At 33.7% G+C, this 461,373-nt stretch carries 391 protein-coding genes, 1 tRNA gene, 1 other RNA gene and 1 riboswitch (2 of these 394 running past the window's edge); of the genes, 229 read left to right on the top strand and 164 right to left on the bottom strand.

Annotated features, from left to right (window positions below; all coding sequences use genetic code 11):
• The 3 genes in view from GQR94_RS20210 to GQR94_RS20200 are tightly spaced (each overlapping or abutting the next) and all read left to right on the top strand, a layout consistent with a single transcriptional unit that may run on beyond the window.
• Positions 1-1,695, top strand: the 3' portion of a protein-coding gene (locus tag GQR94_RS20210; RefSeq protein WP_158978647.1) for a DUF2126 domain-containing protein. It extends 1,662 nt beyond the left edge of the window; only the last 1,695 of its 3,357 coding nucleotides appear in the window; the start codon falls outside the window, past its left edge; the stop codon is at positions 1,693-1,695.
• A complete protein-coding gene (locus GQR94_RS20205; RefSeq protein ID WP_158978645.1) occupies positions 1,695-4,253 on the top strand; it encodes a circularly permuted type 2 ATP-grasp protein in 2,559 nt (852 codons plus the stop codon). Before GQR94_RS20210 ends, GQR94_RS20205 begins: the two co-directional genes overlap by 1 nt.
• A complete protein-coding gene (locus GQR94_RS20200) occupies positions 4,250-5,125 on the top strand; it encodes a transglutaminase family protein (RefSeq protein ID WP_158978644.1) in 876 nt (291 codons plus the stop codon). Before GQR94_RS20205 ends, GQR94_RS20200 begins: the two co-directional genes overlap by 4 nt.
• A gap of 109 nt (positions 5,126-5,234) precedes the next feature.
• Here the strand turns inward: GQR94_RS20200 and GQR94_RS20195 are convergent, their stop codons facing one another.
• Both GQR94_RS20195 and GQR94_RS20190 read right to left on the bottom strand, forming a co-directional pair.
• Positions 5,235-5,978, bottom strand: a complete 744-nt coding sequence (locus GQR94_RS20195; protein ID WP_158978642.1) for an acyl-CoA desaturase — start codon at positions 5,976-5,978, stop codon at positions 5,235-5,237.
• 67 nt (positions 5,979-6,045) lie between these two features.
• On the bottom strand, positions 6,046-6,615 hold the full coding sequence (locus GQR94_RS20190; protein WP_158978640.1) for a Crp/Fnr family transcriptional regulator: 570 nt from the start codon (positions 6,613-6,615) through the stop codon (positions 6,046-6,048).
• Positions 6,616-6,820: 205 nt separating this feature from the next.
• Here GQR94_RS20190 and GQR94_RS22520 point away from each other — a divergent pair, with 205 nt between their 5' ends.
• The 5 genes from GQR94_RS22520 to GQR94_RS20165 all read left to right on the top strand — a co-directional run bounded on the left by GQR94_RS22520 (position 6,821) and on the right by GQR94_RS20165 (position 12,580).
• Positions 6,821-7,609: a hypothetical protein gene (locus GQR94_RS22520; RefSeq protein ID WP_199271497.1), complete on the top strand. Its 789-nt coding sequence runs from the start codon at positions 6,821-6,823 to the stop codon at positions 7,607-7,609.
• Between the two features lie 514 nt (positions 7,610-8,123).
• On the top strand, positions 8,124-9,563 hold the full coding sequence (locus GQR94_RS20180; protein ID WP_158978638.1) for a circularly permuted type 2 ATP-grasp protein: 1,440 nt from the start codon (positions 8,124-8,126) through the stop codon (positions 9,561-9,563).
• An 11-nt stretch (positions 9,564-9,574) separates the two neighbouring features.
• Positions 9,575-10,534: an alpha-E domain-containing protein gene (locus GQR94_RS20175; protein WP_158978635.1), complete on the top strand. Its 960-nt coding sequence runs from the start codon at positions 9,575-9,577 to the stop codon at positions 10,532-10,534.
• A 57-nt stretch (positions 10,535-10,591) separates the two neighbouring features.
• On the top strand, positions 10,592-11,434 hold the full coding sequence (locus tag GQR94_RS20170; RefSeq protein WP_158978633.1) for a transglutaminase family protein: 843 nt from the start codon (positions 10,592-10,594) through the stop codon (positions 11,432-11,434).
• Positions 11,435-11,536: 102 nt separating this feature from the next.
• Positions 11,537-12,580, top strand: coding sequence for a putative zinc-binding metallopeptidase (locus tag GQR94_RS20165; protein WP_158978631.1), 1,044 nt, complete (start codon positions 11,537-11,539; stop codon positions 12,578-12,580).
• A gap of 133 nt (positions 12,581-12,713) precedes the next feature.
• Here the strand turns inward: GQR94_RS20165 and GQR94_RS20160 are convergent, their stop codons facing one another.
• The 4 genes from GQR94_RS20160 to GQR94_RS20145 all read right to left on the bottom strand — a co-directional run bounded on the left by GQR94_RS20160 (position 12,714) and on the right by GQR94_RS20145 (position 17,116).
• Positions 12,714-13,358: a response regulator transcription factor gene (locus GQR94_RS20160; protein WP_158978629.1), complete on the bottom strand. Its 645-nt coding sequence runs from the start codon at positions 13,356-13,358 to the stop codon at positions 12,714-12,716.
• On the bottom strand, positions 13,359-15,380 hold the full coding sequence (locus GQR94_RS20155; RefSeq protein WP_158978627.1) for a sensor histidine kinase: 2,022 nt from the start codon (positions 15,378-15,380) through the stop codon (positions 13,359-13,361).
• A 528-nt stretch (positions 15,381-15,908) separates the two neighbouring features.
• Entirely contained in the window at positions 15,909-16,805 is an 897-nt protein-coding gene (locus GQR94_RS20150) for an IS3 family transposase (RefSeq protein WP_233268281.1), read from the bottom strand.
• A complete protein-coding gene (locus GQR94_RS20145) occupies positions 16,805-17,116 on the bottom strand; it encodes a transposase (protein WP_158973676.1) in 312 nt (103 codons plus the stop codon). The genes GQR94_RS20150 and GQR94_RS20145 overlap by 1 nt, the downstream gene beginning before the upstream one ends.
• Before the next feature lie 205 nt (positions 17,117-17,321).
• Between GQR94_RS20145 and GQR94_RS20140 the strand changes: the two genes are divergently transcribed.
• The 3 genes from GQR94_RS20140 (at position 17,322) to GQR94_RS20130 (ending at position 19,366) form a co-directional block, all read left to right on the top strand.
• Positions 17,322-17,891 carry an outer membrane beta-barrel protein gene (locus tag GQR94_RS20140; RefSeq protein ID WP_158978625.1) on the top strand — a complete coding sequence of 190 codons (570 nt, stop codon included), beginning with the start codon at positions 17,322-17,324 and terminating at the stop codon, positions 17,889-17,891.
• Between the two features lie 62 nt (positions 17,892-17,953).
• A complete protein-coding gene (locus GQR94_RS20135) occupies positions 17,954-18,742 on the top strand; it encodes a hypothetical protein (RefSeq protein ID WP_158978623.1) in 789 nt (262 codons plus the stop codon).
• Positions 18,743-18,943: 201 nt separating this feature from the next.
• A complete protein-coding gene (locus GQR94_RS20130) occupies positions 18,944-19,366 on the top strand; it encodes a hypothetical protein (RefSeq protein WP_158978621.1) in 423 nt (140 codons plus the stop codon).
• Between the two features lie 73 nt (positions 19,367-19,439).
• On the opposite strand, the gene GQR94_RS20125 is transcribed toward GQR94_RS20130, so the two are convergent.
• Complete coding sequence (locus GQR94_RS20125; protein WP_158978619.1) at positions 19,440-20,687, bottom strand: mechanosensitive ion channel family protein; 1,248 nt, start codon at positions 20,685-20,687, stop codon at positions 19,440-19,442.
• A 265-nt stretch (positions 20,688-20,952) separates the two neighbouring features.
• On the opposite strand from GQR94_RS20125, the gene GQR94_RS20120 reads away from it, so the two are divergent.
• Entirely contained in the window at positions 20,953-21,144 is a 192-nt protein-coding gene (locus GQR94_RS20120) for a cold-shock protein (protein WP_013552606.1), read from the top strand.
• Between the two features lie 216 nt (positions 21,145-21,360).
• Positions 21,361-23,127 carry a cellulase family glycosylhydrolase gene (locus GQR94_RS20115; RefSeq protein WP_158978617.1) on the top strand — a complete coding sequence of 589 codons (1,767 nt, stop codon included), beginning with the start codon at positions 21,361-21,363 and terminating at the stop codon, positions 23,125-23,127.
• Positions 23,128-23,184: 57 nt separating this feature from the next.
• Here GQR94_RS20115 and GQR94_RS20110 read toward each other — a convergent pair whose 3' ends face one another.
• The 5 genes from GQR94_RS20110 to GQR94_RS20090 form a co-directional block, all read right to left on the bottom strand.
• Positions 23,185-24,456: an efflux RND transporter periplasmic adaptor subunit gene (locus GQR94_RS20110; protein WP_158978615.1), complete on the bottom strand. Its 1,272-nt coding sequence runs from the start codon at positions 24,454-24,456 to the stop codon at positions 23,185-23,187.
• A gap of 3 nt (positions 24,457-24,459) precedes the next feature.
• Positions 24,460-25,707: a TolC family protein gene (locus GQR94_RS20105; RefSeq protein ID WP_158978613.1), complete on the bottom strand. Its 1,248-nt coding sequence runs from the start codon at positions 25,705-25,707 to the stop codon at positions 24,460-24,462.
• 1 nt (position 25,708) lies between these two features.
• On the bottom strand, positions 25,709-26,062 hold the full coding sequence (locus GQR94_RS20100) for a four helix bundle protein (protein ID WP_158978611.1): 354 nt from the start codon (positions 26,060-26,062) through the stop codon (positions 25,709-25,711).
• A gap of 19 nt (positions 26,063-26,081) precedes the next feature.
• Positions 26,082-29,834 (bottom strand): efflux RND transporter permease subunit, encoded by a 3,753-nt coding sequence (locus GQR94_RS20095; protein WP_158978609.1) that lies wholly within the window; start codon positions 29,832-29,834, stop codon positions 26,082-26,084.
• A gap of 108 nt (positions 29,835-29,942) precedes the next feature.
• Positions 29,943-30,356 carry a hypothetical protein gene (locus tag GQR94_RS20090; RefSeq protein ID WP_233268506.1) on the bottom strand — a complete coding sequence of 138 codons (414 nt, stop codon included), beginning with the start codon at positions 30,354-30,356 and terminating at the stop codon, positions 29,943-29,945.
• A gap of 183 nt (positions 30,357-30,539) precedes the next feature.
• Between GQR94_RS20090 and GQR94_RS20085 the strand changes: the two genes are divergently transcribed.
• The 5 genes from GQR94_RS20085 to GQR94_RS20065 all read left to right on the top strand — a co-directional run bounded on the left by GQR94_RS20085 (position 30,540) and on the right by GQR94_RS20065 (position 34,981).
• Positions 30,540-31,214: an NUDIX domain-containing protein gene (locus GQR94_RS20085; RefSeq protein ID WP_158978607.1), complete on the top strand. Its 675-nt coding sequence runs from the start codon at positions 30,540-30,542 to the stop codon at positions 31,212-31,214.
• A 98-nt stretch (positions 31,215-31,312) separates the two neighbouring features.
• On the top strand, positions 31,313-31,744 hold the full coding sequence (locus tag GQR94_RS20080; protein ID WP_158978605.1) for a nucleoside 2-deoxyribosyltransferase domain-containing protein: 432 nt from the start codon (positions 31,313-31,315) through the stop codon (positions 31,742-31,744).
• 11 nt (positions 31,745-31,755) lie between these two features.
• A complete protein-coding gene (locus tag GQR94_RS20075) occupies positions 31,756-33,210 on the top strand; it encodes a nicotinate phosphoribosyltransferase (protein ID WP_158978603.1) in 1,455 nt (484 codons plus the stop codon).
• A 9-nt stretch (positions 33,211-33,219) separates the two neighbouring features.
• On the top strand, positions 33,220-34,248 hold the full coding sequence (locus GQR94_RS20070) for an ADP-ribosylglycohydrolase family protein (RefSeq protein WP_158978601.1): 1,029 nt from the start codon (positions 33,220-33,222) through the stop codon (positions 34,246-34,248).
• A complete protein-coding gene (locus GQR94_RS20065; protein WP_158978598.1) occupies positions 34,223-34,981 on the top strand; it encodes a phosphoribosyltransferase family protein in 759 nt (252 codons plus the stop codon). The genes GQR94_RS20070 and GQR94_RS20065 overlap by 26 nt, the downstream gene beginning before the upstream one ends.
• A 107-nt stretch (positions 34,982-35,088) precedes the next feature.
• Here the strand turns inward: GQR94_RS20065 and GQR94_RS20060 are convergent, their stop codons facing one another.
• The 3 genes from GQR94_RS20060 to GQR94_RS20050 all read right to left on the bottom strand — a co-directional run bounded on the left by GQR94_RS20060 (position 35,089) and on the right by GQR94_RS20050 (position 37,685).
• Positions 35,089-36,063 (bottom strand): alpha/beta fold hydrolase, encoded by a 975-nt coding sequence (locus tag GQR94_RS20060; RefSeq protein ID WP_158978596.1) that lies wholly within the window; start codon positions 36,061-36,063, stop codon positions 35,089-35,091.
• Entirely contained in the window at positions 36,063-37,049 is a 987-nt protein-coding gene (locus GQR94_RS20055; RefSeq protein ID WP_158978594.1) for an alpha/beta fold hydrolase, read from the bottom strand. The genes GQR94_RS20060 and GQR94_RS20055 overlap by 1 nt, the downstream gene beginning before the upstream one ends.
• 72 nt (positions 37,050-37,121) lie before the next feature.
• Positions 37,122-37,685 carry a TetR/AcrR family transcriptional regulator gene (locus tag GQR94_RS20050; RefSeq protein ID WP_158978592.1) on the bottom strand — a complete coding sequence of 188 codons (564 nt, stop codon included), beginning with the start codon at positions 37,683-37,685 and terminating at the stop codon, positions 37,122-37,124.
• 220 nt (positions 37,686-37,905) lie between these two features.
• On the opposite strand from GQR94_RS20050, the gene GQR94_RS20045 reads away from it, so the two are divergent.
• Positions 37,906-38,655 (top strand): SDR family oxidoreductase, encoded by a 750-nt coding sequence (locus tag GQR94_RS20045; protein WP_158978590.1) that lies wholly within the window; start codon positions 37,906-37,908, stop codon positions 38,653-38,655.
• 59 nt (positions 38,656-38,714) lie between these two features.
• Positions 38,715-39,587: an RNA polymerase sigma factor gene (locus GQR94_RS20040; protein ID WP_158978589.1), complete on the top strand. Its 873-nt coding sequence runs from the start codon at positions 38,715-38,717 to the stop codon at positions 39,585-39,587.
• A 33-nt stretch (positions 39,588-39,620) separates the two neighbouring features.
• Here GQR94_RS20040 and GQR94_RS20035 read toward each other — a convergent pair whose 3' ends face one another.
• Together GQR94_RS20035 and GQR94_RS20030 are read right to left on the bottom strand one after the other, a co-directional pair.
• Positions 39,621-40,628, bottom strand: coding sequence for a type II toxin-antitoxin system antitoxin SocA domain-containing protein (locus GQR94_RS20035; RefSeq protein WP_158978587.1), 1,008 nt, complete (start codon positions 40,626-40,628; stop codon positions 39,621-39,623).
• A 13-nt stretch (positions 40,629-40,641) separates the two neighbouring features.
• Positions 40,642-40,998, bottom strand: coding sequence for a type II toxin-antitoxin system MqsR family toxin (locus GQR94_RS20030; protein ID WP_158978585.1), 357 nt, complete (start codon positions 40,996-40,998; stop codon positions 40,642-40,644).
• Between the two features lie 519 nt (positions 40,999-41,517).
• On the opposite strand from GQR94_RS20030, the gene GQR94_RS20025 reads away from it, so the two are divergent.
• From GQR94_RS20025 to GQR94_RS20005, 5 genes are all read left to right on the top strand, one after another.
• Positions 41,518-41,817, top strand: coding sequence for a hypothetical protein (locus GQR94_RS20025; RefSeq protein WP_158978584.1), 300 nt, complete (start codon positions 41,518-41,520; stop codon positions 41,815-41,817).
• Between the two features lie 156 nt (positions 41,818-41,973).
• Positions 41,974-42,567, top strand: a complete 594-nt coding sequence (locus GQR94_RS20020) for a Crp/Fnr family transcriptional regulator (RefSeq protein ID WP_233268504.1) — start codon at positions 41,974-41,976, stop codon at positions 42,565-42,567.
• 83 nt (positions 42,568-42,650) lie between these two features.
• The gene (locus tag GQR94_RS20015; RefSeq protein WP_158978582.1) at positions 42,651-43,745 is read left to right on the top strand and encodes an alkene reductase; all 1,095 of its coding nucleotides are present in this window, start codon (positions 42,651-42,653) and stop codon (positions 43,743-43,745) included.
• Positions 43,746-43,770: 25 nt separating this feature from the next.
• Positions 43,771-44,196 (top strand): OsmC family protein, encoded by a 426-nt coding sequence (locus tag GQR94_RS20010; RefSeq protein ID WP_158978580.1) that lies wholly within the window; start codon positions 43,771-43,773, stop codon positions 44,194-44,196.
• A 2-nt stretch (positions 44,197-44,198) separates the two neighbouring features.
• Positions 44,199-45,254 carry an NAD(P)-dependent alcohol dehydrogenase gene (locus GQR94_RS20005; protein ID WP_158978578.1) on the top strand — a complete coding sequence of 352 codons (1,056 nt, stop codon included), beginning with the start codon at positions 44,199-44,201 and terminating at the stop codon, positions 45,252-45,254.
• 184 nt (positions 45,255-45,438) lie between these two features.
• Here the strand turns inward: GQR94_RS20005 and GQR94_RS20000 are convergent, their stop codons facing one another.
• Positions 45,439-46,185 (bottom strand): arylesterase, encoded by a 747-nt coding sequence (locus GQR94_RS20000; RefSeq protein WP_158978576.1) that lies wholly within the window; start codon positions 46,183-46,185, stop codon positions 45,439-45,441.
• A gap of 26 nt (positions 46,186-46,211) precedes the next feature.
• Here GQR94_RS20000 and GQR94_RS19995 point away from each other — a divergent pair, with 26 nt between their 5' ends.
• The 3 genes from GQR94_RS19995 to GQR94_RS19985 all read left to right on the top strand — a co-directional run bounded on the left by GQR94_RS19995 (position 46,212) and on the right by GQR94_RS19985 (position 49,723).
• Positions 46,212-46,901: an ABC transporter ATP-binding protein gene (locus GQR94_RS19995; protein WP_158978574.1), complete on the top strand. Its 690-nt coding sequence runs from the start codon at positions 46,212-46,214 to the stop codon at positions 46,899-46,901.
• A 47-nt stretch (positions 46,902-46,948) separates the two neighbouring features.
• Positions 46,949-49,444: an ABC transporter permease gene (locus tag GQR94_RS19990; RefSeq protein ID WP_158979719.1), complete on the top strand. Its 2,496-nt coding sequence runs from the start codon at positions 46,949-46,951 to the stop codon at positions 49,442-49,444.
• A gap of 114 nt (positions 49,445-49,558) precedes the next feature.
• Positions 49,559-49,723: an adenylosuccinate synthetase gene (locus GQR94_RS19985; RefSeq protein ID WP_233268502.1), complete on the top strand. Its 165-nt coding sequence runs from the start codon at positions 49,559-49,561 to the stop codon at positions 49,721-49,723.
• Positions 49,724-50,018: 295 nt separating this feature from the next.
• Here the strand turns inward: GQR94_RS19985 and GQR94_RS19980 are convergent, their stop codons facing one another.
• Together GQR94_RS19980 and GQR94_RS19975 are read right to left on the bottom strand one after the other, a co-directional pair.
• Complete coding sequence (locus tag GQR94_RS19980; protein WP_158978570.1) at positions 50,019-50,879, bottom strand: outer membrane protein; 861 nt, start codon at positions 50,877-50,879, stop codon at positions 50,019-50,021.
• Positions 50,880-51,443: 564 nt separating this feature from the next.
• Positions 51,444-53,504 (bottom strand): tetratricopeptide repeat protein, encoded by a 2,061-nt coding sequence (locus GQR94_RS19975; RefSeq protein WP_158978568.1) that lies wholly within the window; start codon positions 53,502-53,504, stop codon positions 51,444-51,446.
• Positions 53,505-53,878: 374 nt separating this feature from the next.
• Between GQR94_RS19975 and GQR94_RS19970 the strand changes: the two genes are divergently transcribed.
• Positions 53,879-55,222, top strand: coding sequence for an ATP-binding protein (locus tag GQR94_RS19970; RefSeq protein ID WP_158978566.1), 1,344 nt, complete (start codon positions 53,879-53,881; stop codon positions 55,220-55,222).
• Between the two features lie 331 nt (positions 55,223-55,553).
• Here GQR94_RS19970 and GQR94_RS19965 read toward each other — a convergent pair whose 3' ends face one another.
• Together GQR94_RS19965 and GQR94_RS19960 are read right to left on the bottom strand one after the other, a co-directional pair.
• Entirely contained in the window at positions 55,554-57,581 is a 2,028-nt protein-coding gene (locus tag GQR94_RS19965) for an NADPH-dependent 2,4-dienoyl-CoA reductase (RefSeq protein WP_158978565.1), read from the bottom strand.
• Positions 57,582-57,692: 111 nt separating this feature from the next.
• Positions 57,693-58,994 carry a Na+/H+ antiporter NhaC family protein gene (locus GQR94_RS19960; protein WP_158978564.1) on the bottom strand — a complete coding sequence of 434 codons (1,302 nt, stop codon included), beginning with the start codon at positions 58,992-58,994 and terminating at the stop codon, positions 57,693-57,695.
• 48 nt (positions 58,995-59,042) lie between these two features.
• Positions 59,043-59,140: riboswitch (SAM-I-IV-variant riboswitch) on the bottom strand.
• Between the two features lie 380 nt (positions 59,141-59,520).
• Here GQR94_RS19960 and GQR94_RS19955 point away from each other — a divergent pair.
• The 4 genes from GQR94_RS19955 to GQR94_RS19940 all read left to right on the top strand — a co-directional run bounded on the left by GQR94_RS19955 (position 59,521) and on the right by GQR94_RS19940 (position 63,031).
• Positions 59,521-60,423, top strand: a complete 903-nt coding sequence (locus tag GQR94_RS19955) for a hypothetical protein (protein ID WP_158978562.1) — start codon at positions 59,521-59,523, stop codon at positions 60,421-60,423.
• A 105-nt stretch (positions 60,424-60,528) separates the two neighbouring features.
• Positions 60,529-61,308, top strand: coding sequence for a hypothetical protein (locus tag GQR94_RS19950; RefSeq protein WP_158978560.1), 780 nt, complete (start codon positions 60,529-60,531; stop codon positions 61,306-61,308).
• Positions 61,309-61,423: 115 nt separating this feature from the next.
• The gene (locus tag GQR94_RS19945; protein WP_158978558.1) at positions 61,424-62,755 is read left to right on the top strand and encodes a leucine-rich repeat domain-containing protein; all 1,332 of its coding nucleotides are present in this window, start codon (positions 61,424-61,426) and stop codon (positions 62,753-62,755) included.
• 72 nt (positions 62,756-62,827) lie between these two features.
• A complete protein-coding gene (locus GQR94_RS19940; protein ID WP_158978556.1) occupies positions 62,828-63,031 on the top strand; it encodes a hypothetical protein in 204 nt (67 codons plus the stop codon).
• 53 nt (positions 63,032-63,084) lie between these two features.
• On the opposite strand, the gene GQR94_RS19935 is transcribed toward GQR94_RS19940, so the two are convergent.
• From GQR94_RS19935 to GQR94_RS19915, 5 genes are all read right to left on the bottom strand, one after another.
• On the bottom strand, positions 63,085-64,293 hold the full coding sequence (locus GQR94_RS19935; RefSeq protein WP_233268500.1) for a cytochrome-c peroxidase: 1,209 nt from the start codon (positions 64,291-64,293) through the stop codon (positions 63,085-63,087).
• A gap of 143 nt (positions 64,294-64,436) precedes the next feature.
• Positions 64,437-65,891 (bottom strand): vanadium-dependent haloperoxidase, encoded by a 1,455-nt coding sequence (locus tag GQR94_RS19930; RefSeq protein ID WP_158978554.1) that lies wholly within the window; start codon positions 65,889-65,891, stop codon positions 64,437-64,439.
• A 167-nt stretch (positions 65,892-66,058) separates the two neighbouring features.
• On the bottom strand, positions 66,059-68,554 hold the full coding sequence (locus tag GQR94_RS19925; RefSeq protein ID WP_158978552.1) for a TonB-dependent siderophore receptor: 2,496 nt from the start codon (positions 68,552-68,554) through the stop codon (positions 66,059-66,061).
• A gap of 31 nt (positions 68,555-68,585) precedes the next feature.
• The gene (locus GQR94_RS19920) at positions 68,586-69,494 is read right to left on the bottom strand and encodes a FecR family protein (RefSeq protein WP_158978550.1); all 909 of its coding nucleotides are present in this window, start codon (positions 69,492-69,494) and stop codon (positions 68,586-68,588) included.
• 37 nt (positions 69,495-69,531) lie between these two features.
• Positions 69,532-70,053: an RNA polymerase sigma factor gene (locus GQR94_RS19915; RefSeq protein ID WP_158978548.1), complete on the bottom strand. Its 522-nt coding sequence runs from the start codon at positions 70,051-70,053 to the stop codon at positions 69,532-69,534.
• Between the two features lie 298 nt (positions 70,054-70,351).
• On the opposite strand from GQR94_RS19915, the gene GQR94_RS19910 reads away from it, so the two are divergent.
• Genes GQR94_RS19910 through GQR94_RS19895 form a run of 5 tightly spaced genes read left to right on the top strand, consistent with a single transcriptional unit; the run spans position 70,352 to position 72,946 of the window.
• Positions 70,352-70,663 carry a transposase gene (locus GQR94_RS19910; protein ID WP_158978546.1) on the top strand — a complete coding sequence of 104 codons (312 nt, stop codon included), beginning with the start codon at positions 70,352-70,354 and terminating at the stop codon, positions 70,661-70,663.
• The gene (locus GQR94_RS19905; RefSeq protein ID WP_233268499.1) at positions 70,663-71,202 is read left to right on the top strand and encodes an IS3 family transposase; all 540 of its coding nucleotides are present in this window, start codon (positions 70,663-70,665) and stop codon (positions 71,200-71,202) included. The genes GQR94_RS19910 and GQR94_RS19905 overlap by 1 nt, the downstream gene beginning before the upstream one ends.
• Positions 71,203-71,205: 3 nt before the next feature.
• Entirely contained in the window at positions 71,206-71,463 is a 258-nt protein-coding gene (locus tag GQR94_RS22745) for a hypothetical protein (RefSeq protein WP_233268497.1), read from the top strand.
• Between the two features lie 39 nt (positions 71,464-71,502).
• Positions 71,503-71,706 carry a hypothetical protein gene (locus GQR94_RS19900; protein WP_158978543.1) on the top strand — a complete coding sequence of 68 codons (204 nt, stop codon included), beginning with the start codon at positions 71,503-71,505 and terminating at the stop codon, positions 71,704-71,706.
• Between the two features lies 1 nt (position 71,707).
• The gene (locus GQR94_RS19895) at positions 71,708-72,946 is read left to right on the top strand and encodes a leucine-rich repeat domain-containing protein (protein WP_158978541.1); all 1,239 of its coding nucleotides are present in this window, start codon (positions 71,708-71,710) and stop codon (positions 72,944-72,946) included.
• A 16-nt stretch (positions 72,947-72,962) separates the two neighbouring features.
• Here the strand turns inward: GQR94_RS19895 and GQR94_RS19890 are convergent, their stop codons facing one another.
• Entirely contained in the window at positions 72,963-74,075 is a 1,113-nt protein-coding gene (locus tag GQR94_RS19890) for an acyltransferase (RefSeq protein WP_158978539.1), read from the bottom strand.
• A 104-nt stretch (positions 74,076-74,179) separates the two neighbouring features.
• On the bottom strand, positions 74,180-75,058 hold the full coding sequence (locus GQR94_RS19885; RefSeq protein WP_158978537.1) for a LytTR family DNA-binding domain-containing protein: 879 nt from the start codon (positions 75,056-75,058) through the stop codon (positions 74,180-74,182).
• A 456-nt stretch (positions 75,059-75,514) separates the two neighbouring features.
• On the opposite strand from GQR94_RS19885, the gene GQR94_RS19880 reads away from it, so the two are divergent.
• A complete protein-coding gene (locus GQR94_RS19880; RefSeq protein ID WP_158978535.1) occupies positions 75,515-77,095 on the top strand; it encodes an aryl-sulfate sulfotransferase in 1,581 nt (526 codons plus the stop codon).
• Positions 77,096-77,337: 242 nt separating this feature from the next.
• Here GQR94_RS19880 and GQR94_RS19875 read toward each other — a convergent pair whose 3' ends face one another.
• Positions 77,338-77,718 carry a Fur family transcriptional regulator gene (locus GQR94_RS19875; RefSeq protein ID WP_074538563.1) on the bottom strand — a complete coding sequence of 127 codons (381 nt, stop codon included), beginning with the start codon at positions 77,716-77,718 and terminating at the stop codon, positions 77,338-77,340.
• An 82-nt stretch (positions 77,719-77,800) separates the two neighbouring features.
• Here GQR94_RS19875 and GQR94_RS19870 point away from each other — a divergent pair, with 82 nt between their 5' ends.
• The 20 genes from GQR94_RS19870 (at position 77,801) to GQR94_RS19775 (ending at position 99,610) form a co-directional block, all read left to right on the top strand.
• A complete protein-coding gene (locus GQR94_RS19870; RefSeq protein ID WP_074538562.1) occupies positions 77,801-78,205 on the top strand; it encodes a MerC domain-containing protein in 405 nt (134 codons plus the stop codon).
• Complete coding sequence (gene folE / locus GQR94_RS19865) at positions 78,198-78,863, top strand: GTP cyclohydrolase I FolE (RefSeq protein ID WP_199271496.1); 666 nt, start codon at positions 78,198-78,200, stop codon at positions 78,861-78,863. Before GQR94_RS19870 ends, folE begins: the two co-directional genes overlap by 8 nt.
• Before the next feature lie 32 nt (positions 78,864-78,895).
• On the top strand, positions 78,896-80,575 hold the full coding sequence (locus tag GQR94_RS19860) for a PhoX family phosphatase (protein ID WP_158978533.1): 1,680 nt from the start codon (positions 78,896-78,898) through the stop codon (positions 80,573-80,575).
• 20 nt (positions 80,576-80,595) lie between these two features.
• Complete coding sequence (locus GQR94_RS19855; RefSeq protein WP_158978531.1) at positions 80,596-81,531, top strand: GTP-binding protein; 936 nt, start codon at positions 80,596-80,598, stop codon at positions 81,529-81,531.
• A 33-nt stretch (positions 81,532-81,564) separates the two neighbouring features.
• The gene (locus GQR94_RS19850; RefSeq protein WP_158978529.1) at positions 81,565-82,761 is read left to right on the top strand and encodes a GTP-binding protein; all 1,197 of its coding nucleotides are present in this window, start codon (positions 81,565-81,567) and stop codon (positions 82,759-82,761) included.
• Positions 82,762-82,794: 33 nt separating this feature from the next.
• On the top strand, positions 82,795-83,424 hold the full coding sequence (locus tag GQR94_RS19845) for an ABC transporter ATP-binding protein (RefSeq protein ID WP_158978527.1): 630 nt from the start codon (positions 82,795-82,797) through the stop codon (positions 83,422-83,424).
• Positions 83,421-84,650 carry an FtsX-like permease family protein gene (locus GQR94_RS19840; protein ID WP_158978525.1) on the top strand — a complete coding sequence of 410 codons (1,230 nt, stop codon included), beginning with the start codon at positions 83,421-83,423 and terminating at the stop codon, positions 84,648-84,650. The genes GQR94_RS19845 and GQR94_RS19840 overlap by 4 nt, the downstream gene beginning before the upstream one ends.
• Entirely contained in the window at positions 84,640-85,077 is a 438-nt protein-coding gene (locus GQR94_RS19835) for a hypothetical protein (protein WP_158978523.1), read from the top strand. The genes GQR94_RS19840 and GQR94_RS19835 overlap by 11 nt, the downstream gene beginning before the upstream one ends.
• Positions 85,078-85,178: 101 nt before the next feature.
• Positions 85,179-85,487: a hypothetical protein gene (locus GQR94_RS19830; RefSeq protein ID WP_074538554.1), complete on the top strand. Its 309-nt coding sequence runs from the start codon at positions 85,179-85,181 to the stop codon at positions 85,485-85,487.
• 168 nt (positions 85,488-85,655) lie between these two features.
• The gene (locus GQR94_RS19825) at positions 85,656-86,675 is read left to right on the top strand and encodes a TonB-dependent receptor plug domain-containing protein (RefSeq protein WP_158978521.1); all 1,020 of its coding nucleotides are present in this window, start codon (positions 85,656-85,658) and stop codon (positions 86,673-86,675) included.
• Positions 86,647-86,769: a DUF4625 domain-containing protein gene (locus GQR94_RS22990; RefSeq protein WP_370458263.1), complete on the top strand. Its 123-nt coding sequence runs from the start codon at positions 86,647-86,649 to the stop codon at positions 86,767-86,769. The genes GQR94_RS19825 and GQR94_RS22990 overlap by 29 nt, the downstream gene beginning before the upstream one ends.
• A gap of 223 nt (positions 86,770-86,992) precedes the next feature.
• Entirely contained in the window at positions 86,993-88,297 is a 1,305-nt protein-coding gene (locus GQR94_RS19815; RefSeq protein ID WP_158978519.1) for an IPT/TIG domain-containing protein, read from the top strand.
• A 218-nt stretch (positions 88,298-88,515) separates the two neighbouring features.
• Entirely contained in the window at positions 88,516-89,310 is a 795-nt protein-coding gene (locus tag GQR94_RS19810; RefSeq protein WP_158978517.1) for a hypothetical protein, read from the top strand.
• Positions 89,311-89,352: 42 nt separating this feature from the next.
• Positions 89,353-89,682, top strand: a complete 330-nt coding sequence (locus GQR94_RS19805; RefSeq protein WP_158978515.1) for a phosphotyrosine protein phosphatase — start codon at positions 89,353-89,355, stop codon at positions 89,680-89,682.
• 367 nt (positions 89,683-90,049) lie between these two features.
• Positions 90,050-90,547, top strand: coding sequence for a DinB family protein (locus GQR94_RS19800; RefSeq protein ID WP_158978513.1), 498 nt, complete (start codon positions 90,050-90,052; stop codon positions 90,545-90,547).
• A 512-nt stretch (positions 90,548-91,059) separates the two neighbouring features.
• Positions 91,060-93,786 (top strand): tyrosinase family protein, encoded by a 2,727-nt coding sequence (locus GQR94_RS19795; RefSeq protein ID WP_158978511.1) that lies wholly within the window; start codon positions 91,060-91,062, stop codon positions 93,784-93,786.
• Positions 93,787-94,128: 342 nt separating this feature from the next.
• Entirely contained in the window at positions 94,129-94,635 is a 507-nt protein-coding gene (locus GQR94_RS19790) for a peroxiredoxin-like family protein (RefSeq protein WP_158978509.1), read from the top strand.
• Positions 94,636-95,000: 365 nt separating this feature from the next.
• Positions 95,001-95,618, top strand: coding sequence for a hypothetical protein (locus tag GQR94_RS19785; protein WP_158978507.1), 618 nt, complete (start codon positions 95,001-95,003; stop codon positions 95,616-95,618).
• Between the two features lie 826 nt (positions 95,619-96,444).
• On the top strand, positions 96,445-98,772 hold the full coding sequence (locus GQR94_RS19780) for a TonB-dependent receptor (protein WP_158978505.1): 2,328 nt from the start codon (positions 96,445-96,447) through the stop codon (positions 98,770-98,772).
• Between the two features lies 1 nt (position 98,773).
• Complete coding sequence (locus tag GQR94_RS19775) at positions 98,774-99,610, top strand: DUF4249 domain-containing protein (protein WP_158978503.1); 837 nt, start codon at positions 98,774-98,776, stop codon at positions 99,608-99,610.
• 1,397 nt (positions 99,611-101,007) lie between these two features.
• Here GQR94_RS19775 and GQR94_RS19770 read toward each other — a convergent pair.
• Positions 101,008-102,696 carry a right-handed parallel beta-helix repeat-containing protein gene (locus GQR94_RS19770; protein WP_158978501.1) on the bottom strand — a complete coding sequence of 563 codons (1,689 nt, stop codon included), beginning with the start codon at positions 102,694-102,696 and terminating at the stop codon, positions 101,008-101,010.
• A 299-nt stretch (positions 102,697-102,995) separates the two neighbouring features.
• Entirely contained in the window at positions 102,996-104,117 is a 1,122-nt protein-coding gene (locus tag GQR94_RS19765) for a mechanosensitive ion channel family protein (protein ID WP_158978499.1), read from the bottom strand.
• Between the two features lie 297 nt (positions 104,118-104,414).
• Between GQR94_RS19765 and GQR94_RS19760 the strand changes: the two genes are divergently transcribed.
• The gene (locus tag GQR94_RS19760; protein ID WP_158978497.1) at positions 104,415-104,891 is read left to right on the top strand and encodes a hypothetical protein; all 477 of its coding nucleotides are present in this window, start codon (positions 104,415-104,417) and stop codon (positions 104,889-104,891) included.
• Positions 104,892-104,973: 82 nt separating this feature from the next.
• Here GQR94_RS19760 and GQR94_RS19755 read toward each other — a convergent pair whose 3' ends face one another.
• The 5 genes from GQR94_RS19755 to GQR94_RS19735 form a co-directional block, all read right to left on the bottom strand.
• Entirely contained in the window at positions 104,974-105,450 is a 477-nt protein-coding gene (locus GQR94_RS19755) for a nucleoside deaminase (RefSeq protein ID WP_158978495.1), read from the bottom strand.
• 91 nt (positions 105,451-105,541) lie between these two features.
• The gene (locus GQR94_RS19750) at positions 105,542-106,666 is read right to left on the bottom strand and encodes a glycerate kinase (RefSeq protein WP_158978493.1); all 1,125 of its coding nucleotides are present in this window, start codon (positions 106,664-106,666) and stop codon (positions 105,542-105,544) included.
• 10 nt (positions 106,667-106,676) lie between these two features.
• Positions 106,677-108,281 carry a sodium:solute symporter gene (locus GQR94_RS19745; protein ID WP_158978491.1) on the bottom strand — a complete coding sequence of 535 codons (1,605 nt, stop codon included), beginning with the start codon at positions 108,279-108,281 and terminating at the stop codon, positions 106,677-106,679.
• A gap of 18 nt (positions 108,282-108,299) precedes the next feature.
• Positions 108,300-109,604, bottom strand: a complete 1,305-nt coding sequence (locus tag GQR94_RS19740; protein WP_158978489.1) for a trehalase family glycosidase — start codon at positions 109,602-109,604, stop codon at positions 108,300-108,302.
• Between the two features lie 71 nt (positions 109,605-109,675).
• Complete coding sequence (locus tag GQR94_RS19735; RefSeq protein WP_158978487.1) at positions 109,676-112,270, bottom strand: TonB-dependent receptor domain-containing protein; 2,595 nt, start codon at positions 112,268-112,270, stop codon at positions 109,676-109,678.
• A gap of 188 nt (positions 112,271-112,458) precedes the next feature.
• On the opposite strand from GQR94_RS19735, the gene GQR94_RS19730 reads away from it, so the two are divergent.
• Positions 112,459-113,487 carry a LacI family DNA-binding transcriptional regulator gene (locus GQR94_RS19730; RefSeq protein ID WP_158978485.1) on the top strand — a complete coding sequence of 343 codons (1,029 nt, stop codon included), beginning with the start codon at positions 112,459-112,461 and terminating at the stop codon, positions 113,485-113,487.
• Here GQR94_RS19730 and GQR94_RS19725 read toward each other — a convergent pair.
• The gene (locus tag GQR94_RS19725; RefSeq protein WP_233268495.1) at positions 113,484-114,047 is read right to left on the bottom strand and encodes a DUF4251 domain-containing protein; all 564 of its coding nucleotides are present in this window, start codon (positions 114,045-114,047) and stop codon (positions 113,484-113,486) included. The genes GQR94_RS19730 and GQR94_RS19725 overlap by 4 nt on opposite strands.
• Positions 114,048-114,065: 18 nt before the next feature.
• Entirely contained in the window at positions 114,066-114,407 is a 342-nt protein-coding gene (locus GQR94_RS19720; RefSeq protein ID WP_158978482.1) for a hypothetical protein, read from the bottom strand.
• A 165-nt stretch (positions 114,408-114,572) separates the two neighbouring features.
• On the opposite strand from GQR94_RS19720, the gene hpf reads away from it, so the two are divergent.
• Positions 114,573-114,878 (top strand): ribosome hibernation-promoting factor, HPF/YfiA family, encoded by a 306-nt coding sequence (gene hpf / locus GQR94_RS19715; RefSeq protein WP_158978480.1) that lies wholly within the window; start codon positions 114,573-114,575, stop codon positions 114,876-114,878.
• A 118-nt stretch (positions 114,879-114,996) separates the two neighbouring features.
• Here hpf and GQR94_RS19710 read toward each other — a convergent pair whose 3' ends face one another.
• Complete coding sequence (locus tag GQR94_RS19710; protein ID WP_158978478.1) at positions 114,997-116,880, bottom strand: CocE/NonD family hydrolase; 1,884 nt, start codon at positions 116,878-116,880, stop codon at positions 114,997-114,999.
• Positions 116,881-117,085: 205 nt separating this feature from the next.
• Here GQR94_RS19710 and GQR94_RS19705 point away from each other — a divergent pair, with 205 nt between their 5' ends.
• Positions 117,086-118,033 (top strand): TerC family protein, encoded by a 948-nt coding sequence (locus GQR94_RS19705; protein ID WP_158978476.1) that lies wholly within the window; start codon positions 117,086-117,088, stop codon positions 118,031-118,033.
• Position 118,034: 1 nt separating this feature from the next.
• On the opposite strand, the gene GQR94_RS19700 is transcribed toward GQR94_RS19705, so the two are convergent.
• The 10 genes from GQR94_RS19700 to GQR94_RS19655 form a co-directional block, all read right to left on the bottom strand.
• On the bottom strand, positions 118,035-118,289 hold the full coding sequence (locus tag GQR94_RS19700; RefSeq protein ID WP_158978474.1) for an acyl carrier protein: 255 nt from the start codon (positions 118,287-118,289) through the stop codon (positions 118,035-118,037).
• A gap of 26 nt (positions 118,290-118,315) precedes the next feature.
• Positions 118,316-119,590, bottom strand: a complete 1,275-nt coding sequence (locus tag GQR94_RS19695; protein WP_158978472.1) for a beta-ketoacyl synthase — start codon at positions 119,588-119,590, stop codon at positions 118,316-118,318.
• The gene (locus GQR94_RS19690; RefSeq protein ID WP_158978470.1) at positions 119,583-120,035 is read right to left on the bottom strand and encodes a 3-hydroxyacyl-ACP dehydratase FabZ family protein; all 453 of its coding nucleotides are present in this window, start codon (positions 120,033-120,035) and stop codon (positions 119,583-119,585) included. Before GQR94_RS19690 ends, GQR94_RS19695 begins: the two co-directional genes overlap by 8 nt.
• A gap of 2 nt (positions 120,036-120,037) precedes the next feature.
• Positions 120,038-120,826, bottom strand: a complete 789-nt coding sequence (locus GQR94_RS19685; protein ID WP_158978468.1) for an SDR family oxidoreductase — start codon at positions 120,824-120,826, stop codon at positions 120,038-120,040.
• Position 120,827: 1 nt separating this feature from the next.
• On the bottom strand, positions 120,828-121,883 hold the full coding sequence (locus GQR94_RS19680; protein ID WP_158978466.1) for a type III polyketide synthase: 1,056 nt from the start codon (positions 121,881-121,883) through the stop codon (positions 120,828-120,830).
• A gap of 31 nt (positions 121,884-121,914) precedes the next feature.
• A complete protein-coding gene (locus tag GQR94_RS19675; RefSeq protein WP_158978464.1) occupies positions 121,915-122,640 on the bottom strand; it encodes a methyltransferase domain-containing protein in 726 nt (241 codons plus the stop codon).
• Positions 122,634-123,755 carry an NAD(P)/FAD-dependent oxidoreductase gene (locus GQR94_RS19670; protein ID WP_158978462.1) on the bottom strand — a complete coding sequence of 374 codons (1,122 nt, stop codon included), beginning with the start codon at positions 123,753-123,755 and terminating at the stop codon, positions 122,634-122,636. The genes GQR94_RS19675 and GQR94_RS19670 overlap by 7 nt, the downstream gene beginning before the upstream one ends.
• Positions 123,756-123,840: 85 nt before the next feature.
• Complete coding sequence (locus GQR94_RS19665) at positions 123,841-124,533, bottom strand: OmpA family protein (protein WP_158979713.1); 693 nt, start codon at positions 124,531-124,533, stop codon at positions 123,841-123,843.
• A gap of 4 nt (positions 124,534-124,537) precedes the next feature.
• Positions 124,538-125,017 (bottom strand): lipocalin family protein, encoded by a 480-nt coding sequence (locus tag GQR94_RS19660; protein WP_158978460.1) that lies wholly within the window; start codon positions 125,015-125,017, stop codon positions 124,538-124,540.
• Between the two features lie 150 nt (positions 125,018-125,167).
• Positions 125,168-127,144 carry a thiamine pyrophosphate-dependent enzyme gene (locus GQR94_RS19655; protein ID WP_158978458.1) on the bottom strand — a complete coding sequence of 659 codons (1,977 nt, stop codon included), beginning with the start codon at positions 127,142-127,144 and terminating at the stop codon, positions 125,168-125,170.
• 121 nt (positions 127,145-127,265) lie between these two features.
• Here GQR94_RS19655 and GQR94_RS19650 point away from each other — a divergent pair, with 121 nt between their 5' ends.
• The 6 genes from GQR94_RS19650 (at position 127,266) to GQR94_RS19625 (ending at position 131,747) form a co-directional block, all read left to right on the top strand.
• Positions 127,266-128,216: an isopenicillin N synthase family oxygenase gene (locus GQR94_RS19650; protein WP_158978456.1), complete on the top strand. Its 951-nt coding sequence runs from the start codon at positions 127,266-127,268 to the stop codon at positions 128,214-128,216.
• A gap of 4 nt (positions 128,217-128,220) precedes the next feature.
• Positions 128,221-128,667 (top strand): DUF1572 family protein, encoded by a 447-nt coding sequence (locus tag GQR94_RS19645; RefSeq protein ID WP_158978454.1) that lies wholly within the window; start codon positions 128,221-128,223, stop codon positions 128,665-128,667.
• Between the two features lie 20 nt (positions 128,668-128,687).
• Positions 128,688-129,017, top strand: a complete 330-nt coding sequence (locus GQR94_RS19640) for a translation initiation factor (RefSeq protein ID WP_158978452.1) — start codon at positions 128,688-128,690, stop codon at positions 129,015-129,017.
• A gap of 74 nt (positions 129,018-129,091) precedes the next feature.
• Positions 129,092-130,024, top strand: a complete 933-nt coding sequence (locus GQR94_RS19635) for a DUF1835 domain-containing protein (protein WP_158978450.1) — start codon at positions 129,092-129,094, stop codon at positions 130,022-130,024.
• Position 130,025: 1 nt separating this feature from the next.
• Positions 130,026-130,895 carry a nucleoside phosphorylase gene (locus GQR94_RS19630; protein WP_158978448.1) on the top strand — a complete coding sequence of 290 codons (870 nt, stop codon included), beginning with the start codon at positions 130,026-130,028 and terminating at the stop codon, positions 130,893-130,895.
• Entirely contained in the window at positions 130,896-131,747 is an 852-nt protein-coding gene (locus GQR94_RS19625; protein WP_158978446.1) for a substrate-binding domain-containing protein, read from the top strand.
• A gap of 8 nt (positions 131,748-131,755) precedes the next feature.
• Here GQR94_RS19625 and GQR94_RS19620 read toward each other — a convergent pair whose 3' ends face one another.
• The 3 genes from GQR94_RS19620 to GQR94_RS19610 all read right to left on the bottom strand — a co-directional run bounded on the left by GQR94_RS19620 (position 131,756) and on the right by GQR94_RS19610 (position 134,159).
• Entirely contained in the window at positions 131,756-132,160 is a 405-nt protein-coding gene (locus tag GQR94_RS19620) for a response regulator (protein ID WP_158978444.1), read from the bottom strand.
• A 235-nt stretch (positions 132,161-132,395) separates the two neighbouring features.
• Positions 132,396-133,061 carry a uracil-DNA glycosylase gene (locus GQR94_RS19615; protein WP_158978442.1) on the bottom strand — a complete coding sequence of 222 codons (666 nt, stop codon included), beginning with the start codon at positions 133,059-133,061 and terminating at the stop codon, positions 132,396-132,398.
• A gap of 48 nt (positions 133,062-133,109) precedes the next feature.
• Positions 133,110-134,159: a DUF6340 family protein gene (locus GQR94_RS19610; protein ID WP_158978440.1), complete on the bottom strand. Its 1,050-nt coding sequence runs from the start codon at positions 134,157-134,159 to the stop codon at positions 133,110-133,112.
• Positions 134,160-134,340: 181 nt separating this feature from the next.
• Here GQR94_RS19610 and GQR94_RS19605 point away from each other — a divergent pair, with 181 nt between their 5' ends.
• Positions 134,341-136,518, top strand: coding sequence for a DNA mismatch repair protein MutS (locus GQR94_RS19605; RefSeq protein ID WP_158978438.1), 2,178 nt, complete (start codon positions 134,341-134,343; stop codon positions 136,516-136,518).
• Positions 136,519-136,826: 308 nt separating this feature from the next.
• On the opposite strand, the gene GQR94_RS19600 is transcribed toward GQR94_RS19605, so the two are convergent.
• Together GQR94_RS19600 and GQR94_RS19595 are read right to left on the bottom strand one after the other, a co-directional pair.
• Complete coding sequence (locus GQR94_RS19600; RefSeq protein WP_158978436.1) at positions 136,827-137,675, bottom strand: universal stress protein; 849 nt, start codon at positions 137,673-137,675, stop codon at positions 136,827-136,829.
• A gap of 463 nt (positions 137,676-138,138) precedes the next feature.
• On the bottom strand, positions 138,139-138,540 hold the full coding sequence (locus tag GQR94_RS19595) for a DUF4890 domain-containing protein (RefSeq protein WP_158978434.1): 402 nt from the start codon (positions 138,538-138,540) through the stop codon (positions 138,139-138,141).
• A gap of 648 nt (positions 138,541-139,188) precedes the next feature.
• Here GQR94_RS19595 and GQR94_RS19590 point away from each other — a divergent pair.
• The 4 genes from GQR94_RS19590 (at position 139,189) to GQR94_RS19575 (ending at position 146,519) form a co-directional block, all read left to right on the top strand.
• Positions 139,189-141,336, top strand: coding sequence for a cation:proton antiporter (locus tag GQR94_RS19590; RefSeq protein ID WP_158978432.1), 2,148 nt, complete (start codon positions 139,189-139,191; stop codon positions 141,334-141,336).
• 585 nt (positions 141,337-141,921) lie between these two features.
• The gene (locus tag GQR94_RS19585) at positions 141,922-143,796 is read left to right on the top strand and encodes a tetratricopeptide repeat protein (RefSeq protein ID WP_158978430.1); all 1,875 of its coding nucleotides are present in this window, start codon (positions 141,922-141,924) and stop codon (positions 143,794-143,796) included.
• A gap of 156 nt (positions 143,797-143,952) precedes the next feature.
• On the top strand, positions 143,953-144,366 hold the full coding sequence (locus tag GQR94_RS19580; protein WP_158978428.1) for a thiol-disulfide oxidoreductase DCC family protein: 414 nt from the start codon (positions 143,953-143,955) through the stop codon (positions 144,364-144,366).
• 116 nt (positions 144,367-144,482) lie between these two features.
• On the top strand, positions 144,483-146,519 hold the full coding sequence (locus GQR94_RS19575; RefSeq protein ID WP_158978426.1) for a DUF4139 domain-containing protein: 2,037 nt from the start codon (positions 144,483-144,485) through the stop codon (positions 146,517-146,519).
• A gap of 11 nt (positions 146,520-146,530) precedes the next feature.
• Here GQR94_RS19575 and GQR94_RS19570 read toward each other — a convergent pair whose 3' ends face one another.
• Positions 146,531-147,700 (bottom strand): flavohemoglobin expression-modulating QEGLA motif protein, encoded by a 1,170-nt coding sequence (locus GQR94_RS19570; RefSeq protein WP_158978424.1) that lies wholly within the window; start codon positions 147,698-147,700, stop codon positions 146,531-146,533.
• Between the two features lie 227 nt (positions 147,701-147,927).
• Between GQR94_RS19570 and GQR94_RS19565 the strand changes: the two genes are divergently transcribed.
• Genes GQR94_RS19565 through GQR94_RS19540 form a run of 6 tightly spaced genes read left to right on the top strand, consistent with a single transcriptional unit; the run spans position 147,928 to position 154,180 of the window.
• Entirely contained in the window at positions 147,928-148,530 is a 603-nt protein-coding gene (locus GQR94_RS19565) for a CDP-alcohol phosphatidyltransferase family protein (protein WP_158978422.1), read from the top strand.
• The gene (locus tag GQR94_RS19560; RefSeq protein WP_158978420.1) at positions 148,520-149,335 is read left to right on the top strand and encodes a phosphatidate cytidylyltransferase; all 816 of its coding nucleotides are present in this window, start codon (positions 148,520-148,522) and stop codon (positions 149,333-149,335) included. Before GQR94_RS19565 ends, GQR94_RS19560 begins: the two co-directional genes overlap by 11 nt.
• Before the next feature lie 3 nt (positions 149,336-149,338).
• The gene (locus GQR94_RS19555) at positions 149,339-150,382 is read left to right on the top strand and encodes a patatin-like phospholipase family protein (protein ID WP_158978418.1); all 1,044 of its coding nucleotides are present in this window, start codon (positions 149,339-149,341) and stop codon (positions 150,380-150,382) included.
• Positions 150,383-150,441: 59 nt separating this feature from the next.
• Complete coding sequence (locus GQR94_RS19550) at positions 150,442-151,197, top strand: SDR family oxidoreductase (RefSeq protein ID WP_158978416.1); 756 nt, start codon at positions 150,442-150,444, stop codon at positions 151,195-151,197.
• Entirely contained in the window at positions 151,179-152,489 is a 1,311-nt protein-coding gene (locus GQR94_RS19545; RefSeq protein ID WP_158978414.1) for a phosphatase PAP2 family protein, read from the top strand. The genes GQR94_RS19550 and GQR94_RS19545 overlap by 19 nt, the downstream gene beginning before the upstream one ends.
• Complete coding sequence (locus tag GQR94_RS19540) at positions 152,486-154,180, top strand: bifunctional alpha/beta hydrolase/class I SAM-dependent methyltransferase (protein ID WP_158978412.1); 1,695 nt, start codon at positions 152,486-152,488, stop codon at positions 154,178-154,180. Before GQR94_RS19545 ends, GQR94_RS19540 begins: the two co-directional genes overlap by 4 nt.
• 160 nt (positions 154,181-154,340) lie before the next feature.
• On the opposite strand, the gene GQR94_RS19535 is transcribed toward GQR94_RS19540, so the two are convergent.
• Both GQR94_RS19535 and aroC read right to left on the bottom strand, forming a co-directional pair.
• Positions 154,341-155,642, bottom strand: a complete 1,302-nt coding sequence (locus tag GQR94_RS19535) for a dicarboxylate/amino acid:cation symporter (RefSeq protein WP_158978410.1) — start codon at positions 155,640-155,642, stop codon at positions 154,341-154,343.
• A 60-nt stretch (positions 155,643-155,702) separates the two neighbouring features.
• The gene (gene aroC / locus GQR94_RS19530; RefSeq protein WP_158978408.1) at positions 155,703-156,767 is read right to left on the bottom strand and encodes a chorismate synthase; all 1,065 of its coding nucleotides are present in this window, start codon (positions 156,765-156,767) and stop codon (positions 155,703-155,705) included.
• Between the two features lie 192 nt (positions 156,768-156,959).
• On the opposite strand from aroC, the gene GQR94_RS19525 reads away from it, so the two are divergent.
• Positions 156,960-157,829, top strand: coding sequence for a UDP-2,3-diacylglucosamine diphosphatase (locus GQR94_RS19525; RefSeq protein ID WP_158978406.1), 870 nt, complete (start codon positions 156,960-156,962; stop codon positions 157,827-157,829).
• Here GQR94_RS19525 and GQR94_RS19520 read toward each other — a convergent pair.
• Positions 157,821-160,730: an FAD-binding and (Fe-S)-binding domain-containing protein gene (locus tag GQR94_RS19520; protein WP_158979711.1), complete on the bottom strand. Its 2,910-nt coding sequence runs from the start codon at positions 160,728-160,730 to the stop codon at positions 157,821-157,823. The genes GQR94_RS19525 and GQR94_RS19520 overlap by 9 nt on opposite strands.
• A gap of 92 nt (positions 160,731-160,822) precedes the next feature.
• Between GQR94_RS19520 and GQR94_RS19515 the strand changes: the two genes are divergently transcribed.
• Entirely contained in the window at positions 160,823-161,335 is a 513-nt protein-coding gene (locus GQR94_RS19515; RefSeq protein ID WP_158978404.1) for a hypothetical protein, read from the top strand.
• Between the two features lie 101 nt (positions 161,336-161,436).
• On the top strand, positions 161,437-162,549 hold the full coding sequence (locus tag GQR94_RS19510; RefSeq protein ID WP_158978402.1) for a TlpA disulfide reductase family protein: 1,113 nt from the start codon (positions 161,437-161,439) through the stop codon (positions 162,547-162,549).
• A 79-nt stretch (positions 162,550-162,628) separates the two neighbouring features.
• Here the strand turns inward: GQR94_RS19510 and GQR94_RS19505 are convergent, their stop codons facing one another.
• Positions 162,629-164,266 (bottom strand): hypothetical protein, encoded by a 1,638-nt coding sequence (locus GQR94_RS19505; RefSeq protein ID WP_158978400.1) that lies wholly within the window; start codon positions 164,264-164,266, stop codon positions 162,629-162,631.
• Positions 164,267-164,397: 131 nt separating this feature from the next.
• Positions 164,398-165,048, bottom strand: coding sequence for a rhomboid family intramembrane serine protease (locus tag GQR94_RS19500; RefSeq protein WP_158979709.1), 651 nt, complete (start codon positions 165,046-165,048; stop codon positions 164,398-164,400).
• Between the two features lie 58 nt (positions 165,049-165,106).
• Between GQR94_RS19500 and GQR94_RS19495 the strand changes: the two genes are divergently transcribed.
• Positions 165,107-165,988, top strand: coding sequence for a lysophospholipid acyltransferase family protein (locus tag GQR94_RS19495; protein WP_158978398.1), 882 nt, complete (start codon positions 165,107-165,109; stop codon positions 165,986-165,988).
• A 60-nt stretch (positions 165,989-166,048) separates the two neighbouring features.
• On the opposite strand, the gene glmM is transcribed toward GQR94_RS19495, so the two are convergent.
• Positions 166,049-167,437, bottom strand: coding sequence for a phosphoglucosamine mutase (gene glmM, locus GQR94_RS19490; protein ID WP_158978396.1), 1,389 nt, complete (start codon positions 167,435-167,437; stop codon positions 166,049-166,051).
• Between the two features lie 94 nt (positions 167,438-167,531).
• Here glmM and GQR94_RS19485 point away from each other — a divergent pair, with 94 nt between their 5' ends.
• From GQR94_RS19485 to GQR94_RS19470, 5 genes are all read left to right on the top strand, one after another.
• On the top strand, positions 167,532-168,116 hold the full coding sequence (locus GQR94_RS19485) for an ACP phosphodiesterase (protein ID WP_158978394.1): 585 nt from the start codon (positions 167,532-167,534) through the stop codon (positions 168,114-168,116).
• Positions 168,117-168,171: 55 nt separating this feature from the next.
• On the top strand, positions 168,172-169,860 hold the full coding sequence (ggt, locus tag GQR94_RS19480) for a gamma-glutamyltransferase (protein WP_158978392.1): 1,689 nt from the start codon (positions 168,172-168,174) through the stop codon (positions 169,858-169,860).
• Positions 169,861-169,872: 12 nt separating this feature from the next.
• Entirely contained in the window at positions 169,873-170,583 is a 711-nt protein-coding gene (locus tag GQR94_RS19475; protein ID WP_370458262.1) for a hypothetical protein, read from the top strand.
• Positions 170,584-170,589: 6 nt separating this feature from the next.
• Complete coding sequence (locus tag GQR94_RS22515; protein WP_013552495.1) at positions 170,590-170,742, top strand: hypothetical protein; 153 nt, start codon at positions 170,590-170,592, stop codon at positions 170,740-170,742.
• 91 nt (positions 170,743-170,833) lie between these two features.
• Positions 170,834-171,115 carry a pyrimidine/purine nucleoside phosphorylase gene (locus GQR94_RS19470; protein WP_158978390.1) on the top strand — a complete coding sequence of 94 codons (282 nt, stop codon included), beginning with the start codon at positions 170,834-170,836 and terminating at the stop codon, positions 171,113-171,115.
• Positions 171,116-171,121: 6 nt separating this feature from the next.
• Here GQR94_RS19470 and GQR94_RS19465 read toward each other — a convergent pair whose 3' ends face one another.
• Positions 171,122-171,880, bottom strand: coding sequence for a LexA family transcriptional regulator (locus tag GQR94_RS19465; protein WP_158978388.1), 759 nt, complete (start codon positions 171,878-171,880; stop codon positions 171,122-171,124).
• Positions 171,881-171,993: 113 nt separating this feature from the next.
• Here GQR94_RS19465 and GQR94_RS19460 point away from each other — a divergent pair, with 113 nt between their 5' ends.
• Positions 171,994-173,256, top strand: coding sequence for a putative DNA modification/repair radical SAM protein (locus GQR94_RS19460; RefSeq protein ID WP_158978386.1), 1,263 nt, complete (start codon positions 171,994-171,996; stop codon positions 173,254-173,256).
• 279 nt (positions 173,257-173,535) lie between these two features.
• Positions 173,536-174,309: a TIGR03915 family putative DNA repair protein gene (locus GQR94_RS19455; protein WP_158978384.1), complete on the top strand. Its 774-nt coding sequence runs from the start codon at positions 173,536-173,538 to the stop codon at positions 174,307-174,309.
• 189 nt (positions 174,310-174,498) lie between these two features.
• Here the strand turns inward: GQR94_RS19455 and GQR94_RS19450 are convergent, their stop codons facing one another.
• A complete protein-coding gene (locus GQR94_RS19450; RefSeq protein WP_158978382.1) occupies positions 174,499-175,026 on the bottom strand; it encodes a hypothetical protein in 528 nt (175 codons plus the stop codon).
• 126 nt (positions 175,027-175,152) lie between these two features.
• On the opposite strand from GQR94_RS19450, the gene uvrA reads away from it, so the two are divergent.
• From uvrA to GQR94_RS19425, 5 genes are all read left to right on the top strand, one after another.
• A complete protein-coding gene (gene uvrA, locus GQR94_RS19445; protein ID WP_158978380.1) occupies positions 175,153-177,987 on the top strand; it encodes an excinuclease ABC subunit UvrA in 2,835 nt (944 codons plus the stop codon).
• A 63-nt stretch (positions 177,988-178,050) separates the two neighbouring features.
• Positions 178,051-178,737 (top strand): TIGR00730 family Rossman fold protein, encoded by a 687-nt coding sequence (locus GQR94_RS19440; RefSeq protein ID WP_158978378.1) that lies wholly within the window; start codon positions 178,051-178,053, stop codon positions 178,735-178,737.
• Between the two features lie 8 nt (positions 178,738-178,745).
• Entirely contained in the window at positions 178,746-181,586 is a 2,841-nt protein-coding gene (locus tag GQR94_RS19435; protein WP_158978375.1) for a metalloprotease, read from the top strand.
• Between the two features lie 160 nt (positions 181,587-181,746).
• Positions 181,747-184,158: a thiamine pyrophosphate-dependent enzyme gene (locus GQR94_RS19430; protein ID WP_158978373.1), complete on the top strand. Its 2,412-nt coding sequence runs from the start codon at positions 181,747-181,749 to the stop codon at positions 184,156-184,158.
• Positions 184,159-184,322: 164 nt separating this feature from the next.
• Positions 184,323-184,700 carry a DoxX family protein gene (locus GQR94_RS19425; RefSeq protein WP_158978371.1) on the top strand — a complete coding sequence of 126 codons (378 nt, stop codon included), beginning with the start codon at positions 184,323-184,325 and terminating at the stop codon, positions 184,698-184,700.
• On the opposite strand, the gene holA is transcribed toward GQR94_RS19425, so the two are convergent.
• Positions 184,701-185,699 carry a DNA polymerase III subunit delta gene (holA, locus tag GQR94_RS19420; protein WP_158978369.1) on the bottom strand — a complete coding sequence of 333 codons (999 nt, stop codon included), beginning with the start codon at positions 185,697-185,699 and terminating at the stop codon, positions 184,701-184,703.
• A 26-nt stretch (positions 185,700-185,725) separates the two neighbouring features.
• Here holA and GQR94_RS19415 point away from each other — a divergent pair, with 26 nt between their 5' ends.
• The 3 genes from GQR94_RS19415 (at position 185,726) to GQR94_RS19405 (ending at position 188,192) form a co-directional block, all read left to right on the top strand.
• Positions 185,726-186,172 (top strand): type I restriction enzyme HsdR N-terminal domain-containing protein, encoded by a 447-nt coding sequence (locus tag GQR94_RS19415; protein ID WP_158978367.1) that lies wholly within the window; start codon positions 185,726-185,728, stop codon positions 186,170-186,172.
• 86 nt (positions 186,173-186,258) lie between these two features.
• Entirely contained in the window at positions 186,259-187,263 is a 1,005-nt protein-coding gene (locus GQR94_RS19410) for a glycosyltransferase family 2 protein (protein WP_158978364.1), read from the top strand.
• Between the two features lie 77 nt (positions 187,264-187,340).
• The gene (locus tag GQR94_RS19405; protein ID WP_158978362.1) at positions 187,341-188,192 is read left to right on the top strand and encodes an OmpA family protein; all 852 of its coding nucleotides are present in this window, start codon (positions 187,341-187,343) and stop codon (positions 188,190-188,192) included.
• 72 nt (positions 188,193-188,264) lie between these two features.
• Here GQR94_RS19405 and GQR94_RS19400 read toward each other — a convergent pair whose 3' ends face one another.
• From GQR94_RS19400 to GQR94_RS19380, 5 genes are all read right to left on the bottom strand, one after another.
• Positions 188,265-188,885, bottom strand: coding sequence for an L-threonylcarbamoyladenylate synthase (locus GQR94_RS19400; RefSeq protein ID WP_158978361.1), 621 nt, complete (start codon positions 188,883-188,885; stop codon positions 188,265-188,267).
• A 144-nt stretch (positions 188,886-189,029) separates the two neighbouring features.
• Entirely contained in the window at positions 189,030-190,727 is a 1,698-nt protein-coding gene (locus GQR94_RS19395; protein ID WP_158978359.1) for an alkaline phosphatase, read from the bottom strand.
• A 117-nt stretch (positions 190,728-190,844) separates the two neighbouring features.
• On the bottom strand, positions 190,845-191,228 hold the full coding sequence (locus GQR94_RS19390) for a VOC family protein (protein ID WP_158978357.1): 384 nt from the start codon (positions 191,226-191,228) through the stop codon (positions 190,845-190,847).
• A 5-nt stretch (positions 191,229-191,233) separates the two neighbouring features.
• Entirely contained in the window at positions 191,234-191,521 is a 288-nt protein-coding gene (locus GQR94_RS19385; RefSeq protein WP_158978355.1) for a putative quinol monooxygenase, read from the bottom strand.
• Between the two features lie 20 nt (positions 191,522-191,541).
• A complete protein-coding gene (locus GQR94_RS19380; RefSeq protein ID WP_370458301.1) occupies positions 191,542-193,914 on the bottom strand; it encodes an ATP-dependent helicase in 2,373 nt (790 codons plus the stop codon).
• Between the two features lie 131 nt (positions 193,915-194,045).
• On the opposite strand from GQR94_RS19380, the gene GQR94_RS19375 reads away from it, so the two are divergent.
• The 7 genes from GQR94_RS19375 to GQR94_RS19345 all read left to right on the top strand — a co-directional run bounded on the left by GQR94_RS19375 (position 194,046) and on the right by GQR94_RS19345 (position 201,071).
• Complete coding sequence (locus GQR94_RS19375) at positions 194,046-194,585, top strand: DsrE family protein (protein ID WP_158978351.1); 540 nt, start codon at positions 194,046-194,048, stop codon at positions 194,583-194,585.
• A 3-nt stretch (positions 194,586-194,588) separates the two neighbouring features.
• Entirely contained in the window at positions 194,589-195,863 is a 1,275-nt protein-coding gene (locus GQR94_RS19370) for an amidohydrolase (protein ID WP_158978349.1), read from the top strand.
• 113 nt (positions 195,864-195,976) lie between these two features.
• Positions 195,977-197,530 (top strand): FMN-binding glutamate synthase family protein, encoded by a 1,554-nt coding sequence (locus GQR94_RS19365; protein WP_158978347.1) that lies wholly within the window; start codon positions 195,977-195,979, stop codon positions 197,528-197,530.
• A 10-nt stretch (positions 197,531-197,540) separates the two neighbouring features.
• Positions 197,541-199,259 (top strand): hypothetical protein, encoded by a 1,719-nt coding sequence (locus GQR94_RS19360; RefSeq protein ID WP_158978345.1) that lies wholly within the window; start codon positions 197,541-197,543, stop codon positions 199,257-199,259.
• Between the two features lie 31 nt (positions 199,260-199,290).
• On the top strand, positions 199,291-200,058 hold the full coding sequence (locus tag GQR94_RS19355; RefSeq protein ID WP_158978343.1) for a hypothetical protein: 768 nt from the start codon (positions 199,291-199,293) through the stop codon (positions 200,056-200,058).
• A 100-nt stretch (positions 200,059-200,158) separates the two neighbouring features.
• Positions 200,159-200,485, top strand: a complete 327-nt coding sequence (locus GQR94_RS19350) for a hypothetical protein (protein WP_158978341.1) — start codon at positions 200,159-200,161, stop codon at positions 200,483-200,485.
• Between the two features lie 70 nt (positions 200,486-200,555).
• Entirely contained in the window at positions 200,556-201,071 is a 516-nt protein-coding gene (locus GQR94_RS19345; protein ID WP_158978339.1) for a hypothetical protein, read from the top strand.
• 13 nt (positions 201,072-201,084) lie between these two features.
• Here the strand turns inward: GQR94_RS19345 and GQR94_RS19340 are convergent, their stop codons facing one another.
• Genes GQR94_RS19340 through GQR94_RS19330 form a run of 3 tightly spaced genes read right to left on the bottom strand, consistent with a single transcriptional unit; the run spans position 201,085 to position 204,994 of the window.
• A complete protein-coding gene (locus GQR94_RS19340) occupies positions 201,085-201,972 on the bottom strand; it encodes a patatin family protein (RefSeq protein WP_158978337.1) in 888 nt (295 codons plus the stop codon).
• Positions 201,973-201,984: 12 nt separating this feature from the next.
• Positions 201,985-202,902: a patatin family protein gene (locus GQR94_RS19335; RefSeq protein WP_158978335.1), complete on the bottom strand. Its 918-nt coding sequence runs from the start codon at positions 202,900-202,902 to the stop codon at positions 201,985-201,987.
• Position 202,903: 1 nt separating this feature from the next.
• Complete coding sequence (locus GQR94_RS19330) at positions 202,904-204,994, bottom strand: M1 family metallopeptidase (protein ID WP_158978333.1); 2,091 nt, start codon at positions 204,992-204,994, stop codon at positions 202,904-202,906.
• Positions 204,995-205,074: 80 nt separating this feature from the next.
• On the opposite strand from GQR94_RS19330, the gene recG reads away from it, so the two are divergent.
• The gene (gene recG, locus GQR94_RS19325) at positions 205,075-207,180 is read left to right on the top strand and encodes an ATP-dependent DNA helicase RecG (RefSeq protein ID WP_158978331.1); all 2,106 of its coding nucleotides are present in this window, start codon (positions 205,075-205,077) and stop codon (positions 207,178-207,180) included.
• A gap of 582 nt (positions 207,181-207,762) precedes the next feature.
• Here recG and GQR94_RS19320 read toward each other — a convergent pair.
• From GQR94_RS19320 to GQR94_RS19250, 15 genes are all read right to left on the bottom strand, one after another.
• Positions 207,763-210,171, bottom strand: a complete 2,409-nt coding sequence (locus GQR94_RS19320) for a DUF5018 domain-containing protein (RefSeq protein ID WP_233268493.1) — start codon at positions 210,169-210,171, stop codon at positions 207,763-207,765.
• Between the two features lie 57 nt (positions 210,172-210,228).
• Positions 210,229-214,332, bottom strand: a complete 4,104-nt coding sequence (locus GQR94_RS22510; protein ID WP_199271495.1) for a DUF5018 domain-containing protein — start codon at positions 214,330-214,332, stop codon at positions 210,229-210,231.
• Between the two features lie 17 nt (positions 214,333-214,349).
• Entirely contained in the window at positions 214,350-217,280 is a 2,931-nt protein-coding gene (locus GQR94_RS19310; protein ID WP_233268491.1) for a PKD domain-containing protein, read from the bottom strand.
• Between the two features lie 16 nt (positions 217,281-217,296).
• Positions 217,297-219,939 carry an Ig-like domain-containing protein gene (locus tag GQR94_RS19305; RefSeq protein ID WP_158978329.1) on the bottom strand — a complete coding sequence of 881 codons (2,643 nt, stop codon included), beginning with the start codon at positions 219,937-219,939 and terminating at the stop codon, positions 217,297-217,299.
• A 33-nt stretch (positions 219,940-219,972) separates the two neighbouring features.
• Complete coding sequence (locus tag GQR94_RS19300; RefSeq protein ID WP_233268490.1) at positions 219,973-222,615, bottom strand: DUF5018 domain-containing protein; 2,643 nt, start codon at positions 222,613-222,615, stop codon at positions 219,973-219,975.
• Between the two features lie 14 nt (positions 222,616-222,629).
• The gene (locus GQR94_RS19295; RefSeq protein WP_199271494.1) at positions 222,630-225,491 is read right to left on the bottom strand and encodes a hypothetical protein; all 2,862 of its coding nucleotides are present in this window, start codon (positions 225,489-225,491) and stop codon (positions 222,630-222,632) included.
• A gap of 13 nt (positions 225,492-225,504) precedes the next feature.
• On the bottom strand, positions 225,505-226,038 hold the full coding sequence (locus tag GQR94_RS19290; RefSeq protein ID WP_158978327.1) for a conjugal transfer protein TraO: 534 nt from the start codon (positions 226,036-226,038) through the stop codon (positions 225,505-225,507).
• Entirely contained in the window at positions 226,035-227,045 is a 1,011-nt protein-coding gene (locus tag GQR94_RS19285) for a DUF4138 domain-containing protein (protein ID WP_158978326.1), read from the bottom strand. Before GQR94_RS19285 ends, GQR94_RS19290 begins: the two co-directional genes overlap by 4 nt.
• A 551-nt stretch (positions 227,046-227,596) precedes the next feature.
• Positions 227,597-228,424, bottom strand: a complete 828-nt coding sequence (locus GQR94_RS19280; RefSeq protein WP_158978324.1) for a hypothetical protein — start codon at positions 228,422-228,424, stop codon at positions 227,597-227,599.
• On the bottom strand, positions 228,390-229,253 hold the full coding sequence (locus GQR94_RS19275) for a hypothetical protein (RefSeq protein ID WP_158978322.1): 864 nt from the start codon (positions 229,251-229,253) through the stop codon (positions 228,390-228,392). The genes GQR94_RS19280 and GQR94_RS19275 overlap by 35 nt, the downstream gene beginning before the upstream one ends.
• Before the next feature lie 51 nt (positions 229,254-229,304).
• Positions 229,305-229,694, bottom strand: a complete 390-nt coding sequence (gene tssD / locus GQR94_RS19270) for a type VI secretion system tube protein TssD (protein WP_158978320.1) — start codon at positions 229,692-229,694, stop codon at positions 229,305-229,307.
• 158 nt (positions 229,695-229,852) lie between these two features.
• Positions 229,853-231,211: a DUF5458 family protein gene (locus GQR94_RS19265; RefSeq protein ID WP_158978318.1), complete on the bottom strand. Its 1,359-nt coding sequence runs from the start codon at positions 231,209-231,211 to the stop codon at positions 229,853-229,855.
• Between the two features lie 14 nt (positions 231,212-231,225).
• Positions 231,226-231,675, bottom strand: a complete 450-nt coding sequence (locus GQR94_RS19260) for a hypothetical protein (protein ID WP_158978316.1) — start codon at positions 231,673-231,675, stop codon at positions 231,226-231,228.
• 128 nt (positions 231,676-231,803) lie between these two features.
• The gene (tssD, locus tag GQR94_RS19255) at positions 231,804-232,190 is read right to left on the bottom strand and encodes a type VI secretion system tube protein TssD (RefSeq protein WP_013552448.1); all 387 of its coding nucleotides are present in this window, start codon (positions 232,188-232,190) and stop codon (positions 231,804-231,806) included.
• A 154-nt stretch (positions 232,191-232,344) separates the two neighbouring features.
• Complete coding sequence (locus GQR94_RS19250) at positions 232,345-233,367, bottom strand: PKD domain-containing protein (protein ID WP_158978314.1); 1,023 nt, start codon at positions 233,365-233,367, stop codon at positions 232,345-232,347.
• Between the two features lie 65 nt (positions 233,368-233,432).
• Here GQR94_RS19250 and GQR94_RS19245 point away from each other — a divergent pair, with 65 nt between their 5' ends.
• The 26 genes from GQR94_RS19245 (at position 233,433) to GQR94_RS19125 (ending at position 262,899) form a co-directional block, all read left to right on the top strand.
• Entirely contained in the window at positions 233,433-234,056 is a 624-nt protein-coding gene (locus GQR94_RS19245; RefSeq protein WP_158978312.1) for a C40 family peptidase, read from the top strand.
• A gap of 4 nt (positions 234,057-234,060) precedes the next feature.
• Positions 234,061-234,969 (top strand): hypothetical protein, encoded by a 909-nt coding sequence (locus GQR94_RS19240; RefSeq protein WP_158978310.1) that lies wholly within the window; start codon positions 234,061-234,063, stop codon positions 234,967-234,969.
• A 5-nt stretch (positions 234,970-234,974) separates the two neighbouring features.
• A complete protein-coding gene (locus GQR94_RS19235; RefSeq protein WP_158978308.1) occupies positions 234,975-235,841 on the top strand; it encodes a TssN family type VI secretion system protein in 867 nt (288 codons plus the stop codon).
• Between the two features lie 8 nt (positions 235,842-235,849).
• Positions 235,850-236,992, top strand: coding sequence for a hypothetical protein (locus GQR94_RS19230; protein ID WP_158978306.1), 1,143 nt, complete (start codon positions 235,850-235,852; stop codon positions 236,990-236,992).
• A gap of 14 nt (positions 236,993-237,006) precedes the next feature.
• Positions 237,007-237,519, top strand: coding sequence for a type VI secretion system TssO (tssO, locus tag GQR94_RS19225; protein WP_158978304.1), 513 nt, complete (start codon positions 237,007-237,009; stop codon positions 237,517-237,519).
• 2 nt (positions 237,520-237,521) lie between these two features.
• On the top strand, positions 237,522-239,984 hold the full coding sequence (locus GQR94_RS19220; protein ID WP_158978302.1) for an AAA family ATPase: 2,463 nt from the start codon (positions 237,522-237,524) through the stop codon (positions 239,982-239,984).
• Between the two features lie 11 nt (positions 239,985-239,995).
• Entirely contained in the window at positions 239,996-240,427 is a 432-nt protein-coding gene (locus GQR94_RS19215) for a GPW/gp25 family protein (protein ID WP_158978300.1), read from the top strand.
• A gap of 14 nt (positions 240,428-240,441) precedes the next feature.
• Entirely contained in the window at positions 240,442-242,304 is a 1,863-nt protein-coding gene (locus GQR94_RS19210; protein WP_158978298.1) for a type VI secretion system baseplate subunit TssF, read from the top strand.
• Between the two features lie 97 nt (positions 242,305-242,401).
• A complete protein-coding gene (locus GQR94_RS22740; protein ID WP_233268488.1) occupies positions 242,402-242,926 on the top strand; it encodes a phage late control D family protein in 525 nt (174 codons plus the stop codon).
• Positions 242,895-244,217 (top strand): phage baseplate assembly protein V, encoded by a 1,323-nt coding sequence (locus tag GQR94_RS22735; protein ID WP_233268485.1) that lies wholly within the window; start codon positions 242,895-242,897, stop codon positions 244,215-244,217. Before GQR94_RS22740 ends, GQR94_RS22735 begins: the two co-directional genes overlap by 32 nt.
• 2 nt (positions 244,218-244,219) lie before the next feature.
• The gene (locus GQR94_RS19200; protein WP_158978296.1) at positions 244,220-244,369 is read left to right on the top strand and encodes a hypothetical protein; all 150 of its coding nucleotides are present in this window, start codon (positions 244,220-244,222) and stop codon (positions 244,367-244,369) included.
• 14 nt (positions 244,370-244,383) lie between these two features.
• Positions 244,384-245,211, top strand: a complete 828-nt coding sequence (locus tag GQR94_RS19195; RefSeq protein WP_158978294.1) for a hypothetical protein — start codon at positions 244,384-244,386, stop codon at positions 245,209-245,211.
• 3 nt (positions 245,212-245,214) lie between these two features.
• On the top strand, positions 245,215-245,682 hold the full coding sequence (locus GQR94_RS19190; protein ID WP_158978292.1) for a DUF4280 domain-containing protein: 468 nt from the start codon (positions 245,215-245,217) through the stop codon (positions 245,680-245,682).
• Between the two features lie 6 nt (positions 245,683-245,688).
• Complete coding sequence (locus GQR94_RS19185; protein WP_158978290.1) at positions 245,689-248,760, top strand: hypothetical protein; 3,072 nt, start codon at positions 245,689-245,691, stop codon at positions 248,758-248,760.
• A 16-nt stretch (positions 248,761-248,776) separates the two neighbouring features.
• Complete coding sequence (locus GQR94_RS19180) at positions 248,777-249,826, top strand: hypothetical protein (RefSeq protein WP_158978288.1); 1,050 nt, start codon at positions 248,777-248,779, stop codon at positions 249,824-249,826.
• Between the two features lie 434 nt (positions 249,827-250,260).
• Positions 250,261-251,313, top strand: coding sequence for a hypothetical protein (locus GQR94_RS19175; protein WP_158978286.1), 1,053 nt, complete (start codon positions 250,261-250,263; stop codon positions 251,311-251,313).
• Between the two features lie 140 nt (positions 251,314-251,453).
• On the top strand, positions 251,454-252,419 hold the full coding sequence (locus GQR94_RS19170; protein WP_158978284.1) for a hypothetical protein: 966 nt from the start codon (positions 251,454-251,456) through the stop codon (positions 252,417-252,419).
• 310 nt (positions 252,420-252,729) lie between these two features.
• Complete coding sequence (locus GQR94_RS19165) at positions 252,730-253,446, top strand: hypothetical protein (RefSeq protein ID WP_158978282.1); 717 nt, start codon at positions 252,730-252,732, stop codon at positions 253,444-253,446.
• 452 nt (positions 253,447-253,898) lie between these two features.
• Complete coding sequence (locus tag GQR94_RS19160; protein ID WP_158978280.1) at positions 253,899-254,951, top strand: hypothetical protein; 1,053 nt, start codon at positions 253,899-253,901, stop codon at positions 254,949-254,951.
• 71 nt (positions 254,952-255,022) lie between these two features.
• Positions 255,023-256,057: a hypothetical protein gene (locus GQR94_RS19155; protein WP_158978278.1), complete on the top strand. Its 1,035-nt coding sequence runs from the start codon at positions 255,023-255,025 to the stop codon at positions 256,055-256,057.
• Positions 256,058-256,402: 345 nt separating this feature from the next.
• Positions 256,403-257,317 (top strand): hypothetical protein, encoded by a 915-nt coding sequence (locus GQR94_RS19150; protein WP_158978276.1) that lies wholly within the window; start codon positions 256,403-256,405, stop codon positions 257,315-257,317.
• Positions 257,318-257,721: 404 nt separating this feature from the next.
• On the top strand, positions 257,722-258,774 hold the full coding sequence (locus GQR94_RS19145; protein ID WP_158978274.1) for a hypothetical protein: 1,053 nt from the start codon (positions 257,722-257,724) through the stop codon (positions 258,772-258,774).
• Positions 258,775-258,914: 140 nt separating this feature from the next.
• Positions 258,915-259,880, top strand: a complete 966-nt coding sequence (locus tag GQR94_RS19140) for a hypothetical protein (protein ID WP_158978272.1) — start codon at positions 258,915-258,917, stop codon at positions 259,878-259,880.
• A 742-nt stretch (positions 259,881-260,622) separates the two neighbouring features.
• Entirely contained in the window at positions 260,623-261,318 is a 696-nt protein-coding gene (locus GQR94_RS19135; RefSeq protein ID WP_158978270.1) for a hypothetical protein, read from the top strand.
• A gap of 8 nt (positions 261,319-261,326) precedes the next feature.
• Positions 261,327-261,851 carry a hypothetical protein gene (locus GQR94_RS19130; RefSeq protein ID WP_158978268.1) on the top strand — a complete coding sequence of 175 codons (525 nt, stop codon included), beginning with the start codon at positions 261,327-261,329 and terminating at the stop codon, positions 261,849-261,851.
• Between the two features lie 79 nt (positions 261,852-261,930).
• Positions 261,931-262,899 (top strand): hypothetical protein, encoded by a 969-nt coding sequence (locus GQR94_RS19125; RefSeq protein WP_158978266.1) that lies wholly within the window; start codon positions 261,931-261,933, stop codon positions 262,897-262,899.
• Between the two features lie 337 nt (positions 262,900-263,236).
• Here GQR94_RS19125 and GQR94_RS19120 read toward each other — a convergent pair whose 3' ends face one another.
• The 8 genes from GQR94_RS19120 to GQR94_RS19085 all read right to left on the bottom strand — a co-directional run bounded on the left by GQR94_RS19120 (position 263,237) and on the right by GQR94_RS19085 (position 271,621).
• Complete coding sequence (locus GQR94_RS19120) at positions 263,237-263,506, bottom strand: hypothetical protein (protein WP_158978264.1); 270 nt, start codon at positions 263,504-263,506, stop codon at positions 263,237-263,239.
• 116 nt (positions 263,507-263,622) lie between these two features.
• Positions 263,623-264,345, bottom strand: coding sequence for a hypothetical protein (locus GQR94_RS19115; RefSeq protein ID WP_158978262.1), 723 nt, complete (start codon positions 264,343-264,345; stop codon positions 263,623-263,625).
• Positions 264,346-264,969: 624 nt separating this feature from the next.
• A complete protein-coding gene (locus GQR94_RS19110; protein WP_158978261.1) occupies positions 264,970-265,959 on the bottom strand; it encodes a hypothetical protein in 990 nt (329 codons plus the stop codon).
• A 3-nt stretch (positions 265,960-265,962) separates the two neighbouring features.
• Positions 265,963-267,954 (bottom strand): hypothetical protein, encoded by a 1,992-nt coding sequence (locus GQR94_RS22730; protein ID WP_233268472.1) that lies wholly within the window; start codon positions 267,952-267,954, stop codon positions 265,963-265,965.
• 59 nt (positions 267,955-268,013) lie between these two features.
• Positions 268,014-268,844, bottom strand: coding sequence for a hypothetical protein (locus GQR94_RS19100; RefSeq protein WP_158978259.1), 831 nt, complete (start codon positions 268,842-268,844; stop codon positions 268,014-268,016).
• A gap of 20 nt (positions 268,845-268,864) precedes the next feature.
• Positions 268,865-269,275, bottom strand: coding sequence for a carboxypeptidase-like regulatory domain-containing protein (locus tag GQR94_RS19095; RefSeq protein WP_158978257.1), 411 nt, complete (start codon positions 269,273-269,275; stop codon positions 268,865-268,867).
• A 5-nt stretch (positions 269,276-269,280) separates the two neighbouring features.
• Entirely contained in the window at positions 269,281-270,927 is a 1,647-nt protein-coding gene (locus GQR94_RS22985; protein WP_158978255.1) for a DUF4280 domain-containing protein, read from the bottom strand.
• Between the two features lie 94 nt (positions 270,928-271,021).
• Entirely contained in the window at positions 271,022-271,621 is a 600-nt protein-coding gene (locus GQR94_RS19085) for a hypothetical protein (protein WP_158978253.1), read from the bottom strand.
• Positions 271,622-272,236: 615 nt separating this feature from the next.
• Between GQR94_RS19085 and GQR94_RS19080 the strand changes: the two genes are divergently transcribed.
• The 27 genes from GQR94_RS19080 to GQR94_RS18950 all read left to right on the top strand — a co-directional run bounded on the left by GQR94_RS19080 (position 272,237) and on the right by GQR94_RS18950 (position 301,040).
• Positions 272,237-272,638, top strand: coding sequence for a LemA family protein (locus tag GQR94_RS19080; protein WP_158978251.1), 402 nt, complete (start codon positions 272,237-272,239; stop codon positions 272,636-272,638).
• 6 nt (positions 272,639-272,644) lie between these two features.
• Positions 272,645-273,751 (top strand): DUF3137 domain-containing protein, encoded by a 1,107-nt coding sequence (locus GQR94_RS19075; protein ID WP_158978249.1) that lies wholly within the window; start codon positions 272,645-272,647, stop codon positions 273,749-273,751.
• Between the two features lie 4 nt (positions 273,752-273,755).
• Entirely contained in the window at positions 273,756-276,197 is a 2,442-nt protein-coding gene (locus tag GQR94_RS19070; protein WP_158978247.1) for a M48 family metalloprotease, read from the top strand.
• A gap of 347 nt (positions 276,198-276,544) precedes the next feature.
• Positions 276,545-277,450: a hypothetical protein gene (locus tag GQR94_RS19065; RefSeq protein ID WP_158978245.1), complete on the top strand. Its 906-nt coding sequence runs from the start codon at positions 276,545-276,547 to the stop codon at positions 277,448-277,450.
• A 349-nt stretch (positions 277,451-277,799) separates the two neighbouring features.
• Positions 277,800-278,708: a hypothetical protein gene (locus tag GQR94_RS19060; RefSeq protein ID WP_158978243.1), complete on the top strand. Its 909-nt coding sequence runs from the start codon at positions 277,800-277,802 to the stop codon at positions 278,706-278,708.
• A 406-nt stretch (positions 278,709-279,114) separates the two neighbouring features.
• Entirely contained in the window at positions 279,115-280,032 is a 918-nt protein-coding gene (locus GQR94_RS19055; RefSeq protein ID WP_233268470.1) for a hypothetical protein, read from the top strand.
• A 405-nt stretch (positions 280,033-280,437) separates the two neighbouring features.
• Positions 280,438-281,355: a hypothetical protein gene (locus tag GQR94_RS19050; RefSeq protein ID WP_199271493.1), complete on the top strand. Its 918-nt coding sequence runs from the start codon at positions 280,438-280,440 to the stop codon at positions 281,353-281,355.
• Between the two features lie 404 nt (positions 281,356-281,759).
• The gene (locus GQR94_RS19045) at positions 281,760-282,674 is read left to right on the top strand and encodes a hypothetical protein (protein WP_199271492.1); all 915 of its coding nucleotides are present in this window, start codon (positions 281,760-281,762) and stop codon (positions 282,672-282,674) included.
• A 402-nt stretch (positions 282,675-283,076) separates the two neighbouring features.
• Positions 283,077-284,123, top strand: a complete 1,047-nt coding sequence (locus GQR94_RS19040) for a hypothetical protein (protein WP_158978241.1) — start codon at positions 283,077-283,079, stop codon at positions 284,121-284,123.
• Between the two features lie 120 nt (positions 284,124-284,243).
• Positions 284,244-285,044 (top strand): hypothetical protein, encoded by an 801-nt coding sequence (locus GQR94_RS19035; protein ID WP_158978239.1) that lies wholly within the window; start codon positions 284,244-284,246, stop codon positions 285,042-285,044.
• Between the two features lie 238 nt (positions 285,045-285,282).
• Complete coding sequence (locus GQR94_RS19030) at positions 285,283-285,984, top strand: hypothetical protein (protein WP_158978237.1); 702 nt, start codon at positions 285,283-285,285, stop codon at positions 285,982-285,984.
• An 8-nt stretch (positions 285,985-285,992) separates the two neighbouring features.
• Positions 285,993-286,517: a hypothetical protein gene (locus GQR94_RS19025; RefSeq protein WP_158978235.1), complete on the top strand. Its 525-nt coding sequence runs from the start codon at positions 285,993-285,995 to the stop codon at positions 286,515-286,517.
• A gap of 270 nt (positions 286,518-286,787) precedes the next feature.
• Positions 286,788-287,726 (top strand): hypothetical protein, encoded by a 939-nt coding sequence (locus GQR94_RS19020; protein ID WP_158978233.1) that lies wholly within the window; start codon positions 286,788-286,790, stop codon positions 287,724-287,726.
• A 166-nt stretch (positions 287,727-287,892) separates the two neighbouring features.
• Complete coding sequence (locus GQR94_RS19015) at positions 287,893-288,900, top strand: YgcG family protein (RefSeq protein ID WP_158978231.1); 1,008 nt, start codon at positions 287,893-287,895, stop codon at positions 288,898-288,900.
• Positions 288,901-289,043: 143 nt separating this feature from the next.
• Positions 289,044-290,096, top strand: a complete 1,053-nt coding sequence (locus GQR94_RS19010; RefSeq protein ID WP_158978229.1) for a hypothetical protein — start codon at positions 289,044-289,046, stop codon at positions 290,094-290,096.
• Between the two features lie 67 nt (positions 290,097-290,163).
• Positions 290,164-291,186 (top strand): hypothetical protein, encoded by a 1,023-nt coding sequence (locus tag GQR94_RS19005; protein WP_158978227.1) that lies wholly within the window; start codon positions 290,164-290,166, stop codon positions 291,184-291,186.
• A gap of 11 nt (positions 291,187-291,197) precedes the next feature.
• The gene (locus GQR94_RS19000; protein ID WP_158978225.1) at positions 291,198-291,758 is read left to right on the top strand and encodes a LemA family protein; all 561 of its coding nucleotides are present in this window, start codon (positions 291,198-291,200) and stop codon (positions 291,756-291,758) included.
• Positions 291,739-292,104 carry a hypothetical protein gene (locus GQR94_RS18995; protein ID WP_158978223.1) on the top strand — a complete coding sequence of 122 codons (366 nt, stop codon included), beginning with the start codon at positions 291,739-291,741 and terminating at the stop codon, positions 292,102-292,104. Before GQR94_RS19000 ends, GQR94_RS18995 begins: the two co-directional genes overlap by 20 nt.
• A gap of 59 nt (positions 292,105-292,163) precedes the next feature.
• Positions 292,164-293,081, top strand: a complete 918-nt coding sequence (locus GQR94_RS18990) for a hypothetical protein (protein WP_233268468.1) — start codon at positions 292,164-292,166, stop codon at positions 293,079-293,081.
• Positions 293,082-293,142: 61 nt separating this feature from the next.
• Positions 293,143-294,084 carry a hypothetical protein gene (locus tag GQR94_RS18985; RefSeq protein WP_158978220.1) on the top strand — a complete coding sequence of 314 codons (942 nt, stop codon included), beginning with the start codon at positions 293,143-293,145 and terminating at the stop codon, positions 294,082-294,084.
• A gap of 3 nt (positions 294,085-294,087) precedes the next feature.
• A complete protein-coding gene (locus GQR94_RS18980; RefSeq protein WP_158978218.1) occupies positions 294,088-295,023 on the top strand; it encodes a hypothetical protein in 936 nt (311 codons plus the stop codon).
• 61 nt (positions 295,024-295,084) lie between these two features.
• Positions 295,085-296,026, top strand: coding sequence for a hypothetical protein (locus GQR94_RS18975; RefSeq protein WP_158978216.1), 942 nt, complete (start codon positions 295,085-295,087; stop codon positions 296,024-296,026).
• Positions 296,027-296,029: 3 nt separating this feature from the next.
• Entirely contained in the window at positions 296,030-296,965 is a 936-nt protein-coding gene (locus GQR94_RS18970) for a hypothetical protein (protein WP_158978214.1), read from the top strand.
• 128 nt (positions 296,966-297,093) lie between these two features.
• Positions 297,094-298,227, top strand: coding sequence for a YgcG family protein (locus GQR94_RS18965; RefSeq protein ID WP_158978212.1), 1,134 nt, complete (start codon positions 297,094-297,096; stop codon positions 298,225-298,227).
• Positions 298,228-298,294: 67 nt separating this feature from the next.
• Positions 298,295-299,224 carry a hypothetical protein gene (locus GQR94_RS18960; protein WP_158978211.1) on the top strand — a complete coding sequence of 310 codons (930 nt, stop codon included), beginning with the start codon at positions 298,295-298,297 and terminating at the stop codon, positions 299,222-299,224.
• 159 nt (positions 299,225-299,383) lie between these two features.
• Complete coding sequence (locus tag GQR94_RS18955; protein WP_158978209.1) at positions 299,384-300,277, top strand: hypothetical protein; 894 nt, start codon at positions 299,384-299,386, stop codon at positions 300,275-300,277.
• A 37-nt stretch (positions 300,278-300,314) separates the two neighbouring features.
• Positions 300,315-301,040 (top strand): hypothetical protein, encoded by a 726-nt coding sequence (locus GQR94_RS18950; protein WP_158978207.1) that lies wholly within the window; start codon positions 300,315-300,317, stop codon positions 301,038-301,040.
• A 687-nt stretch (positions 301,041-301,727) separates the two neighbouring features.
• Here the strand turns inward: GQR94_RS18950 and GQR94_RS18945 are convergent.
• The 12 genes from GQR94_RS18945 to GQR94_RS18890 form a co-directional block, all read right to left on the bottom strand.
• Entirely contained in the window at positions 301,728-302,303 is a 576-nt protein-coding gene (locus GQR94_RS18945) for a hypothetical protein (protein WP_158978205.1), read from the bottom strand.
• Between the two features lie 426 nt (positions 302,304-302,729).
• Positions 302,730-303,413, bottom strand: coding sequence for a hypothetical protein (locus GQR94_RS18940; RefSeq protein ID WP_158978203.1), 684 nt, complete (start codon positions 303,411-303,413; stop codon positions 302,730-302,732).
• A gap of 9 nt (positions 303,414-303,422) precedes the next feature.
• Positions 303,423-304,424 carry a hypothetical protein gene (locus GQR94_RS18935; RefSeq protein ID WP_158978201.1) on the bottom strand — a complete coding sequence of 334 codons (1,002 nt, stop codon included), beginning with the start codon at positions 304,422-304,424 and terminating at the stop codon, positions 303,423-303,425.
• Positions 304,425-304,481: 57 nt separating this feature from the next.
• Positions 304,482-305,483, bottom strand: coding sequence for a hypothetical protein (locus GQR94_RS18930; RefSeq protein ID WP_158978199.1), 1,002 nt, complete (start codon positions 305,481-305,483; stop codon positions 304,482-304,484).
• A gap of 56 nt (positions 305,484-305,539) precedes the next feature.
• The gene (locus tag GQR94_RS18925; RefSeq protein WP_158978197.1) at positions 305,540-306,541 is read right to left on the bottom strand and encodes a hypothetical protein; all 1,002 of its coding nucleotides are present in this window, start codon (positions 306,539-306,541) and stop codon (positions 305,540-305,542) included.
• A 56-nt stretch (positions 306,542-306,597) separates the two neighbouring features.
• On the bottom strand, positions 306,598-307,596 hold the full coding sequence (locus GQR94_RS18920) for a hypothetical protein (RefSeq protein ID WP_158978195.1): 999 nt from the start codon (positions 307,594-307,596) through the stop codon (positions 306,598-306,600).
• A 57-nt stretch (positions 307,597-307,653) separates the two neighbouring features.
• Positions 307,654-308,652: a hypothetical protein gene (locus GQR94_RS18915; RefSeq protein ID WP_158978193.1), complete on the bottom strand. Its 999-nt coding sequence runs from the start codon at positions 308,650-308,652 to the stop codon at positions 307,654-307,656.
• A 57-nt stretch (positions 308,653-308,709) separates the two neighbouring features.
• Positions 308,710-309,708: a hypothetical protein gene (locus GQR94_RS18910; RefSeq protein WP_158978191.1), complete on the bottom strand. Its 999-nt coding sequence runs from the start codon at positions 309,706-309,708 to the stop codon at positions 308,710-308,712.
• Between the two features lie 207 nt (positions 309,709-309,915).
• A complete protein-coding gene (locus tag GQR94_RS18905) occupies positions 309,916-310,902 on the bottom strand; it encodes a hypothetical protein (protein WP_158978189.1) in 987 nt (328 codons plus the stop codon).
• 71 nt (positions 310,903-310,973) lie between these two features.
• Entirely contained in the window at positions 310,974-311,378 is a 405-nt protein-coding gene (locus GQR94_RS18900; RefSeq protein ID WP_158978187.1) for a hypothetical protein, read from the bottom strand.
• A 32-nt stretch (positions 311,379-311,410) separates the two neighbouring features.
• Positions 311,411-311,821 carry a carboxypeptidase-like regulatory domain-containing protein gene (locus tag GQR94_RS18895; protein ID WP_158978185.1) on the bottom strand — a complete coding sequence of 137 codons (411 nt, stop codon included), beginning with the start codon at positions 311,819-311,821 and terminating at the stop codon, positions 311,411-311,413.
• A gap of 268 nt (positions 311,822-312,089) precedes the next feature.
• Positions 312,090-313,130, bottom strand: coding sequence for a DUF4138 domain-containing protein (locus tag GQR94_RS18890; RefSeq protein WP_158978183.1), 1,041 nt, complete (start codon positions 313,128-313,130; stop codon positions 312,090-312,092).
• A 390-nt stretch (positions 313,131-313,520) separates the two neighbouring features.
• On the opposite strand from GQR94_RS18890, the gene leuC reads away from it, so the two are divergent.
• From leuC to leuB, 4 genes are all read left to right on the top strand, one after another.
• Positions 313,521-314,936 (top strand): 3-isopropylmalate dehydratase large subunit, encoded by a 1,416-nt coding sequence (gene leuC, locus GQR94_RS18885; RefSeq protein ID WP_158978181.1) that lies wholly within the window; start codon positions 313,521-313,523, stop codon positions 314,934-314,936.
• Positions 314,937-315,017: 81 nt separating this feature from the next.
• Positions 315,018-315,614, top strand: coding sequence for a 3-isopropylmalate dehydratase small subunit (leuD, locus tag GQR94_RS18880; protein WP_158978179.1), 597 nt, complete (start codon positions 315,018-315,020; stop codon positions 315,612-315,614).
• 54 nt (positions 315,615-315,668) lie between these two features.
• A complete protein-coding gene (locus GQR94_RS18875) occupies positions 315,669-317,186 on the top strand; it encodes an alpha-isopropylmalate synthase regulatory domain-containing protein (protein ID WP_158978177.1) in 1,518 nt (505 codons plus the stop codon).
• A gap of 129 nt (positions 317,187-317,315) precedes the next feature.
• Complete coding sequence (leuB, locus tag GQR94_RS18870; protein ID WP_158978175.1) at positions 317,316-318,371, top strand: 3-isopropylmalate dehydrogenase; 1,056 nt, start codon at positions 317,316-317,318, stop codon at positions 318,369-318,371.
• Positions 318,372-318,446: 75 nt separating this feature from the next.
• On the opposite strand, the gene GQR94_RS18865 is transcribed toward leuB, so the two are convergent.
• On the bottom strand, positions 318,447-320,075 hold the full coding sequence (locus GQR94_RS18865; protein WP_158978173.1) for an ABC-F family ATP-binding cassette domain-containing protein: 1,629 nt from the start codon (positions 320,073-320,075) through the stop codon (positions 318,447-318,449).
• A gap of 170 nt (positions 320,076-320,245) precedes the next feature.
• On the opposite strand from GQR94_RS18865, the gene GQR94_RS18860 reads away from it, so the two are divergent.
• Positions 320,246-321,625, top strand: coding sequence for a transaldolase (locus GQR94_RS18860; protein ID WP_158978171.1), 1,380 nt, complete (start codon positions 320,246-320,248; stop codon positions 321,623-321,625).
• Positions 321,626-321,887: 262 nt separating this feature from the next.
• Here GQR94_RS18860 and fsa read toward each other — a convergent pair whose 3' ends face one another.
• The 3 genes from fsa to ffs form a co-directional block, all read right to left on the bottom strand.
• Entirely contained in the window at positions 321,888-322,541 is a 654-nt protein-coding gene (gene fsa, locus GQR94_RS18855) for a fructose-6-phosphate aldolase (RefSeq protein ID WP_158978169.1), read from the bottom strand.
• Between the two features lie 46 nt (positions 322,542-322,587).
• Positions 322,588-323,397: an SDR family oxidoreductase gene (locus tag GQR94_RS18850; protein ID WP_158978167.1), complete on the bottom strand. Its 810-nt coding sequence runs from the start codon at positions 323,395-323,397 to the stop codon at positions 322,588-322,590.
• Positions 323,398-323,473: 76 nt separating this feature from the next.
• An RNA gene (gene ffs / locus GQR94_RS18845) (signal recognition particle sRNA small type) lies at positions 323,474-323,572 on the bottom strand.
• A 161-nt stretch (positions 323,573-323,733) separates the two neighbouring features.
• On the opposite strand from ffs, the gene GQR94_RS18840 reads away from it, so the two are divergent.
• The 8 genes from GQR94_RS18840 to GQR94_RS18805 all read left to right on the top strand — a co-directional run bounded on the left by GQR94_RS18840 (position 323,734) and on the right by GQR94_RS18805 (position 331,525).
• On the top strand, positions 323,734-324,777 hold the full coding sequence (locus GQR94_RS18840; RefSeq protein WP_158978165.1) for a glutaminyl-peptide cyclotransferase: 1,044 nt from the start codon (positions 323,734-323,736) through the stop codon (positions 324,775-324,777).
• Entirely contained in the window at positions 324,777-325,169 is a 393-nt protein-coding gene (locus GQR94_RS18835) for a thioesterase family protein (RefSeq protein WP_158978163.1), read from the top strand. Before GQR94_RS18840 ends, GQR94_RS18835 begins: the two co-directional genes overlap by 1 nt.
• Positions 325,170-325,179: 10 nt before the next feature.
• Positions 325,180-326,694, top strand: coding sequence for a hypothetical protein (locus tag GQR94_RS18830; protein WP_158978161.1), 1,515 nt, complete (start codon positions 325,180-325,182; stop codon positions 326,692-326,694).
• A gap of 125 nt (positions 326,695-326,819) precedes the next feature.
• A complete protein-coding gene (locus tag GQR94_RS18825) occupies positions 326,820-327,554 on the top strand; it encodes a LytTR family DNA-binding domain-containing protein (RefSeq protein WP_158978158.1) in 735 nt (244 codons plus the stop codon).
• Positions 327,555-327,691: 137 nt separating this feature from the next.
• Positions 327,692-327,844 carry a hypothetical protein gene (locus GQR94_RS18820; RefSeq protein WP_158978156.1) on the top strand — a complete coding sequence of 51 codons (153 nt, stop codon included), beginning with the start codon at positions 327,692-327,694 and terminating at the stop codon, positions 327,842-327,844.
• An 82-nt stretch (positions 327,845-327,926) separates the two neighbouring features.
• Positions 327,927-330,020: a tetratricopeptide repeat protein gene (locus GQR94_RS18815; protein WP_158978154.1), complete on the top strand. Its 2,094-nt coding sequence runs from the start codon at positions 327,927-327,929 to the stop codon at positions 330,018-330,020.
• A gap of 17 nt (positions 330,021-330,037) precedes the next feature.
• Entirely contained in the window at positions 330,038-330,709 is a 672-nt protein-coding gene (locus GQR94_RS18810; protein WP_158978152.1) for a response regulator, read from the top strand.
• Positions 330,710-330,859: 150 nt separating this feature from the next.
• Positions 330,860-331,525, top strand: coding sequence for a hypothetical protein (locus GQR94_RS18805; RefSeq protein WP_158978149.1), 666 nt, complete (start codon positions 330,860-330,862; stop codon positions 331,523-331,525).
• 152 nt (positions 331,526-331,677) lie between these two features.
• Here the strand turns inward: GQR94_RS18805 and glyA are convergent, their stop codons facing one another.
• Positions 331,678-332,955 carry a serine hydroxymethyltransferase gene (glyA, locus tag GQR94_RS18800; RefSeq protein WP_158978147.1) on the bottom strand — a complete coding sequence of 426 codons (1,278 nt, stop codon included), beginning with the start codon at positions 332,953-332,955 and terminating at the stop codon, positions 331,678-331,680.
• Positions 332,956-333,068: 113 nt separating this feature from the next.
• Here glyA and fahA point away from each other — a divergent pair, with 113 nt between their 5' ends.
• Together fahA and GQR94_RS18790 are read left to right on the top strand one after the other, a co-directional pair.
• A complete protein-coding gene (gene fahA / locus GQR94_RS18795) occupies positions 333,069-334,364 on the top strand; it encodes a fumarylacetoacetase (RefSeq protein WP_158978145.1) in 1,296 nt (431 codons plus the stop codon).
• Between the two features lie 113 nt (positions 334,365-334,477).
• A complete protein-coding gene (locus tag GQR94_RS18790; RefSeq protein WP_158978143.1) occupies positions 334,478-335,662 on the top strand; it encodes a hypothetical protein in 1,185 nt (394 codons plus the stop codon).
• A 75-nt stretch (positions 335,663-335,737) separates the two neighbouring features.
• Here the strand turns inward: GQR94_RS18790 and ytxJ are convergent, their stop codons facing one another.
• Entirely contained in the window at positions 335,738-336,136 is a 399-nt protein-coding gene (gene ytxJ / locus GQR94_RS18785; protein WP_158978141.1) for a bacillithiol system redox-active protein YtxJ, read from the bottom strand.
• 168 nt (positions 336,137-336,304) lie between these two features.
• On the opposite strand from ytxJ, the gene clpB reads away from it, so the two are divergent.
• Together clpB and GQR94_RS18775 are read left to right on the top strand one after the other, a co-directional pair.
• Positions 336,305-338,902, top strand: a complete 2,598-nt coding sequence (gene clpB / locus GQR94_RS18780; RefSeq protein WP_158978139.1) for an ATP-dependent chaperone ClpB — start codon at positions 336,305-336,307, stop codon at positions 338,900-338,902.
• Between the two features lie 122 nt (positions 338,903-339,024).
• The gene (locus GQR94_RS18775) at positions 339,025-339,621 is read left to right on the top strand and encodes a TetR/AcrR family transcriptional regulator (RefSeq protein WP_158978137.1); all 597 of its coding nucleotides are present in this window, start codon (positions 339,025-339,027) and stop codon (positions 339,619-339,621) included.
• A 1-nt stretch (position 339,622) separates the two neighbouring features.
• On the opposite strand, the gene GQR94_RS18770 is transcribed toward GQR94_RS18775, so the two are convergent.
• Positions 339,623-340,825: an MFS transporter gene (locus GQR94_RS18770; protein ID WP_158978135.1), complete on the bottom strand. Its 1,203-nt coding sequence runs from the start codon at positions 340,823-340,825 to the stop codon at positions 339,623-339,625.
• Between the two features lie 257 nt (positions 340,826-341,082).
• On the opposite strand from GQR94_RS18770, the gene GQR94_RS18765 reads away from it, so the two are divergent.
• On the top strand, positions 341,083-343,239 hold the full coding sequence (locus GQR94_RS18765; protein ID WP_158978133.1) for a TonB-dependent receptor: 2,157 nt from the start codon (positions 341,083-341,085) through the stop codon (positions 343,237-343,239).
• Between the two features lie 108 nt (positions 343,240-343,347).
• On the top strand, positions 343,348-343,986 hold the full coding sequence (locus tag GQR94_RS18760) for a M48 family metallopeptidase (RefSeq protein ID WP_158978131.1): 639 nt from the start codon (positions 343,348-343,350) through the stop codon (positions 343,984-343,986).
• Positions 343,987-344,022: 36 nt separating this feature from the next.
• Here the strand turns inward: GQR94_RS18760 and GQR94_RS18755 are convergent, their stop codons facing one another.
• The 7 genes from GQR94_RS18755 to ilvD all read right to left on the bottom strand — a co-directional run bounded on the left by GQR94_RS18755 (position 344,023) and on the right by ilvD (position 353,246).
• Entirely contained in the window at positions 344,023-345,606 is a 1,584-nt protein-coding gene (locus GQR94_RS18755; protein ID WP_158978129.1) for an NADP-dependent glyceraldehyde-3-phosphate dehydrogenase, read from the bottom strand.
• Between the two features lie 188 nt (positions 345,607-345,794).
• The gene (gene ilvA / locus GQR94_RS18750) at positions 345,795-347,048 is read right to left on the bottom strand and encodes a threonine ammonia-lyase IlvA (RefSeq protein WP_158978127.1); all 1,254 of its coding nucleotides are present in this window, start codon (positions 347,046-347,048) and stop codon (positions 345,795-345,797) included.
• Between the two features lie 67 nt (positions 347,049-347,115).
• Positions 347,116-348,591, bottom strand: a complete 1,476-nt coding sequence (ilvC, locus tag GQR94_RS18745) for a ketol-acid reductoisomerase (RefSeq protein ID WP_158978125.1) — start codon at positions 348,589-348,591, stop codon at positions 347,116-347,118.
• A gap of 28 nt (positions 348,592-348,619) precedes the next feature.
• Positions 348,620-349,150 (bottom strand): acetolactate synthase small subunit, encoded by a 531-nt coding sequence (gene ilvN, locus GQR94_RS18740; RefSeq protein ID WP_158978123.1) that lies wholly within the window; start codon positions 349,148-349,150, stop codon positions 348,620-348,622.
• A 47-nt stretch (positions 349,151-349,197) separates the two neighbouring features.
• Entirely contained in the window at positions 349,198-349,779 is a 582-nt protein-coding gene (locus GQR94_RS18735; protein ID WP_158978121.1) for an O-methyltransferase, read from the bottom strand.
• A gap of 1 nt (position 349,780) precedes the next feature.
• Positions 349,781-351,520, bottom strand: coding sequence for a biosynthetic-type acetolactate synthase large subunit (gene ilvB, locus GQR94_RS18730; protein ID WP_158978119.1), 1,740 nt, complete (start codon positions 351,518-351,520; stop codon positions 349,781-349,783).
• A 49-nt stretch (positions 351,521-351,569) separates the two neighbouring features.
• Positions 351,570-353,246 carry a dihydroxy-acid dehydratase gene (gene ilvD / locus GQR94_RS18725; protein WP_158978117.1) on the bottom strand — a complete coding sequence of 559 codons (1,677 nt, stop codon included), beginning with the start codon at positions 353,244-353,246 and terminating at the stop codon, positions 351,570-351,572.
• Between the two features lie 394 nt (positions 353,247-353,640).
• Between ilvD and GQR94_RS18720 the strand changes: the two genes are divergently transcribed.
• On the top strand, positions 353,641-355,008 hold the full coding sequence (locus GQR94_RS18720) for an aldehyde dehydrogenase (RefSeq protein WP_158978115.1): 1,368 nt from the start codon (positions 353,641-353,643) through the stop codon (positions 355,006-355,008).
• Here GQR94_RS18720 and GQR94_RS18715 read toward each other — a convergent pair whose 3' ends face one another.
• From GQR94_RS18715 to GQR94_RS18695, 5 genes are read right to left on the bottom strand one after another with little or no spacing between them, the layout of a single operon-like run.
• Positions 355,009-355,848, bottom strand: a complete 840-nt coding sequence (locus tag GQR94_RS18715) for a biotin-dependent carboxyltransferase family protein (RefSeq protein WP_158978113.1) — start codon at positions 355,846-355,848, stop codon at positions 355,009-355,011. It lies immediately after the preceding gene.
• On the bottom strand, positions 355,841-356,578 hold the full coding sequence (gene pxpB, locus GQR94_RS18710; RefSeq protein WP_158978111.1) for a 5-oxoprolinase subunit PxpB: 738 nt from the start codon (positions 356,576-356,578) through the stop codon (positions 355,841-355,843). The genes GQR94_RS18715 and pxpB overlap by 8 nt, the downstream gene beginning before the upstream one ends.
• Positions 356,575-357,309 carry a 5-oxoprolinase subunit PxpA gene (gene pxpA, locus GQR94_RS18705; RefSeq protein ID WP_158978109.1) on the bottom strand — a complete coding sequence of 245 codons (735 nt, stop codon included), beginning with the start codon at positions 357,307-357,309 and terminating at the stop codon, positions 356,575-356,577. The genes pxpB and pxpA overlap by 4 nt, the downstream gene beginning before the upstream one ends.
• Before the next feature lie 10 nt (positions 357,310-357,319).
• Positions 357,320-358,510 carry an Nramp family divalent metal transporter gene (locus GQR94_RS18700; protein WP_158978107.1) on the bottom strand — a complete coding sequence of 397 codons (1,191 nt, stop codon included), beginning with the start codon at positions 358,508-358,510 and terminating at the stop codon, positions 357,320-357,322.
• Positions 358,511-358,512: 2 nt separating this feature from the next.
• Positions 358,513-359,616 carry a DUF2891 domain-containing protein gene (locus GQR94_RS18695; protein WP_158978105.1) on the bottom strand — a complete coding sequence of 368 codons (1,104 nt, stop codon included), beginning with the start codon at positions 359,614-359,616 and terminating at the stop codon, positions 358,513-358,515.
• Positions 359,617-359,836: 220 nt separating this feature from the next.
• Here GQR94_RS18695 and GQR94_RS18690 point away from each other — a divergent pair, with 220 nt between their 5' ends.
• Entirely contained in the window at positions 359,837-360,280 is a 444-nt protein-coding gene (locus tag GQR94_RS18690) for a hypothetical protein (protein WP_158978103.1), read from the top strand.
• 275 nt (positions 360,281-360,555) lie between these two features.
• Positions 360,556-360,963, top strand: a complete 408-nt coding sequence (locus GQR94_RS18685; RefSeq protein WP_158978101.1) for a hypothetical protein — start codon at positions 360,556-360,558, stop codon at positions 360,961-360,963.
• Between the two features lie 670 nt (positions 360,964-361,633).
• Here GQR94_RS18685 and GQR94_RS18680 read toward each other — a convergent pair.
• From GQR94_RS18680 to GQR94_RS18670, 3 genes are all read right to left on the bottom strand, one after another.
• Positions 361,634-362,356: a DUF6503 family protein gene (locus tag GQR94_RS18680; protein ID WP_158978099.1), complete on the bottom strand. Its 723-nt coding sequence runs from the start codon at positions 362,354-362,356 to the stop codon at positions 361,634-361,636.
• Positions 362,357-362,621: 265 nt separating this feature from the next.
• Complete coding sequence (locus tag GQR94_RS18675; RefSeq protein WP_158978097.1) at positions 362,622-364,157, bottom strand: YifB family Mg chelatase-like AAA ATPase; 1,536 nt, start codon at positions 364,155-364,157, stop codon at positions 362,622-362,624.
• Between the two features lie 57 nt (positions 364,158-364,214).
• Entirely contained in the window at positions 364,215-366,608 is a 2,394-nt protein-coding gene (locus tag GQR94_RS18670; RefSeq protein ID WP_158978095.1) for a penicillin acylase family protein, read from the bottom strand.
• 402 nt (positions 366,609-367,010) lie between these two features.
• Between GQR94_RS18670 and GQR94_RS18665 the strand changes: the two genes are divergently transcribed.
• Positions 367,011-368,093, top strand: a complete 1,083-nt coding sequence (locus GQR94_RS18665) for a hypothetical protein (protein WP_158978093.1) — start codon at positions 367,011-367,013, stop codon at positions 368,091-368,093.
• A 69-nt stretch (positions 368,094-368,162) separates the two neighbouring features.
• On the opposite strand, the gene GQR94_RS18660 is transcribed toward GQR94_RS18665, so the two are convergent.
• From GQR94_RS18660 to GQR94_RS18640, 5 genes are read right to left on the bottom strand one after another with little or no spacing between them, the layout of a single operon-like run.
• Positions 368,163-368,591, bottom strand: a complete 429-nt coding sequence (locus GQR94_RS18660) for a DUF1801 domain-containing protein (protein WP_158978091.1) — start codon at positions 368,589-368,591, stop codon at positions 368,163-368,165.
• 17 nt (positions 368,592-368,608) lie between these two features.
• The gene (locus GQR94_RS18655; RefSeq protein WP_158978089.1) at positions 368,609-370,573 is read right to left on the bottom strand and encodes a thioredoxin family protein; all 1,965 of its coding nucleotides are present in this window, start codon (positions 370,571-370,573) and stop codon (positions 368,609-368,611) included.
• The gene (tilS, locus tag GQR94_RS18650) at positions 370,573-371,877 is read right to left on the bottom strand and encodes a tRNA lysidine(34) synthetase TilS (protein ID WP_158978087.1); all 1,305 of its coding nucleotides are present in this window, start codon (positions 371,875-371,877) and stop codon (positions 370,573-370,575) included. The genes GQR94_RS18655 and tilS overlap by 1 nt, the downstream gene beginning before the upstream one ends.
• Before the next feature lie 46 nt (positions 371,878-371,923).
• Entirely contained in the window at positions 371,924-373,228 is a 1,305-nt protein-coding gene (locus GQR94_RS18645) for an anthranilate synthase component I family protein (protein ID WP_158978086.1), read from the bottom strand.
• 3 nt (positions 373,229-373,231) lie between these two features.
• Positions 373,232-373,768, bottom strand: coding sequence for an NADPH-dependent FMN reductase (locus tag GQR94_RS18640; RefSeq protein ID WP_158978084.1), 537 nt, complete (start codon positions 373,766-373,768; stop codon positions 373,232-373,234).
• Positions 373,769-373,901: 133 nt separating this feature from the next.
• Between GQR94_RS18640 and GQR94_RS18635 the strand changes: the two genes are divergently transcribed.
• On the top strand, positions 373,902-375,095 hold the full coding sequence (locus tag GQR94_RS18635; protein WP_158978082.1) for a heparan-alpha-glucosaminide N-acetyltransferase domain-containing protein: 1,194 nt from the start codon (positions 373,902-373,904) through the stop codon (positions 375,093-375,095).
• A gap of 61 nt (positions 375,096-375,156) precedes the next feature.
• A complete protein-coding gene (locus GQR94_RS18630) occupies positions 375,157-375,390 on the top strand; it encodes a CDGSH iron-sulfur domain-containing protein (RefSeq protein WP_158978080.1) in 234 nt (77 codons plus the stop codon).
• Between the two features lie 71 nt (positions 375,391-375,461).
• Here GQR94_RS18630 and mgrA read toward each other — a convergent pair whose 3' ends face one another.
• The 3 genes from mgrA to GQR94_RS18615 all read right to left on the bottom strand — a co-directional run bounded on the left by mgrA (position 375,462) and on the right by GQR94_RS18615 (position 378,597).
• Positions 375,462-376,472 carry an L-glyceraldehyde 3-phosphate reductase gene (gene mgrA, locus GQR94_RS18625; protein WP_158978077.1) on the bottom strand — a complete coding sequence of 337 codons (1,011 nt, stop codon included), beginning with the start codon at positions 376,470-376,472 and terminating at the stop codon, positions 375,462-375,464.
• 165 nt (positions 376,473-376,637) lie between these two features.
• Positions 376,638-378,044 carry a dihydrolipoyl dehydrogenase gene (gene lpdA, locus GQR94_RS18620; protein WP_158978075.1) on the bottom strand — a complete coding sequence of 469 codons (1,407 nt, stop codon included), beginning with the start codon at positions 378,042-378,044 and terminating at the stop codon, positions 376,638-376,640.
• 94 nt (positions 378,045-378,138) lie between these two features.
• The gene (locus GQR94_RS18615; protein ID WP_158978073.1) at positions 378,139-378,597 is read right to left on the bottom strand and encodes an Lrp/AsnC family transcriptional regulator; all 459 of its coding nucleotides are present in this window, start codon (positions 378,595-378,597) and stop codon (positions 378,139-378,141) included.
• A 237-nt stretch (positions 378,598-378,834) separates the two neighbouring features.
• On the opposite strand from GQR94_RS18615, the gene GQR94_RS18610 reads away from it, so the two are divergent.
• The 11 genes from GQR94_RS18610 (at position 378,835) to ribB (ending at position 389,846) form a co-directional block, all read left to right on the top strand.
• Entirely contained in the window at positions 378,835-380,055 is a 1,221-nt protein-coding gene (locus GQR94_RS18610) for an aminotransferase class I/II-fold pyridoxal phosphate-dependent enzyme (RefSeq protein WP_158978071.1), read from the top strand.
• Positions 380,056-380,126: 71 nt separating this feature from the next.
• Positions 380,127-381,632 carry a Na+/H+ antiporter NhaC gene (gene nhaC, locus GQR94_RS18605; RefSeq protein ID WP_158978049.1) on the top strand — a complete coding sequence of 502 codons (1,506 nt, stop codon included), beginning with the start codon at positions 380,127-380,129 and terminating at the stop codon, positions 381,630-381,632.
• A gap of 239 nt (positions 381,633-381,871) precedes the next feature.
• On the top strand, positions 381,872-382,516 hold the full coding sequence (locus GQR94_RS18600) for a peroxiredoxin (protein WP_158978047.1): 645 nt from the start codon (positions 381,872-381,874) through the stop codon (positions 382,514-382,516).
• 54 nt (positions 382,517-382,570) lie between these two features.
• Positions 382,571-382,885, top strand: coding sequence for a co-chaperone YbbN (locus tag GQR94_RS18595; RefSeq protein WP_158978045.1), 315 nt, complete (start codon positions 382,571-382,573; stop codon positions 382,883-382,885).
• Positions 382,866-383,123 (top strand): hypothetical protein, encoded by a 258-nt coding sequence (locus GQR94_RS18590; RefSeq protein ID WP_158978043.1) that lies wholly within the window; start codon positions 382,866-382,868, stop codon positions 383,121-383,123. The genes GQR94_RS18595 and GQR94_RS18590 overlap by 20 nt, the downstream gene beginning before the upstream one ends.
• Before the next feature lie 134 nt (positions 383,124-383,257).
• Complete coding sequence (gene tpx, locus GQR94_RS18585) at positions 383,258-383,764, top strand: thiol peroxidase (protein ID WP_158978041.1); 507 nt, start codon at positions 383,258-383,260, stop codon at positions 383,762-383,764.
• On the top strand, positions 383,757-384,125 hold the full coding sequence (locus GQR94_RS18580; protein WP_158978039.1) for a diacylglycerol kinase: 369 nt from the start codon (positions 383,757-383,759) through the stop codon (positions 384,123-384,125). The genes tpx and GQR94_RS18580 overlap by 8 nt, the downstream gene beginning before the upstream one ends.
• A gap of 63 nt (positions 384,126-384,188) precedes the next feature.
• Positions 384,189-386,573: a DNA translocase FtsK gene (locus tag GQR94_RS18575; protein ID WP_158978037.1), complete on the top strand. Its 2,385-nt coding sequence runs from the start codon at positions 384,189-384,191 to the stop codon at positions 386,571-386,573.
• Positions 386,574-386,582: 9 nt separating this feature from the next.
• On the top strand, positions 386,583-387,224 hold the full coding sequence (locus GQR94_RS18570) for an outer membrane lipoprotein carrier protein LolA (protein WP_158978035.1): 642 nt from the start codon (positions 386,583-386,585) through the stop codon (positions 387,222-387,224).
• A gap of 3 nt (positions 387,225-387,227) precedes the next feature.
• Positions 387,228-388,709, top strand: coding sequence for an LptF/LptG family permease (locus tag GQR94_RS18565; RefSeq protein WP_158978033.1), 1,482 nt, complete (start codon positions 387,228-387,230; stop codon positions 388,707-388,709).
• A gap of 6 nt (positions 388,710-388,715) precedes the next feature.
• Positions 388,716-389,846, top strand: coding sequence for a 3,4-dihydroxy-2-butanone-4-phosphate synthase (gene ribB, locus GQR94_RS18560; RefSeq protein WP_158978031.1), 1,131 nt, complete (start codon positions 388,716-388,718; stop codon positions 389,844-389,846).
• Here ribB and GQR94_RS18555 read toward each other — a convergent pair.
• Together GQR94_RS18555 and GQR94_RS18550 are read right to left on the bottom strand one after the other, a co-directional pair.
• On the bottom strand, positions 389,843-391,036 hold the full coding sequence (locus tag GQR94_RS18555) for a DegT/DnrJ/EryC1/StrS aminotransferase family protein (RefSeq protein WP_158978029.1): 1,194 nt from the start codon (positions 391,034-391,036) through the stop codon (positions 389,843-389,845). The genes ribB and GQR94_RS18555 overlap by 4 nt on opposite strands.
• A gap of 80 nt (positions 391,037-391,116) precedes the next feature.
• On the bottom strand, positions 391,117-391,752 hold the full coding sequence (locus GQR94_RS18550; protein WP_158978027.1) for an NAD(P)H-dependent oxidoreductase: 636 nt from the start codon (positions 391,750-391,752) through the stop codon (positions 391,117-391,119).
• Positions 391,753-391,975: 223 nt separating this feature from the next.
• Here GQR94_RS18550 and GQR94_RS18545 point away from each other — a divergent pair.
• Positions 391,976-392,060, top strand: a tRNA-Ser gene (locus GQR94_RS18545).
• A gap of 546 nt (positions 392,061-392,606) precedes the next feature.
• On the opposite strand, the gene GQR94_RS18540 is transcribed toward GQR94_RS18545, so the two are convergent.
• The 12 genes from GQR94_RS18540 to GQR94_RS18485 all read right to left on the bottom strand — a co-directional run bounded on the left by GQR94_RS18540 (position 392,607) and on the right by GQR94_RS18485 (position 407,996).
• Positions 392,607-393,407, bottom strand: coding sequence for a hypothetical protein (locus GQR94_RS18540; protein WP_158978025.1), 801 nt, complete (start codon positions 393,405-393,407; stop codon positions 392,607-392,609).
• Between the two features lie 35 nt (positions 393,408-393,442).
• Positions 393,443-394,264: a hypothetical protein gene (locus tag GQR94_RS18535; protein ID WP_158978023.1), complete on the bottom strand. Its 822-nt coding sequence runs from the start codon at positions 394,262-394,264 to the stop codon at positions 393,443-393,445.
• Positions 394,261-395,865: an AAA family ATPase gene (locus GQR94_RS18530; protein ID WP_158978021.1), complete on the bottom strand. Its 1,605-nt coding sequence runs from the start codon at positions 395,863-395,865 to the stop codon at positions 394,261-394,263. The genes GQR94_RS18535 and GQR94_RS18530 overlap by 4 nt, the downstream gene beginning before the upstream one ends.
• Positions 395,862-397,535 (bottom strand): restriction endonuclease subunit S, encoded by a 1,674-nt coding sequence (locus GQR94_RS18525; protein WP_158978019.1) that lies wholly within the window; start codon positions 397,533-397,535, stop codon positions 395,862-395,864. Before GQR94_RS18525 ends, GQR94_RS18530 begins: the two co-directional genes overlap by 4 nt.
• A complete protein-coding gene (locus tag GQR94_RS18520) occupies positions 397,536-398,939 on the bottom strand; it encodes an N-6 DNA methylase (RefSeq protein WP_158978017.1) in 1,404 nt (467 codons plus the stop codon).
• The gene (locus GQR94_RS18515) at positions 398,940-400,874 is read right to left on the bottom strand and encodes a DUF262 domain-containing protein (RefSeq protein ID WP_158978015.1); all 1,935 of its coding nucleotides are present in this window, start codon (positions 400,872-400,874) and stop codon (positions 398,940-398,942) included.
• The gene (locus GQR94_RS18510) at positions 400,864-402,327 is read right to left on the bottom strand and encodes a DUF262 domain-containing protein (protein ID WP_158978013.1); all 1,464 of its coding nucleotides are present in this window, start codon (positions 402,325-402,327) and stop codon (positions 400,864-400,866) included. Before GQR94_RS18510 ends, GQR94_RS18515 begins: the two co-directional genes overlap by 11 nt.
• A 24-nt stretch (positions 402,328-402,351) precedes the next feature.
• The gene (gene hsdR, locus GQR94_RS18505) at positions 402,352-405,603 is read right to left on the bottom strand and encodes a type I restriction-modification system endonuclease (protein WP_158978011.1); all 3,252 of its coding nucleotides are present in this window, start codon (positions 405,601-405,603) and stop codon (positions 402,352-402,354) included.
• A 381-nt stretch (positions 405,604-405,984) separates the two neighbouring features.
• Positions 405,985-406,218, bottom strand: a complete 234-nt coding sequence (locus tag GQR94_RS18500) for a hypothetical protein (protein ID WP_158978009.1) — start codon at positions 406,216-406,218, stop codon at positions 405,985-405,987.
• 61 nt (positions 406,219-406,279) lie between these two features.
• Positions 406,280-407,251, bottom strand: a complete 972-nt coding sequence (gene rhuM / locus GQR94_RS18495) for a virulence protein RhuM/Fic/DOC family protein (RefSeq protein WP_233268466.1) — start codon at positions 407,249-407,251, stop codon at positions 406,280-406,282.
• A 144-nt stretch (positions 407,252-407,395) separates the two neighbouring features.
• Positions 407,396-407,671: a hypothetical protein gene (locus tag GQR94_RS18490; protein WP_233268449.1), complete on the bottom strand. Its 276-nt coding sequence runs from the start codon at positions 407,669-407,671 to the stop codon at positions 407,396-407,398.
• Positions 407,672-407,798: 127 nt separating this feature from the next.
• Positions 407,799-407,996, bottom strand: a complete 198-nt coding sequence (locus GQR94_RS18485; protein ID WP_024480765.1) for a hypothetical protein — start codon at positions 407,994-407,996, stop codon at positions 407,799-407,801.
• Positions 407,997-409,440: 1,444 nt separating this feature from the next.
• Here GQR94_RS18485 and GQR94_RS18480 point away from each other — a divergent pair.
• The 5 genes from GQR94_RS18480 (at position 409,441) to GQR94_RS18460 (ending at position 415,972) form a co-directional block, all read left to right on the top strand.
• Positions 409,441-410,253 carry a hypothetical protein gene (locus tag GQR94_RS18480; protein ID WP_158978007.1) on the top strand — a complete coding sequence of 271 codons (813 nt, stop codon included), beginning with the start codon at positions 409,441-409,443 and terminating at the stop codon, positions 410,251-410,253.
• A complete protein-coding gene (locus GQR94_RS18475) occupies positions 410,250-411,158 on the top strand; it encodes a hypothetical protein (protein ID WP_158978005.1) in 909 nt (302 codons plus the stop codon). The genes GQR94_RS18480 and GQR94_RS18475 overlap by 4 nt, the downstream gene beginning before the upstream one ends.
• 487 nt (positions 411,159-411,645) lie before the next feature.
• Positions 411,646-413,706: an ATP-dependent helicase gene (locus GQR94_RS18470; RefSeq protein ID WP_158978003.1), complete on the top strand. Its 2,061-nt coding sequence runs from the start codon at positions 411,646-411,648 to the stop codon at positions 413,704-413,706.
• Positions 413,707-413,717: 11 nt separating this feature from the next.
• A complete protein-coding gene (locus tag GQR94_RS18465; RefSeq protein WP_158978001.1) occupies positions 413,718-415,118 on the top strand; it encodes an exonuclease domain-containing protein in 1,401 nt (466 codons plus the stop codon).
• A gap of 116 nt (positions 415,119-415,234) precedes the next feature.
• Positions 415,235-415,972 carry a DUF3891 family protein gene (locus tag GQR94_RS18460; protein ID WP_158977999.1) on the top strand — a complete coding sequence of 246 codons (738 nt, stop codon included), beginning with the start codon at positions 415,235-415,237 and terminating at the stop codon, positions 415,970-415,972.
• A gap of 108 nt (positions 415,973-416,080) precedes the next feature.
• Here the strand turns inward: GQR94_RS18460 and GQR94_RS18455 are convergent, their stop codons facing one another.
• The 3 genes from GQR94_RS18455 to dinB all read right to left on the bottom strand — a co-directional run bounded on the left by GQR94_RS18455 (position 416,081) and on the right by dinB (position 420,942).
• Positions 416,081-416,530 (bottom strand): PA2169 family four-helix-bundle protein, encoded by a 450-nt coding sequence (locus tag GQR94_RS18455; protein ID WP_024480755.1) that lies wholly within the window; start codon positions 416,528-416,530, stop codon positions 416,081-416,083.
• Between the two features lie 205 nt (positions 416,531-416,735).
• Positions 416,736-419,723, bottom strand: a complete 2,988-nt coding sequence (locus GQR94_RS18450; protein ID WP_158977997.1) for a DNA polymerase III subunit alpha — start codon at positions 419,721-419,723, stop codon at positions 416,736-416,738.
• 1 nt (position 419,724) lies between these two features.
• Positions 419,725-420,942 (bottom strand): DNA polymerase IV, encoded by a 1,218-nt coding sequence (gene dinB / locus GQR94_RS18445; protein ID WP_158977995.1) that lies wholly within the window; start codon positions 420,940-420,942, stop codon positions 419,725-419,727.
• A gap of 595 nt (positions 420,943-421,537) precedes the next feature.
• Here dinB and GQR94_RS18440 point away from each other — a divergent pair.
• From GQR94_RS18440 to GQR94_RS18400, 9 genes are all read left to right on the top strand, one after another.
• Positions 421,538-422,842 carry an ADP-ribosylglycohydrolase family protein gene (locus GQR94_RS18440; RefSeq protein ID WP_233268447.1) on the top strand — a complete coding sequence of 435 codons (1,305 nt, stop codon included), beginning with the start codon at positions 421,538-421,540 and terminating at the stop codon, positions 422,840-422,842.
• 367 nt (positions 422,843-423,209) lie between these two features.
• Positions 423,210-423,740 carry a hypothetical protein gene (locus GQR94_RS18435; RefSeq protein WP_158977993.1) on the top strand — a complete coding sequence of 177 codons (531 nt, stop codon included), beginning with the start codon at positions 423,210-423,212 and terminating at the stop codon, positions 423,738-423,740.
• Positions 423,741-424,039: 299 nt separating this feature from the next.
• On the top strand, positions 424,040-424,981 hold the full coding sequence (locus GQR94_RS18430) for an alpha/beta hydrolase (RefSeq protein WP_233268434.1): 942 nt from the start codon (positions 424,040-424,042) through the stop codon (positions 424,979-424,981).
• Positions 424,982-425,431: 450 nt separating this feature from the next.
• Positions 425,432-426,373, top strand: a complete 942-nt coding sequence (locus GQR94_RS18425) for a tetratricopeptide repeat protein (RefSeq protein WP_158977991.1) — start codon at positions 425,432-425,434, stop codon at positions 426,371-426,373.
• 391 nt (positions 426,374-426,764) lie between these two features.
• Positions 426,765-429,104 (top strand): T9SS type A sorting domain-containing protein, encoded by a 2,340-nt coding sequence (locus GQR94_RS18420; RefSeq protein WP_158977989.1) that lies wholly within the window; start codon positions 426,765-426,767, stop codon positions 429,102-429,104.
• Between the two features lie 86 nt (positions 429,105-429,190).
• Complete coding sequence (locus GQR94_RS18415; protein WP_158977987.1) at positions 429,191-429,922, top strand: hypothetical protein; 732 nt, start codon at positions 429,191-429,193, stop codon at positions 429,920-429,922.
• Between the two features lie 165 nt (positions 429,923-430,087).
• A complete protein-coding gene (locus GQR94_RS18410) occupies positions 430,088-430,708 on the top strand; it encodes a DapH/DapD/GlmU-related protein (protein ID WP_158977985.1) in 621 nt (206 codons plus the stop codon).
• A 119-nt stretch (positions 430,709-430,827) separates the two neighbouring features.
• The gene (locus GQR94_RS18405) at positions 430,828-431,592 is read left to right on the top strand and encodes a hypothetical protein (protein ID WP_158977984.1); all 765 of its coding nucleotides are present in this window, start codon (positions 430,828-430,830) and stop codon (positions 431,590-431,592) included.
• Positions 431,593-431,852: 260 nt separating this feature from the next.
• On the top strand, positions 431,853-432,917 hold the full coding sequence (locus tag GQR94_RS18400) for an ankyrin repeat domain-containing protein (RefSeq protein WP_158977982.1): 1,065 nt from the start codon (positions 431,853-431,855) through the stop codon (positions 432,915-432,917).
• A 324-nt stretch (positions 432,918-433,241) separates the two neighbouring features.
• Here the strand turns inward: GQR94_RS18400 and GQR94_RS18395 are convergent, their stop codons facing one another.
• Positions 433,242-434,024 (bottom strand): hypothetical protein, encoded by a 783-nt coding sequence (locus tag GQR94_RS18395; protein ID WP_158977979.1) that lies wholly within the window; start codon positions 434,022-434,024, stop codon positions 433,242-433,244.
• Between the two features lie 133 nt (positions 434,025-434,157).
• The gene (locus GQR94_RS18390) at positions 434,158-434,364 is read right to left on the bottom strand and encodes a hypothetical protein (RefSeq protein WP_158977977.1); all 207 of its coding nucleotides are present in this window, start codon (positions 434,362-434,364) and stop codon (positions 434,158-434,160) included.
• A 161-nt stretch (positions 434,365-434,525) separates the two neighbouring features.
• Between GQR94_RS18390 and GQR94_RS18385 the strand changes: the two genes are divergently transcribed.
• The 11 genes from GQR94_RS18385 to GQR94_RS18335 all read left to right on the top strand — a co-directional run bounded on the left by GQR94_RS18385 (position 434,526) and on the right by GQR94_RS18335 (position 444,516).
• The gene (locus tag GQR94_RS18385) at positions 434,526-434,819 is read left to right on the top strand and encodes a hypothetical protein (protein ID WP_233268431.1); all 294 of its coding nucleotides are present in this window, start codon (positions 434,526-434,528) and stop codon (positions 434,817-434,819) included.
• A 146-nt stretch (positions 434,820-434,965) separates the two neighbouring features.
• Positions 434,966-436,789 (top strand): glycoside hydrolase family 2 protein, encoded by a 1,824-nt coding sequence (locus GQR94_RS18380; protein ID WP_370458261.1) that lies wholly within the window; start codon positions 434,966-434,968, stop codon positions 436,787-436,789.
• A gap of 385 nt (positions 436,790-437,174) precedes the next feature.
• Positions 437,175-437,345: a hypothetical protein gene (locus GQR94_RS18375; RefSeq protein WP_158977975.1), complete on the top strand. Its 171-nt coding sequence runs from the start codon at positions 437,175-437,177 to the stop codon at positions 437,343-437,345.
• Positions 437,346-437,753: 408 nt separating this feature from the next.
• Entirely contained in the window at positions 437,754-438,482 is a 729-nt protein-coding gene (gene speB, locus GQR94_RS18370) for an agmatinase (protein ID WP_233268429.1), read from the top strand.
• A gap of 72 nt (positions 438,483-438,554) precedes the next feature.
• Positions 438,555-438,920 carry a hypothetical protein gene (locus tag GQR94_RS18365; protein WP_158977973.1) on the top strand — a complete coding sequence of 122 codons (366 nt, stop codon included), beginning with the start codon at positions 438,555-438,557 and terminating at the stop codon, positions 438,918-438,920.
• A gap of 168 nt (positions 438,921-439,088) precedes the next feature.
• Positions 439,089-439,808 carry a 3-ketoacyl-ACP reductase gene (locus GQR94_RS18360; RefSeq protein ID WP_158977971.1) on the top strand — a complete coding sequence of 240 codons (720 nt, stop codon included), beginning with the start codon at positions 439,089-439,091 and terminating at the stop codon, positions 439,806-439,808.
• A 467-nt stretch (positions 439,809-440,275) separates the two neighbouring features.
• Positions 440,276-440,605: a hypothetical protein gene (locus GQR94_RS18355; RefSeq protein ID WP_158977970.1), complete on the top strand. Its 330-nt coding sequence runs from the start codon at positions 440,276-440,278 to the stop codon at positions 440,603-440,605.
• 409 nt (positions 440,606-441,014) lie between these two features.
• Positions 441,015-441,785, top strand: coding sequence for an SDR family NAD(P)-dependent oxidoreductase (locus tag GQR94_RS18350; protein ID WP_158977968.1), 771 nt, complete (start codon positions 441,015-441,017; stop codon positions 441,783-441,785).
• A 125-nt stretch (positions 441,786-441,910) separates the two neighbouring features.
• Positions 441,911-442,345 (top strand): RbsD/FucU domain-containing protein, encoded by a 435-nt coding sequence (locus GQR94_RS18345; protein WP_158977966.1) that lies wholly within the window; start codon positions 441,911-441,913, stop codon positions 442,343-442,345.
• A 512-nt stretch (positions 442,346-442,857) separates the two neighbouring features.
• On the top strand, positions 442,858-443,616 hold the full coding sequence (locus GQR94_RS18340; RefSeq protein WP_158977964.1) for an alpha/beta hydrolase: 759 nt from the start codon (positions 442,858-442,860) through the stop codon (positions 443,614-443,616).
• Positions 443,617-443,772: 156 nt separating this feature from the next.
• Positions 443,773-444,516, top strand: coding sequence for a lipocalin family protein (locus GQR94_RS18335; RefSeq protein WP_158977962.1), 744 nt, complete (start codon positions 443,773-443,775; stop codon positions 444,514-444,516).
• A 218-nt stretch (positions 444,517-444,734) separates the two neighbouring features.
• Here GQR94_RS18335 and GQR94_RS18330 read toward each other — a convergent pair whose 3' ends face one another.
• Positions 444,735-445,058, bottom strand: coding sequence for a hypothetical protein (locus GQR94_RS18330; RefSeq protein WP_158977960.1), 324 nt, complete (start codon positions 445,056-445,058; stop codon positions 444,735-444,737).
• Positions 445,059-445,641: 583 nt separating this feature from the next.
• On the opposite strand from GQR94_RS18330, the gene katG reads away from it, so the two are divergent.
• Positions 445,642-447,918, top strand: a complete 2,277-nt coding sequence (gene katG / locus GQR94_RS18325; RefSeq protein ID WP_199271491.1) for a catalase/peroxidase HPI — start codon at positions 445,642-445,644, stop codon at positions 447,916-447,918.
• 444 nt (positions 447,919-448,362) lie between these two features.
• The gene (locus GQR94_RS18320) at positions 448,363-449,631 is read left to right on the top strand and encodes a chloride channel protein (RefSeq protein WP_158977958.1); all 1,269 of its coding nucleotides are present in this window, start codon (positions 448,363-448,365) and stop codon (positions 449,629-449,631) included.
• A gap of 152 nt (positions 449,632-449,783) precedes the next feature.
• On the opposite strand, the gene GQR94_RS18315 is transcribed toward GQR94_RS18320, so the two are convergent.
• Positions 449,784-451,913 (bottom strand): catalase, encoded by a 2,130-nt coding sequence (locus GQR94_RS18315; RefSeq protein ID WP_158977956.1) that lies wholly within the window; start codon positions 451,911-451,913, stop codon positions 449,784-449,786.
• A gap of 182 nt (positions 451,914-452,095) precedes the next feature.
• Positions 452,096-452,248: a YqaE/Pmp3 family membrane protein gene (locus GQR94_RS18310; protein WP_158977954.1), complete on the bottom strand. Its 153-nt coding sequence runs from the start codon at positions 452,246-452,248 to the stop codon at positions 452,096-452,098.
• A gap of 264 nt (positions 452,249-452,512) precedes the next feature.
• On the opposite strand from GQR94_RS18310, the gene GQR94_RS18305 reads away from it, so the two are divergent.
• Together GQR94_RS18305 and GQR94_RS18300 are read left to right on the top strand one after the other, a co-directional pair.
• Positions 452,513-452,959: a response regulator gene (locus GQR94_RS18305; RefSeq protein WP_158977952.1), complete on the top strand. Its 447-nt coding sequence runs from the start codon at positions 452,513-452,515 to the stop codon at positions 452,957-452,959.
• A gap of 194 nt (positions 452,960-453,153) precedes the next feature.
• On the top strand, positions 453,154-454,005 hold the full coding sequence (locus GQR94_RS18300; protein WP_158977950.1) for an SDR family oxidoreductase: 852 nt from the start codon (positions 453,154-453,156) through the stop codon (positions 454,003-454,005).
• Between the two features lie 82 nt (positions 454,006-454,087).
• Here the strand turns inward: GQR94_RS18300 and GQR94_RS18295 are convergent, their stop codons facing one another.
• On the bottom strand, positions 454,088-454,627 hold the full coding sequence (locus tag GQR94_RS18295; protein WP_158979685.1) for a hypothetical protein: 540 nt from the start codon (positions 454,625-454,627) through the stop codon (positions 454,088-454,090).
• A 256-nt stretch (positions 454,628-454,883) separates the two neighbouring features.
• Between GQR94_RS18295 and GQR94_RS18290 the strand changes: the two genes are divergently transcribed.
• Both GQR94_RS18290 and GQR94_RS18285 read left to right on the top strand, forming a co-directional pair.
• Entirely contained in the window at positions 454,884-456,698 is a 1,815-nt protein-coding gene (locus GQR94_RS18290) for an alpha-amylase family glycosyl hydrolase (protein WP_158977948.1), read from the top strand.
• 138 nt (positions 456,699-456,836) lie between these two features.
• Entirely contained in the window at positions 456,837-458,594 is a 1,758-nt protein-coding gene (locus GQR94_RS18285) for an FAD/NAD(P)-binding protein (protein WP_158977946.1), read from the top strand.
• Positions 458,595-458,666: 72 nt separating this feature from the next.
• On the opposite strand, the gene GQR94_RS18280 is transcribed toward GQR94_RS18285, so the two are convergent.
• Complete coding sequence (locus GQR94_RS18280; protein ID WP_158977944.1) at positions 458,667-458,933, bottom strand: SemiSWEET family sugar transporter; 267 nt, start codon at positions 458,931-458,933, stop codon at positions 458,667-458,669.
• 20 nt (positions 458,934-458,953) lie between these two features.
• The gene (locus tag GQR94_RS18275; protein WP_158977942.1) at positions 458,954-459,352 is read right to left on the bottom strand and encodes a hypothetical protein; all 399 of its coding nucleotides are present in this window, start codon (positions 459,350-459,352) and stop codon (positions 458,954-458,956) included.
• Positions 459,353-459,748: 396 nt separating this feature from the next.
• Between GQR94_RS18275 and GQR94_RS18270 the strand changes: the two genes are divergently transcribed.
• On the top strand, positions 459,749-460,243 hold the full coding sequence (locus GQR94_RS18270) for a DUF421 domain-containing protein (RefSeq protein WP_233268427.1): 495 nt from the start codon (positions 459,749-459,751) through the stop codon (positions 460,241-460,243).
• 131 nt (positions 460,244-460,374) lie between these two features.
• On the opposite strand, the gene GQR94_RS18265 is transcribed toward GQR94_RS18270, so the two are convergent.
• On the bottom strand, positions 460,375-461,373 hold the 3' end of the coding sequence (locus GQR94_RS18265) for an ATP-binding protein (protein WP_158977938.1). It continues 1,497 nt past the right edge of the window; 999 of the gene's 2,496 nt are visible here — the last part of the coding sequence; its start codon lies off the right edge, out of view; the stop codon is at positions 460,375-460,377.

Genomic DNA, 461,373 nt, shown 5'->3' with positions numbered 1-461,373 from the left:
CCTAGTTTATTTGAAGCAGCAGAGGCATTACCCAGCATAAAAGAAAATACAGCAAAGAGCGAAGGGCGTCAGCAAATAGCAGATAGTGAGTCCATTTTTATTACCAGTTTATCAGTAGAAATAAGAGCAGGAAAACTCTTTATATTTTTACCACCGCTGACACATTTTGAACATTACCTTCAATTGGTAAATCATATTGAGGTAGTAGCTGAGAAGTTACAAATGCCTATTCTTATTGAAGGGTATGATCCTCCTTCAGATAATCGCATCCAGAAATTTCAAATCACACCCGATCCAGGCGTTATTGAAGTAAATATTCACCCCGCAAGTAGTTGGAAAGAAATTCTGAATAATTATGATATTCTTTATAAAAAAGCTGCGGAAACTCAATTAACTACAGAAAAGTTTAATCTAGACGGGAAACATACCGGAACCGGTGGTGGGAACCATGTAACGCTAGGAGGAGTAACCCCAGCAGACAGTCCGTTACTTCGCAGACCAGATGTATTGCGTAGTTTTATTACCTATTGGCAACATCATCCTTCATTATCGTATTTGTTTTCTACACAGTTTATTGGTCCTACAAGTCAGGCACCACGAGTAGATGAAGGGCGTGATGAAATGTTATACGAGCTAGAATTGGCCTTTCAGCAAATACCAGAAGACCTAAAAGAAAACGAAGTACCATTTTGGTTGGTAGATCGCATCTTCAGAAATTTATTGGTAGATATTACGGGGAATACCCATAGAGCAGAATTTTGTATTGATAAATTGTATTCTCCAGATTCTTCAACAGGACGCTTGGGAATTTTAGAATTTAGAGGATTTGATATGCCACCACATTATCAAATGTGTATGGTACAATTTTTATTGATACGCTCCTTAATGGCTTGGTTTTGGGAAAAACCTTATGAACATAAATTAGTACGTTGGGGAACAGCACTCCATGACCGGTTTTTATTGCCCCATTATTGTTCTAATGATTTAGGCGATGTGATGAAAGACTTACAAAATGCAGGATATAAAATGAATTTGGATTGGTTTGATCCATTTTTTGCCTTCCGTTTTCCATTTTTAGGAGAATTACAAGTAGATAATATCCATATAGAATTAACCATGGCGATTGAACCTTGGCATGTACTAGGAGAAGAAATGTCTAGCACAGGAACAGCACGTTTTGTAGATTCTTCATTAGAAAGAATTCAGGTAAAAGTAAGCGGATTGACAGATTCTCGTTACATACTCATTTGTAATGGATGCCGTATTCCACTAAAGAACACAGGAGTTCAGGGCGAATATGTGGCAGGAATACGCTACCGTGCATGGCAGCCGCCTTCTGCATTACATCCAACGCTAGGGGCGGATACTCCTTTAGTAATTGATTTGTATGATACCTGGTCTAAAAAATCTGTGGCGGCTTGCAAATACCATGTGGCACATCCAGGAGGGCGCAATTATGAAACCTTTCCTGTGAATAGTTATGAGGCAGAATCGCGACGTATTTCTAGATTTTTTGATTTTGGACATACCGTTAATTTGGTAGAACCTACCGTAGCAACACAACAGTCTGCAGGACGCTATATTACACCAATACAAATTACAACGCAGTATGATATTAGTGGCGAAGTAGTAAATCCTGATTATCCATATACTATGGATTTGAGACAATATAAAGCGAAAAAGAAAATTCAATAATGGACAACCAGCTTTATAAAGAAGATATGATTTCTTCTTTATTACAAAAAAAAGTCGAAAGTAATTCTCCCTATTTTGACGAAATAACATCGCCTGACGGTTCAGTGCATCCACATTGGGAAAAGATATTGGATACCTTTAATACGCTTGGGAAAGAGGAGATGGATGAGCGCCAGCTTCAACTAAAGCGGCAATTGAAAGAAAATGGGGTTACCTATAATATTTATGGTGATCCGGATGGGATGAACAGGCCTTGGATGCTTGATTCTGTGCCCATGATTTTTGGAGAGCAAGATTGGAACGTTATAGAATCAGGGCTGAAACAGCGTACTGTTTTATTAAATCATATTTTAAAAGATATCTATGGCAAACGTACACTTATTCGCTCTGGCCATATCCCTTTTGAACTGATCTATAATCACAAAGGATTTTTACGGCAGGTTGATAAATTAAAAATTCCGGGAGAGCAACAATTGATACAGTATTCTGCCGATTTAGCACGTGGGCCGAATGGTAAAATGTGGGTTTTACATGACCGTACAGATGCGCCTTCGGGAGCAGGATATACCTTTGAAAATAGGGTCGCCATGACCCGAGTTTTTCCTGAAATGATTCGAGAAAATCAGATTAGAAAAATCAATACGTACTACGAAACTTTAAAGAGAACCATAACAAATCTCGCATGGCAAAATAAGGAAGAGCCAAGAGTAGTTTTTCTTTCGCCAGGTTCAGAAAACGAGGCTTATTTTGAGCATGCTTACCTTTCTTCATTGATGGGTTTTACCTTGGTAAGTGGTGCAGATCTTACAGTAAGTGATGGGTATGTTTGGCTAAAAACAATAAAAGGACTTAAAAAAGTAGATGTTATCGTACGTCGAGTTGATGATGTTTTCTGCGATCCTTTAGAGTTTAAAATGAACTCGCAATTAGGGGTTGTAGGCCTTATGGAGGCAGTACGGCAGCAAAAGGTAATGCTTATAAATCCTTTAGGCAGTAGGATTCTTGAAAATCCAGGCTTAATGGCGTTTTTACCTAAGCTATGTAGACATATTTTAGGGGAAGAACTTATTCTACCTTCTGTCGCTACATGGTGGTGCGGACAAGCAGCTGCAAAACAATATGTATTTGATAATTTAGAAAAATTAATTATCAGAAAAATATATAGTGATGATACAAGTAGTGCTATGTACGGCTCATCATTAGATGAGGAACAGATAGCAACCCTGAAGAATGAAATTAATATGAGGCCTTATTTGTATGTAGGTCAAGAAAGGGTAAATTTTTCTACAACGCCATCATACATAGACGGTAAGTTAGCCTCTAGAAATGCGGTATTTAGAAGTTATGTAGTAGCAGATACTACAGACCATTCGTACCAAGTGATGCCGGGTGGATTAACCCGAAGTTCTGCAGATGAAGGAACGTTTATAGTTTCCAATCAAGCGGGAGGGATCAGTAAAGATACTTGGGTGCTTGGTAGTGATAAACATACTAAATCAGAAAGTGTACCAAATAAAATTCCGCAAACAGAAAATGTATTGCCGAGCAGTACCGCAGAAAAATTATTCTGGTTGGGCAGGTATGTAGAACGTTCTATTTTTCTAGTGCGTCTGGCACGCGTTATTATAAAGAAGTATTATGAAACTGAGGATAACTTAAATGTTGAAAAAGATGTGGTACTCTGCTCTTTATTAAAATCATTTTCTAATATCACCTTGTTATTGCCAGGTTTCGAAGATAAAGAAACATTAGTGAATCCTGAAAAAGAACTCATTTCTGTAATCACTGATGTAACAAAGGCAGGTTCCTTGAATCACTCCCTACAAGCATTTTTACGTAACGCCTATGCGGTACGTGACCGTTTAGGTCTTGATAGTTGGCGCATATTAGATCATATTTCAGAAGAAAGTAACAAGCTTAAAGAGAGCACTAGAATCAATGATATTAGTTATATTTTAGATGGTTTAATTATACGGCTTATGGCGTATCATGGCTTACGGGTAGATACGATGACAAGAGATGTTTCTTGGAATTTACAGTGCATAGGAAGTGATCTGGAATCTTCTTATATGACCTGTACTTTTCTAAAAAATATCCTATCTAAGGAACTGGACAGCGAAACAGAAAAATCGCTCTTAGAGTGCGTGTTAATTAATAACGAGAGTTTAATTACGTATCGTTATATGTATAGATCTACTATTGAATTCACCAATACATTAACATTGTTGTTGCTAAATGAATTGAATCCACGATCTGTAGTATACCAAATTACACAACTTGAAAAACGTGTAAATCGCATGCCAAAAACGTCTGAAGTACAGCTACAGCTTAGTTTAATACAGAAAAAACTTTTAGAGGCAACGACCTTGGTTCGTTTAAGCGAACCTAACCTATTAAAAAAAGGAAAGAAAAAATCAGGTTCTAGAAAAGACTTAATCCTTTTAATGGAAAAATTAGAACAGTTGCTTGGAGATGCTTCGAGTTTATTTATAAGTCAATATTTTAACCATACGGAAACTACATTTGGTTTTGTAAGCACTAAAATTCCAGAAATATGATTTACGAAGTGAAACACAAAACAGTATACGAATATCAATCTATGGTTTCGTTATGCCATAATATCGTATTTCAGGTTAGTGGTAATAATACTTTACAGGAAATCAATTCCTCTAAATGTACTATTGATCCTGAGCCAAATTTTATAATGGAACGAGAAGATTTTTTTGAAAATAAATACTTCTATTTTTCACTGCAAAAAGCCCACAAAAAGCTTGTTGTTGAAAGTACCAATGAAATTACAGTGCATCCACCAACGTGGTTGGCTATAAATCCTGCCGAAACACCTGCTTGGGAATCGGTAGTTAAATTGCTGCAGTCTATAGATACCTCTAATGATATCCGGCAATTTTATTTAGAATCGCCTCATGTTACCTTCTTATCAGCTATACGTGCGTATGCTTTAATGTCTTTTACTCCAAACAGACCAATAATGGAAGCGATGCATGAATTAAATACGCGTATTTATACCGACTTTACATTTACGCCCGGCTTCACGGAAATAAGTACTCCTCTAGAAGAAGTGTTTAAACATAAAAAAGGAGTATGTCAAGATTATGCACATTTTGGTTTGGCCTGTGTGCGTTCTATCGGCTTGTCTGCTAGGTATATAAGTGGGTATATTGAAACCATTCCTCCACCAGGAAAACCCAAGTTAGCAGGAGCAGATGCTTCTCATGCTTGGATGTCTTTATATATACCTGACATAGGTTGGGTAGAGTTTGATGCTACAAATAATCTTTTAGTATCAGACCAGCATATACGCGTGGCTAAAGGACGTGATTTTTCAGATGTTGTTCCCTTAAAAGGAATCGTGTATTCTGGAGGAGGTCAGCATATGGAGGTTACCGTAGATGTTACCCGCAAAAGTTAGCAATTAGATATAATGCAAAAACCCATAAAATAGAAGTACAGCATTGCTGCGCTTTTATTTTATGGATTTTTTTTATCAAAAATGTCCTTTAGCTAAGAACTATTTTTAGTTATTTATCTTGTACAGGAATGGGTTTTAATTGAATAAAACCAAAAGCGTCTAATAATTTAATGATAACATAGGTAACATCTATCTCGTACCATTTTACACCAAAATTAGCTCTACTAGCATGCTTATGGTGATTGTTGTGATAACCTTCGCCCATCATTAAAAAATCAAATCGGAATAAATTTTTACTCGTATTTTTCATTTTAAAATTCACATAGCCATAAATATGACCAAACCAGTTGATAATTACCCCATGAATAGGAGCCATTAAAAAGGTGATAGGCAACAAAGCCCATTGCCATGTTGCGGTGGTGAAAAATGCGAAAAATAAAATATACATTGAAATCCACAGGATTCTAGAAATACGAGAACTCGCAAATTTATCAAATGCTTTCCATTGTGGTACGTTTTTCGTAAAACGCTGATCAATAGCAATCCGTTCTTTATTGATATCTTGATAGATAGTTTTTGTCCGCCACATCATCGCAAATAAATTTGCATCGTGAGAAGGGGAATGCGGATCTTTATCCGTATCCGTATATGCGTGGTGCATGCGATGCATAACGCCATATCCATAAGCACTTAAGTAACTAGACCCTTGAAAAATCCAAGTTAGAATAAATGTAATACGCTCCATGGTTTTAGACATGGTAAATACTTGGTGTGCTGCATACCGGTGTAAAAAGAATGATTGAAAAAACAACCCTCCATACCAAAGCACTAAAACAAAAATGATTACTGCCATAACTTTTTTTACAAAGATACTGTGTTGTTTGTCGGAAAACAATGAACCTAAATCAATAAAACACGTACTATAGACGCTTTCTAATTCGGCTTAAAGCCTGTGCGGTAACACCAATATAGGAGCTAATGTATTTTAAAGGAATTACTTTTATGAGTTCTGGCCGTTCTTTAAATAACTTTAGGTAGCGTTCTTCTGCGGTGAGATTTAGTAAGTTTTGTTCGCGCTTAGATTTTAATAGAAAAAGGCGTTCTGCGGTTAGTCTGCCAATAAGGTTTCCTATTTGGGTATTTTTATAAACGGCTTGTAAATCACTATAGGTAATGCTCAAAAGCGTAGTTTCTGTTAGCGTTTCCAGTTGATAGGCAGAAGGTTGTTGGGTTAAAAAAGAATCATAGGCACTGATAAATTGGTTTTCAAAACTAAAGCCAAAAGTAATTTCTTTTTCAGGGTCCTCTTTGGGAATAAACAAGCGTACTACACCAGATTCAATAAAAGAAATATGGTTTTCGATCTCATTAATTTTTAAAAAAATAGTTTTCTTCGGAATGACACGGCCTTGTAATTTAGACGTAAAATATTCCCAATCTTTAGTAGAGATGGTCGCTATTTGATCTAAGTAAGCTTTTATCTGTTGCAAAATTGTATAATCATCAGTATTGAGTCTGTAAAGATAAGGATTCCTGTTAGGATTATAGGGTGATGACTAGGGAGCATTAATTTAAATGGAAAGGAAGTTATCCTGTATTCACTAAGAACTATAGGCTATTCACTGAAAGTATGGTATTTGCCTTTTGTTATTTGATAGCTTTAGGGTAAATCATACCTAATTTAAGTAGAAAAAAATGAAGTTTATTTTCAATAAAATTAAATGGTCGCTTTGCATTCTAGGGCTGTTTGGGGTGTTAAAAAGTCAGGCTCAAGTATCACTTGAAAATAGTGAGGGCACTATAAACTATAGCAGTACTATGGATGCTAAAAATGTTTATGTGCAATTAAGCACAACAGATGAGGCAACAATGCTTTCTATGTTGCATCGTGGTTTTTCTGTTTATTTTGATGTAAAAGGAAAACGAAAAAAGAACGTCGCTGTTCAATACCCTTCTGAAGTAGCCCTACCACAAGGGAAACCCAATAGCAATGAAAGCCCTCGTGGAACTAGTGGAGAACGAGAAGAAAAAGATGACGAAAGAGGTCCAGCTATTTTAGCCGTATTGGTAGACATGTCAAAAATGGCACGCTATAGTACTCCTGATTTAGCGCAAGAATTTCATTTAGATCTAAATAATCTAGCAATCAGTATTGCTTATGACTATGATAAAGATGCTGGCTTTTTGCATTATGAGCTCATAATGCCTAAAAATAATATAAGTTCACATCCTGTAGATGGATCAAAAATGACGATAGGAGTGGTAACTACAAAAATAGAGAGAGAAGAGGATAGCTCATCAAACATTAGTTTTGGTGGCGGTGGCCAAGGTGGGCGCGGTGGCCAAAGCGGCGGACCTGGAGGTAGTGGCGGAGGCCCAGGTGGTCGTCAAGGCGGATCTCAAGGCGGAGATCGCCCAGATCAAGATCAAAGACCAGAAGAAGTAGCTATAGATTTTTGGTTCAAGGCAGATTCAAAGGGATAAAATATAAATTAAATGTGATTGAAAAAAGCTCCCAATTTGGGAGCTTTTTTTATGGAATGATTGTCCATATGGTAGAAAGAGTTGTTGAATTTCAAAAGAATTATAGCTATTTATAAATGGGGTTTAAACCGTTCATCCGGCTTTAGCTTCATCACTTTATTTTAGTAAACAAATTGAAAAACACTTTTTAAATTTACATCAAGCATTTTATACTATATTGCTTTTATTGAACTCGCAATAATGCATAGGACCAACGTATTTTGGTGTAAAACTATAATTCATCTAATTATTGATTTATAGCACTTTATGCTTAAATAGTGTAAAAAATCATGGTTTATGTCATAAAAGTTTAGGATATTCCTTTGTTTTTTGTATATTGAGAGAATATACTACAATGGGTAGTATGTCACATTTTTAATCACTCCTTTTTTAATTTACAAATAATCTTTTTTTGCGCTGATTTTTCAGCAACAAAAAAGACGCATTAAATCTGGAATAAATTCACACTTTTTTCATGCCAAAATTAGATTTCTCAGCTTACGAAACCAAAGGGTTTTATGATGAAATGTTTGATGAAAATAAAAACGTTAGGCCAAATTACAAATTGTTTTTAGAGCGACTTCAAAAAATGAGTCCTAAAAAACTAAGCACATTACAGCATGCTACAGATAGAGCACAACTATCTTTAGGGATGACTTTTAATGTGTATAGTGACAATCAGGGCGTAGAACGTATTCTTCATTTAGACATTATTCCAAGAATTATCGATAATAAAGAATGGACACATTTAGAAAGAGGCTTACAGCAACGTATTAAAGCCCTTAACTTATTCATTCAAGATATTTATAACGATCAAAAGGTTTTAAAAGATAAAATTATTCCTAAAGAGATGATTTTTTCAAGTATTTCGTATTTGAAAGAATTAGAAGGTTTTAAGCCCCCAAGAGATATTTGGTGTCACATCACAGGATCTGATCTAATTAAGGGCGGAGACGGGCAATATTATGTACTTGAAGATAATTTACGCTGTCCTTCTGGGGTATCCTATATGCTAGAAAACAGAGAAATTTTGAAGCGTACTTTTCCTGAGTTATTTGAAAAATTAGGGGTAAAGCCCGTTTATGACTATACGCATATTTTAAGAGATACCTTAGAATCACTTACCGATGTAGAAAACCCAACGGTAGTTGTTTTAACGCCTGGAATATTTAATTCTGCTTATTTTGAACATTCCTACCTGGCACAGCAAATGGGTGCAGAGTTGGTAGAAGGTAAAGATTTAATAGTGAAAAATGAAATCGTTTATACCATTACAACCAATGGTTTAAAACGTGTGGATGTTATTTACCGTCGTGTAGATGATGAGTTTATTGATCCTTTAGCGTTCAACAAAAATTCAGTTTTAGGAACCCCCGGATTATTTAATGCCTATTTAAAAGGCAATGTGGTTTTAGTTAATGCGCCAGGAACAGGAGTAGTAGATGATAAAGCTGTTTATGCTTATATTCCAAGAATTATAAAGTATTATTTAGGAGAAGATATGATTTTGCCAAATGTAAAAACATATATCTGTGATGAAGAACAAGACCGTAAATATGTTCTTGAAAATATACACAATTTAGTAGTTAAACAAACAGATGCTTCTGGTGGGTATGGAATGCTTGTAGGTCCAAAATCTACAAAAAAAGAACAGCAAGAATTCATTGCGAAAATTAAGCATAATCCTAGAAATTATATAGCGCAACCTATGATTAATTTGTCTAGAGTACCTACGATTACTGATGAAAATACCATAGAAGGAAGACATGTTGATTTAAGACCATACGCACTTTATGGTGATGATATTAACATTATCCCTGGAGCATTAACACGGGTCGCACTAAAAAAGGGATCAATCGTAGTTAATTCTTCACAAGGTGGCGGAAGTAAAGATACATGGGTATTAAATCATTAAATTAAAAAATTATGCTTGGTAGAGTAGCGAACACAATATATTGGATGAATAGATATCTAGAACGTGCAGAAAATTATGCACGATTTATGGATGTAAATTATAACTTATCACTAGAAATGCCGCCAGATGAAGAGCAGCAATGGAAACCTATTGTAGTAATTACTGGAGATTGGGAATTGTATAAATCATTAAACACGAAAGTGTCTAAATCTAAAGTGATTTATTTTTTAGCTTTTGATAAGAAAAACCCAAACTCCATTTACAATTGTATTTTAAATGCAAGGGAAAATGCACGTGCCATACGCCCTGAAATAACGAAAGAATTTTGGGAGCAAATTAACGCATTAAACTACCTAGTGAAGGCAGGTTTAGAAAACAAGTGTCATAAAGAAAACAATTTACGAGAATTTTTTACCAATGTTAAAAATGGGTGTCAACTACTTTATGGTATGTATGATGCTACTATTTCAAGAAATGAAGGATGGCATTTTGGTAAGTTAGGGCAAGCAATAGAACGTGCAGATAAAACATCTCGAGTCTTAGACACTAAATATCATCTTTTATTAGATTCTCCTAATGAGGTAGGTTCTTCCTTAGACTTAATTCAGTGGGCATCACTTTTAAAGTCGGTCAGTGCTTATGATATGTATAGAAAAAAATACGGAAAACTCACCTCGTCAAGTATAGCAGAATTTTTGATTTTAGACACAGAATTTCCTAGATCAATACTGGCATGCTTGATTAGTGCAGAGAAATCTCTTATTACGTTATCGGGGAGTTCTTTTGGATTCAGTAATAGTGCTCAAAAACAATTAGGAGCTCTAAAATCACAACTAGAATATACAGCGATAAATGAGATTATTTCTGGAGGTATGCATGAATATCTTGACGATATTCAGCAAAAACTAAATGGAGTGTCTACAGCAGTTTATGCATCGTTTTTTTCCATTGAAAATCAAATAACTAGCTAAACGGAAATCCTTTTTACTTCATCACCTTTATTAAATCAGCACTAAAATAGGTACTCCATGAAATTTAAAATCACCCATATTACAACGTATCTATTTGATTCAGAAGTTTTTTTAGAACCTCATTATTTAAGATTTCGTCCAAGCCAAACATCTTATGTTGATGTTTCTGAGTTTGCCATAACAATTCAGCCACAACCAGCAGGGCATAAATTAGTACAAGATGAAGATAATAATGTTGTAGATTTTTGCTGGTTTGAAGGCATGACATCTCAACTAAGCATTAAAGCAGAAAGTGTTCTAGAAACGAAACCATACAATCCTTTTAATTTTTTAATATACCCTCAAAGTTTTAATACACTACCTTTTCAATATAATGTCTTGCAGAAAAAATTACTTTTTTCTGCATTAGAAGTAGTGCCTATTTCAAAAGTGTTGATTGATTATGCTTTATCCATTTTAAAGCAGTCAAATTTTAATACCATTCCTTATCTCACCAATCTTACTAAACAATTGCATGATGATTTTAGTGTTGAATATAGAGCAGATGGAGCGCCATTCATGCCAGATGAAACTTTTCAACTAAAGAGAGGTTCATGTAGAGACTTATCTTGGATGCTGATTAACGTATTGAGGCAACAAGGTCTTGCGGCACGTTTTGTAAGTGGTTATTATTATTTTGATATGATAAACCCTGCTTATGAGCTCCACGCTTGGGTAGATGTGTATTTGCCAGGTATTGGTTGGTTTGGTGTAGACCCTAGTCATGGTCTTTTGACGGGCAACACTCATTTTCCCATTGCATCAAGTGCACATTATGATCATACAATGCCTGTTTCCGGAGGTATCAGAGGAAGTGCTAGTTCTAAATTAAATACAGAATTAATCATTAAAAAATTATAATTTAGTAATAATATTCTGCTTATTTTTGCCGCCATTTTGTATTTATAAAATGTCAATGGTAGGATTCCTTCTGACATTAAAAAATAATACAATCTAATTAAGATGAAAATATTTCAATGTGGTCACTGCAATCACTCTGTTTTTTTTGAAAATTATTCTTGTGAAAATTGTGGGCATTTAACTGGTTTTAGAGACCTAGATCGTAAAATGTTAACTTTTAAGCCAGACGAGGTCGCGCTGTTTTCAGATCGTGAAAATATTGAATATAAGTATTGCAAAAATAAAGAGTATGAGGTCTGTAATTGGATACTTGAAAAAAACAGCCCAGAAGTATATTGCAATGCTTGCCAGCTAAACCGTACCATTCCGAACCTTTCCGATTCTGAAAATTTTGAGAAGTGGCAACACCTAGAAATCGCTAAGCATCGATTAGTTTATCAACTTCAAAAAATTGGATTGCCTTTACATAGTAAAATGGAGGATGAAAATGGCTTGTGTTTTGATTTTGTAGTGCAGCAAGATGATCCTAATCTAATGACAGGTCATGCTAATGGTGTAGTTACTATTTTATTGAAAGAAGCAGATTCTGTGCAGAGAGAACAAATGCGAAAACATTTTTCTGAACCTTACCGTACTTTGGTAGGGCATCTTAGGCATGAAGTTGGTCATTATTTCTGGGATAGATTAGTGTATACCAATCAAAATACATTAACAGAATTTAGAACTATTTTTGGAGATGAGCAACGCAATTATGGAGATGCTCTGACAGCATATTATGAGAATGGTGCCCCTAAGGATTGGCAAAAGTCATATATTAGTAAGTATGCTACCGCACACCCATGGGAAGATTGGGCCGAAACTTGGGCACATTACCTCCATATTATGGATATGGTGGAAACGGCGTATTTTTTTGGCGTGAATGTAAAACCAATTACAAAGCTTAGGGAAATGAAGGCTAAAGTTACTTTTGATCCCTATACCAAAGAAGATTTTGATATTATTGTACGAACCTGTGTACCGTTATCTTTTGCTGTGAATAGCATTAATAGGGCCATGGGGGTACCAGATGTGTATCCTTTTGTAATTACACCTCCAGTAGTAGAAAAACTAAAATTCATTCACAAATTACTATTGCCTAAACGTTAATTAGGGCCGTAAAAGATATGCAACAGAATATACTAGATACGTAGTTTCAGACCCATGTAAATAGCATAGTTTTTAGAGCATAATTATAAACGCTCAAAAGCAAATAATTATTGGTTTATTGCAGATAGATTGATTAAATAGTTACTAGGAATTCCTTATATTCTTTGGTCCATAAGAGCAGGGCGTCCATTACCGGAGCAAGTTCTAGCTTGGCGATAATATTTGCACGATGTTTCTCTACTGTTCTATTAGAAACACTTAAGAGTGCTCCAATTTCTTTGGAAGATTTTCCTTGTGCAACTAGGCGTAGAATGGTACGTTCGGAAGGAGATAGTAACTTTATTTTTTTCAATTGTGGTACTACTTCATTCTCAAATACATCACTAAAAAGCGTACTAAAATAAGGCACACCTTTACGCACACTTTGGATGCATTTGTGCAACTCTTGAAAGGGTTCATCTTTAATGATATAGCCAGAGATATCTAGGTTTTTTGCCTTATATACAAAGGCCTTTTCTTTATGAGAAGTCAGGATGATAAATTTGGTTGCTATATTATTTTCACTGCATTTTTTTATAACTTCAAAACCCGTAAGCATTGGCATTTCTTCATCCAAAATGGCTATGTTGGGCTGAAGTTGCATTATTTTGTCTAGCGCTTGAGCCCCGTTTACTGCTGTTGCCAAGATGTTATAATTATACGTTTTTAGTTCATCTACTAAACCTTTTAATAATAAAGGGTGGTCATCTGCTACAATCACTGTAATGGCGTTTGTCATTTATTTAATAGGTATTTGTACCGTAATTGTTGTGCCTTCTGTTTTTTTACTTTTAATCATAAAACTTCCTTTAAGCATGCTGATGCGTTCTGCCATAGTTTTTAGGCCTAAACTACTTTGTTTTATACGTTTACTCACTTCAAATCCTTGGCCGTTATCTTTAATGAATACATTAATAACATGGTTTTGTTTTAAAATGGTAACAATGAATGTTTTCGCTTCCGCATGTTTTAGAACATTGTGAACCGATTCTTGTATAAATCTATAAAAATTAAGCGATTCTGTAGTATTGAAATAAGAATCTATAGGGTCAATCTCAACAGAAACAAACAAATCTGTTTCTTCATCTAAGGTTAAAAGTAATTGTTCTATACTCTCTGTAAGTCCTAGTTTTGCTAGTATCACAGGGTATAAGCCTCGAGAAATATTTCGCACTTCTTCCAAAGCATTATGTGCCAAGTGTACAAACTCTATTTGGTCTGATTTTTGGGCTTTCATTTTAAGTAGGGTAATTTGTTGGCCTACACCATCATGCAAATCTTTTGCAATCCGTGTGCGTTCTTGCTCTTGGGTTTTTATAAGTTTTTGGGAAAACACTTTTTGTGCAATTCCTCTTTTTTTGGCATGAATAAAAGAGCGGTAGAAGTTGAGTCCCCCAAAAAGTAGGAGCAATGCTAGAGCGCTAAAAAGAAATATTTGGGTTTTGTTCTTATTTTCAAGATGTAATATATCGATGTTTGAGTTTTGAGTTTCAATTTTAAGATCTCTTTTTTCTGTTTCGTAGAGTGTTTGGTAATAGGCCAAAGATTTTATGTTTTGGACATTAGCAATAGAATCTTTTATGGCGTAGTAATGAACCAGATGTTCATTACTGGCAGCATTATCTTCTAAAGCGTTATAGACTTTAGCTAAAAATTTTTCTGCTAACATGATGTCTTCTGTTTTTTTTCGTTCTTTTTGAAACTTTAAAAACGTTTTTCCATAGGCTAAAGCTTCTTGATATGCTTTTTGTTCAAAAGACAGTGTCTTTTTAACATCGATATAATGCCGCGTATTCTCTTCCGATTTATCTTTCTCATAAATCGCTTCTAGAGCCTTAAAATTCTTAATAGCAAGTGGCAAACTATCACTCTCAGCATATGCATTTGCAATGGCAGCGAGTAGGGGAGCTTTCAGGTAATTCATTTTGGGATCTCTAAGATTTGCAGCTAACGATGCTTTTAAATAAGCTATTTGTTTTACCCTGTCGCCTGTGCGCTTGTAATCTTCTGCCGCATTGGCGTATAGCGGAATGAGCATGTTGTAATTTTTACTTACTTGAGCTATGGTAATGGCTTCTGCACGCTCTTGTTGTGCTTCTTTATAAAAAGCATTTTTACTGTAGAGAATAGACAATCCGTTTTTTGCGGCTAGTAAGTTGGTGGTATCTTTTAGTTTTGTATAAATTTGAGAAGCACCTTTAAAACTTAAGGAGGCTTCTGCGAATTTTCCAGTATCGGTTAATACAAACCCCATATATAGTCTTGCTAGCGCTACAATGTGTTCTTTCTTTGATGCAATACCAAATTGGATGGCTTTTTTATAAAAAGTAATGGCTTTGTCTAAGTTATGAGAAAAGGTATACCCATCTCCGGTATACAGATATAATTCTGCCCAAGTATAATCGTTTTTTAATTTTTTTAATTTGGGAGTATAAAAATGAAACAATGAAATAGCTTCTTTAGGAGACCCTCCAATATAAACATGGTAATAAATTAAATCAGTTAAGTTTTTTGAGGCGAGCGGTAAGGAATCTAATTCAATTGCAAAAGCAATAGTTTGTCTCGCTATCGTATCATAATTAAATGCTGGTTTTTCAAAAACGATACGATTAAGGCTATCCATCCATTGAAGACGTTCGCCTTTTTCGGTATGTTCAATCTTCGTATTAAATTGTGCGATTTTCTCTTCTATGCTTGTTTTTTGAGCAAATACATTTGCTGTTAATAGGATAAATGTAATGTGAAGGAAAGCTTTATTCATAGGTTTTTATACTTCTATTTAATAGTGGTACTGCCAAAGTTTTCTGGATACGTTTAACCTAAATTCTTAAAGACAAATAACGCAAAATTTAAGGACAATCAAGTTTTTTGTTTTTGGAGTACTCTAAAAAAAATGCAAGCAATGACTTGTATTTGAGTAGATTACTGAATAAGAAATGTCGTTTTTTGATTCCGAATTGCCTATGGTCATTGGTGTAGGGGATATTGCCCATTCCTAAAACTCCTATTCCTTTTGTAGGATTAAAAGTTAGTACCCCTACGTAATAATAGACACATCCACTTATTTTATGAAAGAAGTACATTGAATAGCTTGCGCCTATATTGATGATACTCCGAATAAAAAAAATGATTTTTTTTTGACTTAAAAAATAAGGAGTTGAATTCTAGTAATTAACAGAATATGAAAATATAAGTGCATAAAAGTAGTGTGGTACTCAGTGGTTTTTAATTAGCCTATGTGTTTTGACCCCTATAAAACAAGAGTAATCTTTTAAATTTCGATTATAGCTTAAGCTGTTATTTTTTTCATTAGAATTAGGTGTTTATCAGCGTTCCATTTTTCCATTGGTGTAATACGCCCTAAGAGCCCATGTAACCTAGTATTGTTGTAAAAAGTCACATACCTTTTTAAGATTTGTTCAATTTGCCCAAAACATGTGTAATCCACTCTTTTAAAAATTTCTTTTTTTAGTATTCCATGATAGGCTTCTATATGCGCATTTTCTTCTGGTGTGGCTATATGTGTAAATTCTTGCTGAACCCCAATTAGTCCAAGGTATTCACGTACATTATTTGCAATAAACTGACTACCGTTGTCACTTCTAATAACAACGTTATCAGGGTATTGGTATTCTGCAAACAACTCTGATAAAAACGCTATCACCTTATCCTGTTTAATAGAAAAAGAAAAATAGTCTTTTAATATTCTACGAGTATGTACGTCTATGATGGATAATAAATAAGCGTTTTTACCCACATTAGGAATCCATACCATCTTTATATCCATCTCTAAACATTCCATTGGTCTTGAGGTATTTACTTTTCTGAATTTTACAAATTTACGCCCAGAACCACTCCTGTTTATCCGATTCTCTAGTTTTAGCATTCCCTGTTCTTTCATAATTCTGTAGAGCTTTTTATGATTAATCAGGTATGCTTCTTTTTTTAAGTAAGAAGTCATTAATCGGTAACCACAATCTATAAATTCATGACTTAAAATCTCTTTTATAGAAGCAATAAGAGCGTCTTGATTAACCCAACCTCTAGATTTATGATAGGTGAGTTTACTAGGAGTATTACCCTTTTTACCAAAACTGGGAGTACGGTAATAGCTACTATGAACCATCCCTACCATATTAATTATGTTGGTTTTACTAATTTTATGCTTGCTATAAACAGCATTCACTAAATCTTTCTTGGATCGGACGTTCCAAACTTTTTTTTTAAAAGTTCTCGTTGTACTTCTAATTCAATTTCCTTATTGCTTAGAAGCTTACGTAGTATTCGGTTTTCTTCTTCTGCCTGCTTGTGTTCTTTACTTTTAGTATCATAGATGACTTTTAAGCCTGCTTCTCCTTGACTCTCATGTTTCTTCTTCCAACTATAAAAAGTACCTGTACTAACTCCGTATTTACGACAGGCTTCTATGATGCCGATCTCTTCTGAACTAGAGAGAATTTCTAACTTCTGATCTAAGGTCCATTTCTTGTATTTCATATCTCAAATATATTAAGTTTGAAATTTAAAAGATCACTCCGAACTTATTAGGGGCTAAACTACCTATGCTACTAAAAAATTGTGTAAATCTTCGGGGGAACGATTTTCATAGTGTTTGCGAAAAAGGGTCCTAGCTAAATCGTTAGGGCTCTTTTTTTAACCTGTTCAAGTCTAAATATTTTACTAATTATAAATAATCATTCTTATGAAATCATTACAAATTATTTTTACCACAGTACTATTCAATATTGTTTGTATTACGGGCGTTCAAGCACAATTACAAGGAACAAGTGAATTGAGCTTAGGGTACGGATCTAATAGTATTTACAAAATTTCCAAATTTTACGACATTTCAGTTTCTTCAGATTTTTCATCCCTATTGTATTCTGAAATTAAGAGTAGTGGGGTGGCTAGTTTGAGTTATAAATATGCCATAAATAATCGGTTTATGATTGGAGGGTCTGTAAATTATGAAAATCTAAAAATCAATAAAATAGAATATGTTGGGTTCTTAGATTTTCAACAAATTCCGGAACAAAATTATTCAAATTTTAGCATCGCCTTAGAAACAGACTATAGGTATATCTCCAACCCTAAATTTCAAATGTATTCGGGATTAGGTATCGCCTACTTCTCAAGTGAAGCGTTTGAATCAAATACATCTTTTCAAATAAATGCATTAGGATTTCGAGTAGGAAAAAAACTAGCTGCATTTGCAGAACTGGGCTTTGGATATAAAGGGTTTTTAGCGCTTGGTGCTTCACTTCAGTTTTAAATGTAAGCTATTTAAGAAGCGGCGACTAATCCCGTTCATAAATAACTTATATGTCTTTAACTATGAAATTACAATTTAAAAATACCTTTGCAAGTGCAATCGTAGCATTCGTCTTTACGCTTTCTATTTCGGCACAAAATACAGATACAAAATCAGCAGAACTGTTAGATGCACTAGAAGCTGTAAATGGGGGTTACAAAAAATTATCGACTAAAAAAGATGTAGAGTTTACCTATGTCTATGATAACTTTGAGAAAGGAAAGGATGTTTCTTTAGAGCGTCATATCTTTAATGGAGAACAGTCATGGGCTTCTTACTCGCAACATGATCTTAATGTACTTCCTGGAAAAAAAGGAACAGCGGTACAATCTTTAGTAGATGGGAAACCAGCTTTATCTTTAGACGGCAAAGCAATAACAGATCCTAAAGCTATTGGTGGAACAGAATTTTTACGTAAAGTAAATTTCTATTGGTTTGCTATGATGTATAAACTTAAAAATGATGGAGCTAATTACAAGTATTTAGGCACGGAAAAAGTGGGCGACATTACTTATGATAAAGTAAGCTTAACCTATAGTGCTGATGTTACTAAAAAAGAGCAAAACGATGAATACATCTTGTTTTTTAATCCTGAAACTCATTTAGTAGATCAATTTTTCTTCTCTTTACCAGCATGGGGAGTGAATACTGCTGTATTGAAAATGACTTTAGCTTACGAAAAGATTGATGGTATTTTAGTGTCTACAGTACGTAAAGGATTTGGTCCTGATGGTTCTCCAATGGGAGTTTTTACATTCAGTAATGTGAAGTTTAACAACGGTTTCAAAAAAGAATCTTTCTTATTAAAATAAGATTTTATAACAAACACTAGTTTTAAAGTCCACCTTTTATGGTGGACTTTTTTTGTGCTATTACAATGGAATTTACTATTAAGTATTTGATTTTATGCGTTTTATACATTATTTACTGCCATTTATAAAATACTAACATGTTCTTTTTTAGATTATATGAACCTTTAATACAAATTAATAATAACCTTATAATAGAGAACTATGGTATTAATTGAATTTGATGCTGGGGCGTTTCCCAGAACATTAACGGCAAGGTCTAAAGCTAACATTAGGGATTTTATACAAGGCCAAGAATTAGCAAAATTTTTAAAAAGGAGCGATTTAGTAGGTTATACCCCAAACCCGTTGGGGCCAGATGATAATCCACGCCCATGGCCTTTCCCTTGGCCAGGTCCACCATGGTGGAATTTTAAAGATCCAGATCCACAACCTAATATTTCTAACCTTATCCAAGGAGAACTATTTTTAGAAGCTCTCATTAAATCTAATGGCGCAAAGGACAGCTTATCTGTAATTGATACAATTAAGAGAGAAGGTATTGCTTCAGAAGCATTAAAAGAGCTATCTGTTACGCTATCAAACTTACAGAAGTCTGTAGAACAACAGATAAAATTATTAGGGTAAGTAACACTTTGAATAGTCCATCATTTTCATGATGGACTATTTTTACGTAAACATTTAAGTCTTGCAAAAAAGTTTATTTTGAATCTCTAAAACTTGAATTGCTAGGTAATTCAAAAATTTCCAAATTGAAATAAGGTACTGCCGCAATGATATGATCAAAGATATCTGCCATAATATATTCGTAATTCTTCCATCGTTTATCACTGCTAAAAGCATAAATTTCTATTGGGATTCCCTGTGTTCCTGGTGCCAATTGACGTACCATGATCATCATCTCTTTATTGATGCCAGAATGATTTTCAATATAGGTTTCTACATACTTTCTAAAGACGCCAATATTGGTAAGATTTCTGCCGTTTAAAAGCAGCTCTTTATCAATATTATTATTGGTATTATAAGCATCAATATCTGCTTGGCGCGTTTCTAAATATGCTGCAATAGCATTTATCTTTTTTAGTTTATCTACTTCATTTTTAGATAAATAGCTAACGCTATCTAATTTAATATTTAAGGCTCTTTTTATACGCCTTCCTTCTGAGATTTCCATTCCCCTCCAGTTCTTAAATGAATCAGAGATTAACGCGTAAGTGGGGATTGTAGTTATGGTCTTATCAAAATTTTGAACTTTCACTGTAGATAGATTAATCTCACTAACATCACCATCTGCACCATATTTCTCAAAGGTTATCCAGTCACCAATACGTACCATATCATTTATAGAGACTTGAATACTGGCAACGAAACCTAGAATGGTATCTTTAAAAACAAGAATAATTACAGCTGAGGCAGCACCAATAGTCGTAATGAATTTAATAAATTCTATCCCTGTAATAATAGCAAAAGCAGACATAATCCCAAGCATCCAAGCAAAAATCATAAATACTTGTATGTAACTGTCTATGGGTTTATCTCTTAAACTTGGTAAGGTTTTAAAGTAATCTTTAAGCGTGTTTAAGAAGCTACGAACGATCCACAGCGTTAAGATAATAGCAAATACTTGTAATCCCTTTTCAACGATATTTTCAAAATAAGGGAAGTCAACAAACACATGCGGAATAAGTTCTAAAGCAACAATCAAAGGAATGATATGTGCAATACTACGTGGTGCTTTATTCTTTACCAGTAAATTATCGAAATTGGTTTTAGATTTTAAGGTGAACTGTGTAAATAGTTTTACGATGATCTTTCGTATTAGAAAATCAACCAAAATTGCGATTACTAAAAGTATGCCTAATAAAGCAATCATATTTAGATACTTAGAAGACATAGGAGACATTCCTATTGATACTAAATAATCGTATAAAAGGTGTTCAAAATTCATAGTGTTGTAATTTTCAAAAAAGGGTACGCCCTTTTAAAATGTAGCGGTTTAATCGGTTGCAAAAATAAGTATCCCTAAAGGCAATTCCTTATACTTTAAGATGTTTTATTTCTAGGGCTATTTAGGAGTAGTTAATGGCGCTGAAAGCTATACTATAGTGGCTTTTAAATAAAAAATGATTAAAATATCAGCTAATATGTTGTTTATTAAGAAAATGGCACGACCTTTGTAATTCGATAAGTATTATAAATTTAATTAAATTACCATGAGTAAAGGAACAGTAAAATTTTTCAATGACGCTAAAGGATTTGGATTTATCACTGAAGAAGGAGTTGAAAAAGATCACTTTGTGCACATTTCAGGATTAATTGACGAAGTACGCGAAGGCGACGTTGTTGAGTTTGATCTTCAAGAAGGAAACAAAGGCTTAAACGCAGTAAACGTAAAAGTTATCTAATATATACTTCAAGTTTTACAAAAGCCCATCTAATTTTAGATGGGCTTTTTTTGTGGGGTTATTTTTCCTGTATTCAAAAATAAATTTTTTTTATGTTCCCTTTAAGATACTATGGTTTACAGGATATAATATCAATTTATGGAGGTTTTAGTAGCTATTTTTTTTGATGGAGAGAAAATATCAATTAGCTTCGTATCTAATTAAAACCCCAATATCATGAAAAAAAGTAACTTTAAACAAAGGATGAACGCCTGTTTATTCTTCACAAGTCTGCTGTTTAGTTCCGTAGTCTTACAAGCCCAAAATTACTGTTCCTCTACGCCTGTAGCGGTTCACGGTAGTTTAAGTGTAAGCGGAAATAAGATCGTAGATAAAAACAACAACCCTGTAAGTTTTGCCGGAAATAGTTTTTTCTGGTCCAATACTGGATGGGGAGCAGAGAAGTATTACAACGCAGACGTTGTAAATTGGCTAGCGTCTGATTGGAATACCACTATCGTGCGAGCAGCAATGGGAGTAGAAGATTCTGGTGGGTATTTAAGTAATCCTACTGAGAATAAAAACAGAGTAAAAGCGGTAGTAGATGCTGCTATTGCAAAAGGTATTTATGTCATCATAGATTGGCATTCTCATCATGCAGAGGATAATGAAGCTGCTGCGATTTCTTTTTTCCAAGAAATGGCTCAAACCTACGGCAACAATCCACATGTAATTTATGAGATCTACAATGAGCCTTTACAAGTATCTTGGTCTAATACGATTAAACCGTATGCAGAAAGAGTAAGTGCAGCCATTAGAGCGATAGATCCTGATAATTTAATTATTGTTGGAACATCTACTTGGTCTCAAGATGTAGATATTGCTTCAAATGATCCTATTACCAGTACCACTAATATTGCATATACATTACATTTTTATGCGGCTACGCATAAAGAAAGTCTGCGTCAAAAAGCACAAACAGCCTTGAATAATGGTGTTGCGCTTATGGTAACAGAATGGGGTAGTGTAGAAGCTAGCGGTAATGGTAATGTAGATACTGCTTCTACTGATGCTTGGATGTCTTTTCTAGCTACTAATAATATTACGCATGCTAATTGGTCTCTTCATGATAAAAGTGAAGGAGCTTCGGTATTAAATCCAGGTGCGAGTACCACCGGTGGTTGGGCAGCAAGTAATTTAACGGCTTCAGGGACTAAAGTAAAAAGTATTGTCAAAAACTGGAAACAGTATTGCTCAGATACTGACACTGGTGGTGGTACGACCAACCAAGAACCTAGTGTAGGCATAACAAGTCCTGCAGCAAACAGTTCTTCTGCAGCTGGAACGACTATTCAAGTAAAAGCTACGGCTACTGATGCGGATGGCACAATAACTCAAGTAGCATTTTATGCAAATGGGAGTATTATTGGTACAGACGTGAGTAGTCCTTATACGCAGAACTGGAATCCAACTTCAGGATCTTATACTTTAACGGCTATAGCAACAGACAATGCTGGTGCTAAGACCACAAGTACAGCAGTTGCGGTTACAATAGGAACTCTGCCTGGTGGTGGCACCTGTACTGATTTACCAGTATGGAATGCCAATACCGTGTATGCAAATGCCGGAAGTCAAGTTGTTTTTAATGGTACTATTTACAAGAATAATTGGTACACCAAAAACCAAAGTCCCGCAACCAACTCAGGACAATGGGAAGTATGGACTTTAGTAAGTTCTTGTACAACCATAAATGCTACAAGTGCACGTACTGAAATAAAGCTCTATCCGAACCCTTCCAGTGATAAAATACAAATTGAAGTTGGTGATACAGAAGATTTTTCTAGAGTAACCATCATAGATTTTCAAGGAAGAGTAGTGTATGAAAACAAAATCACCTCAAAAGGAACTATTGAAATTCCTTTAAATAACTATGATGAGGGAATGTATTTTGTGAAACTAACGGGTAAAAAAGAAGTAACCAAAAGCTTTATTAAAAAGCCATAGCAGAAATTTGATATACCTATTAAAAAGGAAACCGTCTCTTGATAAGAGACGGTTTTTTTATTTATTCATTTGATGGCCTTCATGGCCGGTCATAACCTTACCGCTATTCTTATTCATCATTGATTTTTTACCTTGTAATTGAGCTGCTGCATCTACAGTAAACGTACCGTTGGTTACAAGTTCATCTCCGTTATTTAAACCTTCTAAAACTTGATAGTTATCTCCAATTTGATTGCCTAAAGTAATTTCACGCATTTCAAAAACAGGTTCATTTGTTTTAGATTTGATATAGACTACAGAGCGTTTGCCTGTCCATAAAACAGCTGTTGTTGGTATAGATAGGACATCTGATTCACTGGTGGTGGTTCTTTTTATTTTACCTTCAACAAAAAGGCCAGGTTTTAATATTTGATCTTTGTTATTCAGTACCACCCTTAATTTTACGGTTCTGGTGCTGGTATCTAAAATAGGATCTATAAAATCTACGGTTCCTTTAAAAACTTTATTAGCGTAAGCAGAAGTAATTACTTCAATGTCTTGTCCTTTTTTAAACAAACTAATTTGGTTCTCATATACATCAAAATTTGCCCAAACTGTAGAAAGGTTAGACACTTTAAAAATAGGTTTACCGTCCATAATATGGGCGCCATCGCTAACCGCAATTTCTGTAACAACACCAGAAACATGAGAATATATAGTAAAACTTGTTTTTACTTGCCCCGTTTTTAGGACTTCATCTAATTGATCTCCATGAATTTTCCAGTTTTTAAATTTGTTTTGTACCGCTTTGTATAGTTGTGGCTGCGATTCTCTTATGCTATATGTAGTTATTAATTCTTGCTGTGCAGCAATTAAATCTGCTGAATATATTTGAGCAACAGCTTGTCCTTTTGTGACTTTTTCCCCTAATGATGTTACGTATAATTTTTCTATTCGCCCGTTAAAATGGGCAGGTTGTATGGCTGTATTATCTTCATTTTCTACAATTTTCCCAGAAAGTATGATGCCGTCTTCATTTACGGTACTGGTACCTACCAAAGTAGTTTGTATGTTGGCTAATGCGATGGCATTTTCAGAAAGTTTAAATTGATCAGCCAGTAAACCTTGAGTACTGCTTTCTGCCGGAATTAAATCCATAGCACAAATAGGACATAGCCCAGGTTCTGGAAGCATAATTTGAGGATGCATAGAGCAGGTCCATAACTGACTGTCTGCAGCCTCTATATCGTGATTGTGTTTTGTTTCTGAAGTAGACTCTCCTCCAAAAAAGAAACTTCCTAATAAGATGCCAAGGGCTAATATTGCGGTGTAAATTATATATTTTTTCATAATTTAATTACTTAAATAATTTATGATTGTGGTTTGTACATAATAGTTTTGTACTGATTCTATAAGGCTTATTTGAAACTTTAGTTGTAGTTCCTGTATCTCTAAAACATCATTAAAATCAATAGTTCCTGTTTCATAGCTTTTTACTAGAATAGTTTCAGCATCTTTAGCTTGTTTCAAATTTTTTACGTGTGTATTGTAACGTATTCGTGACGAAATTCTATCGTTTATAGCCTTATCTAAAAGTGTTTCTAAAGTATTTAAACGTTCTTGCTTTTGATATTCAATTTCTTTCTGCTGCAAGGCATTCTGCTTGGTTTGCGATTTGTATTTGTTATTGAAAAGGGGAACCGATAAGGAAACCGTTGGCATTAAAATATCTTGTCCGTTTTTACTATAGGTGATATCTGGGGCAGCTTGAATATTGATATAATCAATTCCGAAACCAAACGAAAGCTTACTTTCCTTTTGATTTAGTAATTCTGACTGTGTTACAGATTGATATAACTTATCGTATTTAATTAATTCTGGATGCAAGGTTAAATTTTTAGTAGTAGTTTTAATATCATCAGGAGGTAAAACCAAAGTAGCTATAACGGATACTTCTACATCTTTTTTTCTATTCAACAGATTATTAAAAGCAGTTTGCTCAGATAAAAACTGTTGTTTTAAAACTTGTTGTAGTTGTTCTAACTCATTCTGTCTTATTTGTAGTCTAAACACATCTACAGCAGAAGCTTTGCCAACTTCTACAGAGGTTAATGCTAGTGCTTCATACGTATCTAATAGTTTAATGTTTTCTATTAATACTGCTTGTTTGGCTTTGCTAACGTACAGTTTATAATAAGATTCAGAGACAGAAACGACTAGCTTTCTTTTGGCAATAACAAGCTCTTCGTAATTAATATCGGCCAAAGAACTAGCATAATTTTCACGAGAAGTTATGGTCCCAAACCAGGGTAGCATTTGTTTGGCGGCGACTTTATAACGCTGTGATCCTGTTCGTGTTTCTGGTTCTAGAACAAAGTAACTAGCACTAAATTCAGTATTCGGAAGGGTATTCGCTTCATTCACTTTTTCAGTTGCAATGTTATATTGTACTTCAAATTTTTGAATTTCAGGACTGTTTTTTAAAGCAGTGTTAATATAAGATTCTAGTTCTTGTGCATTGCTAATATGAATAGCTAAAAGTGAAAAGCTAAAAACAAATAACCTCCTTAGTTTTTTAGGTGTGAGTTGAAAATTTATCATTTTAATTTCTTGATTTTGTTGTTTTAATGGCACTAACCGACATTGAAACTAATTCTTTATTTAAGTTAAAATGAATGAGATGTGCTTCTTCGGGTACATAATCTGTGTCTTTGCGTAAGTCTAACCAATACAAAGGTTCATTAACTTCTTTAAGAGAAATGCTCATTTTATGGATAAAGTCGGCCTTACTTAGAGCAAATTCAGTTTCACGAATTACTGCTCCGATAGCAGTTCCAATTCTCAAAAGTTGCTTTCTTAAAACATATTCTTTTTTTTCTGTAACTAGTGATTGAGATAATTTCACAACTAAAATAACAAAGGCATAACTTTTCTCTTTTAAAATACTTTTTCCCATGATTTTAAACTTTTCACTTTTAGTTTTTCACTTTCATTTCTTCTCTCCAGCTATATAAAACCGGTACAATAAAGTAAGAGGTAATGTCTATAACCATCCCTCCAAATATGGGGATAGCCATAGGGATCATAATATCACTTCCTTTTCCTGTGGAGGTTAAAACGGGTAACAATGCCAAAATGGTGGTTACCGTAGTCATTAAACAAGGGCGAATACGTTTTTCTGCAGCATGTAACGCAGCAGTTCTGATGCTTTTTTTATCCGAAGGTTTTTCGCGGTCAAATGTTTGTGTTAAGTAGGTTGCCATAACCACGCCATCATCTGTAGCAATACCAAATAAGGCTATAAAACCAACCCAAACGGCGACACTTAGATTGATGGTTTTCATATTAAAGAGATCTCGCATATTCTCACCAAACAAGCTAAAATTGAAAAACCAATCTTGTCCATATAACCAAATCATAATAAAACCACCTGCAAATGCCACTGTAATACCTGTAAATACCATTAATGATGTGGTAACAGATTTAAACTGAAAATAAAGGATTATAAAAATGATAGCGAGCGCTAATGGAACAACCACAGCGAGTGTTTTTTCTGCTCGTAATTGATTCTCATACGTTCCTGTAAATTTATAACTGATGCCTTTCGGTACCACTAATTCTCCGGAATCTATTTTCTGTTGAAACAATGCTTGTGCGTTTTCTACAACAGCTACTTCTGCGAAACCATCTAGTTTATCAAACAATACATAACCGACTAAAAAGGTATCTTCACTTTTTATGACTTGCGGACCTTGTTCATATCTAATAGTAGCCAATTCGCTTAAAGGCACAGGATTTCCTGTTTCTACTGGAATATAAATGTCTTTTATATCCTCTGGATTACCACGTAGCTCTCTTGGGTAACGCACGCGAACACCATAGCGTTCTCTGCCTTCAACGGTTTGTGTTAATGCCATACCACCAATGGCCACTTTTAGCACACTTTGAACCTCTTCAATAGAAATACCATAACGTGCTATTTTTTCTCTATCGATGTCAATTAATAAATACGGTTTACCAACAATTCTATCTGCAAAAACAGCCTCTATTTTAACGCCTTCCGCTTGTTTTAAAAGGTGTTCTAATTCCAAACCAAAAGCTTCAATCTGTTTCAAATCTTGACCTTTTACTTTTATACCCATAGGAGCACGCATCCCTGTTTGTAGCATCACTAATCGGGTTTCTATAGGCTGTAATTTTGGAGCAGAAGTAATTCCAGGCAGTGTAGAGACTTTTATAAGCTCCTTCCAAATATCATCTGGATTCTTAATTTCTGGTCGCCAGTTTCTGTAGTATTCGCCGTCTTCATCTTCTATTAATTGAGCGTTTTTAACCTTAGTAAGTATCGTATTTTTTGAGTTGTTTGGATTTGCCATAAAGCGCCCGTCTTTTAACTCAAATAGACCATCATCATTTACTTTATAGCGTTGTCTTTTTCCTTCGGCATTTCGCATGTATTCAGACTTATACTGAATCATGTTTTCGTACATCGATAAAGGAGCAGGATCTAATGCAGATTCTGTTCTACCAGCTTTTCCTACGACAGTTTCAATCTCAGGAATAGTTGCTACCGCCATATCTAATTGTTGAAGCACGCGCTTATTTTCTTCAACACCAGCATGTGGGAGAGAGGTGGGCATCAGAAGAAAAGACCCTTCATTTAAAGAAGGCATAAACTCTTTTCCTGTAGTATTCTTAATCCAAATTCCGAGTACCAGTACTGTTGCAGGAATGGTTAAAAACAAGACTTTATGAGCCAAAGCCCATTTTAAAATCTTTACATAAAACTTCTTTAATAAAGAGAATATTCCTAAAATTCCGAAACAAATAAGGGCTACGAAAATTAAGTTGATGCCTATGCTACGATCAAAACCTAGTGGCCTCCAATATTCGGCAAGCAGCAGTACAATAGCCACCGAAGAAATAATAATCTGGATAAGGTTTTTTGAAAGTGAAAAGGGAGAATTAAAAAGCGAAAAGTTTAGTTCAGAGGTATTAAAGTACAAACTCCAAAATGACAAAACTCCGAAAGCTATTAAAATAATTCCTAGCCAAAATCCGCTAAGCATAACTGCTATTCCAACAAGCACTAAAACTCCATTTATAATGTATTTAAATGAGTTTTTAAACGTCGTTTTTCGGAATAAAAATGCTGCTAAAGGCGGAATTATAAATAAAGCAATCACCAAAGACGCGGATAAGGCCATTGTTTTGGTAAAGGCTAGAGGTCTAAACAATTTTCCTTCAGCGCCAACCATAGTAAATACAGGTACAAAACTGATAATGGTAGTTAATACTGCAGTTAGAATAGCGCCAGATACTTCCGCTGTAGCATTATAAACAACTTCATTTATAGTTAATGCTGTTCCATCCTCACGAGTTCTTAGTTTTTCATCATCGAGATGACGAATCATATTTTCGGCAAGTATGACGCCAACATCTACCATAGTTCCAATAGCGATTGCAATACCAGAAAGGGCAACAATATTTGCATCTACATTAAATAGTTTCATGGCTACAAAAACCATTAATACTGCAACAGGTAATAAACCAGAGATTAGAATAGAAGCTCTTAAATTGAAAACCATAATAATAATCACCAAAATGGTAATTAATATTTCTAGGGTCAATGCTTCGTTAAGTGTATCTAAGGTTTCTACAATTAGTTCTGATCGATCGTAAAACGGAACGACGGTTAATTGAGACGTTCTTCCGTCTGCTAAAACTTTAGCGGGTAAACCGCCTTTAAGCTCGTCTATTTTTGCTTTTACATTGGTAATTACCTCCATGGGGTTTGCACCATATCTTGCCACCACAACACCGCCAACAACTTCTGCGCCTTCTTTATCTAAAATGCCTCGTCGCGCTGCAGGACCTAAAGATACATTACCAATGTCCTTAATCTTTATGGCTGTAAAATCTTTTGAAGTCACTACAGCGTTTTCAATATCTTCAACCGATTTTATATACCCTAAACCACGTACTAAATATTCTGCTTTGTTAATTTCTAAGGTTTGCGCGCCAATATCTTGATTACTACTCTTAACGGCTTTTACAACTTGGTTTAAACTAATGTTGTATTGACGCATTAATTCTGGATTAACATCTACTTGATACTCTTGAACATATCCCCCAATAGATGCCACTTCAGACACTCCACTTGCAGAAGATAGGCCATATTTTACATAGTAGTCCTGGATACTTCTAAGTTCCTGCAAGTCCCATCCTCCCGTAGTGTTTCCATCTTTATCACGACCTTCTAGAGTGTACCAGAATATTTGTCCTAAACCTGTAGCATCCGGGCCTAAAGCAGGATTTATACCTTCTGGTAAGAGGTTACTAGGTAGTGAATTTAGTTTCTCTAAAATTCTACTTCTGCTCCAGTAAAATTCAATATCCTCTTCAAAAATGATATAGATGCTAGAGAAGCCAAACATAGACGAGCTGCGAATGGTTTTTACGCCAGGAATACCTAATAGGAAAGAGGTTAGGGGGTAGGTTATTTGGTCTTCAATATCTTGAGGAGAACGGCCATCCCATTTTGTAAACACTATTTGTTGGTTCTCTCCAATATCAGGAATAGCATCTACCGCTACAGGATCACTGGGTAAAAATCCAGTATCCCAATTAAATGGCGCATTTATAGTACCCCAGCCTACAAAAAGAACTAGTAGTAAAACGGCAATAAGTTTATTTTCTATTAAAAATTTGATGCTTCTATTTAGCATGAAGTTTGATATTTAATACAATTAGACATTGGTGTTGAGAAAACACCGAATACAGGAAAGCATCCTAATGAAATAATTCATTGGATCCTACAGTCTATTGTATAAAAATCAGATTAAATACGTCTCGTCTAGCTTAAAGATTTGTGCTGTGACGAGCGGTGGTTCGTAGGCCTTGTAAAAAGGTTTAGTAGTACCAGTACTATCAAAAAGATTAGCATATGTGTATACAAATGAAACTAAAAACAGTTGTTGCTCAAAAGAAATTTGATCTACTTGTAATTGTAATTCATCTTGTCCATCAATAACTATTTGTTCGTCACTGCAACAATTTTTCTTAGTAATAGAGCAATCTTCAGTGGCCGGTTTTTGCATTTCCATGCCGCAACCTTCTGCTTTATGAAATAATGCAGTTTCTACCAAAGTAGCTCCACAATAATGCGCGTTTAGTGTGAATGACATTGTAGCGCAGAGCACTACAATAGTCATTGCAAACGACATTATTTTATGGAAAAGTTGTTTCATAACGAATACCAAAGTTAGGAAATATTCACAGGACTTTTTTAAATTTTTGTTAATAAAGGAATTTTGGGCACCAATTTTTCTCCTATAGGTCGTAATTATTAACAAGATATTAATCTTGGGTTGCCATATTATCAATTGGGGATACATAAATTTTCATATATTAGCGTACTAAATACGCATAGTATGCCACAATCAATTCAACTTTCAGTAGATGCTGTAGTCTTTGGCTATGAATCTGGAACCATATCAGTGTTACTTATTAAAAGAAAATATGAGCCTTTTAAAGGGAAATGGGCAATTCCTGGAGGTTTTGTTTTAGAAGAGGAATCTTTAGAAGAAGCTGTAGAAAGAGAACTTAAAGAAGAAACGGGTATTGCTATAAATTACCTAGAACAGTTATATACGTTTGGTCATCCAAAAAGAGATCCTAGAAGTAGGGTAGTGTCTGTCGCTTATTTTGGTTTAATTAAACCCAGTGCATTTAAAATATTAGCAGCAACTGATGCAGAAGAGGTGCAATGGTTTAAAATAACCGAACTACCAAGTTTGTCTTTTGATCATGAAGAAATATTGCAAATGGCGATAACACGGTTGCAAGGAAAAATTACTTATGAGCCTATTGGTTTTGAATTATTAGATACTAAATTTCCTTTTTCTGACTTAGAAAAATTATATACCACACTTTTAGGAAGAGCTATAGATCGACGTAATTTTAGAAAAAAGATGCTAAGTCTTAATATTTTAGATGAACTAGATGAAAAGGTTTCTAAAGGCTCTGGAAGACCTGCTAACTTATTTAAGTTCAATGATAAACGTTATTTTAAACTCAAAAAGGAGGGCATCATTTTCGAAATTTAAAGGGTTTAAATATAGTTTGCGTAAAAAAAACACAAATAAATCTTGCGAGATCTTTAAATGTATTTTATATTTGCGTCATAGTTACGCAAATAAAGATTATGGTATTCACTTCACAAATAGGACTTCCAATAAAAGAATCAGACCAACGTTATATTTTCTTAGCAGGGAGTATGGCGCATAAGCAATCCGTAAATTGGAGGAATCAAGTGGTAAATAGTTTACCTAATTTGTATCATTTTTTAGATCCTACGAATGAACAACATGATACTTTAAATGCCTTACAAATGAAAAAGCATGTAGAGTGGGAGTTAGACGCTATGGCCATGGCAGATATAATACTCCTTAATTTCCTTCCTAATGCGGTATCACCCATTTCCATGGTTGAATTAGGCTTATATGTAAACACAAATAAATTATATGTAGTCTGTCCTAAAGCGTTTTATAAAAGTAGTTATGTGGTTACCTTATGTGAAAGGTATCATACGCCAACTTTAATAACACTCCAAAAGGCAATAGACACGCTAACTTAAAATAACATAACATGAACGGATTATTTTTAACAGACGGATACAAAACAGGACACCACCAACAATACCCAAAAGGGACAGAAGAAGTATATTCTAATTGGACGCCTAGAAGTAATAAATATGCGCCAAAAGGATGTGATAAGGTAGTTTCTTTTGGGCAACAATATGTATTTCAATGGTTGCATGATTATTTTCAAGATAATTTCTTTTCGAAACCAAAAGCGCAAGTGTGTAATGAATTAAAAGAGGAATTGTCGTTGTATTTAGGTACAGATTACGATGTGACGCACTATGAAGAATTACATGATTTACAATACTTGCCTATCAGAGCTAAATCTTTACCAGAAGGACTAGAGGTTCCTATTAGAGTTCCTATGGTAACTGTGGTAAACACAGACAAAAACTTCTATTGGATAACAAATTTTTTAGAAACTATTTTGTCTACCATGTTATGGCAACCGATGACCTCGGCATCTATTGCCTTATGTTATAAAAGGATTTTCAAAAAATGGACTTTAGCCACCGACAAAGAAAATATGGGCTTTATAGATTTTCAAGGACATGATTTTTCTATGCGTGGAATGGGAGGCTTACAAAGTGCAGTTTCTTCTGGTATGGGGCATGCTGCAGTATTTTTAGGGTCAGACACCTTACCTGTAATTAGCACGCTTCGTAACTATTATCATGCTAAAGGCTTTGTGGTAGGTTCTGTGAATGCTACAGAACACTCTGTTATGTGTGCAGGAACAAAAGATGATGAAATAGGCACGTTTAGAGCTTTAATGGATACGTATCCTAGTGGAATATTATCTGTAGTGAGTGATACTTGGGATTTATGGAAAGTACTTACGGAGTATTTACCGCAGTTAAAAGAAGAAGTTTTAGCAAGAGATGGTAAATTGGTGATTAGGCCAGATAGTGGAGATCCTGTAGACATTATCTGTGGAGAAGCTACGACACTAGGTGCAGAAAGTCCTAAAGATAAAGGTGTTGTAGAACTCCTTTGGGATATTTTTGGAGGTACTGTAAATGCACAAGGTTTTAAAGTTTTAGATGCACATATTGGTGCTATATATGGGGATAGTATTACTACAGAAAGAGCAGAGAATATTTGTCAACGTTTGAGTGATAAAGGTTTTGCGACTACTAATGTTGTCTTAGGAATAGGTTCTTTTACATACCAATTTAATACCAGAGATACTTTTGGCTTTGCTATGAAAGCTACTTCTGTAGTAGTAAATGGTGAACGAAGAGAAATTTTCAAAGATCCAATTACGGATGATGGCGTTAAAAAATCGGCTAAAGGATTGATAAAAGTAGCTGTGGTTGATGGGGAGTTTGTTTTAGTAGATCAAGTAACACCAGCAGTAGAAAGCGAAGGAGCATTACAGGTAATTTATGAAGACGGAAAATTTATGAATCAAGTAAGCCTACAAGAGATAAGAGATCGGATCAATGAGAATCTATAAATTTTTGTAATGATAAAGGAAATACTTTTAGGTATAGCGATAGGAGATGCATTTGGAGCAGGAGTAGAGTTTCAAGATAGAGATTGGATACGCCAACATGTAGATTTCTCAAAATTTGTAAATGCTAGAGACCAAATAAAAGTAGCACCAGAAAAAAAGGAAATATTTACCAAAAATTACACTGCTTGGGAGTATACAGATGATACTGAAATGACTATTGGATTAATAAACGCCTTAACTTCGGGAGAAGTTTTTTCTGAAGATTTATTAGTTCAAAAATGGAAAGAAGAATATGACCTTGGTAAAGCAATAAAGGGATACGGAAGAAATGGTCATGGCTCTATGAGTTGGTACTATTCTGGAGCTAAAACAATAGAAGAAGTTCGGGATTTTCAAAGGGATAGACCTAATCCAGGAAATGCGCCAGCAATGAGATCAGTTCCTTTGGGCTTGCTGCGGGATGATTTGATTAATGAGTATGCCGCTATTAACGCCAACGCTACGCATCCAAATAAAAATGCATTACTATCCAGTCAATGTATAGCCAGAGCATCAGAATATGTTCTTATAAAAAAAGGAGATACCGCCCATGTTATTGACTATTGCTTTAGTACAGTTGATTTAAACGAAGAATACAAAGCATATCTGTCAAAAGTGAATGAACTAAGTATGTATAAAAACTTGAATACAGAAGAATTTACTATTCTATGTGGAAGTCAACCCATACAAGCTCCGTATTTTTTACCTGGAATAAACGGAGTTCCGTCAGATTCAAAGTTTACTGTAGGAGCAGTTTTATATGTACTTAAGAATTCTAAAAATCCTTTTGAAGCATTGCAGAAATCAGTGCTATTGGGAGGAGATGTAGATTCAGTCGCTTCTATTACTACAGGTATAATGGCAGGAAGATTTGGTTTAAAAGACATTCCTGAGTTTATGATAAATAATATTGAAAACTTAAATTATTTAGAACAAATAGCTGAAAAATTTAAAGAAAATAAAAAGCTTACAAATGAAATACGAAATAAAGAAATTTAATGATGGGCAAGTAACCGCCAAAATCATAGAAGGAGGTAATTTAGACCTCAAGATTAGAGGAAATAGCTATGAAGATTTATTTACCATAGCTGCTATAAAAGAGGCTTGGGATGCTGAAAATGCCATGCATAAAAATGCAGTAGCCACTTTAACTATTTTATGTTTAATTGGGCAACGTTCCGATAGACGGTTTCATAAAGCAGAATCTTTTGATCTTAAAGTGATTGCTAATTTTATCAATAGTATGAAGTTTGATAAAGTTTCCATTTTACATCCGCATAGCCCTATTTCTCTAGCGTTGATAGCGAATAGTGAAATGATTTCTCATTTCCAATTTGTGGAAAAAACTTTTAAAGCTTTAGGTCATCCGGTATTGGTGAGTCCAGATGCGGGAGCTTATAAAACCACTCATGAAATTGCAGAAAAGCTGGCGGCGGACTTAGTACCTTCTAATAAAGTGAGAATTAATGGCGCTCCGGTAATTAGTATTCAAGGCGATGTAGAAGGAAAAGAATGCTTGATTGTAGATGATTTAGCAGACGGCGGAAGAACCTTTAAATTCTTGGCAGAAGCATTGAAAGCACAAGGAGCCACTAAGGTATTTTTGTATGTAACACATGCGCAATTTAATTATGGTTTTGAAGAATTAAAAGAGAGTATTGATCATGTGTATTGTACCAATAGTTTTAAAGATATTACAGATACTTATGTTACGCAATATTCCGTCATTTAATTATACTATGGTTTTTTTTAGGTAGATATTTTTGATGTTAGAAGAGCATTAAAAGCTTAAATTAAAAAAAGCGTATCCTTTGGAATACGCTTTTTTTATGCTTTAAACTACTCAAGAAAATTAAGAATAAGTAAAGCGATATCACGAGGCTTTTCTTCTACAGCAAAATGCCCAGCATCTAATAAATGTAGCTCAGCATTGGGAAGATCTCTTAGATAGGCTTTTGCACCATCAGCATTAAATTTTACATCTTTTGCACCCCATACAATTAATGTTTTGGGCTGTGTTTCTTTCAACATCTTTTGCCAAGTAGGGTAGGCAAGTAGGTTGGTGTAATAGTCTTGGAATAATTGCACTTGTATCATTCGATCTGCTTGCGACTGAAGGAATGACAAATCATGAGTCCAAGCATCAGGACTTTGAGTGTTGTAGTTGGTCGTGTCAAGATCAAACAAATATTGTTTATTAATAATCACCTTTTCACTAGTAATGTGATATAAAAAATCAAGTTCTTCTTGCGATGTATCCTCTTGTGCTTTCTTAAAAAAGGCTTGCCTTGCTGGTATTAATCCGTCTAAATAGGCATTGGCGTTTTGCACAATTAAAGCGTCTATTCTTTTAGGATCTTTCATCATCATTCGGTAGCCAACAGGAGCACCAAAATCTTGCATATACAGCGTGTAATGATCAATTTTAAGCGCACTCAGTAATTCATTGGTATATTCCGCAAGCAAATCAAACGTATAGTTGGTTGTTTCAAGATTTGGATGATCGCTATAACCAGAACCTAAGTTGTCTGGTGCAATAATATGATATTGGCTGGCCAACATGGGAATCAAATTCCGGTAACTATGGGAAGATGAAGGGTAGCCATGTAGCAATAGAATCGTTGGTTTTTTAGGATCGCCCGCTTCTCTGTAAAACAAATCTACACCGTTTACTTCTATGGTATTATAGGTAGTGGGTGGTGGAAGAAAAAAGGATACCTCCTTAACGGTATCTTCTTTAGTATCTGTGGGCAGTTCATGGCAACTTATGATGAGTAAACTCAATGTACCAATCAAATAGGAACTAAATTTCATTAAGCGGATGTTTTTAATGTTTTCATAAAAGCACTTATTTTTTTAATAATAGCATCACCATCTTCTTCAAGAGCAAAATGGCCCGTATCATAAATGTTGTAATCTATGATCTTAACATCTTTTTTAAAAGCTTCTGCGCCACTTTCAGGAAAAAAGGCATCGTTTTTACCCCAAACAATTAATAATGGAGGTTGATGATCTCTTAAGTATTGTTGCCACTTAGGGTAAAGTTTTACATTGTTTTGGTAATCATAAAATAAATCTAGATGTACGGCATGTGCGTTTGGTCTAGATAAGCGTAAGTAATCCAAATTCCAGCTGTCAGGATTTACCGTTTCTATATTTCGTACGCCATGCGTATATTGCCATTTTAAACCTTCTAATGAAAAGGCTGGTAATAAGGCATCTTCAGTTTCTTTAGTTCTATTGGCCCAAAGTGCTCTAATTCCTGCCCAAGCTTCACCTAATCCTTCTTCATAAGCGTTTCCATTTTGGTTGATAATTGCGGTTAGCCGTTCTGGATGTTCCGTTGCGATTCTGAAACCAATAGGAGCGCCGTAATCTTGTATCATTAAGGCATAGGAATTAATTCCTTTTTTTTCTAAGAATGTATCTATAGTAGAGGCGATAGTATCAAAGGTATAGGTATAGTCTTCTGCATCGGGAAAATCGCTATTCCCAAAACCGGGATAATCAGGAGCTATTAAATGGTATTCCCCAGATAATTGAGCAAATACTTTTCTGTATTGGTGTGATGATGCAGGAAAACCATGCAGCAAGACTATAGTTTGGTTTTTAGGATTACCCGCTTCTCTGTAGGCAATACTAATGCCATTGATTTCTATGGATTTGTATTGGGTGATAAATTCTTTTGAAACCATTACCTCTTGGGTACTCGTGCTTGGGGGAGGAGCGGGAACTTCATTTTTTGAACCACACGAGAATAACGTAATGGCTAATAGTACTGTTGTTGTTAGATTTTTCATAATTTTTTTTAAACTTCAAGTATAAAAGATTGAATTACCGACCATTCGGTAAAATAAGTATATAAATTTTTTTTATGGATTTAGATATGTAGCTTGTATTTCTTTAAGTGTAGTTTCAAATATAGCTAAGTCATTCATGCCTCTTGTAACAATAAGACTTCCCTGTATCTTTATCAGCGTATCAACAGCTTGCTGCTGTGCTTTAGATTCCGTTAAGCCTAAAGCTATTCCTATATTTTTGAAGGCGTTAATCCATTTACTCATTCCTCTAGTAATTTGGACTTCAAATAATTCTAAACTTTGGCCTAAAGAGAGCGCTCTAAAAATGCAAGTTTCTTTACCATGATCATAAGATTTTCTAATTTCTGCGATGCCTTCTTTTATTCGTTCTACAGGAGTTTTGTTCTCATCTAACAATAGTGTAAAGAGATGTTGATCTACCCATTCTTCTAAATAATCGAGTACAGCAGTGGCCATTTCTTGCTTCCCGTTAGGAAAACGGTGATAGAGGCTGGCTTTTTTTAGTCCTGTACTTGTCGCTAATTCAGCAAGACTAGCTCCTTCGTACCCTTTGGAACGAAAGGTTTTAACTAGGCTGTTCATCATATCGGTGTCTTGAACTTTCTGTGGTCTCATGCCGCAAAGATAAAAAAATAAATCAATTACCGAACGATTGGTAAAATAGATAATTTACTATAAATAGAGTAAGCTTCAGGAAACAATTCTTTTATTATCCTATTAAGTACCAATGGCAATTATTTGCGCTTAACTAAAATAGTTTTGTAACACCATCATTTTTTTAGTGTCCAAACTAAGCAGGGCAGCGAATTGTCTTGATTAAATAAAAAAAAATATTATGGGAAAGTTAGAAGGAAAAACAGCAGTCATTACTGGAGGTACTAGTGGTATTGGTTTAGCAACAGCGCAAGAATTTGTTGCACAAGGCGCTAATGTAGTTATTTTTGGTAGAGGGCAAGAAGCTTTAGAGGAAGCGGTTGCACAATTAGGCACACATAGTTATGCGGTACAAGGAGATGTTACCAATCAAGCAGATTTAGACCGATTATACGCAGAAACAGCTACTAAATTTGGTGGTATAGATGTTTTGTTTATCAATGTAGGAAAAGGAAAATTAGCTCCAGTAGCAGACACGGATGAAGCTTTTTTTGATGATATGATGAATGTAAATTTCAAAGGTTCTTATTTTACTTTACAAAAAGCTATTAAAAATCTTAATCCAAAGGCATCGGTGATCATCACTACATCTTGGTTAAATGAGATTGGTTTTGGTGGGAGTAGCTTGTTAAGCGCCAGTAAAGCGGCGTTAAGATCTTTAGTGCGTGTTGCATCTGCAGAACTTGCCGAACAAGGAATTCGTGTTAATGCCGTTAGCCCTGGGCCTATAGGAACTCCTTTCTGGGGAAAAATTGGTTTACCTGAGGATGTACTTTCTGGAGCGGCAGAAGCGATTACAGCACAAACAGCCTTAAAACGTTTTGGGAATCCTGAAGAAGTTGCAAAAGCAGTATTGTTTTTGGCATCAGATGATTCTTCATATATCGTGGGCGAAGAGATTCCCGTACACGGTGGAATAAATGCAATATAGTGGTACTTAAAAACCTCATTTCTTTATATTTGAAATGAGGTTTTATAAAAATCAAAGATATGAAAGCCCTATTTTCAGATAATTATCCGGACTATGCAGATACGGAGTTAGTACATTTAGCCCTAGAGGGCGATAAAAAAGCATTACAAGTTTTAATTATACGGCATCAACTTTTTGTCTATAATCTTGCACTAAAAATGGTGGGGAACGTAAGTGATGCAGAAGACCTTACGCAAGAAGTTTTTATTAAAGTAATTACGGCCTTATCAAAATTTAAAGGCGAAAGTAAATTTACCACTTGGTTGTACCGGATTACGGTAAACCACTTTATCAATAGTAAGCGTCAAAATTCAAAATTACAACTCGTAAATTTTGAAACTTATTTTAATGCTATTGATGCAGTACCCAACCACGCCTTAAATGATTTAGAAGAAAAGGAACTAAAAGATACCATAGAAGAAATCAGGATTAACTGTACTACAGGTATGTTGCTTTGTTTGTCTAAAGAGCAGCGCATGATCTATATTTTAGGAGAAATGTTTGAAATAGATCATAATCTAGGAGCAGAAATTTTAGGGATTACTGCAGGTAATTTTAGAATTAAATTAATGCGCACGCGTAAAGAATTATACAATTGGATGAATCAAAAGTGTGGTTTAGTCAATTCCAATAACCCTTGCAGATGTGCTAAGAAAACAAGAGGGTATATATCCCAAGGGATAGTAGATCCAGATAATCTGCAATTTAACACTAGGTATACTTCAAAAATTAGTGCGCTTTCAAAAAAGAAAGCGGTGCGCTTTTCGAATACCGTAGAGGATTTAAACAAAAAAGTATTTCAGAGTCAACCTGCGCAAACGCCTATACAAGCCTCAAAAATAGTAACGGATATCTTGAACAACGATTTAATAAAATCAATTTTAGATTTTTAAATTCAACGGCCACGTTGGTGAATATTTGACAAATCAAACGTGCATTAATTCAAAAGAATAATTATAATCGATTAACCCTTTACTTTCTTCATTGTCAAGCCATGCTTTTTCCTCGTGACTTTTTTCCATAATTTGAGTTGCATTACAACTTCTGAATACACTTACAATTGTATTTAAAGATTCCATTTCCTCAGAACTAAATAACTCGGAATTAAAATCCTTATTGTTAGATTTATAAAAACATTTACCCCAATACCCATTTCCATAATCTTCCATTTTCATAAAAATATAATCTTTATTAGAAGCATAATCAAAAATACCACCAAACCTTACTGGAACAGGGCCATAATTATGTGCCATATAATTTGCTCCACTTATTGAATAAGCAGTCTTTTTAAAATTAAGAAAATCAGAATAAAACAATAACTTATTCATTTTTGTTTCTGTTGGATTTAATTTTTCAGCAAAAAATAAAATCATATTTGACATTTTTTCCATATTTGGTTTTCTATAACCGGAAAAATTATTTGGAAATTTATCTTCAAATAAAATACTTACATATTTTTTATCATCCTTGTTTTCTCTGAAATTTTCTTTTACAACATCTATTTTTTTAAGAGCTTTAATTTTCTCTTCTTCATTTAAATCATTGTTCAAGTCAACTTGGTATTTAAAATTCTCTATACTATTTAAAACTAAACTTATTAATTTACCATTGGCTAAACTTGGAACTTCGCCTTTTTCGTAATTCCTATAACTATTAATTCCAAATCCCAATATGCGAGACATCATACCAGCTGACAAGCTATATGTGTTTCTCAACTTAATTATTTCATCTGGAAATGGAATATTATGTTTATCTCTATATTGATTATAAACTTGATTCAAATTAAATTCATCTAACTCTGTGGTTGTAAATGACTCACCACTATCTTCACATAAATAACTTTTGTGATTATACTCAAATTCTTCTTTTCGAAAAACCAAAATATCTTTTTCAATTTGTAAGGTCATTTCCTTACCTGTGATTGGACTTTTCATAATTTTATTGTTTTTAGTTTGGGTTCTTAAGAGGAAATCCCATTGGATATTCCGCCTTATGAAAAGATATGCAAACTGCTCCACCTGTCATTTTTGAAATAGTCAATTTGATATAAACCTGTTGACCTTTTATAACCATTCCAAAAACCCACATTTCAGTTCCTCCTTGTTGAGTTTCTTCTAAAGGTCCTTCGCTGTAGTCCTGCACTTCTAAATTCAAAATTATTTCTTCACGCATTTTAGAGGTAATACCTAAGTCTGCAAGATTCTGAATACTATTTTTAGGGCGATTGGAGAAGATTATACCCAAAGACTTTATAATCGCCTTAAGTTCCTGCAAAAAAGATTTTATTAGTGATTTATCCGTCATATTCACGTGTCAAATACTTTGCAAAGATAAACATAAACTTAAGCTAAACAACTTTAAGGTGTTGTTTTTGGTGCTTTATAAGCAATTAAATCACTTTAAAGTGAATATATACGTTTGTAATACTAGTGGTAATTTATTGCTAGTTCTAGCTTACTTTCGAAAATCCTCGCGGATTTTCTATTCGATTTTTATTTGCTAACTTTAATACTTAATCACGCAACAAACCATATACAACAACGGTATTTACAATAGTTCTTTTTTCGTGAACAGTGCATTCAGTTTTAAAGACAATACGGATCTTTAGGGAACACATAATCAAAGATGAGATAAGTAGGGCTTATTCGTGGTTTAACTTGTTAGATGGAGAATATATTGTTTATTAAACTATATATTTAATTTTGTTCATCTATAGATAGGAGTGGTAGGTAGGGGTAATCAAGTGATTGGTCTATAGTTTTTTTTAGGGGAATAAGCGAAGTGTATTTTTGCATTCAAATAAAATATTCTAAACACAAAATCATGAAAAAAGTACTACCCTCAATGATGCTTATCCTTGCCTTATCTAGTTGCACGAGTATGAAAAATATGGATACTTCTAATGTATCTCAGGCTGCAACATTGCTAAGTTCATTAAGTTCTAATTCAACAGTACAGCAAGTAGCAAGTCTCTTTAGCCTTTTAGATGCCAATAATGATGAAGCCGTTAGTTCTACAGAAGCAATTGGTTCTGTAGCAGACAACTTTAGCCTTTTGGATACCGATAGTAGTTCTGGTCTTAGTCTTACTGAAATGGAAGGTATTCTTGCTTTATTGAAGTAGAGAAGCAACAAGGTCATCAAAATCCTTTCACCAAAAGTGAAAGGATTTTTTTATGAACGAAAGTAAAGTAACGGTAAAATTTAAAGAATTTTCCTCACACCTGAGTCTTAAATTTTAAATCCTTAAAGATGTAAAAGTATTGCAAAAAGCAAATCAATGTACCATCTTTGTAGGATGCATTCGTCTCTTTTTAAGCACATCAAATCACATGTTATTCCAACGGTTGCCGATTTGCAATTGTTCAAAGAAATAGTACAGGAAATAGCAGTTTCGAAAGGTACTTTTTTGCTAAAACCAGGCACCCATGTAAAACATGAATACTTTGTGGTAAAAGGGTGTTTAAAAGGATATTATATTGATGCGAAAGGAGGAAAGCATATCATTCAATTTGCAGTAGAGAACTGGTGGATTGGAGATTTTGATGCGTTTTACAATCAAATCCCTTCAAAATTATACATAGAAGCCATTGAAGATTCACAGTTGTTATCCATTAATTATGATAGTCTTCAAAAGTTATATGACGAAGCGCCAATCTTTGAGCGTTATTTTAGAATCTTAATTACGAAAGCCTTTATCTCTCAACAGAAAAGAATTTTATCTACACAAGAGAAAAATACTCAGGAGCGTTATGTTGAATTCTGTAGCACATACCCAAATATAGAAGATAGAGTTGCCAACTATGATATTGCTAATTACTTAGGGGTTACTCCAGAGAATTTAAGTAGAATACGAAAAAAATTAAAAGGTTAAATTTTTCTTAATTGATTTAGATCAATCAGTTTGGTGTTGCCGTATAGTAGTTTTGTTCGTAGTAACAAAAAATACAACAGACGATGAGCACACAAGCTTTATTAACACCATATCATAAAAATATAAGTCTTAAAAATAGAGTCGCAATGGCTCCAATGACACGTAGTAGAGCTGACAATGAAGCGCATGTAGCTACAGATGAGCTTCAAGGCTTGTATTACGAGCAACGCGCTTCGGCAGGTTTAATTATTACCGAAGGTTCTCAAGTTTCGGAGAATGCGGTTGGTTACATTCATACGCCTGGAATTTATTCGGACGCGCAAGTAGAAGGTTGGAAAAAAGTAACCAAAAGGGTACATGATAAAGGCGGAAAAATCTTTATCCAATTATGGCATGTAGGTCGTATTTCTCACCCCGATTTTCATCATGGCGAGTTGCCATTATCTCCATCAGCGATAAATCCTAACGCAAAATCTTTTACTCCAGAAGGTTTTAAAGAGACAGTGACACCAAAGGCAATGACGATTGAAGATATTAAAACCACAATTAACGATTTTAAAAATGCAGCGGCTAATGCTGTTAAAGCTGGATTTGATGGCGTAGAAATACACTCCTCTAACGGGTATTTGTTTCACCAATTCTTCACTGGATGTTCTAATAAAAGAACAGATAATTACGGAGGAAGTATTGAAAATAAAACGCGTTTCTTCTTTGAAGTGTTAGATGCTATGAAAGAAGTAATTCCGCAAGAAAAAATTGGAGTACGTTTTAATCCTTCAATGAATGGAATGTTTGGAATAACCTTAGATGAACAAACAATTCCAACATTTGAATACATCATCAAAAAATTAAATGATTACAATTTAGCCTACGTACATCTTTCAGAACCGTTTACAGATGTTTCAGAAGTACCTTTTGCAGTAACAGAAATAGCGAAGCATTTCCGTCCCTTATACAATGGAACTTTAATAATTAATACCGCTTTTGATCAAGAAAAAGGGAATAAAGTGATTGAAGAAGGTCATGCGGATATAGTAGCTTATGGCAAACCTTATATTTCTAATCCAGATTTAGTAGCGCGTTTTGAACGTAATCTAGATTTAGCGGTATGGGATGAAACCACCTTCTATACTACAGGAGTAAAAGGGTATACTGATTATCCGAACGCTTCAAAATAAGGTTTTAATTTAAAAAATTCATACGATGAAATTTACAAGAAAAGCAAGTGCAGCATGGAAAGGAACGGGTAAAGAGGGGAAAGGAACTATTTCCACGGGAAGCAAAGTTCTAGATAAAACACCATATTCATTTCGCACGCGTTTTGAAGATGGAGAAAAAGGAACCAATCCCGAAGAATTAATAGGAGCAGCACATGCGGGTTGTTTTGCTATGCAATTAAGCTTTTTATTAAATGAGGCTAATTTTACAGCAACCACATTAGATGTAGGAGCTACGGTATCTTTTGAAGACGGAGCCATTACCAAAATCAGTTTAAATTTAGAAGGCGATGTTCCTAATATAGATGCAGAACAGTTTCAGCAAATAGCCCATAAAGCCAAAGAAGTTTGTCCTGTTTCAAAAGTATTGAATGCAGAGATAGCATTAAAAGTCACCTTAAAAAACGCATAATAATGAAAACAACAACAGTAAAAGCATATGGTGCAACAGCATCAACAGAAGATTTAAAACCCTTAGATATCCAACGCAGACTTGTTGGAGCAGACGATGTAAAAATTGATATTTCCTTTTGTGGAGTATGTCATAGTGATATCCATACCGTAAGAAATGATTGGAAAGGATCTACTTATCCTGTAGTGCCTGGCCACGAGATTATTGGTCGCGTAGTAGAGGTTGGTAAAAATGTAAGCAGCCATAAAGTAGGAGATTTAGTGGGTGTTGGTTGTTTGGTAGATTCTTGCCAAACTTGTGCTTCTTGCGAGCAAGATTTAGAACAGTTTTGTGAAAAAGGAGCCACATGGACGTACAACAGTTCTGATCAACATATTGAAGGAGCACAAACCTATGGTGGTTATGCCAAGTCCGTAGTTGTAGATGAAAAATTTGTACTACGTGTACCTGAAAATTTAGACGAAGCAGCAACAGCACCTTTACTATGTGCAGGAGTTACCACGTGGTCGCCATTAAGTCACTGGAAAGTGAAAAAAGGGGATAAAGTAGGGGTTATTGGATTAGGAGGCTTAGGACACATGGGGGTTAAATTTGCCCATGCATTAGGTGCAAATGTGGTAATGATTACTACTTCTCCAGAAAAAGGTAAAGATGCTAAAAGATTAGGTGCTCATGAAGTTTTAGTCTCTAAAGATGAAGAAGACATGAAAAAACACCGAGGGAGTTTTGATTTTATATTAAATACCATTCCTGTAGGTCACGAAATGGATCCTTACTTAGCCTTACTTAAGATTGATGCAACTATGGTTTTAGTGGGTGCAGTAGAGCCTTTAAAGCCTTTCAATGGAGGAAGTATTATTATGGGACGTAAACGTATTGCCGGTTCTTTAATTGGTGGTATTAAAGAAACACAAGAAATGTTAGACTTCTGTGGAAAACATAATATTACAAGTGATATTGAATTGATAAATATTCAAGATATCAACAAAGCTTATGAACGCGTTATTAAAAATGACGTGAAATACAGATTTGTAATTGATATGAAATCGCTTAACTAAAAAAAGTTTTTAAAGTGAAATAAAAACAGCATCTGAAGCCATTTAGATGCTGTTTTTTTTATTAAAGTAAACTCTGGTATTTAAGCTTCAATTTATTGTATTTCAGTGCTTAAACTTTAAAATTATTTTAAAAATGGAACTCGTTCTGCTAAGAATATTAAATGCTGTGTTTAACTATATATTTTTAAGACTTTAGCAAAGGTTTCAATACGTCCCAAACAGTATTTGCTAAGATTTTATGACCTTCAACGTTAGGATGAATGCCATCCTTTTGATTTAACGCAGCAATCCCTCCAACATCCTTTAAAATAAAAGGAATAAATTCTAAATTATTCTTCTCAGCTAAGTCTATAAATAGCTGTTTAAATTTAGTGGTATACTCCATCCCCATATTGGGTGGTAATTGCATCCCCGCAAGGATAATTGTGGTATTGGGACTTTTCTCTTGCACCACATCAATGATTGCTTGTAAATTAGCACGCGTTTCAGATAGCGCTACGCCACGCAAACCATCATTAGCACCAAGTTCTAATAAAAATATGCTAGGCGTCTGTTTAATCACCCAATCAATTCTACTTTTGCCTCCAGCAGTGGTTTCTCCACTTACCCCAGAATTAATCACCGTAAATTTTAAACCTAAGGAATCTAATTTTTGCTGCACTACGGCAGGGTAGGCATTGGTGGTATCATCAAGACCATAACCTGCTGTAATACTATCACCAAAACACAGAATGGTTTTGGTTGTGGCATCGGTAGCTAAGGTATCTTCTGTTTGTTGCGTAGTGCTTGCAGCTTCTGTTACTTTTTCTGTTTTGGCATCACCACAAGAGTAGAGTAGGACTACCATTAGAAAATAACAAAACTTTAGGAGTTTAGGTACTACTGATATTGGCAGGTATGAATGCAATTGTTTATTTTGGTCCTTGGACATAAGTCACGATCTAAATTAAAATTAAGATGTCAAAGATATTAAAGATTACCGGGTTGGAAAAAACATACACCAGCGGTAACAAACAATTAACGGTATTGCACGATATCTCTTTTGAAGTAGAGAAGGGACAAACCTTTTCCATTATCGGTCCTTCTGGAAGTGGTAAGACCACATTATTAGGCTTATGTGCTGGTTTAGATCAGCCTAATGCTGGTAGTGTAGAATTATGTGGTCAAGATTTGAATACGCTGAATGAAGACCAACGTGCTCAATTACGAAATAAAGAAGTCGGTTTTATTTTTCAAAATTTTCAGTTGTTACCTACACTAACAGCCCTTGAGAATGTAAGTGTCCCTCTAGAATTACAAGGAGCTAAAGATGCGAAAGAAAAGAGTGAAATCTTATTAGAAAAAGTAGGACTAGGCAAGCGTATGCATCATTATCCTTCGCAACTCTCTGGTGGGGAACAGCAACGGGTAGCATTGGCGCGCGCTTTTGTAAATTCACCTTCCATATTATTTGCCGATGAACCCACGGGAAATTTGGATGAGGAAACTGGTGAAAAGGTGATAAAATTATTATTTGATCTTAATAAAGAATTAGGAACCACCTTGGTCATTATTTCTCACGATTTAGAATTGGCAAATCGCACGCAACAAATTGTACGACTTAAAGGCGGAAAAATTATTGCAAATCAACTTACCACTGCACTGTGAACATATCCAACACCAAAAATAAGTTACAAATAACTTGGCTTTTTAAAATGGCATTGCGCGATGCTAAGGCTAGTAAAGTACGGCTCATTTTATTTATGTCATCCATTATCTTGGGCATTTCTGCTGTGGTATCCATACAGTTATTTAGCACCAACCTAAAGGACAACATACAGCGCCAATCTAAGAGTTTAATGGGGGCTGATTTTATTATTGATTCAAAACAAATACCCAGTGAACGAGCGCAAACGATTATCGATTCGTTGCAACCTGATGCTTTCGAGGTAAATTTTGTATCTATGATTGCTTTCCCAAAGAATAACGGTACTAAATTAGTAAAGGTGCGTGGTTTGGAAGGCGACTTTCCTTTTTATGGAGAGATTGATACAGAACCTGTCGCTGCAGCAGGGAGGTACCAGGAATCAGGTGGTGCCCTGGTTGATGCTACCTTATTGCTTCAATTTAATGTGAAACCAGGAGATTCGATAAAAATAGGAAAACTGACACTACCTATTGCTGGTGCATTAAAAGCTATCCCTGGGAGTACTGCTATTTCTACATCTGTAGCACCTCTTGTTGTTATTCCATATCGTTTTATTGCAGCTACTGAATTATTGCAGTTTGGAAGTAGAAAAGAATATCAATATTTCTACAAGGCATCAGATACTTTAAATTTAAAAAATCTTGAAGATAAAATAGGTCCACAGCTGGATTTTGAAAATGCCGATTTAGATACCCATACCAGCACGACGAAACGTCTTGGTAGGCGCTATGATAATGTAGGTAAATTTTTAAATTTAGCAGCGTTCATTGCCTTGCTCTTAGGGTGTATTGGTATCGCGAGTTCTGTGCATATATATATTAAAGAAAAATTAAGCGCCATTGCAGTTTTAAAATGTATGGGAGCATCTAGGTTGCAAAGTTTCCTAATATTTCTCATTCAAATTGCTGGGATTGGGGTTGTTGGAGGACTCATTGGTTCCTTGATAGGGGCAGCGCTTCAAGAGATCTTTCCATACCTTTTAAAAGACTTTCTACCCTTTACTATTGAGATGAATATTACGGCACAGCCTATCCTTATAGGGGTATTCCTTGGGCTATTTATGTCCGTTTTATTTGCACTTTTGCCATTGCTTCGTACCTGGTATGTTTCTCCATTGGAAGTGTTGCGTGTAGATGAGCAAGCCGTTCAAGAACCTATTGGAGTTAGGATATTAGTATTTTCTACTATTCTAATATTTCTGTTTTTATTTTCTTTATGGTTGCTTCATGATGCGCTGTATGCTTTGTTTTTTGTGGGGGCGACAGTGGTTACTTTTGCTTTATTAACCGGTGTAGCCTTAGGTTTTATAAAAACGATTAAACGGTTTTTTCCAACCCGTTGGAGTTTTACGGCACGCCAAAGTTTACTTAATTTATTCAGACCCAATAATCAAACGGTTGTTTTGGTCGTAGCGATAGGTTTGGGTACTTTTTTAATTAGCACCTTATATTTTACCAAGGATATTCTATTGGCAAAAACGGAAATAGGACAACGTACTGAAAATGCTAATATTATTATTTTAGATGTGCAACCAGAACAGGTTGACGCGGTAGCACAAAACATAACCTCCCAAGGCTTACCTGTACTTAACAATATTCCATTGGTTACCATGCGGATGCACAGTATCAAAGGGCAATTGGTAAATGAGTTACGTCAAGATAGCACACGACAAGTGCGTGGGTGGATTTTAAACCACGAATTTAGAACTACGTATCGTGATTCTCTTATCCCGTCAGAAGAACTGCTTGAAGGCAAATGGACACCACGAATAGCGCCTGGTGATCCTGTGGTTATTTCCATTTCTGATAACATTGCATCTGATGCCAAAATTACGGTGGGCGATGCTGTGGTGTTTAATGTGCAAGGTGTCCTTATGGAAACTACAGTGGGGAGCATTCGCAAGGTAGATTGGGCGCAAATACAGCTTAATTTTTCCATTGTATTTCCGGTAGGTGTGCTAGAACAAGCGCCTCAGTTTAATGTATTTACTACCAAAGCACCCGATGAGGCAAGTTCAGCAGCTTTCCAACGCGATTTGGTAGCGAACTTCCCGAATGTGTCCATTATCGATTTAAGACAAGTCTTCACCGTAGTGGAAGATATCTTGGATAAAGTTTCATGGGTTATTAATTTCATGGCATTTTTTAGTATCCTCACAGGAATTATTGTATTGATTGGTTCTGTGAGAACTAGTAAATACCAACGCATAAAAGAGAGTGTATTGCTGCGCACATTAGGTGCTAAAAATGCACAGATTTTACAAATTTCTGCTTTTGAATATGTATTTTTAGGACTACTGGGTAGCTTGGTTGGTATTCTATTGGCATTGGTCAGTAGTTTGTGTTTGGCGGTATTAGTCTTTGAAGAACCTTTTGTGCCCTCTTTGATTCCGTTTTTGGTGTTTTTACCAGGAATAACCTTGTTGGTACTAGCAATTGGTTTAAGTAATATTCAAAAAGTTTTACGGAGTTCTCCTTTAGCGGTATTGCGAAGAGAAGGATAAGAGGCTATATATTAGTGCCAATAAAAACGATACAGGGCTATGAAATTTAGATGTAAAATACGAATAAGTACTTACCTTGTATAGAAGTCATTTAAAAGAAAAACTATGTTAAACATGCACTATTTATTTCAAATTCCTTTTGGTACCCAAAATCCGGATGACAATAATCCTATTGATCTTTCAAGTCCGTTTGATGTCATTATGTATATTGTTATGCCTATACTAATGCTTATCTTTTATATTCTGTGGAGACGAAATAAGAAGAAGGATGGGAATTAATTAGTTTTCGCATTCTGCCTTTATAAGAAACTATAAGCGTACCTAATCCTTTATTGGTATTGGCTTAAGAAGTATTTAATTTGTGATGAAAGATTTGTTTTTAGCAGAGATTTATAAAGAAGACTATATTAAGGAGCACACTATAATTGATGTTTCTTTTTAAAATGGGTTAGAACACTAAGGATAAAGCAGCACAAGGCAAGCTGTAATTATAAAAGTAAAAACCTGTTAAAATTTTACTTTTAACAGGTTTTGTATTTCAATACGCCTTCGGCTAATATGTTTTTTTGAATGCTTATTCTTTATTAGAAGGCTTGAATTTGTACGTGATACCAAAGTTAATACCGAAAGAAGAGTAAGGGACTTTTTGCGATAATACTTTTGTTTCATCAGTTTCATCATCAGATAAAGTGTCTACAAATGTTGTAGTTTTATTAAAACCATCAGGCAAGTTATCTAAAGAATTAAAACCTGCAACCGCTACGTTACCATCAGGTGTAACAATATCAGTATTAAATTCTGTAATTTCAGAATCCTTACGTTTTAAGCTAATTCCGTAATATTCTGCTTCAGCAAAAATGCTGAAATTAGAATTTATATCATAGTTGTACCCAAGGGCTGCAACTAATCCTAAAGGAAAATGTCCGTGAAAATCTTCTTTGTAATTAGTTTCAGAATATGATCCAGAAGGTAAGCCTAATCCAGCGGCTTGCGCATCTGAAAAAGTAGATTTACTATAAACCACAGCTTCTGTTTTTCCTGCTACTTTTAATAAAGCCCCAAGACGGCCATATACATTATCGTTAAATTTATACGCTAAAGAAACTGCTGCTCCAAAAGCACGTGCTCTAGCAATAGCATCTCTTTCTTCAGTAGATGTATTTACAACAGATATATCTTGGTCTGTCCCATTAAGATATCCAAGGCTTACATCTATACCTAATGAGTTCTTAAAAAAATAAGTACCTCTCAATTGTACATTGACACCTTCCCCAAAACTACCATAAGAGTTTTCCGTTTCGGTTTCCGTCATTGTTGTTCCCAATTTCATGCCGGCACTAGGTACTGCATACCCCGTACTCGCTGACACTTGTAATTGCCCATAAGACACAACGCTTATTAAAAAAGCTGAAAATAAAATAATTGAATTTTTCATAATTTATGATTCTAAAAGTTGAATGACTACTTAAGGTTTAAAAGAGTAACCCTTATCTTTTTAATTTTATAGCAGGTTACCTTCTTAAACTGTAGTCTGAGTTAAATTCCTTACCAAATATACTTTTTTTACTAAAGTTCACTGTAGAAAAATCAAAGATATTTCAGCGTCAAATTTAAATTCTAAGCACCCTTTTCGTTGTTCTCAACTTAAAAGTTAATTTATTTAATTATTCTTATTTATTGGTAATATTTTTTGTCTTTATTCAAAATATAACCGTTATTTTAACTATCCTTAAATTTCGCTATTTACAAGCCTATTTTATAATGTGGTATTGCAAATTTCAATTTGGGGTATTTAGGGTAATTAACACTAGTTGGAAGATCTTTTTTTAGAACTAAAAAAGAGGTACTTATTTTTTATCATAAGAAGGTAAATCGTAAAACAGCGCCAGGTCATGCATTTTTTATCATAGCCTTAAAAACTAAATAATGATGAGGAACATGGGGAGTGTATTATTTGTCATTTAACTAGAAGGCATTTATAGGTTCCTCTTAAGAAACATCAAACAGTCATGTCATTATCTAATTTTCCTGGAATCGTAAAAAAGATAGAGGTTCCTTGATTTTTAATACTAGATACCCATAATCTACCGCCATTGTTCGCTACCATGTCTTTACATATAGAAAGGCCCAAACCTGTTCCTTTTTCGTTGTTGGTACCGTACGTTGATTTCATATGCTTTTTTTCGAAAAGCATAGCTTGTGTTTCTAAATCCATTCCAACACCATTATCTACAACTTCTACTTGCAGCTCATTATCTTTTTCTATTACATGGATACGAATTTCACCTTTCGGGTTGGTAAACTTAATAGCGTTACTTATAAGGTTTCGTATAATAATATTTAGATGATTTTTATCGCTATAACTAATGGTGTTTTCAGGTACTGTATTGCTAATGCTAATTTCTTTCTCCTGAGCCAAAGGACTCAATACAGAAATAGTACTTTTAAAAATTGTAGAAATATCTATGTTTGTGGGTTTTAGTACTATTCCTTCCATTTGTGTTCTAGCCCATATTAAAAGATTATTCAACATTTCAGAAATACCCTGAATATCTCGTAAGGCTTTGGGAAATAAAGTATTATAATCTTCTTTACTAATAGATTCATTGGAAGACATTTTCATAAGCATATAAAAGGAGCTTATAGGTCCTTTTAAATCATGAGCTATGATTGAGAATAGTTTATTTTTAGTTTTATTAGATTCACTTAATTGTACTTCACGCGTAAGTAAAGTTTCTTGTTTCTCTTGTAGTTTTTTGTTGTATTTTTTTTGAAGTTTATTCGTTCTATAAATTAAAACTAAAAATATAGAAACTATTAATAGTGCAGCTATAGCGATATAAACATAGTTTTTTTGCTTTGCTATTGCCTTTTGCTGTTTTTCTATTAATACCTTTTTCTGGTTCTCAAATTCCGTTTTACTACGTAGAATACCAAGACCTTTTTTAAATTTCTCCGTAGACTCTTTTTCATACAGTTCTAAGTAAGTAGCTTGGTAGGTATAGGCCAAATCATTTTGCCCTTTTGCATGATATATTTTAGACAGAATTAAATTTGAATCTTTTATGCTTAGTGCAATCTCTAACTCGGTTGATATTTTTAATCCTTTTAAAGCGTATTCTTCAGCTACATCTAGGTTTTTAAGCCCTAAATTACATTCTGCAAGGGCATTATAAACTACCGTATATCCATAACTAAAGCCTATTTTATCGCACATTTCTTCAGACTTGCTTAGCCATGTTATAGCCTCTTCATAGTTTTTCTGCCTTAGCGCAATAGATCCTTTTTGTTCGTAACCATGAGACATCCAATCTATTAAATTTTCTTTTTCAAAATATGCAATACTTTTGTCAACCAGACGGTTTGCTTCTGCGTAATCTCCTATTTCAGAGTATGCAGAAGCCATGTTTATTTGCGTGTACGCTACTATTTCGTTATTATGGTTTTCAATATTTAATTTTTGAGCAATTTTAAGAAAAGTCAAGGCAGTTTCGAAATCCTCATTTTCACTATATATATTGGCAATATTAACATTAATACTAACCATCATATCGATGTCATTATTTTCTTTTGCTACAGCCAATGCTTCTAAAAATTTAGTGAGGGCTAGCGCTACTTTGCCTTGCAACCAAAAGTCTAGGCCCATGTTATTTAAGGCCTTTAATTTTTCTCTAGTTAAGTTATATGTATTTGCAACTTTTAGTGCCTTCATATTATACTCATAAGCCTTTTCAATTTCACCCTTTTCAAAATAAAAATAACCATAGGTAGATAGGGCTCTACTTTCCCCTGCTCTATATTTTGCTTTTAGACTTAAGGTATACCCTTCTTTGAGTAAAATAGCGGTACTATCTGGATGTGTACGAATTTGTGCTTTTGCTAGTTCAAGAAGTAAATCTATGTAATCATGATTTTGGGGCTCAAAATCATGATTAGAACGCAATTCTTTTATTTTTGTAAGTGTACTTTTTTCTGATTGAGCTAGAAGATTACAACCGCTAATTAAAACGAAAATAATAGAAAAGAAGAAATGCCTATTTATAGAAAATATTTTTTCCATTATATATAATTTTAGAAAAGATACGAATAGCATTGAATACTTTATCATTTTTGTTGTGAAAGCAGTAGTAATGATTGTTTTTTCTTACAAATATGTTTTTTAATACTTAGGACACTCTCTTAGTTTAGGTTCAATACGATGTAAAAACTAGCTATACTTGAAATATTTGGAAAGGAAATCTCCTTATATTTATGAAGTTCCAATCTAGTTTTCGGGTCCATAGCGGCATTAATTAAAGCGAATAGTTAGGAAAACACCTAAAATAATTAGCGACTTTAAAAATGTTTTTTAGACCTTAATTTTTGTAATATCAATGTAAATAGTATCTTACAAAAAGGATTTCCATTTTACACGATATAATTCCTAAAAGTCGAATGAAAAAACAACAGCCAGATACTACCAACAAGCTTTCCGCAATGCATGAAAGTGATCAAGAAAGTGATTTAAAAAAATTAGAAAAGGATAAAATCATTGAACGTCAACTGCGTTTTCAGGACTTATTAATTAGTATTTCTACACAATATATTAACTCAGATTTATCAGATATTGATAAACTAATCAGAGAATCCTTAAAGCAGATTGGTGAATTTGTAAGCTCAGATAGAAGTTATATTTTTTCTTATGATTTTATAAATAATACTGCAACAAATACGTACGAATGGTGTGCAGAAGGTATTGATCCAGAGATAGATAACTTAAAAGATATCCCTATTGAGTATATCACCCAATGGGTAGAGGCACACAAAAAAGGAGCGGCTTTTTATATTGAAGATGTGAGTCTATTACCTGATGATGGTGAGCATGGATTACGGGCTATTTTAGAACCTCAAGGCATTAAAAGTTTGATTGCCATCCCAAAAATAAAAAACAATGAATTAATTGGGTTTATTGGTTTTGACGCTGTGCATAAAATTAATAAGTATGCAGATAATGAACAGGAAATTCTTTTTGTTTTTGCAAACATGCTTGTTAATGTAATTCAGAGAAAAGAAAATGAGGAACATATAAAAGCACAGGAAAGGAAAAAAGAAGAGTTATTACAAAACCTATCCATCCAAAATCAGGCATTAAATGAATATGCTCATGTGGTGTCTCATGATTTAAAAGCACCGCTTATAAATATTCACACCTTAGTCGGCTGGTTTATGGACGATCATAAGGAAGCATTGGGAGAAGATTTCTTGACCCCTTTAAACCAAGTATTGTTTAATGTAGAGAAAATGGATTTTTTAATCAAAGGAATTTTAGACTATTCGACTATCGATAGAATGGAATCTCAAGATGCACAAATTAATTTTAATTTGATTATTGACGAGGTTTTGCAAACGATCTTAATTCCTTCTACTGTAAAAATTACCGTTCAAGAAAACTTACCTAGTTTTTATGGAAATGCCTGGAAATTTAAGCAAGTATTTCAAAACTTAATTCAAAATGGCATAAACTATAATGATAAAGAACACGGAGTAGTTTCCGTTGGATGTCTTGAAAAGGATGACTGTTTTGAGTTTTTTGTTAAAGACAACGGGGTCGGAATTAAATCAGATTATTTTGAACGAATATTTAAAGTCTTTACCAAATTGGAAAGTACGGGTTCTTCTTCAGGGATAGGGTTGTCAATCGTAAAAAAAATCATCACTTTTTATAAAGGATCTATTTGGTTGGAAAGCGAAGAGGGGATAGGTACTACATTTTACTTTACCCTTCCGAAAACAGAATAGGGTTGAAGAGGAAAGATATTTAAAAGCTATTTTTAATTTATGATGCATCGCAACAAAAGACTCCAATAGTATACGGTTTTAATGCTATTGGATGGAAGAATAGCGTAGACGAACAGTTTTAAAATAAAATATCAAGTTCTGTAGGCAATCGTTAAAAGAACTTTATAATCGAGGCAAATATTCTAAGGCAGACTTTTCTAATCGTGTAATGTTACGGAAAGGACTAGGTTCAGGTATTGTCACCTGTCTGTTTGGGAAAAAATTCGCTACATAAAAACAATGATATGTAGCCGATGTGGTTTTTATAATGGAACATAAGCAAAACCCCATTCTAAATTTTAGCGGCTAATCTACTGGCTTGATTTATTGCTCGTTTTGCATCTAATTCTGCAGCAACATCAGCACCTCCAATAACATGTACTTTTATTCCCTTTGCTTCTAATGGTGCCAACAAGTTGGCAAATGGTAGTTGACCAGCACAAATGACTACGGAATCTACTGCCAATACTTTTTGTTCTTTGTGTTGCATATAATGTAAGCCTTCATCGTCAATTTTAGTGTATTGCACCTCATTGATAAACGCAACCTTTTTCTTTTTTAATGTAGAACGATGAATCCAGCCTGTAGTTTTGCCTAATTTGGCACCAAACTTACCTGGACTTCGCTTGAACATAAAGATTTCTCTTGCTGAAGGGTGAACTTCTGCAGGTACACCTTCAATTCCACTTCGAGCCTTCATTGTTTTATCAATTCCCCATTCTTTTAACCATGCATCAATATTTAGTGAAGTACTTTCTCCTTCATGGGCTAAATATTCGGACACATCAAAACCAATTCCTCCTGCGCCTATAACAGCGACACGTTTGCCAACTGGTTTTTTTAACTTCAAAACATCAATATAGTTTAAGACTTTAGGGTGGTCTATACCTTCTATTTTTAGGGCTCGTGGTTTGATTCCTGTAGCCAAAATAACCTCATCAAAATTGCCCTGATCTAAATCTTCAGGGTTTACGCGTGTGTTTAGTTTTAGGGTGACTTTATGTAATGCTATCTGCTTGCTGAAATAACGGATGGTTTCATAAAATTCTTCTTTTCCTGGTATTTGTTTCGCCATATTAAATTGGCCCCCTATTTCTTTGTCGGCATCAAAAAGGGTAACATCATGCCCTCGCTGTGCTGCAATAGTTGCCGCAGCCAAACCTGCAGGACCAGCACCTACCACAGCAAGCTTTTTCTTTTTCAAGGTCGGAAGATAGTTTAGTTCTGTTTCATGACAGGCTCTAGGATTTACCAAGCAACTCGCAACTTTTTGCGCAAAAACATGGTCTAAACAGGCTTGATTGCAGCCAATACAGGTATTTATTTCATCAGATTTATTATTTTCTGCTTTAAGTACCCATTCTGGATCAGCTAGAAATGGGCGCGCCATCGAAATCATATCCGCATGGCCTTCTGCCAATACTTTTTCAGCAGTTTCAGGCATATTTATTCTATTAGAGGTTACTAACGGAATAGAAAGCTCTTCTTTCATTTTTTGGGTAACCCAAGTAAATGCCGCTCTTGGTACTGATGTTGCAATTGTTGGTATGCGCGATTCATGCCAACCAATTCCTGTATTTATGATTGTTGCTCCTGCTTTTTCAATTGCTTTACCTAAGGTTACAACTTCTTGCCAAGTGCTCCCTTTTTCTACTAAATCTAACATCGATAAACGGTAGATAATGATAAACTCGCGTCCTACAGCTTCCCGTGTTTGTTGTACTAATGTTATCGGTAAACGCATTCTATTCTCATAGCTTCCCCCATAATCATCGGTACGTTTATTTGTTCTTTCTGCAATAAATTCATTAATTAAATAGCCTTCGGAACCCATAATTTCTACCCCATCGTAGCCTGCTAATTTGGCCAGTTTTGCAGAATTCACAAAATCACGAATCGTACGTTTAATTCCAGAAGATTTTAATTTAAAAGGTTTGAAAGGCGTAATGGGCGATTTTAGTGCTGACGGTGCCACAGCAAACGGATGGTAGCCATAACGTCCAGAGTGTAATATTTGCATGCATATTTTACCACCTTCATTGTGCACAGCATCTGTAATTATTTTATGGTGTTTAGCGTGTTTTTTCGTACTCATTCTTGCAGAGAAAGGTGCGGTCCAACCTTGTATGTTAGGCGCAATTCCGCCAGAAATAATTAATCCAACACCTCCTTTTGCACGCGCTGCATAATAGGCTGCTATTTTTTCCACTCCATTTTTCTCTTCCTCTAAGCCAGTATGCATGGATCCCATTAAAATTCGGTTTTTTAAGCTCGTAAAGCCTAAATCTAAAGGTTCGAAAAGATGTGGATACTTGGTCATTTTTTGAGTATTAGCGGTTTTTACTATGCATGCATAACAAAGGGTAAGATACGGTTTTTTTTGTGTAGTGATCACAACCAATCTTCAAAGCGTAGCGGAAGCCCATCATCACTATCTTTTCTGTAAAGGTCTAAAGCTTATAAAAGCTATGGTATAGATAAATAGCAATAATAAGTACCAGGTATTAGCTACCAAATCTAAATAATCTATTCTTCCTTTTGAAAAACTAAGGATCATCAATACTTGCGCACCATACGGCAACAAGCCTTGCACAATGCAAGCAAATATATCTAAAATAGAAGCTGTTTTTTTGTTATCTAAAGCATACTCGTCATTTATAGTTTTTGCAATAGGCCCAGCAATAATAATAGATACGGTATTATTGGCAATAGCCATATTTATAGTACTCACTAAGCTTGCGATTCCTAATTGGGCTGATTTTTTGTTTTTAATTCTTTTTTTAATGTTGACTAATATAAAATCGATACCGCCATTTTTTTCAACCAATGCCGCTAATCCTCCGGTGAGCAAAGACAATAAGAAGATTTCGGTCATATTTGTAAAACCAACGTACGCAATTTTTGTAGAAGCGATCAATGTAAAATCGCCATAAAGAACTCCTAAAAGTCCCGCGAAAATAGTACCTAGTAGTAAGGTTACAAATACATTCACACCAACAATAGAAAGAATAATTACGAGCAAGTAGGGAACAATTTTCACAATAGAATAACTATAGGCAACGGTTTCTGTTTCGTCAGATTTTAACCCCAATCCCTGAAAAACTAAAATAGCAATTGTAAATAGCGCTGCAGGGACGGCAATTTTAATATTCTGTTTAAACTTATCACTCATTTTGCAGCCTAGTGATTGTGTTGCGGCTATGGTAGTATCTGATATAACTGATAAGTTGTCACCAAACATACTACCTCCTAATAATGCGCCGCATAAAATAGCTAAATCTGCACCACTTTTATCAGCAAAACCTACCACAATGGGCGCTAATGCCACAATAGCACCTACAGAAGTTCCCGTAGAAACCGATAGGAAGCTGGCAATAATAAAGATGCCTACATAAATATATTGAATCGCAATATAATCCAAACCAAGATTTACGATGGCAGCCACACTTCCTGTTTCATTAGTTATCGCTGCGAATGCACCCGCCAATAAATAGATAAGGCACATGGTTAATATTTTATCATCACCGCAGCCTTTTAATAAAGTATTTATTTTTGATTGCATCGTTTGTTTAAATAGTAAAAATGCAACGATAATACCTACAATAACGGCTATAGGAGCAGGTAAGGCATAGAAATCATTTTGATAGATTCCAACACCTAAAAACGTAAAAACGAATACGAATAGGGGGATTAGTGCTGAAAATTTTGGAATACGTTCTTTTTTATGTGCCATCTTATTGTATACTTTAAAAAAGGAAATAGCAGCAAATAAATAGAAATATGAATTAACATTTGTTCCAAATAATTGGCTTATCTATTTAGCACCTTGCTCGTTATTGCAGGTTGCTATCTCCTTTTTTGAGATTCTTGATAATTATTTTAAGGCGGCAAAAATAAGCTTTAATGCGATAGACAATTCTTAAAATACGTTAATTTGTATATAAAATTTTTATAGGTTGGGTAGCTTTCTATAAATCAGAAGGAGCTTTTTTTGAAAGTGGATTTCTAGACCAATTTCCCGACCTATTTTTTGTGTTGTATTTTAAAATAAGTTGCATGTAATGACCTTTAATGAAAAGTAGCAATTAGGAGACGAGAAAATGGGTAGCGCACCTGAATAAAAGCAAGTTGTATTCCTTATCTATTCATAGATTTTTAAGTCAATTTGCGCTCCTTGAAATTCTGTAATTGTGTTACCTTTGTAGTTGTGTTAGTAATTTTTACTAAACCAACAAATAAGGTACATACAAGCTTAAGAAATGAAAAGTACCCCTTTAAAAATAGTACTAAAAAAATCTAGTATTGGTTTCGCTTTTATAGGTCTCATGCTATTGGGGTGTACGGCTACCAAACAGACTAAACAGGGAAAAAATTCTTCAGGTTCTCATCAAAATACGACAAGAACTTCAGAACAGAAATATGGTTTTGATGACCATACCAATATTAACCTGAAACTTGAACTAGAAACATCAGTTCCACTTCATCCATTAGATTCCATAATACACAAAGGCACTATTACTAAAGCGAACGAAATTTTGCCGGAGGCTGTTCTAATTCCAGAATTTACAAGGCCTAATATTTTAGAAATTAAAAGTCCAGTTGCAGAAAAAATTGTAGAGAATTATCTAACCAGCCAGAATAAGGAGCCTGGAGGACATTGCCTTTCTGTAAGCAAACACCGTTTTGAACAAGCATACAAAGAAGTTCATGGTCATTTGCCTTATCAAGATTTACCAGACCATATGGCCTCAAAACGCTACACATCTAAACAGGTATTTGATTTGCTTTACGTTTCCGCTTCTGATACAAAACCGGAGTGGCGAAGCCTTCCAGAAGAATATAGAGGTAAAGGCAACGCTGGTGCTATTGCTTATGCTGGTATGGGAACATTGGTAGATACTTCAGGAATCTGGAGTGGCCAATTAAGACCTGGAGCACTCGTGCAAGTTTGGCGTTATAAGGAAGACTATGAACTAGTAGTAAAAGGCGTAGACGTTAAAAAACTAGACCCTTATGGACATTCGTTTGTTTTTATAAGTTATGTACGGGATGATAAAAATGAAATTGTCGGACTTAAAATTGCCGATCAAGGTTTTCAAAGCTACCGACCTTTAGTACCCCAGGATTATGAAGTTTGGTGGGCCGTGAACCTTAGTATTTAAAGGGCATTACGGAGTAAAGCAAAAGTTTAACATTTTCAATGTAATTTCCTCTTAAATAATACGTTACTAAAACATCGCCTAACTCTTAATACACTAAAAAAATTCATGCTATTTTTCTCTTTACTCCTTTCTTTTGGTCTTACAAGCGATTTACCGCCCAAAGCAGAAAATGTGGAAGCCTATAGCTTTACTGTTGAAAAGCCCTTTCCAATAGCGAGAAATAGGAGTTTTAAGGAGAGTTTAGCCTTTGAGTTTAAAACAGATTCAGATAGTATTGCTGTTTCTTATGCCAGCTCTAAAGTAGATGCGGGTAAGCTTCGTTTGCGTTTAAAAGAAGAACTTCGTTTAGGTACTATTTCTCTTGAGACAATTAAAATAGCTTTTGCCAATCAGTTAGTAGATCAGATCATACCGCACTGGTACGGAACTCCTTGGAGTTTTGGAGGTCATACCGCAATACCTAACCAAGGTAAAATTGCATGTGGCTATTTTATATCTACCACCTTACGCGATATGGGTATAAATATCAATCGGTATACATTGGCTCAAAAATCTCCTATTGATGAGGCTAAAATGATTAGTTGTGGAGCTATAATTCACAACGTTGATCAAGATACACCAGAAAAAGCGTTTGCAGAGATTGATGGATTAACGGAAGAAGGCCTCTATTTTATAGGTTTTGATGAAGGGCATGTTGGCTATCTGTTAAAGCGTGACGGCAAATTATTTCTAATCCATTCCAACTATCTTTCTCCAGTATCTGTTTGTATGGAAACACTAGAAGAATCGAGAGTTTTCAAGCGATTTTCTAAATTTCATTTGGTCCCTATTTCTCATAACGATGCTCTTTTGCAACGTTGGTTAGACAAGGGAGCGGTATTGTAATCATTCGCATCAAATAAAAGACTTCGATTTATTTGAGCTACCGATAAATCTAAGCATAATACCAAAATTTAATTCCTTAAATTCGTACTATATCCTATAGCATTTACCAAACTACATGGCCTACGAAAAGGAAAAGAAAGATGTTCTAGATTTATCCAATCAAAACCTCAAAGAAGTACCGAAAAGTATTCTGAAGAATCTTAAATTAAGAGAACTTAATCTAAGTGATAATCAACTCACAGAGTTGCCAGATTTTATTACGGAACTGAAATATTTAGAAGTTTTACATCTTCGCGGCAACAATTTTACTAGTGTTCCTGAATTCTTGCTTCAATTTAGGTATTTAAAAACACTCTCGCTCTCAGAAAATCAGTTAGAAATTATTCCTGAATCTTTCAGTGCATTAACAAACTTAAAAGAATTGGGTTTTGGTGCTAACCCTTTAGTTGAATTCCCGCAGTGGATTGATAAACTCTATGCGTTAAGAGATTTAGCAATCTTTAGTCTTAAATTAAAGAAGGTACCAGAAGTAGTTACGCGTATCAAATACTTAGAAGTACTGTCTTTAGATGGTAATCAGTTAGAAAGCCTACCGGCAAATTTTGCTAATTTGAGGTATTTAAAGGAGCTATGGGCAGCGGACAATTGCTTCGAGTATTTACCTGAAAATTTTGGTAAACTCCATCAATTAGAGAAAATCAATTTTGGAAATGGTCAATTAAAATACCTGCCGGAATCTTTTGGTGAGCTAAGAAGATTGGAGTGGTTAAGTGTTGATGGCAATAACCTGCAAGAACTACCAAGTACAATTGGTTTGCTGCATAGCTTAACTTTTCTAGACCTTAGTTATAATAAGATAAGCAGCTTCCCAAGTTCGTTTTTTAGATTAAATAGGGAAAGTTTGGAAATTTGGTTCAATGGCAATTTATACACGGAAGAAACTAAAGTACTCCTCAAGAACGCTTTTCCGGGTATTGATGAGGATGAATTGGAAGAAGAAGATCCTGAATCAGAAGAATATAAGCACCTAGAAGATATATTTGAATCTCCACCGAATAATTCAATGGCTTCAGAATTAGGTACTGCTGGTTCTGAGACGAATAGCGGCTGTAGTACGTTAGCACTGTTTATTGGAGGAATAATTTTTTTAGGTGGAATAGTGTTTTATACCGTAGTGCTACGTAAAAAAGATCCTATCATAGAAGCTCATAATAAAGCTGTAGAAGCCTATAATGAGGTGGTGACTAGCTATGAGTTGCAACGAGATCATATCCTTAAAAATAACAAGACAATTTTGGTGTATACCAATGATCTAAACTTATTAGAAGCACATATTAGTCCTAATATAGAGGTGTATACAAACCCGTATGCTCCTTCATACACTAACATACAATCTAAAACAGAGGCACTTATAGAACTATTGAACGACAAGAGTTTAGGGTACTAGGTGGTGTTAGATAACGGTAGGGTACAACTAATTCAAGGATATTTCTATGACTCAGTATTCCCACCAGAAACTATGAAAAAATACCGTCTTTTGGCAGATTATAAAATGTCAGCTAGGGAAAAAGAATATAAGAAAAAGCGCATGGCTAAGCATCCTTATATGGAATCTATTAACAAAACGGATACGATATATAATACGGAAGGAGCGGTACTAAGCCATGAGGAACTCGTCAATAGAAAAATGAATTCAGGGATTAATAGGTTAATGGCACCGTAAATAGACTTAGATAATGAGGAATACTATTTTTATTTTTCGCCGTATGATAATAATTATTCCAAAAACGGACTGGCATATTTCTCGTCGTTAATAAACGTATCATCGGTTAAAGTATTTAGAAAATCTACCAAGGCTTGTTTATCCGCCTCAGACAAGTTTAATCGACGAACATTATTACCTTGGGTTAATCTATTATCTAAATTAGGATTGTCTTGTACACCGCTATTGTAATGTTCAACAACTTCTTCTAAAGTTTCAAACCTACCGTCATGCATATACGGTCCAGTTAAGGCTATATTTCTTAATGATGGCACTTTAAATTCACCTAACTCATTGTTGTTTCCTGTAATACCACCGACACCTAAATCTGTTATGGTAGCATCCAATCCATTGTTTCTTGCGTCATCTCCTACAAATACATTAGTAGCATGACAATCAAAACATCGCGTTTGATTACTCATAAACAATTGCTTACCTCTATTTTCAGATGTCGTAAAATTGGGGAAATTGTCATCTATATCTTGGGTCTGAGCTAGCCCTTCATCAAATTTAGATTCGTAAGAAACCATTGATCTTATAAATTGTGATAGTGCCAATGCCACGCGATTGCTTGTAATCGTTTCATCGCCAAAAGCATTTGTAAATAAAGTAGCATAATAGGTTTGTTGCGATAATTTGGCTTCTAATTCAGTTAATGTCAACCCCATTTCTACAAGGTCTTGTATCGGCACTAATGTTTGGGCTTCTAAGGTTGCCGCTCTTTCGTCCCAAAAGAATCTACCATTTGCATAGAATCTAGCATTTGCCAGCCCCATAGAATTTCTTGAGGTTAATTCACCGTCAAATCCTATACTTAATGCATTCGGGTCAGAGAATCCGTTTTCTTGTATATGGCATGAAGCACAAGAAATGGTATTATTCATAGATAAGTTTTTATCGTAAAATAGCACCCTACCTAATGTTGCACCGTCATCGGTAGTCGTGTTATTATTAGGAGTGTTATCCTCATCACCTACCTCATTATCCAAGAAAAAATTTGGCAAAAGTATGTTGGCATAATTAAAAGGTGAATCTGGTAGATTTAGAATGGAATCGTCTACCTCAACAATATCTGATATTTCTTCTTCTACCGTGGTATCAACTTCATTTTCATCTTCAATCAAAACTACTTCCTCAGCTTCAGGAATTTCTATATACTCATCTTTAGCGCAGGAAATAATTAAAAATGTCATTAGACATAAGGTGATAACATACTTTTTCATATTAAATTGATTTTAAAAGGATTGATAAAAATTAAAAAGTAGTTTCTTGTCATTCAGGTCATTTAAATTTTGGAAGGGTAGATGTTTTATAATTGTAAAAGCTTCGCCAGCAATGGCGAAACCTTTACAATCAAAAGTTTATGCTAAAAATTTGGGGAAAGACTGAAGTTGTTGATTGCTGCTGAAATTTCATATCCTAAACGGGCACCTTCATCACTATCAGCTTGTATATGTACACCTAATGGTATTCTTGAATATCCGTTTTCTTCTGCCATTTCAGAAAAAGAATTAAAACTTCTAGAATCGCTTCTAAATTCTGATCGCCCGGCATGGGTTCTATCTATAAAATTGATTGCATCACCACCAAAAATGTCCATAAATACTCCCGATGCCGCTGCTGCAAAGGTTGCATGCCCTGAGGGATAAGCGGGAAAGGCAGGGTTTGGAGATGAAATAAACCGTGCTAAATTCGTTTGAAAATCGTCGCTTATATATTCTAAAATATATCTACTTGGACGCTCCGTGTTGTAAGTATATTTATCATCCCACGCCGAAACCGCTGCGTCGTTCATAGCAAAACCTAATCGCAACAACAATTCTAAGGTTTCTTCATAATCTAAATCTTCTTGTTCTATAAGCTGATTGGCTATTGAAAACTGACGTCCAGGAGGACTCATCATCAAACCCTCTACATCATCTGACCAGAATTCTGAAATCCATAAATCTTCATTATCTTCTAATCGGGCCGTGGTTGCAGTATTTTCTACCTCATCCATTTGATTGTAATATCCACTATTTCTATTCTCATTGTGCAAGAATGGTGGTGGTGTACTAGAAGTCTGTTCTGGAGAAATTACAAAAGTTCGTACCCTGTTCCAATAAGGAAACCATGCGGTTTCTCCCTCAGATGCCGCCCATAGACCCTCACCCACAGGAGCCACATAAGAATCCGGATTGGGGTCTAATTGTTGGGTTTCAGCTTCATTATCCGTTTGGCTATAGGCAATGACCATTTCCGCTACTAATGTTCCCCACTCTTCAGAATCTTCTATTTCTTCTTGAGACAAATTTTCAGATAATTCTTCTGCCATTTCATTTTCTAAAGTAGCAATACCGGCTTTAGCATTGTTGGATACACTGAGCATAAAATGATCAAATACCAAAGCATAACAGGTGTTCAGTGCTAAATTTCTATCAACATTAGCAGCCCTATCATTTTGGTCTAGATTAAAACCTTGCAATTGATTTCTGGTTGATCCATAACCATCCATATCAGCAACTGTTGTTTCATAACCAGCTAAATGAATATAAGCAAGTGCTCTTGCCGTAGTGTTTGGTCTTAAACCGTTAGTGTAACGATCTAATACTAACCACAGATCGTTCCAATCCGTTATAAGCTGCACGGTCTCTTCTGAAGGGTTTAAACCATTGTTGCGATCGTTCTGTCTTCTAGCGGTTAAGGAATCTTGAGCTACGGTTTCAAAATCATCTGTATCCGTCTCGCTAATTTCCAAAACATCTAATTCATCTTTCGCACAAGACTGTACTAATATGACAGATAAAATTAGTAGCACCCATCCTATATTAAAATTTCTCATAATTTTCGCATTAAGGTTAATGTTTATAGAAGGCTATTTTTTGCCTTTTCCTTAATACGTTTTGCTTATGAATCTACCCAACCCTTATTTTAAAAATAAATTAAAATAGTTGTTAGAATACTGATAAAGCGGTAAGATTAAATGGTGTTTTAATATTAGTAGACCACCTAAAACTGTATGCTAAGTTGTAGGTTAGGAGCGAAGCCTATAGTTCTGCGGTAGGGGTTATCTACCGGTGGCTCATTCTGAAATATGTTTACGATATTATCTTGGTCATAAAGATTCACAAATGACAACCCTACAATGCCCTTCCAACCTTTTTTAGCATTTGTGAATTCATATGTTGCTGATAGGTCTAATTGATGCATATTAGGGAAACGATTGGTATAGCCAATATCCAAATCGCTTTGTGAAATTGAGCTATCACTATCAAAATCTGGTACAATTACCGGCATACCGGTAAAATAGCCCCAGGTTACCGACAAATTAAAAGGATCTAAATGCCATAAACCCGTAACATGCAAAATATGGCGTTGATCAAAAAATATTGGCAAGGTTTCATCAAAGTCCGTATTTACATCACTTAGCGAATAACTAAACAAGGTTTCAAAATTGTTCCATCTCCTTTTTACAAACAAATCAGCACCCATACTTTTCAACTTTCCTTTTTGGAGGGAGCTCGTATTGGTTTGTAAAGTTACATTGTTGGTACTTTTACTATACAATTCAAAATCTATTAACCAACCTGATTTATTGTACAAGGCACCTAACATAGTCTGGTAACCCTCAAGTACTGAAGTAGTTTGATCAGGTAGATACCAAAACTGGGTCTGGTTATTAAAATCATCAAAATCGTCTCGAATCTTTTTTTGAATAAATTGATGAGATCGACCTGCCGAAGTTTTTAAATAAAGGGCATTACTTGTTCTAACATTAATTGAAATTCTAGGGTCTGCATAAAACCTTTTATTAGGTTCGTAATAATCGGTATGCATACCAAAATTAGCTGTTATCTTATCGTTCCAATTTTTATTAATAGATAAGAAAGCACTATGAGTTAATGCATCTTGATCTCTACGATTGTCTACATTATTCTCATCATTACGCTCATCGAACCTTAGACTATAATCGGTTAAAGTGTATCCGGTTTCTAGTTCAGTATTTTCGTTTAGCTGTAATTGAATTTCTGTTATGATACGTGTATCATCAATAGTGTTAGCGTATTTTTCAAAACTTGAACGTTCAGATGCTGAAAATCCTTCACTTTTGTTATCTATGTATAATAACGATTTACTGATTCGTGCTTGGACTTTGAGTTTCTCCGACAAGGTGCCTTCCCATTTAATATTCATTCCCCAATTATTCAATGATAAATCCCTGAAATCTTTAATGTCTTTATCCTCAGAATCTTCTAAGGTTGCCGATAAAATATTTTGAATATTGATGTAGCTGATTGTGGCTTTATGATTCTCATTGATATCATAAACCAATTTTGAATTGATATCATAGAAACCAACTTTAAAATTTTCGCTATTGACCTTATTTGCAACATCTTCTAAACGACTACCTTGAAAATTAAGATTAGAAAAGGCGGTAAGTTTTGGAGAATTAATACTCGGGTAATTAGATCTACCGGCTACATATAAAGCAAGCTTATCTCTTAAAATAGGAATTTTTGCCGTAGCACCTGCATATACTGTATTTGCTTGAACGTTATATTCAGTGGAGTCCGGTACAGTATTGCTTGTGGTCATATGAATTAGCCCCCCAACACGACCTCCCCATTCTGCAGAAAGGGTATTTCTTTGAATTTCAATTTCGTTAACTATTGTGGGGTTAAAAGGTGCTATGGCGCCATAAAAATGCCCGTTATGGTAAATGGGAATATCGTCAATTTCAATAAGTGATTGGTCAAATGTACTTCCTCTAAAATTTAAATTACCAGGTTTACCACTTGGCGTATGTACTCCCGGTATATTTTTAACCACATTGAAAACATCACCATCAGTTTCCCCAGCTAGTAAACCCAATGACCTCATATATATATGAAAGGTATTGTCACTAATCTTAGCATTAACGCCCCTTGTCAAATAATCGGTTATTTGAACTTCATTCAAATGAATCATAGCAGGTTCTAAGCGCACAGGTGTTTTTAATGCCCTCAAATCAGAAGCTAGTATATCTAATTTGGAATAAAATGAAGCACGTATATAAACTGAATCTAATGCGAATATATTCTTGATCGTATACCTTGAATTAATAGGATACAAAAAGCGCTCTTCTCCCTTATTAATTTGAATGGTTATATTAGGAATAGCTTCACTATTTTCTGCATCTATAACACTAAATGAAATATCATTTCTAATAGGTACTACCATATATGAGTTGGTTCCATCTTTAATAAATTTGATAGGAGCCTTTTCATTTATATTCGCTAAACAATTTTCTAACGATTCGCAATCATGTGAAGAGGAGGGAAGTATAACTTGATCTAAAAGTGTGTGGTTATAGATAAAATCTACATTATAAGTGGCTTTTAATTCGTCTAAAAAATCTACTAATTTTAATGTAGGACCGTTTTGAGAAAATGATATGCAAGGAAAAAAAATACAACACCAACTAAGAACAAGAAATTGAAGTAATGTTCTGTTATGCTTATACATGGGTCTCATATTATGCTTTATACGTTCAATACTATTCAAAAATAACGGTATTATCTTCTTGAAGCTCGTATTTAATTTCCATTGTGGTAAAAATGGTGTTTAAAGTTTGTTGCAAATCTTTATGCGCTATTGTACCTGTAAACTGAAGTGTATCATACTTTTTAGGAAGATTAACCTCTACATTATAATAGCGTTTCACATCAGCTACAACTGTTTTTAACGGAGTTCTATCATAGGTACTTAAACCATTCATCCATTCCGGACTTAAATATTCGTGTTTATCTTTTTTAAGTTTGCCATTTACTAAAAATACACTTTGCCCTTTCGTAATAATTTCTGAATTGTTTTTATACGAAACTTCTATTTTACCTTCATAACAGTATACCGAAAACTGTTCCTCTTGTGTGCTTATATTAAACTGCGTACCTAACACAGAAACTTGTGCCGTGGGAGTTTTCACTACAAAAGGAGCACCGCTAGTTACGTTAAAAAATGCTTGACCTGAAAGAGTAAGCATTCTTCTGTCCTCCCAATCATCTTTATTAAATGTTATACTTGATGCAGCATCTAATTCAACCAAAGAACCTGTTGGTAGTTCAACTGTTTTACTCTCTGCAATTTTTGTAGCAATAGTAGTGGAACTAATTGTCGTTAAATACCAAACCAAACTACAGGAAAGTAATATAGCTGCACTTGCGGCAATATGTAGCCAATTTTTATTGCTCTTTTTTAATGGAACAACTGTCTTATTCTCTTCCGTTAACCTGGCTAAGCCTGCATCTAGATTAAATGGTTTTACCTTCCAGGTATCTATATCATCAATTACAGTTTTAAGCGCATCTAGTTCACCCGATTCTTTCAGTTGTTCTTTCTCCTCGTTACTTAAACGATCATCCATCCAACGGGCAATTAAATTTTTATCTTCTAAATGCTTGCTCATACTAGTAGTACGTTTAAAAAACTATTTAACCAACCTGCTAAATAGAAAAATCTTTAATTTCTGTAATCGAATTCAATTTTATCAATGCTTTAGAAATTCGTTTTTCTATCGCTGTCTCACTAACTTCTAGTCTTATCGCTATTTCTTTATAAGTAAGCTTTTCTATTCTATTCATTAAAAAAGCCTCGCGTTGCTTTTCTGGTAAATCTGAAATTACGGACTCTAGATTTAATCTAAACTCTTTTGTTCTTAATTTAAAATATGGGTCTTCATTATCTTGTTCCTTAACCAATCCTTTCTCAAATTTTAAAGCAACTTTCTTATTACGTAGTGTATCGATCATTAGATTTCGTGAAATACTATAAAGAAAACTGGCTACTTTTTTATAAACCACCGTACTACATATAGACCACAATTTAACGAAAGAATCATGTACAATATCTTCTGCTCGCTGCATATCACCAAACTTATAGTAAAGATAATTTCGCAAACCTTCTGCATGGGTTCGATAAATGTTATTATAAACGCTCTCTTCGCAAACCGATGGTTCTTGACCCATTCTTTAATATTAAATTATAAAAGACCTATTGTAAATGTATTTCCACAAAAGTAGCTATTACCCATTTATCTGCAAGATACTCAAAAATAAAAAACCTATAGTTTCCTAGTAGTTTTTATGATATTTAATATGCTAAACTAATTTATTTGCTGCAGTTTTGATTGTAAAAAAGAACAATTGATTTTTGAATAAACTTCAATTATTATAAAAAATAGCACCAGAGATGTTGCTAAATCTAGTTTAGCCCCTAATAAGTTCGGAGTGATCTTTTAAATTTCAAACTTAATATATTTGAGATATGAAATACAAGGAATGGACCTTAGATCAGAAGTTAGAAATTCTCTCTAGTTCAGAAGAAATCGGCATCATAGAAGCCTGTCGTAAATACGGAGTTAGTACAGGTACTTTTTATAGTTGGAAGAAGAAACATGAGAGTCAAGGAGAAGCAGGCTTAAAAGTCATCTATGATACTAAAAGTAAAGAACACAAGCAGGCAGAAGAAGAAAACCGAATACTATGTAAGCTTCTAAGCAATAAGGAAATTGAATTAGAAGTACAACGAGAACTTTTAAAAAAAAAGTTTGGAACGTCCGATCCAAGAAAGATTTAGTGAATGCTGTTTATAGCAAGCATAAAATTAGTAAAACCAACATAATTAATATGGTAGGGATGGTTCATAGTAGCTATTACCGTACTCCCAGTTTTGGTAAAAAGGGTAATACTCCTAGTAAACTCACCTATCATAAATCTAGAGGTTGGGTTAATCAAGACGCTGTTATTGCTTCTATAAAAGAGATTTTAAGTCATGAATTTATAGATTGTGGTTACCGATTAATGACTTCTTACTTAAAAAAAGAAGCATACCTGATTAATCATAAAAAGCTCTACAGAATTATGAAAGAACAGGGAATGCTAAAACTAGAGAATCGGATAAACAGGAGTGGTTCTGGGCGTAAATTTGTAAAATTCAGAAAAGTAAATACCTCAAGACCAATGGAATGTTTAGAGATGGATATAAAGATGGTATGGATTCCTAATGTGGGTAAAAACGCTTATTTATTATCCATCATAGACGTACATACTCGTAGAATATTAAAAGACTATTTTTCTTTTTCTATTAAACAGGATAAGGTGATAGCGTTTTTATAAGAGTTGTTTGCAGAATACCAATACCCTGATAACGTCGTTATTAGAAGTGACAACGGTAGTCAGTTTATTGCAAATAATGTACGTGAATATCTTGGACTAATTGGGGTTCAGCAAGAATTTACACATATAGCCACACCAGAAGAAAATGCGCATATAGAAGCCTATCATGGAATACTAAAAAAAGAATATAAGAAAAAGAGCATGGCTAAGCATCCTTATATGGAATCTATTAAAAAAACGGATACGGTATATAATACGTAAGGAGCGGTGCTAAGCCATGAGGAACTCGTCAATAGAAAAATGAATTCTGGGATTCATAGGTTAATGGCACCATTAATAGACTTATATAATGAGGAATACTATTATTATTTTTCGCCGTATGATAATAATTATTCCAAGCAAGAATTTTTAGAAGCCATTGAAGATTTCAAAGTTATGTTTCTAAAAGAGCACAAAAAGAAAGATTTAGGAACCGTGCGAGAGATCGTTATAAAAATTAATTGATATGAAATACCTGACCTTAGCAATCCTATCTTTCTTCAATTTTTTATCATGTGATACTACAACAATGACTTTTGAAATCATGAATCATCCAGAGGTGTTATTTAATACAGCTGTAAACCCAAGAAATCTCACTCTAAATGATATTAAAATAGGGGATTCCGTTACCGTTTTTGATAAAAGTAGGGTAAACATTCGCGTATTTCATTATGAATCTCAAGAGGATAAAAAAGCGAAAGAAATAGATTTTTCTTTGACTAAAGATATAAATGTATCCTATGAAAAAGGATATTATTTTGTTTTAAATTACGGCAGGGTGCAGTCTTTGCTATTGAGTGGTACAGCTTTAAATGCTTATAAAAACATCTCAAAGGAAACTATAGAGCGTGTTTTTGGTAAAGCAGATAAAATAACCATAACTGATGATTGGGATAGTGGCGAGTTAACCTCCACTACTTATTTGTATTTAGACCGAAATATAGAAATCAATTTTGATGATGTTGGCGGAGGAATAGGATTTATAAGTATCGGAGATTTGCCTCGAAGAGATCTACTATTAATTGAAGATGAAAAAGAAAAACTTGAAATAACAAGCTTAGATCTTTCAAATTCAAATCTAGCTGAAGTACCAGAAATCATTAAGGATTTTAAAAATTTAAAAGTATTAAAATTATCCAATAATTCTATTTCAAAGCTCCCAAACTGGATAGGGTCACTAAACCATTTAGAAACATTAGAAATAGAACTAAACAATTTGGAAGGTTTACCCGAAGATATCGGGAAACTGAGTAAGCTTAAAACCATATGGCTGAGTGGCAACAACATAAAAGTGCTACCAGACTCTTTTTGTGATCTAATATCCCTAACAACACTCTCTATTGAAAATAATGAACTTACTCATTTACCAAAGAATATAGGAAACCTATCGAATTTAGAATTTCTTTTTGCCACGGATAATAGCTTATATTATATTCCTGAATCTATAGGGAACATGAAGAACCTTTATTATTTATTTCTAGAGAAAAACAGATTAAAAGATTTGCCTACAGCCATACAGCATTGTAAAAAACTACATAAGTTACGCTTAGCGAAGAATTATATTTTAGAAGAAAATAAAGTAAAAATAGATAGTTTAACGAGTTGTAGCCCATGGTTTGATTTAAACCCTACAAAAACCATAAAGTTTAAAAATTTAAAAGACACTATTATCGCTGTAGATGGTATATATTATTACGTGAAATAAAGGGATGAAATATATTTTAATCGTCCTTCTTCTTCATTCCAAATAATAGTCTAGGGATTTTAAAGGGATAAATTAGCAGCCTATACATAAGTATGATTACAGGAAAAGAAGTTATGAGAAGTACGGCAATTTTGGCGATAATAGAGAGTTCTAATTGAATGATGTAATAGCCCAGAATGACGATGATGGTTTGGTGTAAGACGTAAAACGGGTAAATGGCCTCATTGCATTTTTGTAGGAATACACTTTTTTTATGGAACCAAATTTGTCCATAACCCAGTACTGTCGTTATGAGTGTCCAGCTTACTAATCCGCACACAAGATACCACACGTTCCACCTTGCGTTAATAGAAAGATATGGCGCTATATAGGTGTTGGGCAACAAGTAATAGCCATAAAATATGACCGTACTTAAGATAAAGGCTCTCGCGTTAAATTTCCGGTACGCCTTTAGGTGGGTCCAACTCATATTTGAAGTAGCAAATAGCATTCCCGCTACTAAAAAATAGCCGTAATAAAAGGTAGAGGAGAGGTTTGTAATAGCTTTAGAATCGCTCGGATAGGCTTGTTTTAGAAGCATTGTAATGATCACTAATGGAAGGACCCAAAGTAAGATGCCATATTTTTTAGCCGAAATTGTATCCAAGAACCGTATAATGCTATGAGATTTGGAAGATTTCAGGAACAAAATTAGCGGAATGAGCACTACCGAATACACAAAGAGGTTTTCAATAAACCATAAATGGTTGGTTTCAAAGGCGCCACTTTTATAAACGTCTAAATAAGAACTATAGGTAGCTATATGTTCATAATAGGTTTGCGGGGGAACAATAAACAAAACACCAAATATAAGAGGAATGATTAACCGGGTACTGCGTTCTTTTAGAAACTGAAGCCATGTCCTTTTAGAAAAAGCATATATGGTTCCGGTTCCAGAGATTAAAAAAAGGAGCGGCAATCTAAATTGCTCAAAGAAAACCATAATATCATCCAAAAGCTTACTAGAATCTGCATTCATGATATGAAAAGTATCGCCATTAAATGGCATCCCTATATGGTGAAGGTATACCGCAAGTATGGCAATAACACGAAACCAATCTAAATCATACCTACGTTTCTTTTCTTCCAAATCCTTGTTTTTATGTTGTGAAACAAACCTAAAAACTAATTTGAATGATTTTTTTGATTTGTGATGGCGGACAAGCGAATGTGACGAAATACAAGGGCTGGTGATTACAATTTAGAATACACGGCATTAAAGCGCGCAATAGTAGAACGCGAAACGGGGATTGTAGTAGCGCAGTTTTTCAAGGTTAATTGGTATCCTTGCGCATTGCCAGCAATAGTTTCAATAGCCTCTAAATGTACTAGATAAGAACGGTGTGTTTTAAAAACTTGGGGAGCAATGGGTGTTAACTGTTCTTCTAGTTCTTTAAGCGTCATACGCAGTAGCTTCTTATGAACTCCGGTAGCGGAACGGGTAAACACTTCGGTATAATTACTTTCTACCTTAGCAAAAAGAAACTCACTGCTATGTAGTTCAAAAATCTCTTGGGAGGTTGAATCTTTAATGGAAATAAGCATGTTTTGTGCAGCTTTGGTTTGCTTCTTAGGCAGCTGTTGTATGCTATGGGTATGTAAATGTATCAGCCGCTCTAGATTTAAGGGGAGCACAATAACAATTAATAGAAATCCTATTAAAAAGGTATTCCGTATTTCTTCCCAAAAATAGGTGAAAGACCAATTATCTGGGTTGGTATAAATAAAATCCCGAATTAAAAAACCGGCTATGCCTATAAGTAACAAAATTATGGAGAGGTGAAAAAGTTCTTTACCGAGTGTCCACCTGGTATCTTCTTTTAAGGTACTATCAACTAGCTTAAAATAACAAAAAGCTATAGGCAACGGAATAACAGCATGCACGAGTAGTATGGCTATGGAATTAATTTTATGCTCTGCTACATTTACTACAAAAGGTTCAAAAAAGTACGAGAAGCCAAAACTTAAGACAGAAATAAGCAACAACAAAAAAAGCACTCTTTTGTTATTGTCATAGTAATACGGGTAGGGCGTTGTTAGATACTTCTTAAATTTTGTAAATATATCCTTCATCTAGCAGCTAAAATACTTTTTTATGATAACAATAGTAGGTGAGGAGGCACTTCTTTTTTTTGTCCTAGAATTCTACCTACAAAGCCTTTTTTTCCTCTCAAATTAAATATAGTTGTCAAAACTGTGGTTTTCCGCAAAGAGGTGATAAACCTTTGTTTTAGACTGATAAATAAGAATACTAAAAATAAAAGCTATGATGCCCGTTCCAAAACCAAATAAACCAAGTGGAGTTAGTTTCGGCTTTTGTAGTAGGGTAATTTGAGCTTTGTTTATGGTATAAAAACTTAAGATGGTATATAAACTTAAGATTTTTGAGTAAGCAGTTGCCTTAACAAAATTTGGTGCTACATTTTTTTGCCGATGCTAATAACATACTATTTATGCGAGTAGACTATAGGAAGGGAGTGTAATGTGTATATTTACATTTTAACTCATTTTAATTTAAATAATGATACCTTGGATATAAGAAAAATTAAACTACTTGTTTTATTGGGGTTGTTTATAGTATCCTGTAATAATGATGATTCGGTTTCCAATGTAGCTACTGATTCTACTGAAAATGAAATTTTTAGTTGTTCCGATGAATTAACCATTGAAGTACAAACGCTTCTAAACCCTTCAGGGTACGCACCTTTATCCGCACTCGTTATTTTCAATACCGATGAACCTATTTCTGTAACTATGCGTGTCATAGGAAAAAATGGCACTGACGCTGATATTATTCAAAGTTTTCCTGAAATTGGAACTAATATAGAGATACCGGTTCATGGACTATATCCAGATTATGAAAATGAAGTAGAATTCACTTTTTATGACACCAACAAGGTTTCCTTATGCACTCAAACACTAAAAATACAAACAGCTTCCCTTATTTCTGCTATGCCAGAAATTACAATAAACACAGCAGATAGAAGCCAAATGGCAGCAGGAATGACCTTGGTAAGCTATTATGGCTACGATACTGACATTCACCCTTTTAGGCCCTTTATTTTTGACTCTTATGGAGCTATTAGGTGGTATTTAAATTACAAGGAACATCCTATATTAAGTAATTTACACTATGATAACGGTCCAGGTCGTTTGGCAAATGGTAATTTTTATTTTGCGAATAATGAACCAGATGCAATTTATGAAGTAGATCTTTTTGGAAACATTATAAATACTTGGGATATGCCTGGTTTTAGTTTTCATCATGAAGTACTAGAAAAACCTAATGGAAATTTTATTGTTTTGGTAGACAAGCATGATGCGAGTACGATAGAAGATTATATTATAGAAATAGACAGGTCTGCTAATGAAATTATAACTATTTGGGATTTAAATGAATCTTTAGATAATACCCGAACTACATTGACTACCGATTCCGAGGATTGGATTCATGTAAACGGTGTTAGTTATGATGCTAGTGATGATACTTTAGTTATTTCAGGACGAACACAAGGTGTGGTAAAACTTACAGCAGCAAATGAAGTGGTTTGGATAATGGCACCACATGCAGATTGGAAAACTTCAGGTAATTTAAAGGACCTCAGCTCTTATTTATTACAACCGTTAGATGCTTCCGGTACAGCAATTACCAATGAAGCTATTCTAGATGGCACAGAAAATCATTCTGATTTTGAATGGAATTGGTACCAACATGCCACTAAGGTACTGGCAGATGGGTCTGTTATACTTTTTGATAATGGCGATAATAGAAACTATACTGGTCTGGGACCATACAGTAGGGCAGTACAGTATAAAATAGACGAAACTAATGGTACTATTCAACAAATATGGCATTATGGTAAAGAACGGGGAGAAGAAACCTATTCTAGAGTGGTATCTGATGTAGACTATTTAGAAGCAAATAATCATATGTTGTTTTCTCCTGGAGGTATTACATCTGGCGCTCAACCTTTTGGTAAAAGTATAGAAATAGATATGGAGACAAATAGCATTATTTTTGAAGCTACGATTACTGCACCAACTCCATTTGCAGGCCACATTACTTTTCATAGAACAGAACGCTTATCACTGTATCCTACGCTAAATTAGTTTTATTCCTATAGAGCACTGCTTAAGCAATAGTCAAGCTTCATTTATGGTTCAGGAATTCCTTTAAAAAGTAATAAAACCCTTAGAAATAAACATTCATTAATTAACGGCCAGTAGCACTTATCATGGAGTTTTGATGAGACTATCCTTTTCTTTGGGTGATCTGATTGTGTTCTTTAATTTGAAAATTTACAAAGGGAAAATTTAGTTCAGAATTTTTTAAGAGGTGATTAAAAGTAAATCTAAATAAAGCATTCTTCACATTTCCCTTGAATTAATAATTGGGATACTTCTATTTTTCTGTTCGGTATTTTTGGAAGCGTAACGCTTACCGCTAAGCATTCAACTTTCCCACAGTTAAGACATTGAAAATGAGGATGAACGTCATGGTGCGCAGTTGAAGTGCAACCATGACACTTAGCATACCATTTTAATCCTTCTTTCCCTAAAAAAGAATGTAGTACACCATCATCTTCCAGTTTATCTAAAACTCTATAGATGGTGGTTTTATTAAATGTAGTACCTAGCTGATCAATAAGTGCTTTGGCAGAAAGTGCTACAGCCTTAGTATCAAATGCTGCTAGCAAAACTTCAACCGCTTTTGTCTTTCTAATTACTCCCATGAAACAAATATACTGCAACTCTGTTGCAATAACAAATATTATTTCTACATTTGCAACTCAGTTGTAATAATAATTAAATAGAATGATCGTATTAAAACAGAAAGCAGATATTCTTGGAACTTTGGCAAGTAGCTTGTGCCTTGTACATTGTATGGCCACGCCATTTCTTTTTATGGCTCAAGCGGGTTCAGTTTTCTGTTGTGAGGATCCTCCAGCATGGTGGAAATTTATGGACTATTTATTTTTAGCTATTTCATTTGTTGCCATTCAATGGTCTACAAAAACCACAACAATTAAATGGCTGGCACCAGCGCTTTGGCTAAGTTGGTTGGTATTGGCTGCAATACTATTAAATGAAAAACTAGAACTAATAGCCTTACCAGAACCAGTCGTTTATATACCTGCTATTGCCTTGGTCGCACTGCACTTGTATAATAGAAAACACTGTAAATGTAATGCTGATAAATGTTGTGTAAATAATGGATAATAGTCAAGTAGAAATTACGGGAGATAATCACTTCTCAGCAAGTATTAGAACGCCGCTGCGTACAGATGCATTTGAGAAATCAGATGAGGAAAAGATCATTAACATTCAACATCATTTTAAAATGATCATGGAAGAAATGGGACTAGATTTAACAGATGATAGCCTATCAGGAACTCCATACCGTGTTGCTAAAATGTATGTAAAAGAGCTGTTCTATGGTTTAAACCCAGTGAACAAACCAAAACTTTCAACTTTTGAAAATAAATACGGGTATCAAAAAATGCTTGTGGAACAAAATATTAATATTGACTCAGCTTGTGAACATCACTTTTTACCAATTGTAGGACATGCCCATGTGGCCTACGTGCCTAAAGATAAGGTTATTGGGTTATCTAAAATTAACCGTTTGGTAGATTATTATGCGCGCCGTCCTCAGGTGCAAGAACGCTTAGTACTTCAAATTTTAAATGATTTGCAAAATGTCTTGGATACTAAAGATGTTATTGTTTCGGTAACCGCAAAACATTTGTGCGTGTCTTCCAGAGGAATAAAAGACCAAAGCAGTTTTACTACGACTTTGGAATATGGAGGCTGTTTTTCAGATTCAGATACCCGGAATGAGTTTTTAAAAATTATAGGACAAGAGCGATTACATTAAATCTATTTATAAAATTTTTAGGCACAAAAAGTATGGAATACAACCGTAGAAAATTTATTTCCTTTATGGGTAAAGTAGGACTAGGAACTGTAGTTATGCCACAGTTTTTAGTAAGCTGTGGTAGCACGGCAACACCTACTAACGGATTCGGAAACATTTCAAAAGAAAGACTAAACACTTTAAAAGCTTTTGCTTTGGAAGGGTTAGTTGCTTCTGATACAGACGATTTGTTATTAGCCAAGGGATTAAATTATCATACCATTATAAAGTGGGGAGATAAAATAAGCGATACAGATACATTTGGGTTTAATAATGATTTCACATGTTTTATACCTTTCGATGAAAACAACCCGAAAGACGGTTTACTATGGGTTAATCATGAATATGTGAATCCACTTTTTGTTTCTGATTTTGATGCTAGAAAATATGAAAATCCTTTTGAACATAGAACCAAAGAGCAGGTTGATAAAGAGATGTATGATGTGGGGGGTACCATCGTAAGGATCAAAGAAGAGAATGGCGTATGGAAAGTGGTTGAAAACGACCCTCATAATCGCCGAATTAATGGTAAAACACCAATAAGCGTTAATTGGGACAGCCCCATAAAAGGCAAATCGACTATTATTGGCACGAATAGCAACTGTTCTGGCGGGATTACACCATGGAAAACTTTTCTTACCTGTGAGGAAAACTATGATGGTTTCTTTGGAGAAACCGAATACGATAATAATGTAGCTACACATAGACCTAGTTCTTACGGTTGGGAAAATTTTTACGACTATCCACCAGAACATTATGGCTGGGTGGTAGAAGTAAACCCAAAAGATGGCACAGCTCAAAAACATATTGCTTTAGGACGATTTGCGCACGAATGTTGCACCTTATATGAATTAGAAGATAAAAGGGTAGTAGCCTATACGGCAGATGATAAAAATGATGAACATTTATATAAGTTTATTTCATCTGAGCCAGGTTCTTTGAAGGAGGGAACTTTATTTGTAGCAGATACTATCAATGGTATTTGGTTGGCATTAGATTGGGAAACTCAAGCCGTTTTAAAAAGTAATTTCAAAGATCAGACCGAGGTATTGATCCGGGCACGAGAAGCAGCCAAACTTCTTGGTGCTACTGCATTAAATAGACCAGAGGATATCGAAATAGACCCAATTACGGGAAACATTTTTATTTCGTTGACGAATAATAAACCGAAAGGAGATGTTCACGGTTCTATTTTAAAAATAGAAGAAAATAATGGTGCCTTTGATGCTTTACATTTTAAAGCTTCTACCTATTTGGCTGGCGGAGAAGAAAAAGGTTTTTCTTGTCCAGATAATTTAGCGTTTGATTTATCAGGAAACCTTTGGTTAACTTCAGATATGTCGGGTAATTCTATGAATAAAAAAGATAAGCCTTATATGGCTTTCAAAAATAATAGTCTATTCGTAATTCCTAGACTTGGTGAAGATGCAGGCAAGGTAATTCGTGTCGCTTCAGCACCAAAAGATGCGGAGTTAACGGGACCTTGGTTTTCACCAGACGGAAAAACTTTATTCTTAAGTGTGCAACACCCAGGGGAACAAACTACAGATTTGAAAAACCCTACCAGTACATGGCCTTTTGATGAAGATGGTATCCCAAAACCTGCTGTAGTTGCCATTACAGGAGATTTAATCGAAAAAATGAACAAGTTGAATCAATTTGAAATAATCTAACGAATAAAACCTATTGCATTATGGAGGCTATAATTACGGTGGTAGGTTTTTTAGGAGCAGGAAAAACTACCTTACTAAGGTTTTTAATTGACAGTTTTATTGAACAAGGGTTTAACCCCTATGTGATTCTAAACGATTATGAAAATGCCAATTTAGATGCACAACAATTAACTAAGCAGATGGCATCAAATGCTATTAAGCCTTTAAGCGGTAGCTGTATCTGTTGTAGTGGTATTATGGAACTTAGAAATACGGTAAACAGAATTCCTGATAGAAAAAACGGGATTACACTTATCGAAGCCAACGGAACATCAGATGCTTGTTCCTTAATGGAGTTTTTGGGGGTAGGGCTTCATGATCGGTTTTTACCACCCATTCAAATTTCTGTGGTAGATGTAAAAAACTGGCAAAAAAGGGGAGCACATAACGAACTGGAAGCAAACCAAATTCAAATTTCTTCTCTATTGGTTTTATCACATCTTGAACAGGTATCAGAGAATCGCAAAGCAGAAGTTATACAGCAATTGAAAATATGGAATCCAACCGCGAAAGTAATCCCCATGCAGCAGTTAGATGTTTTATTGTTACCTGAATTAGGGCCTTCTCTAAATTCTGCTCAAAAGTTAGACCATCAAAAAGCACACTGGGCTTCATGCGCTGTAGATTTGCCAAATTTGCCCCATTCCAAAGCTATTGATGGTATTTGTGCGGCACTTCCTAAAAGTTTACTGAGAGTTAAGGGTTGTACGATAATTAGTGACGATGCACATTATACTTATTTTGAGCGAACTCCAGATGGCGAAGTGCATATAAGGCCTTTTAATGGTGTTCCTATAACAGGCTCTAAATTGTTGACAATTGGCCCAGGAAGTGAGACGTATCTATTACAAAAAATTATTACATCCATTCTTTCAAAAAATCAAGTTGTTGATAAAAATACCCCACAAAAAGAATAGCAGAAGTAGTAAGCATACAAAACAATAAGTCACATGAAAAAATTACCTGTAACTGTATTAAGTGGCTTTCTAGGCGCTGGTAAAACCACCTTGTTAAACCATGTGCTCCATAACAAAAAAGGATTAAAAGTAGCCGTGATTGTTAACGATATGAGTGAGGTTAATATTGATGCTCAGTTCATTGCAAATGAAAACACGCTCTCTAGAACGGAGGAGAAATTAGTAGAAATGTCTAACGGCTGTATTTGTTGCACTTTACGTGAAGATCTTATGGTAGAAGTTGAAAAGTTGGCAGCCGAAAACAGATTTGATTATTTACTTATTGAAAGCTCAGGGATCAGTGAGCCTATTCCCGTAGCACAGACTTTTACATTTGAAAGTGAAGATGGTAAAATAGATTTAAGTCGGTTTAGTTTTATAGATACTATGGTTACCGTAGTAGATGCATTTAATTTTTTAAAAGACTTTTCAAGTTCAGATTATTTAACCACACGAGCGCTTACCTCTATTGAAGGTGACGATAGGACTATTGTTAATTTATTGACCGATCAAATTGAATTTGCTAACGTTATTATTATCAATAAAATTGATTTGGTACGTCCAGAACAGCTTGATGAATTACATGCTATTCTACATAAATTAAATCCAGAAGCGCGCATACTTACTGCCAATGAATCTAAGGTTGCTTTAGAAAGTGTACTGAATACAGGTTTGTTTGACTATGAAAAAGCAGAAGCGTCTGCTGGATGGTTAAGAGAATTAGAAAATGATCATGTACCTGAAACAGAAGAATACGGAATAAGTTCTTTTGTTTTTAGAAGTAAAAAGCCATTTCATCCAGAGCGCTTTTTAACATATCTGAACCAAAATTTTCCTCAAAATATTATCAGAAGCAAAGGGTTGTTTTGGTTAGCTTCAAGAACTAATCATGCTTTATTGTGGAGCTCTGCAGGTGGTTCATGTAAAGCAGATAATGCAGGTGTTTGGTGGGCTTCTATGACTTTTGGAGAACGTTTAGCTTACGCCTCCTTTCTTGATCATAAGGATGAAATTGAAGCAAATTGGGATCCTTTGTTTGGAGACCGAAAAATAGAGTTGGTTTTTATAGGGCAGCATATGAACAAAGATGAAATGCTAAGGGAGTTAGAGGAATGTTTACTTAAAGCTCGTGAAATAGACCTTTGGAAAAATCAACAATTTCCTCAACAAGATGCATGGCCAATAGCTTAAAAAAAATTCAAAGAAGGTTTTAAAGAATTAAAAATGATACAAACAGATCACCTTACTTTTCAATATAAAAAAAAGGATACTAGCTTTAGCTTCCCAGATCTCACTTTAAAACAGAATGAAAATCTACTCATTTTAGGAAAATCGGGTATTGGAAAAACAACCTTGTTGCATCTAATAGCAGGGTTATTAAAACCTAAACATGGAACAATTAGGATTGATGCTATAGCTATTAATACACTAAGCAATCGTCAATTAGATAAATTTAGAGGAGAAAAAATAGGCTTAGTATTTCAAAAGAATCACGCTATAAGCTCATTAAGTGTTCTAGAAAATTTACAAGCACGCCTTTATTTTAGTAAACACAAAATAGAACCTTCTGCTATTGATGTTTTACTAAAACAATTAGACCTACACAAAATTCAACATCATAAAGCGCACCAACTCAGCGAAGGACAATTACAACGTTTAGGTATTGCATCTGCCAATATACACGAACCAAGTTTAATTTTGGCAGATGAACCAACATCTAACTTAGACGATGAAAACTGTAAGATTGTAATAGCACTATTGATAGCGCAAGCAAAAACAACTAAGGCAAACCTCATCGTAATTACGCACGACTCTAGAATAAAACCATTCTTTCAAAACGTCATTACCCTATGAATATTTGGAAGATTAGCCTGCAAAACATAAAATCTAAACCGCTTTATACTTTTTTGAGCGTTTTTGTTTTAGTGCTGAGTATTACCTTGCTTTTAGGAATTCAGCAACTAAAAACATCCTTCGAATACCAAATGGAACGTAATTTGGGTGGTATTGATATGGTCGTGGGTGCTAAAGGAAGTCCGTTACAACTTGTATTGGCTTCAGTGTTGCATTTAGATAATCCTACGGGAAATATATCTTACCAAGAAGCACTGAAGATCGGCAAAAATCCAATGATAAAATCGGCGGTACCAATCTCGTATGGCGATAACTATAAAGGATATAGAATTGTGGGAACAACGGCAGATTTTGGATCCCTTTACCATGCTGAATTGGAACAAGGGAGTGGTGTTAAAAAATCTATGGATGTGGTTTTGGGAAACAGTGTTGCACAACACCTTAAACTTAATATTGGAGATACTATTTTGAGCACTCATGGTTTAGTAGAAGCTACTGTTGAAGTACATTCTGATAAATTAGCGATAGTAGGTATTTTAAAGCCTACTAAAAAAGTTATAGATCGTTTAATTATAACCAATTTACAAAGTGTCTGGGATGTTCATGATCATAAAGAAGAACATCTTGAAGAATCAGAAGAACACCATGATGGACATGCCCATGAAGAACATGACGATTCTAAAGAAATAACCTCCTTACTCATCACATTTAGAAACCCAAGGGGATTGGTTACCCTGCCCAGAAAAATTAATAAACAGGTGGGTTTGCAAACTGCGTTGCCAAAATATGAGTTAGATCGCCTTTATGCTTATACCGGTGTTGGCTTTAAGACAATCACAGCAGTTGCCTATATCATACTTATAATTTCTGGAATTATGATTTTCACAAGTCTTTATAAAATGGTCAAGGAACGTGCTTTTGATTTGGCGTTGTTAAGAACTTATGGCGCACGTAATTTTCAATTGATTAAAATAGTAGCCTACGAAGGGTTAACAATCGCTTTTACAGCCTTTATTTTAGGTTTTTTGTTCTTGAAAATTGGTCTTAAGTACGTCTTCAAAATGATGAATGCAGATGATAAACTATATATGCTCCAAGAATTGCCTTATCAAGACCTTTTACACACCGGAGGTTCAATTATTATATTAACTACAGTATCCGTTTTATTGGCTATATATCCAATTTTAAAGATGGATATAGCAACAATTTTAAGTAATGAAAAATAAAATTTTATTCACATGTATACTGTTTACATACGCTCTAGGGTATAGTCAACGAGAAACTTCATGGGCAGATTTAGCCAAAGTAACATACACAGATAAGTTTTTCCCTGCGTATGATGACTATTTCTTGTATCCTGAATTTTCAGGATCCTTAAAAGATTTGGAAGGAAAACAAATTACCGTGACAGGATATTTTCTAAATATTGACCCAAATGGGAAATTGTTCATACTATCAAAAGGTCCTATGTCTGCTTGTTTTTTTTGTGGTCAAGGCGGTCCAGAAACGGCTATAGAACTTCAATTTGTTGTGCCTCCCAAGTTCAAAACAGATCAAGTGGTTAGCATAACGGGCATCTTAAAACTCAATAAGGATGATGTGGAGCATTTTAATTATATACTTACAGATTGCTATGGTCTACTATTAAAATAACTAACGCAACTTAGTTGCGTTAGTTTAAAAAAGATACTATCTTTGCAAAATAAGTAACATATCACTAACAGCCCAATCACATCATAACGTTTCAATTTTTAATGAAGCCTAGTCGCATAAAACATACTATCACCTATTTGTTGCTTGTTCTTTTTCTATCTATGAAAATAACAGGTCTTCATGCGTTGTCACATACGACTGACGATACAGTAGATGATGTCTGTGCCATTTGTGACCATGCCATTGCACATAATTTAACCCCAATTATTTTCCCTTCCACAGTTGATTTTCATATTGAAAACAAGGTGTTTCCAATCGAAAAAAAATTTGCGAGCAATTACAAGACTACCGTTATAAATACTATAGTAACAAGCAAGCTTTTTTGTAGACCACCGCCTTTTTTGCTATAAGTTTTCTATACATTTTTTCCTTTGCACTTTGAATTCTCCTTGAGCCCTTTTTACCCTAAAAGTGTTTTTGGAATTCGTGATGCACCATATTCTTCAAATGGTTAAACGTATAGGCTTTGTCTTGGTTCATTTTAAAGGACTCCAATTTAAATCTTATAGTATAAAAATATGCTTTATAAAATATTGAGTGTAGGACTATTTTTTAGTCTGTGCTCAACCGCGCTTGCGCAAAATTCTTATCAAATAAAAGGGTTTGTAATACATGCGAACACCTTAGAACCTGCTAAGGGTGCAACTATCGTCGGAGAAAAACTTTTTTCAGTGTCAACATCAACTGGTGCTTTTACCATAAATAATGTGTTCAAAGGCAAGTACGTGTTTACTATATCTCATATTGGTTGTGAATCTGAAACAATTAGTATTGATGTGGGTCCAAATATGAATGAACTTAAAATATTTTTAACGGAATCAACCACTGTTCTCGACGAAGTAAAAGTTAGTGAAAAAACTAAAAAAAGAAAAGCTATGGAAGTTCCTATAGTTTCTCAAACGGTTACTAAAGGATTTCTAAATAATAATAGAGAGAATAGTTTAATGCAAACTTTAAGTAAAATACCTGGAGTAAGCACTATTACAATTGGTTCTGGGCAATCTAAACCTGTCATTAGAGGTTTAGGTTTTAATCGTGTAGCTGTTGTACAAAACGGTATAAAACATGAAGCACAACAATGGGGAAATGACCATGGAATAGAAATAGACCAACACGGTATTCAAAACATACAAATTATTAAAGGCCCCGCTTCTTTATTGTACGGATCTGATGCCATTGCCGGAGTTGTTGATATACAAGCCAATAAAATACCATCTCCGAATTCTTTTGATGGCGAAGTGAATATTCTTGGTGAAAGTAATAATGATTTATTAGGCATTTCTGCGGGTTTAAGTTCTATAAAAGATAAGTGGTTTTATCGAACCAGGCTTACGTACAGAGATTATGGAGACTATAAAGTACCGACAGATCAAATCAATTTTGAAAACTACATTTTTGAATTACATGAAAATAATTTAAGGAATACCGCAGGTATCGAAGCAGATGCAAGTGTAAGTATCGGTTTTGTTTCTGAGGGTATAACATCTGAAACAGTATTCAGTAATGTGAATGCTAAAAACGGATTTTTTGCTAAATGATATAGATACTGGTGATTATCATTGTGCATACTCGGTAACTGATCAAACCGGTTGGCAGAGTAGAACATCTATAGATATTAAGATTGTAAATTGAAATTTTCTCGAATATGCTATTTTACATAATATCATTATAGCTTACAAACGTGAATTCCCCTACAAGCTACAAAGCAACCTTTTTGTACTATAATTAATGGACCTAATTATTAAAAAGCTAAAGAGTAAGCAGGTGGTTTAATCTATATAATTTCTAAAGCCTTATAAAGGCAATAATAATTCATAATTTTAATCGTTTAAAATATTATTAAAAAACTAAACTAATGAAATATTTTTCACCTTCAATTTTAATAGGAATTCTATGTACATTAATATTATCTTGTTCAGAAAATGAGCAATCAACTGATGATTCATTACCAGAACAGCAAATTGAAATTGCCAAGATTCAATCTTATTCTAAAAACTTTGGGTATACCGGTGACATCATAGAAATTAATGGCACCAATTTTATTGAAGATAGTGATAAAGTAAGTGTTTTATTTGACGGGACTAACTCAGAAATTATAGCTTTAAGCAATACCACGATTAAAGTAAAGCTGCCTTTGGTTGAAAATGGAATTCCTGATTTAGAAATTAATATGGAAGGTCGTCAGATTGATTTCGAGGTAGCTAACGATTATAGCGGAAATATAGGAATTTTAGCTAAAATTCCTGGAAAATGGGCTTTTACTAGAACGGAAAACTCTTTTGATGAAACGATATGGACATCACAATTGGTTACACCTGAAAGAATTTATTATGGAGCCATTCGTGTAAATAATACTACTATTAGATCTGTAGAACGAAGTTTAGATGGTGGATTAACTTTTGAACGTTGGGTTTATCAAGGTTTTACCAATGCTTTTCATGCTACTCCAACCGATGAGGGTTGGGCAGAAAGTTTAAAATTATTAAAAATACCAGCAGGAGGTAGTGTTGATGGTAATGATGAAATTATTTTTGGCGAAATTGATGATGTGAATGGAGGCATTGCGGCGATGAGTGTTAGCGATGATCTACAAAATGGATTATTTGTAAGTGGAAACAAAAAAGTTTTTCAAACTAAAGATGGAGAAAATTTTGACGTTATTTATGATCCAAATTATGAATACCTTACTATTCGTACAGGTTTTCGTTTAGACGATGACCATTTTTGGGCAGGAGGAGGTAATGTATCTTATGGTATAAAACCTTCTTTACTATTTACTCATAATGGTGGTGTAACTTGGCACGATTTAGAATTAGATTTTAATGAAAGTACTACTGTTTATAAAATTCAATTTTTAGATCCTAATAATGGTTACATGCTAACATTTCGTGATATCAACAGTCCATTTCGTTTAAGAAAAACTATAGATGGCGGATTTACTTGGCAAACAGTAGAAACTTTATTACCTAATACAAATTTTGTGTTTTTAGATACCTCAGTAGGTTATTCTTTTCTTGACAATATAATTTTTAAAACTACCGACGGAGGTGTTACTTGGAATAAAGACATAGAAGCAGAGGGCAAAATTAGACAAATAGACATTAAAGATAATATTGTTATAGCAAAAATCGAAAATGGAATGTTACGTTATTTTCTATAAGGCAATTAAATTGGAGAATAATAAAGTTACAGTAATGTTTTTAGAAATAGGGTGTCCAATAAATTGAATATGAAGTTATAATCACGTCCTAAATTTAGATGAAGTAGGAGAAAATGGGAAGGGTAGTAAACCAGCGTTTTTATGCTTAATTTTTCATATAAAAATAGTAATCCCTTAATTTTTTAGTAATATAGCTGAACATTTAGCGCATTTTAGCAATGAAAAAATCATCTTTTATATTCAGCTTTATTATTTTAATTGGATATAGTACTACCCTACATTCTCAACAATCTATTGATGCTAGTTCTATAGATAATTATTTGACATCCATATATAAAAAGTTTAGAGATAGTAGACATGACTACGGAGGTAAATATGGGGAAGCTAGAGATAGTATTTTAATACGGTTTCAAAACACATTGGCTGAAACTCTTACGAAAGAATCTTTTTTGAATGTTAAATACGATTCATTATCAGAATACATAAGGATACTATCATCAGAAGATGATAAACTAAAGATAATTTCATGGGACGAATTTAATGGTGGTACCTGGCACGTCTATAACTCCATGTATCAATATAAAGCAAATAATGAATTGGCTGTTGGATTTTTAACAACTAAAACCGATGATCATTATATTACAGATCATACGGGAGTTTACCATTATCAAATACAGCTTATCGACAAAGACAAATACCTAGCAAAAGCTTACGGTACACACGGTAGCGGTAAAGAGTTTTATGTGTTCAGATTATTAAGCTTTAGAGACGGAGTATTAAAAGACTGCAATGGTTGCTTTAATGGCGATGATAAATTCATATACGAGATAAGTAGAGGACGTGATGAGTTGATACCTCAATTCAATCCAGAATCGAAAGAAATAGCATACCATGAGTTAATGGAAGGGTATATTGATGGAGACTTAGATTCCCCATCGGGCTTCATGGATGCTACCGGTAAAATTCTAAAACTCAGGTACGAAAATGGAGTATTTTTATCTCTTGAAGATTAATTCATTTTAATTAGACTTCTTTGCATATTTAAAACTTTAGTTATGAAAAATATACTCTTTGTCTGTTCAGCCAATAAAGACCGTTCAAAGACTGCTGAAGATTACTTTAGTAAACATTATCCTAATTTATTATTTGACTCAGGAGGAACGAATAAAAATATTTGTAATAAACTTGGAACAAATTATTTAAGTGAAGAACAATTAGAGGTAGCAGATAAGGTTTTTGTTATGGAAAACAAACATCTGGAAGCCATTAAAGGGGCTTTTGGAAATACATATTATCATAAAATTACAGTACTGAACATCAAGGATATCTATACCTATGGTGCTAAAGATCTTGTTGAAATTCTAAAGGCTAAAATTAGCTTCTAAAATATAATCGTCTACACAACAGACTTAATTCTCGATTTAGGAATTTTCAAAATAATTCAAAATAGAAGTAAATAGATTGTATTCTTGCTTTGGTAACCATTTCTATTCAAGGATCTAAGTTCCTTGTCATTCAATCTATTGATCCAAAAAACAACACAGATTCTTCTTTAGACTTTCCCTTCTTATTCTCCGCTAGAGCGTTGTAAATCACCCCTATAATTTTATTCTATTTTTTTTTAAAGGTTGGTCCTTTTTCCACGACCAATGAAAACCTAGGGATATGCTTTCCAAAGAAGCAGTAGTATCCTAGAAAGAAAATATCCTTTAAAGAATTAGTACACACAATTAATTTAAATATAGTAGCCTTATGAAGCTGAACGAGATCCTTTTAAATGAGTTTACCGATGAAATGAATATAACAAGAAAATTTTTGAATGCTGTTTCAGAAGATTTGTTTGAATTTACACCACATGAAAAATCAAAAAAAATGGGGGATTTGGTAAACCATATCTTACCTATTTCTAGTTGGGTGCCTGCAATTACTCAGAGCTCAGAGTTAGATTGGAGTACTGCAACGCCTCCAATCGTATTAAATTCTAAAGCTGATATTCTAAAACAGTTTGAGGCAAATATTAGCATAGGAGAAAAAGCTTTAGAAGCTACAAATAATGATCAATTAATGGAATCGTGGACCATGAGAAAGGCCGATACCGTTATGTTTTCTGGCACCAAAGAAACCGCTATTCGCAAGTTTGTATTGAGTCATACAGTACACCACAGAGCACAATTAGGCCTTTATTTACGTCTTAACAATCTAAAGGTTCCTGCAACTTATGTAGCATCGGCCGATGAAGTGCTGTTTTAAAAAAATCAGTATAAAAAAATTCCTTAACAATAAAAAACACCCTTGTCTGTACGTTACAAACAAGGGTGTTTTTTGGTGTATAGCAAAATGCGAGCGGACATTTCAAACGCTATAATCATCGAAATAAGTCTCTATATTGGAACCCTAGGTTTCTGGCGTTTGAGCGTTTAATGGTATTGGGCACGATAAGAAAATAATAATTAAAGAATAAAATAAATTTTTCGTAATGGTTAGAATTCTCAGATATGAACAATACATTTTATTCTACATTATATACACTAAGCGGCTCCGATTACACAATTAAATATATTGTAAAGATCTGTGTGTCATATATTTATGGTATATAATAACCATTAAGAACCCCCAGCAAAATGGAATAGTACGAACATTCCTATGATTGATTAGGTAATCTAAATATGCATTACTTCAATAAAACAATGGACTATCGAAGCTATTCATTCCTTAAATGGAATCGCAATTTAAAAGTTCATTAATAATTAAATTTTTTAATCATGGGAGTAAGAAAGAATGCAAAACATTTAACAGCTACAGAGCAAGAGAATTTTGTAAGAGCTTGTGTACTTATGAAAGCCGATATTGTAAATCCCGGTGCACCGGTTAGTCAGAGGTATAGTATATGGGATGAGAATGTAGCCCTTCATAGAATGATACAATCGGGGGTTGAACCTGGAGGTAACACCGTGAATTTTGGTCATGGAGGCACGGGGTCCTACAGCTTTCTTAGCTGGCATAGGGAATTTTTATTTCGATTCGAATCTCAACTTCAGAGCTATGTATCCGGAGTAATGCTTCCCTACTGGGATTGGACAGACCCTAGCCCAATAATGACGGATACTTTTCTAGGAACAAGTGGCACAGGGGCTAACAACGTGATAGAAACGGGATATTTTGCTGTCACTAGACCCGGTTCTGGAGTTAATTCTACCCCATTACCTTCGTGGTGGCCTGCAAGCCTTAATGGATGGATCCTTCCTCAAGCCTTTCCAACCCTATGGCAAGGTGGATTAAGGCGAAGTGTTGGCAATGTTTCTAGTTTACCTACTGTAAACGCGATAGCTGCTTGTTTGAGCATCAATAATTACCATAATTTTCAAAGCGGGATGGAAACAGGTGCTGGATTGCCATCTGGGAATGCTCAAATGCACAATGGGATGCATGGGTTTATTGGTGGTAGTTCAGCCGCATTAGGAGGACATATGTCAAATGCAACTGCATCCCCATTTGATCCTTTTTTCTATTTACATCATTGTAATATTGATAGATACTGGGCCATGTGGCAAATGGATGGTCATGCGAATGAGTATCCGACCATGGGAGGGGCGAATTTTCATAACAGTAATGACTTAATGTATCCTTGGGTAGGAGCAACGCCTGGCTATAGCACAATAGATACCATAAGCAATAATATACCCATGCCTGACTTTTCTGCGACGCCAGAACGAAGAAATGTAGACACATTAGATTTTCGATCCGAATACAACTACACTTATGATTGTATGCCGATTATCGGAATTGGATTGGACAAAACTGGCAGCATGAATGGAATGACGCCAGACCCTATGGTAACAACGGCACCGGATGTAACAAAATGGGAAGCTGCGAAGCGAGGGGTTTCCTTATTTCTACAAGACTGTGAAACCGTACAGGAGAGTGCTACTACCTATATACATGCTGGAATTCAGACCTTTCGTTCAGTTGGTGCAAACGTTTTCGATACCATTTTTACTGGACCAGGGTTTGGCTTAGTAAAAGATGGTACTTCATTTAGTCACTCATCATTTGATTCACTTATAGCAAGTCATTCGCCAGGAGGAGGAACTCCGCTTGCTGATGCCTTGATCCAAGCAAATAACACTCTTGTTAACGCACCATTTGGAAATCTACCTAATGATGAGCAAAGATATCTCGCGATGTTGACCGATGGAAAGCGAACTAGTGGAAGCCTTTTTACGACTATAGCCAATGGTAGCTTATCGCCCACAACAATTTTCGGATTGGGATTCGGCACCGGTGTAGATGTGGATTATACTACCATAGCAACAATGGTTGCAAAGGGAACTGCATTAAGCACAACTCAAATATTTCATGGTGAAAATGCAGGTACAATTGATAAATTCTATACTAGCGCATTAGCTAGAGCCATTGGTTATACCAGCATATTCGATCCCTTGCTAGAATTTTTTGAAGGAGAACATGCCCATATCCATTTTAACGCAACCTCCGCAGAGGATAATTTTCTTATTACAACGCAAGGATATGACTTCAATGACTCCAATTGGGACTATAGGTTAAAGGGGCCCGATGGAACAATTCATTATGGAGGTCTTACGAAACAAGATCATTCAGGGAGCAGTAACTGTACTGATTGTTGCCCGTTACCCCATGTGAACTTCAAACGCTCCAAAGGAAGATTGAGTATGGTAATTCAAAGGAATAATGCCAGTCGTAAATGCTGGGTTGGGCAATGGGAGTTACTTATCTCTTATAGAGCAAAAGATCACTCCGTCATGTTAATGCCAACTCTGGGAGAGTTATTATTTCCTGTATCAGGAGGGCCAATTAGAGGGAATCAATATCAGAACCTTTTGGTTAGACAGAATGCAAGAATACCTACTCGAAAGATTTTTTCCAAGGCCAGCAATGGGTTGGATTCAAGAGCACCATTGACAAATGCAGAAAGAGGGGAGGGCTGTAATATCCTTATAAACATTTATGCCAAAACTCGATTACGACTTGATGTTTCAGGAAATGAAAGTATTGTTAAAACAGGTAACACTCTAAAGTTGAAATTATCTTTCGATTCCCCAAACGGAAAGGTATCATCTTTAATAGGGTTTTCCAGAATGATTTCACCGTCCATAGATTTTGATAAGCTTATCAGTCCAAAAGAGGCCGATAAAATCATGAAAAAGAACGAAAGTTCCAAAAAACCTTCAAAAGATTATGACTTAGCTATACTATTGGCTAAGCGATTGCAAGAACAACAAGAAGGTCGCATCGTGAATGATAAGGAATTGCAAATTAAGGTAGATAATGGTTCTACTTTATGTATTACAGGATTGGAAACAAAATTCAAAGGAAGCTATCATTTAGGGATTTTGGTAAACGGCAATTATGAACCCAACTATGATGATCTTACGGACGGATGCTGTGGAAGCGCTAAAGGAAAACCAGAAGCATTTTCAAGATTGATCAATTACTCTTTTGGAGTGGTTTAAAATAAGTTAATTAAAATAACAGGAGCCATTATACAACATATTCAATTTATATGACAAGAGAAATCACTTGAATGAACATTTTGAAATATCTAATACTCGAACGAATAACATTACAGCCTAAAGCAGCGACAATTAGCTTTTACATAATTGCTGACGATATAGTCGTAACGGCCGATATTTGAGAAAAATAAAATTACAGAGGTGTTTTTAAGTACTGGTAGCCAATGAATTGAATGCTAATACTTTAGTGGTTTGAAGCAATAATTTAAACATATGTGTCAACCACAACTCGTTTTTACGACTAAATTATGCATAAATAAAATAAAATATAATAATAGAAGCATGATAAAACCGAGACAAAAAGCACCCGAGTTAGCAATTAAATTAGTGAATGATACTACGTGGAAACTGAGTGATCAATCACCTGAAAATTTTACCATGATCTTGTTTTACAGGGGTAAACATTGCCCTGTATGTAAATCGCAGTTAGAAGAGTTACAGAAAAAATTAGATAAGTTTATACAACGTGGCGTTTCTGTAATAGCCATTAGTACAGACACAGCCGAAGTTGCCAAAGCCACGTATGACGAATGGGAGATTTCAGATATTCCATTGGGTTATGGTTTACCTATAGAAGAAGCCAGAGAATGGGGTTTATTCATTTCTGAAGGTATTAAGAACGAGCCTAAACATTTTACCGAACCTGGATTGTTTTTGTTAACTGCAGAACAGACAGTTTATTGGGAAGCTATACAGTCTATGCCATTTGGTAGACCTGGTTTTAACGATGTTTTAGGTGGTATTGACTATATCTTAAAAGCAGATTACCCTGCTAGAGGAGAGGCATAGTTTTCTTAATTGAATAGCTAACAGAACCAAAAAGTTGATGGAACTCCGGTTTCATCAACTTTTTAGTTTATAACAAATAGCGGTTTAATATAATGAGTAGTTTCAAATTGAACGTACGATTATATACAATTAAGAAGATAGAAAAAACTAGGTTACGAAATTCTGTAAATAGTTACTTGTTAAAATTTTGTACCTTCGAAAAGTTAATAAAATATATTAAAAAGCCTTTTAATTATGGTTTTTTATTAAACAGCTCAAACATTCTTTCTAAGTATATTATGGTAAAAGTACAGGGTTATTTACAATCCGATATTAAAAATTTTTTTACGTTCTCAGAAAATTATAGCACAAAATCAGCATATTTTATGATGCTTTTTTTATGTGTTGTAACCTACGGATACAGTCAGCAAACGTTTGATGCTGCTAATAATGAATATGACGTTTTACAAGAAAGAATAAAAAAGAAAGACACCTTAATACATTACATCACAAAACATTATGAGTGTTCTCAAGTATTATCAGGAAGAATTGATTATTACTATGAGGCAGACAAGCTTATATTAATTAATCATTTATATAAACAAGGACTTGCAAACCTTTGGACTTCAGAAGATTATTTTATCATAGATGATACACTAAAAATAAAAACCTTAACTACGGAAGAAACCATTTACCTTAATACGGAATATAAAAAAGATGAAAAAGGATCATCGTCTATAAGTGTAGAAAAGGTAATTGAAGTTGTTGAACAAAGAATGTTTTTTGACAGTAATGCTACTAGTACATGTTTTGCAAGAAAGCATGCAAAAAATGGACTTGATTGGGATGCAGCTTATTTTAATTCTTTAGCATTAAAAGAAAGTAATTGCATAGAAGATGATGACGAAATACGCGATAAATACAAACTACTCAGGAAGGCTGAAAAAAAGTTAAAAGTAGGGTACTCTTATAGAAAACAACAATGTATTTTTTATATGTGGTAAATGAATACTATGTCAATCAAGAATTTTATAAACAAATGAAAAAAACCTATCTAATTATTTAGTCTCACTTAATTGTTTTTTTACGCTAATAATTCCCCGTTTTGTCAACCCATTAAACTTTCACAGAAATACTGACGATATAGACCTAAAGGCGCTATAGGAACAACTATGTAAAATAGAACTGAAAGAGTTCTATTCGCCGTTTTACCCATTCCCAGCCGCACCAGTCTCGCCGCCAATCTAAACTATCTAGATTGTCACCTGTACTATAATGTTCTGCACCTGCCCGCCGAAGTTTTATGACGTAGGTGGATAATGTAACTTGAGCTTTGGTTACGGCATAAAAATGAAAGGTCTGGTAGACCTATTATTTTTTGAGCGGGTTGGTGTGCTGGCTTATTTGGCACTTCACTTTCTATAAATTTTTCTTCTAAAAAGTTTCTTCTAGAAAGGTAATGGAACACTTATTATGCGACCCGACGGTAGGAGGGGAGTGTAATGTGTGTGGAATGGGCTAGTTTTTAGCAGCCCCAATTCCGTTCACAGGGTTTAATTCACTAATTATGTAGCGTTCTGAATAAAATTGTTTTCGTTTTCAAGCGTTTTTATTTTTCCTGCTGTGTAAATTGAACTCTTAAAAAGGGTTTTTACCGAAAGCCATTAAAAAAGACCGAAAATATTATGCCGTGCCGAAAATTTTCCACTCCGGGAAAATATTGCCGAAAAAAAACTATTTTGGAGAATTGCTAATTTCAATAAATTCTTCCAGTAACAATTTAACAAAATTTTGCGTTTATATTACTAAACGACACAATATATTAGTTGAATGAAAATAAAACTACTAGCCCCTTTTCTACTCATTATTTCTTTAAAAGGTTTCTCTCAAGAAAAATATACTATTAGTGGTAATGTTACAGATGCCGTTAATGGCGAAGAATTAATCGGGGCAAGTGTTTGGGTCTCCGAATTGAGCAAAGGAGGTATTACTAATGAATATGGTTTTTATTCCATAACAATACCTGAGGGAGACTATACGCTAAAAATCAGCTATGTCGGCTACTCAACTAGCTTAAAAGAGCTTTCGCTTATCGAAAATTTTACCCTAGATGAAGAGCTTGTTCCGGAATCCACGGCATTGGAAGAAGTGGTCGTTACCTCTGACCGAAAAGATGGCAATGTTAAATCCACAGAGATGGGGGTTAATTCAATCGACATGAAGGAAATTGCTCAAGTCCCGATTCTTTTCGGCGAAAAAGATGTGTTAAAGACGATACAACTATTACCGGGAATAAAAGCCAATGAAATCGGTGGCGGCTTTTACGTGCGCGGTGGTAGCGCAGATCAAAACCTTATATTGTTAGATGAAGCGCCAGTCTACAATGCTTCCCATTTACTGGGTCTTTTCTCGGTATTCAATTCCGATGCCATTAAAGACCTGACGATTTACAAAGGACATATTCCTGCCGAATATGGCGGAAGAGCTTCATCAGTATTGGATATTCAAATGAACAATGGAAACAATAAAAAATTCACAGCCTCTGGCGGGTATGGATCAATTGCTTCACGATTGACTCTTGAGGCACCCATAGTTAAGGATAAGGGTTCTTTTATAATTTCTGGCCGCAGAACCTATTTGGATCTATTTTTAAAACTTTCAAGTGATAAAGATGTTAGAAATACGGTCTTATATTTTTATGACCTGAATGCTAAGGCCAATTATCAAATTGGAAAAAAAGACAGGGTCTTCATTTCTGGTTATTTTGGAAGAGACAAGTTTGGTTTTGGCAACGAGTTTGGCTTTGACTGGGGCAATGCCACGGCGACCGCTCGATGGAACCATCTTTTTAATGACCGTTTGTTTTTAAACACTACCGCACTTTTTAGTGATTATAACTACAATGTTGATATCGGGGGCGATGAAGGAGAGAACAATGGGTTCAATATTATCTCAGCCATCAAGGATGTAAGTTTAAAACAGGACTTTAAGTATTATATAAATCCATCCAACACCTTAAAATTTGGATGGAACGGTATCTACCATACGTTTGTTCCTGGAGAGATACGGCCTGATCAAAATTCGAATCTAAACGCTGCCATACTGCAAGAAAAATATGCTTGGGAAGCAGCCGCTTATATTTCAGAAGAAAAAGAGATCTCAGAAAAACTGAATCTTAACTTAGGCCTCCGTTATTCATGGTTCGGCCAAGTAGGTCCGGGAGATATCTTTACTTATGACGCCGACGGCGATGTAGTCACCACCGAAAATTTTGATGATGGGGAACTGGTCAAAACCTATGGGGGATTAGAACCCAGAGTTGGTTTGACCTATTTGCTTTCAGATGAAAGTTCATTTAAAGCTTCCTATGGCCGCAATCGGCAGTATCTTCATTTGGTTTCGAATTCCACAAGTGGTACACCAATAGACCTTTGGATTCCCAGTAGCAATAATGTAAAGCCCCAGATTGCCGATCAATATGCGCTGGGCTATTATCGCAATTTTAAGGACAACGCCTTTGAGACTTCCGCAGAAATATATTATAAAGACATGCAGAATCAAGTGGATTACCGTACAGGTGCTGAACTAGTTTTTAATGAAAATGTAGAATCTCAATTGTTGTTTGGTAAAGGATGGTCTTATGGGGCTGAATTCTATATCAAAAAAAATATCGGTAAGCTAACGGGATGGTTAAGCTATACTTGGTCAAAAACGGAACGAAAATTTGATGGTATCGATAACGGAAATCCTTATCCTGCGAGTTGGGACCGAACCCATGATTTATCACTAGTGGGTATTTATAAGTTAAATCCAAAATGGACATTTTCCGGCACCTTTGTTTATCGCACGGGAAATGCGGTAACCTACCCGGTCGGTAAATACCAAATTGATGATGAAGTCATTAACCTTTACAGCACTCGTAACGCCGATAGATTTCCCGCTTTTCATAAACTGGATTTAGGTGCGACCAAACTAATTAAGAAAACAAAACGTTGGGAGTTAAGTGCCACTTACTCCCTTTATAATGCGTATGGAAGAAAGAATGCGTTTCTGATTGATTTTCAGGAAGCAGAAAATGATCCAACGAGAACAGAGGCTGTTAAACTCTCGCTATTCAGTTTTTATCCCGCTGCATCGTTCAATTTTAAATTTAAGTAAGATGAAGTTTTTAATTTATTTTCTCGTGACCTGTCTTATTTTAGGCATTTTTTCTTGTGAAGAAGTTATCGAACTTGATCTAAATAGTGTAACACCGCAAGTTGTCATTGAAGGTTTTGTTACCGATGAAATAGGTCCTTATACGATACAAATAAAAAAAACTGTCGATTTTTATGATTCCAATACATTTCCTGCTCAAGAAGATGCACAAGTAAAAATCTCAGATGATCGAGGGAATGAAGAATTCCTAATCGAGACAAGCCCTGGTATTTATCAAACATCCACTTTGCAAGGAGAACGTGGGGTTACCTATAACTTAGAGGTTGAATTGGAAGGAGTAAATTATACGGCAAAAAGTAGAATGCCTGAGAATCTCATTGTACTGGATACCCTAACATCGGAGTTTTTAGAAGAATCGATTTTTTACAAAGAAGGATACTATGTTACTGCATATTTTAGCGACCCTCCCGATATAGATAACTATTACCGACTTCAAGTTTTGGTCAATGGAGAGGTGTACATTTTCACTTTTGAAAATGAAGATGGAGAAGTAGAGCAAAGTGAAAGGGATATCAATTTCTGGTTGACCACCGATAAATTCACAGATGGAAATCTACAAGATTTTGAATTTCCGCACACCTTGAAAGCAGGAGATACATTAGAGGTTACACTTCAGCAACTAGATCGTGCTACTTTTGATTACTATAATAATTTGGTTGATGTAATATATGGCGATGGCATAGCACCATCCAACCCTATTTCAAATATTAATAATGGGGCGTTGGGGTATTTTGGAGCCTTTTCAGTCGCAAAGAGAACTATTGTGATACAAGAGTAGGTTTGAGCATACTACCTTTCTCCGGCCTAAGAGAACTTTGGCTAAACAATAGGGGAGAAGAACTTTAAGAATTTTAGGGGGGCTGGTTACAATAAATGTTGACTGCTGCAATGGTGGTTATACCTAGTAGCATTCTTAAGAATAAGAATTGATCCTAAAATTTAGTGATCGACACGTACGTTGTTTCCTAAATTATCTACGTGACAACAGAAATTAGCCAGTGGCTGATTGCTTTTGGTGGCGGGTTGGAGCGATGGCATTTTTTTGTTTAGTTCATTCCACGTTAATTGTTTTTAAAGGTATTCATGAATCTCCTTCGTCGATTTCGCCGCCGCATTATCTCGCTCAAAGTATACTTTGCCGTATCAAGAAAAAAAGATAAAATATTTCGGTTACAGGTTACAATGCTGAAGGTCTATTTTACATAATAATAAAAGCACCTAAAGAAAAGATTCAAACAAAGAAAAGTAGTAGCAAGGGCTCAGAAATTATCTCGTAGAGTAATTTTTAGCTGTTGCGGCAAGCTCCTGAGAATGTTCTGAAAAATTTATTTGCGGATAGTTTCTCATAAATCGAAAATTTGAAAAGAATCTAAAATTTTTACTTTTTTTGGCGTTGGCAAGCGTTAGAAGTTATACGCATATTTTGTAGTTCTGAAGTTTCTTGAGAATCGCATATTTAAAATAACTGGAGCCATTGTACTTAATATCCAATTTAAACTAACATTCCAGTAAAACGGCTTTTACATAATTGCGGACGTTATAGTCCTAACGGCCGATAACTGCAACTATGTAAAATAGCACGAAAATATGCTATTCGCCATTTTTACTCATAATACTTATTTGTACTATAATTTATATTATGTAAAATAGAATATTTAAGAACCTCTTCACTTTTGTAAAATTACTATCCCGTTTAGACTTATAAGTCAATGAATACATAATGCCACTTACATCGTCTCGCCGACTTTCTAAATCATCCACAGGATAATTCAAAAAGCTCGCGTATGTAAAATAGAATATATAGGAACTCCTCTCTCAATTGAATCAAACTTAAATAGAATATCACCTGTTCTGTAGGTTCATCTATAAAACTTATAAGTCCAACGCTTCATCTCGCCGCTATTTAAAATCATCCGCAGGATAATCTCAAATACTCGCGTATGTAAAAAAGAAAATATAGGAACTCCTCTCTCTTAAGTAAGTTTCATTGGTATTTGGTTCTGTATCCATTGCTTTATTTCTGCTATATTTAAAATCATCCGCAGGATAATCTTAAATACACAAGTATTCTGATTCGCTAAAACAAAAAAACTCACGTACAAAAAACGAATGTCTTTAAGTACGTGAGTTAATTTTTTAAATAGCAATCTATATCAGCTTATAAACTTAATTGTTTTAGTTGGTATAAGCTCCCATATTCCATGCGCCAGTAGTTGGTCTAGCTACTTGGTTGATATCAACTTTTATGTTAAGTCCGTATAACGTTTCAAAATGATCATACACATCTAATGTTAAAGCACTAGGAGTTAATCCCGCAGCTACAGCAGTACTAGCTGCTTGCAAAGAGAAATCATTAGCATTAGCAGCTACAAATAAAGGATCTGCACTAATACAACCTTCGCCTTTATCAAAAGCAGCTTGAAAACTTGCTAGATCATGAGTAACACCATTACTCCACGTTATTTTAGCTTCAGCATCAAAATGATTATTTCTAAGTGTAGACAATGTTCCAGTTTGGTAACTGTCTTCCAACATCACATCAAAATCTCGTGTATTAGAAAATACATTGTTTTCAATGATCATGGTAGAGTTATAATAGCCATTAGCAACTGCAATATCACTATTCACAATAGTATTATTAATAATATATCTTGGTGTAGCACCATTGTTTATTTCTATCCCTAAACCACTGGTAGCACCATTATGCGCAGTACCATCTATAGTAGCATCATGTATAAAGTTACCAATAATAAAAACACTTTTTCCATTAGTACCTGCACCGCCATTATCACTACCTCCGCGAATACCAGTGTATGCATTATAAATTTCATTATAAAGTATCCACACACGATCAGGAGCATATTGAAAACCAATTCCTTTTGCGGGTGACCATGGGGTATCTATAATATCATGAATTATATTTTCACTGATGATAATATCTAAGGCATATTTTATTCCGATACCAGCTTGCGCAATATTAAAAATATGGTTGCGTGCAATATATATATGATGTGCTGTCGGTTGGTTTTCCAATGAACCAGCTTCTACTTGAAGTCCGGCTCCAGAGTCACTAAACTCATTATCGATAACCCACATATTACTCGTATATTTTTGTATAGAGCAACCGCGAGCATCAATATCTACATCTGAGTCAAGCGGACCAATACCATGTGCCTTGTTGTTATAAATGATAATATCACTTGCAGGTTCCTCTTCTAAACCAACAGTACTTATTAAAACACCACCGGTAACATCATGTTCGCCTTTCATTTCACTATTTCTGACCAAGATGTGATCTACTTGAAACCCTAATTTATACGAGCCCAATTGTAGTGTGCCTCCAGAATGGAAATAAAAACCATCTAAATATACATAGCTACCAGATATAAGCAACTTTTTACCAGTAATTTCAGCTTTATTTTCAGTATCACTAACCACCCAAACAGGTCCACTTTCACCAGCTACCCAAGCTTCACCAGTTCCTTCACCTTCAAGCTTAATATAATTTTGTACATAATGATAATCGCCAGCAACAACTACATACGACCCTGCAGGAACAGGAAATGGAATTGTTTTACGTGGTGCTGTTGGTGTACCATAAGTATTATCTGTATCAGAACCAGTAGCATATTCCACAAAATAATAACCAATTTGCTCGGTATCCCAAGTAGTAGGTCTTTCTGGGCTAGCCATATCTGGAGAAATCCACGCATCAGGAATACCTATAGGAGCAACATAATCTCCTGGTTGAGCGTTAGGCAAATTATTACCCAATACAGTATCCAATTCGCCGTCACTGCTGCAACTTGCAATGCTCATACATAGTAATCCTATGTAGGTAATCTTAATAAAAAATTTGTTCATATTTATATTTTGGTATTTTAGATGAGATTAGTGATACTTAAGTAAACATAAGATTAGGTCTTTTATTGTTGCTAAGCAGCTAAAGATTTTACTTGAAAGGCATCCCTTACAGCAACTGTAAACACTCGTAAAACTGGAAATTAAGAAATCTCGCTATGGCCCAAAATATTCAATGCCATAAGAAACGGATAAGGTACATCTTTTAGGTTCTTCCACGTCAAACTCCTAGTCTACTAGATCCTTCAAAGAAAATTATAAAGAAGATTAGCTATTCTACAAGGTTTATGTTTAAGAAATGGCTAAGCGTCTTTTGAATTTATTTGTTGCTTTAATTCCGCTAACTGACTTTCTTTAAAAACCATAGTACGGTGTGGAAACGGAATTTCGATTCCTTTTGCATCAAACTCTTTTTTAATGCTTTCTAAGAGATCACATTTCATGACAAATGATGATGGATAATCTTTTGCCCAGGTCCAAGCTCTAAGCGTAACTTCAGATTCATTAAGACCTATAACACGTACCAGCACTTTAGGATCTCCATTCTTTATATCTAATGGTTTTCTATTGTCTATAATGCTTGGATGTTGGGTACATTGCTCGCGCATGATCTCTTTAGCGGTATCAATATCACTATCATAAGAAATACCAATCTCTATCCATTGGCAGCATTTACGATCGCCTAAATCATAATTAATAAGCTTCTCTTTATTGATGATAGAATTGGGAACCACAATCATTTTATTCTCAAAATTCCTGATTATGGTATGGCGTAGGGTAATATCTATGACGGTACCTACCATATCATCTGAAATACGTACAATATCAAAAATTTTAAAAGGCTTAAAGGTAATTATAAACACACCCCCCACTAAATTTGCTAAGGCTTCTTGAGAGGCTACACCGGCAATAATCGCGATAACTCCTGCCCCACCCAAAGCTGTTTGTGCCATACCACGTAAAGAAGGAAATGCCATTACAGCAAATAAAACACCTAAAAAATAGACTGCAAAAACAGCTAAATTTCGTAGAAACTTATAACTCGTAGGATCGCTCTTTTCTTCGATACGTTTGCTAATGGTGAGGGCAAAAAGCATCTGCACTACAGATACTCCAATAATAGTAACGACAAGGACGAAACCTAAGTAAAAAATAAGCCAAAAATCTTTTTCTAATCGTTGGTAATACTGCTCTTCAATAAATGCAAAAACAATGGCGATAATACCCAAAATTACCCATAGGGTTTTAAGAATTCTACGCAGTAGATCTACGGTATTTGATTCTTGCCCTGGAAATTTATTATTCAACTTACGCTTCAGCCAATTATGAAAATAATTCGTCAATATAATCAAGACAACAACAATGGCTATGGTACTTAAAACATGGTAAATAGCCTTTAAATGTTCTTGAATAAAATCGTTCATTATCGTATCGTTATTAGGGTTTAGTGCTGGTGTTTTACTGTTCTATCATCAAATTTACAGTTTGTATTTCATACTACGAGCTACTGGGCAATAAGAATTAACTTACAAAAAAACTAAAAGTGTGAATAAGCATCTTTTAAATTGAAAAAATTACTCCTTAAAATAGCCTTTCAACGTTGAAAATAAACCTGTTGACGTTGATTAATCGTATGGTAAAAGAATTGCATAATTCGCAAAAAAAATATGATTTCCTTTATATACATTTGTGCTAATATTAACACTAATTTTTAACTAATTATGAACTTGAAAAAAATCTCCCTAGTATTGTTTTTGGCAGCAGCGTTTGCCTTTGTTGGTTGTTCTAAAGATGAGACAGAAACGTCTGAAGCTGGATTACGTACTAAAGTATTTGCTTTAAATGCTGCGGATAATGCAGACATTTCTGGAACGGCTACATTTACAGAAAAAGAGGACGGAACAACAACAATCTTCTTAAGTTTAACCAATTCTAATAATGATATTCACCCAGCATTTATTTATTTAGATGATGTTTCTTCTACAGGTGAAGTAGCGATCACTTTAGCGCCTATTGAATGTAACTGTGAAGAAAGTACTACAGAAGTTTCTATGTTAGACAACGGTACGGCAATTACGTTTGATGAATTGCTATTTTTTGATGGAAACATTAGAGTTCACCAAAGTGCTAGTGACTTAGAAACAGTTATTGCTCAAGGGAATATTGGTATCAATGCGATCAACGAACAAGCGAAATAATTAAAGAATATTTTATATAAAAAAGCCTCGAAGAATTTTCTTCGAGGCTTTTTTAATAATACTTAATACTTAATACTGCGTACTAGTATTCTTTTTTATCTTGCTTACTATCCCAAGCATTAAACACTTCTAAAGCGTCTTTACGTGCGAGTTGTACAAACTTAATTTGACGTCCGTCAATATCTTTATCGATCTCATCATAAATAAACTGATCATCAAACTGTATGGCAGCAGCATCTTCACGGCTACATCCAAAATAAACCATCTTTGGTCTGGTCCAGTAAATAGCGCCTAAACACATAGGGCAGGGCTCACAAGACGTATAAATAGTACAATCGGTAAGTTCAAAATTATTTAATTTTTTACAGGCTTCACGAATGGCAACTACCTCAGCATGTGCTGTAGGATCATTGGTAGACGTAACTTTATTGTAGCCTTCTGCGATAATTTCATCGTCTTTTACAACTACAGCTCCAAAAGGGCCACCAGCATTAGCATTCATACCTTCTGCGGCAAGTGCTATCGCTCTTTTCATGAAAAACTCATCTCTTTCTGTCATGCTTCTTTTCAATTTTAAAATGCGGGCAAAATTCGACAATTTATATAGAAATCCGAATAGTTAGCCCACATTTTATAAACAAAACAGAAATTTAAGCAATTATGCGAGCGAAGTTATACGCAGCAAAAATCAAATTATCTTTGCTATTCGCCATGGCTTCTTGTATGGTGCTAATCTCTTTTAAAATTGCAGTAGTATAGGTAATGCCTAGTGTTTCTTGTGCTTCGATAGATAAATCTACCACACCACATAAGGCTGCTACTTTTATTTTTTCTCGGTGGGCAGCGTTTAACACCCCTTGAATTGTTTTTCCTGATAAGGATTGATCATCTAATTTTCCTTCGCCTGTAATAATCCAATCAGCATTTTTTATTTGAGCGTCAAAATCGGCCAATTCTTTAATTAGTTCGATGCCTGATGCCAGTACACCGTTTAAAAATACAGAAACCCCTACTCCCATTCCTCCAGCAGCACCACCCCCTTTAATGGATTGCACCTCTATATTGTACATGGAATTAACCACACGGGCAAACTGCTGCAGTCCAAGATCTAGTTCGGCTATTTGGTTTTTGTCAGCTCCTTTCTGGGCCGCATAAATATATGCAGCTCCCTCTTTACCGTACAAAGGATTGGTAACGTCACAGGCGACTTGTACTTTGAGTCTTTTTAGATTTTTAGCTACTTTGTTGGCAGCAATATGGTGGATTTTGATCAAATTAGCGCCAATGGGTTTCAGAATCTGATTATTGACATCAAAAAACTCAAAGCCTAGAGCAGCGGCCATTCCAATTCCTGCATCATTAGTCGCACTCCCTCCAATACCTAAAATTAAGTGCTCCGCTCCCCTACTCACACAATCTGCAATTAGTTCTCCTGTGCCATAACTGCTGGCATTCATACAATCAAAATCATCAGCATTTAATAATTTTAAGCCCGAAGCTTCTGCCATTTCTATAAAAGCAGTTTTGGTTTCATCAGAATACAAGTACGATGCTTCTACTTTTTCAAAATGCGGATTGTTAACATTCACCGTAACCATGATCCCTTGAATGTAATTTTTAATAACAGCAACTGTACCATCGCCACCATCCGCCAACGGAATTTTTAAAATATCCGCTTGCGGAAATACTTTTAGGAGTCCCTCTTCCACGGCATCGCAAAATTCAATACCAGTTAAAGAGCCTTTAAATTTATCGGGTGCAATTACAAATTTCATCGTGTGTTTTTTAACTTAAAATAGCAGGTAATGAGGTGCTTATTAATACAATTACGCAAAAATAAACCACTAAAATAGCCAGTTCTTTTCTACTAGGGTCATAGACTACTTCTAACCCTTCTTTTGGTTTAGCTTTCACAATATAACTCACACTTAATGCCACAATGATTGTAACTAAACAACCCAGTGCATTCCACCAGAACCAGAATATTTGAGGTACATAAAGCCATAAATACATATTAAACAGTACTCCAGCTATGATCCCGATATTAGCCCCTAAGGCATGGGTTTTTTTCGTAGCAATGGCCAAAATAAATACGGCCAGTATAGGACCGTAAAAAACAGAACTAATCTTATTGATGACCTCAATCACGGTACCTTCAATGCTTCCTGCAAAAAAAGCAAAGAATAAACACACCAAGCCCCAAAATATAGATAAGTATCTAGAGTAGCTGATGTATTTTTTGTCTTCCATATGAGGTTTAAACCGTTTTACAATATCTTCCATAGTTACCGCAGAAAGTGAATTTACTGTAGAACTTAAACTAGACATTGCTGCAGACATAATCGCGACGATTAGTATGCCGATGACCCCGTTAGGTAAGTATTTAATGATAAAAACAGGTACCATTAAATCGGCCCTTTTACCTTCTAAAGAGCCAATATTTGCATGGTACACGGTATCTATCATTTCTTGATAACTAACATCTTGCACCAAAAGTGTTCCAAGCACCAATCCCATAATACAATAGGTTAAGGTAAAAGGGAACCGCAGTAAACCATTGGCTAATAATAACTTTTTTAACGAAGGCATATCTTTAGAAGACAATAAACGTTGGGATTGCGTTTGGTCTGTTCCGTAGTAAGAGGCATATAAAAAGAAACCCCCTAAGACCATAGGCCAAAAACCAAATTCATCATTCCCATCGGCATTATTAAAACCCCATTTACTAAAATCTACTGCCTGAATACGGTCTGGATCTACTTTCGTTAAGAAATTATCTACGCCACCTAACTCACTAAAACCATAAAACAAACAAATAATAATTCCGAAAAAGAGAATCGTCATCTGAATCACATCGCCCCAAATGACCGCTTTCATTCCGCCTTGAAAGGAATAGATCATAGTAATAACACCAATCAAAAGCACAGAAACAACAAAATCTAATTGGATGGTCGCCTGTAGTATCAGTGCCATGGCATAGACCATAACTCCAGTAGCTACCGACCTACTAATCTGAAAAACAACACTAATTAAGAGTCTGGAGGAAGAATCAAAACGTTTTTCTAAGTATTCGTAAACACTTACTATTCCAGATTTATATAAGGTAGGTAAGAGTACTATTAATAAAAAAGCCATGGCTAGAGGCACTCCAAATTCATACGTAAGCCATTGCATACCTCCCCCCTGTTTTAAACCTACAAAAGCGGGAGCAGAGATAAAACTAACTGCCGATAATTGTGTTGCCATTGTAGATAAACTCAAGGGAAACCACCCCATAGATTTACCTCCTAAAAAGTAATCTCCTGAAGTTTTATTCTCTTTAAAAAAGAAGCCCATAGCCAGAAAAGCTAAGAGATATACTATTATAATAATATAATCTAGATAGTTCATTGTTGGTTGGTTTTGTGGTTATTTAAGCATATCTATAAGCAATGCAGCACTCCATGAAAAGTTATTACCACCATACCCGATCTTTTCGGTTTCTCCTACTTTTTTAATAGGATTAAAATACTCAAAAAAGCCGTTATTTTCTATTAATGCTATAGAATCTTCTTTGACACGCTGCGCAATGTCATTAAAACCATAGCGTTTTAGCCCCTTGTACAGAATCCAGTTCATATTTATCCAAACGGGACCTCTCCAGTATTTTTTAGGATCAAAACGATCACTATGTGGGTCAAATGAAGCACACAAGTATAATTCTTCGCTCCCAAATTTCCCCATCATGGTTTGTATTAAAAGATTTGCTCTCTCTTGATTAGGAATCCCTGCATATAAAGCGGAAAAGGATGAAGAAGTTACAAAACGGATAGGCTTGTCTATTTTTAAATCGTAATGAACATACGCGTTAAGTTTGTCGTCCCACAATTTTTTATTGAAGCCTTTAATACTCTTTTTTTGCCATTTTTCTAGTTGGGCTACTTTTCCTGTATCGCCTAATAATCGGTATAAATTGATAAGCGATTCATTAGATTTTATCAGCATCGCATTAAATAAAGGATCCAAAACAAGGAAAGGTGAATGTGCGGCAATTTTAGCATCGTTATAGTTGTGCTCTTTAGCAATTTCTATAATATTTAAATAATGATCATACTCGCGTTTTGTTGGGCGCTGTGAAGCATCTACATGAGTTGTATCCCTGCGCTCAAAGGTATAATCTGGCGGATTCATCGTTTTCCAGATATCATCCCAAATAGGAGAATTATCGGTGCCAGATTCCCAATTGTGATAGATAAAAACAAGGCCTTCATTATGTATATCTCTATGGGTATAGAAATAAACGTGATTGTCATATACTTTATCTATTTGAGTAGCGATATAGCTTAAAATAGCTTCTTTGTCTTTTGCGATGCGATACATTTCTTCAAGTACAAAACCTGTAACTGGAGGTTGTGTCATTCCTGTAGATTTGTATTTTTTTGAAGCAAGCGGACTCAAATCTGAGCGGTGTACGTCTGCTCCCGGAAAATAAGAATCAGTTTCATTGTGAAAAATGATATGCGGAATGAATCCGTTTTCCCATTGCGCATCTAATAAGGTCGCGATTTCAGTTTTCGCTTTTTCAATATCATAATGTGCTTGTCCAATAGCAATAAAACCACTATCCCACTTCCATTGAAAAGGATATAAGCCTTTACAAGGTATTGTAAAACCACCCTCTTGGAAGTTTTCATCTAAAATGCTTATGGCCTGTTTGATTAAATGTTCTTTCATAAATAAATAGAATTAAAACACATTGGAAGCTCTCAGGAACCAATGTGTTTGGTCAATAATAAAAACTTAACTTAAAAAGTAAATGTCGCGTTTAAGAATACACGTGTTGGTAAAATTGGTCTCCCAACGAAATATGCTTCTTCTGTTTGTGTGTTATTCAATCGTGGAGAACCTTCTGTAATTCCTTCAGAATTAAATAAGTTATATACTTGAGCACCAAGTCTAACACTACCGCCATCTTCATCTGTCTTAAAGGTATATCCTAGATTTAAGTTTGCAATACTGATAGCATCTAACTCAATCGTATTTGAATCATTTGTATATTTTTTACCGGTATAGTTGTAATTAAAACCAGCATCAAATACGGCGTTATCATACTCTAAACCAATAGCATTTATAAAGTTTGGCTGTCTAGAAATCTTATTCCCTTCAAATTCTGGGTTTGCAGTAGAGGTACTGATTTCATGACTTTGTATGGTTAGCGAACCGTTTAAGCTAAAATCTTGAACAAATCTCCAGTTGTAGGTACCTTCAAAACCAAAAGTTTTGGTGTCTTGTGTATCTACATCCTCAATAAACCCGCCACCTGGAGCATTGATGAAGTTAACAACTCTACGGTCGTTAAGGTTTATGGCATAAAAAGCACCCGTACCAGAGAAGTTATTTTTTCCGTATTTCACCCCTACTTCTCCTTGAACAATTTTTTCTGTATCATAACTACTAGGGTTTCCAAAATCATCAAATTTAGTTCCTCTTAATTCTGGGAAGAAATAGCCTCTAGAAAAGTTACCATAGGCACTAAGCGCATCACTTACTTTGTACAAGCCAGCTAAAGCAACGGCAAAGTCATCTGCCGAAACGTGCCCTCTTGTCCAGCTTCCATTACCCCATGTAACATTGTCTAAATTAGCTATTCCAGTATTATCAACAGCATAAGAAGTTGAGCCTTCGTTTTCAATATCTCCAGAAGCACGCTCGTAACGAACTCCAAAATCTAAATTCCAACGCTCTAGTTTAATTTCATCTGCTAAGAACAAGGCAATTTTATTACTAGAAATATTTCTGTTGGTATACGCAGTACCTCTATTGGTCACCCCGTTTATAGAATACCCAGAAAGCTCTACTAAATCGGGGCTATTATTATATTCCCCTAAATAGTTGGTGATGACATTAAAATCTCCTGCGGTAGATCTAGAAATAAAAGTACCCCCTGTGATGGTGTGATCCCCAGCTGTTCTTGTTAATTTAATATCTGCCATGGTCTCAGACAAAGGTCTTGTTCTGTCTAGAAGTCGGTTTTCAAATAATAAGGCATCAGCAGCTAAGGGCTGTCCGTTTAAATAGGTGAAATCTCCACCTGTTAAACCTCTTGCGGCTAAATATTCTGTTTGCGTTTCTACAACATTAGCACCGCTAACCCCACTACCATCTAAAAATAAATTAAACTGGTGTGCATATTTAGAGTAACGCAACTTGGCATCCATTTTTAAATTATCAGAAAAATTATGCTTGAAATGCGTTAGGAAAAATCCGCCTTTTGTAGCAACCCCATCTTCAATAGGAGATTCATACACCCCATCTGGTGTTCGGTACGAAATGTTTGATGCCGCGGCTGTTTGTAAGGTATAAATCGTATTTCCATCATTACCAGTAGGACGGTCACGAGAACCACCTTCTAAAGGATAAGGTAAAAAGAACTGTACTTTATCATCTATAAATTGGCCAGAAAAAGTAATTGAACCATTTTTAGTCACCTGCTTAAGGTTCCCTCTTAATTGAAACCCTTCTGTTGGTAATCCTGTTTTAATAGGTCCGTCATCATAACGATAGAAACCAGAAAGCGCGTAAAAGGTATTAGAATCTTCGCCACCTAAAGGACCACTAGTCACAAAATCTGCCTTGTAGCGAGAGTTTGTAGCCACTTCTGTACGAATTGTTGTTTTCTGATTTACACCACCTGTGATGCTGTTGTAGTTAATAATACCAGCGACAGATCCTACTCCGTATAATATAGAAGAACCCCCACGTACAAATTCTAAATTTTTAATACCGATATCATTTCTAAAATAAACATCATGCGCAGAAGAGTTAAGTCCGAACGTGCTCAAAACAGGCATGCCGTCAATCTGTAAAGGTGTATATTGGTATTGACCACCAGAAGGCAATCCTCTAACAAAAACGTTTGAGGCTACTTCACCACCACCACCTTCAGCAGTAATACCAGGAACACCAATTAGAATATCAGCTTGACTGCTTGTATTCGCTTTTGCTAGCTGTTTAGCGCCTAAAGAGGTAACAGATAAAGGAGATTCTTTCTGCGACCTTGTCGTAGATGTTGCTGTCAACAATATTTCATCTAATTGTTCCCCACTTTCTATCATTACAATGTTTACCTGTACAGTGCCTCCATTTAATGTGGCTTGTTTCTCAACCGCTCCGTATCCAATATAGGTAACGCGAATAGTTTGTGAGCCAGTTAAATCTGAGTTTAAACTGTAATTTCCGTCAAAATCGGAAATAGTTCCTGCGGTGGTACCCTTAATAATAATGTTGGCACCTGCAACGGGTATTCCTGAATCATCTGTTACCACACCTTTCACTTCTGTCTGTGCAGCAGCACTAGAAAATCCAAGGATGCAAACGAATGCAAAAATTAAATTCTTCATAATTTTTTGTTTAGTTAATACTGTTTTTTGAGTTAATTATTTAATTACAGGCTAAATTTATATGGATAACACATTAATTTGATAGGAATTTTATAAATTTCTTATGCAAACGATTGCGGGAACGTTTGCAAAATGTTAAATTTACTTTTGGACCCGTAAAAAATTGGCAAACGCTATCATTTTCGAAGATGGAAAAAAAAACGACAGTTACATTAAAAGACCTCGCAGAGCGTTTAAGTCTCTCTGTGTCAACAGTATCAAGAGCTTTAAATGATCATCCTGATATTAGTGAGCGCACGGTTCAAAGGGTTAAAGATTTAGCTGAAAAGTTAAATTATGTTCCCAATCTGTTCGCAAAAGGGTTCCGCTCCCATAGAACACATATTTTAGGGGTAATTGTGCCTAATATTTCACACTTATATACCTCCACTTTATTAAAGGGAGTATTAATCGAAGCGGAACAAAATGGGTATCGGGTTATTATCTCAGAATCAAACAATAGTGAAGACAAGCAGGCTGAAATGTTACAAACGATGTTACAATTTGGTGCCGATGGCATTTTGTTGTCTTTAGCGAAAAAAACAAAATCTATCCATCAGGTATTGGAAACGTTACAGCGGATTCCCTTAGTATTGTTTGATAAAGTCTCAGAAAAAGTACCTTGTACTCAGATTGTAATAAATGAGGAAGAAGCGGCTTTCAATGCTGTAGAACATTTAATTGGTTTAGGAAAAAAAAGAATCGCCATCCTTAAAGAAACGGAGAATTCCTTCAATTCTGAAAAACGCTTTGAAGGTTATAAAAGAGCTTTAAAAACGTATGGTATTCCGTTCGATCCAAAATTAGTACAGAGTACGGAAGACATTTCATTGAATAATGGCAAGCGACTTACGAATGTTTTATTGAGTCAGAAAGTAAGGCCAGATGCTATTTTTGCAATTACGGACAATGCCGCTATTGGCGCTATTAAAGCATTGCACAAATTTAATGTGAAAATTCCCGAAGAGGTTGCTGTAGTAGGATTTAGTAATTCTATAAATTCAACCATAATACAGCCAGAGCTATCTACCGTAGATCAGCCTGGAGAACGTATTGGTAGAATTGCAGCGAAGTCATTGATAGAAGAGATCAATCACCCAAGCAAGCAGTTGATTTCTAAAACGATTGAGATTAAGACAAATTTGATTGTACGGGATTCTTCTTTTAAAGCTATTTAATTTTCTTCATTTGGTATTTCAGAAACTGTGCCTCTAAAGCCTATAGAAGTTCTTTGTGAACTGTTAACCCTAATTTCCGTGGTCCAATTAGGAAAAAGTAAGACGGTAAACGTATACTGTTCGTTTGTTTCTCCTGAAATTTTAAACTTAACGGTATGTATTTGTGTACTATTATTCTTAACATGTTCGTAGGCTGTAGGTATATTTTCAAAGCTTATACCCGTATCATTAGAATTATACCCACCACCTATTTGACGTTCTCCAAAGAAAGGTAAGCGTGCTTTGATACTATCGCCTTTAATACGAAGGTAATTTGTATTGCCTATTAAATTAATAGCCCCCGGAGAATTTCCAGGACCTAGTAAACCGCTATTAGCGAGGGCATTCATACTACTTGTTGTCATTGGTGAAGCTCGATCAGAAATAATTAAAAATTTTTTTTCCACAACGAGTTTATCCAGAGCTTTACTTTTAGGGGTGGCAGCGATAGTCTTGTTGGTAGTGCTGCATCCTAAAAGTAAACATCCAGAAAATAAGAAAAATAAAAGGCGAAATAACATATGGTTTACCAAAGTAATTTAATGTTGTTGTGCCCTTGAATAATAAGCGTGAAATTCAGATTGTAAGGTAATAAAATCATCCAATTGCGTTTTAATCCTATCAATTTGATTTTCTAAAAGTTCTTTTCGCTCTCTAACTGTTTCAATAATTTCTTGATTCGTTTTTTTTAAGCGATACATTTGTTGTTTTAACAAACTTTTCCGTTCAAAAAGATATTCCGTTTTTGGCTCACAAGTGTAACTATTGAGCTTTACATCTAATTGATCAAGTTCTTTTGAATATCGCTCTAATTTGATTAAATAATTGCGATTAGTTAAAAGATTTTTTTGCTGTGAAGTGTTAATTTTTGAATCTCTCATGTTCCCGTATTTAAATCCACTTTTAATGTACGAAAAATACTTCATATTAAATATGATTTAATATGGTATTAATGCAGATTTAACAATTACTTTAAGAAATAAATGTGTTATCTTTAAGTATTAGAAAAGAGTTAAGATTAGTAACCATTTAATAAAAGTATATATATGAATATCAATTTTGAATATGACGGCGTAAAAGCAAGTGAAAGATTAGAAATTTTCGCAGGTAAGAAACTTACAAAGCTTTTTGATAAACATGATAATATTATTCGTGCAGATGTATTTTTCAAAAAAGAAAATACGTCTACTCCAGATACAGGGCTAATTTGTAATATAAAATTAAGTATTCCTGGGCCAGTTTTATTTGCTGAATCTAGTAATGGTAGTTTTGAGGCATCAATAGCTTCATCTGTTGATGAATTAGATCGTCAGCTTAAAAAAAGAAAAGATAAAATGAGTAGAGTTAAATAATCATATACATTTTGTATTTTAAAAAGCCCAGGCAAGTTATTGTCTGGGCTTTTTGATTCAAAGGAAGTAGCCTTAAAAATTGCTGCTTCGTTTGATAGGTGTTTTTTACATCCTGTTATTATTTAACAATCGGTAATTTAATCTGAGAGGCATATTGTTTGCTATGATGAATGGTATTATGAGCTGTAATTCCTTCTTTTTCATCAAAATTGTTACCTCCTGTATTCAGGTTTCTAGCAAAACGCGGAAAATTACTGCTTGAAACTTCAATGCGTATGCTATGTCCCGCCATAAAATAATTACTGGTAGACATAGGGGTTAAATTCACTTCATAAACTGTTCCTTTTTCCATAAATACTTCCTTGTCATAGCCTTCTCTATATCTAACGCGCTGTATCGTTTCATCTAAATTATACGCCCTTCCATCAGGATATACGTCTATTAATTTTATAGTAATATCCGTATCTTTTACATCTGAAGAAATATATAATTTACTTTCGATAAAACCTGAAACTTCTACCCCTTCAGACAATGGTGCTGTTGTATAGACTAAAATATCTTCTCTACCTTCCATAGATTGTTGATCAAAAGCCCCTCCTTGTACAGCATTACCAGTACAACATACATTTCCGCCATAAGAAGTAACAGGATTCATAGGATCGTAAATGAAGGAGTCCGCATCATCTTTCTTTGGGGGTTTCGTACTCAAAACGCCATCGCCTTTATTCGTATTGGCATGACCCGTACTATTTAGGTAATAGGTTTTCATTTTCGCTTTTTCAGGGGGCCAACTTTCTGAAGCTTGCCATGTATTACTTCCCATCGTGTAATACTGTACGCGGGGTGTTTTCTCTTTAAAATCATTCGCTTCTCCCTTCAACCATAAGTCGAACCAAGCAAAAATTTGCTCTTCATAATTCAACCGAGCATCCCCAACACTACGTTCACCAACTACGGTGTTTTCTGTAGCCCTTGTATAGCCGCAATGTAAGGTAGGTGCAATGATTAAATACTGATTGTCTCTGATGTCTTTATCCTTAGTATTGTTACGTACATGATTAAACAGTGCTAAATTGGGACTTATAGAAACATCATACCATGACGCAAACCAAAAGCTAGGCACTCCCAATTCCATTGTGTCATGGAAAAGACCACCTTCAAACCATTCGGGGTCATTAGGCTTACGGCGTACCATTTTATCAAAAATTTCTTTTTTTCCGTGTATGTTTTTTAGAATGTCTTGAAGGGGTAAATGAGATAATGCCGCAGCCATATCAACCGGAGGATTTTCCGGAGCTAGGTCATAAAATCTAGAGATACGTATAAGGTCTTCTTGGGTAGCTCCTGCAGGAATACGTGGTTTAAACTTATCGTGTTCTACACCGTAGAGCCATGAAAAAAAGAGTAATTGCTCCGCACCACCTCGATACCAATTCCCTTGCTCATAATAGTCGCCCACTGTTCCTATACCCGCGCCAAAACCTTGTGGAATCATAGCCGCATGTGACGGATGATCAAGTGCAGCCACCGCCATTTGCCATTCTGCCGTAGAAGAACATCCTAAAGTACCTATTTTTCCGTTTGACCAAGGTTGATTTTTCATCCACGAAAAAGCATCATAACCATCTGTTAATGGAACTCCTAAAATATCCCATTCTCCCTCAGAAAAATACCTTCCACGTTCGTTTTGAACCACATAAGCATATCCTTTTTCTACCATTTTATAGGCGGTTTCCATGGTGCGTGTTGTTTCTTTACCATCTCTCCACGTATTAAAGTTGTATGGCGTTCTTGAAAATATTATAGGAACAGGACCATCAGTTTTGGGCCTATAGATATCTGTTGCCAATCGGATTCCGTCTCTCATAGGAATCATTACTTTTTGGTCAATTATAGCTATTTTTTCTAGCTTTTTGAGAATGTCTGATTGTGCTTGAATCGTTGTTCCTATGCCGAAGAGAAAAACAAAAAGGAAAAACAGAATTAGGTTATTTTTTTTCATGAGTGTTAAAGAAATTAGTTAGTTTCGCAGCATATGTTGCGCTATTCTTTTTAAAAGTAAGAAAAATAGTTTAAGAATGTATTGCAGCTGTGTCTTTTATGGATGTGTTCTTAATCGCATTCTTTAATTACATTTACATAAAAATTTACCCTTATTTATTCAAGATATTATAATGATTTGTACATTTACATTTTAAAATTCAGCTATGTTAATTTGGGGATTATTTTTGGCGTTAATTGTGGTTTTTTTAGCCCTTGATTTGGGTGTTTTTAATAAGGAAGACCATGTTATAAAAACAAAAGAAGCGAGCATATGGACCGCCGTTTGGGTAACTGTGGCTTTAGCGTTTAGCGGAGTGATTTATTGGCTGTTCTCTGCGGGGCTAATAGAAAATCCTACGGGTCTTACTCCAAAAGGTGCCGTTTTAAAGTACATTACAGGATATTTAATAGAACTTTCTTTAAGTATTGACAACGTGTTTGTTATTGCTGTAATTTTTACTTCTTTTAAAATTCCATTAATTTACCAACATCGCGTATTGTTTTGGGGAATTCTAGGAGCCATAGTTTTTAGAGCTTTGATGATCTTTTTTGGGGTAGCTTTAATCACTAGATTTGAGTGGATCATCTATGTATTTGGGGTATTCTTATTGTATACCGCTTTTAAAATGCTTAAAGGTGATGAGCATGATTTTGATCCAAAAAAATCGTTTGTATTCCGTCAGATTAAAAAAGTGTATCCGATAACCTCTGAAATTAACGGGCATGATTTTTTTGTAAAGAAAAAAGGGCTGAATGCCGCTACTCCCCTGTTTGTAGCCTTAATTGTTATTGAGTTGACGGATATTTTATTTGCACTAGATAGTATTCCTGCCATCTTAGCTATAACGGCAGATCCATTTATTGTTTTTACCTCTAATATTTTAGCCATATTAGGACTGCGTTCTATGTATTTCTTAATTTCTAGAATGTTGCAGAAATTTAGATACATCAACTACAGCTTGGTGGTAATCTTAGCTTTTGTAGGTATAAAAATGCTTTTGTCTCATCAAGTAGAATTTCCAGAATGGCTTTCTTTAGGAATTATAGCCTTAGCATTAATTGGTGGTATAGTAGCATCGCTGGTCATTAAAGAGAAAGAAGAAACTGCATAACTTATTTTGCATCTAATTTATTCTGAATAATCTGTAAAGCATTGTTAACAGTGAGCATCTGATCCATGTCTTCATTTTCTAGCGTAATATCAAACGCATCTTCAACATCTAGCACAATATCTACGAGGTTGGCAGAATTGATATTTAACTCATTTATAAAATGACTTTCGTTGGTAAGCTCCGAAATAGCGACATCTTCTGGGAGGTAAATTTTTATAATTTCTTTTAATTTTTGGTAGCGTTCTTCAGTTTCCATAAGGTATATTTAAAATAGTGATAGGTTTAATTGCTAAATCTTTTAAAAATAGCACATGCATTTACATCTCCAAAGCCAAAACTTGCTTTTGCTATAATTTCGGGGGAATGCGTAATGGTTTGTTGTGGAATTTTTTGGGGAGCTATTAGACTTGTAATTTCAGGATGTAGATCTTCACAGTTGATATTTCCAAACACGAGATCTTCTTTAAACTGCATTATACTCGCAACGGCCTCAATACTCCCTGCAGCGGCTAAGCAGTGCCCAAAAATGCCTTTAAAAGAATTGATATAAGGAAAATCACCTCCTTTACGCCCTAAGGCTTTGCTCCAATTTTCTATTTCCAAGGCGTCTTTAGCGGTAGCCGTTAAATGTCCATTGATAACATCAATAGCTGCTGCGGCTATATTAGCATCTTTTACAGCCTCAGTAATACAGCGTTGTACGGCTTCACTGTTTGGCGCAGTCATTGTACCTTCGCCTCTTTGTCCGCCACTATTCACCGCACCACCAAGTACTTCTGCATAAATAGGAACACCTCGTTCTAACGCGCTCTCTAAAGATTCTAATACCAATGCCCCCGCCCCACTTCCTGCAACAAAACCAGTTGCGGAGGCACTCATAGGTCTGCTGGCTTTGGTAGGATTATCATTATAGGTTCTTGGTAGTATTCGCATGGCGTCAAATCCGCCCCAAACATAAGGGCCGCTATCACTGCAACTGCCTGTAAGTATGATCTTTGCTTTGCCTAACTTAATGCGTTCATACGCCATCAAAATACCTTCGGTGCCTGTAGTGCATGCAGAGGAATTGGTCGTAACTTGATTGCCGCAGCCTAAGATACCTCCTAAATAAGCGCTGATGCCGCTAGCCATGGTCTGCATTACTGAGGTACTGCCTAATCGGCGGGTGTTTTTGGCATCAATTAAATGAATAGATTCCCTAAATTGGTCTACGCCTAGTATTCCTGTTCCAAAAATAATTCCGTTATCCCAATCCGGAGAAGTATTATCTTCAATAGGCAATTTAGCGTCTTTCCAAGCATCTACACCGGCGATCACTCCATACACAATCCCCGTAGAATTTAAAGCGCGCAATTGTAATGGCGTAAAATACTCCTGTTTGTGGGCATCTGTTACCTGTGGCTTACCTGCAATGTGACAACCGAAGGCTAAATCATCCAATTCTTGTTGGAAACGGATACCACTGATTCCATTTTTTAAGGAATGGGTAAACTCTGAAATAGTTACGCCATTTGGAGCGCAAACTCCTAAACCTGTAATGACCACGCGATTATTCATTCGTTTTACTTTTAAGCATTCCTGCAATAGTTCCTTTACAGACTAGTTTTCCAGCAGCATTATGCATTTTTACTTTGCATTTCAATTTATGAAATCGAAAGTATATTTTTTCAGAAGTGACATATACTTTTTCACCAGGATACACGGGTAAATAGTATTCCATTTCTGAACTCGTTAACGCAATTTGTAGCGCTTCATCACTTAAAGTGTTACTTGAAGTAACTAGATGAATCCCTAAGCATACTAGCCCAATTTGAGCGCAACATTCTGTTAGGAGTACACCTGGAGTTATTGGATTATCTTTAAAGTGACCTTTGTAAAAATCAGCTTCTTTTTTAAAGGTATAAAATCCTGAGACACCATTCAAATCAACAGCCGTTAAGCCGTCAACAAATAAAAACGGAGGCGTATAAGGCAATTGCGCTATAATAGTTTGGTATTCCATAATTATTGCAAACTTTCTCCCCCATCTACTTTAATCACCGTTCCTGTAATCCATTTTGCTTCCTCCATAGTTAAGAGATAAACTGCATTTGCAACGTCTTCTGGGGTGGTTAATTTTTTGTTTGGATTCCGATGCAAGGCACTTTCTTTTATGCGTTCATATCCAGGGATCATCTTAAGCGATGCTGTTTCTACAATTCCTGCCTGAATACAATTTGCTTTAATCCCAATAGGAGCAAATTCTAAGGCTATATTACGTGTTATGGCTTCTAGAGCTACTTTAGCAACGGAAACTGCCGCATAATTGGGTATGGCCTTGGTGTTGCCCTCGCTAGTAAAAGAAATTATCCGAGTATCTGTAGCGAACAACTTATTTTTTACTAAATCTTTGGTCCAGTCATATAAACTAATTGCCATGGCATCAAGGGTAATCGTGAAATCTTGGTGCTCTAATTCTTTTTCAATTTCGGAATGCATAGGCTTAAGATTTCCTTTGGCGATACTGTGTACCAAAATAGCAATAGACGCTGCGTCTATCCAGGTTTTGATATCTTCAATCACTTCGGTTCTTTTCTCGGGATTGGTACCATCTACATTATAATTCTTAAGTAGAACTCCATGTTGTCTTATGGCTTCAAAATCGGCTGTAATCTGTGCTAAATCACTCCTTCTGCTGCGATGAACGATAATTAGATTAATATTATGTTGCGCTAGTTTTTTGGCAGTAGCCAGACCTAGTCCACTACTTCCGCCAAGGATAACCGCCCATTTATTTTTTGAAATTTCAGTCATATTACCATTCTAATAAAACCCGTTGTGCAGAGAATCCTGGGCCAAAACTCAATACCAGTCCTTGTTCTCCTTTAGGGATATCTTTTTCTAAAAAACGCTCTAATACATATAAAACAGTAGCACTACTCATATTTCCATAAAGGCGAAGCACCTCTCGTGTGTCGTCAATATTTTTCCCTAAGGCACCAAAAAGCTCTTCTACGGTTTGTACTATTTTGCGTCCACCAGGATGAAAAATCAAATGATCTACTTTTTCAATAGCACTTCCATTCTTTTTTAAAAAGGGATGGACAATATCAGGAAAATGCGCAGCAATAGTTGCAGGTACAGCAGGATCTAATATCATTTGTAAGCCATTATTCGTCAAATCGAAGCCCATCATATGCGTGGCATCTTTAAAATGATACATTTCATCTCCAATGATTTTAGGCCCTGTGGCATTTTCTTCCGAAGACAGCAAGACACAAGCGGCACCATCACCAAAAATGGCAGCACTTACCATATTTGCCATAGAATAATCTTCTAATTGAAAAGTAGCTGTGGGGCTTTCAACCGCTATAATAGCGGCCCTCTTATTTGGATTAGCTTTTAAAAAGTTGGTGGCGTAAATAAGTCCTGAAACACCTGCAGCACAACCCATTTCTGTAACGGGAAGGCGCACAATATCCTGTCTTAAATTTAAATCATTGATCAAATAGGCGTCTAAAGAGGGAATCATGATGCCTGTACAACTTACGGTGATGATATAATCCAAAGAATCTGGTTCCCAATCGGATTTCTGTAAGGCTTTTTGTAGTACCTGCTTCCCTAATTTTTTTACTTCCCGAACGTAGATCTTATTTTTAGCTTCAAAAGAAGTGGATGCAAATACCTCTTCGGGCGCCATAATACTGTAACGTTTATCAACAGCAGCCCCTTCAAATATCTTTACCACCTTACGCTGAAAACGCTCTTCTTGGCCAGCAAGCCATACTTCAACTAAAGGCAAAATATCAGCAGTCGTTCTACTGTATTCAGGAAGTTGTTTTGCAACCGATATTATTCTAACATCATTCATGTGTTTCTTTATCTAACTTAAATTATGCGTACTATATCTTTACTTTTTTTATTGGTTTCATGACCCATAAGTACCGAAAGGCCCATTTCCATTGAATGTCATGAGAAACATTGGGCAGGTTTTTTGCGTATGATTCCAATTCCTTTTTGATAAAAGCTCTTCGTATAGAGATTAGCCCATCAATTTTTGCAATTCTTGTTTTTATAAAAATAGCACTAAACAGGTGAAATAGATAGTACGCCCAGCTACTTCTTTGTAAATCATTAATAACAACCCCTATCTGGGCAAGTTTTGTAAATTTCTTTAGGAAGATTAGCACTTGATCGTCTGTAAAATGGTGCATGGTTAAGGTGTTTATTAATATATCACATTCCAATTCGTTTTCTTGAACAGTCAAAATATCCTGATAAAGGAAGCTAATTTCCGGAAATTCTTTAGCGTTTTTACGGGCAATTTTAAGGGCGGTTTTATTTAGATCGATGCCTATAAACGAAGCCTTTACGTTGCGTTTCCTGAAATATAAAGCCACTTCTTTGAGCATGTTTCCATCTCCGCAACCCATGTCTACAATGGTATAATGTTCCTTTTTATCACCGTCCATCAATTGTTGGATAGCATGGATAGTGATGTTATTACCGCCCAACAGGCTATTGACGCTATTTATATCTTGAAAAACAAGTTCTAAGGATGCTATGGGTTCATCAAAACTGTCCATCAGTTCTGGTTGGTTGCTTCTTTTTGATAGGTTAATTAACATGCGATTGGTTTTCCATGGGTTTGTTTGATAAGTAATTGTAAGAGTCTGGGTGACCTTGCTACAATTTTCATAGCGATATTTGATACCCGATCATGGAGCAAAAGCCACTGTAATTTTCGTCCCATCCAAAGACGCTGTTTAAAAGCTTTATTCCATTGTTTTTTATAGGTAACTTCTAGTAGTTTTCTATTGGGTTCTGGGGCGTTTAGATAGACCGTTAGTAATTCACTTGCAATCTTTGCGCTATGAATTGCCATAGCCATTCCATTCCCACAAAGTGGATGGATAAGTCCAGCGGAATCGCCACACATCAACAGGTGATTTTCTACGGCTTCTTTCTTTTCAAAAGATATTTGTGCAATACTTAACGGTTGCTCAAAAATAGGTGTAGCATCTTTTAGAAAGGCCTGTAAAAACGGATTTTCAGAAATCACTTTGGAGTTAAAGCTATGGATGTCTTTTTCTTTTTTAAAACTCTTGTAGTTAGCTAAATAACAAAAATTAATAGCTCCTGTTTCTGTTTTTGATAATCCCCCATATCCTCCTTTAAAATTATGTAATGCAACCAAATTATCTGGGAAATCAGGCAACTCATAGTGTGCTTTTACACCCAGCCAAGAAGATTTTTTATCCATAAAACTTCGCTGCAAATGCTTGTCCATATTTGAACGTTTTCCAAAGGCGCCAAGCGTTGTTTTAGCTGTAAATTTTTTGCCAGAATCAGTTTCAATATAGAAAATATCGTTCTTAAGAATAGCTGAGTTCACTCCTTCAAAAAAAAAAGTAATTTCTAATTCTAGAGCTTTAGTATATAAGGTATAATCTAAGGCATACCTGCTTATTCCTTTACCTCCTAAGGGTAATTTGGTGGTAAGCGTATTTCCTTGAATGGTAGAAAATTGAAGGGTGTCTATAGCGACAGCTTCTGATAAAGAGATGCCTAGTTTATTTAAATAGGGTACAATTTCATTGGAAACATATTCTCCGCATACTTTATGATGAGGATATTTTTGTTTTTCAAAGACAAGGACACGATGGTTGCTTTGTGTTAAATGAATTGCAGCCGTTAGTCCGGCTAAACCACCTCCGATAATTATAGTGTCATACGTATTCACAATAGTGAAGATACCTATTTAAACTATAAATCCCGACAGAAGAGTCGGGATTTATTTAATTTATAAAGTGTAAAAATCTTACGATTTAATTTGTTTTCTGAAGTGCTTCTTGCTTTAGTTCATCACTAGCTACAATCACCATTTCTACTCTACGGTTTTTAGCTTTTCCTTCTGCTGTACTATTGTCAGATTTTGGTTGTGTTTCACCATACCATTTTGTAGTTAATCTAGTAGCTGCAATACCATGTGTATTTAAGTAGCTAGTCACAGATTCTGCTCTTTGCTTAGATAAATTCATGTTATAGTCATCTGCACCCGCGCTATCCGTATGCCCTTCCACCAATATGTTAGAATCTGGGTATTCTTTTAAGATACCAACCAAACGATCTAAAGTTGTTGCTGAAGTTCCTTTAACGACAGACTTATTGGTATCAAAATATACCCCAGCATCTTCGTTAAATACTACATTAATTCCTTCACCTACTCTAGTTACTTCTGCACCAGGTATTTCTTCTTCAATACGTTCTGCTTGTTTATCCATGCGGTTACCAATATATCCACCGGCTGCACCACCTACTACGGCACCAATAATAGCACCTAAGGCCGTGTTGTTTCCACTTCCAATATTGTTCCCTAAAATACCACCAATGGCAGCTCCACTACCCGCACCAATAACGGCACCTTTTTGTTTGTTGTTTGCATTTTTTACAGCACTACAACTTACGGTCATTGTTACTACTAGTAGTACAACTCCTAATTTTAATCCCATATTCTTCATCATTCTATTGTTTTGTAAATTCATATACTACGGCTACTTGTTCTCCATCTGCCATTACATTTGATTTTAACCTCATGTTGGAAGCAGATAGTGCATCAATATCTAAACGATACCCATAACCTCCTGAAATATCTTTATTTTTTTCATCTATGGCCTTGAATTGCAGCTGGCTTGTTCCATAATCAGTTTCAATTACTGACCAACGAATGTATCTATCTCCTCCAGAACAAAGGGTAGATTGTGCGATCGTATAACGACCAGTACTGTTATTGTCTCTGAAAAACCAATTACTGCCTTCAAAACAAATGTCTAATGCATCATTAAATATAACCGATTTGAAACTCCCTGGTTTCCCTTCGAAAGAAATATTAGTTAGTTCCCAAGTTCCACTAATTAGATTACGCTTTTCTCTTGCAGCCTTAGATGCAATGCAAGAACTTAAAAGCACACTACAAACTACGCTTAGAATCACAATTTTTCTCATAATAACTTTTTTTATTTAGGTATAACTATATACGTATAAAACGTATTTTAGTGTTCAATTGCACGTGTTAAATCATTGTTAAACGTCTGCAAGGTCATATTATTATGCAGAATATTTTAATTCGATGAAATATATTTTTAGCACTATTCATTAGTACGATAAAAGATCATCTAAAGCCTTTACGAACCTGTCCTTAGGTAAATAATTTTTTTCTAGTGTTTTAGAAAAAGGTATGGGTGTGTCTAAACTTGCCACTCGCTGCACGGGAGCATCTAAATATTCAAAGCAATTTTCCATGACTAAGGCAGAAATTTCACTCGCTAAGCTGCCAAACAAACTATCTTCTTGCAGAATGATAAGTTTACCTGTTTTTTTAACGGAGTTATAAATTGTTTCCGTATCCAAGGGTTGTAATGTTCGCAAGTCTATAAGGTCTGCTTCTATTTGGGGCTTTCTTTCTAATACTTCTAGCGCCCAATGTATCGCTGCTCCATAGGAAACTATAGTAATATCCGTACCTTTTTTTAGCAATGCCGCTTTCCCTAGTGGAATGGTGTAATAGTCTGTGGGCACTTCTTGATATAGACTTCTATAAAGTGCCTTATGTTCAAAAAAAAGTACAGGGTTTGGGTCGTTAATTGCTGTAGCTAAAAGCCCTTTCGCATCTACAGGAAATGCAGGATAGACTACTTTTAACCCTGGCGTTTTGGTAAACCAAGCTTCATTGGTTTGAGAATGAAAAGGACCAGCCCCTACTCCTGCACCACAGGGCATTCTAATAACAACATCTGCCTTTTCTGCCCATCGATAATGCGATTTTGCTAAATAATTGACAATGGGATTAAAGCCACTACTTACAAAATCGGCAAACTGCATTTCTACAATAGCTTTCATTCCGTTAATAGATAGTCCCATAGCAGCTGAAATTATAGCCGATTCACAAATGGGGGTATTCCGAACACGCTCTTTTCCAAACTGCGCAACAAAACCTTCTGTGATTTTAAAAACACCACCGTATTCCGCGATATCTTGACCCATGATGACTAGATTATCATGCTTTTCCATAGCTTGTTTTAAACTTTGAGCTATGGCATCTACCAGTCTGATGTTTTCGGTAGTTGCGTTTGGCGGGTATTCTTTATATTGGAAAGGCGCATAGATATCCTGAACTTCTTTTTCCGGAACAAGGAGTAATTCTTCTTCTTGATAAGCCAATTGTAATTCGTCCTCTATTTCTTGCTGTATTTTTGTTTTCAGCAGCGCCATGGTTTCTGGTGAAATAATGTTAGAAGCTATAAGATAGGATTCATAATTAGCTATTGGGTCTTTTTTTTTCCATGTCTCTAATACCTCTTGTGGAACATATTTTGTGCCGCTAGCTTCTTCATGACCACGCATTCTAAAAGTTTTAAATTCCAAAAGCACAGGTCTTGGGTGCGCTCTAAGGTCTGTACAAATGGCGCTTACTTTAGAAAACACTTCTAAAATATTATTTCCATCAATGATATGAGATTCCATGCCATAACCAATTCCTTTATCTGCTATATTTTTACATTTAAATTGTTCATTGGTAGGCGTAGATAATCCGTATCCATTATTTTCAACACAAAAGAGAACGGGCAAATTCCATACGGAAGCAACGTTTAAAGCTTCGTGAAAATCTCCTTCACTTGTAGCGCCTTCTCCTGTGAAAACGGCAGTTACTTTCTTGTTCTTTTTTAAAAGGTTAGCAAGTGCTATTCCATCGGCTACTCCTAATTGCGGTCCCAAATGAGAAATCATGCCAATTATTTTATACGCTTGAGAGCCAAAATGAAAACTGCGATCTCTTCCATTCGTAAAACCATTAGATTTGCCTTGCCACTGCGAGAATAATTTTGATAAAGGGATTTTTCTAGCTGTAAATACCCCCAGGTTCCGGTGCATGGGCAATAGGTATTCATCATCATGCAAGGCAGCCGTAACACCAACAGAAATAGCCTCTTGACCTATTCCGCTAAACCATTTTGTTATTTTTCCTTGACGCAATAAAACCAACATTTTTTCCTCAATCATACGGGGTGCTAAAAGTTGTTTGTACAATTGAATTTTGGTGTGATCAGAGATAGTATAGTCCGTGTACTGCATATCTTTTGGTTCGGATTTAAATCGCAGTATAAATGTAACCAATTTGGCTTAGAACAAAAACATTCTCAACAATTGAGAGTTCACTTATTTTTAGTTAAATTTGATTTTTAATATGTATAATATGAGCGTTGTTCCAAGTGTAGATTTACAAGATTTTGTATCTGGAGATCCAAAGAGAAAAGAAAAATTTATAAAAGAAATAGGAAGTGCTTTTGAAGATATAGGTTTCGTGGCATTAAGCGGACATTTTTTGTCTGATAATTTAGTAAACGGACTATATGATGAGATAAAAGGATTTTTTAAACTTCCACAAGAGGTTAAAGACTCTTATGAAATAGAAGGTATTGGCGGACAAAGGGGGTATACTTCTTTTGGAAAAGAGCATGCCAAAGGAAGGAAAGAAGGCGATTTAAAAGAGTTTTGGCATTTTGGTCAGTATGTGGTAGATAATCCAAAATTAGAAAAGGAATATCCTGATAATGTACTGGTTAAAGAACTTCCTAAGTTTAATGAAGTAGGTGAAGAAACCTATAAAATGTTAGAAAAAACAGCTAAGTATGTTTTAAGAGCTCTGGCATTGCATTTAAATTTAGAAGAAACCTATTTTGATGATTATATTAAAAATGGGAATTCTATTCTAAGACCTATTCATTACCCACCAATTACTTCTGAACCAAAAAATGCAGTGCGAGCTGCAGCCCATGGTGATATAAATCTGATAACTCTTTTAATGGGGGCACATGGAAAAGGCTTACAAGTAAAAAATCATAAAGACGAATGGGTAGATGCTATAGCTAAACCAGAAGAATTAATGATTAATGTGGGTGATATGTTATCGCGTTTAACCAATAACAAACTAAAATCTACCATTCATCAAGTGGTAAACCCACCAAAAGAATTATGGGGAACTTCTAGGTACTCTGTGCCATTTTTTATGCACCCTGTAAGTGAAATGCCTTTAAATTGTTTAGAGAATTGTATCGATGAGGAACATCCTAAATTATATGAAGATACCACTGCAGGAGCGTTTTTACATGAACGTTTGATTGAATTAGGGTTAATAAAAAAGTAACGCTATGTCTTTAGAAACGTTAAAAGTTCTATTCAAGCGAGACCTATTAAAACTTAAATCTGAAATTGAGAGCTATAAAGAGGAAGCTTCTTTATGGAAAGTAGATAAGAATATTACCAATTCGGCAGGAAACTTATGTTTGCATATTGTAGGCAACTTAAATGCATTTATTGGAGTACCCTTTGGTGAAACAAAATATAAAAGAGACAGACCAGCAGAGTTTTCTCTTAATAATGTGAGTCGGTCTGTTTTAATAAAACAGATCGATAGTACAATTTTAGTAGTAGAAAAATCGTTAGCCACTATTAAAGAAGCTGATTTAGAGAATGATAGTCCAATTGTTCTTTCAAGAGAAAAGAGTACAGCGATTGATTATTATTTAACACATTTAGTTACACATCTATTCTATCATTTAGGGCAGGTAAATTATCACAGACGTTTTTTTGAATAAAATACTTTAACACCTTTTAAATGGATTTAAAAGATCAATTAAAAAACATTTTTCCAGATCATCAAGAAGAAAAAGTTGCGACTCCGAAAGTTGTTGGCGAAAAAATTTGGATGCAAGATGATCCCATTATTTGTAAATACGAAAAAAGAAAAGGAAAACCGACCACAATCCTTGAAGGATATACTGGTGCTGACGAAGATTTTAAAAAATTAGCCAAAGAACTGAAGACCAAACTTAGTGTTGGTGGTAGCTTTAAAGATGATGCCATTATTATCCAAGGAGATTATAGAGATAAAATTATGATCATTTTAAAAGAAAAAGGTTTTAAAGTTAAACGTGTTGGCGGTTGAATTCTGTTAATTCTCTTTTCTAACTTTACTTTTAATAGTACATTTATGTCCCTTAATTTTTAAATCACCCCTAAATGAGTTCCCTACTACACATAACAAACGGCGATGTATTCACGAATAAACTAAAAACACTTGATGTGCCTGGTGCTATTATTACTTGGCGCGAAATGCTTTGCGAAGGCAAAACAGAAAGTAATGTTGGTAGTGAAAATTTCTGGAAAACGCGCTTCGAGTTTTTAAACAAGAATTATAAGGTATCAAAATCTATCTTCATAGAAAAGACCTTAAAGGAATACAGGTCTCTTTGTAACCACAAAAAGGAAGATGAAATTGTATTATGGTTTGAGTACGATTTGTTTTGCCAGATAAATATGTTGGCGGTGATAAGTTGGCTTAAAACGCATCGTAAATATGCACAGATATCATTGGTATGTAGTGGTAATGAGGATAAAAGTGGTGTAAAATACGGGTTAAATGATTTAAGTGACGCCAAGCTAAAAAAGCTTTACAAAAATAAAATTGTACTTACTTTAGATGACATAGAATATGCAGATTATGTTTGGCAATTGTATTGTAGTGATAACCCTATTCGTTTAGAAAATCTTACCGATTTTGATAACTATCAATTTAAGTACTTAGGAGATAGTATACAGGCCCATTTACATCGTTTTCCATCTGTAAAAAATGGTCTTAATGAAATGGAATCTAATATGCTACAATTAGCAGTAGACACCAAGCCTGCTAATAAAGGAGATTTTATGAGTATATTACTTAAAAATCAAGGGATTTTAGGTTTTGGGGACACACAATTTCAACGCGCTTTAGGTCGCTTAAAACCGCTATTTTCTTCATTTAATCCCGTGCGATTATCTCAAAAGGGGAAACTTATTTTACAAGGAGAAACCAGTTATTATTCTTGCATTCAAGAGAATGATTTTTATTTAGGAGGTGCTTTAAAATACAATTTCCTTTACAATACAGATACCAATAGAATTTTAAAATTATAGCATGCAATTAGAGCCATCAGAGCTAGTTTTAAATGCAGACAATAGCATTTATCATCTTAATATATTACCAGAAGATATCGCAAATACTGTAATTACTGTTGGGGATCCTGACCGTGTTGCTGGAGTATCGAAATATTTTGACACTATAGAAGTTAAGAAAGGAAAACGTGAGTTTCATACGCATACAGGTACTTTAAACGGAAAACGAATTTCTGTTATATCTACAGGGATAGGAACAGATAATATTGATATTGTTCTGAATGAATTGGATGCCTTGGTGAATATCAATTTTAAGACCAGAAGCATTAATGAGCAAAAAAAACAACTAGATATTATACGAATTGGGACTACTGGTGCTATTCAACCTCATATTGAAGTTGGTGATTTTCTCTTGAGTGAGCGCGCTATTGGTTTTGATAGTTTGCTTCGCTTTTATGATGCCAAGCATATTTTAGATGAAGAGATACAAAATAGTTTTATGAAGCATACGGATTGGTCTAAAGATAAATCTACGCCTTATGTAGTATCTTGTGATCATGACCTAGCCGCTCTGTTTATGTCTGATAAAATGCACAAGGGGTTTACAGCAACGAATGTTGGTTTTTATGGTCCACAGGGGCGTAAACTGCGCTTAAAAACGGAAGATGAAAATCTAAATGCCAAATTAGCCTCTTTTGACTATAAGGGTTTAAAAATAACCAACCTGGAGATGGAAACTTCGGGAATCTATGGTTTGGCTAAATTACTTGGACATAGAGCGGTATCGTTAAATTGTATTCTAGCAAATAGAAGTACTGGAGAGTTTTTAACAAATCCTACAGCAGCTACCGAAAAATTAATAGAATATGCTTTAAAAAAATTGACGGAATAAATGAAAAAAGTTAGAATTATTGGTGTTCCAGAACATTTTAATCTTCCTTGGCATATGGCTATTGAAGAAAATGCTTTTAAAGAACGGGGTATTGATTTAAGTTGGACAGATATTCCTGAAGGCACAGGTAAAATGTGTCAAATGCTTGAAACCGATGAAACGGATTTAGCCATTATTCTAACAGAAGGTATTGTTAAAAGTATTTCTGCTGGAAATCCAGCAAAAATTGTTCAAGAATTTATTTCTACTCCCCTACTTTGGGGTATTCATGTGGCAGCAGCTAGTAATTATAAGACCATTTCAGACATAAAAGATAGCACAGCAGCAATTAGTAGGTTTGGAAGCGGAAGTCACCTTATGGCATATGTAAATGCTGACAATCAAGGTTGGGATCCAAAAAAATTGAAATTTGAAGTAATTAATAATTTAGAGGGGGCTATTGATGCCTTGACCAATAAAACTGCGGATTACTTCCTGTGGGAAAGGTTTACCACGAAACCTGTTGTAGATCGTGGAGTATTTAGGCGAATTGATGATGTCCCTACACCTTGGCCGTGCTTTGTAATAGCCGCTACGGATAAGTTTATAGCAGAAAACACCAGTTTAATACACCATATCACGGAGGTAATTAATCTATATACCGAAGAATTTAAGAATATTCCGAGCATAGATAAAACGCTCGCTAATGCGTATGGTCAAAAGTTAGAGGATATCAAAGAATGGCTAGCCATTACAAAATGGAGCCAGTCAGAACTAAAAAATTCAACACTTAAGAAAGTTCAGGATACTTTATTTGATTTAGACCTGATTGATAAAAAATTACAACCAGAAGCATTACTCTTGAAGCGCTAGTACGATATTTATAAAATAAAATATTTGTTTAGTAAAGAACTAAATTTTTCATCGGACATAGGCTTTTGAAAAAATTCTTTTACGTCTTCATTATTTGTTGCTCTAATTAAATCTTTATCATCTTCACTCACCGTAGTCATTACAATAATGCAATTGTTCTTGATGCTTGGTGATAGTTTTTTATAGCGCTCTAAAAATGCCCAACCGTTCATGATAGGCATATTAATATCTAAAGTAATTAAACAAGGGAAAAAGTCAGAATCGTCAGAACTTTCTTCCAAAATCTCTAAGGCTTCTTCTCCATTTAAAGCTTTATAGACATCTACATCGATATCGAGTTTTTTTATAAATACACTATTTATAAAATTTGTAGATTCATCATCATCTACAAGTAAAATAGATTTTAAATTCATTTTGGTTCGTGTTTTTTGGTTGGGTCAAAAATATTGAGAATTTATTTTTAAATGGAATAAATAATGGATAGTTACATAATTTTTAAAGATTCTTAATAATTTTGACGTTAAATCTTCGGAATAGTTATAATAACTTATTGACTTATAACAATTTAATTATAATTGACACAGAAACCAAACAATATGATAAATGAAATTTAGAATTTTCTGAGGTTTTAGGTGGATTAAATTTTAGTTACCACGCTATAGGTTCTTTGTGTATTTTTCTTAAAATACTATTGGTGGTGCTAAAGCATTTGTTGCCAAACCAATAGCCCCTATTGGCACTTAATGGAGACGGATGTCCAGACGTCAATATATGATGTTTATTTTCGTCAATAAGTTTTGATTTCTTTTTTGCAAATCCTCCCCACAACAAAAAAATAACGGCTGTTTTTTCTTCGCTAATTTTTTTGATCACTGCATCTGTAAAAGTTTCCCACCCCTTATTTTGATGACTCCCAGCTTCATGAGCTCGTACAGTTAACGTTGCATTTAGTAGTAAGACTCCTTGATTAGCCCAATTTTCTAGATTACCAGATGTGGGATAGGGTTTTCCAATATCCGTAGATAATTCTTTGAAGATATTTTTTAATGAAGGTGGATGCGGTACACCATCATGAACAGAGAAACATAAGCCATTGGCTTGGTTTGGTCCATGATACGGATCTTGGCCAATGATAACCACCCTGGTTTCTTCAAAAGAGCAATGATTAAATGCGGCAAATATTTCTTCTTGTTTTGGGTAACAGGTATATGCTTGGTATTCTTCTGTTACAAAAGTGGTAAGTTCTTTAAAATATGGCGCATTAAATTCTTGTTCTAAGTGCGCTTTCCAGCTTTTGTGAATATTCCAAGTCATATTTCCGTTTGTTTTGGAATCAAAAATAACAAAATATAAACTTCTCCTTTAGTTGGAGCGCTGTTGATCTAGCACATTGTTTTGTTGTACTCTATATTTAAGAACATTGACGTAATCTAATGCTAATTTATCCTTGGAGTCCGTGTATGCTTTTGATGCATACGCAATGGCACGATCTAAATCGCCATCAATCTCACTACTAATGGCCATGTTGTAATTGGCTCTTCCTTGAATTTTTAAGTCTTGATTAGTTAATTCTTGTTTCCAAAGTTCGGCAGCACCATCCCAATCGCCAGTCAGGGCTCTACGGTGTGCTACTTTAAAACTGTCGGTACCAGACATGTAATACTCTCTTGATATCCTTACTTTATTAGGAATTAAACGTTGGGCATAAGCAATACCCACGTTTCTACTATACTCTTGAATGGTTTCATTACGCTGTTTTACGGCTTCAACAGCTTTTAAAGGATTAATACCTTGACCGTGAAAAATCATTTCTTTAGTGTAATTTTTCTCATCAAGTATTAATTTTGTTGCGGGATCATATACACGCCACCCGCAATTAACAAGGGTATTTAGAGTTACTTCCTGTGCGGGTACATTTACTTTAACCCCTAGATTATTTTCAAGAGGCATTGTGGTTACTTTAAATGATGATTTTGTATCTGTATCATAAAATGCTAGTGAAAATATAACAGCTACGTCAAATTCCTCACAAAGCTTTTCTATGGTTTCCCATGATAAAGTTGCTGGTAAAACACCCAAACCGCTTTTAACTTCTTCTATGTTTTCTAGAATTTTAATTTCATCTAGAGTTTTTATCATTTCTAATTCTGAAGCAAATGAACTTATAGCGGCTTCAGAACCTTTTTTATCTAGGTTTAAGCCCTCCGCAGAAAGTATTTGATCTATTTTGTCTAAGCCTTTGTTTCCTTTAGAAGGTTCGCTTCTATTTATAATTCCTATGGTTTTAACCTCTGAAGAAAGGTGCACTTTTGCGGGTGTAGTTACCCCCATGGTCATTTTATTGGTGGAGGCACATGCAGATATAAATAGTGCTATACCTAGATAGAGGAAGGGTTTAATTTGATTTTTCATACGATAATAAATCTGTTTAATATTGTTACAAAAATGTATCGTAACTGATGTATAATAAACTCCAAAACCTTTTTTTTATTGCATATACGATACTTTGTAGCTATAGTTTTAGTTAGACGAAAAGTGAATTAATTTTAGAATTTATAGTGAAATATTTTTTTCAATGTATCTTTGAAAAAGAATGAATAAGATAAACGATAAGACATTAAAAGATTTAGAATTTTATACGGTTCTAAACCATATTGCGGCACGTTGTAATACCGAACAAGGTAAAGAAAATGCTTTAAAAATAGTTCCGCTAAGATCAAAAGAACTGATCCTAATCCACTTAGGGCAAACTTCTGAATATGTAGCCTCCTTTTCCAATGATAACCGGATTCCTAATCACGGTTTTGATGCTATAAATCAGGAGTTGAAACTTTTGAAAATTGAAAATGCTACGATAGAAATCTCTGGTTTTCGTAAAATTGGTAATATCTGTAGCACTGTAAATACGCTTAAAAAATTTTTAAAGAAATTTAAAGACTACTATCCATTACTTTTTCAAGCCTCTGAAGATGTAGAGTTAAATGTAGAGATCCCAGCACAAATTGATGCTGTGATTGATAAGTTTGGAGAAATTAAAGATAATGCTTCAGATAATTTACGGATTATCAGGTCAGAAATTAATGGATTAAAAGGGAAAATAAATCAAAGTTTTGCACGTGCCTTAACCATGTACCAAGCTTCAGATTTTTTAGATGAAATTAGAGAATCTGTTGTAGACAACCGTCGTGTTTTAGCCGTAAAAGCAATGAACCGTAAAAAAGTGAAAGGCGCCGTTATGGGTACTTCTAAAACAGGGAGTATTGTGTATATAGAGCCAGAAGCTGCTTTACAATTTAGTCGCCAATTAAATAATTTAGAATTTGAAGAACGAGAAGAAATTCAACGCATTCTTAGAGCGCTAACTGCACATATTACTCCTTTTATTCCTGAACTGTCTATATATCAAGATTTCTTAGCGCACATAGATATTACTGCAGCAAAGGCAAAGTATGCTATGGAAATGGATGCGGTCTTGCCAGAATTTAGTGATACTAATGAGTTATATTTAAGAGATGCTTACCACCCACTCCTCTATTTAACAAATAAACGTAAAAAAGAAAAAACATATCCACAGACCATAGGGCTTCATGACGAAAATAGAATTATCGTTATTTCAGGTCCCAATGCTGGAGGAAAAAGTATCACCTTAAAAACCTTAGGGATACTTCAAGTAATGCTTCAAAGTGGATTGTTAATTCCTGTTCATGAACGTAGTAAAGTAACCTTATTTAATAGAATTCTAACAGATATCGGGGACAATCAATCTATTGAAAATCATCTAAGTACGTATAGTTATCGACTCAAGAACATGAACTACTTTTTGCGTAAGTGTGATGATAAAACGTTGTTTTTAATTGATGAATTTGGAACAGGTAGTGATCCCGAATTAGGGGGCGCATTAGCTGAAATTTTTCTTGAAGTATTTTATGAACGAGGTTCCTATGGTGTTATTACAACCCACTACTCCAACTTAAAGCTTTTGGCAAATGAATTACCTCATGCTACTAATGCAAATATGTTGTTTGATTCTAACACTTTGGAGCCTACCTATCAACTTGCATTAGGACAAGCAGGAAGTTCTTTTACTTTTGAGGTCGCACAGAAAAACGGAATTCCATATAGCTTAATAAACCGAGCAAAAAAGAAAATAGAAAGCGGTAAAGTGCGTTTTGATGCTACGATTGCTAAATTACAGAAAGAGCGTAGTTCTATGGTGAAAACAGGAACTAAGCTAAGGGAAGAAGAAACAAAAGCACGTAGTGAAGCACAACGTTTTGAAGAATTAAACACTAAAGTAAAATCTAAGCTTGAGAATTATCAGGAATTGTATGATTCTAGTCAACGTATGATTTACTTAGGGAATAAACTTAATGACGCATCATTAAAGTATTTTCAAGATAAAAAGAAGCGACCATTAGTATCGGAATTACTTCGGATTGTAGAAACAGAAAATAGTAAGCGTAAAAAGAAATCTTCGCAACAAGTTAAAATAGAAAAAGCAAAAAAGGTTGAAGTAGAAAAAGAGGTGATTCAGAAAGTAGAAGTCATCCGAGAAGAAAAAAAGAAAGAAAAAAAGGTAAAAGCGCATGTCGAAAAGAACAAGCCTAATCCTATTTTTAAAATTGGTGATCGCGTACGAATGTTAGACGGGAAAGCAGTGGGCAGTATTGATAAATTGGAGAAAAACAAAGCAATTGTTAATTACGGAATTTTTACAACCAATGTGAGTATAAACCAATTAGAATTGGTGGAGGCAAAAAAGAAGAAATAGAATGAATTAGTGATCATTCTAAAAAAATATAATAAAATTGGCAAAGGATAAAATTTTGCTCTAAAATATGTAGACAACTATGGGTAATAGTATCTGGCAGAACGCTTTTTAATGGCTGTAGCTTTTATAAAGCATATAACAAGAGTAACCTTTCTAAGTCTCATAAAATAATTTCATTCTTGAGGAGTGGTAAAACCATTTTATAGATGGTATAACAGTCTCGCGATACTTTAATGAAAATTTTATTTTTGAAATTTAAAATTTAGCACTCTTGTCATATGTTTTAAGTAATGTGTACTACTATTTTTTTAGTTTCTTAAATCATGTAAAGCCAATACAGGAATGTTAGGGTTATTGCCCAATTCTTTTACCATTGGGTTTGAGAAAATACTACCGAAGAAATTATGCTTCTTGTTTATAAAAGCTATCATCTCGCTTTCGCGACTTTGGAAGAAAGAGCGCACACCTTCTTGGATATCTGAACTATATAATACATGATGCGTAAAACTAGTAGTACCTAAAATTTGATTCAGCAACTCTTTATTTTCTGCTTGCTCTTTGCTAAATTCTTTATCTTTTTGAATATACAAAATTCGGATGGGTGCACTGGTTAATTGAGAAATTTCAATTAAAGTTGCCAATTCTTTTTCTTTGTAATGCGTTTTAAAACTGGTAGGAAACACAATCTCGTTTGGATTTTTAAACATAACGTTACCAGGAATTTCAAACACGGGACAGTTTCTAACCTTCTCCATCGTATTTACGGCATTACTACCCTGAATTAATTTTTTGTCGTCTTTTCCTCCTTCCGATCCAATAAGTATCAACTCTATATCTTCTTTTTCAACAACTTTTTTGAGTACATCATTAAAAGATCCAAATTCATTCAGAAAATGAAATGTGTGATTATTGTTCGTATTATTAAAGCGTTCTTGCTTCTTTAACTTTTCCATGTTTTTTTCTGCAAGCTCTTTTACCTCATTTAATTTTTTGTCGGTAGGTTCAGGACTTAAAAGATTGTTTTTGGAATATCCAGTAAGATAGTAAGAATGCAAAATAAAGAATTCACAAGATTCTCTTTTGTAGAGCTCAATGGCATAATTTATTGCGTTATTGGCATTGTTTGAAAAATCTGTTGGAATTAATATTCTTTTCATTTTGGAATGATTTTAAGTATACTCCAAAGCTAAGCTTCATTTCATACACATGAAATGACCGATGTCATCTAAGCAATTTTATTACTATGGATTATTCAAGAATTCAATAGCTATTTTGAAAATTAGAAACAATTGTATGATTCTAGTCTACGTAGAAATTGTTTTGGAAATAGACTGTTCCACTTTCCCTTAGAAATTAAAAACAGTATTTAGAGCATTCCCCTTATTCAAGATCTAAATGGTAAAATTGGGAAGACACTAGTAATAAAATGGAATTCATAACAGGATGCCCTTAAAAAATCAGGATGTCTAGCATGAATGCAGTGTATAAAAAAATAGACAGCTAGAATATTACTTGAAGGTTGGAACTTAATCCGTTCTTAACTAGACATAAAAAACGGGTCCAACTATAAAAAAGTTAAACCCGCTGAAATTTTTCTTTACTCAAAATTATGGATACTGTTTATGACTTCATTTTTTTAGCTCCTCTTTTACCATTACCTCTTTTTTCTTGCATGGTTTCCCATTTTTGAAACTGCTCTTTATTTAGAATGGCTTTCATTTCTTCTTTATGAGCATTTAATTGAGCCTCCATTTCAGTCTTTCTTGCTTCACGTTCTTCTTCGGTCGGTTTTTTTCTTTCGCCACTTTTACGCTCTTCCATTTTAGATGTGCGCTCTTGAGCATTTCTAAGATTTATATCATAAACCTTAGCTTGCTGGTCTTCATTTAAGCCCAATTCTTTAGTTAATCTTTCTGTGTTTTTTTGAGCAAACGCTTCAGGATCAATGTCTTTTCTTTCGCTTCTTTGTGCCATGGCATTCAAACCAATGAATAATACGATTACTGTAATTATTTTTTTCATTTTTATATATTTTAATAATTTGTTATTAGTAGGACTCTTATTTAATAAAAAGGTTTAATCTTATTCATTTCAGATTCCATTTAAAATACCTTCATTAGTTCTCTTTTTTAGGAAACTTATAAAAAATGGAGCCATGCGTTAAATCAAGAAAAATGTACTTTGGAATCATTTAAAGACAAACCCTATACTCTTGCATTTTATGAAAAATAAGTGCGAAGTAATTTCTAATTTAGTTGATTATGTGCATGCAACAAATAGCATTTGACTTGAGAAAAGACTGATGAATACTTTATAAAATATATTCATTAAACTGGCTCGCATAATTAATACAATACTAGCCTTAATTATTAAATTATTGCAAAAAAAGTAAATTATACCATCTAAAAATACATTTCTATTAAGAAAAAATAAGCAATACTGAGCAACCCGTATAAATGATTGCTTTCATTATTTAATTAGCATACAATTCATAGTTTCATTTATATTTATACTACCAAACTATCTTAATTTAGAAGCAGAAAAATTATTTGAATGATCTTTGTTTATAATGCATTCAAATAAAAAATAGAACGTTTTTTTAAACACTCCCCCACGTTAATTACTCAAATATTGAGTGAGTTATTAATATTCCATTCTATAAATTAAGTTATGATAGTATTAAACATATTTGAAACATCGCTGCCATTAACAGATCCTGTTTTAAAATTTCTTTTAATATTGGTGATTATTTTGTTTGCTCCAATAATCTTAAACAAAATTAAAATACCACACCTTCTTGGGCTAATAATCGCAGGTGCTGTAGTTGGCCCTAATGGAATTAACTTAATAGAACGAGATAGTGGAATTATACTATCTGGAACAGCCGGATTACTTTATATCATGTTTCTTGCAGGATTAGAAATAGACTTAGTTGACTTTAAAAAAAATAGTAAAAAAAGTATAGTTTTTGGTTTACTTACTTTTAGTATTCCTATGACATTAGGTACTTTATGTGGGATTTATATTCTAGAATTTTCTACACAAACAGCTGTTTTACTTGCTAGTATGTTTGCATCTCATACCCTAATTGCTTACCCATTAATTAGCAAACTTGGTGTTGCCAAAAATAGAGCTGTAAACATAACGGTGGGCGGAACAATGATTACTGATACCCTAGCTTTATTGGTTTTAGCAGTTATTGTAGGAATGACAACAGGAGAAGTAAATGCACAATTTTGGATTCGATTATCAGTATCCATACTAATTTTTGGTTTCATTGTGCTATTCCTGTTCCCTATTATCGGAAGATGGTTTTTTAAAAAATTTGATGATAATGTTTCTCAATATATTTTTGTTTTAGTAATGGTGTTTTTAGGGGCTGGTCTAGCAGAGCTGGCGGGAATAGAACCTATTATAGGAGCTTTTTTAACTGGTTTAGCCTTAAACCGACTTATTCCCCACACCTCTCCTTTAATGAATAGAGTGGAGTTTGTTGGAAATGCTATTTTTATTCCCTTTTTCTTAATTGGGGTGGGAATGCTTATAGATTACCGTGTGTTTTTTAAAGATTTTGAAACAATTAAAGTTGCGGCAATCATGATTTTTATTGCAACTCTTGCAAAATTTATTGCTGCATGGTGTACACAAAAAATTTATGGTTTTTCTTCAGATGAACGTAGATTAATTTTTGGATTAAGTAATGCCCAAGCAGCAGCAACATTAGCAGCAGTATTGGTTGGATATTCTATAATTCTTGGGGAAAAACCATCTGGCGAGCCGGTGCGTTTATTAAACGAAACTATTCTGAATGGAACAATACTTATGATTCTGTTTACATGTACTATCGCTTCTTTTGTAGCTCAAAAAGGTGCTCAAAATATTGCCCTTTTAGAACATACAGATGCTTTACCTGAAGAAACTGATCATCTAGAACGAATATTAATTCCTATCAGTAATATTGATACTATTGATGAACTCATTAATTTAGGAATCACCATCAAATCCAAAAGCAACAGAGATGGCTTGTATGCGTTAAGTATGGTTGATAATAGTAAGACTAATGGTTCTGCAGATAAACTAGCGAAAACAATACTAAGTAAAGCAGCGGTAGCTGCAGCCGCGACAGACACCAAATTACATGAACTATTGCGCTATGACATCAATTTAATAAATGGAATTACTAGCGTTACAAAAGAACACGCTATAACCGATTTAATTCTAGGGCTCCATGTTCATAAAGGTATTTCCGATTCATTTTTAGGAAACCTTACAGAAGGTATTTTAACTAAAAGTAGCACCACCACTTTAATTTATAAACCTGTTCAACCTCTCGCTACTATAAAAAGGCATATCGTTATTGTGCCTGAAAATGCGGAAAAAGAAATAGGTTTTCCTTTTTGGTTACTGAAAGTGTGGAACATCGCCAGAAATACCAGTGCTAAACTCCTTTTTTATGGAAATGAAAACACTTTAAAATTTATAAAAGATATTAAAAAAAAATATCCTATTGAATGTTCATTTGAAACGTTTAATGACTGGGATAATTTTTTGACTATAGCTAAAACTTCTTTCAAAGACGACAACATAATTATTGTTTTGAGTAGAAAAGAACAGCTCTCTTACCATAAAAATATGAGTAAAATTTCGACTTATTTGAATACTTATTTTAAAAAGACAAGTTGTATTTTAATTTATCCCATGCAATCATCCCTAAATACGATGCAGAAGATAAATGTTACGAACCCTAGTTTAATGGAGCCCTTGGAAAAACTAGAGGAAATTAGCAAAACTATAGCTAAGCTTTTTACACACAAATAGCAAACGAAAAAAGAAACCAGCACAACAAGTTAAAGAATAGAAATAAAAAAAGTTAAAAAATAAGTGATTTGGAAAACGGAAATCCTCCATTGCCATTTCTGACACCCGTTTTAAGATCATTTGCAGTAGCGATGCACTACCAGATCTCTTCTTTGTTGTAGATTATGATAGTTAATAAGGCCCGTAAAATAAGAATTAGAGTTTAATTTGATTCCCATTACTACTTTTATGCTATTTCAAGATCAGCATTGTGAAAACTAGACGTAATTAGAGCTGAACCCAAATAAATGCTATAGACAAAGTATGGACAGTGGTAAGATATCCCTAGAACAAATGTCTTAAAATGACTGCTATAAAGCTACCGTCTAATAACCTCCTACGGCTATTAATTACAGTGTATTACGATTTTTTTTGTTGCCATGATTTAGATGGTTTTAAGCGTAAGAAAAGGACATTTGTTCAAAAGGGTTTCCGATGTTTTATTTAATTATAAAGCATATAACCGCTATCTTAGAACTTCAGAATGAAAAATATACTCCCCCTATTATTTAAATTATTCCAACTATAAATTGTTTAATTCTAGTTATGAAAGTTTTTATAATGGTATTTACCATACTTTTCTTTGCAATTTCTTATGGACAAATAGAAAGGAAAGTAGATAGTTTAGAAAAAGTTTTAAAGGGTAAAAGCAATCCGATCGATAAAATAGAAACCCTTGAAGCGCTGTATTTAATTTTACTTTATAATAATCCTGAAACCTCTTTGAAGTATTCTTTGCAAGCCTATAAAATTGCGAATACAATTAAGAATAAGAAGAAACAACTTAAAGCGATCTATCAATCTGCAATTAGTTGCCGGGCATTACACCAACTAGATGCTGCCGTGAAGTATCATGAAATAGCAATGACACTTTCAAAAGAGCTAAATGAAGAGGTTTTTTATGCAAAAAGCTTATTAGAATTGGCCGATATTAAGCGTTTAGATGCAGAAAAAAGTGAAGCATTAGAAATGCTTGAAGAAGCTAAAATTCTATTCAAGAAGAATAAGGAAGTGGAGCTGGTAAATATTTGTTTAGGAAATATAGCTAGCGTGTATTTAAGCAATGGGCAATTTAAACGCTCTCAGCAATTGTACATACAAGCATTAAAGAGCATAGATTCTTTAAATGCAGATCCGCTTTCTAGGGCGGATATTATTGCTAGATTAGGAGAAATACAATACAATACAGGAAATTACGAGGAATCTATACCCTATTATAATCAAGCTTTAGAAGTATATATAGCGGTTAATGATAACATTTGGCAAGCTAATATGTATTTGCAAATTGGCACCTCTTTGGCGGCATTAAAAGACTATGATACGGCTTTAGAGTATTTTTTTAAGAGTTTAGAAATTGCTAAAAATTTTGGACTTAAATCAAATGAAGCTATGGTGTATACCAATATAGGTTCAACGTATAGAGAAATGAAAAATTTTGAAGCTTCTAAGGCGTATTTAGGAGAGAGTTTATATTTTCACATCAAAGAAGGTCTTACTTATAATCATATTGCAGTTCTTATAGAACTAGGGCGCTTGCATATGGATTTAAATGATCCTGATAAAGCAATTTCATTTTTAGATGAAGCTATTAATAAATCGACACCTTCCATGCGTTTAGATTATTTAATGGAAAGCTATAAACTTAGATCTAGTGCCTATGAAATTTTAAAAAGCCCTCAAATGGCATTGCATGATTTAAAAGCACATCAAACATTTAAAGACAGCATTTTTAACCATAAAAAAATACAGCAAATTGAGGAGTTAAAAACTATCTATGAGACTGAAAACAAACAAATACTACTCGCCTTAAATAAAGAAGAAATAGAGAATTTACAACATAAATCTAAAGTAGATACTTTAACCAAAAGTCTTTATGCTGGAGGAATGTTTTCAGGGGTTTCCTTGTCAATATTACTGTTCTTTATTTTTAGACAACGCCTGAGAAAAAGTAAATCAAATCAAAAAAAGCTCGATCTTCTGTACAAAAAAGAAATCGAATATAAACAAAAAGAGTTGGCAAGCTTGACGGTTCATTTAGCACAAAAAAACACTTTTAATCAAGATTTAATTGAAGATTTAAAGGAATTAAAAAATGATCCTGATAAATTTAAATTACAGTTTAGAAGAATTCTTCTTCTTCTAAAAAAACAAAATTCAGACGACAAAGATTGGGAGTTGTTTAAATCCTACTTTGCAGATGTTCATAATGATTTTGATATTAAGCTAAAAGGAATTTATGCAGATATTACGGAAAAGGAAATTAGACTTGCTGCCTTTTTAAGAATGAATTTATCTACTAAAGAAATAGCAGCAATATTTAATGTGCTTCCAGACAGCATTTTAAAGTCTAAATACCGGTTAAAAAAGAAATTAAGTTTAGATAAAGATATTGATTTAGGAAGTTTTTTAAATTCGTTATAACTGTAAGATTATATATAATTCAATTTCGTTTTCAATACTTTGAATACTACAAACCTAGTTGGTGTGTGGTCTTTTTTTAATTGACCTTTTTTGGATATAAAAAATATATCCCCATACACTATCTTTGAGTAAAATTTAGATTGATATAATAAACGTATGCAAGTAAATGATTTTCATAAGATTGTTCTTTTTGATGGTGTTTGCAATTTGTGTAACTCTTCAATACATACAATTATTAAGTACGATAAGAAAGACGAATTCCGTTTTGCATCATTACAAAGTGAAATAGGACAAAAACTGGCTAAAGAAAGACACATAGACACTACAGTGGTAGACTCTATAATTTTAATAGAACCGGGAATTGCGTATTACACTAAATCTACAGCGGCATTAAATATTGGAAAATCCTTTGGGGGTTTATGGTCATTATTATCTGTATTGGAATGGATTCCAGAAAAATTTAGAGACACTATTTATGATTATGTTGCTAAAAATAGATACAAATGGTACGGTAAACAGGACGCTTGTATGATACCCACTGCTGAATTAAAAGCTAAGTTTCTAGAATAATAGCTTTACTCAGTAAGAAGTAGCGTTTACTAAGTTCTAAAAGAAGCTTACTCAACGCCCCTTTAAGTTATGTTTGGTTCTGGTTAGGTTTACTTTAAATCTAAAACCAACACAACATGAAACATGTAGTGCTATTTCTTATTTTCTTTCCTATCACCCTATTAGCAGCAGATAAAACACCTTCTAAAATAAAATCGGTTACCGTATTTTTAAATAGTGCAGAGGTTTCAAGAACTTCTAATTTTCAATTGAAAGAAGGTACTACGGAAGTTATTTTTAATGGGTTATCTCCTAAAATTGATGAAAGCAGCATTCAAATTTCAGGACTAAAAGGAGCTTCTATTTTGTCTATTTCTTATGACATAAATTATTTAGACGCCAAGGTTTCAAATGAAGAATCTACCGCATTAACTACAGCTATAAAAGCTACCGAATTAGAAATAAGTTTGCTTAAAAATCTAATATTAGGTTTAGAAGAAGAAGAGAAAGTTATTAATGGCAACCGTTTGCTCAATTCAGAACATCAAGCTGTAGATTTAGAAAAAGTAAAGCAAATAAGTACCTATTATAGAGAGCGAATTACAGCAATTAAGAATGAAATATACACTACGATTATTAAAATAAATGTTTTAAGTGAAGACTTGCAACGTGTTGAAAAACAACACCTTGAATTAAATGCGACACCTTCTGAACCTAAAGGAGAAATAAGTATTCTATTTGAAACTCCTATTGGCGTACAATTGAATTTAGAATTAAAATATAATGTATCTGATGCCGGATGGATTCCGAATTATGATTTAAAATCTAACAAGATTAATGACCCTATACGGTTAACCTACAAAGCACACGTGTATCAACATACTGGTGCAGATTGGGAAGATGTTGCCATAACGCTCTCAACAGGGAATCCTAATAATTTTTCTATTAAACCAGAGCTAGCCACTGATTATCTGAATTTTGGAATGCGTAAAAATTACAACACACCTTCAAAAAAACACAAGTATTCTTATAACCCAACGGTGAGAACGGTTACCGGTATTGTAACAGATGCTTCAGGACAGGTATTGCCGGGTTGTACTGTAATTATCAAGGGAACCGCTGTGAGTACACAAACTGATTTAGACGGGAAGTATAAACTAAAAATTAGTAGTGGTCAAGAGTTAGTGTTCTCTTACATAGGATTTGAACAAGATGAAGTACCTATTTACTCCTCCATTATTAATGCTCGATTACAAGAAGACTCCTCAGCCTTAGATGAAGTTGTAGTTGTTGGGTATGGAACGCAAAATAGCGACATGAGCAGCGTTCTAAAAGGGCGCGTATCCGGAGTTAGTATTAGAGGAGTCTCTAGAGTTACAGAGGCTACACAACCTTTGTATATTATTGATGGTGTTCCGATGGAAGGATTTGAAGAGGGTGATTTGGATGCTAATGAAATACAAAACATAGAAGTTTTAAAAGATGCCTCTGCAACTTCAATTTATGGCTCTAGAGCTGTAAACGGAGTTATCGTAATTACCACGAATAAGAGTTTTACAGAGGATAATGTAACCAGTACCAAATTTGTAATTAAAAGTCCATATACCATAGTAAGTGATGGGGATATTACGGCAATAGAAATTAACACATTTAAGCTTGATGCGGTCTATGAGTTTTTTGCAGCTCCAATAATTAATGAAAATGTTTTTCTTACGGCTAGATTCAAAGATTGGGAGAAATTAAACCTGCTTCCAGGTGAAGCTAATATTTACTTTAATGGTGGCTATGCCGGGAAAACTACCATTGATCCTTATGCTATAAACAAAGAAATGACAGTTTCTTTAGGCATTGATGCCTCCATTTCTGTAACTAGAAAACAAGATAAAAACTTTAAGAGTAAATCTTTTACTGGAAGTAATAGAATTGTGGACAGAACTTACAATTTAGAAGTGAAAAATAATAAAGCGGAAGCGGTAAAACTAATTTTAATGGACCGTATTCCTGTTTCAGCCAATAAAGAAATTAAAATCGAAGATGTTATTGTCAATGATGCTAACTATGATGAAGAAAAGGGCTTGCTTACTTGGGAGCTAAATTTAGCCTCAAAGCAAGAAAGCAAACACCAATTTTCATTTCAGGTAAAACATCCAAAAGAACGCAGTATAAGTTTATAGGCTACTACACGCTATTTTAAGTGATTCAAAATAAAATCGAGTGTTGTGTTCTCATTCTTATTTTCCTTAAAAGCAATATTTCTATGGGTTATAGGGCTGGCCAATCCTAAATTTTGAAGATTTACAATGTCAGCTTCATAATCCATAGTTACTTTTCCTGTCAATAATGTGTCCATTCCTTCGCCTCTTTGGTGGCGTTTGTAGATTTTTTTTAATCCACTTAGGTATAACCTGTCTTTTGTAAATCCACCACCTCGGTGTACTCTCATGGTGATGTTAAAAGCATCATTTCTATTAAGTTTGTAGCTGCCATGTATCAAATCAAAAGTATCTGAGAAGCTGTAACCTTTGATTAAACTATCGCTAGCTAATACTCTATATGCTAATGTCTTGAGTCTTTCAAGCGTTAGCGCTCCACTCATGTATTCACTGAAAACAGCAAGCCCCTCTTGGGTCTCTACGTTACGAGGAAAACCATTTGAAAATATCTTTAAAGGTTGCTCAATTCCGTTGTATGTGGTAACTAAATGCACTCCAATTTCATGATTTGCCAATGTTAATAATTGGTTTTTGCTAAACTTCGTATTTTTCTTTATTAGTAAGGTTTGTGTGCTATTGCTTACCATAGCATCTGCAGCAATAGCCGTAGATAATTTTATGTTTAAAGGAAAGTCATACAACTTAGAAAATTCATCAAAATAAGCCTTAGCGTCATCCGGTGAATAGATTTTTTCCATATCAGCTCTTTCTGCTTCATTAGAGTGGTGCAAAATAAATTGTGCGTTTTGTACATCTTTCTCTGTTGGCGTTCCGTATAGTCGTAATGAATTATAGTAAAATTTCTTAGGTTCACCAATGGTTTGTATGCATTGCGCCATGTTAGAATAGTAATAAATGATATCTTGATAAAGCTTTTGTACCTTTTGATCTGTAATACGCTCCAAACGTTGCGAAAACAACATTCGGTGTAATTTATAGGGATGAAATTTTATTTTTGGATACTTAAGAATAGGATCTTCAGTATATTTTGAAGCAAAAAAACGTTGTTTTTCCTTTTCTGTATTTAACGGATTTAAATAACTTAATAACTCAATTTTTTTAACCAATCGGTTTAAATTAGCATCTATTTCAAACAAAGATTCATTCGCTCTTTGTAAGTCTACTAAGTCCTTTGCATTCATTTTTTATGGGTATTAAAAACGCCGCAAGATAATCAATCTATCTGAGTCATTTTTTGGACTTTTATTTTTTCGTTAATTAGTTTAGCTAAAAAAAATAGGGTCTCATTTCAGAATTGATCCCTCTTAAAAAACTTGTCTTGGTATTTTTTAGCGCAGTCAATGATATAGAGAAACTTCTAATAAAAAGACTTAGATTTGGAATATAATGTAGAAAAAAAGCAGCTTACATGATTTCCATTTATAAATTAAAACCCAAATTTCAACAACTTCTAAATCCTGTTTTAATTTTTTTGCACAAATGTAATGTAACCGCAAATCAAATTACGATAGCATCCATTTTAGTATCTCTTGTTATTGGAGTATTGTTCTGGAACGCAGATAGGGTACACTGGTTTTTCTTAAGCTTACCCATTGGACTGCTGTTGCGAATGGCTTTAAATGCCTTGGATGGCATGATGGCTAGAAAATTTAATCAAACCAGTCCCTTAGGTGAGGTCTTAAATGAAATGGGGGATTTAGTTTCTGATGTTATTATTTTCTTTCCATTGATGAAATTTCAACCAGAGAGTTTTTATATCATCATTGTATTTATCTTATTAAGTATCATTAATGAATTTGCAGGAGTATTAGGAAAAGTAATAGGAAAAGAACGTAGAAATGACGGACCGATGGGGAAAAGTGATCGTGCTTTCTTTTTAAGTATTTATGGCCTACTCCTATTCTTTGGTGTTAACCTTTCGAGTTATTCTAAATACATTTTTGGAATAATTATAGTATTGCTCGTACTTAGTACTTTTACGCGTCTTAAGAAAGCATTGCATGGAGCTTGAAGTAAACAATTCTGAAAATAAATTTTCTGACGTTCCGCTAAGGGTAAAAACATGGGGTTATATTATTTCAGTTTTTGCCTTATCTATTTCCAGTTCTATAACAATGAAACTTTTTATTTCTTGGATTGGATACCAGGTTTTCTATGAATTCTTAAGAATGTTTCAAATAAAGACAAACCTTCTTGTTACCGCTTTAATCCTAGGGATTGTACAATTTTCATTAATCTATTTTTTTAGTTTTGAGCGTTATTTCTTGTATGCTATAGCTTTCTTAACGATGTTTTCTCTCTATTTTCTAATGCAGAAAGTCAGCGTAAAGCAAGGTATTGGCATTGTTTTAGGGCTAAGCTTAAGTCTTCTTGTTTTTCCACATTTGTTGTATCTAAGAGAGAGTGCTTTTGGAATAAAAGCGCTTGTTTATTTAGTTGTTATTACAGAATTAAATGATGTCTTTCAATATTTTATGGGCAAGCTTTTTGGAAACCATAAGGTGATGCCTAAAATTAGTCCCAATAAGACTTGGGAAGGTGTTATCGGAGGGGTAATCATCACCATGCTACTGAGTATTATTTTAGGATATTTTCTTTTGCCTTCCACCATTTTAATTCATGCGATTTTAGGTTTTGTTTTGGGTATTTCAGGTTTTTTTGGAGATGTTTTTATGTCCCTATTAAAACGAAAAACAAACGTGAAAGACACTGGCGAATTACTGCCTGGGCATGGCGGACTTATGGATAGAATGGATAGTCTTATTTTTAATGCTCCTATTTTCTTTTGGGTACTACCGTTATTATTGAAAAGCTAAGCCATGGAAGATAAATTTAATAATGCTTTTATACTTTCAGGAGGAGGCACACGATTAATGATATATCTTGGGATGTATGCGGCATTAGAAGAGTTGCAGATGAAACCAGATGTTCTTATTGCAACTTGCGGAGGTGCTTTTGCGGCAACAGTGATAACTACTTTTCCAGATAACCAATCCCGTAAGGAATATTTAAAATCGGAAGAATACTATCAATTTGCAACAAAAGATCGGCTAACAAAAGAGAAGAAGTTGTCGAGAATAGGACTTCTTTCACTCCAGAAATTGTTATCTAAAAAGAATGCACCTCTTATGGAAGATGTATTCCATAAATACCTAGCAGATGTGTCTCAGGATTTTTCCAAAGATTTTCCGCAATTAACAGCAACAATGTTTTCTCAAAAAACACCTACACTTTTTATAGGTTCCCAAATTCTTTTTGATCCTAAACTTACAGGACAAAAAAGAAAAGGTGAAAAGTTATATCAGAAAGTGATTTTTACAGATAAAGAAACGGCAAGTAAAATTGACCTAAATGCAATTACTATCAATTCCGAAAATTATACAAATAGTGCAGTGTCAGCATCCATAAAGATTAAAACAAATCTCTCTATGTTGGTTAGTGCACGGATTTCTGTTTCAGATATGTTTTACGTAGCTCCAGTGTACTTAGAGGATACGTACTTTGCAGGAGGAGCTGTTGATTTAATTCCTATTGAATTGGCTAAACATCTAGCTAAAACGGTAATTATAGAAAAAAAACAGTCTTACAGTCCAGTTGAAGAAGCGCTGGTACGCGCAGTTCTTGGGTATAGTGGCAACCAACGATTACAGGAAATTGAAAATCATGCCAGTAATTTTCAAATTGATACCATTCATATAAAGAAAGATTTAGTAGGACATTACATCAAAAAAAGTATAGATTGGAAGAACTTCGAGATTTGTTTTAAATATCCTAAAACCTACGAAGATTTTAAAAATGATATGGATAAACAATGGGATTACGGCTATCAGCAAACCATGAAGAGTATTCAAAAAGAAAAGTAATTCTATTAATTGCCGTGAAAAACTTACATTTATAAATTCATAAAAATAGCCTACCAAATATGAATGTTTTTATTGCCGGCGGAACCTCTGGAATTGGATATTCATTAGCGCTACATTATAGCGTTAAAGGGTATCGTGTGGCTGTTTGTGGTAGAAATTTAGATAAAATTCTAGAAAATAAACCTTCAAATGTAGCTGCGTATCAGGCAGATGTTTGCGAAATGTCCTCATTAAAAAAAACTGTACATACTTTTCTGACTGAAACTGAAAATCTGGACCTTTTTATAAATTGCACAGGTAGTTATGCGGAAGATGTAGCTGGTGAAATTTCGTATGAAGATGCTGCACAAATGCTTAAAACCAATATTTTAGGAGCTACTAATTGCTTTGAAGTGGCAAGAACTGCTATGCTGCATCAGAAAATTGGTCATATTGTGGTAATTGCATCTGTGTCCGGTATTTTAGATTATAAAAATTCTAGTCTTTATACGAAAACAAAACGTTCAGTAATTCAAATTGCCGATGCTTATCATAGAGCATTAAAACCGTTTGGAATTTCAGTAACTACTATTGCTCCGGGATACATTGATACCTTAAAATTAAGAGAGTTAAATAACAACGATTTGAGTAAAAAGCCTTTTTTAGTGCCGCTTGATGTCGCTACAAAAAAAATTGTAGCCGCTATTGATGCTAAAAATAAGTTAGTTATTTTTCCTGTAAAAATGAAATGGATGATGACATTCTTATCCATACTCCCCGCGCCTATTCTTAATCTTATTATGTTTAAAAAAGCCAAATGGATGAAGCAAGAATAGCGTTAGGCACAAGAATAAAGCTTGCGGCGCTCTGCACTTTGGTATTTAGTGTGCTATATAATGTGAATGCGTGGTATGCGTCAACGTTAGATTACGTGCCTTCATTTGTTTTTAGTATAGAGAAGTATATTCCTTTTGTTTCTTGGACGGTTGTACCTTATATGACTAGTGGGGTATTCTTTATCCTAGTCTTTTTTCTTTGTAAAACAATGGAAGAGCTTAGGGTATTGACAAAGCGAATACTCTTTATTTGTCTGGTTTCAGGAATATTTTTTCTACTATTTCCTTTAAAATTTTCATTTGTAAAGCCAGAGACGACTCCTATTTTATTCGATTTTTTCTTTCAATTTATTAAAAAAGTAGATTCTCCTTATAACGAAGCTCCTTCATTACATATCGCTTTTGCTTTTGTATTTTGGTCGGTCTTTAGAAATTTGAAAAATTCGTGGCGACATGTGGCAGCAGTATGGCTCGTATTATTAGGTCTTTCCACACTCACCACCTATCAACATCATTTACTTGATGTTGTTACCGGAGCTGTTTTAGCACAAATAAGTTTTATAGTTTTTCCTGCACAGGGTACTAATTTTCAATTAAGAAATTTTCACCTTGCTAATTATTATTTTCTTGGTGGATGGACGATACTATTACTAACGCTCGTTGTTGTGGAATATGGACATCCTATTGGGCTAATTTTATTTTGGCCTGCCCTTGTGTTGTTTATGGTGGGCTATAATTATCAGAAGAATAATGTCCATTTTTTAAAGGATCAGTTAGGTGCTATTCCATGGTATAAAAAAGTACTGTATTCACCTTATCTAGCAATCTATTGGTTTTTCTGGAAATTTTTAAGGAAAAATAAAAAGCCCATTATGCTTATTCCAAATCTTTATATTTCGTCAAGACTTGATCATTCGGAATATCAAAATTTTACAGGCAACAAGAACACTTTAGTGTATGATTTTTCGGCAGAATTGGAAGAAAATAAAGCAATCAAACAAAATTGTCAATATCATGCTGTTCCCTTATTGGATATCGGAGCTTTCGATGCTATGGAAATTAAAAGAATCGTATTAGAAATAACAACACATTACAAGGAATTGCCTAAAGACGGAAAAATACTAATTCACTGTACTATGGGGCTTAGTAGAAGTACATTTATAGGAATTCTTGTTGTAAAAAATATTCTATCTTTACCTTTAGACGAAGCAATAGTAAAAATAAAAACCACCCACAAAAATGCTGTAATACATCGCTATGTACAGGATTTTTTAAAGACAATCAATATATGAGCAATGGACATTTTAATAGTTTTGATGGAAGCGAAATATTTTATCGTAAATGGAATTTCAAACCATCTCAAAAGAGTGTTATCATCATTCACCGTGGTCATGAGCATTCTGAGCGTTTAAATGATATTGCTACTTCTTCTCAGTTTTCAGAATACAATATTTTTGCTTTTGATCTTCGTGGTCATGGCCATACGAAGACAGCGACTTCTTCTGTTTTTATGGATTATGTAAGAGATTTAGATGCTTTTGCGCACTATTTAAAATCAACATACACTATACCGAGTAATGATATTTTTGTTATAGCCAACAGTATTGGCGGGGTCATTGCTTCTGCTTGGGTTCATGATTATGCGCCAAATATTGCAGGAATGGCATTGCTTGCGCCAGCTTTTAGAATCAACCTCATTGTTCCTCTAGCAAACGAAATGATTACGCTTGGAACTAAATTAAATAAAGAGTTGGTTATAAAAAGTTACGTAAAGTCTACAATGCTTACGCATGATGTAGCGCAGCAGAAGGCCTATGATACCGATTCGTTAATTACAAGATCTATTGATGCAAAATTATTAATAGATTTAGCGGATGCGGGTAAGCGTTTAGTAGAAGATGCAGAAGCTATAGATACGCCAACCCTTATTTTGTCTGCGGAAAAAGACAAAGTAGTATTTAATAAAGATCAAAAAATATTCTTTGATAAGTTAGATACAAATTTAAAGGAGCTTGAAGTTTTACCCGACTTTTTTCACGGTATTTTGTTTGAAACTAAAAAAGAAGTTGTCTATGATAAAATCAAAGCTTTTGCGGTAAAAAGCTTTAACCACCCTCAGAAAAAGCTTAGCCTTGAGCCAGATCAATTTTCAATGGTAGAACATAAAAGCCTTCAGAATAAAGAAGGTAATAATCTTAATTTCAAATTCCAAAAATGGTCTTTGAGTAAAATTGGAAAAATTAGTAATGGAATGGCTATTGGTCTAAAACATGGTTTTGATTCTGGAGCATCTCTAGATTATGTGTATCATAATGAACCAAAAGGAAAATTAGGTTTTGGAACCATGATGGATAAAAATTACCTAGAAGCAATAGGCTGGAGAGGTATTAGAATACGAAAGCAGCATTTATTACAACTTCTAGAGAAGAATATAGCGCACTTGATAAAAGAAGGCCGTACGATTAAAATTTTGGACGTTGCAGGTGGTACCGGAAATTACCTTTTTGATATTAAAGATAAGTACCCTGAGGCAGAAATTGTAATCAATGAATTTGTAAAAGAGAATATTGAGATAGGACAGAAAGTTATTGACAGTAAAGGTTATAAGAACGTACGATTTACAGATTTTGATTGTTTTGACCCGGAAACGTATACGAAAATCAATTTTGAGCCAAATATTATTATTGTATCGGGCATTTTAGAACTCTTTGGTGATAATGAAATGGCGAGTAAAGCCCTTGCGGGAATACAATCTGTAGCCGAAAAGAATGCTGCAGTGGTGTACACAGGCCAACCTTGGCATCCACAATTAAAAATGATTGCCTATGTTTTAAATAGTCATCAAAAGAAAAATTGGGTGATGCGAAGAAGGTCTCAAAAAGAATTAGATCGTATGATGGCGTATAATGGCATCCAAAAAGAAACAATGTTGATTGATGACTTTGGAATATTTACGGTTTCATCTGCAAAAGTAAATGCTTAAGATACCTATGGTAAGTTTTAGCTAAAGTTAATGAGTGTATTTCATTTTAACTATACTTAGAAGTGTATTTAGCTTATTCTTATACCTAGAAAATTTCAGTAGAAGAAATAAAAAAAGAGTCCAAATAGGACTCTTTTTTTATTTATATAAACAATTGTTTTTAAGCTTTATAATTATCATCCCAATTTTTCTCTTTAGGATCATGTAGTTTGTCTACAGACTTGGCAACCATCATAGAAACAGCAGCATCTCCAGTAACGTTAACTACGGTTCTACACATATCTAAAGGCCTGTCTACTGCGAAAATCAATGCAAGACCTGCTTCTGGAATTCCCGCTTGAGAAAGTACAATAACCAGCATCACCATTCCTGCACCAGGAACAGCAGCACTTCCAATAGAAGCTAAGGTTGCTGTAACGATAATCCCCAATTGTGCCCATAAATCTAAATCCATACCAAAGGCCTGTGCTATAAAAATAGCGGCCACCGCTTGGTATAGGCTTGTGCCATCCATATTAATAGTAGCACCAATAGGCAGAACAAAACTTGTTACCTCTTCATCAACACCTAAATGCTCTTCAACACGTTCCATAGTTACGGGTAATGTTGCTGCACTAGAACTAGTAGAGAATGCCAATAGCTGTGCAGGAGAAATTCCCTTTAAGAAAAATGAAGGCGATTTCCTTGTAAATATCCAAACAAACCCAAGGTATACGCAAATCATCAGGAATAAACCAATGACAACACATAATGCATACCAGCCTAAGGCTTTAAATAGATCTAGGCTTGGTGATTCTACCACTAACGCTGCTAATAAGGCAAAAACCCCAAAAGGAGCAGCAAGCATGATCAAATCGATTAGTTTAAGAATAACTTCATTAAAACCATCAAAGAATTTTTTAACAGGCGTAGATTGTTCTTCAGGAATAAGTATTAATCCTATTCCAAAGAAAATAGCGAAGAAAATGACCTGAAGCATATTTCCGTTATCACTTGCGGCTTTAAAAATATTGCTTGGAACAATATCTTCTAAGGCTTGTAAGGGTCCAGATTCTTCTTGTTTGTGTGCTTGGGCTATTCTGGAATCTGCATCCCCTTTATAGTTTTCTACTAAGCTGATTCTTGTTTCTTCTGAAATAGATTTTCCAGGTTTAATAATATTGACTACAGCTAATCCTATAGAAACAGCAATTATAGTAGTAACAATATAAATTCCGATTGTCCTTCCTCCCATTTGCGAGAGTTTAGAGATGTCTTTTAAGTCAGAAACACCTTTAATTAATGAGGCAAGGATTAAAGGAACTGCAATAAGTTTTAGTGAGTTAATAAAAATATTTCCAAAAGGTTTTATCCAATCTGAGACAAATTTTGCTCCCCATTCAAATTGAACCATTATAAATGCAAATAATACTCCGGCGAACATGCCTATTAAAATTTGCCAATGCAATTCCAATTTCTTCATAAAATAATTAGTTTAGGACAGAAAGATACAGTATTGCACCTTAATTTTCCAAATCCCGAACTATAATTTTATCGTTCTGTTCAATAAAGTAAAATCAGCCAATACAATTGCAGCCATTGCTTCAACTATAGGTACTGCTCTGGGCACTACACAAGGGTCGTGACGTCCTTTTCCCTGTGTTTGAATCATATTCCCTTCTTTATCAATAGTTTCGTAAGGTTGTATTACGGTCGCAACGGGTTTAAAAGCAACATTAAAGTAAATATCCATGCCGTTAGAAATACCTCCTTGGATACCCCCGCTATTGTTGGTTTTTGTAGTTCCGTCTGAGTTGTATTGATCGTTATGATCGCTACCTTTTTGAGTGACACCTTCAAAACCACTACCGTATTCAAAACCTTTTACGGCATTGATGGAAAGCATGGCTTTACCAAGTTCTGCATGAAGCTTGTCAAAAACAGGTTCTCCAAGACCAATGGGTACATTTTGTATCACACAGGTGATTATACCTCCTATGGTATCTCCTTCTTTTTTGATTTTTTTTATGTAATCTTCCATTTTTAATGCAGTGGAAGGATCTGGACAACGAACAGGATTGCTTTCTATTAATGAAAAGTCTAAATCTTGATAGCTTTTCTCTAATTTTAGGGTGCCTACTTGAGATACAAAAGCATTAATTTTAATCGTACTTACAAACTGTTTTGCTATAGCGCCTGCAACTACTCTACTTGCTGTTTCACGCGCAGAACTGCGACCACCTCCGCGATAGTCACGAAAGCCATATTTTTGATCGTACACATAATCGGCATGGGAAGGTCTGTAAGAATCTTTAATATGCGTGTAATCGTGAGATTTCTGATTGGTGTTGTGTATAGCAAAGCCTATTGGAGTTCCTGTGGTGACTCCTTCAAAAATACCAGAGAAAAATTCTACGGTATCTGGTTCTTTACGTTGGGTAACAATGGCAGACTGTCCTGGCTTACGTCTATTTAATTCATTCTGAATTTCATTTAAATCTAATGTGATACCTGCTGGACAACCATCTATAACTCCACCAATTGCAACACCATGTGATTCTCCAAAGGTGGAAAGTTTAAAAATAGTTCCGTATGTATTTCCTGCCATTTCTTCTTAAAATTTAACAGTTTCAAAGGTAATTCTAAATTCATATAAAGCCAAACTTAGCGTACTCTTAATATAAAATTTACTTTGTAGGAAATTACATAATAAATATTTAACGATTAGCTGATATAATGTTGATTTTCAAATGATGGTAACTTTAAGTACTCTCCTTTAATTTTGTAAAAACGAGAAATTTTGAAAAAGAGAAAAGTTGATGTTGTCGTAATTTCAGATGTACACTTAGGTACATATGGTTGTCATGCTGATGAATTAATTTCATATTTAAGCAGTATTCAACCAAAAAAACTCATCCTAAACGGGGATATTATTGATATCTGGCAATTTAGTAAACGGTATTTTCCTCCTTCGCATTTAAAGGTTTTAAAGAAAATTATTGGCATGGCATCTAACGGTGTTGAAGTGACATATATCACTGGAAATCATGACGAAATGCTTCGTAAGTTTAGTGATACTTCAATAGGATATGTAAGTATTGTAGATAAGCTTGTGTTGGATTTAAATGGCAAAAAGACTTGGTTTTTTCATGGCGATGTTTTTGATGCCTCCATACAAAATGCAAAATGGTTGGCGAAGCTAGGCGGGTATGGTTATGACTTTCTAATTTTGATAAACCGATGTATGAATTGGTGTTTAACAAAAATGGGAAGAGAGAAATATTCGCTATCGAAGCGCATAAAGAATAGCGTAAAAGGGGCGATTAAATATGTGAATGACTTTGAAAAAACGGCAGCAGATCTAGCTATTGAAAATGGATATGATTATGTGGTTTGCGGACACATTCATCAACCCAAAAAAGAGCTGTACGAAAATAAAAACGGACAGTGTATTTATTTAAATTCGGGAGATTGGGTAGAAAATCTTACTGCTTTAGAATATTCCTTTAAAAGATGGAAAGTGTATCATTATAATAACGATAAACTCTCCCCTTTTTTTGCGGATGAAGAGTTGAAGCAATTAGATATCAATGAACTAATTGCTTCTATTACATTTAAGAAGGATGCAGAAAAGGGTTCTTCTTCACTTGAGGAAAGCACCTTAGAGTAAAGCTTCTTTTAAAATTGTAATTGGATGCTTGGCTTGTCTTTTCGTACCATCATGTATTTGATGGCGACAACTTGTGCCATTAGCAGATATGATGGTGTCTTCCGGTGATTTGCGTACAGCAGGGAATAATTTTAATTCTCCAATCTGCATGCTTACCTCGTAATGTTCTTTTTCATATCCAAAAGATCCGGCCATACCACAACAGCCTGAAGTGATTATGGACACTTCATAGTTTTTTGGAAGGTTTAAAATATCGAAAGTTACTTTCTGATTCGATAAGGATTTTTGATGGCAATGGCTGTGTATTTTAACCTTTTTAGCTTCTGTCGTAAATAAATCAGCGCTTAGTGCTCCTGCTGTTATTTCATTGGCTAAAAATTCTTCAATTAGATAGCAATTGGCTGCAATTTTTGTGGTGACATCTTTAGCTACAGAAAAACGTTTGTATTCATCTCGAAAAGTTAACACAGCGGATGGCTCTAAGCCGATCACTGGAATATTTTTATCTGCAAATATTTTTAGTTCCTGAATGTTTTCAAGGGCAAGTTTCTTGGCTTGTTTTAAAAAGCCCTTAGAGATGTATGTTCTTCCGCTTTCTGCATAAAATAATTGAACTTCATAGCCTAATTTGGTAAGCACTTCAATAGCATCTTTACCCAAATCTATATCCATGTAATTTGTAAATTCATCAATATAAAGTACAATACTTTTTTTAGTTATAGTACTTTGATTTTTAAATAGTTGAAGGTGTTTATTGAAATTAAAATTATATACTTTTGGCATGCTCCGTTCTTTAGCAACTCCAGCAGAGCTTTTTAGTAATCCGCCAAAGAAACTTGAATCGTAAATGAAATTAGTCAAGCCGGAGACTTTACTTCCTAATTTATTCAATTTTGTGTTGTAGGCAAATAATTTTCCTCGTAATGGGTATCCGTTTGCTTCTTGGTGCTGGTGTAGAAATTCTGTTTTCAAAGTAGCAACATCAACATTACTCGGGCATTCACTTGCGCAAGCCTTACAGCTTAAGCACAAATCAAAAGCTTCTTTTAATTCTTTCTGATTGAACTTATTTGGCGCTTCAGATGTGGTTAGAAACTCTCTTAATGCATTAGCTCTACCTCTTGTGGTATCTTTTTCGTTTTTAGTAGCATGATAACTCGGGCACATCCCTCCTGCACTATGGTGTGTTTTTCTGCAATCACCACTCCCATTGCATTTTTCGGCCGCTTTTAATATTCCTTCACTATCAGAAAAATCTAAAAGAGTTTTTACCTCTGGCTCTTTTCTATCAATATCATAACGCAGTGATTCATCCATAGGGAATGCATCTACTATTTTGCCTGGATTAAATATGTTTGTAGGATCAAAGTATGTTTTTACCCGCTTTAAAAGCGCATAATTTTTAGCTCCTATCATTAAAGGGATAAATTCTGCTCTAACAATACCATCCCCATGTTCTCCGCTAAAAGAGCCTCTATATTTTTTGGTCAGCTTCGCTACATCTGTTGTAATAGCTCTAAATAAATGAACATCATCAGATTTTTTTAGATTAAGCATGGGGCGTAAATGTAATTCTCCAGCACCAGCGTGTGCGTAGTATACAGCGTTTTGCTTGTATCCCGCCATTATCTGAGTAAACTCCCCGATAAAATCTTTTAAATCTTCAACAGCAACTGCTGTGTCTTCAATACACGCAACCGCCTTTTTATCTCCTACGATATTTCCTAACAAGCCTAGTCCGGCTTTACGTAATTCGGCCGCCATCTTACCTTCAGTCGCGTTTAGAATAGGATTAGCATAACTCAATCCAGATTTATTAATGGTATCTAATAAAGCTTCTATTTGGTGTTTTAGGTCTTCTTCGGAATCAGACTTTACTTCTAGCATTAAAAGCGCCGCGGGATCACCGGAAACAAAAAATCTGTTTTTGAATTGTTCTCTATTGTTTTTCGTGCAATCCAGAATAGTTCTATCCATCATCTCACACGTATGCAAATTGTGTTGCATTGCAGGAGCAACATCACTTAAGCAGTCTTCAAGACTGCGGTAATGCGTTACGACCATTGCAGATAATTTAGGAGGCAATGGCACTAATTGTAAGGTAATTTCAGTGGTAAAAGCTAATGTACCTTCACTTCCACTTAATAATTCACAAACATTTATTAATTCATTTTTACCACCAAACACATTGCTTTTTAGTAATTCATCTATGGCATATCCTGTATTTCTTCTATGAATTTGTGGTTTTGGAAATTCCCTAGTAATTTCTTCTTGAGTTTCTTTATCGGAAAGTTCTTTGTAAAGATTTTTATAGATAGCGCCTTCAAAAGAGTTCAATTGGGTTTTAGCTAAAAATTCGTCAGTTGATAAACCCTTAAATTCGGCCTCTTCTCCGTTGGACAGTATTGTTTTTAAGCTAGAGGTGTACTCTCTAGTGATGCCGTAACGTATGGAGGTTGTTCCGGAGGAATTATTTCCTACCATTCCACCAATCATACATCTGTTTGCTGTAGATGTATTTGGTCCAAAAAATAATCCAAAAGGCTCTAAGTAAGTATTTAACTCATCACGTATAACTCCTGGCTGTACAGTAACTTGCATTTTTTCTTTGTCAACAGAGATAATTTTAGTAAAATGTACAGAAACATCTACTACAATACCATCGCCCACACATTGCCCTGCTAGTGAAGTACCAGCAGTTCTTGGTATTAATCCAATGGTATTTTCTTTAGCAAAAAGGATTAATTTTTGAATGTCAGCAGTGCTTTTCGGAAAAGCTACAGCTAAAGGTGTTTTTCTGTAAACAGATGCGTCTGTGGAGTATAGTGCTTTTGAAAGTTTGTCTACTCTTAATTCCCCTTCTAAACTTTCTTTGAGTTTGTGTAATGCTGCAGTTTCCAATGTAAAAATAATTTGATGCGAAATTAAGTTTTTATTAACTACAGAACGCAAGTAAAGTCCTATTTTTGGTGTTAATATTTAAATAAAAAATAATGAAATTGTTAAAATTTACCCTACTTTTCCTTTTAACTTTCCCCATGTTTATGAGTGCTCAAAGCATGTCTGACCATACAATTGGTTTGCGACTTGGAGATAGTGATGGTTTAGGAGCCGAAATATCGTATCAAAAATCTTTAAGTAGAAGTAATCGCTTAGAGGTCAATTTAGGATTTAGAGATAGTCGCGCTTATGATGCCTTCAAATTATCTGGTTTATATGAATGGGTTTTACCTTTAGACGGTGATTTTAATTGGTATTATGGTGTTGGTGGTGGTTTAGGGAATGTAAATTTTGAACGCAGACCTTCAGATACAAATCCAAATGGAGAAGAAGTAGATGGCGGACTTTTTGTGTTTGCAGCAGGAAATATTGGTGTGGAATATAATTTTGATTTCCCATTAGTAATTTCTTTAGATATGCGTCCCGAAATTGGCCTTTTGGGCTATAGTGAGTTTTCAGATAGTTTTGATTTTGATATCGGATTAGGGATTAGATATCAATTCTAAAGTCAAAATTTATTAAAGCTAAGAATATGAATGTATTAGATAGTCTTTTTTTTAATAACAATATATAATTACATTTGCGAGAATTAAATTTAAAAATTATAATGAAAAAAATAATATTAGGATTATTTACCACTGCTCTATTAGTATCTTGTAATAGTAATCCTGACGGATTTTCTATTGAAGCGAAGGTTAGCGGTGATATAGAAAACGGGACAAAAGTATTTCTTAAAAAAATAAACGAAGTTAACCAACCAGTAGATGTAGATACTACTACCGTTGAGAATGGCAAGTTTGTTTTTACAGGTAAAGTAGATTCTTTAGACCTACAGTATATTTTTATTGATAAACTTCAAGGAAATATTCCAGTAATGATAGAGAAAGGAACAATTGATGTTACGTTCCAAAAAGACAGTTTAGGCTTTGCTAAAGTTGAAGGAACAGAGCAAAATGAATTATTTGGTAAGTTTTTAGATAATAGTAGGTCTTTTTCTAAGCGTGCTATGTCTATGCGTAGTGATTTTGAAAAAGCAAGAGCTTCAGGAGATGTTGCTACACAGGAAGCTTTACAGGCAGAAAGCATGGAAATGCAAGAACAAGCAAAGAATTTTGAGCTTACGTATATTAAAGAGAATCCAAATGCATATGTCTCTGTTTTAATTTTAGAACGAGTTTTAATGAGTAAAGGCTTGTCTGAAGAGGAAGTAAGTAAGATTTATGACGCATTTACTCCTGAAATGAAAGCAACAGCAACTGCCAAAAGAATTGAAAAGCAGTTAGCGAGTACAAAAAGTACAGCAATAGGATCTAAAGCTCCAGATTTTTCTGCTCCTACTCCTGATGGAAAACAATTAGCTTTAAAAGATGCTTTAGGAAAAGTTACAATTGTTGATTTTTGGGCTGGATGGTGCAGACCATGTAGAGCTGAAAACCCTAATTTAGTGCGTGTTTATAATAAATATAAAGATAGCGGACTGAGTATTTTAGGAGTTTCTTTAGATAAAACTAAAGAAGAATGGACGGGTGCTATTGCTGCGGATAGCTTAACATGGAACCATGTTTCTAACATACAGTATTTTGATGAAATTGCTAAATTATATAATGTAAGAGCTATTCCTGCAATGTTCATTTTAGATGAAAATGGCGTAATTATAGCAAAAGACTTAAGAGGTCCAGAATTAGAAAGTAAGATTGCAGAACTTATGGGAAACATCTAATTCCCTAAAAGGTTCTAAAATAGAAAAAGCTCCAATTTGAATTTCAAATTGGAGCTTTTTTATGTTCTTTTTTTACGGTTTAAAACTTTTTCAATAGATCATTGTACTCACCGGTTACTTCTGCCGTTTCGGCCTTAGTAACGGTACCTGTAATGTACACTCTAGAGCTAGAGCCAAGGAAATCTAAAGTAGCACCTTCTTCCAATATTAAATCTCCATAAATTACTAAATCACCTTCAATTCTTAAGGCGGCATTAGTAGCAACTGTAATATTATTAGTGCTTCTATTATTTCCTACGATGACAGACCCTTTCATTTCAAACAAACTACTAGCATCTAAGGTAATATCATTACTCACGGTCCAAGTTCCACACAATAGTAAATCACCAGCGACATTTATCTGTTGTAATCGTTTAGAACCTTGATAAGCCATAATTTCATTAGCGGGTACTGTTATGGTAGAACTGCCTCTATACGAGGTTAACTCTTCACATTTACTTTCTAAACTTTGATCCGGTTTATTCATTTTAATAATCTGCAAACCTGCAGTACCTGAGGCGGCAAAAATATAATCACCTTTTGATGCCACGAAATTAATAGAACCATCTAAGTCTATAATCCCTACTGGTGATCTACTATCCGTAGCCTCTTCCGAAAGAGATAGTCCAGCACCACCATTAGCCATTAAAATAGCATTTTCATTAACTGCTACAGCATTGGTGACATTATCTGAAGCATCAGACCCTTCAGGATTTATTAAAATGGAGATGTATTCTATAAATGCTCCAGACGTTGCATTGTATATGCCTGCTCCTTTAGAACCTTCTGAAACATAAATTTTATCTTGTGAAAAATCTAATGTCCTTTTGGAAGCAATACCAAAATCGGAAGAAATTGCTATTTCTTTGATAAGTGAAAAGTTCGTATCAAAAATAGAAACTCCTTTGCTTGCATCTAAAACCGCAATATTATTATTTGCAATAGTAACCGAGCGTAAATCGGTTAATGGTGTTTCATCCATCAGTTCCACGCTACTTTTATCGTAAACAGCTAATACACCATCTTTTCCGCTTGTAACATAAATGTTATTTCCATCTATAGCAATATCAGTACCTATAAAACCTTCTTGAAAACCATAAGTAATTCCGCCGTTGATATCAATTTTTCCATTGGTAGATGGTATTTTGGCAACAAATGAGTTGGTACTTGCTGTAGCTGATTTTTCTGAATCAACGCCACCTACAATATAAATATATCCGCTATCATATGCGATTGCATTGATGTCTGCATTGGCGTAATACAACCTTGATGTAATTTGCGGACTGTAAGGATCGCTAACATCAATAGCATCTATAGCACCAACGTAATCAGATTCTACGGTATTGTAAGATACATAAGCGATATCATCTACAATATTTACATGCGTAGCTGTTAAATTTTCGCCACCAGCAAAACTCGGTGGTGTAATTTGTGCAATTAACGAAAGTGGGTAATCGCCCGCGAGCGCATCTCCATCTTTACTGGTTTTGCCAGATAGTTCCTCTTCGCTAGAAATATCTATAACACCAGCATTCTCATAATTAATGCTTTTATTTAAAAAATCTTGATTGTCTTGTACACTTACATTGCTTTCATTTTCACCATAAACAGTTGTTTTTTCAGAACATGAAGCAATTAAAACCAGCATAAAAGCTAGTACAGGGGAAACTTTTCTCATAATTAAGTAGGTTGAATAAGAGTTTGGGTACTCTATTAACGGCGAAATTATGAAAATATGTTTCTATACCAGGTGATTTTCGATGAATGGTCGTTATTCTTTGGGTGACCGTGGAATAAGTATGGACTAAATTAAATTTTACCTAATTTTTGAAGGATGAATAATGCGATAATAGGAATGGCTAATAAACCTACCATTAGTGGATCCTTTTCGAATAAACCAGGTAAGAATAGTAATGTGGTAACATAACCGCCAATAGCACCACCAAAATGTGCTGTATGCCCAATATTTCCTAACCTACTTTTCATTCCGTAAATAGAATACAAGAGATAGCCAATTCCAAACACATAAGCGGGTATAGGAATAGGGATAAACATAATACCTAACTGCATCGTTGGTTGTAGGAGTATCGCAGCATACAAAACACCTGTAACGGCACCACTTGCTCCTACTGCTGTGTAGTAATCTTCATTTTTGTGAAAAACCATGGAAAGTAAACTCCCTGCTAACAAACTAATGATATAAATAATAACAAATTTTACGGCACCTAGCCATTGAATAACGACAGGAGCAAAAAAATATAAAGTAAACAAGTTAAAAAATAGGTGTGAAAAATCTACGTGTAAAAAACCTGAGGTCAACATTCGCTCTTTTTGCCCAGATTTTATAGCTCCAACGCTAAATTTATACCGGTCAAAAAAACGTGTATCGTTAAAACCTTTAATAGAAACTAATACATTGATAGCAATAATGCCTACAGTAACTAAATCAATATTATCCATATAATCAAACGTTCTGTTTGACTTCAAATATAACTATATTTGTGCTATAATTATTGGCATGCAGTTATTAGTATTTATTTTAGTTTACCCTATTCTTTGGTTAATTTCAATATTACCCTATAAACCTTTTTATTGGCTCTCCGATTTTGTGTTTTTTCTAGTATATACCATCTTCGGGTACCGTAAAAAAGTGGTGTATTCAAACCTTAAACTTGTTTTTCCTGAAAAGGACGAAAAGGAACTCTTACAGATTCAACGTAAATTTTATAGCCATTTGATTGATACGTTCATGGAAATGATCAAGACGATGGCATTATCTAAGGCCGATGTAAAAAAAAGATATGATATTGTAAATTTAGATGTCTTGAAGGAGATAGGAAAAACTAAAAGCGTCTTAATTGTATGTGCACATTATGCCAATTGGGAATGGAATGTAAGCATCAATAATTATGTAGACTTTAAGGGTTATGCTGTATACCAAAAAGTGGCTAATAAATACTTTGATCATTGGATCAGGAAAGTAAGAGCTCGTTGGAATACCGAATTAATCACTCAAGAGGAAACGGTAAAAACTGTGGTGAGAAATGTGCGCGATGGCGTTAGCAGTGCGTACGGAATGGTTAGTGATCAATCTCCTCAGGCGCACCGAGCACCTTATTGGACAGAATTTATGGGGATTAAAGTTCCTGTGTTTAGCGGTGCGGAAACCATGGCACGTAAAATGGATTTAGCTGTAGTCTTTTTAAAAGTATCTAAAGTAAAAAGGGGGTATTATAAGGCAGAATTTATCCCGATTACCACAGCAGGGAAATCTACAGAGGAACATGAGATTACGGATAAGTTTCTTCGTTTAACAGAACAACAAATAAGAGAACGGCCAGAACATTATTTATGGACACACCGTCGTTGGAAACACAGAGATAAAGCAGATCAGCATTAAATAAAAAAGGAGTAATTTTCAATGAAAATTACTCCTTTTTTTAATCTTTACTTTCAAGTTTTACAAGCCAGCGATATCCTTTATTTCACCAATAATTTTATCGGCTAAAGCATCTGCTTCTGCTTGTGACTTTGCTTCGGTATAGATTCTAATAATCGGTTCTGTATTCGATTTACGTAAATGAACCCAATTCTCTGCGAAATCAATCTTTACACCATCAATAGTAGAGATTTCTTCGTTCTTATATTTATCGGCCATAGCCACTAATATACCATCTACGTCTAAACCAGGAGTCAATTGTATTTTTTTCTTACTCATAAAATAAGAAGGATAACTAGCTCTTAATTCGGCAACAGTACCTCCTTTTTCCGCCATTAACATTAAAAACAATGCAGTACCTACTAAAGAATCACGACCGTAGTGACTCTCTGGATAAATGATACCTCCATTACCTTCACCACCAATCACAGCGTTATTGGCTTTCATTTTAGTCACTACATTTACTTCTCCTACTGCAGCAGCTTCATAGGTACCACCATGTTTTTTGGTGATATCTCTCAGTGCTCTAGAAGATGATAAGTTAGATACAGTATTCCCTTTTGTTTTTCCTAAAACATAATCAGCGCAAGCAACAAGTGTATATTCTTCTCCGAACATTTCACCATCATTGCTAATAAAAGCCAAACGATCTACATCAGGATCAACGACAATACCAAAATCAGCTTTTTCTTCAAGTACCAAAGCACAAATATCTCCTAAATGTTCTTTTAGAGGTTCTGGATTATGAGGAAAATGACCGGTAGGATCACAATACAATTCTACCACTTCTACACCTAATTCTTTTAATAGTTTTGGAATAGCAATACCACCTGTAGAATTTACGCCATCTACCACTACTTTAAACTTAGCAGCTCTAATAGTGTCTGCATCTACTAAAGGAAGGTCTAAAACTTCATCAATATGAATATCAATATAAGAATCATTTCTTGTAATTTCTCCTAAGTCATCAACTTCAGAAAAATTAAAATCTTCTTTTTCTGCAATATCTAAGATTTTTGCACCTTGCGCTGCATCCAAAAATTCCCCTTTCTCATTCAGTAATTTCAACGCATTCCATTGTTTTGGATTGTGACTTGCTGTTAAAATAATACCACCATCTGCATTTTCTAAAGGAACCGCAATTTCAACAGTTGGTGTTGTAGATAGATCTAAATCAATAACATCTATCCCTAAACCTATCAGCGTAGATACTACAATATTCTGGATCATTTCTCCAGAAATACGCGCATCTCTCCCGATAACCACTTTTAATTTATCTTTCTTAGAATATTCTTTCAACCAAATACCATAGGCTGCTGCGAACTTAACAGCATCAATGGGCGTTAAGTTATCTCCGGGTTTTCCTCCAATAGTGCCACGTATTCCTGAAATAGATTTAATTAGTGTCATAGTTTATTTAAAAGTTTTTACAAATATAAAGGTATCGCGTTAAATGCTATAGTTCTTATTTGTAAATTCGATAGGAATAGTTTTTCTTCGGTCTATGAATTTTTTAGCACATATTTACCTTTCTTTTGACGATAAAGAAATTACCCTTGGTAATTTTATTGCGGATAGTATTCGTGGTAATAAATACAAGCATTTGCCAGAGCGGGTTCAAAAAGGCATAAAACTACATCGGTTTATTGATACATTTACGGATGCGCACCCTACGGTGAGGCAAAGCACTAAACGGTTGCACGAAAACTATAGCCATTATAGTGGAGTTATTGTCGATATTTTCTATGATCATTTTCTAGCTAAAAATTGGAGTACCTATTCTGATGTACCTTTGGATGTTTTTGTAGATAATTTCTACGATCTTTTGGAAGATAATTATGATATCCTACCAGATTCCACCAAACATATGATGCCGTATATGATTGCCGATAATTGGATATTTAATTACTCAAAATTAGAGGGTATTGCTAGCGTATTAAAAGGAGTTAATAGAAGAACGAAAAATAAGTCTAAAATGAATTTTGCTATTTTAGATTTAGAGGAGCATTATGAGGAATTTGAAAAAGAATTCACCTCTTTCTTTGAGGAATTAATTACTTTTTCAAAACAGAAATACATTTCCCTTTAACCCCCTATATTAAACATTCCAAAAACCACAAACCACAAACCACAAACCACAAACTATGATGAAAAATTTCAGTTATCTACTTTTCGTATTATTGCTATTTATCAACTGTAAAAAACAATCTGTTGCCCCCACGGGTGTAGTTACAGAGAAGGCAATGGTGGTTTCTGCACGCGAAGAAGCTTCTCAAATAGGAGCTGATATTATGGCGAAAGGCGGTAATGCTTTTGATGCTATGATTGGAACACAATTAGCGCTTGCTGTAGCCTATCCTAGAGCAGGGAATATTGCTGGTGGCGGATTTATGGTGTATAGAAAAGCTGATGGTTCTGTAGGTTCTTTAGATTTTAGAGAAAAAGCACCAAAATCTGCCCATAGAGATATGTATTTAGATTCTTTAGGAGATGTTATTCCAGATATGAGTACGTTGGGTGCAACATCAATTGGAGTGCCTGGCTCTGTTGCTGGCGTTTTAGCAGTACATAAGAAGTTTGGGAAATTGCCTTTGGCTGCTATTTTTGAACCTGTGATTGCAATGGCAGAAAATGGTGTTGTGGTTACGGCTAAACAAGCCGAAATGCTAGATAATTATCGGGAAACATTTATTAAAGTGAATAGCGATAGTACAAAATTTGCTACAGTTTATAAAGAAGGAGAACTTATAAAATACCCCAAATTAGCAAAAACTTTGCGTACCATCGTTGAAAAAGGAAAAGACGGATTTTATAAAGGAGAAATTGCTCAGAAATTAGCAGGTTTTATTCAAGCAAATGGAGGTTTTGTAACTGAAGAAGATTTAGCGGGTTATGAAGTTGCATGGCGTAAACCTATTGCATTTAACTATAAAGGCTTAAAAATTATTTCTATGAGCCCACCTAGTAGTGGTGGTGTAACCATGAATCAGATTTTTAAAATGATAGCGCCTTATGATATTGCTTCATTTGGACATAATTCTGAGAAAACGATTCAGTTATTTACGGAAGCTTCTCGCCGTGCCTATGCCGATAGAAATTATTATTTAGGGGATCCTGATTTTGTTGAAATCCCACTAGATGTGTTATTGAAAGATAGTTATCTGGAAGACCGTATGTCTGATTTTTCTTTTGAAAAAGCTACAAAATCATCAGATGTTTCTCATGGTAAAGTGGCTATTGTAGAAAGTATGGAAACTACCCACTACTCTATCATTGATGCGGACGGGAATGCCGTTGCTGTAACCACGACCTTAAATGGAAACTTTGGTTCTAAACTATACTGTGATGAGCTAGGTTTCTTTTTGAATAATGAGATGGACGATTTTAGTTCTAAAGCAGGTATTCCAAATATGTTTGGACTTATAGGTGCAGAAGCAAATAATATTCAGCCAGAAAAGAGAATGTTGAGCAGTATGACACCTACAATTGTTGAAAAAGACGGTAAACTTTGGATGGTAGTTGGTACGCCTGGAGGTTCTACGATTATCACAGCTGTGGCAGAAACAATCTTGAATGCTTATGAATTTGATATGAGTATGCAAGATGCGGTAAATGCTCCTAGATTTCATCATCAATGGTTGCCAGATGTTTTAATCTTTGAGCCAGAAGGTTTTTCTGCGGAATTAAAAACATCCCTTAAATCTAAAGGATATTTAATTAATGAAGAGCGTACACCTATTATTGGTAAAGTAGATGCAATTAGAGTTTTAGGTAATGGAACATTAGAAGGTGGCGCAGATAAACGTGGTGATGATGCCGCAGTAGGATTTTAAATAGATTTTATAATGAGATTTTTTAAGGGTATTCTAAAAGTTATTCTTGTACTTATAGGTTTATTAGTAGTGGTATTTGCAATATCATATTTTGTGTATAATGAGCCGCTTCCAGAAGGGAAAAACCCAAAAGAAGCAGATGACTTAGCACTTAAAATGCTAACTGCATTAAATAAAGAGGCGTACCAAAACACAAGATATTTAGAATGGTCATTCGCAGGAGGAAACCATAGGTATAAATTGGATAAAGAAAATGGAAAAGTAACAGTTATTTGGAAGGCATATTTAGTAGAACTCAATTTAAATAAGCCAAATAAGAGTGATGTTTTTGAAAATGGAGCAAAAGTTATAGGTGATGAAAAACCAAAATTGATAACAACAGCAATAGATTATTTCAACAATGATTCGTTTTGGTTGGTTGCTCCTTTTAAAGTTTTTGACGAAGGAACTACACGTAATTTGACAAGCCTAGAAGATGGTTCTCAAGGTTTAATGATCACCTATAGTTCTGGTGGCACTACTCCCGGAGATTCATATATTTGGAAATTGAATGAAGAGGGACTTCCAGAAAGCTATAAAATGTGGGTGAAAATTATTCCTTTTGGGGGTTTAAAAGCTACTTGGGAGGGTTGGAAAACTATGGAAAATGGCGTTTCTTTACCGTCTTCGCATAAAATAGGCCCTATTTCCTTGAGTATGGGAGAAGTCCGAGCGTATAATTAGATGGCTATGTCAAAAAAAGGAAAAGAAAAAAATACCAAGAATAAAGCGAAACATACGAAATTGATGAACCGCAAAATCAATAAGCAGCGCGATGAAAAGGAAGTTAGAAAACAGCGTCTAAAAGAAATTCAACAACAGGGAAAAAAGCCAAAAGAATAAGTTAAATAGCACAAAAGATAGGGTCTTTGTGAACATGATTTTTATTTAACCATTTGTGCTTAGTTTTACTTTAAATTCTTAGTATCCCATTATGTTTAAAACAAATACGTATTTCGAAGAAAATGTTGTTTCTGTTGCTTTTGAAAATAAAGAAGGCAAGGCTACTGTGGGGGTTATGGCTCCTGGAGTATATACTTTTGGAACCACAACGGTAGAATACATGACTGTGATTTCAGGTAGTATGGAAGTAAACTTAAAAGGTGCATCGGAATGGAATACCTATACTCCGTTTCAAACGTTTAAAATAGAGGCAAATAGCTCTTTTGAGGTAAGAGTTACAGAAGATACCTCGTATAAGTGTGTTTATGAATAAGAAATTCTAATTCTGGACCCGCAACTGACTTTTTAATTCGTCCATAGATTCTTGTAATTGTCTTAGAAGACCTGTTTCTGTGGTGGCATCTACACCAAACGTAATTTTGCTATTTACTTGCCAAATTTCTTGAATTTGAAAAGGCTTAATTTCATACGGAGGATAGTTCTCGTTTAAGGAAACTAAAGACACGTTATTAGAGTTTGGTTTTTTAATCACTTTTTTCACGAGAACTGCATCTTGAAGCACTACCACGTAAATTTTATTAGGCGTAACATCATCAATATGCTCAATAGCTTTTGCGAGTACCCACTCTCCTGGTCTTAAGTTTGGCAACATACTATCACCTTCTACTTGAAAACCTCTATACGTAGCATTTCTAAATTCAGGTATTGGTAAATCAAATGCTGGCAATTGCTGGTACCAACTGGTATCTGCTATATTTTGAGGATACCCTGCAGCAGCTTTTGCATTTACTAAAACCATATTCTCACGATCTGCAGAATCTACGGTTACTACTTTAGGAATTACACTGGTATGAGAAGTCTCTATATATTTAGAATCACTTTCATTAAACAACCAAAGCGGATTAATTTTGAACTGTTTTAAAAGCTCTGTAACAACCTTTCCAGAAAGTTTTGTCCTACCACGTTCAATATCTGCTGTGGTGTTCGATACCCCAATTAAAGCGGCAAATTCAGCCTGTGTAAATCCCAAGTCTCTTCGAATTTCAATAAAGCGTTTCAAGGTAATTTCATTTTCCATAATCCTATCGTAATCCCCCAAATATACGCATTTTGGACATATTCCAAAATATTTTATGGAATAATTCCATAATTAGGAATAATTCCATAATTTTGGAGTAATTACAAAACACTATGTCCTTCGAAAGAATAAAAGAAAAACTTAATATTTTAGCCGATGCGGCAAAATACGATGTCTCCTGCTCCAGTAGCGGTAGCAATCGATCTAATAAAAATAAAGGCCTTGGAGATAGCACGGGAATGGGCATTTGTCATACATATACTGAAGACGGCCGTTGTGTGTCTTTATTAAAAATATTGTTGACAAATCACTGCATTTTCGATTGTGCTTATTGCGTAACAAGAAAAAGCAATGACATTAAAAGAGCAGCTTTTAAAATTCAGGAAGCTGTAGATCTTACTATTAATTTTTATAGACGAAATTATATAGAGGGACTTTTTTTAAGTTCAGGAATCTTTAAGAGTCCTGATTATACGATGGAACGATTGATAGCGGTGGCCAAAAAATTGCGTTTGGAAGAGAATTTCAACGGATATATACATTTAAAATCTATTCCTGGCGCCAGTGATGAATTGATGTATGAAGCGGGGTTATATGCAGACCGTTTGTCCGTAAACATAGAAGTACCCACGATATCGGGATTAAAACTATTGGCCCCAGATAAAAAACATGAAGATTTCACCAAGCCCATGTTAAAGGTGAAGAATGAAATTCTTTTGTATAAAGCAGAAAAGAAAATTATAAAAAGCACCCCAATCTATGCGCCAGCAGGGCAAAGCACACAAATGATTATTGGTGCCACAGGAGAATCAGATAAAGACATTATGTATTCTGCCACTCACTATTATAAGAAGTATAATATGAAACGGGTATATTATTCCGGTTATGTACCTGTTGCAGAAGACAGCCGTTTACCTGCCATTGGTTCGCAAGTTCCTATGCTGCGTGAGAATAGGCTGTATCAAACTGATTGGTTGTTGCGTTTTTATGGTTTTAATGTAAAAGAAATTCTAAATGATACGCATCCTAATTTAGATATAGATGTGGATCCTAAATTGAGTTGGGCACTACGAAATTTAGCAGAATTCCCTATAGATATAAATACAGCAGAACCACGAATGTTGGCTAGAATTCCGGGATTAGGAATGAATTCTGTGTATAAAATAATAAACGCAAGAAAGTACAGAAAGTTATCTTTTGATCATCTTAAAAAAATTGGTGTTGCCTTAAATAGAGCTAAATATTTTATGATCTGTAATGGAAATGATTTTACTCATAAAGACTTACAGGCTATTCAAATTAAAGGATTAATTCTTCAGAATTCTCAGGGGAAATTTAGAGCTAATTACAGCGCGCAATTGTCATTATTTAACTAAGAAAAAGTAAAACAGAATTACCGAACCAACCAATAGAAACCAAAGCATTATGAAACCATCATTGACGTACTTAGAAAAAGGTCGGAATACGATTTTAAACCTTGGTTATGGATTTATTGAATTGAAAAGCAGAAGTAAAAAATATATAAAAAAGAGGGCAGCTTTATTTTTTCAGAAAAAAATTACTAATTAAAGGGTCATGAGAGGTGCTGTGCTCAAGGAAAAAAATCTTAGTTCTTAATACAATTCGGTGTAAAAGGTATATTAAAAATAGAAATTATGAATGAAGCAAAAATTTTAATTTACGATGGAAGTTTTAATGGGTATTTAACTGCAGTATTTCAGGCTTTTGAGCAAAAGCTGAGTATTGCTGATATTCAAAAAGAAGAAAATGCACAAAGTGGCTTATTTTCTGATGCAGAAATAATATATACGGATGTTATTAAGTCCAAAAGGGTTTGGAATGGGATTCAGAAGAAAAACAATACGGCAATTAAAAATATATACTTTGCATTTTTGAGTGAAACCAAAGGAATAGAACTCCTCCTCTATCGGTATATTCAAAAACTATTTTCTAAGACCGAAGTGTTGCACCTTAATTTTTCTGATGACATCGTTTTAAAAGTGAGTCAACTTGCAAAATCTGTCGGCAGAGAAAAACACCGTATGGAAGCATTCGTGCGTTTTCAATTAACAAAAGACGATATTTATTTCGCTAATATTGAGCCCGATTTTAATGTGTTGCCTTTAATTTCTAAACATTTTAAAGGCAGGTATGCTGATCAGCAATGGCTAATTTATGATGTAAAACGTAAATATGGTATCTTTTATAATTTAAAAACGGTTGAATTCATTACCCTTGATATGGATGACATACACTGTAATAAAACTCAAAAAAGTAATGTATTTACGGATGGTGAATATGAATATCAAGATTTATGGAACAACTATTTCAAAAGCACCAATATAGCTTCTAGAGTAAATCTAAAACTACATACGCAACATGTGCCAAAACGATACTGGAAATATTTAAGCGAGAAAAAAGCAGTCTAGTCATTCCTAAAAAACCAATGCTTATCCCTTATAAATAATTCTTGTTCTTTGAGCACTTTTTATGCGCATAGATATGTTCGTTCCAAACTGCTTGATGGTGATAAATTAACCATTGACCATGCTCAGAAGGCAGCCTATTATTTATTATTAAACATTAACCATTATGTACTATTAGCTGCGAACGGATCACTATTTAGACTTATCCCCTATAAAATGATCACTTGAATTTTTAAATAGCACATTAAAGGTGGTTAAACTTCCATAAATACGCGTAACGTATTGTTGTAAATCTATTTTTTCCTGATCATCCATATTCTTGCTTGCATTTATTTTCTGTTCCATTACTCTAATTCGGTCACGAACCATGACTATTTTATGAAAAAAGGTGTCAATTGGGACTTCTTTATCACTCAAACTAGCATCTCCAGGTTGAAGTAATAGACTTCCTCCGCGCCATTTATCAGCAATAGGCGTAACAGAACTGGTATCGCTCCATTTTCTTAAAATCGAAATTAAAGAGTTTTCCACCTCAGAAAAACTAATGGTATCTACTTCATCCTCTAAAGCTTCAATTACTTCAAAATCAGCATTTATGTCAATAGTTTCTAATCCGTTTTCTATAAAAGTAACCCAATAATGTTTGGAGGTTACATTGGTCACAACACCAAGTCCATATTCAGTATGTTTTATTCTTGAACCGATTCCTAATAATTGCATATTTCTAAAAATTTGAAGGTTTGAAATGCTAATTTATGTTAAGCTTTCCGAATCACAAAAAACTAAATAAAGTCGACTATAAAATTCGCTGTCAAAATTGTATTTTTGTAGTTGCAGAAAAAGAAAATGATAAATTACGAAGAGAATATTGAGGTTAAGGGCGCACGCGTTCATAATCTTAAAAATATAGACATTACAATTCCCCGAGAAAAGTTAGTGGTAATTACCGGACTTTCTGGTAGTGGAAAATCGTCCTTAGCTTTCGATACTATTTACGCAGAGGGTCAAAGAAGGTATATAGAAACTTTCTCTGCTTATGCGCGACAGTTTTTAGGTGGCTTAGAACGTCCTGATGTAGATAAAATTGATGGCTTATCTCCTGTTATTGCTATTGAACAAAAAACAACTTCTAAATCGCCCCGTTCTACGGTAGGGACGATTACGGAAATTTATGATTTTTTACGTTTGTTATACGCTCGGGCAGGTGATGCTTATAGTTATAACACTGGCGAGAAAATGGTGAGTTATAATGATGATCAAATTCGTGGTTTGATAAAGAAGGATTATGATCAGAAGAAAATTAATATTCTGGCGCCTGTTATTAGATCAAGAAAAGGGCATTATAGAGAATTGTTTGAACAAATTGCAAAACAAGGGTTTGTAAAAGTTCGTGTAGATGGTGTTATTGTGGATATTACCAAAGGCATGAAAGTAGACCGTTACAAAGTTCATGATATTGAAATTGTAATAGATCGCCTTAAAGTTATTGATACTGAGGATTTTGATAAGCGATTATCAGAAACGATAAACACGGCAATGTATAGCGGTGAGAATGTATTGATGGTTTTAGAAGAAGGTGAAAAGGTAGCGCGTTATTTTAGTAGAGATTTAATGTGCCCTAGTACAGGTATTTCTTATCCAAACCCTGAACCTAATACATTTTCATTTAACTCTCCAAAAGGAATGTGTTCTCACTGTAGTGGATTAGGGCATGTATATCAAGTAAATGAGAAAAAGATATTTCCGAATAAAAAACTAACGATTAAAGCGGGCGGAATTGCACCGCTTGGGGAATATAAAAGCTCTTGGGCTTTTAAGCAAATAGATACCATTGGGCAACGCTACAATTTTGATGTCAATACTCCAATTAATAAGATTTCTGAGGAAGCAATAAACGTACTATTAAACGGTACAGTAGAGAGTTTTGATTTAGATTCTAAAACCTTAGGTGTTAAACGCACCTATAAGATTGATTATGAAGGGATTTCAAATTTTATAACCAATCAGTTTAATGAAGCAGATTCTACTTCAATAAAACGTTGGGCAAAAGAGTATATGGACAAAATTACCTGTCCTACTTGCGATGGTTCTCGTTTGCGAAAAGAATCATTGAACTTTAAGGTTGATGACAAAAATATTGCGCAATTGGCGCATTTAGATATTTCTGAACTGGCTGAATTTTTTAAAAAACTGCCAACTAGGATTGAAGGAAATCAGCTCATAATAGCGGAAGAAATTATAAAAGAAATCAGCACACGTGTTCAGTTCTTGCTGGATGTGGGACTAGATTATTTGTCTTTAAATAGAAGTTCTAAATCTCTTTCCGGAGGAGAAGCACAACGTATTCGTTTGGCTACCCAAATAGGATCACAATTGGTAGGCGTACTTTATATTTTAGATGAGCCAAGTATTGGCTTGCATCAACGAGATAATGAGCGTTTGATTAAATCATTAGAAGCACTGCGAGATTTAGGGAATTCTGTTATTGTGGTAGAACACGATAAAGATATGATTGAGCGTGCTGATCATGTCATTGATATTGGTCCGAAAGCAGGTAAATATGGTGGAGAGATTATATCTGAAGGAAAACCAGAAGACTTAATGAATTTCAATACGCTTACGGCTGATTATATTTCTGGCAAAAGAAAAATTGAAGTTCCAAAAGAGCGAAGAAAAGGAAATGGAAAAAAAATTACCTTATCAGGATGTACTGGGAATAATTTAAAAAATGTTACGGTAACTTTTCCGTTGGGAGAGTTAATTGGTGTTACTGGTGTTTCCGGTAGTGGTAAGTCTACCTTGATTAATGAGACCCTCTACCCTATCATGAATGCTCATTATTTTAATGGGGTTAAAAAACCAATGCCGTATAAAAAAATTACAGGATTAGAGCATATTGATAAAGTAATAGACATCAATCAATCGCCTATTGGTAGAACTCCACGCTCAAATCCTGCAACCTATACAGGCGTTTTTAGTGAAATCCGAACATTATTTACCAAAACGCCAGAAGCGGCTATTCGTGGTTATAAACCAGGAAGATTTAGCTTCAATGTAAAAGGTGGCCGCTGTGAAACCTGTCAAGGTGGAGGTTTGCGAGTGATTGAAATGAATTTCTTGCCAGATGTCTACGTAGAATGTGAAACCTGTAATGGAAAACGATTTAATAGAGAAACGCTTGAAATTAGATATAAGGGCAAGTCTATAGCAGATGTTCTAGACATGACCATCAATGAAGCAGTAGATTTCTTTGAGTTGATTCCTAAAATTCATAGAAAACTCAAAACCATCAAAGAAGTTGGTTTGGGGTATATTTCTTTAGGACAACAGTCTACAACACTCTCAGGAGGAGAAGCGCAACGTATTAAACTAGCCACTGAATTATCTAAAAGAGATACTGGTAATACCTTCTATATTCTTGATGAACCCACAACAGGGCTTCATTTTGAAGACATAAGAGTACTTATGGAAGTTTTAGAACGTTTGGTAGATAAAGGCAATACTATTTTGGTGATAGAGCACAATATGGACGTCATCAAAATGTCAGATTATATTATAGATATTGGCTATGAAGGTGGTAAAGGTGGCGGAAAATTAGTAGCAAAAGGGACACCAGAGGAGGTTTGTAAAGATAAAAAGAGTTATACTGCAAAGTTTCTAAGAAAAGAATTAGGTTTGTGAATAGTAGAATAGTCAACAAAAAGATTCTACTTTAAAGATAATAATAAAGATTATAAACATAAAATGAGAAAAGAACAACATCATAAAGGTTGGAATGAGATAAAAACAAACGATTCATGGGCCTTATTTAAAATTATGGGTGAATTCGTAAACGGATTCGAAAAAATGAGTCAAATCGGACCTTGTGTTTCTATTTTTGGATCAGCAAGGACCAAAGAAGAAGATAAATATTACCAACTTGCCATTGAGGTTGCTAAAAGTATTGCAGAAGCTGGTTACGGTGTTATTACTGGTGGTGGTCCTGGAATTATGGAAGCGGGTAACCGTGGTGCGAACTTGGCCGGAGGAACCTCTGTAGGTTTAAATATTGACTTGCCTTTTGAGCAACATGATAATCCATATATTGACAGCGATAAAAGTCTAGATTTTGATTACTTTTTTGTTCGTAAAGTGATGTTCGTCAAATACAGTCAGGGTTTCGTAGTTATGCCAGGAGGTTTTGGAACATTAGATGAACTTTTTGAAGCAATAACATTGATTCAAACCAACAAAATAGAGAAATTTCCAATTATATTAGTTGGTACAGAATTTTGGACTGGTTTAATGGATTGGATAAAAGGTACTATGCTTACCATGGGTACTATTAGCGCAAAAGACTTAGATTTAATTAAGATTGTAGATACAAAAGAAGAAGTGGTAGATATTATAGATTCTTTCTACAAAGGACATCTACACAGTCCAAATTTTTAATTGAATATATGCGGGTAAAGAAATCTAATTTCTTAATTGCGATGTTAAATTTTACTGTGTGCTTCTTAGCATGCAGTAAAGTTTCATGTCAGCACTACAATAAAATTACCGCAAAATTGAATGGGGAAGATAAAACCTTAAACATCATTCAAGAATTCAAATTCCACAATAGCTCAAAAGATACCTTGAGTGTTTTATACTTTAATGATTGGGCTAATGCTTATAGCGATAAAAATACACCCTTAGCAAAGCGTTTTGAAGAAGAGTTCAAGAAAAATTTTCATTTGGCCAAAGATGAAGAACGAGGGCATACTAAGATTTATAGTATTATAGATGAAAAATTTTCTATAGTCGATTGGGAACGTACTCCTGAGCTTGATATTTTAAAGCTTACATTAAATAAGCCTATTGCTCCGGATGATTATGCAACCTTTTCATTGACGTATCAGGTGAAACTTCCTCAAAATAAGTTTACACTTTTTGGATACAATAATAAAGGGGAATATTATTTAAGAGATTGGTATTTAACCCCAGCGGTCTATGATGGTTCATGGCACTTGTATTCCAATAAAGATTTAGAAGATTTATATACAGGTATTACAAATACGGACGTAATGCTAACACTTCCTAAAAATCTTTTTGTAATTTCTAATTTTGAAAAGGAAAATGAAGTTAAAAAAGAGCGTTATAAAGAGATTAATTTAAGGGGAGACTATAGAAAAAGTTGTAGTTTAATTTTATCTCCTACCTCCTACTTTACCAAGCATATTACAGATTATGCAACAGTTGTTACAGATATTAATGTTTCTAAATTTGACGAAATATCTAGAACAATTGCTATTGACAAAGTTTCAGAATATATATACAAACACCTGGGGAGTTATCCTCATACAGAATTGGTGGTGAGTACTATAGATTATAATAAAGATCCTTTGTATGGCTTAAATCAGTTACCATCATTCGTAAGGCCTTATGATAACCAATTTCAGTTTGAATTAAAGTATTTAAAGACGGCATTAAGTAATTTCTTTAACGAAACATTATTTTTAGACCCTAGAAAAGAGCGTTGGGTAACGGATGCCTTGATAAATTATATGATGATTTCTTATGTAGAAGAAAATTATCCGGATCAAAAATTATTAGGAAAATTATCCACTATTTGGGGTTTCAAAAATTTCAATCTTGCTAAAATGGAATTTGCAGAACAGTATCCACTATTGTATATGTATGCCGCAAGAAAAAATATTGATCAACCTTTAATAACCTCTAACGATTCCCTAATAAAATACAATCAGAAAATTGGTAACCGATACAAAGCAGGAGCTGGTTTATCCTTTCTTGCCAATTATGTTGGAAAAGAAAAAGTAGATGAAAGCATAAAAGATTTCTACGCTAACTATAAGCTTAGGCCGGTCTCTTCTCAAGATTTTGAACGCATACTTGCCAATAATGTAGATAAAGATATCTCTTGGTTTTTAGATGAATATGTAACCACAAATGAACGCATTGATTTTAAAATTAAAAAGGTTCTTAAAGTTGGCGACTCCCTTAGTGTAACTTTAAAAAATAAAAGTGGTACAAACGTGCCAATTTCAATGTTTGGGTTACAAAAAGATTCTATAGTATCTCAATATTGGTTCACCGGAATAGACAGCACAAAAACATTTCATATCCCACAAAACGGCGAAGATAAGTTGGTCCTTAATTACGATCAAAAAATTCCAGAATTTAATCAAAGAGATAACTGGAAATCTTTAGGAGGCTTTTTATCGAGTAACAAGAAATTAAAATTCCAGTTTTTTAAAGATACAGAAGATCCATTTTACAATCAGATTTTTTATGTTCCTACCATAAGTTTTAATATTTATGATGGGATTACGCCGGCCATGCGTATTTATAATAAAACCTTTTTAGAGCGTCCTTTTCTATTTGATATTTCTCCGGCATATGCTTTTAGAGAAAAATCATTAGTGGGTTCTGCAGGCTTTAAATTTAGAAAGTACCATAACAAAACAGGCCTGTTTCTGTCTAATTATTCACTTAATGGATCTACCTATCATTTTCAAGAAAACTCGCGATATATATCCATAACGCCTTCCATTAGTTTTGGCTGGAGGCCAGAGGACTTCAGGTCTAATAAAAGAGATTATTTAAATATTAGATATGTAAATATTTATAGATCCATAGCAGAAGGTTTAGAAGAACTAGAAACCCCTCCTGATTATAGTGTCTTAAATGCTAGATATGGGAGTTCTAAAAACGGAGTTATTGATTACTATTCTTGGTTTGCAGATGCACAGTATGCAGGTAACTTTAGTAAAATAGCTTTCAATTTTGAATACAGAAAGCTTTTTGTGAATAATATGCAGTTAAATACAAGGTTTTTTGCAGGTAAATTTATTTCGAATACGAGTAATACCGACTTTTATAGTTTTGCTTTAGACCGTCCTACAGATTATTTATTTGATTATAATTATTTAGGAAGATCAGAATCCTCTGGATTATATAGTCAGCAAATTGTTATTGCGGAAGGCGGGTTTAAGTCGAAAATAGAAAATCCTTTTGCAAATGATTTTTTAGCTACCACCAACACAAGTATTAGTGTTTGGCGTTGGATAGAGTTGTATGGTGATTTAGGGTTAACCAAAAACAAAAATCAAAATGCTCGTTTTGTATATGATTCAGGAGTGCGTTTAAATTTAGTGACGGATTACTTTGAGCTTTATTTCCCACTATATTCCAACAACGGTTGGGAAGTTGCGCAACCAGACTACAGTCAGAAAATACGATTTATTGTAACGCTAAGTCCTAGAACGCTCACGCGACTTATTACTAGAAAATGGTTCTAATTCTTTATTAAATTCTTAGAATATCGAATTTAAATTACGAATTTATTAAATCAGTTATTCAAAATTTACTAAAATTTAAATATTCAATAGTATTTCTAACGATTTATTGATTGCAAAATTCAATCTGTTTTGATATTTTTGCAAAAATGAAACTCTAACGATGAAAGTAAATCTGCAAGACAATAACGACATTTCTTTTGAAGACTTTAAGGAGCAAATTCTTAATGATTATGAAATCGCTGTATTAAGCAGGGAATGTAGTTTGTTAGGACGACGAGAAGTACTTACCGGTAAAGCAAAATTCGGAATTTTTGGTGATGGAAAAGAATTACCACAACTAGCCATGGCACGTTCTTTTAAGAAGGGCGATTTTAGAAGTGGTTATTATAGAGATCAAACATTTATGATGGCTCTTGGTCATTTAAGTGCAAAACAATTTTTCCACGGTTTATATGCGACTACTGATATAACAAAAGAACCAATGTCAGCCGGTAGGCAAATGGGCGGGCATTTTGTAACACCCAGTTTAAATGAAGATGGAAGCTGGAAAGATTTAACTGCTCAAACGAATAGTAGTGCAGATATTTCTCCAACTGCTGGTCAAATGCCTAGACTGTTAGGTTTAGCGCAAGCATCAAAAATATATAGAAACGTATCGGGAATTGATACTACGAAGTTTTCAAAAAACGGGAATGAAATTGCTTGGGGAACTATAGGGAACGCGAGTACTAGTGAAGGTCACTTTTTTGAAACCTTTAATGCAGCGGGTGTCTTACAAGTTCCTATGGTTATTAGTGTATGGGATGATGAATATGGAATATCAGTTCATGCGAAACATCAAACTACGAAAGAAAATATTTCTGAAATTTTAAAAGGGTTTCAAAGAACAGAGAACGAGAAAGGGTACGAAATATTTAAGGTTAATGGCTGGGATTATACAGCGTTAATTCATGCTTATGAGAATGCCGCTGATATAGCTAGAGAGGAACATGTTCCTGTTTTAATTCATGTAAAGGAGTTAACACAACCGCAAGGACACTCTACCTCGGGTTCACATGAAAGATATAAAAATGAAGAACGCTTAGAGTGGGAACGTGAAAACGATTGTAATAAACGTTTTAGGGAATGGATTCTTGAGATAGGTATTTCTACAGATGACGAATTAAAAGTCATAGAAAAAGAAATTCGTAAAAACGTTAGAACAGCTAAAAAGGAAGCTTGGAATGAGTTTTTAGATTCGCATAGAGGTGCAAAGCAAGACTTACTTATTTTATTGGATAAAGTTTCTGCAAGTAGTCCTAATAAAGTATTCATTACACGAATTAAAAACGATTTAATTGCTATAGAAGAACCTATTAAAAAAGATATCGCATCTAAGGCTAGAAGAGCATTACGCTATTTAATTGGAGAAAATACAGCTGCTAAAGATGAATTGATTGCTTTTATTGATGGCTATTATAAAGAAGTTCAGCCTAAGTTTAGTTCGCATTTATATAGCGAATTGCCAAACAATGCTGTAAGTATAGCAGAAGTAAAAGCACAATACACGCCAGACGTAGAAAAAGTAGATGGTAGAATTATACTGAAAGAAAATTTTGATAAGCTATTTACTAATTATCCGGAAGCGTTAATTTTCGGAGAAGACACAGGAGCCATTGGAGATGTTAACCAAGGACTAGAAGGACTACAGAAAAAATTTGGTGAATTGCGAATTGCAGATACAGGCATTCGTGAAGCTACTATTGTAGGACAAGGTATTGGATTAGCAATGAGAGGGTTACGTCCTATTGCTGAAATACAATATTTAGATTATTTATTGTATGGTTTACAGACTTTAAGTGATGATTTAGCGACTTTACTTTATAGAACTGTTGGAAAGCAAAAAGCACCTTTAATTATTCGAACACGTGGACATCGTTTAGAAGGGATTTGGCATTCTGGATCACAAATGGGAGGTATTATCAATCTTTTAAGAGGAATGTATATCCTTGTTCCTCGTAATATGGTTAAAGCTGCTGGTTTTTATAATACTTTATTAAAAAGTGATGAACCTGCAATTGTTATAGAAAGTTTGAATGGATATCGCTTAAAAGAAGATTTACCGAATAACTTAGGAGAAATCTGCACCCCTATTGGAGTTGTAGAGACCGTAAAGGAAGGTAGTGACCTTACTGTGGTTTCTTATGGTTCTACCTTAAGAATTGTATTGCAAGTGGCTCAAGAGCTCAAAGAAGTTGGTATTGACGTAGAAGTGATAGATGCACAAACACTGCTTCCTTTTGATATTAGAAAAGATTGTGTAGCGAGTGTTAAAAAAACAAATAGGTTACTCGTGGTAGATGAAGATATGCCAGGAGGCTGTTCCGCATATTTGGTTCAAGAAATTGTAGAAAATCAAGGCGCTTATCATTATTTAGATAGTGCTCCACAAACGCTAACAGCAAAAGCACACAGACCGGCCTATGCCACAGATGGAGATTATTTCTCTAAACCAAATGCAGAAGATATTTTTGAAAAAGTTTACGGAATTATGCACGAAGCTAATCCTAGTAAATTTCCAAAACTAAGATAGGCTACACCTATTTTTAAAGGATTTTTCTTACTTAAGTTTTGAATTTATTTACAATAGTAAATGAATTCAAAACTCATTTGCTTTTTTCAATAAAAAGTACAGCTGCTCTTGAGGTTAGTGCTAAATTATTGTTACTTTTAATTAAAATTATCCCCAATATTACAATGCAAAAAAAACTATTTAATGAAATAGGACTTGCGTTACTTCGCATAGTTCCTTCGGTTATAATGATAACCCACGGTATTCCAAAATTTCAAAAATTAATTTCTGGCAATTTAGAGTTTGCAGATCCAATTGGTATAGGAGCTGCACCTTCTTTATTTTTAGCCGTTATAGGCGAGTTGGTGTGTCCAATCCTAATTATCATAGGCTTTAAAACGAGATGGGCAGCATTACCAACCGCTATTACTATGGGGGTTGCTGCATTTATATCTCACGGTTCAGATCCCATTGCCAAAAAAGAATTAGCACTACTCTATCTTACATTTTTTGTAGTGATTATGTTCGTTGGGCCAGGAAAGTACAGTATTGATAAAAAATAATTACATGATTTTCACAAGGAGTTCTTTCAGTAGATCTTCTTGTGATAAACTTGCACCTACACCTTTACCTTTTACATCTAATTCACGCAAGCTCGCGATGATCATACTCACTTTTTTCATAGGGTAATTCCTCGCTGCCGTTTTATATTCTCCAACGAAATAAGGGCTTACGCCTAAAACGCTAGCCACTGTTTTTGGATTGTGGTCTTTCATGCCATGATATTGTAATAGTTGTATAAAAAAACTATTCAATAAAGTCACTGTCAAAACAAAAGGGTTGTCTTTAGGGTTTTGGGCAAAATAGTTTAAAATACGCGTAGCTTTCATTACGTCGCGCTCCCCTAAAGCCTTTTTGAGTTCAAAATTGTTATAATCTTTACTAATGCCTATGTTCTCTTCAATGGCTTCGGGCGTAATCTCTTGAGTTTTTGGAATTACTAATTTAAGTTTTTCCAATTCATTATTAATCTTACTCAAATCAGTACCCAAAAATTCTACTAAAAGAATAGCCGCTTTAGGAGTTATGCCGTACCCACTACCTGCTAAAACTTTACGTATCCAATCAGATACTTGGTTTTCATATAATTTTTTGCTTTCAAAAAGAACACCTGCTTTTTGAACAGCCTTATAGACTTTTTTACGTTTATCAAGCTTTGCATATTTATAACAAATAACTAAAACTGTTGTAGGCTGTGGATTTTCAGCATAAGCAGCTAAGCCATCTATGCTTCTAGCTAAATGCTGTGCTTCTTTAACAATAATAACTTGATGTTCCGCCATCATTGGATAGCGTTTAGCGTTACTAATAATATCATCAACAGTTACATCCTTACCATATAAAGTCATTTGATTAAATCCGCGTTCTTCTTCTGCAAGAACATTGTTTTCAATATATTCAGACAGCTTATCAATATAATAAGCCTCTTCTCCCATTAAAAAATAAATAGGTTTTATATTCCCTGCTTTTATATCGCTAACAATCTTTTTTACTTCATCCATTCAGAAAAAATCATCAAATTTGTGTCATGCAAGTATTGAATTTTCCTGCTTATGACTTCCGATTCAAAAATAGCGAAAATAAAGTCTATATTTTTGATGTTGTTCGTAAAAAATTTGTGGTTCTTCAACCTGAAGAATGGGTAAGGCAACATATTGTACACTATATTATTACAGAAAAAAAGTACCCTTTAAGCCTTGTTAATGTGGAAAAACAATTGAAGGTTAATGGTTTAGTAAAACGATATGATGTTGTTATCTTTAATTCTGATGGAACGATAAAAGTTTTAGTGGAATGTAAAGCTCCAGAAATTAGTATAACACAAACTGTTTTTGATCAGATCGCTAGATACAACATGCAACTACAGGCTGAGTATTTAATGGTAAGCAATGGATTATCACATTTTTATTGTGAAATGGATTTTCAGGAAGAAAAGTATTCTTTTTTGCGTGATATTCCTGAATTTAGCCGTTAATTTGTGAACTTCAAAAATAATCTTAACACTATTGTACTTTTTAGTAGTAACTGTTGTTAAATGAAAAATATCCAGCAAATTAGTTCATGTTGAAAATTGCAGTTGTTATACTTAATTGGAATGGAGAAGAATTATTAGAACAATTTTTACCCTCTGTTCAAAAATTTTCAGAAGGGGCAGCACTATATGTTGCTGATAATGCTTCTACTGATAATTCTATTTCATTTATTAAAACAAATTATCCAGAAATTAAAATTATTCAAAATACGAGTAATGGTGGGTATGCAAAAGGGTACAATGATGCCTTAGAGCATGTAGATGCTGATGTATTTTGTCTTTTAAATTCTGATGTAGAAGTCACTGAAAATTGGTTAATCCCCATAGAAAATCATTTTAACGATCATCCGGAGGTAGCAATTATCCAACCTAAGATTCTAGATTATAAACGTAAAGACTATTTTGAATACGCAGGTGCAGCCGGTGGTTTTATAGATCAATTAGGCTATCCTTTTTGTAGAGGCAGAATATTTCAAGCCTTAGAAAAAGATAAAGGTCAATATGATGACGTAAAAGAGATATTTTGGGCTACAGGAGCTTGCTTATTTATTAAAAGTAAAGTTTTTAGAGAATTAAAGGGATTTGATGAAGATTATTTTGCGCACCAAGAAGAAGTTGATTTATGTTGGCGTGCTCATAATCATGGGTATAAAATATTTTATATAGGTACTTCAAAAATATATCATTTAGGAGGTTCTACTTTGAGTAATATGAACCCGAAGAAAACTTTTTTAAATTTTAGAAATTCGCTCTATTCTATCACCAAAAATTTACCCAGAAAAAAAGCATTTCCCATTATATTTTTCCGTCTACTTTTAGATGGTGTTGCTGGAATTCGTTTTATTTTTCAAGGAAAATTTAGTCATTGCTTCGCTATTTTAAAGGCTCATTTAAGTTTTTACTTAAATTTTGCAAAAATCTTTAAGAAACGTGAAAAGACTAAATATATGCCAAATTATTATACCGTAAAGTCCATTGTATGGTCTCACTTCGTATATCATAATAGAAAGTTCAAGAATTTAGTAAAACATTAACGAAAGCGAAATGTTAACGTATTTCTTTTTGTATAATTTTGCTAAGAATTAACAAATTAATTTAAGCATTAATAATTATGAACAAAATCATTTTAGGCTGTTTAGGGGTTACTTTATTATTATCCTCTTGTGTGTCACAAAAAAAATATGCCGACTTAGAGGCAAAAAGTAAAGAAACTCAAGATTTATTAAACTCGGCAACTGTAAAATTAAACACTTGTTTAGAAGAAAAAGCATCTGCTTCTTCAAAGTTAAAAACTTTAGAGGATCAAAATGCATTCTTAAAAAGCAACAATCAAGATTTAATAAACAACATGGGTAACTTAACTACCCTATCTTCTAAAGGTGCACAAAACCTTGAGAAGTCTTTAGAAAGTTTACAAGAAAAAGATTTGACGATCAGAAAATTGAACGATGCAATTACGCGTAGAGATTCTGTAAACTTATCTTTAGTACAGAGCTTAAAAGGTGTTTTAGGAAATCTTGATGATGAAGACATTGAAATTAGCGTTGAAAAAGGTGTTGTTTTCGTATCTATCTCTGATAAATTATTATTTAGCAGCGGCAGTTACAATGTAACAAATAGAGCTAAAGAAGTTTTGGGTAAAGTTGCTAAGGTTGTAAATAACAAACCAGATTTCGAATTTTTAGTTGAAGGACATACTGATGATGTTCCTTACAGAAAAGGTGTTTTGTTAGACAACTGGGATTTAAGTGCTAAACGTGCAACAGCTGTTGTTCGTATTTTACAAAATGATTACAATGTAGATCCTAAGCGTATGACTGCTGCAGCAAGATCTTCTTATGTTCCTTTATCTTCAACTGATAAAGCTAAAAACAGAAGAACACGTATTGTAGTACTTCCAAAAATTGATCAGTTCTATGAAATGATTGAAGAAGGAATGAAAGATCCTGCTATCAATAACTAATAAATTGATATTCCATATAAAAGGCGACCAATTGGTCGCCTTTTTTTATGCTTAAATGTTAATACATATTTGTTAGAAAATGTCAATAGGACCTTTACCTTCTCTAATCACTACAGGTTCACCTTCGGATAAATCAATCACCGTTGACGCTGTATTATCTCCATAACCTCCATCTATAACAATATCTACTAGATTCTGCCATTTTTCAAAAATTAACTCAGGATCCGTTGTATACTCCAAAACTTCATCATCATCTCTTATAGATGTAGATACTATTGGGTTCCCTAAAGCCTCTACAATGGCCTTAGCGATAGAATTGTCAGGTACACGAATACCTACAGTTTTTTTCTTTTTAAACTCTTTTGGGAGCTTATTATTCCCTGGTAAAATAAAAGTATAAGGACCAGGCAATGCACGTTTTAAAATTTTAAAGGTTGGTGTATCTATCTGACGGACATAATCTGATAAATTACTTAAATCTGCACAGATAAAAGACCAATTAGCCTTGTCTAGTTTAATACCTTTAATTCTAGCAATTTTTTCTAAAGCTTTTGTATTGGTAATATCACAACCCAAGCCATACACAGTATCTGTAGGGTAAATTACTAATCCACCTTTTTTAAGTACTTGTACCACCTTTTTTATTTCTTTCGGATTTGGGTTTTCCGGATAGATTTTAATGAACTCAGACATAGTTTTAAAATGATCTATTAAAGGTACTATTTTTTATTCATGTGATGTAAAATTATGCGCTGAGTAATTGTTAAGCCTATAACAAAGTGAAAATCCACTAGTAACAACTAATGGATCTTCTTAATTTTTTAATAGTAATGAATATTAGGAATACGTAACGGTATGACCAATACTCGTTTCATAGGAAGATGATAAAATAGTATCTACATAAATCCACTCAGAAGTTACTTCTGTTTTTGTAAAAGTTGTCATCATGTAGCCTCTTCTAGAAGCATCAAAATAAGCTAATCCATCTATTAAGGTGGTTAGTGCTTGCTCAAAACCTCCTAAGAAAGCAGGATCTGTTGTCCCTAAATAGGTTTCAAAACCAGGTGAACTAATACTAGAAGTAGCAAGTTCCATGCCTACTTCTGTACCATCTGCAGCGTACAATGTATTGTTCCAAGCATTATGTGTATCTCCGGCTAAAGTAATTATTTTTTTTCCGTTTAAGGCTTGGTAGATTTGCTCTCTATCTCCTGGATACCCATCCCAGGCATCTAAATTATAAGGCACCGTAATTAAAACACTTGCTTTCTCTGCGTCCGTTAGGCTCGGGTCATTGTTTTGCATTCTTACTTTTATCGTTACAAGCTCCGTAAGTATTTCTGCGAAATTATCAGCACCAAAAGCAGTAAGCATCGCAATAGGGATTTCCATTTGCCCCATTAAAACCTGTTGCCCTAATACCTGCCATGGGTTGGTGTTACTTGCTAACTCACTTAATAACCAATCTTTTTGAGTCGTTCCTAAAATACTTCTAGAAGCTTCATTCAAATCCTGTTCTAAAGCTACTGTGTCTAAACCAGTAGCGGTAAAATAGTTGCCTATGCTTAATTGTTTGTCTCTACCAATAAGTCGAGTATCTAACATAATCATATTTACAAGATTTCCAATATTTATGGTTCTGTATATTAAACTGTTATTGTTTTTATCTTGTCTTGAAAAAGGTAAGTATTCACTATACGCTTGTAATGCATTTTGTTTTCTTACTTCAAAACTTCCTTCTGTGGCTTCATCATGGTTCTCTGCGCCATTTTTATACGTGTCATTGGCAATTTCATGATCATCCCAAATACATATAAAAGGCTTTTTCTGATGCGCCAACTGCAAATCGGCATCAGAGCGGTATTGTTTGTATCTAATTCTGTAATCTTCTAATGTTATAATTTCATTTGCAGGTTCATGCTGGCGGTTTAAAGAGGCATTTTCTACTGTAGCACCATAACCTCCAGCACCATATTCGTAAAAATAATCACCTAAATGTACAATGACATCAGCATCTGAATTGGCCATCGCATCATAAGCGTTAAATAAACCAGCTTGGTAATTAGAACAAGAACATACTGCAAGTTTTACGGAAGATGCTTCTTTAGGAAGTGTAATGGTTTCGCCAACAACAGAGATGGCATTCTCTGTGACATTAGCAAACCTGTAGTACAGCTTTAAATTTTCCTCTAATTCTGTAAGCTCAATAGCAAGCGTATTATCTCTAGAGGCTTCCGTAGTGATTTTTCCACTTCTCAATACCGATGAAAAACTAGCCTCTGTAGCTACTTCCCATATAATTTCTGAATTTGCAGAAGCGTAGCGTGTCCATAAAAGGACAGATGAACTGCTTGGATCAAAACTCGCAATTCCCTGATTAAAGTTTTTAATAGTTAATTGCGTAGTATCTAATTCTGATACCGTAAGATCATCATCATTTTTACAGCTTATAAAATTAGGAGCTAAAATAATTCCTCCTGAAGCTAGTAAGGTTCTTTGAATAAATTTTCTTCTCGTAGTGTTCTTGGTTGACATAAATAGTAAAATTTTTATCAAAAATGATACTATTATATAACTCTATGGTTAGTTAAACTTTATGGAATTGTTACCGTAATGATTTGACCCAGTTGGAGCGAAATTGTGCTGTATAATTTAGTGCTCATATATTTCTAAAGGCAAATTATCGGGGTCTGCAAAGAAGGTAAATTTCTTTCCGGTATGTTCGTCTATCTTGATTGCCTCGGTGAGTACTCCTTTTAAATTTAGCGCTTTTACAGTACTTGTGATATCTTCTACTTCAAAAGCTAAATGCCGTAATCCACGTGCTTCAGGATAAGATGGTCTTGAAGGAGCTTCAGGGAATGAAAATAACTCAATGCAATAGTGATCGCCAATGGCAAGGTCTAATTTATAAGAATTTCTTTCTTCCCGATACACTTCTTGAAGAATTCTTAAACCCAAAATCTCCGAATAAAACTGCTTAGATTTTTTATAATCAGAACAGATAATAGCTACATGGTGGATCCCTTTAAACATCTTACTTAGAGTATGGTTGTTTTTACCAATGCAGCTTCAGATGCTAACTTATTTTCCAATAAGGCATTTAATGCTTTTATATAGGATGTTTGATTATGGAAATCTAATGCTTTTTGATCTCTCCAAATTTCATAAAAAACAAAGGTGCTTTCCTCATCTATACCTTGATGTAAATCATACCGGATACACCCCTCTTCCTTTAAGGTTTGTACGACTAAGTTTTGTAAAATAGCTTTTACTTCTTCCTGATGCTCAGGTTTACTTTTTATATGAACACTTAAGTATATTTTCATAACAGTATATTGCGTTATTTTTAACCAATTACTTCTAGCTTAGCAAAACGTAGAAGAAGTTTTTTTATTCCTGCGCCATCAAACTGTATCTCAGCTTTACGATCATTACCAATACCTTCTATTTTCACAACAGTACCACGGCCAAAACGGGTATGGTTAATTAAGCTACCTTCTGCAAGATTTGGGTCTACCGTATTTGTGTTACCGATAGGTTGTGCTAATTCTGGTTTTAGTTTTCTAAGTTTTCTAAGCTGATTTTCATTTGGCTTTGCGGTACTTGGTGGAATACCACTGGTAGGTTTAATTTGACGAAGTCTACTTTTATCTACTTCTCCGAAGATATCCGTATCCATCATAGATTTGTAGCGGTATCCTGGTTTGTCAACAGGGGTTAAGTTTTCGATATATTTTTCATCTATTTCTTCTAAGAACCTGCTGGGTTCGGCATCAATTAATTTACCCCAACGGTACCTGTTTTGAGTATACGTTAAATACGCTTGTTTTTCTGCTCTTGTAATGGCTACATAGAACAACCTTCGCTCCTCTTCCAGCTCACTACGGGTACTCATACTCATTCCAGAAGGGAATAAGTCTTCTTCCATTCCAACAATATATACATGAGGGAATTCAAGTCCTTTTGCCAAGTGAATAGTCATTAATGCAACCCGATCATCATCACCCGTATCATTATCTAAATCTGTAGCTAAAGCAACATCTTCAAGAAACTCACTAATATTTCCAGTCGCATCTACAACTTCTTTTTGTCCTTCAACAAAATCTTTTATACCGTTTAAAAGCTCCTCAATATTGTCCATTTTGGCAATTCCTTCAGGTGTACCATCTTTTTTAAACTCTAAAAGAATTCCCGTTTTTTTAGCTACGTGTTCTGATATTTCAAAAGCATTAACCGTTTCATTCATGATTTGGAAACTCTTAATCATGTTAGTGAAATCTACTAATTTTCTTTTGGTACCAGCATTAATTTTTAGGTTTATTCGTTCTAAATTTTCAATTACCTCAAAAATAGATCGCCCATAATGATTTGCTGCAACAGTCAATTTATCTAAAGTGCTCATTCCTATTCCTCGAGCAGGAAAATTTATGACCCGTTTTAATGCTTCTTCGTCTTTAGGATTAATAACCAATCGCAAATAAGAAAGAACATCTTTAATTTCTTTTCTCTGGTAGAAGGATAAACCGCCATAAATACGGTAAGGGATATCACGTTTACGCAAAGCATCTTCTATAGCTCTTGATTGTGAGTTGGTACGATAAAGAACGGCAAAGCTTCCATTAGACATCTGGTGTTGCATGCGGTTTTCAAAAATGGAACCCGCAACAAATCTACCTTCTTCAGCATCAGTTGTACTTCTGTGAATTTTTATTGCAGGACCATCATCATTATCCGTCCAAACGACTTTTTCTAGCTGATTTGTATTTTTTGCGATAATAGAATTTGCAGCATTTACAATATTTCGCGTAGATCGATAATTTTGTTCCAGACGATACATCACTACATTATCATAATCTTTTTGGAAATTTAATATATTGCTAATATTGGCACCACGGAAAGAATAGATACTTTGTGCATCATCACCTACCACACAAATATTCTGAAACTTATCAGATAAGGCCTTAATAATTAAATACTGAGAGTGGTTTGTATCTTGGTACTCATCTACTAAAATATATCTAAAACGTTCTTGGTACTTCGCTAAAACTTCAGGAAATTTATTTAGTAACTCATTGGTTCTTAATAATAAATCATCAAAATCCATAGCTCCAGCTTTAAAACATCGATCTACATAGTTTTGGTAGATGTCTCCCATTCTAGGACGTTTCGCCATCGCATCAGCCTCTTGTAATTCGGCATCATTAAAATAGGCTCTAACTGTAATTAAACTGTTTTTATAAGATGATATTCTATTTTGGACTTGCTTGTATTTATAGACATCTTTATCAAGTCCCATTTCTTTAATAATGGATGCAATTAAACGCTGAGAATCTTGCGTATCATAAATTGTAAAATTACTTGGGTACCCCAGTTTATCCCCATCATAACGTAATAATCTGGCAAAAACAGAGTGGAAAGTTCCCATCATCAAGTTTTTTGCTTCAGTATTTCCTACAATAGCAGCAATCCTAGCTTTCATTTCACGGGCTGCTTTGTTGGTGAAAGTAAGTGCTAAAATATTAAATGAGTCTATTCCTAAACTCATTAGATAAGCAATTCGGTAGGTTAATACACGTGTTTTTCCTGATCCTGCACCAGCAATCACAATTAACGGTCCATCTTTATGTAAAACTGGTGCTCGTTGAGCATCATTTAATTGATTTATATATTTTTCCAACTGTTTTTTATTTGATTTTTTTGGAACGGTGAATTTAACCATAATTGCCAGCATACTAAAATGATGCTTCTAATAATTATAAACAAAAAGTTATGTGTTAAAATCAATTTTGAATATATTTGAAGAAAAGAAGCAATTTACTTCATTTAATTCAACAGTTTATTTAAATCGCAATGAAATCAATACTAAATTCTGTAATTCTATCTATTATTCTTTTAAATTTAAGTTTTGGACAAGAAAAATCTGCAGGACCAATAATCAAAGAGTTTGGAGCAGTCTATAAAGTAGAAAATCCTGACTTTAAAGTGGATGTTACACAAGAATTTAAGGCTGTTTTTGATGTGAGTAATAGTCCCGAAGAGCAAGATAAAATTAATCCTTATATAGAAACTGGGGCTCGTTTTTTAAATATGCATGCCCAAGCGGGAATTCCTGAAAATCAGATTAAAGCAGCTTTAGTCATTCATGGATCTGCAACGAAAGATGTATTAACAGATGCTGCTTATGAAAAAAGATATGGTATTAAAAATCCTAATTTACACTTAATAAAAGCATTAATTGCGGCAGATGTTCAAGTAATTTTTTGTGGACAATCGGCTAATTCTAGGAAAATAGAAAGAAAAGAAATGATTAGCGGTATTCAGCTTTCATTATCTGCTATGACTGCACTTATTTCCTTACAGAATGATAATTATAGACTAATTAAATTTTAATATATGAATAAACTAGTACTCAAAGCTTTTCTGCTTTTCGGATTTTGTGCATTTGCCCAAAATACGGTTTCAGAGAAAGATTTTAACTCCGTTGAAAAAAAAATAATTGATTGGCGTAGAGATTTTCATCAATATCCTGAGCTTTCAAATAGGGAGTTTAAAACTGCAGAAAAAATAGCGAAACATTTAAAATCCATAGGTATTGAGGTACAAACGGGAGTTGCAAAAACGGGTGTAGTTGGTATCTTAAAAGGAAATAAACCAGGGAAAGTGGTTGCTTTACGAGCAGATATAGATGGTTTACCTGTTACAGAACGTAATGATTTAGCATATAAATCTAATGAAGTAGGCGATTTTGCTGGTGAACAGGTTGGAGTGATGCATGCTTGTGGTCATGATACTCATATTGCCATCTTAATGGGAGTTGCAGAAGTTTTATCAAAAAACAAGGATAAAATAAAAGGCACTATAAAATTTATTTTTCAACCCGCAGAAGAAGGTCCGCCTCCAGGAGAAGAAGGAGGAGCGGCGTTAATGATTAAAGAAGGTGTTTTAAAAAATCCAGATGTAGATGTTATTTTTGGCTTACATATAAATTCAGCTACGCCCGTAGGTACCATCCGTTATAAGTCAGGTGGGACTATGGCTGCTGCACAATGGTTTGAAATTAAAGTTAAAGGAAAGCAAAGTCACGGTTCACAACCATGGTCTGGCGTTGATCCTATATTAATTAGTGCAAAAATAATTGATGGATTACAAACTATTATCAGCCGAGAAGTAGATTTAACGAATGAAGCAGCAGTAATTACAGTAGGAAAAATTACCAGTGGTGTACGTTTTAATATTATTCCTGAAAGTGCGAATATGATAGGTACTATTAGAACGTTGGATTATGATATGCAAAAACTTATCAACCGTAGAATGGAAGAAATGGTTCCTGCAATTGCTAAGACATATGGTGGTGATGCTACTATTAATATCACAAATAGTACAGCAATCACATATAATGATCCAGATTTAGTATTGCAAATGGTGCCTTCTATGGAAAAAGTAGCGGGTAAAGAGAATGTACAAGTTCAGAAAGCAGTAACTGGCGCCGAAGATTTTTCTTATTTTCAAGAAAAAGTCCCTGGCTTCTATTTCTTTTTAGGAGGTATGACTCCAGGAAATACAGAAGCTTTTCCTCATCATACACCTGATTTTAAAATAGATGATAGTGGTATGCTTTTAGGGGTTAAAACCTTAACAGCGATGAGCATAGACTATCTAAATAAATAATAAATAAGCATCTTACGCTATTTTCGAGTTCAATTTTAATAATAATTAATTTTGAACTCGTTTTTTTTTATAGGTTTGTTATCTATATTAATTTTATTTGAAACGTTCAGTACATGATTGATTTTTTTACAAATATTCCGTGGTATGTATGGCTATTGCTGATTATTCTTGTTATTGCTATTCGAGATGTTTTTTTTCAAAAAGCACATACAATTTCACACAACTTCCCCATTGTAGGACATATTAGATATTGGCTAGAGAGTATTGGACCAGAAATGCGCCAGTATTTTGTTTCGAATAACAGAGAAGAATTACCCTTTAACCGTATTGAACGTGGGTGGATTTACGCTTCTGCTAAGAACGAGAATAATTATGAAGGTTTTGGTACGGATAGAGATATTTATGCGCACCAATATATCTTCGTGAAAAATCAGATGATGGCGTATGAAGTACCAGAAAACCATCCTAATATAGAAGATAAAAGTTTTATTCCTTGTGCCAAGGTAATTGGTGCCTACAACAAGCGTAGAAAACCATACCGACCTGCATCTGTCATTAACGTATCAGCCATGAGTTTTGGCTCACTTTCTGCAGCGGCGGTGTCGGCTATGAATAAAGGAGTTGGCTTAGCAGGTGCTTATCATAACACAGGCGAAGGTGGACTATCCCCGTACCACAAACAAGGTGGTGATGTTGTTTTTCACTTTGGTACAGGATATTTTGGTGTTCGTAGTGATGAAGGAAGCTTGTCTATAGAAAAGCTAAAAAAACTCGTTGCAGATAATCCGTGTATAAAAGCGATTGAGATTAAGCTGTCTCAAGGTGCTAAACCAGGAAAAGGGGGTGTTTTGCCAGGTGCAAAAATAACACCCGAACTAGCAGAAATTAGAGGTGTAGAAGTAGGTAAAGATGTATTATCTCCTGCGACCCACAAAGCATTTAAGTCTGTACCTGAATTATTACAGTTAATTGAAAAAATAGCAGAAGAAACAGGTTTACCTGTTGGGATAAAGGGAGCTATTGGAAAATTAGACCAATGGGAAGAATTGGCAGATGTCATGAAAAAAACAGGCAAAGGTCCTGATTTTATTACGGTTGATGGTGGTGAAGGTGGTACAGGTGCTGCTCCTCCAAGTTTTGCCGATCATGTATCTTTACCTTGGGTATATGGTTTCTCTAGTGTTTATAAAGTATTCTTGAATAGGGATTTAACCGATAGGATTGTGTTTATTGGTAGTGGTAAATTAGGTTTTCCGGCTAAAGCAGCTATGGCCTTTGCTATGGGCGCAGATTGTATTAATGTTGCCCGTGAGGCAATGATGAGTATTGGTTGTATCCAAGCACAGGTATGTCATACAAATCGCTGTCCTACTGGTATAGCAACACAAAGCAAATGGTTACAAAACGGAATAGATATTTCGTTGAAATCAGAACGTTTGGCACAATATTTCAAAACATTTAGAAAAGAATTTTTAGAAATTACACATGCTGCAGGTTATGAACATCCATGTCAGTTTCATATGGAAGATATTCAAGTGAATGTAGATGATACCGATTTAAATAGAGATTTAAGATCCACATATAAATATCAGAAGAATCCAGTTCCTTTTAATGGTGTACAAGAATTATACGATTGTATGCATTTAGGAGGAAAAAAAATGAATTAATAATTTACCTATGGCATTTGATTACGGGAAAGATACATTAGGCATAAAAAATCCTTTTAAATTAGAAGGTTTTTTAGAATTAACACGAGGACTCCTTATCCTAATACTTGGAATTATACTAGTTTTTAATATCTCATCAGATTTAAATTCGGGATTAAAATCAACCGCATGGTTAAAACTAGGAGTTGCTTTGTCTTTTTTATCATGGGGTGTTTATTCCTTAATACGCGGTAGTTTTTATATGTTCCGTTTTTTGGTGGGCAGAAATGTACCTGGGAATTTGAGTAACGAGAAAGATGACCGCAAAAACATGGCTTATAAACCAAGTGAACTAGCAGAAATGCTTAAAAAACGGTTGAATTTTACTTTTCAAGAAAAAGATAATTTCTTCTCTAGATTTGTAATTACGCTTATTCCCAACTTTTTATTTTTACCACCGGCATATAGAGCTATGATAGATGGTGTTTCGGTTGCGGTTATTAAATCAATCGTTTCCGTTCTCATATTTTTATTAGGCCTTTTTACTATTAAAACCGGGATGCTAGATGTACATAATGCAAATACTATTTTAGAATGGTATGCCTTAATATTATCTCTATATCTTTTAGTGGTTTGGTATAAAAACAGGCCTACAAATGCAAAATTAAATACGAAAATTTCTCGTAGGATTAGTGTAAAGGCGATTATTATCCCTATTGTATTAGCAATTATTTTGCCTGTAGTTATGGCAAAATTATCAGAAACTACTGTCGATTTTATTCCACTTGGTATCAGTGTTTTTGGCAGTATATTCACCCTATTATTTTTAGGAATATTAACGACTTTCGCTGCCTTTTTTTTAGCTAAAACTAGAGTAAATGAAACAGTACCTAATACCGCTGTTAGTGAATATTTAAATGAATTGCAACTAGAGCACCATCCAAGGGATTTGTTTCGCTTTTTCGATTTAGAAATGGCTAATAAAAGGTATAAAGAATTACCGAATAGAATTTATAGAGAAATGAACCCTGTTCTAGAATTTGAAGGAGCACAAAATAAAGGAAATTTTAAAGGAGATACCATTCAAGAAACACAACCCATATACCGCGAAGTTTTAGTAAGTAAAAAAATGGAACAAATACGCTTTATTATTGCTGTTGTTGGTCGGTTAATGGCTGTTTCAGGATGTGTTATCATTTTTTTAAACCTGAATAGTTTTGCCAATGATTTTTCATTTAGAAATTATTTCAACACTTTTTTCTTTGCCGCTATTTTGTTCACTTTCCAGTATTACTGGGTTAGAATTGCTCATATATTTTGGGGAGAAATGCAGTTTACGTCACATTTAGTGCAATTTACGTCACATGGTACTTTTAATGAATCGAAAATAGCAACAGGAATGTCTGTGTATGATAGTACCCGCAGTGAGAATACTATTATGCATACAAAATCTACGTCTTGGATTTTTGTTAGTGAAATTGTGACCACTACCCTTGCCGATGTTTCAACGAATAATTTAGAAGGCTTTCGTTTTATTTTAGAAATGGATAAAGATGATAATTTCTTAAATGATATTGTCAATTGTATTAGCGGACATATTGATAAAAATAAAGTACTTGCCGGCATTAATTCCAACAGCGATATTGAGAATATCTCTAATTTGCATAAATTTAATGAAATTACAAGAGCTCCAGATTCTAAAACTATTGGAGAATTAAAAAATAATAATCCAGAAAATCTAGAAGAATAATTTAATTTAGCCCCATAAATCTTATAATAAAATGATTAAATATTTTACACTTTTAAGTATACTTTTCGTAAGCGTTAATTCGATACAAGCTCAGAAAAAATCTGATCTCTTACTAGAAATTCAAAATTTAAAAGCATCTAAAGATTCTATTAACAATATGTTGGTTGTTTCAAGAAAAAGAGAAGTGGTAAGTAAAACAGAAGCTGATTCTTATAAATCACAAGCAGATGAGTTATTGGTTACGAATAAATCTTTAATGCAAAATATCAATAATTTCACTAAGGCTTCTATTGAAAAGTCTGATAATATTGGAAAAACATTAGAAAGCTTACGTGACAAAGAAGCTAAATTGAAGTTTATTAATGATAAATTCAGCAGTCATGATTCTATCGCATTAGCGATATTAACCGACTTAAAGAAGAGTCTAGGCGAAAATAGCAATCTTAATGTAGCGAATGGAGCTGTGATAATTTCCTTAAATGAGGCTACAAGAAATGGTATAGCGTCTAAAGATGTGACGACTGAAGCGCTATTATCAAAAATAGCAACGGTTTTAAAGCGATATGCAGATGCTTTGGTAACTATTGAAGGCGTAAGCAATACGGGTGAGTTTGATGTAGCATTAAATCAGGCTACTGTTTTGGCCAATATGTTCCAGAAACAATTTGGAATAGTTAATAATCGTTTGATAGCAACGACCAAAGATGGAGGATTTACAGAAGGTTTAAATATTCGTATTTCACCAAAATTTGATACCTTTTATTTTTCAGTCCGAGAACAAATTAAAGAGAATAATTAAAAATTGATTTGATAAGACAAATTAATAAAATGCGTTACGTATCATTCAAGATGAATTTTTAATTACTTTCGCGCGAAATACATAAATAGTATTTATAATTATGGAACAACAAGAATTTTTAGAGAAAAATGTATTTGTCGATTTAAAAAATGTTAATGAGAATTTTGAGGCTGATGGGATTCATTATTTTTCAGAAGCTGATTTTGAAACAATCTTACAAAAATGTGAATATTCTGGAATTGGTATCTATACTATTGAAGCACAATTAAATGGTGCATCTTTTGGTATTTCTAGCCATGAAACGCACAACAAAAAAGCTACAGATCCAAAATGGTATAAAAAAGCATTTTTCAATTTTAAGAAAGGGGAATCTGGCATGATATATACCGCAACCTATAAGGTTTCCACTAAACTTTTAATGAGATAAATTTCATTAAAATACTTTTTTAAATATTACTTCGTTTTAAAATCAATAACCAATTAAAACCACAAGTATTATGAACGGAGAACAGATTCTACAAGCTTTCGCTTATTTATTGCCATCTATAGTTACAGGCGTTGTTGCTTTTTACTTTTTTAAAATGCATACTAAAAATGAAGAAGGTCGTAGAAGATATTTACTGCAAAAAGATACGCAAAAACATACCTTACCTATTCGCTTACAAGCCTATGAGCGTATGGCTTTATTTTTAGAACGTATATCTATACCTAGTTTGGTAGTGAGAGTTGCTCCGTTAACATCTAGTAAAAATGATTATGAATTGCTTTTGATACGAACTATTGAAACCGAATTTGATCATAATTTATCACAACAAATATACCTAACAGATGACTGCTGGAATATTATTAAAGCAGCAAAGAGTGCTACCATTCAATCCATTAGAAAAGCAGCTTTAAGCGCAGAAAATGCAGATAAATTTAGGGAAGATGTATTGAGTGATACTATGGATAAAGCTTCACCGTCTGCTACTGCGTTATCTTTTGTAAAGAAAGAAATAAGTAATCTTTGGTAAGCTTTGCATCTATTTATTTTTCTTTAAATTTTTCTTCGGCATAACTAAATCCTTGCAACCACCACTCTCGCATTAGTTTTTTATTGAAAACGAGAGAGTTTTCGGTAAGTCGAGTGGGCGTGTAATACAAATTTAATTTCACGCCGTTGTGCTTGGCGGCTAAAACACCTTCAGAAACATCATGGTATTCTATTTGGTCCAGTACAAAGCCGTAAATACTTAGCATTAGAGAAAATGGGTTTTTACCCAATACTTTATTCTGATTCAAATTTTCGGATTCTAAGATAATCGCATCAACTTCTGTGGCTCCTCTTCGGATAGCTTCTCGGATCGGAACAACACATCCTAATCCTCCATCGCCATATTCATGGCCATTGCGTTTTACTAATGACATAAATGGAATATAATTACAAGAAATCCAAATCCAATCACAAAACTCTTCGTAAGTAAAATCATTTAACTCCTTGTACTCTACCCTATTTTTTGATAAATTAGAAACCGTTACAATTACTTTTTTGTTTGAATTTTTTATTAAATTAAATTCTTCAGGAGAGAAATTCTTTTTAATGGTTCTGCGCAAGGCACCGCTTTCTCCAAATGTTCTTTTACGTTTTAAAAATTGCAAGAATGTCGTAAAATAGTTAATAGTTACAAATTCACGACCATCTTTTTTCTTTACTATAAACGGATTTAAACTAAAAATAGAAAGTTGATTTACATTGGTATAAATATCATAAAGTTTACCAACATTATTTAGCGATAATTGCGGAATTAATAGGCTACCCGTAGAGGTGCCAAGAAATAGATCATATTCCTTTTTCTTAATCTCCATAAGGTATTGTGCAACTCCACCAGCAAAAGCACCTTTACTCCCACCTCCACTTATTACTAATGCTTTCAAATTTTTAATTTTTTATTGGTTGGTTCCTTCTGGTTCTAGCGGACTACTTTCTGAGGTTTTGAATTTAGCATAGTTAAATCCACTTTTCCACCAAGCAGTCATTTTAGCTTTGTCAAAAATAAGTGAATTTGTAGTTAAAACAGTGGGAGTGTAATAAAAGTTAATGATTGCATTATTATGGCTTGCTACATACTTCCCTATTCTTATATTTTGATGCTCTATACGATCCAGCATAAACGCAAACATATTGGTTAATAATGAAAAAACATTTTTAGAAGGCATCCGGTTTAAATGTGTGACTTCTGTTTGTAAAATTATAGCATCTATCGTGGTAGCACCACGTTTAATAGCTTCTTCAATAGGAACCATAGTACCTAAACCACCATCAGCATATTCACAACCATTTTTCTTTACTAAGCTCATGAATGGCGTATAGTTACAAGAGATCCATACCCATTCGCAAAACTCATCATAGGAAAAATCATTAATTGATTTATATTCTACTTGGTTAAGAGATAAGTTAGAAACAGTTACCACGATATCTTTAGTACCATTTATTAGTTCTTCAAATTCTGACATAGTTATAGTATTTTTAATCAGCTTTAGAAGCTTATGGCTCTCTCCAAAGGTTTTACTTCCGCGGTAAAAATTTTTCAGCACATTAAAATGGTGGATTCCTATACTTTCAACACCATGCTTTTTTTGTATAGAGAATGGACAATTACTAAAAATGTCCTCTTGACTTACAGAGGTATAAATATTTTTTATTTTTTCTATTTTTTTAAGCCCCAAATGAGAAATTAAAAGACTCCCCGTAGATGTTCCTATAAGTAGATCATACTCCCGTTGTGCCTCTTCAATAAGATATTGCGCAACACCACCTGCAAAAGCACCTTTGCTCCCACCTCCAGAAATTACTAATGCTCTCATACTACTCTAGTTTATTAGTAAGATACAGTTTTTCTTTTTCATTTAATTTAGGCAACAAAGTAATAATTCTATTTTTATAGGCTTCATCTTTTAGCAACTCATCAAATAATGTTCTTGCAAATTTTTTAAACTGCCAACTGTGATGGATACTAGCCTTTGCTAAATCTTCTAAGTTGGTATCTGTTAATCCAAAAGTTTGAAACAAATATTGAAAAGCGGTTTCACGTGTTTTAGGATCGTATTTAGGATTAGTATAACTCCCCAATTCATCAAAATAGTCTTTGGTTTTTAAACTGTTATAATCTTCAGTAACCAAGGCTAGTGTTAGCCATAATAGACGCACATTTTTATCAGAGAAACCAATGATATCTTTTGTTTGGTCCAAATACTTTTTTCTTTGCTCAGGAAAGTTCAAAAAGAGTCGGTATAGTGCATTCTCTACCGTAATATAACTTTGATCTTCTAAGAGCGATTCAAAATCTGGCTGCAAGCCCGCAGGAATTTGAACCGTTTTTAATAGCAATGCCTGTCGTAATTTTAATCTATTTGAAGCCAATATTTTCTTGATAAAATCTTCTGAAAATAATTCGGAATAGTTTAGAATGATTCTTTTTTTCAATGCGATAGAAGTGGATGCATCATAGGCCTTTTCAATTAAAGCTGCCTGTTCTTTTTGCGCTATTAAAGCACCTACTTCATGTTGAAGTTTTATAAAAGTGGCTATGCTTGAAGAATTCTTTTTCAAATACGTTAACGCAGCTTCATTGGGAAATTCTTTTCCTTCCAACCATACTGTCTCAAAACTGTCTAAGGGTTTGCCACAGGCAGCCTCCATTTCCTGAAGAAACTCTTTTATTGTTACATTCCTAAATTTGTATTTTTCTAAATACTTCGGAATCCCTTTTTTGAAGGTCTCTGCTCCTATTTCATTTTTAAGCATTATCAAAGCCCAGGCGCCTTTCTCGTAAAAGGTGAGGCTACTTGCTTTCGGGTCTTGTAAAGACTCTCCTTTGCCATCTACAGTACTGTTCTGCAAAGTTTCTGCAGTATCAAATAATTTCCAATAGAATTCTTCATCTCCCAAAAGTTCTTTTTCTGCTAGTAGTGCATAGTAGGTAGCAAAACCTTCTTGCAGCCAATGATGATGACCATCTACCTCTGTTACTAAATCTCCAAACCATTGATGTGCTAATTCGTGTGCATTGATATTTACATAATTTTTATCAACAAAAGCAATGGAATCTATCATATACCCATCGGAAAAAATAGTTATGGTTGTATTTTCCATTCCTGCATACAGAAAATCTTTAACAGGTACTTGTTTGTAATTTTGCCAAGGGTAATCCATTCCGATTTCACGTTCTAAAAAATCGAAAATTTCTTTAGAATAGCGATAGGTTGGTTCAAACTTTATACTGTCTTTATGATAATAATATAGCTCTAGAGGAACACCGCTATTACTGGTTACCGTTTTTTTGTCATATTTTGCAATAGCAAAAGCTAAGAGATAACTACTCATAGGCTGTTCCATGTCATAGGACCAAGTAGTCATATCGTTTGCGTTTTTTTTGGCGTCAATTAATATACCATTGGCAATTACTTGATAATCAGAATCAAACGTAATATTTAAGTCAAAGACCACTTTTTCATTCATATCATCAAAACTTGGCAACCATTGGCTAGTGTATTTTCCCTGACCCTGTGTCCAAACTTGTTTATTTGTACTAGTAGCATCATCCCAACCAATAAAATAAACGGTTTGCTTAGGTTGCGCTACATAAGAAAGATGTAGTGTCTGTGATTTTCCTTTCTTAAACCGTTTTTTTATAATAATATGTTTTTCATCATTAACATACTTAACTTTTTTACCATTAAGTTTTAGGGCTGTAAAATTGATGTTTTTAGCATCTAGAAAAATACTATCCACATCTTTTAAAACCTCAAAAGAATAGGTTACCGTGCCTATAATTTGCTTTTCCTTAGGAAGAATAGAAAGTGAAGCTGTACCAGAGATAAAATCGACCGATTTCTGCTCTTGAGCATTTAAAAAAGTAGAAAGAAAACAGATAAAAGTTAAAAATAAATTCCGCATATTTTAATAAAATTCAAAATCAATACCAAAATAAGCAATTTGGTTTTTGTTCCTTTGTTTCTAAGGAGTATTTTAGTCGCATGAATGCAAATTTTTTACAAACTCCCATTGCTTATTTAAAAGGTGTTGGTCCTAATAGGGCTAATAGTTTGCAGTCAGAGCTTGGCATTCAAACCTATCAAGATCTTATCAATCTATTTCCTCATCGCTATATTGATAAGACACAGTACTATAAAATTAAGCTATTACAGCAAAATTCTTCAGAGGTTCAGGTAGTTGGAAAAATTACCCATATTAAATCTGTAGCACAAAAAAAAGGGAACCGCTTAGTTGCAACCTTTATAGATGATACAGGTAAAATGGAATTGGTATGGTTTAGAGGGCAGAAATGGATTCGTGAGAATTTGAAGATCAATGTACCCTATGTAGTTTTCGGAAAAACTAATTTTTACAATGGCACTTTTTCAATGCCACACCCAGAAATGGAATTACTTGTGGATCATGAAAAGGGTTTAAAGATATACATGCAACCCGTGTATCCTTCTACAGAGAAACTGAGTAATAAAGGGATTACCAATAGAGTACTAAGTAAGTTAATTCAGCAGATATTTGTAGAACTGAATGGGAAGTTTACGGAAGCACTCTCTCCTAAAATTATAGAAGAGCTCCATTTAATTTCTAAGAGTGAAGCGATGTTTAATATTCACTTCCCTAAAAATCAAGAACTTTTAGCCAAAGCTCAATTCCGATTAAAATTTGAAGAGCTTTTTTATATTCAGCTGCAACTCATTGCTAAGAATATGTTGCATAAAAAGCGTATTAAAGGCTTTCCTTTTGATAAGGTAGGTACTATTTTTAATGATTTTTACAGCAACCATTTGCCATTTGATCTTACAAATGCACAAAAACGAGTTCTGAAAGAAATTCGGGCAGACTTAGGGAGCAATGCACAAATGAATAGGCTATTGCAAGGTGATGTTGGTTCAGGTAAAACAATCGTTGCTTTAATGGCGATGTTATTAGCAATTGATAACGGATTTCAGGCCTGCTTGATGGCACCTACAGAGATTTTAGCGAATCAACATTTTGTAGGTATCCAAGAACTGTTAGAAGGCGTGGGCATTACGGTTTCGCTATTAACTGGTTCCGTTAAAAAGTCCTCTCGAAAGGTGATACACGAGCAGTTAGAAAGTGGGGAACTTCAAATTTTAATAGGCACCCATGCCCTATTGGAGGATAAAGTGCAGTATAAAAATTTAGGCTTGGCCATTGTAGATGAACAGCATCGTTTTGGTGTAGCACAGCGTTCTAAATTATGGCATAAGAATACGATACCACCACATGTTTTAGTGATGACAGCCACGCCAATCCCCAGAACCTTGGCGATGAGTTTGTATGGCGATTTAGATATTTCTGTGATTGATGAATTACCTCCAGGTCGTAAGCCTATTAAAACAGTACATCGGTATGATTCTAACCGATTAAAAGTATTTCATTTTATCCGGGAGGAAATTAAAAAAGGAAGACAGATCTATGTGGTTTATCCTTTAATTCAAGAATCTGAAGCCTTGGATTATAAGGATTTAATGGATGGCTATGAAAGTATTGCGCGTGATTTTCCACAGCCTGAATATCAAATTTCTATTGTACATGGGCAAATGAAACCTGTGGATAAAGAATATGAAATGCAGCGTTTTGTAAAGGGTGAAACGCAGATTATGGTAGCAACAACAGTTATAGAAGTGGGCGTTAATGTACCCAATGCTTCTGTGATGATTATAGAAAGTGCGGAACGCTTTGGATTATCACAATTGCACCAATTACGCGGGCGTGTTGGCCGTGGAGCAGACCAAAGTTTTTGTATTCTGATGACCAGTTTTAAACTATCTGCAGAAGCAAAAACGCGGTTGGAAACGATGGTCCGTACCAACGACGGTTTTGAAATCGCAGAGGTGGACTTAAAACTCCGTGGTCCTGGAGATTTAATGGGAACCCAGCAAAGCGGCATGCTAAATCTAAAGATTGCAGATATCGTCCGAGACAATGACATTCTAAAAACAGCCCGTTACTATGCTTTACAACTCTTAAAAGACGACCCCACCCTTGCTAAAGATGAGAATGCCGTAATTAATTATACCTATGCACAATTAGTTACCCATAAAAATATTTGGAAGTATATTAGTTAGTGTATAATTGCTAGTACCAAATCTTAATAAAATATAAATATGTTAGGCTTTACCAAAGTCTGAATGGATAATTTTAACTTTTTAAATTACAACTTCAAAATTTAAATAATAATTATACTTTTTAAAAGGATTGTAATTTAATAATTTTTCAACCTCTTTTATTTTTTCTTAGACACTCTTTCTAAAGTATTTTTATTTTGTGAAGTGCAAGGTTTTTTAAAATAAGTTTTAGTATTTAGATGTTGATTTAATATTGCTTTCCATCATTAAATCAACTTCGATATCTCCATTCTTTTTTTTAACAACTTATGGTCTTAAACTTAGGGCAACTCTTTGGATTATAACTTCTAGATTGTCGTCTACTTGCTTTAATTGGGCGTGTTCGCCGATATATCTTTTTTTTATTCTTCCTCGAGTGGGTATTTTGTACTTTAACTTTCTTGATGTTGAACTTATTACATTAAGTTAGATTCTTTTACTGCGCAATAATATACATCAAGTTATATTCTGTTTTTTTGAAATATAGTATTTGAAATGATAATTTTATGCACGACAATTTATAAAAATAGGCTAAAAATTTGGTTATTGTTGACCATCCCAGGCGGAATCAAAATCATAAGGACTTAAGCCAACTCTTCGATAGGTTGTGCTTATTATTTGATCATTTTCATCTCTTATTTCTATTTTGGCCATAGCGAGTTCCCCGTCATTTAAAGAGAATTTAAATCCGAAAAGAGCGTATGTACTGTAATCAGTAAATAATGTCCATTCATTTAATTTATAGTTAAAAGTGCTGCCAAGATAATTACCAGCAAGCCAAGATCCCGAACCTCCAGCATAATGAGTAACTCTTACATCAATATTATTATTTAATAATAGTGTCGAATGTATTATGTCAAGAAATCCTTCTGATGAGTCGAAAATATTTATATCATAATCCGGAGCTGTACTTTTCAAACCAATCAATGTATAATTAATACTAATCGTTGTTGTCTTTGTTATTCCACCTGAAGTTACATCAAAATTTAAGATGTGATCTCCGATTATATCTTGAGGATTATAAAACTCATTAATTATATTAAAACTTTCAATTGTATATTCATCTCCTGAATTATAACCTGCAAATGGTAGATTAAAATTATTCGTATATTTTACAGTGTAACTTAAAGATTGGTTGGCACTTACATTTACTCTTTCATAAAATCCAGTAACTCCAAATGAATCATCTGTTACAGTAGAAGTCAGTTCAAAATCAATCGATGAAACTACTATTGTAACATTGTATGCTTTAGTACTTCCATTTGCAGCAGCAACAGTATATTCTACAGGGTTTGTAAAGTCTTGAGCCACCCCTGTATCTGGATTTATAGTATTTCCATTATGAATTATTGCAGGTGTTAAACTACTCGCATCTGTTCCGGCAGGAAGTGTTACCGTAATCGTTGTTCCTGAAATAACACCAGCAACTCCGTCAATACTAAATGATGTAATATCCTTCGTATCACTAAGGGTAGGCATAATAACCGTTACCGAATATTCTTGAGTATCTAAGTTATCAGCTGTCACCGTATAGGTAATCGGGTTTGTAAAATCTTGAGCTATTCCTGTATCTGGATTTATAGTATTTCCATTATGAATTATTGCAGGCGTTAAAGTACTTACATCTGTTCCAGCAGGAAGTGATACTGTAATTGTTGTTCCTGATATAACGCCAGCAACTCCATCAATACTAAATGATGTAATGTCATTATCACTACTAAGGGCTGGAGCTAAACTCACCGTAATAGTATACACTTTAGTAGTTCCATCTGCTGCGGTAACGGTATACTCCACAGGATTGGTAAAGTCTTGCGCTACTCCAGAAGTAGGATTTACAGAAGCACCAGTATGAATAACAGTAAGATTTAATGCGGTAACATCTGTTCCTGCTGGTAAGATTACGGAAATATTGGTTCCTGTAATAATTCCATCAACTCCATCAATTATAAAATCAGTAATATCTTTAGCATCATTTCCTTCGACACTTAAAGTAACGGTATATTCTTGTATCGTTTGATCTTGAGCCGTAACCGTATAAATTACTGGATTCGTAAAGTCTTGAGTTGTTTCTGATTCTGGGGAAATACTTGCTCCTGTATGTATAATTACTGGAGATAAAGCAGTTAAGTCAGTACCTTCAGGAAGTACAAGGTTAATGGAAGTTCCACTAGGAGTTCCTGCTACTCCGTTTACTATAAATGATGTAATTTCCTTTTCTGTAGAAAGCTCATCTACAACTTCAAAACTTACGGTTTTAACTATTTCTTGTCCGTTTGAATCTTTTAATAAAAACTCCAAAGTTGTTTGTCCTACTTCAGTAGAAACATACGTTAGGGTATACGTTCCTGGTAAAATGCTAACAAATTCATTTAAGGTTTCGCTTGTTCCGGTTGGAGAAGAAGTTAGGTTACCTGTTCCTTCTGTAAACGAATAGTTTCTTTCATATGTAACTCCTGTACCTGTAGTTTCACTCCCTAAAACAACAGTGATATCTTGTGATGTACCTAATAAAACTTGTCCTGTAGGACCTGTAGCAGTCCAAGAAACGGGAACGTTTGATATAGTATAACTTAAAGTTACTGCTTCCGCAAAACCAAAAGTATCTTCTGCGGTAAAAGTTATCGAGTGATCGCCAATTTTTGTGGCAATATAATTCAGTGAGGCTGATAATGGATTCAACCCTATTTTATCTCCTTCCGAAATAGTAGCTCCAGATTCATCTTGAAAATACCCTTCGCCTGTATTAATTTTATAGGAATACGTATAAGAATAGCTATCTACCAATTCTTCTGGAGTAACCGTAATGGAAGTCGCGAGAGGTGTATTGATAAAACCATCTGCCACATGAGTTTCTGAAATTTCAAATTCTACCTCTGTATAAAGACCTACCTCTTTGGTGCAGCTAATTATCACTAATAAAATTAAACTAAAACAGAGCCCTATATTTTTCATGTTAGATTCTTTAAATATTCAAAAAATAATTTGTAAATATTTATAAATTATTTTTTACTATTCTGGGAATGTACTTGTACCTCCAGATGTATACATACTTTCTGAGGTGGAAAAACCAACTGCAGAAATGAAAAATTGGGTTTCTCCAGGGCCATATTCTCCTGTATCAATGAATCCACTAATGTATGCGACATTATCATCTGGCATTAGAAAAGTAAAACTATCTTCAACTAAATCACCACTTCCCCAGTATACATAGGCATCACCAAGGTTAGTTCCTGAGCTAGAATTAGCTTCTAAACGGGAAAGACCATCATCATCTACATCATTATATTGTAATCTTATTGTTATTTCTGTTCCGGCTTCAGCAGTTAATTCCCCTGTGAGTTGATTGAACATAGCAGATGGTACAATTACCGTAACAATATACGATTGTGTTGTATTATCATCTGCCGTTACCGTATAAGTGATTGGATTTGTGAAATTTTGAGATACTCCTGCATTAGGTACAATAGTAGCACCATTATAAGTTATTGAGGGTGTTGATGCAGTTACTTCAGTTCCGTACGGTAGTCTCACAGTTATATTTGTTCCTGAGAAAGTTCCATTCGTTCCATTAATTGTAAATGATGTGATTGCTTTGGTACTACTAAGCGCAGGAGCAGTCACAGTTACTGAATACACTTGTGTTGTTCCATCTGCAGCGGTAACCGTATAATCAACAGGACTTGTAAAATTTTGCGCTACATCTGAAGCAGGACTGATCGAGTTTCCCTCATGTACTATGGTAGGACTTAATGTGGTAACATCTGTCCCTGCTGGAAGGGTAATGGTAAATGCTGATGAAGGATTATTTACTACCTCCCCATTAATAATAAATAAAGTAATGTCTTTATCACTACTAAGCGCAGGAGCAGTTACAGTCACTAAATACACTTGTGTAGACCCGTCCGCTGCTGTTACAGTATAACTCACAGGACTAGAAAAGTCTTGTGCTGCACCAGTAGCAGGATTGATAGAAACTCCAGTATGTGTAATGGAAGGTGAAAGCGCAGTAACATCGGTTCCTGCTGGTAAAATCAGACTAATATTCGTTCCTGTGATAGTTCCGTTTACCGTTCCAATTATAAATAAAGTAATGTTTTTATCACTACTAAGCGCAGGAGCGGTAACGGTCACTGAATACACTTGCGTAGTTCCATCTGCAGCGGTAACTGTATACTCAACAGGACTTGTAAAATTTTGCGCTACACCTGAAGCAGGACTGATAGAAGCTCCAGTATGTGTAATAGATGGTGAAAGTGTAGTAACATCAGTTCCTGCAGGTAAGGCTAGACTAATATTCGCTCCTGTGATGGTTCCACTTACTCCACCAATTGTAAATGCTGTGATTTCTTTGGTACTACTAAGAGCTGGAACAGTAACGGTCACTGAATACACTTGTGTAGTTCCATCTGCTGCGGTAACCGTATACTCAACAGGACTTGTAAAATTTTGTGCTACACCCGAAGCAGGATTGATAGAAGCTCCAGTATGTGTAATAGATGGTGAAAGCGCAGTAACATCGGTTCCTGCTGGTAAAGTCAGACTAATATTCGTTCCTGTGATAGTTCCGTTTACCGTTCCAATTATAAATAAAGTAATGTTTTTATCGCTACTAAGCGCAGGAGCGGTAGCGGTCACTGAATACACTTGCGTAGTTCCATCTGCAGCGGTAACTGTATATTCAACAAGACTTGTAAAATTTTGCGCTACACCTGAAGCAGGACTGATAGAAGCTCCAGTATGTGTAATGGAAGGTGAAAGCGCAGTAACATCGGTTCCTGCTGGTAAAGTCAGACTAATATTCGTTCCTGTGATGGTTCCATTTACTCCACCAATTGTAAATGCTGTGATTTCTTTGGTACTACTAAGCGCAGGAGCAGTAACGGTTACTGAATACACTTGTGTAGACCCATCTGCTGCTGTTACGGTATAACTCACAGGACTTGTAAAATCTTGTGCTGCGCCAGAAGCAGGATTGATAGAAGCTCCAGTATGTGTAATGGAAGGTGAAAGCGCAGTAACATCAGTTCCCGCAGGAAGGGTAATTGTAAATGCTGTTGCAGGATTGTTCACTATTTCTCCGTCAATACTAAATGATGTGATGTCTTTAGTACTACTAAGAGCTGGTGCTAAACTCACCGTAACGGTGTATACTTGCGTAGTTCCATCAGCTGCGGTTACTGTATATTTCACAGGACTTGTAAAATCTTGTGCTACGCCTGAACCAGGATTGATAGAAGCTCCAGTATGTGTAATGGAAGGTGAAAGTGCAGTAACATCGGTTCCTGCAGGAAGGGTAATTGTGAATGCTGTTGCAGGATTGTTCACCGTTTCTCCATCAATAGTATATGAAGTAATGTCCTTATCGCTGCTAAGTGCTGGAGCTAAATTCACCGTAACCGTATAGACTTGCGTAGTTCCATCAGCAGCGGTTACCGTATACTCAACAGGACTTGTAAAATCTTGGGCTAAACCTGAAGCTGGGCTTACAGTAGCGCCAGTATGAGTTACAGTAGACTCAAGTGCAGTTACGTCTGTTGTAGAAGGTAATGTTACGGAAATATTAGTTCCTACAATAGTTCCGTTTATACCATCAATAGTAAATGTGGTGATGTCTTTTGAATCACTCTGAGCAATAGTTACAGTAACGGTGTACTCTTTCGTAGACGCATCTTCAGCAGTAACCGTATAAATTACAGGATTTGTAAAATCTTGTGCTACTCCAGAAACAGGACTTACAGTAGCGCCAGTATGAGTTACAGTAGGCTCAAGTTCAGTTACGTCTGTTGTAGATGGTAAGGTAAGAATAATATCAGTTCCTGTAATAGTTCCATCAACACCATCAATAGTAAATGTGGTGATGTCTTTTGAATCACTCTGAGTCATAGTTACAGTAACGGTGTACTCTTGCATAGACGCATCTTCAGCAGTAATCGTATAAATTACAGGACTTGTAAAATCCTGTGCTACACCTGAAGCAGGGCTCACAGTAGCGCCAGTATGAGTTACAGTAGGTTCGAGTGCAGTTACGTCTGTTGCTGCTGGTAAGGTTACCGAAATGTTAGTCCCTGTTATAGTTCCATCTACACCATTGATTGCGAAATCAGTGATATCTTTTGAATCATCACCCTCAATACTGCAATTCACCGTATAAGCTTGTATCGTTTCATCTTGAGCAGTAACCGTATAGACTACAGGATTAGAAAAGTCTTGATTTGTTTCTGATTCCGGCGAAATACTCGCTCCCGCATGTATAATTACAGGCGCTAAGGCTGTTAAATCGGTTCCTTCAGGAAGTATAACATCGATAATCGTTCCTGTAATTGTACCTGCCTCTCCATTTATCATAAAGGAAGTAATCTCTTTTTCTGTAGAAAGTTCATCTACAACTTCAAAGGTAACGGTAGCTATTAATTCTTGCTCGTTGCTATCTCTTAATAAGAACTCAATCGTTGTAACCCCTAATTCATTAGAAATATATTCCAATTGATATGTTCCTGGTTCAATACTTACAAAATCATTCACCGTAATAGTATTGCTTTCAGGAGCTGCAGTATATAAATTACCAGAGCCTTCAGAGAACGAATAATTTCTTTGGTAGGTTGCTCCTGTTACAGCCGCTTCATTTCCTAAGATCACCGTAATACTTTGAGAGCTACCTAATAGCACTGGATCTGTTGGTCCTGTAGCTGTCCACGTAACTGGAATATTGGTAATGGTATAGGTAAGGGTTATTTCTTCTGTAAATCCAAAAGTATCTGATGCTGTAAAGGTTACCGAATGACCTCCTATAGTTGTTGGAATATAATCTAATGAAGCTGATAAAGGATTAAAAGAAGCCTTTTCACCTTCTTGAATTGTAGTTCCTGCAACATCTTGAAAATATCCTGCTCCAGAATTTATTTTATACGAAAAAGAATAACTAAGATCTTCTAATAGTTCCTCAGGAGTAACGGTTAGAAAAGTCGCTAGAGGTGTACTAATAAATCCATCAACCTCATGTTCTTCCGTGATTTCAAATTCTACTTCTGTATATAGCCCAACCTCTTTGGTACAGGCTATAATTAAAGCTAGTAAGGCAATTGAGGCTAGTATATATTTAGTTGTGGTTTTCATTGTGGTTAGTTGTGTGTTTAAAGAGGGCAATTTCCACTTGTACAATAAGTAAATGTACGCGTTACAGATTTTTGAATACCACTATTAATTTCCCTAACAATAAATTCAATTGTTAAAGTCGGCTCATAACTAGAATTATCCAGGTAACCTGTTACAGTACCATCAGTCATCGGAATTATTGAAGAATGATTATAGCTATTACTACCTATGGATAGAATAGTAAAATCTTCGTTGGCGCTCATTTCCATTACATAATTTCCATTGGTTAAATTAGCAGATGGAGTAATATAAAAATATACTTCTACATCCACCCCAAAAGGATATCCATCACTAGGAGAAGCACTTGGAACAACACTAAAAGTAAAATCAGGAGTTTCATATTCTCCAAGTATTAGTTCAAAAGCGTCAGAACCTGTAGCACCAAGGTCGTCAGTAACAGTTAATACAACATCATATGTCTCTGGACCGTCAAAAGTATGTGATGTAGCAGTTGGATTTGTATTATTTATTATATTTCCGGTAGAACCACTATCACCAAAATTCCATTCATAATTTTCAATGGTTCCGTCAGTATCACCAGAACTTGCTACATTAAAAGTTACCGTTCTAGGGTAATCTGTTCTTGGAATCAAAATTCTATCGTCTATTTCTACCGTAGGATTTTGATTTGGCACTACATTAATATCTATTGTAGCCGCAGTAGTGGCTCCATCTTCATCTTCAATGGTATAGTTAAATCTATCATTCCCATTAGTCGCATTATAAAGTATAGATTGCCCTCCAGGAGCAATTGTTGCGCTACCATTTATAGGTGTATCTACCGCTATAATAGTTAAAACGGTTCCATCAGCATCACTATCATTATTAAGAACATCTAATGTATTATTTGAGGAATTTTCAATTACTGTAAATATATCCGCCTGGGCTATTGGCGCTTCGTTAACAGGAGCTGCTAAATTCACCGTAACCGTATAGACTTGAGTACTTCCATCAGCAGCGGTAACCGTATACTCAACAGGACTTGTAAAATCTTGTGCTACACCTGAAGCAGGATTGATAGAAGCTCCAGTATGTGTAATGGATGGTGAAAGTGCAGTAACATCAGTTCCTGCAGGAAGTGTAATCGTGAATGCTGTTGCAGGATTGTTCACCATTTCTCCATCAATAGTAAATAATGTAATGTCTTTAGCACTACTAAGAGCTGGTGCTAAACTCACCGTAACGATGTACATTTTAGTAGTCCCATCTGCTGCGGTAACAGTATATTCTACAGGACTTGTAAAGTTTTGTGCTACAGCCGAAGCAGGATTTACAGAAGCACCAGTATGGGCTAAAGTAGGGCTTAATGCGGTAACATCCGTTCCTGAGGGAAGCGTAATCGTAAATGCTGATGCAGGATTATTCACGACTTCTCCATCAATTGTAAAAGAAGTAATGTTTTTCTCATCACTAAGAGCTGGGGCTAAACTGACTGTAACTGTATACACTTGTGTAGTGCCATCAGCAGCAGTAACCGTATACTCAACAGGACTTGTAAAATTTTGGATTACTCCTGAAGCGGGATTGATTGAGCTTCCTTCATGCATTATAGTAGGACTTAATGTGGTAACATCTGTTCCTGCAGGGAGGGTAATTGTAAATGCTATTACAGGATTGTTCACCAGTACTCCGTCAATAGTAAATGTGGTGATATCTTTATCACTACTAAGAGTTGGAGCTAAACTTACTGTAACGGTATACACTTGAGTAGTTCCATCAGCAGCGGTAACCGTATACTCAACAGGACTTGAAAAATCTTGGGCTACACCTGATGCAGGATTGATTGAGCTCCCTTCATGCACTATAGTGGGACTTAATGCGGTAACATCTGTTCCTGCTGGTAAGGTTACGGAAATATTGGTTCCTGTAATAATTCCATCAACTCCATCAATTGCAAAATCAGTGATATCTTTGGCTTCATTTCCTTCGACAGTTAACGTAACAGTATATTCTTGTATCGTTTGATCTTGAGCCGTAACCGTATAGATTACTGGATTCGTAAAATCTTGACTCGTTTCTGATTCTGGCGAAATACTTACTCCTGTGTGTATAATTATTGGTGCTAAGGCAGTTACATCTGTTCCTTCTGGAAGAACAACATCGATAGTAGTACCATTAATAGTACCTGCCACTCCGTTTACTATAAAGGAAGTAATTTCTTTTTCTGAAGAAAGCTCATTAACCACTTCAAAACTTATGGTTTGAACTATTTCTTGTCCGTTTGAATCTTTCAATAAAAACTCTAAAGTTGTTTGTACTAATTCTGTAGCTACATAGGTTAAGGCATACGTTCCAGGTGTAATACTAACAAATTCATTTAAAGCCTCACTTGCTCCGCTTGGAGATGAAGTTAGATTACCTGTTCCTTGAGTAAAAGAATAATTTCGTTCATATGTAACTCCTACGCCTGTAGTTTCACTTCCTAAAGTAACCGTAATATCTTGTGAGCTACCTAAAAGTACTTGGCCTGTGGGGCCTATAACGGTCCAAGTAACAGGAACATCACTGATAGCGTAAGATGCAGTAACCTGCTCCTGAAAGCCAAAAGTATCTTCAGCGGTAAAAGTAATTGAGTGATCGCCTATTTTTGTGGCAATATAATTTAATGAGGCTGATAATGGAATCAAACCTATTTTATCTCCTTCTGCAATAGTAGCCCCGGATTCATCTTGAAAATACCCTTCACCTGTATTAATTTTATAAGAATAGGAATAAGAATACCCTTCCACGAGTTCCTCTGGCGTAACCGTAATAGAAGTAGCTAGCGGTGTATTAATAAAGCCATCTGCCACATGAGTTTCTGAAATTTCAAATTCTACTTCTGTATATAAGCCAACCTCCTTTGTACAGGCTATGATTAAAGCTAGTATGGCTAAAAATCCGAAAGTATATTTGTAAAGTTTATTCATATTAAAGTTTAATCTTTTAGTCGGTAGCTACACATAAAACAGGATTTGGACCGCCAGTAGGTCTACATTCGCATACATTTGTAGCAGGATCAAAACAAACCGCTTCACCTGAGGGACAGCTTGTCGGGCAAGCAGTAACATTGATTCGTACAATATCTGAGCTTACTCCACCTAGATTATCAGTTACAGTTAGTCTAAACTCGTAGAGCCCTCCTGAGAAACCAGTAACTGCTGTGGTGAGTGAGTTTTGATTCACTATTGTTGCCGATCCCCCACTTATTTTTTCCCATAAAATAATTTCTATTGTTCCATCAGGGTCACTTGCTGTTCCTGAAAGAGAAAATTGAGTGGCTAGACCAACTACCTCTTGATCATCACCAGCGCTTACCACGGGGAGTTGATTAGCAGAATTTGAAACGCTTATTGTTATTGTAACGGTATCATCTAAATTTGGTGTTCCATTATCGGTAACGGTAAGCGCTACTGTATATGGTCCTGCTGTAGTATAACTATGCGTCGGATTTATTAAATTTGAGGTAGTTGTATCTCCAAAATCCCACAAATAAGTTAAATTGTCCCCGTCTGGATCTGATGATGAATCGGCATAAAAATTTTCTGTAACACCCGTAGTTGTAGTTGTTGGCCCTGTAGCAACTGCTGTTGGTGCACGGTTTACTACCGTAATTTCCACAGTGTCAATCTTTCCGTCAACAGCTGCTTTTATAAGAAAAGTTCCTGTTGTGATAGCTTCTACTTCTCCAGAACTATTTATTGTAGCTATTGCTTCATTGCTTGACGACCAAGTAATTGTTTGGTTAGAAGCATTAGAAGGATTAATAGTAGCTGTTAAAGTTTGACTATCACTTACGTTCATGGTATCCGAATGGGGGTCAATATTTACGGATATTACAGGAATTAATATTGGTAATATAGTAATCTCAATATTATCAATCTTTCCATCAACAGCAGCTTCTATGGAAACAGTGCCGGCAGCAATAGCTTCTAATTCTCCAGAATTACTAATTATAGCTCTAGTTTCATCACTAGAAGTCCAAGTAATTGTTTGGTTAGAAGCGTTGGAAGGATTAATAGTCGCTGTTAAAATTTGACTATCACTTACGGTCATGGTATCTGTATAAGTGTCAATACTTACAGATATTACAGGAATTACTATTGGTAATATAGTAATCTCAATAGTATCAATCTTTCCATCAACAGCAGCTTCTATGGAAACAGTGCCGGCAGCAATAGCATCTACTTCTCCAGAATTAGTTATTATAGCTCTAGTTTCATCACTAGAAGTCCACATAATTGTTTGGTTAGAAGCGTTGGAAGGATTAATAGTCGCTGTTAAAATTTGACTCTCATTTACTGTCATGGTATCTGTATAAGTGTCAATACTTACAGATATTACAGGAATTACTATTGCTGTTACAGTAATCTCAACAGTATCGAATACACCGTCAACAATTGCTTTTATAGACACAGTGCCTGCTGCAAGAGCCTCGACCACTCCAGCACTATTTATAATTGCTATCGTTTGGTCATCAGAAATCCAAGTAATTGTTTGGTTAGAAGCATTAGCAGGGGTAATAGTAGCTGTTAAAGTTTGACTCCCATTTACGGTCATGGTATCCGTGTATTGATCGATAATCACTGATGTTACTGCGGTGGTTGAATTGGTAATAGTTACGTTCCAAATTTGAATAGAACCATCTTGCGCCATAACCGAATACTCCACAGGGTTGGTAAAATCTTGACTTGTTTCTGATTCTGGGAAAATACTTGCTCCTGTGTGTATAATCACTGGTGCTAAAGCAGTTAAGTCAGTACCTTCAGGAAGTACAAGGTTAATGGAAGTTCCACTAGGAGTTCCAGCTACTCCATTTACAATAAAGGAAGTAATTTCTTTTTCTGTAGAAAGCTCATCTACAACTTCAAAACTTACGGTTTGAACTATTTCTTGTCCGTTTGAATCTTTCAATAAAAACTCTAGCGTGGTCTGCCCTAATTCGGTAGATACATACTCTAAAGCATATGTCCCTGGTGTAATACTAACAAATTCATTTAAAGCCTCACTTGCTCCGCTTGGAGATGAAGTTATTGTACCTGTTCCTTGAGTAAAAGAATAGTTTCTTTCATACGTAACTCCTGTACCTGTAGTTTCACTCCCTAAAATAAGTGTAATATCTTGTGAGGTGCCTAGTAAAACTTGGCTTGAAGGTCCTGTGGCCGTCCAAGAAACAGGAACATCGCTGATAGCGTAAGATGCAGTAACCTGCTCCTGAAAGCCAAAAGTATCTTCAGCGGTAAAAGTGATAGAGTGATCTCCAATTTTTGTAGCAATATAATTTAATGAGGCTGATAATGGATTTAAACCTATTTTATCTCCCTCGGCAATTGTATTTCCCGATTCATCTTGAAAATATCCTTCGCCTGTATTAATTTTATAGGAATAGGTATAAGAATACCCTTCCACTAGTTCTTCTGGCGTAACGGTAATGGAAGTAGCGAGCGGTGTACTTATAAAACCATCAGCTTTATGTTCTTCCGTGATTTCAAATTCTACTTCTGTATATAAGCCAACCTCCTTTGTACAGGCTATGATTAAAGCTAGTATGGCAATTGAGGCTAGTATATATTTAGTTATGGTTTTCATTGTGGTTATTAATATATTTTAACATTTTTAAAATTATTGTGGCATACCAGTATCTACATCCATGGAAAAAGATGTTATTGTACCATCACTACTTGAGATGTTAACGGTAGAATAAGAACCTGTTCCATCTAATTCAAATACATTATTATGACTCCCTGTAAGTGCTACACTACCACTTCCTGGCATAGTAATATTACCCACATCAGTTAGATCAAAATTTTCATTAGAGTTAGTATTATATACATTAGATACAACTGTTGCATTATTTACTGAAATATTTGCACTTCCTTTACCCTGATCACCTCGTGATCGTAACGTTATTGTTATTAATGTGCCGCCTGGAGCTGTTAATATTCCTGTTGATCTATTAAAAGAAGTTATAGGGTCTGGATCTGGATCTGGATCTGGATCTGAATCTGAAGATATAGTAAATTTGACAATGTCTGACGCAGTAGCACCGTCGTTGTCAGTTACAGTTAACTTAAAAAAGAAAGTTCCTGTTGTGATCATTAATATTTCAGTTGAAGCTTGAGTAGCGTCAAATAAATCCCAATCTGCAACAGTAGACGAGCTAACAAATTCCCATAAATAAGATTCAATTGTTCCATCAGAATCGCTTGCAGTACCAATTAAATTTAATTTGGAAAATTTATCCAAGAAAGTAGCACTTACTGTAGGTGGTATATTTGGAATAGCCGTAACAGTATATGTTTTAGTCGTAGTATCTGCAGCGGTAACAATATATTCTACAGGATTTGTAAAATCTTGAGCTATTCCAGTATCTGGATTTACCGTATTACCAGTATGAATTATAGCAGGCGTTAGACTACTTACATCTGTTCCTGCAGGAAGTGTTACGGTAATTGTTGTTCCTGAAATGACGCCAGCAACTCCATCAATACTAAATGATGTAATATCCTTCGTATCACTAAGCGAAGGCATAATAACCGTTACCGTATATTCTTGAGTATCTAAGTTAGCAGCTGTCACCGTATAGATAATCGGGTTTGTAAAATCTTGAACTACTCCTGTATTTGGATTTATGGTATTTCCATTATGAATTATAGCAGGCGTTAGACTACTTACATCAGTTCCTGCAGGAAGTGTTACGGTAATTGTTGTTCCTGAAATGACGCCAGCAACTCCATCAATACTAAATGATGTAATATCCTTCGTATCACTAAGCGAAGGCATAATAACCGTTACCGTATATTCTTGAGTATCTAAGTTAGCAGCTGTCACCGTATAGATAATCGGGTTTGTAAAATCTTGAACTACTCCTGTATTTGGATTTATGGTATTTCCATTATGAATTATAGCAGGCGTTAGACTACTTACATCTGTTCCTGCAGGAAGTGTTACGGTAATTGTTGTTCCTGAAATGACGCCAGCAACTCCATCAATACTAAATGATGTAATGTTATTATCACTACTAAGAGCTGGGGCTAAACTCACCGTAACAGTATACACTTTAGTAGTTCCATCTGCTGCGGTAACGGTATACTCCACAGGGCTTGTAAAGTCTTGCGCTACTCCAGAAGTAGGGTTTACAGAAGCACCAGTATGAGTTACCGTAGAACTTAATACAGTAACATCTGTTCCTGCTGGTAAGGTTACGGAAATATTGGTTCCTGTAATAATTCCATCAACACCATCAATTGCAAAATCAGTGATATCTTTGGCTTCATTTCCTTCGACAGTTAAAGTAACGGTATATTCTTGTATCGTTTGATCTTGAGCAGTAACGGTATAGATTACAGGATTCGTAAAATCTTGACTAGTTTCTGATTCCGGGGTTATACTTGCTCCTGTGTGTATAATTTCAGGAGTTAATGCTGTAACATCGGTTCCTTCTGGAAGAACGACATCAATGGTAGTTCCACTAATAGTACCTACTACTCCGTTTACTATAAAGGAAGTAATTTCTTTTTCTGAAGAAAGCTCATCAACAACTTCAAAACTTACGGTTTGGACTATTTCTTGTCCGTTTGAATCTTTCAATAAAAACTCTAAAGTTGTTTGTCCTAATTCTGTAGATACATACTCTAAAGCATATGTCCCTGGTGTAATACTAACAAATTCATTTAAAGCCTCACTTGCTCCACTTAGAGAAGAAGTTATATTCCCTGTTCCCAGTGTAAAGGAATAATTACGTTCATACGTAACTCCTGTACCTGTAGTTTCACTCCCTAAAGTAACCGTAATATCTTGTGAGCTACCTAAAAGTACTTGGCCTGTGGGGCTTATAACGGTCCAAGTAACAGGAACATCACTGATAGCGTAAGATGCAGTAACCTGCTCCTGAAAGCCAAAAGTATCTTCAGCGGTAAAAGTGATAGAGTGATTTCCAATTTTTGTGGCAATATAATTCAGTGAGGCTGATAATGGATTTAAACCTATTTTATCTCCTTCTGCAATAGTAGCCCCAGATTCATCTTGAAAATACCCTTCGCCTGTATTAATTTTATAGGAATAGGTATAAGAATACCCTTCCACTAGTTCTTCTGGCGTAACGGTAATGGAAGTAGCGAGCGGTGTATTTATAAAACCATCTGCTACATGAGTTTCTGAAATTTCAAATTCTACTTCTGTATATAGCCCAACCTCTTTGGTACAGGCTATGATGAGCGCTAATAAAGCAAAAAATCCGAAAGTGTATTTGTAGGTTTTTTTCATTATATAAATTTCAATTATGGGCATTCACTATCGTTAAATGAAACGGTCAAAGTCTGTGATTTTGGTCCTAATCCTAGATTATCAACAATTGTAAAGGTTATAGGTACATCATTGCATTCGCTCCACCCATAATCTAAGGAACCAATGTTAGTTCCGGATGATATACTAAATAAATCATACTCGGGATAAGTTGTTGAATTATATATAAATGAACTTCCTCCATTCATATCGAAAGTAATTTCAAATGAAATTCCAGAATTAATAGCATCTGTATTCGGTGTGATTTCTATAGTAAATGGCACCATCTCTCCATAGGAATATCCAGAAGCTCCTGGATCAGGACTGAAAATAGAGACACTATAATCCGGAGAGGAATCTTCAACTATGGCAGTGACAATGTAGTCTTGAGTACCTAAGTTAGCAGCCGTCACCGTATAAGTAACCGGATTTGTAAAATCTTGAGCTACTCCAGTGTTAGGGTTAACAGCACTACCATTATGATCTATAGTCGGTGATAAACTTGTTACATCTGTTCCTGCTGGAAATATAACAGTAATTGTTGTACCTGAGATAATGCCAGCAACTCTATCAATAGTAAATGATGTAATGTCATTCGTATCACTAAGAGCTGGAGCTAAAACTGTAACCGTATACACTTTTGTACTTCCATCTGCTGCGGTAACGGTATATTCTATAGGGCTTGTAAAATCTTGAGCTACTCCAGAAACAGGATTGATTGAGTTTCCTTCATGCATTATAGCAGGACTTAAGGTTGTAACATCTGTTCCTGCAGGAAGCGTAATCGTAAATGCTGTTGCAGGATTGTTCACCACTACTCCATCAATTGTAAAGGAAGTAATATCTTTATCACTGCTCAATGCTGGAGCTAAACTCACAGTAACAGTATATACTTTAGTGCTTCCGTCTGCTGCGGTAACGGTATATTCTATAGGGCTTATAAAATCTTGCGCTACTCCAGAAGCAGGATTGATTGAGTTTCCTTCATGCACTATAGCAGGACTTAAGGTTGTAACATCTGTTCCTGCAGGAAGGGTAATCGTAAATGCTGTTGCAGGATTGTTCACCATTACTCCATCAATTGTAAAGGAAGTAATGTCTTTATCATTACTAAGAACAGGGGCAATTACTGTTACAGTATATACTTGAGTACTTCCATCTGCTGCGGTAACAGTGTATTCTACCGGGCTTGTAAAATCTTGCACTACTCCAGAAACAGGATTGATTGAGTTTCCTTCATGCACTATAGTAGGACTTAAGGTTGTAACATCTGTTCCTGCAGGAAGGGTAATCGTAAATGCTGTTGCAGGATTGTTCACCACTACTCCATCAATTGTAAAGGAAGTAATATCTTTATCATTACTAAGAGCAGGGACAATTACTGTTACAGTATATACTTTAGTACTTCCATCTGCTGCGGTAACAGTGTATTCTACAGGGCTTGTAAAATCTTGCACTACTCCAGAAACAGGATTGATTGAGTTTCCTTCATGCATTATGGTAGGACTTAATACAGTAACATCTGTTCCTGCAGGAAGGGTAATCGTAAATGCTATTGCAGGATTGTTCACCACTTCTCCATCAATACTAAATGATGTAATGTTATTATCACTACTAAGAGCTGGGGCTAAACTCACCGTAACAGTATACACTTTAGTCGTTCCATCTGCTGCGGTAACGGTATACTCTACAGGGCTTGTAAAGTCTTGCGCTACTCCAGAAGTAGGGTTTACAGAAGCACCAGTATGAGTAACCGTAGAACTTAATGCAGTAACATCTGTTCCTGCTGGTAAGGTTACGGAAATATTGGTTCCTGTAATAATTCCATCAACACCATCAATTGCAAAATCAGTGATATCTTTGGCTTCATTTCCTTCGACAGTTAAAGCAACGGTATACTCTTGTATCGTTTGATTTTGAGCAGTAACCGTATAGATTACAGGATTAGAAAAATCTTGACTTGTTTCTGATTCCGGGGTTATACTTGCTCCTGTGTGTATAATTTCAGGAGTTAATGCTGTAACATCTGTTCCTTCTGGAAGAACAACATCAATGGTAGTTCCATTAATAGTACCTACTACTCCGTTTACTATAAAGGAAGTAATTTCTTTTTCTGAAGAAAGCTCATCAACAACTTCAAAACTTATGGTTTGAACTATTTCTTGTCCGTTTGAATCTTTCAATAAAAACTCTAGCGTGGTCTGCCCTAATTCGGTAGATACATACTCTAAAGCATATGTCCCTGGTGTAATACTAATAAATTCATTTAAAGCCTCACTTGCTCCGCTTGGAGATGAAGTTATTGTACCTGTTCCTTGAGTAAAAGAATAGTTCCGTTCATACGTAACTCCTGCGCCTGTAGTTTCACTCCCTAAAGTAACCGTAATATCTTGTGAGGTACCCAATAAAACTTGTCCTGTAGGACCTGTAGCAGTCCAAGAAACAGGAACATCACTAATAGCATAAGATGCAGTAACCTGCTCCTGAAAGCCAAAAGTATCTTCAGCGGTAAAAGTGATAGAGTGATCTCCAATTTTTGTAGCAATATAATTTAATGAGGCTGATAATGGATTTAAACCTAGTTTATCTCCTTCTGCAATAGTAGCCCCAGATTCATCTTGAAAATACCCTTCGCCTGTATTAATTTTATACGAATAGGAATAGCCATACCCTTCCACTAATTCTTCTGGAGTAACTGTTATGGAAGTGGCCAAAGGTGTATTTATAAAACCGTCAGCTATGTGAGTTTCACTTATTTCAAATTCTACTTCAGTATATAGTCCTACTTCTTTTGTACATGCAATGATGACTGCCAATGATACCAAAAATGTAAAAACATACTTGTAGTTTATCTTCATAAATAAAAATTACCTAAAAAAAGTAGTAGCGAAGCCCAATACCAGAAAAATTTGTAAACTCACCAAAATCACTATTCATATGATAGAATTGAGATGTTTTGGCAACAATTGACATATGATTACTAATAATAATGTCTATTTCTGCTCCTACGGTTCCTCCATAAATTAATTTACTTTGACCGTCTAAAAAAACAATATTAGAAAATGCTTCATCTCCCCCATTAACTAATTCGTAACCAGCTAATAAACCAGCACCAATACTTAAAACTTTATACCTTCTTGCTGTAGCATATAATGTTGTGAAATAAGAATAAGATACCGTATAGCTAGAATACGGAATGGTTACCTCTCCTGAAGTATAGTTTGATAGTGAAACATCTAATGCTATCTGTGTAAAGGAGTATTCATCTAAGTTAGAATTATAGGTCATTTCACCCCCATAGCCATCTCCAAACTTTCCAACGGCTCCCATAACGGAACTGGAAAAAGCTTGGGCATGAATAAAATTTGATAGTAATAATACAACTAACAATAAAAAATATTTCATTTAGATAATAAGTTTAAATATTTATAATCCAAGGGAAGAAGTACGAATCTAGAACTATCGACTTCATCCAGAACAATTTCTAAAATTTGATTTGTTTGCAAAGAGAATTTTTTGAAAACGTATACAATTTCATTGTCACTTTCTCGATCAATAACTTTTTGTAAATTAAATTTATGTACAGGTTCTAATATTGAAGGATTATTGTCCCTCTGACTTTCTTTTATGAAAAAACTAAGATCGTTAACATTGTAATCCTTTTTAGAGGTATTCTCTAAAGAAATCATAAAATATATTTCATCACGATCTACCAAAATATTATTCAAACGAACAATAATTTTTTTATTTTGACGAAAGCTTCGTTTTAAGATGCTTTTTTGCAGATAGTTGTTTTCACAGAAAATGCGATAATACTCTTCCCGGTCTGAATTATATAAATCGCTTTCGGAATCAGAATATAGTTCAGGGCTATCAGCCGGTTGATTTGAAAATCCTTCAGAAATATCAGGGTCAATATCCATTCCTTTTGGTGGTACATTAATAGATTCTTGAAGATTAGGATTAGTTAACGTAGGCGTAACTGTTTCTAAGGGTTCCTTTTCAGCAGGATCTGCTTGTGCAATAACTGGCTCTTCGGGTTTTGGAGGAACTGTAGTATCCCCAGAATTCATAGCACCAACAGCTTGATTAGCGTTGATGATATGTGTATATTTCTCTATTTTTTTAGAATAATTTAGGACTATTGAAAATATTTTACCATCAGTCGTGATAACAGTCATGTTACTTGCGGGTCCTTTTCTTGCTTGTAATGTGCCTAGTGTATTTCCTTGGTCGAACTCAAATTTATAATTGCTTGCAGGCGATGTAATTTGGTCTATGGCAGATGGAAAGAAAAGTGTCACTGTAGTAAATTCATTTGCCTCTACAGTTAATGGCTTAGCATTATCCTGAGCAGTAACACTGCCCAAAAGAACTAAATACACTATTAAAAAAAAATAATTTTTCTTCATAAGAGGTTTTTCGTAAAACAACAACTGCTTTTAACTAACGGCTTATTACGAGATTTAATATGCAAAAGTACAATTTTGATTAAAAATATTGGCTATTTTCTCAGAAATGAAAAAGCTAAAGATAAATAAATGAAAATAATAGCCGAAATATATTAGTCCAAATACAACTAATATCTTAAAAAAAATCTTGTATTAACTTTTCTGATTGAGATGGTTATACTTTTATGAAGAATTGTTCTCAATGAATATAAAATAACTTATTAATTTTAGTAGGTATTTTCTGCAAATAGTGCATTTATATCAAGATAGAGAATGTTTAATATTCTGCTCTCTTATTTTTAAATTTTTGAAAGTAATAACAAATTAAAATTAATGAATGAATTATTGAAAATGAAAGCATTAAGACTAGCCATACCAAACTATTTCCATAATGTAACTTGCTCCCGTTTTCAGTCTTATCTTAATTGATTTATTATTTTGATGGAAAAATGTATAGTTTGGATCTATAGGTTTAGTCTTACGGTTAAGATATAAAAAAAACTCTATTATTTTTAAAGTTTAGTTTCATAAACTTTTACTTGAACAGGAAAAACACCATAGTCAAAATTCCTCAATTTTAAAGCATTAAAATAATTTTGAAGATCATCCCGTATCTTCATCAGTTCAATGTTATTAGAATCTTTTTCGCATAGTAATGAGATCTTTTTATCATCATACTTAAAAAAAACGTTTTTTACAGTGTAACTCCTTTTCTCTATGTTTATGTTTTCGTTTTTGACTTTAAATTTTTGAACATAATCTGTAATCAAATTTAATTCAGAGTCATTTAGTGCCAAAAAATCTTGATAAAAACGATATAAAATTTTTCTATTAGAACAATTTCCATTTTTATAATACGCAAATAAGATGTAGTCATAATCGGAAAAATTAGAACAATACTTTAGAAAAGAAGGTGTACTAACTATTAGTTCCTTGCTTTTCTTTATATTATTATTAGTAACGACATTTTTAAAACTCTCTTTTTTATCAGCTCCATAGAGACAAAATAAATAAAGGTTTTGTTTTTCATAATACTTGACTCCAAACCCATAATTTAATATTTTTTTTTGCTTTTCAGATACTATAAAAGTTTTTGATAGCCAAGTGTTCATTTTTTTCAAGTTTTCAGGATCTCTCAAATCTTCTTCACCAAATTGATTAATATAGGTTTGAACATAACCAGACATACTTTCAGATAATTGATTCAAATCATCTTCATTTTTATTAAATCTATTGTAACCAATAAAAATAATAAGTAAGTAAACACTAATTCCTAAAATAAATAAGAATACAAACAATTTACTCTTATTTATTTTTCCAAGGTTTTTCTTCAATTTCATTTTTTATTTTTTCACCATGACTTAAAAACCATTTCTTTACACGTTTATATTCTACAATGTTTTCAAAATTTACAGATATTACAGGGATATCTGTAAAAACTTGATTATTTGTAATGGCAAAATATTGTCCTTTAATTTTTCCAGAATGTACTCTTGCTAATGTAGAATTAGCTTTTTCGTGTTCATCAAAATAATCTATAAGTTTTAAACCAGCTGTATTTATAGCAGATGTATTTAAAGTTGCATTGTAATTAAAGTCTTGACCATCTAATGAAATTGATCCTAATACCTTTACATTCTCATTTGGAAATAAAATATGCAGATCATTATTAACATTGTTTTCATCAAAATGTCCATTAGCTAATCTATTACTTCCTTTACGCTTAAGATTATATTTCCATAAATATCTACTAAAAACATCTTCAATAATCAAAGGTACTTTTGCATTATAATAACTATCGACATCAACAAATTTTCTTAATCCATCCCTTTTACTCCCAAATTTTCTACTGAGCCAACTATTATCATTTATGAAATGATTTTTAACATTTGAAAAATTAATTCCAACATACTTTCTTCCTTTTAGATCTGGGTCGGTAGCAGAAGTTACATTCTCATCCCAAAAATATTTGCCATCTTTGCCAAGAACCCAATCATTTGGTTGTTTTAATTTAAATTCCTGCTTTTTTAAACTTTTCTTCAATCTATTTGCAACCTTATTTCTCAGCGCTTTGGCTTCGTCATTATCAATAGAAGTCGCAGTTGTATTATCCTTTCTCAAGATTCTTTTTAACTTCAGACGTCTTTTTGCTTGTTCCAAATTTGACATATAAAAAATATTAAATTACGATTAAATTAAATAAAAAAAGATGTAATTTATTTACTCCCCCCAGCTATTTTCAAAAACCATATCACCAATAGTGATGGTAGTAGCAGATATCACAATCGTTTTTTGCATAGGAACATCATCTATAGCATCAAACTCTTCTTCTAAACTTACACAAAAAGCTCTAGTAAAGGTTACTTCCTGCAAACGAGATAATGCATCACGCTTATAAAATATGATAGCACCGTCTTTGGTTTGTTCTGGTTCCATCATCCAATGGAATAAATCAGATTTTCCCTGAGATTCTATAGTAATCATTATTTGACCACCTCTTGGTTTTCCTGAAGGTTTACCGGTGTGATCCATGGGTTGTTCAAAATTATAGTTACAATGTAAAACATTATATTCTTGGCCATCTACAATTAATTTTGCTAAAAAAGACATAGGTTATGTTATTAGTATAATTATCAAAGGTTAATGTACGTTCTAATATATTAGAATCAAAAAAAAGTCGATAAATTACATCGATTTATTTCTCAAAAGATAACACCTCTAAAACAAAATGCTTTAGAGGTGTTAGTATACGTACTATAAATTGTATTTTATTGTTGTTCGTAATCTGTATCCCATTCAGATCCTTCATCTCCTTTTTGACCATCCATTTTTATCAAAAAGTTTTTTGCAGGAAAATAAGGCTTAAGACGTACATCTAGTAAAATACGGTCTAATTGATTCGGATCTTGTTCAAATTTTTTGATTTCAAAATTTTCAATCAATTTATCAGGACCTGTAATACCATCTAAAAATTGTACAATTTGTTTGTGTATTTCATTTCTAGTTTTAGCATTGAAATTTTCAAAAGCCCTACGGTTAAGAAAATCCATCAATACTTTGGTAACATAATCAAATACACGTACGACAGAATAGGTTTGCAGGCCTAAGTTATCTCCGTTAAATAAAGTCTTAGCAGAAAATGCCATTACTTTACCGTATTCATTCACCATAGGAACAAGTCCAAGGTTTTCTAGATTTGCAATTTCACCTTTTCTAAGGTCAAAAGCTACACCATCTACTTCGCTCAATCCACCGTGCTTTTTACCAGCGGTTACTTGAGACATTAAGGTTCTGTATATTTTACCTGCTAATGCTCCTGAAGGGGCTACGTGAAGATCTTCTTCCTCACCTACTTCTGCATGCTTACCTCTACCCACTAACCAGTTACAGGTCATAATTGTATTAGATAGGTACATATCACCGCTTGCAAGATTTGCACTTTCAAACATTTCCATAACATCATCCGGCTCATCTAAATGTGCAAAATCTGTTACTAAAGTAACTTTATTATCATGAGCTAATTTGGCCCATTTATCTACAACAGATTTTGATCCTAAATAACCTGGCAATACCATTAAAGAGTAATTTTCTCTTAAATCTAATCGGTCGTATTTAGAAACCAATTCTTCTCTAATGTGATCAAAGAAACGGGTGTTGTCTAAATCTGTTAATTGATCTAACTCTGCATTAACAATAGAAACATTCTTTAATGAAGGTAGGTCGGTATTTTTATAGAAAAGCGCTACGGAACGGTATGAAGACTCTAATTCTTCAGACTCATGAAGTGCTTGCTTAATATTTTTATTTAATAACTCTAAAGATTGTTTAGATTTATCATCTGCAGATTGTACTTGATCTAAAATATCATCACCAGATCTTAGGGTTTCAGACCAAAGTTCAAGAATTTTTTGTAATGCTTGTCGCTCCCCTTTTTTTGCATTTTCTGTTAGGAACATTTTTCTTCTAGCCTTACGATCAGGATTTAAATTCTGTACGTCATCAATTGCTGATTCTAATAAATCAAATCCACCAAACTTGGCTAACCCGTCTGCTTTTTCTTTAATTTGATCTATAAAAGGTTTATCACTTAAATGTGACTCTTGGTTGTTTTGTGAAGTATTCGCCATAATTGATTTCGTAATTATTTAGTGTTTTTTATTTCATTAATCAATGCTTCAATAGTATCTATTAAAGCTCCTTTAGCTTCAGGATCTTGTAATGCAGATTTTAAAATTTTATTGGTTTTTAATTGCTTAATAATCTTTTTATATTGATCACTTTCAATCTCTAATTCTTTTAAGAAAACACTATTATTGGTAATTCCTTTTTTACCGAAATCTCCTAAATTGTTGAATTTTATAGTTTCATTTATGGTTCCACCATTTTTATCTTCAAAAGGAACTTTTAATTCTGGTCTAAAATGTTCAAAAATATCTTCTACAGTTCTTAAACCTTCTATTACTTCTGGCTTAATTGGTGTGTTCGGAGTTAATTTACCTGCAATTAAAGTTCTGTTTTGTGGAATTTCATTTAGAGCTTCACTTGCATCGCCTTTAACATCATTAGCACCTATTCCAAAATTACTAGCCATATTTTATATTTTTTAAGTTGGTTAAATTTAATCAAAAAAAGTTATTTACAATAGTTATATAGAAGATAAACGTAAAAAGGAGGCATTTAAGTATGCCTCCTTTTAGAAAATATGTAATTTTTATGAGTTTACACCCATTCGTTGATGTGCTCACCGCCACCAGCTGATAATTCTTTTGCAGAAATAGTAAATGTTTCTGTTAAAGGATTCTGACCAGAAGACTCGAAGTTCTCTCTGTACTTGATTAAGTAACCTTCCTTGAAGTTTACTTCTTTTAATGTAGCATCGTTGTCTCTTTTTACAAAAACAATAGTTCCATCTTTTCTTTCGAAGTTATTTGTCATCCATTCGAAAAAACCAGTTTCTCCGTTAGACTCAACTGTTAAGTTAATACGACCACCTCTTGTTACAGAAGAAGGTCTTCCCGTAGGATCAACTTCTTGATTTAAATCGTAAGAACAATGTAAAATGTTGAACTCTTTTCCTGCTACTTTTAATCTTGCTTTGAAAGCCATAATAATGTGTTTTGTGGCAAATACTGCCTAGTTTATATAACGTCACATAAGGACATCGTAAATATAAAAACTATTTCTCAGAGTAGAAAATAAACTCGATGAACTGCAGTATAAATGCTTAGAGAAAAAACTCTTACCTTATTATATATAAACCTTAAAAATTCTTTGAAAAGATTCCCTTTTTAATTTTCATTTGAATCGTAATGCTGTTAATTTTACCTGATTCATTATCCTTTTTCAATTTTAGAGACTTGATTTCAATTTTTTGATCTCTAATTTGCTTAAACAGGTCGCTTACCTCATGTCTTTTTCCATTTTCATTAAAAACAGGAATACTGTTGTACGTAAAATATTTACGGATAGCTCTATCATCAATCCTTCTTTCTGAATATCCCACTAACATCTGCTTAATTTCATCCGAAGAAACATTTATTTTTTCAACTGCAGGAGGAGCTTCTACAACAAGTTCAGGTGGGAGTGCTTCTTCAGGTAAATCATCTTCAATATCTCCTAAAACAATTTCTATAGGATCTACCCTTGTATGCGACTGTATGGCGGTACGCTGTCCTCTTTTATCTAAGACCGTTATTTTTCTTCTAGATCCATGTCTTCGATCCCCGTTTACAACTAATAATATTGTTTTTTCTCCCGGAGATTTAAAAGTATACTTTTCTTGTTTATTTGTTCCGTCAATATGCAGCGATTCTCCAAAACTCCATTGCCATGATTCCGCAAATGAGGCATCACTTGAAAAAACAACTTCCTCACCCACTTTGACATTTGTAGGTAAAATGATATTCGGAATTAGTTCAGGAGAAATTAATTCTTTTTTCTCGCTAATAGTAACTTCCTTAATCACATCACATTGACCATTTACTTTAAGTGCAATCTTATACGTTCCTGGAATTTTAAATTGGTGTGCAACATTAGATTGATATTTAGCACTAGTTTTGTCTCCAAAATCCCACTCCCATTCCACACCAGAACCGTCAATACTATTAAATTCAATTAAATCTTCTGTAGTAAATGAGTTCGATATAATCTCAAAATCTGGATTCCCACAGTCTACTTTACTGTTAATTTTGAATGATATTAGGATTAAACCTACAAAAAATAATACTAAAAAAGTTAGAAATACGTTTCGGTCAAAGTGGGTTTTTATATTTTTACTTTTCATTTGAAATAGGGTATAGAAATTATTAAACGCTTATATTTATCCTTTAAAAAAAACAAATCTTTACTATGAAACTAAAACTGATGTTTTTAATTCTTATTGTGCAATTTATAAGTTGTGGCGAAAGTGCTTATAAAGGTGTTGATCAAAAGTACTATAAAAATCGAATAGATGAGGCACAAAGGTTAAAAGAAAAAGAAGCACTTGTAGTAAAAACCCCTGAAAAAATAGCAACAACTTCTTACCTTACTTATGAAGAGAAAGAAGAATTTGCGAAAGCATTAAATATTTCTGTAGAAGAACTTGAAAATGAAAAGTTATACGGAAAAATAAAAGATTGGTTTGGAGTTCCTTATTTATGGGGAGGTACTACAAAAAGAGGTGTAGACTGTTCTGCTTTTGTACAGCATGTATATGATGTCGTTTATGAAAAAGAATTGCCTAGAACTTCTCAGCAGCAATTTGACGCTAATTTAGACGTTGCTTTTAGAAGTCAGAAAAATTTAAAAAATGGAGATCTTATTTTTTTTAGACTTCGTCATAAAGAGCGCGTAATATCTCATGTAGGTATTTATTTGCAAAATGGAATGTTTTTAGGTTCTAACTCGCCACGTGGAGTAGAAATTGCAAATTTAAAAGACGCGTATTGGCAAGATAAATATGTTTCTTCGGCTAGAGCTTTGTTAAAATAATTTGATGGAAAAAAATACACTAAAGGAAGTTCAAGACCATTTAAATGGTTTAGATTTTGATATAAAAGCGGAGACTTTTGCTGCAGGTATAAAAAAATTTTCAGACGTTACTTATCGTTATTCTGATTATTTTGAGAGAAGATATAGTCCGGATGTTTCGGGTATTAGAGAAGATGACGTTTACAAGGAGAATATAGTTGTTCATCTTAGCCGTCGTGGTTTTTATAATATCTTTCCGGAGCGATTTTTTCATAAAACTGTTGGTAGTACTGGGTTTGTAAACGAAATGGTGAATGCCTACAAAAACAGAAAAGTGGAACAAGAAAAGGCACAATCTTTTTTTAGTCCCCTTGAAGAAGAATTTTTTCTACACAGAGTAGAAGTAGAACGAGAAGAAGATCGTATTTTTGAATCGTTAGGAAATTCTGAATTAGTTTATTTCTTGTCAGACCTATGGGATATAAATGCTAATATTCCACATGAGATGGCAGGGAAAATTTTAAAATCAATTCCTTTCATGCATAAGATTGCTGGAAATTTAACGTTAATACAGCAAGTATTAGAAACAATAACGCAAGAGAATTTAACCATAACCAAAACATACACCACCATCCCGAACACACATGAACATAACGATACCTTACAATTAGGTGTAAACCTTGCTACGGCAACCACGGGTGCATCTTATTTGCCTAAATATACTTTTACAATTAATAATATTAAAAAACCTGAAAACATACATGACTATTTACCACAAGGAAAAATTATTCTAGTAATGCATTATTTTTTAGATCATACGATGCCTTTTGAGAGTGATTTTGAAATTGATTTTACTTTACCTCAGAAAAAACAAAACTTTACACTGAGTGATGCCATCTTTGCTGGACGTCTCGGAATATCTTCTACAATATAATTTTCATGATAAAACGTTACTTAAAAACTTTAATAAGCTTTGAGGCATTGATGCCTTTTATGATTATTGTGGTGATCACAGTACTTGTACTTACCTTATTTGCTTCAAAAACACCTGGATTTAAAAAACAACGTAAAAAGTTTTATATCTATTTATTATCAGGCATTGTGGTGATGGGGATTTTCACCTGTATTATTTATAATTTGAAACAAACTGGCGTATTATTACGCTTTTTCTCCATGCTTAGTTTCTCCTTTGTTCTAGGGTGCTTACATGTATATTTTGTACGCTATTTTTTCGATAAATTTGAAATTGAAAACAAATTCAAAGAATTACTGGTTGCAGTGGTTACTGGCTTGGTATTGGTTGTGCCCATTATTATGATTGCGTCTTATTTTCAGGATCTAAAGTATTTAGGGTATTATTTTTTAATCATCACCACTTTTGTAGTGCCAACAGCTTTCTATTCGTTGTTTAACTACTCTATTAGTGTTCCTGTAAAACTATACTCTAAATGGTATTATCCTTTAGGAAACAAGTATGAATCGCCTAAACATTATGAGTTAAACAATATGATTGTTTTAAACTTTATGTTTTATAAAAACACCAAAGAAACACACTTAACGAGTTTTAAAGCTAAAGCTCCTAAAGACATGGATTTTGGAAGGTTATTTTTCTTCTTTATTAATGATTACAACAGTAAAAAAACAACCACTAAAATTGAGCTTCTAGAAGATTCCGGTGATCCATTTGGATGGTATTTTCAAACAAAACCTAAATGGTTTGGAGCATCAAAACATATAAATTCATCACTAACTGTAGAACAAAACAATCTAAATGATGGCGACACCGTAGTGTGCCAACGTATATAATATTTATTATGATAGAGGACATAAAACACTTTAAAACAAATTGGATCGATGGTATGAAAATCTCAAAAGAGCATTTTCAAAACCTCCAAGACTATGCAGAAAATACGGTAAAAGATCTTACTAGCATTAGGGTAGGAAAAGATGGCTTTGGTTTATTAGCTTCACATTTAAGTGATCATAATGAATATACGGTTACCATTGATGTACATAAAAGTTTAAAAATATCAATTAAAAAATTACGCGCAATTACCCCTAATGGTACTCGTGTAGAAATTACCAACCTTACGCCTGCCGTTAAAGAAGACGTTGTTGTAGAACAATTCGCAGATAATAAGTTAGAAGAAGGTTTTGTTCTTCTAAATGTAGATAAAGAAGATACGGTTGCTTTTGGGGAACAAAACCCAAAGGAGATGCCACCAAGGTATCCTTATACTACCAATAGGTATTTTTTTACTTTTGTAACAGCCAATGATTTAGAAAAATCAGGTCTTGCAGGAAATCAACTTCCTATTGCTAAAATTATCAGAGAAAACAATTCCTTAGCAGCAGCCACAGATTACATAGCACCTTCTACTACCTTAGGGACTAGTGAAGCTTTAATAGATTTTTATAATGTTGCAGAAGCTTTCTTGAAGATGGCAGAGCGCAGTTCTATTTTAATCGTTCAGAAAATAAATACAAAACAGAGTGATAATCCTATTGCAGATTCTATGCATACTGTAGTAGATAAACTTTACGGCTATTTATCGCAGCAGATTACCTACGTAAAATGGGAAGAATATGAAATGCATCCTAAAAAACTGATTGAAATTATTGTTAGTTTCTCTAGACTTTTCAAAAGTTCTGTAGATGTATCATCCCCTGAGAATAAAGAACAGTTGTTCAATTATTTTGGGGAATGGACCGATTTAAAGGGTGGTGATTATGAAAAAATATTTACCAATATTATCAATATCGATTACAACCACAATGATGTTAATCAAAACTTATTCATCATAAATTCTTTTATGAACGTTATTGAACGTTTGTTTACCATCCTTACTCAGGTAGATTATATTGGTAAACGTAGAGATATGGGCATATTTGTTAATGAAAATATTGTAGAAGATAAATTCGGAAAATCTGGAGGTCCTTCATTTTTAGCGGAATAAAAAAATAATATACTATGGAAATATTAAATAAGAAGGAAAGAATTTCTGCTTTTCTACTCTTTTTACTCATGTTTTTAGTGACCATCATCCTGCTCTTTGTAGCGGTATTTTTTAGCTATAAATTGCCTTGGAAAGAGAATGAAGTGCTCAGGGCTGAAAACAAGAAAATTCAGTATGAATTTATGTATCAGAAGCAATTTATCAATGAATTAAAACGGGTAGATGTTTTAATAGATTCTTTGGATAAAACACAACAAGGAAATATCTTTTTAGAACAGTCCATAAATTCAGACTTGGTACAAATTAAAAATCATATTCCTAAAGATTCTCTTGAGAACAGGAATATGTACGAGAATTTAATTCTTACCTATAAAAAACTGTTGGATGCTAAAAGAGATTTAAAACAGGTTTCTAATGCCAAAGCCGAAATTGATAAAATGGATGAGCAGTTAGATGACTACGAAGATCAAATACGAAATTTAGAAACTGCATTAGAACTAGCAAGACGCTTAAACAGAAACCAATAAGTATGAATAACGAAGTTGAAAAGGCTGTTTATATTGCATCTCAAATTGCAGAAGAAAATCAGCATCAAAATTATACCACCGCTCATTTAATTAAAGCGGCATTAAATAGAGATTTATCACTTTTACGTAAGCTACATAATTTAGGAGTAGATGTCTATTTTGTAGAGGAATGGGCAGAAGTTAATATAGAGCAAACTCCTAAAAGATCATCTAGAAATACGGAAATTGAAGCAGACTCAGGAGTACAATTAGTTTTTGTTGAAGCAGAAGATATCAAAGGAAAATTAGGTAGAGATGAAGTAGACTTGTTGGTTTTATTCATCGCTGCAATTACTCCAGGTGTTGGTTTTAGTTTTGATCAATTAAAATCGCTTCCTGTAAATCACAATCAACTTTTAGAAACTCAAAAAGGTTCTGGTTCTGAAGGGAAAGTCAATCCAAAAATAAGCAGTTCTGCAGCTTCTTTAGAAGTAACAGATACTAGCCTTTTAACTAAGTACACTTCAGATCTTGTCAAATTAGCCAGTGCTGGCGAATTTGCACATATTATCAATAGAGATAAAGAGTTAAAAAGTATTACAGAAATTCTAAGTAGAAAATCAAAACCTAATGTGATTATCCAAGGAGAATCTGGTGTTGGGAAATCTATTTTGATTAAAAACTTAGCGGTACTTATTGCAGAGAAAAAAATTGTTGATGTTTTACAACAAGCAACACTTTTAGAAATACATACCACCCTACTCCTATCTGGAGCGTCATACAAAGGGGAAGTAGAAGATAGATTACAACAGATTTTTGAACAAGCAAAAACATATCCTTTGCCTATTTTGGTGATAGACGATTTTCATGCCTTATTGCAAGATAGCGCAATGAGTCAAGGGATTTTAAATGTGATTAAATCTGAATTAAATAAAGGCGAAATTGTTTTAATTGGAGTAACGTCTCCGGAACATTTCCGCAAGCATATTGCTTCGGATGATGCCTTGAATAGACGTTTTGAATCCGTAAGTTTAGAAGAACCGGATACAGAAACCGCTTTTAGAATATTAAAAAATGTAGGGGAAACTTTTAAAGAACACCACCAATTAGAAATATCTGATGATACGTTAAAAGAATCTATTTTATTTTCTAAACGGTATTTAAAAGAAAAGAATTTACCAGATTCAGCGCTAGATTTAGTCGATAGAACAATGGCTGCTGCAAAAGTATCACAACAATCCTTACCGGCAGACGTAGAAGAGTTGAATACTAAATTAGCATTCTTAGAGAAAAAATCGGCTACCTTATCAGAAGAGCAACGTAAAGAAGAAATTGATTGGATTTACATTGAACTAAAAAATAAACTAGGCCCTATTGTTATTGGAAAATACGATACAGAAGATCTGTTATCTTTTCCTTCTTATAACGAAAAACTAGCTTACTTAACTGCAATTCTTACGGCTATAGAAGCGCATTCTACAAAAGAATTAACGGAGATTTTTGATGAAGATTTAGCAGCGGTTGTTTCTAGTATAACCGGTATTCCTGCTGGAAAAGTACAAACACAGGAGCGCGAACGTCTTATGGAGATGGAAGCTACGCTTAAGAAACGTGTTATTGGGCAAGATCATGCCGTAAAAACAATTACGGAGGCGATTATTGAATCTAGATCTGGACTTTCTAAAGCAGGGCAACCTATTGGGTCTTTCTTTTTCTCTGGACCAACAGGAACAGGAAAAACAGAATTAGCAAAATCATTAGCAGAATTTCTGTTTAATGATGAAAGTGCTATTATTCGTTTTGATATGTCTGAGTTTAAAGAAGAACATTCAGCTGCACTTTTATACGGAGCACCTCCGGGATACATAGGATACGAAGAAGGTGGGATGTTGGTAAATAAGATTAGACAAAAACCTTATTCTATCGTACTTTTTGATGAGATTGAAAAAGCACACCAGTCGGTTTTTGATGTTTTTCTTCAAATTTTAGATGAAGGTAAACTTAGCGATCGTTTGGGTAAAATGGGCGATTTCTCTAATGCTGTAATTTTATTCACCTCAAATATTGGATCAGAATTTATTGCAGAGAAAATCTCTGACGGAACCACACCATCCTCTGATCAGATACTAGAAATCATGTCGCCTTATTTTAGACCTGAATTTTTAGGTAGAATCACGGAAATTATTCCGTTTGCACCAATTTCAAAGGAAAATGCACCCCTTATTTTCGATTTACATCTTAAAAAAGAGCTGCTAGTTTTAGCAAACAAATTAGGAATTACATTAGATATAGATAAAGAAACCAAAGACTTCTTGTCTTTAGATGGTTTTTCATCAACCTATGGGGTAAGACCTTTAAAAGCGGTCATCCGTAATAAATTAAAAAGACCTTTGTCACGCATGATTATTTCAGGAGAAATAACGGCGCCGCAAACGGTAACAATTCGACTAAAAGACACTGTTGTTGTTTTTGAGGTAACTGATTAAAACTAGGCTAGATGGCAAAACCGTACTACGAAGCTCCTTTTGATTTTAAGCGTTTTTTTGAGAAGAAAGAGCTTCGAAAAATATCGCTACAAGAATCTATATCACAATTTATAAGCATCATCATTACTACTTATTTTGAAGAATATGTTTTTGATGAAGGTTTTGGTAGTGAAATATGGGAAACAGATTTTGATCTGTTGGTGAATGCCAATGTTTTAAAAGAGCAAATTAAAAGATCGCTTACCAATCAAATAGAAACCTATGAGAAGCGATTAGGGAATACCACACTAACAATTAATTTGCAAGAAAGTGTATCTGAAAAATCGAATAAAGTAAGGTTGAAAAAATACCTAAACATTACCATTACAGGTACGCTTTTAAAAACAAACGAACCGTATTATTTTAGTGGTGATTATTATTTAGCGCCATTATCTTATAAGTAAACACATACTCCAGAATGAAATCATTAAGTAAAGAAGAAATAAAAGAACGGTTAATTAGAAGGGCTGCGGATACCTGGGGAATGGATGAAATGGAAATTGAATATTCCTTAGACCCTATTATTAGCATTCTTTTTGATGCTTGTGCACATGAGTTTGAACGTATTTCAGATACTATAAAATCTAGTAGAACTAGAATTACGGAGCGTTTGGTAGATTTGCTAACGCCACAAGTATCGGTAACAGCAAGACCTGCACATGCCGTAATGCATGCCTTACCTATAGATAGTAACCTAAATATTAATGAGCGTTCAGAATTTTACCACCGTAAAAGAATGCCGATTTTTAGGGAGAATGGTAAGAACGATTTTGAAGACTTCTTCTTCGCTCCTGCCGGAGATTTTAAATTAAGCAATTGCTCTTTAAATTATATAGCATACCCGGAAAAAATTGCATCACATAAAGCACACCGGAATATTCCTTTTATATTAAAAGAGAATTTTATAGGTTCTCCAGATGGTTCTAGTATTTATTTAGGGATTAAACCCGATGAAGAGACTACGAGTATTCAAGACCTTCTATGTTATTTTGATTTACTGAACTTCTCTCAAAAAAATGTATTGACACACCAATTAGGGCTTTCTAAATGGTCTTTAAACGGTACACCTTTGGAAGTTGTTAATGGGTATAACGAATTAGAATTCGCAGGTCAAGACCTAAACACATACATAAATGAATCTATCCAAAGTAAAATTAAGTTTTACGAAAATTATGTAAAAGAGTTTTACCAAGATCATTTTTATACCATTACAGATACTATTGATGTAAAAAATAATTTAAAAAATTACCCAGAAGATTTTGAAACTTTTTTGAGCGAAAAAGATTTAAAAGAATTTAATACGCCATTGTTATGGGTTAAAATTACGTTCTCTTCTATTGTTTCTAGTAAAATGCTAGACAACCTACATTGCCATATTAATTGTTTTCCTGTGCTTAATAAAAAGAGACACGAAACCAATAGACGCTTAAAGCCTTATTTTAATATTTTACCGCTAGAGGTAGATGGGGATTACTTCTTTGATGTGCAAGATATTATAGGAGATAGCGGGAATACGTATTTTATTCAAGACCGAAAGAAAGAAGACACATCAACGAGTACTCAAGCTTATTTACGTTTTGGGGGTGTTTCTCGTTTTGATGAGCGTGATGCTTCCGAACTTTTAAATTACACCATAGATTTACTTAAGGAAGATAGTATTGCCTTCAATGCGATGAATGATGATTTTATCAATTCTAACTTAAAAGATCTTAAACAGATTATTTCTAGAATTGACCAGCAAATAGAATTAAGAGATTTTACAAAAAATAAAATTCCGTATCTAGTTATCAATAAGAATAGTATTAATAAAAATAAAGATCAATTTGTTTTTACTAATTATTGGAGTACAGCAGGTGATAAAGCAAATAAAATAAACCCATATGTACAATTGGTTCAATATTCGGGTACTGCATTTTTAACAAATTCGTTAACCTTTATTACCGGTTCCATTGGTGGTAAGGACGAACCAAATGCTAGTGAGAAAATATATGCCTACAGGGAACATATTCTTTCTAAAGGTAAAATTATTACAAGACAGGATATCATTCAACATTGCTTCAGTATTTTTAAAGATAGTATTACCAAAGTAACTATAGAAAAAGGTGTTGTTGTTGCTTTAGATGAAGGAGTTGGGTATACACCAACTACAGATGTGTATATCACCAAACATGAAGATGCAGTATATGATGAAGAAAGCTGGGAACACTTGAAGAAAGAAGTGCTTATCGGACTCCAATCGAGATCGGCAAATGTACTTCCCTTTCGTGTTTTTTATAGCTAATAATCTATAATTAACACTGTAATTCATCGAAATGCGAGGCTATTTTTTGTTAAGCTCGTCGATTGTGATTACTTTAACGTTTTAAAATTCTACCGCCATGCCTAAAATGATTACCCCAGTGCTTATTATCGATGGAGAACGTTTTCTTCCTAAATCGGGATATAAGGTTACTATAGAACAATCCATGGGTACCCACAGCTCTTTTAGTGTGGTTTTTCAAACCAATGCTACCGAAGGGTACGGCGGTACACTTATGAATAATTCTATTAATTATTCCGGTAAAAAACTATCTATAGGGGTTAATGATGGTGAATTAGAATATGTAGGAATCATTACTTCTGTAGCTTTACAAAAAGGGATTGGCGCTTCTGGCGCTATTGTGCTTTCAGGACAAGGGGCTAGTATTTTACTCTCGCGCTCCGTACAATGTTTTAGCTATGAAGAAGGGTCTTCTTTTAGCCAAGTAGTGAGTGATACCTTTAACGGACACTCCACAGATTTATTAAAAATGGAAATAGGAAATGGAACTAACATCCGTTTGCCTTATACCGTACAATACAACGAATCCGATTTTTCCCTTCTTACAACGTATGTGTGCTCGTTATGGCGTATGGATGTATGACAATGGGAGAACCTTTTGCGTAGGACGTACGGGAGACAAGCAATTTAATGGGGTGTATGGTCAGGATATTCAAACCTTTGGCCTCTCCACTACCCTACAGTCCCAAAATAGCGGCTTTACTTCTAAAGATTGGGTCAATGATAGCGAATTAGAATCCGTTTCCTCATCCTACAGCGCGCAAAGCGGACATATGTATGCTGGGAATGTAAAAAGAGAATCAGAAGGTTTATTTGCCAAGAAAGAAAACTACTCTTGGAATCACAACCAGAATGAATATAGCGGACAACAGGGTTTAGACCATGTAGCAAAAGTAGATACCTTGTCTAAAGCCGCAAATATGATTATTGCCAACGGATCTTCAGAAATTGTTGGTTTGCGTGTGGGTGATAATTTAACCATTGAAGGCGTTAGTTTTTCTGATAAAACACGTAGGGATGCGTTTGGGTCCTATATGGTTACCAAAGTAGCGCACCGTTTTGATCATAGTGGTAACTATGAAAATCATTTTGAAGGCGTACCAGAAGGAACAGAGCACCCACATTACAGTGCGGTATTCGCTACGCCCTCTGCAGAAGAACAACGTGGTGTTGTATTAGATAACAATGACCCTGATGGATTAGGACGTATAAAAGTACAGTTTGGTTGGCAACGAAGAATGGGGACTTCTACCCCATGGATAAAAATGAATACCCCATATGGTGGTAGCGGCAAGGGTTTTTACTTTATTCCTGAACTGGACGAAGAAGTGCTCGTAGGTTTTGAAAACAATAACCCAGAAAAACCCTATGTTTTGAGTGCTGGTTACAATAGTAGCGCAAAGAGTGGTGTTGCTGATGCGGAAAACAATATAAAAGCCATCATGACCCGCAGTGGGCATATTATTGAACTAAATGATACTAATGGTGGGGAGATGATTACGATTAAGGATAAAAATGAGAATGTTTTTCAGATTGATACGGTGAATAATGCAATTTCCATCATTGCTCTTGATCAAATGACTTTAAAATCGAAAAATATGAATATTCAAGTTGAAGAAAACTTAAGTGTTTATGTAGGAGGAAATAAATCAGAAATGGTAGCTAAAAATAATATGATTACAACTTCTGAAGATTATGTTGTGAAGGCAACAAATATATTTGAAACGGCATCTGAAAAAATTCAAAGCGAAGCAGATGAGATTAAACGGCAAGCTAAGGAAGATATTACCATTCATAGTACAGGAGGTAACATAAATAAGAAAGCGAATAAGAAAATTAATAATAATAGCGGTGAAGTAGGAAATTTATTTTAATTATGGCTAGTAAAGGACAAATTATAAAAATATCGGGAGGAACTTATAATGAACTTGTGACTAAGGATATCACTTTTGAAGCGGAAAATATTTTAATGACCGCAGTATTGAACGTTCATGAAGAAGCAGAGCAGGGGATAATCTTCAAATAGAATTACTTTACTATATGGCCACAGTTAAATCACAAGATTCTAATAAATTATCTTTTAGGGATAAACTTATGAAAATTCATCGGTTTTATGGGGTAGAAATAGTTTATTTAGAGCCTTTGATAAACAAAGTTCAATACGTTATAGAATGTGATTATGTGGGTTATGAAAAATCTTTTTACTACTATCGTGTTTGTAAGAAAAAGATGTATGTTAACAGCAAACCTTTAACGAATGTCATTGATGTATTAGCAGAGAAATGTATGTCCGCAGTTTATCCTCTTATTCTTAAAGTAAATTTTGCAGGCAAAATTATTGGAGTTGAAAATCTTAACAAAATTAAAGAGAAATGGCTATTATTAAAACAAAAACTAGAAATTGAATATACAGGAGAAGTAAGCCATAAGTATCTAGAACGAATAGAATATGGAATTTCCAACGAAAAAATTTTTCTTAAGAAAATGAATAATGATATTATTTTTAAAGTGCTTATTCCAAATATACCAACTTTGAGATCTCAAAATTTTATAAAAGATAATATCAAGATACAGATTCCACATCCTAATGCTTCTAGCAAATTAACATTTATTGGCAAACAAGAAATCTACCCGTATCCTGATGATAATGGTTTTATTAAAATTTCATATAACGGAGAATTCATGGAGAGTGACCTTATAAACGAGCCAAAAAATACGAAGGGAAATTTGATTTTAAAATATCATTTGGATCAAGAAGATTCATCTATGATAAGAATGAGTGGCCAATGCACGATTATTGGAAGAGAAAATCATAAAGTTGAATATAAAATTACACGTTTGAAAGAACGCGAATTGGTAAAACATTAGAGTATGTCACAAAAACGCTTAGTATGTCATGGCGCATTATGCAAATGTCAATTTGGAGTAACACCAGATAAATTAACAGTTTTGACACAAAATAAAATATATATCAATGATGAAAAATCTTCTGAAAAATTAGTTGCATCTACAATGGATTTAGGTCCTACCTTTGAAAAAAAAACTTTTGGTACTTGTTCCAAAATGGGTAGTCCACCCCCCCCCTGCGTACCTAATATTATTCAATGGGATGGCTCTTATAATAAAGTCACTTTACCAAATAAAGGAAATCCCTTATTAGAAGATAGTAAAGGTACATGTGCTATAGCGGGCACTCCTTGTATTGAAATTTTATTTCATGGGCAAACTATTGAAATAACACCAAACAATGAAGAAAGCATAAATGAAGAGATAGCTCCATTAATTAATGCTTTGGGGATAAAAGAAGATGAAAATTTTTCATACATAAGTTTACACTAATTAAAAATGAGTGATCTAAATATATTTGTAAATCCAGGAAGTCACCAAACTTATGATGAAAGTAGAAATCATCTAATATTAAAAGGTAATTTACAGTTTTTTGTAAGCATTAAAGAATTTTCAGAGGATCATAATGCTTTAGATCTGCTTTCAGGAAAAGAGAAGATTGAACGAACGGAAGAACTTAAAAGAAAATACAGTAAAGAAAGCATTAGATGGGTGTATCTAAATGTTAAAAACAAGTTTATCCCCGATGCAGATTATTCATTAGAATCCCTTCCTTATGCAGGACTACCAAAGAAATTAACTTTCCCTACACAATTTATTGGAGGAGGAAAAATCTGGGTACAACCATTCCTTGTCTCTAATGGAAAACCGTCCATGAAAAGGCCACATGGATGCTATGTTTCGGCTTTTGGAAGTCCTAAAGTTACAAAGACATTATGGACAGATTTGGATAATAATAAAATCGAAGGATCTGTCGCTTTTGGAAGTCGTGTTAGACTTCATATTTATACTCAGGATTTATTTGGAAGAGAGGTTAGAATTCAACTTACAGATCAGGATATTTTTTCTCCAAATGACCAACTAAAATTAACCAAAAATAATGCTGCGTCAGCAATAGAAGACCCAATTATTTCAGCGCAAGATTTCCGAAGAGAAATTACAAATCAAGATGTTCTTGAGTTTGAACATACACTCGGTCTTAATATTAATTACTTTAAACATGTTAAACTAAGAGAATCTGATTCAAGTAAACCTATTAAAAATATCCATAAAGATGTTGATATAACTAAGCAGGCTACACTCCAAAAGACAACGATTGACGTTTTTATTGATCCTTTCTGGGGCATTACGGCGGGGAAAAGTCTAAGAATTTTTCCTGTTATTCTAATTGAATCTACTAATAAGTATATTGAATTTGATGATAGAGAATTTTTAGAAGTAAAAGACAACGGTGTAGAATATAAAGATCCATATCAAAATTCTGGAAATAAAGAAGTTCTAATAGGTGAAATTGAAACGAGTATAAGAGCTTTCGATCCTTGTAGATATACAGAAATATCTTCTGGTTTTGAAGGACAAGAAGAACCTAACATTCTTTTTAACGAAGAGTACCAAGTAAATGCAGGAAATACTGTTATAAATACAGGAATAGTAACTAACAATAAAGATAAGAAAGTTTTTAAAATTCAAGTTAAAAACGCAGATACTACAGGATGTTTAGAAGACGGAAAGTTACATTTAAATAATGTAATCGATTGCTCCATGCTTGATGAACTTGGCTTTAATCCTATACATACTGAAGGTCAAAATCCTCAAGTTTCTTTTGTTCCTAATTATCCATACCAGCATATTGAACCAAAAAATGAAGATTTTTTAAACTTTTTTATAGATTATTTTCCGATTTTATTAGGGGATACTAGTAAAAAAATAGAGATTCCAATAAGTACATGTGCATATTCTAAAAAACTAAATTTTATTATTTACCCAGATGCTTTATTTTCAGCCCATTTACAAATTGGACAACCATCTGATAAATCAAAGGCATTTTACAAAAATATAAAGGTAAAATTAATAACAGGTCTTAATGATGAATTTGACATGGCAGCCAAACATAAGGCTTTTATGGATCAATTTATTCAGGCCATTCCAGGTCAATTTCTTCAAGTTTTTATACAAGATTTGATAATGGATTACTTGAGGGGAGAAGCTAATAATTTTGGAGTAGGACTACATGCTTATCATTCCTTTACCAAACCAATCGATAAAAAAATAAAAGCGGGAGTTGATTGTCAGGTCTTAGATTACTCCGCAGAATACCCCATAATTCCTAAAGCCATAATAGCCTATGGGTTATTATGTAGTGTGGTCTTAGATGCCGTGTTGATATTTTTTACCTGTGGTGGTTATGCTGCCGTAAAAGGAACTGCAAAAGCTACTACAATGGCTGCAAAAGCATGGCAAAAGGCCAAACTGGCAAAAAAAAGATATAAACAATATAAAGCTGCCAAAGATCTTGCAACTGGAAATTTTGATACTAAAGTTGGTTCTAATTACTCAGAGTTCGAGTTAATAGCGCCAGCAATTATACAGAGTAAAGGTATTGGTTTTGTTCAGAATGAAAATGGCGAAATTAACTTAGAAATTACACAAAAAATAGCAGCATCTCCCCTTTTTGCTCTTAAATATTCAATTACAGGTGGTTGGGCAGATTTTATAGCAGGAGTAACTGGAATAACTATGCTCTTTGATGGTTTAGAAGTTACTAATAATATAATGGGGCAAATTCTTAAAGCTAAAGGTGCTAAAGATGATTATGACAAATCAAAAGGAAAAGTAAACACTGCTTCAGATAGTAAAAAAGCAATAACAGCAACAGCTAAAAATTCAGATTTCCGACAAGATATTTTGGATAGTGTTGAAGACAGGATTAAAAAGAGCCTAACTGAATTTGCTGAAAAATATGGGCAAAAAGGAGAGATTACTATCACTTTTTCTGGCTTTATTGATGCACACTATGAATTTCGTCTTAACTCTACAAATGGTCTTCAACTATCTATTTACGACAGCAAAGGTCGTAATAAGGGTACTTATGAGAATAGTACAGGAGTTACTTTTGGTTGTGATTATGGTATTGAGGTAGGCGTAAAATTACAACTGAGTAGTGAAATTACTATGAAATGGAGTAAATTAAATGCTTATGTACCAAAATTTTTAGGGGAAGGTAATTTTACCGATATAAAAGCAGAATTTGAAATTGAAGGTGAAATTGGAGGATCTATTCACTATGAAACTACTTATATTAGGAATGGCTCCGGTTCTCTAAAAAAGCAACAGATTATAATTTGTACAGGAATAAGGGGGATTGCATATGTAAATGCAAAAATATCAGAAGTTGATATAAAGAATAGAAAAAATGGAAGATGGGAATACAAAAAAGGTAAAAAACCTATAAAAGATGATACTCCTCTTCTTGAAAAACCAAAAGGGGAATACACCGAGTTGTTAGAAGGCTTTAAAATTCCTTTCGACCCAGAACCTGTTTTTGACGACTCATTGAAAAAATATTTTTAAGTAATAATATAGAATAATGAAAAAATTAACTTTTTTAGTCCTATTTAGTTTTTTGACATCCTGTGGGCAAACAAAAGAAATAAAAAATAATAAGAAAACAATAGAAAAAGATTTTTCTAAAATGAAGAAACAAGATGTAAATTCAAATAACATAGTAGATTATTTAGCCGCTCAAGTAAAACCATATAACAAACAGCCTATCTATGCCATACGGCCTATACAGAACAATTGCATTTTTGAAATTCTGGTTAATGATCTACCTATATACAGAGAGTTTACTTTAGAAAAATTAGCAACACCCTTAGTTATCAATGATAGAATTTTAAAAAGTGGACCTCAAACAATTACCTATCGCCTATACCCAATAGGAGACTTAATGGTACAGGAATATGGTACAGAAGAGACTATCTCTACCTTGAGGAAAAATACTTCAATGAAGATAGAGGTTATCCAATATGAAGATAGTAAACTGGGAGAGAGGCTAAGTGATGAAATTGTTATTGCCAGGCATACAAGCCCAATAGATAACAAAACCGATGCATTTGTGGCTGCAGGCTTACCTTATTATGAATACACCTTTACTTTTAATGCTACAGTACCCTATAATAATGAGGGGTGGAGTAATGGAGAAGACCTTAAAAAATTTGATAAGGAAGAATTAGAAAAAATAGTTGTTGAGAAAAACTTGTTGATAGGTAAACTTTATAAAGAAAAAAATCTTGATTCATTAGTGAAAATTGAACATATTAATAAACTTATATATGGAATAGCCAATTATCGTACAAAAGAAGAATTCCAAGGAATATTTGATCAATATAAAGCAGATGTGTTTAAAGAAAAAGAAATTCAATCTATGGAAGGTTATCAAATGGAGTTTTATGGAGAAAATAGAATAGTAACGCTAAGATATTCTATCCTAAAGTCACCAGATCCAAGATTAAAAGGTCAGCCCGCACTTTACTATTTATATGAAGATGAATATGGCACTCTTGTAGACTTCCTTTCAATATATCTTTTTCTTCCAAAAGGAAAACCATTAACTGTTGAAAATTTACAAATACTTTAATTAATTGCTTGTATTATTAAACATCTAATTACTACTTAAGCATAGCGGTGATGAAATTATATACTATTTCATCAACGCTATGCTAATTTGTAACGAGTACCTAACAGCCTAAGAAACAACTACAAAAGCTATCCATTCGGATAGCTTTTGTTCTTTTTAGTAGTACATATGGATTTCATAATCCAGTAGTTGCATATTTCGTTTCTTATTCACTATATATTAAATAGAAGAATGAACTAAACGAGATAATTGTAATATCCTATTAGCAAAGCTCTAGGTTGAAAATGGTTTACTACCAAAAATTTTACAAAAGATTATTTAACAACTAATATAAACAATACTGGTTCTTAAAATTAGAAAAAAAAAGATATTAATTGAAGACGAATAAAAGTGGAGAATATATTTTCAGTATATTTAATTTTTCAATGATAAGGATGAGATTATTAGACAATTTAGTAGTACTAACAGTAGGTTTTTTTACGCTTTTGGGATGTGCGCAACAACCAAAAGAGTCTAAAACAACCACTGCCCTACCCACTGCTGTAGAAGAGATTAACTCAGAAAATATGGTAGCGGCCATCAGCGCCAAAGTAAAACGATATGACGAAGAACCTTTATACTATTTAAGGATAGGAAAGGAAAATTGTATTATTGAAGTATTGGTGAACGATATGCCAGTATATAAGAGCTATGAACTCTCAAATTTGGCAAGCCCTTTAGAAATAAATCATAATATCTTAAAATCAGGTACTCAAACCGTTACCGTACGGATGTACCCCGTTGGCGATTTAATTAAAGAAGCGTATGAATATGGGGAAACCATAACCCAATTAGGAGATGCCTCTAATGTAAGCATTAGGGTGATTCAACTAGACAAACAAGGAGCCATGGGCTTAAATGATGAAGTGGAACTATTGGAGTACCAAAGCCCCACTACAGATGCCAGTGGAGAAGTGTTTACCGGTGCCGGCCTTCCTTTTTATGAATATACTTTTGAGTTTTTTGCAAAAGTACCCTATGACCTTAGTGAAAATTCTTGGGGAGATGCTGCAGACCTAAGCACTGTAGACCAAGATATTTTGGAGCAGAAAATGCTAACCTATTATAAAACCTTTTTAAAGGAATATAAAAGAGGCAATAAAGATTTTATTGCGCAAAAATATTACCAATCTTTTTATGTACAAGCACAAGCTTATTATAAAAGTAAAAATGAAATACAGGAAATGTGGGACGAAGAGTTGGAGTTGCTCAATAATTCTACCGTTAAGCTCCAACCTGTAAAAAATTACGAACTAGTATTTTATTCACAAGGAGAGGTAGCCTTTTTACGCCATAAAACTAAAGAAGACTTTTATTATAGAAATAGATGTGCAGGTTGGGTAAGATATTTTAAGGATGATGTTGAAAAGGGAATGTTTTTCGGTCTATACCTCTATGCTCCTAAAAAGGGGTTTACTAAAAAAGAGTTTACATTAATAATGTCTTAGCGTAAGATTTAAATTTTGCCGAACGCTATTTCTATTTTGAAAATGCTTTTAAAAAGATGAGCTTTAACCTTATGAAATATATACTTGTTTTTCTAGTGTCGCTTTTAAGTCTGTTCAGTTGTGCGCAAAACAATAATAACATGACAAAAAATTTCAATTTAGATCAATATGTAGATAGTATTGCCGCCAAAGTAAAACACTATCCTCAAGAACCGATGTATTATTTACGTTTTAACCAATTAAATTGTATTTATGAGGTCTTGGTAAATGATAGACTTGTAGATAGAAATTATAGCTTAAAGCAATATGCTACCGCTAAAGCTATTAATTCATCTATTTTAAAATCGGGTCCTCAAAAAGTTACTTATAGGTTGTATCCCATTGGGGATCTAATCAAGGAGGAATATGGCGAAGGTGAAAACGTAACTACCTTATTGGATAATACCGAAATTACTATAGAAGTGATTCGGGTAGATGATATAAATACCTATAAAAGTATTGTAAATGACGAAAAATTAATCCTGAGACACGAAAGCAAAAATGACAAAACCAGTGAAAATTTTGTGGGTTCTGGTCTTCCTTATTATGAGTATACTTTTACATTTGATGCTCAAGTGCCTTATGAAATTGAAGGTTGGACAAATGCTATTGATCTACGAAAACTAGATCAAGAAAAATTAGAATTGGCTATAGTAAATTATTACAAAGAAATACAACAGCTTTACAAAGCTAATGATGCGGCGAGTATCATGACTATGCAATACCCCATGTTTGAACGATTAGCGGTCAATGAATATCGAGATATCGCCTATATTAAAGAGATGGTACAGGAAATTTATAAACCAATTTTAATAGATAACAAAGATTTTCAACCAATCAAAGACTATAAAATACAATTTTTTGGAGATGGAAGAATTGTAAGACTATGGCACCCTTCTATTTTCGAAAAACCGGATCTTGACCCACGCTTAAATAGGACGTCCGCATTTTATTTTTTATTTACAAACAAGGATAATAGAAAAAAAGTTCGTTTTCAGGGCATAACTTTATCTATTCCTAAAGACAAACACAAAAAGGGAGAGTTTAATTTTGAATATGCACGTTAATATGTAATCTTAAATTCTATATTTAAGGTTAAAATTTAAATATTTCTGTGAATTAAAGGAACAATTCGGTCGTAATCTTTATGGTATTCTACTACCTTATAAGCCGGAGCTAAAGCTCGTTTGTAATGAGTGCACTCTAGAAATTTCTTCGGTTAAAGTACATCCTCTATGGTAATTTGAAATAGAAAAACATTTAGTCACGCTTTACAAAAGCGCGCCAGGTTCTGCGATTATAGATGTGGCAAGAGTAGAAAAATAGACACTTTTGATAATTTAATAGCCTGGAGTACAAAATTTCAATAGATATAGTATGAAAATAAAAAAAAGATATGGTAAACATGGTGGCTATTTACCCCATTGTGTGGACAGGGATATCACTTTACGCATAAAAAAAGAAGAGGCAAATAATCCTGAATATTATATTCGAGTAGATGATAAGTTTTTCATATTAAATGAGGCACTAGGAAGCGATACAAATAAATATTTTGGATTTTTACTTTATGGGATATTGTTTTTTTATATAATTTTAAAATTAGCAGCTGGTGAAGAAATAAATTTCTTTTTATCTTTTATTTTCTTTTTAATAGGTAGTTTATCAATTCTTTATTATTACAAGTACCCAAAGAAAGAATTAATTTTAGATAGAATGAATGGGATGATTACGTTCCCAAATTATTTTTATTTCAAACCTTTCACCATGCCTTTTGAAGATTGCTTAGTAGCATGGTCCGTTAAAAATTCAGGGGTATCTCCTACAGCACCAAGATTATCTTTATTACATCCTAATGGCTTTACAAGTACAGACGTTATGGGAGCAGATATTTTGGAAGATTGGTGTTTTATGAATTGGTATATGGATAAAAACAGACCCTTACCACCAGGCACTGCTTTTGATGAATACAGGTTGCAAGATTTTGAACGCAGAAAAGCTGAGGGTTTTCCTAAACCTTTATTTCCAGGAACTTTTCACACACCAGAACGCACTCCATCACAGCATAGACAACGTAAAGAGATTGGTGGTTGGTAATGTCTAAATATCTAGACTATAGAATTATTCTCTACCTTAGAGTTATTGATAGTAGTATTGTAAAACCAGCTAAAGGAGCTATAATTACCCCAAGCGCTCGTTTGTAACGAGTTCCCCGCAGGGCAAAGAAATAACTACAAAAGCTATCCATTCAGATAGCTTTTGTTATTTTAAGTAGTAAGTGAAAATTCTAAATTTCATCATCTAGCCGCTATATATTTTGTTTTTAGTCCCTAAATATTAGATAAAAGTATACACTAAACAGGATTATCCTATTAAGAACGCTATTGCTTAGAAATAGTCTAGAATTAGTAACTTTATAATACACCATAAAACTCCCTATAGTAACAAGATTATTTTCTTAGAATTAAAAAAAAATAAAAAGCTATTACTTGCAGACGAACTAATGTGGAGAATATATTTTCAGTATATTTAATTTTTCAATGATAAGGATGAGATTATTAGACAAATTAGTACTATTAACTGTAGGTTTTTTTACGCTTTTGGGATGTGCGCAACAACCAAAAAATCTTAAAACAACCACTACCCTACCCACAGCTATAGAAGAGATTAACTCAAAAAACATGGTAGCGGCCATCAGCGCCAAAGTAAAGCACTTTGATGAAGAACCTTTGTACTATTTAAGGATAGGAAAGGAAAATTGTATCATTGAAGTACTGGTGAACGATATGCCGGTATATAAGAGTTATGAACTCTCTAATTTGGCAAGCCCTTTAGAAATAAATCATAATATCTTAAAAACAGGTACTCAAACCGTTACGGTACGGATGTACCCTGTGGGCGATTTAATTAAAGAGGCGTATGAATACGGGGAAACCATAACCCAATTGGGGGATGCCTCTAATGTAAGCATTAGGGTTATTCAACTAGACAAACAAGGAGCCATGGCCTTAAGTGACGAAGTTGAACTATTGGAGTACCAAAGCCCCACTACAGATGCCAATGGAGAAGTATTTGCGGGTACCGGCTTACCTTTTTATGAATATACTTTTGAGTTTTATGCAAAAGTGCCCTATGACCTTAGTGAAAACTCTTGGGGAGATGCTGCGGACATTAGTACTGTAGACCAAGATATTTTGGAACAGAAAATGCTAACCTATTATAAATCCTTTTTAAAGGAATATAAAAGAGGCAATAAAGATTTTATTGCCCAAAAATATTACCAATCTTTTTATGTACAAGCGCAAGCCTATTATAAAAGTAAAGAAGAAATACAGGAAATGTGGAACGAAGAGTTGGAGTTGCTCAATGACCCTACAGTTAAGCCGCAATCAATTAAAGATTATGAATTGGTCTTTTATGCACATAGTGGGGTGGCTTTTTTACGCCTTAAGAATATAGAAGACCTATATTATAGAAACAAGTGTGCAGCTTGGGTACAAACCTTAGAAAATGGAGTAGAGTATGGAATATTTTTTGGTCTCTACCTCTATGCTCCCAAGAAAGGATTTAGTAAAAAAGAGTTTACATTAATAATGTCTTAGCCTAAGATTTAAATTTTGCCGAACGCTATTTCCATTTTGAAAATGCTTTCAAAAAGATGAGCTATAACCTTATGAAATATAAACTTGTTTTTCTAGTGGCGCTTTTAAGTCTGTTTAGTTGTGCGCAAAACAAAAATAACATAACAAAAAATTTCAATTTAGATCAATATGTAGATAGTATTGCCGCCAAAGTAAAACACTATCCTCAAGAACCGATGTATTATTTGCGTATTAACCAATTAAACTGTATTTATGAGGTCTTGGTAAATGATAAACTTATTGATAAAAATTATAGTTTAAAACAGTACGCAACGGCAACCGAAATTAATTCTTGTATTTTAAAATCGGGGGTTCAAAAGGTTACTTATAGGTTGTATCCCATAGGCGATTTAATCAAGGAGGAGTATGGCGAAGGTGAAACCGTAACTACCTTATTGGGTAATACCGAAATTACTATAGAAGTGATTCGGGTAGCTGACATAAACACCTATAGAAGTATTGTAGATGACGAAAGATTAATCTTGAAACATGAAAGCAAAAAAGACTTAAAAACTAATGAATTTGGAGGTTCTGGGCTTCCTTATTACGAGTATACTTTTACATTTGATGCTCAAGTGCCTTATGAAATTGAAGGTTGGACAAATGCTATTGATCTACGAAAACAAGATCAAGAAAAATTAGAATTGGCTATAGTAAATCACTACAAAAAAATGCAACAGCTTTACAAAGCAAATGATGCGGCGAGTATAATGAATATGGAATATGCTATGTTCGAGCGATTGGCTATTACCGAGTATAGGGATAGACGGTATATAAAAGAAATGGTACAAGAACTTTATGAACCAATACAAATACCAAACAAAGATTATCAGCCTATTATAGATTACAAAGTTGAATATTTTGGAGACGGAAGAGTCATTTGCCTATGGCATCCTTCTATTTTTGAAAAACCAGATTTGGACCCCCGTTTAAGTAGGGAATCATCATTTTATTATATATACTTAACTGAAGATAATAAAAGAAGAGCTCGCTTTCAAGGAATACTTCTGTCTATTCCTAAAGACAAACACAAAAAGGGAGAGTTTAATTTTGAGTATGCACGTTAATATGTAAAATTAAATTCTATTTTAAGGTTAAAATTTAAATATTTCTGTGAATTAAAGGAACAATTCGGTCGTAATCTTTATGGTATTCTACTACCTTATAAGCCCGAGATAAAGCTCGTTTGTAATGAGTGCACTCTAGAAATTTCTTCGGTTAAAGTACATCCTCTATGGTAATTTTAAATAGAAAAACATTTAGTCACGCTTTACAAAAGCGCGCCAGGTTCTGCGATTATAGATGTGGCAAGAGTAGATTCTTAAAATTAATAGGAATTAGAAAGGTGTTACTTAAAAACGAATACTAATGGAGAATATATTTTCAGTATATTTAATTTTTCAATGATAAGGATGAGATTATTAAACAAATTAGTAGTACTAACAATGGGAATTTTTACGTTTTTGGGATGTGCACAACAACCAAAAGACCCTAAAACAGATAATAGTCTAATCGCCAAAGAATTAAGGAACTATAAATTTCTTGATGATTCACGACCTGGGTATTACTTGCAAATAAATAATCAAAACTGTCATTATGAAATTAAAACGAATGATTTAAATACGGCTAGATTTTTTGATCCTTACTCAAGCTACTCTATTCGTAAACCTCTGAATCTAAGGATTTTGAAAAGCGGAAAACAGTCATTATCAGTCAAAGTATTACCCCTCAATGGAGACGTGTTAAGTAAAAAGGCAAATTTACAATTGCGCTTAATGATGTATCCTGACATGACAGATAAAGAAAATGATTATGGCGGCAGTATTACGTTATGGGATTGGGAAATGCCTTCTATTGAAGAAGATCTACCCTTATTTATATTTGATACTGTTTTTGAAGCAAAGGTACCCTACAAATTAGATATATTAGATAAGTATGCATTAGATTTATCTAAAATGGATAAGGACAAATTACTTGCTGAAGTAAGTCAATTATTTGAGCTAAGACATTCTCTAATTAAAAATAATGTACATGATGAAAAATTCTTTATTGAAAACCTTCAACGTTTTCATGTACAAGTTTATATGCCACAACAAAGGATAAATGAAATATCCAAAAAGCCTTCAGAAGTTCCTAATGAAATTTTACAACCTTTAGAAAATTATAAACTTCAATTATACGGTAATGGTAAAATTGTTACTTTACTTAATACTATTGATAACGACTCCGCAATTTGGTGGGCAGATAAAGATACTGGAGAACCTATAGGTTGGCAACCAGTATATTTATTTAAAAATAAAGACACAGGAGAATGGCATGTTTGGTAGCTATAAATTTTAATAGTTCTTATTATTTTTGGACCCTCTGTTAGCCTTTAATGCAGCAGGTATATTACAAGATAAAAAAAGCTAAAACATAAGAGCTATCTATTTAATTAGATAGCTTTTGTGTTTTTAAATTATCTACATACATTAATCACTGTATTTTCATACAAACCTATTGAGTTATGCTGATATAATACAGTAACTACTCCATACCACTATTTCTGGTTTATTAAATATAACCTGCTAAATAGTACAATGGTAGAATTAAGAATTTTACAAAAGATCATATAACACCTTGTATTGTCAATACTGGTTATTACAAATTATGGGAATTAAAAAGCTATTACTTGTAGACGAGCTATAGTGGAGAATATATTTTCAGTATATTTAGTTTTTCAATGATAAGGATGAGATTATTAAACAAATTAGTACTATTAACAGTAGGTTTTTTTACGTTTATGGGATGTGCCCAACAACCAAAAGGTTCTAAAGCAATCACTGCCCTACCCACAGCTGTAGAAGAGATTAACTCAGAAAACATGGTAGCGGCCATTAGTGCCAAAATAAAGCATTTTGACGAAGAACCTTTATACTATTTAAGGATAGGAAAGGAAAATTGTATTATTGAAGTATTGGTAAACGATATGCCGGTGTATAAAAGCTATGAACTCTCAAATTTGGCAAGCCCTTTGCGAATAAATGGTTCAATCTTAAAATCAGGAACCCAAACCGTTACGGTACGTATGTACCCTGTGGGCGATTTGAGCAAAGAAGAGTATGAATACGGGGAAACCATAACCCAATTAGGAGATGCTTCTAATGTAAGCATTAAGGTTATACAGCTAGACAAACAAGGAGCTATGGGTTTAAACGATGAATTGGAAGTATTGGAACACAAAAGCCCTACTACAGATGCAAATGGAGAAGTATTTGCAGGTACCGGTCTTCCTTTTTATGAATATACGTTTGAGTTTTATGCAAAAGTACCGTATGACCTTAGTGAAAACTCTTGGGGAGATGCTGCGGACCTAAGTACTGTAGACCAAGATGTTTTGGAGCAGAAAATGCTAGACTATTATAAAACCTTTTTAAAGGAATATAAAAGAGGTAATAAAGATTTTATTGCGCAAAAATATTACCAATCTTTTTATGTACAAGCGCAAGCCTATTATAAAAGTAAGGAAGAAATACAGGAAATGTGGGACGAAGAGTTGGAGTTGCTCAATGACCCTACAGTTAAGCCGCAATCAATTAAAGATTATGAATTGGTCTTTTATGCACATAGTGGGGTGGCTTTTTTACGCCTTAAGACTATAGAAGACCTATATTATAGAAACAAGTGTGCAGCTTGGGTACAAACCTTAGAAAATGGAGTAGAGTATGGAATATTTTTTGGTCTCTACCTCTATGCTCCTAAAAAAGGATTTAGTAAAAAAGAATTTACATTAATAATGTCTTAGCCTAAGATTTAAATTTTGCCGAACGCTATTTCTATTTTGAAAATGCTTTTATAAAGATGAGCTTTAACCTTATGAAATATGAATTTGTTTTTCTAGTGGCGCTTTTAAGTCTGTTTAGTTGTGCGCAAAACAATAATAAAATGACAAAAAATTTCAATTTAGATCAATATGTAGATAGTATTGCCGCCAAAGTTAAACACTATCCTCAAGAACCGATGTATTATTTACGTTTTAACCAATTAAATTGTATTTATGAGGTCTTGGTAAATGATAGACTTGTAGATAGAAATTATAGCTTAAAGCAATATGCTACCGCTAAAGCTATTAATTCATCTATTTTAAAATCGGGTCCTCAAAAAGTTACTTATAGGTTGTATCCCATTGGGGATCTAATCAAGGAGGAATATGGCGAAGGTGAAAACGTAACTACCTTATTGGATAATACCGAAATTACTATAGAAGTGATTAGGGTAGATGATATAAATACCTATAAAAGTATTGTAGATGACGAAAAATTAATCCTGAGACATGAAAGCAAAAAGGACAAAAACACTGATAAGTTTGTGGGTTCTGGTCTTCCTTATTATGAGTATACTTTTACATTTGATGCTCAAGTGCCATATGAAATTGAAGGTTGGACAAATGCTATTGATCTACGAAAACTAGATCAAGAAAAATTAGAATTGGCTATAGTAAATTATTACAAAGAAATACAACAGCTTTACAAAGCTAACGATGCGGCGAGTATCATGACTATGCAATACCCCATGTTTGAACGATTAGCGGTCAATGAATATCGAGATATCGCCTATATTAAAGAGATGGTTCAGGAAATTTATAAACCAATTTTAATAGATAACAAAGATTTTCAACCAATCAAAGACTATAAAATACAATTTTTTGGAGATGGAAGAATTGTAAGACTATGGCACCCTTCTATTTTCGAAAAACCGGATCTTGACCCACGCTTAAATAGGACGTCCGCTTTTTATTTTTTATTTACAAACAAGGATAATAGAAAAAAAGTTCTTTTTCAGGGCATAACTTTATCTATTCCTAAAGATAAACACAAAAAGGGAGAGTTTAATTTTGAGTATGCACGTTAATATGTAATCTTAAATTCTATATTTAAGGTTAAAATTTAAATATTTCTGTGAATTAAAGGAACAATTCGGTCGTAATCTTTATGGTATTCTACTACCTTATAAGCCCGAGCTAAAGCTCGTTTGTAATGAGTGCACTCTAGAAATTTCTGCGGTTAAAGTACATCTTCTATGGTAATTTTAAATAGAAAATAATTAATCACGCTTTACAAAAGCGCGCCAGGTTCTGCGATTATAGATGTGGCACGAGTAGATTCTTAAAATTAATAGGAATTAGAAAGGTGTTACTTAAAAACTAATACTAATGGAGAATATATTTTCAGTATATTTAATTTTTCAATGATAAGGATGAGATTATTAGACAAATTAGTAGTACTAACAGCAGGTTTTTTTACGCTTTTGGGATGTGCACAACAACCAAAAGGCCTTAAAACAACCGGATATTCAAGAAATATTTGATAATTACAAAAATAAGGTACTGAAAGACAAAGAAATTCAGCCTTTGGAAGGCTATTAAATGGAATTTTATTTCGAGAATAGAATAGTAATTCTGCGGTACTCAATAACAACACCGCAAGATCCTAGATTAAGAGGTAAGCCTGCTCTTTATTACTAGTATGATGAAGGAGATCTTATAATAGTTGATTCTTTATCTCTGTATTTTTACCTTCCTAAAGGAAAACCATTAACCTAAGAAAACTTACAAATACTTTAATTTTGTCTTAAGATAAATAACCCATAATCGATGAAAAAAATAACTATTTCAATAATTCTAATAAGCTTATTAGTAAGTTCTTGTAATTCGCAAACTAAAATGGATTTGCTAGATATAAAATTACCCGTAGATAAAGATGTACTACTAAATGAAAGTTATAAGACCCGAGAATATGATACTTATCCAGACTATAATACGTACAGATCTTCAGACCCAAATTTATTAATTGCCAATAATGAAAAAATTAGTAACGGCTCGCAAGAAAAACAAGGACCAAACACCAATGACGTTTTATTTTATCTAAATAATATAGATCAACAAATCACCTCAATTACATTAAAAACATTTGACACAGAAAAAACCAAACTATTACACAAAGCTTTATTAGATAAATTTAACAAACCAAATTATTTCAATAGTAAATCTTTTGCTAGCTATAGTGTCTGGGAAAATGAAATAACAAATAATCTTTATTTATTTGAACATAATTATGGTCCTTCAAGTAGCGCAGATAACAAAGAAAAAGGTGTTTTATATATTATAGATATGAATGATCAAATTTTAGTAAAGAAGTTTACTAACGCGGCATATAGTTACTATAAAGAATACTTGAAACAGAGAAAACTTGAAGGAAAAGAGTACAGTTATGAAGAGTTTGCTAAGAACGAAGATGAAGAGGGAATATCAAGATATTTAGAAGCCATATCAAACCCAATTAAACACTAATAATTCCTATGAAACATATTTATATTTTAATTACAATATCCCTTTTGGGATTATCCCTAGTTAATTGTCAAGACATTGATAGAGGATTAGACATCGCTGAAATTATCACGGATAAAAATCCAGAGGCTATACAATACTATTTAAATGATACAGCATCTTCGGAGTCAGATTATGGTGAATTTATATCCACAAGTTATTTTTACCCTGTTGATTCTATTCCTAAACTCAAAATTTTAGACATCCCAATCCAAAATTTAAGAACAACCTATTTTGATGAAGATCTTGGCCTTGTTACGATAGAGATTAATGGTAGGGAAAATTTTAATACCTTGAGTGATAGTTTAACCATTCAGTTTGGAACTCCTAATATTTTAAAGGAAGATGGAGATACTAATTATACATGGAAAAGTGAAAAGATGTTTTGGTATATCATCCATATTCCAGGTTATCTTGAAGAACAAAATTTTAGATGTACATTAAGTCTTGAAAGTAATAGATACCGTGAAATTAATGAAGCTTATGGAGGGAATTAAAAAACTATTATTGTTACTCCCTTTAATTTGCGTCCGTTCATAATAATCGAAATTCATCGTCTTTTAGAAAATTAGAAAGTTGAATAATTCAGATAAACCTTTAATGAATTCTCAGGTGAAATTTAAGTACATTATTATATTAATATTTTTTGCACTACTCTCTTGTAAATTTGAAAATAAGAATGAATTAGGCATGCACGCTCAACAAACAAGTTCCACTGATAGGAAAGAATATTCTCTTTACTATGAGTTAAATATGCCTTTTGAAATACTTTTAAATGATGTAATTGTAGAGAAAAATATGGATACAGGAATGGATGGTCCTGATCAATTAAATCAGTTCATTCTTAAAAATGGTGAACAAAAAATAAAGTTAAAAGTTGTTCATCCATTTGTAGAAAATGGTGGAAAGATTAAACCTGAAGATCTTGCTTTAATAGATGATAAGCTTCGTATATATCTTAAAGACGAAAGTGTAAATGATGGCAAGCTACAATTAGTAAAAGATTTGAAATTTCCAAAGATTAATTACGCTGTGCCCTACATAGAGACTGAATGGAGTTTTGACGCAGAAGTTCCTTTTCAACTCAAGGGGTGGAAAGATTCTAAAGATTTAAGACTTTTTGAAAAAAAAGAATTAGAAAAAATGGTAATCAATAAATTTGAAAAATTAAGGAATTTATTAAATGCGGGAAATTCAAATGATTTTATGAAAGAATTAGAATTTCGGAATACAGAATTTTACAGCGCAAGTTATTTTAACCCATCGCAAATCTCAGATTATGAAAGAAATTTAATTGCTACATTCGATAAGTTTGAAAATAATATGTTGCCTTTAGAACCTTGTACAATGAGAATATTAGGTGATGGTAGAGTTGTCTCTCTCGAAAGAATTGGAAAATATGAAGGTCAAGGTGTTTTAGTTGCGGAAGACAGGGAAACCAAGAAATTATATACAAATTATGTTTTATTACATATACCATCTGGGAAGAATGTTTTTGAAATCGTTCGTATGAATTCTTTAATTACTTCGATTGATGATGAGTAAATTTGATTAACTTTTTTAGCCCCGCTAGCGCGACCTTCGTAACGGGTGCCCTAAAGCGTGAGAAACAACTACAAAAGCTATGTATTCAAATAGCTTTTGTAGTTTTAAGTAATAAGTAAAAAGGCTTAACTTCATAATCCATCAGCAGTATATTTTGTTTCTTTTCCTAATGCATTCTGGATAGACGTTTTTACGAGACAAGATTACTTTATTATCATACTAGAAAAGTAATTATAAGAAATAGTATACTAGCAATAACTTTACTTTCAGATGCCATAATTTTTTATTGAATTAAATTTACTTTGATTTCAAGAAAATTGTATCAATTTTTAGAATATTATTCTTTAATTAATTCTTCCATATAAATAGTATCAGTAAGAAAATTAGCGGAATTTGGGTAAAGTTTAAGCGAATAATCTTTATACCCTTCTTTTTTTAAAACAAAATTAAACTCTAGATTCTTAAAGTTTGGTTTTTCTGCAAATGGTATAAAGACTTGCTTTGATTTTATTCCTTTAATTTTAATAATTCCCATACTATCAGATTTGTTATAGTTTGCATAAGTAGAGTCATATGGGTTGTAACTCCCAATTTCTACTTCTGACAATGGTTTATTTTTAATATTATTTATATGCAATTCTACTTCAGGTAAAATTGTATAAGTACTACAACTAATACAAACAAACAATAGAAAGAAAAAAAACTTAATTTTCAGGGCTACATTCATTCTATTATAATTTTTGATAACCAGATTAAACCTTTTAAATCATCTTCTGATGCTACAACTCTACCAACATCTAATTTTGATTCTAAATAATTTTGATAATATTTCATTAAATCTATTTCTCCGTTTGTTGGAAAATTGCCTTGCGAGCTCAACGTATCTTGACTTAAAGTTGTAGCAGTAATTTTATGATTATATGAATCACCAAAACCACCACCGTATTCGGTTAAAAACTCATGGCCTATATCATGGGCAGGTGTAAATTGGAAGTCTAAAGCAATTGTTGATTTACTATTAAAACTCCACCCCATATTTATAAAAACTAGATGATTAATTGAAAAGTTCGTCCATGACTTGTTGTAATTATATCCAGTTTGATTGTACAATTTCTTTGATAGTATAAAATTTCTTGTTCTTTTAACTTTTGAATTAGTACTAAAAATTATTTCTGGAGCTACCATTCCATTTTTAGAAATTTCTGCTATCGTTTTGATATTCCATAACTCTCCTTTTAGTGAAACTTGATTTGAATTAGTTTTATCTCTACTCCAATGCTTATTAATTCCTTTTACAACTTCATTTTTCAATTCCTCAAAAGAGACTTCACGAGAAGTAATTGGCTGTTCTCCATAATTTGAAATTGCTTGTACTGGAATTTTAGAAGCGCTATTAAGTCCTTTTTCTCCACCGTCTCTTAAATTAACACGTAAAGTAACAATCACTTGTTTTTCTATTCTGAACCTTGTTATCTCTAATATACCTGTCTATTAACCCCGAGTAAATCACAGGAAGAAACAATTGCTTCTTTTCGTTCTTTTTTATAGTGGTCGGTAACTCGTGTTTGTAATTTTTTATGATTTAAATATCATATTCTTTTTCAGCCATAGCTACTAATATATCAAAAATTATGATTTTATTATCTAATCGCTCAGCAAGATGCTCTGTACGTGCTTACTGTTTATCTAATAGCTTCGTTTTAGCTTCAAGCTTAAGATTTTTTTGTTCGGCTGTTTTTGACACAGTGATTCTAGATTGGTTCTTCCAATTAAAGTTTCCATATTTTTAGAGTCATTCTCTGCGTGTTGATTTGACTTGTTTCCCCTATTTATCGAAACCCTCAGTTCTACTCAATAGATCAGATTCAATTTCAGCAACTATTTGTCATTAAAAGAAACTGATCATTTTTTTGAGAACACTCTAAATGCCACGTGTTTTTTAATGGCTTCAATACACTAAATGTTTAGTGTATTGAAATTTCAGGACAAGACAAAAACTTTATAAAAAATATAGCTGGGTTTTAAAACCCAGCTATATTTTTTATAAAGTTTAATGGAAACTACGGTAATTTATCGTATTTGTTCTAATTCTGTACTTCCCTCAGGCTGATGTAATAAAAATTTTACATAAAAAAAACTCAAATCATCGTTTTCATCTGAAACAATTTTATTTAAACAAGACTGACCTCTTTCAATTTCATCATCAAAAACCAAGCCTAAAACTCGATTATTGCCATAAAAAACAAGTTTATAATCTTTTATTTCCGCCATCATAAATTCTTCATTAGGAAATTCTTCCAAATACTCCTTCCTGTTGTTAATCACTTTTTCTCTTTTAAAATAAAAACTCTGCATAAGTTCATAACTTTGAATTTGTGAACTTCTTATAATAGCAGGTCCGTTTCTGTCTAACATCAACTGCCTATATTTAGAGTATTCTTTAAAAACCTTTTTTTCTAAAGCAATGCTGTCTTTAGGGTTAAACACTTTACTATTACTCCATCCTTCTAATTTAAAGGGCACTTCTGCTTTAAAAGTTAATTCTTTATGCAAACTTTTTTGTTTGGTAATATCTTTAATATTTTCGTCTGATAATTTATATGTCAATATAATTTCTGGTTCTTCTAAAAAACCATCTACCCAAGCAGTTTTTTGAACTTTTAATTTAAAATCTATATGCTCGGGATCTTCAAGAAACTCTTTTTGTTCAGTCTCTTCACTATTATAACGTGGTTTAATAGTAATGGTTAGAGTTTGTATTCCGCTCTGTAAAATAGATGAATTGGCCAAAAAAAGCATGCTTTTTGTAAATGGTGGACTTTGGACTGCCAAAGGCATATCATTTACTTTAATTTCATAAGAATAATAACTTTCGACCTCTACTTGATACTCAGGTTCATATTTATAATTTTGTAATTTTTTTAAATAAGCATCGTTTTCTAAAATATCGCTATTATCCATCACTTTTGTTTTGTTCTTTTCTATTTTATTATTTTTAGGTGTTTGGCCACATCCTATAAGTGTAAATAATAAACTAATTAATACAACTTTTCTTTTCATTATTTAGGTTTTAAATTTTTTCATATACCAACGGTAAGGACTCGCTTCTCCATCTTTTGGCCATTGACCTTTTTCTAAAACAATCATTTCTCCTTCAGCTTTATAATGTATTCCTGATTGAGCTTTTATTTCTCCTTGTTTTTCCCCTCTCGTTTTAAGTTGCCTATCAGCTCCTTTCCATTCATTATCATATACACTTTTCTCTTTAGGTGTATCTTTTACCTCAGAGTTTTCATTACTTTTTTCTTTTCTTTTTTTATATTTATCAGACATTGTAGCCTTCTTAGTTTCTGCTTCTTCTTTTTCTGGTTTAGTAATACCAAATTTAGCAGTTCCTTTAAAAATTAGACCATCAAATTTAAAAATAGGTTCTAAATATATTCCGGATTTATCTGCTTTAATTATAAAATCTACCCCTATTCCTATTTGACCAGTACCACTTAACTCTGCATATGCATCATATTGGCCAAAGCCTAATATTGTAGTACTTCCATTAACCTGAGTTTTCGCTGTTAAAACTCCAGCAATACTTCCACCTACCTTAGCATCGGTACCTGTTTTTTGTATCATATTGTCTTCACTAGCAGTATTGATTACACCTTGTAATTTGATATCAATTTTAGAAGTGATTACTAAATCAATATCAATATCAAAATTATCTCCTAATACCTCATCTAAAACATCTAGAGTAGCAACTACAGCTAATACCGCAGGGTGCTTTATTTTATATAATAAAGCATAAATATCGTAAGTTATTTCGAAACCAAAGAGAGGATTAAAGTCTAAAACTGCTTTTATTTCAGTACCCACAGTTGGAATAATCACATCTTCGGCTTGTTTAGCACTCAAACTGACTGATAATGCTATTGAAGGTGGGATAAAATTAAATGAGTATTTCTTCTTGGCTTTTTTTGATTTCTTCTTATTTGATAAAATATCATCTAAACTTTTTAATCTATCAGATAATTCTCCCTCATCTTTAGGTGCTTTTTTGTTAGTATCCGCATCTTTCCCATTAAATATACCTTCAATTTTATCTTTTAATTTTACTAAAGTTTTTATAAAATCAACAACTTCTTCCGCTTCACTACTTAAATCAATTTTCCCCTCTAAATCAAATTCAGCCATCATTGCAAAATCGCAACTAATTAATTCATTTTTTAATGCATTTTTTACAGAAAGTGCTTCTGCTTTATTTTTAGTTTTAGCTACTAAAGATAAGTTATTATCAGCCTCACTAATTATATCTTCTTGCTCTTTATCTTTTCGATTTGCTTCATCCGGTACATTATAATATTTAGCACTTTCAATTACAGGTTTTAACTTAGCCCGTTCTTCTTCAGCTTCAATTTTTTTTAATTCCCAAGTTTTATGGTAGATATTAGTAAGATCATTAAATTTACTTTTGGAATAGTTAAACCCTAGCTGTAATGTGCTTTTGGTGTCTGGATATACCTCAATCACAATATTTCTTTTTATGGCACAACTATTAAAAGATAAAAAGTATTTTTGTACATTGCTTGCCAAAGTTGGTATCAAAGTTTCTGCAAAACCAGTTAGTAAATAAGAAGTGCCACCTCGCGAATAATCATATACTAATTCTAATTCAAAATTTTCATAATCTGAAGTAATTATGATTGGTGGTCTACTTTTTTGAACAATTGACCATGCATCTGCTATTGAAATTTTTGAAATTCCATTAGTTAGTGTTATTGTACTCTTAGACTCTGGATTAGTCAATTTTTCCGAGTTGCCATTATAAGATTTTATAGTGTTCCTTATATTTATATCATTTATAGCAACAAATTCATGAGACTCCTTAGTTTTATTATAAATACAATCATCAGTCATTAATTTTTCTATTATAAATTTTAATGATTTTCTATTTTTATCAACACCAACAACAATAGGTATATGTATTTCTCCATTTACACTTGTGTCGGTTTTACTATATATGTCAAAAGGTGCGTCCCATTTTTCTTTTTTACAGTCCACTGTAATTTTTTCATATCTACATGGATGATATTCCGCGGGATCTGTTGGTATATTCTCAATTACAGTAGGTTTGTTACCTGATTTAGAAAGCGGCTAGACTTTATTTCTTCACCTGGTTCAGGTTGTCTAACTCTGAGATAAACTTCATGATCACCTGAAACTGAATCAAAAGGTTTGGAAAGTTCAGAAGTCACAAGAGTTCCTATTTTTAAATAATTTCCAGCATAGTCCCACCTAGGTTCTATTTGAATATTTATAATTGCTTTCTGTATTTTAGCAGAAGTATTCTTTACATCTTTGAAAAGTCTTACTTCACTAGTAATCTCTTTAAAGAATACCTCTGATTTTTCTGCCTCTTCAAAGTTTAAATCATATTCATAGTTATTGTAATCCCTTAACTTAATCTTAATGTTATGCCCATATAACCCTCTTGTATATACATGTAATTGCACTGCTTCACCAAACTTTTTTTCTGAAGAATCTATTAGTTTACCTAGACCATCCTCTTGATACTCTCTCCATTCAATCTTCGCTATACCTCTTGGCAATCCTTTGCTGTTAATAAAATAGCCATTAGGAGCAACATTTGTTGGGTTTTCACCTGGAAAAACAGGTTCAAACCAACCTAAACCGCCACCATCGTAAGGTTCGGGAAAATTAAAATAAATTTTGGATCCTTTAAGAGCTTCATGTAGATGTTCTCTTTTAAATTCGGGCTTTTTCGATATCATCTGAGCAATCCATTCAATATTATCTAAAATATTTTTATCATATTTCTCTTTGTCTTTAATCTCAATAATTAAATTAGATCCAGCTTCCACAGTTACCAAATAATTTTCTGGATTGAATGTGTGCTTTGATGTTATGATAAATTTACTTTCAGATGACATAATTTTTGTTTGAATTACTTTTATTTTGATTTCAAGAAAATTGTATCAATTTTTAGAATATTCCTGTTTAATTTTTTAGAGCGTAAATTAACCGTATCATTTATAAATCCTTTTTTTGAAATTATATATTTATAAGATACTGGTAATTTCTTACTTGCTTCACCCCCCATAAAACCAACTTCAGTGGAACTTATTTCTCTAAATCTATAATACCCATCAGCATTAGTCCTTGTGGAATCTTTTTCACTTAAAAGCAAAATACCCTTTTGATTCTCATCCATCAAAAATTTAACTAATACCTTATTAATAGGAATGCTACCAGAATCAACAACATACCCTTCAATAGCATAGCGCTGTATATGTTTTGTAATTCCGCATGAAGATAGAAGACACAAAATAAATAGACCTGTATAAATTATTTTTAAAGACATTTTTACTATTTTATTTTCAATTTATTGAGCCATATAAGACCATAGATATCTTCGGGCTGAGCAAATACCCTATTAAAATCATAAAAATATGGATCATCATTATAATATTTCATAACGTCTATTTCATCTGGAGCTTCAGGATATAAATAACCTCCTTCTTCTTCTTTTAATGGATTTTGAGTTAGTAGTGTAGAACTCTTTTTATGGGCATAAGAATGACTACTTCCTCCATAGGCTTTCAATAAAGAATGCCCAATCTCGTGAGCTGCGACATACTTAAAATTATCACTTGTATTTGTTCCTTCTAGAAATCGCCAGCCATCAAGCCCCAATGGATCTTCACCTTTATGTTTGATGTACCCAAAATTCATCACAATAACCTCAGGTACAAAAATATTCGCAAACATGGAATTGAGATCAGAAATTGATCCAGGATTACTCGAACCTAATGGCCTTGAATTTGTATTATAAACTAATTTAATATCGTCCATTGTTTTGGTTGCCGTATTTACTACCCTTACTTTAAAATCAAATTCAGAACCCTTAATTCTAATCTTTCTACTCCAGTGTTTTGCAATACCTTCCAATGCTAAATCCTTTAGCGTTTCAAAACCTATAGTTTGATCCCTTAAGGGTGTTTTTTTAAAATGATTTTTAACCAAAATCGGTATCTTATGAGCATTACTCAAACCCTTTGAACCCCCATCTTTTAAATTAACCCTTAAATTAACTATAATCTCTTTTATATTTTTTTGAATTGAAATATCTACCCAATCTTCTTTAATTGACTTTTTCTTTTCAAGCGTAATTCTATGTGATTCCTCATGGCCATCTAACCAAACAGTAACTTCAATTGCAATAGTATTGTCTACAAACGATTTACTATCGTAATCGCCATAATCCCCAAATCCATCCCATTGCCATTCATGTTCACCAAGACTTAACATAGAACTTTCTGATATATCTTCTGCGTAATAAGACTCTCCATCTTGAAAAACTTCTATTTTCATCTTATCAGCAGGGTTTTCTGATATTTTTATTTTAAACTTTAAATATTCATTTTCCTCATTTCCATCAAAGTCAGGTATCCCTAAAGGAACAAAAGTTGTCTTAATAGTTTCTATCTGAACATTTATCTTTCGTTTTTCAATTGGTTTTCCTGCATCATCGAAGGAGCCACCTTCCAATTCTTGTGTCAAAAATGGTTCTTCATTAGGGTTTACTAACGGATTTAATTGGCTTTGTATATCTTCATCTGCTTCTTCCTCTGTATTTCCAGCTCCTCCCTCAGCAGTTTGTCCATGCCATGTAAACTCAATACATGGAGCTCCAGCAATAGCACAGGTAGCCTTGCTTTTTTCGGTTAAAATTTGCCCTTGATTAGATAATATTACTTTATCATAAAACTCTTGCCATTGTGTTACCATAGGCATACAGGGTTTAAAGCTACTTCCCATAGGCTGTAATTTACACTGTCCAAACGTTTTGGCCTTAAATGGGCTCCCTAAATCCATTGTATTGGCAATTAGTTTCTTAGAGGCATTATCATTGATGTACCCTTTTTGCTGTGACTGCACAACAAGCACGTCTGGTACATCCCCAAACTGACATTTACAAATTGCACCGTCTACTACTACATGACCTGTACTCATAACTATTTTATTATTCTAAGTTCTAATACCTATTGTTAATAGAGATAAATATGTTTAGAAGCTTTTTAATTATTGGCATCCCCTTTGAATCATTTTAAATTCGAGGCTTAGGTATTTTTTCTTTTAAATTATAAATTTCTATTTTCAATTTTTTATAATCATTTGAGGCAAAATTCAAATTACACTCCCCTACAATAGAATCTACCATTGGAGAATTTTTATAAAGAAGATATTCTAAATTAATGGTTCCCACTGTCAATTTTTCATCTTTCGTAATTGAAATTATATTCCCTTTTTTGATATCATTTTCACTACGAGTATCTATGCAATTTCCTTTCCTTGTGATTTGTATAACACCATCTCTAGTAAGGTGATTTTTAATCGATTGTTTTATTTGATATTTTACAGGTAATTTATAAGGTATTAATGGCAAAGAAAAAACTTGATCTACTTTTAAAGATCCATTAAAATCATATATTGGAGCAAAAAATAGTTTTATAAACCAATCATGTTCTAATAAAATATGTTCGGTCTCACTTGGATTATCTAATATTTTGTCCATACTGTCAATCATTTTATCGTATGGATTTCCTGAGTAACATTGTCTTAAATTAATTTTTTCTTTGTTCCAACGAGCCCTTATATCATCATGATTAAGAATTTTAAGAGCCTGACCAATTCGATTAATTTTCAATTGTAAAGGATATAAAGTGTTTTAAATTTAAAATTAATATAGGCTTTAAAATCTGCAGTAGTACTGAGTTTTATGTTCAAATTTGCGGTTCAGGAGTAGTTATTCTAGAAGTACTAAAAACGAGATAAAACTTAAGTAAACTAGTAATACTCTTTTGTAAATTTAAAGCAAAGGATTAGATGTAAATTGTCTCTACTATTGATAAAAATACTTTTTATGATTGTTTACATCTTCTGAAGTATTGAGTACGTTTTTACATAAAAATAGAAGTCAAGAGCTATTGATTACGCCGATAGCGCTCATTTGTAACTAGTGCCCAACCGCGTAAGAAAAACTACAAAAGCTATCTATTCAGATGGCTTTTTGTGCTTTTAATAACAACATCTTAATTATAAAGTGATGTATATCCAATTTGTCAAAAAAATGTTTCTGTACAAGAACTATTCTTAAAGAAAAATCAATAAATTCAGACTTTTATCGTTGTATTTTATTTAAAGCATCATCACCACATGATTTTTACCTATACTAAAATTGTAAAAAACAAAAATAACCTTGATTATAGTTTAAAGAATATTGATGTTCAATTAAAAAATACATTTTGAATAGCTACCGAATATGACAACTGTTGTAAAGAACTATATGTCTCATGAAAAAAAGTTTCTAACGGAAATTACCAAAATTAGGTCGGACTATAACGAAACAGTGCCCACCTCTAAAATCATGGCTGCCGAAAAACAAATGAGCCAGTGGCTGGGATATGTATCCATGGCACTTAAAAATAACCAAGATTTTAAGGCTATTAAAGCCATTGTGCTATTACAACGTACCATAATTGAACTCACTGAACAGATTTCTGCTACTGAACGGGCTTATAATGTTTCTGTTGTTGATTATAACAGGTCTATCGCTGTTTTTCTAATTAATATTATCAAAGGTATTTTCGGGTTAAAAGCCTATGATTACCTAGAGGTTGCTAGGGAGAAGAAAAAAATTTTAGATATACGCAGCTTATTTTAAAAAAGTATGGAGTCACAAGAAGAACTACGTATCCGTTATTTTTTTGAGCGGGTAGAGAAATCATTAAAAAATAAGACGTATACGTTTAAACCTAAGCAGTATGGTTGTATAACATCATTAATAGCAATTTTACCATTACTGTTAATTTTAACAGTCGTAGTAACCTCTATTTTAAGTGGTATTACATTGCTTTTATTCTCTATTTCCATTATTCCCATTACAATTTTAAAATACGGGGTATACCTATTTCTTATTGCATTGGTTATAAGACATTTTCCTAGAAGAAAATACAAACCCGATCCCGCATTACAAGAAGAATTTAAGACCGATATACTTCCCAGACTCACGAAATCTGTCTACCCTACTATTTCTTATCAGGAAAAATACAAAACCAACAATGCAGAATTAAAAGCCGCTAATTTTTTCAGCAAAGACTTTTGGCAAGAAGAAGGAAGGCTCTCAGGGGAAGACGCACTTAAAGGACGTTACAAAAACGTAGATTTTGAACTTGCCGAACTTACGCATTATATAGAGGTGCTCTCCCAAAGAGGTTGGTTCATAAGTATACTCCTTGGCCTATTTATGATTATCAGTGAGACCTTCGCAGATGTATTATTCGGCATATTAGATACTATTGGGGGTAATGCCTTATCCAAATCAAAACAAAATTTTAGGGGCTTGTTTTTATACGCCGATTTTCACAAAGATTTTAAAGGTGAAATCTTACTAAGAACGCGTCGTAAAAGTATTCTTGAGAAAATAACAGCACCAAATACTCACCTTGAAAAGATTACCCCGGAAAACGGTTCTGTAAACAAAAAGTACGAAGTATATGCTACAAGCAAAAAATTAGGGTACTATGCTTTATCGCCAACCATAATTGAAGCCATTGAAAAAATAACCAAAGAACTCAAAGCAGATATATCCTTAAAATTAAAGGATGGAAAATTATACATGATCATACCACTTGAGCATAATTTTTTCGAAATTTATAAAGTAAAGAATAATATCATAAAAGCTAATACCAAAAAAGATATACTTTGGGAATTACAATCTGTAAAGTACCTAATTGAAACCCTTAACCTAGAAACCCGCATCTGGTCAAAAATTTAATTTTATGTTCTCAAAAAAGATAACCTCTATTATACCTATCATTCTATCACTACCTTCAAACTTTGATCTTCTGGCCTTAAAGAATTTCCTTTTGCCTATTTTAGAAGAAGAAAAAAGCAACACCTACAGTATTCGCTACCTCGATGATGTTTTGCGAATAGAAACCGATATAAGCGAAAAAAAAGGGGTTTTTACCTCCGATAACATACATTTAGAACGCAAGGGGAATAAATTGATCGTTAATGCAAAACATAAAACATACGATTCGGATCAAGATGAAATGAAAGAGGAACCTATAGCCTTAAAGGCCTATAAAAATCCCATAAAAGAAGCTATCTATTCCTATGTGAATTACAGTTTTAAGGAAGGTTTTCATTTAACCGATGCATTGATCCAAAGCCCGTTTCTATGTAAATTAAGCGTATTGCAAAAAAACAGTATCCTCCAATTTTTACAAAGTAAAGAATCTGTTCTTGCTTGTTTGGAAATTCAAAATTGTAAAAGTGAAGATTTTGAGATCCCAAAAAAAAGTGACACCTACCTACTGATCACATCTAAACGTACTTGTGTTTTTATAAGTAATGAGAAGGATATATTTGAAGACATTAGCAACCAAAAGTTGACTCATATTGCCAAAGTTGGCAGAGATACTATCGTAGCGGAAAAATTTGAATGCCAAACGGAGTTGTTTAATGACAGTTTGTTTGAGGATTTACAGGAAATATTGAAACAGGTAGATGCTAATCGAATAGAAAAATTTAATGACCTTCTATTTTTAAAAAATCCAAAAAAAACAGAAGCTATTTCGCTTATAGAAAAAGGGTATCTAAAAGCTGCAAACGAAACCGAAGCATTAAAACCTAGACTAAAGCAGGTATTGGTCGACTCTTTTCTCCCAATGGAGAAAAAGGTCACTTTTGATGTTGCAAAACTGAAATCATTTCTTGAATGTATCAAGAATGAGCCTTCTACCGGACTCCTATTACTTCAGTTATTTAAAGATTGGAAGATAAGCGATGAAATACAATATTCATTTTTAGAGTTTCTATGGACATTAAAAATTGAAAATCCAATTCATATTACCCTTTGGGTAGAAGATGTATTCGCATCGGTCATTTCGAAAAAAAAGAAGTTCGAAAAAACAGTATCACTTCGAAAACAGCATATAGATTTCCTAATAAGTACACAGCAATACGAGCGCTCGATTCCATTTTACGAGTCCGTAATCGAAAATGGTTTAAACCCCGACATTTTAAGTCTTCTATCGGATAACAAAATAGATATTGTTAATGGTGAGGATGTGGAAGCGGAACATATTCTTTTTATAGAGGGAATAATAACAGCTAAGGAAAAAATTGGATTTTCTAGTTATCAGGAAAAATCAATGTTACTAAAACTGCAGCCATTTCTTAGTAAAAGAAGGGAAGTCGTTAACAACGAGGAAAATGTTTCATATATAGAACAGCAAGTAATCCGTTTGTTTTCCGAATCAATATTCAATACCAATATTCAAGAAAACACCACGCAGACCAACATGCCTATAAGTACTTCGTTGTATGATTTGGTGGTACCGCCAAGTTTTGGAAAAGCATCTGGCTTTACATCACAATTAAGTTCAATGATAGCTTCTGTAGACTTGCCAGACCACGAAAAACTTATTGAATTTTCAGAAACTATAAACACCCATAATTACCCCCAAGTACTCCAAATAATTACGACCCTGTCCGAACAACTTTCCATCTCCGTACCCAAATGTTATTTAGGAAGGGGCGAATATAGCGAGAGTATTATTGGTATAGAAAGCACTCCTAATTATATGATTATCGGCATCGATACTTTGTCTGAATCTTCTGCGCAATACCTTAACGAACAAGAATTACGCTTTGTAATTGCCACAGAATTAGCGCATGTATTGTTTAAACATACCCGTATAACCTCACAAGACGTTTGGGTTGGTGCTCGAAAAAAAGGCACCAACTTAGCCGAAATAGCATTAATTGCCCTACCTATAGTAGGATCAATAGGTACCCTTGCAGGTAAATTCACCGATATATCTAGATTTTCTAAGGTGTTCAATAGTATGGAACAAGTGAATAACGCAATAGATAAAGGTCAGAATGCACTATTCTATGGTGAAAAAATTGCAGAAAAAATACCTAATAAAACCTCTGAAAAAGAACGAACTTTATTGGCGAGCTCCCGTTTAATGGAAATTTCGGCGGACAGGGTGGGATTGTTGGCTGTAAAAAACCTTGATAGTGCGGTATGTGCGATTTTAAAATCACGAAAAGATTTTGAAAATATAAAGGAAGTGATCAAGCAAAAAAACCTAGTCGCTTACCTTAGTGAGAAAGACGACGATGGTAGTTTTAAAAATCAAGAATTAACCATCCGTATAAAAACCTTGATCAGTTTTTATATGGATCATGAACGTTATTTTAAATAGCTTTGAAAACTGAACCATATATTTAAGTTTTTCAGGATATAACAATGGAAGAACTGATATTTTATGGTGTATTCTTCGTTCTAGTAACCCTAGATAAGAATAGTTCAATATCACCGCTAGAGCTGCTTTGTAAAGAGTACTACAGCGTAAAAAAAAACAACTACAAAAGCTATTCATCCAGATAGCTTTAGTGTTTTAAATAATAAGTAAAAACTACAAATTCAAAAATTTGACGGTTGAATATTTTGTGTCTTTTGCTACAGTAAATTTGGTAGATATATCTACAAGCCAAACATATTTTAATATATTACTAGAAAGCATAAATTCGTGCAGAAAAGAAAAAAGGAATGAAATTAAAAGCATCAATAATTATAGGCATTTTATTTACGATAACAAGTTGTTCTCAAAAGAAAAATGAGAGTGTCGATATGGAAATAACTTCACATTATGAAAATTACAAATATTTGAATGATTCCAGACCTGGTTATTACCTTCAAGTTAATAATCAGAATTGTTATTATGAGATTCAAACTAATGAATTAGTTAGTGGAAGTTATTTTTTAGAATTTCCTTCCTATTCAGTACGATTACCCTTAAATATGCAAATTTTAACAAGTGGAGATCAAAAGTTATCAATTAAAGTATTTCCATTCAAAGGTGACACTTTAACAAATAAAGCCAACATAGATATAACCTTAATATATTATCCGGACATTACGGACTTAGAAAACGATTTTGGAGGTAGTACAATTTTATGGAAATGGGAAATGCCAAAATCAGAAAACTTAAAATTACCCTATTTTGAATTAGATACGGTTTTTAAAGCGGACGTCCCTTATGAAATTAATGTTTTAGATGATTACGCGGAAGATTTATCTAAAATGGATAGAGAGGATCTTCTAAAAGAAGTGCTAACTGAATTTATCAAAAAACGTGAAAATATCATTAATAAAAATGAAAGTAAATCATATTTAATTTCTCATATCAAAAGGAGTTCAATCCAAATATATGCGACTAATGAAGAAGATGAAGATTTGGCAGATGGCATGATTTCTATTTCAAAAGGAAAAGAAGCTCAGCCTCTCGAAAATTTTAATTTAAAATTATTATATGACAATAAAGTAGTAACCTTAGTCAATAGTGAAAATAAAATGCCTGCAATATTTTTTATAAATCCAGAAACGGGCGCCAGATCATGGCAACCTTATTATATTTTTAAAAATAAAAAAACAGGTACCTGGCATATGTGGTAATACAGTTGAAAAAATAGAATAAGCTACCATTTAATTTTGCTGGCTTATTTTAGTTGTTATTTTCCATATTATTAACCTATAAAATTAAGTTTTATTAAAAACCTTCTAACTACACTCTGGTAGCGCTCGTTTATAACAAGTGCTCTACAGCGTAAGAAACACCTACAAAAGCTATCCCTTCAGATAACTTTTATTCTTTAAATAATAAGTAAAAACTACAAATTCAAAAATTTGACGGTTGAATATTTTGTGTCTTTTGCTACAGTAAATTTGGTAGATATATCTACAAGCCAAACATATTTTAATATATTACTAGAAAGCATAAATTCGTGCAGAAAAGAAAAAAGGAATGAAATTAAAAGCATCAATAATTATAGGCATTTTATTTACGATAACAAGCTGTTCTCAAAGAAAAAAGATGAAAACAGATAATAGTTTAATCGCTAAAGAATTTAAAAGCTATAAGTTTATAAATGACTCAAGACCTGGGTATTACTTACAAGTGAATAATCAAAATTGTCATTATGATATTAGACTTAATGATTTGAATGTTAGTAAATATTTTGATCCTATTTCAAGTTATTCTGTTCGTGTACCCTTAAATATTATGATCTTAGAAAGTGGAGAGCAATCTTTTTCTCTTAAAGTATATCCTTTTGAAGGTGACAAATTAAGTAAAAAGGCAAATTTACAATTACGATTAATGATGTATCCTGACATGACAGATAAAGAAAATGATTATGGTGGTAGTATCACGCTATGGGATTGGGAAATGCCTGCTATAGAAGAAGACCTACCCTTATTTATATTGGATACTGTTTTTGAAGCAAAAGTCCCTTATAAATTGGATATATTAGATAAGTATGCATTAGATTTATCTAAAATGGATGAAGATATTTTATTAAGTGAAGTCACTGCTTTATTTGAAACAAGAATTAAAGAATTTAAAAACAAGAACAATGATCAAAATGATTGGAAAAATATTTATCAAAGAGCAGGTATTCAAATTTACATGTCTCAGGAAAGGATAAATGAATTAGCCACTAAACCTTATTCTCAAAGACCTAATGAAATATTACAACCATTAGAAAATTTTGAGCTCCAATTTTATGGAAATGATAAAATAGTAACTTTACTTAATAACATTGATCATGATTCAGCAATTTGGTGGGCTGATAAAGATTCAGGGGAACCTATTGGTTGGCAACCATTTTATTTGTTTAAAAATAAAGATACTGGAGAATGGCATGTGTGGTAACTATAAATTTCAATAGTTCTTATTATTTTTGGGCCCTCCGTTAGTACTTTGATACTGTTGATACCACAGTAAGCTAAAAAAAACTATAACATAAAAGCTATCTATTTAATTAGATAGCTTTTGTTCTTTTAAATTATCAACATACTTTAATCACTGTATTTTAATACAAACCTATTGAGTTATGCTAATATAATACAGTAACTACTCCATACCACTATTTCTGGTTTATTAAATATAACCTGCTAAATAGTACAATGGTAGAATCAAAAACATTACTAAAGATCATATAACACTAATATTAACAGTATTAGTATCATAAAATTAAAAGAAATTAAAAAGCTATTACTTGCAGACGAGCTCAGGTGGAGAATATATTTTCAGTATATTTAATTTTTCAATGATAAGGATGAGATTATTAGACAAATTAGTAGTACTAACAATGGGAATTTTTACGTTTTTGGGATGTGCACAACAACCAAAAGACCCTAAAATAGATAATAGTCTAATCGCTAAAGAATTAAGGAATTATAAATTTCTTGATGATTCAAGACCTGGCTATTACTTGCAAATAAATAATCAAAACTGTCATTATGAAATAAAAGTAAATGATTTAAATACGGCTAGATTTTTTGATCCTTACTCAAGCTACTCTATTCGCAAACCTCTGAATATAAGGATTTTAAAAAGCGGAGAACAGTCATTATCTGTAAAAGTTTTACCACTTAAAGGAGAAGTTTTGAGTAAACAGGCAGACTTGCAATTGCGATTAATGATGTATCCGGACATGACTGATAAAGAGAATGATTATGGTGGTAACATTACGCTATGGGAATGGGAAATGCCATCAATAGAACAAGATTTACCTCTATTTGTAATGGATACTGTTTTTGAAGCAAAAGTCCCTTATAAATTGGATATACTAGATAAGTATGCATTAGATTTATCTAAAATGGATGAAGAAAAATTATTGAAAGAAGTATTACAGTTATTCAAAGAAAGACATACTCAACTTTATAATAATGTACATGATGAAAAATTCATCAATGAAAGCATTCAGCGTTTTCATGTACAAGTTTATTATTCAGAAGAAAGAATAAATAAGTTAGCTGCCAAAGCTATTTCTAAAGAACCAAATAAAATATTACAACCGTTAGAAAATTTCAAGCTTCAGCTTTACGGAAATGGTAAAATAGTTACTTTACTAAATACTATTGATTATGATTCTGCTCTTTGGTGGGCAGATAAAGAAACTGGAGAACCTCTTAGGTGGCAACCCTTTTATTTATTTAAAAATAAAGACACAGGAGAATGGCATGTGTGGTAACTATAAATTCCAATAGTTCTCTTTATTTTTGGGCTCTCTGTTAGTACTTTGATACTGTTGATACCACAGTAAGCTAAAAAAAACTATAACATAAAAGCTATCTATTTAATTAGACAGCTTTTGTTCTTTTAAATTATCAACATATTTTAATCACTGTATTTTAATACAAACCTATTGAGTTATGCTAATATAATACAGTAACTACTCCATACCACTATTTCTGGTTTATTAAATATAACCTACTAAATAGTACAATGGTAGAATCAAAAACATTACTAAAGATCATATAACACTAATATTAACAATATTGGTTTCTTAGTTTAATAGAAACAAGGTAGATATTACTTGCAAACGAACTCTAGTGGAGAATATATTTTCAGTATATTTAATTTTTCAATGATAAGGATGAGATTATTAGACAAATTAGTACTATTAACTGTAGGTTTTTTTACGCTTTTGGGATGTGCACAACAACCAAAAGACCTTAAAACAGATAATAGTCAAATCGCTAAAGAATTAAGGAACTATAAATTTATTGATGACTCAAGACCTGGTTATTACTTGCAAATAAATAATCAAAACTGTCATTATGAAATTAAAACGAATGATTTAAATACGGCTAGATTTTTTGATCCTTACTCAAGCTATTCTGTAAGAGTCCCTCTTAATTTAATGATTTTGAAAAGCGGAGAACAGTCATTATCTGTAAAAGTTTTACCACTTAAAGGAGAAGTTTTGAGTAAACAGGCAGACTTGCAATTGCGATTAATGATGTATCCGGACATGACTGATAAAGAAAATGATTATGGGGGTGGTATTACGCTATGGGATTGGGAAATGCCTGCTATTGAAGAAGACCTGCCCTTATTTGTAGTCGATACTGTTTTTGAAGCAAAAGTACCCTACAAATTAGATATTCTAGATAAGTATGCACAGGATTTATCTAAAATGGATGAAGAAAAATTATTGAAAGAAGTATTACAGTTATTCAAAGAAAGACATACTCAACTTTATAATAATGTACATGATGAAAAATTCATCAATGAAAGCATTCAGCGTTTTCATGTACAAGTTTATTATTCAGAAGAAAGAATAAATAAGTTAGCTGCCAAAGCTATTTCTAAAGAACCAAATAAAATATTACAACCGTTAGAAAATTTCAAGCTTCAGCTTTACGGAAATGGTAAAATAGTTACTTTACTAAATACTATTGATTATGATTCTGCTCTTTGGTGGGCAGATAAAGAAACTGGAGAACCTCTTAGGTGGCAACCCTTTTATTTATTTAAAAATAAAGACACAGGAGAATGGCATGTGTGGTAACGATAAATTTTAATAGTTCTCATTATTTTTGGGCTCTCTGTTAGCCTTTGATGCAGTAGGTACATTACAAGATAAAAAAAGCTAAAACACAAAAGCTATCTATTTAATTAGATAGCTTTTGTGTTTTTAAATTATCAACATACTTTAATCACTGTATTTTAATACAAACCTATTGAGTTATGCTAATATAATACAGTAACTACTCCATACCACTATTTCTGGTTTATTAAATATAACCTGCTAAATAGTACAATGGTAGAATCAAAAACATTACTAAAGATCATATAACACTAATATTAACAGTATTAGTATCATAAAATTAAAAGAAATTAAAAAGCTATTACTTGCAGACGAGCTCAGGTGGAGCATATATTTTCAGTATATTTATTTTTTTAATGATAAGGATGAGATTATTAGACAAATTAGTACTATTAACTGTAGGTTTTTTTACGCTTTTGGGATGTGCACAACAACCAAAAGACCTTAAAACAGATAATAGTCAAATCGCTAAAGAATTAAGGAACTATAAATTTATTGATGACTCAAGACCTGGTTATTACTTGCAAATAAATAATCAAAACTGTCATTATGAAATTAAAACCAATGATTTAAATACGGCTAGATTTTTTGATCCCTATTCAAGTTATTCAGTTAGAATGCCGCTTAATTTGATAATTTTGAAAAGCGGAGAACAGTCATTATCAGTCAAAGTATTACCATTAAATGGAGAGGTATTAAGTAAGAAGGCAAATTTACAATTACGCTTAATGATGTATCCGGACATGACTGATAAAGAAAATGATTATGGTGGTAGCATTACACTCTGGGATTGGGAAATGCCTGCCATTGATCAAGATTTACCTTTATTTGTAATGGATACTGTTTTTGAAGCAAAAGTACCTTATAAATTAGATATATTAGATAAGTATGCATTAGATTTATCTAAAATGGACAAAGATAAATTGCTTGCTGAAGTAAGTCAATTATTTGAGCTAAGACATTCTCTAATTAAAAATAATATACATGATGAAAAATTCTTTATTGAAAATCTTCAACGTTTTCATGTACAAGTTTATTATTCCGAGGAAAGAATTAAAAAAATATCTAAAAAGGCTTCAGAAGTTCCAAATGAAATATTACAACCTTTAGAAAATTATAAACTTCAATTATATGGCAATGGTAAAATAGTTACTTTACTTAATACTATTGACAATGACTCAGCAATCTGGTGGGCAGATAAAGATACTGGAGAACCTATAGGTTGGCAACCTGTATATCTATTTAAAAATAAAGACACAGGAGAATGGCATGTTTGGTAGCTAGAAATTTTAATAGTTCTTATTATTTTTGGACCCTCTGTTAGCCTTTAATGCAGCAGGTATATTACAAGATAAAAAAAGCTAAAAAATAAGGCTATCTATTTAATTAGATAGCTTTTGTGTTTTTAAATTATCTACATACATTAATCACTGTATTTTCATACAAACCTATTGAGTTATGCTGATATAATATAGTAACTACGACATACCACTATTTCAGGTTTAATAAGTATAAGCTACTAATAGTAAAACGGTAGAATTAAGAATTTTACAAAAGATCATATAACACCTTGTATTGTCAATACTGGTTATTACAAATTATGGGAATTAAAAAGCTATTACTTGTAGACGAGCTATAGTGGAGCATATATTTTCAGTATATTTAGTTTTTCAATGATAAGGATGAGATTATTAAACAAATTAGTACTATTAACAGTAGGTTTTTTTACGTTTATGGGATGTGCCCAACAACCAAAAGATTCTACTACACTACCCACAGCTATAGAAGATATTAATTCAAGTAACGTAGTAGACTATATTGCCAGCAAGGTTAAAATTTATGACAAAAACCCAATGTACGCTATTAGACCTTTACAAAATAGTTGCGTTTTTGAAATTTTAGTAAATGGTTATCTTATATACAAAAACTACGATTTACAAAAATTAGCAACTCCCATTCTAATTAATGCTGCAATTTTAAAAAGTGGCACCCAAACTATTACGTACAGGTTATACCCGTTAGAAGATTTAATGGTAAACACCTACGGTAAAGGAGAAACGGTTCATATGTTGTTAAAAAATACATCTATGAATATAGAGGTTATAAAATATGAAGATGTAAAAACCGGAACACGTATTGGTGATGAGATTTTAATTGCGAAGCATGAAAGTTTAACTAAAAAAGGAACGAAAGAATTTATAGGTAGTGGCTTACCCTATTATGAATACACCTTTACATTTGAAGCAACCGTTCCTTATGAAATTGTAGGCTGGAGCAATGGACAAGATTTAACAAAATATGATAAAGAAGAGCTGGAAGCTGTAGTATTGAAAAAGTATGCACAAATCAAACAATTATATTTAGAAAAAAATGTCAATAAATTAGTGCAAATTGAATATTTAAAGAAATCATTAAGAGAAGACACCTCTGATTATAGAGATAAACAAACAATTAAAGAATATTGGGATAATTATTACGCAGATGTAATTTTAGAAGATAAAAGATATCAACCGTTAGAGGGGTATCAGATGCAATTTTTCGGTAATAATAAGATTGTCACGTTCCGGCACCCTGTAACGGCATCAATAGATCCTAGACTAAAAGGTAAAGCGGCTCTTTATTTTTTAAACACAGAAGATAGTGGTAGAATAATAGCCACATTTACGGGAGTTTATCTATTTCTTCCTAAAGGCGAAGCATTAACTGTTGAAAATTTACAAATACTTTAATTTTGTCTTAAGATAAATAACCCATAATTAATGAAAAAAATTACTATTTCAATAATTCTAATAAGCTTATTAGTAGCTTCTTGTAATTCGCGAACTAAAATGGATTTACTAGATAAAAAATTGCCAGTAGACAAAAATAATAATTTAGTAATTAATGAGCTCCAAAAAAAAATATATTATATATATTATGACTTAGGCATTCCCTTTGAAATAAATATAAACGGAATAAAAGTAGAAAAAGGAAAAGGACATGAAATAATTTCTAATTATATAATTATCAACCCATTTTTAATTAAAGAGGATAACTCGATTACCTTGAGTATTAATCATAAGAACATATCTCCAGAATTAATTGATCAAATAAAAATAGAACTATATGTAGGAGACATAGTTCATAAAGAAGATGTCGAATTAATAAAAACAATTAATTTCTCGGAAGATATCACTCAAAAAATCGCTAATAAAATGTCTACAACATTTAATTTTGATCCTGATATCTATTATGAATCTAACTATTTAAATGATGCAATGGATTTGAGTAATGACAATCTCAGAGAAAACCTCCTTATTGAGGTATTAGATTTTTATAATGAAATACACGACATAATAGATTCAGGCGATTATAAGGAATATCTAAAAAAATATGAAAAATCAAATGCTAGAGAAATGAACTCAATGTATTATGATACCAACGAAAAAGAAAACTATTTGAATAAATTATCTTCAAGAGTTGTTTCTAGTAAAGGTTTTATGCAACCTTTAGATAAATACCATTTATCCATAAACCAAAATAATAAAATAATTTCATTAGAACATGAAAAATATGCTTCCCCTTTATATTCTATTGATTCTTTAGATAAAATTAAAACTTATGGAATGATGCTTTATAAGTCGTCAGATGGTAAACTTAAAATATATTAACTATACCCTCGGTAGTACTCATTTATAAAGAGTACCCAACAACGCAAGAAACAACTAAAAAAGCTATCCATTCAGATAGATTTTGTTCTTTTAAATAATCATTAAAAATGATAAATTTTATAACCCAATAGGGGTATCTTTTGTTTCTTTATCTTTTTATTTACCTAAAGGAAAAGCGTTAACTGTTGAAAATTTACAAATACTTTAATTTTGTCTTAAGGAAAATAACCCATAATCAATGAAAAAAATAACTATTTCAATAATTCTAATAAGCTTATTAGTAAGTTCTTGTAATGCACAAGCTAAAATGGATTTACTAGATATAAAATTACCTGCAAAGAGTGATTTGTTTTTAACAGATAAATATGAGTCCAATGAGTTTAATTCTATCATGGAAACAGGATATTCAATATATAGATCTTACGATCCAAATTTACTGATTTTCAATAAAGAAAGTATGGCAAGTAATTCATTCGATAGACCTAATGAAACAAGCAATTATGCCTTATTTTATATTAAAGAGGAAAATAAACTAGTGTCATTAATAAAAATGACAAGTTTTGAAACAGTAAAAACGAAATCGCTTCATGAAACTTTGTTGAAAAAATTTGGAGAACCAGACTATTACGAAAGTATTTCTTTTGCAAGTTATAGTTTGTGGGAAGATAAAACATCTAATAATATCTATTTATTTGAGCACAATTACGGAGGAGAAATCAATGATATTCCAATTGAAGAAGGTTTACTATATATTATAGATGTTACAGACGAGCAATTATTCGATAAGTACGCCAAATCAAATTATAGTTATTATAGAAAATACTTGAATCAAAGAAAACTTGATGGAAAAGACTATAGTTATGAAGAGTTTGCTAAAAAGAAAAACGAAGAGGGAACATCAAGATATTTAGAAGCCATATCAAACCCAATTAAACACTAATAATTCCTATGAAACATATTTTTCTTTTAATTGCAATATCCCTTTTGGGATTATCCCTAGTTAATTGTCAAGACATTGATAGAGGATTAGACATCGCTGAAATTATCACGGATAAAAATCCAGAGGCTATACAATACTATTTAAATGATACGGCATCTTCGGAGTCAGATTATGGTGAATTTATATCCACAAGTTATTTTTACCCTGTAGATTCTATTCCTAAACTAACAATTTTAGACATCCCAATTCAAAATTTTAGCAGCACTTATTTTGATGATGATCTAGGACTTGTTACCCTACGAATTAACGGTAAGGAGAATTTTAATACATTGCAAGATAGTTTAATCATTCAGTTTGGAGCACCTACTATTGTAGAGGAAGATGGAGATATTAATTATACTTGGAAAGATGAAAAACTGTTTTGGTACATTATCCATATTCCAAGCTATGTTCAAGAAGAAAATTTTAGCTGTACATTAAGTATTGAAAGTAAAAGATATCGTAAAATTAATGAAGCCTATGGCGGGAATTAAAAGCAATATGCTCGCCTCAAGATACTATAAAATGGGTGTATCATAACAAATGGCAAGGTTATTCTACTTAAAAATCAGGTGTTGTAAAGATGTTATTATCACGAAAAATAATGAAAATTACACATTACAACTATATCTAGTTTTAATAGATATTGCCAACAGGAGTAGACTATTTTTACATTGTTTGAATTATTTTATTTATTACTACTACATCCAAAATCAACATACAAAACCTTTTAGCGACTAAGTGTAACTTAAAAAATATTGATATTGAAAAACACTATACTCTTATTTATATGCTTAATTAACGTAGTATGTGCGCAAGAACATAAAAAGGTACAAGGAACAGCACAAGTAGAAAATGTAAATGTCATACCAAAAGAAAAACAAGTTACATATGCTATTCAAATAAATGCAAAAACTCCTTATGAAATATATTTAGATGATATTCCGTTGGAGCGTTTTTATGAGAGTGGTATGAATTCTACCATAGAATTAAATCAGTATCTTTTAACAAATGGCACTCATAAATTAAGAGTACGTTATTTACCTCGACCAGATTCTAAAGATGGTCTAGTAAAACCAAGTGACATTTATAGTAGTAACGATTCTAAATGGAATATTTATTTTTTGAAATATATAAAAAACAAAGAAAAGCCTTTAGGTTACGAAGGCGAATTGGATTATCAAAATAATGAGCTTTTAATTGTAGCTCCACCAGAACCGGTACCGTTTTGGGAGCAAACTTTTGAACTCAACGTAGATTCACTACCTTATGAATTAGAAGGGTGGTCTAATGGACAAAATTTTAACGATGTTGATAAAGATGAACTAAAAAAAGCAGTTTTTAAAGAATATAATAAAATCAGAGACCTTTTAAATCAAGGAAAAATAGACGAGTACATTAGTATTAATAAGAAAAAATATTTAGAAATGGCAGTTTGTTTATATACTGAAGACGTAAATACTTACTGGTCAGAATCCGTTAAAAAAGGATTACTTAATGATTGTAAAGGTAATATGTGGCCATTAAGTGATGAAGAATATACAATGAAAATATATGGTAATGGAAAATTAGTTAAATTAGAACGAATAAATCAATTTAAAAATAGAGGACTGATCGCGGAAACAGAAACTGATTATTGGTATTATAGTTTTTTACTTTATAAACCTATAGGTAGTGATTCTTTTGAAATTATAAGAAAGTAATTTTTTAATTTTTATCAAAAAGATTCCTGATTTTTTTCAAGTAGCTTTTTTTGTTAGGCTAAGATATTTAAATAACTGTTGATAAACCTGTAAAACCATCAAAAACCTACTAACCACACTCCTACTTTTTTTTGCCATCTTTTGTCAGGCACAAAATGATTATCCTTTGCTTGATAATTATGTGACTGATGATGCAGGCGTATTTACCAAGGAAGAAATACTTGAGCTTACTACTAAACTTTCAAATTTTAAAGAAGAAACTACCAACCAAATAGTAGTTCTTACCATTAAAAAATTAGAAAAAGAACCTATTGAATATTATGCGTATAAAACTTTTGAAACTAATAAAGTAGGACAGGAAGCTAAGGATAATGGTATTCTAATATTGATATCTAAAGAAGATAAAAAAGTACGTATTGAAGTTGGTTATGGTTTAGAAGAGTATCTAACAGATGCTTTAACTTCACGAATAATTAGAGAACAAATAATCCCTGAATTCAAAAATGAAGATTATTTTGATGGTATTGATAATGCTATTAATACAATTATTACTGTTCTTATAAATCAGGAAAAAGCTAAAGAACAAGTTCTCAAGAATGAACAGGAATCAAACTTACCTCCTATTTTTAAAATTTTAATAAGTATTATTTTAATGATTATTGTGGTTATTGCTTGTATGGTTTTTAAAATCATTTATCAAATTATTAGTGAGGCTTTCAGAGGTCTTTTTATAGGTAAATTAAATCCTAAAGATTTTTTAATTGTAATAATGCGAATTCTATTCCCGCTAATTTTCAATTTGGGTTTTATTTGCATCCCCTTAGTAACCATTGCTGTAATAACTGTTGATTTTGATTACGAAAGATTGGAATATTTTACAAATAACGTATACTGGCTGTATGTGTTTTTAGGTTTCCTTTTTTTTCCTGCTATAGTATTATCCATATTAAAAATAAATCGTCTTAAGGAGTCATACCGCTTTAATATTTACTCGAGCGATCAGGAATTTAAGCTAAAGTATTTTGGAAACTTCGCTCAGAAACTAAATAATACTTCTTCAAATTCCAACTCTAGTAGCTATTCAAGTTCAGGAAGTTTTAGTAGTAGTTCCTCTAGAAGTTTTTTAGGAGGTGGCGGACGCTCTGGTGGCGGTGGCGCAAGTGGTAGTTGGTAACTAAAAATAAAACAAGCATGAAACTACTCTACAAGCTCATTATCTTATTCCTTTTTATCTTCAGCGTTGGTTGTGCCGACCTATTAAAAATGGATACACATTTTGTGACTATTGAAACTGAAAATCTATACGAGTATGATAGTATGCAATCATTTGAAGAAATTTATGATAGTACAAAAATTATTGAGTTTTTAAATAGAAAAACAGTAACCGAAGTCATTAAATTAGAAAATTTTGAAGCACTTAGCTCCATTCGATATGGATTTAGGGAAAGTTTAGAAGGCAGCCTGGACAGAATGACATTTGGCTCCATTACTATTGACGGTAGGCTACCAGGATTTTCGAGAATAGAAGTCAAAGATATGTATGTTCCCCATACCCTGACTTTTTTAGATATGGATTTCTTCTATTACATTCCCTGGGAAAAATCACAGTCTTATGATATAAAATTAATAGCCCAAGATATTATTCATAATTTGGATGACAGCACTATTTTTTATTTAGATGAAAACAGTATCATTTATGGTGAAAGAGGAGAACACCACGTATTACATATCACCTATTTAGAAGCTATAAAACGCTTAGAAGTTTTCCATAGTGTTCAGAAAGAAAATCCATTTAGGAAGCTACCAGAGCAAGATTTATTTTCCAACTCTTTGGCTAAATTACGTTTGGCAAAAAACTTCCACAATACGGAAAATACGCCCGAAGAAATTGATTGGACTAATTTTGAAAATTTAATCTCTCGCCATCAAAGAAAACTTTTTGCAACTATAAGAGATTTCATACCAGAACTTAGTATGGAATTTTCTGAAGATATTAAGTTTGCTTTTGAACTTAAAGACTATAGCCTTAACGCATTAATTGTTCGCGATAGTACCGTAAAAAAAGTGTTTAAGGAGTTAAATGCTGTTACTGTAAACACAAAAATCAATTTAAAAGAAGATACAATTCATAAAACTTTGAAACAATCGTTAAGAGATTTAAGCATCTTCCATGAAATAGAAATAGTGCATAAAACCGGCCAAGGGTTTATTATTAACGAAAGCGATTATAGATTTTATTTGGTGTTTATTTATGAAATTAATGGTGCCCCTTACCTACTGTGTTTATCCGGCCTTGATAATTTAAAGGAAGCCCACTTTTATTTTCAATTATTAAGTAACTTAGAAGATTTAAAATATAAAGGTTTATAAGAATTAAACACTTGATAACAATTAACATCCTATTAATTACGTGCTAGAAACCTTTAGAGTAGATAACATGGACACCGTTTTTATAGTATTTCTTACTATATTTTCCAGTGCCTTTGGTCTTTTTTATTATCTAGTTTTAAAAAGCCTATACCGAGTTAAACTCCCTGTACTATGGCCTTTATTTATCATTCCTCCATTTATGGTGGTGATAACGGCTATTGTAGATCCCGGTTATGTACCCTTTGCCTGTTTAGTAAACTTCCCTATTCTTTTGGTATTAATGCTTATAGGAGGTGTTGTAAAAGCTATCAGAAGCAAAAATTCTATTTGGGGATTCATCGTTTTTATTGTAGCCATGCCTCTTATCATGATTACTTGGCCTTATGGAATTATCTTAATTACGGCCTTTGTTATCCTTAGAGAAATACTTACGCCAAATTCAAAGAATACTTTTTATGAGTTACAGGGTGTTTTGCCTACCTCTAAAATTAGATCTCTAGCCATGGGCTTAGTAGAAATTTCAGGAAAAACTATACTCATAGAACCCGTTTTATCTGCAATAAAAAAAGTGCCTTGCATTGGATACCTCTATAAAGTAGATGCAATAAGCACAGATAAAAATGGAAAAACAAGTTATAACACTATTTCAAAGGAAACGGTCTGCAATCCGTTTCAAATTAATGACGGGAGTGGTATTATTACTGTGTCAGGAGATCATCTTGAGTTGATAGATTTACCAGAATCTAAATACTCTTATTCCGCTGGTGATAGACGTTTTCAATTGTTTTTATTAGAAGAAAATATGAACGTGCTACTTATCGGTAAAGCCACGAATAGAAACCAACAGGTATTCATTGAAAAAGACCCTTCCAAAGATGTATTTGGGGTTGCAACTTATGAACACGTGCAACAGTGGAGTTTAATGCGACCCTTGCAAAAATCATTTGTAAAATACCTTTTGATTTTGATCGCCTGTATCAGCGTTATTTTAACTTGTGAAGTTACCGTCCAAGAAAATGAACTATTCTTTTCATTTACATCGCTGTCGGAACTATTTAATTTAAAAGAAGTATTACCATTTAATCTGTAAAATATAAAAAAATGAAACCCTATTTGTTTATCATCATTATAGCCCTTATAGTCGTGTTTTTTGTAAGAGGAATTATTTCGCTCTACAACCGTTTGGTTATGCTAAAGGCTAATACCGATAAAAACTTTGCGAATATTGATGTGCTACTAAAACAGCGCGCTGATGAAGTTCCGGAATTGGTAAAAATAGTAAAGAGGTATATGGATTATGAAGAAAACCTGCTAACTAAGGTGACGGAATTGAGAACGCAATACTTGAGTGCAAAAAGTAATGAAGAAAAAGTATTGAAATCTAATGCGTTAAACAAAACCTTAGCTTCTATTATGGTAGTTTCTGAAAATTATCCGGAGTTAAAAGCGAACACTTCTTTTTTAGCGTTACAGTCTAGAGTGTCGGAATTAGAAAACCATTTAGCCGACCGCAGAGAACTTTATAATGAAAGTATCAATCTCTATAATATTGGTATTAATGAATTCCCTGATCTATTAATAGCGAAACCTTTTGGTTTTAAAAACAAACAATTATTACAAATTACTCAAACAGAAAAAAAGTATGATGGCATTCAGTTTTGAGTATTATGATTGGTTAAAAGAAATCAATATAAATACAAGTATTATTAAGTCCGTAGCATTTTTCGGTATCCTCTTGCTTATTGTTCCTGCTAGACTTTTGGCTATTTTTATGAGTACCGAAGTAAAGAAAAAGTTTCTTTGGCTTGTTTTTGTTTTTATATTGGCTACATGGATATTGGGATCCTTAGTAGTTTTAGTCATGGCAACTTCTGTTCCTGGCGGATTAAAGCTATTTTTAGCCTGGTTAGCGGTTATGTGCAATGTTCTTGGTTTTATAGTAGCTAACCATTCTAGATTAAATAAAATTTACGAGCAGCAATTGCACAAAGGGTTCTATAAAAAATAATCCGAAAATTTAAATTAGGATTCTTTTACCTTATACTATTTATTATTAATTTTTTCCATATGAGTTCAAAAATAATTTTTAGTTTATTCTCTATTTTACTTTTGGTACTAGTAGCCAATGGACAAGATAAAGTAGATTATGACCAAGTGGATATAGAAATTACCAACCATTTTAAAGATTATGAATATTTAAATAAAAAACGACCTGGGTATTATCTTCAAGTTAATAATCAAAATTGCTATTATGAAATTGAAACAAATGAGTTAGCTAGTGCTGAGTACTATGGAGAATTTCCTTCATATTCAGTTGTGATACCTTTGAATTTACAAATTCTAAATAGTGGTAGCCAAAAATTGTCAATTAAAATATTTCCTTTTAAAGGGGATACATTAACAAATAGAGCTGGTTTAGATGTAACCTTATTATATTATCCTGACATTACGGACTTAGAAAACAACTTTGGAGGTAGTACAATTTTATGGAAATGGGAAATGCCAAAAACAGAAACCTTAAAATTGCCATATTTTGAGTTAGATACTGTTTTCGAAGCAGAAGTGCCTTATGATATTAATGTATTAGATGATTATGCGGAAGACTTGTCTAACATGGAAAAGGAAATCTTGTTAAAAGAAGTTTTGACTGAATTTATAAAAAAGCGTGAAAAAATTATAAATCGTACTGAAGATAAATCTTATTTGATTTCTCACCTTAAAAGAGCCATGATACAAATTTATCCAGACGATGATCTAATGAATGAAGTTGCAGAAGACATGTTAACATTCTCTAAAGATAAAGAAGCCCAACCATTAGAGAATTTTGAAATGCGTTTATATTACAATAGTAGAATCGCGACCTTAATAAAAAGAGATGATAAAGAACCGGCTATATGGTTTAAAAGGAATGCAAATGGTGCTCGGTCATGGCAACCTTATTACATCTTTAAAAATAAAGAAACGGGCACTTGGCATATGTGGTAATTTCTGATATACTCATTCAAAAACAAAATATGAACTCAAAAAAAATACAACTTCACCGCTTATGAAATCAATTTCTATTTTGTGTGTATTGCTCCTGTTTTTTAATTGCAAAGGACAAGACAAGAAAGAACTTAAAAGCAGTATAGCAACTTCTGATACTATTCAAAAAATACAACCCTATACATACACTCATGATAAACAAATACATTACGGAATAGGGATCTCATGCTTTGCATCATTTGAACTTTATATAGATGATATTTTAGTGGCAAAAGAAGAAACCGCAGGTACTATATCATCAGGGGTAGAATTAAACGATTGGGTCTTAAAAAACGGAACGCATAACTTTAGAGTGCGTTATTTACCCCAGACGGGAAAAGAATTTGTAGAGCCTTATTTGTTGACAGAAACTAGAGTAACAATAGAGCATTGGAACTATGTTGAGAATTCGGTATTACGCCCCCATTCTGGCAAAGAGCAATACGAAAGTATCTTCTTTGAAGTACCTGTACCCACCCAAAAAGTCCCTTTTTGGGAGTTTTCTGGAGAATTTGAAGTAGAAAACCTTCCGTTTGAATTAACCGGATGGACTGAGAGTCAAGATCTTTCTAAGATGGATCAAGATGAGCTTTTAAAAGAAGTTATAATCTATTATGAATATTTTCGTGGTTTATTGAACGAGGGAAATATAAAGCAATTATTAATAGAGGAAAAACAAAAAAATATGGATGTTGCAATTGCAACCTATGATGACCCAAATTGGTACTACTCTAAAGAATCAATTGATGGGTTTTTAAAGTACATAAATGCGATGTTACCTATTGAAAATTATAAATTGGAATTATATGGTAATGGAAGGTTGGTCAAATTAGTAAGGATTGATGAGGGAATATTTAAAAATTGGGGCGTACTGATTGGTGAAAGTGAAACGGAATATTTTAGTACTGGTGGTTTTCTTCATAAACCTAAAGGCTCAGATAGTTTTAAAGTTATAAGAAAGTAAGTTATGCACCTATTAAAAAAAATAAATTCAAAAATATTACTGACCCTAGTAGTTAACCTATTTGTTATAATTGGTTTCGCACAGAAGACTACAATAGATTATACCATAATAGATAAAGAAATTACCAACCATTATAAAGATTATGAATATTTAAATAAAAAGCGAACTGGGTATTATTTAGAAGTTAACAATCAGAATTGTTATTATGAAATTGATGTAAATGATTTATCCTGTGGAGAGTTTTATGATCCATATCCAATGTATTCTGTAAGATTGCCTTTGAACTTAAATATTTTGAAGAGTGGACAACAAAAATTATCTTTAAAAGTACTTCCTGATGTTGGAGATTTTATAAAAGAAAGTGCAAGTTTACAATTACGTTTAATGCGCTATGATGATATGTTGGATATTGCAAATGAATTTGGAAAGAGTAAAGTTATATGGGAATGGAAAATGCCAAATGTGGGTGAGCATAAGTTGCCTATTTTCATATTTCACACAACTTTTGAAGCAAAAGTACCTTACGAACTTGAAACTCTAGATCTGTATGCTACAGACTTATCAGAATTAGATGAAAAAGTCGTACTTGAAGAAGTTTTAAAAGAATTTCAGTTGAAACAAAAAAGCATAGTTAATAATACACAAGATAGAGATTATTTAATTCGCCATTTAAACCGAGCTTTTGTTCAAATTTATCCTGATAACGAATTGTTAGCAAAAACTGTGGATGAAATGATAACTGTTGAAAATGGCATGGAATTACAGCCTTTAGAAGATTATGAAATTCGATTTTATTATAATTATAAGATTGCTACCCTAGTTCGTAAAGAAAATAAACAATCTGCTATTTGGTTTAATAATACTTCAAAAAAAGAGAAATCATACCAACCTTATTACATCTTCAAAAATAAAGAAACGGGCACTTGGCATATGTGGTAATTTCTGATACACTCATTCAAAAACAAAATATGAACTCAAAAAAAATACAACTTCACCGCTTATGAAATCAATTTCTATTTTGTGTGTATTGCTCCTGTTTTTTAATTGTAAAGGACAAGACAAGAAAAAACTTAAAAGCAGTATAGCAACTTCTGATACTATTCAAAAAATACAACCCTATACATACACTCATGATAAACAAATACATTATGGTGTTGGTATCTCTTGTTTTGCTTCTTTTGAGCTATATATAGATGATATTTTGGTAGCCAAAGAAGAAACCGCAGGAAATATATCTAAAGGTATAGAATTAAATGAATGGGTTTTAAAAAATGGTACGCACCAATTTAAAGTACGCTATTTACCACAAACAGGAAAAGAATTTGTAGAGCCTTATTTACTTACAGAAACTAAGGTAGTAATAGATCATTGGAACTACGTAGAAAACTCTGTAATACGCCCCCATTCTGGAGCAGAAGAGTATGAAAGTAAATTTTTTGAAGTACCTGTACCTACAGAAAAAGTCCCTTTTTGGGAATTTTCTGGTGAGTTTAAAGTAGAAAACCTGCCTTTTGAATTAACCGGATGGACAGAAAGCCAAGACTTGTCTAAAATGGATCAAGATCAACTTTTAAAAGAAGTAGTAATCTATTATGAATATTGGAGGAAATTATTAAATGAGGGAAAAGTAAAGCAATTATTAAAAGAGGAAAAACAAAAAAATATAGAATTAGCGACAGCTACCTATGATGATCCAAATTGGTACTACACCGAAGAAGCTAAACAAAGTACATTGAAATATAAAAGTACCATGTTACCCATAGAAAATTATAAAATGGAATTATACGGTAATGGTAGGTTAGTTCGTCTAGTTAGGAAAGATGCTGGTATATTTAAAGATTGGGATGTGTTAATAAGAGAAACGAAAGATAATTATTATTATACCGGTGGTTTTCTTCATAAACCTAAAGGCTCAGATAGTTTTAAAATCATAAGAAAGTAAGTTATGCGCCTATTAAAAGGAATAAATTCAAAGATATTAATGACCGCAGTAGTTAACCTATTTGCTATAATTGGTTTCACACAGACGACTACAATAGATTATACCTTAATAGATACAGAAATAACCAACCATTATAAAGATTATGAATATTTAAGTAAAAAACGACCTGGGTATTATCTTCAAGTTAATAGTCAGAATTGTCATTATGATATAAGGGTCAACGATTTAATTGCCGGCAGTTATTTTCGTGAGCATCCTGCTTATTCGATAAGGATGCCACTTAACCTGATGATTTTAAAGAGTGGAGAACAAAAAATTTCCATCAAAGTATTCCCTTTTATTGGTGAGGAATTATCTAAAAAAGCAGGCTTGCAATTACAGCTAGTGCGTTATAGTGATATGACAGATCCAGACCATGAATTCGGTAGATTTACAGTCCTATGGGAATGGGAAATGCCCAAGGTTGGTGATCAAAAAATTCCTGAATTTACGATAGAACATGAATTTGATGCTAAGGTTCCATTCGTCTTAGAAACGCTTGACCTTTATGCCCAAGACCTTTCCGAATTGGAAGAAGAAAACGTGCTTAAAGAAGTAATCGAACATTTTACGATAAAGCGACAAACAATAATAAATAAAAAACAAGATAGAGACCATTTAGAAAGACATTTAAAAAGAGCATTAATTCAACTTTACAAAGGCAAAGAATTGTCTGATAAAACTATTGACGGCATGATAAATATTAAAGATGGAATGGAGCCTCAACCTTTGGAAGATTTTGAAATTAAATATTATTATAATAATAGAGTGGTAACATTGGTAAGAAGAACTGATAAACGGCCTGCCATTTGGTTTAAGAATCCAAATACAGGTGCTATGTCAAGACAACCTTATTACATCTTTAAAAATAAAGAAACAGGCACTTGGCATATGTGGTAATAAGCCTTTAACTTGAAAACAAACTATCCATAACGTTTGATGTTTTTTGTTTTAAGTACAAGCTTTTAGTATATTTAAATTTAATACACCTAGTCATTAAAAATCTATTCACCACCCTCCTACTCTTTTTGGCAACCATTTGTGTCGCTCAAACTGAGTATCCTTTACTTAATAGTTATGTGACTGACAATGCTGAAATTCTCACTACAGCGCAAGTACAACAATTATCCATAAAATTAGAGGCACTTGAAACAGAAACTTCCCATCAACTTGTAATACTTACTATAGTTAAATTAAATAATGAACCTATAGAAGACTATGCGTATAAAACGTTTGAAGTAAATACTATAGGCCAAAAAGGAAAAGACAATGGTATACTCTTAGTAATAGCTAAAGAAGACAAGAAAGTTAGAATTGAAGTCGGTTATGACCTAGAACATGTAGTAACTGATGTTATGGCTTCTCGAATTATAAGAAATGAATTAACTCCTGAATTTAAAAAGGAGAATTACTTTTCTGGTGTTGATGCTGCCATAAATTCGCTAATAAAAATTTTAAATAGCGTCGCCGTAGAAAAGAATCAAATTTATGAGACTCCATCTTCAACACCAACACCTTCCCCAGCTATTAAAACCGAAATAAGTAATAGTATACCTAAAGATACTTTTGGAACTATTTTGGGTAAACATATTTTTTCAATATTGATCATGACTATTATGGTTTTAAGTTTTCTCTTTATAAAAATTTCTTTTAAAGCTTGGGTGATGACCTTAGTCGGAGCATTTACAAACAAAGTCAGTTTTTCTAGAGTATTTGGCTACGCTTATAAAACTGGACAGATATTTTTCTTTAGTTTTTTGATATTTATCTTTATGTTCTTTTTGCTTTTGGCACTACTGTTTGATATATACCCTAATTACTTTTTCTTTTTGCTAGAAAACAAGAAATGGATTGCTATCCCAGTAGCACTGTTTGTAATTCCGGTACTATTTGCCCTAATGGAGGTGAAGTATTATAATAGAAAACTAAATTTTTCACTTTCTAACAATGACACCTATTTTATAAGAAAAGAGATTGATAGTAAATTAGATATCCTTGGAATAGTAAGTTCAACTACTGACAATGATTCTTACCAATACAGTTCATCAGGTCGTAGTTATAGTAATGATTCAACAAACAGTGGAAACTCCAATAACTCCTCTAGTAGTTTTTCTGGCAAAGGAGGAAGATCAGGAGGTGGTGGCGCTAGTGGTAGTTGGTAGCTTTTGCGTATATTGCCTATGACTTACAATTCCAATGATGATCAGATACTTTTTAATATTTCTTTTAGTGGGAATACTCAATGCTTGCGGGCAGGATTTAAAAAATATAGTGCCTGTAAAAATGACTTCCTATGATTCTTTACTTCTATCTCAGTTAGACAAAAATAGCAAACATAAAAAAATAAAATATGCGCTATCTACTACTTCTAAGCTACCTTATAGTTTGAAAATAAATGATATTTTGGCGGAAGAAAACATAGTTCCAAATGATGATCGTATATTGAATCATTTTACGTGGAGTTATTTAGATAATTACATTTTAGGAAACGGAGACCATAAGGCAAAATATACATTTTACCCACATGAGGACCTGGAAATTTCCGCAGAAGATGGTATGATACATCAATCGGATTTAGATGAATTAGAAATTGAACTTTTGAGGTATGAAGAATATGATGGTGAAATAGAAAATATAACAATACATAAAAAATTTACTTTTACGATACCAAATCCTGTTTCTTTTACAGAACAAGAGATAGAATTTACTATCAAAGATTTACCTTATAAAATCAAAGGTTGGAGCGAGAGCCAGGATTTAAGAGATATAGATTCAGAATTACTCAAAAAAGAAGTTGTAGATTATTATCAAGAATTGAGAAACATCTTGAATGAAGGTTCAAATTATAAGTATACATATGAACTACAAAAAACTAAATATTTAGAAGCAGCTCTTTCTGCATATTTAAATAAAGAAGAATATTTAAATATGCTCAATACTAATGCTACAAACAAAATCACTAAAAATAAAATGTATCCAATTGAAAATTATAGTTTAGCTATAGAAGCAGAAGGTAGATTGGTTAAATTATACAGAACAGATTCTGAATTATTAAATTGGGATGTTCTAATTTATGAGGATGAAAAATATAGAAACTCCTTAGCGGTGCGATTACATAAGCCTAAGGGATCTGATACTTTTGAAATTATTACTAAATAATTTCTGCATGGATTATGTAATATCTATAGACAACTTTTAATTTACCTCGATAGCGCTCATTTGTAACGAGTGCTATATCGAGTAAGAAAATATCAATTAAAATTATTTTAACAACAATACATTCTACCCCTGTTTATAAAAAATATAGGAGGATGTCATATGACTATCAGAGGATCTTTTGATCCAGAATTAACTGGACCAATTCAAAAGATGACAGATGGAATATCACTTAGTAAAGACCTAAATAATACACTATTAAAATTTCATAAACTTATGGAGATTGATAATAAAAAAATAAAATTACTTATTACTATCGCACTTATTATCAGTTTAACAGCATGCAATTTTTTTAACTCTAATTTAAAAGAAAAAGATGTTAGCACTGATGCATCAAAAAAATCAAACGCTGAAGAAAAAAATATTGTTAATGATTCAGATGATTTAACTATAACGCCAAAGTACGACGACCCTAGGTATAAAGAATTAATGACGCAATTTGAAAAACAAGAGCACCGTTTTGAAATTGATGCGTGTGAATTCAAATATAATGGGAAGTCTTTTTTTATTGGTGATTCTTACGAGAAAATACTAAGTATTTTTGGCGAGCATAAGGATGAATTATTTTTGTCTGAAAAATATTCATATTATAGATTTGAATATGACGATATTAAATTAACTTTCTTGTTGTCGGAACCAGGAAAAAAATTGACCACACTAAACTTAGCTTTAGATAGAAGATTTACGGGAGATGTTGCCCCACCTTTTGAAATAATATTACTTAGAAAAATTCCTTATAAATTAGGAAACTCGTTAAATGAATTCATGGAATTATCTGATCTTAATCATGATAAGTTAAAACATACTCAACATTCATTTTCGTTTATAGAACTAGAGAAATGTTCTATAAACGAAAATGAAACAATTTTTACAGTATTAGATTCTAATCCTGTTTATAAAAATATTGGAGGAGGTCATATGACGATTAGGGGAGCTTTTGATCCAGAATCTACTGGACCAATTAAAGGCCTGAAAGTTGGAATATCAGCTCAGTAAAGACCTAAATAATACACTATTAAAATTTCATAAACTTATGGAGATTGATAATAAAAAAATAAAATTACTTATTACTATCGCACTTATTATCAGTTTAACAGCATGCAATTTTTTAAACTCAAATTTAAAAGAAAAAGATGTTAGCACTGATGCATCAAAAAAATCAAACGCTGAAGAAAAAAATATTGTTAATGATTCAGATGATTTAACTATAACGCCAAAGTACGACGACCCTAGGTATAAAGAATTAATGACGCAATTTGAAAAACAAGAGCACCGTTTTGAAATTGATGTGTGTGAATTCAAATATAATGGGAAGTCTTTTTTTATTGGAGATTCTTACGAGAAAATACTAAGTATTTTTGGCGAGCATAAGGATGAATTATTTTTGTCTAAAAAACATTCAAAAAGTAGTTTTAATTATGATGATGTTAAACTAAGATTTCGGCAGTCGGAGCCGGAAAAAAAACTAATTGTACTAGATTTAGCTTTAGATAAAAGATTTACGGGTGATGTTGCACCACCTTTTGAAATAATATTAATTAGAAAAATTCCTTATAAATTAGGAAACTCGTTAAATGAATTCATGGACTTATCTGATCTTAATCATGATAAATTAAAACATACTCATCATTCTTTTTATTTTGAACCAGAGAAATGTTTTCTAAATAAAAATGACAAAATTTTAACAACAGTACATTCGAACCCTGTTTATAAAAATATAGGAGGAGGTCATATGACGATTAGGGGGCTTTTGATTTAGAATCTACTGGACCAATTCGAAATCTGACAGTTGGATTATCAACTCAGTAGAGAAAATAACAAATACACTATTTACATTTTTTAAACTTGTTGAAGTTGATACAAAAATAGCATACTTGTAATTAATGTGATTATTATAAATTTAATAATAGACAATTTTTTTTAACTCTAATTTAAAAGAAAAAGATACGAATACTGATGCTTCAAAAAAGTCAAACGCTAAAGAAAAAAATACACATGAGCTTACAGATCATATAACTATAACTTAAAATTATGATGATACTAAATACAAAGAGTTAAAGATGAGCGAATTTTTATTACAATGAATGTGAAGCCTATTTATGAAAGCATTGAAAGAGAATATATAACTGCTATTAGGAGTAATAAAACTAATTCAAGCAGCACCGATTGAGGTGATAGGTGGTGATATAAATACTATAAAGTAAATATAATTATTTCAGGAAAACCAATAGCAACAATTAGGAGCATGCATATTTGTCCTATGTGTAGCGGTGCCGCATGTGCGCGGCCTCGGTTAGCGCTCTTCTGTTACGCGTGTTAAATAAATTAAGTAAACATTAATATAAAATTATTAAGAATTTAAATACCTCTTCCATTTTTTCAATAGTGAGTAAACATTATTAATTTTTATTGAAAAAAAAATTTCCATTGGTAAATTGATTTGATACTACATTTTTCTTTTATAACTAAAAGCTATAGTATTACTTATAAATTTTCCTTTGGGAAGCCTGGCATATATTGGACTTTCTTTTACAGAGTCATCCAATATTTCTTCAGGAAATTCAAAGCTTATCGTAAGTGCTGTATTTCCATCTTTATCTACACAAAAACTTTCATCCACATCCTCAATATAGATTCTAAGTTGCTGCGTGGCTTGAGGAGCTAATGCTTGAAAATTATCCACGGAAAATTTACCTTTAGGTTTAAATCCACCATCCGAAATCGTAGCCATAGAAATACCATGCATTACGCTATTACAATTCTTAGTAATTTTATCTAATTTCATTTTATAGGGTGTACAATAAAATGCCATGTGATTTAAGTTCTCATTAAGGATGTACAAAGTATCTTGACTTTGGTTGGTTATTTTTGCACTTACATTAATAGACCCATCCATATAGCTTTCATCATCAAATTCCGAATAATGAAAGTTAGGGCTAGAAATTTCAATACTAATTTTGGAGTTTTGAGTAAAGCCAAAAGAAAAAAAGAATAAAAAAAGAAATGAAGTAAAGTATCTCATTTTAGGCAGATATTAAGGGCGTTATAAGCAGTAAATACCTATTTACTACATGAAATTATATTAACTAAATCTTTACAAACTTATAGATAAAAATCGAAATTATGTAGATTATTTCTATATTTAAATTTTGAGGCTATTTTGTAATTTCTCATTTTCTAAAAATAATATCAAGGTATACTTTTGTAGTGCGTGACCCACTAACGCTCGTTTGTAACGAGTGCCTTATCGACTAAGTAAACATCAATTAACATTATAAATATTCTAGAGACCTATTGCAATTTTAAGTAACGAGTAGGATTCATAAATCATTAATTTAATCAGAACATATTTCGTTTCTTTTGCAACCTTATATTGGATATATGTATTTACAAAACAAGCATATTTTAATGTGCTACTAGGAAGTATAAACTATGTCACTATTCTATACTATTTTAATAAACCAAAGTTGTGTATGACAAAAATAAATAGTCCTAGAAGTAAAAATATTATAAATAATCTTATTTTTTTTTTCATAGATGGAATCTCTACATTCACAAATTTATAAAAAGCCTCATCCATTATAATAAGCTCTTTTTCTTTTACAATTTCCATATATCCATTTTTAGCTACATTAATTGTACCGATCAATATATATTCTGTACCGTCTTCCAATAATAAACTTTCCACATCAAGTAACGTTCTGGATAGTTTTTTTTCGGATCTATTTACATTTATTTGTATAGAAATATTTTTAGCATTTACTTTAATTTGTCCTGTTGCATCTTTAATAAAAAAATCCACGCTTTTAGATTTAGTACGGTACGTTCTCCATTTTTTCCTTCCATTGGCTCTTCCTACTGCTTTGTATCCGTATGATAGTTTACTATAGTTATAGCCAATACATTGAGTCTCTGTTATCGGTGAAGTTATTTGATTAGTTGCTAATATTTGTCCTTTTATTTTACACAATCCTATTGATAATGTATTTATCTCTGAAATTGCAAGTGTTTTTATAATACTTGGTTTTTTCTTCTTAAAAACACCATATAATATCATTCCACCAATTAATAGAAAAAATAGGCCGTCCGAAAAGTCAAAAGAAATTAAAGTTGGTAATATGATTAGTTCCACTGGCTAAAATTAATATAAAATAAATTTATCGCTTCCTACAGGCTTGTAAAATAGGGAGTAATAACTGTTTTTCCTGCCTTCTCCTTTAGCTCTTAAAACAGATTTGTTTCGTCCGACCTGTCCTAATTTATCATAAACTAGTGTGACAATTTTACCATTCGAATAAAAGCGTAGTTTGAAATCTTCAAATGGCATCATTTCATAATTTTCTTCAAGAATTTTTCCATTTTCTAAAATATCTTCTTTAGCTCTTTTTTTACTGTCGACTTCTGTGAAAAATAATTGTTGAGCGGCTCGTTTTTCTTTGTTATAAATTAAATCAGCATATTGCGAAACTTTATTTTGATCGTAAATTTGCCAAATTTCATTATATGCAATAAGTAATTCCTTTGTTAATTTTTTTATTTCCTCTGGATCAGTAGTTATTAAATTTTGGGCTTTCTCTAATGTTTTTATATCATAAGGCACTAATGCTTCAAAAGTTTCATCAAAAATATACTCTGTAAGTTCTGGATAAATAAATTTTGTTTTTTTACTTACTTCATTTTTTTCCGTAGGTGCAGCCAGATTTAGTATGACTTCTTCCTCGCTATACGTTTCTTTTACTGTATTATATTCTCGTTTTACTACATCAACTGTTACTTGAGCATTCTTTAAGCTAGGTTCTAATTCTTGTGTTTCTCTATTATATGATGGATACATACGAACCTCTATCTTTTGAATACCTGATTTAGATATAGCGAGGTTAATAGGAATGTAACTTCCTTTAGGAGAGATTTCATTGGTAATAAATTCATATTCAAGAAAAACTGGAATATCATTTATTCTCACTTCAAAATTTGTATTGGAAGAACTTACATAAATACCGTAATGTGGTTCTATTGGATAATGATTTATTTCTTGATATAAATTACTAATATCTGATAATGTTTTCATATTCTTTTGTGTACTGTCTTGTGCACAACTTGTTATGCTTAAAATAAGTAGCATTGCACTAATGATTATTCTCATATATATTTATTTAAATCCGTAGACACTATTAATATGTATTAAAAATGGCATAAAAACTCACCTTATTATTTCTAAACTATCTGAACCTTTAGGTTGATGTAATAGAATTGGATAAAATGATACTCTACCATTACCGTTTTGATCTAAATATTTTTTTGCTATCATAGGCTCTCCTCTATATAGATGACCATCAGCTGCAACTAGGCACAAGACCCTATTATTTCCATAAAATTTTAAATCATAATTTTCTAATTTACCCATAAGAAAATCCTCCTTAGGAAAATCTCTCACATACTCCTCTCTATCATTAAATAATTTATCTTTATCAGTATAGGAATACTGAGAAGTTTCATAGCCTTGATTTAATTTCATTTTTTGTAATTGTAGTGCCTCTTTATCTATCATTAGTTGTCTATACTTTTGGTAGAAAGCCACCACTCTTTGCTCAATGGCTACACTATCTTTTTTATCAAACACTTTACTTTCGCTCCAACCAGTGAGGGTATAAGGTACCTTTGCTTTAAAGCTTAGCTCATCATGGCGCGATTTCAATTGAGAAAAATCTATTTCTTTCCCATGATCATCTTTCCTAGGCATTTCATATTCTAATACAATTTTAGGTTCTTCTCTACTTCCATCTATCCAGGCAGTCTGTGTTATATCTAACCAAAAATCATAATCATCAGGATCTTCAAAATATTTCTTTTGAGTTTCATCATCTGTATATCTTGGATATATAGTAATAGATAGAGTTTGTTTACCACTTTGCAATATTGCCTCATTAATAGGATACCAAATAGTACCCCCCATTGTACTAAAATTAGTAGCTACAGGAATATCATTCACCCTAATTTCATAAGCGTATAGCGTAGTTATTTGTAGCACGTATTCCGGTTCATAATCATATTTTTTTAATTGACCTATATAAGGGTCATCTTCTAAAATTGCTTTTAAATCTATAGAGGTTGGAGTGGTTTCTTTTACAGTTTCTTTTTTGTTTTGCTGTGCACAACTTGTAATACTTAAAATAAGTAGTATTGCACTAATACTTTTTCTCATACGTGTTTATTTAACTCTGTAGGCACAATTAATATGTATTAAAAATGACATAAAACTCACCTGATTATTTCTAAACTATCTGAACCTTTAGGTTGGTGTAGTAAAATTGGATAAAATGATACTCTACCATTCCCATTTTTATCTAAATATTTTTTTGCTATCATAGGCTCTCCTCTATATAGATGACCATCAGCTGCAACTAGGCACAAGACTCTATTATTTCCATAAAATTTTAAATCGTAATTTTCTAATTTACCCATAAGAAAATCCTCCTTAGGAAAATCTCTCACATATTCCTTTCTATCTTTAAATAATTTATCTTTATCTAAATAGGAATACTGAGAAGTTTCATAGCCTTGATTTAATTTCATTTCCTGTAGTTGTAGTGCTTCTTTATCTACCATAAGTTGTCTATACTTTTGGTAGAAAGCTACCACTCTTTGCTCAATGGCTACACTATCTTTTTTATCAAACACTTTACTTTCGCTCCAACCAGTGAGGGTATAAGGAACCTTTGCTGTAAAAGTTAATTCATCATGACGCGATGTTAATTTAGAAAAATCTATTTCTTTCCCACGATCATCTTTCCTAGGCATTTCATATTCCAATACCGTTTTGGGCTCTTCTCTATTTCCATCAATCCAGGCAGTCTGTGTTATATCTAACCAAAAATCATAATTATCAGGATCTTCAAAATAGACTTTTTGAGTTTTATTATCTGTATATCTTGGATATATAGTAATAGATAAAGTTTGTTTACCACTTTGCAATATTGCCTCATTAATAGGATACCAAATAGTACCCCCCATTGTACTAAAATTAGTAGCTACAGGAATATCGTTAACCCTAATTTCATAAGCGTATAGCGTAGTTATTTGTAGCACGTATTCCGGTTCATAGTCGTACTTTTTTAATTGACCTATATAAGGGTCATCTTCTAAAATTGCTTTTAAATCTATAGGAGTTGGAGTGGTTTCTTTTACAGTTTCTTTTTTGTTTTGCTGTGCACAACTTGTTATACTCAAAATAAGTAGCATTGCACTAATACTTTTTCTCATACGTGTTTATTTAAATCTGTAGGCACAATTAATATGTATTAAAAATGGCATAAAACTCACCTTATTATTTCTAAACTATCTGAACCTTTAGGTTGATGTAGTAAAATTGGATAATATGATACCCTACCATCCCCATTTTTATCTAAATAATATTTTGCCATCATAGATTCGCCTTTATCAGGATCATTAGCAAAAACCAAGCCCAATACCCTGTTATTTCCATAAAATTTTAATTCATAATTTTCTAAATCAGCCATTAAAAAATCTTCTTTAGGAAAATCCCTTACATATTCCTCTCTATCTTTAAATAATTTCTCTTTATCCAAATAGGAATACTGAGAAGTTTCATAGCCTTGTTTTAATTTGATTTTTTGTAGTTGTAATGCTTCTTTATCTACCATAAGTTGTCTATACTTTTGATAGAAGGCTACCACTCTTTTCTCAATGGCTACACTATCTTTTTTATCAAACACTTTACTATCACTCCAACCGGTGAGGGTATAAGGTACCTTTGCTTTAAAGCTTAGCTCATCATGATGAGATTTCAATTGAGAAAAATTTACTTCTTTTCCACGATCATCTTTCCTAGGCATTTCATATTCTAATACCATTTTGGGCTCTTCTCTACTACCATCAATCCATGCAGTCTGTGTTATATCTAACCAAAAATCATAATTATCAGGATCTTCAAAATATTCCTTTTGAGTATTATCATCTGTATATCTTGGATATATGCTAATAGATAAAGTTTGTTTGCCACTTTGCAATATTGCCTTATTAATAGGATACCAAATGGTACCCCCCATTGTACTATAATTAGTAGCTACAGGAATATCGTTAACCCTAATTTCATAAGCATATAGCGTAGTTATTTTTAGCACGTATTCCGGTTCATAGTCGTACTTTTTTAATTGACCTATATACGGGTCATCTTCTAAAATTGCTTTTAAATCTATAGGAGTTGGAGTGGTTTCTTTTACAGTTTCTTTTTTGTTTTGCTGTGCACAACTTGTTATACTCAAAATAAGTAGCATTGCACTAATACTTTTTCTCATACGTGTTTATTTAAATCTGTAGGCACAATTAATATGTATTAAAAATGGCATAAAAACTCACCTTATTATTTCTAAACTATCTGAACCTTTAGGTTGATGTAGTAAAATTGGATAATATGATACCCTACCATCCCCATTTTTATCTAAATAATATTTTGCCATCATAGATTCGCCTTTATCAGGATCATTAGCAAAAACCAAGCCCAATACCCTGTTATTTCCATAAAATTTTAATTCATAATTTTCTAAATCAGCCATTAAAAAATCTTCTTTAGGAAAATCCCTTACATATTCCTCTCTATCTTTAAATAATTTCTCTTTATCCAAATAGGAATACTGAGAAGTTTCATAGCCTTGTTTTAATTTGATTTTTTGTAGTTGTAATGCTTCTTTATCTACCATAAGTTGTCTATACTTTTGATAGAAGGCTACCACTCTTTTCTCAATGGCTACACTATCTTTTTTATCAAACACTTTACTATCACTCCAACCGGTGAGGGTATAAGGTACCTTTGCTTTAAAAGTTAATTCATCATGACGCGATGTTAATTTGGAAAAATCTATTTCTTTCCCACGATCATCTTTCCTTGGCATTTCATATTCCAATACCGTTTTGGGCTCTTCTCTACTTCCATCAATCCAGGCAGTCTGTGTTATATCTAACCAAAAATCATAATCATCAGGATCTTCAAAATATTTCTTTTGAGTTTCATCATCTGTATATCTTGGATATATAGTAATAGATAGAGTTTGTTTACCACTTTGCAATATTGCCTCATTAATAGGATACCAAATAGTACCCCCCATTGTACTAAAATTAGTAGCTACAGGAATATCGTTAACCCTAATTTCATAAGCGTATAGCGTAGTTATTTGTAGCACGTATTCCGGTTCATAGTCGTACTTTTTTAATTGACCTATATAAGGGTCATCTTCTAAAATTGCTTTTAAATCTATAGGAGTTGGAGTGGTTTCTTTTACAGTTTCTTTTTTGTTTTGCTGTGCACAACTTGTTATGCTTAAAATAAGTAGCATTGCACTAATACTTTTTCTCATACGTGTTTATTTAAATCTGTAGGCACAATTAATATGTATTAAAAATGGCATAAAAACTCACCTTATTATTTCTAGACTATCCGAGCCTTTAGGTTGGTGTAATAATAACAAGGAAAAAGATATTCTTGGATTATCGTTTTCATCTAAAAACTTTTTTGCCATCGCCGAATATCCTTTATAGGGGTCCTGAGTGAAAATTAATCCTAGTACCCTGTTATTCCCATAAAATTTCAATTCATAATTTTCTAATTTTGCCATAATAAATAATTCTTCAGGAAAATCTCTCACATATTCCTCTCTATCTTTAAATAATTTATCTTTATCTAAATAGGAATACTGAGAAGTTTCATAGCCTTGATTTAATTTCATTTCCTGTAGTTGTAGTGCTTCTTTATCTACCATAAGTTGTCTATACTTTTGGTAGAAAGCTACCACTCTTTGCTCAATGGCTACACTATCTTTTTTATCAAACACTTTACTTTCGCTCCAACCAGTGAGGGTATAAGGAACCTTTGCTGTAAAAGTTAATTCATCATGACGCGATGTTAATTTAGAAAAATCTATCTCTTTTCCATTATCATCTTTCTTGGGCATCTCATATTCTAATACCATTTTGGGCTCTTCTCTACTTCCATCAATCCATGCTGTCTGTGTTATATCTAACCAAAAATCATAATTATCAGGGTCTTCGAAATAATCCTTTTGATTTCTATTATCTGTATATCTTGGATATATGCTAATAGATAAAGTTTGTTTGCCACTTTGCAATATTGCCTTATTAATAGGATACCAAATGGTCCCCCCCATTGTACTAAAATTACTTGCTACAGGAATATCATTCACCCTAATTTCATAAGCGTATAGCGTAGTTATTTGTAGCACGTATTCCGGTTCATAGTCGTACTTTTTTAATTGACCTATATAAGGGTCATCTTCTAAAATTGCTTTTAAATCTATAGAGGTTGGAGTGGTTTCTTTTACAGTTTCTTTTTTGTTTTGCTGTGCACAACTTGTAATACTTAAAATAAGTAGTAATGCACTAATACTTTTTCTCATAGGTGTTTATTTAAATCTGTAAATAGGCATTTGCCAGTCGGTTAATTCCCATTCATAAAGCTCTAGAACAATAATCTCAGCATCTCCATCGGTGGTTTCTTCTTCTGTGGTTTCAATTGCGGTTTTTCTTTTGTACTATTATTATTTATGAAGTTTGCTCCCCGCTAGCACTCGTCTATGACTTGTGGCATATAAGGTAAGAAAATATCAACGTATTTGTTCTAATTCTGTACTGCCCTGAGGCTGATGAAGTAAGTATTTTATATATGACAGATTTAAATTATCATTTTCATCTAAAGTAATTTTATTTAAACAGGACTGCCCTTTTTCAATTTCATCATCAAAAACTAACCCTAAAACTCGATTGTTACCATAAAACACAAGTTTATAATCCTTTATTTCTGCCATTGTAAAATCTTCATCAGAAAATTCTTCTAAATATTCTTTTCTATTCTGCATTACTTTGTCTCTTTTAAAATAAAAGCTCTGCATAAGTTCAAATCCTTGGTTTTGAGAAGTTCTTATAATATCAGCCCCCTTTCTGTCTAACATCAACTGCCTATATTTATAGTATTCTTCATATACTTTTTTTTCTAATGCAATACTATCCTTAGGGTCAAACACTTTGCTAGTACTCCATCCTTCCAGTTTATAAGGTACTTTTGCTTTAAAAGTAAATTCTTTATAAAAACTTTTTTGTGTTGTAATATCTTTAATTTGTTCGTCTGATAATTTATAGCTTAATACAATTTTTGGCTCTTTTAAGGTACCATTAACCCAGGCAGTTTTTTGTACTTTGATTTTAAAATCAATATGCTCAGGGTTTTCTAAAAATTCTTTTTGTTCAGTTTCATCCTTGTTATAACGAGGGTGAATAGTAAAAGTTAATGTTTGAATCCCACTTTGTAAAATAGACGAATTGGCTAAGAATAACATACTTTTTGTATACGGTGGACTTTGAACAGTTATAGGCATATCGTTTACCTTAATTTCATAGGAGTAATAACTTTCTACCTCTATTTGGTATTCGGGTTGGTATGTATAGTTTTGTAACTTTTTTAAATAGGGATCTTTTTCTAAAATATCGCTGTTATCTATTGCTTTAGTTTTAATTTCTTCCGTTTCTTTTTCAGAAATCTGCCCTAAACATATTAGGGTAAATAGTAAACTGCTTAATAATAATATTTTTTTCATTACTAGGTTTCTTTTATCTACATCAACCATCCTGGCTAAATTTCTCCCTTAGTTTAGATTTTTTTGTTATTTCACTTCAACCTTAAATAGATGGTATCTACCACAATTTCCAAATCATCGTGGTAGTCTTTTATATTAACAGTGTCTGTGATATACCCTTCTTTTAAAATTAAAAACCTAGTAGCAGCTAAAAACTTTCCATTTCGATCTGCACCTATAAAACCCCTGTCTATTTCAACAATTCTATCGAACTGAAAAAACCCTTTATCATCGGTTTTAGTAGTTTTAAGATATGCAGGATTAAGTATACCCTGATTCTGCTCATTCATAATAAATTGAAGTGTAACATCTTCTAAAGCTCCATTTTCACTAAAAACAGAACCTTGTATTTTAGGCCTTCTTATATCTTTATATAGGATACAGGAACTAAAAACAAATAAATTTATTAAAATGAAAGAAAAGGTTTTATTGGACATAAAATTTTTAATCAATTTGTAATTCAATTATTCTAATCAGGCTTTAAATGTATTGTTTCAATAATTAAAATATTGTTTAACGGGTTTCTAGAACGTAAATTCACCGTATCATTTACAAAGCCTTTTTTTCTTGCTATAAAGGTATAAGATACAGGTAAGCTTTTGGTTTTATCCCCTCCCATAAAGCCAATTTTAGTGGCACTTATTTCTTTAAATTTATAAAAACCCTCATCATTCGTAATTGTAGAATCTTTATCACTTAATAGCATAATACCTTGCTGATTTTCATCCAACAAAAATTTAACCACTACATTATTAATTGGAGTATTATTAGCATCAACAATATAGCCCTCTACAGCATACCGTTGTACATGCTTTGTAACTCCACATGAACTAAGAATCAACAAAAGAAACAAGAGTTTACAAATTATTTTAAAAGGCATCTTTGTTAGTTATTTTTAAATATTTTTAGGTTAGCCAGAATACTGTTTTATAGTTATAATTACAAACATTCCATCAACTACTGACAATGATTCTTACCAATACAGTTCATCAGGTCGAAGTTATAGTAATGATTCAACAAACAGTGGAAACTCCAATAACTCCTCTAGTCGTTTTTCTGGCAAAGGAGGAAGATCAGGAGGTGGTGGCGCTAGCGGTAGTTGGTAGCAGTTCAATCATTTTTTCTTAAAAAACCACAAACCATTTATATTACCGATTGACAACTTCATTTGGTAAAGTTAACATGATAAAACGTTCATGATCTAAACCTTCTAATACAATGTACAACTGCTGCTTGTCACTTAATCGTATGTTTTTTAGAACGTAGACCGCATTTACTTCAGAATTTTCACCTAAATCATTTCTAAAATTATGTACATATAAAGGTTTAATATTAAACTCCTTATGGCCACTTTTACCTTTTATGAAAAATTTCAGGTCTTTTATAGTATAGGCTTTTGCAGAACCATTTATGATTTGCAAACTAAAGTACATTTCGTTTTTATCTAAGGTAATATCATTTAATTTTAATTCAATTACCCCCACTTTTCGAGAGACGTTCTTTATCGTAGGTTTTTCAATATGGATATTATCGCAAAAAATACTGTAATAGGTGTTTGGCTTAGAACCATATAAATCAACATCATGAGTTGGGGTATTTGATGCATCAACAGGAAAATGAGTACTATCCTCTGGTTTTGTATTTTCTACTACATCTATAGGGGTATTAACCGTTACTAATTGATTACTACTAGGCAGTACAGCACCTGAATTATTAGTTGCAAGTGCAGGTTTTATAATTGGTGATGGTTCTGAAATTGTAGACGTAGTATTTTCAGTAGTATTGATCGCAGGTGTTTCTGGATCTGCTACTTCTACAGAAGGCAGCGGTTTTACTCCTGCACTTTTAGAAACATTAATTCTTCCAACAGCATCAGATATGGTCATTACATATACAAAATTAGCAACATCTTTAGAGGGGGCTAAAACAAAAGAATAGACATACCCATCATTGGTGGTAACCGTTAAATTACTAAGTTGTTTCGTTTTTTTAGCCTTTAAAACGCCCATGCTACTTTGTTGCTCATAACTGAACATAAAATCAGCAGAGGGTTCTACGACCTTTAAAATTTGTCCTGGGAATATGAGTGTAATAATATTAGACTCATTCAAAGCTATTGAAATAGGCCCTCCATGTTGAGAATATCCAATTTGGGAGGCAAGAAGTAATAGGAAAAAAATGTACTTCAAATGTTTAGCATTCATAACTTTAATAATTAATGTAAAAATATAAGTGGACCCTTAAAAGGACTTTCTGTAATTGTTTAGTTTACAAGAATCATGCCTTTTGTTACCTATTTCCTACAATCTGGGACGGCTAAAGTAGCTAAAGGTTCAGAGTATAAAAAATATACTCGTTGAATGTTATCGTAAAAAGTCTAAATGGTTTTTATTGCGCAATAAAGCCATTTACAAATCCCTGCTAAGGTTTAAATTCTATTTTTTAAGGGGCAATAATTTGAAGTAAATTTCTGTTGAACATCGTAATTCTTCTAACAAGTGGTAGGTATAGATGGTATACTTTTTTAAATTTGTAATTGCTCTTTTTAGGAGCAAAAAAATTCAAAGTTTATTTAAGAAATGAAAAAGACATTATTTGACAAAGTATGGGATTCGCATGTAGTTAAACATGTAGAAGACGGACCAGATGTATTGTTTATAGATCGCCATTTAGTGCATGAAGTGACTAGTCCTGTGGCATTTTTAGGACTTAAAAATAGAGGTATTCGTGTACTTCATCCAGAGCGTACTTTTGCAACGGCAGATCATAACACACCAACAATCAATCAACATTTACCTGTAGCAGATCCGCTATCGGCAAATCAATTAAGAGCTCTAGAAGAGAATGCTAAAGAATATGGCATCTCTCACTGGGGACTTGGACATAAAAAAAATGGTATTGTTCACGTTGTAGGCCCTGAGTACGGTATTACACAACCAGGAGCAACTATCGTATGTGGAGATTCCCATACCTCTACGCATGGTGCTTTTGGTGCTATTGCTTTTGGTATTGGTACTTCTGAAGTAGAAATGGTATTGGCTACACAATGTATTATGCAGCCAAAACCTAAGAAAATGCGAATTAATGTAAAAGGGAAACTTAATTTTGGAGTAACGCCTAAGGATGTTGCCTTATTTGTTATTTCTAAATTAACAACTTCTGGAGCTACAGGCTATTTTATAGAATATGCAGGTGATGCTTTTGAAGATATGAGCATGGAAGGTCGTATGACCGTGTGTAATTTGAGTATAGAAATGGGTGCTCGTGGAGGTATGATTGCTCCAGATGAAAAAACATTTGAATATATTAAAGGACGTGAGTTTACACCAACAGGTGCTGCTTGGGATAAAGCAATGACCTATTGGGAGACCTTACATACAGATGCAGATGCCGAATTTGATAAGGAATTTAGTTTTGATGCTTCGGATATTGAACCAATGATTACCTATGGTACCAATCCAGGTATGGGTATGGGTATATCTAAAAGTATTCCTAAGGCAGAACAAGTTGAAGGAGGCGTAAGCACCTACAAGAAATCTTTAGGATATATGGCTTTTAGTGAAGGCGATAGTATGATAGGGAAACCAATTGATTTCGTATTTATTGGTAGTTGTACAAACGGACGTATAGAAGATTTTAGAGCATTCACCTCAATAATTAAAGGTCGTAAGAAAGCAGCTAATGTTACCGCTTGGTTGGTACCTGGCTCACACCAAGTAGAAGCGGCTATTAAAGCAGAAGGTTTGTTGGATATTATTCACGAAGCAGGTTTTGAACTTAGAGAACCAGGTTGTTCTGCTTGTTTGGCTATGAATGATGATAAAGTACCCGCAGGAAAATTAGCGGTAAGTACTTCAAACAGAAACTTTGAAGGGCGTCAAGGTCCAGGGTCTAGAACATTGTTAGCTTCTCCACTTGTTGCTGCAGCTGCTGCAGTTACTGGAAAAGTTACAGATCCACGTGAATTAATGGAAAAATTAGTTGCTAGTTCTTAGTTGTTGGTTGTTAGTTTTTTTAAGTAAAAAATAATAGTACCATCAACCATAAACCATCAACGAACAACAAAATAATACAAAATGGCATACGATAAATTCGAAATATTAACAAGTACTGCGGTTCCTTTAGCGATAGAGAACGTAGATACAGATCAAATAATACCGGCTCGTTTCTTAAAAGCAACGGAGCGTAAAGGATTCGGTGATAATCTTTTCAGAGATTGGCGTTACAATAATGACGATTCTCCTAAAGAAGATTTTGTGCTAAATGACAGCACCTATTCCGGAAAAATATTACTTGGCGGTCGTAACTTCGGTTCCGGTTCTTCAAGAGAGCACGCAGCATGGGCTGTTTACGATTATGGCTTTCGTTGTGTAATTTCTAGCTTCTTTGCTGATATTTTTAAAGGAAACTGCTTAAATATTGGGGTGTTACCTGTACAAGTAAGTGCTGATTTTTCTAACAAATTATTTTCTGAAATAGAGAAAGATCCAAACACTCAAATTGAGGTAAACTTACAAGAACAGACAGTTACCCTTTTGTCTACAGGTGAGAAAGAATCTTTTGATATCAATGGATATAAAAAAGATAATATGTTAAACGGGTTTGATGATATTGACTACTTGATGAATGTTAAGGAAGATATCATAGAATTTGCAAAACATACTCCTTTATAGGAACCTATATTTCTTTAGTGAAGTAAAAAGATTCGCACAAGCGTATACTCGAGAATGAAAAAAAGAAAGATTGAAATAATGGATACTACACTCCGTGATGGTGAACAAACCTCGGGAGTGTCGTTTTCGGTTTTAGAAAAACTAAGCCTTGCAAAATTACTGTTAGAAGAGCTTAAGGTAGACCGCATAGAAGTGGCTTCTGCTCGTGTTTCTGATGGAGAATTGCTCGCTGTAAAACAAATTACAAGTTGGGCAAAAGACAATAAATTTATTGATAAAATTGAAGTCCTTTCATTTGTAGATAAAGGTGTTTCAATAAATTGGATGCTTGAAGCTGGAGCAAAGGTTCAAAACCTTTTGACTAAAGGATCTTTGAATCATTTAACGCATCAGCTTAAAAAAACGCCTACTGAACATTTTGAAGAAATTGCTTCGGTAATCGCTTTAGCTGCCCAAAATGGCATTGAAACTAATGTATATCTTGAAGACTGGAGTAATGGAATGCGTAACTCTAAAGACTATGTATTTCAGTTTTTAGACTTCTTAGCTACACAACCTGTGAAGCGTATTTTATTACCAGATACTTTAGGTGTATTAACGCATAACGAAACTTTTGATTTTGTAAAATCTATTGTTGATAAATACCCCGAATTACATTTTGATTTTCATGGTCATAATGATTACGATTTAAGTGTTGCTAATGTTATGGAAGCACTTAGAGCAGGATGTCATGGCTTGCATTTGACTGTAAACGGAATGGGAGAACGTGCCGGTAATGCGCCTCTTGCAAGTGTGGTGGCCGTTATTAATGATTTTATGCCAGAGATTGAAACTGGTGTAAAAGAATCTTCCTTGTACAAAGTAAGTAAACTAGTTTCTGCTTTTACAGGTTTTGCTATCCCAGCAAATAAGCCTATTGTTGGCGCTAATGTGTTTACACAAACGGCTGGCATACATGCGGATGGGGACAGCAAAAACAATCTTTACTTTAATGATTTATTGCCGGAGCGTTTTGGCCGTAAGCGTCAATATGCATTAGGAAAAACATCTGGTAAAGCCAATATCCAAAAGAATTTACAGGAATTAGGACTTACCTTAAACAATGATGAATTAAAGAAAGTTACCCAACGTATTATAGAATTAGGAGATAAGAAAGAACGGGTTACAAAAGATGATTTACCCTATATTATTTCTGATGTCTTAGATAGCGAAGGTTACCAGAGTAAAGCCAAAATAACCTCTTATTTATTGTCTCATGCAAAAGGTTTACAGCCCTCTGCAGCGGTATCTGTAGAGATTGAAGGAGAATTATATGAAGAACATGCACAAGGCGATGGTCAGTTTGATGCTTTTATGAATGCTTTAAAAAGTGTCTATAAAACAAAGAAAATAGAATTGCCTAAATTGATTGATTATGCAGTGCGTATTCCTCCTGGGAGTAATTCTGATGCCTTGTGTGAAACAATCATAACTTGGGACAACCAAGGAAAAGAATATATTACACGTGGCTTAGATTCGGATCAAACCGTATCAGCAATTAAAGCCACAGAAAAAATGTTGAATATTATATAAAAGAAACTGTTCTTAATTTAACGCTTAACATTTGGTTGATGCGAGAAATTTTTTGAGAACAGATTTTAAAATAGATAGAATTAATTATGACTTAATGTTTAAGTCTTAAGCTTAAAGTAAAGTAGAATTATGAAATTAAATATTGCCTTATTAGCCGGTGACGGAATCGGTCCAGAAGTTATAGATCAAGCCGTAAAAGTATCAGATGCCATTGCTAAAAAATATGGCCATGATTTAAGTTGGACACCCGCTTTAACTGGTGCTGCAGCTATTGATGATTGTGGAGAACCTTATCCAGATAGCACACATGCTGTTTGTGTGGCTGCAGATGCAGTTTTATTTGGAGCTATTGGTCACCCAAAATATGACAATGACCCTTCTGCAAAAGTACGCCCAGAACAGGGATTACTTAAAATGCGTCAGAAACTTGGATTGTTCGCTAACGTAAGACCCACCTTTACCTTTCCTTCTTTAATTGATAAATCACCTTTAAAAAGAGAACGTATTGAAGGAACAGATTTAATAATATTGCGTGAATTAACGGGCGGTATTTACTTTGGAGAAAGAGGTCGTAAAGACAATGGAAATACTGCTTTTGATACCTGTACCTATACGCGTGCAGAAGTAACACGTTTGGCTAAAAAAGGATTTGAATTAGCAATGACACGTGGCAAAAAATTATGCTGTGTAGATAAAGCAAACGTATTAGAATCTTCTAGACTTTGGAGAGAAACCGTTCAAGCAATGGAAAAAGACTATCCTGAGGTTAAGGTTTCTTATGAATTTGTAGATGCTGTTGCTATGCGTTTGGTACAATGGCCAAATTCATATGATGTAATGATTACTGAAAACCTATTCGGAGATATTCTTACGGATGAAGCTTCTGTTATTTCTGGATCTATGGGCTTAATGCCATCTGCATCTGTTGGAGAGAACACTAGATTATATGAACCTATTCATGGTTCTTACCCACAAGCTGCAGGAAAAGATATCGCAAACCCATTGGCAACTGTACTTTCTGCTGCAATGATGTTTGAAGATTTTGGTTTAACACAAGAAGCACAAGATATTAGAGATGTAGTTAACAAATCTCTTGCTGAAGGTATTGTAACAGAAGATTTATCTGAAGGAGCAAAAGCCTATAAAACGAGTGAAGTTGGAAATTGGCTTGCTAAGCATATCTAGTATTTCCTTACCCTTATAGAAAAAGCCTCTGAAATTAATTTTTCAGAGGCTTTTTTAATAGTATTGTGTGCTATATTATGACTTCACAGCATACATTTTAGCTCTTTGTTCTTTAATACTCTTATCAGACATGTAATCATCAAAAGATAAGTAACGATCAATTGCACCACTAGGTGTTAATTCAATTATTCTATTTGCTAATGTTTGCGCAAATTCATGATCATGTGTCGTAAACAGAATGGTCCCTTTAAAATTCTTTAGTGAATTATTGAATGCTGTAATACTTTCAAGATCTAAGTGATTTGTTGGTTCATCTAACATAAGAACATTTGCACGAATCATCATCATTCTACTTAACATACAACGCACTTTTTCTCCCCCAGATAATACAGAACATTTTTTTAAGGCCTCTTCCCCACTAAATAACATTTTACCTAAGAAACCACGAACATAAACTTCTTCACGTTCTTCTTCTGTGGTAGCATACTGTCTTAACCAATCTACTAAACTATCATCACTTTCAAAAAAAGCATGGTTATCTGCTGGTAAATAAGACTGGTTTGTAGTAATCCCCCATTGGAATTCACCACTACCTGCCATTCTATTGCCATTTATAATTTCATAAAACGCAGTAGTTGCTCTAGAGTCTTTAGAAAATACCGCTACTTTATCTCCTTTTGCAAGGTTAATGTTTACATCTTTAAATAATAAATCTCCATCTTCAGAAGTTGCAGATAGTTTTTCTACATTTAAAATCTGATCTCCGGCTTCCCTTTCACGTTCAAATATAATTGCAGGATATCTTCTACTAGAAGGTTTAATATCATCAATCTTTAATTTAGAAAGCATTTTTTTACGTGACGTTGCTTGTTTACTCTTTGCAACGTTTGCACTAAAACGCATAATAAATTCTTGTAATTCTTTAGCTTTCTCTTCAGACTTTTTGTTTTGTTGCGCACGTTGTCTTGCTGCTAATTGGCTACTTTCATACCAGAATGTGTAGTTCCCAGAATAGAGATTAAGCTTTCCAAAATCAATATCGGCAATATGCGTACAAACAGAATCTAAAAAGTGACGGTCATGCGAAACAACAATTACGGTGTTCTCATAATTGGCCAAGAAATGTTCTAACCAGCTTATGGTTTCATAATCCAAGTCATTGGTAGGCTCATCCATGATCAATACATCAGGATTACCAAAAAGTGCTTGTGCTAATAACACCCTAACTTTAAGTTTAGAATCCATATCTCCCATAGTGGTATAATGCAAATCTGCATCAATCCCTAGGTTAGATAATAAAGCTGCAGCATCACTATCCGCATTCCAGCCATTCATTTCCTCAAATTGAACTTGCAGCTCCCCTATTCTATCCGCATTTTTATCGTCATAATCAGCATAGAGCGCATCCATTTCTGCTTTTATAGCTGCTAAGGGCTTGTTTCCCATAACTACAGTTTCTAGAACCGTAATCGCATCATAAGCATTGTGGTTTTGTTCTAGGATAGACATACGTTTTGTAGGCTCTAAAGAAACATGACCAGAAGTCGGGTCTATTTGACCTGCAATAATTCTTAATAAAGTAGATTTCCCTGCGCCATTGGCACCAATAACACCATAACAGTTCCCTTGAGTGAATGATATATTCACATCATCAAAAAGAACTCTTTTTCCAAATTGTACCGATAAATTGGATACAGATAACATATACAGTAATTTAAAATTTGTGCAAAAATAGATAAAATTTACCCTTAAAACTAGTATTCTAGACGATGAAATATGAAGGACGATTTACTAAATAATAATTTTAACGGTGCGTTAACAGCATATACATAAGGTGTTTATTAAATTCGCTTCCCTAAGAATTGTTGATATATATGTATAAATATTCTTTTTGTTTCTTATTGCTAAGTTTAACTGCTTGTTTTTCAGATAATAAGGACTCCCCTACTATTTTTGCAGGTGAAATTGTGAATCCCACAAGTCAGACTGTTATCTTGTATAAAGATGATGTGGTTATTGATTCTGCTCAATTAGACATGCATAATAGGTTCACTATTAAGTTAAATAACCTTGAGGAAGGTTTATATAATTTTAGACATGCTCCTCAATATCAATATGTATACCTATCTAAAGGAGATAGTTTATTAGTACGATTGAATACTATTTATTTTGATGAATCCCTAGTGTTTTCAGGTAAAGGCGAAGAAATAAATAACTTTTTAATTGAAGTATTCCTTAACTCCGAAGAGGAAGAAAGCGCAGTAAATTCTTATTTTGATTTGAGCCCTGAAATATTTTCTAAAAAAATTGACTCGCTACGGGAAACTAAAATTGCCATTTTAGACGAACTACAAACAGACACTGAGTTAACTGACAAATCTATCGCTATGGCAAAAGCCAGTATAGATTACAGCGCTTATATTAACAAAGAAAAATATCCTTTTAAACATCTAAAAAAGAATAAAGACAATTCTATAACCGATATTTCTGATGAATTCTATGACTATCGCGATGCGTTAAATTTTGATAATAAAGACTTAACGTTTTTTACTCCGTACTATGATTACATGAAGCGTCATTTTGATAATGTTGCCTTTACCCATTGCTCTGTAGATTGTTCTGACGGCGGAAGGATCATTAATGATCAGTTACATTTTAATCAGCATAAATTAATTTTAATAGATAGCATTGTCAAGGAAAAGAAGTTAAGGGATAATCTATTTAGAAATGTAGCAATGACTTACTTTCTAAAGGTTCATGACAATGTGGAGAACAATAAGCTGTTTTTAGAAGATTTTCATAAACTTTCTAATAACAACGACCATATTACTGAAATACATAACTTATACGAAAGTGTATTAAAAATGCAACCTACTCATGAATTACCTGCAGTAAATGTTATTGATAGTGTAGGTACTTCTGTTTCATTAGCATCTCTGGCTAAGGGGAAAGATAATGTAATCTTCTATTTTTGGACGGTTAATAACCCTAGACATTTTAGGAACATCACAAGGCAAGTTTCTAAACTTGAAAGCTTATATCCTGAAACTAAATTTATAGGTATTAGCCTTAGTGAAATTGATGACAGTTGGAAAAAAATGATTACCACTTCGGGTATAGATTTTGAAAACCAATATAGAGCAGAAGATGATAAAGTATTGAGAACTACATTAATTATCGATGGGCTAAATAAAGCAATACTCGTAAAAGACGGTATAATTATAGATGCTTACAAGGATATGTACGCACTTTAAGTACCTCAAATAAAGCTTTTAGAACGCGCCTATGCCATGCGTGTACGCAATTAAGCTAAGCTTACTAATTTCCTTAAAACGCTTCACTCCTACTTCATCAACTAAATTATCATTGCTTTTAGTCAAATTAGAAATGGGATGTGCACGAATCTAAGCTGAAAAAAGGTATGGTATTGGCTTTCTCTACCATCAAAAATAGAAAAAGCCGCTAAACATTGTTTAGCGGCTTTCTTATGTTTAAAAAAGGGTCTAACTTAATTTACTAGTTTCCTTTTTTATAATCTTCTAAGAATTTAGCAAGACCGATATCTGTAAGTGGGTGTTTTAATAATCCTTCAATTGAAGATAAAGCACCTGTCATTACATCAGCACCTAATTTAGCACAATCAATAATATGCATTGTATGTCTAACAGAAGCGGCTAAAATTTGAGTTTCAAAACCATAGTTATCATAAATCAAACGAATTTCTGCAATAAGATTTAAACCATCTGTAGAAATATCATCTAAACGACCAATGAATGGAGACACATAAGTTGCACCTGCCTTAGCAGCTAATAAAGCTTGACCAGCAGAGAAAACTAATGTTACATTTGTTCTGATGCCTTTATCACTAAAGTACTTACACGCTTTTACACCATCTTTAATCATTGGTAACTTAACAACGATTTGTTCGTGCAATTTAGCAAGTTCTTCACCTTCTTTGATCATTCCTGCATAATCAGTAGCAATTACTTCAGCAGAAACATCACCATCAACAATATTGCAAATGTCTACATAGTGCTTTAAAATGTTGTCTTTACCTGTAATTCCTTCTTTCGCCATTAAAGATGGGTTTGTGGTAACACCATCTAAAACACCTAATTCTTGAGCTTCTTTAATTTGAGCAAGATTTGCTGTATCTATAAAAAATTTCATGCTTCTATTTTTAGTATTATTAATTGAAAATCTATGATTTACAAAGCTACAATTTATAATGGTTTAAGAGTAATTTCTCATACACTTTATCCGGAAGAATTTTTTTTAATAAAAGAGAGAATTTTTGCATAAAATCTCCAACCTTATAATGCACTTTGGGACTGGAACTATTTATAACCGCAAATACCTTATGGGCAACTTGTATGGGGTCTCCCCCACTATCTACATCATTATTTATAGCCGTTAAAGTTGCCCCATATGGTTTTTGATATGGAGAATCTTTATGTACGGGTGCGTGATATCTGCCAGAAGCTATATTGGTCGCAAAATCTCCAGGAGCCAAGTTGGTCATTTGAATACCAAAATCTTTGATTTCCATACGCATGGCTTCTGTAACTAATTCTAGCGCTCCTTTAGATGCGGAATAAATACCACGATAGGGCAATCCCATATAGCCGGCAATAGAAGTTATATTAATAATAAGTCCCGATTTTTGAATACGCATTTGTGGTAATACCCCTTTCATCATCCGTATGGGGCCATGAAAATTAGTGTCAAACGCTTTTAAAATTTCCTCATTAGGAGTTTCTTCAATAGGTCCTGTAATACCTACTCCCGCATTATTGATCAATACATCAATCTTAGCTTCCCGCTTGATTAATTCTGAAATAGCTGCCGTAATAGTAGCTTCTTTTTTAACATCCAATTCTAATAAATCAAAGGCATCAAAATCAGGATATTTAGCTTTACTTCTAGTCGTACCGTAGACCTTAAAACCTTTCAACTTTAAAAAAATACCAATAGATTTACCTATACCAGATGAACCACCAGTAATTAAAACAACTTTTTGTTCCATAAAAAATTTTAGTGGCTACAAAGAAACGAATAATAATAAGGAGAAAAAAAGGAGTGATAAAAATTGAAGAATAAAAAAATGGCAAGCTACCTACGTCGCACCGCTACGACTACATACCCTTGCTGCGTTCCCACCCTGGGGGATTCTGCAGGAGCTGGTCGCGTAGGACTTGCCGCTGCAAATATACAATGTTTTAATTTTTTCACAATCATTTTAGTTTCTAAATTTAAATAAATACCTTGCCTACAAATAGAATTATAGCTAATTAATTGAAAGCCAAATTCTTGAATATTTAATTTTTAGCTCACAGCTTAAAAAAAATTTAAAAATTACGAAATGAAATCTATTTTTTCGATTACTTCACTACTACTTATCCTTATTTTAAATGCATGTGGAAGTAGTAATACCCTTCCTGCGGATTTATTTGAAATAAAATTAGCTGGAAATAAAACGGAATTTCAGCAAAATGAATCCGTTGGTATTTCCCTGAAAAACAAAAAAGGAATAGAGGTTGATAATGTATCATATACAATTAATGACCAACCTTTAAAGGTAGAAAATGACCAAATAGTTTTAGATATGCCACATTTAGGCGAGAAAACGATTACCGCAACAATTTCTTATGAAGGCAAAACAGGGAATATAGAAAAACATATTAAAATTTTAGCAGCGAAAGGACCAGAAGTCTATACGTATGAAATAATTAATGAATTTCCTCATGATCAAAAAGCATTTACTCAAGGTTTAGAATTTTATAAGGATACCCTTTATGAAAGTACCGGCAGAAAAGGCCAATCATTTTTGCGCAAATTTGATTTTAAAACAGGTAAGGTTTTTAAACAAATAGATTTAGACAAGCAATATTTTGGGGAAGGCCTGACCATCTTAAATGATAAGATTTATATGCTTACTTGGCAAAGCGGACTGGGTTTTATTTACGATGTAAATAGCTTAGAGAAAATTGATAGTTTTCAATATGGTACTAGTAAAGAAGGCTGGGGCTTAACCAATGATGGGAAAAGACTTTATAAAAGTGATGGAAGTGAAAAAATATGGTTGCTAAATCCCGAAACATTGGTAGAAGAAGATCATATAGAAACAGTAACCAATAAATCTATATTCAATAAAACAAACGAATTAGAATATGTAGACGGTCTCATTTATGCAAATGTTTGGCAAAAAGAGAGTATGATGATTATTGATGCTGTCAGTGGCGCAATCATTGGAGTGATAAATTTTGGAGGTTTAAAAGATAAAGTTACCAAGCATGCAGATTTAGATGTTTTAAATGGCGTTGCTTACAACCCTAAAAGAGGAACTTTTTTCGTCACAGGAAAAAATTGGGATAAATTGTTTGAAGTAAAAATTCTAAAGAAATAATGCCAAAATCCTTTAGCAAAACAATACAGGTTACCGAAGATGATTTAGATGATCTAAACCATGTAAACAATGTACGCTACGTACAATGGATTCAAGATATTGCCAAAGAACACTGGAAAGAGAAAGCGCCAAAAGAACTTGTAGAACAAAGTATTTGGGTGGTTAAAAGTCATTATATTGAATACAAAAGAGCTGCAGTGCTCCATGATATTATCGAGGTAAAAACGTATATAAAAGAATCAAAAGGTGCTCTTTCTATTCGTATGGTAGAAATGCATGATAAAAAAACCAAGCAATTACTCTTAAAATCAAAAACAGAATGGGTTTTATTAGATGCAAAAAGCAATAGACCCATTAGAATATCTGACGATATTATTGCTATTTTCAAATAAATCACAGGCTATGAAAAAGATGCAGTTTCGTGTTTTTTATTTTATCTCTCTTTTTGCTATAATTCTACTATGGAGTTCTTGTCGAAAAGATTTTGATTATGAAAATAGCACAGGAAATCTATCTTTTTCTAAAGACACGGTGTATTTAGATACCATTTTCACTAACATAGGCAGTAGCACTTATTCTTTAAAAGTCTTCAACGAAAGCAATAAAGACCTTCAAATCCCATCGATTACCCTAGAGAACGGATTAGAGAGTGTCTATCGCATCAATGTAGATGGCCAAGCAGGAACAGAATTTTTAAATGTCCCCCTACGCGCAAAAGACAGTTTGTATATTTTCATAGAAACTACTTTAAATAATAGTGAAGTCAACGAGAATGAATTTTTATCTCTTGATGCCATACGTTTTGACACAGGAATAAATGAACAAAAAGTCCCCTTGGTTACGCTTGTTAAAGATGCAGTTTTTTTATTTCCATCAAATAGCAATCAACAAATTAGAACTTTAGGCTTAAATGAAAATGGAGAGGAAATTGTAGTAACCGCTTTTGAAATAGATGATGAGCATTTGAATTTTACAAATGAAAAAGCATATGTCATTTACGGTTACGCTACTGTTCCAAAGAACAAAACCTTAACTATCGAGGCAGGAGCTCGCGTATATTTTCATAAAAATTCAGGGCTCTATATTCAAGAAAGTAGCAATCTGAATATTGAAGGGCTAAAAAGTAATGATAGTACAGCTTTAGAAAACGAAGTTATTTTTGAAGGAGACCGGTTAGAACCTGAGTATGCTGAAACAGCAGGGCAATGGGGAACTATTTGGTTTGATGCTGGCAGTGATGGTAACCTTATAAATCATTTGACGGTGAAAAATGCTAGTATAGGTTTAGTTGTTAACGGAAACACGGCGAATACTGAAGAGAATTTAAGCCTCAAAAATTCTCAAATTTATAACAGTTCGTCTATTAACTTATGGGGTAGAGAGGCTTCAATTGATGCGGAGAATGTGGTGATTGCAAATTCAGGAGGTTCATCAGTTGCGCTAGCAGGTGGTATCATTAATTTTACCCATGCAACAATTGCTAACTATTGGTCTAGTGGCAGTAGATATGGTTCCGCATTACAAATAACAAATGGGGAGAATAAAACAACTCTTGCAAGTTTTGGTAATTGTATTATTGATGGCAATAGTTCTTCGGAATTATCATTACTTAATTTTGATAGCTCTACAGATGCATTAAAATTTAATTTTACAAATTGCATTATAAAAATAAATCCAGAACGGTTTGAAGAAGATTCTTTCTATGATTTCGAAAATAATGAGCTCTACACAAGGGTTTTCTTAAATGAAGCTACTGCATTTGTAAACCCAAGTACAAATAATTTTTCCCTAAAATCCAATTCATTCGCTATTGAGAATGGCGATATCACGATTGCCAATAACGTTCCTTTAGACATAAATGAAATAGCCCGTACTGAAAATCCTGGGATTGGAGCCTATCAATACAATTTCAAATAATACGATACACCACCATTAAAAATGATTTATTTTTGCCATTTCGAAACCAAAACCCTTGAAAGTCAAAGGTTTTCGTGCAGTCCGTTGTTCGTAACATATGGTAATTTGCGAACAAATATAATTCCATGGAATACAACTATGCTATTGTAAATTCTGACAGTACATTTAGTCATAACCTTAGAACACACTTAGTAAACTTCAAAGAATTTAATTGTGCTGGTGTGGCTGAAAATTGTTCAGAAGGGTTGAATATCATCTTAAAAGAATTGCCGGAAATTGTTTTTTTTAACTTAAATGAAAACGCAGAAACGTGTTTTATGATGGTACTAGAGTTACATCAGTATTTAAAATACATGCCTATATTTATCGGAGTTTCAAAGGATAAAAAATATGCTTATGAGGCTATCAAAAATGGTTTTTTTGACTATTGGTTGCAACCATTAAATGAATTTGATATTCGAAAATCGGTTTTAAAATTGCAAAAAAAAGAATTGATCGGTCCTTATTCTAATACTACATTATGTTTAAAATCATATAAAGATTACCGTTATATTAATACGAATGAAATTCTTTATTTAAAAGCCGATAATAATACGACAGATGTTTTTATGAAAGATGGTACTGTGATAAGTGCATTTAAAACATTAAAAACTTTTGAAGATAGACTTCCTAAAAATTTTATTAGAATTCATCAAAGTTATATCCTAAACACGGAATATATCTCAAGGATTAATTACGGTAAGTCTACCTGCACTATAAAAAACCATAGTACGCCATTACCATTCTCTAAATCCTATAAAATAAATATAGATGAAGTGAAGAAATTACTAACCAAAAGCACCATCACCACATTTAATTAAGTAAATTCTTACAAATATCAGATAAATACTCACAGAACCTAGTGGTTTACTACAACAAATTTTAGGATGTTATAAAAAATACAGTTGCGCTATACTTTTGATTTCAAATTAAGTAACCAATTTAAATCAAAGATATTATGAAAAAAGTAACAGCAGTATTCGCAGTAGTAGTTTTAAGCTTAGGAATGTTTTCTTGTACTTCAGACGCAAGTCAAGAAGAGGATCAGTTGTATGTTAATACCACAACTGCTTGTGATGATTGTGGTCATGTAACCACAAAAGGAAATTAAGTTATGATTTTACCTATAATAGAAGCTTTAAATAAATCGTTTATTTAAAGCTTTTTTTTATCTTGTACGTTCAATTATTTAAATGCGAACAGGCAAGTTTATACTCTTTTCGATACCTATTTATAGCTTTTTAGCGATACTTCTTTTTTCTTGCACTCAAAATAGTACTTCCTCGCAAGAAAATAGTAGTTCTAAAATTGTTCAAGATTCTTTAACTACCCTCGTTAAAAATAGCGCAGATACAAACATTAATCTTGAAGAAAGAAAGAAAATAATTCAAGAAGCTTTTTATAAAGTTAACCTACTACGCACAGATTCCATCAGATTAAAACATCTAGCCAACTTATCTTATAATTCTATCCAATTAAAAGATTCGGTATTGTTTAGAACAATTAATAAAGAAACGATTTTATTGGCTCAAAAACAGATCGATTCTGTGGCAATGGCAGAAGCCTATTGGGATTTGGGTATATTTTTAGATAACACCAAATTAATAGACAGCACATACTATTATTATAATGAGGCCTTAACGATATATTCAAACCTGAATAATCAAAAGAAAATGGCTTTCCTATTTAATTCTATTAGCGGTATTCAGCGAAAATTAGGGGACTATGCAGGCGCTGAGCAAACTACGATTAAAGCTTTAGAAATTTTTAAAGAATCTAAGAATTACTTGGGGATGTCTAATAGTTATAATAGCTTAGGGTCAATAACGCATTCATTAGGAGACATAGAAAAGGCTGTTCAGTTTTATGAAAAAGCAAGTAGTTATTTAGATTCCATGCCTAATGATTTATCGTATAATCGAATTTTTATCACTAATAATATCGGTGTCTCTAATATGTTATTACACCAATATAGAGCAGCCGAAAATAGTTTTAATACAGTAGTTAATTTTAAAGATTTAAGAACCAAAAACCCTGAATTCTTAGCAAAAGTCATGGTTAATTTGGCCAATGCCAAGAAAAAGCAGTTTAGTACAGAGGATTTAGAACCTCAGTATTTAGCAGCTCTAGAGATCACCAGAGAATACAATAATACCTTTAGCGAAGCCACTTCCACAGGTCACTATGCACAATATCTAGCATATATAAAAGATACAATAAAAGCTGTGAAAATGGCTAAAACTGCCTTGGCGTTATCTGAAAAGTCAGAAAATTTTGAGAGCTTACTTAGAACGCTAAATTTCTTAACATTAGTAGATAAAAAAAATGCATCTACCTACGCACAAGAATATTTTGTAATTGATAAAAAGCTCCAAGAAGATGAACGAAAACTACGAGATAAATTTGCTCGGATACGTTTTCAAACGGATGAATTTATAGAACGCAATGAACTTTTAGCGAAACAAAATGAACTATTGACTCGAGAAAAACGCTTATGGAGCGCACTTGCGGTATTAGGTTTAATTGGTATTGCAGCAATATTAATTATTGTAATACAACGGATTAAAAATAATAATCTCCGCTTTAAACAACAACAACAAGAAAGTAATCTCGAAATTTTTAATCTTTTACTCGTACAACAGAGCAAATTTGATGAGGGTAAAAAATTGGAACAAGAGCGTATCTCACAAGAGTTACATGATGGTTTTTTAAATAAAATATTAGGGATACGTTTGGTATTATTGGGATTAAACAAGAGGCAAGATGAAAAATCTATTGCTCAAAGAGCAGAAATGATTACAGAACTCGCAGAGCTATCAGAAGACATTAGAAGTATTTCACACGAATTAAATGATGCCGCTTTCCAGAAAATGCAAAATTTCATGGAAGCTATAAAATCTTTGATAAAAACATTTCAAGCAGGATCAGAGACGCTAAAATATTCATTTAATTTTAATACAGATTTAGATTGGGATAGTTTAAACAGTACGCTCAAAATTAATCTCTACAGAATTGTTCAAGAAAGTATTCAAAACTGTATAAAACATGCAGAAGCAAGTACAATTTTTGTTAATTTTGATATAGAAAATGATTATCTGATTGCTATTATAGAAGATAATGGACAAGGGTTTGATACTAAAAAATCAAAAAAAGGAATAGGGTTCCGTAATATCTCTTCCCGATTAAAAAAATTAAACGGTTCATTAATTGTTGATAGTGTTATTGGTAAAGGAACTAAACTGATTATTAAAATTCCGTTTCAGAATGAAATTGAAAAAATTGCATAGCTAAAATTAGTACTAAAATGAAGACCTTAAAAATACTAGCTGTAGACGATCATCAAATGACGATGATTGGATACAAATATATATTAGAAGATGCCAATTTTGATGACTTTGTTGTGGAAATGGACATGGCAACTACCTTTGAAGAAGGAAAAGAAAAATTAGAAGTTTCAGTTACTAATAATGACTTATTTGATTTAATATTATTAGATATACAACTTTCCCCTGTTGTTGATGGGATACCCAGTACGGGACAAGATTTAGGGGTAATCGCGCGTCATATCACCCCCTCTTCCAAGATTGTATTCCTTTCTTCTTTTAGTGATAACTATAGGATTAATAGCATCTTAAGAACTGTAAATCCTGAAGGGTACATGGTTAAGACTGAAATTAATGAAGTGGTATTAAAAGAAATGGTAGAAACAGTACTTACTAGTCCGCCATACTATACTAAGAAAGCACTAATTGCCATTCGCAACAAAATGTCTACTAATATATTTTTAGACGATACAGATATCAAAATTTTATACTATTTATCTGTAGGGACACGTACCAAGGATATGGTTGAATACATACCTCTTTCTATAAGTGCAATTGAAAACAGAAAGCGCCAAATTAAAGAAATCTTTGGTGTAGAAAATGAAAATGACAATGCCTTAATCGCATCCGCTAAAGAAAAAGGGTTTATTTAAGCCCAGAAAATAAAAATATATAAATTATAAAACACTGATAATAAACAAATTAACTTCTTTTAAATGAAAACCTTTGAAAGTCAAAGGTTTTCATGCAGTCTAAGCTTCAAAGTATAAACTAATTTTGTTAGATAGCTTATAAAGAGAAAAATGTCGTCTAAAAATAATAAACCCCGAAAAAAAATAGTGCCTTTCGGATCTGAGGATACTAAAATTCTTGGTTTGGATGCTTTCATGTTGAACATTGAAAAAGACTTTTTTTGTAATGTATCTATTGTTAGTGCTGATACTTTTGCGACTAAAAATGATTTGGTTTTAGACATCAATTTTAATTTTAAGATTAAACAAGGATTATCTATTCTGGCCGAAGGTAAATTAGATGGTCATGACTTAATGCTTGAAAATGCAGAGGGGCATTTCTTTTTAATGGCTCTTGAAAAATTACGCAATTCGTCTAGTCATACTTTTGATATCAAGGAACTAAACTTAATTTTTGAAGACTGTACTATAATAATATATAGAGTATTCGAAAATAGCATTTCATTGGAATTAGACAAGCTTATTTTAGAATTGCATAAAAACTATATCTATTTCACCAAAGGATTATCGCAACAACCTTATGAAATACATATTCCAGTTTTGGAGAAAAGTAATTTTTTCAAAAATAAGACGTTATTAACTAGTAATACGGTTGAGAAAACTCAAAAGAACTACGGTGGTTTTTGGGGTTTATATTTTGACAGTAATGTAGATAGTGAGATATATGACTCTCAATCAAAAGAAATTATATATGGTAAATTAACCATGTTAGAGTAATACCTAGGGCTAAAGTCAAGTTGTAAAAGTATACGCTGTAGTATATTTTATCGCAATGAGATTTCGGGGACTAGTGTTTTTTAGTTTGAAACCTAAAAGAAAAGCCATTAAATTAATTTTTAATGGCTTTTTGAATATAATAGGATTATGACTTAACAAGCATAGAAAAGTTTTCTATCGCCCATTAATGCATTTACTTTCGTTCTAACTTCGTCGATAACATCATCATTGTCGGCATTCATTAATACTTCATCTATAAAGTCAACAATAATAGACATATCATCTTCTTTTAAGCCACGTGTAGTAATCGCAGCCGTTCCAAAACGAATACCTGAAGTAATAAATGGTGATTTATCATCAAAAGGGACCATGTTTTTATTCGCTGTAATATCAGCTTTAACTAGCGTATTCTCAGCGTCTTTACCGGTGATATCTTTATTTCTTAAATCAATCAACATCATATGATTATCCGTTCCTCCAGAAATAATTTCATATCCTTTTTTAACGAATGCTTTAGCCATAGCATCAGCATTTTTCTTTACTTGTAAAATATAAGTAAGATATTCATCTGTTAAAGCCTCTCCAAATGCAATTGCTTTAGCGGCAATAATGTGCTCTAAAGGACCACCTTGATTTCCTGGGAATACGGCTAAGTCTAATAAAGCAGACATTTTTCTAAGAGAACCGTTTTTTAATTTAATTCCGAAAGGATTATCAAAATCTTTCCCCATTAATATAAGTCCACCTCTTGGACCTCTTAATGTTTTATGTGTCGTTGTAGTAACAATATGACAATGAGGAATTGGATCGTTTAAAATTCCCTTTGCAATTAAACCAGAAGGATGAGAGATATCTGCTAATAAAAGTGCTCCAACACTATCAGCAATTACTCTAAAACGTTCAAAATCTATATCTCTAGAATATGCAGAAGCACCAGCAATAATCATTTTTGGTTTTTCTTTTTCTGCTATTTCCTGAATTTTATCATAATTTAAAACTCCAGTTTCTTTTTCAACACCATAAAATACAGGATTGTATATTCTACCTGAAAAATTTACAGGAGACCCGTGAGTTAAATGTCCTCCGTGAGAAAGATCAAATCCTAAAATAGTATCTCCAGGTTTTAAACAAGCATGATATACAGAAGCATTAGCTTGTGAACCAGAATGAGGTTGCACATTTGCATATTCTGCACCAAATAATTGTTTCGCTCTGTCAATCGCAATTTGCTCCACAACATCTACAACCTCACAACCACCATAATAACGTTTTCCTGGGTAGCCTTCAGCATATTTATTGGTCAATACAGAACCTGCAGCTTCCATTACTTGATCACTTACAAAGTTCTCAGAAGCAATAAGTTCTATTCCATTAATTTGGCGCTGTTTCTCTTCAGCAATTAGTTCAAAAATTTGATTGTCGCGTTGCATAATAAAATAAACTGTTAAATTGAGTTGCAAAAATACGAATTGACCATCGTTAATTGGAAGAAAATAATATATTTGATTCTAGAACTTATTAAACAGTAATTAACAATTTAGATATGCCTATAAAAACAAACGATCCAAATAAAAAAACATGGATCCCTGTACCCGCAAACTCTGATTTCCCTATTCAAAATATTCCTTTTGGTGTCTTTTTGACTAGAGATGATGTAATAACCATTGGTACTCGTATAGGGAATCATGCTATAGATTTAGGAGCGTTGCATCAATTAGGGTATTTTAAAGATATTCCTTTAACGGATGATATCTTTTTACAAGACACGTTAAATGATTTTATCTCTGACGGGCAAAAAACATGGCGCTTGGTTCGGAACCGTATCTCGGATATTTTTGATACAGCTAATGCCTCTTTAAGAGATAATGAAGAACACAAGAAAGTAGTTCTTTTTACCATGGAGGAAATTGAAATGCAATTGCCGGTACAGATTGGTGATTATACAGATTTCTATTCTAGCAAGGAACACGCTACCAATGTGGGTACCATGTTTAGAGATCCAAATAATGCGTTATTACCAAACTGGCTTCATATTCCAGTGGGTTATCATGGAAGAAGTTCTTCTATAGTAACTAGTGGAACACCCGTTAGAAGACCAATGGGACAAACAATGCCTGCCGGTGCAGAAACGCCTGTATTTGGTCCTTCAAAATTAGTAGATTTTGAGCTTGAAATGGCTTTCATTACTACGGATGCTAATGTTTTAGGAGAACCAATTCCTGTTGATGAAGCAGAAGATTATATCTTCGGAATGGTTTTATTTAACGATTGGAGTGCTAGAGATATTCAGAAATGGGAATATGTTCCTTTAGGTCCGTTTTTAGCTAAAAACTTTGCATCCTCAATATCACCATGGATTGTTACGATGGATGCCTTACAACCTTTTAAAGTAGATAGCCCAGCCCAAGAACCTAAGCCACTACCCTATTTGGTACAAGCAGATGGTAATAAAAGCTATGATATTCATTTAGAAGTAGACATTGTTCCTGAAAATAGCACGGCGACCACAGTGACAAAATCTAATTTTAAATTCATGTATTGGACCATGTCTCAACAATTGGCGCACCATACCGTTAACGGCTGTAATGTAAACAGCGGTGATTTAATGGGTAGTGGAACCATATCTGGACCAACGCCAGATTCTTACGGTTCTATGCTAGAATTAAGCTGGGGTGGTAAGCAAGAAGTGAAATTAAATGATGGGGCAACAAGAAAGTTTATAGAAGATAATGATACGGTAGTGATTAAAGGGTTCTGTAAAAATGAGGGTATAAGAATTGGTTTTGGAGAGGTGTCTACAAAATTATTACCAGTATATCAACCTAAAAAAAAGCAGTAAACATATAGGGTTAAAAGCCTTTTTATATACTAGAAGTGAAACGTTATCGTTTTCATACTAAATTATGGCACGGCTATTGGAAATAATTCCAAGAAACCCATAAATAATATATTATGAAAAAAATTTTACTCGCAACCAGTATTCTTTTTTTTATATCCTGTGGAGGTGTAAAAAAAACACAAGAGGCTTTAAATTCCGGAAATTATGATGCAGCAATTAATAAGGCACTAAATAATTTAGTGGATAATAAAACCAAAAAAGGGAATCAGCCTTATGTTTTATTATTAGAAGAGGCGTTTAAGAAAAATACCGCTAGAGAGCTAAAGCAAATTGCGTTTCTTCAAAAAAGTAATAATGCAGCTAATTATGAACAAATTTATAATGGCTACGTAAACTTAAAACAAATAGAAGAGCGCATTAAGCCTTTATTGCCCTTAATGATTTATGAGGAAGATCGTGAAGCTAAGTTCTCTTTTACCGATTATGATGCTAAAATAATTAGCACTAGAAATCAGTTGTCAGACTATGTATATGCCAATGCATCATCGCTTCTAGAGCAATCTACAGCGAAAAATGATTTTAGAACAGCATACAATGATTTGTTGTATTTAGAGAAGCTGAATCCTGGATATAAAGACACTAATCTTAAAATTCAACAAGCACATCAAAAGGGAATAGATTACGTTCAAGTTCGTTTGTTTAATGATACAGAACAAATTATCCCAAGCAGGCTGGAAGAAGATTTACTAAACTTTAATACGTTCGGATTAAATAATTTATGGACAGAATACCATACCAATGCTATAAATAGTATACATTATGATTATGAAATGGATGTGGTTTTTAAAAATATTTCTATTTCACCAGAACAAATTAAAGAAAAACAAATAAGTAAAGAAAAACAGATTATTGATGGATACACCTATGCTTTAGATCGTAGTGGAAATCAAGTAAAAGATAGTTTGGGAAATAAAATTAAGATTGATAAATTTAAAACTGTAAAGTGTGACTTTTACCAGTTTACACAAACTAAATCGGCTCAAGTAGTTGGTCAAGTTAATTTTTTAGATTTAAAAACAAAACAACAGATTAACACCTACCCGTTATCTAGTCTGTTTCTTTTTGAACACAACTATGCAAATTATAGTGGAGATAAATTGGCTTTAGACAATGATCTTATTTCTATGTTAAGCTTAGCAGCAGTACCCTTCCCTACTAATGAACAAATGGTTTATGATGCGGGAGAAGATTTAAAAGCTAATCTTAAAGGAATTATTACAAGACATCAATTTAATTAAACTCAAACGTCTACTAAAAAGGCCCTCATTTGTAATTTACAAATGAGGGCCTTTTTATGTTATAAACTAGAATTACTACACAAATTGCTCTAGGGCAACCTCATTAATACTTCCATGAGAAGCATTAGCTACTGCCACTCCATTCTTAATTACGATTAATTGCGGAGATTGATGCATCACCTGAAATTTATATCCTGTTTCATTAGAAACTTCTCTATTACTTAGTAAATCTAAATAATATAAATCGGCCTGATTCTTATCCAAAGCATACGTATTTTTAAAGGTATTCATAACCATGCGGCTAATACCGCACGTGGTGGAATGTTTAAAAATAATTTGTGGTTTCGTTTTAGACTTTTCTTTTATTTCTTCTAATTGATCTAATGAAGCTAAAGCAATCCATGGCAATGCTGCTTTTTCCTCTTTAGGTTTTGCCTCTTTATTATTTCCGAATAGACTATCAAATAATCCCATATATTCTTAATTTTATATAGTCAGTCGTAAGGCGTTTATAACCTTACAAGCTGCCGTATTGTCCTGTTAAACTAATTTTTTACCGTCAGAATGACATTTATCATGTCTTGGTAAGAAATTTGATTTTAACTTGTAAAAGTAAACAATAACATAAAAATAACACTATATATGAATATTAATAATTTCACTACAAAATCGCAGGAGGCGGTGCAACTCGCACAGCAACTTGCGCAAGAGATGGGACATCAGCAAATTGAAAATGAACACATTTTTAAAGCGATTAGTCAGGTTGATGAAAATGTAACTCCCTTTATTTTAAAGAAACTGAATGTAAATACCGATTTATTATTTCAAATGGTAGACAAGCAGTTAGAAAGTTTTCCTAAAGTCACTGGAGGAGATTTAGTCTTTTCTCGTGAAACAGGAAAAACGTTGAATGATGCTTCTTCTATTGCTAAGGTTATGGAAGATGAGTATGTATCTATCGAACACTTGCTTTTAGCCATTTTTAATTCTAAAAGTAAAATTGGTCAGATTCTAAAAGATCAAGGGGTAACTGAGAAAAATTTTAAAGCAGCTATTCAAGAATTACGTAAAGGTGCAAAGGTTACTTCGCAAGGAGCAGAAGACACGTATAATTCCTTAAATAAATATGCGAAAAATTTAAATGATCTAGCCGATAAAGGAAAATTAGATCCTGTAATTGGTCGCGATGAAGAAATTCGTAGAGTGCTACAAATATTATCCCGTAGAACAAAAAACAATCCAATGTTAGTGGGAGAACCAGGTGTTGGTAAAACAGCCATAGCAGAAGGCTTGGCCCGTAGAATTGTTCAAGGCGATGTTCCTGAAAATTTAAAGGATAAGGTGATTTATTCTTTAGATATGGGAGCCTTAATTGCGGGTGCAAAATATAAAGGGGAGTTTGAAGAGCGTTTAAAATCTGTTATTAAGGAAGTGACGTCTTCTGATGGAAATGTAGTATTGTTCATTGATGAGATTCACACCCTTGTTGGTGCCGGTGGCGGTGATGGTGCTATGGATGCTGCCAATATTCTTAAACCTGCTTTAGCAAGAGGTGAACTTAGAGCAATAGGCGCTACGACCCTAGATGAATATCAAAAATATTTTGAAAAGGATAAAGCTTTAGAACGTAGATTTCAGAAAATTATCGTTGATGAACCCGATACGGAAAGTGCAATATCTATTCTTCGAGGTATTAAAGATAAATATGAAGCGCACCACAAAGTACGGATCAAAGATGAAGCGGTTATTTCTGCAGTAGAATTATCTCAGCGGTATATTACCAATCGTTTTTTACCCGATAAAGCCATTGATTTAATTGATGAAGCAGCGGCAAAACTGCGAATGGAAATTAATTCTAAACCAGAAGAGTTAGATGTCCTAGATCGCAAAATTATGCAGCTTGAAATTGAAGTTGAAGCGATTAAACGTGAGAATGATAAAACGAAGCTACAAGCCTTAAATCTAGATTTAGCAAATATCAAAGAAGACCGTAACGAGATTTTCGCAAAATGGGAAAGCGAAAAAACAGTCGTAGACGATATTCAGAAAACCAAACAGGACATTGAGGATTTTAAACTTGAAGCTGAACGTGCAGAACGTAATGGTGATTATGGTAAGGTAGCCGAGTTGCGCTATGGAAAAATAAAAGAGTCTCAAGAAAAACTAGAGAGCTTACAGCATGTATTAGACGAGCAACAGCAAGGTGATACCATGATAAAAGAAGAGGTAACTAGTGAGGATATTGCACAAGTTGTTGCTAAATGGACAGGTATTCCTGTAACTAAAATGTTACAAAGCGAGCGTGAAAAACTATTACAATTAGAAGCTGTTTTACACAAACGCGTGGTGGGTCAAGAAGAAGCTATTGAAGCTGTTTCTGACGCTATACGCCGAAGTAGAGCTGGTTTACAAGATACCAAGCGCCCCATTGGTTCTTTCTTATTTTTAGGGACTACAGGAGTTGGTAAAACGGAGTTAGCGAAAACCCTTGCCAGTTATTTATTTGATGACGAAAGTGCGATGACTAGAATAGATATGAGTGAATATCAAGAACGTCATTCCGTGAGTAGATTGGTAGGAGCACCTCCAGGATATGTAGGTTATGATGAAGGAGGACAATTGACAGAAGCAGTGCGTCGTAGACCATATTCTGTGGTGTTATTAGATGAGATAGAAAAAGCACACCCAGATACCTTTAATGTTCTTTTACAGGTATTGGATGAAGGTAGACTTACAGATAATAAAGGGCGTGTAGCAGATTTTAAGAATACGATTATAATTATGACGAGTAATATGGGTAGCCATATTATTCAGGAGAAATTTGAATCTAACCCTGATGCTTCTAGTGCAACAGAAGCAGCACGTGATGAAGTTCTAGGGCTGTTGAAAAAAACGATCCGACCAGAGTTTTTAAATCGTATTGATGATATTATCATGTTTACGCCATTAAGTAAAAAAGACATTGTCAAAATCGTACGTTTACAATTAGATGGATTGAAAAAAATGTTAGCAAAACAGAATATTACTGTTGATGCTACAGACGAAACCATCAAGTATTTGGCCGAAAAAGGATATGATCCACAATATGGAGCACGCCCAATAAAACGTGTGATTCAGAAAGAAGTTTTAAATACCCTTTCTAAAGAGATATTAAGTGGTAAAATCACCACGGATAGTGTTGTTTTAATAGATTCATTTGATGATCAATTGGTCTTTAGAAACCAAGAAGAAATGGCTTAATCAACGATTAAATTAGATTTGCAAGAGCGTCTTTTTATTTAACAAATAAAAGGATGCTTTTTTTTGTATTTTACATACCGCACAGTATATAATTTTTTATATTCGTATAAAATAGCTTTCATATGACAACCAAAGCCCAAAGAACTACTGTATACATTGTAGAAACTGTTGCACCCATATTTAACAAATTAGGATATGTTGGTACTAGTATGAGCGATTTGACAGAAGCAACAGGTCTTACCAAAGGCGCGCTGTATGGCAATTTTGAAAATAAAGAAGCGCTTGCTATAGCTGCTTTTGAATACAATAGTAAACTACTTTTAGATGCCATTGATAAACGGATCAATTCTGAAGGTACTGCCCTTGAAAAGTTAACTAATTTACTTGATTTTTATAGGCATTATGATGAATTCACCCTACCGATGGGAGGATGCCCTGTATTGAATGTTGGTATAGATGCAAAATATAATAATAAATTATTAGCAGGTGCAGCAAAAGAGGTTGCTAAAACTATAGAAGGTAAAATAGCCTTGATTTTAGAAAACGGAATTAATGCTGGAGAAATAAAATTACCCGTTACCCCTTTACAATTTGCTAAGCAATTATATACCATGATTCAGGGTGCTGTTGCCATGGCTACCATCACAGATGATCGAAAGTACCTATTAAATACAATAACCTATCTTGAATATTTAATTTCTAATGAGATTAAAAAATAACCTACTTAAACGCTAAACGCTTTATCTTATTTTTGATGGCATGTTTTCTTCTGTTGATTAGGATCCCAATAGCAATTAATGCACCTGCACCCGCTAAAGCAGCACCTACAATACTTGCCGAAGTTATCCCGTAACCCATTGCAATGGGCAATCCTGCTAAATATGCTCCAGAAGCATTCCCCATATTAAAAGCACTTTGGTTCATAGATGAACCCAACATTTCTGATCCTTTAGAAGCATTAATAATCGCCATTTGAATAGGCGTAGCTACAGTAAAAGAAATGATACCGATAACAAAAGTAAGCACCAATATAGCTATAGGGTTTTGAGCAACAACGGTATTTATGAGTAGTACTAAAGACATCATCCCTAAGCTTAAAACAATAGCTTTCATAGGACTCAATTTTTCTGCCATTTTAGCACCTACAAAATTCCCCACTACCATTCCTAAACCTGCTAATATCATAGCATAACCAACCATGCTTTCTGGATACCCAGATACTTCTGTAAGCAATGGAGCAATATAACTGTACCAAGCAAAAAAACCGCCCGTACCTATTGTCGTTAATAGAATGAGCACCCATAGTTCTGGTCTTTTAAAGACTTGTAAATCTTTTCGCAATCCTTCGGTGGATGATTTAGGAAATGCAGGCATCCAAAAATAGACGCTTAACATTGCTAAAATTCCGATTACTCCCACTAACATAAAAGAAAGATTCCAACTAAAATGATGCCCCAAATAAGTTCCTAGAGGAACACCTAGAACATTGGCTAAGGTTAATCCAGAAAACATTATAGCCATACCTTGAGCAGATTTCCCCTTTGGTACTAATTTTCCAGCAACTACAGCTCCAATTCCAAAAAAGGCTCCATGAGGAAGTCCTGATAAAAACCTAAAAACTAAAAGACTTGTATAATTTTCTGCAAAAGCAGATAAGCTATTAAACAGTGTAAACCAAAGCATTAATGCTAGCAAAACTTTATGGGCAGACCATTTACTGCCTAGTCCTGTTAAAAGTGGAGCCCCTACCACTACTCCTAAGGCATAAGCGGCTATAAAATGCCCTGCTTGAGGAATTGTAATTTGTAAAGCAGTAGCAACATCAGGTAAGATTCCCATAATTACAAATTCCGTCATTCCTATTCCAAATCCTCCAATAGCTAAGGCTAATAGTGCTTTTTTATTTGATTTTATCGCATCCATACGCTTCTTCATTTTAATGATCAACAACAATTTTCAATCGTAAAAAATAACAATTAAGCAGGCAAAGGTAAAACCAATAAACAGCTTATTTCTATGTTTAATTACCATATTTATGTTAATTATTGACCTCTTTATATACCCCTATTTTTTCTGTTTTCTACAATTCAGGTCAAAAATTATACAACTCAGAATATCATTTTCTCTAATACTCCAATAACGCTACATATTTGTGGTATCAACCAAAAGACAGAACAATCATGAAAATTTTAGTATTTGCCATGCTATTACTGCTACACATAAATGTAATAGCACAAGAAACCATTAATGGAAAAGTTATTGATCACCAGGGTATACCGGTAATGGGAGCTAATGTGTATTTAGAAGGCACCTATGATGGAACCGCAACTAATGAAGATGGTATATTCTCTTTTCAAACAACAGAAACCGGAGTACAGACTTTGGTCGTCTCCTCTATTTCTTACGAAACGTATGCCACATCTTCTGATCTAAGCACATTTAAAAACTTTACAGTAAAACTGCGGGATGATGTAAATACGTTGGATGCGGTCACCGTAAATGCAGGAACATTTAAAGCGGGTGATAATGCAAAAGTAACCGTATTAAAGCCCTTAGATATAGTGACTACTGCTGGAGCACTTGGTGATGTGATGGGAGCTTTACAAACCTTACCAGGAACCTCTACTGTGGCAGAAGATGGCAGGTTGTTTGTTCGTGGTGGTGATGCCGATGAAACCCAAATTTTTGTAGATGGCATGCGCGTATTTACTCCTTACGCCCCTTCTGCGAATAACATTCCTACTAGAGGTAGATTGTCTCCTTTTTTGTTTAAGGGAATCACATTTTCTACTGGTGGGTATTCTGCGGAATATGGCCAAGCGTTATCTAGTGTTCTTCTGCTTAGCAGTATAGATGAACCTCTGGAAGAAAAAACAGAACTATCCCTAATGACGGTAGGTTTAGGTGTTGGTAATACCCAAAAATGGAAGGCTAATTCTTTGAGTATAAATGCTTCATATATGAATTTAGAACCATACCAGAAATTATTTCCTGGGAATAATATTTGGCACAAACCCATAGAAACTTTAGGAGGAGAAGCAGTATATCGATACAAATTTAAAAACGATGGTTTATTAAAAGTATATGGTGCTTTTAGTGCTTTAAATTTTGATCTTACCCAAGTAGACATCAATGAACCCTTAGGGATTAGATTTGCAATAGAAAATAGAAACTTATATATCAACACCTCTTATAAAGATTTTTTAGCCAAAGATTGGAGTATTCTAACGGGTGTATCATTCTCCAATGATAAGTCTAAATTAAAATTTAGTGATGCTGATGTTACCGATGTTGAGAATTCTGCTCATTTTAAATTGGTTCTCAATAAATATTTTTCTAGCAGGTACAAACTAAACTTTGGTGCAGAATACTTTAGTACAAACTTTAAAGAAAACTATACAACCGCTACTACAGCAATCAACGACTACGGTTTTGATAATAACCTCTTGAGTAGTTTTATAGAAACAGATATTTTCTTTTCTAAGAATTTAGCCACCAAAATTGGCTTTAGAGGGGAGTATTCTCAATTATTAGAAGAATTTAATGTATCTCCTAGAATTTCCTTAGCCTATAAATCTGGAGCAAATGCACAATTTTCTTTGGCTTATGGTCAATTTTTCCAAAACCCAAAGAATGACTATCTAAAATTTGGTTCTGATTTCTCTGCGGAAAACACAACGCATTTAATTGCCAATTACCAGTATGTTAAAAACAAGCAGATATTTAGAGCAGAAGTATATTATAAGGATTACAATAATCTAGTAAAATATGATACGCCAATAGCGCTTCCTATGTCTAATTATTCTAATAAAGGTGGTGGCTTTGCTAAAGGGCTTGATATTTTTTGGAGGGACAACAAAACAGTAAAAAATACAGAATACTGGGTCTCCTATTCTTATTTAGATACTGAAAGAGATTATAAAAACTATCCCGTTACCGCAACTCCCAACTTTGCCTCTACGCACAATGCCTCTTTGGTATTAAAGCATTGGGTAGAAAACTGGAAAAGTCAGATAGGGCTTAGTTATAATTTTGCTACCGGTCGCTCCTATACCAACCCAAATACGGATGGGTTTTTAACCGAAAAAACTAAAAACTATACTGCTTTAAATGCCAATTGGGCGTATCTCATTAGTCCGCAAAAAATTCTTTATTTCTCGGTAAGCAATGTCTTAGGTACCAAGAATATTAATGGATATCAATATGCTGATGAAGTAAATGGTTCTGGAACATTTGATCGTAGAGCACTTACACCCAATACAGATAGCTTCTTCTTTGTAGGTTTATTTTGGACCATTAGTGATAACAAGAAAGACAATCAGCTTGATAATTTGTAAAACTGACATTTGGATCCCCAAAAACAACAACTCGGTACCCTAAATTCTTGTAAAATTAAAAATACCGTGATATTTGATTCACATTATAAATCTATAAAAACCAATCCTATGAAAACTATTGTATTTGTATTCACCTTTATGCTTACCTTAAATCTAGCTGCACAGACCTCTTATGAAAAAGGAATGAGTAAAGCCTTCCAATTATGGCAAGAACAAAAAAATACAGAAGCATCACAGCTATTTGAACGAATTGCAACTGCGGAAAAAGAAAATTGGCTACCACCTTACTATTTAGCCACTGTTGAAATAGTGAGCAGTTTTGGTATTCAAGAAGAAGATATGCTTACCTCAAAACTAACGCGGGCAAAAAAATATTTAGATCAGGCTGCCAACTTATCTAAACATAATCCAGAAATCATCATAAGTTATGCCTTATTAAATACCGCCTATATTGCTTTTGATGGACAAAAGTACGGCATGACTTTATCTGCAGAAAATGCGGTACTTTACAATAAAGCATTAGAAATAGCCCCAGAAAATCCAAGAGTGGTATTAAGTAAAGCCGAATGGGATATGGGGTCTGCAAAATTCTTTGGAAAATCTACTCAACCCTTTTGCGATGATATAACGCGTGCTATAGAATTATTTAATAAGGAAGAACAAACCATACAATTTTACCCTTATAGTGGAATAGAACGTGCAGAAGCAGTGCATACGTCTTGTAAAAAAGAAACCTCTCCTAAATAAGGGAGAGGTTTAACTTTAGTGTATATGATTATTAAATTATAAGATATAATCAGTACTTACAAAATTAGAAAGTTTAGCATCTAATAATTGTTCAATAATTTCTGTATTCAAGTCATTGTCTTTGAAAGCGACAAAAGTTCTAATAGAAAAAGAACGCAAGGCATCATGCACACTTAAAGTGGCTTGCGCAGAATCTTTTCTTCCTGTAAACGGGTACACATCTGGTCCACGTTGACAAGAGCTATTTAAGTTTACACGGCATACTAGGTTCACTAAAGAATCTATTAGTGGAGCAAGCGCATATACATCTTTCCCAAACAAACTAACTTGCTGCCCGTAATTGGACTCTGCCATGTCATCTAAAGGCTCCTCTATGTTTTTAAAAGGAACTATAGGAATAACAGGTCCAAATTGCTCTTCTTTATAAACATTCATGTCCTTAGTAACAGGGTATAGCACTGCAGGCCAGATATAGTTATCTGCATGCTCACCTCCTTTTTTATTCAAAATTTTTGCTCCTTTAACAAGGGCGTCATCAATTAAACCTTGAATATATGCTGGCTTTTCTGGCTCTGGTAATGGAGTTAATTTCGCCCCATCATCCCAAGGGTTTCCAAATTTAAGTTCATCAACACGTTTAGAAAATCGTTTGTTAAATTCCTCAGCAATATCTTCATGAACATAGACTACTTTTAAAGCAGTACAACGCTGACCGTTGAAGGATAATGTACCCGCGATACACTCATCAATCGTCAAATCTAAGTCGGCATCAGGAAGTACAATAGCAGGATTTTTTGCTTCTAAACCAAGTACTAATCGCAAACGGTTACTTTTTGGGTGCTGATTCTGCAAGGCATTTGCAGATTTACTATTTCCAATTAGTGCTAAAACATCTACTTTACCTGTTTGCATAATAGGCGCTGCTACCGCTCTACCTCTACCAAAAAGAATATTGATTACGCCTTTTGGAAAACAAGATTGAAAAGCTTCTAACAAAGGAGTAATTAATAATACACCATGTTTTGCAGGTTTAAAAATAGCTGTATTCCCCATAATAATTGCAGGAATCAGTAATGCAAAGGTCTCATTTAATGGATAATTATAAGGTCCTAAGCAAAGAACAACGCCTAAGGGACCTCTTTTTATATGGGCATAAACACCATCGTGTTTTTGAAACTTTGCGGCATTACGGTCTAGTTGTTTGTAATCCTCTATCGTATCATAAATGTACTCTACAGTTCTATCAAATTCTTTTTGAGAATCTGGTAATGATTTGCCGATTTCCCACATCAATAATTTTACAACTTCTTCACGCTTCGTTTCCATCTTCTTAACGAAAGCTTCCATGCAATCTATACGATCTTTCACGTGCATGGTAGGCCAAACACCTTGACCTCTACCATATGCTTTTGTAGCTGCATTTAAAGCATCCATAGCTTCTGGTTCTCCCATATCTGGGATAGAGCCTAATAAGGTAGGCTTATAATCTTCTGTAGAGGATATTGTAGAAAAAACTTGTGTGGTATTGCCACTCCACTTTTTTAATTCACCATCTACTAAATATGTTTTTTGTTCAATTGTTTCTTTAATCTGAAATTCCTCTGGAATTGTAGTTTTCATTTTTGTCATTTTATTCGTACTTAGATATAAAGTTACTTAATAAGTCGCTAAAAACTCAATTAATTGCAGGTATAAATGCGAAGAATAGCATAATCATAACATAAAAATGTAATATGATAGATATCAAACGTTTTCGAAAGGAAACACCTAAAAAGATCTAGCGCATGATATGACTTTATTCCTTTGTCTTACACTAGATATTGAAACAAATCTGGCTTATCATTTAAGTAGTCTCCGAAGAAATTATTGGCTTTCATCCGTTCAATTAAGGGTTGTAAATTATCGGCACTTTTAAGCTCTATACCCACTACAGCAGGTGCATTTTCTTTACTGGATTTTTTAGAGTATTCAAAATGAGTAATATCATCAGTAGGACCTAGGATATCAACAACAAACTCCTTTAATGCTCCGGGGCGTTGGGGAAAACGAACAATAAAATAGTGTTTTAAATTTCGGTAAAGTAAAGCGCGTTCTTTAATTTCTGCTGTTCTAGTAATATCGTTATTGCTCCCGCTAACAATGCAGACTACATTTTTACCTTTTATTTCGGTACTGTAAAGATCTAAAACAGATAAGGTTAATGCCCCTGCAGGTTCTACAACAATAGCATCACGATTGTACAGGTCTAAAATAGTTTGACATACTTTACCTTCTGGAACAGTAATGACATCATGTAAATGTTTTTTACAGATTTCGAAGGTCAAATCGCCCACTTTCTGCACAGCAGCACCATCTACAAATTTATCGATATGTTCTAACTCCGTATTTACGCCATTTTCTATAGATGTTTTCATGGATGCAGCGCCTTCTGGTTCCACACCTATAATTTTAGTATTGGGCGACAATTGATGAAATACACTACAAAGGCCAGCAGCCAATCCACCACCACCGATAGCTACAAAAACATAATCTATAGTGGCGGTCGTTTGTTGAATAATTTCGAGACCAACGGTTGCCTGACCTTCTATCGTTTTAGGATCATCAAAAGGATGGACAAAAACCTTATCATTCTCGTTACAGAATTTCATAGAAGCTTTATAAGAGTCGTCAAAAGTATCTCCTTTCAAAACGATCGTAACCCATTCTCCACCGAAAAGCTGTGTTTGCTCAATTTTTTGCTGCGGAGTTACAGAAGGCATATAAATAGTCCCTTTTATCTTGAGATGGTTACACGCAAAAGCTACCCCTTGTGCATGGTTACCAGCGCTAGCACAGACAACGCCTTTTTTTCTTTCTTCAGCGCTTAGACTATAAATTTTATTAAATGCACCTCTAATTTTGTACGATCGCACACGGTGCAAATCTTCTCGTTTTAAAAGAATATTCGCATCGTATTGTTTAGAATATCGGATGCTTTCTTGTAACGGAGTATTTTCTGCTACTACTTGTTTTATAGTGGTAGCCGCAGTATATATATCTTCTATTTTCGGGAAGTATTTCATGGTATAAAAGTAAAAAACCTGTCAGGTTTAAAAAACTTGACAGGTTTGTTATTAAATGTATAGAAGATTATACGATTGGCTTCATTGCTGTCATTGAAGCTCTTAATCTCGCTCCAACAATTTCTACTGGATGCTCTCTTAACGCTTTATTCACTTCAATTAATTTAGCATTATCTACACCATTGCCTTTTCCTTCTCCGAATTTTTTACCGATAACATCAGTATCAATTTTAGACATAAAGTCTTTCAATAAAGGTTTACAAGCATGATCAAATAAATAACAACCATATTCTGCTGTATCAGAAATTACACGATTCATTTCGAATAATTTTTTACGCGCAATAGTGTTCGCAATTAACGGCGTTTCATGTAATGACTCGTAGTAAGCAGATTCTGCTATAATTCCAGAATCTGTCATCGCTTCAAAAGCAAGCTCTACTCCTGCTCTAACCATAGCTACCATTAACACACCATGGTCGTAAAATTCTTGTTCAGAAATTTTATCGCTACCTGCTGGTGTTTTTTCAAAAGCAGTTTCTCCTGTTTCTGCTCTCCATGTTAATAGGTTTTTATCATCATTAGCCCAGTCTTCCATCATCGTTTTAGAAAATTCACCTTCGATAATATCATCCATATGTTTTTGAAACAAGGGACGCATAATTTCTTTTAATTCTTCTGAAAGTTCAAAAGCTTTAATTTTTGCTGGATTAGACAAACGATCCATCATATGGGTAATTCCACCATATTTAAGACCTTCTGTAACTGTTTCCCAACCGTATTGAATAAGTCTAGAAGCATAACCGGCATCCATTCCTTTATCAATCATTTTGTCAAAACATAAAATAGATCCTGTTTGTAGCAAACCACAAAGAATAGTTTGTTCTCCCATTAAATCTGATTTTACTTCAGCAACAAATGAAGACTCTAAAACACCCGCTTTATCACCACCTGTCGCTACAGCATAAGCTTTTGCTTCTGCTAAACCTTTTCCTTCTGGATCATTTTCTGGGTGCACCGCGATTAATGTTGGCACACCAAAACCTCTTTTATACTCTTCACGAACTTCAGATCCTGGAGATTTAGGGGCAACCATAATTACCGTTAAATCTTTACGAACCTGCATGCCTTCTTCAACAATATTAAAACCATGTGAGTAAGATAACGTAGCTCCTTTTTTCATTAAAGGCATTACCGTTTCTACCACATTAGTATGTTGTTTATCAGGCGTTAAATTAATAACTAAATCTGCTATTGGAATCAATTCTTGGTACGTACCAACTGTAAATCCGTTTTCTTTAGCATTTTTATAAGACTGTCTTTGTTCTTTTATTGCAGCATCACGTAAAGCATAAGAAATATCTAAACCAGAATCACGCATGTTTAAACCTTGATTTAAACCTTGTGCTCCACAACCTACAATTACTATTTTTTTCCCTTTTAAAGCGTCTACACCATCAGAAAATTCACTTGTATCCATGAATCTACATTTCCCTAATTGGGTCAATTGTTCTCTCAGTGATAGTGTATTGAAATAATTTGCCATTTTATAAACTCGTTTATTTAAAATTGATTTATTCTTGTTTCTTAAATTTTGCTATCATAGCAGAAATAGGCATCTCTGCTTTAGTCACTGCTATTCTTCCTGAACGTACAAATTGCATAATTCCGAAAGGTTTTAATTGTTCGTACATATCATCTACTTCATGCTTTCTTCCTGTTTTTGCAAGAACAAAGAAATCTCTAGATACGGTGACGATTGTTGCGTTACAATCCTTTATAATATTCTGTATTTGACGTTCATCAAATAAAAGGTTAGAGGCTATTTTAAAGATTACAGATTCTTGATATATGGTATCATCATCTAAATGATAAAATGCTTTTATAACTTCTATTTGTTTTTCAATTTGCCCTACAATTTTACGTGCAACTTCATCTTCAGTAAAGACAACCACTGTAAATTTTGATACGCTCTCAATCTCTGATTTAGAGACGTTTAAGCTCTCAATATTAATATGTCGCTTTAAGAAAATTCCTGAAATTCTGTTTAATAACCCGATGTTATTTTCAGAATAAATTGATATTGTAAACCACTTTTTTTCCATCCTTTTACCCTAATTCCCTATTTAATTTTAAAAGGGATATTAATATATTAGTTACTTCTAACGGCGATTATTAATCCGGTAGACCAATTTAATTTTGTTAATTTAAAGTCTTCTCTAGCATCTAAGTAACACACCAAATCAGTGACATGCTTTTCATGCCCTTCTGGCCAATTTTCTTGTTTTGCCATGTCGTCAATAATATAAAACCCGCCCACTTTCACAAGATTTAAAACTTCTTCTATTTCACTGTATTTTCCTGGCCAAGCATCTGCAAAAATTACATCGAATTTTTCTCCCTTATAGTTCTTAAGCCATACCGTTCCGTCTTCACAGATGAGTTGCACTCTTTTATCCGTACCAAAAAACTCCGTAGAAATTTTAATTAATTCAGGGTCATTATCAACCGATATTAAACGTGAATCAGCATCCATTCCATCAATCATCCATGATAGTGATAATCCTATCCCAGTACCCAATTCTAAAATATGAGCTTTGGGTTTAGAAGCGATTAAGGTCTTAAGTAAACTCCCTATATATAAATCTGAAGGCATCGTAAACCCGATAGCCTTAGATTTGGCTTCTATTTTAGAATGAATTTTAGGCTTGTTCTTGGATATTATATCTACCATTTTATTTTAATCTGATATCTGAAACCGATGCTCCTGTAGGAATCATTGGAAATACATTACCCTCTTTTTCAACTTTTACTTCTAAGAAATAAGGTTCTTTAGAAGCAATCATTTCATGAATAGTTGCTTTTAAATCTTTTCTTTCACTCACACGTTTTGATGCAATACTATACCCTTCAGCTATTTTTACAAAATCAGGATTAACCATAACTGTAGATGCATATCTTTTTTCAAAGAACAATTCTTGCCATTGGCGTACCATTCCTAGATGGTCATTATTTAAGACCACAATCTTTACCGGAATTTTATGTTGAAAAATAACGCCTAGTTCTTGTATGGTCATTTGAAAGCCACCATCACCAATAATTGCCACAACCTCACGATCCATAGCGCCTTGCTTAGCACCAATAGCCGCTGGTAAAGCGAAGCCCATGGTTCCTAAACCACCAGAAGTAACATTACTTTTAGATTGGTTAAACTTTGCATACCTACAGGCAATCATTTGATGTTGCCCAACGTCTGTAACGATAATAGCACTATTATTTGAAGCGATATTAATCTCTTCAATAACTTCACCCATGGTTAAACCATCTTTCGTTGGTTTAATATCATGTTTGATTACTTCGTTGTATTCAATTTCGTATCTTTTCTTAAATTCATTATGCCAAGCTTCATGACTGTTTTTAGCAATCATTGGAAGTAATAATTGTAGTGTTTCTTTAGAGTTTCCTAAAACGGCAACTTCTGATATCACATTTTTATTAATCTCTGCTGGGTCAATTTCAAAATGAATGACCTTTGCTTGTTTCGCATAGGTTTGTAAATTACCCGTAACACGATCATCAAAACGCATTCCAATAGCAATTAATAAATCGCATTCATTGGTCAAAACATTAGGCGCATAGTTCCCATGCATACCTACCATTCCTACATTTAAAGGATGATCTGTATCCATCGCAGAAAGCCCTAAAATGGTCCAAGCAGCAGGAATACCTGCTTTTTCTACCAATTGCTTTAATTCGCCTTCTGCCTGACCTAAAATAACACCCTGACCAAAAACGATCATAGGTTTTTTTGCTTCGTTAATTAATTTAGCCGCTTGTGTAATGGCATTTATATTTGGCTTAGGTACAGGGTTATAACTGCGGACACCTGTGCATTTTTCATATAAAAAATCAAACATTTCAAATTGAGCATCTTTAGTAATGTCAATTAAGACAGGACCTGGACGACCAGATTTTGCTATGTAAAATGCCTTTGCCAATATTTCTGGGATTTCAGAAGCTTTTGTTATTTGATAATTCCATTTTGTAACAGGTGTAGATATCCCTACAATATCAGTTTCTTGAAAAGCATCTGAACCTAATAATTGACTAATTACTTGGCCTGTTATACAGACCAATGGTGTAGAATCTATTTGCGCATCTGCTAACCCAGTCACAAGATTAGTTGCTCCAGGACCAGAGGTAGCCAAAGCAACACCTACTTTGCCAGAAACTCTTGCATAGCCTTGAGCAGCATGCGTAGCACCTTGCTCGTGACGCGTTAATATATGTGTTAGTCTATCCTGAAATTTATACAATTCATCATAAACAGGCATTATGGCACCACCAGGGTAACCATAAATTAAATCGACTCCCTCAGCCAATAAACATTGTATTATTGCTTCGGCACCACTAATTTTTATAGCAGTCTTCATATTCGTCGATTTTGATTTTTCTCTTATTGTCTCTGTATTCATACGCTTTACTTTCTAGATTTCCTTTTCACAGGAAATAATAAATAGCTTTTTAAAATTCATCCGTAACACACCCTTGTGCTGCAGAGGATACGGAACGTGCATATTTGTATAAAACCCCTTTTTTGAACTTCAAGGCTGGAGCAACCCACGATTCCTTACGCTTTGCTAGTTCTTCATCAGAAACTTCTACATTTATAGCATTTGTTTCTGCATCAATGGTAATAATATCACCATCTTTTACTAAGGCAATAGTACCACCTTCTTGTGCTTCTGGCGAAATATGACCTACCACAAAACCATGTGTACCCCCTGAAAAACGACCATCGGTAATCAAGGCCACTTCTTTTCCTAAACCAGCACCCATAATTGCGGCTGTAGGTTTTAGCATTTCTGGCATTCCAGGACCACCTTTAGGACCTTCATAACGAATGACCACAACATCACCTTTTTTAACTTGACCAGCACTGATCCCATCATTTGCCGCATATTCACTATCAAAAACTTTAGCTGTTCCTTTGAACAGTAAGCCTTCTTTTCCTGTAATTTTTGCTACAGAACCATTTTCAGCAAGGTTTCCATAAAGCATACGTAAATGCCCTGTTGCTTTAATAGGATTATCTAAAGAGCGAATGACATCTTGACCTTCTTGTAAATTAGGAACATGCTCTAAATTCTCTGCTAATGTTTTTCCTGTCACAGTCAAACAATCTCCATGTAGTAATCCGTTTTTTAACAAATACTTTAATACTGCAGGAATACCACCAATGCGGTGTACATCTTCCATTAAATATTTTCCACTAGGTTTTAAATCCGCAATAAATGGCGTAGTATCACTAATATGTTGAAAATCTTGTAAGGTAAAATCGATATCCGCAGCCCTTGCAATCGCTAAAAAGTGAAGTACTGCATTTGTAGAACCGCCCATAATAATTACAAGACGAATAGCATTTTCTATAGATTTTCTAGTAACAATATCTAGAGGTTTAATATCATGCTCTAAAAGGTAAAACATCTTTTTACCTGCTTCAATACATTCCTCTTTTTTATCATTACCCACTGCTGGATTTGATGAGTTATATGGTAAAGACATTCCTAAAGCTTCAATTGCAGAAGCCATCGTGTTTGCCGTATACATTCCGCCACAAGCACCTGCACCAGGAATTGCTTTTTTTATGATACACTGAAAATCTTCTTCTTTCATGGTACCTGCTACTTTTTCTCCCCAGGCTTCAAAAGCAGAAACGATATCTAATTTTTTCTCTTGATAGCAACCAGAAGCAATGGTACCTCCATACACTAAAATAGAGGGACGATTAAGACGAATCATAGCCATTAATGCACCAGGCATGTTTTTATCACAGCCTACTACAGTAACCAAACCATCATATGACATTCCTTGCACTACCGTTTCCATAGAATCGGCAATAATATCTCTAGAGGGTAATGAAAAACGCATTCCAGGAGTTCCCATGGAAATGCCATCACTAACACCAATGGTATTAAAAATTAAACCAACAGATGCTTTTGAATTAACACCCTCTTTTACCAATTTGGCCAAATCATTCAAATGCATATTACAAGGATTTCCCTCGTAACCTGTACTTGCGACACCAATAATTGGCTTTTCAAAATCTTCATCTTTAAAACCTATACCATACAACATTGCTTGTGCTGCTGGTTGTGTAGGGTCTTGAGTTACGTTTTTACTATATTTATTTAATTCCATTCAACGATATGCTTGTATATTTTTATTCCTTGTGTGTATGCGCTATTAAATCAAAGATAAATGTTTATAATTCCTTAGTTTTTTAACAAATCTTATTGGTTCAAAGTCAATTTTAGCATTATATATTTAAAACATTGATAATCAATTTATTATGACAGTATTTTCTCCCATATTCAATACAATAAAGTTATTTTTAAAGGCTAATTTTTTCGGTATTTTCCATAAAAAAAGCCTGTATCTTTACGTATAGATACAGGCTTTCTTAAACAACAAAAGTCTATATCATTCTTTTAGGAGAATAATAATGACGTAAATATTGTTTTTTAGTTCTAACATAAAGTAAATGTAAATAAAATTAGAGATAAACAGCCTTAGAAATCCGTAATTTTGATAAATGCAACAATTATTAGAAAATCAACGAGATTTTTTCAAATCGCAACAAACAAAGTCCATTTCTTTTAGAAAAGAGTATTTAAAGAAGTTGATGAGTGCTATTGAAAAATATGAGGATGAAATTTGTGATGCCATCTTTTTAGATTTTAAAAAGCCAAAGTTTGAAACCATACTTACGGAAACTCAATTTGTTTTAGCAGAATTAAATACGGCTATAAAAAAATTGAATTCATGGGCTAAACCTACCCGTAAAAGTACTTCATGGGCCAATTGGCCTTCCTCAGATTATATCTATAAGGAACCTTATGGCACCGTATTGATAATTGCACCTTGGAATTATCCGTTTCAATTGGCCATTGCTCCATTAATTGGTGCGTTAGCCGCAGGGAATACAGCAGTTATAAAACCCTCTGAAATTACCCCTAACACCTCAGAAATTATAGTTAAAATTATCGCTGAAGTATTCCCTGTAAATTATGTTGCCGTCGTAGAAGGGGGTGTAGAAGTTTCTCAGAATTTACTCGCTCAAAAATGGGACTATATTTTCTTTACAGGAAGTTCTAAAGTGGGAAAGATTGTATATAAAAGTGCTGTAAAACACTTAACACCTGTAACCTTAGAGTTGGGAGGTAAAAATCCTTCCATAGTAGATGCAACGGCAAATATACCAGTAGCAGCAAGGCGAATTGCTTGGGGGAAATTTTTAAACGCAGGACAAACGTGCATTGCCACCGATTATATTTTGGTACATAAGACGGTAAAAGAAAAACTGATACAAGAATTAATTGAAAGCATTAAAGGATTTTATGGTCCGGATGTAGCATCTTCAAAAGATTTTGCACGTACGGTAAACGCAAAACATTTTGATGGTTTGATGGCGATGTTAGATGGCGAGAATATCCTTTACGGCGGACAAAATAACCCCAAAGATAATTACTTAGCTCCTACGCTATTGGATGAATCAAAAATGAGCAGTAAGGTCATGGAAGGAGAAATATTTGGACCTATATTACCCATTATATCCTATGAAACCTTAGCTGATATTGATCGTTATCTTTCAAATTACGAGAAGCCTTTAGCTACCTATGTATTTAGTACCGATAAAAAATTTCAGGATACTATTTTAAACACCTATAGTTTTGGTGGTGGTGCAATCAATGATACCGTTATCCATATAGCAAACAAAAACCTTCCTTTTGGAGGTGTGGGAGCAAGCGGAATTGGTGCCTATCACGGCAAAACTTCCTTTGATATATTCTCACATGCTAAGGCAATTCTTAAAAAAGGGACCTGGTTAGATATCCCATTACGCTACCCTCCCTATAAGTTGTCTTTAGATTTTGCCAAAAAATTAAAAAAGTTGTTCTAATTACATCAATTTAAAAGAGAATGTATCTCCTGCCTTTTTTTGTGCTAGTATAGAAATTCCTTTATCTGTAAGTTGAAGTATTCTTGGATAGCCTCCTGTAGTCTGACCATCTTTCATAAGGATGATAAGTTTTCCTGCAGGAGTAAACTGTATGGTTCCAGGAAGCGTTGCAGAGGTAAGCATTGAAATAGCATGTCCTGATATTGTTTCATTGAGTTGGTATGCCATTCGGTTATTTTCATTGGCCACAGTAAATGGCTGTGAAAAAAGATTTTCTAATTGTTTGTCATCTAGCAATTCAAATTCTGGACCTTTAGCAACATGTAAGGTATCTTCCTCTAAAATAGAATCTACTTTTAAGCCCGTTATTTTAGGGTCAAACCGTTTCGTTTCTATATAGGTTACTTCGGACTTATCTTTTAATAATGCTTTAGGTGTAATGATCCCGTAATAAGATCTACTTCCTAAAACTTTGGGGGATTGAAAACCCTTTTTAATTGCCAAATACGCTCTAAAGCCTTTTTTAAGTCGACCATATGATAAGATATCTCCGGCATTGACTTTTAGTACTTTATAATTGTTTATTGGTTCATTATTCAAGGTTGCAGAGAGTTCTGCGCCACCCAAACTGATGTAAGCATCTTTTTCAAATTCTAAAGTGGGCCCAGTCATCGTAATCTCTAAAACCGCAGCATCGCTTTCATTTTCTAAGAGCATGTTTAATTTATAAACTGTTTCTGTATCCATAACGCCAGAAACAGGAACCCCTTTGTCTCTAAAACCAAAACGACCAGTATCTTGAATCGTTGTGAAAAAACCAGATTTTAATACTTTAAGCATCGATTTTTATTTTTTCAAATTGATAAATACCTACTTCTGCTTCAATCTTATGTAAATCATATTCTGCCTTAGAAATGGAATAAAATTGAACTTTATCTCCTACTTTAACTAAACAAGGATTTTCATTTTTAGGATTGAATATAGGTACGGAGCAATTCCCAATTATATTCCACCCTCCTGGAGATTCTTGTGGGTAAACACCCGTTTGCTTTCCTGCTAAGCCAACAGATCCTTTATTTACTTTTAGTCTTGGCGTACTTCTTCTTGGAATCTCTAGTTCGCTTGGTAAACCTCCCAAATACATAAAACCAGGCAGAAAGCCAATGCCATAAACAGTATAAGGATGAGCCGTATGCAATTCTATAATCTCTTGTGGTGTTTTCTTTAATTTTTCCGCGACTTCATCTAAATCCAAAGCAAACTCATTTTCATAACAAACTGGCAGTCTCCAAAGGTATTTTTGCTCCAGCATAATTTCTTGCTTTTCCGCATACCATTGTTCTAATTGAATTTTGAAACTATCAAATTGTATGGCATCATTACGTAAAACAAGGGTAAGTGAGTTATAGGCGGGAACTAGTTCCCAAAGGCCTTCGCGGAGACATTCCTTTTTTAAATGAGCACTAAAAAATAAAATATCGTTTAATATTCCATCATTAACTTCTTGAGGCCACTCTATTAAAACGGCATGAATACCGAAGGGTCGGATTGAAATAGGGAAATTTTTCACTGGTTTATTTGAATGTTATAATTTGGTAATTCATCATGAAGATACATTAAAATTTTTAATGCTGAAACAGTATCACCATGAATACAAAAAGTATCTGAGAGACAATTAATTAGTTTATTATTGATTGTTTTTATCTTACCATCTTCGATCATATAACGCAAATGACGTAAAACATCTTTAGGGTTTTCTAGCAGCGCATTTTCCTTAGATCTAGCGACTAGACTACCATCATCATTATAATTACGATCTAAAAAACTCTCATAGGCGATTGATACACCTTGTTTTATAGCTTCTTGAGCAATGATAGCATTGTAGGGTACATATAATTTGATGCCATCGGAATACGGAATAATGGCTTCAAGAAAAGCTAGGGCTACATCTATATTACTAGCACAATCATTATACAAAGCTCCATGAGCTTTTATATGATGAACACTAACATTCTCTTCTTTGGCAATAACAAAGAATAAGTGCACCTGTTCTTGAATAGTTGCAATTAAAATTTCTTTGGATAAAACCATAGTTTTTCTTCCAAAAAGCGCTTTGTCTGGATAAGAAGGATGTGCACCTATAAGAACCTTATTTTTTTTTGCTATTTTGATTACGTTACGAATACTATTTTCATCACCTGCATGACCCCCGCAAGCTATATTACACGACGAAATTAAAGGCAAAAGTTCTTCCTCATTCCCTACTCCTTCTCCAACATCACAATTAATATCTATTTTCATAACGGTTCTCTTAATATCCAAAAACTTTAAGAATACTTTTCACCCCTAAAATAACGGTCAACACAACGATTAAAATGCCAAGTATATTCTGAAATACGGTATTTCTATAAGCGCCTAAAACTTGTTTTTTATTCACAACCCACAATAAAAAAATTGCAATAACTGGCAATAAAATGCCATTTGCTATTTGCGCAAATTTTATAATTTCGATGGGTTTTATACCAAAAATTAGAAAAGATAATCCGATTATAATAATCGACATCCAAACTGCTTTAAATCGCTTGTCTTTTAAGCCTGCCTTCCATCCAAAAATACTATTAACCACATATGCAGCAGCTAATGGCGCTGTGATTGATGAGGTAATTCCAGCTGCAAAAAGCCCCACTCCCATAAAATACCTAGCAGCAGAACCAAATAACGGTTCTAGCCCTTTAGCTAAATCCATCACATTGGAGATATTATTATTTGAAATACTTGTTGCTGCTATCATAATCCCCATAGATACCACACCTCCTAACGAGATCGCTAAAATGGTGTCGCGTCTGGCAGCTTTCAAGTCAGTTTTAGATTTCCATTTTTCACTGACTAAAGAAGCATGTAAAAATAAATTATAGGGAACAACTGTAGTACCTACTAATGCAATGATACTTAAAATACTATCTTGAGGAATTGTTGGAATAAACAAACCTTTTGCGATAGCTACTAGATCTGGTTTCGTAATTATTGCCGTGAGTAAGAATGATAAACTCATGATAATTACCAAAGAGACAAATGCTTTTTCTAAAGTTTTATAATTTCCAAAATAAAGCAAACTAAAGGCAATGCCTCCAATAATAAGTGCATATAATTTAGTATTTGATTCTCCAAAAACAGCCTCCAATCCTAAGGTTGCGCCTCCAATATTACCACCTTCATAAGCAGCATTACCTACTACAATGGCAGATAGTATAACTCCTAAAACCAGATACTTAACCCAAGTTATATGAAGCTCTGATTTTATTACATCTGCAAGTCCACGTTGCGTGATAACTCCTAATCTTGCTGCCATTTCTTGTAGCACTATAGTTGCTATAACAGATAGTAACATAGCCCAAAGCAAAGCATAACCAAAGCTTGCTCCAGCAAGTGTGCAGGCGGTTACTGTTCCCGGGCCAATAAAAGCTGCGGCGACTAAAACTCCAGGACCTATTTTTTTGAACATGATTATTTTGTATGGTTTAAGGCATAAAGCGCAAAACTACCTAACCAATGCGTTCCACTATAATTATCATCAACAATATTGGGTAGTGAATAATTAATATGGGTGGTAGCTATCGTTTTTAAATGAGCATATTCCGGTAAGCTTTCGGCAATGCCATACAAGCACCAAGCACGGCTAAAATTAAGACCGTCTAAATGCACCAATTTACCATCTGTTCTATCTGAAACCAATCCGGGTGATAATTGAAAATCTGGATCTGTAAGTTCTGGTAAAAAGGTATCAAACCAAATTTTAAATTCATCTTCTGCATATATCTTCCGCATTAGATTGGCTTCTTCTAAACAAGGTGATAAGAAATCAAAACCACTAGGCTCCCATTGTAATGGACAATCACTATCATCTGCATAAAAACGAATAGCAGTATCTTTTATGGCTGCCATAAAAGTTTCATTCTCCATAGTATTTGCGTAATCATAAGCTAGCGAAAGACCAAAAGCAGTATTGCTGTGTTCTCCTACGCGAATAGGATAGTTAAGTTTCGGAAGAAATTCAATATAGGAATCAATAATCAAATTGGTTAAGGGTTGTAAATTCTTTTCCAAATCCCGAGCCAGAGGATCGTTCCAAGTATGAATTTCTTCGGCTAACTTTAAAACCCAAGCCCAGCCGTATGTGCGTTCATAAGAACTATTGCCTTCTATTTTAAAATAAGCAATTTCTGCTTCTATATGTTCTTTAGAGATATTAGTAATTAATTTTTGCCGGATTATAGCTGCTTGATGCAAGCTCGGGAATTGTTTTAATAATGAAACTAACGACCAATGACCATGCACAGAGGAATGCCAATCATAGCAACCATAAAATGCAGGATGCAACGACTTGGGCCCTTGAAGCTGTGTAGCATCTGAAAGCGATTGATTAAGTTTATTAGGATATTCTACTTGTAAACACTCTAAAGGCAGGTTCGCTAATCTATTGGCTTCTTTAAACGATAATTCAGGAAGCTCCATGGTCGCTTGTTCTGACGTTATCAATGGTTTAGGTTCTTCTTTACAGGAGAACAAAAGAAGAAAAGCAATTGCAAGTATTTGTGATTTTTGAATCATTGAAATTCTATTTTTCAATTATAATTTGATAAGAAGTAAATATAGAGACTTAAAGTTAAATTTTTAGAAATTCTACGAATAAAAGCATCGTTGAATGGTACATGGATAGTGTAGTTCGTCTAAAAAATGGTCATACGTCTAAAACTTGAAATGTTCATATACTATTTGAAAAAAGATACTGTTATAATAATCCCGAATACCTATTAACCTACTTAATTAAATGAACTGTCTAGAATGTAATAAAGGACTTAGTTATATAGATCATAAAAATTCTTTTGATATTTACGGAGTTGAACTTTGTAAACAGCATAAGGGACGCATGGATAAATTGGTAAATACCAAAAAGACTCCAATTGAAGCTATCAAACTATACTACGGCTTAAAAGCAATTGGCATCCCATCCATGTTAGAATGGTGGGATGGTAAGAAATCTGTGGATTTAGCTATTTCTCGTGTAAAACTCAATATTGAGATTGATACGGAATACAATACCATTACGCATGAACAAGCGATTATGGATTTAGAAGAAGCAATGCATTCTTTTAAAAATGGATTCACCACAATTCGAATACCCGATGTCGTCATAAAATATTACCTCAAAGAAACTGTAAATAATATTGAAGGAATTGTAGAAGGCTTAAAAGCGAATATTAAAACAATTTAAGCTTTTGGTTACTAATCTAGGTTGATAAAGTATGCTCCTTATAAAATATTTTAAAGGCATTAACATACGTTTTTGCCTTTATAATTCTAGAGTAGATCTTATCTCGAAAATAGTTAAACATTATTTAATCACAAAAAACAAACTTGCTTTTCCATACTGACTTTCTTTATGAATTTTTTTTAAGTGATAGTCCTAGTGCCCATAAAATTGTTACTTTATGGTATTCCAATATTTTCATAAGAATTGGATAGGGTTTTATAAACATTCATAATTAAATGAGTAAAAAAAAAGTCTTTAAGCTATCTTCTATCTTAGTAATTGTTTTTACAATAGTTGCACTATTTATTAATTTTAAATATCATACTCAAGACAAATTTTGGATAAGCTATTTTGGAGAATCTCAAAATTCAACTGTAATAAAAGTAGATTCTTTTAGGCTACAAAAAAGAGGTTATGGTTATTATCATACTTTAACGATTATTGATACATCTTCGCAATCCCAAAAACATATAGAACTTATTTCTGGTACTGCTAAATATGAATTAGGAGCTAAAATTAAAGTGAAAGTTTTACAAGATAAAGCAGCCTTTAGTGAAACTCCTAGTTTTATATTCTCACTAATTTTAGGAGGATTTATATTATTTTCATGGATTCTTAACTATACCTTATTTTTTAAAAAATAGTAAATACCACTTAGTAGAAGCGTTAAACCCATATCCAAATTAATTTATTCAAATAACAGAAATTCATTACTAATTAATTAGTTCTATATCAGATAATGATTTTCTTAAAAATGTGACTAAACTTTTAAGTAGTAAGGAGCCTAATTTTTTTATATCTGCTGGTGAAAAGAATACAATAATAAATAAACAGGAAAATAATTCTAAATAACTCGCAATTAACTGGTGCTTCAATTAATAATTCTTAGTTTAAATGTACCAATCTTTTGAACCAGCTAATGGAAGTGATTTCTAATAATTCAAAAAACGAAAAGAATTATCTGTAATTGGTAAAAAATTTAGAGTTATTAAAATCAAAATCAGCACCAGATACAAGTAAAATTAAAGCTGAATCTATACTTAAAAAAATTTATCCTAAGATGCTCTTATAAAACGGCGAAAGAAATAAAGAAACTATCATTTGAGAAAGACGAAAATTGGCTTCAATATAGTATGAATAGTATATAATTTTTTTAAATACCCCAACCATCCTTTATGATTTAAACTTTTATACCGTATCGTTTCTGCGATATGGGTTCTTGTTAGTGTTTCCGAAGCATCTAAAATTGACTATTTTTCTTGCTACTTTTTTAGATAGACAAAAAACCATTTGAATCGTTGTTTATGCATCCTTCTAATCTAGTGCTAAAGTCTTAGTAAGTGTGTCTGTACCTAAATGTTTATCATCTTTATTATAATACCACGCTCGGACTTTTGGCATTTTAATAGTACCCACATTTTCTAATCCGCTTAAAAGGATGTATTCCCCATCATTTTTAGACTCATCATGAAAAAATTGATACACCTCCATAGCATAGCTCGTAGGATCAAAATAGAAATACCAAACATCTTTTCCTACACTTTTATCATACGTAACTTTTAGCATCAAGTATTCTTTACCTTTAAATGTTTTTGTCTGTACTTTAGAATCCAAATGAGTACCAGGATCTTTTAATTTCATTGGAAGACCATATAAATAGAGATAATAGTTCTTCATAAAATTTGCACGCTCACAGCTCAACCGATGTGTCTTCATATCCTCCTCTGATATGGTCGTACTCCCGTTTAACTTTAGTGTGCACTCTTCTTTATCTATGGTTTGTTTAATGATAGTACCCTCTGTTGTGGAAGTGATCTCAAAGTGTTGTTTTGGTAAGTCAATTTCAACCTCACTGAGCCTTTCCCTTCCATCGGGATAACTCATGGTAATAAATAATTTTCCTTGAAATACGCCCCAAAGACCATTTGGATCGTGATAAGCTATAGCATTATCCAACAATTCAGATGCCGAAATATTTTGTGCTTGTGAAGTTTTTATTCCTATTAAGAATACTAATACCATGAAATATTTGCCCATACCTTATTTTTATACCCAAAAGATATATTAAAAACTTGATGTAACATTGATTAGCGCTAAGAATTTCAGTATTGAATTTTAAAACTACAATCCATCCGTTAACTGTTAATGAAGTCGACCTATTTTTAAGAAACACACAAAAAGATTATAGTACTGTTTTGTTTTCATTTGATATATTTCGAAAAAATAGCGATTAGATTTTTAAATTCTTAGACAGGTTTTTTATCAAATCTTAATTATGCTATTCCCCATAGTTACTTTAATATTAGCCAAGCCAACCTTCACGATCTAAACTTCTGTACTGAATGGCTTCTGCAATATGAGTGCCTGTTACAGCTTCCGCTGCATCTAAATCCGCGATGGTTCTTGCTACTTTCAGAATCCTGTCATAGGCTCTAGCAGATAGATTTAAGCGTTCCATGGCATTTTTTAGCAACTGTTTAGAAGCATCATCCATTTTGCAATACTTCCGTATATGTTTGGTATTCATTTGCGCATTGTAGTGTACGTTTTCCATTTCTTGAAAGCGCAGGGTTTGCAATTCTCGAGCCGCAGTTACTCGCTTTCTTATTTCTACACTCCCCTCTCCTTTTCGCTCTTCCGATAATTTATCAAAAGGAACTGGTGTCACTTCAATATGTATATCTATACGGTCTAATAAAGGACCTGATATTTTACTCAAATACCGTTGCATCTCTGCAGGTGAAGAGGTTACTGGAGCATCTGGATCATTAAAGTACCCTCCAGGACTAGGGTTCATACTAGCCACCAACATAAAACTACTCGGGTAGGTTACTGTAAAACGGGCTCTAGAAATGGTCACTTCTCGATCTTCTAAAGGTTGACGCATTACTTCTAAAACGCCTCGTTTAAATTCTGGCAATTCGTCTAAAAATAAAACCCCATTGTGCGATAAGGATATTTCTCCCGGTTGTGGGTATGCTCCTCCGCCCACAAGTGCGACGTCTGAAATAGTATGATGAGGACTCCTAAATGGACGTTGATTCATTAATCCCATATTCTTCGTTTTTCCAACGACACTATGTATTTTAGTAGTTTCTAATGCTTCATGAAGTGTCATGGGAGGTAAAATAGACGGTAATCGTTTTGCTAACATTGTTTTTCCCGCTCCTGGTGGACCTATTAGAATAATATTATGTCCGCCTGCAGCGGCAATTTCCATGCAACGTTTAATACTTTCTTGCCCTTTTACATCGGAGAAATCAAATTCAGGAAAATCTAAAGATTTATAAAACTCTTTACGCGTATCAATAATCGTTTGTTCTAATGGTTTTCCAATATCAAAATATTCAATTACCTCTTTTATATTATCTACGCCATAAACTTCTAAATCACTTACAATGGCAGCCTCCCGTGCATTATCTTTCGGTAGAATAAATCCTTTATATCCTTCTTCCTTCGCTTTTATCGCTATAGGTAAAGCACCCTTTATAGGTTGTAAACTACCATCTAGTGAGATTTCTCCCATGATGATATATTTCTCTATATTATCTGATTTTATTTGTCCAGATGCGGTTAAAATCCCTAATGCTAAGGTTAAGTCATAAGCAGAACCTTCCTTACGTAAATCTGCAGGCGCCATATTAATGGTGAGCTTTTTTCCAGGAATTTTGTATCCATTGTTCTGCAATGCCGCTGCAATTCTATAATTACTCTCTTTTATAGCATTATCGGGTAGCCCTACTAGATGATAGCCAATTCCTTTATCCACGTTGACTTCTACTGTAATAGTTGTAGCTTCTACACCAAAAACTGCACTACCATAAACCTTTGTAAGCATTTAGATTATTTTCCTTAAAAATAGGAAAATAATTAGACATACTTTTATTCTCTATAATTAATCCTCTAAAGGCTTGAAGATTAGAACAGATTCTGCAGAAGATTTAATCTCTTCTTTATTCATCATCATCTTACGAAATTCTCCTTTTACATACATTTTCGCTTGATCTTGATAATGATTGCTTAGCATATTACCCGATTGTCCAGTAGGCAGAATACTTATGCTGTTTTCTATATCTGAAAAATCTATAACTCTACGTGTTGATGGTCCCGATGAAACTTTATAAAGGCCGTCTTCAGTATACGAAAAAGATAAATTATTAATCACTTCTCGAGTACCGTTTACTTCAAAAGGACCTACATTAAAATAACTACGCAAGGCTTCTACCTGTCCAATTGGGTGTGGATGCTCTATAGAATGCACTTTATTCCATGTCCATTCCTGTGTATCTTCTCCAAATGATTTTTCTAAAGCGGCATAAGCCTGTTGAAAAGAGGTATTGACTATTGTTTTTTTAGTTTCTTTTTCGGGAGTAGAAATATCATCCCACCAAATAGATTCTTTTTTTTCTGCCATTGGGGCAATGGTTCTTTTAAAGAAATGCGTTCCCAAAAATGTGGTAAACTGCGCTTCATTTAACTCATCAGCAAAAGTATTTTTTATAAAGAAATAGATCCAACGGTGGTACATTGTAGTTTCTACACTCTCAAGCGTAGCTTCTCCTTTCCAACTTTTCAACTGTGTTATTAAATCCACCTGGTTTTTAGAGAGATTTTCAGTATCCAATTCCTCTATAAGGTTATTCACAATTGTAGGATTTTCGCTTGATGTAACATCGGTAATCATTTTAGCAACATCTTGTTTGCTCCAATCATTTTTAGCATCAATAAGTTGCGTTATCCGCTTTGCTCTATTTTCTGGCAAATAATATCCTGGGTAAATTTTTCCTAAGATAGAATCTGGCTGGTTATTTGCAGAATACACATATTTCCAAGGAGGATTAATAGCATGCGGATTCTCCTTAAAAGCTAAATATTTTATAGGTTCTTGTGCTCCTGTACTCCCTTCTAAAACAAACTTTGTGTTTACACTGTCTGGCATTTGATACAATTTGGCGGTAGCAAACCAAGCTACATTTCCTTTAGCATCTCCATACATAATGTTTAATCCTGGCGCATGAATATCTGCTAATGATTTTTTAAAATCATTCAAACCCTTTGCATGCACAATTCCATTATAGGCTTTTAAGGTTTTGTTTTCAACTTTCGTATAAACCCAAGACATTGCAATAGGTTTATCCCCTACAATTTGATCTGCTATTCCGTTTAATACAGGACCATGAATTGTTTTTTTATAGGTGAACTGAATAGCCTCTGCATCTTTAACTTTTATTGTTTTGGTGATGCTTTCAAAACTCTTCCACTCCCCTTTGTATTTGTACTTACTTTTATCTGTTGGGTGTTCTTCTTCGTAATAAAAATCAACATCATCATTCTCAAACATAGTTAAACCATAGGCCAAATTTTTGTCGTGACCCAATAACGGAAAGGGGACACCTGCTAAATGATACCCATATTTCTCATAAGTAGGGGTGCTTACATGTGCTTCATACCAAACGGAAGGTTGCGAAAACCCAATATGAGGATCATTGGCAAAAATAACGTGTCCGTTTTTTGTTTTTTCAGGAGAAAGCACCCAACTATTACTCCCTTCAAACATAGGTACCGGTAATTTTTCTAGGGCTTGTAACGCTATTTCAGAAACCGTGTTTTTTAAAATTTGTTGGTCCCCCGGATAATTAGAAATAAGGGCTAATGATGGATTTACATCTATTTCTAAATCTTTTAAATATTGAGGTCCCAGTTTCTCTTTAATAGTAGTTAGTAATGGATCGGTCTTATGAGCCATGGCAAAACTAAAAGCCATATAACCAATTGTATTGTAAACGTCCTTTAAAACAAAAGGAGTTTTATCAATCCCAGTTAAATAAAATTCTGCAGGAGTGGGTCCGTTTGCAATAAAGGCATTAACCCCTTCTAAGTATGCCATGGTCAAACGTATACTTTCATCGTTCGTATCTAAATTAGCTACTGTTTCTTCTGAAGCTTCATCTATTCCTAAAGAAATAAGAAACTTATCTGTTGTGATCATATCTTTCCCAAACACTTCAGACAATCGGCCAGGAGCAATTCTACGTAAGAGTTCCATTTGCCATAAACGGTCTTGTGCATGCACATAACCTAAGGTTCTAAAGGCATCCTCTTCTGATTGTCCGTAAATATGTGGAATGCCATACGAATCATAATACACATTCACGGCTGTTTTTAAATTTTTCAACTCTTGCTCCCCATTATAATTTGGCTTCAGGGATAAAATAAAAATAACGATTCCGATTACGACAATTAACAGAAGCGTAATTGTAACTAGAATTAAATTCTTGAGTTTTTTCAAAATTTACGGGAGATTTAATGAATAAATTTAATCTATGATGTCAATCTTTAAAATTATAATAGGCAAGTTGAACAAAAACGGTGTTAAATGGCATAGGGAAGTTATTAAAAATAATTCCTAAAAGTAGCTGCTAAAGACGAGTTTTCATGCTTTATTAAATTCGTTAGCTCCGTAGTTTTCATTTATTATTTTATTTTAAAACCTACTTGGGCTTATTTCTTTTATTTCCATAATTAAGTGACTCAACTTAAAAATTATTTTTTAATTGATGATAATAGTCTGTAATATTTGGTATTATTTTTACAATAACACTAAATCAAACTAAATATAAAAATTAAAGCAAACAAAATTATTCTAAGTCTTACAGCCGGATTACTCTTGGCATCTTGTCAAAAGGATGAGATGAACGTTTCTATAGATGAATCTTTCAATGTGGCAAAAAGTTCTGCGACTAGTAAAAGTAATTCGCCATTAGAAAAATTATCTCCCACAGTTAGTCTGGAGGGCATTGAGGTTTTTAACGATAATCCTTTTACGCTTTCTCAAGTAATTACGCCTAGCGCATGTGCGCCTACATTATTTAATACGGTCATAAATGAATCTGTTTCTAGTAATATCGATGCTTTAGGAGCCGAGTGGTATGACTTATATGCAGAAATGAATTTTTACTATTCCCTAACCGATACTAACGAGCAGTATTTTGGTGCTCATGGAGAATACACCAACCTCGTTGCAAAGATCACTCGAGGTTTAGAAGGTTTTTGGGATATGCCTAACGAAGTTAGTGTTCGTGGGCAACACAATAGCACATTAAATGATTCTGATAAGATCATTGAAATATTAACATTCTGGTATGGTTTACCTGAAGAAGATGCTGCATCTTATGCCGATTATTTTGTAAACTTCATTAATGTTGAAAGTACTTTTTTAATTGAATCTCCTCTTGTCTCTTTTGATGGCTTTGCTATTGCCTTAGACGGCCAATTGGATCAAGGAGATATCATTGTTATTGGTGATGGATTAATAGAACTAGCAGCTGAAGCAGGTGTAGATTCTAAAGTGGTTTGGTCCGGTATTATGGCACATGAATGGGGACATCAAATACAATTTAACAATGGTAATTGGTATCCTAATGGAGCTGCAGATAATGCTCCAGAAGCAACCAGAACTACAGAATTAGAAGCTGATTTCTTTACAGGATATTACTTAACTCATAAAAGAGGAGGAACATACAATTGGAAGAGCACAGAAGAATTCCTAACCTTATTCTTTAATATTGGAGATTGTAGTTTTACAAGTGATGGTCACCACGGAACGCCAGCACAACGTATGGAAGCCGCTAAACAAGGGTATATTTTAGCTCAAAGTGCTAAAAAGAAAGGACATATTTTAGATGCAGAAACTGTACACGAGTCATTTTTAGCAATTCTTGACGCTGTTGTTGGTCAAGAGGAAGATACTAATTTCTTGGCTGTAGCAAAATAGTAGTATCGTCTCTTTACTATTAAAAAAGGGGGATAATTAGCGTGCTAATTATCCCCCTTTTTATTTGCTTTAAATTCCTAAATCTGGCAGGTGTTTTACTTGATGATATTGCAACGCTGCTTTAATACAAGTTTTTAAAGCTTGTGCCGGGATTTCTTCTTCTAGTTTAAAAACCAGCGCTCTATTCCCTTCATAGTTAAATTGATTTGGAAAAACTTTTTTAAATGTAGGTACTAATTGGCTCGTACACTTAAAGTATATGGCATATTGTTCAGGAGTTTTTCTTTTCCAGTCCATACGGATGGTACTCCCTTTCTTAGCAATATAACTTGGTTCTCCCCATTTCAGGGTTTCTTCTAACTCTTGCACGTTCTCAAGTTCATTTGCTGCTTCTAAAATAAGCTCTCTTAGCGCATTTAGCTTGGATTTAATATGATCTGGATACCCCTCAAAAACTAATGCTACTTTTGGATTCTTAAGTAAGATGAGCTGCTCCATTTTATAATGGTTTAAAATTATTTTAAATTATCTAAGCCTTCCTGAAGCCAAATTTTATACGTTTCTATATCTGTATATTGTATGGCCGTATTTAAAACCTCCAATTCAGGGGATAATAATACGTAATAGGGCTGCGATGCCGCATTAAAATTAAGGGTTTGAAAAGTGCCCCACTTTTGCCCTACAGTTTCAATACTTTTTACACGACCAGTTTCATACTTATAATCAAACTGTTCTAATTCTGGCAATGCCTTACGATCATCTATATACAAGGATATTAACACATAATCGTCATTGATAATTTGGAATACCTCAGGATCACTCCACACATTCTCTTCCATTTTACGGCAGTTTACACAAGCCCAGCCCGTAAAATCTAACAAAATAGGTTTGTTTACTTTTTTAGCATAGGCCAATCCATCTTCAAAATCTTTAAAGCAATTGATTCCTAAAGGGCAATCGCTTTCTTGCTCAAAAATGCTATAAAATTCTGGCGGTGGAAATCCACTTAATAATTTTAAATTGGTTGTTTTTGTTAATCCCAATCCTAAGTAAAGTACAAAAGCAGCACTTACAAAAGCGAGCAATTTACGAATACCCGAGAGTTTTTGTTTTGGACCGTCATGAGGAAAACGTAAAATACCAAATAAATATAGTGTCAATAAGATAAACAATACAATCCAAATGCCTATAAAGAGTTCACGCTTTAAAAATCCCCAATTACCCACCAAATCTGCATTTGATAAGAATTTTAATGCTAAAGCTAATTCTAAAAATCCAAGCACTACTTTAACGGTAGTCATCCATCCACCAGATTTAGGTAGAGACTGCAACCATGCAGGGAATAAGGCGAATAATGCAAATGGTAGGGCTAATGCCGTTCCAAACCCTAACATACCCGTAGATAAATTAGTAGCAACATCACCATCTGCTAATGCCGTACTACCTAACAAACCTCCTAAAATTGGACCTGTACACGAAAAAGATACAATAGCTAAAGTTACCGCCATAAAAAAGATTCCTAAAATACCACCTGCTTTAGATGATGCATTATCCATTTTATTAGCCCATGAGCTAGGTAAGGTTAGTTCATAGTATCCAAAGAATGAAAAAGCAAAAAACACAAAAATGATAAAGAAAATAACGTTGAGCCAAATATTGGTCGCTATTGTATTTAGGATTTGAGAATCGACCGAATCAAATAAATGGAACGGTAAACTCAATAAAAAGTAAATCAGAATAATAAAGAAACCATAGAGTATTGCATTGGTAATTCCTTTGCTTTTAGTCCCCGATTGTTTTGTGAAAAAAGATACGGTAAGCGGTATCATTGGAAAAACACATGGTGTAAGTAACGCAATTAATCCGCCTAAAAAACCAAGTCCAAAAATCATCCATAAACTTGAAGCTCCATCGACACTATCGGGAGTCCCTTCGGTTAATTTTTCTTTATTTTTAAGATCCAAAACCAATTCTTCACTTAAAATAACACTGCGTTCATCTACTGTTTTTTCCTCTAAATTTACCGGTCCGCCATCCAAGGCAAAAATAAATTCTTGCTCTCCAGGAATACAGACATCCTTACATACTTGATAATATAAGAGTACATTTACTTGTGTTGTAGCCGGATTTATAAGTTTAATTTTTTGTGTAAAAACAAGCTTCTCTTTAAAATACGTCTCTTCAACTTCAAAAATATCGCTATACTCTGTACTCGTTTCACTTTCTTCTGCTGCTCCTACAAGTTCATACGCTTTGCCATTGCCTTCAAAAACAAATTCACTGGGTTGCGAACCACCTTCTGCGGTATGTTGAGAATAGACATGCCAATCTTTAAAAATATCAGCCTTAATAATTAATTCAAATTCTGTATCAGAAATTTTGTTTAACTCCTGCTCCCACAAAACAGGTTCTTCGTCTGTTTGAGAAAACCCTAAAAAAACATTAAAAAATGTTAGAACAATTAGTATATTTTTAATCATTATGATACGCTAAATTTTAGTATTTGTTTTGTTTTATCTGATACTTTAAACCGATTATCTGCTCTTTTCCCAATGACCCAAAGTATGGCATCTTCACTGCAGAGTAACCACTGCTGTTCTTTTTCGAATTGATTCAGCTTTTCGTCTTTAAAATACTTACTCAATTTTTTAACACCTTTCATTCCAAAAGGATAAAAATAGTCGCCTGTTTTATATTTTCTTACAGTTAATGGAAACTTTATATGTTCCTTATCCACATATAACGTGTTGAAATCTGTATTTGTTATCTTAGAGACCTCTTCAATTTTTAAGGCTAGAGGAGTTTCTAGCGTGCATGTCTCATCTGCAATAAAATAAACACCATCAACTACCGCATTTAATTCTTGTAGGTATAAATTGTCACGATCTTTTAATAAGCGATGGCTAGACGAATGCAATTCTTTACCGCTCATAGCAGTTAACAAATCTATAATTGCTGAAGCATCTGTAAAACCAAACGGTTTAAACAAATGATAGATCGTGGACTTTAACGCATGTAATTTCTGAAGTTCGGCTATAGATATAGTGTACACATTCGTATCGCTTTTAAAAAGAGATTTCCGGACGTCCCTAATGTAATCGTGAAACACACTCGCTGTTTCACTTAAATACTGCTGACTCTGCAGGAAATTATTCAAAAAAGAAGGGTGTAATTCCTTTAGCTGCGGAACAATTTTATGTCTTATTTTATTTCGTAAATATTTTGTTTCCTTATTGCTTTTATCTTCCCGCCAAGAAATAGAAGCCGTATTTGCATAGTTTAAAATCTGTTCTCTTGAAAACGCTAAAAGTGGCCTAGCTATGGTTGCTGTTTTTTCAGGTATTCCTGTTAAACCGTCAATTCCGGTACCTCGTGATAAATTAATCAGAAAAGTTTCCAGACTATCATCAGCGTGGTGCGCAGTAACTAAAGTTGGTATTTCGTGCCTTGATTGCAACTCAGAAAACCAAGCATACCTCAGTTCTCGCGCAGCAATTTGCAAAGATACCTTATGCGTATTCATGTATTTCGTAGTATCAAAACTAGTCACATAAAAAGGCATTTTAAATTCACTCGCAAGAGCTTTCACAAAAGCTTCATCTCCATCACTGTCTGTTCCTCTTAAATTAAAATTACAGTGAGCTAAAGAAAATTTTAGACCTATCGCATTACATAAATGAACTAGTACGATACTATCAATCCCACCACTACAGGCTAATAAAAAATGCTTGTTTTTTAGTTCTGGAAAATGATCGCTGATATGTAGTTTAAATTGTTCTAGCACAGTTACAAAAGTACGTAAGAAAAATGAAGTCTATAGGTCTCTTTCCTCAATTATCTTCAAGTACCTGTCGCATTGCTTTTGCTTTTAGCAAACACTCTTGATATTCATTTTCGGGTGTTGCTTTTGCCGTAATAGCACTACCTACGGAAAACGAGACATATTTTTTGGTTTGGTTGTAAAGAATACTACGGATTACTACATTGAAATCAAAATCTCCTTCAGGGGTAAAATACCCCACGGTACCACTGTACAATCCTCTTTTAAAACACTCTAATTCTTCGATGATTTTCATAGCAGAAACTTTTGGAGCGCCCGTCATGCTTCCCATTGGAAAGCTATCTCTAATAATAGCTACGGGGTTTTTATCCGCATCAACATGGGCAATTACCGTAGAAATCATTTGATGTACCTGATCAAAGGAGTACACTTTACAAAGTTCTTCAACTAAAACTGTGCCTTTGATCGCATTTTTTGACAAGTCATTTCTCACTAAATCAACAATCATGATATTCTCAGCTCTTTCCTTTTCATCTTGAGCCAAAAGAAGTTTAAGCTTGCGATCTTCATCTTGGTTTTTAGAACGTTTTGCAGTCCCTTTTATAGGCTGAGAAATTAGTTTTGAACCCATTTTTTTTAAATACCGCTCTGGGGAAGCACATAAAAGGTATTTATCATCTAACTTTAAAAAAGTAGCAAAAGGAGCCTTAGATATTTTATTTAATTTTTGGTAGACTTTTAAAGGTTCAATGCTATGATTTTCCGCATAGAACTCTTGACAATAATTAGCTTCATAAATAGCTCCATGCTTAATATAATCAAGCATGGTATTCACCCTTTTAAAATAGTCATCTTTAAAAATTCGCATTTTTATATGAATATCTTTTACGGTTTTAGTAGCCTTTTGTTCCGTTGCATTTACGCCTTTTAGTATTTCCTGATAATCTTCTTCAATTTCATCATCAACCATATTTAAATAATCGAACTCTAAAACTTCTCCACAAATTCTAATTATTTTTTTAGGTTGAAAAAAAAACAGGTCCGGAAATTCAACTCCATCAGGATTCGCAGAATTAAGTTGTTCTACGTCATTCTTTAAATCATAGGTTAAATAACCAAAAATCCAATCTTTGGTTTGTTTTTGATACGTCTTTAAATCTTCAAATGCATTTTTATCATCTGTTTTTATAGAGGTCAATGCATCCACTGCAATAAGGGCATCAAAAGAACCATATTTTTGTTTATGGTCGTTACTATCTAGCCAAACAACTTCATAAAATTGTTGTGCCCATTGTAATATCGAATCTTTAAGAAGGAGTGAATTCTTAAAACTATAGGTAACTTTTTTTCGCAATACTTATGATAATTTAGCTAAAAAAATAGACAGTGCTTCTTGATGTTTTTTTGCTAGTTCATCGTCTACAATACCTTTAGATTCCTCAAAATTTTCATTAAATGAAGGAAGTGAAAATGTAGCAACAATCTCTGCTCCAAAACGTGGTAATAAATTTTCAATAGTTTCTAAAGCACTACTACCTCCTCGTTTTCCTGGAGAAGTAGATAGCAATAATATTTTAGTATCCGCTAAAAAATTTTTATCCACTCGAGACAACCAATCCAAAAGATTTTTAAAATAGGAAGAAGGGTTACTATTGTGTTCATTAACGCCTATAATTAACCCCTTCGCGGCTTTAATTTCACTATTTAATTCTACCAAAGAGTTTACAAAACCATTATTTTTCTCTTCATCATAGCTATATAAAGGAAAAGGGAAATTGGCTAAATTTAATACCCGTATGTCATTCCCATCAACTAATCCAGCTGTATATTGAACAAATTTGTAATTTATGGATATAGAAGAGTTACTTCCTGCAAAAGCTAAAACTGTAGACATACGTTTATTTTTTTAGATTATTACAACGAAAATAAAGTAATTAGGGCCAATATGTGTAAAATTTATTTAATTTTGCGGTACTAAACATCTAAAATTACTGTTTAACAGGTATATACAGTAAATTATTTATGAAATGATAAATAAACCGGACAGACTTTACTTTATTGATGCCATGCGTGCGTGGGCAATATTAATGATGCTACAAGGACATTTTGTAGATGGTTTACTGGACAATGCTTTTAGGGATACTTCTAACATGGGGTACACTATTTGGCTGTATTTCAGAGGGATTACTGCACCAGTCTTTTTTACTGTCTCAGGGTTTATATTTACCTATTTATTAACCAAAGGAGATAAAACAGGGTTTAAAAACCCGAGAGTTGCAAAAGGCATTAAGCGTGGTTTACAGCTATTATTTATTGGATACCTTTTGCGCTTGAACTTTTGGGGCTTAATGGTGGGGCAAATTTACGATACCTTTTATTTGGTTGATGTATTGCACTGCATCGGTTTGTCTCTATTGGGAATTATAGCGCTTTATGTTATCACCGAAAAAAGAAAAACACTCTTCCCAATTGCGTTACTTTTAGTTACAGTATTGCTTTTCATATTTGAGCCAAATTACAGCAAATGGGTACACGCCTATTTGCCACAAACTTTTGCAAATTATTTCACCAGAGCAAATGGATCTGTGTTTACAATTTTCCCATGGTTTGGCTATGCGACTTGTGGTGCATTTTTATCTTTAATTTTCGCAAAGTTTAAAAGTGCAAAATACCTATACCCTGTTGCCATAAGTACCGCTATTCTAGTAGGTACTGGTCTATTGTTTGGTTCTTCATCTGTATTTTTATACTTAGCAGAAACTACAAAAATCCAATTGTTTGCAGATATATTCTTCAACAATTACTTATTTATTCGTTTGGGAGATGTACTTCTCGTTTTTGCTGTATTTATGTTGCTAAGGAAACTTATGACAAACAGTACCTTGCTTAAAATGGGGCAAAGCACATTATCTATTTACGTAGTACATTATATTATACTTTATGGAAGTTTTATAGGAGTAGGTTTTTATTATTTCTTCAATCACTCCCTATCTCCAACTGTAATTATTCCAGGCGCAATTGCTTTTATGGTGACTTGTACTTTTTTAGCTTTACAATATGAAAAACGTAAAGTAGTCATTAAAGCTACGATAGCTAGTAAAGTAAAACAGGTTGCTTTAATTCTAGAGCCATGGAGTTCTTTTGCTTTAAAACTGAGTAAGGATCTTTTTGTAAAATTAAGAACGGCTACCCTTAAGTTATTTAGATTGGTTAAAGATTAATACGGTACTTCTCTTGGTATAACAAATTCTATTATCTTCACTCTTTTTTAAAAAAAATTATATGAGTGAAGAGAAATATTCTCCTATTGCAGTAGATTTAGAAAAAGATAAAAATTACGGATGGTGTACTTGCAGCCATAGTAGTAACCAACCATTTTGTGATGGTTCTCACAAAGCACATAACGCAACACCTTCCCTTCGATTTTCTGTAGAAGAAGATAAGAAAGCATATTTGTGTACGTGTAAAAAAACAAGTAACCCTCCGTATTGCGATGGTACGCACAAAAATTTATAGTAGAAAAAAGCCATCTTAACTAGAGATGGCTTTTTTATGATATTCAAATATTAAAGTATAAACAGCTTAGCTTAAGAAAACTGATTAATCTTTATTATTTCTTCCGGTGAAAATGCTAAATTATCTAAGGCTGCTACGTTTTCTTTTAATTGTTGTGAAGAACTAGCTCCAATAAGAACCGATGATACCGTTGGTCTTTTCAATAACCAAGCAATCGCCATTTGCGATAATTTCTGGCCACGTTCCTCCGCTATTTTCGCCAATCCTTTTATTTTTTCAAGATTCTCCTGCACCTGTGTCGTTTCTAGATACGTAAAATTTTTCGCCGCCCTAGAATCCTTTGGAATACCATGTACATATTTATTGGTAAGCATTCCTTGCGCCAGTGGAGAAAAAGCAATGCAACCAACTCCTGCTTCATCTAAAGTATCTAGCAAACCATTTTCTACCCATTTATCAAAAATAGAATACCGTGCTTGGTGCAGTATAAAAGGGACGCTCATCTCTTTCAATAATCTGGCTGCTTCTTTGGTTTCCTCTGGTTGGTAGTTAGAAATCCCTACATAAAGAGCTTTCCCTTGACGTACAATATCTGCTAGCGCACCCATTGTTTCTTCTAGTGGCGTATCTGGATCAGGTCTATGGTGATAAAAAATATCTACATAGTCTACCCCCATTCTCTTTAGACTTTGATCTAAACTGGCGATTAAATATTTACGAGATCCCATATTACCATAAGGACCAGGCCACATATCATACCCCGCTTTGGAAGCTATGAACAACTCATCGCGATACGCTTGAAAATCTTTTTTAAAAATGGTCCCAAAGTTTTCTTCTGCAGACCCGTAAGGAGGTCCATAATTATTAGCCAAATCAAAATGAGTAATTCCCAAATCGAAAGCCGTTCTTAAAACTTCGCGTCCGTTTTGAATGTTATCTACAAAACCAAAATTATGCCATAAACCTAAAGATATTGCTGGAAGCAAAACTCCACTTTTTCCTGCACGATTGTAGGTCATGGAAGTATACCTATCAGAATGCGCTTGGTAGTTTTCTATTCCTGTTTTGTCATTTATCTGCATCTATGAGATTTTAAATATTCCTTACTATTATTTTTCATTTATATGAACGCAACCCTCTTTTAAAGAAATTAAGCACTTTATTAAAAATAAAAAAGCCTATCAAATTTAAATACTGATAAAACGAGTATATAAATTTTGATAGGCCTATATGAATTCTATTTTAGATTACACGTGTAGCGCTCTATCTTCAGTCGCTGCCAGAGCAGCTTCTTTTACCGCTTCAGCATAGGTTGGATGTGCGTGACTCATTCTAGCGATATCTTCAGCAGAAGCTCTAAACTCCATTGCTGTTACGCCTTCTGCTATTAAATCTGCAACACGAGCACCAATCATATGAACTCCTAAAACTTCATCTGTCTTTTTGTCTGCAAGAATTTTTACAAATCCGTCGGTATCCCCACTAGCCCTAGAACGTCCTAAAGCACGCATAGGAAAAGAACCAGATTTATATTCAATACCCGCCTCTTTTAATTGCTCTTCTGTTTGCCCTACTGCTGCAACTTCTGGCCATGTGTAAACAACACCTGGAATTAAGTTGTAATCAATGTGAGGTTTTTGTCCTGCCAAAATTTCAGCAACTAAAGTCCCCTCTTCTTCCGCTTTGTGCGCAAGCATTGCACCTTTAATTACATCACCAATAGCATAAATATTAGAAACATTGGTTTGTAAATGCTCATTTACAGCTACTCTACCTCTTTCTTCTAATTTTACGCCAGCCGCTTCAAGATTTAATCCATCGGTATAGGCATGACGACCTACTGCAACTAAACAATAATCTCCAGTGAAGGTAATTTCTTCTCCCTTTTTATTATCCGCTTTTACGATAACTTCATCTCCTTTACGTTCTACAGATTTTACTTTGTGAGAAAGTTGGAATTTTATTTTTTGCTTCTTCAATACTTTCATTAATTCTTTAGATAACGCACCATCCATCCCTGGAATAATACGATCCATAAATTCAACAACAGTAACTTCTGCTCCTAGTCTTTTATATACTTGCCCTAATTCTAGTCCAATTACACCACCACCGATAACAATCATGTGTTTTGGCACTTCTTTTAGCTTAAGCGCTTCTGTAGAGGTAATAACACGCTCTTTATCTAATTTGATGAAGGGTAGGCTTGATGGCTTAGAACCTGTAGCAATAATAGTATTTTTTGCTTCTATAGTTTCTGAAGTTCCATCTGCTTTAGCAATAACAATATGCGTAGCGTCTTTAAAACTTCCTGTACCTGTAAATACATCAATTTTATTTTTATCCATCAAAAACTCAATCCCTTTTGTTGTCATATCAACAACACCTTGCTTGCGAGATATCATCTTTTCTAGATTCAATTTTATGTCTCCAGAAATCTCAATTCCATGCTCTTCAAAATGTTTTATAGCATCTTCATAGTGATGCGAAGAATCTAATAATGCCTTAGAAGGAATACATCCTACATTTAAGCAAGTTCCTCCCAAAGTGCTATATTTTTCAATAATTGCAGTTTTCATTCCTAATTGCGCACAGCGAATAGCTGCAACATATCCACCTGGACCTGAACCAATAATGGCTACATCGTATAAACTCATAATTTTGAATTAAATTTTTATAAACATAACAAAATTAGCACTAATTTCTGGTATAGAAGCCTTCAAAGCCCTAAACTTCTGTTATAATAAACTACTATATAGCAATTGCTGTGGTATGCTTAACTTCTGTAATCACAAATGAACTTTGCGTACTTCCAATATGACTAATGGCTGTTAATTTAGAAACCATAAAACTTCTATACTCCTCCATATTGGTGACATGTACTTTTAAAATATAGTCATAATCCCCACTGATATGATAACACTCTACGACCTCTTTTAATTTTACTACTTCCTTTTCAAAATCGGTAACATAGTCTTTTGTATGCTGTGCTAATTTTACATGACAAAGCACTGTAAACTCTTTGTTTACTGTTTTCTTATTGACTATTGCTACATACTTAGCTATAGCGCCATGTTTTTCTAAACGTTTAATACGCTCATAAACCGCTGTTACAGATAGATTTAAGCTATTTGCATACTCTTTAGTGGTTTTTTTACTGTTCGCCTGAAGCAGGTTAAGCAGTTGAGTATCAATTTTATCTAATTTCATTCTGACAAATTTTCACTATTTATAGCTCATACATGAATATAACAAACTATAAATCTACAAAATATATCATATATAGTTTTATAATCTATACATCTAAGTATTCATTGATATATTTTAACAATATAGGTATTTTTAAGGAAGATTAAAGTGTTGATATATCCGCCGATTCAGTTTTTATGTTTGTTGATGTCTGGATTGGCGGATTACCCTTTTTATTAATTTAATATACTATTCGCTATGGATTACAAGGCTGCAGATAATTTACAAGATTTACAATTTTTCGGAGAATTTGGAGGTGTAAACCCTTCTATATCAGATTCCTCTACCTATACATTTATGGCTGCCAAAACCATGTTTGATACGTTTGAAGGAAATACGGAAGGCTGCTATCTTTACAGCAGACACTCCACACCTTCTAACCTATACTTAGGAGAAGCTTTAGCCGCCTTAGAAGGAACCGAAACAGCTAATGTGTATGCTAGTGGAATGGGTGCTATTACCTCCGTAATCTTGCAACTATGTGATGCAGATGACCACATTGTAAGTAGCAGAACTATTTACGGTGGTACCTATGCGTTCATGAAAAATTTTCTTAAAAAATTCAACATAAAAACCTCCTTTGTAGACACCACTAGTCTTGATGCTGTAGAAAAAGCAATCACCCCTAAAACAAAAATGATTTATTGCGAAGCGGTGAGTAACCCTTTATTAGAAGTGGCAGATATTGCAGCGCTCTCCAAATTGGCAAAAAAATATAATTTACCTCTAATTGTAGACAACACCTTCTCTCCTCTAGCCATTACACCTGGTAAGTTAGGTGCAGATGTGGTGATTCATAGTTTAACAAAATTTATTAATGGTACTAGTGATTGTGTTGCTGGTGTCGTATGTGGTACTGTAGATTTCTGTACGAGTTTAAAAGATGTAAACAGCGGTGCTGCGATGTTATTAGGAAGCACCTTAGATAGTTTACGAGCTTCTTCTATTTTAAAAAACATGCGGACTTTGCACATCAGAATGAAAAAACATGCTGAAAACGCACAGTATTTGGCAGATAAATTTCAAGAAGACGGATTAGTAGTTTCTTACCCCGGCTTACCATCTCATCCTGGTCATGAAATTATGAACAAACAAAGGAATAAAGATTTTGGTTATGGCGGGTTACTTACTTTAAATGTAGGGAGTTTAGACAATGCCAATAATTTGATGGAATTAATGCAGAAAAAGAATTTGGGATATTTAGCCGTTAGTCTTGGCTTTTACAAAACCCTCTTTAGTGCACCTGGAACATCTACATCTTCCGAAATTCCTATGGATGAACAGAAAGAAATGGGACTTGGTGAAGGTTTAATCCGCTTTTCTATTGGTTTAGATGATGATATAGCCCGCACCTATAAAATTATGAAAGCATGCATGGAAGAGTTAGGTATTCTGAGCACAGAACATGTAAGCGCATAAAATACCGTATAACACACTTGCAGGAATAGCGCCAAAATCGTATTATTACGGAATAACAAATCACATTTTTAATGCAAAATCAAAGCTTGAATCCTTCGGGGCCTGAAAATGAACACATTGTAGAAAATAAAGAGTTGAGCATTTGGGAAGCTCTAATTCCAGTATTCATTTTGGTAGGCATGTTGGCGTACAACGTATTTGTTTTTGGTGATGATGCACTAAGTGGCTCTAACCAATTTATTTTGTTATTAGGAGGTGCCGTCGCAGCTATTGTAGGTTTTTTTAATAAGGTTAGCTATGAGCAGATGATGGCTGAAGTTGCCGAAAATCTAAAATCAACTTCAGGAGCCCTTCTTATTTTATTAATGGTAGGTGCTCTTTCCGGTACCTGGCTCGTGAGTGGTATTATTCCATCGATGATTTATTACGGATTACAGGTATTAAATCCTACAATCTTTTTAGCCGCTTGTGTGGTTATCTGTTCTATCATATCGGTAGCAACGGGTAGTTCTTGGACTACTTCTGCAACCGTAGGTATCGCACTTATTGGTATTGGTAACACTCTAGGAATTCCTTTAGGGATGACCGCTGGAGCCATACTTTCAGGAGCTTACTTTGGAGATAAAATGTCTCCTTTAAGTGATACCACTAACTTGGCACCCGCTATGGCCGGAGGAGAGTTATTTACGCATATTAAATATATGTTTTACACCACCATACCTACTATAACTGTTACACTTATAGTCTTTATAATTCTGGGGTTCACTATAGACACAACAGGAACAGCAGATACAGCATCTATTTTAAATTCAATTGATGCTACTTTTAATATCACCGGATGGCTTTTTCTTGTTCCCGTTGTAGTTATCTTATTAATTTTAAAAAAAGCTCCTCCCCTTTTAGCTTTATTAATAGGAACTTTGTTAGGTGGAATTTTTGCTATTATTTTTCAGCCCGAAATTGTGATGAATCTTACAAATGCAGCCTCATTAACTTTTGAGTCCGCTTACAAAGGTATTTTAAATGCCATCACTGTAAAAACAACTATTACAACAGAGAATGCTGTTTTGAGTGATTTGTTTACCTCAAATGGAATGGCGGGTATGCTAGGGACTATTTGGCTCATTATTTGCGCCATGGTTTTTGGTGGTATTATGGATGGGATTGGTGCTCTAGCAAGAATAAGCAGATCTTTATTAAGCTTAGCGCAATCTACTTTTAGTTTATTTGCCAGTACGGTAGCAAGCTGTATTGCGTTAAACGTAACAGCATCAGATCAATACTTAGCAATAGTAGTCCCTGGAAAAATGTTTGCCAAAGCATATAAAGACAAAGGTTTAGCACCTGAAAACTTAAGTAGAACGCTGGAAGATTCTGGTACGGTAACTTCGGTATTAATTCCTTGGAATACCTGTGGCGCTTACCACAGTAGTGTTTTAGGAGTTCCTGTAGTAGATTACTTAGTCTTTGCCGTATTCAACTGGTTAAGTCCTATCATGACCTTAATATTTGCTGGTTTAAACATCAAAATCAAGCGATTGGTTACTGGAGAGAAGAAAGAAATCACTACAAAATAAGAATACTTAAAAAACAATTAAAATAGGTTTCTATGATAATCACTACATATGGAGCCTTTTATTTCTAATATCGTAAAATACTACCCCTAAAAATATCAAGTTCACAGCATTTGTTGGATGTCATTTCCATCATCAATAAATAGTATAGACCTATCAATTTTTTAAATATTTATTACGCCTATTCTCCTTTTCTAATCTTAATTTTACAGTAGCTAATAACACTAAAAATTATATAGAATATGTCAATAGTAGGTAAAAAGTTTCCAAGTTTAAGCGTAAATGCAATGAATGATTTAGGAGACACTTTTAAAATAAATGTTTTAGAGGAAGCTCAAAAAAATAACAAGAAAGTTGTTCTTTTCTGGTACCCAAAAGATTTTACTTTTGTTTGCCCTACAGAATTACATGCTTTTCAAGCTGCACTAGGAGAATTTGAAAAAAGAAATACTATCGTTATTGGTGCTTCTTGTGATACACCTGAAGTACACTTTGCATGGTTAAGTACTGCAAAAGATAATGGAGGAATTGAAGGAGTAACGTATCCAATATTAGCAGATAGCAACAGAAATTTATCGTCTACATTAGGAATTTTAGATATTACTAACGAGCAATACAATGATGAAACAGGTGTTGTTACTGTTGAAGGTGATAATGTAACGTACAGAGCCACTTATTTAATTGATGAAGAAGGTACTGTATTCCATGAAGGGGTTAACCACATGCCAGTAGGTAGAAATGTAAATGAATTTTTACGTTTGATTGATGCGTATACGCACGTACAGAAAAATGGCGAAGTTTGTCCTGCAAACTGGGAAGAAGGTAAAGATGCTATGCAAGCAAATGCTAAAGGAACTAAAGAATATTTAGCAAGTCACATTAACTAAATTTAAGGACCCCATTACTTTTTGTAATGGGGTTAATTTCTAAATTAACTACTTATGATTTTAGAATTAGAACAAGATAATTTACAAGAAATTATTGATCAAAACGAAAATGTAGTCGTTCAGTATTCTGCTACTTGGTGTGGCAATTGCCGTATTATGAAGCCTAAATTTAAAAAAGAGGCTTCAACAAATGAAAATATAACTTTTGTAATTGCTGATGCTGAAAAATTTCCAGAATCTAGAAAATTAGCGAATGTGGATAACCTTCCAACATTTGCGGCCTTCTCTGGTGGGAAATTAAAAAATCAAGTGCAAACAAATAAGTATGAAGTATTAAAAGATTTGATCGGTGAAATTACCAGTAATTAAACATTTAACGAACTTCATCCAGGAGAATGATGAAGATTACGTACACGAAACAATAGAAACACTTGAAGCACTAACTGAAGTTTCTTCTTTAAAAGATGAAGAACTTGATGTCATTGGAGAATTAATCTCTAATATGTATGGTGCCCTTGAAGTACACAAAGCCGTTAAAAGCGGAGCCACTCAAAAAGAAGCTTTAAATGGTTTCATGCAAAGAGTGATGGGTTCCATTGATAAATAATAAACCCAATTGAAATTTTAAAGTCCATTTGTACTCCGAATGGACTTTTTTTTATTTAAAATTTTTCAAAGCGAATTTTAACATTTGAAAGATATATTTTATAATTTCACACAGAATTAAACACAAACATAATTATGGCTATTGTAACCTTAAAAGGAAATAAATTAAATACTATAGGAAGTTTACCAGCAGTAGGTACTTCTGCTCCAAGTTTTTCACTTACAAAGAATGATTTATCAAGTGCAGATTTAGCGCAATACAAAGGAAAGAAAGTTGTATTAAATATTTTCCCAAGTGTAGATACGGGTACATGCGCACAATCTGTACGTCAGTTTAATACAGAAGCATCAGAATTAAAGAACACAGTGGTTTTATGTGTGTCTAAAGATTTGCCTTTCGCACAAGCTCGTTTTTGTGGCGCAGAAGGTTTAACTAACGTAGAAATGTTGTCTGATTTTAAAGATGCAAACTTTGGTACTACCTATGGGGTATCTTTTGCAGACGGCCCATTAGCACCATTACTTTCTAGATCTGTAGTTGTTTTAGATGAAGAAGGAAAAGTAATCTATACAGAGCAAGTTGCAGAAACAACAGAAGAGCCAAATTATAAAGCTGCCCTTGAAGCCCTTGTAAATGCCTAAAAAAGAGTCTTTTTTAGTAAATAGAATAAAAAGCGTCGGCTTCGCATTGCGTGGAGCCGTACTTTTAATTCGTACCGAAGCAAGTATAAAAATTCAGGTTTTTATAGCTATTGTAATGACCAGTGCTGGTTTCTATTTTGGGATTACTAAAACCGAATGGATTTTGCAAATATTTGCCATTGCTTTAGTCCTTGGCGTGGAAGGAATGAACACTGCTGTTGAAAAAATATCAGATTATATACAACCAGAATTTGATGAAAAAATTGGTTTTATAAAAGATATCGCTGCTGGAGCGGTAATGCTTGTATCTATTGCTTCATCCATTATCGGCTTAATTATATACCTCCCTAAGTTTTTTTAGAACGGTTATATCTTTCGCATACAAGGTAAATTTGTATTTTAGCCCTCTAGAATAAAAGATTTAATGGCAAAAAAGTCAAAAAGCTCAAAATCAACACCTCCTAAGAAAAAGGTGTCTTTAAAATTATCAAAACAAAATAAAATTATACTAGGAAGCTTAATCATGCTTTTTAGTGTAGCACTTTTTTTTGCTTTTATATCGTTCTTTTTCACCTGGCAAGACGATCAAAGTTTGCTCTCAGAATTTTCTAACCGCAATCAAGAAGCAAAAAACTTACTCAATAAATTTGGAGCAGCCATAAGTCATTTCTTCGTCTATAAAGGCTTTGGAATTGCCGCGCTAATTTTCACCTTTCTTTTCTTTGTGAGCGGACTACGTTTATTTTTAAGCTTAAAAGATACGGGGCTCCTAAGAAAATGGATTTGGGGATTGGTATTCGTTATATGGATCTCATTAACCTTAGGTTTCTTTGCAGAAAAAAGGCCACTTTTAGGCGGATTAGTAGGTTACGAGATGAATGACTTTTTGCAAGATTATGTAGGGAAACTAGGCGTAATTCTATTGCTGCTATTTGGTCTTATCGTCATCTTAGTACGCTTATTTAAATTGACTCCTGATCATATCTCTGACTATTACAAACAGAAGAAAAGTTCTATTTCTAAAGAATTTAAGGATGATGATGTTGCGGCAGAAACGTATTCTGAAGAAGAAGTAGAAGCACTTATTAAAAAAGAAGAAAAGCAAAAGATTGTAGAGACCTATACCCATAAAAAGGATATTCCAGTAATGGAAACCAATACTGTGGATAAAGATTTTGAAGTGACTATTCCTGTAGAAGAAGAAGTTATTGAGGAAGAGCTTCCTATGCAGGTGGAAAAAATAGTAGAAGAAAAAGAAGAAACCGATAATTTAGCCAGTAAATTGGTGGAAGATTACGGAGAATTTGATCCTACCTTAGAGTTGGGTAATTATAAATTCCCAACTATAGATTTATTAGATCAACACGGGGTAACCGGAGGTATTACTATCAATCAAGAGGAATTAGAAGAAAATAAAAACAAGATTGTAGAGACCCTAAAAAACTATAAAATAGGAATTGCGCAAATTAAAGCTACTATTGGTCCTACGGTAACCTTATATGAGATTGTTCCAGAAGCAGGAGTACGTATCTCTAAAATAAAAAACTTAGAAGATGATATTGCTTTATCGCTTGCCGCTTTAGGGATTCGTATTATAGCCCCTATTCCAGGGAAAGGAACTATAGGTATTGAGGTGCCCAACAAGAATGCCACTATTGTGTCTATGCGTTCTGTAATTACTTCAAGTAAATTCCAAAAAGCAGAAATGCAATTGCCTATTGCTTTTGGTAAAACCATTAGTAATGAGACTTTCGTTGTAGATTTGGCAAAAATGCCTCACTTACTTATGGCAGGAGCTACTGGTCAAGGGAAGTCTGTTGGATTAAATGCAGTACTAACTTCTTTACTCTATAAGAAGCATCCCGCAGAAGTGAAATTTGTCTTAATTGACCCGAAAAAGGTGGAATTAACCCTTTTTAATAAGATAGAACGTCACTTTTTAGCAAAACTACCCAATTCTGAAGATGCTATTATTACGGACAATACCAAGGTTATTCATACCCTGAACTCTCTTTGTATCGAAATGGATAATCGGTATGAGTTATTAAAAATGGCATTGGTACGTAATATTAAAGAATACAATGTTAAGTTTAAAGCGCGTAAATTAAATCCGAATGACGGACACATGTTCTTACCCTACATTGTTTTAGTGATTGATGAGTTTGCCGATCTTATTATGACGGCTGGTAAAGAAGTAGAAACACCTATAGCCCGTTTAGCACAACTTGCGCGTGCTATTGGTATTCACTTAATTATTGCAACTCAACGTCCTTCTGTAAACGTAATTACGGGGATTATAAAAGCCAACTTCCCTGCACGTATTGCTTTTAGGGTAACGTCTAAGATAGATTCTCGTACTATTTTAGATGCACAAGGAGCAGATCAGCTTATTGGTCGTGGTGATATGTTGTATACCCAAGGAAATGACGTGACACGAATTCAGTGTGCTTTTGTTGATACTCCAGAAGTTGCTAAGATTGTAGAATTCATAGGCTCTCAGCGCGCATATCCAGACGCACATTTACTTCCGGAATATGAAGGAGAAGAATCTGGCACAAGTCTTGATAATAATATCACGGATAGAGATGCTTTGTTTCGTGATGCAGCAGAAGTTATTGTAATTGCGCAGCAAGGATCAGCCTCTCTAATCCAAAGAAAATTGAAATTAGGTTATAATAGAGCAGGTCGTATTATCGACCAATTAGAAGCCGCAGGAATTGTAGGCCCATTTGAAGGCAGTAAAGCCAGACAGGTTTATGTTACAGATATGGCAGCTCTTGAAGTAATTTTTAACAACGAAAAAAAATAAAATTTGATTATGAAAAAGATTATTGTTTTAGTAGCACTTTTGTCCTCTGCCCTTTCCATGGCGCAAAACTCAGCAAAAGCAAAAACTTTGCTAGATGACGTTTACAACAAGGTAAAAAGTTATGACAATATTTACGTAGATTTTAAGTATGCTTTAAATAATAAGGAAGCAAATATAAATCAGGAAACACGTGGTGATGTTACCATGCAAGGCGATAAATATTTATTTAATTATTTAGGATCCAAACAATTGTTTGACGGTGCAAAAGTATACACTATTGTACCTGAAAATGAAGAGGTAACCATTGAAGACAAGTCTGCAGAAGAAAATACCATCACGCCATCAAAAATGCTAACGTTTTATAAAACAGGGCATAATTATGAAATGGATATTTTACAAAATATTCAAGGTAGAAAAATTCAATTCGTTAAATTAACTCCTATAGATACTAATTCTGAGATTAAAACAATCTTATTAGGTATCGATGCCGAAACAAAACACATCTATAAACTAATAGAAACAGGTAAAAACGGGACTAAAACGACAATCACTGTTAATTCTTTTAAAACAAACCAGCCTTTATCAAATAGCTTATTTACTTTTGATGAAGCTAAGTACAAAAAAGAAGGTTACTACATCATAAGAAACTAAGCATTGAGAATATTAGACCGTTATTTATTAAGTAGATTCTTATACAATTTCTTCAGCTCGTTTGCAATACTGATGCTCATCTTCGTATTTCAAACGATCTGGCTGTTTATAGACGATTTGGCCGGTAGAGGCTTGGATATTATGATTATCCTTAAGTTTCTCTTCTATATCATGCCTAATCTTATGGAGAAGGTACTTCCTTTAACGGTGCTATTGGCCTCTATTCTAACCTTTGGTTCCATCGCGGAAAACTACGAATTTGCTGCCATGAAAGCCTCTGGTATTTCCTTGCAACGGTCTATGCGTCCTTTAATTATTTTTGTTTGTATATTGGGTGTCGTGGTGTTTTATTTTGCCAATAGCGTTATTCCTGCTTCAGAACAAAAAATATACAACCTTAGAAAAAATATTGGACAAGTTAAACCGTCTACCGCTATTGTTGAAGGTGCTTTTAGTGATTTAGAAGGGACCAATATGAATATGAAGGTAGATCGTAAATACGGTGATAATGAGCGTTTTTTAGAAAATGTTATCATCCATAGAAAATCTGACAACGGTATAAATAACACCGTAATTAAAGCAAAAACAGGAGAATTAGTAAGTAGTGAAGGATCTGATATTTTAAAACTGGTTTTAAGAGATGGTCATTATTATGAAGATATTGTAAAAAAGAAAACTTCAGAGAATCGGAAATACCCTTTTGCTAAATCTAGTTTTGAAGTGTACACCATCAATCAAGATATCTCTACATTAGATGTTAATTTAGAAGAAGATAGAGCGGTGACTACCGACAAGATGAAAAATGTAATGCGGTTGATAAAAGATGCCGATTCTATAAAAAAGAACAACCTTACCATTGTAGAAACCTTTTCAAAAAGTATCCACAACAGAGCGGGAGCTTTTGCTGTTTTGTCAAAAAAAGATAGTTTAGATAAGGCTAATTTTAAGCCTTTACCTAAAGATTCATTGCTATTACAAAAAGTAATGTTTGATACTTTAAATATTGTCAATCTATATCCTGAATACCAAAAGAGTCAAATCTTAAACGCTGCAAAAAATACGACGACCAATATCATAGCTTCGATAAGCAGTAAGAAAGACGAATTGGATAAACGCTACAAAATTTACAACATGCATATTGTATCCTTACACAAAAAATTTGCCTTAGGCTTATCGTGTATTGTACTTTTTTTTGTGGGAGCACCCTTAGGAGCTATTATCCGTAAAGGTGGACTTGGAGTACCAATGGTTGTTGCTATTCTTTTATTCTTAACCTATTATTTCATCGGTGTATTTTCAGAAAATTATGCTAAAGATGGAAATATGAATCCGATTATTGGCGCTTGGACCTCCACATTAATTATGTTACCCTTGGGTATATTTTTAACGAAAAGAGCCACTGAAGACAAAGGATTAATAAGTTTTGGAGTGGTAATAGATCTATTTAAAAATGGCTTTAAAAAATTAATGCCTAGTAGAAAATAAAAAAGTATGGAAAATATAACGCGTCTAGATACTATAGAAGAAGCTATTATCGATATTAAAAACGGTAAAGTTATTATCGTTGTTGATGATGAAAATAGAGAGAATGAAGGAGATTTTTTAGCAGCTGCAGAATTGGCTACTCCCGAAGTAATCAATTTTATGGCTACACAAGGCCGCGGACTTATATGTGCCCCTTTGACCGAAAGCAGGTGTAAAGAATTAGGTTTACACATGATGGTATCGAACAACACAGACCATATGGAGACTGCCTTTACTGTTTCTGTAGATTTACGTGGGAAAGGAGTTACTACAGGAATATCTGCCGGAGATAGAGCCAAAACAGTCTTAGCCTTAACCGATCCTGAAACTAAAGCTTTTGATTTAGCACGACCTGGTCATATTTTTCCTTTAGTCGCCAAAGAAGGCGGAGTTTTACGTAGAACAGGACATACTGAAGCAGCTATAGATTTTGCGCGATTGGCAGGCTTACAACCCGCTGGTGTTATTGTAGAGATCATGAACGAAGATGGCTCTATGGCGCGCCTGCCACAATTAATTGAAGTTGCTAAGAAACACGATTTAAAAATTGTTTCTATAGAATCTTTAATTGCCTATCGTATGGAACATGATAGTTTGATTGAGAAAAAAGAAGACTTTAACATTACCACGCGTTTTGGAGATTTTAGATTACGCGCCTACCAACAAACGACAAACGATCAAGTACATATTGCTTTAACCAAAGGCACTTGGAAAAAAGAGGAAAAAATTCTTACGAGAATTAATTCTACTTTAGTAAATAATGATATTCTTGGTACCCTAACCAACAATCCTGATAAAAAACTTGAGGATATGTTTAATGCTATTAATGCGGAAGGCAAAGGTGCCTTTTTGTTCATCAATCAAGACAGTCAGTCTTTAAATCTTTTAAATAGATTATCAGATCTAAAAGCACTACAAGCCAAAGGAGAAATGAAAGCTCCTAAGATTGAGATGGATGCCAAAGATTTTGGTGTTGGCGCACAGATTTTACACGACCTTAATATTTCTAAAGTAAAATTATTAACCAATACCATACAATCTAAACGTGTAGGTATTATTGGTTACGGATTAGAAATTGTAGATTACGTTTCGTACTAACTTAGCACTACTTTAATAGCATTAACCATAGCTTTTGCTCTGGCATGTACTTGCGCTTCCGTCCAGCTTAATTTTATTAGGCAAGAGATGGTGCGCGATATTACTTGGTCAGAAGCTGAGAAGTCTTTTTCTTCAGAAGTAAATACGGCCTTTTCTATCGTTTCTGAAAACTGATTTAAAGATTTCAATTCTTTTAAATGTTCCCATTTTGTATGGTAATGCCAGTTGTTATCATACCAATAAAAAGAAGCATCTACTCCGTGCTGTCCTAAAGAAGTATGTGCCGTTTTTGCTAGTTGTTCTGTAGGGAGAAAGAAACTAATAAAAGAATAATTCTGAACCCCACCTTCTGGTATTTTTCGAAAGGTAATTTCAGGAATTGTTTTTAATGCGTCCTCTAAAATTGTATAGTATTTTTTTTGAGTGGCTAAAAACTCATCCAAACGCTGAATTTGAGCTACACCAACCGCTGCATGTAATTCTGATATTCTATAATTATAGCCCAAAAAAGGATGCCCTTCTGCTCCCCTATCTTTTCCAATATGATCATGCCCGTGATCTGAATAATGATCGGCATGGGTATAATACTCTTTATTGTTTGTAATTAGTCCGCCGCCTTCACCACAGGTAATTGTTTTTACATAATCAAACGAGAAACATCCTATATCTCCAATACTCCCTAGCGGTTTATTATCATAAGAACCACCAATAGCTTGGCAGGCGTCTTCTACCAACACCAAATCATGTTTTGCACATAATTTTAGCAACGGATTTAAATCTACCATAGAACCGCACATATGCACGGGCATGATTGCCTTTGTCTGTTCCGTAATTGCATTTTCTACCGCTTTAGCATTTAAGCCTAAGGTTTCATCAATATCTACTAAAACAGGAATAGCACCAACTGCTAAAATGGCTTCAAAAGTAGCCACAAAGGTAAATGTAGGTATGATCACTTCATCTCCAGCACCAATTCCCGCACTGACCAATGCTACGCTTAAGGCAGCAGTACCACTGCTCACCAATTGCGCATATTGCGTCTGCATGCGTTCTGCTAAAAGCTTTTCTAATTTAACTGCTTTCCAATCGTTACGGGCTCCGTCAAAACCGTAACGCATGAGTACTCCTGAATCTAAAACATCATTGACTTCTTTCCGTTCCGCATCTCCGAACAATTCAAATCCAGGCATATTTTTTTAATTATAAAGTTAACATGAAATCCGGTTGCAAATTAAACGGATTTAGCGCGTTATTCAAACCTTAAAGACAACTAATTAATCTCAATAATACAATCGGTTAGCGGCTTTCGTACTTTTTCTAAGCTGGCAAACAAATCATCTGCTGCCCTATACCCTACTGGCAGTACTAAGACCGAAGTTAAATCCATATCCTTTATCCCTAAAAGTTCATCATATTTACTCGGAACAAAACCTTCCATAGGGCAAGAATCTATCTGCTCCATGGCACAAACTGTTAGCAAATTCCCCAAAGCCAAATACGCTTGTTTGGTCGCCCAGGATTTTACTTCTTCAGGCGCCATTTTAGAAAAGGTAGTAATTAAAGAATCGCGAAACGGATTTAGAATTTCATCACTCGTATTTCTGACTTCTTTAATTAAGTTGAAATAATTTCTGATGTAGGCTTCAGATATATTGGTTTCAACACATAGCACCAAGAGGTGCGATGCTTGTGCTACTTGTTGTTGGTTATAGGAATGTGCAACCAAGTTCTGCTGAAGCGCTTTGTTATAGACTACAATTAGTTTTATGGGCTGTAATCCATACGAAGTTGCCGTGAGATTAAAGGCCTCCTTTAAGAGGCTTATTTTAGCCTCACTTAAAAGCTTAAAAGTATCAAATTTTTTAACGGCATAACGCCATTGTAAAGAGTCTATACTCGAATTCATTAAATCATATTAAATATAAGCAGTGTAAATACTACAATACCTTGCCGTAAAATTACTTTTTTAAAACGATACCTATTCGTAATTCGCTAAAAAATAGACTGCTAAAGTAGAATTACAATTTTAAAGGAAAAAAATGTGAAAATATTTTCAAAAGCAGGGTAAATATTTAAAAAAGGTTTATATATTTGCACCCGCATTCAGGGAATACCTGATGAGGCACTCAGGAGAATTGGCAGAGTGGTCGAATGCGGCAGTCTTGAAAACTGTTGAGGGTCACACCTCCGGGGGTTCGAATCCCTCATTCTCCGCTTAGAGCAAAGCTCAATACCGAAAGGTATTGGGCTTTTTTATTTTAAGAAATGTCAAAAACATTGTTTTTGTAAATTAATTAAAATAAAAAAGACCATAAATTGCATTAGCAATTTGAGCTTTATTCTCAGGTGTGGAGATCAAGGGATGCACGAAGTGAATCCCGAAACTTGAAAATTACTCAGAAATTGCGTTAGCAATTTGAGCTTTATTGTCAGGTGCGGAAAACAAGGGATGCACGAAGTGAATCCCGATACTTGAAAATTACTCATAAATTGCGCTAGCAATTTGAGCTTTATTGTCAGGAGCGAAGACCCAGGGATGCACGAAGTGAATCCGGGTACTTGAAAAAACAAACTAAAAAAGCCCATAAATTGCGCTAGCAATTTGAGCTTTATTCTCAGGTGTGAAAAACAAGGGATGCACGAAGTGAATCCCGGAACTTTAAAAAACGAAATAAAAAAGCTCAGAAAAAGACAATGTTTACTTCTCTTTTTGTGCTTGCCAAAAGATTTATTTCTAAACCTTTTAATAATATCGAATTACTAAGTAATGTTTAACTTAATACGTTTAGTTATATCATCAAAAATTTCCCTATCAGCAATTGAGAAAAGAAGCATCTCAGTATAATAAAGCATTTTAGCCTGTTCACCTTCCCAAAGCTCAGCACTAATGGCTCTTATTAGTTTGTTAAGTTCCAAATATGCTTCTTTTTCCGGTATAAATAAAGTTTTATCTCGTCGTTTTACATATTGACGCTCATCCATATCTTCTAAGCTCTCTGGACAATAGTTTTCTAAATGTTTTAGGCGAATTAAAACATTCATATCAAAAGCCATCATTTTGGAGTTTCTTCCATTAGGGATAGGAAAAAAATGGCTCCCTGTATTTTCTGAAAGAATAATCCAGTTTAAGGCATAGGCTACTCTAGAATCATAAATAATGTACTTTTCAGGAAACATAAATGCGCCAACTTTAGAGGTACTTGCAATTCTCTTAAAACTGGGTGACTCTGAGTTTAGAAAATTATCAATTACAGTTAATGTGTCTGTATCTTTTGCTCCTAAAATTCCTCCCCAATCTTTTATAATCCATAGACATAGCTTATAAAACAACTCTTTATCTGACTCAAAATATACATTCAACTTTACATGTAACTTTTGCTTTAATAGTATTTCTTTTTCATAAAAACTCAAGCCATTAAGAACTAAAATATCTTTTGATGTAATTACATTTAAGGCTATTAATTTTTCAATTTTAGGATTCCAGGTATAAAGTTCGGGTAACTGATTTTTATATTGCTTTAAATAATTTACAATTTTATTAATTTCAAATGTATTATCCATATATTAAATTTATTACCAAAACATAATGAATCATGTTAAATGCTAAAACTTGTTCTAGCCATTAAAGAAAACTCTCCAGAATCACTAATTGAATCTGTGATAAAATCATTATTTAATTGAAAAATCTCCTTTAAACTGTCTACTGTATAACTTTCATTTAACCCATCATTAATTAAATCAACTATATCTTGAGTTACTCTATTTAAGTCTCCTTTTAAAGGGCCAATGCTTTTTAAGCTATTAAATGATGATAATCTATCATCTAATAACCCTTTACGTTTTAAACCATAATATTTAATTGACATCTTACCTCTTATGTCTTTAGCTATTATTGTATCTTCTTGAAATTCTAAATGATTTGAAGGATTTTCATTTGGACATATTAAAATTGGTTTTTCAGATCTAATAAGGTGATTTTTCAAATGTGGTATAGCTCTGTCACAATCTTCAAAAAGAGGAAAATTTTCTTTTTTATACTCTCTATTACATACTTCACATGAGAAAAACAAATTGTTCCAATCATATGCTAACCAATAATAACCTGGTTTTTTATAACCTGAAACACCTGGTATTTTATATCTTCCTTTAGGTCTAAAATGCTCTACATCTCCTGGACTGTTAGTTGTGAATTTACTTTCACAATAACAACATTTATTATATTGTTCTAATTTTAATTGATCTTTTACGGTAACATGACCGTAAATTACATTTTTAAAAGCTTTTTTAACACTACCTATTTCGGTATTTGTATAAGGTTTAGAATCACACACAAAATCAAGCATATCCTTCACTTTCTCTTCTAAACCTTCCTTAACAAGGCGACCTGGAATTACATCTGTTTTATTTACTTTTATCATGAATTATCGACTTTACTAAATATTTCCGACAATTTTTTCATTCGCTCATTCAATTTCACTTCATATGAAGTTCTTCCTACCCCCAGATCTTCGATTGTTATTTCAATATCCCTAAGCTCCTCTATTTCACTATCTCTTAATTCCCTTCCTAAAGACCTTAATTGATCTCTTCTAGTTATAGCATATTCTATATCTGATGCTCTAGTTGTTTGAAGCTCATAAATTTCACTAGTTAAAATCTGATCGATTTTCCAAGTATGCATATTATCTAATTTTCGTACTTCAGTTTTGTTCTCTATTTTTTTGAATAAAATTAAATCAGAAGCAACTACTGATTGAGGAATAAAAGGACTGTGTGTACCTATCATAATATGGCTGTTATCATCTTCTTTAGCCATTTGTTTAATAATGTTTATGTATTCTCTTTGCCATTTAGGGTTAAGATGCGTATCTGGTTCATCAAGTAAATACAAACTATTTTTTGTACCTGTAATAATCATCAACCCTAATGTTGCTATCATTTGCTGCTCTCCCTCACTTAAATTAGAAAATGATATAATATCTTCTCCTCGTTTTACATCAAGAACAATTTCTTGTAATAAATCCGATAGATACAAACTCTCCAAGTGACGGAATGTTTCAGCCATATCATTGTCATACTCTTCAGTAACTTCTTCAATAAATTTTTCTGCATTTACTAAAAAAGTAATTGCTTCTTTTTTTGAGCTTTTAATGTTCATAGCATTTACCTGCTCAATTGGAAGTATTAATGATCTTTTAGAAATACGATATAAAAAAGAAGCACTATCTAATGCAGAACCTGCTGCTCCCCAAAATTTTTCGACACCATCATCATATGAAATTTTGGAATTAAATTCTGGGCTTTTTAAAGTCAACGAGAACTGCTGAAATCCATCAATTTTGAGGTATTCTTTTAGCAAAACATCAATCGCACTATTTTTATTTTTAAACGCAAATAGAGTTAATAACAATAGTTGTGAGTATTGATGTTTTGCAAAAAACAAGTTTCTAAAAATCTCCTCTGGAATTATCACTTTATCTTTTTCAGGAATTATAATTCCTTCCTGATAAGCTTTAAGTTCCTGATCATCTTTTTTATCCTGTGCATTTTTAACATCTATAATAGCTTGTTCTGCATCCGCAATATGTTTATCAAATAATCCTTCAAACCTTCCGTTTCTTCCAGAATAATACCCTATCACATGAGAAGGAAATAGTTGTTCTTTTTTTGATGAAAATTGTGAAAACGGCATGCTAGAAGTACGTATTACATCTCTAATTTTCAAATCATTACCCTCTAGTACTATTCTAACTTTATTACTATTAATAGTATAATCTAAACTAAAATCGGTATAAACCTCACTCATAGATTGAAGTTCATTTTTAAAAAACTCTTTAAATGTAGCTGGACTATCAGCTAAATCCAAACATTTAAAAACAATAGTTAGGAACTCAAAAAAATTAGATTTTCCAGTTCCATTCTTACCAAGTAATACACTTATGTAATAAGAGTTAGAAAAATCTATTTTGAATTCTTTTAGATTTTTATATTTATGAATATATAATTTATTTATTCTCATTTGCTCACCACCTTAACCAATATTTTGTTTTCAACATCATATTTAATCATACCTGATTCAAGTTCCTTATCAAATTGAGTTAAAAACAAATGTTGGGTCAAACCAGAAAGTTTATACAATTCTTTTTCGGATAAACCTTTTGAATAATTTAACAAAACTGAATAAAGAGGAAATTCAGGATTTGGTTTTATTATTTTCTTTTTTGAAATCTTAATATTACTTTTCTTCGTTGATTTTTTTCTTGGTTTCTTTTTTTCCTCCGCTTTCAACTTCAGTATCTCCTCCAACAACTCCTTAGCATCACCATCTGTATCTAACTGCTCTACCAACTCACCTTCAAAGGCTTTGGCTAATATGGCTTGTGGTAAACTGTCTATTTTTGTTTTTAGGCTTTGGTATTGAGCTTCTATAGTATCTGCTTTAGCAAATAAATGTTCTACACGTTTTACGATTTCGGTTTGTTCTTCTTTCGAAGGTATTGGAATAACAATTTTTCCAATTTGCCCCAAGAAAAGATTTGCCTGAGCAGTTGATTTTTGAAGTGTTAAAATTTGATTTTGTACAACTCTTGATCTTAGCGAAAGCTCTACAAATTTGGAAATCTCTTTATTTGATTGCAACTTCACTAAAGCAGCACTTCGTACCATAACGAATTCCAAATCTTTAGGTACTGTTGAAACCCTACCAACTGAACCTGAGCAAGAGATTAGAACATCTTTAAATTCTGGATTACATCTCTTTTTAATTCTTAAATATTCGTCTTCAGGAACATAATCAACTTTTTCTAAAGAGATAAAACCATCTCGAACATTTCTAGCTGACAATAAATAATACCCACTTTCTGTCCTTCTAGGTGTTGCATGTTCTCCATCAGTCAATAAATCTGCAATATTTTTTAAATTAGCTAATTTCCAACCTTTTGGCATTTTAACATTTGATTCGTAATTATAAAATTCGAAATCTGTTTCATCTAATTTTTTTGGCTTTCTATCACCATTAATCTTTGCGCTTTCAATTCTTTTTATATAATACTCCTTTCTGTTTTTAATAATTATTTTCAAATAAGAATCCAACTCCTTCCCAACACGCCATGCCTCAGTAAGTTTACCAGTTACCGCTTGGGTTAACACCGCTTGTCTAAAGTTTTTAAGGATTTGTGGTATGCTTTTTAAACGGGTTTTAAGAGTATCTAAATGCCCAAATAAATCGTCTAGTTTGGCAACAATGCGCTGTTGTTCTGCTAGTGGTGGAAGTGGAAAATCTATATTCCATAAAACTTTCGGATCTACGTGAGGAATCCCTGTCCCTCTTGTATTTGTATTTAAATAATCAAATTTTGATTGAAGAAATCTATATAAAAAATCAGAGTCAATATTTATTGGCTTTACAATAGCTATTGTAGAACCAACTGCTCCTTTTTTCCCTTTACTTACCCAACCACTTCTTGCTCCATCCCAAACAATACCAATTTCAGATTCAATTATTAAATTAGAAGATTCGACATCTGCATATCTTCTAATTTCATTCTTTTCAAAAGCCTTAATATCTAGATAAGGCACAGAACCTTCAAATTCAACTTCATTTAGAATTTTCGGTTTCTTTCCCTTTTTAGAAAGTACAACTTCATCTAGTTTAGTTTCAACCCAATTCTTTGGTGACTTATTTTCCATCTAGTTTAATGCTTTAATTATGGCATTCAACTCCTTGGTAATGCTGGTTAATTCTGTTAAGGCTTCTTTGGCAATGTCTATAGGTTCGCCAATGTCTTCGGCTTTGGTAATGCTATCGTCTGCAATTAAACCTAAATCTAAAGAATCGTTCTTTTTGGCAATAAAATCTCTGGAAATACAACTAAAGCGTTCATCTTTAATTTTGGTTCGGTCTTCTGCTGTGTAGGCTTTTTCGAAGTCTTCAAAATAGCTTTCGGTAAATGGCGTACGTTTCCCAAAGTTGGGCATGTTGGTACGCATATCGTAAAACCATACGTCCTTAGTATTGGCTTTATCTATGGTACCACGCTCAAAAAACAACACGTTTGTTTTTACACCTGCTGCGTAAAAAATACCTGTTGGTAAACGTAGAATAGTGTGTAAATTACATTTTTCCATCAGATCTTTACGCACGTTTTGTCCGTCGCCATCTTCAAATAATACATTATCTGGTAATACTACGGCTGCTCTTGCACCTCCTCTTGTGTGTAAACTACGGTAAATACCCTGTAAGAAATTTAATTGCTTGTTACTTGTTGGGTACACTAAATCGGTTCTGGTTGGTCGGTCGCCTCCTTTTTTTGTTCCAAATGGGGGGTTTGCTAAAACGAGGTCTTTATTTTTTATGCTTTCGCCATAGCTGCTTAACGAATCTTGTAAAGCTATGTTACCACCCATACCATGTAGAAATGAATTCATCATGGCTAAACGGTGTGTATCGCCCACCAACTCGCAACCAGAATATTGCTCATTTAGCAAGTGATGGTTTTGTGCATCATCAAGAGTATAAATATCATTATGATTTCTAATATAATGGTGTGCAGCAATCATAAAGCCATACGTACCACAGGCAGGATCGTTAAGGCGCTCGCCTACTTTAGGATCCATTAAACGTACCATCACATTAATTAATGGTCTTGGTGTAAAGTATTGTCCTGCTCCCGATTTTTTCTCGCTCGCATTTTTTTCTAGTAAACCCTCGTACATTTCGCCTAGACCTTCGTCTTTGGCTTCAAACCAATCGAGTTCATCTATGTGCTTTATAATTTTACGCAGGTTGGCAGGTTCTTGTATACTGGTTTGTGCGTTGTTGTATATTTTCTGAATGTTACCTGTTGTTTTGGTTCCTAAATGCAATAACAACTCTTTGTAAAATGTAGATAGTTCTATCCCTTCTTTATGTTTTAGGTCTTCCCAACGGTAGCCTTGTGGCAACTTATCGTTATAATCGGTTTCTTCTGCCATTTTAAGGAACAGAATAAAGGTTAACTCGTTTAGATATTGGTGATATGTAATACCATCGTCACGTAATACGTTACAAAGGTTCCAGAGTTTGTTTACTATTTCTTGTGTGGATAATGCCATTTATATTCTTGTTGTTAAAAGTGTTTCTATCATTTTTTTTGCGTGCTCCTTAATTTCATTCTCTTGCCAATGCTTTTCTTGCATCATAATTTGTTGTTTTATGCTTTCTATACTACCTCTTTTAGCATAATGCTCCTTTTTGGCGGTTGGCATGTAGTTGCTTAATTTAGAGTTTTTATTTCTACTTATTAAGCATAAGTTTCCAAAATTATCTAATGTATTGATATCTAATACATCTTGTCCTTCCATTGGGTTTTGTGGATAGTAATGCTCTACAGAAGTACGGAAAGAAAAACTAAAATCGGAAAATTGTTTATTGTCTTTTTCTTGATCTTGTTTCCAAAGTAAATAATCTAAACGATTGAATATAAAATTTTCTACGCTTGTACCTTCGTTAAGTTTAAATGTATCTAAGTCATCTTTATTAGTACTAGGATAAGCGTCATTTTTATAAATAATATTAAAGTAATCTTTTTCTTCTTTAGCTAGAAAACGATCATATAAATATGTATCACTTAAGTCTTCTAAATAATGGATGTAATCTTCTCCATCAATTTCTTCTTTACTATCATCCAGCAAATAATTTAATGCAGCATTTAACCAATGTTTATAAATTAATGTAGGTGCAGACACATGAAACATTGACAATAACATTAAAATTGATTTATTATTAATGTCTAAACTGTTTTTGTATTGATGAGACGCTTTTTTATTATAATACTCTACTTTTAAATATTTTAGACTCCATTTATCATCTTTTAAATTACGTTTAATAATATATTTATCGTAATAGTGCTTGCCCTTTAATAATAAAAAGACAAAATCTTCAACAAATGCTTTTTTCTTGTTTTTATCCTCTTCATTTAAGAAAAAATCAAAAGTTTCAATTAGTCTTTTATCGTCTAATGGAACATCTTTCTCATTCTCTAAAAGCGATTCATAATTAGAATTATTATTAACTAATATTCTTAAAATATGTAATAAGAAATTTGAAAAGTTAATTACAGAATTAAAGCGTTCTGGAGAATCATCGTCCTCTTCCTTTATTATTTCTATTTGTTGTTTATCCTTTAATAAAGCCTCAATAGTTAATGCAGTATTATCTACCTCAACTTTAGAATTAAAACTATTGATAACATCTTCAAAAACTTCTGCTTCAAAATGATTCCAATCTTTTCCAAAAAGAGCAGTGCGCACCTCTGTATTAAAACCATGCTGTACATATTTCTCCATATTAGCACAAGTTTCCCAAATGGTATTAAAAACGTGGCTTGCCTTTTTTTCTTTGCTAAATACCTTTAGCATTTTAGCTTTTAACACTTCATGCTTTTCTAGCTGCTCTCCACGATTATTCATTATCTCGAAGTAATGATTTAAATCTGTATCCACAGGCACAGGAACTCTTAGAATAATAACATTTGCCTTTAAATAATTAACAAACTGTTCTAAATGATTAGCCTTTTTAATTTTATTTAATTCATTTTTAGCAATGGTATATGCATCTGTAATTCTAACATTTAACTTTTTTTCAGACTTATTTACATCTTCTTTTTTAGTCTTATTATAAATATGCTCTAAAGTATAGGAAGACATTGGTCTACTATCAAAATGAAGATTTGTTTTATAGTTATTAATATGAATATCAAATTCATTTTTTAAAACTGAAAACAAAATATTTAGCGTTGTTAAACGTTGTTGACCATCAATCGTTTCATAAACAATTCCTTCTTCCGTTTTACGCTCAAAAACTACTAAACTACCAATATAATACTGTTGTGTTGTTGCTGTATCGTTTTTAGCATAATCGTAAACATCCTGGATCAGTTGTTTTATTTGCGCTTCTTTCCACGCATAATTGCGTTGATAAATTGGAATTGCATAGGTGTTGTTTGAAAACACTTCCTCTATGTTTAATTCTACTAATTTATTTTTCATTGCTATAGTTTAAAGATTTAAACATGTCTAATACATCTTTAGTTTTCTTCGATTTTATAGCATCGATACTTTCTAAATACATTTGATATACTTCATTTGGTTGTGTTGCCTCTCTAATAATAGAAAACACACTATTCCATTCTCTAGCATGATTATCTACAGAAGCTAATTGTACTGCTTGCAATTTTAAACGTAAACTATAAGCCCAAATAAATAGTTTAGTAATTACTCTATCCAGATCTTTATTACCGAACTTATCTGTATAATATAGTAGTCCGCAATCAAAAAGTGTTCTTACATACTGATCACCAGATCTGTTACGCCCTTCATAAGAGGCTAAGGTTTTTAAAACCTTAAAAGATATACTGTCTTTTGATTTAATTGATAGAAATTGAAGCTTACCGAGAAAAAAATCTTCATCATATATCCATTTTTTTTCTTCTTTATCAAAGTATTTTGCGCTATGAGTTTGTTTTATTCGGTGTATTTTATCTTGATAAAAGCTTATCATTTCGAAAAAACGCTGTCCATTAAGAACTACTTGATCTATTTGAAAAGGATATGGTTTTATATTATTATCGACCTTCCGATGTAGATGTTGATTAAACTCATCTGTAAAAACATTATTTATTTTTAAAGGATAGGTGTATGGAAAATCTTGTGTTTTATCTAAACTAACCCCTTTAAATATATTAGCATTGGTCTTATTTAGATAGCGTCCATTTTTACGTTTAGACCATCTACGAATCCTAAATAAATATTGTGAAAAGACATCGTGCAGTTCATCGTCATTTTTGCTTTCCCATTCTTCGATACATTGCTGTCTTTCTTTTTCTGAAAAACTAGACATTTCACGTAAGTGAAAAGCTTTTAATAAATCGTGAGGATCTAAATCTTTACCTCTTGCATTTTGAGAATCGAAAAACTGAAAGGCTTCAGAAATACTAGACAAGGTTATGCATACCAATTCACATTTTGTAAAAAAGAAACGAACTTCATCTTCAGTAAAACTTTTTATCTCTCTTTCAATTTCTTTAAAGTTGATAATAATATTTGCTTTTGATATATCGTTATCCATAGATTCTGAAAGTAGTTTCAACGTACTATCTCCTCCATATTTTTTAGCAAAATATTGTGTTGACTCATTACTATGTAAAGCATATGCAATTAAAGTCAGAGTAACTATACGTTGTTGTCCATCTACAATATTTAAATCCTTCTTATCTTTATGCATAACAGCAGTACCAATTCTGTAAGCTGATTTTTTTTGATGTAAAACAATATCTTCCAATAATTGTTTTACATTTTTTGGTTGCCATTTATAAGGTCTTTGGTATTCTGGTATTTTTAAATCTTGATTATATAAAATTTCTTTTACAGTCTTGACTTTTGGTTTCAATGTATGTTTTAAAACCTCAATTTGTTCTATATTTTCAATTATAGCCTCTGCCATTAAATAATTTTAAATTGTTTATTATTAAGCGTACAAATATTCGTTTAATTCTTTAATTACATCTGCTGTTTCATTTTTAAACACTTTATCTAATCGTTTTAAACCACCATCAACACTAAAAGGAGGTTTATTTAAATCTTCTAATGTTATTATAGATTCTTTTTGCAATTGAGCTTCTATTTTATCCAACCACTTTAATTGAATTTGGTTCCAATTATGTGAAGTTTTGAGCTTGTCTACTGCTCTTGTAATACGCTCTTGATGACTTACTAAATTTTCACCTAAAGCAGAAGTGCGTATATGGGCAATAATATCTGCAACTATATCTGTATTGGTAACTTCTTTATAGGCCGTATTTAATTTAGTTCTACTATAGCCTTCTGTATCTAAAATTAACCGAAGTTCTTTGAGTTCTGTTCGGGTAAGACTATTAGGTTTAGTACACACTATATTTAATGCCGTAATTTTATTTCTATTATTCTGTATAAATTCAGCAAAAGAATCTAAGTAATCTTTAGGCTTTAAGTTTTTCTCATATGCTCTAGATACTTCCTGCAAGCTATCTTCATGATCGCTAAACAAGGTGCCTAAGCCATACGATTTTCCTTTTTCCCTATCTAAAAACTCCCATAAATGATTATAATCTTGCATTGCCTGATCAAGATTTTCTAAATCAATAGATTTCAATTTCTTCGCAAAATCTCTTACCGTTGGTTCCCCGGATAGGATTCCAAATTGTTCTTTTTGCTTTTCATTAAAACCAGAAAATTTGCGTTGCATTTTCGCTACTACTCGATCTAATTTTGCTTCTTTTGTATAGCTATCTTCAATAATACCTAGTTCTTCAACTAGGTTCGCAAAACTCTTATTTACTAGTGGTGCAACAGGTTTCATAACCTGTTCTTTCGCCATTATTTCTGATACACCCACACAATCGTAAATTCTGAAGACATCTTTACCAATATCATCACAGCGTCTGGTGGCACGACCAATCATTTGATCGTAAAGAATTCTTGAATTTACACGGCGTAAGAACACCAAATTTGATATACTAGGCACGTCAATACCCGTAGTTAACAAATCTACCGTAACCACAATACTTGGGTATTGATCATTTTTAAACTTGCGCAAAAGATCTTCTCTTTCATAAACATTACCTGTAATTTTCACTATTGCATCACCGTCTACCGGTTCTCCTAAATCGGTATAGACTTCATACAATAATTTAACTATGGTATCTGCATGCGTGTTTGTAGCTGCAAATATTAAGGTTTTGGCCCTATTTTCTGGTAAAATACCGTAAGTAGAAACTAGCTCTGTCAGCACAACACGATTAAAACTTTCCGTAATCACTTTACGATTAAAACCTGTTATTTCAACCTTAATTTCATCTTCGGTAACGCCTGCGCTTACAATTTCATTTTCTTCAGGGTCGTAGATTTTTACTTCATCGCCTTTTTCCCAAACAATACCTTCTTGCGATAATTTGGTCTGGAAAACATAGGGTGGTTCAAAATCTATTAAGTACCCTTCTACAACAGCTTGACGGTATGAATACAAGAAAACAGGATCTCCAAATATTTCTTTGGTATGTAAAGCCGGTGTAGCGGTCAATCCAATACGATAGGCATCGAAATAATCTAAAACCATACGATATTTACCTTGAAAATCTAACTGATCTCGGAGTATGAATTCTTCTTCATCCATTTCCCTATCTAAGGTATACCCTCTATGGGCTTCATCTACGACTATACAATCATAATCTCCTACGCTGGGCTGATTATCAGAATAGACAATACGTTGCACCATACCTTGTACGGTAGCAAAATGAATTTTAGTATCTAATTGCGCTATTTTATCATCTAAGTCTTGTAAATCATAAATCTGAGCAAAGGTCTGTAGGTTTTCTATGTGAACTTCTTTAAATGCATCTGAGGCCTGTTTCCCCAACATACGTCTATCTACCAAAAATAAAATTCTTCTAAACCTACCCGAAGCAATTAAACGGTAGCACATACCAATCATGGTGCGTGTTTTCCCAGTACCTGTTGCCATAGCGAGTAACGCTCGCCTATCTTCTAAATTATGTAAAATCTTTTCTTCAACAGCTTTAATGGCATCAATTTGATACTCGCGTAACCCCAGACCACTTGGGTCTGATAAAAGACCATAATCTGTACTTTGAAGTTTTTCTATTCCTTCTTGTTCATCGTAATTTAACTTTTCAACAAGGTCTCTTGGAGAAAACCAATCAGGCAAGGGTCGCGCTAAATTATTTTGATCTCGTGCATCCCAAAACCAAATACCTGAGGCTGTTTTGTATTGTTCTAAAAACTGCCTTCCATTTGTTGAAAATAGAAAAGGAACTTTATAATTATTCTTATTTGCGTGATTTGGAAATGTAATTAAATTTTCATCTAAAATAAGTTGGCTATATGTTTTAGCTTGCCCTAAATCGCTCATAACATTTTTGTTATGTTTTTTAGCTTCTACTAACCCAATAAGCTCCAGACCATTGAAAAGAGCATAATCTGCCCATTTATTACCACATTTCCATTCGGCAATAGCCATTTGTTTTCCTTTTTGAGGTAAGGTTTTTTTCGTTTTAAAATTTAAAGTACAGGTATCACATTCCCAGCCAGCATCTCGTAATTGTTTATCAATTCTATCTCTAGTTTCTGCCTCTGACTCGTCTAGTTTATTAACTTTTGCAAAAGCTCGCTTTCTTCGTTTATCTTTTGCTTCATCAGATATTTGTTGGTACTCTTCAATCTTCCGTTCGTAGTTAATTACTTTTTTTCGCAAGATTTCAAGCTCCTGTTCAAGTTCTTCAGCAATGCCATTATCTTGCACAAACCAAGATTCTTCAGGTGTAACATAATCTATATGAACTTCTTGATTCTCATAGACCTCAATAAACCATTTTGTTAAGTAAAAAGCCTGCCTAAGCATAAATCTAGCTTCAGCTTGAGAGCCTTCTCCTGAATGTGATGCTTTATTTCCAGATTTTCTTATGGTGTGAAAGATGCTGATAATCTCAGAAGGAACATTTTGGGTATTTGCTAAAGTATTTAATCTTGTCATCTGCCTATTATCATAAGCATCTTCAAGCTGTTCTATTTCAATTAATATAATTGCTAACTTTTCGCTTAAAATTCTGAGTTTTGATAGGCTGGTACTTGGATCTGAGTAACAATTACGTTCAGCAAGGAGTGCCAATTGTAGTAAGTCGGCATAATTCTCCTTAAGGAAGTCAAAGTTTGTTTGTATTCCCATTTACATTTTATTTGGTTTGGTTGGCTCTAATTTTTTTGGTTATCACAAGGTGCATTTAGTGGTTAGCTAAGGCACAATAATTATATATCAAAACCTAATAAATCATACATATCAGTTAATTAAATAAAGGGGAACTTTACTAAAGTTTAAATATACTTATTAAACATAAAATTCCTACAATTAAATAAAAACAAATATCATAAACTATCACAACATAGTTCTGCGGTTTCCCGCAGTATTGCAAATAATTTATAAAATAATGGAAAAATTGAGTGTGAAGGCCTAGTAATTTTACTAAATCTACATTGTGAGAAATAGCAAAAGCTTTAGAAGTTCATTTAAAGTATTCCTTAAACATCAAATAGCTATTTATACTAAATTTTATTGTTTTTGAGCCAGTAGGTTTACGACCACTTTAACCATCATGTCTTTATCGTTAGGGTGGCTTTGCGCTATCATTACGATAAGGCCTACTATCGTAGTGTCTGCCACTATTCTTTCTCCATTTTTAGCGTACAATAAATGATTACGTTCCAAGAACCATACAAAAATGAAGGCAGCTATACGATTGTTGCCCTCTGTAAACGAGTGGTTCTTGACTACAAAATAGAACAAGTTCGCCGCTTTTTTTCGGTAGTTTTATACAGGTCTATACCATCAAAATTTTATTTTTAAATTATTTATTTCTATTCAGAACACTAATTACTAAACGTGTTACCGTTTGCATTTCTTCTGGTTTGCTAGAAGCTATAAATAATGTTAAACTGGCTAATGTATAATTACTAATTATAGGTTGTTGCTCACTATTAAACAGCATATTATTTTGTTGCAAAAATTTTAAAAAACAAGCTGCTGCTATACGTTTATTGCCATCTACAAACGAATGGTTTTTCACTACAAAATATAAAAGCATGGTTGCTTTTTCTTCTAAACTTGGGTAAAAATCATCAGCTCCAAATCCTTTTCCTATTTGCGCCACGGAACTCTCGAAGCTCTTATCTTTTTCTTTACCAAAGACATCAGAATCAAACTCGGTTAGCATTTGGTTAATTATCCCCTGATAATCGTCTAAACTTGGGTAACTGGCTTCTGTTGTTGTTAGTCCTTTAGCATCTAATTGTTCATGGTCATAATCATCTAACAGGCTTAATCCTTTAGCAAAAACAGTTAACCATTCGTTATCTTCAGTTTTTTCTTCAATAGCACGACTTAAAATTTGAATCCCACTTTTTAAGACTTTTACTTCTTGTTCTTTTTGTTCTTTTTGTTCTAATCGTTTTTGGTTTATAGCATAACCTTGAACTAAATAGTCTTTTAAAATGCTATTTGCCCATATTCTAAATTGTGTTCCTCTTTTAGAATTCACTCTATACCCTACGGAAATAATGGCATCTAAATTATAGAATAAAACCTTTCTGTTTACTTCCCTTTTTCCTTCAATTTGAACTACCGAGTATTTCTCGGTAGTTGCATTTTTATTTAATTCTTTAGTAGTATATATATTTTTTAAGTGCAAGCCAATAGTGTCAGAATCTTTATCAAATAATTCTGCCATTTGTTTTTGATTTAACCAAATAGTATTGTTCTCCAGACGTATTTCTACATTAGGTTTATCATTATATAATATTATTTCGCCTTTATTCATCATCTATTTTGAACCGTCTCTTTTTTTGCGACAGTTGCGGCATCTTTTTTATTAAGCAACATTACCGTTGTATTCGTTCCTATATTCTTTAACTATACTACTATTAATACGACTAACATCGGTAGTATTAATCGCTATCTTATGTTCTTATTTAAATTGGTTGATTACCAAGCGCATCACCATTCTTTCTACATAACTCTCGTTTTCCAAACTATTAGCGTTTTGCTGAATTTCTGTAGTTACCGCTGATTTTAATCCTTTTAAGGCATCAAACAATTTGCGTTCGCTATCGGTTAACGGGTCTTTTTCCATTAAGCGTTTATGAATTCGTGCATACTTGGCATCGTAATCATATTTCGCATTTAATAATTGATTTTCGAGGGGAATTCTATCAATATTTAAAGATATCAATTTACAACACATACAGTATCATTACTTATAACCAAATATCATAAAAAGAAATAATCGAATACTGTGGAAAACCGCAGTGTGTTGTTATTTTTATAAATATCGTTGAAATTAGCTGCAAAACTGTTTTGGCAAAAGATCTTTATTTTGATTTAGTTACCAGCACCGCCAAATGAAATAGGGTTTTGGCTCCGTAAACTTTCTTTATCGCTTTGATTCTTTTTTCCACAGAAGATACCGAACTAGGTGTTATCCCTTTTTCTATAAAATGATTTGAGATCTCTGGAGTTCTATAACCTTTTGATAATAGTTGTATTATTTTTTTGTCTACACGTTCCATAGTTTTAGCTGTTTACGGTACAAATTAATACTATATTTTGAAATTATACCTTAAACTAGGTATTTACTACTATGTCAGTACCCTTTTATAGGATTCTTATAATCGGGCTTAGTAGTAAAACCTAATTCATATTAAAGTAATACGATGAAATATGAGGTAACGTTCAAGCTATGCGTAGTGCGGAAGCAAACTTGCGTTTAACTTATCTTTAAGCACTTAGCCAAAGCATTTTATTTGCGTTTAATTTTATTTCGTTCTAAATGTCTAATCAAACTGGTTTGGCGACATAGTAACTATACACAAACGATTTAATTAAACACCAAACCTCTGCATTACTTATAAGATTTGTTACCACACGTTTTTTATTCTAACATACGACTACGTAACGCTTTTATTTACGCTAAGGATTGGGGATTTCTATTTAGTTTTGAGTGTTAAAATCTTTTGCAGACAAACAGGCTGAAATCCTACCGTAACAGTTGCGTTTGAGTAAGAATTTCGGCTTTATTAAACTAGCTAAATTCCCTTTGAGGTATTGGTATAATTACCGTAGAAATCTGCTAAAAATCGATGTTCAAATTAAGGGGCAGGGAATAACTTGTTCATTCTGTGCTTAAGCGCTCCTCGCTTGCACTACTGTCTCAAGGTACTCCTGTCCAAGATATTATTAAAATAAATTTTATGTAGTGTATTGATTATTAGCTTATTGCAATTTTCAGAAAAATTTAGGTATTTGTTTATTCATTTTTTTCTTGATAAAAAAACGAACCAAACCTGCCTGCCGGCAGGCGGGAAAATCAAAGCTTGACCCTTCGGATATATTTCACATCCTTATTCGCTAAATCAAATGAACTCGCTATCGCTCAAACAGCATTTGATTCTTAACGCTCTTTTCGGTGGAAATATGAATCCTGCCAGGGATCTAGGCCGTAACCCGATGACTTTACAATTTACCGTGCAGCTTAGACCTATTGTAGGCAATGTGTGGTAACTGAAGAATATAACGCAAACAACGATTGAAGCTATGGATTAGAATGACTTTGTGAGAATTTTGTGCAGATGAAAAGATTAGCACTTATTTATCAAACGCTCCATTTTTTACCATCATCCAAAACTGTAAGGTATATTATTTGTCCACTCTACAGTTTTCCATGCATTTTTAAATAATATTATGTTCTATATTAGCAGAGTAATTATCCCTTATGATTTTTCACTTAATGTACTAAGTAAATTGATTCTAGACTAGTATAATACTGTTTTAAATATAATGTTAAATTTAAAAATCCGAAGATTAAATCAATACTTAAAGTACGGATAGTGTAGTGTTTTATTGCAACATGATTACTGATTTTTGCGCTACGAGTAATAAGAAAAACCGTTATCACGTATATTTTTGTCCTAATTTTCACGTTTTAACAGTAACCATAAATAACTAAAAATTAAAATGAATTTTATAAAAAAAATAATATCCCTTGTTTTTGGAATTGTATTATTATCCTGTAATTCTGAGAAAGCTGATATTGAAAGTAATATTGAAGTAATAGAAAATAAAACTAAAGGTCTAAAGCTTAAAGAATCACACCTAGAAAACCAATTAGATAGTCTTAAAGAAAGATTTGATCAAGAAAAAGCAAATATTAATAAGAACTATATAAGTAAGTCCTATTACAAAAATGTCATTTATATTAATTCCGAGAATTTAAAGAAAAATACCCAAAGTCAAATTTTAACGTTGTTTAAAAAACTGAATTTAAAGCAATCACAAAATGTCCTAAATTCTATCATAAATAATTGGATGAATTTAAAGGAGATTGATGATTTGAATTTTTTGTTTGAAAATAAATATAGGACAACAAAATTTATAAATTTATTTTTTGAAGAGGCAAATATAGATTACATGATATCTTTATTAGATGAGAATAATAGTTATGATAAGTCCAAATTAGATCTTTACTTAGAATTATTTCTTGATGCAGGTAAAGAATTGAAATATAATGATTTTGTAGTTTTATCTGAAATATATGAGCTTAGTACAGAAGGATACTTGGAAAGAAGAGACGAAATAAACTATTTGATTAATCAAATAAGTACAATAGACGAAAATAGCTATTCAACTCATTTTAATACTTCGGAATCAAAGACAAATCTTAAATTTATTGTTTACTCTTTTTGGGCAAGAAGATATAAAGAAGGTAATTCGGGTATTGTATATAGTATAATGGAAAAAACACAAATTAAATTAACTAACAAACAATGAAGCTTTTTCAATACTACATATTTATATATTCAATATTCATTCTAAGTTCATGTAATAATGATGTTGAAAAAGAAAAACTTGCGAAGCAGGAAATAAAATTTGATGCTATAAAAATTACTATTAATACCCTTGAAGATGAAGTGCAATCTTACCGGAAAAAATTAGATAGCTTACAACAAACAGCAAATCTAACTAACTATTTATTGAAAGAAGACATTAAACCTCAATTGCATGATAGCTTAAACACCTTATTGGATATGCCTTCCCTTTTTGAAAGGATGAAAAACAATTTTTTAAGTAATGAATGTGGTTTTGATTTCATAAGACTATACAATGGTTATCTTTTCAATTCTTATAGAGACATATTTGAATTAACACCTTTAGAAAAGATCGTTTACCATTTTGACAGAAGTTCAGAAAATATTCATCAATTCTTTTCAGAAGAAACGATAAGTATATTAGTCTCGGTATTTCCTTATGAATATTATGATAAATCTGGTATAAAAGTTACCTGCGAAGCTCTTATTAGAGTTTATGAAGAACTAGACGAAGAAGAATTTAATCATATTTATGAAGTATTCAATACTCCTAGCAGATATATTAACGGGGAATGGGTAAATACTAGTGAGATTCATATGAAATATATAAATTCAATTGCTTCTGATGATGTTATAAACATTCTAAGAAAAGATAAAATTTATACAAATTTTGATTTTAATTCTGATCATTATGTTCAAAACATTTATGGACAGGGCTGCAGAATAGACGCAACTTCAAATAGATTACTATACATTTATTCTTTTTGGGGTAGACGTCAAAATGAAGGGAATAAAAAAATAGTGTATGAAATTCTAAAAAAAATAAATAATAAAATAACACTAGATAGCTCTACAAATAGCAAATGAGGTTAGTGTTTCATCGAGAAATTGGTATCTATTTACAATGTCGTTATATTTTATATTTAATATTAATGAAGATTAGGATGCTGTATGAAAGTAACAGAATACATCTACAAAAAATAGCTTAGGTCATGAACCTAAGCTATTTTTTTTATTACAATGAAGTGCTAAAAAAAGTAGCGGTGTTAGTTAGCTAAGTCAGCACAGTTTTATAGCACTATACTAGTTTTATATTCATGGGGTAGCATCAAAATCCGACTCATACCAAAACTACTGTTTTAAAGTATTTGGAGATTCTAAGGTATACATCCGAGCAAATACCTGAGGTATGAGGTGTTATAAATCCGTAAAAAAAATTGCATAAAAGAAGATAAAGATTCCTCCTCCCCTGTAGCATTCGAATATGTAAGAAAAATTCCTTAATTTTGGAAATTATCCACTTAAATGGATTATATCCATAAGGAAATTAATCATTCATTTTAATCTTAAAGGAATGCATATAACGGAAGAACTTAATCAGGGACAGCTAAAAGCGGTTACCTATGAGGGTCAACATCTACTGGTACTTGCCGGAGCAGGTACCGGAAAAACACGTACCATTATTGCACGTGCCGCGCACCTTATTGCTTCTGGCGTTGATCCTTCAAAAATACAAATTCTAACCTTCACTAAAAAGGCTGCTAATGAAATAGTAGAACGTGTAAAGGCTAGTTTGCCACAATCTAATAGTCAGGCTATTAACGGTGCTACATTTCACTCCTGGTGTAATCAATTAATATTAAAATATCCTAATTTATTTGGTGCTGCAGCCTTTACAGTCATTGATCCGGACGATCAGTTAGGAATTATGAAAATGATGTCTGGCACCCATGCGGATAGCTATGGGAAATTACGAATAAAACCCCAGCAACTTTTAGATATCTACTCGTATGCTAGAAATACAAAGAAGAACTTAACGGAATCTATACGTATTCTTCTTTTTAAAAGTAGGACCGATAAGGACACGGATTATGAGATTGCTGCAATGAAACCCCATGTGGAAGTCCTTTTGCGTGCCTATCAGCAAAAGAAAATGGAACAACGCTATTTAGATTATGATGATCTCCTATTGGTGGTCGCTACGCAGTTAAAATCAAATGCTGATGCTCGGGAGTTACTAGCTCAAAACTTGGAATACCTGCTTGTTGATGAAATGCAAGATACCAATCCGCTACAATGGGAACTACTATCGCCTTTCGTAGAAATATGCAAACTTTTCTGTGTTGGAGATGACGCGCAATCTATCTATTCTTTTCGAGGAGCTGATTTTAAAAATGTGCATCAATTTAAAGATCGGGTAAAAAATTCTGAAGTCTATAAATTAGAAAAGAACTACAGGTCTACACAAGAAATTTTAGATCTCTCTAATTGGTTGTTAGACAATGCTACTATTGACTATAACAAACGCTTAGCAGCAGTGCGTGGTAGCGGCGAAAGACCAATTATTGTTAATGTGAGTGATGAGTGGCAAGAAGCAAATTGGATTGCGGATGAAATTTTGAAGAATTATACCAACGAAGATCGTAGCTTTTCAGACCACTTGGTTTTATCACGGTCACAGTATTACACCAAATCACTACAAGCCGTTTTTATTAGGCGAAAAATACCGTATGTCACCTATGGAGGTCGGAAATTTTTACAGGCTGCTCATATAAAAGATTTAGTGTCTTTACTACGGATTGTAAACAACCCCTATGATGAAATAGCATGGGTTCGATTTCTGACCTTTTGGGAAGGTATCGGTGAAGTTAGAGCTTCACGAATCATGGCTGCCATCATTGCAGACGAAGGAAAAACGGATATTGCCACCTTATTAGCTGCGAATATTTCGGGATCTGACGGCCAAATAATATCAGAATTGTACCAGGCCGTTACTCAAGAAAAAGGAAAGGTGGGTAAAATGGTAGAGATCTCCTATGAAGCTATGGCACTAGGTTTAGCATTTAAATACAGAAAAGATTGGACCGAAAAACGTAAGGCTGATTTTCCTGTGCTTAAATTATTAGCCGAAAGCTATTCTAGTTTAGGGGAGTTTATAGGAGAAGGCCTTTTAGATAATGCCGAAAAAATGAATGGTGCTAATGTATTGACGGAATCTAAATTAAGTACAGACGAGCAAAAAGATCATGTGATTATTTCTACCATTCACTCTGCAAAAGGTTTAGAGGCAGATGTGTGTATTGTGCTGAATGTATCCCCAAAATCTTTTCCATCTGCTTATTCTTTGGACGATATTGATGCTATAGAAGAAGATCGTCGGGTGTTGTATGTAGCGCTTACGCGTGCAAAAAATAGATTGATTATTACCCGAAACACCGCATCCATTTCAGCAGTTCATGCCAGGTCTACCCCTACCCAAGACGGAAAAAACACCGATGATGCGGAAACGTACTTTTTAACAGGCCTGCCGGAAAAACTTGTAACACAGGAGACTGTTGGGCATCAATTTAATAGCTTCAAAGATGCGCCCCAACCTAATACCATTGACTTATCGTCTGGGATGGACTTTAATTAATGCCATAGCTTATGTCTAATAAAAATTATGCGGTCATTTCTATGATTAATTATGGCCGCAAACCCATATATTTCAGAACCGTAGGTATCGTAATCCATAAATTTATTGAAGGAGATTGGAGGTGTGTACTTTCTACGTCTATTAATCCTGAGGAGCGTATCCCCTTATACCTCCAAGAGGCAACAGGCCTAACAGATGTAGCATTGTTAAATGCGCCAAGCTTTTCAGAAGTTGCCGATACCCTTCTGAAAGAACTTCAGGGGTGTATTTTAGTAGGGCATAATGTTTCATTTTTGCAGTATCATCTGAAAACCCAATTTCGGCATATCGGGTATGCTTTTGAGATGCCTCAAATATGTACCGTGAGACTTTCTAAGAAATTGATTCCGAATATGACATCCTATGAATTACCTTATCTATCTGGGGTCTTAGGGATTCCGTACGATGCAGCAGCTTCTTTAGAGGAGTCTAATGAAGCCACGAGCACCCTTTTTCAAAGGTTGCTAGCATTAGATGAAAACGAAGAAATAATAACAGCACTGCTTCAGCCTAAGCCAAAATTAAACTACCGGATTCCCAAGCATATCACCGGTGCACAATTGGATCGCTTGCCTAAGGTCCCGGGAATTTATAAGTTTCAAAATGAGCATAAAGAAGTTATCTATGTAGGAAAAGCTAAAGACATAAAAAAGAGAGTTTTAAGTCACTTTACTGCCACAACAGAAAAAGAACTGCTGTTATGTACTGCTACTTATTTTATTGATTTTGAGCCTATGGGGAGTGAGTTACTAGCCCTGTTGCGAGAAGCAGATTTAATAACAAAGTTAGACCCCTATTATAATTATATTCAGAAGAAAAAACACATCACCTACTTGATTGTTCCCATCCGAAATAAGAAGGGAATTCTCCAATTAAAAGTAGAGAGAAGACCATTTCAACACACCCCTACAGAAATTTTCTTGAAACGATCTTTAGCTATTGAACGACTTGCCCAGCTTACTGAAAAATTTGATTTGTGCCCCAGCTATACCGGCGTGCACAGTGTAAAAACAAAATGTAGCACCGTGAGTTTTAGTAGTTGTAAAGGCATCTGTAGGGAAGAAGAAGCTCTTGAAGCATACAATGACCGTGTAACACAGGCACTAGATCATTTAAACAATGAGAATGAAAATTTCGTGATATTTGAAAAAGGCAGGAACAGCCAGGAACAAGGTGTTATTTTGGTACTACACGGAGTGTACCAAGGCTTTGGGTTTGTAGACAAAAATGAATTGATACAAGGAATTTCTGACTTATTGCATGTCATTGATGCCAAAGAACACTCATACCATTCTGCTAAAATTATTTCAGCGTATCGAAAACGTAATCCGTATAAAATTAAACTTTTAGATTCCGAAAAATATGCCAATTGAAATTACATATAGATTATTAAATGCATTAAATATTTAGCGAATTAGTGTAATAAAAGAGGCCGAATAATTGGAACTTTAGAATTGAATAAATACAATTATCTTTAAACTTAGCCCTTATGATCGTTAGGCACCATACCGATGGATGGAAAATTATTTCGCATTATACACACGCGTTATTGGCGGGCAAATTTGCGTATCAATTAAAACAAGAATTGCGGTATTCTCATTGGGTAGAAACGCTAACGGCCATCACCGATCATGACGATCATATGGTAGATTTTGATGCGACCAATTACTTGACCAAGGTAGGGACGCCTAGAGATTTTATGATGGATGGTGGTTATGAAAGAGATGCTATTAAACACGCCAAAAAGTTATATGCGGCATCTGAGCAAAAATCTGGGTGGCTTGTTTTACTAATCGCTCGGCATTTACAATTTCTGTATGGAAATGATTCCAACCAAGAAATGAAACAATTCTTGGCAGACAGCGCTGAAAAAAGTAAAACACTGCGAAAACTATATGGGATCAATAAAAAAACTGAAGATGATTTGTATAGCATCCTACTTTTTTGTGATAGGCTGTCACTCATAATTTGTGGAGAAGAGGTTCCTGAAACGGGACGGAAATTGGAGATCAACACGTCAATAAATAACAAGACTTACAGCATCAACCGGAATGCAGATGGCACCTTCTTAGTGACTCCTTGGATTTTTGAAGATGACAGTTTTGAAGTCGATTTTGAGTATAAAATTCTGAATCAAGTAAATTTTGAATCTAACCAAGAACTAAAAGAAGTTTTGGAATCATCAGCCGTGAAACTGCAGAAAATAAGATTTAAAAATTCAAATTAATTGGTACACTTGAAGTAATTCGTAATAGGATTCAGGAATAATAATCGGACTAAAAAAAAACATAAAAAAAGCTCCTAATTTAGGAGCTTTCTTTGTTTCTGACTTGTATTACATGACATCTTCTAAAGATTTAATTTTTTCTAAATCTTCTCTAATCCATGTTATTTGCTGTCTTATAAGCGTCGCGATGGCTACGGGTAAATGCACATCTGATAATACTTCATTATATTCTTCAATGGCAGCTTTGTCTCCCCTAATGGCTTCTTCGAGCATAGCTTCATCATCGTCACTAGAAAATGCCGCTTTAATATCCATCCAAGTGCGGTGCAAGGCGCCAGTTACACTGCCGTCTATATCCTCTCTTAAATTAAGAGCAGGTGCAGCAGATTTTAAACTGATAAGGAAATTTTTTCGTTCCAATGCTTTATTACTAAAATAGCTTTGGAGTCCAATTCCTTTTGCATTTTCGGCTGCTTTTTCATAGCCCATTATAGCATCTTCGTTTTTTTGGATTATTGAATTGATTTTAGTTTCGATCTCTTTTATATCTGAATTCATAATTTTTAATTTAAGTGGTACTTTCTATAGTACCGTTATTGATAACCTAAAGATACCCGCTGTGGGAACAAAAAATTATTTCAATCAAAAGCGATATTAACGTAAAAGAGTTGTGCCTAAATTACTGCTTGTAGTATGGAAGTTATTACTAGCAGTATTTTGCCGGAGAGAAAATTACAACACTAGGTGTAATGAGTTATAATTGCTACTTCTTCAAACTCTTAAACGTAGGTTTGTCAGAAGCTCTAGGATCCGTTTTAAATGCTAGTTTCTTGGTCCAAATGGCAGCCATACTACAGTGTCCAAATTCTTCAGTTACTTTTCCATAGCACGCATACACGCCCATACCGTGAATAGGGTATTTATCTACTACATTGGTAAAATGTACCACATCAAAATAATCGCCCTCTTGATCTACAAAAGTACTCAGACGCATATTTTTATTGTTCTTAGTGGTATTAAAACGGGTGTTTACGAGAATGCCATAAAGCAATAGTTCTTTATCATGGTGGTACTGCATGTCCTTAGCTTTAGCGTCGCTTAAAATTTCTTCTGATATCAACTCAAAATAACTATACAACGGAAACCCCAAGAGTTCTATTTGGTCATAGGCTTCTTCTACCCAACTATGCTCTAATTTAGGAAGCTCAAACTGTTTGTGTTTTGGTTTGAATAATGACGGATTCCCAGAGCGTTTCTTGAGGGCATTAATTTTAAAGATACCTTGCCAATGCAGTTCATTCTTAGCAAGCCCTGTAAATTTAAAAGCTCCTATTCTAATTAGGATTGCCAATTGCTCTATGCCTATTACCACACGGTCTATAAAATCATCTAAAGATTTGAAAGCACCGTACAATTGCCGTTCTGTTAAAAACCGTTGTACCACCAAATTTTCTAGATTTTTTAGATAACCAAAACCTAAATAAATAGCGACTCCCCTAATCGTATTATGATGATCACTTAGATTAATACAAGGTGCATGTATCTGAGCCCCCCACATCCGTGCTTCGTGAATATAATGTTCTGTGCTGTAAAAACCGCCTCCATTATTTAGTACCGCCACCATAAATTCTAAAGGATAGTAGCATTTTAAATACATGCTCTGGTAACTCTCAACAGCATAAGACGCAGAATGCCCTTTAGCAAAGGCGTAACCTGCAAAACTGGCAATTTGATCCCATACCTCTGTAGTTAATGCATCAGGATAGTCCTTTGCCTTACAGTTACTCCTAAACTTCTCTTCTACGCGGGTAAATTCTGCTCTAGATCTAAACTTACCACTCATGCCACGGCGCAACACATCTGCTTCTCCTAAGTCTAAACCCGCAAACTGATTGGCGACTTTCAATACATCTTCTTGATAGACCATAATACCATACGTTTCGGGCATAATTTGGGCTAGAATAGCATTGGCCTCTTTTCTGCGCTCAGGCTCACGATGTCTGCGAATGTATTCATTTTTCATTCCAGAACTAGATACTCCAGGGCGAATAACAGAACTGGCAGCCACCAAGCCTAAATAATCATTGACTTTTAGCTTACACATTAAACCACGCATGGCAGGAGATTCTACATAATATGCGCCAATAGCTTTTCCTCTGCTTAATAAGTTATTGATATTAGCATCGTTTTTAAATGTTTCTATTTGGGTGATATCTATCTCAGGCACATCAGGCCTATTCTCTTTGATAATCTCCATAGCCTCTTTAATTTTGGCTAAACCACGTTGTCCTAGAATATCAAACTTAAAAATACCCGCATCTTCTGCAATAATCATATCAAACTGCACCGTTGGAAATCCTTTGGGGGGTAAATCTGTAGCGGAATAATAATGAATAGGCTGGTCTAGTATTAGAATTCCGGCGGAATGCACACTTAAATAATTGGGAAAATCTTTAATCAGTGCACTATATTTTAAGACCAGTTTTCCCATATCATCCAAATCATTCTTAGAAAAATGACCTTTACAGAGCTTGTCTATTTCTTCTTTTGGAAGGCCGAATACTTTTCCTAATTCCCGAACTACGGCTCTATATTTAAAAGTATTATAGGTGGCTAATAACGCGGTATTTTTAAACCGACGGAAGATATAGGCGGTGACATCTTCCCGGTCTTTCCAACTAAAATCGATATCAAAATCTGGTGGAGAAACTCGGTATGGGTTGATGAAACGTTCAAAATACAAATCCAATTCAATAGGGTCTACATCTGTAATTCCAATAATATAGGCGACAATACTATTGGCACCACTACCCCGCCCCACATGCAAATAGCCTTTAGAATTGGCATACTTAACAATATCATGATTAATTAGAAAGTAAGACACGAAATCCATTTTCTTAATGGTCTCCAACTCCACCGCCAGACGCTTACTCACAGCATCGGTACGGGTAGGATATCGTTTAGGCAAGCCATCTTCACAGAGTTGTTGCAAGAGGTTGAAATCTTCTTCTTTTGAAGTGCCAAATACCTGTTGGTTTTGAGAAACCCTACTTTCTCCGAACCCAAAGTTCACCTCGCATTCCGCCATTAGAGTCTTGGTATTCGCTACCAAATGCGGAAACTCTTGAAAAGCTTCTAAGAGTTTGTCTTTGGATAGCATTTGTTCAGACAAACGCCCCTCTTCTGTTTGTTGTAATTTACTTAATAAGGTGTTGTTGGCAATGGCACGTAGCAATCGGTGTGCATTAAAATCGCGCTTATTGCGGAAAGTAACCGGTTGTTGGATGACCAATTTATCGGTATAGGATTTGTATTTTGAAAAAGGTAATCGCCTTAAATTTTCTACGGAAATACCGATGTATTCATGCGCTTCAAAATCTACCTTCTCTAATTGTAAGACATTTTCAAAAGGATAAATAATAAACGCATGCTCAAATATTGGGGCAATGGCAGGTAGCTTGATACTTTTATGAGAGTGAAGAGACATAAATTCATTAAGTTCTCTGAACCCTTCGTTATTTTTAGCAATACCCACATAAAGCTGCTCTGCACCATTCCTAAAATCGATTCCTATAATAGGCTTAACACCAAATTCCTTGGATTTTCTAACGAAATTCATACAGGCAGAGGTATTATTAATATCTGTTAAAGCTAGTGTAGCTATATGATTTGCCTGCCCCATCCTCAAAAGTTCTACTTCTGAAAAGGTGCCAAATCGTAAGGAATAGTATGAATGACAATTGAGGTACATATTATTGTTTTCGGTGGGCTAATACGATAGGAGGTTCTCCGCTAAATGGGTTGTGAAACCTACCAATGGTTTTTGCTCCCATAGAGGTAGCGCGCATGATACTTTTCTCTCCATACTTCTTCCGGATATGATCCATAGCATTATATAGACTGAGCATCTCTTCAGTATCATCAAAAAGATTAATCTGATAATTCCCCGTAACAATATCACTAAACTTCACGCCTACCAAGCGGATTAATAACCGACGCTCATACAGGCGCTCAAACAATTCAACTATTTTAGGAATTAAAATATGATCTGCACTGGTATAGGGTATTTTAATTTGTTTGGAATAGGTCTGGAAATCTGAATACCGTACTCTCACCGCAATACAGGCGGTTAACTTATCTGCCCTTCGCAATTGATACGCCAAATTTTCTGCCATAGCAGTAATCGTGGTCCGTAATTGTACCATATTGGTGGTGTCTTTTGTAAAGGTGCGTTCCGTTGAAATAGATTTACGCTCGTGAAAAGGAATTAGCGGAGGCCTATCAATACCATTGGCACGTCTCCAAATGGTTTGCCCATGTTTCCCCAAGGCACTCACCATCATTTCTAAAGGCATTTCTTGAACAATATGTACTTTGGTAATTCCTAAGTTGCGAAGTGTCTGATAGGTTTTTGTACCTACCGATGGTATTTTCTGAATAGACAAAGGCGCCAAAAATTGTTTTTCTAGGCCTGTATCTACCCGCATTTGATTGTTGGGTTTTGCTTCGCCCGTAGCTACTTTTGATACTATTTTATTAGAGGATAACCCAAATGAAATAGGCAATCCGGTTTCTTTGATAATGGTATTTCTTAATTCTGTAGCAAATTTATAGGTGCCAAAAAATTTATCCATTCCTGTTAAATCTGCATAGAACTCATCAATACTCGCTTTTTCAAAAACAGGCACACGTTCTTTTATAATCTCTGTTACTAATTGGGAGTGTTTGGTGTAGGTACTAGAATCTCCTTTAATAACCGTTGCTTCAGGACACAACTGCCTAGCCAATTTCATTGACATTCCTGAATGCACACCAAATTTCCTGGTTTCATAACTACAGGCAGCCACTACTCCACGGTCCCCAATACCCCCAACAAGCAAGGGGCGCTTGAGTAATTTGGAGTCGGTTAAGCGCTCACAAGACACAAAAAACGTGTCTAAATCTAAATGTAGTATTGATTCTGTTTTCATTGGGATATATTCCGATATTATGGAATATTTCCAAAATTAGTTATTTTTCAGATGCTAAGATGAAGTTTAACACTATTGTTATGAACAAGGCTATTTGTACTGCATTTAAAAGAGGAGCGCATGCAGCGCAGTAACCGGTGGACATAAAATAACTAAACAAAAGTACTTTAGGCGTACCAGAAACAAGTACATTATCTAACGGCTTTACCTATTTAGAGGTCTCATAAATAAGCAACTAGGTTTCCATACTTAAAATAAATTGCTATATTTAAAGTATGATATTCAAAAAAATAAAAAAAATTATAATTGAAAGCAAAACCAAATCGGGCTCATTTCAATTTGCAGCTATTTTAGCAGGTTTTCTAATCTATTTGATTGTTGCTGTTCTACAATCATAAACCCTCTTCATAGCCTTATTGTTCTAATAAACGCTGAACTTAGCGTATAACGCTTCTCCTTTTTCACCAAAATAAAACTTAACTTTTTTTTTACTTATTATATAAAAGATATATTGAACATATGTTCATTATAACTTAAATTGGCGGTATAATGAACATATGTTCATTATACAATTGTTAGCACCAAGCAGAAAAAAATGGAAATTGCAACTAAAGACAAATGGAAAACTATTCCAATGGATAATCCAAAAAGACTAGATGTATCTATATTTTTAACTTTTGGGCAATTAAATAAACTAAAACTAGGTTTAGTTCCAAACCAAATGGAAGATAAATGGTTTGTTTATTTCAATAATAACACTATCCATTTTCATCGTTCCTGGACAGGTTTCGAAATTTTCAAAGCAAAACTGAATCTTAATGAAAGTGGTTGCGAAATAAATGAATTTAAGGTTGAACAAAATCTTGAAAAGTACAAAGAAGCAGATGATGAAAGAAATATTTACAATTTCAAAAATCACATTGAACATCTCTCGAACAGAGAAATAAATAACCCCGTAAAGAATGGACTTTGGGGTTTAGTTATTGGAGATGCACTTGGAGTTCCTGTAGAATTCAAAAGTAGAGATTATCTAAAACAAAAGCCATTAACCGATATGATTGGGTTTGGAACTTACAATCAACCAGAAGGAACTTGGTCCGATGATAGTTCTTTGGCATTTTGTCTTGCAGAGGAACTAACAAAAGAACTAAACCTTGAAGAAATCGGGAATAGCTTTGTTAGATGGTTTTATGAAAATCATTGGACACCTCACGGAAAAGTATTTGATATTGGAATTTCAACAAGAGAAGCCATAATTAGGTTAAAAAAAGGAGAAAAAGCTGAATTAGCGGGAAATTGGGAAGAAAATTCAAATGGGAACGGCTCATTAATGAGAATTCTACCGCTACTTTATGAAGTGCAGAAAATTAAAGGTCGAAAAGAAAAGTACGAATTAATTAAAAAGGTTTCAAGTATTACCCACGGACATGTCAGGTCTTGCTTAGCTTGTTTTTATTACCTAGAAATTGCCTCTTTTCTAAGTTCTGAGATTAAATATCCAATAACAGACGCATACAAAGTTGCAAACCATTCTCTACTAAAGCTAACAGAAGAATTAGATATAAATCCTAAAGAAATAAAATTATTTGATAGAATAACAGGTGGTAATTTAGCAGAATTACAAGAAAATTCTATTCAATCTTCGGGATATGTAATTCATACACTTGAGGCTTCAATTTGGTGTTTATTGACAACAAAATCTTATAAAGAAGCTGTTTTGAAAGCAATAAACTTAGGAGAAGACACAGATACAACTGGAGCTGTAGTTGGTGGATTAGCTGGACTTTTTTATGGCATTAACTCAATACCTAAAGAATGGGTTGAAAAAATTGCAAGAAAAAAAGATATTGAGGAATTAACTAATAAATTAAGTGATAAGTACAAAATAGCCAGGTGCTAACAAAAGTAACCGTTGCACAACTCCATAATTTACAAAATAATGGCCTTTATAACCGCCTTCTAAGGCGGTTTCATTTTTCAATTAGTTAAGTAGTTGGTTATTTTTAAGGTGCTTAAACGTGAGTTTTTTAGAGCATATAAGGCCTTTTTTAGGAATGAACAAAGACCCCATTCCTGCTCCACTTTTCACGTGTTTTAGAGTGAATTTCAGGTATTCCTGCCTGCCGGCAGGCAGGATCGCAGCGTTTGTGTATATTTATAAAGTCCGCAAGATATTTTGGGTTTTGCTATGTACTCAGATCAAAATGATCAGCTTCCGCTCTACGTCTGCCAAAATTATTGGGAGTCCTATATACTAAAAATAAGAAATGAATAAATATTTGAAACTTACAATAATAATTGGTTTTGTAGGCTGTGTTTCATTTTTGATTGCATTGGCTAGTGGGTATACTACTTATACTGATTGCGAATTTTACAAAGCAAGAAGAACCAGTTTAATTCCAATACTAATTATAGTTTTGGTAAGCTTCTTAACTGGAAAAATACTGAAGATGGACAAAGATATGGTATATATATTTGTTGGTGCCGTATTCTTTGGTTCGTTCTTTATCGTCCCTCATTTATATGATAAAAAGTATGAAGAGTTGTTACTAAGAGAAGAAAATAAGACCACTAAGGCTATTATAAAAAATATTAATTATCAACAGTTTACTACATTTTTGAAGTTTGAAACAATTCCTAAAAAATTTACGGCAACATTAGCTTTGAAAAAAAAGAGTGATATTAGAACTCTTAAAGAGGGAGATACAATTTTAATAAAATACGCTACGAGTTGTGCATACCTAATAGGCTTCCATAATCTATCTCCAACTAAAGAAGAGTTGAAGCTTTATGATTAAAATATTAAGTTATGGTGATAGATTTTAGTACCAATTGCAACATTTAAATCGTCTGAATTTCTGAAAATTGTAAAATTGGAAAAGAAAAGATATTGGCTTTCTTTCGGTTTTTAATATTAACAGGGCTTCTCATTCACTCTCTTACTTATAGGAATATATAGCTATCTTAAAAAATGAAACAAGCAAAATAGATTTTTAGAACTGCTAGCCGACTCAAGTTTTATTTCTTTTATTGTAACATTTTATTCTAAAATTACACCTATATATAACGCTAGCTACATTTAAAAAAATCTAATTAATTGAAAAAAATAAAACCAACATTAAAGAAAAGCCTCTATTTACTTATTCTAATTTTCATCGGGATGAATAGTATAGCTTTTTTTCAAGCCTATAAGTTTACTCATTTTGATAGTAACTCTGTTCAAAAAACTAAAAAACCTAAAGAGCTTACGACTATTGAAAAAACTAAAACTCTTTTGTTTGGGATAAATAACCCGAAACCAACAAATAAAACCTTCCCAACTCAAAATTATGAAACCATTAAATTAGGATCAGATTTCGAAATTGAATGTTGGAGCATTAAAACTAATAATTCTAAAGGAACTGTTATTCTTTTTCATGGTTATGGTGGTGAAAAATCTACTCTTCTAGGCCAATCAAATATATTTCTAAACCTTGGATACAATACGTTATTAGTAGATTTTATGGGTTCTGGTGGTTCTCAAGGATATCAAACTACGATTGGGTTTCACGAATCAGAACAAGTAAAACTTAGTTATGAATATTTAAAAAGAAATGGTGAAAAGAACATTTATTTATTCGGAACTTCTATGGGATCAGTGGCCATTTTGAAAGCCATTGATGTATATAAAATTAATCCTGAAGGAATTATTATTGAATGTCCATTTGGAACCATGTACCAAACTGTTTGTTCTAGATTTGAAACAATGAATGCTCCCACTTTCCCTATGGCTGGTTTATTAGTATTTTGGGGTGGTATTCAAAACGGATTTTGGGCATTTGGACATAATCCGTCAGAATATGCAGATAGCACAATTTGTCCGACTCTTTTAATGTATGGGGAGCACGATGAAAAAGTAAGCCGGCAAGAAATTGACGAAATATTTAAAAATTTAAAAGGAAAAAAGCAACTAAAACTATATCCTAAAACAGGTCATGAGAATTATTTAATCAAAAATAAAGAGCAATGGACTAAAGATGTTGGAAGTTTTCTGGAGTAAAAATAAACAGCGCATCACAATACCTATGAAGCCATGCGAGTGTGGTGTTTAATAGAATGTTTTATGTAGACCTTGCCTTCCGTAAGTTAGTTTTACTACATCCGTATAATCTTACGGATTTAGCTCTGGGCTAGAAAACTGAAAAAACACCCTTCAACTACGTGAACAGACAGAAACAAAAAGTTTCCTTGTCTACCCAACCTGCTGTAAATCAAATGTTACTATTTAATGAAAAAATACAGACGCAATTAATGTGGCATACTCGGACGGAAACAACAAAGGCTAATACAACCTATAAACAATACAGGCTTAGGCTTACCTGCCTGCCGGCAGGCAGGATCGAATGGTTTTCGTATTTTTATAAAGTAGCAAAATTTTTAGTAATTCGATTTGATAAGAAAAAATAAATGGAGTTTGCGCACAAACTCTCGTTATGCCCAATTACAGAAAATGAAATTATTATATACAACGATATTTATTTTAGCGTTTTTCAGTTCTTGCCAATCTCAAGACAATAAAGCGGACAATACCATACCAATGTTTGGTGAAATTGAAAAAAGTAAGGAGCAAAAAGAAACAGACGCAGAATTTATTCAAGATTGCCTAAAGCAGTTTGGTTCCGTTGATAGTTCGGTAAATGCTCAAATTGACAATGCTTGGAGATACTTTTATAATGATGACTTAGAAACCGCAATGAAAAGGTTTAATCAAGCATGGCTATTGAATCCAGAATTTCCAGACTCCTATTTCGGGTTTGCTTCATTATTGGAAATGAAGAATAAAACAGAAGAAGCAAACCGTTTTTACAATCTAGGAATTGAAAAGGACAAAGCAAAAAACCGAACAGAAAAATGCTATCAAAAAATTGCAGATTGCAAGGAACAGCTTAAAGACATTTCAGGAACTATAAAAGCCTATGAAAAAATTGCATTATTGAATCCAAATAATTCATTCGCTTTTAAAAAAATAGGCTACTTCCAAATGCAGTCAAACAATACTCAGGAAGCAATAGATGCATATAATAAAGCAATAAAAATAGACCCTAAAGACGCAATGACTTTTAACAACAGGGCTTATTTAAACCAAACATTACAAAACTATCAATTAGCAATAGATGATTATACCAAATCGATTGAGTTAAATCCTACTTACATTAGTGCTTTAGTCAATAGAGGAATTACGGAAATGCAGATAAATAAATATAAAGAAGCAAAATTAGACTTCGAACAATGCGTTATTCTTGACCCAAAAGCCGGAGAACTTAGACGTTTTTTAGGACTTGCTAAACTGAATTTAAATGAACTTTCAGAAGCTTGTTCTGACTTTGAATTAGCAAAACAGATGGGTGATCCTAGCGCTTCTCAATTAATAAACGAGAACTGTAAAAAATAATATACCATTTCATCTTTTATATATTTAAAGAAACTTTGTGTTTTATACTCATTTTAAAACCCAAACCCCACAAAAATAATACTACACACTTTTTGTAAAGCATATGAATTGAAGCCTATAAAAGCTGAAGAAATGCACATTTACTTCCCTCCTGCTGATCTCTAAACCAAGGGCAATACTAATACAAAATAAATGGAGTTATACTATTAGAAATAACTGGCAAAACAGAAAAAAAGAACGTTCAAAAGAATTTTAATTTTCTAATTTTTTCACATATAACATTGAAAATAACCTAAGCTTATCACAAAAAGTATTTAGGAAAGAAGGCGTAATTATTTTCTTAGTAACCAGGAAACCACAACCTAATCAACCTCAAAAATTAAACACACAAATGAAAAAAATAATTTTTATCATTTTAATAGGTTTATTTGCAGTACCCCTATTTGCAAGCGTTAATAAAAGCGAGAAAACGCCATCAATTGCAGAAGTATTCGCTGCATACACTCTTACCGTTAATGCCACTCATGGCTCTGTTTTAAAATTAATTAACAATGAGGAATCTGCTCTAGAATCCTTCGAGGAAGGAGAAACCGTAAGACTAGTTACCCGACCAGCGGTAGGATATAAGTTTTCACATTGGACAGGAGATGTAACAGGAAATAGACTTATTGCAGATGTGGTAATGACTCGCAATAAAACGCTTACTGCTGTTTTTGAGAAATGGGTACCTGCGACTGGGATACCTGTTCCTGAATTTGGAATTTTTGAAACGTATCGTATGTATGATGATGCAGCCAACCGTAATACGACACTTACCTATACTCAGAATGCTGAGGGAGGGTTTTATACCCATTATATAGATAATACAGACCCAAATGCCACTGATTCTAGTAATAAGTACGGTACTGCCGCTAAACCAAGAGTTTCCTTACCAAGTGCAACTGATACCCCTGAAGGGTCTGTAATCGAGTATCATGGTATCACATATTCCAGAGGTCATACGGTACTCAAACTAACAGGTACAGTCGAGATGCCTATATTTATTCGTGGCGCATCTATTGATGACCGAGTAGAGATCAGTAGTAGTGCTTTTTATCTGAATAGTGAATATGTAATAATGGAGAATTTAAAAATGAGCCTAACTGTTCGTTCTTACACCGCAAAAAAAGCGCACCATATAGCCATTAGAAATTTCGAAGCAAAAACGTTATCCGCGGTATCCTATGATGATGGAGCATCTGCCGATCATGTGGTATTTTATGGTAATTATATTAATCGTGATCAATTTGACCCAGCAGATGGAGATTTTGCCGAAGCTGACGGTATGGGAGTTGGTATTAATGGACGATCGGATAGTGTTTGGATCATAGACAACATAATAACAAGAGCTGGCGGTGATGCTGTAGGAAACGGACATGCTGCAAATTATACCGCAAAGAATTATTATGTTGGGAGAAATATTATGTATACCTGCGGAGAGAATGCTGTAGATATAAAAGAGGTTGATAAAGTAATTGTTTCAGAAAATGTAATGTTCAACTATAACGGCTGGTCATCAGGTAGTGATGGCGCTGCAGTAGTAATGCATTACGGTCCCAATGTTTCGCCTAAAAATGTATGGGTGATAAACAATGAGATATTTGATTGTAATTCTACAGGTATTCAAGTTGGAGGCGATCAAGTATATGATGTTTATTTAATTGGAAACTTAATCCATGATATCCATAATGAATCTAATACAGCCAAAGGGTATATTTCCTGGTCAAGCCAAAAAGTATATATGATCAATAATACATTTTATAATGTAGATAATGGTATAAATTCTAGTATTAGTAATCCAAATGCAGCACTATTTGCTACTAATAATATCATTTCAAATGTAAGTGATGGTGGCTATCACATGTCTATAGGTGGGTCAACTCATATGTCGAATTCAGTTTTTGAAAATAACCTTTATTATCAGCCTGATGGAGTTGCCAAGATAAACTGGGGATCAAATTCCTACACGGTAGATGAATTTATTGCAAATACAGATAAAGGAGCAGGGAGTATTGAAGGAGATCCTCTGTTTGTATATCCAGAAAAGATTGATTTTAGACTGCAATCGAGTTCACCTGCTATAGCTGCAGGAATAGCGCATGATATCTATGAACTTTTTGAAACGAATTATGGCTTGAGTATAAAAATTGATGCTAATGGTGTTATAAAGCCAAATAATGGTTCTTGGGATATGGGTGCTTATGAATTTGATTTTTCTTCTGGTGATCCCACAATTAATACCGACGAACTTACGGCTCTAATTGCTTCATCACAAACTGCGATTGTAGCTGTTATTGTTGGTGATGCTGAAGGTGAGTATACGCAAGCTGTCGTAGATGCTGCAAATACAGCAGTTACAGCAGCCGAACTAGCACGTGACAATGCTACAACCCAAAACGAAGTGGACAAAGCCACCGCTGATCTTACAGCTGCTATGGCACTATTTGTCACCAATAGTTCTAATGCGGATATTTATATGTACCCAAATCCTGTAATTGATGAGTTAGTCTTAGAAAATATTTCTGATGTGCATAATATTTCAATTTTCAGTACTTCTGGTAGTAGGATTAAAAGCATACCAAATTCTAGCAATACGATGAATATCGATTTATCTGAATTGAGCTCAGGAGTTTACTTTATTAAATTCCATACTATAAATAACATAAGCGCAAAAACAATCATTAAACAATAAGACATTGCAATAATTTTTTATTTTTGATAGGTAATTGCCTTAAACAGAAAAATGTCAATTAGCGCTCTTTAACTCAAAAACATACTATGAATTTTTTTAGAAAATTACTTGGCTTGGGACCTAAAGAACTTGTAAATGTTAGACCAAAAAAACATTCTTCTCAAATAAAAAGAACAGAAACCATTGACAATCTATCAGATATTGAACATAGAAAAATATATCCCACATTACTATCACAAAAAACGGTAACATTTGATCTAGTAAATGAACTTGTTGCCGTTATGCATGAAAGGGATGGTCTTTTTGCTAATATTGTCATTGGTCATGTTATGGTCGATGAAAAGGATTTAGAAGATGGCAAACCCGCAGTTTATCAAGTACGGACTTCAGATAAAAATGAAGAGGATTATAAAACGCTAAGATTGACTGGTGAAATAAATTTAGATGCCCTTGAAATCCCTTTTGTTGATTGGAATTATTCAGATAGTAAACTAAATTTCAAAGTATTATCTTGTCCAATAACCCAATTTTCCTCTGAAAAAATACTAAGTAAAAAACACCTGCAAGAAGCTCATGAAAAGTTAGCTGCAGACGAGTTACTGGTCTCTATTCCTAGAAAAGGGTTAATCTTTGTGTGTTCAAAAAATATTTCTGATGAAGATTATGGCAATTTTTTAAATATGCATGCTGGGATTGTACTACAAGAAAATGAAGATTTAGAATTTCTTTGTGAAGATATATTTGTGGTAAAAAATGGCGAAATAGAAAATTGTATAGGCATACCTCAATTATCAGAAATACTTAAAGAAAAAAGGTGATTTTTTAGTGCGCTTCTTCGTATTTTTCTAGCCCCTCTTATTAAATATTTGGGATACATTTTATATTCTTGTATTATTTTTATGTACAAAGCATTAAGATTTCTGTGACGAAAAAATAAACGCTTGACCTAATTTAAGTTTCAAAAAATAAAAAGTTAGCTTCAAATGACACAAAAAATAGCCCTTAAAGAATTCATATCCAATCTTTCAGATTTTTTTGAAACAGCGCAAAATCTAGCCCCTTGGGATTTAACAAGCAACTTAAAAGATATCATCGAAGGAATAATCCCTAAGCTAGGAGAAGACTTCAATATCGTAGACGGAATCGCTATTCATAAATCTACAGTTATAGAAAACGGTGTTACTATTAAAAGACCATTTATAGCAATGGAAAACTGTATTCTTGGCGCAAACTCCTATTTTCGAGAAGGTGTTTTTCTAGATAGTTCAGTAAAAATAGGCCCTAGTTCCGAGGTAAAAAGCAGCATCATATGTGCTAATACGGCCATAGCGCATTTAAATTATATTGGTAATAGTATTATTGGACATCACGTTAATTTTGAGGCAGGCTCCATTGCGGCTAACCATTATAATGAAAGAGAAGATAAAAGAATTTGGATTAAATATCATGAAACTATCATTGATACTGGGGTTGAAAAATTTGGAGCGTTAGTCGGAGATAATTCAAGAATAGGCGCAAATGGCGTGCTATCTCCTGGAACTATTCTTGAAAAAAAATCTATTGTAAAAAGACTAGAGCTTATTGAGCAATTGAAACAGAAATAAAATAAATTTCAATAAAAGCTACAGGTTTAGGTAGTAACAAAAAGTGATATCTTGTACCTTATGTACCCCCGTAGAAGTAGGAATGGCACGTTAACAAAAAAATATTTAAAAGCAATATCATGCAAAAAGTCTTTGTTATTTTTTCTTTTTTAGTACTCCCTTATGTATACGGACAGGAAAATAAAGCGTCTGAAATAACTATAGGCATTGGAATATTACACGTAAATACAACCTATCCTATTTATCTTTATAAAGACATAAATGACACGCTTCCTTTCGCTGATATAGAATTTAAAAAGCACAAATCTGGTACTACTACAATAAGCACCACATTGGATTTAAAACCCAATTCAATATCAGAAGGAGGCACTCATAAAGCTGATAGGAAACTTATAAAATCTGGGTTAGCACCAACATCTGAGAAATTAAATTTTATCGTTACAGAGGCCACTGAAAATTATTTTAAGGTTATCACCAATAAAGAAACAAACGAAGCTTACTTTATAAAAAGAGAAAAGCAGAATGTTTATTATAAGACGAAGGGCGCGCTTTTTCAAAATAGTTGTTCAAATTGTGCTGATTCGAACTACAATCCAAGGTGGTTTATTTTTGAAACTTGGGAACGCTATCTTAAAAGAGTTTATTATGTAGAAAAATCTAATTTAATAATCTATGACAAACCAGACGGAGATATTATATTTAAAAATAAAGAGAATAGCTTTTTACCTTTTAACGTAGTGGAAGTTAAGGGCGACTGGATCAAATTAAAAAAAGGAACCGGTAGAGAATATATCTTTGATGCATCAGAAAATTATGACGGTTGGACACAATGGAAAAACGGGAATGAAATACTATTAACCATAATTGAAAGTATGTTTATTTAAAAGGTGTAATTAACATCTATTCACCGGTATAGGTTACCAGTTAAGGTATTAAAGAACTCTTATTCATTTATACATAAACAAACCTTACAAAGACCATAAAACAGAGTAGAAAAATGATATCCCAATATGAAAAGCGGTTTAAAAACAAAAAAAAACCATACCTAAAAAAAGGACCGATTACTATTAAATATTTTAGTTTTTAATCCAAAATACAAGGCAAAACTACAGTGCAATTCATCACAAAAATAAACACTTTTAAAATGGCTAAGAAAAGAAAAACTCTTCCTAAAATTTTTGAAGAATTGATTAAAGCTAAAGATATAGAAAACCTTAAGAAAATATTTGATACTTGCGAAATTGAGGCCAGAGGTGGTTATGGTAAAGCTACCGCGCTTAGCACCTATTATATTCCTAATGAACTGGTTCGATGGTTAGTAGAAAAAGGAGCAGATATAGATGCTGTAGATATTTATGGTTGTACAGCACTTCATAGACATGCAAGTTTTCATAGTGGAGATATTACCGTCTTTTTAGAGTTAGGAGCAACTATTAATGCCCCCAACAATAGCGGCGAGACCCCACTTCATTATGCCGCAGGAGGTGGATTTAATAGTATTAATGTAAAAAAATTACTTGATCATGGTGCTAATCCAAATGTTTTGAATAAAGCTGGGCAAACGCCATTTGATTATGCGTTAAAAAGAGCAAATAACATCAACCTCATAAAATTAGCTGAAATCTCAAAGATATTTCTTGAAATAAATACTGAAATAACGCAATCGATGAAAGATTCTATTCATCAGTTAGGTGAAAATTTTGAATTTCATAGAGCGAATTTTAGCAAAGAATTTCTACCTGAAACCGATAAAGCTTTAAACACACTTTATGCACTGTTTGATGTTACCCCTATTCATAAACGCATACTGCATGATGGCATTTCCATCATTACTGTTCAGCATACTACTTGGCAAAAGCAATATGAAGAATTATGGGATTTTTTAATTCCATCAAGCGGAAGTGCTAAAACAATACAAGGAGAAGTTGTTCGTATTTCTGGAAAAGTTAGGGATGAAATATATAGAAATGGTGGAGGAAATTGGGATATTGACTTTAAAAAAATGTTAGCCATCTTCTTCGATTATTTATCCATAGGTATTTCATTAAATAATGATGAACTTAAAAAAACAGCGATTCTTATAAAAGATATTCGTGAAAATGGAGATGCAGAGATTGATGATCTTAATTATTTATGTGAATTAGCCACAAAATGGGTATTACTTAATCCAAATCCAATTTTACTAGAGAAACCTAAGTATAGAAGGTAACAAAAAATTACAACCAACATTAATTATCCGTAATACGGACTTTGAGATATTCTAATCAAGGTCTGTTTGCTATAATTAATATAGACAAAACCTTTAATTAGGAAGCCTCGAGATTACTAGAATATAAATAAAATTGTTTTTTTTAAAACTTCTAAGTTCAAGTAATAACTGGAAGCCACTATAAGCGTCTTGTCCTATTCACTCAGGTTGCAATCTAAAACACAGGAGCTATAAGAATAAAATTTATCAATGAATATCTCGACTGTTTATTTAAGTTGCTGCACAAAAAAACCTCGTAATCGTGATGTGTACGAGGTTTTTTAATTAAGATTTATTTTTTTTAATATAATCTGACTTAACTTTTGCTTGATAACTATTTGCTTCTTTGGTTTTAATACTACTAGGGTATAAAGGAGCTAAAAAACCTTCATCACGCCTTCTGTCAAAATCATTTTTCCGATAAGGATCAAAAGCTGTACCTGGAGGTAAAGGCCTGTTTTTATCCATATACCAAATATAAAAAGACATCACTTCATTTAATCGACTACCAAAAGGGTCATTTTTACGATCGTAAATATTTATAGTAGCCAAATTTAACTTTTTCTTGTTGCTTGGATGTTTTAAATATAAAAACTGCGACCGGTCCCTATCACTATCCGTACTCTCAAATCTATCTAATTTCTCAAAAAACTGAACCTCAGAAAAAAGAACAGTATGAGGTGTTTTATAAAAAAACCGCTTGGGATAAGTAATTGTTCCGTTTAAACGATCTAATACAATTTCTTGAACAGGGTTTAAATAATTTAAGGCTACTTCCCATAATACAAAAACCAACAGCGGTAAAGTGAATAGAGTTATATACAAATCGAAAGTGACTAAATAGATCATCAATGTTAAAGAAAACCATATAACAAAAAATGATTTTAAAACCGAAAAATCATTTACGTTTACTACAAAAAACAAATCATTTGCTTCTTGGATTTCTAAATTTTTATTCGGTTTAACAGCTTCAATATTAAAGTTTTTAGTATTTGGATTAAGCCTTATTATCTTCTTTAGCAATATTGGTTTTAATATATTTTGATCTACTAAAGTAATCCAAGCCATTCTGTCCCTTCTAATTTTCCATTAAAAATAACATTATTATCTACAATAATGTTTTGTAACATCAAAAAATAATTCACCCCACCTATACTCCAACTGCTCTATACAACTAAATAACTGCTTGCGGCTCTTGTTGTCAATTACTAGTACTTTCTAATTGTACTGATAATAGATTGTTTTGAAAGGTAAGCACATCGGTATAATTAGTGGTTGATGTATATTCTAAAAGTGCCTCCAAAAATTCCTCTAATTTTTCTAAAGGATTAATTTGATGTGTTCTTTTTTCTTTTTTCTTTTGCTTTTTTATAGGGAAACAAAGATTAGATTTTAATGAAGTGATCAATTTTAATCAGTTTTTTTTATACGAAGTACAGGTGTTACCGCTACTCAACTTCAAAATAATGGAAACTAATAATACATTAATTAAGCATTTAATTACTTATACCTTTTTATAGTTTTATACCTTTGTTACCTTTATTTAAAGGTGTTGTTAAGTTTTAAAATATGAGTAAAAATTTATCCAATTCCGTACTCTATTTAATGAGTATATCTGCTGGCCTTGTTGTTGCTAACCTTTATTACAACCAACCTCGTTTACACCAAATGGTGGTAGAATTTGGTGTTAGTGAATCTGCTATTAGTAATGTACCATTAGCGACACAATTGGGCTATGCTTTTGGTTTGTTATTTATTGTTCCTTTAGGAGACAAGGTTTCTAATAAAAAAATAGTACAGTTTGATTTTGCTTTAATTATATTGTCACTAATAGCGCCATTCCATGGCAAGCACATTTTCTGAATTGCCCAATTGCGCAATCTCAAATTGATGTCATAGGAGAGATTGCTTTACAATTTAATATTGGATATTAATACTGATTATTAACCGAGTTAAGTTACAAGTTTCTAAACCTCTAGATGCCTGTACTTTTTTAATTTTTATTTAGAATGATGCAAAAAAAAGTAATGTTAGCACTGACGGCCTTAATCTTATTTAACATAAGTGGCTACAGTCAAAAAACAATTCAGAATGTTTTTAACAGAGATTATTTAAGTTTAAATGGTCCTTGGAGCTATATCATAGATCCATATCAAATGGGATATTTAGATTACAGGCAAATGCCATATGACGAAAGGGAATCTGGTGAAGGAGGCTTTTATGATAATTTAACCGATGTAGATAAATCAACTTTGGTTGAATATGATTTTACCTATGAACCAACATTACAAGTTCCTGGAGATTGGAACTCACAAGATGAACGTTTGTTATTTTATGAAGGGTCTTTATGGTATAAGAGAGATTTTAAAGTAACAAAAGACAAAAACAAAAACTACTTTTTATATTTCGGAGCTGTAAACTACAAGTGCCATGTCTATATCAATGGTAAAAAACTAGGCGTCCATAAAGGAGGATTTACACCTTTTCAATTTGACGTTACCGATAAGCTTAAAGATGGGAACAATTTTGTTGTTCTCATGGTTGATAATTCTAGAAAGAAAGATGAAGTACCTACTATAAATACAGACTGGTGGAATTATGGCGGAATTACTAGAGACGTACTGCTAGTCTCAACTCCAAATACCTACATTGATGATTATAAAGTGCAATTATCAAAGAATGATAAAAATACGGTAGAAGGCTATATTACCGTAAAAGGAGCTAGCGCTGGAGCGAAAGTGACTCTTGAAATTGCAGAATTAAAGGTGAAATCAACTTTTACTACAGACGAAAATGGCGCTGTAAATTTCAAGTTCCCTGTAAAAAAAGTAAGCTACTGGTCTCCTGAAAATCCTAAATTATATGCGGTGACTATTACTTCTGAAAATGATAAAATTCAAGATCAGATTGGTTTTAGAACTATAAAAACTGTTAACAAAGACATTTTACTGAACGGAAAATCGATTTTCTTAAAGGGAATCTCCATTCATGATGAGAACCCAATTTTGGGAGGTAGACTTAGATCTGAGGGCGATATGCGTATGATGTTAAACTGGGCCAAAGAACTTGGTTGTAATTATGTTCGTTTAGCGCATTATACACATAATGAAACCATGTTGCGTCTTGCAGATGAAATGGGACTTTTAGTTTGGGCAGAAGTACCTGTTTATTGGACTATTTCTTGGACTAATCCTGAAACCTATGCCAATGCAGAAAACCAATTAATGGTAGGCATAGAAAGAGATAAAAACAGAGCCAGTGTAATCATTTGGTCTGTCGGAAATGAAACTCCTGTTAGTAAAGAACGTAATGTTTTCATGGGCAAACTAATAGATAAAGTAAAAAGTATTGATGATACGAGATTGGTTGCTGCGGCTTTAGAAATTGAACGAGAAGGCTACAACGTTACGGTAGAAGATCCTTTGGGCGATAAATTAGACTTAGCTAGTTTTAATGAATATGGCGGTTGGTATTGGTCCAATGCCAAGGAATTACCTCAATATTCTTTTGATATAAAATTCAATAAACCTGTAATCATCTCAGAATTTGGTGCGGGAGCTTTGGCTGGTTTTCATGGGGATGAAGATACCATGTGGACTGAGGAACACCAAGAACTTATTTATAAAAATCAGCTTGAAATGCTCGATAAGATGGATGGATTAAGAGGTATGACACCTTGGATATTGGTAGATTTTAAATCTCCAAGAAGGCAAAACCCTGTGTTTCAAAATTTTTGGAATAGAAAAGGACTGATTTCTAATACCGGTAAAAAGAAGAAGGCATACTTCACTCTGCAAAAGTTTTACGAAAAAAAAACAAAACAATTTAAATAAGATCAACTATTTAATAAAATAAATAATGACCTAGTAAAAGGATCTTATAAAACTTTTGTCAATGCTACTTTGGGGGCGTCCATGTTTTTTACCGTATAGTATGGCAGAGGTTCGTTTGGCTTAGTAAATTCTAATGCAACAGAATTTACGTACGATAAAATTCCAAACATATTCGATTAATTTTCAAATAGCTCATTTAGTACCATAAATTATGGTATTAAAATAAGAGTTTCAAAAGAATCTTAACAATTAAAAATCTCTGAGAGGAAACTTTCAGAGATTTTTTGGTTCCTAAATGCAACGCTTAAACAACATGTAAGGAAAGTGATGTATTTTAAACGCTATACGCCCACCCTAAACCATCATTTGCCATTGCCTACATTTCATGAATAAACTTTCGAAAACAGCATTACGGGTAATCCGCAACAAAATAGCTAAAACAATGTTCCTTAATTATATAGTTTGGGAATGGATCTATCTAGGATTATTTAGACTGGACATTCCTTACGAAAAAGAAATATTAGTGGGCTATGGAACTAGCCTTACGCAATTATAGAAAGTCACCCCATAAATACACAACGTAGGAAAGTTTCAATTAGGTGCTAAAGATTTTTACAATAATTGTAATTATATAAGGTTCTAAAATTGCTTGTCGACACTATTAATTCCTTAACTTTTATTATATTACATATTCTTGATTTGGATGAGTCATTAATTAATTTTGATCCTGTTCTTTTTATAGCTTTTAACCTTATTATGGTCTATGTGGAGTATAATTTAAACAGTACTGAAAGAACACCACTAAACGCTAAAGATTAACGATTTTATGGGTCCTAGAGGTTCCATATCATTTAAGTATACATCCAGAAACAAATGGTAGCACACTAAATGTAAACTAGTTTTTAAAAGATGAGTATGAATAAGATAATTATACAAGGAATAAAATTTGATGAAAAATCTTCTTATGAAAAAAGGACCTAGACTGGCACCTCCAATCATACGAGAAGTACTAAATTGTGGTTCTGCAAATATGTATACGGAGAACCTAATATCTATAGAAAACGCTGCTATTGAAGACAAGGGCGATTTTGAAATATTAGACTATTTTGATATTGAAAAAATTACAAACAAACATTTAGATACAGGCGCTAAAATTCTAAGCTTAGGTGGCGATCATTCCATAACATTCCCCATAATTAAAGCCCACCACGAAAAATACCCAAAATTAGATATTCTTCATATTGATGCACATTGCGATTTGTATAATGATTATGAAGGCGATAGCTATTCTCATGCCTGTCCTTTTGCTAGAATTATGGAAAATGGTTTTGCCGTTAAGCTTGTACAAGTAGGTATTAGAACTTTAAATCCACACCAAGCAGAACAAGCGGAGAGATTTAAGGTAGAAATACACCAAATGAAAGATTTAGATCTCAGCAAAATTCCTAAATTTAAAAATCCACTATACATCTCTTTAGATATGGATGGTTTTGATCCTGCTTATGCTCCTGGAGTTTCGCATCATGAACCTGGTGGTTTAACTTCCAGACAGGTTATCAATCTAATCCAAAGTATAGATACGGAAGTCGTTGGTGCTGATATTGTAGAATACAATCCGCCTAAAGATTTTCAAAAAATGACTGCTTTTTTAGCGGCTAAAATGATGAAAGAAATTTTAGGTAAAATGATGTAAGTTTTTCATTAAACACATAACAATCTGTATTCAAATAGGCTTTAGCGCAAGTATCGTATCTAAAATCAATGTATGTTCAATTTTTGGAAATCATTAGTTTATACCACAAAGTTTTCTGCCATTGCATTCTTTGTCACGGCTGCCTTAGGACTATTAAGTATGGGGGCTTTGGGTGCCGGACTCTATTATCCTGTTTCATTTCTTTTTAAGTCCTACCCTACTCTTAATGAATGGAACGGAGATTGGGTATGGCCAGCTATGATTGTCGTGGGTATGCTTTGGGCTGTTGGTTTTATTTTTGGCGGACTCCTATGGCATTATGCCAGTAAAAAAATTGCGTCAAAAGTAGTCCTTAGAATCCTGTATATTTTAGTGCTTTGGCTATGGGCTGGAATACTATGGTCTATTATGATTTCAAAAAATGTAGCCTTGCGGTAATATTCTTTTTCTAAGCTAATTCCTTAGTTTTAAATGCACTATTAAAAACGCATAAAAAAGAAGAAATTAAAATATTTCTTTTTCATTGTTTTCTTATTTTTCTATTGGGTATTTATTTTCTAATTTTCATGCTCAAACATCCATATAATTATTAATATAGAAAAAAAAATGAACGATTTAAAAAATAAGAAAGCCATTATCACAGGTGGCGGTAGAGGTTTAGGAAAAGCAACAGCATTAGCTTTTGCAAAGGAAGGTATCGATGTAGCTATCACAGGAAGAAATGAAAAGGTATTAAAAGAAACGGTTTCTGAATTAAAGGCACTAGGAGTTAATGCTATTTACGCTGTCTTTGATGTCGGTAATTATGAGGAGGTTAAAAAGAGTATTAAAAGTATTATTGAAGAATTAGGAACTGTTGATATTTTGGTGAACAACGCCGGTATTGCTTCTTTTGGATCTTTTAATGATATGGATGTAGCGGTATGGAGTAACATCATCCAAACCAACGTTATGGGGATGTATTATGTAACTAAAGAAGTATTACCGCACTTATTAGAAAAAAACGAAGGCGATATTATCAATATTTCTTCTACTGCGGGCCTTAATGGAAATGCAAATGTATCTGCTTATTCTGCTTCTAAATTTGCCGTTATAGGTATGTCAGAATCATTAATGAAAGAAGTCCGTAAAAATAACATTAGAGTTTGCACACTAACTCCTAGTACTATAGCCTCTGATATGACTATAGAATTGGGTATTGCAGATAAAGATTCTGAGGACAGTGTGCTACAACCAGAAGATTTTGCAGAATTAGTGGTTGCAGGATTAAAATTACCAAGAAGAGCCATGCTTAAAAGCGCAGCTTTATGGTCTACAAATCCTTAAGAAGAAATCAGTTCTCCACTTCTAATTACTTTAAACACGATGAACAGACTGTATTTTCACGGAACAGATCTGTAGTTTTATAAAACAACACACAGCGCTCTATTTGGAGTATCTGTGTGTTGTTTCTTTTAACACACATTTTCAGTGTTACCCTCGCTAATAATTAGAGTACAGCCCTAAAAAGAATCAAAGGAACTTGAAGCATAGCGTAAATAAACAGAACCCATTAAAACATAAGCATGATCTAAACTTATGGCTTGAAAGCTGAGGTCTGTGTTTATTTAGAAGGGGACTAGGCCTATAATGATTTCTCATTTTCTGTCTTAATTACCATATGTTTAACTTAGTTCATCATACAGAACGTTGAAATTTGGGCATATAACAAAAATTCCAAAGATCATTAGGTCTAGGAATTCATTGTTATAAGTTTTAAGATCTATAATTATATTAAAAAAACTGATTCCATAATGATTGACGAGGGATATTCAATCGATGAGTTAAAACACATTTTAAACAGACATTATCTCAACAATGGAAAAGTTCCTAATTATTCTGAATCATCAAAAAAAGCTTTTGTACAAGTAACAATTGATAGTAGTAAAAATGGAAAGCAACTTAAGGATTTATTGCTAAAAATAACACGCTCTTTTGACAAAATAAAAGTAGAAGTAAATGACACTATTGAACTTAGAATTTTCTTGGGTTATTTTACTAAAATTCCGCCACCACCATTGCCACCAAACATGATAAATAAATTTGAAGAGGAGTACAAAACGTTTTACATAAAAAATCAGTAAACAATCATCGCTATTTTTTACAACAAAAACTGTATCCAAAGAAATAGAAGGAAACCGCAGTATTCACCATTTTCAAATGGATAAAAAAAACTAAGGTTTGGCGCTGATAAAAAAGGAAATCAAAGCCCTGCACAGAAGGAAAGTAAAAACTTTTTTTGTGATGTGCTCAAGTAGAAACAAACATAATTATTTGTTTTCTGCCCTACTTGCCATATATTTAATGCCTACTAACATTAAACAAAAAAATTGCAATAAAATAAACATTGAAGATTTAAAAATCGAGTTTATATTTTTGGAAAATTTTGTTGCAATAGTTTCTTTAAATGTATGAACGAATTGAAATTAAAAGTAGACGAGGTAATAATTCTAATAGCTAAAGATTAGCTACGTTATTGATAGCATAAAAAATATGAAAGACAATACTAAATTAACAGGGAAAAACGTTCTTGTAACCGCTGGTGCTCAAGGAATTGGAGAATCAATCACTAAACATTTTATTGACAGTGGAGCTAATGTTGCTATCCACTATTTTTCTAGTGCAGATACTGCAAATGAATTGGTAGCATACGCAACTGGTAAAGGACAAAAAGCGATTGCTATATCTGGTGACTTAACAAAGGAAGCTGATGCCGATGCAATGGTTAAAAAAACAATTGAAGCTTTTGGTGGGTTGGATATCCTTATCAACAACGCAGGTTCACTGGTTGCACGTAGGATGCTGAGCGAAATGGAAGCAGAATTCTGGCATAAGGTAATGGACATCAATCTAACTTCAATGATGTTTGTAACCAAAGCCGCAGCTCCTTATCTAGCTAAAAATGAAAATAGTAGTATTGTTAATTTGGCATCACTAGCTGGGCGTAAAGGTGGTCATCCAGGATCACTTGCTTATTCTACTAGCAAAGGTGCTATCTTAACTTTTACAAGAGCATTATCTGCAGAATTAGGACCTCAAGGGACTCGAGTAAATGCTGTGTCTCCTGGACTAATCCTAGGTACTTCATTTCATAATACGCATACGACAAAAGAATCAGCAGCGGCAACAACAGCCGGAATTCCAATCCAACGTGCTGGTAATGCAGATGATGTAGCGCGAGCAGTTTTATATTTAGCGTCTGAATACGATGGTTTTATTACGGGTGCTACACTAGATATTAATGGTGGTGTCTACAACATGTAGTTCCTCCTAAATTATTTCTGATTGAACGCTAAAAAACAAGCTATTAATTGTTTAAAAACATGAAATACAGGGGCGCAATTTAGTTCCTTGTATTTCATGTTTCTATATTTTATAAAGATAAATTTATGCTAAAGACTCCAGTAATTCACCCTACCATTATGGAAGCCCTTGCGCGTTCAGGCCATTTTGCACAAGTTGTTATTGCAGATGGTAATTTACCAGTCGGTGCTATGACAGGTCCCAACTCAACGACTGTACATCTTAATTTTCGTCCAGGATTATTAGATGCGCTCACAGTGCTTGAAGGCATACTAGAAGTCTGTCCTGTTCAAGGTGCAATCGTCATGGAAAAACCGGCAGAAGCAAACGCAGAAATACATGATGCCTATAAAAAATTACTTGGAGAAGTAACATGGGATGAGATGGAACGTTGGGCTTTCTACGACAAAATTAGAGAACCTGCTACCACCTTAATAATTCAAACAGGAGAACAGCGTCGCTTCGCTAATTTAATCCTAACTGTTGGTGTGGTAAAAATGGCAGAAGAAAGTAGTTTTTAATAAGCTTAAGGTTCCCTTAAGGAATGGAGGAACAATGAGTTACATTCAAGTACATGGCACATCACAAAACGAAATAGATAAAAACGTTTGCTGTAAAATTTAATAATAAATCCTATAGTTTTTTCGACCTTTATGAAGCAGCTATAGGCTAAATTATCTCTGTAGATGGTCATCAAAAAATTGAATAGGATTTGTTTAACTAATTATTATTATTTCCTCTGGAAATATTGATAACAACCCCAGGAAGACTAAACCGAAACCGCTTCCTTGCCTCCTCCCTACTCCTACTTAATTTGATAGACAAAAGATGATTTGTGGTAAAACATTGCGCTCAAAATAGTTAATAAGATGAGTTTATTTGCAAACAGATACGCTGACAAGTACAGCAACTTTTGAGCTCCTATTTGTAACTTTTAAATAGGTGCTATTTTTCGTCCTTTATCTTTTTGTTTGTTTATTCAGGGAGATACGACCAACAAATAAGTTAGTTTCCTTTAAAATTCTAAAACAACATGAATAACAAAAGAATAACCTTCAAAAACAACCTCGGACAAGAACTATCGGCTAGAATTGAATTTCCAGTAGATGAACCAAAAAGTTATGCCGTGTTTGCGCACTGCTTTACCTGCAATAAAAATCTGACTGCCATTAGAAATATTATCCGAAAACTAAATAAAAGCGGCATTGCAGTATTAAGTTTTGATTTTACAGGTTTGGGAGAAAGCGAAGGTGATTTTGAAAACACGAATTTCTCTTCTAATGTAAACGATTTAATTTCAGCTGCTGATTTTTTAGAAACCAATTATTCAGCACCAAAGCTTTTAATTGGACATTCCCTGGGAGGTGCAGCCGTCATTTTTGCCGCTCAACATATTTCAAGTGTAAAAGCAGTTTCAACGATAGCAGCACCATCAAACCCTAAACATGTTTCTAAATTACTTAAATCAGGAATTGATGAAATTAATGAAAAAGGAGAAGCTGTTATAGCTATTGGAGGAAGAGCATTTAAAATTCAAAAACAGTTTCTAAATGATATTAATAAGCAAAACATGGAAGAAACGTTGAAAAACTTAAAACTACCCTTGTTAGTTTTTCACTCCCCACAAGACACCACTGTGAGCATAAAAAATGCAGCTCAAATTTATAAATTTGCATGGCACCCTAAAAGTTTTATTTCTTTAGATGGAGCTTCACACATGTTATCTAATAAGAGCGACTCCATTTATGTTGGAAAAATGATTGCGAATTGGGTAGATCGCTATATAAATTAATAGGGAGTAATACCATAATTACTAGTATTAAACTAGGGTCTTATCTATCTTTAATTATTTTTGCGTTTGTTAAATTATAGCACTTAAACCAAGTCCTTTAATACAAACTCTTGTAAGCACGTTAGTATAAAATGCTTAAGTTTAAATAAGATCATAATGAATTTTAGAAAAACAATTACATTATCGTTGGCTCTATTAGGAGTTGCATTTATTTTAATTTCTTGCAGAAACAATCCTAAAAATACTGCAGAACATCCTACTAGTGATAATAGTATAGCGCAAATATCCACCAATGACACAGAATTTTTGCTCGGAGCTTGGAAGGATGAATCTAAATCTGGGTTGCATTTTAGTTTAAATGCTGACAGTACCCTTACATCTTACCCTCAAGAAATAATAGGCTATAAAAAATGGTATGTAAAAACTAATCAGCTTTATTTGACAACTCTAAATATTGAAAATGGAAGTTCCATTGTGGGTGCCGACGTTTACGATATACAGGAATTGAATGAAAGTGAAATGTCATTGAAAAAAGGTGAAGTGCTTTTTCAGTATAAAAAAAGTACCAAAAGTAAAGAAGAAATTCTAAATGAAAACCCTCCTATAATAGACATAAATGCCACTAAAATAGTAAAGGGCAGATTAATATTGGGACACGAAGAGCAAAGTTTTTACCCTTGTGAAAGTGATGCTGATTTTTGGATTCTGGGCGACACGGAATTAAGTAATTTATATCACAAATTGACAAAAGAGAAAAAGCCATATTGGCCAATTTTTGTAGAAATTGAAATAATGGATCATGGAAAAGCACTAGATGGCTTTGCTGCAGAGTATGATAGTACTTATGAAATTGTCACTATTTTACAAGCAAGAGAACTATTAGATAGCGATTGTAAATAATAAATGAATTGCCATAACAGTGATCAATACTATAAGGTTTGCTCATCTATATGTACTGCATTTAACTATTAAGTAAGGCCTTGGAACTGTACTAGAAGCAAGAAAAATAAACAAAACGCGACACTGAAAAGGCTAACAAAAGCTTTCAATATAAACCTAAAGTCAGATTCTAAGCGTATGTATTCCTATTCCCATAGCCACTTCTCTTTCAATTGAAATTAGACATCTAAGCACGCACCAAAATCTGGACAAATTAAAGGTAAGATTATCCAAACATGGATAAAAAACAATACAATAAAAATCAGCCCTATCAATAAAGCATGACTTATATATACTTCATCTCCAGCAGGTTTAATTTTTGGCCATAGTAAGCCAAAAAATCCTGTTACAAACAAGAAGAAAGGAACTCCTGATAAAAAAACAAGGAATTGTAAACTAAACTGTTCTTTCAAAGCTCCGTAAAAAACAAAGCCTACAATTACTGATAAAATCAATAATATCCAATATATTTTTTGCGTTGTGCTTTTTTTAAATGTGACCATTCTCAGTAGATTTTTATTTTTAATACTTCTTAAAAATACTGTATATCAGGGTACTACAAAATGATTCAAATCATTCTGTAGTATTTATAAAAAAAATGCACTTCAATTGATGATAAGAAATAGAAAAAATTAAAATTTTAAAAGAGGCCATTACAATTCCGTTATCTATCGTGATTTTTAAAAATCATAGTAGATTAAAAGCAAAAAATTAAATAAATGACACATAGCATTGTAAGTAATTGCTACTTCACTCCTACTAAAATAAGTATAAATATAAATTTATATCTTTAAGCAGCTGATTTCCTATAGCTTAGGAACCATCAAAGATATATTCTTTTTATAAGACAAATGAAAGTATAAGAAAAGAACCGATATAATGACTTTTTGTGTAAGAAAATACATCTTATATTTACAAGTAGTGCTATAGCAAAGTTAATCATCGGTATTCACTATAGAAAAACATTTTTATATAAATTATATTTATAGTTGGATAGAATATGGAAATTAAATTATTAGATTTAAACATGATAACTAGATTAAATTCGCCAAGTAAGAAATTTTAAAATCCTAAAACCTTTAAGATATGGAAGACAATAAACATTTAAACCCATCAGACGATGAAAGTAAATGTCCACACCAACAAGCAAAAGAGCAAGATGAAGGCGTAACTATTACTGAAGCTAACCACGAAAATGGTCACGGTTCATCTATGGGTAAATGTCCTGTAATGCATGGCGGGAATACATCAAACAAAGCATCTGTTATGGCTTGGTGGCCTAATGCACTTAATCTGGATATATTACACCAACATGATACTAAAACGAATCCCTTAGGCCAAGATTTTGATTATCATGAAGAACTTAAAAAATTAGATACTGAGGCTTTAAAAAAGGACATGCACGCTTTGATGACAGACAGTCAGGATTGGTGGCCTGCAGATTGGGGTCATTACGGAGGTTTATTTATACGTCTTTCTTGGCACTCTGCTGGATCCTACCGTACTTCCGATGGTCGTGGTGGCGGTGGTTCTGGAAATCAACGTTTTGCTCCTTTAAACTCATGGCCAGATAATGTTAGCTTAGATAAAGCTAGACGTTTATTATGGCCTATCAAGAAAAAATACGGTAATAAAGTGAGCTGGGCAGATTTAATTATCTTGGCAGGTACCATTGCTTATGCAGATATGGGATTAAAAACCTATGGTTTTGGTTTCGGACGTGAAGATATTTGGCATCCTGAAATAGATACCTATTGGGGAGCTGAAAAAGAATGGTTGGCACCAAGTGATGAGCGCTATGATAATGTAGACAAACCTTCTACTATGGAAAATCCTTTAGCTGCCGTTCAAATGGGACTTATCTATGTGAATCCAGAAGGTGTTAATGGCAAACAAGATCCTTTAAAAACTGCCGCTCAAATACGTGAGACCTTTGCTCGTATGGCAATGAACGATGAAGAAACGGTTGCATTAACCGCAGGCGGACATACTGTAGGAAAAACTCATGGTAATGGTGATGCCAGTATTTTGGGACCAGAACCTGAAGCTGCAAATGTAGAAGAACAAGGAATGGGTTGGCATAACCCTACTAAATCAGGAAAAGGTCGTTATACCGTAACTAGTGGACTGGAAGGCGCATGGACTACAAACCCTACGAAATGGGATGGTGGCTTTTTTGAAATGTTATTCAATCATGAATGGGAACCTCGTAAAAGTCCGGCTGGCGCATGGCAATGGGAACCTGTGACGATTAAAGAGGAAGACAAACCTGTAGATGTTGAGGATTCTAGCATTCGTCTTAATCCAATGATGACCGATGCGGATATGGCGATGAAGGTAGATCCTATTTATAAGGATATCTCACTAAAATTTATGGCAGATCAAGAATATTTTTCTGAAACGTTTGCTCGCGCTTGGTTTAAATTAACACACAGAGATATGGGGCCAAAAGTAAGATACTTTGGTTCTGATGTGCCAAAAGATGATTTAATCTGGCAAGATCCAATTCCGGTTGGAACCTCTGATTATGATGTAACAGCCGTGAAAGAAAAAATAGCAGCGTCTAGCTTATCTGTTTCAGATATGGTTGCTACTGCTTGGGATAGTGCTCGTACATTCCGTGGTTCAGATATACGTGGTGGAGCCAATGGAGCTCGTATTCGTTTAGCTCCTCAAAAAGATTGGGAAGGAAATGAACCAAAACGTTTAGCACATGTACTATCTGTTTTAGAGCCTATTGCTGCAGAATCTGGCATTAGTATTGCCGATACTATAGTTCTTGCCGGTAACCTAGGAATAGAACAAGCTGCAAAAGCTGCTGGTTTTGATATTGATGTTCCATTTGCGCCAGGGCGTGGAGATGCAACTGATGAAATGACAGATGCAGATTCTTTTGAACCTTTAGAACCTTTAGCAGACGGCTATCGTAACTGGAGCAAAAAAGAATATGTGGTAAGTCCAGAAGAATTAATGCTAGACAGAACACAACTAATGGGCTTAACTGCTCCTGAAATGACCGTTCTTGTTGGTGGTATGAGAATGTTAGGTACAAATTATGATAATACTAAACATGGTGTTTTTACTGATTCTGTAGGAGCTTTAACCAATGATTTCTTTGTGAATCTAACCGATATGGGGAATACTTGGAAACCTATTGAAAAAGGACTTTATGAAATCCGTGACCGTAAAACAGGAAAATTGAAGTGGACAGCTACACGTATGGACCTAGTCTTTGGTTCTAATTCTATTTTACGTTCGTATGCAGAAGTGTATGCACAAGACGATAGCAAAGAAAAATTTGTAACCGACTTTGTAAAAGCATGGACAAAAATGATGAATGCTGATCGATTTGATTTAAAATAAAACAGCAACGCAATAGTATTTAAAATAATAGCGGCCTCGATTTTATATCGAAGCCGCTATTTTATGTATTAACTTTTCTCGGAAAAGGAAAAGTGTTTTAATCTCTTCTCCTAAAAAAAGCTATACTCCTACCTTTTTAATCAAAAAAACAGCTATTAAATTGTGTTTGATGAAATCTCTATTGAAAACATTTGCGTTTTTTAAAACCCTATACGGTGATGTTTCTATTTTCTTTTTATGATTAATTTGATTTATAGAAAACCCATCATCTTTACCTAAGTTTTAAATACAAATCACGCATTCTAAAACAACCATTAAAAAACAGAAAAACATTTATTCTACGCCCTTTTTCTTAGGCAAAACTCCTCTTATAAAGTTATCGTGTTCCTTCTTTTATTTAGTATTTTTGTGCTTCAAAAAAGCTATTAAAATAGACAATAAAAAGTGCAATTAAAGCGAAGAAGAAAATTAGTTAGTTATTTAAATATTTTAGATCAACCTGTAAAATTTAATCCTTTTGTTTTTAGCAGGTCTTTCGTTCTATGGGCTTTTCTAGGTTTGATAGGTGGTATTATAGCTGGAATATATTGGATTGGACTTGAATTCTTAACACATCAACTAGCATTTTTTGATGGTTGGCTCGTCATTCCCCTGATGGCAACTTGCGGACTATTAGCTGGTTTAATTATACACTTTATTGGAGATCCAGGTGAAATAAATTTAATTGTAAATAACATCCGTTTTAATAAGGGAAAACTTGACCCAAAAAACAATCTCTCGATGATACTATCCTCTGTTTTGTGTATCGCCTCAGGAGGTAGTCTTGGACCAGAAGCTCCATTAGTACAAATAACGGGTTCTACTGGTACATGGATTGGTAAAATGTTTAGACTTAAAGGTGAAGAATTAAGGTCCTTAAGTATTGCGGGCATGGCTTCAGGTTTTACGGCTTTATTCGGCGCTCCTTTAGGTGGAAGTTTATTTTCTTTAGAAATTCTACATCATAAGCATGCAGTGGAATACTACAAAGCGATAATACCCGCTTTTGTCGCTAGTTGTTTTAGCTATTTGGTTTTTGCAATAATCATTCATTTAGGCCTTGGGCCAACGTGGGATTTATCTGCATATAAATATTCAGGAATTTTTGATTTTGGGTATGCTGTTGCTTTTGCTATTATTGGAGCTGCTTTTGGTTGGGGGTTTATTTTTTGTATAAAATTTTTCAAATTTATCTTTGACAAACTACACCTCCCAATTTACATTAAAACTCTTATTGGTGGTATTTTACTTGGTGTAATAGCTTTTTACTTTCCACTCACCCGATACTTTGGGCACCATGAAATAAACGAATTACTATTGGGTGATTTTTCGTTGACCTTATTGTTTGCTATTTTAATTTGTAAAATTCTAGCCATTTCAATAACGGTAACATCAGGTTGGCGAGGCGGATTTATTATTCCACTTTTTTTTGTAGGAGCAAGCTTAGGACTTATCATTCATAAAATATTTCCATCAATAAACCTATCCTTAGCAATAGTTAGTTGTATGGCTGCAATAAATTCCTGTGTAACACGAACTCCAATGAGCACAACCATTTTACTTGCGACTTTGACCGGATTTGGACATTTTATTCCGATATTATTTGCAAGTTTAACAGGCTATTTTTTAGCGCCTAGGATACCTTTTATTAGTTCTCAAATGGAAAAGGAATAACACCTTTTAGAAGATAATCTTCTCCATTTTTCTCTAATGATTTATAGATACTCTTCTGATTTTCACTTTTAAATATCGTAGCATATCTAAACACATTCAATCACATAAAAAAGCCTAGAAAGGAAATTATCTTTCTAGGCTTTTCGCTTTAATTATACTGCAATTTCTTGAGCAATTTCCATACGGTCCCAATTGCGATGTTTCGCTATTGCTGCAATAAAATCTTTTGCTTCCTTATTGATCAATACCGCAGCATCGTTTTTGTAATCAGCTACGGCAGTAGCATCCAATAAAGTTTCGCCTTCATTAGCCGCTGCAATTGCTTTACAATGTTTAAAGGCTTCATTGATAAATTTGGTGAATTTTGATTTGGCTAAGAGAGCATCTATAGACTTTTTACCTCCTGGAATATAAATAGCATCAAATAACACACTTTCTGTAGTCATAATGGAGGCATCTACTTTATGCTCCATTTTTTCATCACATATAACGGTACCACCATGTGGTGCTACAAGTTTTACTACGGCATGTTCTGCTTCTAAAGCTTTCTTCATCACATCAAAATCTTTCATATGAAAACCGTCAGAAACTAAGAATGCAATTTGCCGTGTCGCAATGGTCTCAAATTTTGTATATGCCTGACTTAATTCTGGAGATTCCTCTAAGTATATCTTTTTCTTTTTAGGTTGTTGTTCTTCAACATTAGCATTGGCACCAATAGCCTGATTTATGGGCCGTTCTATATCATCCGGTACTCTCATTCCTATATTCCCAGCCACTTCATTTGCTAAAGCCTCGTCAATTTGAGCGATAAGCCATAACATCCGTTCTTTTATATGTTCATGAGTGCACTTCCCTAGCTCAAAAGAATACGCATCAATCACGTGATTTTTTTCCCAAGAGGCCAAACTTCTATAAAACAAGGCTGGTTGCGAAAAATGATCACTAAAACTTTCACTACGAGAACGTATTTTATCTGCATCAATACGCTCTTGATACGATTCAAATCCGCCTTCAGCTACAGAGGATAAATAGGGGCACCCACCTCCTAAAGAATTTGGAAAATAGGCCGTATTCCCTTTTGGTATTTCCATTTGCATATGGCCATCTCGTTGATTGTTATGCACGGGAGCAATAGATTTATTGATGGGCAACTGATGAAAATTATGGCTTCCTAAGCGCGATAATTGTGTATCCCTATAAGAGAATAAGCGCCCTTGAAGTAACGGATCATTGGTAAAATCTATTCCTGGGACAATATTCCCTGGTAAAAAAGCTACTTGTTCTGTCTCTGCGAAAAAGTTATCTGGATTTCTATTTAAAACCATTTTACCAATAATTTTCACAGGAACCATTTCTTCTGGAATCAATTTTGTTGGATCAAGTAAATCAAAATCAAACTTATGTTCATCTGCTTCTGGAATAATTTGAAGTCCTAATTCCCACTCCGGAAATTGTCCTGAATCAATAGCCTCCCATAAATCCCTTCTATGAAAGTCGGAATCTGCGCCACTAATTTTTACAGCTTCATCCCAGGTTACAGAATGAACGCCCAATTTTGGTTTCCAATGGAATTTTACAAAATGCGCTTCGCCTTCTTTATTTATCAAACGGAAGGTATGAATTCCAAAGCCTTCCATCATCCTGAAGCTACGAGGAATTCCCCGATCACTCATCACCCAAATATGATTGTGAAGGGTTTCTGTAGTTAAGGATACAAAATCATAAAATGTATCGTGAGCAGAAGCTGCTTGCGGTATTTCATTATTGGGTTCTGGTTTTACAGAATGGATCAAGTCTGGAAACTTCATGGCATCTTGAATAAAGAAAATGGGCATATTATTTCCTACCAAATCCCATGTTCCTTCTTCCGTGTAAAATTTTACAGCAAAACCGCGTACATCACGTGCTAAATCTGTAGAACCCTTAGAACCTGCTACGGTAGAGAAACGTGCAAATACAGGTGTTTTACGTTTGGTATCGGTAAAAATACCTGCTTTAGAATATTCTTCAATGCTTTCATACAATTCAAAATATCCATGGGCGCCACTACCTCTAGCATGTACAATCCGTTCCGGAATACGTTCATGATCAAAATTGTGTATTTTTTCTCTCAACAGAAAATCTTCAAGCAATGTAGCACCTCTAGGCCCTGCTTTTAAAGAGTTATTGGTGTCATTTACTTTTAAACCTTGCCGCGTAGTTAGGGGTTTATCTGTATTATCTACCTTATACTTATCTAATTGTTTATCTTTTTCCGTAGGTGTGTTTTTATCCTCCATTGTTTTAGGGTTTTGAGTTGTTTATATGATGTGCTCAATCTCTGATAAAACTAAAAGGAAGAAAGAATTTTAAATGCCTTAAACACAAGAATGATTAACTCAATTGCAAGCTGTTTAGCCATTTATGAAAGAAAAAAGCCACTGTATAAACAGTGGCTCCATCAACTAAATAAATCAAAATATTATTTATTTACAATAAAAGCGTGTATAACTCCTGGTAACCAGCCTATGATGGTAAGTATTACGCTGATTAAAAATGTTGTGCCTAGCCCATGCTTTAAAAAAACAGCTAATGGTGGTAAAAATATATTCAAAAGTATTGTTAGTATCGACATAATTATGTTTTTTTTGTTTCCACAAAATTAATATAGCCGCTCATTCTAGATTAACGCAATACCTAGAAATCTTTGCTAATATGCATTTTTGCAACGGCCTTGCTTAAAACTTAATTGTAATTCATAAGGCTTTACATAGTTGTATCATCAATTTTATTCCTTAAATTAATGTCAATAATTGATTATCTTTATTTTTTTTGATCAACTCAATTAAAAAATAACCTAATTTCACCGACCACAGAAGACCCTAATCTCATTAGATGTATGACCGATACTAAATTAAAAATATGGTTAGTTGATGATGATGAAGATGACCGCTCTTTTTTTATTGAAGGTCTTGAAAGTTTAAAAGTAAATTTTGAGCTGAAAGAATTTACGAATGGTAAAGAACCTATTTGTTTTTTTGAAGCAAATAGTTCCATAATTCCTGATATGATTTTTCTGGACTTAAACATGCCTGTGATGAATGGGATAGAGTGTTTGGAATATATTAGAAATCATGAGCCTTTTAAGAATGTAATTATTGCCATGTACTCTACTTCATCCTCCGGTCAAGATATACAGTGTTGTTATGAAAAAGGTGCCAACCTCTATATCATTAAACCCAGTAGATTTCAAGATTTAAAAAAATGCATGGAAAAAATTCTAAGCATGAATTGGCCAGATTTCTTATGCAATTTTAAAAAAGATAACTTCCTCCTTAAAGTTTAATTTACACTAGTTCCCTTAATAGAACACTTTAAGAAATACGTATTCTTCAAATTTTTATTAGCTAGATAGATTACGATAATTTTTCATCCTTTAGCATCAATCATTTTCTACAAACAAGTTTTTCTTTGTACGTAAGCTATAGTTCCATACTACAGCTACTCAACTTAACAAGTTACACTTAATACTTAGAACCGATGAGCAAGAAATTAAAAGAGAAAGACGAAAAAGAAATAGGACGCCCTGGTTTAGAGGCGCTTATGAATGAAAAACCCGAAATAATAAAAGCAAGTTATAAAGGTAGCGGAAAGTTAGAAGGTAAAGTTGCCTTAATTACAGGTGGTGATAGTGGTATTGGCCGTGCTATAGCCGTACATTTTGCAAAAGAAGGTGCAGCTATTGCCATCGCTTATCTTAACGAACGCAAGGATGCCGAAGAAACGGTAAAAATGGTTGAAAAAGAAGGAAGAAACTGTATTAAAATTGGTGGAGACTTAAAAGACTATTCCTATTGTCAAAGCCTTATAGAAACTGTTATTAAAACCTACGGTAAAATTGATATTCTGGTAAACAATGCGGCTACACAATATGTAGAAGAAGACTTCTCTAATATTTCAGTAGCACACCTAGAGAAAACATTTAAGACCAATATTCTGTCTATGATTTACCTTACACAGCAAGCGTACCAGTATATGGAAAAAGGTGCTAGAATAATTAACACCACCTCTATTACAGGATACAAAGGTCATGACGAATTAATTGATTATGCCTCTACTAAAGGAGCGATTACTTCTTTTACAAGATCTTTATCTGCGCAATTAGCCCCAAAAGGTATACTTGTGAATGGTGTGGCCCCTGGTCCTATTTGGACACCATTAATTCCTGCAACGATGACAGATATAGGCGATTTTGGAAAAAATACCCCATTAGGAAGATGTGGACAACCTTCAGAAGTAGCACCCGCTTATGTGTATTTAGCAGCAGAGGACTCCAGTTACATGACAGGACAAATTTTACATATTAATGGAGGTATTGTGGTGGGTGGTTAGTCATTATTGAAACATCCAATAATCTTAAAAATCCCAAATATGATATTTGGGATTTTTTATCATAATTAATTTCTATTCATCATTATGCGTCAGCTTTATTATCCTCTTCCTTTATCGTTAAGGGATGGTCCTTTTCTCCCAATCCAACAATTCGAATGATATTAACAACCGTATTGTAAAGCATTAATACTACAACAATCAGGGCCGAACTTAGAATACTAGAAACTATTAAACTCCCGTAATATATTGCATTGAACCAGTTGTCTGGTACATTATCAGATTCGGTAATAGGCAGATTGAAAATTAAAAAAGACATGAGGGCCATTATAAACACTGCCGTTACGGTTTTAGCAATTTGCAAAACATGCAAGTAATGATCTCTTTTCAACTTTGTATTAGAGGCAGAACTCAAACTTAATAAAGTTAAAAGCAAAGCTAGAATAGTAGCCGAAGCTAATACAATGGTGTTGCATAACATATTTAGGCCAGACAAAGAATGCTTGATTAAAACTTTTGCCTCATAACCACTTAGCTCTCCTAATAAAAATGTTCCCGTCATTATGGCAAGTAAGGAAATTACACCTCCTATAATTGCTCTTTTTGTGTACTTACTTATGTTCATTGTTGTTTTATCATTTTGTATTGCGAAAAATACTATCCTTTTCACCGAATTAGTATTCTAAACCGTCTAAGAATTAACACAATCCATAAAAAATCAAATTATAACTATAAGACACTTAAATAAGCGCCTTTTCTTACTTAAAATAAGCATGCTTTAAAAGAAGTTTGGGTTAACAAAAAAACCTTTTGAGGTATTGGCACTAAACTTCTTGAACTAATTTAGAGTGGCGTTAATTGAATACCTAAAAGATAAAAAAATGGCTGGAATAGAATATAAAGAAATGGATATGACCATAAACAAATCTCAGGGAATGGGAGCTGTTTTAAAAGAGGGTGATACTACATTTAGAGTTTGGGCTCCAAATGCAAAGAAAGTGTTTGTTATGGGGTCTTTTAATGATTGGGATAGAACTAGTATGCCTCTTGAAATAGAGGATAATGGGTATTGGGCAGCAGCCTTTGATTCCGTAAAGGAGGGCGATGAATACAAATATATAATTCATAACAATGACCAAGAATATGAGCGTAACGATCCTTATGCTTTTGAAGTTACCAATAGCGTAGGTAATTCTATTGTTAGAAAACTTGATTTTGATTGGGGTGATGATACTTTTAAAATGGTGAGTTGGAATGAATTGGTCATTTATGAACTTCATGTAGGTACCTTCAATAGAAAAGATCCTAACAAGGTTGCTGATTTTGATAGTGTGATTGAAAAACTTCCCTATTTACAAAAATTAGGCATCAACTGTATAGAATTGCTACCTGTTGCAGAGTTTGCTGGTGGAATTTCCTGGGGTTATAATCCCGCACATCCTTTCGCTATTGAACAAGATTATGGAGGGCCAGATGGCTTTGCTAGATTAGTAAAGGCAGCACATGAAAAAGGTATTGCTGTAATTATTGATGTGGTGTATAACCATCTAGGACCTTCTGATGTAGATTTATGGCAGTTTGATGGATGGGGAGAAAATGATAAAGGGGGAATTTATTTTTACAACGATTATAGAAGTGAAACGCCTTGGGGAGATACTAGACCCGATTATGGTAGACCTGAGGTAAGGCAGTACCTTCGAGATAATGCTTTACTGTGGATAGAAAAATATAAGTGTGATGGGCTACGGATGGATGCGACCTCCTATATTAGATATGAAGGCGGCGGACTTGGGTACGATACTGAAATTGAAGAAGGGAATATTCTAATGCGTGATATAAATGCAGAATTACAAGAGAAATACCCTCAGATCTTAACAATAGCCGAAGATTTAAAAGGCGAAAATAAAGTCACAGATGCCATTGAATATAATGGCTTAGGATACGGCAGCCAATGGGATATGAATTTTGTTCATCCTGTAAGAGAAGTTTTAGAAGACACCTATGACAACTCCCGAGATTTACAAAAAATAGTAGATGCGCTAGAATTTAAATATGGTGAAGATGTCTTTACCAGAATTATTTATACGGAATCTCATGATGAAGTTGCCAATGGTAAAGCTAGAGTACCCGAAGAAATACAACCAGGAGAAGCAGATAGTGCGTTTGCAAAAAAACGTGCTATCTTAGGTATAGCACTAACCTTAACAGCTCCTGGCATTCCTATGCTGTTTCAAGGTCAAGAATTTATAGAAGATGAATATTTTCAAGATACCGAAGCTTTAGATTGGGAGAAATTTGAAAAACACCAAGGCATTCAAAAATTAGTTCGAGACTTAATTCTTTTAAGAACGGGAAAACAAGATAGAACTGCAGGCTTAAGAGATCAAGGCATTAAAATAATCCACTTTAATAATGACACTAAAATTCTATCCTACATTAGAGAAGATAGGGACCAAAAAGAACCTGTTCTTGTTGTTTTAAACTTTAGTACTATAGATTATACGGATTATGGTATTGGGCTAGAAGATAATCATGATTGGAAACTACGTTTTAATAGCTCTTGGAAAGGCTATGACCCTGACTTTTCTGATTTAGAGATTCAAGGAATTAATCATTTCGAGGAAGAAACAGATGGACAATCTTGGACTGGAAAATTGACAATTCCTGGGTATTGTTGTCAAATATATACGCTATAAAAACAATTCTAAGGAAATAAGGCCCTAAAACAATCCGGTTTACCAGATAGTTTTAGGGCTTTTCTTTTTGGTATTTGAGTCAATAGGAATATAAACCAAAAACTAATTTTATAATTAATCCTCATATAAACCAACACTATGAAACGAAGCATCGGGATTATAGGTAGTGGCCCAACAGCCCTCTACGTATTAAAAAATATAGTAGATAATCGCGCTTTAATTTCTGAGGAAATTGAGACTATCTATATTATCGAGAAAGAAGCTGTTGCAGGCATGGGTATGCCTTATTCTGATAAATACACCGAATTGTGTAATATGTCTAATATTTCATCCGAAGAAATTCCACTTTTAAGTCAGTCTCTAGCAACATGGCTACAGCAACAAACTACAGAAACTTTAGAAGCGCTACATATAGATCCGAACGAAATTTCTGAAACCGTAGTATATCCAAGATTGGTTTTAGGACAGTATTTTAAAAATGAATATGAGCATTATAAAGGCCTTTTAGAAGAGGCTAACATTCAAGTTAAAGAACTATGCAACTCAGAAGTGATTGATATTATAGCGCTAGAAACTTCATCAGGTTTTGAGATAGTCATTCAGAATAAAAATACGATTCAATGTGACACTGTTATCATTGCTTCAGGGCATGAATGGATTAATGAGGATAATAAACAAACCGGATATTTTGCATCGCCCTGGCCTATCACCAAAGTATTACCAAAGAAAGGAACTTATGACAATTACACAGTAGGCATTTTAGGCGCTTCCTTGAGTGCTTTTGATGTGGTCTCTTCGTTATCTAGAAGGCATGGGCATTTTAAAAAACAAGGTTCTGAAATTGAATACATTCCCGATGCACATACCAAAGACTTTAATATTGTAATGCATGATTTTAATGGTTGGTTGCCTCATTTGCAATACGAACAGAAAGAGCCCCTAAGAGAAGTCTATAGACATGTTACAAAAAATGTATTGCTTGATGTATTGGATGAAAACGGATTTCTAGGTTTAGATTCCTATTTCAATAAAGTTTGTAAACCTGCTTTGCGCAAAGCATTATACAAAGATGATCTGCTTGATGTTGTCGCTAAATTAAAGAATGATGATTTTGGGTTTTTAGATTTTGTGGATATCATGACGGAAAAACATGAATATCCAGATCCTTTTAAGGGTATGGAAAAAGAGCTCAAAGAGGCACGAAACGCTATGAAAAAAGAGCAGCCCATCTACTGGAAAGAAGTGATTGATGATTTAATGTACACCTTAAATTTTCATGCCGAACTTTTAGCTGCTGAGGATCACTATATATTTAATAAAGAAGTGATGCCCTTCTTATTAAATGTTATCGCCGCTATGCCATTAGAATCTGCTAAGATTATGCTTGCGCTACATAAAAAAGGAAAATTAAGCCTGAAAAAAGGAGCTGTAAAAGTCTTGCCCCAGAAGTCTGACGATGTAAAAGAAACGTTCATTGAGGTCGAAAACGAAAAAATAGCTTACAGAAAATTTATTACGTGTTCGGGTCAAAAATCAATTTCCTTAGACAACTTTCCTTTTCAATCCTTAGTGACTTCTGGTAAAACAAGAGCTGCCAGAAGTAAGGTTGCTAGTATCAAAAAAATGTATAGCCTAATGGAAGAGGAGCATCAGTTTAACCTTATTAAAAATAAAAAGAGTTGGTATCTAAAATTAAGCGGTATTGATGTTTCTGCCAATTTTAAACTTATTGATGTTACAGGAAAAGAAGTGCCAAATGCCTATGATTTATCATTTACACACACGTCTGGCTTAAGGCCGTATTCTTTTGGGTTACAATCTTGTGAATTGACAAGCCGTATTGTTGTAGCAGACTTTATCAATACATTTAATAAAAAAGGTACATTAGCATCCTAATTGTAGGATACAGAACAAAAAAAGAGTAGTTAGTATTTTACTACCTACTCTTTTTCAATTGGGTATGACATTTTAAGTAGATTTACTCCTATACTTAACGATTAAAACAAGCATAATACCATTTAAACAAGTAGAAATGCCATTAGTGATAATTATAGGCACATCTTTAAGAAGAATTCCATAAACTGTCCAAAGTGAAACCCCTACAATAAGAACAAGAAACATATAAGGAGAAACATCATTTACTTGTTTTGTACTCCAAGCCTTTACAATTTGAGGCAAGGCAGCACCTGTAGTACATATTCCTGCCAGTGTACCTATTACTCCCTCAAGTTCCATATTGTATTTGTAAAAAAGGTTTATAATTTGCTGATATGATTTTTAAGCAATTCTTCTTCATCCTGAGAGAACTCCTGTTCTTGAAGAACGGTTTCATATTTCTCTCTGGCCATCTTTTTAAATTCAGCGGTCTTCTCTTCCACCTTTTCAAGAACTAACGTATCTTTTTTATTCGCAATCATTGCAATTAAATCTTGCAATTCTTGTTCTGTAGGGTTTTTACACTCCAAATACTTACCTCCCAAATTGTAAATTAGCTTAATCATTTCTTTTGATAAGGTCTCAAAATGCTCCTCTTTTTCCTTGTACTTCAGCTGTTGGTCTCCTGAACTTTCTTCCGAGAGTTGTTGGTAGACTTCTTTTAAAGATAAATGGATTTCTGTAATCTCATTTAAAGTGTTGTTTATATCTTGATTCATTTTTTTTCTTTTTAATTATTACTATAATTATCCTAGGCATTCTACTTTTGTCTGAGTAACTCATCGCCTTAGAATTAAATAAATTTAGTTGAAATTAAAAAAGATGATGAACCCATTCCATTAAATAATGAACCCTGTTACTTCAAAAAAACACCTTGTAATTAGAACTAGCGCAATGTTCAGTGTTTAAGAATTATCAGCCATTGTCTGCAATAGTAATAAAACACTCAATTTGTGGATTACAGTTAATGAGAATAGGTTATATATAATAATTTTATAGTACATCTTTTAGAAAAAATTAAGTTTAACTATTAATAACAAATGCACACTATGCTTCATTATACTTCTTTAAAAATTTCTAATGCACCTTTACTCGACAAGCTTTTAAAAATTGATATGCAATCGTTATTTCTCATTGTTTGTTCTGCTATAGGTATTTACTTGGCTATCATTGTATACACCAGATTATTCGGAAAAAGAAGCTTTTCTAAAATGTCTAGTTTTGATTTTGCGATGACCGTATCTGTAGGTTCTATGGTAGCCACAACTGTGTTAACCAATTCGGTGAGCTTAACGGAGGGCGCACTAGGTTTGATAATGGTTTACGGACTTCAATTGGCTGCTGCATATTTGCGTAGGTACGCACCCTTTAGAAAAGCAATAGACAATCAGCCTACATTAATTATGGAAGGCAGCACAATTCTTAAAGATAATCTTAAGAAAGTACGGGTTACTGAGGGAGACTTACGATCAAAATTACGAGAAGCAAATGTGGTTAAACTTTCCGAAGTTAAAGCTGTAATTTTTGAAACTACCGGAGATATCGTAGTACTTCATAAAAACAACGATGACGAGATAGACCCTTGGCTAATGGAAGACGTTGGAAAGTAAAACCTATTTTCATTAGAATAATCTAAATAGATTGAAACTTAAAGACTTACAATTATCTTCCTTTTAAACTTAAATTTCAATTAGCGAAACGACCATTTTTTAGGCTGTTCCCATTGCCGATTACTTTGGAATCATAAGGGTAGATAAAGCTTAAATTCGGCACCTACCCCCTCTTTTCCTATGGCAATTATAGCACCGTGATGATTTTCTGCAATCTTTTTTACTATAGCCAAACCAATACCAGTGCCTTTATATTCTAATTTTCCGTGCAAGCGTTGAAAAAGTTCGAAAATTTGTTCGCCATATTGAGGAGCAAATCCTATTCCATTATCTGTAAATGTAATTTCAGAATAGGTGCTTTCTGGTAAAAGATTAAGATGTTCAAGGTGCTCTCCTGAAACCACTAACGTTTTAATTTTAATAATTGGTGTAGTATCATCCTTGGCAAATTTCATAGCATTCTCTAATATGTTTTGAAAAATTTGTCGAATTTGAAAAGGAATCACGTAAGCCGTTGCTAAAGCATCATACTCTAATCTTGTTTTTGTTGCTTTAATTTTATCAGAAAGAGTATCAATCACTTCCATTAATACCAACTTTAAATCTACTTTTTCAAATTTAGCTTCATTATTAGAGGTACGCGAAAAGGCTAATAAATCTTCAATTAAGGTCCGCATCCGCTCTGCCGAACTAATTATCTTGTTAAAATCTTGTATACCTCTATCTGATAAATTATCCAATTCCCTGCTCGCTACCCTATCTGCAAACATTTGGATTTTTCGCAATGGTTCTTGTAAATCGTGACTAGAAACGTAGGCAAAAGCTTCTAATTCTTTATTTCTATTTTCTAAACTTCGAATAGTAAGTTGTAGTTTATCATTGGCTTCTTTCAATTGGTTTGTTCTTAGAATAACTTGTTTCTCTAGATTTTTAGAAAAAAGATCCGACTTTTTACGTGCTTCTACACGATCCGTAACATCGGTACATGTAAACATCATACCCGTTACAATTCCATTTAAATCGCGAAGAGGTATGTAGTCATAATCTACATAAAACTCCCAATACCCATTATCATCTTCAAAAGACACAAAAGATTCTTTTTCAGACGTAGTATTTCCAGTGTTCATAAC

The organism is Cellulophaga sp. L1A9, assembly GCF_009797025.1.
In the GTDB taxonomy this organism is placed as follows: domain Bacteria; phylum Bacteroidota; class Bacteroidia; order Flavobacteriales; family Flavobacteriaceae; genus Cellulophaga.
This window is presented reverse-complemented; position numbering and strand designations above follow the sequence as displayed.

What these genes read in the sequence shown, in the direction of transcription:
- GQR94_RS20020 (WP_233268504.1), top strand. Translation starts at nt 41,974, where the DNA reads ATGTACCATCTTTGTAGGATGCATTCGTCTCTTTTTAAGCACATCAAA.
- GQR94_RS20165 (WP_158978631.1), top strand. Translation starts at nt 11,537, where the DNA reads ATGAAAATATTTCAATGTGGTCACTGCAATCACTCTGTTTTTTTTGAA.
- GQR94_RS19860 (WP_158978533.1), top strand. Translation starts at nt 78,896, where the DNA reads ATGGAATACAACCGTAGAAAATTTATTTCCTTTATGGGTAAAGTAGGA.
- GQR94_RS19240 (WP_158978310.1), top strand. Translation starts at nt 234,061, where the DNA reads ATGGAAAAAAATACACTAAAGGAAGTTCAAGACCATTTAAATGGTTTA.
- GQR94_RS18925 (WP_158978197.1), bottom strand. Translation starts at nt 306,541, where the DNA reads ATGAGAAAAAGTATTAGTGCAATGCTACTTATTTTGAGTATAACAAGT.
- GQR94_RS18765 (WP_158978133.1), top strand. Translation starts at nt 341,083, where the DNA reads ATGAAAATTTTAGTATTTGCCATGCTATTACTGCTACACATAAATGTA.
- GQR94_RS18630 (WP_158978080.1), top strand. Translation starts at nt 375,157, where the DNA reads ATGAGTGAAGAGAAATATTCTCCTATTGCAGTAGATTTAGAAAAAGAT.
- GQR94_RS19870 (WP_074538562.1), top strand. Translation starts at nt 77,801, where the DNA reads ATGATCGTATTAAAACAGAAAGCAGATATTCTTGGAACTTTGGCAAGT.
- GQR94_RS20125 (WP_158978619.1), bottom strand. Translation starts at nt 20,687, where the DNA reads ATGAATTTTGAACACCTTTTATACGATTATTTAGTATCAATAGGAATG.
- GQR94_RS18450 (WP_158977997.1), bottom strand. Translation starts at nt 419,723, where the DNA reads ATGTACCTCAATTGTCATTCATACTATTCCTTACGATTTGGCACCTTT.
- GQR94_RS18315 (WP_158977956.1), bottom strand. Translation starts at nt 451,913, where the DNA reads ATGGAGGATAAAAACACACCTACGGAAAAAGATAAACAATTAGATAAG.
- GQR94_RS19900 (WP_158978543.1), top strand. Translation starts at nt 71,503, where the DNA reads ATGAATTCTGGGATTCATAGGTTAATGGCACCATTAATAGACTTATAT.
- GQR94_RS18985 (WP_158978220.1), top strand. Translation starts at nt 293,143, where the DNA reads ATGAAATCAATTTCTATTTTGTGTGTATTGCTCCTGTTTTTTAATTGC.
- GQR94_RS18680 (WP_158978099.1), bottom strand. Translation starts at nt 362,356, where the DNA reads ATGGGCAAATATTTCATGGTATTAGTATTCTTAATAGGAATAAAAACT.
- GQR94_RS19910 (WP_158978546.1), top strand. Translation starts at nt 70,352, where the DNA reads ATGAAATACAAGGAATGGACCTTAGATCAGAAGTTAGAAATTCTCTCT.
- GQR94_RS18770 (WP_158978135.1), bottom strand. Translation starts at nt 340,825, where the DNA reads ATGGATGCGATAAAATCAAATAAAAAAGCACTATTAGCCTTAGCTATT.
- GQR94_RS19620 (WP_158978444.1), bottom strand. Translation starts at nt 132,160, where the DNA reads ATGAATTTAAAATCTATTTTACTTGTAGATGATGATGAATCTACAAAT.
- GQR94_RS19585 (WP_158978430.1), top strand. Translation starts at nt 141,922, where the DNA reads ATGAAAGTTTTTATAATGGTATTTACCATACTTTTCTTTGCAATTTCT.
- GQR94_RS19875 (WP_074538563.1), bottom strand. Translation starts at nt 77,718, where the DNA reads ATGGGAGTAATTAGAAAGACAAAAGCGGTTGAAGTTTTGCTAGCAGCA.
- GQR94_RS18510 (WP_158978013.1), bottom strand. Translation starts at nt 402,327, where the DNA reads ATGGCAGAGGCTATAATTGAAAATATAGAACAAATTGAGGTTTTAAAA.
- GQR94_RS18310 (WP_158977954.1), bottom strand. Translation starts at nt 452,248, where the DNA reads ATGTCGATACTAACAATACTTTTGAATATATTTTTACCACCATTAGCT.
- GQR94_RS19570 (WP_158978424.1), bottom strand. Translation starts at nt 147,700, where the DNA reads ATGAATGCAAAGGACTTAGTAGACTTACAAAGAGCGAATGAATCTTTG.
- GQR94_RS18595 (WP_158978045.1), top strand. Translation starts at nt 382,571, where the DNA reads ATGATTTTAGAATTAGAACAAGATAATTTACAAGAAATTATTGATCAA.
- GQR94_RS19850 (WP_158978529.1), top strand. Translation starts at nt 81,565, where the DNA reads ATGAAAAAATTACCTGTAACTGTATTAAGTGGCTTTCTAGGCGCTGGT.
- tpx (WP_158978041.1), top strand. Translation starts at nt 383,258, where the DNA reads ATGGCTATTGTAACCTTAAAAGGAAATAAATTAAATACTATAGGAAGT.
- GQR94_RS19190 (WP_158978292.1), top strand. Translation starts at nt 245,215, where the DNA reads ATGTCACAAAAACGCTTAGTATGTCATGGCGCATTATGCAAATGTCAA.
- GQR94_RS19990 (WP_158979719.1), top strand. Translation starts at nt 46,949, where the DNA reads ATGGCATTGCGCGATGCTAAGGCTAGTAAAGTACGGCTCATTTTATTT.
- GQR94_RS19440 (WP_158978378.1), top strand. Translation starts at nt 178,051, where the DNA reads ATGAGAAAAGAACAACATCATAAAGGTTGGAATGAGATAAAAACAAAC.
- GQR94_RS19725 (WP_233268495.1), bottom strand. Translation starts at nt 114,047, where the DNA reads ATGTTATTTCGCCTTTTATTTTTCTTATTTTCTGGATGTTTACTTTTA.
- GQR94_RS18440 (WP_233268447.1), top strand. Translation starts at nt 421,538, where the DNA reads ATGGAAATTGCAACTAAAGACAAATGGAAAACTATTCCAATGGATAAT.
- clpB (WP_158978139.1), top strand. Translation starts at nt 336,305, where the DNA reads ATGAATATTAATAATTTCACTACAAAATCGCAGGAGGCGGTGCAACTC.
- GQR94_RS19345 (WP_158978339.1), top strand. Translation starts at nt 200,556, where the DNA reads ATGAACGGAGAACAGATTCTACAAGCTTTCGCTTATTTATTGCCATCT.
- GQR94_RS18830 (WP_158978161.1), top strand. Translation starts at nt 325,180, where the DNA reads ATGAAAAAGATGCAGTTTCGTGTTTTTTATTTTATCTCTCTTTTTGCT.
- GQR94_RS19290 (WP_158978327.1), bottom strand. Translation starts at nt 226,038, where the DNA reads ATGAAATATTTTTTATTGTTAGTTGTATTATTACTATCAAATTTTATT.
- GQR94_RS19950 (WP_158978560.1), top strand. Translation starts at nt 60,529, where the DNA reads ATGCTATTTTTCTCTTTACTCCTTTCTTTTGGTCTTACAAGCGATTTA.
- GQR94_RS19965 (WP_158978565.1), bottom strand. Translation starts at nt 57,581, where the DNA reads ATGACCAAGTATCCACATCTTTTCGAACCTTTAGATTTAGGCTTTACG.
- GQR94_RS19285 (WP_158978326.1), bottom strand. Translation starts at nt 227,045, where the DNA reads ATGAAGAAAAATTATTTTTTTTTAATAGTGTATTTAGTTCTTTTGGGC.
- GQR94_RS19650 (WP_158978456.1), top strand. Translation starts at nt 127,266, where the DNA reads ATGAGCGTTGTTCCAAGTGTAGATTTACAAGATTTTGTATCTGGAGAT.
- GQR94_RS20120 (WP_013552606.1), top strand. Translation starts at nt 20,953, where the DNA reads ATGAGTAAAGGAACAGTAAAATTTTTCAATGACGCTAAAGGATTTGGA.
- GQR94_RS18270 (WP_233268427.1), top strand. Translation starts at nt 459,749, where the DNA reads ATGCAATCGTTATTTCTCATTGTTTGTTCTGCTATAGGTATTTACTTG.
- GQR94_RS20035 (WP_158978587.1), bottom strand. Translation starts at nt 40,628, where the DNA reads ATGAAAAGTCCAATCACAGGTAAGGAAATGACCTTACAAATTGAAAAA.
- GQR94_RS19075 (WP_158978249.1), top strand. Translation starts at nt 272,645, where the DNA reads ATGGAGTCACAAGAAGAACTACGTATCCGTTATTTTTTTGAGCGGGTA.
- GQR94_RS18875 (WP_158978177.1), top strand. Translation starts at nt 315,669, where the DNA reads ATGAAAAAAAGAAAGATTGAAATAATGGATACTACACTCCGTGATGGT.
- GQR94_RS19580 (WP_158978428.1), top strand. Translation starts at nt 143,953, where the DNA reads ATGCAAGTAAATGATTTTCATAAGATTGTTCTTTTTGATGGTGTTTGC.
- GQR94_RS19555 (WP_158978418.1), top strand. Translation starts at nt 149,339, where the DNA reads ATGGAAGATAAATTTAATAATGCTTTTATACTTTCAGGAGGAGGCACA.
- GQR94_RS18850 (WP_158978167.1), bottom strand. Translation starts at nt 323,397, where the DNA reads ATGGAACAAAAAGTTGTTTTAATTACTGGTGGTTCATCTGGTATAGGT.
- GQR94_RS19575 (WP_158978426.1), top strand. Translation starts at nt 144,483, where the DNA reads ATGAAACATGTAGTGCTATTTCTTATTTTCTTTCCTATCACCCTATTA.
- uvrA (WP_158978380.1), top strand. Translation starts at nt 175,153, where the DNA reads ATGATAAATTACGAAGAGAATATTGAGGTTAAGGGCGCACGCGTTCAT.
- GQR94_RS19775 (WP_158978503.1), top strand. Translation starts at nt 98,774, where the DNA reads ATGAAGTTTTTAATTTATTTTCTCGTGACCTGTCTTATTTTAGGCATT.
- GQR94_RS20180 (WP_158978638.1), top strand. Translation starts at nt 8,124, where the DNA reads ATGCCAAAATTAGATTTCTCAGCTTACGAAACCAAAGGGTTTTATGAT.
- GQR94_RS19675 (WP_158978464.1), bottom strand. Translation starts at nt 122,640, where the DNA reads ATGTTAATTAACCTATCAAAAAGAAGCAACCAACCAGAACTGATGGAC.
- GQR94_RS18720 (WP_158978115.1), top strand. Translation starts at nt 353,641, where the DNA reads ATGCAACAATTATTAGAAAATCAACGAGATTTTTTCAAATCGCAACAA.
- GQR94_RS18340 (WP_158977964.1), top strand. Translation starts at nt 442,858, where the DNA reads ATGAATAACAAAAGAATAACCTTCAAAAACAACCTCGGACAAGAACTA.
- GQR94_RS18515 (WP_158978015.1), bottom strand. Translation starts at nt 400,874, where the DNA reads ATGAAAAATAAATTAGTAGAATTAAACATAGAGGAAGTGTTTTCAAAC.
- GQR94_RS19760 (WP_158978497.1), top strand. Translation starts at nt 104,415, where the DNA reads ATGAACTTGAAAAAAATCTCCCTAGTATTGTTTTTGGCAGCAGCGTTT.
- GQR94_RS18990 (WP_233268468.1), top strand. Translation starts at nt 292,164, where the DNA reads ATGAGTTCAAAAATAATTTTTAGTTTATTCTCTATTTTACTTTTGGTA.
- holA (WP_158978369.1), bottom strand. Translation starts at nt 185,699, where the DNA reads ATGGATGAAGTAAAAAAGATTGTTAGCGATATAAAAGCAGGGAATATA.
- GQR94_RS18675 (WP_158978097.1), bottom strand. Translation starts at nt 364,157, where the DNA reads ATGCTTACAAAGGTTTATGGTAGTGCAGTTTTTGGTGTAGAAGCTACA.
- GQR94_RS18490 (WP_233268449.1), bottom strand. Translation starts at nt 407,671, where the DNA reads ATGTGTTGTAAATTGATATCTTTAAATATTGATAGAATTCCCCTCGAA.
- GQR94_RS20155 (WP_158978627.1), bottom strand. Translation starts at nt 15,380, where the DNA reads ATGAATAAAGCTTTCCTTCACATTACATTTATCCTATTAACAGCAAAT.
- GQR94_RS18285 (WP_158977946.1), top strand. Translation starts at nt 456,837, where the DNA reads ATGAAACGAAGCATCGGGATTATAGGTAGTGGCCCAACAGCCCTCTAC.
- GQR94_RS19460 (WP_158978386.1), top strand. Translation starts at nt 171,994, where the DNA reads ATGTCCTTCGAAAGAATAAAAGAAAAACTTAATATTTTAGCCGATGCG.
- GQR94_RS18735 (WP_158978121.1), bottom strand. Translation starts at nt 349,779, where the DNA reads ATGGTAGATATAATATCCAAGAACAAGCCTAAAATTCATTCTAAAATA.
- GQR94_RS19080 (WP_158978251.1), top strand. Translation starts at nt 272,237, where the DNA reads ATGACAACTGTTGTAAAGAACTATATGTCTCATGAAAAAAAGTTTCTA.
- GQR94_RS19610 (WP_158978440.1), bottom strand. Translation starts at nt 134,159, where the DNA reads ATGAAAAATCAAATTAAACCCTTCCTCTATCTAGGTATAGCACTATTT.
- GQR94_RS18365 (WP_158977973.1), top strand. Translation starts at nt 438,555, where the DNA reads ATGTTCAATTTTTGGAAATCATTAGTTTATACCACAAAGTTTTCTGCC.
- GQR94_RS19660 (WP_158978460.1), bottom strand. Translation starts at nt 125,017, where the DNA reads ATGAGAAAAATTGTGATTCTAAGCGTAGTTTGTAGTGTGCTTTTAAGT.
- speB (WP_233268429.1), top strand. Translation starts at nt 437,754, where the DNA reads ATGAAAAAAGGACCTAGACTGGCACCTCCAATCATACGAGAAGTACTA.
- GQR94_RS18920 (WP_158978195.1), bottom strand. Translation starts at nt 307,596, where the DNA reads ATGAGAAAAAGTATTAGTGCAATGCTACTTATTTTGAGTATAACAAGT.
- GQR94_RS19795 (WP_158978511.1), top strand. Translation starts at nt 91,060, where the DNA reads ATGGGAGTAAGAAAGAATGCAAAACATTTAACAGCTACAGAGCAAGAG.
- GQR94_RS18465 (WP_158978001.1), top strand. Translation starts at nt 413,718, where the DNA reads ATGTCTAATAAAAATTATGCGGTCATTTCTATGATTAATTATGGCCGC.
- GQR94_RS19695 (WP_158978472.1), bottom strand. Translation starts at nt 119,590, where the DNA reads ATGAATAATCGCGTGGTCATTACAGGTTTAGGAGTTTGCGCTCCAAAT.
- GQR94_RS22735 (WP_233268485.1), top strand. Translation starts at nt 242,895, where the DNA reads ATGTGTGCTCGTTATGGCGTATGGATGTATGACAATGGGAGAACCTTT.
- GQR94_RS18915 (WP_158978193.1), bottom strand. Translation starts at nt 308,652, where the DNA reads ATGAGAAAAAGTATTAGTGCAATGCTACTTATTTTAAGCATAACAAGT.
- GQR94_RS19970 (WP_158978566.1), top strand. Translation starts at nt 53,879, where the DNA reads ATGAAAAAACAACAGCCAGATACTACCAACAAGCTTTCCGCAATGCAT.
- GQR94_RS19690 (WP_158978470.1), bottom strand. Translation starts at nt 120,035, where the DNA reads ATGGAATACCAAACTATTATAGCGCAATTGCCTTATACGCCTCCGTTT.
- GQR94_RS18640 (WP_158978084.1), bottom strand. Translation starts at nt 373,768, where the DNA reads ATGTCTACAGTTTTAGCTTTTGCAGGAAGTAACTCTTCTATATCCATA.
- ilvN (WP_158978123.1), bottom strand. Translation starts at nt 349,150, where the DNA reads ATGGAAAAAAAGTGGTTTACAATATCAATTTATTCTGAAAATAACATC.
- ilvA (WP_158978127.1), bottom strand. Translation starts at nt 347,048, where the DNA reads ATGAAATACTTCCCGAAAATAGAAGATATATATACTGCGGCTACCACT.
- GQR94_RS22515 (WP_013552495.1), top strand. Translation starts at nt 170,590, where the DNA reads ATGTCAAAAAAAGGAAAAGAAAAAAATACCAAGAATAAAGCGAAACAT.
- GQR94_RS19995 (WP_158978574.1), top strand. Translation starts at nt 46,212, where the DNA reads ATGTCAAAGATATTAAAGATTACCGGGTTGGAAAAAACATACACCAGC.
- GQR94_RS19360 (WP_158978345.1), top strand. Translation starts at nt 197,541, where the DNA reads ATGGCATTTGATTACGGGAAAGATACATTAGGCATAAAAAATCCTTTT.
- GQR94_RS18520 (WP_158978017.1), bottom strand. Translation starts at nt 398,939, where the DNA reads ATGGCATTATCCACACAAGAAATAGTAAACAAACTCTGGAACCTTTGT.
- GQR94_RS18460 (WP_158977999.1), top strand. Translation starts at nt 415,235, where the DNA reads ATGATCGTTAGGCACCATACCGATGGATGGAAAATTATTTCGCATTAT.
- GQR94_RS18815 (WP_158978154.1), top strand. Translation starts at nt 327,927, where the DNA reads ATGCGAACAGGCAAGTTTATACTCTTTTCGATACCTATTTATAGCTTT.
- GQR94_RS19455 (WP_158978384.1), top strand. Translation starts at nt 173,536, where the DNA reads ATGAATGAAGCAAAAATTTTAATTTACGATGGAAGTTTTAATGGGTAT.
- GQR94_RS19230 (WP_158978306.1), top strand. Translation starts at nt 235,850, where the DNA reads ATGATAGAGGACATAAAACACTTTAAAACAAATTGGATCGATGGTATG.
- GQR94_RS19415 (WP_158978367.1), top strand. Translation starts at nt 185,726, where the DNA reads ATGCAAGTATTGAATTTTCCTGCTTATGACTTCCGATTCAAAAATAGC.
- GQR94_RS19475 (WP_370458262.1), top strand. Translation starts at nt 169,873, where the DNA reads ATGAGATTTTTTAAGGGTATTCTAAAAGTTATTCTTGTACTTATAGGT.
- GQR94_RS20110 (WP_158978615.1), bottom strand. Translation starts at nt 24,456, where the DNA reads ATGAAAAAATATATAATTTACACCGCAATATTAGCCCTTGGCATCTTA.
- GQR94_RS20000 (WP_158978576.1), bottom strand. Translation starts at nt 46,185, where the DNA reads ATGTCCAAGGACCAAAATAAACAATTGCATTCATACCTGCCAATATCA.
- GQR94_RS19600 (WP_158978436.1), bottom strand. Translation starts at nt 137,675, where the DNA reads ATGAAAAGAATATTAATTCCAACAGATTTTTCAAACAATGCCAATAAC.
- GQR94_RS19935 (WP_233268500.1), bottom strand. Translation starts at nt 64,293, where the DNA reads ATGAAAAAGTATGTTATCACCTTATGTCTAATGACATTTTTAATTATT.
- GQR94_RS18695 (WP_158978105.1), bottom strand. Translation starts at nt 359,616, where the DNA reads ATGATTCAAAAATCACAAATACTTGCAATTGCTTTTCTTCTTTTGTTC.
- GQR94_RS19830 (WP_074538554.1), top strand. Translation starts at nt 85,179, where the DNA reads ATGAAGCCTAGTCGCATAAAACATACTATCACCTATTTGTTGCTTGTT.
- GQR94_RS22520 (WP_199271497.1), top strand. Translation starts at nt 6,821, where the DNA reads ATGAAGTTTATTTTCAATAAAATTAAATGGTCGCTTTGCATTCTAGGG.
- GQR94_RS18835 (WP_158978163.1), top strand. Translation starts at nt 324,777, where the DNA reads ATGCCAAAATCCTTTAGCAAAACAATACAGGTTACCGAAGATGATTTA.
- GQR94_RS19630 (WP_158978448.1), top strand. Translation starts at nt 130,026, where the DNA reads ATGCAATTAGAGCCATCAGAGCTAGTTTTAAATGCAGACAATAGCATT.
- GQR94_RS19495 (WP_158978398.1), top strand. Translation starts at nt 165,107, where the DNA reads ATGCAGTTATTAGTATTTATTTTAGTTTACCCTATTCTTTGGTTAATT.
- GQR94_RS18860 (WP_158978171.1), top strand. Translation starts at nt 320,246, where the DNA reads ATGTATAAATATTCTTTTTGTTTCTTATTGCTAAGTTTAACTGCTTGT.
- GQR94_RS19815 (WP_158978519.1), top strand. Translation starts at nt 86,993, where the DNA reads ATGAAATATTTTTCACCTTCAATTTTAATAGGAATTCTATGTACATTA.
- GQR94_RS20195 (WP_158978642.1), bottom strand. Translation starts at nt 5,978, where the DNA reads ATGGCAGTAATCATTTTTGTTTTAGTGCTTTGGTATGGAGGGTTGTTT.
- GQR94_RS19170 (WP_158978284.1), top strand. Translation starts at nt 251,454, where the DNA reads ATGACAAAAAATTTCAATTTAGATCAATATGTAGATAGTATTGCCGCC.
- GQR94_RS19545 (WP_158978414.1), top strand. Translation starts at nt 151,179, where the DNA reads ATGGATGAAGCAAGAATAGCGTTAGGCACAAGAATAAAGCTTGCGGCG.
- GQR94_RS18580 (WP_158978039.1), top strand. Translation starts at nt 383,757, where the DNA reads ATGCCTAAAAAAGAGTCTTTTTTAGTAAATAGAATAAAAAGCGTCGGC.
- tssO (WP_158978304.1), top strand. Translation starts at nt 237,007, where the DNA reads ATGGAAATATTAAATAAGAAGGAAAGAATTTCTGCTTTTCTACTCTTT.
- GQR94_RS19515 (WP_158978404.1), top strand. Translation starts at nt 160,823, where the DNA reads ATGAAATTGTTAAAATTTACCCTACTTTTCCTTTTAACTTTCCCCATG.
- fahA (WP_158978145.1), top strand. Translation starts at nt 333,069, where the DNA reads ATGCCTATAAAAACAAACGATCCAAATAAAAAAACATGGATCCCTGTA.
- glmM (WP_158978396.1), bottom strand. Translation starts at nt 167,437, where the DNA reads ATGACACTAATTAAATCTATTTCAGGAATACGTGGCACTATTGGAGGA.
- GQR94_RS19050 (WP_199271493.1), top strand. Translation starts at nt 280,438, where the DNA reads ATGAGATTATTAGACAAATTAGTACTATTAACTGTAGGTTTTTTTACG.
- GQR94_RS18950 (WP_158978207.1), top strand. Translation starts at nt 300,315, where the DNA reads ATGGAGATTGATAATAAAAAAATAAAATTACTTATTACTATCGCACTT.
- GQR94_RS19435 (WP_158978375.1), top strand. Translation starts at nt 178,746, where the DNA reads ATGCGGGTAAAGAAATCTAATTTCTTAATTGCGATGTTAAATTTTACT.
- GQR94_RS19730 (WP_158978485.1), top strand. Translation starts at nt 112,459, where the DNA reads ATGGAAAAAAAAACGACAGTTACATTAAAAGACCTCGCAGAGCGTTTA.
- GQR94_RS18655 (WP_158978089.1), bottom strand. Translation starts at nt 370,573, where the DNA reads ATGATTAAAAATATACTAATTGTTCTAACATTTTTTAATGTTTTTTTA.
- GQR94_RS20130 (WP_158978621.1), top strand. Translation starts at nt 18,944, where the DNA reads ATGGTATTAATTGAATTTGATGCTGGGGCGTTTCCCAGAACATTAACG.
- GQR94_RS19100 (WP_158978259.1), bottom strand. Translation starts at nt 268,844, where the DNA reads ATGTCATCTGAAAGTAAATTTATCATAACATCAAAGCACACATTCAAT.
- GQR94_RS19010 (WP_158978229.1), top strand. Translation starts at nt 289,044, where the DNA reads ATGCAATCATTTGAAGAAATTTATGATAGTACAAAAATTATTGAGTTT.
- GQR94_RS18300 (WP_158977950.1), top strand. Translation starts at nt 453,154, where the DNA reads ATGAGCAAGAAATTAAAAGAGAAAGACGAAAAAGAAATAGGACGCCCT.
- GQR94_RS19045 (WP_199271492.1), top strand. Translation starts at nt 281,760, where the DNA reads ATGAGATTATTAGACAAATTAGTACTATTAACTGTAGGTTTTTTTACG.
- GQR94_RS19155 (WP_158978278.1), top strand. Translation starts at nt 255,023, where the DNA reads ATGAAATATAAACTTGTTTTTCTAGTGGCGCTTTTAAGTCTGTTTAGT.
- GQR94_RS18975 (WP_158978216.1), top strand. Translation starts at nt 295,085, where the DNA reads ATGAAATCAATTTCTATTTTGTGTGTATTGCTCCTGTTTTTTAATTGT.
- GQR94_RS19805 (WP_158978515.1), top strand. Translation starts at nt 89,353, where the DNA reads ATGAAAAATATACTCTTTGTCTGTTCAGCCAATAAAGACCGTTCAAAG.
- GQR94_RS19700 (WP_158978474.1), bottom strand. Translation starts at nt 118,289, where the DNA reads ATGGAAACTGAAGAACGCTACCAAAAATTAAAAGAAATTATAAAAATT.
- GQR94_RS18905 (WP_158978189.1), bottom strand. Translation starts at nt 310,902, where the DNA reads ATGAAAAAAATATTATTATTAAGCAGTTTACTATTTACCCTAATATGT.
- GQR94_RS18805 (WP_158978149.1), top strand. Translation starts at nt 330,860, where the DNA reads ATGTCGTCTAAAAATAATAAACCCCGAAAAAAAATAGTGCCTTTCGGA.
- GQR94_RS18385 (WP_233268431.1), top strand. Translation starts at nt 434,526, where the DNA reads ATGAGTAAAAATTTATCCAATTCCGTACTCTATTTAATGAGTATATCT.
- GQR94_RS18375 (WP_158977975.1), top strand. Translation starts at nt 437,175, where the DNA reads ATGAATAAACTTTCGAAAACAGCATTACGGGTAATCCGCAACAAAATA.
- GQR94_RS19780 (WP_158978505.1), top strand. Translation starts at nt 96,445, where the DNA reads ATGAAAATAAAACTACTAGCCCCTTTTCTACTCATTATTTCTTTAAAA.
- GQR94_RS19245 (WP_158978312.1), top strand. Translation starts at nt 233,433, where the DNA reads ATGAAACTAAAACTGATGTTTTTAATTCTTATTGTGCAATTTATAAGT.
- GQR94_RS19330 (WP_158978333.1), bottom strand. Translation starts at nt 204,994, where the DNA reads ATGCGGAATTTATTTTTAACTTTTATCTGTTTTCTTTCTACTTTTTTA.
- GQR94_RS19915 (WP_158978548.1), bottom strand. Translation starts at nt 70,053, where the DNA reads ATGGGTCAAGAACCATCGGTTTGCGAAGAGAGCGTTTATAATAACATT.
- GQR94_RS19320 (WP_233268493.1), bottom strand. Translation starts at nt 210,171, where the DNA reads ATGAAAAATATAGGGCTCTGTTTTAGTTTAATTTTATTAGTGATAATT.
- GQR94_RS18535 (WP_158978023.1), bottom strand. Translation starts at nt 394,264, where the DNA reads ATGATAAAAGTAAATAAAACAGATGTAATTCCAGGTCGCCTTGTTAAG.
- GQR94_RS19280 (WP_158978324.1), bottom strand. Translation starts at nt 228,424, where the DNA reads ATGAAATTGAAGAAAAACCTTGGAAAAATAAATAAGAGTAAATTGTTT.
- GQR94_RS19260 (WP_158978316.1), bottom strand. Translation starts at nt 231,675, where the DNA reads ATGGCTAGTAATTTTGGAATAGGTGCTAATGATGTTAAAGGCGATGCA.
- GQR94_RS20085 (WP_158978607.1), top strand. Translation starts at nt 30,540, where the DNA reads ATGCCACAATCAATTCAACTTTCAGTAGATGCTGTAGTCTTTGGCTAT.
- GQR94_RS18355 (WP_158977970.1), top strand. Translation starts at nt 440,276, where the DNA reads ATGATTGACGAGGGATATTCAATCGATGAGTTAAAACACATTTTAAAC.
- GQR94_RS20145 (WP_158973676.1), bottom strand. Translation starts at nt 17,116, where the DNA reads ATGAAATACAAGAAATGGACCTTAGATCAGAAGTTAGAAATTCTCTCT.
- GQR94_RS20015 (WP_158978582.1), top strand. Translation starts at nt 42,651, where the DNA reads ATGAGCACACAAGCTTTATTAACACCATATCATAAAAATATAAGTCTT.
- GQR94_RS19770 (WP_158978501.1), bottom strand. Translation starts at nt 102,696, where the DNA reads ATGAACAAATTTTTTATTAAGATTACCTACATAGGATTACTATGTATG.
- GQR94_RS19560 (WP_158978420.1), top strand. Translation starts at nt 148,520, where the DNA reads ATGGAGCTTGAAGTAAACAATTCTGAAAATAAATTTTCTGACGTTCCG.
- GQR94_RS19685 (WP_158978468.1), bottom strand. Translation starts at nt 120,826, where the DNA reads ATGACTGAAATTTCAAAAAATAAATGGGCGGTTATCCTTGGCGGAAGT.
- GQR94_RS19710 (WP_158978478.1), bottom strand. Translation starts at nt 116,880, where the DNA reads ATGAAAAAAAATAACCTAATTCTGTTTTTCCTTTTTGTTTTTCTCTTC.
- aroC (WP_158978408.1), bottom strand. Translation starts at nt 156,767, where the DNA reads ATGGCAGGAAATACATACGGAACTATTTTTAAACTTTCCACCTTTGGA.
- GQR94_RS18935 (WP_158978201.1), bottom strand. Translation starts at nt 304,424, where the DNA reads ATGAGAATAATCATTAGTGCAATGCTACTTATTTTAAGCATAACAAGT.
- ilvB (WP_158978119.1), bottom strand. Translation starts at nt 351,520, where the DNA reads ATGAATACAGAGACAATAAGAGAAAAATCAAAATCGACGAATATGAAG.
- GQR94_RS18415 (WP_158977987.1), top strand. Translation starts at nt 429,191, where the DNA reads ATGAATTTTTTTAGAAAATTACTTGGCTTGGGACCTAAAGAACTTGTA.
- GQR94_RS19985 (WP_233268502.1), top strand. Translation starts at nt 49,559, where the DNA reads ATGCACTATTTATTTCAAATTCCTTTTGGTACCCAAAATCCGGATGAC.
- ilvD (WP_158978117.1), bottom strand. Translation starts at nt 353,246, where the DNA reads ATGGAATTAAATAAATATAGTAAAAACGTAACTCAAGACCCTACACAA.
- GQR94_RS18425 (WP_158977991.1), top strand. Translation starts at nt 425,432, where the DNA reads ATGAAATTATTATATACAACGATATTTATTTTAGCGTTTTTCAGTTCT.
- GQR94_RS19185 (WP_158978290.1), top strand. Translation starts at nt 245,689, where the DNA reads ATGAGTGATCTAAATATATTTGTAAATCCAGGAAGTCACCAAACTTAT.
- GQR94_RS19465 (WP_158978388.1), bottom strand. Translation starts at nt 171,880, where the DNA reads ATGGAAAATGAAATTACCTTGAAACGCTTTATTGAAATTCGAAGAGAC.
- GQR94_RS18435 (WP_158977993.1), top strand. Translation starts at nt 423,210, where the DNA reads ATGAATAAATATTTGAAACTTACAATAATAATTGGTTTTGTAGGCTGT.
- GQR94_RS19925 (WP_158978552.1), bottom strand. Translation starts at nt 68,554, where the DNA reads ATGTATAAGCATAACAGAACATTACTTCAATTTCTTGTTCTTAGTTGG.
- GQR94_RS18900 (WP_158978187.1), bottom strand. Translation starts at nt 311,378, where the DNA reads ATGTCCAATAAAACCTTTTCTTTCATTTTAATAAATTTATTTGTTTTT.
- GQR94_RS18820 (WP_158978156.1), top strand. Translation starts at nt 327,692, where the DNA reads ATGAAAAAAGTAACAGCAGTATTCGCAGTAGTAGTTTTAAGCTTAGGA.
- GQR94_RS18980 (WP_158978218.1), top strand. Translation starts at nt 294,088, where the DNA reads ATGCACCTATTAAAAAAAATAAATTCAAAAATATTACTGACCCTAGTA.
- GQR94_RS19040 (WP_158978241.1), top strand. Translation starts at nt 283,077, where the DNA reads ATGAGATTATTAAACAAATTAGTACTATTAACAGTAGGTTTTTTTACG.
- fsa (WP_158978169.1), bottom strand. Translation starts at nt 322,541, where the DNA reads ATGAAATTTTTTATAGATACAGCAAATCTTGCTCAAATTAAAGAAGCT.
- ribB (WP_158978031.1), top strand. Translation starts at nt 388,716, where the DNA reads ATGGAAAATATAACGCGTCTAGATACTATAGAAGAAGCTATTATCGAT.
- GQR94_RS19310 (WP_233268491.1), bottom strand. Translation starts at nt 217,280, where the DNA reads ATGAATAAACTTTACAAATATACTTTCGGATTTTTAGCCATACTAGCT.
- GQR94_RS22990 (WP_370458263.1), top strand. Translation starts at nt 86,647, where the DNA reads ATGCTAAAAACGGATTTTTTGCTAAATGATATAGATACTGGTGATTAT.
- GQR94_RS19265 (WP_158978318.1), bottom strand. Translation starts at nt 231,211, where the DNA reads ATGGCGAATACTTCACAAAACAACCAAGAGTCACATTTAAGTGATAAA.
- GQR94_RS18330 (WP_158977960.1), bottom strand. Translation starts at nt 445,058, where the DNA reads ATGGTCACATTTAAAAAAAGCACAACGCAAAAAATATATTGGATATTA.
- GQR94_RS20055 (WP_158978594.1), bottom strand. Translation starts at nt 37,049, where the DNA reads ATGAAAAATCTAACAACAACAGTACTATTAGCCATTACGTTATTCTCG.
- hsdR (WP_158978011.1), bottom strand. Translation starts at nt 405,603, where the DNA reads ATGGGAATACAAACAAACTTTGACTTCCTTAAGGAGAATTATGCCGAC.
- GQR94_RS19735 (WP_158978487.1), bottom strand. Translation starts at nt 112,270, where the DNA reads ATGAAGAATTTAATTTTTGCATTCGTTTGCATCCTTGGATTTTCTAGT.
- GQR94_RS19095 (WP_158978257.1), bottom strand. Translation starts at nt 269,275, where the DNA reads ATGTCTTTAAAAATAATTTATACAGGTCTATTTATTTTGTGTCTTCTA.
- GQR94_RS19655 (WP_158978458.1), bottom strand. Translation starts at nt 127,144, where the DNA reads ATGCAGTACACGGACTATACTATCTCTGATCACACCAAAATTCAATTG.
- katG (WP_199271491.1), top strand. Translation starts at nt 445,642, where the DNA reads ATGGAAGACAATAAACATTTAAACCCATCAGACGATGAAAGTAAATGT.
- GQR94_RS20075 (WP_158978603.1), top strand. Translation starts at nt 31,756, where the DNA reads ATGAACGGATTATTTTTAACAGACGGATACAAAACAGGACACCACCAA.
- dinB (WP_158977995.1), bottom strand. Translation starts at nt 420,942, where the DNA reads ATGAAAACAGAATCAATACTACATTTAGATTTAGACACGTTTTTTGTG.
- GQR94_RS20045 (WP_158978590.1), top strand. Translation starts at nt 37,906, where the DNA reads ATGGGAAAGTTAGAAGGAAAAACAGCAGTCATTACTGGAGGTACTAGT.
- GQR94_RS18945 (WP_158978205.1), bottom strand. Translation starts at nt 302,303, where the DNA reads ATGAGATACTTTACTTCATTTCTTTTTTTATTCTTTTTTTCTTTTGGC.
- GQR94_RS19855 (WP_158978531.1), top strand. Translation starts at nt 80,596, where the DNA reads ATGGAGGCTATAATTACGGTGGTAGGTTTTTTAGGAGCAGGAAAAACT.
- GQR94_RS19615 (WP_158978442.1), bottom strand. Translation starts at nt 133,061, where the DNA reads ATGACTTGGAATATTCACAAAAGCTGGAAAGCGCACTTAGAACAAGAA.
- GQR94_RS18480 (WP_158978007.1), top strand. Translation starts at nt 409,441, where the DNA reads ATGAATTTTATAAAAAAAATAATATCCCTTGTTTTTGGAATTGTATTA.
- GQR94_RS20025 (WP_158978584.1), top strand. Translation starts at nt 41,518, where the DNA reads ATGAAAAAAGTACTACCCTCAATGATGCTTATCCTTGCCTTATCTAGT.
- GQR94_RS18635 (WP_158978082.1), top strand. Translation starts at nt 373,902, where the DNA reads ATGATAAATAAACCGGACAGACTTTACTTTATTGATGCCATGCGTGCG.
- GQR94_RS19755 (WP_158978495.1), bottom strand. Translation starts at nt 105,450, where the DNA reads ATGACAGAAAGAGATGAGTTTTTCATGAAAAGAGCGATAGCACTTGCC.
- GQR94_RS19565 (WP_158978422.1), top strand. Translation starts at nt 147,928, where the DNA reads ATGATTTCCATTTATAAATTAAAACCCAAATTTCAACAACTTCTAAAT.
- GQR94_RS18400 (WP_158977982.1), top strand. Translation starts at nt 431,853, where the DNA reads ATGGCTAAGAAAAGAAAAACTCTTCCTAAAATTTTTGAAGAATTGATT.
- GQR94_RS19825 (WP_158978521.1), top strand. Translation starts at nt 85,656, where the DNA reads ATGCTTTATAAAATATTGAGTGTAGGACTATTTTTTAGTCTGTGCTCA.
- GQR94_RS19895 (WP_158978541.1), top strand. Translation starts at nt 71,708, where the DNA reads ATGAAATACCTGACCTTAGCAATCCTATCTTTCTTCAATTTTTTATCA.
- GQR94_RS19425 (WP_158978371.1), top strand. Translation starts at nt 184,323, where the DNA reads ATGCAAAAAAAACTATTTAATGAAATAGGACTTGCGTTACTTCGCATA.
- GQR94_RS20070 (WP_158978601.1), top strand. Translation starts at nt 33,220, where the DNA reads ATGATAAAGGAAATACTTTTAGGTATAGCGATAGGAGATGCATTTGGA.
- GQR94_RS19840 (WP_158978525.1), top strand. Translation starts at nt 83,421, where the DNA reads ATGAATATTTGGAAGATTAGCCTGCAAAACATAAAATCTAAACCGCTT.
- GQR94_RS20200 (WP_158978644.1), top strand. Translation starts at nt 4,250, where the DNA reads ATGATTTACGAAGTGAAACACAAAACAGTATACGAATATCAATCTATG.
- recG (WP_158978331.1), top strand. Translation starts at nt 205,075, where the DNA reads ATGAATGCAAATTTTTTACAAACTCCCATTGCTTATTTAAAAGGTGTT.
- GQR94_RS20170 (WP_158978633.1), top strand. Translation starts at nt 10,592, where the DNA reads ATGAAATTTAAAATCACCCATATTACAACGTATCTATTTGATTCAGAA.
- GQR94_RS18295 (WP_158979685.1), bottom strand. Translation starts at nt 454,627, where the DNA reads ATGAACATAAGTAAGTACACAAAAAGAGCAATTATAGGAGGTGTAATT.
- GQR94_RS18540 (WP_158978025.1), bottom strand. Translation starts at nt 393,407, where the DNA reads ATGGATAATACATTTGAAATTAATAAAATTGTAAATTATTTAAAGCAA.
- GQR94_RS18660 (WP_158978091.1), bottom strand. Translation starts at nt 368,591, where the DNA reads ATGGAGCAGCTCATCTTACTTAAGAATCCAAAAGTAGCATTAGTTTTT.
- GQR94_RS19920 (WP_158978550.1), bottom strand. Translation starts at nt 69,494, where the DNA reads ATGAGCAAGCATTTAGAAGATAAAAATTTAATTGCCCGTTGGATGGAT.
- GQR94_RS19250 (WP_158978314.1), bottom strand. Translation starts at nt 233,367, where the DNA reads ATGAAAAGTAAAAATATAAAAACCCACTTTGACCGAAACGTATTTCTA.
- GQR94_RS18420 (WP_158977989.1), top strand. Translation starts at nt 426,765, where the DNA reads ATGAAAAAAATAATTTTTATCATTTTAATAGGTTTATTTGCAGTACCC.
- GQR94_RS19505 (WP_158978400.1), bottom strand. Translation starts at nt 164,266, where the DNA reads ATGAGAAAAGTTTCCCCTGTACTAGCTTTTATGCTGGTTTTAATTGCT.
- glyA (WP_158978147.1), bottom strand. Translation starts at nt 332,955, where the DNA reads ATGCAACGCGACAATCAAATTTTTGAACTAATTGCTGAAGAGAAACAG.
- GQR94_RS20030 (WP_158978585.1), bottom strand. Translation starts at nt 40,998, where the DNA reads ATGACGGATAAATCACTAATAAAATCTTTTTTGCAGGAACTTAAGGCG.
- GQR94_RS22510 (WP_199271495.1), bottom strand. Translation starts at nt 214,332, where the DNA reads ATGAAAACCACAACTAAATATATACTAGCCTCAATTGCCTTACTAGCT.
- nhaC (WP_158978049.1), top strand. Translation starts at nt 380,127, where the DNA reads ATGCAAAATCAAAGCTTGAATCCTTCGGGGCCTGAAAATGAACACATT.
- GQR94_RS18405 (WP_158977984.1), top strand. Translation starts at nt 430,828, where the DNA reads ATGCAAAAAGTCTTTGTTATTTTTTCTTTTTTAGTACTCCCTTATGTA.
- GQR94_RS18775 (WP_158978137.1), top strand. Translation starts at nt 339,025, where the DNA reads ATGACAACCAAAGCCCAAAGAACTACTGTATACATTGTAGAAACTGTT.
- mgrA (WP_158978077.1), bottom strand. Translation starts at nt 376,472, where the DNA reads ATGCAGATAAATGACAAAACAGGAATAGAAAACTACCAAGCGCATTCT.
- GQR94_RS19835 (WP_158978523.1), top strand. Translation starts at nt 84,640, where the DNA reads ATGAAAAATAAAATTTTATTCACATGTATACTGTTTACATACGCTCTA.
- GQR94_RS19200 (WP_158978296.1), top strand. Translation starts at nt 244,220, where the DNA reads ATGGCTAGTAAAGGACAAATTATAAAAATATCGGGAGGAACTTATAAT.
- ggt (WP_158978392.1), top strand. Translation starts at nt 168,172, where the DNA reads ATGATGAAAAATTTCAGTTATCTACTTTTCGTATTATTGCTATTTATC.
- GQR94_RS18955 (WP_158978209.1), top strand. Translation starts at nt 299,384, where the DNA reads ATGACTATCAGAGGATCTTTTGATCCAGAATTAACTGGACCAATTCAA.
- GQR94_RS18555 (WP_158978029.1), bottom strand. Translation starts at nt 391,036, where the DNA reads ATGCCTGGATTTGAATTGTTCGGAGATGCGGAACGGAAAGAAGTCAAT.
- GQR94_RS20090 (WP_233268506.1), bottom strand. Translation starts at nt 30,356, where the DNA reads ATGAAACAACTTTTCCATAAAATAATGTCGTTTGCAATGACTATTGTA.
- GQR94_RS19055 (WP_233268470.1), top strand. Translation starts at nt 279,115, where the DNA reads ATGAGATTATTAGACAAATTAGTAGTACTAACAATGGGAATTTTTACG.
- GQR94_RS20135 (WP_158978623.1), top strand. Translation starts at nt 17,954, where the DNA reads ATGAAATTACAATTTAAAAATACCTTTGCAAGTGCAATCGTAGCATTC.
- GQR94_RS19680 (WP_158978466.1), bottom strand. Translation starts at nt 121,883, where the DNA reads ATGAATGATGTTAGAATAATATCGGTTGCAAAACAACTTCCTGAATAC.
- GQR94_RS19405 (WP_158978362.1), top strand. Translation starts at nt 187,341, where the DNA reads ATGAACAAAATCATTTTAGGCTGTTTAGGGGTTACTTTATTATTATCC.
- GQR94_RS19810 (WP_158978517.1), top strand. Translation starts at nt 88,516, where the DNA reads ATGAAAAAATCATCTTTTATATTCAGCTTTATTATTTTAATTGGATAT.
- GQR94_RS18530 (WP_158978021.1), bottom strand. Translation starts at nt 395,865, where the DNA reads ATGAGAATAAATAAATTATATATTCATAAATATAAAAATCTAAAAGAA.
- pxpA (WP_158978109.1), bottom strand. Translation starts at nt 357,309, where the DNA reads ATGAAAATAGATATTAATTGTGATGTTGGAGAAGGAGTAGGGAATGAG.
- GQR94_RS19235 (WP_158978308.1), top strand. Translation starts at nt 234,975, where the DNA reads ATGATAAAACGTTACTTAAAAACTTTAATAAGCTTTGAGGCATTGATG.
- GQR94_RS19745 (WP_158978491.1), bottom strand. Translation starts at nt 108,281, where the DNA reads ATGAACTATCTAGATTATATTATTATAATAGTATATCTCTTAGCTTTT.
- GQR94_RS19800 (WP_158978513.1), top strand. Translation starts at nt 90,050, where the DNA reads ATGAAGCTGAACGAGATCCTTTTAAATGAGTTTACCGATGAAATGAAT.
- GQR94_RS19550 (WP_158978416.1), top strand. Translation starts at nt 150,442, where the DNA reads ATGAATGTTTTTATTGCCGGCGGAACCTCTGGAATTGGATATTCATTA.
- GQR94_RS19930 (WP_158978554.1), bottom strand. Translation starts at nt 65,891, where the DNA reads ATGAGAAATTTTAATATAGGATGGGTGCTACTAATTTTATCTGTCATA.
- GQR94_RS19940 (WP_158978556.1), top strand. Translation starts at nt 62,828, where the DNA reads ATGAAAAAATACCGTCTTTTGGCAGATTATAAAATGTCAGCTAGGGAA.
- GQR94_RS19635 (WP_158978450.1), top strand. Translation starts at nt 129,092, where the DNA reads ATGAGTTCCCTACTACACATAACAAACGGCGATGTATTCACGAATAAA.
- GQR94_RS19625 (WP_158978446.1), top strand. Translation starts at nt 130,896, where the DNA reads ATGAAAAAAGTTAGAATTATTGGTGTTCCAGAACATTTTAATCTTCCT.
- GQR94_RS19955 (WP_158978562.1), top strand. Translation starts at nt 59,521, where the DNA reads ATGAAAAGTACCCCTTTAAAAATAGTACTAAAAAAATCTAGTATTGGT.
- GQR94_RS18475 (WP_158978005.1), top strand. Translation starts at nt 410,250, where the DNA reads ATGAAGCTTTTTCAATACTACATATTTATATATTCAATATTCATTCTA.
- GQR94_RS20175 (WP_158978635.1), top strand. Translation starts at nt 9,575, where the DNA reads ATGCTTGGTAGAGTAGCGAACACAATATATTGGATGAATAGATATCTA.
- GQR94_RS18395 (WP_158977979.1), bottom strand. Translation starts at nt 434,024, where the DNA reads ATGGCTTGGATTACTTTAGTAGATCAAAATATATTAAAACCAATATTG.
- GQR94_RS18275 (WP_158977942.1), bottom strand. Translation starts at nt 459,352, where the DNA reads ATGAATCAAGATATAAACAACACTTTAAATGAGATTACAGAAATCCAT.
- ytxJ (WP_158978141.1), bottom strand. Translation starts at nt 336,136, where the DNA reads ATGGGATTATTTGATAGTCTATTCGGAAATAATAAAGAGGCAAAACCT.
- GQR94_RS19375 (WP_158978351.1), top strand. Translation starts at nt 194,046, where the DNA reads ATGAAATCAATACTAAATTCTGTAATTCTATCTATTATTCTTTTAAAT.
- GQR94_RS19195 (WP_158978294.1), top strand. Translation starts at nt 244,384, where the DNA reads ATGGCCACAGTTAAATCACAAGATTCTAATAAATTATCTTTTAGGGAT.
- GQR94_RS18865 (WP_158978173.1), bottom strand. Translation starts at nt 320,075, where the DNA reads ATGTTATCTGTATCCAATTTATCGGTACAATTTGGAAAAAGAGTTCTT.
- GQR94_RS19380 (WP_370458301.1), bottom strand. Translation starts at nt 193,914, where the DNA reads ATGGTTAAATTCACCGTTCCAAAAAAATCAAATAAAAAACAGTTGGAA.
- GQR94_RS19400 (WP_158978361.1), bottom strand. Translation starts at nt 188,885, where the DNA reads ATGTCTGAGTTCATTAAAATCTATCCGGAAAACCCAAATCCGAAAGAA.
- GQR94_RS19295 (WP_199271494.1), bottom strand. Translation starts at nt 225,491, where the DNA reads ATGAAGATAAACTACAAGTATGTTTTTACATTTTTGGTATCATTGGCA.
- GQR94_RS18570 (WP_158978035.1), top strand. Translation starts at nt 386,583, where the DNA reads ATGAAAAAGATTATTGTTTTAGTAGCACTTTTGTCCTCTGCCCTTTCC.
- GQR94_RS19370 (WP_158978349.1), top strand. Translation starts at nt 194,589, where the DNA reads ATGAATAAACTAGTACTCAAAGCTTTTCTGCTTTTCGGATTTTGTGCA.
- GQR94_RS19785 (WP_158978507.1), top strand. Translation starts at nt 95,001, where the DNA reads ATGATGCTTTTTTTATGTGTTGTAACCTACGGATACAGTCAGCAAACG.
- GQR94_RS18575 (WP_158978037.1), top strand. Translation starts at nt 384,189, where the DNA reads ATGGCAAAAAAGTCAAAAAGCTCAAAATCAACACCTCCTAAGAAAAAG.
- leuB (WP_158978175.1), top strand. Translation starts at nt 317,316, where the DNA reads ATGAAATTAAATATTGCCTTATTAGCCGGTGACGGAATCGGTCCAGAA.
- GQR94_RS19750 (WP_158978493.1), bottom strand. Translation starts at nt 106,666, where the DNA reads ATGAAATTTGTAATTGCACCCGATAAATTTAAAGGCTCTTTAACTGGT.
- GQR94_RS19165 (WP_158978282.1), top strand. Translation starts at nt 252,730, where the DNA reads ATGAAAATAAAAAAAAGATATGGTAAACATGGTGGCTATTTACCCCAT.
- GQR94_RS18350 (WP_158977968.1), top strand. Translation starts at nt 441,015, where the DNA reads ATGAAAGACAATACTAAATTAACAGGGAAAAACGTTCTTGTAACCGCT.
- GQR94_RS20100 (WP_158978611.1), bottom strand. Translation starts at nt 26,062, where the DNA reads ATGGGAAAAAGTATTTTAAAAGAGAAAAGTTATGCCTTTGTTATTTTA.
- GQR94_RS19000 (WP_158978225.1), top strand. Translation starts at nt 291,198, where the DNA reads ATGAAACCCTATTTGTTTATCATCATTATAGCCCTTATAGTCGTGTTT.
- ilvC (WP_158978125.1), bottom strand. Translation starts at nt 348,591, where the DNA reads ATGGCAAATTATTTCAATACACTATCACTGAGAGAACAATTGACCCAA.
- GQR94_RS20010 (WP_158978580.1), top strand. Translation starts at nt 43,771, where the DNA reads ATGAAATTTACAAGAAAAGCAAGTGCAGCATGGAAAGGAACGGGTAAA.
- GQR94_RS19355 (WP_158978343.1), top strand. Translation starts at nt 199,291, where the DNA reads ATGATTAAATATTTTACACTTTTAAGTATACTTTTCGTAAGCGTTAAT.
- GQR94_RS19470 (WP_158978390.1), top strand. Translation starts at nt 170,834, where the DNA reads ATGTTTAAAACAAATACGTATTTCGAAGAAAATGTTGTTTCTGTTGCT.
- GQR94_RS18760 (WP_158978131.1), top strand. Translation starts at nt 343,348, where the DNA reads ATGAAAACTATTGTATTTGTATTCACCTTTATGCTTACCTTAAATCTA.
- GQR94_RS18345 (WP_158977966.1), top strand. Translation starts at nt 441,911, where the DNA reads ATGCTAAAGACTCCAGTAATTCACCCTACCATTATGGAAGCCCTTGCG.
- GQR94_RS19500 (WP_158979709.1), bottom strand. Translation starts at nt 165,048, where the DNA reads ATGGATAATATTGATTTAGTTACTGTAGGCATTATTGCTATCAATGTA.
- GQR94_RS22985 (WP_158978255.1), bottom strand. Translation starts at nt 270,927, where the DNA reads ATGAGTACAGGTCATGTAGTAGTAGACGGTGCAATTTGTAAATGTCAG.
- GQR94_RS19590 (WP_158978432.1), top strand. Translation starts at nt 139,189, where the DNA reads ATGATAGTATTAAACATATTTGAAACATCGCTGCCATTAACAGATCCT.
- GQR94_RS18280 (WP_158977944.1), bottom strand. Translation starts at nt 458,933, where the DNA reads ATGGAACTTGAGGGAGTAATAGGTACACTGGCAGGAATATGTACTACA.
- GQR94_RS18360 (WP_158977971.1), top strand. Translation starts at nt 439,089, where the DNA reads ATGAACGATTTAAAAAATAAGAAAGCCATTATCACAGGTGGCGGTAGA.
- GQR94_RS18290 (WP_158977948.1), top strand. Translation starts at nt 454,884, where the DNA reads ATGGCTGGAATAGAATATAAAGAAATGGATATGACCATAAACAAATCT.
- GQR94_RS19960 (WP_158978564.1), bottom strand. Translation starts at nt 58,994, where the DNA reads ATGGCACATAAAAAAGAACGTATTCCAAAATTTTCAGCACTAATCCCC.
- GQR94_RS22740 (WP_233268488.1), top strand. Translation starts at nt 242,402, where the DNA reads ATGCCTAAAATGATTACCCCAGTGCTTATTATCGATGGAGAACGTTTT.
- GQR94_RS20005 (WP_158978578.1), top strand. Translation starts at nt 44,199, where the DNA reads ATGAAAACAACAACAGTAAAAGCATATGGTGCAACAGCATCAACAGAA.
- GQR94_RS19410 (WP_158978364.1), top strand. Translation starts at nt 186,259, where the DNA reads ATGTTGAAAATTGCAGTTGTTATACTTAATTGGAATGGAGAAGAATTA.
- GQR94_RS19385 (WP_158978355.1), bottom strand. Translation starts at nt 191,521, where the DNA reads ATGAAAATATACTTAAGTGTTCATATAAAAAGTAAACCTGAGCATCAG.
- GQR94_RS19640 (WP_158978452.1), top strand. Translation starts at nt 128,688, where the DNA reads ATGGATTTAAAAGATCAATTAAAAAACATTTTTCCAGATCATCAAGAA.
- GQR94_RS19180 (WP_158978288.1), top strand. Translation starts at nt 248,777, where the DNA reads ATGAAAAAATTAACTTTTTTAGTCCTATTTAGTTTTTTGACATCCTGT.
- GQR94_RS19135 (WP_158978270.1), top strand. Translation starts at nt 260,623, where the DNA reads ATGAAAAAAATAACTATTTCAATAATTCTAATAAGCTTATTAGTAAGT.
- GQR94_RS19070 (WP_158978247.1), top strand. Translation starts at nt 273,756, where the DNA reads ATGTTCTCAAAAAAGATAACCTCTATTATACCTATCATTCTATCACTA.
- GQR94_RS19945 (WP_158978558.1), top strand. Translation starts at nt 61,424, where the DNA reads ATGGCCTACGAAAAGGAAAAGAAAGATGTTCTAGATTTATCCAATCAA.
- GQR94_RS19130 (WP_158978268.1), top strand. Translation starts at nt 261,327, where the DNA reads ATGAAACATATTTATATTTTAATTACAATATCCCTTTTGGGATTATCC.
- GQR94_RS19645 (WP_158978454.1), top strand. Translation starts at nt 128,221, where the DNA reads ATGTCTTTAGAAACGTTAAAAGTTCTATTCAAGCGAGACCTATTAAAA.
- tssD (WP_158978320.1), bottom strand. Translation starts at nt 229,694, where the DNA reads ATGTCTTTTTTAGCAAAATTAATTGTAGATGGCCAAGAATATAATGTT.
- GQR94_RS20050 (WP_158978592.1), bottom strand. Translation starts at nt 37,685, where the DNA reads ATGAGACCACAGAAAGTTCAAGACACCGATATGATGAACAGCCTAGTT.
- GQR94_RS19110 (WP_158978261.1), bottom strand. Translation starts at nt 265,959, where the DNA reads ATGAAAAGAAAAGTTGTATTAATTAGTTTATTATTTACACTTATAGGA.
- GQR94_RS19365 (WP_158978347.1), top strand. Translation starts at nt 195,977, where the DNA reads ATGATTGATTTTTTTACAAATATTCCGTGGTATGTATGGCTATTGCTG.
- GQR94_RS19175 (WP_158978286.1), top strand. Translation starts at nt 250,261, where the DNA reads ATGAGATTATTAGACAATTTAGTAGTACTAACAGTAGGTTTTTTTACG.
- GQR94_RS18970 (WP_158978214.1), top strand. Translation starts at nt 296,030, where the DNA reads ATGCGCCTATTAAAAGGAATAAATTCAAAGATATTAATGACCGCAGTA.
- GQR94_RS18665 (WP_158978093.1), top strand. Translation starts at nt 367,011, where the DNA reads ATGAACGTTTCTATAGATGAATCTTTCAATGTGGCAAAAAGTTCTGCG.
- GQR94_RS18615 (WP_158978073.1), bottom strand. Translation starts at nt 378,597, where the DNA reads ATGAAATTAGATAAAATTGATACTCAACTGCTTAACCTGCTTCAGGCG.
- GQR94_RS18485 (WP_024480765.1), bottom strand. Translation starts at nt 407,996, where the DNA reads ATGGAACGTGTAGACAAAAAAATAATACAACTATTATCAAAAGGTTAT.
- GQR94_RS19845 (WP_158978527.1), top strand. Translation starts at nt 82,795, where the DNA reads ATGATACAAACAGATCACCTTACTTTTCAATATAAAAAAAAGGATACT.
- GQR94_RS18995 (WP_158978223.1), top strand. Translation starts at nt 291,739, where the DNA reads ATGATGGCATTCAGTTTTGAGTATTATGATTGGTTAAAAGAAATCAAT.
- folE (WP_199271496.1), top strand. Translation starts at nt 78,198, where the DNA reads ATGGATAATAGTCAAGTAGAAATTACGGGAGATAATCACTTCTCAGCA.
- GQR94_RS19430 (WP_158978373.1), top strand. Translation starts at nt 181,747, where the DNA reads ATGAAAGTAAATCTGCAAGACAATAACGACATTTCTTTTGAAGACTTT.
- GQR94_RS19450 (WP_158978382.1), bottom strand. Translation starts at nt 175,026, where the DNA reads ATGCAATTATTAGGAATCGGTTCAAGAATAAAACATACTGAATATGGA.
- GQR94_RS19765 (WP_158978499.1), bottom strand. Translation starts at nt 104,117, where the DNA reads ATGAACGATTTTATTCAAGAACATTTAAAGGCTATTTACCATGTTTTA.
- GQR94_RS19740 (WP_158978489.1), bottom strand. Translation starts at nt 109,604, where the DNA reads ATGAAAGAACATTTAATCAAACAGGCCATAAGCATTTTAGATGAAAAC.
- leuC (WP_158978181.1), top strand. Translation starts at nt 313,521, where the DNA reads ATGAAAAAGACATTATTTGACAAAGTATGGGATTCGCATGTAGTTAAA.
- GQR94_RS19030 (WP_158978237.1), top strand. Translation starts at nt 285,283, where the DNA reads ATGAAAAAAATAACTATTTCAATAATTCTAATAAGCTTATTAGTAAGT.
- GQR94_RS19065 (WP_158978245.1), top strand. Translation starts at nt 276,545, where the DNA reads ATGAAATTAAAAGCATCAATAATTATAGGCATTTTATTTACGATAACA.
- GQR94_RS18305 (WP_158977952.1), top strand. Translation starts at nt 452,513, where the DNA reads ATGACCGATACTAAATTAAAAATATGGTTAGTTGATGATGATGAAGAT.
- GQR94_RS19790 (WP_158978509.1), top strand. Translation starts at nt 94,129, where the DNA reads ATGATAAAACCGAGACAAAAAGCACCCGAGTTAGCAATTAAATTAGTG.
- GQR94_RS20040 (WP_158978589.1), top strand. Translation starts at nt 38,715, where the DNA reads ATGAAAGCCCTATTTTCAGATAATTATCCGGACTATGCAGATACGGAG.
- GQR94_RS19720 (WP_158978482.1), bottom strand. Translation starts at nt 114,407, where the DNA reads ATGAGAGATTCAAAAATTAACACTTCACAGCAAAAAAATCTTTTAACT.
- GQR94_RS18600 (WP_158978047.1), top strand. Translation starts at nt 381,872, where the DNA reads ATGTCAATAGTAGGTAAAAAGTTTCCAAGTTTAAGCGTAAATGCAATG.
- GQR94_RS19595 (WP_158978434.1), bottom strand. Translation starts at nt 138,540, where the DNA reads ATGAAAAAAATAATTACAGTAATCGTATTATTCATTGGTTTGAATGCC.
- GQR94_RS18930 (WP_158978199.1), bottom strand. Translation starts at nt 305,483, where the DNA reads ATGAGAAAAAGTATTAGTGCAATACTACTTATTTTAAGTATTACAAGT.
- GQR94_RS19535 (WP_158978410.1), bottom strand. Translation starts at nt 155,642, where the DNA reads ATGAAGAAATTGGAATTGCATTGGCAAATTTTAATAGGCATGTTCGCC.
- hpf (WP_158978480.1), top strand. Translation starts at nt 114,573, where the DNA reads ATGAATATCAATTTTGAATATGACGGCGTAAAAGCAAGTGAAAGATTA.
- GQR94_RS18715 (WP_158978113.1), bottom strand. Translation starts at nt 355,848, where the DNA reads ATGCTTAAAGTATTAAAATCTGGTTTTTTCACAACGATTCAAGATACT.
- GQR94_RS18825 (WP_158978158.1), top strand. Translation starts at nt 326,820, where the DNA reads ATGGAATACAACTATGCTATTGTAAATTCTGACAGTACATTTAGTCAT.
- GQR94_RS19025 (WP_158978235.1), top strand. Translation starts at nt 285,993, where the DNA reads ATGAAACATATTTTTCTTTTAATTGCAATATCCCTTTTGGGATTATCC.
- GQR94_RS19885 (WP_158978537.1), bottom strand. Translation starts at nt 75,058, where the DNA reads ATGAAGGATATATTTACAAAATTTAAGAAGTATCTAACAACGCCCTAC.
- GQR94_RS18690 (WP_158978103.1), top strand. Translation starts at nt 359,837, where the DNA reads ATGAACTGTCTAGAATGTAATAAAGGACTTAGTTATATAGATCATAAA.
- GQR94_RS18610 (WP_158978071.1), top strand. Translation starts at nt 378,835, where the DNA reads ATGGATTACAAGGCTGCAGATAATTTACAAGATTTACAATTTTTCGGA.
- GQR94_RS19005 (WP_158978227.1), top strand. Translation starts at nt 290,164, where the DNA reads ATGGACACCGTTTTTATAGTATTTCTTACTATATTTTCCAGTGCCTTT.
- GQR94_RS18455 (WP_024480755.1), bottom strand. Translation starts at nt 416,530, where the DNA reads ATGAATTCAGATATAAAAGAGATCGAAACTAAAATCAATTCAATAATC.
- GQR94_RS19160 (WP_158978280.1), top strand. Translation starts at nt 253,899, where the DNA reads ATGAGATTATTAGACAAATTAGTACTATTAACTGTAGGTTTTTTTACG.
- GQR94_RS19220 (WP_158978302.1), top strand. Translation starts at nt 237,522, where the DNA reads ATGAATAACGAAGTTGAAAAGGCTGTTTATATTGCATCTCAAATTGCA.
- GQR94_RS18895 (WP_158978185.1), bottom strand. Translation starts at nt 311,821, where the DNA reads ATGCCTTTTAAAATAATTTGTAAACTCTTGTTTCTTTTGTTGATTCTT.
- GQR94_RS19210 (WP_158978298.1), top strand. Translation starts at nt 240,442, where the DNA reads ATGAAATCATTAAGTAAAGAAGAAATAAAAGAACGGTTAATTAGAAGG.
- GQR94_RS19540 (WP_158978412.1), top strand. Translation starts at nt 152,486, where the DNA reads ATGAGCAATGGACATTTTAATAGTTTTGATGGAAGCGAAATATTTTAT.
- rhuM (WP_233268466.1), bottom strand. Translation starts at nt 407,251, where the DNA reads ATGATGAATAAAGGCGAAATAATATTATATAATGATAAACCTAATGTA.
- GQR94_RS20080 (WP_158978605.1), top strand. Translation starts at nt 31,313, where the DNA reads ATGGTATTCACTTCACAAATAGGACTTCCAATAAAAGAATCAGACCAA.
- GQR94_RS19395 (WP_158978359.1), bottom strand. Translation starts at nt 190,727, where the DNA reads ATGTCAACCAAGAACACTACGAGAAGAAAATTTATTCAAAGAACCTTA.
- GQR94_RS19215 (WP_158978300.1), top strand. Translation starts at nt 239,996, where the DNA reads ATGGCAAAACCGTACTACGAAGCTCCTTTTGATTTTAAGCGTTTTTTT.
- GQR94_RS18790 (WP_158978143.1), top strand. Translation starts at nt 334,478, where the DNA reads ATGAAAAAAATTTTACTCGCAACCAGTATTCTTTTTTTTATATCCTGT.
- GQR94_RS19060 (WP_158978243.1), top strand. Translation starts at nt 277,800, where the DNA reads ATGAAATTAAAAGCATCAATAATTATAGGCATTTTATTTACGATAACA.
- GQR94_RS20060 (WP_158978596.1), bottom strand. Translation starts at nt 36,063, where the DNA reads ATGAAATTTAGTTCCTATTTGATTGGTACATTGAGTTTACTCATCATA.
- GQR94_RS20065 (WP_158978598.1), top strand. Translation starts at nt 34,223, where the DNA reads ATGAAATACGAAATAAAGAAATTTAATGATGGGCAAGTAACCGCCAAA.
- GQR94_RS18525 (WP_158978019.1), bottom strand. Translation starts at nt 397,535, where the DNA reads ATGGAAAATAAGTCACCAAAGAATTGGGTTGAAACTAAACTAGATGAA.
- GQR94_RS19300 (WP_233268490.1), bottom strand. Translation starts at nt 222,615, where the DNA reads ATGAAAAAAACCTACAAATACACTTTCGGATTTTTTGCTTTATTAGCG.
- GQR94_RS19150 (WP_158978276.1), top strand. Translation starts at nt 256,403, where the DNA reads ATGAGATTATTAAACAAATTAGTAGTACTAACAATGGGAATTTTTACG.
- GQR94_RS19485 (WP_158978394.1), top strand. Translation starts at nt 167,532, where the DNA reads ATGAATTTTTTAGCACATATTTACCTTTCTTTTGACGATAAAGAAATT.
- GQR94_RS19975 (WP_158978568.1), bottom strand. Translation starts at nt 53,504, where the DNA reads ATGGAAAAAATATTTTCTATAAATAGGCATTTCTTCTTTTCTATTATT.
- GQR94_RS18910 (WP_158978191.1), bottom strand. Translation starts at nt 309,708, where the DNA reads ATGAGAAAAAGTATTAGTGCATTACTACTTATTTTAAGTATTACAAGT.
- GQR94_RS20160 (WP_158978629.1), bottom strand. Translation starts at nt 13,358, where the DNA reads ATGACAAACGCCATTACAGTGATTGTAGCAGATGACCACCCTTTATTA.
- GQR94_RS19275 (WP_158978322.1), bottom strand. Translation starts at nt 229,253, where the DNA reads ATGTCAAATTTGGAACAAGCAAAAAGACGTCTGAAGTTAAAAAGAATC.
- GQR94_RS19605 (WP_158978438.1), top strand. Translation starts at nt 134,341, where the DNA reads ATGAATAAGATAAACGATAAGACATTAAAAGATTTAGAATTTTATACG.
- tssD (WP_013552448.1), bottom strand. Translation starts at nt 232,190, where the DNA reads ATGGCTTTCAAAGCAAGATTAAAAGTAGCAGGAAAAGAGTTCAACATT.
- GQR94_RS18380 (WP_370458261.1), top strand. Translation starts at nt 434,966, where the DNA reads ATGATGCAAAAAAAAGTAATGTTAGCACTGACGGCCTTAATCTTATTT.
- GQR94_RS20140 (WP_158978625.1), top strand. Translation starts at nt 17,322, where the DNA reads ATGAAATCATTACAAATTATTTTTACCACAGTACTATTCAATATTGTT.
- GQR94_RS19390 (WP_158978357.1), bottom strand. Translation starts at nt 191,228, where the DNA reads ATGTTTAAAGGGATCCACCATGTAGCTATTATCTGTTCTGATTATAAA.
- GQR94_RS18685 (WP_158978101.1), top strand. Translation starts at nt 360,556, where the DNA reads ATGAGTAAAAAAAAAGTCTTTAAGCTATCTTCTATCTTAGTAATTGTT.
- GQR94_RS20105 (WP_158978613.1), bottom strand. Translation starts at nt 25,707, where the DNA reads ATGATAAATTTTCAACTCACACCTAAAAAACTAAGGAGGTTATTTGTT.
- GQR94_RS20095 (WP_158978609.1), bottom strand. Translation starts at nt 29,834, where the DNA reads ATGCTAAATAGAAGCATCAAATTTTTAATAGAAAATAAACTTATTGCC.
- GQR94_RS19140 (WP_158978272.1), top strand. Translation starts at nt 258,915, where the DNA reads ATGACAAAAAATTTCAATTTAGATCAATATGTAGATAGTATTGCCGCC.
- GQR94_RS18810 (WP_158978152.1), top strand. Translation starts at nt 330,038, where the DNA reads ATGAAGACCTTAAAAATACTAGCTGTAGACGATCATCAAATGACGATG.
- GQR94_RS18410 (WP_158977985.1), top strand. Translation starts at nt 430,088, where the DNA reads ATGACACAAAAAATAGCCCTTAAAGAATTCATATCCAATCTTTCAGAT.
- GQR94_RS19705 (WP_158978476.1), top strand. Translation starts at nt 117,086, where the DNA reads ATGTTAATTTGGGGATTATTTTTGGCGTTAATTGTGGTTTTTTTAGCC.
- GQR94_RS18550 (WP_158978027.1), bottom strand. Translation starts at nt 391,752, where the DNA reads ATGAATTCGAGTATAGACTCTTTACAATGGCGTTATGCCGTTAAAAAA.
- GQR94_RS18335 (WP_158977962.1), top strand. Translation starts at nt 443,773, where the DNA reads ATGAATTTTAGAAAAACAATTACATTATCGTTGGCTCTATTAGGAGTT.
- GQR94_RS19510 (WP_158978402.1), top strand. Translation starts at nt 161,437, where the DNA reads ATGAAAAAAATAATATTAGGATTATTTACCACTGCTCTATTAGTATCT.
- leuD (WP_158978179.1), top strand. Translation starts at nt 315,018, where the DNA reads ATGGCATACGATAAATTCGAAATATTAACAAGTACTGCGGTTCCTTTA.
- GQR94_RS19145 (WP_158978274.1), top strand. Translation starts at nt 257,722, where the DNA reads ATGAGATTATTAAACAAATTAGTACTATTAACAGTAGGTTTTTTTACG.
- GQR94_RS19665 (WP_158979713.1), bottom strand. Translation starts at nt 124,533, where the DNA reads ATGAAGAATATGGGATTAAAATTAGGAGTTGTACTACTAGTAGTAACA.
- GQR94_RS19350 (WP_158978341.1), top strand. Translation starts at nt 200,159, where the DNA reads ATGGAACAACAAGAATTTTTAGAGAAAAATGTATTTGTCGATTTAAAA.
- GQR94_RS19335 (WP_158978335.1), bottom strand. Translation starts at nt 202,902, where the DNA reads ATGAGAGCATTAGTAATTTCTGGAGGTGGGAGCAAAGGTGCTTTTGCA.
- GQR94_RS20205 (WP_158978645.1), top strand. Translation starts at nt 1,695, where the DNA reads ATGGACAACCAGCTTTATAAAGAAGATATGATTTCTTCTTTATTACAA.
- lpdA (WP_158978075.1), bottom strand. Translation starts at nt 378,044, where the DNA reads ATGAGTTTATACGATGTAGCCATTATTGGTTCAGGTCCAGGTGGATAT.
- GQR94_RS18840 (WP_158978165.1), top strand. Translation starts at nt 323,734, where the DNA reads ATGAAATCTATTTTTTCGATTACTTCACTACTACTTATCCTTATTTTA.
- GQR94_RS18470 (WP_158978003.1), top strand. Translation starts at nt 411,646, where the DNA reads ATGCATATAACGGAAGAACTTAATCAGGGACAGCTAAAAGCGGTTACC.
- GQR94_RS19980 (WP_158978570.1), bottom strand. Translation starts at nt 50,879, where the DNA reads ATGAAAAATTCAATTATTTTATTTTCAGCTTTTTTAATAAGCGTTGTG.
- GQR94_RS18755 (WP_158978129.1), bottom strand. Translation starts at nt 345,606, where the DNA reads ATGAAAACTACAATTCCAGAGGAATTTCAGATTAAAGAAACAATTGAA.
- GQR94_RS18700 (WP_158978107.1), bottom strand. Translation starts at nt 358,510, where the DNA reads ATGTTCAAAAAAATAGGTCCTGGAGTTTTAGTCGCCGCAGCTTTTATT.
- GQR94_RS20115 (WP_158978617.1), top strand. Translation starts at nt 21,361, where the DNA reads ATGAAAAAAAGTAACTTTAAACAAAGGATGAACGCCTGTTTATTCTTC.
- GQR94_RS19305 (WP_158978329.1), bottom strand. Translation starts at nt 219,939, where the DNA reads ATGAAAACCATAACTAAATATATACTAGCCTCAATTGCCATACTAGCT.